Origin of the sequence: Flavobacterium algicola (assembly GCF_022399565.1) — a bacterium.
Taxonomy (GTDB): domain Bacteria; phylum Bacteroidota; class Bacteroidia; order Flavobacteriales; family Flavobacteriaceae; genus Flavobacterium; species Flavobacterium algicola.
The window spans coordinates 57,672-519,044 of sequence record NZ_JAJTUT010000001.1 but is presented as its reverse complement, the minus strand read 5'-3'; the positions used below and the strand labels follow the sequence as shown (position 1 = coordinate 519,044).

Annotated in this window: 408 protein-coding genes, 5 tRNA genes and 1 pseudogene (2 of these 414 running past the window's edge); 228 read left to right on the top strand and 186 right to left on the bottom strand. The window is 33.6% G+C overall.

Features of this window, described 5'->3' with window-relative positions; all coding sequences use genetic code 11:
- The 4 genes and pseudogenes from LXH21_RS02285 to LXH21_RS02270 all read right to left on the bottom strand — a co-directional run.
- A pseudogene (locus LXH21_RS02285) lies at positions 1 to 73 on the bottom strand (TPM domain-containing protein) (it extends 369 nt beyond the left edge of the window).
- 91 nt (positions 74 to 164) lie between these two features.
- Entirely contained in the window at positions 165 to 758 is a 594-nt protein-coding gene (locus LXH21_RS02280; protein ID WP_239862390.1) for a LemA family protein, read from the bottom strand.
- A gap of 138 nt (positions 759 to 896) precedes the next feature.
- Positions 897 to 1,229 carry a MerR family transcriptional regulator gene (locus tag LXH21_RS02275; protein ID WP_239862389.1) on the bottom strand — a complete coding sequence of 111 codons (333 nt, stop codon included), beginning with the start codon at positions 1,227 to 1,229 and terminating at the stop codon, positions 897 to 899.
- Positions 1,230 to 1,319: 90 nt separating this feature from the next.
- A complete protein-coding gene (locus LXH21_RS02270) occupies positions 1,320 to 2,297 on the bottom strand; it encodes a M23 family metallopeptidase (RefSeq protein ID WP_239862388.1) in 978 nt (325 codons plus the stop codon).
- Positions 2,298 to 2,616: 319 nt separating this feature from the next.
- Between LXH21_RS02270 and alaS the strand changes: the two genes are divergently transcribed.
- From alaS to LXH21_RS02250, 4 genes are all read left to right on the top strand, one after another.
- Positions 2,617 to 5,253, top strand: coding sequence for an alanine--tRNA ligase (gene alaS, locus LXH21_RS02265; RefSeq protein ID WP_239862386.1), 2,637 nt, complete (start codon positions 2,617 to 2,619; stop codon positions 5,251 to 5,253).
- Positions 5,254 to 5,353: 100 nt separating this feature from the next.
- Positions 5,354 to 6,133, top strand: coding sequence for a hypothetical protein (locus LXH21_RS02260; protein WP_239862384.1), 780 nt, complete (start codon positions 5,354 to 5,356; stop codon positions 6,131 to 6,133).
- A 6-nt stretch (positions 6,134 to 6,139) separates the two neighbouring features.
- Positions 6,140 to 7,087 (top strand): GSCFA domain-containing protein, encoded by a 948-nt coding sequence (locus tag LXH21_RS02255; protein WP_239862382.1) that lies wholly within the window; start codon positions 6,140 to 6,142, stop codon positions 7,085 to 7,087.
- Positions 7,087 to 7,743: a DUF4230 domain-containing protein gene (locus tag LXH21_RS02250; RefSeq protein ID WP_239862381.1), complete on the top strand. Its 657-nt coding sequence runs from the start codon at positions 7,087 to 7,089 to the stop codon at positions 7,741 to 7,743. The genes LXH21_RS02255 and LXH21_RS02250 overlap by 1 nt, the downstream gene beginning before the upstream one ends.
- A 104-nt stretch (positions 7,744 to 7,847) precedes the next feature.
- Here the strand turns inward: LXH21_RS02250 and LXH21_RS02245 are convergent, their stop codons facing one another.
- From LXH21_RS02245 to LXH21_RS02225, 5 genes are all read right to left on the bottom strand, one after another.
- Complete coding sequence (locus tag LXH21_RS02245) at positions 7,848 to 8,978, bottom strand: esterase-like activity of phytase family protein (protein WP_239862380.1); 1,131 nt, start codon at positions 8,976 to 8,978, stop codon at positions 7,848 to 7,850.
- An 11-nt stretch (positions 8,979 to 8,989) separates the two neighbouring features.
- Positions 8,990 to 9,388: a group III truncated hemoglobin gene (locus tag LXH21_RS02240; RefSeq protein WP_239862379.1), complete on the bottom strand. Its 399-nt coding sequence runs from the start codon at positions 9,386 to 9,388 to the stop codon at positions 8,990 to 8,992.
- A 36-nt stretch (positions 9,389 to 9,424) separates the two neighbouring features.
- Positions 9,425 to 10,669 (bottom strand): threonine ammonia-lyase IlvA, encoded by a 1,245-nt coding sequence (gene ilvA, locus LXH21_RS02235; RefSeq protein ID WP_239862378.1) that lies wholly within the window; start codon positions 10,667 to 10,669, stop codon positions 9,425 to 9,427.
- Positions 10,670 to 10,871: 202 nt separating this feature from the next.
- On the bottom strand, positions 10,872 to 11,411 hold the full coding sequence (locus LXH21_RS02230; RefSeq protein WP_239862376.1) for a DUF4136 domain-containing protein: 540 nt from the start codon (positions 11,409 to 11,411) through the stop codon (positions 10,872 to 10,874).
- A gap of 81 nt (positions 11,412 to 11,492) precedes the next feature.
- The gene (locus LXH21_RS02225; RefSeq protein WP_239862374.1) at positions 11,493 to 11,669 is read right to left on the bottom strand and encodes a DUF5522 domain-containing protein; all 177 of its coding nucleotides are present in this window, start codon (positions 11,667 to 11,669) and stop codon (positions 11,493 to 11,495) included.
- A gap of 61 nt (positions 11,670 to 11,730) precedes the next feature.
- Here LXH21_RS02225 and LXH21_RS02220 point away from each other — a divergent pair, with 61 nt between their 5' ends.
- From LXH21_RS02220 to hemL, 4 genes are all read left to right on the top strand, one after another.
- Positions 11,731 to 12,069: a hypothetical protein gene (locus tag LXH21_RS02220; RefSeq protein WP_239862371.1), complete on the top strand. Its 339-nt coding sequence runs from the start codon at positions 11,731 to 11,733 to the stop codon at positions 12,067 to 12,069.
- A 242-nt stretch (positions 12,070 to 12,311) separates the two neighbouring features.
- Positions 12,312 to 13,208: a 1-aminocyclopropane-1-carboxylate deaminase/D-cysteine desulfhydrase gene (locus tag LXH21_RS02215; protein WP_239862369.1), complete on the top strand. Its 897-nt coding sequence runs from the start codon at positions 12,312 to 12,314 to the stop codon at positions 13,206 to 13,208.
- Positions 13,201 to 13,947 carry a glucosaminidase domain-containing protein gene (locus LXH21_RS02210; RefSeq protein ID WP_239862367.1) on the top strand — a complete coding sequence of 249 codons (747 nt, stop codon included), beginning with the start codon at positions 13,201 to 13,203 and terminating at the stop codon, positions 13,945 to 13,947. The genes LXH21_RS02215 and LXH21_RS02210 overlap by 8 nt, the downstream gene beginning before the upstream one ends.
- 15 nt (positions 13,948 to 13,962) lie before the next feature.
- On the top strand, positions 13,963 to 15,249 hold the full coding sequence (gene hemL / locus LXH21_RS02205) for a glutamate-1-semialdehyde 2,1-aminomutase (RefSeq protein WP_239862365.1): 1,287 nt from the start codon (positions 13,963 to 13,965) through the stop codon (positions 15,247 to 15,249).
- 87 nt (positions 15,250 to 15,336) lie between these two features.
- Here the strand turns inward: hemL and LXH21_RS02200 are convergent, their stop codons facing one another.
- On the bottom strand, positions 15,337 to 15,702 hold the full coding sequence (locus LXH21_RS02200) for a hypothetical protein (RefSeq protein ID WP_239862363.1): 366 nt from the start codon (positions 15,700 to 15,702) through the stop codon (positions 15,337 to 15,339).
- A gap of 162 nt (positions 15,703 to 15,864) precedes the next feature.
- Positions 15,865 to 16,191 (bottom strand): hypothetical protein, encoded by a 327-nt coding sequence (locus LXH21_RS02195; RefSeq protein WP_239862361.1) that lies wholly within the window; start codon positions 16,189 to 16,191, stop codon positions 15,865 to 15,867.
- A gap of 365 nt (positions 16,192 to 16,556) precedes the next feature.
- On the opposite strand from LXH21_RS02195, the gene LXH21_RS02190 reads away from it, so the two are divergent.
- The 13 genes from LXH21_RS02190 (at position 16,557) to moaA (ending at position 27,362) form a co-directional block, all read left to right on the top strand.
- A complete protein-coding gene (locus LXH21_RS02190; protein ID WP_239862359.1) occupies positions 16,557 to 16,925 on the top strand; it encodes a hypothetical protein in 369 nt (122 codons plus the stop codon).
- A gap of 113 nt (positions 16,926 to 17,038) precedes the next feature.
- A complete protein-coding gene (locus tag LXH21_RS02185) occupies positions 17,039 to 17,818 on the top strand; it encodes an MbnP family protein (RefSeq protein WP_239862357.1) in 780 nt (259 codons plus the stop codon).
- Positions 17,819 to 17,912: 94 nt separating this feature from the next.
- The gene (locus LXH21_RS02180) at positions 17,913 to 18,953 is read left to right on the top strand and encodes a cytochrome-c peroxidase (RefSeq protein WP_239862356.1); all 1,041 of its coding nucleotides are present in this window, start codon (positions 17,913 to 17,915) and stop codon (positions 18,951 to 18,953) included.
- Between the two features lie 5 nt (positions 18,954 to 18,958).
- The gene (locus LXH21_RS02175; protein WP_239862354.1) at positions 18,959 to 19,942 is read left to right on the top strand and encodes a transporter family protein; all 984 of its coding nucleotides are present in this window, start codon (positions 18,959 to 18,961) and stop codon (positions 19,940 to 19,942) included.
- A 390-nt stretch (positions 19,943 to 20,332) separates the two neighbouring features.
- The gene (locus LXH21_RS02170) at positions 20,333 to 21,505 is read left to right on the top strand and encodes a molybdopterin molybdotransferase MoeA (protein ID WP_239862353.1); all 1,173 of its coding nucleotides are present in this window, start codon (positions 20,333 to 20,335) and stop codon (positions 21,503 to 21,505) included.
- A gap of 179 nt (positions 21,506 to 21,684) precedes the next feature.
- On the top strand, positions 21,685 to 22,014 hold the full coding sequence (locus LXH21_RS02165) for a winged helix-turn-helix domain-containing protein (protein ID WP_239862351.1): 330 nt from the start codon (positions 21,685 to 21,687) through the stop codon (positions 22,012 to 22,014).
- Between the two features lie 2 nt (positions 22,015 to 22,016).
- Positions 22,017 to 22,760: a sulfite exporter TauE/SafE family protein gene (locus tag LXH21_RS02160; RefSeq protein ID WP_239862349.1), complete on the top strand. Its 744-nt coding sequence runs from the start codon at positions 22,017 to 22,019 to the stop codon at positions 22,758 to 22,760.
- A 46-nt stretch (positions 22,761 to 22,806) separates the two neighbouring features.
- Positions 22,807 to 23,376, top strand: a complete 570-nt coding sequence (mobA, locus tag LXH21_RS02155) for a molybdenum cofactor guanylyltransferase (protein ID WP_239862347.1) — start codon at positions 22,807 to 22,809, stop codon at positions 23,374 to 23,376.
- Positions 23,373 to 23,615, top strand: coding sequence for a MoaD/ThiS family protein (locus LXH21_RS02150; protein WP_239862345.1), 243 nt, complete (start codon positions 23,373 to 23,375; stop codon positions 23,613 to 23,615). Before mobA ends, LXH21_RS02150 begins: the two co-directional genes overlap by 4 nt.
- 100 nt (positions 23,616 to 23,715) lie before the next feature.
- Complete coding sequence (locus tag LXH21_RS02145; protein WP_239862343.1) at positions 23,716 to 24,771, top strand: HesA/MoeB/ThiF family protein; 1,056 nt, start codon at positions 23,716 to 23,718, stop codon at positions 24,769 to 24,771.
- Between the two features lie 5 nt (positions 24,772 to 24,776).
- The gene (locus LXH21_RS02140; RefSeq protein WP_239862342.1) at positions 24,777 to 25,223 is read left to right on the top strand and encodes a molybdenum cofactor biosynthesis protein MoaE; all 447 of its coding nucleotides are present in this window, start codon (positions 24,777 to 24,779) and stop codon (positions 25,221 to 25,223) included.
- A gap of 230 nt (positions 25,224 to 25,453) precedes the next feature.
- Positions 25,454 to 26,368, top strand: a complete 915-nt coding sequence (gene moaCB, locus LXH21_RS02135) for a bifunctional molybdenum cofactor biosynthesis protein MoaC/MoaB (protein WP_239863646.1) — start codon at positions 25,454 to 25,456, stop codon at positions 26,366 to 26,368.
- The gene (moaA, locus tag LXH21_RS02130) at positions 26,358 to 27,362 is read left to right on the top strand and encodes a GTP 3',8-cyclase MoaA (RefSeq protein WP_239862340.1); all 1,005 of its coding nucleotides are present in this window, start codon (positions 26,358 to 26,360) and stop codon (positions 27,360 to 27,362) included. Before moaCB ends, moaA begins: the two co-directional genes overlap by 11 nt.
- Positions 27,363 to 27,407: 45 nt before the next feature.
- Here moaA and LXH21_RS02125 read toward each other — a convergent pair whose 3' ends face one another.
- The 4 genes from LXH21_RS02125 to nadA all read right to left on the bottom strand — a co-directional run bounded on the left by LXH21_RS02125 (position 27,408) and on the right by nadA (position 32,585).
- Positions 27,408 to 29,579, bottom strand: coding sequence for a TonB-dependent receptor (locus tag LXH21_RS02125; RefSeq protein ID WP_239862337.1), 2,172 nt, complete (start codon positions 29,577 to 29,579; stop codon positions 27,408 to 27,410).
- 93 nt (positions 29,580 to 29,672) lie between these two features.
- A complete protein-coding gene (locus LXH21_RS02120) occupies positions 29,673 to 29,987 on the bottom strand; it encodes a DUF6660 family protein (RefSeq protein ID WP_239862335.1) in 315 nt (104 codons plus the stop codon).
- A 136-nt stretch (positions 29,988 to 30,123) separates the two neighbouring features.
- On the bottom strand, positions 30,124 to 31,656 hold the full coding sequence (gene nadB / locus LXH21_RS02115) for an L-aspartate oxidase (protein ID WP_239862333.1): 1,533 nt from the start codon (positions 31,654 to 31,656) through the stop codon (positions 30,124 to 30,126).
- Positions 31,656 to 32,585: a quinolinate synthase NadA gene (gene nadA / locus LXH21_RS02110; RefSeq protein WP_239862331.1), complete on the bottom strand. Its 930-nt coding sequence runs from the start codon at positions 32,583 to 32,585 to the stop codon at positions 31,656 to 31,658. Before nadA ends, nadB begins: the two co-directional genes overlap by 1 nt.
- Positions 32,586 to 32,944: 359 nt before the next feature.
- Between nadA and LXH21_RS02105 the strand changes: the two genes are divergently transcribed.
- The gene (locus LXH21_RS02105; RefSeq protein WP_239862329.1) at positions 32,945 to 33,952 is read left to right on the top strand and encodes a 2-hydroxyacid dehydrogenase; all 1,008 of its coding nucleotides are present in this window, start codon (positions 32,945 to 32,947) and stop codon (positions 33,950 to 33,952) included.
- A 135-nt stretch (positions 33,953 to 34,087) separates the two neighbouring features.
- On the opposite strand, the gene LXH21_RS02100 is transcribed toward LXH21_RS02105, so the two are convergent.
- The gene (locus LXH21_RS02100) at positions 34,088 to 34,567 is read right to left on the bottom strand and encodes a hypothetical protein (protein WP_239862327.1); all 480 of its coding nucleotides are present in this window, start codon (positions 34,565 to 34,567) and stop codon (positions 34,088 to 34,090) included.
- Between the two features lie 251 nt (positions 34,568 to 34,818).
- Here LXH21_RS02100 and LXH21_RS02095 point away from each other — a divergent pair, with 251 nt between their 5' ends.
- Positions 34,819 to 36,342 (top strand): DUF4394 domain-containing protein, encoded by a 1,524-nt coding sequence (locus tag LXH21_RS02095; RefSeq protein WP_239862325.1) that lies wholly within the window; start codon positions 34,819 to 34,821, stop codon positions 36,340 to 36,342.
- Between the two features lie 435 nt (positions 36,343 to 36,777).
- On the opposite strand, the gene LXH21_RS02090 is transcribed toward LXH21_RS02095, so the two are convergent.
- Entirely contained in the window at positions 36,778 to 37,824 is a 1,047-nt protein-coding gene (locus tag LXH21_RS02090; RefSeq protein ID WP_239862323.1) for a hypothetical protein, read from the bottom strand.
- A 299-nt stretch (positions 37,825 to 38,123) separates the two neighbouring features.
- Entirely contained in the window at positions 38,124 to 39,827 is a 1,704-nt protein-coding gene (gene lysS, locus LXH21_RS02085) for a lysine--tRNA ligase (RefSeq protein WP_239862322.1), read from the bottom strand.
- A gap of 430 nt (positions 39,828 to 40,257) precedes the next feature.
- On the opposite strand from lysS, the gene LXH21_RS02080 reads away from it, so the two are divergent.
- The 9 genes from LXH21_RS02080 (at position 40,258) to lipB (ending at position 48,218) form a co-directional block, all read left to right on the top strand.
- Positions 40,258 to 42,585 carry a chondroitinase-B domain-containing protein gene (locus LXH21_RS02080; RefSeq protein WP_239862321.1) on the top strand — a complete coding sequence of 776 codons (2,328 nt, stop codon included), beginning with the start codon at positions 40,258 to 40,260 and terminating at the stop codon, positions 42,583 to 42,585.
- A 246-nt stretch (positions 42,586 to 42,831) separates the two neighbouring features.
- The gene (locus LXH21_RS02075) at positions 42,832 to 43,377 is read left to right on the top strand and encodes an RNA polymerase sigma factor (RefSeq protein WP_239862319.1); all 546 of its coding nucleotides are present in this window, start codon (positions 42,832 to 42,834) and stop codon (positions 43,375 to 43,377) included.
- Between the two features lie 102 nt (positions 43,378 to 43,479).
- Positions 43,480 to 43,755: a hypothetical protein gene (locus LXH21_RS02070; RefSeq protein ID WP_239862317.1), complete on the top strand. Its 276-nt coding sequence runs from the start codon at positions 43,480 to 43,482 to the stop codon at positions 43,753 to 43,755.
- A 2-nt stretch (positions 43,756 to 43,757) separates the two neighbouring features.
- Positions 43,758 to 44,243: a Spy/CpxP family protein refolding chaperone gene (locus LXH21_RS02065; protein ID WP_239862315.1), complete on the top strand. Its 486-nt coding sequence runs from the start codon at positions 43,758 to 43,760 to the stop codon at positions 44,241 to 44,243.
- A 157-nt stretch (positions 44,244 to 44,400) separates the two neighbouring features.
- Positions 44,401 to 45,156 carry a YHYH protein gene (locus LXH21_RS02060; RefSeq protein WP_239862313.1) on the top strand — a complete coding sequence of 252 codons (756 nt, stop codon included), beginning with the start codon at positions 44,401 to 44,403 and terminating at the stop codon, positions 45,154 to 45,156.
- A 170-nt stretch (positions 45,157 to 45,326) separates the two neighbouring features.
- The gene (locus tag LXH21_RS02055) at positions 45,327 to 45,899 is read left to right on the top strand and encodes a toxin-antitoxin system YwqK family antitoxin (RefSeq protein ID WP_239862311.1); all 573 of its coding nucleotides are present in this window, start codon (positions 45,327 to 45,329) and stop codon (positions 45,897 to 45,899) included.
- On the top strand, positions 45,877 to 46,539 hold the full coding sequence (locus LXH21_RS02050) for an SCO family protein (RefSeq protein WP_239862309.1): 663 nt from the start codon (positions 45,877 to 45,879) through the stop codon (positions 46,537 to 46,539). The genes LXH21_RS02055 and LXH21_RS02050 overlap by 23 nt, the downstream gene beginning before the upstream one ends.
- Before the next feature lie 217 nt (positions 46,540 to 46,756).
- The gene (locus tag LXH21_RS02045) at positions 46,757 to 47,515 is read left to right on the top strand and encodes a hypothetical protein (protein WP_239862307.1); all 759 of its coding nucleotides are present in this window, start codon (positions 46,757 to 46,759) and stop codon (positions 47,513 to 47,515) included.
- A 1-nt stretch (position 47,516) separates the two neighbouring features.
- The gene (gene lipB / locus LXH21_RS02040) at positions 47,517 to 48,218 is read left to right on the top strand and encodes a lipoyl(octanoyl) transferase LipB (RefSeq protein ID WP_239862305.1); all 702 of its coding nucleotides are present in this window, start codon (positions 47,517 to 47,519) and stop codon (positions 48,216 to 48,218) included.
- 16 nt (positions 48,219 to 48,234) lie between these two features.
- On the opposite strand, the gene LXH21_RS02035 is transcribed toward lipB, so the two are convergent.
- The gene (locus LXH21_RS02035) at positions 48,235 to 48,894 is read right to left on the bottom strand and encodes a ribonuclease HII (RefSeq protein WP_239862303.1); all 660 of its coding nucleotides are present in this window, start codon (positions 48,892 to 48,894) and stop codon (positions 48,235 to 48,237) included.
- 342 nt (positions 48,895 to 49,236) lie between these two features.
- Between LXH21_RS02035 and LXH21_RS02030 the strand changes: the two genes are divergently transcribed.
- The 27 genes from LXH21_RS02030 (at position 49,237) to LXH21_RS01900 (ending at position 76,379) form a co-directional block, all read left to right on the top strand.
- Positions 49,237 to 51,174 (top strand): putative porin, encoded by a 1,938-nt coding sequence (locus tag LXH21_RS02030; protein ID WP_239862302.1) that lies wholly within the window; start codon positions 49,237 to 49,239, stop codon positions 51,172 to 51,174.
- A gap of 131 nt (positions 51,175 to 51,305) precedes the next feature.
- Positions 51,306 to 51,788, top strand: a complete 483-nt coding sequence (locus LXH21_RS02025) for a 3'-5' exonuclease (protein ID WP_239862301.1) — start codon at positions 51,306 to 51,308, stop codon at positions 51,786 to 51,788.
- 64 nt (positions 51,789 to 51,852) lie between these two features.
- Positions 51,853 to 53,124 carry a DUF2851 family protein gene (locus LXH21_RS02020; RefSeq protein ID WP_239862300.1) on the top strand — a complete coding sequence of 424 codons (1,272 nt, stop codon included), beginning with the start codon at positions 51,853 to 51,855 and terminating at the stop codon, positions 53,122 to 53,124.
- 94 nt (positions 53,125 to 53,218) lie between these two features.
- Positions 53,219 to 53,446 (top strand): PspC domain-containing protein, encoded by a 228-nt coding sequence (locus LXH21_RS02015; RefSeq protein WP_239862299.1) that lies wholly within the window; start codon positions 53,219 to 53,221, stop codon positions 53,444 to 53,446.
- Positions 53,447 to 53,496: 50 nt separating this feature from the next.
- Positions 53,497 to 55,167 (top strand): SLC5/6 family protein, encoded by a 1,671-nt coding sequence (locus tag LXH21_RS02010; protein ID WP_239862296.1) that lies wholly within the window; start codon positions 53,497 to 53,499, stop codon positions 55,165 to 55,167.
- Between the two features lie 21 nt (positions 55,168 to 55,188).
- Positions 55,189 to 55,347, top strand: a complete 159-nt coding sequence (locus LXH21_RS02005) for a hypothetical protein (RefSeq protein WP_239862294.1) — start codon at positions 55,189 to 55,191, stop codon at positions 55,345 to 55,347.
- 29 nt (positions 55,348 to 55,376) lie between these two features.
- Positions 55,377 to 56,258: a helix-hairpin-helix domain-containing protein gene (locus LXH21_RS02000; protein ID WP_239862292.1), complete on the top strand. Its 882-nt coding sequence runs from the start codon at positions 55,377 to 55,379 to the stop codon at positions 56,256 to 56,258.
- Between the two features lie 17 nt (positions 56,259 to 56,275).
- Complete coding sequence (locus LXH21_RS01995) at positions 56,276 to 57,415, top strand: acyl-CoA dehydrogenase family protein (protein ID WP_239862291.1); 1,140 nt, start codon at positions 56,276 to 56,278, stop codon at positions 57,413 to 57,415.
- Positions 57,416 to 57,757: 342 nt separating this feature from the next.
- A complete protein-coding gene (rpsU, locus tag LXH21_RS01990) occupies positions 57,758 to 57,952 on the top strand; it encodes a 30S ribosomal protein S21 (RefSeq protein ID WP_108739025.1) in 195 nt (64 codons plus the stop codon).
- 155 nt (positions 57,953 to 58,107) lie between these two features.
- Positions 58,108 to 58,995, top strand: a complete 888-nt coding sequence (locus LXH21_RS01985; protein WP_239862290.1) for a tyrosine-type recombinase/integrase — start codon at positions 58,108 to 58,110, stop codon at positions 58,993 to 58,995.
- Positions 58,996 to 59,031: 36 nt separating this feature from the next.
- Entirely contained in the window at positions 59,032 to 59,334 is a 303-nt protein-coding gene (hpf, locus tag LXH21_RS01980; protein WP_239862288.1) for a ribosome hibernation-promoting factor, HPF/YfiA family, read from the top strand.
- Positions 59,335 to 59,424: 90 nt separating this feature from the next.
- A tRNA-Thr gene (locus LXH21_RS01975) sits at positions 59,425 to 59,498 on the top strand.
- A gap of 46 nt (positions 59,499 to 59,544) precedes the next feature.
- Positions 59,545 to 59,625: transfer RNA gene (locus LXH21_RS01970), tRNA-Tyr, on the top strand.
- 68 nt (positions 59,626 to 59,693) lie between these two features.
- Positions 59,694 to 59,765: transfer RNA gene (locus LXH21_RS01965), tRNA-Thr, on the top strand.
- 54 nt (positions 59,766 to 59,819) lie between these two features.
- Positions 59,820 to 61,007 carry an elongation factor Tu gene (gene tuf, locus LXH21_RS01960; protein ID WP_187016605.1) on the top strand — a complete coding sequence of 396 codons (1,188 nt, stop codon included), beginning with the start codon at positions 59,820 to 59,822 and terminating at the stop codon, positions 61,005 to 61,007.
- A gap of 52 nt (positions 61,008 to 61,059) precedes the next feature.
- Positions 61,060 to 61,130, top strand: a tRNA-Trp gene (locus tag LXH21_RS01955).
- Positions 61,131 to 61,150: 20 nt separating this feature from the next.
- Entirely contained in the window at positions 61,151 to 61,348 is a 198-nt protein-coding gene (secE, locus tag LXH21_RS01950; RefSeq protein ID WP_220762455.1) for a preprotein translocase subunit SecE, read from the top strand.
- Between the two features lie 8 nt (positions 61,349 to 61,356).
- A complete protein-coding gene (nusG, locus tag LXH21_RS01945; RefSeq protein WP_239862286.1) occupies positions 61,357 to 61,908 on the top strand; it encodes a transcription termination/antitermination protein NusG in 552 nt (183 codons plus the stop codon).
- A 65-nt stretch (positions 61,909 to 61,973) separates the two neighbouring features.
- Positions 61,974 to 62,411, top strand: a complete 438-nt coding sequence (gene rplK, locus LXH21_RS01940; RefSeq protein ID WP_239862284.1) for a 50S ribosomal protein L11 — start codon at positions 61,974 to 61,976, stop codon at positions 62,409 to 62,411.
- 13 nt (positions 62,412 to 62,424) lie between these two features.
- Positions 62,425 to 63,114 carry a 50S ribosomal protein L1 gene (gene rplA / locus LXH21_RS01935; RefSeq protein WP_239862282.1) on the top strand — a complete coding sequence of 230 codons (690 nt, stop codon included), beginning with the start codon at positions 62,425 to 62,427 and terminating at the stop codon, positions 63,112 to 63,114.
- A gap of 22 nt (positions 63,115 to 63,136) precedes the next feature.
- Positions 63,137 to 63,655, top strand: a complete 519-nt coding sequence (gene rplJ, locus LXH21_RS01930) for a 50S ribosomal protein L10 (protein WP_239862280.1) — start codon at positions 63,137 to 63,139, stop codon at positions 63,653 to 63,655.
- Positions 63,656 to 63,746: 91 nt separating this feature from the next.
- Entirely contained in the window at positions 63,747 to 64,115 is a 369-nt protein-coding gene (gene rplL, locus LXH21_RS01925) for a 50S ribosomal protein L7/L12 (protein ID WP_026708579.1), read from the top strand.
- A 271-nt stretch (positions 64,116 to 64,386) separates the two neighbouring features.
- Entirely contained in the window at positions 64,387 to 68,199 is a 3,813-nt protein-coding gene (gene rpoB, locus LXH21_RS01920; RefSeq protein ID WP_239862278.1) for a DNA-directed RNA polymerase subunit beta, read from the top strand.
- Between the two features lie 246 nt (positions 68,200 to 68,445).
- A complete protein-coding gene (rpoC, locus tag LXH21_RS01915) occupies positions 68,446 to 72,756 on the top strand; it encodes a DNA-directed RNA polymerase subunit beta' (RefSeq protein WP_239862276.1) in 4,311 nt (1,436 codons plus the stop codon).
- A 95-nt stretch (positions 72,757 to 72,851) separates the two neighbouring features.
- Complete coding sequence (locus LXH21_RS01910; protein ID WP_239862274.1) at positions 72,852 to 73,154, top strand: DUF3467 domain-containing protein; 303 nt, start codon at positions 72,852 to 72,854, stop codon at positions 73,152 to 73,154.
- Between the two features lie 196 nt (positions 73,155 to 73,350).
- Complete coding sequence (locus tag LXH21_RS01905; protein WP_239862272.1) at positions 73,351 to 73,704, top strand: hypothetical protein; 354 nt, start codon at positions 73,351 to 73,353, stop codon at positions 73,702 to 73,704.
- 257 nt (positions 73,705 to 73,961) lie between these two features.
- Positions 73,962 to 76,379 (top strand): GDSL-type esterase/lipase family protein, encoded by a 2,418-nt coding sequence (locus tag LXH21_RS01900; protein WP_239862270.1) that lies wholly within the window; start codon positions 73,962 to 73,964, stop codon positions 76,377 to 76,379.
- 91 nt (positions 76,380 to 76,470) lie between these two features.
- Here LXH21_RS01900 and LXH21_RS01895 read toward each other — a convergent pair whose 3' ends face one another.
- Positions 76,471 to 78,060 (bottom strand): peptide chain release factor 3, encoded by a 1,590-nt coding sequence (locus LXH21_RS01895; RefSeq protein ID WP_239862268.1) that lies wholly within the window; start codon positions 78,058 to 78,060, stop codon positions 76,471 to 76,473.
- A 725-nt stretch (positions 78,061 to 78,785) separates the two neighbouring features.
- On the opposite strand from LXH21_RS01895, the gene LXH21_RS01890 reads away from it, so the two are divergent.
- From LXH21_RS01890 to LXH21_RS01825, 14 genes are all read left to right on the top strand, one after another.
- A complete protein-coding gene (locus LXH21_RS01890) occupies positions 78,786 to 79,220 on the top strand; it encodes a hypothetical protein (RefSeq protein WP_239862266.1) in 435 nt (144 codons plus the stop codon).
- A gap of 176 nt (positions 79,221 to 79,396) precedes the next feature.
- Positions 79,397 to 80,278: an Abi-alpha family protein gene (locus LXH21_RS01885; protein WP_239862264.1), complete on the top strand. Its 882-nt coding sequence runs from the start codon at positions 79,397 to 79,399 to the stop codon at positions 80,276 to 80,278.
- Positions 80,279 to 80,441: 163 nt separating this feature from the next.
- The gene (locus LXH21_RS01880; RefSeq protein ID WP_239862262.1) at positions 80,442 to 81,716 is read left to right on the top strand and encodes a PIN domain-containing protein; all 1,275 of its coding nucleotides are present in this window, start codon (positions 80,442 to 80,444) and stop codon (positions 81,714 to 81,716) included.
- 185 nt (positions 81,717 to 81,901) lie between these two features.
- A complete protein-coding gene (locus LXH21_RS01875) occupies positions 81,902 to 82,561 on the top strand; it encodes a hypothetical protein (RefSeq protein ID WP_239862260.1) in 660 nt (219 codons plus the stop codon).
- A gap of 175 nt (positions 82,562 to 82,736) precedes the next feature.
- A complete protein-coding gene (locus tag LXH21_RS01870) occupies positions 82,737 to 83,480 on the top strand; it encodes a hypothetical protein (protein ID WP_239862258.1) in 744 nt (247 codons plus the stop codon).
- A 167-nt stretch (positions 83,481 to 83,647) separates the two neighbouring features.
- Positions 83,648 to 84,361: a LolA-like protein gene (locus tag LXH21_RS01865; protein ID WP_239862256.1), complete on the top strand. Its 714-nt coding sequence runs from the start codon at positions 83,648 to 83,650 to the stop codon at positions 84,359 to 84,361.
- A gap of 158 nt (positions 84,362 to 84,519) precedes the next feature.
- Positions 84,520 to 85,101 (top strand): outer membrane beta-barrel protein, encoded by a 582-nt coding sequence (locus LXH21_RS01860; RefSeq protein ID WP_239862254.1) that lies wholly within the window; start codon positions 84,520 to 84,522, stop codon positions 85,099 to 85,101.
- Positions 85,102 to 85,311: 210 nt separating this feature from the next.
- Positions 85,312 to 85,962, top strand: coding sequence for a hypothetical protein (locus tag LXH21_RS01855; RefSeq protein ID WP_239862252.1), 651 nt, complete (start codon positions 85,312 to 85,314; stop codon positions 85,960 to 85,962).
- Positions 85,963 to 86,159: 197 nt separating this feature from the next.
- Complete coding sequence (locus LXH21_RS01850) at positions 86,160 to 86,723, top strand: GNAT family N-acetyltransferase (RefSeq protein WP_239862250.1); 564 nt, start codon at positions 86,160 to 86,162, stop codon at positions 86,721 to 86,723.
- A 755-nt stretch (positions 86,724 to 87,478) separates the two neighbouring features.
- Positions 87,479 to 88,057, top strand: a complete 579-nt coding sequence (locus LXH21_RS01845) for a hypothetical protein (protein WP_239862248.1) — start codon at positions 87,479 to 87,481, stop codon at positions 88,055 to 88,057.
- A 212-nt stretch (positions 88,058 to 88,269) separates the two neighbouring features.
- Positions 88,270 to 88,755: a hypothetical protein gene (locus LXH21_RS01840; RefSeq protein ID WP_239862246.1), complete on the top strand. Its 486-nt coding sequence runs from the start codon at positions 88,270 to 88,272 to the stop codon at positions 88,753 to 88,755.
- Positions 88,752 to 88,976 carry a hypothetical protein gene (locus tag LXH21_RS01835; RefSeq protein ID WP_239862244.1) on the top strand — a complete coding sequence of 75 codons (225 nt, stop codon included), beginning with the start codon at positions 88,752 to 88,754 and terminating at the stop codon, positions 88,974 to 88,976. Before LXH21_RS01840 ends, LXH21_RS01835 begins: the two co-directional genes overlap by 4 nt.
- The gene (locus tag LXH21_RS01830) at positions 88,973 to 89,815 is read left to right on the top strand and encodes a hypothetical protein (RefSeq protein WP_239862242.1); all 843 of its coding nucleotides are present in this window, start codon (positions 88,973 to 88,975) and stop codon (positions 89,813 to 89,815) included. The genes LXH21_RS01835 and LXH21_RS01830 overlap by 4 nt, the downstream gene beginning before the upstream one ends.
- Before the next feature lie 357 nt (positions 89,816 to 90,172).
- Positions 90,173 to 90,841 (top strand): cupin domain-containing protein, encoded by a 669-nt coding sequence (locus tag LXH21_RS01825; RefSeq protein WP_239862240.1) that lies wholly within the window; start codon positions 90,173 to 90,175, stop codon positions 90,839 to 90,841.
- Positions 90,842 to 90,942: 101 nt separating this feature from the next.
- Here LXH21_RS01825 and LXH21_RS01820 read toward each other — a convergent pair whose 3' ends face one another.
- Entirely contained in the window at positions 90,943 to 91,164 is a 222-nt protein-coding gene (locus tag LXH21_RS01820) for a hypothetical protein (RefSeq protein WP_239862238.1), read from the bottom strand.
- A gap of 495 nt (positions 91,165 to 91,659) precedes the next feature.
- Between LXH21_RS01820 and LXH21_RS01815 the strand changes: the two genes are divergently transcribed.
- The 15 genes from LXH21_RS01815 to LXH21_RS01745 all read left to right on the top strand — a co-directional run bounded on the left by LXH21_RS01815 (position 91,660) and on the right by LXH21_RS01745 (position 114,287).
- A complete protein-coding gene (locus LXH21_RS01815) occupies positions 91,660 to 93,072 on the top strand; it encodes a peptidylprolyl isomerase (protein ID WP_394799564.1) in 1,413 nt (470 codons plus the stop codon).
- Positions 93,073 to 93,151: 79 nt separating this feature from the next.
- A complete protein-coding gene (locus LXH21_RS01810; RefSeq protein ID WP_239862233.1) occupies positions 93,152 to 94,105 on the top strand; it encodes an AAA family ATPase in 954 nt (317 codons plus the stop codon).
- 388 nt (positions 94,106 to 94,493) lie between these two features.
- Positions 94,494 to 95,411: a polysaccharide lyase family 7 protein gene (locus LXH21_RS01805; protein WP_239862231.1), complete on the top strand. Its 918-nt coding sequence runs from the start codon at positions 94,494 to 94,496 to the stop codon at positions 95,409 to 95,411.
- 398 nt (positions 95,412 to 95,809) lie between these two features.
- Positions 95,810 to 98,581 carry a bifunctional aconitate hydratase 2/2-methylisocitrate dehydratase gene (locus tag LXH21_RS01800; protein ID WP_239862229.1) on the top strand — a complete coding sequence of 924 codons (2,772 nt, stop codon included), beginning with the start codon at positions 95,810 to 95,812 and terminating at the stop codon, positions 98,579 to 98,581.
- Positions 98,582 to 98,689: 108 nt separating this feature from the next.
- Complete coding sequence (locus LXH21_RS01795) at positions 98,690 to 100,951, top strand: aconitate hydratase (protein ID WP_239862227.1); 2,262 nt, start codon at positions 98,690 to 98,692, stop codon at positions 100,949 to 100,951.
- A gap of 240 nt (positions 100,952 to 101,191) precedes the next feature.
- Entirely contained in the window at positions 101,192 to 103,093 is a 1,902-nt protein-coding gene (locus LXH21_RS01790; RefSeq protein ID WP_239862225.1) for a peptidoglycan endopeptidase, read from the top strand.
- 126 nt (positions 103,094 to 103,219) lie between these two features.
- Positions 103,220 to 103,828 carry a uridine kinase gene (gene udk, locus LXH21_RS01785; RefSeq protein ID WP_239862223.1) on the top strand — a complete coding sequence of 203 codons (609 nt, stop codon included), beginning with the start codon at positions 103,220 to 103,222 and terminating at the stop codon, positions 103,826 to 103,828.
- Positions 103,829 to 103,915: 87 nt separating this feature from the next.
- Positions 103,916 to 104,248, top strand: coding sequence for an FtsB family cell division protein (locus tag LXH21_RS01780; RefSeq protein WP_239862221.1), 333 nt, complete (start codon positions 103,916 to 103,918; stop codon positions 104,246 to 104,248).
- Positions 104,249 to 104,380: 132 nt separating this feature from the next.
- Positions 104,381 to 105,745 carry a methylmalonyl-CoA mutase subunit beta gene (locus LXH21_RS01775; protein WP_239862219.1) on the top strand — a complete coding sequence of 455 codons (1,365 nt, stop codon included), beginning with the start codon at positions 104,381 to 104,383 and terminating at the stop codon, positions 105,743 to 105,745.
- Between the two features lie 196 nt (positions 105,746 to 105,941).
- The gene (locus LXH21_RS01770; protein ID WP_239862217.1) at positions 105,942 to 106,808 is read left to right on the top strand and encodes an alpha/beta hydrolase; all 867 of its coding nucleotides are present in this window, start codon (positions 105,942 to 105,944) and stop codon (positions 106,806 to 106,808) included.
- 68 nt (positions 106,809 to 106,876) lie between these two features.
- Positions 106,877 to 107,908: a GntR family transcriptional regulator gene (locus tag LXH21_RS01765; RefSeq protein ID WP_239862215.1), complete on the top strand. Its 1,032-nt coding sequence runs from the start codon at positions 106,877 to 106,879 to the stop codon at positions 107,906 to 107,908.
- A 320-nt stretch (positions 107,909 to 108,228) separates the two neighbouring features.
- Complete coding sequence (rhaT, locus tag LXH21_RS01760) at positions 108,229 to 109,278, top strand: L-rhamnose/proton symporter RhaT (RefSeq protein ID WP_239862213.1); 1,050 nt, start codon at positions 108,229 to 108,231, stop codon at positions 109,276 to 109,278.
- Between the two features lie 36 nt (positions 109,279 to 109,314).
- Entirely contained in the window at positions 109,315 to 111,456 is a 2,142-nt protein-coding gene (locus LXH21_RS01755; RefSeq protein ID WP_239862211.1) for a bifunctional aldolase/short-chain dehydrogenase, read from the top strand.
- Positions 111,457 to 111,651: 195 nt separating this feature from the next.
- Entirely contained in the window at positions 111,652 to 112,926 is a 1,275-nt protein-coding gene (locus tag LXH21_RS01750) for a TIM barrel protein (RefSeq protein WP_239862209.1), read from the top strand.
- An 11-nt stretch (positions 112,927 to 112,937) separates the two neighbouring features.
- The gene (locus LXH21_RS01745; RefSeq protein ID WP_239862207.1) at positions 112,938 to 114,287 is read left to right on the top strand and encodes an FGGY-family carbohydrate kinase; all 1,350 of its coding nucleotides are present in this window, start codon (positions 112,938 to 112,940) and stop codon (positions 114,285 to 114,287) included.
- 101 nt (positions 114,288 to 114,388) lie between these two features.
- Here LXH21_RS01745 and LXH21_RS01740 read toward each other — a convergent pair whose 3' ends face one another.
- From LXH21_RS01740 to LXH21_RS01720, 5 genes are all read right to left on the bottom strand, one after another.
- Positions 114,389 to 118,765 (bottom strand): PAS domain-containing protein, encoded by a 4,377-nt coding sequence (locus tag LXH21_RS01740; protein ID WP_239862205.1) that lies wholly within the window; start codon positions 118,763 to 118,765, stop codon positions 114,389 to 114,391.
- 520 nt (positions 118,766 to 119,285) lie between these two features.
- Positions 119,286 to 119,813: a hypothetical protein gene (locus LXH21_RS01735; protein WP_239862203.1), complete on the bottom strand. Its 528-nt coding sequence runs from the start codon at positions 119,811 to 119,813 to the stop codon at positions 119,286 to 119,288.
- A 6-nt stretch (positions 119,814 to 119,819) separates the two neighbouring features.
- The gene (locus LXH21_RS01730; RefSeq protein ID WP_239862201.1) at positions 119,820 to 120,158 is read right to left on the bottom strand and encodes a hypothetical protein; all 339 of its coding nucleotides are present in this window, start codon (positions 120,156 to 120,158) and stop codon (positions 119,820 to 119,822) included.
- A gap of 1 nt (position 120,159) precedes the next feature.
- A complete protein-coding gene (locus LXH21_RS01725) occupies positions 120,160 to 120,534 on the bottom strand; it encodes a hypothetical protein (protein WP_239862199.1) in 375 nt (124 codons plus the stop codon).
- A gap of 20 nt (positions 120,535 to 120,554) precedes the next feature.
- Positions 120,555 to 120,833, bottom strand: coding sequence for a YtxH domain-containing protein (locus LXH21_RS01720; protein ID WP_239862197.1), 279 nt, complete (start codon positions 120,831 to 120,833; stop codon positions 120,555 to 120,557).
- 359 nt (positions 120,834 to 121,192) lie between these two features.
- Here LXH21_RS01720 and LXH21_RS01715 point away from each other — a divergent pair, with 359 nt between their 5' ends.
- The 4 genes from LXH21_RS01715 (at position 121,193) to LXH21_RS01700 (ending at position 126,677) form a co-directional block, all read left to right on the top strand.
- A complete protein-coding gene (locus LXH21_RS01715) occupies positions 121,193 to 121,741 on the top strand; it encodes a type 1 glutamine amidotransferase domain-containing protein (RefSeq protein ID WP_239862195.1) in 549 nt (182 codons plus the stop codon).
- A 165-nt stretch (positions 121,742 to 121,906) separates the two neighbouring features.
- Complete coding sequence (locus LXH21_RS01710; protein ID WP_239862193.1) at positions 121,907 to 123,466, top strand: DUF748 domain-containing protein; 1,560 nt, start codon at positions 121,907 to 121,909, stop codon at positions 123,464 to 123,466.
- A gap of 91 nt (positions 123,467 to 123,557) precedes the next feature.
- Positions 123,558 to 124,109 (top strand): hypothetical protein, encoded by a 552-nt coding sequence (locus tag LXH21_RS01705; protein ID WP_239862190.1) that lies wholly within the window; start codon positions 123,558 to 123,560, stop codon positions 124,107 to 124,109.
- A 255-nt stretch (positions 124,110 to 124,364) separates the two neighbouring features.
- Positions 124,365 to 126,677 carry a glycosyltransferase gene (locus LXH21_RS01700; RefSeq protein ID WP_239862188.1) on the top strand — a complete coding sequence of 771 codons (2,313 nt, stop codon included), beginning with the start codon at positions 124,365 to 124,367 and terminating at the stop codon, positions 126,675 to 126,677.
- A gap of 323 nt (positions 126,678 to 127,000) precedes the next feature.
- On the opposite strand, the gene LXH21_RS01695 is transcribed toward LXH21_RS01700, so the two are convergent.
- The 12 genes from LXH21_RS01695 to LXH21_RS01640 all read right to left on the bottom strand — a co-directional run bounded on the left by LXH21_RS01695 (position 127,001) and on the right by LXH21_RS01640 (position 141,992).
- Positions 127,001 to 127,369, bottom strand: a complete 369-nt coding sequence (locus LXH21_RS01695) for a hypothetical protein (RefSeq protein ID WP_239862186.1) — start codon at positions 127,367 to 127,369, stop codon at positions 127,001 to 127,003.
- 161 nt (positions 127,370 to 127,530) lie between these two features.
- Positions 127,531 to 129,363, bottom strand: coding sequence for an SLC13 family permease (locus tag LXH21_RS01690; RefSeq protein WP_239862182.1), 1,833 nt, complete (start codon positions 129,361 to 129,363; stop codon positions 127,531 to 127,533).
- Between the two features lie 48 nt (positions 129,364 to 129,411).
- Entirely contained in the window at positions 129,412 to 130,458 is a 1,047-nt protein-coding gene (locus tag LXH21_RS01685) for an AI-2E family transporter (protein WP_239862180.1), read from the bottom strand.
- A gap of 445 nt (positions 130,459 to 130,903) precedes the next feature.
- Complete coding sequence (locus LXH21_RS01680; RefSeq protein ID WP_239862178.1) at positions 130,904 to 132,367, bottom strand: glycoside hydrolase family 130 protein; 1,464 nt, start codon at positions 132,365 to 132,367, stop codon at positions 130,904 to 130,906.
- A gap of 177 nt (positions 132,368 to 132,544) precedes the next feature.
- The gene (locus LXH21_RS01675; protein ID WP_239862177.1) at positions 132,545 to 132,706 is read right to left on the bottom strand and encodes a DUF1328 domain-containing protein; all 162 of its coding nucleotides are present in this window, start codon (positions 132,704 to 132,706) and stop codon (positions 132,545 to 132,547) included.
- Between the two features lie 202 nt (positions 132,707 to 132,908).
- Positions 132,909 to 133,355: a DUF2383 domain-containing protein gene (locus LXH21_RS01670; protein WP_239862175.1), complete on the bottom strand. Its 447-nt coding sequence runs from the start codon at positions 133,353 to 133,355 to the stop codon at positions 132,909 to 132,911.
- Between the two features lie 195 nt (positions 133,356 to 133,550).
- Positions 133,551 to 135,689: a catalase gene (locus LXH21_RS01665; RefSeq protein ID WP_239862173.1), complete on the bottom strand. Its 2,139-nt coding sequence runs from the start codon at positions 135,687 to 135,689 to the stop codon at positions 133,551 to 133,553.
- Positions 135,690 to 135,821: 132 nt separating this feature from the next.
- Complete coding sequence (locus LXH21_RS01660; RefSeq protein WP_239862171.1) at positions 135,822 to 137,630, bottom strand: FAD/NAD(P)-binding protein; 1,809 nt, start codon at positions 137,628 to 137,630, stop codon at positions 135,822 to 135,824.
- 69 nt (positions 137,631 to 137,699) lie between these two features.
- Entirely contained in the window at positions 137,700 to 138,707 is a 1,008-nt protein-coding gene (locus LXH21_RS01655) for a helix-turn-helix domain-containing protein (protein WP_239862169.1), read from the bottom strand.
- A 646-nt stretch (positions 138,708 to 139,353) separates the two neighbouring features.
- Positions 139,354 to 140,022, bottom strand: a complete 669-nt coding sequence (locus LXH21_RS01650) for a response regulator (protein WP_239862168.1) — start codon at positions 140,020 to 140,022, stop codon at positions 139,354 to 139,356.
- Between the two features lie 6 nt (positions 140,023 to 140,028).
- The gene (locus LXH21_RS01645) at positions 140,029 to 141,783 is read right to left on the bottom strand and encodes a tetratricopeptide repeat-containing sensor histidine kinase (protein WP_239862166.1); all 1,755 of its coding nucleotides are present in this window, start codon (positions 141,781 to 141,783) and stop codon (positions 140,029 to 140,031) included.
- A gap of 14 nt (positions 141,784 to 141,797) precedes the next feature.
- Positions 141,798 to 141,992 carry a hypothetical protein gene (locus LXH21_RS01640; RefSeq protein ID WP_239862164.1) on the bottom strand — a complete coding sequence of 65 codons (195 nt, stop codon included), beginning with the start codon at positions 141,990 to 141,992 and terminating at the stop codon, positions 141,798 to 141,800.
- Positions 141,993 to 142,319: 327 nt separating this feature from the next.
- Here LXH21_RS01640 and LXH21_RS01635 point away from each other — a divergent pair, with 327 nt between their 5' ends.
- The 7 genes from LXH21_RS01635 (at position 142,320) to LXH21_RS01605 (ending at position 149,585) form a co-directional block, all read left to right on the top strand.
- A complete protein-coding gene (locus LXH21_RS01635; protein WP_239862162.1) occupies positions 142,320 to 143,165 on the top strand; it encodes a hypothetical protein in 846 nt (281 codons plus the stop codon).
- A 639-nt stretch (positions 143,166 to 143,804) separates the two neighbouring features.
- The gene (locus tag LXH21_RS01630) at positions 143,805 to 145,145 is read left to right on the top strand and encodes a hypothetical protein (protein WP_239862160.1); all 1,341 of its coding nucleotides are present in this window, start codon (positions 143,805 to 143,807) and stop codon (positions 145,143 to 145,145) included.
- Between the two features lie 106 nt (positions 145,146 to 145,251).
- Positions 145,252 to 145,770, top strand: a complete 519-nt coding sequence (locus LXH21_RS01625) for a hypothetical protein (protein WP_239862158.1) — start codon at positions 145,252 to 145,254, stop codon at positions 145,768 to 145,770.
- Between the two features lie 12 nt (positions 145,771 to 145,782).
- The gene (locus LXH21_RS01620; protein WP_239862156.1) at positions 145,783 to 146,268 is read left to right on the top strand and encodes a hypothetical protein; all 486 of its coding nucleotides are present in this window, start codon (positions 145,783 to 145,785) and stop codon (positions 146,266 to 146,268) included.
- Between the two features lie 10 nt (positions 146,269 to 146,278).
- Positions 146,279 to 147,226: a DUF6175 family protein gene (locus LXH21_RS01615; RefSeq protein ID WP_239862154.1), complete on the top strand. Its 948-nt coding sequence runs from the start codon at positions 146,279 to 146,281 to the stop codon at positions 147,224 to 147,226.
- A gap of 37 nt (positions 147,227 to 147,263) precedes the next feature.
- Complete coding sequence (locus tag LXH21_RS01610) at positions 147,264 to 148,226, top strand: hypothetical protein (RefSeq protein WP_239862152.1); 963 nt, start codon at positions 147,264 to 147,266, stop codon at positions 148,224 to 148,226.
- Positions 148,227 to 148,334: 108 nt separating this feature from the next.
- Positions 148,335 to 149,585 carry a hypothetical protein gene (locus LXH21_RS01605; protein WP_239862150.1) on the top strand — a complete coding sequence of 417 codons (1,251 nt, stop codon included), beginning with the start codon at positions 148,335 to 148,337 and terminating at the stop codon, positions 149,583 to 149,585.
- A gap of 297 nt (positions 149,586 to 149,882) precedes the next feature.
- On the opposite strand, the gene LXH21_RS01600 is transcribed toward LXH21_RS01605, so the two are convergent.
- The 10 genes from LXH21_RS01600 to LXH21_RS01555 all read right to left on the bottom strand — a co-directional run bounded on the left by LXH21_RS01600 (position 149,883) and on the right by LXH21_RS01555 (position 160,101).
- Complete coding sequence (locus LXH21_RS01600; RefSeq protein WP_239862148.1) at positions 149,883 to 151,376, bottom strand: class I SAM-dependent DNA methyltransferase; 1,494 nt, start codon at positions 151,374 to 151,376, stop codon at positions 149,883 to 149,885.
- Positions 151,373 to 152,644: a hypothetical protein gene (locus tag LXH21_RS01595; RefSeq protein ID WP_239862146.1), complete on the bottom strand. Its 1,272-nt coding sequence runs from the start codon at positions 152,642 to 152,644 to the stop codon at positions 151,373 to 151,375. The genes LXH21_RS01600 and LXH21_RS01595 overlap by 4 nt, the downstream gene beginning before the upstream one ends.
- Positions 152,645 to 152,655: 11 nt before the next feature.
- On the bottom strand, positions 152,656 to 153,156 hold the full coding sequence (locus tag LXH21_RS01590; RefSeq protein ID WP_239862145.1) for a hypothetical protein: 501 nt from the start codon (positions 153,154 to 153,156) through the stop codon (positions 152,656 to 152,658).
- Between the two features lie 4 nt (positions 153,157 to 153,160).
- Positions 153,161 to 153,643, bottom strand: a complete 483-nt coding sequence (locus LXH21_RS01585; protein WP_239862144.1) for a DUF6946 family protein — start codon at positions 153,641 to 153,643, stop codon at positions 153,161 to 153,163.
- Positions 153,622 to 153,918, bottom strand: a complete 297-nt coding sequence (locus tag LXH21_RS01580; protein WP_239862142.1) for a DUF6946 family protein — start codon at positions 153,916 to 153,918, stop codon at positions 153,622 to 153,624. The genes LXH21_RS01585 and LXH21_RS01580 overlap by 22 nt, the downstream gene beginning before the upstream one ends.
- A gap of 17 nt (positions 153,919 to 153,935) precedes the next feature.
- Entirely contained in the window at positions 153,936 to 155,138 is a 1,203-nt protein-coding gene (locus LXH21_RS01575) for a restriction endonuclease subunit S (protein WP_239862141.1), read from the bottom strand.
- 532 nt (positions 155,139 to 155,670) lie between these two features.
- The gene (gene tnpA / locus LXH21_RS01570) at positions 155,671 to 156,132 is read right to left on the bottom strand and encodes an IS200/IS605 family transposase (protein WP_239862139.1); all 462 of its coding nucleotides are present in this window, start codon (positions 156,130 to 156,132) and stop codon (positions 155,671 to 155,673) included.
- A 2-nt stretch (positions 156,133 to 156,134) separates the two neighbouring features.
- Positions 156,135 to 156,419: a hypothetical protein gene (locus tag LXH21_RS01565; protein WP_239862137.1), complete on the bottom strand. Its 285-nt coding sequence runs from the start codon at positions 156,417 to 156,419 to the stop codon at positions 156,135 to 156,137.
- 9 nt (positions 156,420 to 156,428) lie between these two features.
- A complete protein-coding gene (locus LXH21_RS01560) occupies positions 156,429 to 159,224 on the bottom strand; it encodes a type I restriction endonuclease subunit R (protein WP_239862135.1) in 2,796 nt (931 codons plus the stop codon).
- Between the two features lie 803 nt (positions 159,225 to 160,027).
- Positions 160,028 to 160,101 (bottom strand) — tRNA-Met (locus LXH21_RS01555).
- Positions 160,102 to 160,253: 152 nt separating this feature from the next.
- Between LXH21_RS01555 and LXH21_RS01550 the strand changes: the two genes are divergently transcribed.
- Together LXH21_RS01550 and LXH21_RS01545 are read left to right on the top strand one after the other, a co-directional pair.
- Positions 160,254 to 160,646, top strand: coding sequence for an START-like domain-containing protein (locus LXH21_RS01550; RefSeq protein WP_239862133.1), 393 nt, complete (start codon positions 160,254 to 160,256; stop codon positions 160,644 to 160,646).
- Positions 160,647 to 160,701: 55 nt separating this feature from the next.
- The gene (locus LXH21_RS01545; RefSeq protein ID WP_239862131.1) at positions 160,702 to 161,553 is read left to right on the top strand and encodes an aminotransferase class IV; all 852 of its coding nucleotides are present in this window, start codon (positions 160,702 to 160,704) and stop codon (positions 161,551 to 161,553) included.
- A gap of 121 nt (positions 161,554 to 161,674) precedes the next feature.
- On the opposite strand, the gene LXH21_RS01540 is transcribed toward LXH21_RS01545, so the two are convergent.
- From LXH21_RS01540 to LXH21_RS01520, 5 genes are all read right to left on the bottom strand, one after another.
- Positions 161,675 to 162,235 (bottom strand): YqgE/AlgH family protein, encoded by a 561-nt coding sequence (locus tag LXH21_RS01540; RefSeq protein WP_239862129.1) that lies wholly within the window; start codon positions 162,233 to 162,235, stop codon positions 161,675 to 161,677.
- Positions 162,236 to 162,357: 122 nt separating this feature from the next.
- Complete coding sequence (locus LXH21_RS01535; protein WP_239862127.1) at positions 162,358 to 162,630, bottom strand: HU family DNA-binding protein; 273 nt, start codon at positions 162,628 to 162,630, stop codon at positions 162,358 to 162,360.
- 176 nt (positions 162,631 to 162,806) lie between these two features.
- Complete coding sequence (gene fmt, locus LXH21_RS01530; RefSeq protein ID WP_239862125.1) at positions 162,807 to 163,754, bottom strand: methionyl-tRNA formyltransferase; 948 nt, start codon at positions 163,752 to 163,754, stop codon at positions 162,807 to 162,809.
- Entirely contained in the window at positions 163,754 to 165,649 is a 1,896-nt protein-coding gene (locus LXH21_RS01525; RefSeq protein ID WP_239862123.1) for a RecQ family ATP-dependent DNA helicase, read from the bottom strand. Before LXH21_RS01525 ends, fmt begins: the two co-directional genes overlap by 1 nt.
- A gap of 12 nt (positions 165,650 to 165,661) precedes the next feature.
- Positions 165,662 to 166,207 carry an AAA family ATPase gene (locus tag LXH21_RS01520; RefSeq protein WP_239862121.1) on the bottom strand — a complete coding sequence of 182 codons (546 nt, stop codon included), beginning with the start codon at positions 166,205 to 166,207 and terminating at the stop codon, positions 165,662 to 165,664.
- 151 nt (positions 166,208 to 166,358) lie between these two features.
- On the opposite strand from LXH21_RS01520, the gene LXH21_RS01515 reads away from it, so the two are divergent.
- From LXH21_RS01515 to LXH21_RS01500, 4 genes are all read left to right on the top strand, one after another.
- On the top strand, positions 166,359 to 166,643 hold the full coding sequence (locus LXH21_RS01515) for a DUF493 family protein (protein ID WP_239862119.1): 285 nt from the start codon (positions 166,359 to 166,361) through the stop codon (positions 166,641 to 166,643).
- A gap of 88 nt (positions 166,644 to 166,731) precedes the next feature.
- Entirely contained in the window at positions 166,732 to 167,454 is a 723-nt protein-coding gene (locus LXH21_RS01510; RefSeq protein WP_239862117.1) for a DUF4290 domain-containing protein, read from the top strand.
- A 71-nt stretch (positions 167,455 to 167,525) separates the two neighbouring features.
- The gene (murA, locus tag LXH21_RS01505; protein ID WP_239862115.1) at positions 167,526 to 168,839 is read left to right on the top strand and encodes a UDP-N-acetylglucosamine 1-carboxyvinyltransferase; all 1,314 of its coding nucleotides are present in this window, start codon (positions 167,526 to 167,528) and stop codon (positions 168,837 to 168,839) included.
- An 83-nt stretch (positions 168,840 to 168,922) separates the two neighbouring features.
- Positions 168,923 to 169,789 (top strand): cation diffusion facilitator family transporter, encoded by an 867-nt coding sequence (locus LXH21_RS01500; RefSeq protein ID WP_239862114.1) that lies wholly within the window; start codon positions 168,923 to 168,925, stop codon positions 169,787 to 169,789.
- Between the two features lie 253 nt (positions 169,790 to 170,042).
- On the opposite strand, the gene LXH21_RS01495 is transcribed toward LXH21_RS01500, so the two are convergent.
- From LXH21_RS01495 to LXH21_RS01485, 3 genes are all read right to left on the bottom strand, one after another.
- Positions 170,043 to 171,608 carry a S41 family peptidase gene (locus tag LXH21_RS01495; protein ID WP_239862112.1) on the bottom strand — a complete coding sequence of 522 codons (1,566 nt, stop codon included), beginning with the start codon at positions 171,606 to 171,608 and terminating at the stop codon, positions 170,043 to 170,045.
- A 296-nt stretch (positions 171,609 to 171,904) separates the two neighbouring features.
- Positions 171,905 to 172,318, bottom strand: coding sequence for a type II 3-dehydroquinate dehydratase (locus tag LXH21_RS01490; RefSeq protein WP_239862109.1), 414 nt, complete (start codon positions 172,316 to 172,318; stop codon positions 171,905 to 171,907).
- Between the two features lie 75 nt (positions 172,319 to 172,393).
- Positions 172,394 to 172,960, bottom strand: coding sequence for a porin family protein (locus LXH21_RS01485; protein WP_239862107.1), 567 nt, complete (start codon positions 172,958 to 172,960; stop codon positions 172,394 to 172,396).
- 405 nt (positions 172,961 to 173,365) lie between these two features.
- Between LXH21_RS01485 and LXH21_RS01480 the strand changes: the two genes are divergently transcribed.
- From LXH21_RS01480 to xerD, 4 genes are all read left to right on the top strand, one after another.
- Positions 173,366 to 175,663 carry an outer membrane beta-barrel protein gene (locus LXH21_RS01480; RefSeq protein ID WP_239862105.1) on the top strand — a complete coding sequence of 766 codons (2,298 nt, stop codon included), beginning with the start codon at positions 173,366 to 173,368 and terminating at the stop codon, positions 175,661 to 175,663.
- Positions 175,664 to 175,667: 4 nt separating this feature from the next.
- Positions 175,668 to 176,666, top strand: a complete 999-nt coding sequence (locus LXH21_RS01475; RefSeq protein WP_239862103.1) for an OmpA family protein — start codon at positions 175,668 to 175,670, stop codon at positions 176,664 to 176,666.
- Positions 176,667 to 177,101: 435 nt separating this feature from the next.
- Entirely contained in the window at positions 177,102 to 177,728 is a 627-nt protein-coding gene (locus tag LXH21_RS01470) for an outer membrane beta-barrel protein (protein WP_239862101.1), read from the top strand.
- 77 nt (positions 177,729 to 177,805) lie between these two features.
- Complete coding sequence (gene xerD, locus LXH21_RS01465; RefSeq protein ID WP_239863644.1) at positions 177,806 to 178,708, top strand: site-specific tyrosine recombinase XerD; 903 nt, start codon at positions 177,806 to 177,808, stop codon at positions 178,706 to 178,708.
- Between the two features lie 111 nt (positions 178,709 to 178,819).
- Here the strand turns inward: xerD and rny are convergent, their stop codons facing one another.
- From rny to LXH21_RS01450, 3 genes are all read right to left on the bottom strand, one after another.
- Complete coding sequence (rny, locus tag LXH21_RS01460; RefSeq protein WP_239862099.1) at positions 178,820 to 180,382, bottom strand: ribonuclease Y; 1,563 nt, start codon at positions 180,380 to 180,382, stop codon at positions 178,820 to 178,822.
- Positions 180,383 to 180,542: 160 nt separating this feature from the next.
- Complete coding sequence (locus tag LXH21_RS01455; RefSeq protein WP_239862097.1) at positions 180,543 to 180,887, bottom strand: cell division protein ZapA; 345 nt, start codon at positions 180,885 to 180,887, stop codon at positions 180,543 to 180,545.
- 5 nt (positions 180,888 to 180,892) lie between these two features.
- A complete protein-coding gene (locus LXH21_RS01450) occupies positions 180,893 to 181,183 on the bottom strand; it encodes a hypothetical protein (RefSeq protein ID WP_239862095.1) in 291 nt (96 codons plus the stop codon).
- Positions 181,184 to 181,363: 180 nt separating this feature from the next.
- Between LXH21_RS01450 and LXH21_RS01445 the strand changes: the two genes are divergently transcribed.
- The 3 genes from LXH21_RS01445 to LXH21_RS01435 all read left to right on the top strand — a co-directional run bounded on the left by LXH21_RS01445 (position 181,364) and on the right by LXH21_RS01435 (position 186,356).
- Complete coding sequence (locus tag LXH21_RS01445; RefSeq protein WP_239862093.1) at positions 181,364 to 183,061, top strand: M23 family metallopeptidase; 1,698 nt, start codon at positions 181,364 to 181,366, stop codon at positions 183,059 to 183,061.
- A 53-nt stretch (positions 183,062 to 183,114) separates the two neighbouring features.
- Entirely contained in the window at positions 183,115 to 185,538 is a 2,424-nt protein-coding gene (locus LXH21_RS01440) for a TonB-dependent receptor (protein ID WP_239863642.1), read from the top strand.
- 95 nt (positions 185,539 to 185,633) lie between these two features.
- Entirely contained in the window at positions 185,634 to 186,356 is a 723-nt protein-coding gene (locus LXH21_RS01435; RefSeq protein ID WP_239862091.1) for a hypothetical protein, read from the top strand.
- On the opposite strand, the gene LXH21_RS01430 is transcribed toward LXH21_RS01435, so the two are convergent.
- The 5 genes from LXH21_RS01430 to LXH21_RS01410 all read right to left on the bottom strand — a co-directional run bounded on the left by LXH21_RS01430 (position 186,353) and on the right by LXH21_RS01410 (position 192,544).
- Positions 186,353 to 187,054, bottom strand: a complete 702-nt coding sequence (locus LXH21_RS01430) for a hypothetical protein (protein ID WP_239862089.1) — start codon at positions 187,052 to 187,054, stop codon at positions 186,353 to 186,355. The genes LXH21_RS01435 and LXH21_RS01430 overlap by 4 nt on opposite strands.
- A 153-nt stretch (positions 187,055 to 187,207) precedes the next feature.
- Complete coding sequence (locus LXH21_RS01425) at positions 187,208 to 189,037, bottom strand: ABC transporter ATP-binding protein (RefSeq protein WP_239862087.1); 1,830 nt, start codon at positions 189,035 to 189,037, stop codon at positions 187,208 to 187,210.
- 140 nt (positions 189,038 to 189,177) lie between these two features.
- Positions 189,178 to 190,905 carry a phospho-sugar mutase gene (locus tag LXH21_RS01420; RefSeq protein WP_239862085.1) on the bottom strand — a complete coding sequence of 576 codons (1,728 nt, stop codon included), beginning with the start codon at positions 190,903 to 190,905 and terminating at the stop codon, positions 189,178 to 189,180.
- A gap of 146 nt (positions 190,906 to 191,051) precedes the next feature.
- Entirely contained in the window at positions 191,052 to 192,008 is a 957-nt protein-coding gene (locus tag LXH21_RS01415; protein WP_239862083.1) for a glycosyltransferase family 2 protein, read from the bottom strand.
- Positions 192,009 to 192,016: 8 nt separating this feature from the next.
- Entirely contained in the window at positions 192,017 to 192,544 is a 528-nt protein-coding gene (locus LXH21_RS01410) for a DUF4199 domain-containing protein (protein WP_239862081.1), read from the bottom strand.
- A 244-nt stretch (positions 192,545 to 192,788) separates the two neighbouring features.
- Between LXH21_RS01410 and LXH21_RS01405 the strand changes: the two genes are divergently transcribed.
- The 4 genes from LXH21_RS01405 (at position 192,789) to abc-f (ending at position 197,941) form a co-directional block, all read left to right on the top strand.
- Positions 192,789 to 193,040 carry a type B 50S ribosomal protein L31 gene (locus LXH21_RS01405; RefSeq protein WP_239862079.1) on the top strand — a complete coding sequence of 84 codons (252 nt, stop codon included), beginning with the start codon at positions 192,789 to 192,791 and terminating at the stop codon, positions 193,038 to 193,040.
- Between the two features lie 201 nt (positions 193,041 to 193,241).
- The gene (locus LXH21_RS01400; RefSeq protein WP_239862077.1) at positions 193,242 to 194,417 is read left to right on the top strand and encodes a GlmU family protein; all 1,176 of its coding nucleotides are present in this window, start codon (positions 193,242 to 193,244) and stop codon (positions 194,415 to 194,417) included.
- Positions 194,418 to 194,702: 285 nt separating this feature from the next.
- A complete protein-coding gene (locus LXH21_RS01395; protein ID WP_239862075.1) occupies positions 194,703 to 196,160 on the top strand; it encodes an alanine/glycine:cation symporter family protein in 1,458 nt (485 codons plus the stop codon).
- 146 nt (positions 196,161 to 196,306) lie between these two features.
- Positions 196,307 to 197,941, top strand: a complete 1,635-nt coding sequence (gene abc-f, locus LXH21_RS01390) for a ribosomal protection-like ABC-F family protein (protein ID WP_239862073.1) — start codon at positions 196,307 to 196,309, stop codon at positions 197,939 to 197,941.
- A gap of 91 nt (positions 197,942 to 198,032) precedes the next feature.
- On the opposite strand, the gene LXH21_RS01385 is transcribed toward abc-f, so the two are convergent.
- Complete coding sequence (locus tag LXH21_RS01385) at positions 198,033 to 198,335, bottom strand: GNAT family N-acetyltransferase (RefSeq protein WP_239862071.1); 303 nt, start codon at positions 198,333 to 198,335, stop codon at positions 198,033 to 198,035.
- A gap of 361 nt (positions 198,336 to 198,696) precedes the next feature.
- On the opposite strand from LXH21_RS01385, the gene LXH21_RS01380 reads away from it, so the two are divergent.
- Positions 198,697 to 199,353, top strand: a complete 657-nt coding sequence (locus LXH21_RS01380) for an alpha/beta fold hydrolase (RefSeq protein WP_239862069.1) — start codon at positions 198,697 to 198,699, stop codon at positions 199,351 to 199,353.
- A 41-nt stretch (positions 199,354 to 199,394) separates the two neighbouring features.
- Here the strand turns inward: LXH21_RS01380 and LXH21_RS01375 are convergent, their stop codons facing one another.
- From LXH21_RS01375 to LXH21_RS01355, 5 genes are all read right to left on the bottom strand, one after another.
- Positions 199,395 to 199,955 (bottom strand): thioredoxin family protein, encoded by a 561-nt coding sequence (locus LXH21_RS01375; RefSeq protein ID WP_239862067.1) that lies wholly within the window; start codon positions 199,953 to 199,955, stop codon positions 199,395 to 199,397.
- Between the two features lie 103 nt (positions 199,956 to 200,058).
- Positions 200,059 to 200,631: an RBBP9/YdeN family alpha/beta hydrolase gene (locus LXH21_RS01370; protein ID WP_239862064.1), complete on the bottom strand. Its 573-nt coding sequence runs from the start codon at positions 200,629 to 200,631 to the stop codon at positions 200,059 to 200,061.
- Between the two features lie 158 nt (positions 200,632 to 200,789).
- Complete coding sequence (locus LXH21_RS01365; protein ID WP_239862062.1) at positions 200,790 to 201,674, bottom strand: mechanosensitive ion channel family protein; 885 nt, start codon at positions 201,672 to 201,674, stop codon at positions 200,790 to 200,792.
- A 249-nt stretch (positions 201,675 to 201,923) separates the two neighbouring features.
- Positions 201,924 to 202,310 carry a PUR family DNA/RNA-binding protein gene (locus LXH21_RS01360; protein WP_239863640.1) on the bottom strand — a complete coding sequence of 129 codons (387 nt, stop codon included), beginning with the start codon at positions 202,308 to 202,310 and terminating at the stop codon, positions 201,924 to 201,926.
- Between the two features lie 71 nt (positions 202,311 to 202,381).
- Positions 202,382 to 204,142 carry an ABC transporter ATP-binding protein gene (locus LXH21_RS01355; RefSeq protein WP_239862060.1) on the bottom strand — a complete coding sequence of 587 codons (1,761 nt, stop codon included), beginning with the start codon at positions 204,140 to 204,142 and terminating at the stop codon, positions 202,382 to 202,384.
- Positions 204,143 to 204,502: 360 nt separating this feature from the next.
- Between LXH21_RS01355 and LXH21_RS01350 the strand changes: the two genes are divergently transcribed.
- Entirely contained in the window at positions 204,503 to 205,354 is an 852-nt protein-coding gene (locus tag LXH21_RS01350) for a sulfurtransferase (RefSeq protein ID WP_239862058.1), read from the top strand.
- A 23-nt stretch (positions 205,355 to 205,377) separates the two neighbouring features.
- Here the strand turns inward: LXH21_RS01350 and LXH21_RS01345 are convergent, their stop codons facing one another.
- Complete coding sequence (locus LXH21_RS01345; RefSeq protein ID WP_239862056.1) at positions 205,378 to 205,803, bottom strand: toxin-antitoxin system YwqK family antitoxin; 426 nt, start codon at positions 205,801 to 205,803, stop codon at positions 205,378 to 205,380.
- Between the two features lie 473 nt (positions 205,804 to 206,276).
- Between LXH21_RS01345 and nusB the strand changes: the two genes are divergently transcribed.
- The 3 genes from nusB to LXH21_RS01330 all read left to right on the top strand — a co-directional run bounded on the left by nusB (position 206,277) and on the right by LXH21_RS01330 (position 208,524).
- Entirely contained in the window at positions 206,277 to 207,188 is a 912-nt protein-coding gene (gene nusB / locus LXH21_RS01340) for a transcription antitermination factor NusB (protein WP_239862054.1), read from the top strand.
- Between the two features lie 28 nt (positions 207,189 to 207,216).
- Complete coding sequence (yajC, locus tag LXH21_RS01335; RefSeq protein ID WP_239862052.1) at positions 207,217 to 207,492, top strand: preprotein translocase subunit YajC; 276 nt, start codon at positions 207,217 to 207,219, stop codon at positions 207,490 to 207,492.
- A gap of 156 nt (positions 207,493 to 207,648) precedes the next feature.
- Positions 207,649 to 208,524 carry a PPK2 family polyphosphate kinase gene (locus LXH21_RS01330; protein ID WP_239862050.1) on the top strand — a complete coding sequence of 292 codons (876 nt, stop codon included), beginning with the start codon at positions 207,649 to 207,651 and terminating at the stop codon, positions 208,522 to 208,524.
- A gap of 98 nt (positions 208,525 to 208,622) precedes the next feature.
- Here the strand turns inward: LXH21_RS01330 and LXH21_RS01325 are convergent, their stop codons facing one another.
- Positions 208,623 to 208,811, bottom strand: a complete 189-nt coding sequence (locus LXH21_RS01325; protein ID WP_239862049.1) for a hypothetical protein — start codon at positions 208,809 to 208,811, stop codon at positions 208,623 to 208,625.
- Positions 208,812 to 208,890: 79 nt separating this feature from the next.
- Between LXH21_RS01325 and LXH21_RS01320 the strand changes: the two genes are divergently transcribed.
- On the top strand, positions 208,891 to 209,277 hold the full coding sequence (locus LXH21_RS01320) for a nucleoside triphosphate pyrophosphohydrolase family protein (RefSeq protein ID WP_239862048.1): 387 nt from the start codon (positions 208,891 to 208,893) through the stop codon (positions 209,275 to 209,277).
- Between the two features lie 57 nt (positions 209,278 to 209,334).
- Here the strand turns inward: LXH21_RS01320 and LXH21_RS01315 are convergent, their stop codons facing one another.
- Positions 209,335 to 210,405 carry a branched-chain amino acid aminotransferase gene (locus tag LXH21_RS01315; RefSeq protein ID WP_239862046.1) on the bottom strand — a complete coding sequence of 357 codons (1,071 nt, stop codon included), beginning with the start codon at positions 210,403 to 210,405 and terminating at the stop codon, positions 209,335 to 209,337.
- Between the two features lie 305 nt (positions 210,406 to 210,710).
- On the opposite strand from LXH21_RS01315, the gene mnmD reads away from it, so the two are divergent.
- Together mnmD and LXH21_RS01305 are read left to right on the top strand one after the other, a co-directional pair.
- On the top strand, positions 210,711 to 211,403 hold the full coding sequence (mnmD, locus tag LXH21_RS01310; RefSeq protein WP_239862044.1) for a tRNA (5-methylaminomethyl-2-thiouridine)(34)-methyltransferase MnmD: 693 nt from the start codon (positions 210,711 to 210,713) through the stop codon (positions 211,401 to 211,403).
- Positions 211,404 to 211,486: 83 nt separating this feature from the next.
- Positions 211,487 to 211,684, top strand: coding sequence for a hypothetical protein (locus tag LXH21_RS01305; RefSeq protein WP_239862043.1), 198 nt, complete (start codon positions 211,487 to 211,489; stop codon positions 211,682 to 211,684).
- Positions 211,685 to 212,020: 336 nt separating this feature from the next.
- Here LXH21_RS01305 and LXH21_RS01300 read toward each other — a convergent pair whose 3' ends face one another.
- Positions 212,021 to 212,962, bottom strand: coding sequence for a LysR substrate-binding domain-containing protein (locus tag LXH21_RS01300; protein WP_239862041.1), 942 nt, complete (start codon positions 212,960 to 212,962; stop codon positions 212,021 to 212,023).
- Positions 212,963 to 213,067: 105 nt separating this feature from the next.
- Here LXH21_RS01300 and LXH21_RS01295 point away from each other — a divergent pair, with 105 nt between their 5' ends.
- The 3 genes from LXH21_RS01295 (at position 213,068) to can (ending at position 216,390) form a co-directional block, all read left to right on the top strand.
- The gene (locus LXH21_RS01295; protein ID WP_239862039.1) at positions 213,068 to 213,538 is read left to right on the top strand and encodes a Dps family protein; all 471 of its coding nucleotides are present in this window, start codon (positions 213,068 to 213,070) and stop codon (positions 213,536 to 213,538) included.
- 490 nt (positions 213,539 to 214,028) lie between these two features.
- Positions 214,029 to 215,684, top strand: a complete 1,656-nt coding sequence (locus tag LXH21_RS01290; RefSeq protein ID WP_239862037.1) for a SulP family inorganic anion transporter — start codon at positions 214,029 to 214,031, stop codon at positions 215,682 to 215,684.
- A 70-nt stretch (positions 215,685 to 215,754) separates the two neighbouring features.
- Positions 215,755 to 216,390 (top strand): carbonate dehydratase, encoded by a 636-nt coding sequence (gene can, locus LXH21_RS01285; protein ID WP_239862034.1) that lies wholly within the window; start codon positions 215,755 to 215,757, stop codon positions 216,388 to 216,390.
- Positions 216,391 to 216,429: 39 nt separating this feature from the next.
- On the opposite strand, the gene LXH21_RS01280 is transcribed toward can, so the two are convergent.
- Entirely contained in the window at positions 216,430 to 217,629 is a 1,200-nt protein-coding gene (locus LXH21_RS01280; protein ID WP_239862032.1) for an LETM1-related biofilm-associated protein, read from the bottom strand.
- Between the two features lie 161 nt (positions 217,630 to 217,790).
- Positions 217,791 to 218,666, bottom strand: a complete 876-nt coding sequence (locus tag LXH21_RS01275; protein ID WP_239862031.1) for a glycosyltransferase family protein — start codon at positions 218,664 to 218,666, stop codon at positions 217,791 to 217,793.
- Positions 218,667 to 218,840: 174 nt separating this feature from the next.
- On the opposite strand from LXH21_RS01275, the gene LXH21_RS01270 reads away from it, so the two are divergent.
- The gene (locus LXH21_RS01270; RefSeq protein WP_239862029.1) at positions 218,841 to 219,599 is read left to right on the top strand and encodes a glycosyltransferase family 2 protein; all 759 of its coding nucleotides are present in this window, start codon (positions 218,841 to 218,843) and stop codon (positions 219,597 to 219,599) included.
- A gap of 69 nt (positions 219,600 to 219,668) precedes the next feature.
- Here LXH21_RS01270 and LXH21_RS01265 read toward each other — a convergent pair whose 3' ends face one another.
- The 3 genes from LXH21_RS01265 to LXH21_RS01255 all read right to left on the bottom strand — a co-directional run bounded on the left by LXH21_RS01265 (position 219,669) and on the right by LXH21_RS01255 (position 222,836).
- Positions 219,669 to 220,772: a glycosyltransferase gene (locus LXH21_RS01265; protein ID WP_239862027.1), complete on the bottom strand. Its 1,104-nt coding sequence runs from the start codon at positions 220,770 to 220,772 to the stop codon at positions 219,669 to 219,671.
- An 81-nt stretch (positions 220,773 to 220,853) separates the two neighbouring features.
- Positions 220,854 to 221,975 (bottom strand): glycosyltransferase family 4 protein, encoded by a 1,122-nt coding sequence (locus LXH21_RS01260; protein ID WP_239862025.1) that lies wholly within the window; start codon positions 221,973 to 221,975, stop codon positions 220,854 to 220,856.
- A gap of 21 nt (positions 221,976 to 221,996) precedes the next feature.
- The gene (locus LXH21_RS01255) at positions 221,997 to 222,836 is read right to left on the bottom strand and encodes a 2,3,4,5-tetrahydropyridine-2,6-dicarboxylate N-succinyltransferase (RefSeq protein ID WP_239862023.1); all 840 of its coding nucleotides are present in this window, start codon (positions 222,834 to 222,836) and stop codon (positions 221,997 to 221,999) included.
- Positions 222,837 to 223,067: 231 nt separating this feature from the next.
- Here LXH21_RS01255 and ruvX point away from each other — a divergent pair, with 231 nt between their 5' ends.
- Both ruvX and LXH21_RS01245 read left to right on the top strand, forming a co-directional pair.
- A complete protein-coding gene (gene ruvX, locus LXH21_RS01250) occupies positions 223,068 to 223,484 on the top strand; it encodes a Holliday junction resolvase RuvX (protein WP_239862021.1) in 417 nt (138 codons plus the stop codon).
- Positions 223,485 to 223,595: 111 nt separating this feature from the next.
- A complete protein-coding gene (locus LXH21_RS01245) occupies positions 223,596 to 225,089 on the top strand; it encodes a malate:quinone oxidoreductase (protein WP_239862019.1) in 1,494 nt (497 codons plus the stop codon).
- A gap of 204 nt (positions 225,090 to 225,293) precedes the next feature.
- Here LXH21_RS01245 and LXH21_RS01240 read toward each other — a convergent pair whose 3' ends face one another.
- A complete protein-coding gene (locus LXH21_RS01240; RefSeq protein WP_239862017.1) occupies positions 225,294 to 227,483 on the bottom strand; it encodes a glutamine synthetase III family protein in 2,190 nt (729 codons plus the stop codon).
- Between the two features lie 274 nt (positions 227,484 to 227,757).
- Here LXH21_RS01240 and LXH21_RS01235 point away from each other — a divergent pair, with 274 nt between their 5' ends.
- Positions 227,758 to 228,774 carry a glutamine synthetase beta-grasp domain-containing protein gene (locus LXH21_RS01235; RefSeq protein ID WP_239862015.1) on the top strand — a complete coding sequence of 339 codons (1,017 nt, stop codon included), beginning with the start codon at positions 227,758 to 227,760 and terminating at the stop codon, positions 228,772 to 228,774.
- A 145-nt stretch (positions 228,775 to 228,919) separates the two neighbouring features.
- Positions 228,920 to 229,870, top strand: a complete 951-nt coding sequence (locus LXH21_RS01230) for a TerC family protein (protein ID WP_239862013.1) — start codon at positions 228,920 to 228,922, stop codon at positions 229,868 to 229,870.
- 55 nt (positions 229,871 to 229,925) lie between these two features.
- Here the strand turns inward: LXH21_RS01230 and LXH21_RS01225 are convergent, their stop codons facing one another.
- Together LXH21_RS01225 and LXH21_RS01220 are read right to left on the bottom strand one after the other, a co-directional pair.
- Entirely contained in the window at positions 229,926 to 230,846 is a 921-nt protein-coding gene (locus LXH21_RS01225) for a hypothetical protein (protein WP_239862011.1), read from the bottom strand.
- A 274-nt stretch (positions 230,847 to 231,120) separates the two neighbouring features.
- Positions 231,121 to 231,618 (bottom strand): hypothetical protein, encoded by a 498-nt coding sequence (locus LXH21_RS01220; RefSeq protein WP_239862009.1) that lies wholly within the window; start codon positions 231,616 to 231,618, stop codon positions 231,121 to 231,123.
- Between the two features lie 190 nt (positions 231,619 to 231,808).
- Here LXH21_RS01220 and LXH21_RS01215 point away from each other — a divergent pair, with 190 nt between their 5' ends.
- A complete protein-coding gene (locus LXH21_RS01215; RefSeq protein WP_239862008.1) occupies positions 231,809 to 232,513 on the top strand; it encodes a DUF4197 domain-containing protein in 705 nt (234 codons plus the stop codon).
- Between the two features lie 21 nt (positions 232,514 to 232,534).
- On the top strand, positions 232,535 to 233,389 hold the full coding sequence (gene purU, locus LXH21_RS01210) for a formyltetrahydrofolate deformylase (RefSeq protein WP_239862006.1): 855 nt from the start codon (positions 232,535 to 232,537) through the stop codon (positions 233,387 to 233,389).
- Between the two features lie 628 nt (positions 233,390 to 234,017).
- Here the strand turns inward: purU and LXH21_RS01205 are convergent.
- The 4 genes from LXH21_RS01205 to def form a co-directional block, all read right to left on the bottom strand.
- The gene (locus tag LXH21_RS01205) at positions 234,018 to 234,803 is read right to left on the bottom strand and encodes an alpha/beta fold hydrolase (protein ID WP_239862005.1); all 786 of its coding nucleotides are present in this window, start codon (positions 234,801 to 234,803) and stop codon (positions 234,018 to 234,020) included.
- 30 nt (positions 234,804 to 234,833) lie between these two features.
- Entirely contained in the window at positions 234,834 to 235,607 is a 774-nt protein-coding gene (mazG, locus tag LXH21_RS01200; RefSeq protein WP_239862004.1) for a nucleoside triphosphate pyrophosphohydrolase, read from the bottom strand.
- 106 nt (positions 235,608 to 235,713) lie between these two features.
- A complete protein-coding gene (locus LXH21_RS01195; protein ID WP_239862002.1) occupies positions 235,714 to 236,148 on the bottom strand; it encodes a DUF5606 family protein in 435 nt (144 codons plus the stop codon).
- Positions 236,149 to 236,201: 53 nt separating this feature from the next.
- Positions 236,202 to 236,789: a peptide deformylase gene (gene def, locus LXH21_RS01190; RefSeq protein WP_239863638.1), complete on the bottom strand. Its 588-nt coding sequence runs from the start codon at positions 236,787 to 236,789 to the stop codon at positions 236,202 to 236,204.
- A 186-nt stretch (positions 236,790 to 236,975) separates the two neighbouring features.
- Here def and LXH21_RS01185 point away from each other — a divergent pair, with 186 nt between their 5' ends.
- Positions 236,976 to 239,207 (top strand): FUSC family protein, encoded by a 2,232-nt coding sequence (locus tag LXH21_RS01185; RefSeq protein ID WP_239862001.1) that lies wholly within the window; start codon positions 236,976 to 236,978, stop codon positions 239,205 to 239,207.
- Positions 239,208 to 239,340: 133 nt separating this feature from the next.
- Here LXH21_RS01185 and LXH21_RS01180 read toward each other — a convergent pair whose 3' ends face one another.
- The 4 genes from LXH21_RS01180 to LXH21_RS01165 are packed head-to-tail and all read right to left on the bottom strand — an operon-like array spanning position 239,341 to position 242,259.
- On the bottom strand, positions 239,341 to 240,024 hold the full coding sequence (locus LXH21_RS01180; protein WP_239861999.1) for an SDR family NAD(P)-dependent oxidoreductase: 684 nt from the start codon (positions 240,022 to 240,024) through the stop codon (positions 239,341 to 239,343).
- Positions 240,021 to 240,299: a TIGR03643 family protein gene (locus LXH21_RS01175; protein WP_239861997.1), complete on the bottom strand. Its 279-nt coding sequence runs from the start codon at positions 240,297 to 240,299 to the stop codon at positions 240,021 to 240,023. Before LXH21_RS01175 ends, LXH21_RS01180 begins: the two co-directional genes overlap by 4 nt.
- A complete protein-coding gene (locus LXH21_RS01170) occupies positions 240,296 to 241,600 on the bottom strand; it encodes an ABC1 kinase family protein (RefSeq protein WP_239861995.1) in 1,305 nt (434 codons plus the stop codon). The genes LXH21_RS01175 and LXH21_RS01170 overlap by 4 nt, the downstream gene beginning before the upstream one ends.
- Entirely contained in the window at positions 241,600 to 242,259 is a 660-nt protein-coding gene (locus LXH21_RS01165) for a TetR family transcriptional regulator C-terminal domain-containing protein (RefSeq protein ID WP_239861993.1), read from the bottom strand. The genes LXH21_RS01170 and LXH21_RS01165 overlap by 1 nt, the downstream gene beginning before the upstream one ends.
- 213 nt (positions 242,260 to 242,472) lie before the next feature.
- On the opposite strand from LXH21_RS01165, the gene LXH21_RS01160 reads away from it, so the two are divergent.
- The 6 genes from LXH21_RS01160 to LXH21_RS01135 all read left to right on the top strand — a co-directional run bounded on the left by LXH21_RS01160 (position 242,473) and on the right by LXH21_RS01135 (position 249,308).
- Complete coding sequence (locus LXH21_RS01160; RefSeq protein WP_239863636.1) at positions 242,473 to 243,651, top strand: AIR synthase related protein; 1,179 nt, start codon at positions 242,473 to 242,475, stop codon at positions 243,649 to 243,651.
- 174 nt (positions 243,652 to 243,825) lie between these two features.
- A complete protein-coding gene (locus LXH21_RS01155) occupies positions 243,826 to 244,191 on the top strand; it encodes a hypothetical protein (RefSeq protein WP_239861991.1) in 366 nt (121 codons plus the stop codon).
- 201 nt (positions 244,192 to 244,392) lie between these two features.
- Positions 244,393 to 244,626: a DUF3820 family protein gene (locus tag LXH21_RS01150; protein WP_239861989.1), complete on the top strand. Its 234-nt coding sequence runs from the start codon at positions 244,393 to 244,395 to the stop codon at positions 244,624 to 244,626.
- A gap of 152 nt (positions 244,627 to 244,778) precedes the next feature.
- On the top strand, positions 244,779 to 246,392 hold the full coding sequence (locus tag LXH21_RS01145; protein ID WP_239861987.1) for a CTP synthase: 1,614 nt from the start codon (positions 244,779 to 244,781) through the stop codon (positions 246,390 to 246,392).
- A gap of 69 nt (positions 246,393 to 246,461) precedes the next feature.
- Entirely contained in the window at positions 246,462 to 248,357 is a 1,896-nt protein-coding gene (gene yidC / locus LXH21_RS01140; RefSeq protein WP_239861985.1) for a membrane protein insertase YidC, read from the top strand.
- 258 nt (positions 248,358 to 248,615) lie between these two features.
- On the top strand, positions 248,616 to 249,308 hold the full coding sequence (locus tag LXH21_RS01135) for a toxin-antitoxin system YwqK family antitoxin (RefSeq protein ID WP_239861983.1): 693 nt from the start codon (positions 248,616 to 248,618) through the stop codon (positions 249,306 to 249,308).
- A gap of 29 nt (positions 249,309 to 249,337) precedes the next feature.
- On the opposite strand, the gene LXH21_RS01130 is transcribed toward LXH21_RS01135, so the two are convergent.
- The gene (locus tag LXH21_RS01130; RefSeq protein ID WP_239861982.1) at positions 249,338 to 249,862 is read right to left on the bottom strand and encodes a hypothetical protein; all 525 of its coding nucleotides are present in this window, start codon (positions 249,860 to 249,862) and stop codon (positions 249,338 to 249,340) included.
- A gap of 334 nt (positions 249,863 to 250,196) precedes the next feature.
- Here LXH21_RS01130 and mnmA point away from each other — a divergent pair, with 334 nt between their 5' ends.
- From mnmA to LXH21_RS01115, 3 genes are all read left to right on the top strand, one after another.
- Complete coding sequence (gene mnmA / locus LXH21_RS01125; protein ID WP_239861981.1) at positions 250,197 to 251,384, top strand: tRNA 2-thiouridine(34) synthase MnmA; 1,188 nt, start codon at positions 250,197 to 250,199, stop codon at positions 251,382 to 251,384.
- A gap of 112 nt (positions 251,385 to 251,496) precedes the next feature.
- Entirely contained in the window at positions 251,497 to 253,122 is a 1,626-nt protein-coding gene (locus LXH21_RS01120; protein ID WP_317208775.1) for a S8 family serine peptidase, read from the top strand.
- 88 nt (positions 253,123 to 253,210) lie between these two features.
- Positions 253,211 to 253,627: a hypothetical protein gene (locus LXH21_RS01115; RefSeq protein WP_239861980.1), complete on the top strand. Its 417-nt coding sequence runs from the start codon at positions 253,211 to 253,213 to the stop codon at positions 253,625 to 253,627.
- Positions 253,628 to 253,836: 209 nt separating this feature from the next.
- On the opposite strand, the gene LXH21_RS01110 is transcribed toward LXH21_RS01115, so the two are convergent.
- Entirely contained in the window at positions 253,837 to 254,271 is a 435-nt protein-coding gene (locus tag LXH21_RS01110; protein ID WP_239861979.1) for a DUF4268 domain-containing protein, read from the bottom strand.
- Between the two features lie 93 nt (positions 254,272 to 254,364).
- On the opposite strand from LXH21_RS01110, the gene LXH21_RS01105 reads away from it, so the two are divergent.
- From LXH21_RS01105 to LXH21_RS01095, 3 genes are all read left to right on the top strand, one after another.
- On the top strand, positions 254,365 to 255,012 hold the full coding sequence (locus tag LXH21_RS01105; protein WP_239861977.1) for an NUDIX hydrolase: 648 nt from the start codon (positions 254,365 to 254,367) through the stop codon (positions 255,010 to 255,012).
- A gap of 157 nt (positions 255,013 to 255,169) precedes the next feature.
- The gene (locus LXH21_RS01100) at positions 255,170 to 255,979 is read left to right on the top strand and encodes a lysophospholipid acyltransferase family protein (protein ID WP_239861976.1); all 810 of its coding nucleotides are present in this window, start codon (positions 255,170 to 255,172) and stop codon (positions 255,977 to 255,979) included.
- A gap of 140 nt (positions 255,980 to 256,119) precedes the next feature.
- The gene (locus LXH21_RS01095; protein WP_239861974.1) at positions 256,120 to 257,424 is read left to right on the top strand and encodes an NAD(P)/FAD-dependent oxidoreductase; all 1,305 of its coding nucleotides are present in this window, start codon (positions 256,120 to 256,122) and stop codon (positions 257,422 to 257,424) included.
- Between the two features lie 20 nt (positions 257,425 to 257,444).
- Here LXH21_RS01095 and LXH21_RS01090 read toward each other — a convergent pair whose 3' ends face one another.
- From LXH21_RS01090 to LXH21_RS01080, 3 genes are all read right to left on the bottom strand, one after another.
- Positions 257,445 to 258,527 carry a DUF3810 domain-containing protein gene (locus tag LXH21_RS01090; RefSeq protein WP_239861972.1) on the bottom strand — a complete coding sequence of 361 codons (1,083 nt, stop codon included), beginning with the start codon at positions 258,525 to 258,527 and terminating at the stop codon, positions 257,445 to 257,447.
- A gap of 69 nt (positions 258,528 to 258,596) precedes the next feature.
- Entirely contained in the window at positions 258,597 to 259,892 is a 1,296-nt protein-coding gene (locus LXH21_RS01085; RefSeq protein WP_239861970.1) for an APC family permease, read from the bottom strand.
- Positions 259,893 to 260,035: 143 nt separating this feature from the next.
- A complete protein-coding gene (locus LXH21_RS01080) occupies positions 260,036 to 260,566 on the bottom strand; it encodes a DNA-deoxyinosine glycosylase (protein ID WP_239861968.1) in 531 nt (176 codons plus the stop codon).
- A gap of 342 nt (positions 260,567 to 260,908) precedes the next feature.
- Between LXH21_RS01080 and LXH21_RS01075 the strand changes: the two genes are divergently transcribed.
- From LXH21_RS01075 to LXH21_RS01060, 4 genes are all read left to right on the top strand, one after another.
- Positions 260,909 to 262,372: an aminoacyl-histidine dipeptidase gene (locus tag LXH21_RS01075; protein WP_239861966.1), complete on the top strand. Its 1,464-nt coding sequence runs from the start codon at positions 260,909 to 260,911 to the stop codon at positions 262,370 to 262,372.
- A 128-nt stretch (positions 262,373 to 262,500) separates the two neighbouring features.
- Positions 262,501 to 263,550, top strand: coding sequence for a hypothetical protein (locus LXH21_RS01070; protein WP_239861964.1), 1,050 nt, complete (start codon positions 262,501 to 262,503; stop codon positions 263,548 to 263,550).
- Positions 263,510 to 264,268: a hypothetical protein gene (locus LXH21_RS01065; RefSeq protein ID WP_239861963.1), complete on the top strand. Its 759-nt coding sequence runs from the start codon at positions 263,510 to 263,512 to the stop codon at positions 264,266 to 264,268. Before LXH21_RS01070 ends, LXH21_RS01065 begins: the two co-directional genes overlap by 41 nt.
- Entirely contained in the window at positions 264,253 to 265,758 is a 1,506-nt protein-coding gene (locus tag LXH21_RS01060) for a hypothetical protein (protein WP_239861961.1), read from the top strand. The genes LXH21_RS01065 and LXH21_RS01060 overlap by 16 nt, the downstream gene beginning before the upstream one ends.
- A 431-nt stretch (positions 265,759 to 266,189) precedes the next feature.
- Here the strand turns inward: LXH21_RS01060 and LXH21_RS01055 are convergent, their stop codons facing one another.
- From LXH21_RS01055 to LXH21_RS01045, 3 genes are all read right to left on the bottom strand, one after another.
- Positions 266,190 to 266,960, bottom strand: a complete 771-nt coding sequence (locus tag LXH21_RS01055; protein WP_239861959.1) for a carboxypeptidase-like regulatory domain-containing protein — start codon at positions 266,958 to 266,960, stop codon at positions 266,190 to 266,192.
- 88 nt (positions 266,961 to 267,048) lie between these two features.
- The gene (locus LXH21_RS01050) at positions 267,049 to 268,968 is read right to left on the bottom strand and encodes a DEAD/DEAH box helicase (protein WP_239861957.1); all 1,920 of its coding nucleotides are present in this window, start codon (positions 268,966 to 268,968) and stop codon (positions 267,049 to 267,051) included.
- A gap of 201 nt (positions 268,969 to 269,169) precedes the next feature.
- Positions 269,170 to 269,748: a non-canonical purine NTP diphosphatase gene (locus LXH21_RS01045; protein WP_239861955.1), complete on the bottom strand. Its 579-nt coding sequence runs from the start codon at positions 269,746 to 269,748 to the stop codon at positions 269,170 to 269,172.
- Between the two features lie 282 nt (positions 269,749 to 270,030).
- Here LXH21_RS01045 and LXH21_RS01040 point away from each other — a divergent pair, with 282 nt between their 5' ends.
- From LXH21_RS01040 to LXH21_RS01030, 3 genes are all read left to right on the top strand, one after another.
- Positions 270,031 to 270,291, top strand: a complete 261-nt coding sequence (locus LXH21_RS01040) for a 7TM-DISM domain-containing protein (RefSeq protein WP_239861953.1) — start codon at positions 270,031 to 270,033, stop codon at positions 270,289 to 270,291.
- Between the two features lie 238 nt (positions 270,292 to 270,529).
- Positions 270,530 to 272,374 (top strand): response regulator, encoded by a 1,845-nt coding sequence (locus LXH21_RS01035; RefSeq protein ID WP_239861951.1) that lies wholly within the window; start codon positions 270,530 to 270,532, stop codon positions 272,372 to 272,374.
- A gap of 236 nt (positions 272,375 to 272,610) precedes the next feature.
- Positions 272,611 to 275,022: a hybrid sensor histidine kinase/response regulator gene (locus LXH21_RS01030; protein ID WP_239861950.1), complete on the top strand. Its 2,412-nt coding sequence runs from the start codon at positions 272,611 to 272,613 to the stop codon at positions 275,020 to 275,022.
- Positions 275,023 to 275,091: 69 nt separating this feature from the next.
- Here LXH21_RS01030 and LXH21_RS01025 read toward each other — a convergent pair whose 3' ends face one another.
- Together LXH21_RS01025 and LXH21_RS01020 are read right to left on the bottom strand one after the other, a co-directional pair.
- Positions 275,092 to 276,600 (bottom strand): FMN-binding glutamate synthase family protein, encoded by a 1,509-nt coding sequence (locus LXH21_RS01025; protein WP_239861949.1) that lies wholly within the window; start codon positions 276,598 to 276,600, stop codon positions 275,092 to 275,094.
- Positions 276,601 to 276,630: 30 nt separating this feature from the next.
- Complete coding sequence (locus tag LXH21_RS01020; RefSeq protein WP_239861948.1) at positions 276,631 to 277,416, bottom strand: NYN domain-containing protein; 786 nt, start codon at positions 277,414 to 277,416, stop codon at positions 276,631 to 276,633.
- 280 nt (positions 277,417 to 277,696) lie between these two features.
- On the opposite strand from LXH21_RS01020, the gene LXH21_RS01015 reads away from it, so the two are divergent.
- Together LXH21_RS01015 and LXH21_RS01010 are read left to right on the top strand one after the other, a co-directional pair.
- Complete coding sequence (locus tag LXH21_RS01015) at positions 277,697 to 278,491, top strand: HipA family kinase (protein WP_239861947.1); 795 nt, start codon at positions 277,697 to 277,699, stop codon at positions 278,489 to 278,491.
- Positions 278,469 to 278,852, top strand: coding sequence for a DUF3037 domain-containing protein (locus LXH21_RS01010; protein ID WP_239861946.1), 384 nt, complete (start codon positions 278,469 to 278,471; stop codon positions 278,850 to 278,852). The genes LXH21_RS01015 and LXH21_RS01010 overlap by 23 nt, the downstream gene beginning before the upstream one ends.
- Positions 278,853 to 278,933: 81 nt before the next feature.
- Here the strand turns inward: LXH21_RS01010 and LXH21_RS01005 are convergent, their stop codons facing one another.
- From LXH21_RS01005 to LXH21_RS00985, 5 genes are all read right to left on the bottom strand, one after another.
- The gene (locus LXH21_RS01005; RefSeq protein WP_239861945.1) at positions 278,934 to 280,028 is read right to left on the bottom strand and encodes a DUF695 domain-containing protein; all 1,095 of its coding nucleotides are present in this window, start codon (positions 280,026 to 280,028) and stop codon (positions 278,934 to 278,936) included.
- A gap of 154 nt (positions 280,029 to 280,182) precedes the next feature.
- Positions 280,183 to 280,401 (bottom strand): hypothetical protein, encoded by a 219-nt coding sequence (locus tag LXH21_RS01000; protein WP_239861944.1) that lies wholly within the window; start codon positions 280,399 to 280,401, stop codon positions 280,183 to 280,185.
- 16 nt (positions 280,402 to 280,417) lie between these two features.
- Entirely contained in the window at positions 280,418 to 280,774 is a 357-nt protein-coding gene (locus LXH21_RS00995) for an RDD family protein (RefSeq protein ID WP_239861943.1), read from the bottom strand.
- Between the two features lie 150 nt (positions 280,775 to 280,924).
- Complete coding sequence (locus LXH21_RS00990; protein WP_239861942.1) at positions 280,925 to 282,925, bottom strand: DUF4962 domain-containing protein; 2,001 nt, start codon at positions 282,923 to 282,925, stop codon at positions 280,925 to 280,927.
- Between the two features lie 148 nt (positions 282,926 to 283,073).
- Complete coding sequence (locus LXH21_RS00985) at positions 283,074 to 283,526, bottom strand: DUF1569 domain-containing protein (protein WP_239861941.1); 453 nt, start codon at positions 283,524 to 283,526, stop codon at positions 283,074 to 283,076.
- 492 nt (positions 283,527 to 284,018) lie between these two features.
- Here LXH21_RS00985 and LXH21_RS00980 point away from each other — a divergent pair, with 492 nt between their 5' ends.
- Both LXH21_RS00980 and LXH21_RS00975 read left to right on the top strand, forming a co-directional pair.
- Entirely contained in the window at positions 284,019 to 285,290 is a 1,272-nt protein-coding gene (locus LXH21_RS00980) for an aminotransferase class I/II-fold pyridoxal phosphate-dependent enzyme (protein WP_239861940.1), read from the top strand.
- Between the two features lie 109 nt (positions 285,291 to 285,399).
- Positions 285,400 to 285,879 carry a hypothetical protein gene (locus LXH21_RS00975; RefSeq protein ID WP_239861939.1) on the top strand — a complete coding sequence of 160 codons (480 nt, stop codon included), beginning with the start codon at positions 285,400 to 285,402 and terminating at the stop codon, positions 285,877 to 285,879.
- A gap of 79 nt (positions 285,880 to 285,958) precedes the next feature.
- Here the strand turns inward: LXH21_RS00975 and LXH21_RS00970 are convergent, their stop codons facing one another.
- Both LXH21_RS00970 and LXH21_RS00965 read right to left on the bottom strand, forming a co-directional pair.
- A complete protein-coding gene (locus LXH21_RS00970; RefSeq protein ID WP_239861938.1) occupies positions 285,959 to 287,083 on the bottom strand; it encodes a GTP cyclohydrolase in 1,125 nt (374 codons plus the stop codon).
- A gap of 25 nt (positions 287,084 to 287,108) precedes the next feature.
- Positions 287,109 to 288,065: a transporter gene (locus LXH21_RS00965; RefSeq protein WP_239861937.1), complete on the bottom strand. Its 957-nt coding sequence runs from the start codon at positions 288,063 to 288,065 to the stop codon at positions 287,109 to 287,111.
- Between the two features lie 125 nt (positions 288,066 to 288,190).
- On the opposite strand from LXH21_RS00965, the gene LXH21_RS00960 reads away from it, so the two are divergent.
- From LXH21_RS00960 to LXH21_RS00945, 4 genes are read left to right on the top strand one after another with little or no spacing between them, the layout of a single operon-like run.
- Positions 288,191 to 288,469 carry a DUF4834 family protein gene (locus tag LXH21_RS00960; protein WP_239861936.1) on the top strand — a complete coding sequence of 93 codons (279 nt, stop codon included), beginning with the start codon at positions 288,191 to 288,193 and terminating at the stop codon, positions 288,467 to 288,469.
- 48 nt (positions 288,470 to 288,517) lie between these two features.
- Positions 288,518 to 290,959 (top strand): YfhO family protein, encoded by a 2,442-nt coding sequence (locus tag LXH21_RS00955; protein WP_239861935.1) that lies wholly within the window; start codon positions 288,518 to 288,520, stop codon positions 290,957 to 290,959.
- Between the two features lies 1 nt (position 290,960).
- Positions 290,961 to 292,271, top strand: coding sequence for a glycosyltransferase family 4 protein (locus tag LXH21_RS00950; RefSeq protein WP_239861934.1), 1,311 nt, complete (start codon positions 290,961 to 290,963; stop codon positions 292,269 to 292,271).
- 36 nt (positions 292,272 to 292,307) lie between these two features.
- Entirely contained in the window at positions 292,308 to 293,771 is a 1,464-nt protein-coding gene (locus LXH21_RS00945) for an oligosaccharide flippase family protein (protein WP_239861933.1), read from the top strand.
- A gap of 21 nt (positions 293,772 to 293,792) precedes the next feature.
- Here LXH21_RS00945 and LXH21_RS00940 read toward each other — a convergent pair whose 3' ends face one another.
- From LXH21_RS00940 to uvrA, 8 genes are all read right to left on the bottom strand, one after another.
- Positions 293,793 to 295,226 carry an SDR family oxidoreductase gene (locus LXH21_RS00940; protein ID WP_239861932.1) on the bottom strand — a complete coding sequence of 478 codons (1,434 nt, stop codon included), beginning with the start codon at positions 295,224 to 295,226 and terminating at the stop codon, positions 293,793 to 293,795.
- 106 nt (positions 295,227 to 295,332) lie between these two features.
- Positions 295,333 to 295,980, bottom strand: coding sequence for an HAD family hydrolase (locus LXH21_RS00935; protein WP_239861931.1), 648 nt, complete (start codon positions 295,978 to 295,980; stop codon positions 295,333 to 295,335).
- 57 nt (positions 295,981 to 296,037) lie between these two features.
- Complete coding sequence (locus tag LXH21_RS00930) at positions 296,038 to 296,442, bottom strand: OsmC family protein (protein ID WP_239861930.1); 405 nt, start codon at positions 296,440 to 296,442, stop codon at positions 296,038 to 296,040.
- A gap of 815 nt (positions 296,443 to 297,257) precedes the next feature.
- Positions 297,258 to 297,761 (bottom strand): hypothetical protein, encoded by a 504-nt coding sequence (locus tag LXH21_RS00925; protein ID WP_239861929.1) that lies wholly within the window; start codon positions 297,759 to 297,761, stop codon positions 297,258 to 297,260.
- A gap of 177 nt (positions 297,762 to 297,938) precedes the next feature.
- Positions 297,939 to 298,514 carry a hypothetical protein gene (locus tag LXH21_RS00920; RefSeq protein ID WP_239861928.1) on the bottom strand — a complete coding sequence of 192 codons (576 nt, stop codon included), beginning with the start codon at positions 298,512 to 298,514 and terminating at the stop codon, positions 297,939 to 297,941.
- Positions 298,515 to 298,674: 160 nt separating this feature from the next.
- Positions 298,675 to 299,787: a pyridoxal phosphate-dependent aminotransferase gene (locus LXH21_RS00915; protein WP_239861927.1), complete on the bottom strand. Its 1,113-nt coding sequence runs from the start codon at positions 299,785 to 299,787 to the stop codon at positions 298,675 to 298,677.
- A gap of 324 nt (positions 299,788 to 300,111) precedes the next feature.
- Positions 300,112 to 300,999 carry a dienelactone hydrolase family protein gene (locus tag LXH21_RS00910; protein ID WP_239861926.1) on the bottom strand — a complete coding sequence of 296 codons (888 nt, stop codon included), beginning with the start codon at positions 300,997 to 300,999 and terminating at the stop codon, positions 300,112 to 300,114.
- Between the two features lie 74 nt (positions 301,000 to 301,073).
- Positions 301,074 to 303,857: an excinuclease ABC subunit UvrA gene (gene uvrA, locus LXH21_RS00905; RefSeq protein WP_239861925.1), complete on the bottom strand. Its 2,784-nt coding sequence runs from the start codon at positions 303,855 to 303,857 to the stop codon at positions 301,074 to 301,076.
- A 204-nt stretch (positions 303,858 to 304,061) separates the two neighbouring features.
- Here uvrA and LXH21_RS00900 point away from each other — a divergent pair, with 204 nt between their 5' ends.
- From LXH21_RS00900 to LXH21_RS00860, 9 genes are all read left to right on the top strand, one after another.
- Positions 304,062 to 306,863, top strand: a complete 2,802-nt coding sequence (locus LXH21_RS00900) for a helix-turn-helix and ligand-binding sensor domain-containing protein (protein ID WP_317208774.1) — start codon at positions 304,062 to 304,064, stop codon at positions 306,861 to 306,863.
- A gap of 241 nt (positions 306,864 to 307,104) precedes the next feature.
- On the top strand, positions 307,105 to 310,176 hold the full coding sequence (locus LXH21_RS00895; protein WP_239861924.1) for a SusC/RagA family TonB-linked outer membrane protein: 3,072 nt from the start codon (positions 307,105 to 307,107) through the stop codon (positions 310,174 to 310,176).
- A gap of 11 nt (positions 310,177 to 310,187) precedes the next feature.
- Positions 310,188 to 311,666: a RagB/SusD family nutrient uptake outer membrane protein gene (locus LXH21_RS00890; RefSeq protein WP_239861923.1), complete on the top strand. Its 1,479-nt coding sequence runs from the start codon at positions 310,188 to 310,190 to the stop codon at positions 311,664 to 311,666.
- 15 nt (positions 311,667 to 311,681) lie between these two features.
- Positions 311,682 to 313,232: a hypothetical protein gene (locus tag LXH21_RS00885; RefSeq protein ID WP_239861922.1), complete on the top strand. Its 1,551-nt coding sequence runs from the start codon at positions 311,682 to 311,684 to the stop codon at positions 313,230 to 313,232.
- An 11-nt stretch (positions 313,233 to 313,243) separates the two neighbouring features.
- The gene (locus LXH21_RS00880; RefSeq protein WP_239861921.1) at positions 313,244 to 314,896 is read left to right on the top strand and encodes a family 16 glycosylhydrolase; all 1,653 of its coding nucleotides are present in this window, start codon (positions 313,244 to 313,246) and stop codon (positions 314,894 to 314,896) included.
- 65 nt (positions 314,897 to 314,961) lie between these two features.
- Positions 314,962 to 317,259 (top strand): beta-glucosidase BglX, encoded by a 2,298-nt coding sequence (gene bglX / locus LXH21_RS00875; protein WP_239861920.1) that lies wholly within the window; start codon positions 314,962 to 314,964, stop codon positions 317,257 to 317,259.
- A gap of 56 nt (positions 317,260 to 317,315) precedes the next feature.
- Positions 317,316 to 318,212: a glycoside hydrolase family 16 protein gene (locus LXH21_RS00870; RefSeq protein WP_239861919.1), complete on the top strand. Its 897-nt coding sequence runs from the start codon at positions 317,316 to 317,318 to the stop codon at positions 318,210 to 318,212.
- Positions 318,213 to 318,840: 628 nt separating this feature from the next.
- Positions 318,841 to 319,428 (top strand): RNA polymerase sigma factor, encoded by a 588-nt coding sequence (locus LXH21_RS00865; RefSeq protein WP_239861918.1) that lies wholly within the window; start codon positions 318,841 to 318,843, stop codon positions 319,426 to 319,428.
- Between the two features lie 51 nt (positions 319,429 to 319,479).
- A complete protein-coding gene (locus tag LXH21_RS00860) occupies positions 319,480 to 319,623 on the top strand; it encodes a hypothetical protein (protein ID WP_239861917.1) in 144 nt (47 codons plus the stop codon).
- Positions 319,624 to 319,682: 59 nt separating this feature from the next.
- Here the strand turns inward: LXH21_RS00860 and LXH21_RS00855 are convergent, their stop codons facing one another.
- Positions 319,683 to 320,333, bottom strand: a complete 651-nt coding sequence (locus LXH21_RS00855) for an endonuclease III domain-containing protein (protein ID WP_239861916.1) — start codon at positions 320,331 to 320,333, stop codon at positions 319,683 to 319,685.
- Between the two features lie 236 nt (positions 320,334 to 320,569).
- On the opposite strand from LXH21_RS00855, the gene bcp reads away from it, so the two are divergent.
- Positions 320,570 to 321,022 (top strand): thioredoxin-dependent thiol peroxidase, encoded by a 453-nt coding sequence (gene bcp / locus LXH21_RS00850; protein ID WP_239861915.1) that lies wholly within the window; start codon positions 320,570 to 320,572, stop codon positions 321,020 to 321,022.
- A 74-nt stretch (positions 321,023 to 321,096) separates the two neighbouring features.
- On the opposite strand, the gene LXH21_RS00845 is transcribed toward bcp, so the two are convergent.
- The 3 genes from LXH21_RS00845 to LXH21_RS00835 all read right to left on the bottom strand — a co-directional run bounded on the left by LXH21_RS00845 (position 321,097) and on the right by LXH21_RS00835 (position 324,185).
- Entirely contained in the window at positions 321,097 to 321,714 is a 618-nt protein-coding gene (locus LXH21_RS00845; protein ID WP_239861914.1) for a hypothetical protein, read from the bottom strand.
- The gene (locus LXH21_RS00840; RefSeq protein ID WP_239861913.1) at positions 321,711 to 322,652 is read right to left on the bottom strand and encodes a hypothetical protein; all 942 of its coding nucleotides are present in this window, start codon (positions 322,650 to 322,652) and stop codon (positions 321,711 to 321,713) included. The genes LXH21_RS00845 and LXH21_RS00840 overlap by 4 nt, the downstream gene beginning before the upstream one ends.
- A 72-nt stretch (positions 322,653 to 322,724) precedes the next feature.
- Positions 322,725 to 324,185, bottom strand: a complete 1,461-nt coding sequence (locus LXH21_RS00835) for a TonB-dependent receptor (protein ID WP_239861912.1) — start codon at positions 324,183 to 324,185, stop codon at positions 322,725 to 322,727.
- 98 nt (positions 324,186 to 324,283) lie between these two features.
- Here LXH21_RS00835 and LXH21_RS00830 point away from each other — a divergent pair, with 98 nt between their 5' ends.
- The 10 genes from LXH21_RS00830 (at position 324,284) to LXH21_RS00785 (ending at position 334,978) form a co-directional block, all read left to right on the top strand.
- Positions 324,284 to 325,048, top strand: a complete 765-nt coding sequence (locus LXH21_RS00830) for an MBL fold metallo-hydrolase (RefSeq protein WP_239861911.1) — start codon at positions 324,284 to 324,286, stop codon at positions 325,046 to 325,048.
- A gap of 12 nt (positions 325,049 to 325,060) precedes the next feature.
- Complete coding sequence (locus LXH21_RS00825; RefSeq protein WP_239861910.1) at positions 325,061 to 325,561, top strand: hypothetical protein; 501 nt, start codon at positions 325,061 to 325,063, stop codon at positions 325,559 to 325,561.
- Positions 325,562 to 326,092: 531 nt separating this feature from the next.
- A complete protein-coding gene (locus LXH21_RS00820) occupies positions 326,093 to 326,704 on the top strand; it encodes a WG repeat-containing protein (RefSeq protein WP_239861909.1) in 612 nt (203 codons plus the stop codon).
- 118 nt (positions 326,705 to 326,822) lie between these two features.
- On the top strand, positions 326,823 to 328,370 hold the full coding sequence (locus LXH21_RS00815; protein WP_239861908.1) for an ABC transporter permease/substrate-binding protein: 1,548 nt from the start codon (positions 326,823 to 326,825) through the stop codon (positions 328,368 to 328,370).
- Complete coding sequence (locus tag LXH21_RS00810) at positions 328,363 to 329,031, top strand: ATP-binding cassette domain-containing protein (protein ID WP_239861907.1); 669 nt, start codon at positions 328,363 to 328,365, stop codon at positions 329,029 to 329,031. The genes LXH21_RS00815 and LXH21_RS00810 overlap by 8 nt, the downstream gene beginning before the upstream one ends.
- A 627-nt stretch (positions 329,032 to 329,658) precedes the next feature.
- Positions 329,659 to 331,980, top strand: coding sequence for a TonB-dependent receptor (locus LXH21_RS00805; protein WP_239861906.1), 2,322 nt, complete (start codon positions 329,659 to 329,661; stop codon positions 331,978 to 331,980).
- 52 nt (positions 331,981 to 332,032) lie between these two features.
- The gene (locus LXH21_RS00800) at positions 332,033 to 332,848 is read left to right on the top strand and encodes a DJ-1/PfpI family protein (protein ID WP_239861905.1); all 816 of its coding nucleotides are present in this window, start codon (positions 332,033 to 332,035) and stop codon (positions 332,846 to 332,848) included.
- A 101-nt stretch (positions 332,849 to 332,949) separates the two neighbouring features.
- On the top strand, positions 332,950 to 333,459 hold the full coding sequence (locus tag LXH21_RS00795; protein ID WP_239861904.1) for a GNAT family N-acetyltransferase: 510 nt from the start codon (positions 332,950 to 332,952) through the stop codon (positions 333,457 to 333,459).
- 230 nt (positions 333,460 to 333,689) lie between these two features.
- The gene (locus LXH21_RS00790) at positions 333,690 to 334,256 is read left to right on the top strand and encodes a TlpA family protein disulfide reductase (protein ID WP_239861903.1); all 567 of its coding nucleotides are present in this window, start codon (positions 333,690 to 333,692) and stop codon (positions 334,254 to 334,256) included.
- Positions 334,257 to 334,267: 11 nt separating this feature from the next.
- Complete coding sequence (locus tag LXH21_RS00785) at positions 334,268 to 334,978, top strand: thioredoxin family protein (RefSeq protein WP_239861902.1); 711 nt, start codon at positions 334,268 to 334,270, stop codon at positions 334,976 to 334,978.
- A gap of 182 nt (positions 334,979 to 335,160) precedes the next feature.
- Here LXH21_RS00785 and LXH21_RS00780 read toward each other — a convergent pair whose 3' ends face one another.
- Genes LXH21_RS00780 through LXH21_RS00765 form a run of 4 tightly spaced genes read right to left on the bottom strand, consistent with a single transcriptional unit; the run spans position 335,161 to position 339,348 of the window.
- Positions 335,161 to 335,811 carry an alpha/beta hydrolase gene (locus LXH21_RS00780; RefSeq protein WP_239861901.1) on the bottom strand — a complete coding sequence of 217 codons (651 nt, stop codon included), beginning with the start codon at positions 335,809 to 335,811 and terminating at the stop codon, positions 335,161 to 335,163.
- Positions 335,812 to 335,815: 4 nt separating this feature from the next.
- Entirely contained in the window at positions 335,816 to 336,142 is a 327-nt protein-coding gene (locus tag LXH21_RS00775; protein ID WP_239861900.1) for a hypothetical protein, read from the bottom strand.
- Positions 336,142 to 337,401: a dihydroorotase gene (locus LXH21_RS00770; RefSeq protein WP_239861899.1), complete on the bottom strand. Its 1,260-nt coding sequence runs from the start codon at positions 337,399 to 337,401 to the stop codon at positions 336,142 to 336,144. Before LXH21_RS00770 ends, LXH21_RS00775 begins: the two co-directional genes overlap by 1 nt.
- 18 nt (positions 337,402 to 337,419) lie before the next feature.
- Positions 337,420 to 339,348 carry a vWA domain-containing protein gene (locus LXH21_RS00765; RefSeq protein WP_239861898.1) on the bottom strand — a complete coding sequence of 643 codons (1,929 nt, stop codon included), beginning with the start codon at positions 339,346 to 339,348 and terminating at the stop codon, positions 337,420 to 337,422.
- Positions 339,349 to 339,687: 339 nt separating this feature from the next.
- Here LXH21_RS00765 and LXH21_RS00760 point away from each other — a divergent pair, with 339 nt between their 5' ends.
- A complete protein-coding gene (locus LXH21_RS00760; protein ID WP_239861897.1) occupies positions 339,688 to 340,797 on the top strand; it encodes a lactonase family protein in 1,110 nt (369 codons plus the stop codon).
- A 3-nt stretch (positions 340,798 to 340,800) separates the two neighbouring features.
- On the opposite strand, the gene LXH21_RS00755 is transcribed toward LXH21_RS00760, so the two are convergent.
- Both LXH21_RS00755 and msrA read right to left on the bottom strand, forming a co-directional pair.
- Positions 340,801 to 341,112 (bottom strand): hypothetical protein, encoded by a 312-nt coding sequence (locus tag LXH21_RS00755; RefSeq protein WP_239861896.1) that lies wholly within the window; start codon positions 341,110 to 341,112, stop codon positions 340,801 to 340,803.
- A gap of 114 nt (positions 341,113 to 341,226) precedes the next feature.
- Positions 341,227 to 341,772: a peptide-methionine (S)-S-oxide reductase MsrA gene (msrA, locus tag LXH21_RS00750; protein WP_239861895.1), complete on the bottom strand. Its 546-nt coding sequence runs from the start codon at positions 341,770 to 341,772 to the stop codon at positions 341,227 to 341,229.
- Positions 341,773 to 341,962: 190 nt separating this feature from the next.
- Between msrA and LXH21_RS00745 the strand changes: the two genes are divergently transcribed.
- The 4 genes from LXH21_RS00745 (at position 341,963) to LXH21_RS00730 (ending at position 344,538) form a co-directional block, all read left to right on the top strand.
- Positions 341,963 to 342,625: an ABC transporter ATP-binding protein gene (locus tag LXH21_RS00745; protein ID WP_239861894.1), complete on the top strand. Its 663-nt coding sequence runs from the start codon at positions 341,963 to 341,965 to the stop codon at positions 342,623 to 342,625.
- A 171-nt stretch (positions 342,626 to 342,796) separates the two neighbouring features.
- On the top strand, positions 342,797 to 343,003 hold the full coding sequence (locus tag LXH21_RS00740; RefSeq protein WP_239861893.1) for a hypothetical protein: 207 nt from the start codon (positions 342,797 to 342,799) through the stop codon (positions 343,001 to 343,003).
- Positions 343,000 to 343,764 (top strand): TIGR02757 family protein, encoded by a 765-nt coding sequence (locus LXH21_RS00735; protein ID WP_239861892.1) that lies wholly within the window; start codon positions 343,000 to 343,002, stop codon positions 343,762 to 343,764. The genes LXH21_RS00740 and LXH21_RS00735 overlap by 4 nt, the downstream gene beginning before the upstream one ends.
- Positions 343,765 to 344,046: 282 nt before the next feature.
- Positions 344,047 to 344,538: a hypothetical protein gene (locus tag LXH21_RS00730; RefSeq protein ID WP_239861891.1), complete on the top strand. Its 492-nt coding sequence runs from the start codon at positions 344,047 to 344,049 to the stop codon at positions 344,536 to 344,538.
- Positions 344,539 to 344,835: 297 nt separating this feature from the next.
- Here LXH21_RS00730 and LXH21_RS00725 read toward each other — a convergent pair whose 3' ends face one another.
- Positions 344,836 to 346,134: a sensor histidine kinase gene (locus LXH21_RS00725; RefSeq protein ID WP_239861890.1), complete on the bottom strand. Its 1,299-nt coding sequence runs from the start codon at positions 346,132 to 346,134 to the stop codon at positions 344,836 to 344,838.
- Positions 346,135 to 346,413: 279 nt separating this feature from the next.
- On the opposite strand from LXH21_RS00725, the gene LXH21_RS00720 reads away from it, so the two are divergent.
- The gene (locus LXH21_RS00720) at positions 346,414 to 347,757 is read left to right on the top strand and encodes a DEAD/DEAH box helicase (protein ID WP_239861889.1); all 1,344 of its coding nucleotides are present in this window, start codon (positions 346,414 to 346,416) and stop codon (positions 347,755 to 347,757) included.
- 125 nt (positions 347,758 to 347,882) lie between these two features.
- On the opposite strand, the gene LXH21_RS00715 is transcribed toward LXH21_RS00720, so the two are convergent.
- A complete protein-coding gene (locus LXH21_RS00715) occupies positions 347,883 to 348,758 on the bottom strand; it encodes a DUF808 family protein (protein WP_239861888.1) in 876 nt (291 codons plus the stop codon).
- A gap of 297 nt (positions 348,759 to 349,055) precedes the next feature.
- On the opposite strand from LXH21_RS00715, the gene LXH21_RS00710 reads away from it, so the two are divergent.
- Positions 349,056 to 350,846 (top strand): alpha-amylase family protein, encoded by a 1,791-nt coding sequence (locus LXH21_RS00710; RefSeq protein WP_239861887.1) that lies wholly within the window; start codon positions 349,056 to 349,058, stop codon positions 350,844 to 350,846.
- A 55-nt stretch (positions 350,847 to 350,901) separates the two neighbouring features.
- On the opposite strand, the gene LXH21_RS00705 is transcribed toward LXH21_RS00710, so the two are convergent.
- The 4 genes from LXH21_RS00705 to LXH21_RS00690 form a co-directional block, all read right to left on the bottom strand.
- Positions 350,902 to 351,681 (bottom strand): superoxide dismutase, encoded by a 780-nt coding sequence (locus tag LXH21_RS00705; protein ID WP_239861886.1) that lies wholly within the window; start codon positions 351,679 to 351,681, stop codon positions 350,902 to 350,904.
- Positions 351,668 to 351,961: an acyl-CoA-binding protein gene (locus tag LXH21_RS00700; protein ID WP_239861885.1), complete on the bottom strand. Its 294-nt coding sequence runs from the start codon at positions 351,959 to 351,961 to the stop codon at positions 351,668 to 351,670. The genes LXH21_RS00705 and LXH21_RS00700 overlap by 14 nt, the downstream gene beginning before the upstream one ends.
- Positions 351,962 to 351,963: 2 nt before the next feature.
- Positions 351,964 to 352,614, bottom strand: a complete 651-nt coding sequence (locus LXH21_RS00695; protein ID WP_239861884.1) for a phosphatidylserine decarboxylase family protein — start codon at positions 352,612 to 352,614, stop codon at positions 351,964 to 351,966.
- A 211-nt stretch (positions 352,615 to 352,825) separates the two neighbouring features.
- Entirely contained in the window at positions 352,826 to 353,551 is a 726-nt protein-coding gene (locus tag LXH21_RS00690) for a YoaK family protein (protein WP_239861883.1), read from the bottom strand.
- A gap of 269 nt (positions 353,552 to 353,820) precedes the next feature.
- Between LXH21_RS00690 and LXH21_RS00685 the strand changes: the two genes are divergently transcribed.
- Both LXH21_RS00685 and LXH21_RS00680 read left to right on the top strand, forming a co-directional pair.
- Positions 353,821 to 354,267 carry a hypothetical protein gene (locus LXH21_RS00685; RefSeq protein ID WP_239861882.1) on the top strand — a complete coding sequence of 149 codons (447 nt, stop codon included), beginning with the start codon at positions 353,821 to 353,823 and terminating at the stop codon, positions 354,265 to 354,267.
- A 207-nt stretch (positions 354,268 to 354,474) separates the two neighbouring features.
- Positions 354,475 to 355,263, top strand: coding sequence for an SHOCT domain-containing protein (locus LXH21_RS00680; protein ID WP_239861881.1), 789 nt, complete (start codon positions 354,475 to 354,477; stop codon positions 355,261 to 355,263).
- A gap of 84 nt (positions 355,264 to 355,347) precedes the next feature.
- Here LXH21_RS00680 and LXH21_RS00675 read toward each other — a convergent pair whose 3' ends face one another.
- The 6 genes from LXH21_RS00675 to LXH21_RS00650 all read right to left on the bottom strand — a co-directional run bounded on the left by LXH21_RS00675 (position 355,348) and on the right by LXH21_RS00650 (position 360,757).
- Positions 355,348 to 356,364, bottom strand: coding sequence for an LLM class flavin-dependent oxidoreductase (locus LXH21_RS00675; protein WP_239863627.1), 1,017 nt, complete (start codon positions 356,362 to 356,364; stop codon positions 355,348 to 355,350).
- Between the two features lie 229 nt (positions 356,365 to 356,593).
- The gene (locus LXH21_RS00670) at positions 356,594 to 357,229 is read right to left on the bottom strand and encodes a nitroreductase family protein (RefSeq protein WP_239861880.1); all 636 of its coding nucleotides are present in this window, start codon (positions 357,227 to 357,229) and stop codon (positions 356,594 to 356,596) included.
- 35 nt (positions 357,230 to 357,264) lie between these two features.
- Entirely contained in the window at positions 357,265 to 357,687 is a 423-nt protein-coding gene (locus tag LXH21_RS00665) for an organic hydroperoxide resistance protein (protein ID WP_262916162.1), read from the bottom strand.
- Positions 357,684 to 358,103 carry a MarR family winged helix-turn-helix transcriptional regulator gene (locus LXH21_RS00660; protein ID WP_239861879.1) on the bottom strand — a complete coding sequence of 140 codons (420 nt, stop codon included), beginning with the start codon at positions 358,101 to 358,103 and terminating at the stop codon, positions 357,684 to 357,686. The genes LXH21_RS00665 and LXH21_RS00660 overlap by 4 nt, the downstream gene beginning before the upstream one ends.
- 287 nt (positions 358,104 to 358,390) lie before the next feature.
- On the bottom strand, positions 358,391 to 359,674 hold the full coding sequence (locus LXH21_RS00655; RefSeq protein WP_239863623.1) for a mechanosensitive ion channel family protein: 1,284 nt from the start codon (positions 359,672 to 359,674) through the stop codon (positions 358,391 to 358,393).
- Between the two features lie 159 nt (positions 359,675 to 359,833).
- A complete protein-coding gene (locus LXH21_RS00650) occupies positions 359,834 to 360,757 on the bottom strand; it encodes a LysR substrate-binding domain-containing protein (protein WP_239861878.1) in 924 nt (307 codons plus the stop codon).
- Positions 360,758 to 360,850: 93 nt separating this feature from the next.
- On the opposite strand from LXH21_RS00650, the gene LXH21_RS00645 reads away from it, so the two are divergent.
- From LXH21_RS00645 to LXH21_RS00630, 4 genes are all read left to right on the top strand, one after another.
- Positions 360,851 to 362,377 (top strand): catalase, encoded by a 1,527-nt coding sequence (locus LXH21_RS00645; RefSeq protein WP_394799563.1) that lies wholly within the window; start codon positions 360,851 to 360,853, stop codon positions 362,375 to 362,377.
- Positions 362,378 to 362,439: 62 nt separating this feature from the next.
- On the top strand, positions 362,440 to 362,964 hold the full coding sequence (locus tag LXH21_RS00640) for an ankyrin repeat domain-containing protein (protein ID WP_239861877.1): 525 nt from the start codon (positions 362,440 to 362,442) through the stop codon (positions 362,962 to 362,964).
- A 1,018-nt stretch (positions 362,965 to 363,982) separates the two neighbouring features.
- Positions 363,983 to 365,059: a peptide chain release factor 1 gene (gene prfA / locus LXH21_RS00635; protein ID WP_239861876.1), complete on the top strand. Its 1,077-nt coding sequence runs from the start codon at positions 363,983 to 363,985 to the stop codon at positions 365,057 to 365,059.
- A gap of 176 nt (positions 365,060 to 365,235) precedes the next feature.
- Positions 365,236 to 367,251, top strand: coding sequence for a DUF5723 family protein (locus LXH21_RS00630; RefSeq protein WP_239861875.1), 2,016 nt, complete (start codon positions 365,236 to 365,238; stop codon positions 367,249 to 367,251).
- Positions 367,252 to 367,319: 68 nt separating this feature from the next.
- Here LXH21_RS00630 and LXH21_RS00625 read toward each other — a convergent pair whose 3' ends face one another.
- The 12 genes from LXH21_RS00625 to LXH21_RS00570 form a co-directional block, all read right to left on the bottom strand.
- Positions 367,320 to 367,967, bottom strand: a complete 648-nt coding sequence (locus tag LXH21_RS00625) for a hypothetical protein (protein WP_239861874.1) — start codon at positions 367,965 to 367,967, stop codon at positions 367,320 to 367,322.
- A 55-nt stretch (positions 367,968 to 368,022) separates the two neighbouring features.
- Complete coding sequence (locus LXH21_RS00620; protein WP_239861873.1) at positions 368,023 to 368,298, bottom strand: YtxH domain-containing protein; 276 nt, start codon at positions 368,296 to 368,298, stop codon at positions 368,023 to 368,025.
- 19 nt (positions 368,299 to 368,317) lie between these two features.
- Positions 368,318 to 368,470: a lmo0937 family membrane protein gene (locus tag LXH21_RS00615; protein WP_239861872.1), complete on the bottom strand. Its 153-nt coding sequence runs from the start codon at positions 368,468 to 368,470 to the stop codon at positions 368,318 to 368,320.
- 26 nt (positions 368,471 to 368,496) lie between these two features.
- Positions 368,497 to 369,138 carry a porin family protein gene (locus LXH21_RS00610; RefSeq protein WP_239861871.1) on the bottom strand — a complete coding sequence of 214 codons (642 nt, stop codon included), beginning with the start codon at positions 369,136 to 369,138 and terminating at the stop codon, positions 368,497 to 368,499.
- A 178-nt stretch (positions 369,139 to 369,316) separates the two neighbouring features.
- A complete protein-coding gene (locus LXH21_RS00605) occupies positions 369,317 to 370,285 on the bottom strand; it encodes a YihY/virulence factor BrkB family protein (RefSeq protein WP_239861870.1) in 969 nt (322 codons plus the stop codon).
- Positions 370,282 to 370,839: a hypothetical protein gene (locus tag LXH21_RS00600; RefSeq protein WP_239861869.1), complete on the bottom strand. Its 558-nt coding sequence runs from the start codon at positions 370,837 to 370,839 to the stop codon at positions 370,282 to 370,284. Before LXH21_RS00600 ends, LXH21_RS00605 begins: the two co-directional genes overlap by 4 nt.
- Positions 370,840 to 371,034: 195 nt before the next feature.
- The gene (locus LXH21_RS00595) at positions 371,035 to 373,221 is read right to left on the bottom strand and encodes a PAS domain-containing protein (protein WP_239861868.1); all 2,187 of its coding nucleotides are present in this window, start codon (positions 373,219 to 373,221) and stop codon (positions 371,035 to 371,037) included.
- 3 nt (positions 373,222 to 373,224) lie between these two features.
- Entirely contained in the window at positions 373,225 to 373,671 is a 447-nt protein-coding gene (locus LXH21_RS00590) for a response regulator (RefSeq protein WP_239861867.1), read from the bottom strand.
- Positions 373,672 to 373,674: 3 nt separating this feature from the next.
- The gene (locus LXH21_RS00585; RefSeq protein ID WP_239861866.1) at positions 373,675 to 374,244 is read right to left on the bottom strand and encodes a helix-turn-helix domain-containing protein; all 570 of its coding nucleotides are present in this window, start codon (positions 374,242 to 374,244) and stop codon (positions 373,675 to 373,677) included.
- 115 nt (positions 374,245 to 374,359) lie between these two features.
- Complete coding sequence (locus LXH21_RS00580) at positions 374,360 to 375,433, bottom strand: AI-2E family transporter (protein ID WP_239861865.1); 1,074 nt, start codon at positions 375,431 to 375,433, stop codon at positions 374,360 to 374,362.
- Positions 375,434 to 375,539: 106 nt separating this feature from the next.
- A complete protein-coding gene (locus tag LXH21_RS00575; RefSeq protein ID WP_239861864.1) occupies positions 375,540 to 375,725 on the bottom strand; it encodes a CsbD family protein in 186 nt (61 codons plus the stop codon).
- A gap of 33 nt (positions 375,726 to 375,758) precedes the next feature.
- On the bottom strand, positions 375,759 to 376,235 hold the full coding sequence (locus tag LXH21_RS00570; protein WP_239861863.1) for a Dps family protein: 477 nt from the start codon (positions 376,233 to 376,235) through the stop codon (positions 375,759 to 375,761).
- A 249-nt stretch (positions 376,236 to 376,484) separates the two neighbouring features.
- On the opposite strand from LXH21_RS00570, the gene LXH21_RS00565 reads away from it, so the two are divergent.
- Genes LXH21_RS00565 through pdeM form a run of 4 tightly spaced genes read left to right on the top strand, consistent with a single transcriptional unit; the run spans position 376,485 to position 382,239 of the window.
- Positions 376,485 to 377,495, top strand: a complete 1,011-nt coding sequence (locus LXH21_RS00565) for a ligase-associated DNA damage response exonuclease (protein ID WP_239863620.1) — start codon at positions 376,485 to 376,487, stop codon at positions 377,493 to 377,495.
- A gap of 21 nt (positions 377,496 to 377,516) precedes the next feature.
- Positions 377,517 to 379,118, top strand: a complete 1,602-nt coding sequence (locus LXH21_RS00560) for an ATP-dependent DNA ligase (protein ID WP_239861862.1) — start codon at positions 377,517 to 377,519, stop codon at positions 379,116 to 379,118.
- A gap of 6 nt (positions 379,119 to 379,124) precedes the next feature.
- On the top strand, positions 379,125 to 381,587 hold the full coding sequence (locus LXH21_RS00555) for a ligase-associated DNA damage response DEXH box helicase (protein ID WP_239861861.1): 2,463 nt from the start codon (positions 379,125 to 379,127) through the stop codon (positions 381,585 to 381,587).
- Positions 381,588 to 381,594: 7 nt separating this feature from the next.
- A complete protein-coding gene (gene pdeM, locus LXH21_RS00550; RefSeq protein ID WP_239861860.1) occupies positions 381,595 to 382,239 on the top strand; it encodes a ligase-associated DNA damage response endonuclease PdeM in 645 nt (214 codons plus the stop codon).
- On the opposite strand, the gene LXH21_RS00545 is transcribed toward pdeM, so the two are convergent.
- Entirely contained in the window at positions 382,223 to 382,468 is a 246-nt protein-coding gene (locus tag LXH21_RS00545) for a hypothetical protein (protein WP_239861859.1), read from the bottom strand. The genes pdeM and LXH21_RS00545 overlap by 17 nt on opposite strands.
- Before the next feature lie 132 nt (positions 382,469 to 382,600).
- Here LXH21_RS00545 and pyrF point away from each other — a divergent pair, with 132 nt between their 5' ends.
- Positions 382,601 to 383,416 (top strand): orotidine-5'-phosphate decarboxylase, encoded by an 816-nt coding sequence (pyrF, locus tag LXH21_RS00540; RefSeq protein ID WP_239861858.1) that lies wholly within the window; start codon positions 382,601 to 382,603, stop codon positions 383,414 to 383,416.
- Between the two features lie 65 nt (positions 383,417 to 383,481).
- Positions 383,482 to 384,267 carry an ABC transporter substrate-binding protein gene (locus tag LXH21_RS00535; RefSeq protein WP_239861857.1) on the top strand — a complete coding sequence of 262 codons (786 nt, stop codon included), beginning with the start codon at positions 383,482 to 383,484 and terminating at the stop codon, positions 384,265 to 384,267.
- A gap of 5 nt (positions 384,268 to 384,272) precedes the next feature.
- Here LXH21_RS00535 and LXH21_RS00530 read toward each other — a convergent pair whose 3' ends face one another.
- The 5 genes from LXH21_RS00530 to LXH21_RS00510 form a co-directional block, all read right to left on the bottom strand.
- Positions 384,273 to 384,482: a hypothetical protein gene (locus tag LXH21_RS00530; RefSeq protein ID WP_239861856.1), complete on the bottom strand. Its 210-nt coding sequence runs from the start codon at positions 384,480 to 384,482 to the stop codon at positions 384,273 to 384,275.
- Between the two features lie 269 nt (positions 384,483 to 384,751).
- Positions 384,752 to 387,217 carry a TonB-dependent receptor domain-containing protein gene (locus LXH21_RS00525; protein ID WP_239861855.1) on the bottom strand — a complete coding sequence of 822 codons (2,466 nt, stop codon included), beginning with the start codon at positions 387,215 to 387,217 and terminating at the stop codon, positions 384,752 to 384,754.
- Positions 387,156 to 388,514 (bottom strand): HTTM domain-containing protein, encoded by a 1,359-nt coding sequence (locus LXH21_RS00520; protein WP_239861854.1) that lies wholly within the window; start codon positions 388,512 to 388,514, stop codon positions 387,156 to 387,158. The genes LXH21_RS00525 and LXH21_RS00520 overlap by 62 nt, the downstream gene beginning before the upstream one ends.
- Before the next feature lie 39 nt (positions 388,515 to 388,553).
- Positions 388,554 to 389,663: an imelysin family protein gene (locus LXH21_RS00515; protein ID WP_239861853.1), complete on the bottom strand. Its 1,110-nt coding sequence runs from the start codon at positions 389,661 to 389,663 to the stop codon at positions 388,554 to 388,556.
- A 159-nt stretch (positions 389,664 to 389,822) separates the two neighbouring features.
- A complete protein-coding gene (locus LXH21_RS00510) occupies positions 389,823 to 391,031 on the bottom strand; it encodes a DUF4856 domain-containing protein (RefSeq protein ID WP_239861852.1) in 1,209 nt (402 codons plus the stop codon).
- A 205-nt stretch (positions 391,032 to 391,236) separates the two neighbouring features.
- On the opposite strand from LXH21_RS00510, the gene LXH21_RS00505 reads away from it, so the two are divergent.
- Complete coding sequence (locus LXH21_RS00505; RefSeq protein WP_239861851.1) at positions 391,237 to 392,409, top strand: imelysin family protein; 1,173 nt, start codon at positions 391,237 to 391,239, stop codon at positions 392,407 to 392,409.
- 62 nt (positions 392,410 to 392,471) lie between these two features.
- Positions 392,472 to 393,869 (top strand): di-heme oxidoreductase family protein, encoded by a 1,398-nt coding sequence (locus LXH21_RS00500; RefSeq protein WP_239861850.1) that lies wholly within the window; start codon positions 392,472 to 392,474, stop codon positions 393,867 to 393,869.
- A 108-nt stretch (positions 393,870 to 393,977) separates the two neighbouring features.
- Here the strand turns inward: LXH21_RS00500 and LXH21_RS00495 are convergent, their stop codons facing one another.
- Positions 393,978 to 394,619, bottom strand: a complete 642-nt coding sequence (locus LXH21_RS00495; RefSeq protein WP_239861849.1) for a dienelactone hydrolase family protein — start codon at positions 394,617 to 394,619, stop codon at positions 393,978 to 393,980.
- A gap of 369 nt (positions 394,620 to 394,988) precedes the next feature.
- Here LXH21_RS00495 and LXH21_RS00490 point away from each other — a divergent pair, with 369 nt between their 5' ends.
- From LXH21_RS00490 to LXH21_RS00455, 8 genes are all read left to right on the top strand, one after another.
- Positions 394,989 to 395,951 carry an ion channel gene (locus tag LXH21_RS00490; protein ID WP_239861848.1) on the top strand — a complete coding sequence of 321 codons (963 nt, stop codon included), beginning with the start codon at positions 394,989 to 394,991 and terminating at the stop codon, positions 395,949 to 395,951.
- Between the two features lie 171 nt (positions 395,952 to 396,122).
- On the top strand, positions 396,123 to 397,022 hold the full coding sequence (locus LXH21_RS00485) for a MerR family transcriptional regulator (RefSeq protein ID WP_239861847.1): 900 nt from the start codon (positions 396,123 to 396,125) through the stop codon (positions 397,020 to 397,022).
- Positions 397,023 to 397,058: 36 nt separating this feature from the next.
- Positions 397,059 to 398,528, top strand: coding sequence for a phytoene desaturase family protein (locus LXH21_RS00480; RefSeq protein ID WP_239861846.1), 1,470 nt, complete (start codon positions 397,059 to 397,061; stop codon positions 398,526 to 398,528).
- Positions 398,529 to 398,530: 2 nt separating this feature from the next.
- Positions 398,531 to 399,370, top strand: coding sequence for a phytoene/squalene synthase family protein (locus LXH21_RS00475; RefSeq protein ID WP_239861845.1), 840 nt, complete (start codon positions 398,531 to 398,533; stop codon positions 399,368 to 399,370).
- A 29-nt stretch (positions 399,371 to 399,399) separates the two neighbouring features.
- The gene (locus LXH21_RS00470; RefSeq protein ID WP_239861844.1) at positions 399,400 to 399,864 is read left to right on the top strand and encodes a sterol desaturase family protein; all 465 of its coding nucleotides are present in this window, start codon (positions 399,400 to 399,402) and stop codon (positions 399,862 to 399,864) included.
- 447 nt (positions 399,865 to 400,311) lie between these two features.
- Positions 400,312 to 400,773 (top strand): SRPBCC family protein, encoded by a 462-nt coding sequence (locus LXH21_RS00465; RefSeq protein WP_239861843.1) that lies wholly within the window; start codon positions 400,312 to 400,314, stop codon positions 400,771 to 400,773.
- Entirely contained in the window at positions 400,773 to 402,068 is a 1,296-nt protein-coding gene (locus LXH21_RS00460; RefSeq protein ID WP_239861842.1) for a cryptochrome/photolyase family protein, read from the top strand. The genes LXH21_RS00465 and LXH21_RS00460 overlap by 1 nt, the downstream gene beginning before the upstream one ends.
- A 29-nt stretch (positions 402,069 to 402,097) precedes the next feature.
- Positions 402,098 to 403,006 (top strand): TIGR01777 family oxidoreductase, encoded by a 909-nt coding sequence (locus LXH21_RS00455; RefSeq protein ID WP_239861841.1) that lies wholly within the window; start codon positions 402,098 to 402,100, stop codon positions 403,004 to 403,006.
- A 255-nt stretch (positions 403,007 to 403,261) separates the two neighbouring features.
- Here LXH21_RS00455 and LXH21_RS00450 read toward each other — a convergent pair whose 3' ends face one another.
- Positions 403,262 to 403,600 carry a hypothetical protein gene (locus LXH21_RS00450; protein WP_239861840.1) on the bottom strand — a complete coding sequence of 113 codons (339 nt, stop codon included), beginning with the start codon at positions 403,598 to 403,600 and terminating at the stop codon, positions 403,262 to 403,264.
- A 364-nt stretch (positions 403,601 to 403,964) separates the two neighbouring features.
- Positions 403,965 to 405,158 carry an ADP-forming succinate--CoA ligase subunit beta gene (sucC, locus tag LXH21_RS00445; protein ID WP_239861839.1) on the bottom strand — a complete coding sequence of 398 codons (1,194 nt, stop codon included), beginning with the start codon at positions 405,156 to 405,158 and terminating at the stop codon, positions 403,965 to 403,967.
- A gap of 418 nt (positions 405,159 to 405,576) precedes the next feature.
- Here sucC and gltB point away from each other — a divergent pair, with 418 nt between their 5' ends.
- A complete protein-coding gene (gene gltB, locus LXH21_RS00440) occupies positions 405,577 to 410,091 on the top strand; it encodes a glutamate synthase large subunit (RefSeq protein ID WP_239861838.1) in 4,515 nt (1,504 codons plus the stop codon).
- Positions 410,092 to 410,095: 4 nt separating this feature from the next.
- A complete protein-coding gene (locus LXH21_RS00435; RefSeq protein ID WP_239861837.1) occupies positions 410,096 to 411,553 on the top strand; it encodes a glutamate synthase subunit beta in 1,458 nt (485 codons plus the stop codon).
- Between the two features lie 130 nt (positions 411,554 to 411,683).
- Here the strand turns inward: LXH21_RS00435 and LXH21_RS00430 are convergent, their stop codons facing one another.
- From LXH21_RS00430 to LXH21_RS00350, 17 genes are all read right to left on the bottom strand, one after another.
- The gene (locus LXH21_RS00430) at positions 411,684 to 412,100 is read right to left on the bottom strand and encodes a response regulator (RefSeq protein ID WP_239861836.1); all 417 of its coding nucleotides are present in this window, start codon (positions 412,098 to 412,100) and stop codon (positions 411,684 to 411,686) included.
- Between the two features lie 2 nt (positions 412,101 to 412,102).
- The gene (locus tag LXH21_RS00425; RefSeq protein ID WP_239861835.1) at positions 412,103 to 413,965 is read right to left on the bottom strand and encodes a PAS domain S-box protein; all 1,863 of its coding nucleotides are present in this window, start codon (positions 413,963 to 413,965) and stop codon (positions 412,103 to 412,105) included.
- Positions 413,966 to 414,275: 310 nt separating this feature from the next.
- Positions 414,276 to 415,037, bottom strand: a complete 762-nt coding sequence (trpA, locus tag LXH21_RS00420; RefSeq protein ID WP_239861834.1) for a tryptophan synthase subunit alpha — start codon at positions 415,035 to 415,037, stop codon at positions 414,276 to 414,278.
- A gap of 43 nt (positions 415,038 to 415,080) precedes the next feature.
- Complete coding sequence (locus LXH21_RS00415) at positions 415,081 to 415,401, bottom strand: gamma-glutamylcyclotransferase family protein (protein ID WP_239861833.1); 321 nt, start codon at positions 415,399 to 415,401, stop codon at positions 415,081 to 415,083.
- A 133-nt stretch (positions 415,402 to 415,534) separates the two neighbouring features.
- Positions 415,535 to 416,716 (bottom strand): tryptophan synthase subunit beta, encoded by a 1,182-nt coding sequence (gene trpB / locus LXH21_RS00410; protein WP_239863618.1) that lies wholly within the window; start codon positions 416,714 to 416,716, stop codon positions 415,535 to 415,537.
- 43 nt (positions 416,717 to 416,759) lie between these two features.
- Positions 416,760 to 417,377: a phosphoribosylanthranilate isomerase gene (locus LXH21_RS00405; RefSeq protein ID WP_239861832.1), complete on the bottom strand. Its 618-nt coding sequence runs from the start codon at positions 417,375 to 417,377 to the stop codon at positions 416,760 to 416,762.
- A gap of 66 nt (positions 417,378 to 417,443) precedes the next feature.
- Entirely contained in the window at positions 417,444 to 418,238 is a 795-nt protein-coding gene (trpC, locus tag LXH21_RS00400; RefSeq protein ID WP_239861831.1) for an indole-3-glycerol phosphate synthase TrpC, read from the bottom strand.
- A 68-nt stretch (positions 418,239 to 418,306) separates the two neighbouring features.
- Positions 418,307 to 419,542 (bottom strand): cation:proton antiporter, encoded by a 1,236-nt coding sequence (locus tag LXH21_RS00395; protein ID WP_239861830.1) that lies wholly within the window; start codon positions 419,540 to 419,542, stop codon positions 418,307 to 418,309.
- A 62-nt stretch (positions 419,543 to 419,604) separates the two neighbouring features.
- Positions 419,605 to 420,288, bottom strand: a complete 684-nt coding sequence (locus LXH21_RS00390; protein ID WP_239861829.1) for a hypothetical protein — start codon at positions 420,286 to 420,288, stop codon at positions 419,605 to 419,607.
- A 9-nt stretch (positions 420,289 to 420,297) separates the two neighbouring features.
- Positions 420,298 to 421,290, bottom strand: coding sequence for an anthranilate phosphoribosyltransferase (gene trpD, locus LXH21_RS00385; RefSeq protein WP_239861828.1), 993 nt, complete (start codon positions 421,288 to 421,290; stop codon positions 420,298 to 420,300).
- Between the two features lie 71 nt (positions 421,291 to 421,361).
- A complete protein-coding gene (locus LXH21_RS00380) occupies positions 421,362 to 422,198 on the bottom strand; it encodes a c-type cytochrome (protein ID WP_239861827.1) in 837 nt (278 codons plus the stop codon).
- 89 nt (positions 422,199 to 422,287) lie between these two features.
- The gene (locus tag LXH21_RS00375) at positions 422,288 to 422,854 is read right to left on the bottom strand and encodes an anthranilate synthase component II (protein ID WP_239861826.1); all 567 of its coding nucleotides are present in this window, start codon (positions 422,852 to 422,854) and stop codon (positions 422,288 to 422,290) included.
- Between the two features lie 58 nt (positions 422,855 to 422,912).
- A complete protein-coding gene (locus LXH21_RS00370) occupies positions 422,913 to 424,313 on the bottom strand; it encodes an anthranilate synthase component I family protein (RefSeq protein ID WP_239861825.1) in 1,401 nt (466 codons plus the stop codon).
- Positions 424,314 to 424,635: 322 nt separating this feature from the next.
- Positions 424,636 to 425,202: a YceI family protein gene (locus LXH21_RS00365; protein WP_239861824.1), complete on the bottom strand. Its 567-nt coding sequence runs from the start codon at positions 425,200 to 425,202 to the stop codon at positions 424,636 to 424,638.
- 472 nt (positions 425,203 to 425,674) lie between these two features.
- Complete coding sequence (locus tag LXH21_RS00360; RefSeq protein WP_239861823.1) at positions 425,675 to 426,241, bottom strand: YceI family protein; 567 nt, start codon at positions 426,239 to 426,241, stop codon at positions 425,675 to 425,677.
- A 21-nt stretch (positions 426,242 to 426,262) separates the two neighbouring features.
- Positions 426,263 to 426,895 carry an NAD(P)H-dependent oxidoreductase gene (locus LXH21_RS00355; protein WP_239861822.1) on the bottom strand — a complete coding sequence of 211 codons (633 nt, stop codon included), beginning with the start codon at positions 426,893 to 426,895 and terminating at the stop codon, positions 426,263 to 426,265.
- Between the two features lie 9 nt (positions 426,896 to 426,904).
- Entirely contained in the window at positions 426,905 to 427,360 is a 456-nt protein-coding gene (locus LXH21_RS00350; RefSeq protein WP_239861821.1) for a MarR family winged helix-turn-helix transcriptional regulator, read from the bottom strand.
- A 182-nt stretch (positions 427,361 to 427,542) separates the two neighbouring features.
- Here LXH21_RS00350 and LXH21_RS00345 point away from each other — a divergent pair, with 182 nt between their 5' ends.
- Positions 427,543 to 432,060, top strand: coding sequence for a PAS domain S-box protein (locus LXH21_RS00345; RefSeq protein WP_239861820.1), 4,518 nt, complete (start codon positions 427,543 to 427,545; stop codon positions 432,058 to 432,060).
- Positions 432,061 to 432,155: 95 nt separating this feature from the next.
- On the opposite strand, the gene trxA is transcribed toward LXH21_RS00345, so the two are convergent.
- The 5 genes from trxA to LXH21_RS00320 form a co-directional block, all read right to left on the bottom strand.
- Positions 432,156 to 432,455 carry a thioredoxin gene (gene trxA / locus LXH21_RS00340; protein WP_239861819.1) on the bottom strand — a complete coding sequence of 100 codons (300 nt, stop codon included), beginning with the start codon at positions 432,453 to 432,455 and terminating at the stop codon, positions 432,156 to 432,158.
- 2 nt (positions 432,456 to 432,457) lie between these two features.
- Positions 432,458 to 432,655: a hypothetical protein gene (locus LXH21_RS00335; protein WP_239861818.1), complete on the bottom strand. Its 198-nt coding sequence runs from the start codon at positions 432,653 to 432,655 to the stop codon at positions 432,458 to 432,460.
- A 196-nt stretch (positions 432,656 to 432,851) separates the two neighbouring features.
- Positions 432,852 to 433,466, bottom strand: a complete 615-nt coding sequence (locus tag LXH21_RS00330) for a methyltransferase domain-containing protein (RefSeq protein ID WP_239861817.1) — start codon at positions 433,464 to 433,466, stop codon at positions 432,852 to 432,854.
- Positions 433,459 to 433,848 carry a DUF202 domain-containing protein gene (locus LXH21_RS00325; protein ID WP_239861816.1) on the bottom strand — a complete coding sequence of 130 codons (390 nt, stop codon included), beginning with the start codon at positions 433,846 to 433,848 and terminating at the stop codon, positions 433,459 to 433,461. The genes LXH21_RS00330 and LXH21_RS00325 overlap by 8 nt, the downstream gene beginning before the upstream one ends.
- Positions 433,849 to 433,889: 41 nt before the next feature.
- Entirely contained in the window at positions 433,890 to 435,311 is a 1,422-nt protein-coding gene (locus LXH21_RS00320) for an MBL fold metallo-hydrolase (protein WP_239861815.1), read from the bottom strand.
- 183 nt (positions 435,312 to 435,494) lie between these two features.
- Here LXH21_RS00320 and LXH21_RS00315 point away from each other — a divergent pair, with 183 nt between their 5' ends.
- The 3 genes from LXH21_RS00315 (at position 435,495) to LXH21_RS00305 (ending at position 438,678) form a co-directional block, all read left to right on the top strand.
- Complete coding sequence (locus LXH21_RS00315) at positions 435,495 to 436,826, top strand: cytochrome ubiquinol oxidase subunit I (RefSeq protein WP_239861814.1); 1,332 nt, start codon at positions 435,495 to 435,497, stop codon at positions 436,824 to 436,826.
- 62 nt (positions 436,827 to 436,888) lie between these two features.
- A complete protein-coding gene (cydB, locus tag LXH21_RS00310) occupies positions 436,889 to 437,965 on the top strand; it encodes a cytochrome d ubiquinol oxidase subunit II (protein ID WP_239861813.1) in 1,077 nt (358 codons plus the stop codon).
- Between the two features lie 164 nt (positions 437,966 to 438,129).
- The gene (locus tag LXH21_RS00305; RefSeq protein ID WP_239861812.1) at positions 438,130 to 438,678 is read left to right on the top strand and encodes a hypothetical protein; all 549 of its coding nucleotides are present in this window, start codon (positions 438,130 to 438,132) and stop codon (positions 438,676 to 438,678) included.
- A 219-nt stretch (positions 438,679 to 438,897) separates the two neighbouring features.
- Here the strand turns inward: LXH21_RS00305 and LXH21_RS00300 are convergent, their stop codons facing one another.
- Together LXH21_RS00300 and LXH21_RS00295 are read right to left on the bottom strand one after the other, a co-directional pair.
- Positions 438,898 to 439,683, bottom strand: coding sequence for a sulfite exporter TauE/SafE family protein (locus LXH21_RS00300; RefSeq protein WP_239861811.1), 786 nt, complete (start codon positions 439,681 to 439,683; stop codon positions 438,898 to 438,900).
- 62 nt (positions 439,684 to 439,745) lie between these two features.
- Positions 439,746 to 440,378, bottom strand: coding sequence for a Crp/Fnr family transcriptional regulator (locus LXH21_RS00295; RefSeq protein ID WP_239861810.1), 633 nt, complete (start codon positions 440,376 to 440,378; stop codon positions 439,746 to 439,748).
- Between the two features lie 300 nt (positions 440,379 to 440,678).
- Between LXH21_RS00295 and LXH21_RS00290 the strand changes: the two genes are divergently transcribed.
- From LXH21_RS00290 to xylE, 7 genes are all read left to right on the top strand, one after another.
- Complete coding sequence (locus tag LXH21_RS00290; protein WP_239861809.1) at positions 440,679 to 440,984, top strand: rhodanese-like domain-containing protein; 306 nt, start codon at positions 440,679 to 440,681, stop codon at positions 440,982 to 440,984.
- A 70-nt stretch (positions 440,985 to 441,054) separates the two neighbouring features.
- Positions 441,055 to 442,635: an NADP-dependent glyceraldehyde-3-phosphate dehydrogenase gene (locus LXH21_RS00285; protein WP_239861808.1), complete on the top strand. Its 1,581-nt coding sequence runs from the start codon at positions 441,055 to 441,057 to the stop codon at positions 442,633 to 442,635.
- A 555-nt stretch (positions 442,636 to 443,190) separates the two neighbouring features.
- On the top strand, positions 443,191 to 446,418 hold the full coding sequence (locus tag LXH21_RS00280; RefSeq protein WP_239861807.1) for a SusC/RagA family TonB-linked outer membrane protein: 3,228 nt from the start codon (positions 443,191 to 443,193) through the stop codon (positions 446,416 to 446,418).
- A gap of 20 nt (positions 446,419 to 446,438) precedes the next feature.
- Positions 446,439 to 448,001, top strand: coding sequence for a RagB/SusD family nutrient uptake outer membrane protein (locus LXH21_RS00275; RefSeq protein WP_239861806.1), 1,563 nt, complete (start codon positions 446,439 to 446,441; stop codon positions 447,999 to 448,001).
- A 456-nt stretch (positions 448,002 to 448,457) separates the two neighbouring features.
- Positions 448,458 to 449,942: a xylulokinase gene (locus LXH21_RS00270; RefSeq protein ID WP_239861805.1), complete on the top strand. Its 1,485-nt coding sequence runs from the start codon at positions 448,458 to 448,460 to the stop codon at positions 449,940 to 449,942.
- A 3-nt stretch (positions 449,943 to 449,945) separates the two neighbouring features.
- Positions 449,946 to 451,271, top strand: coding sequence for a xylose isomerase (gene xylA / locus LXH21_RS00265; RefSeq protein WP_239861804.1), 1,326 nt, complete (start codon positions 449,946 to 449,948; stop codon positions 451,269 to 451,271).
- Positions 451,272 to 451,423: 152 nt separating this feature from the next.
- Positions 451,424 to 452,866: a D-xylose transporter XylE gene (gene xylE, locus LXH21_RS00260; protein WP_239861803.1), complete on the top strand. Its 1,443-nt coding sequence runs from the start codon at positions 451,424 to 451,426 to the stop codon at positions 452,864 to 452,866.
- 22 nt (positions 452,867 to 452,888) lie between these two features.
- On the opposite strand, the gene yaaA is transcribed toward xylE, so the two are convergent.
- On the bottom strand, positions 452,889 to 453,647 hold the full coding sequence (gene yaaA / locus LXH21_RS00255; RefSeq protein ID WP_239861802.1) for a peroxide stress protein YaaA: 759 nt from the start codon (positions 453,645 to 453,647) through the stop codon (positions 452,889 to 452,891).
- 365 nt (positions 453,648 to 454,012) lie between these two features.
- Here yaaA and nhaA point away from each other — a divergent pair, with 365 nt between their 5' ends.
- Both nhaA and LXH21_RS00245 read left to right on the top strand, forming a co-directional pair.
- The gene (gene nhaA, locus LXH21_RS00250) at positions 454,013 to 455,188 is read left to right on the top strand and encodes a Na+/H+ antiporter NhaA (RefSeq protein ID WP_239861801.1); all 1,176 of its coding nucleotides are present in this window, start codon (positions 454,013 to 454,015) and stop codon (positions 455,186 to 455,188) included.
- On the top strand, positions 455,172 to 456,518 hold the full coding sequence (locus LXH21_RS00245; RefSeq protein WP_239861800.1) for a TIGR00341 family protein: 1,347 nt from the start codon (positions 455,172 to 455,174) through the stop codon (positions 456,516 to 456,518). Before nhaA ends, LXH21_RS00245 begins: the two co-directional genes overlap by 17 nt.
- Before the next feature lie 58 nt (positions 456,519 to 456,576).
- Here the strand turns inward: LXH21_RS00245 and LXH21_RS00240 are convergent, their stop codons facing one another.
- Positions 456,577 to 456,957, bottom strand: a complete 381-nt coding sequence (locus LXH21_RS00240) for a hypothetical protein (protein ID WP_239861799.1) — start codon at positions 456,955 to 456,957, stop codon at positions 456,577 to 456,579.
- A 381-nt stretch (positions 456,958 to 457,338) separates the two neighbouring features.
- Between LXH21_RS00240 and LXH21_RS00235 the strand changes: the two genes are divergently transcribed.
- Positions 457,339 to 459,168 (top strand): T9SS type B sorting domain-containing protein, encoded by a 1,830-nt coding sequence (locus tag LXH21_RS00235; protein WP_239861798.1) that lies wholly within the window; start codon positions 457,339 to 457,341, stop codon positions 459,166 to 459,168.
- 99 nt (positions 459,169 to 459,267) lie between these two features.
- Here LXH21_RS00235 and LXH21_RS00230 read toward each other — a convergent pair whose 3' ends face one another.
- Both LXH21_RS00230 and LXH21_RS00225 read right to left on the bottom strand, forming a co-directional pair.
- Complete coding sequence (locus LXH21_RS00230; protein ID WP_239861797.1) at positions 459,268 to 460,308, bottom strand: RluA family pseudouridine synthase; 1,041 nt, start codon at positions 460,306 to 460,308, stop codon at positions 459,268 to 459,270.
- Positions 460,298 to 460,915 (bottom strand): PASTA domain-containing protein, encoded by a 618-nt coding sequence (locus LXH21_RS00225; RefSeq protein WP_239861796.1) that lies wholly within the window; start codon positions 460,913 to 460,915, stop codon positions 460,298 to 460,300. The genes LXH21_RS00230 and LXH21_RS00225 overlap by 11 nt, the downstream gene beginning before the upstream one ends.
- A 254-nt stretch (positions 460,916 to 461,169) precedes the next feature.
- Between LXH21_RS00225 and LXH21_RS00220 the strand changes: the two genes are divergently transcribed.
- Positions 461,170 to 461,373, top strand: the 5' portion of a protein-coding gene (locus tag LXH21_RS00220; protein ID WP_239861795.1) for a D-alanine--D-alanine ligase. It continues 768 nt past the right edge of the window; the window shows 204 of its 972 coding nt (coding positions 1-204); its start codon is at positions 461,170 to 461,172; the stop codon falls past the right edge of the window.

The window sequence follows — 461,373 nt, the reverse complement described above, 5'->3', positions numbered from 1 at the left end:
GCTCAGCTACTTTGATTGCGTCTACAATAGCACTTTCTTCTTCGGGCGTTAAAAAATCTTCTGCTTTTGACATAAATTGGGTTTTTTATAAAAAAACAAATTTCACAAACTGTCAACAATTTTGATCTGTAACAATTTGTGAAATAAGTTTTAAATTTAGAATATTAGAATTGTACTTCTACTGGTTTTTCAGCGCCTTCAACCGCATTGAAATAGGCTTTTTCTTGGAAACCAAACATTCCAGCAAACATAGAATTAGGGAATGTTTTGATGTGTGTGTTGTATGGTTTAACAGCTTCATTAAAACGAGTACGAGATGTCAAAATTTGATTTTCTGTACTAGCCAATTCGTCTTGCAATTTCAAAAAGTTCTGATTTGCTTTCAAATCAGGATATTTTTCAACAGTAACTAATAATCGAGATAATGAACTACTCACACCACTTTGTGCAGAATTAAAAGCTGCCAATTGTTCCGGAGTAATATTTGATGGATCAACAGTAGTTTGAGTTGCTTTAGCACGAGCTTCAATCACAGCTGTCAAAGTACTTTTTTCAAAGTCTGCGGCCCCTTTTACAGTGTTCACCAAATTTCCTATTAGGTCATTTCGTCTTTGATAAGACGTTTGTACATTACCCCAAGACTCTTCAATATCTTGATTTAATGTTACAGCTGTATTGTTAATTCCTTTAACCCAGCTATAACCAACGATAACGATTACAGCGACAATAATCCAAGGTAAAAATTTTTTAAAATTCATTTTTCTATTTAATTTAAAGTTTAATTTTTTGTTTTAATTCTATCAATACTTACTTTCAATATGTAATCTCAAAATTCAATCTCAGAGATAAAATTACAATCACAATTTTGACAGTGATTGCTATTCTTCATTGCAATTCTAAAGTTCATTTTTAATATTCGTTAGTTGAGTTCTAATTCCTTCCAATTTCCGAATAATTTCAAACTTATCCAATGTTTTCTTCTGTCCTTCTTTCAAATGCGTTTTTGCTCCTTCGAGTGTAAAGCCTCTTTCCTTTACCAAATGATAGATCAATTGTAAATTAGTCACATCCTCGGGAGTAAACATACGGTTACCCTTGGCATTCTTTTTTGGTTTTAAGATATCAAATTCACTGTCCCAAAACCGAATCAGCGAAGCATTCACATTAAAAGCCTTGGCAATCTCACCAATACTGTAATACCTTTTATCTTTAGAAAGCTCTATGTGCATATTCTTTTTTTAATAATTATTTTGTTCGAAAGTCAAACTTCAATTTCAAAAATCAAACTTCATTTATCTTTAATCAGCAATCAAAAATCGTTAATCAAGCGACTGATTCTCCTGATTTGCAATTTGTGAAATCGCAACATATTCGACCGCTGAGATATTTCCGTAATAAAAATTCAAGGGATTAACAACCTTACCATCTTTGTGCACTTCATAATGCAAATGCGGTGCTTCCGATCTTCCGGTACTTCCAACAAAACCAATTACGTCACCTCGCTTAATACGTTGTCCCGGTCGGCAATTGTATTTACTCATGTGTGCATACAATGTTTCGTATCCATAACCATGCCTAATCACCACATGATTACCATAACCCGACGCATTCGCGTCTGCTTGAGTAACTACTCCATCACCTGTTGCGTATATGGGAGTCCCTGTCTGCGCTGTAAAATCCATGCCTTCATGTCTTTTTCGAGCTTTGGTAAAAGGATCTGTGCGGTATCCAAAACCTGAAGCCATTCTTTTTAAATTTTCATTGCGTACTGGCTGAATGGCAGGTATAGCTGACAAAAGTTTGTTTTTTTCCTTTGCCAATTTTAATATCGCATCCAATGACTGAGATTGAATAGCCAATTCTTTTGCCAAAACATCTACTTTTTGCGTTGTGGTTAATACCAATTTTGTATTATCATAACCTTGCAATTCCGCATAACGATTTGGGTCTTTTATTCCCGACTTGCGTTCTTCGGTGGGAATTGGAGCTGTATTAAAATAAGTTCGGTACAAATTATTATCTCTATCTTCAATGGCAGCTGTAACTGTTGAGAGTTCTTCAACTCTTTTATTTAAAACCTCATAATTTAGCTTTAAATTTTCGTTTCTACGCATTAAAAGTCGGTCCTTTGGAGTATCAAAATAAGGTGTGTTCAATAATACAACAAAACACAGAAAACCAAACAAAGACGAAGCAACCAAAAACAACACAAAATAGGCAAATTTGTGTCTTTTCTTGGTTTTAATCTTCCGATATGCCAGATTTTCAGAATCGTAATAATATTTTACTTTCGCCATATTTTAAAATACCCTATTTTTGCACGTTCAAAAAGGTTAGTCGAACAAATTTAATAAATGTTTCATTTGTACCACCGCTTTTTTAAGAATAATAATAATAAGAGCCTAATCCAGCTGTGCGTTGCAAGTTCTCGATAGGTACTCTTTTTTTCTAATGAAACTGCAGGAGCTTCCTCCGGTCGCTCTGCCGCTTCAAGAAAAAAATAGAGTCCCATTCTCGAAGCTTTCCACTGCCATCTGGGGCACCAAAAAAATAGACGATTTGGTTATTTGCGTTTGATACCAAACGATTAACCGATTAACAGGATAAAAAATAAAAATGAAATCACAAGACATTCGCAAAGCGTACTTACAATTCTTTGAAAGTAAAGGACACTTAATTGTTCCTTCGGCACCTATAGTTCTAAAAGACGATCCAACCTTGATGTTCAACAACTCGGGCATGGCACAGTTTAAAGAATACTTTTTAGGAAACGCCACACCCAAAAGTAATCGTATCACCGACACGCAAAAGTGTCTTCGTGTTTCAGGAAAACATAATGACTTAGAAGATGTAGGTTTTGACACCTATCACCATACCATGTTCGAAATGCTAGGAAACTGGTCTTTTGGTGATTATTTCAAAAAAGAAGCATTGCCTTGGGCTTGGGAATTCTTGACGGATGTTTTAAAATTAGATAAAGACCGTTTGTATGTTTCTGTTTTCGAAGGAAATGAAGCTGAGAATGTACCTTTCGATCAAGATGCTTTTGATATCTGGAAGCAATTTGTACCCGAAGACCGAATCATTTTGGGAAATAAAAAAGACAACTTCTGGGAAATGGGTGATCAAGGACCATGTGGACCATGTTCTGAAATTCATATTGATTTGCGTACAGACGAAGAAAGAGCAGCTGTTTCTGGTTTTAGTCTTGTCAATGCAGATCATCCACAAGTAGTAGAGATTTGGAATAATGTATTTATGGAATTTAACCGTAAAGCAGATGGATCGCTAGAGAAATTACCAGCACAACACGTGGATACCGGAATGGGATTTGAGCGTTTGTGTATGGCTATGCAAGGTGTGACATCAAATTATGATACAGATGTATTTACACCACTAATTGCAAAGGTTGAAGAAATTACAGGGTTTAAATACACCACAAACGAAATCAAAGACGTTTCTGAAGAGCAAAATAAAACCAATATTGCAATTCGAGTTGTAATCGATCACGTGCGTGCTGTAGCCTTTGCTATCGCCGATGGACAATTGCCATCTAACACGGGGGCTGGATATGTAATTCGTAGAATTTTACGTCGTGCGATTCGTTATGGTTTTACTTTTTTAAATACAAAGGAAGCTTTCATTTATGAGTTGGTAGGAGTCCTAGCAGATCAAATGGGAGAATTTTTTCCAGAAATTAAAAAGCAACAGGCGCTTGTTACTAATGTTATCCGTGAGGAAGAGGCATCCTTCTTAAGAACATTAGACCAAGGTTTACAATTATTAGATAAAGTAATTGCTGAAACTAATGGTAAAGAGGTAAATGGTGCTAAAGCATTCGAATTATACGATACATTTGGTTTTCCTATAGATCTTACCGCTTTGATTCTTAGAGAAAGAGGTTTCTCATTAGACGAAGCAGGATTTGATAAAGCAATGCAAGAACAAAAATCACGTTCTCGTGCTGCATCAGAGGTTTCAACTGATGACTGGAAAATTCTAGTTGAAGGAAATACAGAGTCGTTTGTAGGATACGACCAAGTTGCAAATGAAGTAAAAATTACACGTATACGTAAAGTAGATTCAAAGAAGGATGGAGTTTTATATCAAATCGTTCTAGACGCTACCCCTTTTTATCCCGAAGGTGGAGGTCAAGTTGGAGACAGGGGGACATTAGTTTCTGCTAATGAAACCATTGAAATAATTGACACTAAAAAAGAAAATAATTTGATTTTGCATTTTGCAAAACAACTACCAGAAAATATTAATGCAAGTTTTGTAGCCAACGTCAATACCGATTTGAGAGCTGCAACGGCAAAAAATCACTCAGCGACACACTTAATGCATGAAGCGTTACGCACTATTCTGGGTACGCATGTAGAGCAAAAAGGATCGTTGGTGAATTCAAAAAATTTACGTTTCGACTTTTCGCACTTTTCAAAAGTGACTGATTCAGAATTGCAAATGGTAGAAGATTTTGTAAATGCTAGAATACAAGAACAATTACCGTTAATCGAGCGTCGCAATATTCCAATCCAACAAGCGTTAGACGAAGGTGCAATGGCTTTGTTTGGAGAAAAATATGGCTACAATGTACGTGCAATCAAATTCGGAAAAAGTATGGAATTATGCGGAGGAATCCACGTAAATAATACTTCTGAAATTTGGGACTTTAAAATTGTGTCAGAAGGAGCAGTAGCAGCAGGAATTCGTCGTATTGAGGCAATTACAAGTCAAGCCGTAAAAGATTTTTATACATCACAAGAAAACTTGTTGGGCGAAATTAAAACGACTTTAAAGAATCCGCAAGATACTGTCAAAGCAGTGGTAGCACTTCAAGACGAAAATGCAAAGTTGAAAAAACAATTGGAAGCCTTGTTGAAAGACAAAGCTAAAAACATTAAAGTAGAACTGGCTCAAGAAGTACAATTAATCAACGGAGTACAGTTTTTAGCAAAACAAGTAGATTTAAATCCTGAGGGTGCTAAAGATTTGGCTTATGAACTGGGGAATTTAGGAACCAATATGTTCTTGGTTCTAGCTACAGCCGAAGAAGGTAAGCCAATGTTATCCTGCTATATTTCGAAAGAATTAGTAGCAGAAAAAGGATTAAATTCTGGATTAGTTGTTCGTGAATTGGGTAAGTTTATCCAAGGTGGAGGTGGAGGGCAACCTTTCTTTGCAACAGCCGGAGGAAAGAATGCAGAAGGAATTAACGAAGCGCTATCGAAAGCAATTGATTATATAAAATAGTAACAAGAATCGAAAAGCCAGAAATAAAATCAATTAGTTTTTGGCTTTTCGAATTATATAAAGAATACCATAATAGTAATTAAGATTTATATTTCAGTAAATGAAAACTAAAAAACATGTATTTTGGTTCTTGTCACTCATACTATTTTCGTTTGTATCATGCACGAAGGATACAGATGAACAAGTAAAATTTTTAAAAACAATTGATCGAACACTTGATGGTGGGTCGAAAGTCACAACCTCTTTTTCTTACCAAGGGTCGCAAATATCAACGATCGAAAATAGTGATAGTTTAAAAGAGTTCACCTATACAATGGGACTGATTACAGCTATAACGACCACAAATAAAGCGTCTGCTATTCAAACTGTCGTTGGCTACACATATGAAGGAGGCAAACTAAAAACTGTATTATCTCCAAATAATTATGTAGTAAGATATGCTCACAATGCAGATGGTACTGTCACTTTTGAAAAATTTGACATAAGTGTTGCAAACACCGAAACGAAAATTCACCATGGAATTTTAACCTTCGATAAGGAGAATTTAGTTAAAGAAGAGCAAACTTTGGATAACCAACCTTCTGGAGTGGTTACGAAGTATGTTGTGAATTATGAGTATGATGAAAAAACGAATCCCTACAGCGCAATTACCGGTTATAATAAATTGCTTGACCAAGGGGGTGAAATTTCATCGAACAATTATTTAGTAAAAACAGTTGAGAATACTATTGAGTCGAATGGTCAAGTTATCTCTTCAGCTACTTTTTACAGCAACAGTTTCAAATACGATGAGTCAAATTATCCCAAAGAGAAAAATTCGTTTGTAACTATCGCTGACAAAGGACTTACTGTAAGTGAAAAAATAGTTTATATATACTAGTTGCAAATGGAATTTAGACTGAAAATACCAATTTTAAAAAGCAGTTATCCGATAGATTATAATTCGAAAATTGTTTCTATAGGGTCTTGCTTTGCAGTCAATATTGCCAATAAATTAGATTACTACAAATTTCAAAATTTTTGTAACCCATTTGGGATAATCTTCAACCCGGTTTCTATTCAAATTTTAATAGAACGTGCGGTGCAGAAAAGATTTTTTATCGAAAGCGATATTTTCTTTCACAATGATCTGTGGCATTGTTACGAGCTACATTCCGAACTTTCGAATCCAGACAAAGAGGTTTTTTTAGCAAATCTAAATAAACTTGTTAAACAGACCCATAGTCATATAAACGAGGCAACTCATTTTCAAATTACCTACGGCACATCTTGGGTCTATCGATTGAATGATAATAATCAAATAGTTGCTAATTGCCACAAAGTGCCACAAAAGGAGTTTACGAAAGAGCTACTTTCGATAGTCGCTATTCAAACAGCTATCGATTCTACAGTTAGTTTAATCCAGACTTTAAATCCAGGAGCTAAATTTATTTTTACTGTTTCTCCTGTGCGTCACATAAAGGATGGTTATGTAGAAAATACGTTGAGCAAAGCACATTTGATTACAGCAATTCATAGTTTCATTAAGACAGATGCGTTGTGCAGTTACTTTCCTTCGTACGAAATTATGATGGATGAACTAAGAGATTATCGATTTTATGCAGCAGATATGTTACACCCTAGCGAACTGGCTGTTGATTTTATTTGGGGGCGATTTCAGGAGACGGCTATTAGCGAATCAGTGTTTGATGCTATGGCAGCCGTTGATTCCATTCAGAAAAGCTTAGGACATAAACCATTCAATCTTGAATCGGTCAGCCATCAAAAGTTTTTACTCAAACTGAATAATAAAATTAATAATTTAGCAGTCGAATACCCAAACATTAAATTTTAATGATGACTACAGAAAGAAATATGCTCTCGTATTTTAACGAATTCAGAAAATGGATAATACTAATTTTGGTAGCGATTGTACTTTTTTTGGGATACCAATACTTTACCAAAAAGGAGGACAGTTCCACTGTTGAATACGATACCGCTCTAATTGAACAACAAATAAAGAATGTTGGAAAATTGGTAGTGACAGAAGGCCATTTTGCCGAGGTACTAACTTACAAAGACAATAAAAAATATTTAGGCAATTTAATCGCTTTTGAAAAGAAAGCCTTAGTCATCGTTAACGCAGATGTAACAGTTGGGTTTGATTTGAGTTTGGTGAAGTATGATATTGATTCTATAAATAAAGTGGTTAACATTGTTAACATTCCAAAAGAAGAAATCAAAATAAGTACCGATCTTAAATATTACGATACAGAATCGAGTCGTATGAATGAATTTACGGGTGATGATTACAACAAAATTGCAAAAATCGCAAAAGCAAACATTGCCAAGAAAGTAGAAAGCTCCTCCCTGAAGAAAAATGCAAAAAATCGATTCGTGTCTGAATTGTCAAAATTACTGATTGTGACAAAATCCATGGGTTGGAAATTGCAGTACGACGGTGAAGCAGTGAATGATGATTCTGATTTGGATGTAAAGATCAAAGGATAATAAAACGCTTTAGTAGTTTGATACAATAATACATTTAGTAAAATAAAAACAAAAGCTACAACTTAGATAGGTTGTAGCTTTTGTTTTTTAATAGCAAGAACAATCTACTCAACTTCAAATAACAATATTTGAGTCTTTTGTTTGTCAGAGAAATTGTTGTCACTTACAAATAAAATTGATTGCTTGCCATTGGATAATTTAGGACCAAAAGTAATCCCTTCGATGTTGTCAATAAAAATCCCTAAGTCATCCATGTCTAAGACTAATTTTTTGGTAGCAAGTTTAATATCTTGATTTTGCAGCGAAGCCATGTTTTTTACATTAGTCGCTTTCGATATGTCTGACAAATACACTTTTATTGAGCAGGATTGTCTCCCTACAGAATAAGAGCGTTCTACCGTTAATAGGCGATTTTGGTCATAATATAAAATAGACGATATTCCGTTTACCGCAAAGCCATTTGCAGGAATAGGTTCCGTTGCAATCGGCTCCAAAAGATAGGCGTACTGCGCTGTATTTTGTTTTGATTTTACGTCAAATTGATAAAACCGAATCAAACCTCCAGCAGAAGTAGTTGCTTTTGCACCATCTTCATAAAGTGGTTCTTCGATATTTGTATAAAGTGTTTTGTACTCCTTATCAAAAGTTAGACCTTCGAGAACACCATTATTGCGCGGTCCTTTTTCTTCTATTTTCATTTTTAAATTAGAAGGTAATGTATAGGTGTCACTGTAAATTCCGTTTAATGTCGCCTCTTGCAAGGTTGGGTCTTGTAGAATTGTGGTATTTTTTGAAACTACGCGTGCACCTTCACTGCTCCATGCCACAGTTTTTGTTTTTGAGTTATAACGCAATTCTTCGGGATCGGAAGAAGTGTCTGGAAATTTGTCATAATCGCTGTAACTTTCTCCTTTGGCATTTTTTAATGTTACTACATTTTGAAAATCCACACTTTCAATTTTATTTGATTGTAAAGGGATTTTGGCAGTGTAAAACCGAGCATCGTTAAAGCTTGACTTATCATCACAAATAAAGTAGTACAGTTCATTATCAGCGTCGTAATCAATACTTGATAAACCGCCAACCAAAGTGTTTTTAAATTCTGTATTGTAGGGAACTTCAACAGCATCTACAAATTTTAAAGTAGGAGCTTCATTTTTATCAGTTGATGTTTTAAGACCACTGCAAGAAAGAATGCTTAAAGTTGATAATGCAAGAAAAAATAATTTACGCATGAGGAAATATATTAGTTTTTGATAGTATTGTTTTGCGCTTCATTTCGAAAATAATTGATTTTATAATGAAACATATCTGCCATGTTTTTGGCTCTTAATTTCGCTTCATCTGCTATAGCACCCGTAAATAAATTATCTACTGTTGCAATAAAGATTTCCATCCAGCGATCAAAATGTTCTTTCTCAACTGGAAGATGCTTGTGGGGTGGAAACGGACTTCCCGAATACGTATGAACTTCGAGTAAAATTGTTTGCCAGAAACGGTACATTTTCTCCAGATGATCAGGCCAGCGATTTGCGATTTTCTCATTAAAAATCGGTCCGATAAATGGATCTTCTTGTACTTTTGAATAAAAAGTATTTACCAATAACTTTATATCTTCAATGGTTTTGATATCTTCTAGAGGCATAATATTGTTTTTGATGTATAATTTCACTTTATCTTATTAACCAATAAGTTGCGTGTAAAGCTCAGGCAATTCATTAAGATACTTGTATTCAAATCCTGTTTTAGTCATATTTGATCTTATCGGATTAATGTCATCTCTATTTTTTAATTCTAAGCCAACGACAACTGAGCCTACTTCGCGATTGGTTTTTTTATTGTATTGAAAGTAAGTGATGTCATCTGTAGGTCCCAAAATATCATTTACAAACTCTTTTAAAGCTCCGGGACGTTGTGGAAACTGAATTAAAAAGTAATGCATTAATCCTTCATAAAGCAGAGATCGTTCTTTGATTTCGGCTGTACGTTCGATATCATTATTACTACCACTTACTACACAAACTACAGTTTTTCCTTTTATTTCTTTTTTATAAAATTCAAGGGCCGCAATGGTTAAGGCTCCTGCAGGTTCAACAACCATAGCTTCCTCATTATACAAGCGCAAAATTGTAGTGCATACTTTTCCTTCGGGTACCAAAACGATATCGCTTAGATTTTTTTGGCAAATTTCAAACGTGTGCTGTCCTACTTGTTTTACGGCAGCACCATCAACAAATTTGTCAATAGATTGCAAAACCGTGTTTTGACCACGTGCGATAGAATTTTGCATAGCTGGAGCCCCTTTTGGTTCGACTCCGATAATATGGGTTTTGGGGCTTAATTGCTTAAAAACAGTCGAAACTCCCGCTGCTAGTCCACCGCCGCCAATAGGTAAAAATAAATAGTCAATTGGGTTTTTAAAAGCTTCCAAAATTTCGAGACCTACCGTACCTTGGCCCGCAATAACTTTAGGATCATCAAAAGGGTGAATGAATATTTTATTATTTTTGGTAGCATCTTCCATTGCGGCGGCAAATGCATCGTCAAATGTGTCTCCTGTCAAAACAATTTCGACAAATGACTTTCCAAATAATTGGACCTGCTTTACCTTTTGCTTAGGCGTTGTGCTAGGCATGTATATTGTACCTTTTATTTCGAGCAAATGACAAGAATAAGCCACACCCTGAGCATGATTACCTGCACTGGCACATACAATAGCTTGTTGTTTCTCACTATCATTCAAACTACTAATTTTATTGTAAGCTCCACGAATTTTATAAGAACGTACAATCTGCAAATCCTCTCTTTTTAGTAATATAGTAGCACCAAATTCATCAGATAAATTCAGGTTTTTTTGGAGAGGGGTACTTGGTACAACATCTTTTAATTGTAATTGGGCAGCTTCTACTTCGGCAAACAAATTCATTTTTTTCTTTTTTAAATAAAAAAAAACCTCTCAAAGCGAGAGGTTGATTTTATTAAGTTTATCATAGACTCGTATAAATAACATCTTTACATCAATATAAAATACAATGTGGTTAAAATGGTATTAATAGTAGTTAATTCGGGTCAATAGTTTAATTCGAGTGTAAAAATAAGCATATAGAAATAACTATACTAGTTCATTCTTATTTTTTATCCTGTGTTGGCGGAAATTGAGCGATAATTTTAGCAACAAATTCATTTATTTGTTCTTCTTTCCTAGATCTGTTTTCTGTCAATGATCCAATTCCTTCACCTTCCCAAATTAATTCTTTCTTTTTGGCATCGATTAAATCAATGTATAAAGTTCCCTCTGTGGTCGCATTGACAAAAGAGTTTCCGCCCATCATAAACATCGGGTTTCTCCATCCCCAGCCGTAACCCCAGCCAGCATTAAATTGATTTACATTTAGACGTTCTCTCTCTTTGGTCAATATATTAATTAACATATCTGGATTATCACTTTTGGTGTAACCTTTTTTTGTCATCTCATCATCAATTGCGCGTAGAATACGTCTTTTATCTAATTCAGATACCTGAACTTTATCAACGCCGTTCTTATGAAAGGCATATGTTTTAAATTGAGTAAAATCAACTTGTGAGTCGTAATCTGCATTCACACGCACACTAGTACATGAGGTCAAGATTAAAATTAAAAATAAGGGTAGGAGTTTAAGAGTTTTCATAATAAAAATATTTTAGTTATCAATCTGAAGTATAATAAGTTGTGGTATTTTTAATAACTCAAAAATCATACCAATCAAAATTTATTTTTTTATTCTACCAGTTTTCTTGTCGTAACCATAAGGGCAGTGTCGGCAACCATTCTTACAACAATACCCTCTCTTGAGGTGGTGCTTTTCGGTTAAGCATTTGTAACCCTCGGGTGTATAGTAAAAATCTTCTCCTTCAATCAATTTATTTTTGTTACTTTGGTCATCCATGCTATCAAATTAGATCGATAAAGATAGAAGTCTTTCAAGCAAAATTATAAATTTATAAGCAATGTTTTTTGTTGTTACCAAATATTTAACGCCAAAGAGTTTTCGAGGTTTGACACTCTTTCCTTTCGTATTTATGAAATATGCTGCAGACAAAGTCAATGTTGTATTTATTAATCACGAAAAAATCCATCTTAAGCAGCAAATAGAACTTTTAATCATTCCTTTTTTTCTATGGTATGGCTTAGAATATCTCATTAGATTGATACAATATAAAGACAAGTATATTGCCTACAAAAATATAAGTTTTGAAAGAGAAGCCTATGCCAATGAATCTAATTTGGACTACCTGCACCAACGCAAAGCTTTCAAATTCCTATCATACATTCGATCAAAAATCTAAATATTTTTAGGGCGTGCCCCTTCGTAAAAACTACGGGTCAGGCTATTCGTTCCCGCTTTTTTTATCTTGCAGAAAAAGCAAAATAAAAAAGAGCTCCACTACTATCCTTCACGCATACACATCCTGATTTTGTTTTTCTCGGCAAGCACATTTTTGAAATCAAAGAATAAAATTATGTTATATACCAAATAAAAGTTTCCTTTTTTACGTTTTGATGATACCTTTGTAAAAACTACTTCCAATTGAATCAGTCCTTAAATTTAGCGTTTCCCAAAAATATAACGGTTGTTATCAAACGTGAAGACTTGATTCATCCCTTTATTTCAGGTAATAAATTTCGAAAACTAAAATACAATTTACTGCAAGCTAAAGAGGAAGGAGCAGCTACTTTGCTAACTTTTGGTGGCGCTTATTCGAATCATATTGCAGCTGTTGCGTTTGCTGGTAAAGAGCAAGGTTTTAAAACAATCGGACTCATACGTGGTGAGGAACTGGCAAGCAAAATTCAAGACAATCCCACACTTAAATTTGCACAAGAATGCGGAATGGAATTTGAATTTATCACTAGGGAGAACTACCGTTTAAAGGAAGAGTCTAGTTTTATAGATGATTTGAAAAAAAAATGGGGAGACTTTTATCTAATTCCAGAAGGGGGTACAAATGCATTGGCCATTGATGGCTGCAAAGAAATTCTAACCGAGAATGATGCCGACTTTGATTATGTATGTTGCGCGGTAGGAACAGGCGGAACTATTTCGGGAATCATTGACAGTGCGCTGCCGCATCAAAAAGTTTTGGGTTTTCCAGCTTTAAAAGGCGATTTTTTACAAGATGAAATTTGTACTTTTGTAAAAAACAACAATTGGGAATTGATTCATGACTATCATTTTGGCGGTTATGGTAAGATAACCCCAGAATTGGTCACTTTTATAAATGATTTCTATAAACAAACAAAAATTCCTTTGGATCCTATTTATACAGGAAAAATGGTATTTGGAATCATGGAGATGATTAAGAAAAGCTATTTTCAAGAAAATGCCAAAATACTCCTCATACATACAGGCGGCTTACAAGGCGTAGCAGGAATGAATACAAAATTGAAAAACAAAAAATTACCTTTAATACAAATTCATGATTAAGAAATTCGTTTTAGTCCTTTCATTAGTGACCTTCGTAAGTTGTCACTCTTCAAAATCGACAACATCAACTTCCAAGAAAAGTAGAAATTCCAGTTCGAGTACCATGTCAAGAAACCAAGTGGTTAATGGCTATGTAGATCAATACAAAGGTGTCGCTATGAGTAATATGAAAAAGTACGGAATTCCGGCTAGTATTATTTTGGCTCAAGGAATTTTGGAATCGGGAGCGGGTAGAAGTGAATTGGCTGCAGATGCAAATAATCATTTCGGAATCAAATGTCATAATAACTGGTTGGGTGAGACAATATATCATGATGACGATAAGAGGCAAGAATGTTTTAGAAAATACCGTAACCCAGCAGACTCTTATGAGGATCATGCTGTTTTTTTAACCAGCGGCAGCCGATATGCTAGTTTGTTTAATTTGAAAAAAGATGATTATGAAGGATGGGCAAAAGGACTACGCGCAGCTGGTTATGCAACAGATACAAGGTACCCAAGCAAATTAATTACGTATATTGAAACATACGATTTATCACAATATGATGCGCAAGTTTTAGGAAGAAACTATTCACCTACATCAACCAAAAGAGGTAATAACAATACTCATGAGGTAGAAAAAGGAGATACATTATATTCTATATCAAAAAGATACAATGTATCAGTTGATGATTTAATTCGAAAAAACAATCTTTCAGACAATACAATTTCTATAGGACAGAAACTAAAAATAAACTAAAATAACTTTCAAGCAATGTTATATAAAAGAAGTAGTCAGCTTTTTGCTGAAGCAGAAAAAGTAATTCCAGGTGGTGTTAATTCGCCTGTGAGAGCATTTAAAGCCGTTGGTGGAACACCGATCTTTGTAAAAAGTGCTAAAGGTGCTTACCTTTATGATGAAGACGGAAACCGTTTGATTGATTATATTAATTCATGGGGTCCGATGATTTTGGGTCATGCTTTTGAGCCGGTAGTTAATGCTGTAATCGAAAAAGCAAAATTAGGTACATCATTTGGTATGCCAACAGAATTAGAGACACAAATTGCAGCTTTGGCAGTTGCAATGGTTCCTAATATAGATAAAATACGTTTTGTGAATTCGGGTACGGAAGCTTGTATGAGTGCTATTCGTCTTGCTCGAGGTTTTACAAAACGCGATAAAATAATCAAATTTGCAGGTTGCTACCATGGACATTCAGATTCATTTTTGATTCAAGCAGGTAGTGGAGCGATTACTTTTGGATCTCCAAATAGCCCTGGTGTTACTGCTGGAACCGCAAAAGATACCTTGCTCGCAAATTACAATGATTTAGAAAATGTAAAATCTGTTATAGAAGCCAATAAAAGTGAAATTGCAGCAATTATTGTAGAACCTGTTGCAGGTAATATGGGATGTATCCCACCCGTAAAAGGTTTTCTAGAAGGTTTACGTACGCTATGCACAGAAAACGGAATCTTACTTATTTTTGATGAGGTAATGACCGGCTTTAGATTAGCAAAGGGTGGTGTACAAGAATTGTTTAATGTTGATGCTGATATAGTTTGCTTTGGAAAAGTAATTGGAGGAGGTTTACCTGTTGGTGCTTTTGCAGCTCGTAACGAAATCATGAATTATTTAGCTCCAATAGGACCAGTTTACCAAGCAGGAACTTTATCAGGTAATCCACTAGCAATGGCAGCTGGTTTGGCAATGTTGCAAACCTTGAATGAAGATGCTGAAATATTTCAACGCCTAGCAGATAAGACAGCTTATTTAGCAGCAGGGATAGAAAAAGTTTTGCGTGCAAACGGTGTAGTCTTTACTATTAATACAATTGGTTCTATGATATCAGTTCATTTTGATGCTACCCCTGTAGTAGATTTCAAAACTGCAGCTGCCGGTGACAACGAAACTTTTAAGAAATTCTTTCATGGATTATTACAAGAAGGAATTTACATCGCACCTTCAGCTTATGAGACTTGGTTTATTACTGATGCACTTTCCTATGATGATTTAGATTTTACTATTCAAGCAATAGATAAAGTATCAAAAACTTTTTAAAAGTAAAGTGATTTTGTATAAAATAAAAAACTTCCAGTAATTTAAAATTACTGGAAGTTTTTCGTTAGTAAGCATATCAAAAATTAATTATTCCATTGGTTCGGCACCATCTCTTTTCTTTTTGCCTTCGCCTTTTCCTTTATCCATACTAGCTTTCCATTTTTCGAATTGCTCAGGAGTTAGTATCGTTTTTACTTTTTTACCAGATTCTTTCATTTTTTCTTTGTTCTCTTCTCTGCTGTCTGGATTTTCTTTCATGGCTTTTTTGATTGCTGCTTGCTCTTCCAAAACAACACCCATTTTTGCTTGTTGGTCAGCATTTAATGATAATTCCTCAGTCATTTTTTTAAGACGCATTTCAGTACTTACTTCTTGACCTTTTTTCTTATTTCCACCTTGAGCAAAACCTGTAAGTCCAATTGCTAAAAGAGCAACGATAAATAATTTTTTCATTTTATTGTTTTTTAAGTTGTTTAATAGGTATAAGACAATACAATAGAAGAAAGGTTTAATGACTCATAAATTATTAACATAAAATTAATGTTTACGCTAATTTGGCTTCTTATAAAAAATCCTGCTCAAGGCAGGATATTAATTTTGAAAACATTAAATTTTTTATTGAGCAGCAGCTTCTTTAGCGGCCTTTTCTTTCTCCTTAATTACTTTATTTAATTGTTTTTGATCATCAGTAAGTACTGCATTAATTTTTTTTCCAATTTCTTTCGATTTGGCCTTATTCGCTTCTTCATGACTTGGATTCGCTTTAGTGTCCGCTTTTAATGCTGCCTGTTCTTCAAAAAATGGTCTAACTTGCTTTTGTTGATCGGGAGTTAGTAACAACTCAGTCGTCATTTTGTCTAACATTTTTTCGGCTCCTACTTTCTTTTGAGCAAATCCAGTTAAGCTCATAGCTAATAAAGCTACGATAAATACTTTTTTCATTTGAGTAATTTTAAAGTGTAATTTTTGAGATTTGATTGCTAGTTGTACTTGTCTTAAATATCAATATTGCATCATGATAAATGTATTTATATTTCGAATTGAAAAATTAAAATGCTAGTTAAATTTTGAATCGAAAAATTAATATAATTTAAAACTATTTTTCACTTCTTAGACAGCATTTACTGCATAAGTGGTAGTTTTAAAGGTTGCATTTTGATTTTTAATTAAAATAATATGGCAGTTTACAAGACGTTGTTAAAAAAAATAAAAATTGTTGAGTATAATACATGCGAAGCTAGAATTTTCATTATGTTAAAATTAGCTAGCTACTATTAAATTTTAGTTTAAAATTGTATTTTTGCGCCGTGAAAAAATCTTTAATCTTATTAATTGTATTTATACTTGCAAAACCTTTTTTGCCAGTATTGGATTATATTGTTAATTACGATTATATTTCTCAGGTGCTTTGTGAGAACAAAGCAAAACCAGAGCTTCATTGTAATGGTAAATGTCATTTGATGAAAGAACTTGCGAAAGCTTCTGATGAAAATAAAGATAAAACTTCCGATAAAAAGCAAAGCGTAAAACTAATAGGAGAACTTTTCTTTGAAGATGTAAATGCTTTTTCGATCAATACTTTTGCAATAGACCAGATCAATAAAGATACATTCTCGTATCACAATTTGTATTCTTATTTAGATACTTCTTTGGTGTTTCACCCTCCCATTTCTTAATTATAATTTATAGGCTAATTGCGACTATTGCTGTTTATGATTTTATCACAAAGAGTTTATGGTGGTATTTATTATTGTAAAAAAAAAATTATAAAAAAAGAAATAAAATTAAAATGAAAAATAAAATATTTAGAGTTATTGCTATTTTGGCAATGAGCGTTTTTGCAGTATCGTGTACTAGTGATGATGATGTTATAGAGGGAACAGGAAGTTTAACTTTGAAGTATGACAACTCTTTTGGTGATAGTGATTTAATTTTAAGCACACAAGGATATACTACTTCAAGTAGTGAAGTTATAAAAGTAAACACAATCAAATACATTATAAGTAATGTGGTCTTAACAACTACAGATGGGACTGTATATACTTATCCAAAAAGCGAAAGCTATTTTATTATTGATGAGTCTACGACCGGGGGGCAGAGCATTACGCTTACCGATATTCCAGCAGGTGATTACAGCAGTGTGAAATTTGGTATCGGGGTTGATAAAGAACAATATGACCTAGGTATTACAGGGCAAGGTGATTTCTTGACTACGGCTAGTGCTGCAGGAATGACTTGGTCTTGGTCTGCAGGTTATAAATTTTTAGCTTTTGAGGGAGTATTTACTTCTCCAACTGTAACGACTGAAACTGAATTTAAAATTCACAATGGTCAATCTAGCGGAAACTATAACTATGCTGAGGTTTCACTTGATTTACCAACCAATGCTCAAGTGAGAACTACAATTACACCAGCGGTACATTTTATCGTGGATTTGGGTAAAATTGTTGACGGGTCTACTAAGTTTAAATTAAGTGAGAAAGCAACTATCATGGGAGGTTCTGATTTAGTTAATATTACGCAAAACATTACCGAAATGTTTAGAGTAGATCATGTACACAACGACTAATTCGGCATTCAACAAACATTAATTATTTTACAGTAATTCCTATGGTTTTCTTTTGATGATCATAGGTTACTGTATTATGTTTAAACGAAATAAAATGAATATAAAGTATTTGTATTTCTTTTTGTTGCTAGCTGTAGTCGGCTGTACTGATGATGACGATTCCAGTTATGTAAATTTACCATTAGCTTTTGAGTTGCCGTCAAATTTTCCTGCCTTGGCCTATAACATAAGTCTCAATCCACCCACTGAAAAAGGTTTTGAATTAGGTAAAAAACTTTTTTATGATGGTCGATTGGCGTCTGACGGATTAGTGTCTTGCGGATTTTGTCACATTCAAGAAAATGCATTTACACATCACGGGCATACTTTTAGTCATGGAGTAGACGAAGGTATAGGAACTCGAAATGCTCCACCAATCCAGAATCTCGCTTTTCAATCTGTTTTTATGTATGATGGAGCAGCAACCAATTTAGACACGCAGCCAATTATACCTTTGCTTAGCGAAATTGAGATGAATGGCGATCTCACTGCTATCATGGCGATGATGAAGGCCGATAAAACATACCAAACATTATTCAAACAAGCATTTGTAGGGGGGGAGATAAACGCAGAGAATATGCTCAAAGCAATGTCGCAATTTATGGTAATGATCGTTTCTTCAAATTCTAAATTTGACAAGTACAGACGTAATGAATCGGGAGGTGATTTTACAGCAGATGAAGTAGCGGGTTACAGCATTTTTAATTCAAAATGTGCCTCTTGCCATGCTACCGATTTGATGACAGACGATAGTTTCAGAAATAACGGTTTAGCTGTCAATCCGCAAATAAATGATATCGGCAGGTACCGCGTAACAGAGGATGCAGCTGATTATTATAAATTTAAAGTGCCAAGTTTGCGAAATATTGAGAAGACGGCACCTTATATGCATGACGGACGTTTTGGTACGCTCGAACTGGTATTAGAACATTATAATTCAGGCGTAGTTAGTTCCGCAACTTTAGATCCTATTTTAAAACAAAATAGTAGAATAGGGATCGCTTTATCAACAATAGAAAAGACACAATTAATCGCTTTTCTAAAAACATTAACCGACAATCAATATCTTACTGATAAACGATTTTCAGAATATTAAATAGTATGAATACCAAAGTAATAGTACTTATTTCTTGCCTCATGACTTTGCAAGGAATTATGGCAGCTCCAGCGCCAACACCTTTTAAGCCAGTTAGTCAGTTTACTTTTCAAAGTATGCAGCTTGATGCCGCTATGATGGAAGATGATTGTGATGCTTGCGGATGCTCGGCAGCTGGCGGTAGTATGGGTTTCAGTTCAATGATAGATAACAATTTTGTTGGGGTGCGTTATTTTTATCAAAGTTATAGCAGTCGTGAAGGTTATTTTTCAAATTCACCGTGGATTGATGAGAACTTTAATACCACTCAAATTTGGGCTAGAATTCCATTATCTCCAAAAATTCAAATTACGGCACTAGTTCCTTATCAAGATCACACTAGAGAATTTACGGCGGGCTCAGAAAATATAAGTGGTCTGGGAGATATCACAGTTATGGCAACTTATACTGTTTTTGAAACAATGAAGGACACAATAACAATTTACAACCGCTTGCAATTAGGGGGAGGAGTTAAATTGCCGACAGGTAAATTTGATGCTTCTAGTAATTCAGGTCTGGTAAATCAAGGTTTTCAGGTAGGAACAGGTAGTTTGGACTATTTATTACTTGCAGAGCACCAATTAAGTTGGGAAAAATGGGGTCTTAATTCTATGTTGAATTACAACCTCAAAACTGAAAATAAGAAGAATTATCAATTTGGGAATCAGTTTAATTATGGTTCAACACTTTTTTATATGATTAAGTCAGATAAAATGACTTATGTGCCACAACTTGGTATTGCGGGAGAAGTGTATCAATCCAACTGGCAGTTAGGACAATCACTACCTAACACTTCTGGTGATATCTTTTTTAGTAAAATCGGAATCGAAGTGGGTCGTGATAAGTTCAGTTTAGGTGCTAATGTAATGTTACCAATCAATCAAAATCTGGCGGGTGGTTTAATGAAATCCAATTACCGACTAGGATTAAATCTTAATTATTCGCTTTAAAATAAGAAACTAAAGATATATTAAACCTGTAAGATCAATGGAGCTTACAGGTTTTTTTACGTTTTTGGGCTTGCCCATTCGTCATTCCGAAGTATCGGGACCTACTGTTCAGGCTGTACGCTGTATCTTTTTTCGGCAAAAAAAATGCCCAAAAAAAGGATGCCGCTTCCATCCTTCACGCAGTTTAGTCGTGAAATTTAATTTATTTCAGAATCAAATTTCAATTAGATTAAAATTAATAAGGGGTCATGTATGACTAAATACATTATTATAATTTAAAGCTACAATTAGGATATCATAACCGACTTTTCTGTGAAAGTTTGCAACGAATCAAGTAAATTAATCCAAAACGGAATCGTATTTTTGAAAGCATATTACTAAAACTTAGTTATGGTCACTATTCAAGAAGCTTTTTCGATTCTAAAAAATAATTTACCCCATCCTAAAATAGAAGAACTGCTTTTGGCGAAAGCTAAAAAACAAGTTTTAGCAGAAGATGTGATTGCCCCCATAAGTATGCCTCCCTTCAGACAATCGGCAATGGATGGCTTTGCACTCGGACTTTACGATGGTCTGGATTATGAAATAGTAGGCGAAATAAAAGCAGGTGATGGCCATAATGTTGTGCTAAAAGCTGGACAGGCGGTAAAGATTTTTACAGGTGCAGCCGTTCCAGATTCTGCTACTGCGGTGATGCAAATTGAGAAAGTAACTGTGTCTGGAAATAAGTTGAAATTAGAGGAGCATCCTACCATAGAGATGAATATTCGTCCCATGGGAGAACAAAACCTAAAGGGTGCTGTAGTTCTCCAAAAAGGAACCGTACTTAATGCGGCCTGCATTGGTTTTTTGGCTGGAATAGGATTGACTCATGTAAAAGTATTTAGAAAATCAAAAATCGGAATTCTAGTAACCGGAAACGAGTTGGTGAAACCCGGACTTCCGTTGGAGTATGGTAAAATTTATGAGAGTAATTCAGTTATGCTTGAAGTTGCGCTCGAAGAAGCTTTTTATGACTGTACCAATACTTACAACGTAAATGATAATTTTGAAAACACCAAGGATAAAATAGCAAAGGCTTTGGAGGAAAATGATGTGATCCTAATTTCGGGAGGAATTTCTGTTGGGGATTATGATTTTGTTGCAAAAGCACTTGAAGCATTAAATGTAGAAACGCTTTTTTATAAAGTGAAGCAAAAACCAGGGAAACCACTTTTTGCAGGAAAACTAAATGATAAAATGATTTTTGCTTTGCCAGGAAATCCAGCTGCATCACTTACGTGCTTTTATGTATATGTGTTACCTAGCTTACAGATGATTTCGGGTCACGAACTTGATTACGGACAAACATTCTCAAAGAAATTAACCCATGATTTTACGGTAAGTAATGCCCGAAATCAGTTTTTAAAAGCCCACATTCAAGGGGATGAAGTTACTGTATTAACTCATCAGAATTCTTCCATGTTAAATACGTTTGCAATCTCAAACGGATTAATGTACGTCGAAGATGGAGGTTATGAATTAAAAGAAGGAGATTCGGTAGAAGTTTATGTAATTAAATAATTGATACAGAAGTATTTAATTTTTATTTAAAATATAAAATTCAGACGCCATTAATTTTTTAATTAAAATAGATAACGTACTTTCTAAAAGCTATAATCACAAAGGTTATGGCCTTTTTGTTTTTTTGTAAATAAAGGTTTCGTTATATTTGTGAAAGTATAACGGTAAAAAAGCCCGCTTTGAAAATAAAAAGTAAAATTTGGATTGAGACAGAAGAGGGTATTCTAATTAGCGAAGGGCGTGTCAAATTATTGAAACTTATCGCAGAAACGGGTTCGCTCAATAAAGCGGCCAAGGCAATGGAACTATCGTATCAAAAAGCTTGGAAATTAGTTGATGGCGCTAATAAATCGGCAAAACATCCTTTAATTGAAACGCAAGTTGGAGGAAACAAAGGCGGCGGAACTGTATTAACGGCCTATGGCAAGTTGTTAATTGAATCTTTTGATGCTATCAATGCAAATTGTTGGGAGTTTTTGGATAAGGAGTTTAAGAAATATGATTTATAATTATGATTAATTTGTTTGATATGCCTTTGTTGTTGGTACTATTACCAATTGTTGCCTTTTTATATGCTAGTGTTGGTCATGGCGGTGCTAGTGGTTATTTGGCTTTAATGAGTGCTTTTGCTTTTCCGGAAACATTTATGAAACCCACTGCTTTAGTACTGAATATTTTGGTGTCTGGAGTTTCATTTTATTTTTATTACAGAGAAAAAGAATTCAAATGGAAATTGTTTTATCCCTTTGCAATAACCTCCATCCCCTTTTCATTTCTAGGAGGATATATTTCGGTTTCTGGCTATTATTATAAAATTATATTGGCAACTGTTTTGATATTTGCTGTCATGAGATTGGTAGGGCTTTTGGGAAAAGAAAAAAAGGAAGTAAGAGAACTAAATTTGTACGGTGCTTTAATCGCGGGGGCTGTAATTGGGTTCTTGTCTGGTTTAATTGGAATTGGGGGCGGAATCATATTGAGTCCTGTTATTATTTTAATGGGATGGGGAACAATGAAACAGACGGCAGCAGTGTCGGCATTATTTATTTTAGTCAATTCTATTTCTGGAATTACAGGTTTTTTATCCAAAGGTGGCGCTTTACCTGAATCATCATTGCCATTAGTCGGAATTGTATTTGTTGGTGGTTTTTTTGGTGCTTATTATGGCAGTAAAAAATTCAACTCTGTCGTACTCAAAAATGTGCTGGCTGTTGTTTTGGCGATTGCAATCTATAAGTTGTATGTCACGGCTTAAAGAGGATTGCTTATTTAATAGGATTTTTTAATAAAAGAATTAGATCATGGAGAAACAGTATACAGCTTACATTTTGGCTGGTGGAAAAAGCCAGAGAATGGGAACAGACAAAGGTCTTCTGACTTTGAATGGAGAAACTTTTATAAGTCATATTTGTACAGCGCTAAAGCCTTTAGTAGGAGAAAATATTGTTATTGTATCTTCTAATGAAGATTATGATGAGTTAGGATTTCCTAGAATCGAGGATTTAATAGATAATAAAGGTCCAGTGGGTGGAATTTATACGGCATTAAAACATTCTAAAACTAAATTTAATTTTATATTGAGTGTTGATACTCCGCTAGTTTCTAGTGATTTATTAGCTTGGTTGGCTAAATCACATGATGATGGCTTTATGATGACTCAGCTTAAGGTTGGTCAGAAAGCGAGTCCGTTGATTGCAATTTATGATCGCTCATGCAACACGCTTTGTGGTGAACACATAGCGGGTAATCAATTAAAATTACGTCGATTAATTGACGAATTATCGCATCAAACTCTCGACGTACCGGAAAAATGGAGCAAACAAATACAAAATATCAATACTCCAGAAGAATATAAAAACATACAATCATGATTATAAATACCAAATATTTTGGTTTGATTGCTGATATCACCAATAAGAAGGAAGAAAAATTGCAATTGGATGGAGGGAAAATGTCTGTAGCTTCTCTAAAATTGTTGATGGAAAATAATTATCCTGATTTAAAAAAAACAACTTATTCGATTGCTGTAAATCAAACTATGGTCGAAGAAGAAACATTTTTAAATGAGCAAGATATTATTGCTTTTTTGCCTCCATTTGCAGGAGGATGATAGCAATAATAACTTAGTGCTGACATGAGTTTCAGAATAATATCGTTAAATATATAGAATAAAATCGGGTAAAATCAATTAGCATAAAGGTCACATTTAAATGAGATACAACCGTCAAATCATACTTCCTGAAGTTGGAGATATAGGTCAGCAGAAATTACGAAAGGCTCGTGTCTTGGTAATTGGTGCTGGTGGTTTGGGCTGTCCGGTTTTACAAAATTTGACAGCAGCCGGTGTTGGGTATATAGGAGTGGTAGATGGTGATGTTGTTGAAGAATCAAATTTGCACCGTCAGTTATTATACAACCACAAGCACATTGGTCAAAGTAAAGCAGCAGTTGCGGCAGAAGTGATAGCCGAAATGAATCCGGATGTTGAAATAAAGAGCTACAAGCAATTTTTTAATCGAAAGAATGCGATGGAAACCGTAGTTGACTATGATATAATTGTTGATTGCACAGATACAATTGCAGTGCGTTATCTCATCAACGACGTCGCAGTTTATCATAAGATTCCAGTTGTTTACGCTTCAATTTATCGCTTTGAAGGTCAAGTATCGGTTTTCAATTACAATAATGGCCCATGTTACCGTTGTCTTTTTCCTGAAAAAGAAGGCGTACAGCAGACACCAAATTGCGAAGTGATGGGGGTTCTAGGAGTATTGCCAAATACATTGGGTGCTTTTCAAGCGACTGAAGTATTAAAAATTATTTTAGGAATTGGCGACGTTTTATCTGGGAAACTAATGCTTTATGATGCTTTGCAATTTCATACTCAAATAATTAATTATGCAAGAAACGCAAAGCAGATTGAAAAGAGCTATATCAATGGTAGCTTACTCTACAACCAAAAACAGGAACTCGAAGAGCTAGATGAAAATACTTTTTTAGAAAAAATAAAGCAGAAGAATGTTATTGTTTTAGACGTTCGCCAAGCTAACAGTCCAGCTTTGATTGTAGGGGAGAATGTCATGCAGGTTCCGCTTGAAAAATTAGAAACCTATTGCCAAGCAATGGATAAATCTGCAGCGGTCATTTTGTTTTGTAATACAGGACAGAGAAGTCTAATGGGATTAGAATTATTAAAAAAACAAGGATTTGAAACTGTTTTTCATTTAGAAAAAGGAATTCAATCAGTAGAAAAATATAAAGAATAAATAGTATGGCAGGAGAGAAACCTAAAAAAAGTTCCTTTATTCAGGGTCAGATTTCATCAACGTTTATTGGTGATTCGATTGCAAAACACCAAACGAAGACATCAATAGGTGCACATAATATATTTTTGGGACAAGTTCGTGCGGATGTTATTGATGAGAAAACCGTAACCGCAATTGAATATACGGCTTATGAAGAAATGGCGGAACAATCTTTTTATGAAATAAGAGAAGCTGCTTTTGCTAAATATGAGTTGACTTGCATGCATATATACCACAGCCTAGGTACTGTTAAGGCAGGTGAAATCTGCTTGTTTGTATTTGTCTCGGCTCCAAGACGTAAGGTTGTTTATGAAGCACTGGAGTTTTTGGTGGAAGAGATAAAAAAGAGTGTCGCTATTTTTGGAAAAGAAATTTTTGAAGATGAAAGTTATATTTGGAAAGAAAATTCTTAGAAGGTTTAAGGCTAATTAAGTGGTTAGAAATTTGAAAGGAGTCTTTTTTATTTTCAACTGAACTTGAATAAAATTAGGGTTTGCGTGAGGGATTATAGTGGAAATCCTTTTCTGGGGCTTTTTTGCCCCAAAAAAGATTGAAACGAAAAGCCCGACCCGTAGGGACACGCCCAAAAGAATATTTTTACAACAGCGCTAAAAGCCAAGTGCCAATAGCCAAAAGCAAAAAAATGGTAGATATTACACATAAGATTATTACACAACGCACTGCAACGGCACAAGCTATTGTAAAAGTTGGCGCTCAAGCGACAATGCAGGCGATTATAAATAAGACTGTTCCTAAGGGCGATGTGCTTGAAGTTGCGAGAACAGCAGGACTTTTTGCTGTTAAAAACACTTCGAATTCAATACCAGATTGTCATCCTATGCCGATTGAGTTTACCGGAATCGAATATGAATTTCAGGAAGATGCTATATTGATAAAAGTAACTGTAAAAGCAATTTACAGAACTGGTGTAGAAGTAGAAGCTATGCACGGAGCTTCGATTGTAGCTTTAACAATGTATGATATGTTGAAGCCAATTGATAAGCAAGTAGAAATTTTAAATATCAAATTGTTACATAAAAAGGGAGGGAAGTCTGATTTTGGCAAAAATGATGTACCCGATTTGGGAGTTTCTGTCATTGTATGTTCAGACAGTGTGTCTAGCGGGAAGAAAGAAGATAGGGCAGGGAAGGTCATTTTGGATAAGGTCAAAAATCTGGGACTCCGCGTTTCCAATTATACTGTTATTCCAGATGAGGTTTTGGATATTCAATCGGCGATAACTGATTTATGTGAAAGTAAAACAGACTTAATAATTTTAACCGGAGGCACAGGATTATCAAATCGTGATGTTACTCCAGAGGCTGTGATACCAATGCTGGATCGCCGTATTCCTGGAATCGAAGAAGCCATTCGTGCTTATGGACAAGATCGAACACCCTATGCAATGTTATCACGCTCGGTAGTTGGTTTTAAAGGAACTACTTTGATCATGGCTTTACCAGGATCTACGGCTGGAGCAAGTGAATCTATGGATGCTGTTTTTCCTTCGATTCTACATTTATTCAAAATACTTAACGGATTCAATCATGGTGCCTAACAAAATTTTGCAGGACACACACGGTCGCGGCCATAACTATTTGCGTATCTCGATTACAGAACATTGTAATTTGAGGTGTACGTACTGTATGCCTGCAGAAGGGATTTCGTTAACACCAAAACCGCACTTGATGAATGCAGATGAGATTGTGACCATTGCAGAAACATTTGTAAATTTGGGTGTAACCAAAATAAGATTGACCGGTGGTGAGCCTTTGGTACGCAAAGATGCCAAAGATGTTATAAGACGCCTCGGTAAATTGGGTGTAGAATTGACTATTACAACCAACGGGATTTTAGTTCATGATTTTATTGATACTTTTAAGGAAGCGGGCATTACAGGACTCAATGTGAGTATTGATAGTTTGAATAAAGAAAAGTTCAACCTCATAACACGTCGTAATTATTTTGACCAGTTTTGGGAAAATTTGGAGCTATTGTACAAACATGATTTTAATTTAAGATTGAATGTTGTGGTGATGAAAGGCTTTAATGACAATGAAATTATTGATTTTATCGAATTGACAAAAGATCGTAACATTATGATTCGTTTTATCGAATTCATGCCATTTGATGGCAATAAATGGAATAAGGAAAAATTGGTTTCTTACGCTGAAATTATTAATCAGGCCAATGATAATTACGGAATAACAAGAGTAGAAAGGCTTGTTGACAAACCAAACGATACGGCCAAGAATCATAAAATAGCAGGCTACAAGGGAAGTTTTTCGGTTATCAGTTCGGTGACAAATCCTTTTTGTAGTACTTGCAATCGCATACGATTAACAGCAGACGGGAAATTAAAGAATTGTTTGTTCTCTAATACCGAAACTTCCTTGCTAGAAACTTTAAGAGCAGGTGACTCGATCGAACCTTTGCTAGCGGAAAATATTCAATCCAAGCATGCCATGCGTGGAGGTATGGATGATGATGCCAAATTTCAGAATCCAGCTTTATTTTCTCAAAATAGAAGCATGATTAAGATTGGCGGATAAACAAAAAAAGAACATCATTACGATGTTCTTTTTTTGTACTATACTTTATAATTTGATCTTCAATCCTCCATTGATTACAAAGCCATCTACAGGAGCAAAAATGTCTTTAAAAGTAGGATCTGTAATCGTACCTGTATAAATGCTACCAAACTTAGTTTGTCGTGTATCGGTTAGATTTTCGAAGTTTATAAAAATGGAGCAGTGTTCCCATAACTTCTCTATCATAAGACCACCCAACCAATACTGCTGTCCAGTAGTACCATCATTTAGTTTTTGAGGGCTGAAGTAGTATGCTTCTAAACCAATTTTTAACTTATCTTCAATCTCATACATCAAAACATTATTCAATCGGTGTTTGGCAACGAGTGGATACGTACTGCTTGTGCCGTCGTAATGCTCGTTTACATCTGCAAGTGTATAACCAATAAAAAGTTTGAAATCTTGGTAGGAAAATTTGATATTGGTTTCTATTCCCTTCGTATCGATATACCCCTCTGGTTGCTGAAATTCATAATTGTTGCTAGAATTTGCTACTAAAACTAATGGGTCATTTACTATGGTGTAAAAAAGTAAACTATTAATGCTAAGTGAAAGTTGGTCTGTTAAGTGTGTTTTGTAATTGATATCAAAGTTTGCTCCAATTGATTTTTCTGCATCGGTTGAAGCCGTTGCTATGGGTAATACATTTTGAAATTGAATTCGCTCGGCATCTTCGGTAAAAACAGTTGGCGTTTTATAACCAAGTCCTCCGCCCAGTCGGGTACTTAATTTGGGAGTAATCTGTAGTAAAGCAGAAATACGTGGCAACAGGAAAAAGCCGTATTCATTTTGATAATCGGCTCTTAAACCAGTTTCGATTGCGAGTTTATCGCTAGGGTTCCAAGTATTTTGAATAAAAGCTCCAACTGTTGTGTATTTGTAATCTACAGCATTTGTTGTAGCTATTTTATCTTGAGTAAATTGGTCTGTCCATAAATTTAGGCCACCAATCCATTCTGTTTTATCTGTATTGTAATTATAATCTGCCTCTACAAATGATGAAAGTTGCTTACCCGAAAAACTATAATCTGGTATAGAAATGTCACGGTCGTAAAAACTGAAACTATTTTTAAATGTGAATTTTGATTGCTCATTAATAATGTGATCAAAGCCCAATTGAGTACTAAAGCGGTTGGTGTTGTTTTTTTCGAAATACGAATGAACATCATCTCCGTTTCCTTTGATATACTCTATATCACCACCAGTGCGGCTTTCTACAGTACTATTAAATCCAATATTTAATGTCGATTTGTCATTAAAATAAAGGTACAATTTTGGGTTGACCGTAAAACGATTAAATTTTGGAATAGCTGTTAAACCTATATCTGCAGGGTCATAAGGAGTTCCTAGATTGTAAGATGCAAAAACTGTTGTTCCTACTTTGTCGAATTTTTGTGAATAAAATCCACTAGCATCAAGACCTAGCGCAGAAGTTCCATTTAAGATAAAGCTTAGCTCTCGCTCTTCTGTTGGTGTTTTTGAAACAAGATTGACAAGTCCCGCAATGGCGCCTCCACCATAAAGTGTAGAACTGGCACCTTTGATAACTTCAACTTGTTTTAAGTCTAATGGTGCAATTTGCATTAAACTCAAACCTCCAGAAAATCCTGAATACAAAGGGTATCCATCTCTAATGATTTGCGTGTATTTTCCATCCAGACCTTGTATACGGATAGAAGAATTGTAACTAGTTGCCGAAGTCTGTTGTGTTTGAATTCCGGTGCTTTCATTCAGTAGCATTCGAATGTCTCCTGGTTTCATATTTCCTTTTTCGTCCAGCTCTTCTCCTGCAATAGTCTCTATTCTCGTAGCATTGTTAGCAAACGTTCTGCTGCTTCGCGTTGAGGTAATTACCACATCGTCTAGCTCTTCGCCTTCGCTTTCGAGAAAAATAATTAGAGCATCGTTACTTTTACGCGGAAAATCAATTACCCCTACATAGGGTTCATAACCGACATAAGTAAAAATTAAGGTTTGTTGGCCATCGGGTATATTGGTAAGTTCGATATTTCCGCTTGCATCTGTAATGCCTCCAATATTGGAGTCTTTGACAGCAGCAGTAACGCCGATTAAAATTTGATTGGTTTCTTTGTTTTTTACAGTAGCTTTAAAACTGTTTTGTGCAAATAAAGCTGTGATGTTGCATAAAATAGCAAACAGCAAAATATTCTTTTTCATTATCGAAAATTTAGTTAATGTATATAGAAGTCCTATTGAGATAGTGAATACCTGCAATAAAAAGTTCATGTGTAAACATGAAAAAAAAGATAATTAACTAATTTTTGGTGGTTGCCAAATAGTATGATTGAATTGTGGCACTAGTTGCGGAACATAGCTTGAAACTGTTGCTGTCTCGAAAGGATCACTTATTACTTCTGAAATCCCAAAAGTAAAAGTTTGAAAAGTAAAACCTGTGCAAGTACCACAGTTGAAGAAAGGAGAACAAGTCCCATTACAGTTGTCATTGTGATCTGCTTGCTCCGTTGCTACTGTAGCGGATTCATCATCACAGTTGTCGTCAATACAACAAGTCTGGCCGGATAGGGCCAAAATAAAGACAGCTAGTAAAATGGATAATATTTTCACAGGACAAAGATAAGGTCTTATGTGGAATTTCTAAATTAACTTGAGGTTTATTTCTCTACAACTACTTTTAGAAAACAGAACCAAATTTGAAGTTATGGCAAAAAAAAAGAGAGAATTTAAATTTCTCTCTTTTTTTTTACAATGTATTGTCTGTTTTTACAAACCCACCCCTATTGTCTTTTCGAGCAATAGATTGGTTAACTATAATTTTTCCGATAATTACCAAATTGTAGAGTTCCCATAAGTTAGCATTGACTTGATAGTCTTCGGTAGCTTTTTTAACTTCAGATTCTAATTCTTCCAATTTTGTTTGAGCTATTTTTAAATCATGATCATTTCGTACGATACCTGCATTCTGACGCATTAGTAATTGTAATGCTTCTTTGGTTTCAGTTATGTAATTTACATCAATTCGAGACTTTTTATTATCACCCCAATCTTTAACTTCCCCTTCAAATTGTGATTCAGGAAATTCATTCTCACTCCAATAATCATAAATATTGTCAGAATAGACCAATGCTTCTAGTAAAGAATTGGATGCTAATCTATTAGCTCCGTGTAAGCCAGTTCGGGAACATTCACCACAAGCAAACAAATTTTCTACAGATGTTTTACCTGATTGATCTACAGCAATACCGCCGCAAATATAATGTTGAGCAGGAACTACAGGAATCCAATCTTTGGCTAGGTCAAAACCAACCATTTTACATCGGTTGTAAATCATTGGGAAATGCTTAATAAAAGCTTCCATGTCTAGATGTGTACAATCAAGGTACACACATTCATCACCGGTTTTGGCCAACTCTTTTTCGATACTTTGAGAAACGATGTCTCTAGAAGCAAGGTCACCTCTCACGTCATAATCTGGCATGAATAAATGACCATTTTTCGTGCGTAAATGGGCTCCAAAACCTCTCACAGCCTCTGATATTAAAAAAGAAGGACCAGTAGAATCAGTGTATAACGATGTAGGATGAAATTGAATAAACTCCATATCCCTTATTTCAGCGTTCACACGGTATGCCATTGCAATTCCGTCACCCGTAGCGATAACAGGGTTGGTAGTATGGCCGTATAGATGTCCGATTCCTCCCGTAGCTAAAACGGTAAAATCCGAACTAAAGGTGATGATATCTTTTGTTTTTTGATTAAGAACGTGGGCGCCCAAACAGCGGTTGTCTTTTGTAATTAAATCAATAGAAAAATGATGCGGAAGGACATCAATATTAGTTTTAAGTTGCACTTGGCTTAAAATCGCTCTTTCTATTTCTTTACCAGTTTGGTCTTTGTGATGTACGACTCTGTTTTCAGAATGTCCACCTTCTTTACCTAGATCCAGTGTACCCTCGATATTTTTATCAAACATTGCTCCCCATTCGATCAATTCCTTGAGTCGTTTTGGGCCTTCATTGATGACCATTTCTACTACTTCGGGGTCGCATAAACCGTCTCCGCATATTATAGTATCTTCGATGTGCTTGTTGTATGAATCTCCAATTTTATCGGTTACAATCGCAATACCGCCTTGAGCATATTTCGTATTGGATTCGTCCGCAGTAGCTTTGGTTACAATGGTAACTGTTTTCTCTGGAAACTGGTTGGCTATTTTTAAAGCTAAAGTTAGACCTGCTACTCCAGATCCTACAATTAAGTAATTGGTTTTGATCATTATTTAGATAATTCCAGCATTCGTTCAATAGGAATCAACGCTTTTGCAATGATATCTTCCGGAACAGTTACTTCTGGAGACTCATTCAATAAGCAGTTGTATAATTTTTGTAAAGTATTCATTTTCATGTACCCACATTCGCTACAAGCACAAGTGTTATCGTCCTTTGCTGGTGCAGGAATTAATATTTTATCAGGAACTTCTTGTTGCATTTTATGCAGTATTCCTGCTTCGGTTGCTACAATATATTTATGATTACTATCAGTTTTTACAAAGTCAATCATACCGGCTGTAGAACCAATATATTTTGCAGTCTGTAAAATATGAGTTTCAGACTCTGGGTGTGCTATAATTTTTGCATCAGGATGCTGTTTGTATAAATCCAATAATTTTTCTAATGAAAAGGCTTCGTGAACTACACATGATCCGTCCCATAGTAGCATCTCGCGACCTGTAACTTCCATGACGTATTTTCCCAAATTCTTGTCTGGAGCAAAGATAATTGGCTTGTCTTTCGGAATTGAATTAACAATTTTTACCGCATTTGATGAAGTTACTACTATATCAGTTAATGCTTTTACTTCTGCAGAACAGTTAACATAGGTTATAACTACATGATCTGGATGTGCATCGGTAAATTTTTTAAACTCATCAGGTGGGCAACCATCTGCAAGTGAGCAACCTGCTTTTGCATCTGGTAATATAACTTTTTTTGACGGATTCAAAATCTTGGCAGTTTCGGCCATAAAGTGTACTCCTGCAAAAACAATGATGTCAGCTTCAGCCTTGACAGCTTCTTGAGACAGTCCCAAACTATCCCCAACATAATCGGCTACATCTTGAATATCAGATTCTTGATAATAATGCGCTAAAATCACCGCATTTTTTTCTTTTTTCAAGGCTAATATTTTTTCTTTAAGATCTTTCATTCCTAATCAATTTTATTGTTTTTATGATTTGCTAAGGCAATTATAAATGAGTTACAAATATACACATAAATAGAAGTGTATTAAAGTACAAAATACAAAATTAAATGTGATTTTGTTGGATTTATCACGACTATTACACCTCAATTTTAAATATACTTGTTGAGAATAACACGATCAGATAATGATAATTCTTTATAATGTCATTTTTGTTTGAGGTACTTATTCAAAGGCGGGCTAATATACATTTTATTTTCGGTACCCGAGGAAAGTTTAAAGTGCTTATATTAACTAGAAATATTGTTCCATACAATCGATTTTTGAGTACTTTTAGACTGACATATAAACTTATATCTATTATTATGCAATCAGTCAAAATATCTTTTTTTTCTACACAGCCTTACGATAAATTATTTTTCGAAAAATACAATGCTGATTTTGGATTTGACCTTGATTTTATCGAAATGCAATTGAATTCTAAAACAATACAACTTGTCGAAAATAGTGATGTTGTATGCGTCTTTGTAAATGATATAGTCAATGCAGAAATAATTGAAGAATTAGCTCGAAAAAAAGTCAAGATTATAGCACTACGATGTGCGGGTTTTAATAATGTTGATTTAGATGCCGCCAAAAAAGCAGGTATCCGCGTTTGTAGAGTACCTTCTTATTCGCCCGAAGCTGTTGCTGAACATGCTATGGCAATGATATTAACTTTAAATCGCAAAACCCATAAAGCATATAATCGTGTAAGAGAGCAAAATTTTTCACTTAACGGATTGCTAGGTTTTGATGTGCACGGAAAAACTATCGGTGTCATTGGTACAGGTAATATCGGAAAAGCATTTGCTAAAATTGTCTTAGGTTTTGGATGTAAAGTACTTGCTTTTGATATAAATAAAGATGAAGATTTAGAAAAACTGGGCGTGCAATATGAATCCGTAGATACAATTTTTAAAAGTGCTGATATCATCTCGCTTCATTGTCCATTAAATGAAAAAACCAAGCATATCATTAATTCCGATTCTCTTTCGATCATGAAGAAGAATATCATGATAATAAATACTAGTAGAGGAGCTTTAATTAATACTCCTGACGTTATTGAAGATTTAAAAAAATCTAAAATTGGGTACCTAGGTATTGATGTTTATGAGCAGGAGGAAAAGTTGTTTTTTAAAGATCTTTCAGAAGATATAATTCAAGATGATGATATTCAACGTTTGATGAGTTTTCCAAATGTATTGGTAACAGCTCATCAAGCTTTTTTTACAAATGAAGCGCTTACTCAAATTGCATTAACAACTTTGAAAAATATTACTAATTTACTGGCACAAAAAGACCTGGAGAATAATGCTGCATTATTAAATTAAGAATTTACTCAAATGTAAAATACTGGAGGTTATTATATTTAGAAGTAATTCGAAAGTAAAAAAAAAAAGGGTTTGACTTAATGCTATAAGTCAAACCCCTTAACTTTAAAGAGATGTACGGTGTGAAAAATTCTTTTATTTTTTTATTTCACGTTCTTTTTTCGTCCCATCGCTATTTGTTCCTTTATCACTTTTTGAATGATGCTTACGCATTCCTCTGTGGTGCTGATCTTTTAATTTATTCCACTGAACGTATTGTTCTGAAGAAAGAATTTTTTTCATTTTTGCCTTCTTCGCAATCTGCTCATCTAGCATTTTAATTTTCATTTCAAACATTTGGTCAGAAGTCAACTTTTCTTTCTTGATTTTTCTTTCCGCTCGATGAGCTTCCATTTTCACACTTTCTTCTGCAATCATTTTGCTCATTTCTTTTTGTTGTGAGCTAGTCAAATCAAGTTCCAATGTCATCTTTTTTAACATTAATTGATTGCGCTGTTCTGTTGTGAATTTTTCCATTGGGTGCCCATCACGCTTTCCTTGTTTTTCGTGTTTTGCTTGTGCTAGACATGTTAAGCTCATAACAGCTATTAATGCCGTGGTAATCATCTTTTTCATCTTAGTGTTTTTTTGTTTTTATATAAGACCCTGACAAAACAGAATAGTTTAGTTGTTATGAATAATTTGTGAAATACTTCATTTCCAATAAAAAAACCAAACATTTTTAAAGTCACTGTGAATGCCTATGAATGAAGAGATAGTAAGGATAAAAACGCAGCGTTACAGTTAAATTTTGGCTTTTTTTAAGAAAAAGTAAAACCGTTTGTTCAAATCATTCGTAAATGAACGTATAACTAAAAATAATCGAAATGAAAAAAAATTCCATCAATCCAGGTTTTAAATCTATAGTAGGTTTAGTTCTAATGTCTTTTATTGCTGTATCATGTTCCGATGATAATAATAGTAACGATTCTGCTACCGCTGTAGCTCCAGATGTAAATTTTACTGCATTAGCAAGTAATAATACAATCTTGACATACAATGCAAAAAATTTGAAGACGGCTACATCAACAATGCCAATTGTTGGTTTGCCTGCTTCAGAGAATATAGTTAGTATCGATTACAGACCGGCTACAGGTCAATTATATGCGCTAGGATCTTCTAGCCGTATTTATTTTATAAACGAGAATAGTGGCTCGGCAACAGCATTAGGTACAGCAGCTTTTACTCCTGCTTTTGTTGGTAGTAATGCTTCGTTAGATTTCAATCCAACAGTAGACAGAGTGCGTTTGGTAACCGAGTCAGGTCAAAATCTAAGGTTGCATCCTGAATTAGGTACTGTTGTTGCAATTGATGGATCAATTAATGGAGGAAACAGTCCTAAAATCGGAGCTGTAGCATATACAAATAGTATTGCTGGTGCAACGACAACAATGTTATATGATATCGATTTTGCTGAGGATAAATTGTATTTGCAAACACCTCCAAACGATGGTGGTCTGCAGCTGGTAGGTAGCCTGGGTGTTAATTTTGAAGGTACAGGTGATATGGATATTTTACCAGATAACTCCCTTGCTTTGGCGGTAACAAATAACAACAGTATTTCTAGTTTGTTCACTATTGACTTAACAAGTGGTAAAGCAGTTAATGTTGGTACTTTTACAGCATCTGTAATTAGTATAGCTTTTAAAACTAATCCTGTTGCATATGCTGCCACGGCTTCCAATTTATTAGTGCGATTTAATCCAATGAATGGTGTGAGTAATACATCAACATTTACAGGATTAGCGGCAAATGAGACGATTGTAGGATTGGATTTTAGACCTGCAAATGGTGGTCTATATGCCATTTCTAATCAAAGTAGATTATTCTCTGTTAATACATCATCTGGTGCATTGACAGTGATTGGTTCAAGTATTGTTCCTGCATTATCAGGAACGTCTTTTGGATTTGATTTTAATCCAACAGTAGATAGAATTAGACTGGTAAGTAATACGGGTCAAAACTTGCGCCTACACCCAGACTTGGGCACTGTAGCTGCAATTGATGGAAATTTAAATCCAGGTACGCCATTTGTAAGCGGTGCTGCCTATGCAAATAATATTGCAGGAGCAACAACTACAACATTATTTGTGTTGGATTCTCAATCTGATATATTATTTCGTCAAGACCCACCAAATAATGGTACACTAGTTTCACTAGGTAACTTGGGAGTAAATATCGAAGCCGACAATGGTTTTGATATTGGAGGAAACAGCAATATAGCTTATGCATTATTAAAAGTTGGTAGTGTAAATTCAATTTATACCATTAATATCAGCACAGGAGCTGCAACCAAAGTTACTGATGTAGCTATTCAAGCTACCGCTATGGCAGTTGGTCTAGGTTTTTAAGGTTTACTGGTTTTGCACGATGAAAAGCCGTCTCTTGTTGAGACGGCTTTTTTTTTTTCGTCATTCACCTTTTACTATTTAAAGTCAATAGTATTGATGCCTATTAGAGTATATAGTTAAGTCTGTAATTCATTATTGTAAAGTGAAATTTCGGAAACTTTAAATTAATTTCGATTCAAATAGAACTTTGAATTTAATAAATAAAAGAAATTCCTTCGTACAATTCCTTTCTAGTTTTTGCAAATTAATTTTTTGAATTATTTCGTCGAGATTTCTATGATTGTATGCTAATCCAATAATATCAAATTAAACTACTATAATTAGACAGAAGAAATAGTTTTTACATATAAAACTTAAATTCTGTTATAAGTACTATTCTTTTTTAATCAGTTCTCATTTTGAATAGATAGCAATACCATTTTGTGAGCTGTACTTTTAATTTACAAAATTTATTTTCTTTAAATCTATTATAAAATATTCTTTCTCACTATCCTCATCATACATAACCTTTATCTCAGTATCAGAAATAAATGTTATAACTTTATTACAGCCTGTAAAGCAGCTTTCAACTTGAATAGGGAAGTATACGTGTTTACGCTTATCATATCCTAAAACATTTCCCCGAAAAAAAGTGACCACTTTATAAAATTTATTCTCTATAATATCTTGATTATTTCGATCACCTGTAAAATCAAAAAGGTTTTCCTTATAGTGCATAGAATATATTGTATCATTTACACCGGAGTAACCATTCGCCATATCATTGGTCGTATTATTATCGATATACCATTTTGAGTCATAATTTTTATAATACGAAATATCTAATTCCTTTTTTGAAGGATGGTATATAAGTTTGCTTTTGTTAGCTAATTCGTATAGAGATTTTTTTATTTCAGGTTTTGCATCTAGTTCTTTATTTGAAATTAGTTCACCATCAACACAATCTTCACATTTAGATGCTCTTACAGATCCTGAACCGCTGCAAAAAAGTGTATATACTTTAAAATTTTCGATAGCAACCATATAAAAAGTAACATTTTTTCCAGTAATCGCTGTCCCTTGATATTCTTCCTTTAGCGCCAGGGATAGATATTCTTTGCCTCCTATGTTCTTTTTACCAAGGCTAGCAGAATCTATGTGAGTAGAGATATATTCGTTGCTAAGTAAAGTATCTTTTTTAGAAAGAATAAATTTTTCATTACTCTTTAAGTATTTAGAAATGATAATAAAATTGGTATCGGCAACAAGTAGATATTTGTCATATTCACTCGATTGGTATGCGGAAATCCGAATCTCTTCAGTCTTGTCATCATTTAAAATACGGAACAATGTTGTCAAAGTTTTATCGTTGATTTTTGTTTTAACGATATCCTTTTTACTATTAGCTGCCTTTTGTTTTATAGCTTTATTTTGCTGCGTTTTCTTCTCACATGAATAAAGTGCAATAGACAATAAAATAGTGATAATAAATAATTGTTTCATTTCTTGGTATATGATAATTTAATACCAAATATACTGTTTTATACTACAAAGTGATGATTGTACAAATTAAGAACTGGAGTAGTACAACGTTTTTAATTCTTAATAGCCAGTAATAAGTTGAGATTTAATGATGAATCTTACGGGCAATTAAGCTGATAGCTCAATAGCTGCACTTTAATGTGTCTGTTTCTAGCTAATAAACAGATTGATCTGGGGTATTATCAAAATTTAAAGAACAAATAAAAAGCCCTCAAAAGTTTTGAACTTTTGAGGGCTGATAAATTATGTAAGTGCAATTATTACCCTTTCAATCTACAAGCTTTTACATCTCCTTCAACAACCACTTCGGTCATTCCAAGAGAAGAAAGGTTTTTCATGGCTTTGTCCCATTTTTTACCGCTTAATTCTGATCTTATCTTTAGTGAACCAAATTCCATTTGGTTATCATTCGCTTGCAAAATAGCAACGATTGTTTTCTCGTCCGCTTCTAGCTCCACGGTGATTTGCTTTTTCTCTGGTCTCATTTGAGGAAAAAACAATACTTCTTGAATCGATGCATTATTTGTCAAAAACATCATCAAACGGTCCATTCCTATTCCTAATCCAGAGGTAGGTGGCATTCCGTATTCTAATGCTCTCAAGAAATCTTCGTCAATAATTCCTGTTGCTTCATCATCTCCTTTTTCAGCCAAACGCATTTGATCTTCAAAACGCGCTCTTTGATCAATTGGGTCATTTAGTTCAGAGTACGCATTGGCTACTTCTTTACCGCAAACCATCAATTCAAAACGCTCCGTTAATTCAGGATTGTCACGGTGCTCTTTACAAAGTGGTGACATTTCTTTTGGGTAATCTGTAATGAATGTTGGCTGAATGTAATTTCCTTCGCATTTTGCGCCAAAAATTTCATCAATCAATTTTCCTTTACCCATTGTAGCATCTACTTCGATACCCATTCCTTTTGCTGCTTCAAAAAGTTCTGCTTCTGTTTTACCAGAGATATCAAAACCTGTAAAATGCTTGATAGAATCAGTCATTGTTACACGAGCATAAGGGGCTCTAAAGTTGATTTTATGTTCCCCAAAAGTAGCTTCACTAGTTCCGTTTACACCAATAGCGCAATGTTCTAATAGGTTTTCGGTGAATTCCATCATCCAGTTGTAGTCTTTATAGGCTACATATATTTCCATTGCGGTAAATTCAGGATTGTGTGTTCTATCCATTCCTTCATTACGGAAGTTTTTAGAAAATTCATACACTCCATCAAATCCACCTACAATTAATCTTTTTAAGTACAACTCATTTGCAATACGCATGTACAATGGCATATCAAGTGAGTTATGGTGTGTAATAAACGGACGCGCCGCCGCACCACCAGGAATCGATTGCAAAACCGGAGTTTCAACTTCTAGATATCCTGCATCATTAAAGAAAGAACGCATCGAGTTGAACAATTTTGTTCTCTTGATAAAAGTTTCTTTTACGTTTTGGTTTACTGTCAAATCTACATAACGCATTCTATAACGCAATTCGGCATCATTGAAAGCATCGTGCACTTTTCCGTCCTCATCTACTTTTGGTAAGGGTAGTGGGCGTAATGTTTTACTCAAAAATGTAAATCCATCCACGCGTATGCACTGCGCACCAACTTTTGTAGTAAACAATTCTCCTTCAATACCTATAAAATCACCTAGATCGGTTAATTTTTTGAATACTTGATTGTATAACGTTTTGTCATCGCCAACGCACAAGACATCGCGATTAACATATAATTGAATACGGCCTTCACTATCTTGCAACTCAGCAAAACAAGCTTTACCTTGGTCACGTACACTCATCAAACGTCCAGCAACAATAACCTTCTTGCCTTCCTCAAATGATTCTTTTACTTGCTTCGAAGTATGATTTACAGGAAAAAGATTCGCAGGATAAGGATTGATTCCTAAGTTGCGTAGGGCTTGAAGTTTTTCTCTTCGAATGATTTCTTGTTCTGATAGTGCCATTTTATTCTATTTTTAAGAGCGCAAAGATAGTTTTTAAGTCGCAAAGTTGCAAAATCCTCAACTTATAAAGTGAAGTCCTAATTGTTTATTTTTCAAGGAGCAGAATATTTCTGATTTTAAAGACAACCTCTCCCGTTATTCGCTATATCTTTTTAGCCTTTAATAGGCAAAAAAGGATGTCGCTTCTACCGGGGCTAAACTAGTATATTTTGTTTTTCAGTTAAAAGCATAGAGTAAATTAATGTTTCATATCCCACAATGTCATACAATATCGTTTTAAATTTTCTGTTTGTTCCAAAATGTTAGATTTAACGATTTGTGGCTACTCTTGTAAGTTATTCTTTTATTATATTTGATGAAATTTACAACCAAATAACCTCTAAGTTTCTGGTAGTGAATCAAACTAACGACTATACCAAAATTATTTTCAATGAAAAATTTTCATCTATTACTTGTATGTATCTGCTTTTCGATATGCTCAAATGCGCAAAGCAACAAAAAAGTCAAGGTAGCAAACCTTGCGGAATTTAATTTGGCGGTAAAAAACGCTAAACCAGGAACAACTATAACATTGGCCAATGGTGTCTGGAAAAATACAGAACTAGTTTTTGAAGGCAAGGGAACAAAGGATCAACCCATAACACTTAATGTAGAAGAAAAAGGTAAAGTTACCTTAGAAGGGAAATCCAATCTTCAAATGGCTGGAGAGTATTTGCATGTAGAAGGATTGGTTTTTAAGAATGGATACACGCCAACCAATGCGGTAATTTCTTTTCGAAAAAACAGAAACGAAATGCTAAACAATTCTCGTTTGACTGAATGTGTAATTGATAACTTCAATAATCCAGAACGTCAAATGCAAGATTACTGGATCACTATTTACGGAAAAAATAACCGTATCGACCACAATCATATCATAGGAAAAAAGAATTTGGGTGTTACGATGATTGTAGGCTTAGATACAAAAGAGAGTGTCGAAAATAATCATAAAATAGACCACAATTATTTTGGTCCACGACCAACTTATGGGAATAATGGTGGAGAAACATTACGTATTGGTACTAGTCATAGTTCATTGGAAAATTCTAAAACTCTAGTAGAGTCGAATTACTTTGATAGAACCAACGGAGAACATGAAATTATTTCGAACAAATCTTGTCAAAACGTATTTAAGTACAATGTCTTTTTTGAGTGTACAGGAACCTTGACTATGCGCCATGGTAATGAAACTATGGTTGACGGAAATGTATTTATCGGAAACGGAAAACCAAGTACTGGCGGAGTTCGTGTAATAAATGAAACCCAAACGGTTATTAATAATTACCACATTGGACTAACTGGTTCTCGTTTTAGAGGGGCATTTGTAATGATGAATGGTGTTCCAAATTCAACACCAAATCGTTACGTTCCAGTGATTAATTCTAAGGTAAACAATAATACTTTTATCAATTGTGACAATATCGTATTGTGTGCGGGTAGCGACGCCGAAAGAAGTCAGGCTCCTAGGAATTCTGAACTATCAGGAAATATCTTTTATAATGACCATAAAACAGATCTTTTTACAATAGATGATGACATCAGTGGTATTAAGTTTCAAAATAATATTCTTGGAGAAAATTTAAAAACAACAATTCCTTCAGGTTTTAAAAATGCAAAAATTAATTTAGTAAAGAACAAGCAAGGATTTTTAATTCCAGAATCGAAAGCCATTAAAACCAAAGTAGTGATAAGTCCAAATATTGCAACTAAAGAAAATACAGGTGTTTCATGGTATTCAAAAAAAGATAGAACTATAGCCTTAAACTCTGGAAAAACAATCAAAGTCCCTGCTGGAATCAATACATTGTATGACGCAGCAGTTAATTCCAAAGCTGGAGATATTCTAGAATTAGAAAATGGTGGAGAATATTTATTGACTAAAGCGGTTGAAATTACGCATCCTCTAACCTTCAAAACGGTTGGGAAAGACAAAGCGACGATTTTATTTGAACTAATGATGGCTTTTGAAATTCAAGACGGAGGAAGTTTATCGCTAGAAAATATTATTTTTGATGGTGATAAATCACCAGATTATGCGGGTAATTCAGCTATAAGTACCAGTAAAAATGCCATGCTTGAGAACTATAAACTATTTATAGAGAACTGTACTTTTACCAATTTTATAGTAAACCATTCTTTTGATGTGCTACGAGTTTCAAAAGGAACTTTTGCAGACACTATTAGCATTCAAAACTCTACTTTTAAAAATATTACGGGCCATATAGCGGCATTAGATACAGAGACAGATGATATCGGAGCTTACAATGTTGAATATTTGATTATGAAAAACAACAGCATTACCGATTTGCAAGGTGCAGCGCTGCGTTTGTATAGAGGTGGTCAAGATGAAAGTACTTTTGGACCATTTTTAGAAATGGATCATAATGTTTTTGACCACGTTGGTTATGGCTCAAAGAACAAATACAAAGCGGCAGTGTCTTTGTATGGTGTTCAAGTAATTGATATAAAGAATAATATTTTCAACAATGCCAAAGCGGTAGAAATGCATTTGGTAGTAGGGGAGCCGGCAGTAAATATTATAAATAATGATTTCTATAAAACAGATAAGCTAGTTGTAACTGGTGATCAAAAATATAACATTGAAAATTCGCTGGAAATAAATCCTAATTTTAAAGAAGGTACTCATCAGTTAATGGATACTTCAGGCTTGAAAGGAAAAGCAACTGATGGAACAGATATTGGCACCGTGGCAAAGTAGTCATTGTGCAGGATGTCATTACTTTGTAATGAAAGGGTAAATATAAAAAGTCGGAAAGCTGTAGTACGTTTTCCGACTTTTTTGTTGCCAATGTAATAGTTTGTTTTCAAAAATTGAAAAGTAATACGACACTTTCAAAAAAAGTGAATCGCTTGAAGTATCTTCCTCTTATTTGTGGACTTTGCAAAATGTCATCAAAATTCTTCTATATTTGAATTTGATAGAAATTACTAGCACAAATTTTTCATGGCTATTGACGCTGCTACTTTTAAAGAAATGTACGAACAGTACAAATCACTCGTGTATAACGTGGCGCTTAGTTATGTGCAAAATGCAGAAGATGCCGAGGAAATTACTCAAGATGTATTTATCCAATTGCATCAGTCACTAGATACCTTTAAAAACCAATCCTCTTTAAAAACTTGGATTTATCGGATTGCAATTAACAAGAGTTTGGATTTATTAAAGCATAAGAAAAGTCAGAAACGTTTTTTTATCTTCGGAAAACGTTCAGAAAATGAATATGAACTTCAGAATGTTTCAGATTTTGAACATCCTGGTATTCTTTTAGAAAATAAAGAAAAATCTAAATTGCTTTTTAAAACGATAAATGAATTAAGTGAGAATCAGAAAACAGTATTTATATTATCAAAAATAGACGGTTTAAGTAATCCAGAAATTTCAGTAATTATGGAAGTGACAATTTCATCTGTTGAGTCCTTGCTTTTTCGAGCCAAAGACAATCTAAAGAAAAAATTAGGTAATAAATTTGATGAGTACCGCAAGAAATAGAAAATAATGTAGTCTAAGATAATACTACAGTACTAATAAACAAAATCATGCTCAGTCGAGATTTTGTAGAAATGGAGAATGTTGAATATGAAATTTAGGAATATGGAAAGAGATAAATGGATAAACGAAGTAATAGACAGTACGAATCAAATCGTAAAAGTCACGCCTGATGATGGCCTGTATTTCAAAATACAAAATAAGTTAAATGTTAAGAAAAATGTAGCTAGAGAATGGGTTTGGCTTGCTGCAGCTTCAATTGTTATTTTGGCAAGTATTAATGCCAAAGTAATGTATAAAGGATTAGAGGCGCAAGAAGAATTAGAAGAGACAGTGCTTTTAGCATCGTTTTCAGACTCTAATCAATTTTATTTAAGATAATTATGAGTAAAGTAAAGATATTAACTATTTCAGTACTGGTACTGGTTATTCTCAATTTAGGAATGATCGCTTTTTGTAGAATTATAAAACAAAAAGAATTTGGTGGCCGTGATGGTGGCCCGAAACAAATGATTATTGAGAAATTGCATTTTAATGATCAACAAAAAGAAGCCTTAAATGCTCTGGTTGTAGTTCATAAAAGTAACATAGATGCAATAGAACAAGATATTAGAGGAGCCAAAGAGAATTTATTTGCACAGTTACTAGAACCACAAGTTAATCAAAAGGTTAAGGATAGTTTGGTACGCGTACTGGGTGATAGCCAGATAAAAATAGAGAAAGAGCACTTTGATCATTTTCAAAAGATCCATTCTATTTGCAATACACCAGAACAAAAGGAAGACTTTCGAGCCTTAGTAAAAGAACTAGGAAAGATTTTCTCAAAGCGCAGGATGCAAAATAAAGCGGCAAATAAAGTTGCTAATTAAGAATCTTCATATACTATTAATTACTGAATTTGAATATTTTAGGTCTATTAATCGACCATCTAATAAAATTATCTAGATCAAAATTAATTTTTTTTATAATTCATGCGCATGAAAGCAACAATTGCTTCGTCTAATTTATACAAAACAAATTTTTATTATGAGAAAATCTATTTTTTTAATCGTTCCATTTTTTGCTGCATTTATATTAATTAACTGTAGTAATTCTGATGATCCTGCAGAGACTTCAACTGCGACCACTACAGTGCCAGATGTTTATCAAAAAATTTATGGAGCAACTAGCATCACTACAGACGGTACATATGTAACAATCAAAACTACTGGTCAGCCCGATCATAAAAGTGTTTACTATCCGACAACAAATGATAAATACGAAGCTTTTAGCGGAACAACTACATTTGGAAATTACACCTTTAAAAAAAATCCAAATACCATAAGCTTGACAAATGCGTATACCTTTAAGATACCATTAAATCCTGTAGTTGCTACAACACATGCTTCTACACCTCTTGCAGCTATTGGTGTTGCTATAAATGGAGTTCCACTTTTCAACCAATACGCAGGTCCCAACCAACCATTGACAGATGAATTTCAATCTTTTGATCAATACTGGGGACACCCGACAGCAACCAGTATGTATCATTATCACATAGAACCTCTATACTTAACACAAACTAAAGGAAAAGAAGCATTGATGGGTTTCTTACTAGATGGTTTCCCAGTTTATGGTCCTGAAGAAAATGGTGCAGCCGTAACTGGCTTAGATGTATACCACGGTCATACTGCCGTAACAGTTGATTATCCAAACGGAATTTATCATTACCACATCACAAATACAGATCCCTATATCAATGGAAACGGATATTACGGTACAGCAGGAACATTTTCTAATTAATTTTAATTAGTAATGATTTATTAGGTGCACTGCAATTAATTTTCTCGCATCCAATAAATTAAAACACCTATAATTATAGTTCATACAAACTATTTTGATTGGGTAAAGTAAATTTGTAATTGACTTTAATGACTTTGAAAAAAACAATTTTTATAAAAACAAGCTTCTTTTTGATTGCAACCCTATTTATTATGGGTTGTAATCAAAATCAAGAAGAGGAACCTCAAAGGCAAGCACAAAATACACCTTCTGTGTATAGAAAAGCATCAGAGGTCGGTTTTAACTTCAAGCAAGATACCTTATACTTTAATAAGGAGAAATATTCTGGAAAACAATATGAGGTTTATCCAAGTAAGGATACGGCATTTGTAAAGTCTTATTTAAACGGTATGCTTGAGGGAACTCAAAAGCAATGGTATGACAATAAAGTACTAGCCGAGGAGCGTTTATACATTGCGAATAAGAAAGAAGGTTTACACCAAAATTGGTGGCCTAATGGAAAACCCAGATACAAGTATCATTTTTACAATGATGAATTTCACGGTGAGGTACTTGAATGGTACGAAACAGGTCATTTGTTTAAGAAATTTCATTACACAGACGGACACGAAGAAGGTAGCGAAAGATTGTGGTATGAAGATGGTACTGTACGTGCCAATTATGTGATTAAGAAAGGTAAAAAATATGGCTTAATCGGAATCAAATTATGTAAAAATCCTAATGAAAAAGTTGTCAAAAAATAAAATAATAATGGCCATTTTGGTCCTAATCTGCGTTTGCAGTTGTAAAAAGCATACAGAAGAAGAGACAGGAATGCCATTTTTTAATTCACCTGAATTTACACCCGAATGGATTGCAAAGGACAGTGATGCATTTTCAAAAATCCATACAATTCCTTCTTTTTCCTTTACAAATCAAGATGGTCAGACGGTAACAGAAAAAACTGTAGCGGGTAAAATTTACGTAGCTAATTTTATGTTTACTAGTTGTGGTAGTATTTGTCCAAGAATGACTGATAATATGAAGATTCTACAAGATAGATATGTCCAAGATTCTCAAATTTTGTTGCTGTCTCACACGGTAAGCCCTGAAATCGATAACGTAAAACAACTAAAAGAGTATGCCGATTTAAAAGGGTGCATTTCGGGTAAATGGCATTTACTTACGGGCGATAAGAATGAAATTTATACCTTGGCAAAAAAGCAATATTTTGCTGGTGATTCTATAGGGTTCTACGGTAAACTGAATGATTTTTTACACACAGAAAATTTTATTCTCGTTGATGGTAAACGCCGTATTCGTGGAGTATATAATGGTACTCTTCCTATCGAAATGGATCGAATAATTGAAGATATCGAAGTTTTAAAGAAAGAAGAGTATTAGTAGATTATTATAATTTTCACTTAGTAATATTATTCGAAATTATTTGTAGTCATTCCACAATTCACATCATCGTAGAAGATTATTAATAAAAACAGTCAAATTCAATTCATCACCATTATTCAATCCAAGCAATGTTATTTAAATGTTGATTTTCTTCGAAAACATGTAGTTGAACTGCATATTTATTCAAAGTTTGTATCTTTGATAAAAACTTCAAATGAAACAATTTTTTCAAAAGACAGCACTTCTTATTTCGATTTTATTTTTAGCCTCATGTAATTTTACGGAAAACATTGATATACAAGAGGATGGTTCTGGAGAATTCTCAGTGGTATTGGATGCATCTGGACTAATGGAAATGGGTGCGGACAAAATGGGAGAGAAAATGGGAATTAAAGGCGATAAGAAAGTACTGGATTCCGTTATTAGTTTCAAAACATTTTTTGAAGAGAAAAAAGATAGCATTGCTAAATTAAGTCCCGAAAGACAAGCTGCGTTGAAAGGTTTGGAAAATTCAATTTTGCACATGAAAATTGATCCAGAAAAGAAAGAATTTTTCATGAGCATGAAATCTCCCTTTATCAAAGTAGCAGAATTACAAGATTTAATGGAGGGGTTTGCTGTATTGCAAGACATAAAAAAATCCAAAACAGCTGAAACGTCAGAAAGTCCATTTGGTGGTAAGTTCGGCAATAATAATTCAAAACTTAGTTTTGCTTATGATGGAAAAACCTTCAATCGTAGAGTAGAAATTATTGAAGAAAGTGCTAAAGCTGCTGATTCAGTGGGGATGTCTAAAATGCTTTTTGCATCTTCAACTTATACTCTATCATACCATTTTCCTAAACCAGTAAAATCGACTTCAAATCCAGATGCATTATTTAGTAGTGACAGAAAAACGATAACCTTACGTTACCCATTCTCAGACTATATGGAGAATCCAGAAAAGCTTAATCTAAATGTAGTTCTTGAATAATATGAATAAAACAGTCCAACTTAGAGATTTAGGAAGTCTAGATTATAAAGCCGCTTGGGAATATCAAGAAGAGTTATTTAAGAGTGTAGTTGATTTAAAAATTAAAAATAGAAGAGAAGAGACAGCCATTCCAACACCCAATTATTTGTTGTTAGTAGAGCATCCACATGTTTACACTCTAGGTAAAAGTGGAGATTTAGAAAATTTATTATTATCAGAGAAGCAACTTGAAGCGAAAGGGGCGACTTTTTATAAAATAAATCGAGGCGGAGACATCACTTATCATGGACCAGGTCAAATTGTTGGATATCCTATTTTAGACTTAGAAAATTTCTTTACAGATATACACAAATACTTGCGATTGCTTGAAGAGTCTATCATTTTGACTTTGCAAGAATATGGATTGGAATGTGGTAGGAGTGAAGGTGAAACTGGAGTTTGGTTGGGAGTAGGTACTCCATTTGCTCGTAAAATATGTGCAATGGGTGTTCGGGCTTCTCGCTGGGTGACCATGCATGGTTTTGCGCTAAATGTAAATGTCGATTTGGGTTATTTTGATAATATTATCCCTTGCGGAATTAGAGGGAAAGCAGTAACCTCTTTGAATGTAGAGCTGAATGTTGATAACGTAGATGAGCAAGAGGTTAAAAATAAAATCGTCAAGCATTTTTCAAATTTATTTGAGTGTGAAATGCATAAATAGCAGGTCTTGAGGAAAGCTAAATTTCTAATTTTAATTGCTCAGGTAACAGCCTAAAGCTCATTCTATGGTATTTGGTTGTCCCGTATTTACGAATTGCCTCACGGTGTTCTTTAGTCGGATATCCTTTGTTCTTTTTCCAGTTGTACATAGGAAATTCTTCATGTATGATATTCATGTATTCATCTCGATAAGTTTTTGCTAATACAGATGCTGCAGCAATACTTAGGTATTTAGCATCTCCTTTTACAATACTTTGATTAGGAATTGCCATTAAAAAATCAATTTCAGTTTTAGATAGTTTTTTGCCAGCCTTACTCTTAAGTCCGAGTTTTGCATTTATAGCTCTATTGCCATCTACAATAATAAATTCTGGACAAACTGAAAGTTTAAGGATACATTCCTGCATCGCCTTCATTGATGCGTTAAGAATATTTATTTCATCTATTTCTTGTGGGAACAAATGTGTAACAGCATAGGTCAACGCTTGAGATTCAATAATTGGCTTCAATGTCTCGCGAACTTTTTCAGACAATTGTTTACTGTCATTTAATATAGTATTCTGAAAATCTAAAGGTAATAATATAGCAGCAGCTGTTACGGGACCAGCTAAGCATCCGCGTCCTGCTTCATCAGTTCCAACTTCCAATGTAAAGGAAGAGTATTGTCTTTCGAGCATAAATTCAAATTGTTTCAAAAAAACAAAGATTGTATTTTTTTTGCTAAATACTGTACATTTTTGAGAATAGGTATTTGATTTTTATTTACTAAATATTGTATTCCACTTTTCATGTTTCTAAATCGTGAGCAAGATCAGTAATACCAGTATTATAGTAACGTAAAATGTATAGAGATCGTATAAGATATCTAGATGCTATAAAATTTACAATGATGTAATGTTCTGTTAAATGAAATAGAAAGCCTTACAATTCATGTTATATCCTATTTTTTTATACCTTATTATCAATTACCTTTGCTCAAAATATTGATCGTTTTTAAAATTGCCTAATCAATTGTCCCAATGAGAATACTCTTTTTTATTTTAATGCTGCCTATTTTGATGTTCTCTCAAACAGATCCAAGAGAAGAGGCTCCCAAAAAGAGTCTTCTAGATAAGATTGTCGGAAGTAAAGATACTACCAAAGTAGCCACTATAGATTTATACCGCTTTATTTCACTAGAAAGAGATACTACATATATAGACACATCGCTGAGTATTCAAAGAGAATATACTCATAATTATTTGCGAAGAGATAATTTTGGACTATTGGCTTTTTCGAATGAAGGACAGACATATAATACACTTCAATATAGCTTGACTGATTTTTCTCCTTATCCAGAAATGGGTTTGAAGGGAAAGCACTTTAGTTATATGGAGGCTAACGAAATTAGATATGCCTCAGTGGCAACGCCCGTGACAGAATTGTTTTTTAAATCAACAATGGGTAATGGGCAACTAGTCGATTCTTATTTTGCTATCAATATTAATCCGCGATTAAATTTTTCTATCGCATACAAAGGGATGCGTTCTACTGGAGATTATGACAATCAGTTTTCCAATGCTGGACATTTTAGATTTACAGGTAGCTACACTTCAGAAAGCCAGCGATATATATTAAACGCACACTATGTTGCTCAAGACGTTTTAAACGAAGAGAACGGCGGTCTATCATCGCTAGACGATTTTGAAACAGGTGATGCCAATTTCAGTATTCGAAAAAGTTTAGATGTCTACTTAACAGATGCCGAATCGTATTTAAAGGGATACCGCACTTTTGTGGATCACAGTTTTAGAATTAATCCCAAAAAGGGAGCTAATAATCTGTATTTGAATCACCAGTTCAACTACGAGAACAAAAGTTTTTTATATGAACAAGCGACCATAGAGACTACAACAACGACGGAGACAATTTATCGCTTTGGTGATTCCTTTGTTACATCCAACCTCTCAGACAAGACGTATTACAATAAAATGTACAACAAAGCTGGATTAACTTATGAGAATACGACTTTAGGACGTTTTCAATTTTTTATTGATGATTTTCAAAGTAATTTTTATTATTATAAAATTTTTGTCAAAGAGGATGGTACTTTAATTCCTGCCTCTCTATCTCGTAATATAAACACAGCTGGAGGTCAGTATGACTATCAAAAAAATAAGTGGACAGGTAAATTCCTATATTCAAGATCGGTAACCAACCAATCTCTGTCAAATCTTGATGCTAAAATGAAATTGGATCTAAGTGATGATTTTCAGTTTGATTTTCAATATCAAAACATAAATAAGTTACCAACTGATAACTACAACTTATACCAAAGTAGTTTTGTAGATTACAATTGGACCAATGATTTTAAAAATGAAAAAATCAACCGTTTAGCTGCTAATGCGGTAACACCATGGTTAAATGCATCATTGACATTGCTGACCCTTAACGATCATCTATATTTTGAAGACGTTGCTACAGATGACTCTCAGCAGATTATTTCACCAAGTCAGTATGATAAAACAATTAGCTATGTTTCTTTAAAAGTAAACAAGGATATAAAATTCGGGAATTTTGGGTTTGATAATACTGTCCTGTACCAAAAAGTGGGTCAAGATGATCAAGTATTAAATGTGCCAGAGATAGTGACGCGCAATACGCTTTATTACACTAATTACTTTTTTAAGAAAGCACTTTTTATACAAACAGGAGTTAGTTTCAACTATTTTACTAATTATTATGCAAATGATTACAATCCTGTAGTGGGGGAATTTTTTGTGCAAAATCAAAAAGAAATTGGTAATTATCCAAATTTTGATTTCTTCCTTAACGCTAAAATACAAAGAACTAGGATTTTTATAAAAGCAGAACATTTTAATTCTTCTTTGTCGGGTAATAACTATTTCTCGTCACCTACTACGCCTTTTAGGGACATGACCATTCGTTTTGGACTGATCTGGAATTTCTTTAATTAAGATTTATAAAAGCGTTATATTATTTCTCTGCGTTTCACGATAAAAAAGATAGTGTATGGCAGAAATAAGCTTAAAATTGTAGTACAGCAGTATCAAAATTGCAGAAATTAAATCACTTAAAATTTACTTCATTGACATTTACAGCAATTGATTTTGAAACAGCGACCGCTTTTCATCCCTGCTCTGTGGGAATTATTACAGTAGAGAACGGACTTATAATTGATGAATTTGTTACATTGATAAAGCCTCCGAATAATCTTTATAATCCATTTACGATAAAAGTTCATGGTATATATCCACGAGATACTGTAAATGCGAAGTCCTTTCTACAGGTATATCCAGAGATAAAGAAGCGATTGCAAAATAGAATTGTAGTAGCTCACAATGAAAGTTTTGATAGAAATGTATTATCGAAGTCAATGGCTCTTTACGGATTAAATTATGACGAACTTAATATTGGAGATCGTTGGGAGTGTACAGTGAAGATATACAAATCAAAGGGCTTTAAACCGACCAAATTAAGTGATTGTTGTCGTGTGATGAAAATAGCGCTCAATCATCATGAGGCTTTATCAGACGCAAGAGCGTGTGCTAATTTATACCTTTTAAAATAAGTCTAATTTGGTGTGGTAATTTTTCTTACTTTAGATTTTAGTTATTGAGTAAAAGGCTAGTATCATGAAAGAAGATTTTCTGCATTATTTATGGAGGTTTAAGAAGTTTAACTTACTACAATTACAAACTACCAATCAAGAAAAAATTACAATTCATAATTCTGGGCAATTTCTAGAATTAGCAGGCCCCGACTTTTTTAATGCTCAAATCACAATTGGTAATCAAAAGTGGGCGGGCAATGTCGAGATACATATTAAATCTTCCGATTGGTATGTACATCATCATGAGCGAGACGAAGCTTATGAGAGCGTTATATTACATGTCGTTTGGGAACATGATGCGGCTATTTTTCGACCGGATAATACTGAGGTGCCGGTCTTAGAACTAAAAGAATATGTTGATCAAGAAGTTGTAGGCAATTATCAATCATTACTGAGTCCTAAATCTTGGATATTTTGCGAAAGTGCATTAAAGGATTTAGATTCTTTTTTACTTAAAAATTGGCAAGAAAGATTATTTTTCGAAAGATTAGAACGCAAATCTCAGTTTATAAACGATTTACTAGTAAAAACAAATAACGATTGGGAAGCGGTCTTATTTTGTTTGCTTGCCAAAAATTTCGGACTCAATACCAATGGAGATTCATTTTTACAGATAGCACAATCTATTCCTTTTTCGATAATTAGAAAAGAGAGTTTTGAGGTCGAAAATTTAGAAAGTTTATTATTTGGTATTGCAGGATTATTAGATCAGGAGAAAGAAGATAATTATTATAAAGATCTAAAATTTCGTTACTATTATTTGTTGCATAAATACCAAATAGATAAAACACATGTAGCAAGCGTTCAGTTTTTCAAACACCGTCCCGACAATTTTCCAACCATTCGATTGTCACAATTGGCCAATTTGTATCATTTGCATCTTAATTTATTTTCGAAAATAATCAGTGTAAATTCAGTGCTTGAAGTTTATAATTTGCTGAAAGTGGAAACTGCAGATTATTGGCAAGATCATTATCAATTTGATAAATATAGTCCTAAGAAAAAGAAGAGTTTGTCAGCGTCTTTTATTGATTTAATTGTTGTTAATACAATTGTCCCAATTCAATTTTCCTATGCCAAAAGTCAAGGTTTAGAGGTGTCTGAAAGGTTAATTGGACTGCTTTCTGAGGTGCAACCTGAAAAAAATAATATCATTGATAAATTTAAATATCATGGTTTAAAGGCACAGAATGCATTTGAGACCCAGTCTTTGCTGCAACTTAAGAATGAATATTGTACGAAAAGTAGATGTTTAGGTTGTGCTATTGGTGTAGAGTTGTTGAAAACTACTTAACCACTGATGAAGTATTCATTTTTTTTGTAGTTTTACAAACTTATGGCAACTAGTTTCCACTCTTTAAAATTAAGAATCTTTAAATTTAAATAAGATGTCAGCAGTTATTCAACTCAAGTTTTTTTTAGAGAAATATGGCTTTCATGTTTCATCTCGTCTTGCTGATAGATTAGGAATGCGCGCCAACAGTGTTCGACTCTTTTTTATTTACATTTCTTTTGTAACCGTTGGATTGGGATTTGGAATTTACTTAATACTTGCTTTTTGGATTCGACTAAAAGATTTGATTCGTGCCAAGCGTAGTTCGGTTTTTGATATTTAATTCATGCCGTTTTTTTAAAGAATAAATAATAATAATTAAATAAAGATATTTTGGCAGTAAAATCAGATGCTTGGGGCTCACGAGTAGGTTTAATTTTGGCGATGGCGGGTAATGCAGTAGGTCTTGGAAATTTTCTGAGATTTCCTGTACAAGCAGTACAAAATGGAGGAGGTGCTTTTATTATTCCATATCTTATTTGTTTTTTAATAATGGGAATACCGTTACTTTTTATCGAATGGTCTTCTGGCCGTTTCGGAGGTAAATTCGGGAATCATAGCACACCATATATTTTAGACTCCATGGTCAAAGGAAGGTTGCTAAAGTACATAGGAGTATTTGGTATCTTTACTAATATTGCTGTCGCAGCTTATTACTGTTACATTGAATCATGGACAATGTCCTATGTTTATCATTCAATCATAGGAACTTTTGACGGAATGAGTCAAGCAGATGTAGCTACCTTCTTTAGTGAATATGTCGATGTTGGTCATTCTACAACTGGTATTCCTTATGAAAGTGTGATCTTCTATGTCGTTTGTTTGATTATTAATACTTATATATTATCTAAAGGATTAAAAGGAATCGAAAAGGTAGCGAAAGTTGGGATGCCGCTTTTGATCTTATTTGGTGCAATTCTAGCAATTAAAGGTCTTACTTTGGGTACGTCGGGAGCTTCTGATATTTTTCCAGACGCAAATGCATGGGATGGTCTTAATTTTCTGTGGACGCCTCAATACAGTTCATTGTTAGATTTAAAAGTTTGGATGGCGGCAGCTGGACAAATCTTTTTCACTCTATCTGTAGGGATGGGGACTGTACATTGTTATGCATCTTATTTGGATGAAAAAGATGATGTCGCTTTAAATGCTGTTTCTGCAGGTTTCATGAATGAATTTGTAGAAGTCGTTTTAGGTAGTCTAATTGTAGTTCCAATTGCTGCTGGATATTTAGGTTTAGACTGGGTTATAGAAAATGCAGGTTTTGGTATGGCTTTTCAAACAATGCCTTATCTATTTCAGCAATGGGGAGGTTTGATTGCTATTATTGCCGGAGTACTTTGGTTTGGTTTGTTGTTTTTTGCAGGAATTACATCATCGCTAGCAATGGGTACACCTTGGATTGGTTTTATGAGAGATGAATTTGGCTGGAATCAAAATAAGGGAGCTTGGTCATTTGGTTTTATGGCTTTAATTTTAGGGTTGCCAACTGTTATTTTCTTCCAGTACGGGGTATTCGATGAATATGACTATTGGGCAGGTACAGTAAGTTTAGTATTATTTGCCATGCTTGAAACTATTTTATTCTCTTGGATTTTCGGAATGGGCAAAGGTTGGCCAGCAATTACTAACGGAGCAGATATTAAAATACCAGTTATTTATAAATATATTATTAAGTATATAACTCCAGTTATGTTGATTATTATTTTTATGGGTTCAGTATTTAAACCATTAGACAATGATTGGTCAGGTAATATGGATAACTTAATTTCCGGAAAAAGTTGGGTACTAGATAACGGTTCTATTATAAAAACGATAACTCATGCTGGAATTAAAGAACAAATAGCTACAGCAAGTAATTCAGCTGTAATAACACAACTTCAGGATAAGATGTTTTACCTCAATTTTGCCCGTTTCATGCTTTTAGGATTGTTTGCTTTTATTAGTGTTTTGGTTTATTTAGCATTTTTAAAAAGACGACGAGAAGGTAGAGCGACAACATAATAATTATTTAAAAACACACAGATGAATTCAGAAGCTTTAATGACAATGTTAATTACACAAGGAATAGTTATATTTTTTGCTGTCTATTTTTTCTATAAAGTTTTAACGATTAAGCCTAAGGCTGAACCAGATTCTTTTACAGAAAATGATGATGTAGTGGAAAGACAAACAGAGATTTAGTGTATAAAATATATTAAATCTCCTTACATATGAATACTATAAAATCCTATTTTCAGTTTTCGAAAGAACAACGAAATGGGATTTTTGTATTATTACTAATCATAGTCGCACTACAAGCTATATGGTTTTATTTAGGGTTTAATACAATTATCACGACGCAAAGCAAGGAGGAATTAGAATGGCTAGCAAAACAATCTGAAATTGATTCATTAAAAGATGCTTCAGTAAATAAAAAATTTGAATTAAGACCATTTAATCCTAATTTCATATCAGATTATAAGGGCTATAAATTAGGGATGTCTGTACAGGAAATTGATCGCCTTGTGGCTTTTCGAAAAACAAATCAGTACGTTAATTCCGCTCAGGAATTTCAAGAAGTCACAAAAATATCAGATTCATTACTCAAAGCCATTAGTCCTTATTTTAAATTTCCAGATTGGGTTACTAATAAAAAAGAGTCCAAGGTTTATGTTAAATATGAAAAACAATCTTTTAGTAAAACCGAGAAGATACATGTGCTTGATGTTAATACTGCATCTCAAGAAGATTTCATGAAATTGAATGGAATTGGAGTAGGGTATTCAGAACGAATTATTAAATTCCGTGAAAGTTTAGGAGGTTTTGTTTCTATGGAGCAGTTAGATGATGTTTGGGGTCTGCCACCAGAAGTTATTACCAAACTAAATGCAAGTTTTAAGATTGCAAGCCAGCCAGTAATTAAAAAACTAGATATTAATAATGCATCTGTAAAAGAAATAGCTCAATTTCCTTATTTTAGATATGCTTTGGCAAAAGAAATTGTTACCTTTAGAAGTATGAATGGTGATTTTAAAAACGCCACTGATTTAACAAAAATTAAAGGCTTGTCTATTGATAAAGCCAACATTATAGCCTTATATTTGACCTTTTAAAAACCAAAAGCTTTACGATGAACTTTGATTATAACGAAACGCAGTCGATGATTGCGCAATCCATAAAAGATTTTGCAGAGAAAAATATCCGTCCGTTTATAATGGAATGGGATGAAGCTCAAACCTTTCCAGTACCGTTGTTCAAAAAGTTGGGCGAAATGGGATTTATGGGAATCCTAGTTCCAGAGGAACTTGGTGGTTCGGGTTTGGGGTATCATGAATACATTACCATTGTTGAAGAGATTTCAAAAGTAGACCCTTCAATTGGTCTGTCTGTTGCTGCGCATAATTCATTGTGTACCAATCATATTTTAACTTTTGGTAATGAAGAACAAAAGAAAAAGTGGATACCGAAACTTGCTTCAGCCGAATTCATTGGTGCTTGGGGGTTAACAGAACATAATACAGGTTCTGATGCTGGAGGAATGAATACAACAGCGAAGAAAGACGGTGATTTCTGGATAGTAAATGGCGCGAAAAATTTTATCACGCATGCAATTTCTGGTGATGTAGCCGTGGTTATTGTACGTACGGGTGAAAAAGGAGATTCTCACGGAATGACTGCTTTTGTATTTGAAAAAGGAATGGAAGGTTTTACTTCTGGTAAGAAAGAGAATAAACTAGGAATGCGTGCAAGTGAAACAGCCGAATTGGTATTTGATAACTGTCGTGTCCCAGATGCAAATCGTTTAGGAGAAGTTGGTGATGGGTTCATTCAAGCGATGAAGGTATTAGACGGTGGTCGTATATCTATTGGTGCATTGTCATTAGGTATTGCTAAAGGCGCTTATGAAGCTGCTTTGAAGTATTCTAAAGAGAGACACCAATTTGGAAAGCCGATTAGCAGTTTTCAAGGGATTTCGTTTAAGTTAGCTGATATGGCTACAGAGATTGAGGCTTCTGAATTGTTGCTACATAAAGCCGCTTTCTTAAAACAACAACACAAGCCTGTGACTACGATGGGTGCAATGGCCAAGATGTATGCTTCTGAGGTATGCTGTAAAGTAGCTAATGAAGCGGTACAAATTCATGGTGGATATGGTTATACTAAAGATTATCCAGTTGAAAAGTTTTATCGTGACGCAAAATTATGTACAATTGGTGAAGGGACAACTGAAATCCAAAAAGTAGTAATAGCTAGGAATATTTTAAAATAGTCAAAATAATATAGTAAAATAAAAGGAGTTAAATCATTGTATTTAACTCCTTTTATTGTTTTTATAAAGTCAATGTGGGCGTGACTCGTGAGAAAAACTCGGGTCGGACGCTCCGCTATATCTTTTGCGCAGTCCCTAAAAGTTGGGGCTAGGCCAAAGGATACTTCTGTGATTTCTCACGTAATGTTGGGAATTCGAGTTATTTCTTTGAGAGTCTAAACAGTATGTGAGTGCTAATAAATTCATCTAAGTTGCAAAATATTTAAATTTTTTAAAGTTGGGGTTGGTCAATTCAAAATAAAGATTACCTTTGCACACTTAACGAAAGGGGGTGTCAAAATTATGTTAATTATACCAATTAAAGACGGAGAAAATATCGATAGAGCACTAAAGCGCTATAAAAGAAAATTTGATAAAACTGGAACAGTGCGTCAATTAAGAGCTCGTCAAGCTTTTATCAAGCCTTCTGTGAAAAATAGAATCAAAATTCAAAAAGCAGCTTACATCCAAAACATGAAAGATGGTTTAGAGAGTTAGTAGTTTCTTGATAGAAATAAATAGAAATAGCATTGAAGTTAAAAACTTCAATGCTATTTTTTTTGTTTGCAGTACAACAGGTTAAAGAGGATGTTTAAATTATGTCGCCGTTAATCCTTAAAGTTTAGTAACTTTGAGTATTAATGGTTTTTTTTATGGATACAATTGTTGAAGCGTTTAAGGAATATTTAAAGAAGGAGAAAAATTATTCCTTGCATACATTGATTGCTTATGAAAATGATTTGCAAAGTTTTCATAGTTTTAATGAATTAAATTTTGCGCAGGAATCCATTGAGGGAGTTAATTACAGTCAGATTCGAAGTTGGATTGTTTTTTTAGTTGATGAAGGTTTTTCTGTCGTAACCATAAATAGGAAGTTGGCTTCTCTGAAAGCTTTCTATAAATTCTTACTTAAGACAAAACAGATAGAACTAAGTCCTATGTTGAAGCATAAGTCGTTGAAAGCATCTAGAACTTTGCAGATACCATTTTCAGAGAAAGAAATGCATTTAGCTCTAGATCCTGTGATGGAGGGTTTTGAGATGATTAGAGATCATATTATAGTTGAGGTGTTTTATGCTACTGGAATGCGTAGGGCAGAATTAATTCAATTGAAGCTTCATGATGTTGATTTGAATAACAATACTTTTAAGGTGCTAGGAAAGCGCAATAAAGAGCGTTTAATTCCGATAATACCTGGGATTAAAGAATCGTTGGTTAGTTATATTGAGGAGAGAGATTCTTTGCAGGAAGTTATTGATGAAGAATATTTTTTTTTAACAAAAAAAGGCAAGAAGTTAAATAATTCTCTTGTGTATCGACTGGTAAATTTGTATTTTAGTCAAGCTTCAGAAAAAGTTAAAAAGAGTCCGCATGTGCTAAGGCATACATTTGCGACACATTTATTAAACAATGGGGCAGATTTAAATTCGGTAAAGGAATTGTTAGGGCATTCTAGTTTAGCGTCCACACAAATTTACACACACAGTAGTTTGGCTGAGTTGAAAAAAGTGTATCAAAAGTCGCATCCTAGAAATAAGTAGCAATTTGTAAGTTTAACTATTAAATAGGTATTGATTATGAAGGTAAGTATTCATGCGGTTAACTTTAATGTTGATGGAAAATTAGTTAATTTTGTTCAAGAGCGAATGAACAAGCTGGAGAAGTACTACGATAAAGTAGTTTCTTCTGATGTGTATTTGAAGGTGGTTAATACGAGCGGAAAAGAGAATAAAATTGTCGAGGTCAAGATAAATGTTCCTGGAAATGATTTTTTGGTCAAAAAACAATGTAAGACTTTTGAGGAAGCGGTGGAACTATCGTCTGATTCTATCGAGCGTTTGCTGGTAAAAAGGAAGCAAAAAACAAGAACACACACATAATTTGAAAATATTTCAAAAAAATGTTTTGATTCAGAGATAAAATCTATACATTTGCAGTCCGTTAGAAATAGCGGACTTTTTTATTGAATTGCCAGCGTAGCTCAGTTGGCTAGAGCAGCTGATTTGTAATCAGCAGGTCGTGGGTTCGAGTCCCTCCGCCGGCTCTACTGAAACTGAGGTTTTTGAAAGATTGTAATAAGATAAAAAAGAGGGGAGATACTCAAGCGGCCAACGAGGGCAGACTGTAAATCTGCTGTGTGAACTTCGCAGGTTCGAATCCTGCTCTCCCCACAAAAAAGAAATTAGGAAAATGAATTTAGAATTTCTAAATTATAATTCTAACTTCTGAACTCACAAAAGCCGGTGTAGCTCAGGGGTAGAGTGCTTCCTTGGTAAGGAAGAGGTCTCGGGTTCAATTCCCGACATTGGCTCAACTAAAAAATTTTGAACACTAATAAATTAATAAAGATTAAAATCTAAGTAAAATGGCAAAAGAAACCTTTAACCGTTCGAAACCACACTTAAATATTGGTACAATCGGACACGTAGATCACGGAAAAACTACATTAACTGCTGCAATAACTAAAGTGTTATCTGATGCTGGTTACTGTCAAGCGAAATCTTTTGATCAAATTGATAATGCTCCTGAAGAAAAAGAAAGAGGTATTACAATTAATACATCTCACGTAGAGTATGAAACTGCTAACCGTCACTACGCTCACGTTGACTGTCCTGGTCACGCGGATTACGTAAAAAACATGGTTACAGGTGCTGCTCAAATGGATGGTGCTATCCTTGTAGTTGCTGCAACTGATGGACCAATGCCACAAACTCGTGAGCATATCCTATTAGGTCGTCAAGTAGGTATTCCTAGAATGGTTGTATTCATGAATAAAGTGGATATGGTTGATGATGAGGAATTATTGGAACTTGTTGAAATGGAAATCAGAGACTTATTGTCTTTCTACGAATATGATGGTGACAACTGTCCAGTTATTCAAGGGTCTGCTTTAGGTGGATTGAATAATGACGCTGCATGGGTACCAAAAATTCTTGAATTGATGGCTGCAGTTGATGCATGGATTGAAGAGCCAGTACGTGATACTGACAAACCTTTCTTGATGCCAGTTGAGGATTCATTTACAATTACTGGTCGTGGAACTGTTGCTACAGGTCGTATCGAAACAGGTATTGCTAATACAGGAGATCCAGTTGAAATCATTGGTATGGGAGCTGAAAAATTAACTTCTACTATTACAGGAGTTGAGATGTTCCGTAAAATCCTTGATAGAGGTGAAGCTGGAGATAACGTAGGTTTATTGTTGAGAGGTATTGATAAAGCTGATATCAAAAGAGGTATGGTTATTATTAAGCCAGGTTCAGTAAAACCACACAACACTTTCAAAGCTGAGGTTTATATCTTGAAAAAAGAAGAAGGTGGACGTCATACTCCATTCCACAATAACTACCGTCCACAGTTCTACGTACGTACAACTGACGTAACAGGAGTTATTACTTTACCAGAAGGTGTAGAGATGGTAATGCCAGGAGATAACTTAACAATCAATGTTGCTTTGTTAAGCCCAATCGCAATGAATGTTGGATTACGTTTCGCTATCCGTGAAGGTGGTAGAACTGTAGGTGCAGGTCAGGTAACTGAGATTGTAGCATAATTCAAATTAAATTATATGACCAGCAACTTCTTATGTAGTTGCTGGTTAATTTACGGGCGTAGTTCAAGGGTAGAATAGCGGTCTCCAAAACCGTTGATGGGGGTTCGAATCCCTCCGCCCGTGCAATAAAAAAATTAGATCTAATGGCAAAAATTGGTAATTATATTTCAGAAGCATTTGAAGAATTAAAATCAAATGTAACTTGGCCAGAATGGGCTGAGGTGCAGCGACTAACTATAGTTGTGGCTGTTTTTTCAGTATTGTTTGCTTTGGCAACATGGGGAGTAGATGAAGTTTTTGCAAAAGCATTAGCAGGATTTTTTAACTGGATTAAAGCTTAATAATTGACATGGCAGAGAATAATTTAAAAAAATGGTATGTCGTTAGAGCGGTAAGTGGGCAAGAGAATAAAGTGAAAGCTTATATCGAAACTGAAATCTCTAGATTAGGGATGGAAGATTTTGTGTCTCAAGTTCTTGTTCCTACTGAGAAGGTAGTTACGGTAAAAGACGGGAAGAAGTTAATTAAGGAGAAAGTTTATTTTCCTGGTTATGTAATGATGGAGGCTAATTTAGTTGGTGAAGTTCCTCATATTATTAAATCAATTACTTCGGTTATTGGTTTTTTAGGTGAAACTAAAGGAGGAGAACCTGTTCCATTAAGAATGTCTGAAGTTAATAGAATGTTAGGTAAGGTAGATGAATTAGCGGTGAATACTGATAATCATGCAATACCATTCACACTTGGTGAAACTATCAAAGTTATTGATGGTCCTTTTAATGGTTTCAACGGTACTGTTGAAAAAATTAATGATGAAAAGCGTAAACTTGAAGTAATGGTTAAGATTTTCGGAAGAAAGACTCCGTTAGAATTAAGTTTTATGCAAGTTGAAAAAGTATAATCTTTGTTACACTATAATAAATCATAGCAATTGCTTCTATAATTGTTGTGTTAAAATTAAAAAAAATGGCTAAAGAAATTAGTAAGGTAGTTAAACTACAAGTTAAGGGAGGTGCTGCGAATCCGTCGCCACCGGTTGGACCTGCTTTAGGAGCTGCTGGGGTAAACATCATGGAGTTCTGTAAGCAGTTCAATGCTAGAACACAAGATAAACCCGGCAAAATATGCCCAGTACAAATTACTGTGTATAAAGACAAATCATTTGATTTTGTCGTTAAGACTCCTCCTGCAGCAGTTCAATTATTGGAAGCTGCAAAGCTAAAATCTGGTTCAGGTGAGCCTAATCGTAAAAAGGTAGCTAGTGTTACTTGGGAACAAATTAGAGCTATTGCTGAAGACAAGATGCAAGACTTAAATGCATTTACTGCTGAGTCTGCAATGAGTATGATTGCTGGAACAGCTAGATCTATGGGTATAACTGTATCAGGAGACGCTCCTTTTTAATTAAGAGAAAGACATGGCAAAATTGACAAAAAAGCAAAAAGAGGCTGCTTCAAAAATTGAAAAGAACAAGTTATATTCTTTAAAAGATGCATCTGCATTAATTAAAGATCTTGCGTCTGCAAAATTTGATGAGTCTGTTGATATCGCAATCAGATTGGGTGTAGATCCAAGAAAAGCGAATCAAATGGTTAGAGGTGTAGTTACTTTACCTCACGGTACTGGTAAAGATGTTAAAGTATTAGCATTGGTTACTCCAGATAAAGAAGCAGAAGCTAAAGAAGCTGGTGCTGATTTCGTTGGATTAGACGAATACCTACAAAAAATTAAAGACGGTTGGACAGATGTTGATGTTATCATCACTATGCCAGCTGTTATGGGTAAATTAGGTCCATTAGGTCGTATATTAGGACCTAGAGGTTTAATGCCTAACCCTAAAACAGGTACGGTAACTATGGATGTTGCTAAAGCTGTTGCAGAGGTAAAAGCTGGTAAAATCGACTTTAAAGTTGATAAAACTGGAATCGTACATGCAGGAATTGGTAAAGTTTCTTTTGGAGCTGAGCAAATTTATGACAATGCACACGAAATTATTCAAACATTAATCAAACTTAAACCAACTGCTGCTAAAGGTACCTACATTAAAGGTATTCACCTTACAAGCACTATGAGTCCAGCAATTGCGTTGGATCCTAAAGCAGTATAATTGGTAGTTAATAATTTTTAGTATGACTAGAGAAGAAAAATCAATCGCGATTGAAGAATTAACTGCACAGTTAGCTGGTACAAATATTGTTTATGTAGCAGATATTTCTGGATTAAATGCAGAAACTACTTCAAACTTGAGAAGAGCTTGTTATAAAGCAGGTATTAAATTAGAAGTTGTAAAAAATACATTACTTGCAAAAGCAATGGAAACTTCTGAAAATAGTTATGGTGAATTACCTTCTGTATTGGTTGGAAATTCAGCTATCTTTATTTCAGATGTAGCTAATGCTCCAGGTAAAATCATTAAGGATTTCCGTAAAAAATCATCTAAGCCAGTTTTAAAAGGAGCTTATGTGAATTCTGAAGTTTACATTGGAGATGACCAACTTGATATGTTGGCTACAATTAAATCTAAAGAAGAATTACTTGGAGAACTTATTGGATTACTTCAATCACCAGCTCAAAGAGTTATCGCTGCCCTTCAAAACAAATTCGCTGGAGAAGAGCAAGCTGAAGAAGTTCAAGCTGAGGAAGCTTAATATTTGTAGAGATTACCTCTATTTATATTATTAAATAAGCGCACAATAAACAAAATATAATTTTACAAATCATTTTAAAACGATAGAAAAAATGGCAGATTTGAAACAATTCGCAGAACAATTAGTTAACTTAACTGTTAAAGAAGTTAACGAATTAGCAACAATATTAAAAGATGAGTACGGAATCGAACCAGCTGCTGCAGCTGTAGTAGTTTCTGCAGGTGGTGGAGAAGCTGCTGAAGAAGCTCAAACTGAATTTACAGTTGTATTGAAAGAAGCTGGTGCTTCTAAATTAGCAGTTGTGAAAATGGTAAAAGAACTTACAGGTTTAGGTTTGAAAGAAGCTAAAGATGTAGTTGATAGCGCACCATCTAATGTTAAAGAAGGTGTTTCTAAAGAAGAGGCTGAAGGTCTTAAAAAATCATTAGAAGAAGCTGGAGCTGTAGTTGAACTTAAATAGTTTAACTTAGTTTAAAGAATAAGGTTTAGGTCTTGGGTTTTAACACTCAAAGACCTAAACCATTTTTCGTATAACAAAAGTCTAAAATATTCTTTTCTATTTCGACTTTTGCAATTTATATTTTACACCATTACGAGGAAAAAAAGTTAACAGATAATAAGAAAGTAGTTATCCTAAATTGATTTTTAAAGATGTAATGGTTGTAGAATTTAGTAAAGGTGAAATAACCTTTGCAAAAAAATTACTTTTATAATCAAAATTTTGTCCATTGATGATTACAAATCAGACTGAAAGATTGAATTTTGCCTCTACTAAAAATATTCCTGCATATCCAGATTTTCTAGATGTTCAGGTTAAATCTTTTCAAGATTTTTTTCAATTAGAAACTAAATCAGATGAAAGAGGCAATGAAGGACTTTATAATACCTTCATGGAGAATTTCCCAATTACAGATACAAGAAATAACTTTGTATTGGAATTCCTAGACTACTTCGTAGATCCACCACGTTACACGATCCAAGAGTGTATCGAAAGAGGTTTAACACACAGTGTACCTTTAAAAGCTAGATTAAAACTTTATTGTACAGATCCAGAGCACGAAGACTTTGAAACTATTGTTCAAGATGTATATCTTGGTACAATTCCTTACATGACGCCAAGCGGAACATTTGTTATAAATGGTGCTGAACGTGTTGTTGTTTCTCAGTTGCACAGATCACCAGGGGTTTTCTTTGGTCAATCTTTTCACGCTAACGGAACAAAATTATACTCTGCTAGAGTAATTCCTTTCAAGGGTTCTTGGATTGAATTTTCTACAGATATTAATAGCGTAATGTATGCTTATATTGACAGAAAGAAAAAGTTACCTGTTACAACTTTATTCCGTGCTATTGGTTTCGAAAGAGATAAGGATATCCTTGAAATTTTTGACCTTGCTGAAGAAATTAAAGTTTCTAAAACTGGACTTAAAAAATATATCGGTAGAAAATTAGCTGCTCGTGTATTAAATACATGGCATGAAGATTTCGTTGATGAAGATACTGGTGAAGTAGTTTCTATCGAACGTAACGAAATAATCCTTGATCGTGATACAATTATCGATAAAGATAATGTTGAAGAAATCATTGATTCTAACGTTAAATCTATTTTGTTACATAAGGAAGATGCTAATCAAGCTGATTATGCAATCATTCATAATACGTTACAAAAAGATCCAACAAACTCTGAAAAAGAAGCTGTTGAGCATATTTACAGACAATTGCGTAACGCAGAACCGCCTGATGAAGAAACTGCTCGTGGTATTATTGATAAATTGTTCTTCTCTGACCAACGTTACAACTTAGGTGAAGTAGGTCGTTATAGAATGAATAAAAAGTTACAGTTAGATATCCCAATGGAAAAGCAAGTGCTTACCAAAGAAGATATCATAACTATTGTTAAGTATTTAATTGAATTAATTAACGCGAAAGCAGATATTGATGATATTGACCACTTATCAAACCGTCGTGTTAGAACAGTTGGTGAACAATTGTCGCAACAATTCGGTGTTGGTCTAGCTCGTATGGCTAGAACTATTAGAGAACGTATGAACGTTAGAGATAACGAGGTGTTTACACCAATCGATTTGATTAATGCTAAAACATTATCATCGGTGATCAACTCTTTCTTTGGTACTAACCAGTTGTCTCAATTTATGGATCAAACGAATCCATTAGCTGAGATCACGCACAAGAGAAGATTATCAGCCCTAGGACCAGGTGGACTTTCGAGAGAGAGAGCTGGATTTGAGGTTCGAGATGTTCACTATACGCACTACGGACGTTTATGTCCTATTGAAACGCCAGAGGGTCCAAACATTGGTTTGATTTCATCTCTTGGTGTTTATGCTAAAGTAAACGGAATGGGATTCATCGAAACACCTTACCGTAAGGTAACTGAAGGTGTGGTTGATTTAGTTTCTACTCCAATTTACTTATCTGCTGAAGAAGAAGAAGGTATGATGATTGCGCAAGCAAATATCGAAATGGATGATTCTGGAAAAATGACCTCTGAGTTTGTAATTGCACGTCAGGAAGGGGATTTCCCAGTAATTACTCCATCAGAAGTTCATTATACAGATGTTGCACCAAACCAGATTGCTTCAATCTCTGCATCTTTGATTCCTTTCTTGGAACATGATGATGCGAATAGAGCTTTGATGGGATCTAACATGATGCGTCAGGCCGTACCATTAATTCGTCCTGAAGCTCCTATTGTTGGAACTGGTTTAGAGCGTCAAGTAGCTTCTGACTCTAGAGTATTAATCAATGCTGAAGGGCATGGAGTTGTAGAGTATGTTGATGCTAATATCATTACAATTAAGTACGATCGTTCTGAAGAAGAAAGAATGGTTAGTTTTGATTCTGATGATAAAACTTATAATCTAATTAAATTTAGAAAAACCAATCAAGGAACTAGTATTAACTTGAAACCTATCGTAAGAAAAGGGGACAGAGTTATTCCTGGTCAAGTATTGTCTGAAGGTTATGCTACTCAAAATGGTGAACTTGCTTTAGGTCGTAACCTAAAAGTAGCGTTTATGCCATGGAAGGGTTATAACTTTGAGGATGCGATTGTAATTTCTGAAAAAGTAGTTCGTGATGATATTTTTACCTCTATTCACGTAGATGATTACTCATTAGAAGTAAGAGATACAAAATTAGGTAATGAAGAGTTAACGAATGATATTCCAAACGTTTCTGAAGAGGCTACTAAAGACTTAGATGAAAACGGTATGATTAGAATTGGAGCCGAGGTTAAACCTGGTGATATTCTTATCGGAAAAATTACTCCAAAAGGAGAATCAGATCCTACTCCAGAAGAGAAATTGCTTCGTGCAATCTTCGGGGATAAAGCAGGTGATGTAAAAGATGCTTCATTAAAAGCTTCTCCTTCTTTACACGGTGTAGTTTTGGATAAAAAATTGTTTGCAAGAGCGGTAAAAGATAAACGTAAACGTACTCAAGATAAAGATGCTTTGGGATCTCTTGAGATGGACTTTGAAGTTAAATTCTCGGACCTTAAAGATAAGTTAATCGAAAAACTTTTCTTGATTGTAAACGGAAAAACATCACAAGGTGTGATGAATGATTTGGGTGAAGAAGTTTTACCAAAAGGTAAAAAATATACTCAAAAAATGCTTTACGCTGTTGAAGATTTTGCTCACTTAAGCAAAGGTCAATGGGTAGCTGATGATGCAACTAATAAAATGGTTAATGATTTAATTCATAACTATAAAATTAAGTTGAACGATTTACAAGGTGCTTTAAGAAGAGAAAAATTCACTATTACTGTTGGAGATGAATTGCCAGCAGGAATCTTGAAATTGGCTAAAGTTTATATCGCTAAAAAACGTAAGTTGAAAGTTGGGGATAAGATGGCTGGACGTCACGGTAACAAAGGTATTGTTGCTCGTATCGTTCGTCATGAAGATATGCCTTTCCTTGAAGACGGAACGCCAGTTGATATCGTGTTGAACCCACTTGGGGTACCATCGCGTATGAACATTGGTCAAATTTATGAAACAGTTTTAGGTTGGGCTGGTCAAAATTTAGGTAGAAAATACGCTACTCCAATTTTTGATGGTGCTTCACTTGATCAAATTAATGAATTGACTGACGAAGCTGGAATCCCTCGTTTTGGACATACTTATCTATATGATGGTGGTACAGGAGAACGTTTCCATCAAGCAGCAACTGTTGGTGTGATCTATATGTTGAAATTAGGACATATGGTTGATGATAAGATGCACGCACGTTCTATCGGACCATACTCGTTGATTACACAACAACCACTTGGAGGTAAAGCTCAATTTGGAGGTCAACGTTTTGGAGAGATGGAGGTTTGGGCACTTGAGGCTTATGGAGCTTCTAGTACACTTCGTGAAATCTTAACAGTAAAATCTGATGATGTTATTGGTAGAGCTAAAACTTACGAAGCTATCGTAAAAGGTGAATCTATGCCAGAACCAGGATTACCTGAATCATTCAATGTATTGATGCATGAATTGAAAGGTCTTGGATTAGACATTCGATTAGAAGAATAAATAAAAGTTTGTGGTATGCAGTTTTTAGGTAGCAATACCTGAAAACTGTTTACTCATTTATAAGAGTTTTTTGGATTTAGACCCGTAAACCGTTCCGATTTTTTATAGATAGTTTGACTTTCTATAATTAGCACTTTAATAATTAATTGAAGTTTAGAGAAGTAACCCGAGGTAGGTAGCATTATAAAGATCTTAATGTTTGCCAAAATCAATTTTTCAATTGCAATTAAATCAGTAGTAAAAACTATGATGAATAACAGAAATAATAATAAAGACAAGAATCCTGTAAAAAGATTCAGTAAAATTTCGATAGGACTTGCTTCTCCTGAATCTATCTTGAAAGAGTCTAGAGGTGAAGTTTTAAAACCAGAAACAATAAACTACCGTACGCACAAACCAGAGCGTGACGGACTTTTTTGTGAAAGAATATTTGGACCTGTAAAGGATTTCGAATGTGCTTGTGGTAAATATAAAAGAATTCGTTACAAAGGTATCATCTGTGACCGTTGTGGTGTTGAAGTTACTGAGAAAAAAGTACGTAGAGATAGAGTAGGTCACATCAACCTTGTTGTGCCAATTGCTCACATCTGGTACTTCCGTTCTCTTCCAAATAAAATTGGTTATATCCTTGGTCTTCCATCTAAGAAATTAGACATGATTATTTACTACGAGAGATATGTAGTAATTCAAGCAGGTATTGCTAAAAATGCAGAAGGAGAATCTGTAAAAAGATTAGATTTCCTTACTGAAGAAGAGTATTTAAACATTTTAGATACACTTCCTCAAGATAATCAGTATTTAGATGATTTTGATCCTAATAAGTTTGTTGCCAAAATGGGAGCAGAATGTATTATGGATTTATTAGCACGTATCGATTTAGACCAGTTGTCTTACCAATTACGTCACTCTGCTAATAATGAAACATCTAAACAACGTAAAACAGAAGCTCTAAAAAGATTACAAGTTGTTGAATCTTTCCGTGAGTCTAACTTAAACCGTGAAAACCGTCCAGAATGGATGATTATGAAAGTGGTTCCAGTTATTCCACCAGAATTACGTCCACTTGTGCCACTTGATGGAGGTCGTTTTGCAACTTCAGATTTAAATGATTTATACCGTCGTGTAATCATCCGTAATAACCGTTTGAAAAGATTAATGGAGATCAAAGCTCCAGAAGTTATCTTGAGAAACGAGAAACGTATGTTGCAAGAATCGGTTGATTCACTTTTCGATAATACAAGAAAAGCATCTGCTGTTAAAACAGAATCAAACAGACCATTAAAATCATTATCTGATTCCCTTAAAGGTAAGCAAGGACGTTTCCGTCAAAACTTACTTGGAAAACGTGTGGATTATTCTGCTCGTTCGGTAATTGTTGTTGGACCTGAATTGAAATTGTTCGAATGTGGTATCCCTAAAGATATGGCAGCCGAATTATACAAGCCTTTTGTTATCCGTAAATTGATAGAAAGAGGAATTGTAAAAACTGTAAAATCAGCTAAGAAAATAATAGACAAGAAAGAGCCTGTAGTTTGGGATATCCTTGAAAACGTAATTAAAGGTCACCCTATTTTACTGAATAGAGCCCCTACTTTGCACAGACTTGGTATTCAAGCATTCCAACCAAAATTAATCGAAGGAAAAGCAATCCAATTGCACCCTTTAGTTTGTACGGCATTTAATGCGGATTTTGATGGGGATCAAATGGCAGTTCACTTGCCATTAGGACCAGAAGCTATCCTTGAAGCGCAATTATTAATGTTGGCTTCTCACAATATCTTAAACCCTGCAAACGGTGCTCCAATTACGGTACCATCTCAGGATATGGTTTTGGGTCTATATTATATGACCAAAGAAAGATTGTCTACTCCAGAAAAGAAAATTTTAGGTCAAGATCTAGTTTTTTATTCTGCAGAAGAAACAAATATTGCATTAAACGAAGGAAGATTAGAATTGAATGCTCGTGTGAAAATTAGAGCAAAAGATTTTAATGATGCTGGAGAGTTAGTGTATCAAATTATTGAAACTACTGCCGGACGTGTATTATTTAATGAAGTAGTACCACCAGCAGCGGGTTATATCAATGAGGTATTGACTAAGAAAAACTTAAGAGATATTATCGGTCACGTTTTAAATTCAACTAGTGTACCAGAAACGGCTGCCTTTTTAGATAACATGAAAGATATGGGGTACAAATTTGCCTTTAGAGGTGGATTGTCATTCTCATTAGGTGATATTAGAATTCCAGATCAAAAACCACAATTAATTGCAGATGCAAGACTTCAAGTTGAAGGTATTTCTGCAAATTATAACATGGGTCTTATTACAAATAACGAACGTTACAACCAAGTTATTGATGTTTGGACTTCTGCGAATGCACAATTAACTGAGTTAGCAATGAAAAACATTAGAGAAGACCAACAAGGTTTCAACTCGGTGTATATGATGCTTGACTCTGGAGCGAGGGGTTCTAAGGAACAAATTCGTCAGTTAACTGGTATGCGTGGATTGATGGCTAAGCCTAAAAAATCGACTGCTGGTGGTGGAGAGATTATTGAGAATCCGATTCTTTCTAACTTTAAGGAAGGTCTTTCGATTCTTGAGTATTTCATTTCTACTCACGGTGCTCGTAAAGGTCTTGCGGATACGGCTTTGAAAACGGCAGATGCTGGTTACTTAACTCGTAGATTGCATGATGTATCTCAAGATGTTATTGTAAATATTGAAGATTGTGGAACTCTTAGAGGTGTTGAAGTTTCAGCATTGAAAAAGAATGAAGAAATCGTTGAATCATTAGGAGAAAGAATCTTAGGACGTGTTGCTTTGCAAGATGTTATCAATCCTTTGACTAATGAAGTATTAGTAAAATCTGGAGATCAAATCACAGAAGTTATTATGAAGGCAATCGAAGCTTCTCCATTGGAGAGAGTTGAAGTTCGTTCTCCATTAACTTGTGAAGCGTTGAAAGGAATCTGTGCTAAATGTTACGGTCGTAACTTAGCAACTGGAAAAATGACTCAAAGAGGAGAAGCTGTTGGTGTAATTGCTGCACAGTCTATTGGAGAGCCAGGTACACAGTTAACACTTCGTACTTTCCACGTTGGAGGGGTTGCGGGAGGTATATCTGAAGAGTCTAGCATTGTTGCTAAATTCCCAGGTAAACTTGAGGTTGAAGATTTAAAAACTGTAAAAGGTGAAGATAATGAAGGTAACCAAGTGGATATCGTTGTATCTCGTTCTACAGAATTGAAATTAGTTGATGAGAAAACAGGTATTGTTTTAAATACTCATAACATTCCTTACGGATCTAGTATTTTTGTAAAAGACGGAATGTCTATTGCTAAAGGTGATGTGATCTGTAAATGGGATCCATATAATGGTGTAATTGTTTCTGAATTTACAGGAAAAATTGCTTACGAAGATTTAGAGCAAGGACAATCGTTCATGGTTGAGATTGATGAGCAAACTGGTTTCCAAGAAAAAGTAATTTCAGAATCAAGAGCCAAAAAATTAATTCCTACATTATTGGTTTACGGTAATGATGGTGAGTTAATCCGTTCTTACAATTTACCAGTTGGAGCCCACTTAATGGTTGACAACGGGGAGAAAATTAAAGCGGGTAAAGTTTTAGTGAAAATTCCACGTCGTTCTTCAAAATCTGGGGATATTACAGGAGGTTTACCAAGAATTACTGAGTTGTTAGAGGCTCGTAATCCATCTAATCCAGCTGTAGTTTCTGAAATTGATGGAGTTGTATCTTTTGGAAAAATCAAAAGAGGTAACCGTGAGATTATCATTGAATCTAAGTTTGGTGAAATCAAGAAATATTTAGTTAAATTGTCTAGTCAAATTCTTGTTCAAGAAAATGACTTCGTAAGAGCTGGAGTTTCTTTATCTGATGGTGCTATTACTCCAGATGATATCTTAAGAATTCAAGGACCAGCTGCTGTTCAACAGTACTTAGTTAATGAAATTCAAGAAGTTTACCGTCTACAAGGGGTGAAGATCAATGACAAACACTTTGAAGTTGTTATTCGTCAAATGATGCGTAAAGTAAGAGTACAAGATCCAGGTGATACTTTATTCTTAGAAGATCAATTGATTCATACTAAAGATTTTATTGTTGAAAACGATAAACTATATGGTATGAAAGTAGTTGAAGACGCAGGAGATTCTTCTAATTTAAAAGAAGGTCAAATCGTTACTCCACGTCAGTTGAGAGATGAGAATTCATTGTTGAAACGTAATGATCAGAATATCGTTGTTGCACGTGATGTTATTACTGCAACGGCTACTCCAGTACTACAAGGTATTACTAGAGCTTCTCTTCAAACGAAATCATTTATCTCTGCGGCATCGTTCCAAGAGACTACTAAAGTATTAAACGAAGCTGCAGTAGCAGGTAAGATTGATTACTTAGAAGGCTTGAAAGAAAATGTTATTGTAGGACATAGAATTCCTGCAGGAACAGGTATGAGAGAATATGATAATGCTATTGTAGGTTCTAAAGAAGATTACAATGATATGATGGCAAACAAAGAAGAATATATTTATTAATAAAGAATATGTTTTGAACTAAAATAAATAGAAAGATTACCTCGTGTAGTCTTTCTATTTTAGTTTAAAGCAGTTTCATTTTAAATCTTTACATTATGAAAGACCAACAAGATCAAATCAATATTGAACTAGATGAAAAAACGGCTGAAGGAATTTATTCTAATTTAGCGATCATCAATCACTCTTCATCAGAGTTTGTTTTGGACTTTGTGAGCATCATGCCTGGTGTTCCAAAAGCTAAAGTGAAATCAAGAATTGTATTAACGCCACAGCATGCTAAGCGTTTATTGAAAGCGATTGGTGAAAACATTCAACGTTTTGAAGCTGCACATGGAGAGATAAAGGATACAGAACAAGTTCCTATTCCTCTAAACTTTGGACCAGCAGGTCAAGCATAAACAATCAAAGAGACTCTATCATTAGAGTCTCTTTTTTGCTTAAAACAGTCAAAACATGTCGAATTATTTACTTAAAACCGTGAATTATCGAGTTTTACAGTTGTTTAACGACTATATTTTTAATGACTCTGATGTTGCTGTATTTTTGTAGTCAGATAAGAGAAACATAATTTTCTTTTAAACAAAAACAATTAAAATGACAGAATTAGATAGGACAAGCAAAGTAAAAAGATCATTCAACTTAAAAGCACTAGTTATAGTTTTATTATTCTCTTTATCTGCCTTTAGTCAATCAACTACATCTAATTCTTTATCAGAAGAAAGTGCCCCACTTTCTACTTCAACTCAAGTTAGTACATCTAGATCATCAGCAAATATGGAATTTGTTTTATGGTTCATGGGGTCTAAACAAAATCCAAATACCGTTATTTCTACAGAAGCTAGCACAAGTGCAAGAAATCAAATTATTACATCTGGTTTAGCTCCAAATAGATTGTTACTTAAAGCGTTTTTAAAAAAAGCAGTTAATTACGAAAGTTCATTATCATAATTGATAGTATTATAAACTTTCAATCTTAATTATATATCACAGTCGTCACAAATTTTTTTGGACGACTTTTTTATTTTTTATACTTTTTTACTTTCTGTAATACATCTTTCATTGCTATTAATTAGTCTTATTTTTTTACATCATTTATTTAAACTTCACAATCTCAAAAATTAGAGAAATTTCACTTTTTATATAAAAAATAGTACTTTTGTATCCACTAATGTCCCAAATTAGTACATCAATTTAAAATTAATGATATGTATACAAATCTACTATTAAAATCAAAAGCTCTTTTATTCTTATTTTTATTATGCTCCATCAACAATATTTCGGCTCAAACTGAAACAATCAATATTGATTTTGGAAGTGAAAATTCTCAGACGAGTCCGCTTTGGAATAACATTACCAACCCTGCATCAGGAGTTGTGTATAACCTTGTGAATTCGAATTCTGCTTCTACAGGTATTAGTATCGCAATTACTGATGATTTTCTTGGAAGTAATAACAGCAATACTGCAGCTGTAAGCGAAACCTTGAAATTTCCAAGCACAGCGATAAGCGATTTTTTTTATGGAGGAACTGCAAATCCAACAGCGGGATTACTTCTAACCAATCTCTTTGTCGATAAAGAATATACAATTAAATTATTTGCATCTCGTAATGCATCACCTGCGGATAATAGACAAACTACCTATACAGTTAATGGACTCATATCCCAATCAGCTTCTGTTGATGCATCAAATAATGTGAACAACATTGCCACCATTACCTTTAAGCCTAAAATTGATGGAACTGCAGTAATAAATATAGCCAAAGGAACAAGTAATAGTAATACTTCTGGCTTTTTCTATTTGAATGCTATCGAACTTACCTACAGTACCGCTACGCCAGTGTATAGTAATAATGCATTATTGGTTGATTTTGGGAGTAGTACTAATACCACTGCTAGTAACTGGAATAATTTAACTAACGCAACAATTGGAAGTATCAGTGGACTAAAAGACAATGGAGGAACAACGACAGCAATTAATTTAGCAGTTACAGATGCATTTAATTTTGTAAATACTGAGGGAACAGCAGCAGCAGGTCTAAGTTTGGGTATTCCAAGTACTGCCACGGCTGATAGTTTTTTCGGAAATACAACTGCTTTTTTAGATAAGATAGAAACAACCGGAGCCGTAAAATACTCTAATTTCGATCCAAATTTAGAACTGTCTTTAAAAATATATGCATCAAGAGTTGAATATGTAGATAAGGACAATCGTGAAACAAAATATACAATTGAAGGTCTTACTACCAAAACTATTTATTTAAACGCTGCCAACAATGCCAACAGTTTTGCGTCTACTCAAATTAAACCCAAAGCCGATGGTACTTTGACTGTAACCGTTACTAAGGGTGAGAATAATACAAATGTGAATGGCTTCTTTTATTTGGGCGCGATGATTATTGATTATGTAGCTGCAGATCCCTCTTTGTCAATTAGCAGTCCCAACGGTGGTGAATTCTGGCAAGCAGGTAAAGTTGTCGATATAACTTGGAATTCCGCAAGTCTTACGTCATCCGTTAATTTAGAATATTCTGTTAATAATGGTGCTACATGGACACCGATTGCTACCGTTTCAAACACATTAAATACTTATAGTTGGACTGTTCCCGCCACCGTTTCAACAACTTGTTTAATTAGGGCGACATCAGCTCTTGTTAGTGATACAAGTGATGCTGTATTCGAAATTTCAAATGACACCAGTAGTTGTAATATTGTGGTCATTGGTTCTTCTACAGCTGAAGGTATTGGTGCGTCTCCAGGTAATGGTTGGGTAGATTTGTATAAAAAAGAACTCTATAAAAAGAATACGCAGCTTAATGTTGTGAATTTAGGAAAGGGTGGTTATACAACTTACAAAGTGTTGCCTACAGGAACATCGACTACCATTCCAAGTGGTGTAACAATTGATGTGAACAGTAATATAACCATAGCTTTGACTTACAATCCGATTGCAGTAATTATTAATATGCCTTCTAATGATACGGAAAATGGCTATTCGGTTTCTAATCAACAAAACAATTATAACGAAATAAATACAGTTGCTGCGGCGAGTTCAGTTCCTTTATATGTAGCTACCACGCAACCAAGAAACTTTACAACATCTGCGACAGTTAAAACACAAGATCAAATCACAGTTAGAGACTGGATTATTACTACTTATGGATCTAAAGCAATTAATTTTTGGACAGATATAGCAGATGTGGATGGTAAGATCCTAAGCAATTTAGATGCGGGTGATGGAACACATTTGAACGATGCAGGACATGTATTACTGTTTAATAAAGTTTTAGCTGCCAATATTCAAAGTTTAAAATGTACGACCGGCGGTACATTGGGAGTTGCGCCTTTTATCGAAGACGAATACTTAGTGTACACATATCCTAATCCAGTTAAAGACGAGCTTAATCTAACTTTTAATGCAAAAGGAAATGGTAATTTTACAATTCAGCTTTATGATGTCTTAGGAAAACAGATTTTGCAAAAATCAGCATCGTTTTACGCGGGGAGTAACAACCACACCTTTGCATTAACCAGCGTCAAGTCCCAGGTTGTGATGGGTAAAATTATATTTAAAAAAGATAGTGGTGACGTATATCAAAAACAATTAAAACTTAGTGTTAAGTAATAATTGTAAAAACATAATTTACTATTTATAAAATAAAAGAGCCGTCTCAAGATAAATTGAGACGGCTCTTTATTATTTCAGAAATTATGTCTTATTCAAATTCCGATGTAAAAAATAATTTTACAGATGGATATTTATTCTGAGTCATTTGAATTGTGAAATCAGAATCGGCCAAGAAAACAAGTTGTCCGTATTTATCTTTGGCCAAGAATTTTTGCTTGATACGTTTGAATTCTTTAAATTGGTCATTCTTAGCGTCATCGGGCTTTACCCAGCAAGCCTTATGAACAGGAAAATTTTCATACGTACATTTAGCACCATATTCATGTTCCAAACGGTACTGAATAACTTCGTACTGCAAGGCACCAACTGTTCCAATAATTTTACGATTATTCATTTCGAGAGTAAACAATTGAGCAACCCCTTCATCCATCAATTGATCAACACCTTTATCAAGCTGCTTTGCCTTCATAGGATCGGCATTATTGATGTATCTAAAGTGTTCAGGAGAGAAACTCGGAATCCCTTTAAAGCTCATGATTTCACCTTCAGTTAGTGTATCGCCAATTTTAAAATTTCCAGTATCGTGTAAGCCTACAATATCACCAGGGTAGGAGATATCTACAATTTCTTTTTTCTCTGCAAAAAAAGCATTCGGACTAGAGAATTTCAAATTCTTCTTTTGTCTTACATGATAGTAAGGTTTATTACGCTCAAAAGTTCCCGAAACAATTTTTATAAAAGCCAAACGGTCTCTATGTTTTGGATCCATGTTGGCATGAATTTTAAAAACAAATCCGGTTAACTTTTCCTCTTTAGGATCAACCAAACGAGTCTCCGATTCTTTAGGTCGAGGCGATGGTGCAATATCAACAAAACAGTCTAATAATTCACGAACACCAAAATTGTTTAATGCAGATCCAAAAAACACAGGTTGTAATTTACCATCAAGATAAGCTTGACGATCAAATTTTGGATATACTTCGTCGATTAATTCCAGTTCCTCACGTAAAGTTTGTGCTGGTTTCTCGCCAATTATTTTTTCTAATTCTGGATTTTGAACATCCGAGAAAGCGATTGTTTCCTCAATATTCTTACGATTATCACCGCTAAAGATGTTGATGTTCTTCTCCCAAATATTATAAATACCCTGAAAATCATACCCCATTCCGATCGGGAAACTTAGAGGCGTAACTGTCAATCCCAGTTTTTGCTCCACTTCATCCATCAAGTCAAAGGCATCTTTTCCTTCACGATCCATCTTGTTTATAAAAACAATGATCGGTATATTTCTCATCCTACAAACCGAAACTAATTTTTCTGTTTGCTCTTCGACCCCTTTTGCAACGTCAATAACCACAATCACACTATCAACCGCTGTAAGCGTTCGAAAAGTATCTTCGGCAAAATCCTTGTGTCCAGGTGTATCTAGGATGTTTATTTTTTTATCCTTATAAATAAAAGCTAATACAGAAGTTGATACAGAAATTCCTCTCTGACGCTCAATCTCCATAAAGTCACTCGTAGCTCCTTTTTTAATTTTATTATTTTTTACAGCACCAGCTTCTTGTATGGCACCACCAAAAAGCAATAGTTTCTCTGTCAATGTAGTTTTACCGGCATCTGGATGCGATATAATTCCAAAAGTCCTTCTTTTTTGTATTTCTTCTAAAAAGCTCATAATTCGTGTAAATGGATTGCAAAAGTACTACTTATAAATGCGATTTAAAAACAAAGCCCAATTCTTTTACATCTACGAGTTGTATGTATTATGAGGAGCATAAAATTCAAGTCTTTCAATACATTTCGTCCTGCTATCCGCTATATCTTTTTTGTTTCACCGGGTCAGGGATAAAAACCCTGACCCGGTGAAACAAAAAAGGATGCCGCTTTTATCAGGGCTAGGATGAAGGTTTTGTTTTTCAAAGATGCGATTTTTGCAAGTCAATACCGGTCAATACCAGATTATCAGCTACTGATAGTTTGTTTTTACACTATTATGTTTTTTTCTTGCCGTTTACGGTTTTCCGTAAAAGAAATCCTTTTTTACAGTTTACTTTTGAAAAGGAGAAATAAAAAATATCTGAAATTCGGCTTAGCGGCGTAGCTAGTTACCCTATCAGGGTTCAAAACCCTGAAAGGGTAAAACAAAAAAAAGATGCTCCCGACTCATCGGGATAATCAAGGCTACCCGAAATGTTTTGTTTTTATAATAGCATTATAAAGCCTTTATAATTAGCGGATAAGTTAGTAGCAAACTTTGTTATTTGTAAGAAAAAATAAATATATTTGAAAAACATTAAGTTCGAAACAACCTTCACCAATCTCCCTTATTATGGGTGTATATGCTAAGGTTTGTTTCGCTTATATACAAGTTGGCAGTAATGCGTCTAAAAAACAGAAATAATGAATAAAAAACGTCATCAATTGCTAGGACTTTTAGCCAAAGAATATGCAAAAGGAAAATTTTATGAAGGAAATATATTAGACGTAATTGTAATGATTTCAACAATTGTAAAAAATCTTAATATTACATACGATGAGTTTATTATAATGTCAGAAGAATTATTAAGTAAAAATGAAATTGAGTATTTTGGAAATGATAATAATTTTGATCAACCTGCATTATTTATTAAATCAGATGGAATTACTGCATTTGCAAATAAAAAATATTTAAAGATAGATAACGAACAATATAGAGAAAATATAAAGTTTTGGGCTCAATTAATTCTACCAGTACTTTCATTTATTATTGCCGCAATTGCATTATTTTTAAATATAATAACACAAACAGAAGTTGAAAAAGTAAAAAGTTCGCAGAAATTTGAAAATTTAAAGTAACATACACAATAAAAAAGCACTACTGCTAACCACCATTTAGCCAGATTGTGGTTTTAGTGGAATTACCGTTTTTATTGACGTTTACAATCACCCGAAAGTACTCGTTTTCAAAAGTCCACAACCTCGCTAAGTGGCATAACGTTAGATGCTGTTTTAAAAAAAAAAGAGAAGATTATATGGAATTAAAACTATTCGATTTACCAACCAAGGAAGTTTATAAAGACTTATTTCAACCTGGAATGCAAAAAGTTGGACAAGCTCTTTCAACCGTTTTAGATACTGCTACGCTTATTTTATTGCCTTTAAAATTACTTAATGAAAAAGCAAGAATAAATTATGATATAAATCTTAAAATATATTCCGAAAAATTAAATCAAAGTAGTAATACATTAACTCAAGTACAACCATTTGTTGGATTACCAATTATTGAAAAACTAACGCAAATTGGACAAAATGAACTTTCAGAAAGTTTTATAAACCTTTTGACAAAAGCAAGTTTTGAAGAAACAGCAAATCTTGTTCATCCAGTGTTTATTACAATTTTAAACAATCTATCTGCAGATGAAGCAAAAATTCTTTTTCATTATCATAAAAAACAACGAATACCTTATTTGAGTTTTTACATTCATCGTTATAAAGAAGAAATTCAAAAGTTAGAAGAATCAAATGTAAAAAGTAGCCAAGATTTGCAACATCTGATTAATTATACTTTTCAAGATAGAGAAGCCATTCATATTCCTTTTAAAGAACGACTAACGGGTATAGAAAATGAAGTTGAGTTGATTTTTCCGAAAAATATAAGTCTTTATTTAGACAATCTACATCACAACGGTTTAATCGAATTTGAAAACAAACTTATTAATAAAAATGATTTAGACAAATATGATAGTCTTTTAAATTCCGACTATTCAGCTATTCATAATGATTTAAAGAAACTGCTTCAAGAAGCTGAAAATACATCTGTTGAAAATTTAAAATTTGAAGAGCAAATTCGTAAAGAAAGTATCAAATTCACGAATCTAGGAATAAGTTTTATAGAAGCTTGCATTGTTGACTAAAAAAAAGCAGCACCTAAGCGCCGTTTGGCAAGATTGCGAATTTTGTGGTAAATTCACGTTTACGTTTCGCAAGAAATTTTATCTTTAACAGAAAATATAAGGTTACGAAGTTCGCAACCTCGCCAAGCGGCAAAACGTTGTGCATAATCTAAAAAAAACTCATATGGATAGAAAAACTTTTAATGAATATGAATTAAATTCTGATAAAGAAATGAACCTTTGGCAGAATTCCATATTCATATTTGATACTTCTGCATTAATCGATTTTTATTTCTATCCGAAAGAGACAAGACAAGAAATTTTCCAAAAGATTTTCCCAAAGCTCAAAGAAAGGTTATGGATACCCAATCACGTTCAATATGAATTTCTTAAAAACCGAAAAGGAAATATTGAAAAGCCTATTGTTAACAACTACGAACCTATAAAAAACGAAAAGTTAAAAAGTTTAAATTCAGCCAAATCGCAAATTTTAAAAATTGCTCGTCAAATTAAACAAGATACCCTGAAACCTGAAAAACATCCGTTTCTTCCCCAAGAAAAAATTGATGAATTTATAGACTTTACAAAAGAACTTGAAAACAAAGTTAAACAGTTTGATAAAGACATCAATGAGGAAATCAAGAAGCAAGAAACAGATATTAAAGCTTTAAATGAAAATGATACTATTTTAAAAGCTTTTGAACAATACCTTAAGGTTGGAGAAGAGTTCACTCATTCAAAAATTATGGAAATTGTTACCGAAGGAAAATTGAGATATGAATTTAAGATTCCACCTGGTTACGAAGACAAAAAAGAAAAGGTAGGAACTCAAATATTCGGAGACCTAATAATTTGGAAACAAATATTAGAGTATTCTAAAAAAGAAAATAAGAGTGTAATTTTTGTAAGTAATGACTTAAAAATTGATTGGTGTTACAAAGATAAAGATTCAAATAATAGAATTTCAAGTCCAAGACACGAGCTTATCAAAGAATTTAAAGATAATAATCAAAAGGAATTTTGGATGTATAGTCAATCACAGTTTGTTTATATAGCTAAAGAATTCTTGAAAATTGATATTGCCGATGCACGAATTGAAGAAATATCAAATGTTATCAGTAATAGAAATAGAGATGAACTTATTTATGAATGCAATACTTGTGGAAATAAAAGTGCTATCCCTGAAGAAAATTTAAATTATGAATTTGAATGTATTGAAATTTCCGAAAGACAAATGGGAACAGAAAAGCATTATAAAATGGAAGAGAATTTAAAATGTGCTTATTGTCGCAATTCAACAAAACTTACATACGAAATTTGGGAATACCCACAATATACTTTTAGCCACGAAGAAATAAACATTGAAAACGCGAAAATTATAAAAAGTCTTGATTTTGGCAGTTTGTTTTTCGACAATATCATTGATATACCTGACGAAGATATGTTTAGAGAACGATAAAGAATATGCACAACACCGTATAAAAATAATTGCGGCTTAGTGCTTAATCAAAGGTCGTTGCGTATTTATAACGTCTGATTTTCCTTCGGGAAAATCCTCGCATATAAACCTACAACTATTCTTACATATAAACGTTGGCAGTAAGTTTATTGGACAGCAGGAATCTTAACGATATAAAAACAGAAATGACGACACATTCTATACAAATGTTTTTAAAATTTGGGGAAGAAAAACATATTAATGACCTATATCATAATGGTACAATTTTTATGAATCCAATACAGTATTTTAGAAAAATTGAAGATGGAGAATTAAGAGGTGACAAATATGAAGGTATAAGTAAAATTACAAATCTTCCACCAGGACAATTTGAAATTCCATCACTTAACTTTAAAGGAAATTATTTAGCTCTACAATATAGAGAATCATATGACATTGTATTAGGAAATATTTTTAGTCTTTATTGTATTTCTTCTCACGGTTGGAATAACCCTAATGATTTTAAAATTGACGAAAAAATAAAAAACTTTGGTTCTCATTGTTTGGTAATTACAGACAACGCAAAATTTTTGTCTCTAATTGAAGAGAAATTAATAGAATTGAAAGTTAAATTCAGGCATAATTTTATTAAATATTACGACAAAGACAAAGTAAATCGAACAATTTCTTTGTTTGAAAAACCTTTAGAATTTGAATATCAAAAAGAGTTTAGGTTTTATGTGGAACGTAAATCAGAAAAACCATTTAGCTTTAGTATTGGAAGTTTAAAAGACATTGCCGAAATATATATTGCTATTGATATTGTCAACACTTTAAAACTGAAAATAAAAGAAGACATAACTTAACAAGAAGAAAACCTACTGCCAACAGCCGTTACAAGAGATTTTGGTATTAGGCTGAATTTAAAGATGGTTCTGTATTTGGAAAATTTGTGTTTAACCGAAAAATCCCGAATCTTTAGTCCCCAACCTCGCCAAGCGCCAGAATGTTAGCAGTAACTTAATCATATAATTACCAAAAATGACCAAAAACATTCCTATAACAACTCTTCTATTGACTTATTTATTTATTTGTGGTTCTTTATATCTTATAGGTTTTTGGAGCACTTTTGATGTAGATGTTTTTAGTTTAATATCACTCTATGATATTCCAAAAAACTTTGTTTATCCTTTAATGCTGTCGCAAGTTTTTTATGTTTTAAATATGATTACCGGACAATATATTCATCAAATTTCTTTTTTTGACGGCGATGAAAATAATGACAACTTTATTGAAATTAAAGAGGAATGGTCTACTAATAAACAAAAGATATTGGGAGTAATAACCTCAATTAATCTTTGGGTTACTTTATTTGTTGGAGGGATACAATTTTTTTTCGATAAACCATTCCAAAATCCAGTTTATTGGACGTTAATATCTATAGTTTTATCATACTATTTATTTTATAAATTTTTCAATTATACTCCTGTTAAGGTATATCTAAAAAATGTTTATTTGAGATATTATATAGGACATTTTATTACGTTTTTCCCTATTGCTTGTTTCTCGTCGGGAAAAGTTAACAGCTTAAAAATTTATAATAATTCTGAAAACAAATATTTTGATGTTATAAATTCTAAAAATCAAACACAAATTAACGACAAAAAATGCTTAAAATTTTTAGGGTTCGTTAGTGATAAATATATTTATAGCACAATTAACAATCAACAAATATATATTTTGAGTAAAGAATCTTGTGATGGAATAGTTATCAGCAAAAACTAAGCTACTGCTAACAACTCTTTGGATATAGCTGGAATTTAGTGGAATTATCGATTCGCACTATATTTTCGTTAAGCCACTAATCGAGCGGTTACGAACTTCCAGCCATCTCAAAGTGGCATAACGTCGGGCGACAAATAAAAAAACAGTAATCTAATATATTAAAAGAAATGAAAAAACAACAATTATTCATTTTACTCGTATTGCACATATTAAGTCTAAATTTTGCAAATGCTCAAAAACTATCTGATAATGCAGCAATAGAAATAGTAAACAAATCTATAGATGCAATGGGTGGACAAAAATTATTACATAGTATAAAAACACTATATACTGATAGCGAAACTGAAATGCAAGGAAGAAAAGTTAATTGGATTGTAAAAGAGATGCTACCTAATAAAGGAAGTTTTCAAATAGTTTATCAAGGAAGAACAGTTTATCAAAATTGGTTTAATGGAAAAGTTGGTTATGAACTGAATAAAGGAGAAAAAAAACTAGCAGACCAAGAAGAATTTAAAGATAAAAATTACAAGGAAAACATCTTCAACGAACTTGATTATATAAATCCAAGTCTATATAATCTTGAATTTATTGGAGAAGAAAAAATCGAGTCAAATAATTGTAATAAAATAAAAGCTACTTTAATAAATGGACTTGTAAAAGTTTTATATTACGACAAAACTACATTTCTATTAACCAAAACTGAAAAAATATTAAATGCAGAAAAAAATTCATTTTCCACAACTTACTATTCTAATTATAAAAAATTTAATGACCTAACTTATTTTACCGAAATGAAATTTGGCGAAAGTGAAAACATACAAATAGCTACGATCATAAAATTATTATATAACGAAAATATAACAGAAAAAGATTTTCAATAAATAGAAAATGTGATCGCATAAGCGCTGTTTTGAGCTAGCTGGAATTTAGTGGAATTGCCGTTTCGCATCAAGTATTCACTTAGCCGAAAATTGAGCGGTTACGAATTTCCAGTCATCTCAAAGTGGCATAACATTGTAGATAATTTAAAAATTGCAATATGAAACAAAAATTATTATTAGCATTACTATTGATTTTATCAATAAAATCTTTTTCGCAGGATTCGAAACTTAGTGTTGAAATGCACTACCCGATACCAATTGGTCAAAATTTTATCGAAAAAAGTTACACTGGAATTATTGATATTGGAGCTAAATATAGATTTTCGGAAATAACAAATATCAATATTGGAGCATCAATCAATGGCGGAATTTTAGTAAATAATACTAATGATAATAACGGAAATCTAGACTTTAAAGTTAAATCATATCTTTTTCAACCAAAAATTTTTTCTGAACTTAAAATAGAATCAATTACTAAATTGCACCCATTTGTAGGGTTTGGGTATACTTTTATGGTTTTTGATGCTTCAGGAACAATTAACGGATTTGATGTTTCAAGTTCAAGTGAAACACTAAGTGGAATCAATGCTAATTTTGGAGTTGCTTATGATATAACTACTAAAATATTCATAGACATTCAATATGACTATGTGAAATTGAAAGTTGACAAAGAAATCCCAAATACTGCATTTAATACAAACGTAAATTTATTAAAAGTTGGATTAGGTTTCCGAATATAAAAAACATCTGCCAGCAACCATTTTGAGCTAGCTGGAATTTAGCGGAATTATCGTTTCGCATCAAGTTTTCGTTAAGCCGAAAATTGAGCGGTTACGAACTTCCAGCCATCTCAAAGTGGCAAAATTTTATCTGCTATTTTGCCAAAAAAAAGAGCCCTAATTAACTAAAAAACATACTAATAGGATTATGCAAATTTATAAAATAAAATAATGAAAATAGTATTTATATTTTTTCTGTCTTATAGTTTGCAAATTGCATATTCGCAAAAAATTGAGCCATGTGACGAAGTTATTCCTTGCAGCGAAAAGAATCCGGAAATATTTATTTTCATCGGAAAAAAAATAGATGTCAGTCCTGTCAAACAGCCTATAAGTTGTTATACTATTGGAACGGATCCGAAAACTAAAGCGAAGATTAAACTCTTCAATATACGAATGGATTCTAAATCTAAATCGAAGTATAGAATCTTAAAAAAAATATCTAAAAATATAAACTTTGAAATTATTGATTTTGTATCATACGACCATGCTTCAATGGTAAAATACGATGAATTTGAAAATGTTCTTTTATTTGTTGGCAAATATTGCAATGAATTAATTCTTCAAAAACACCTATATCAGCCAATTTACAAAATGAAAAACGGAAAGTGGGCAATACCTGTTTTAGAAGAATTTGATACCACCAAAAGAAAAAGCAACAAAGAACCGCACAAAGTCGATATGGCAGAACCAATAACTGTTCCTCGTTGGCAATCTCATCAAAAATTGGAAAAAGTTTATCCAGAACCTTATTTCGAAATTAAAGAAGGTAAAGTTTATATGAAATACGGATATTACCCAGAAGAATTAATAACAATGTAAAGAAAAAAACAGCAGGTAACAGCCAGTACAACGGATTTGGGCATTTGGCTTAATGAAAAGATGGTTTTGTACTTGGAAAGCAGGCATTAACCGAAAGATTAGGCTTCCTTAATCCGCCACATCGCCAAACGACCAAACGTTGAAAATCAAAACTTACCAAAAAAACAAGACTAAATAATAATATTTACAATTATAAAATGGATTTAGAAAAATTTTTTTCATCTGAATTGATTCTTGAAAATGAATCAATCTTATTACGCCCATTATTTTTTGAAGATATCGACAAAATAGAATCTATAAGCTATGATAAAGAATTAGGCGAATTTGGAGCAAAAGTAAAAAACAGAGATGATTTAGTGAATTATTTTAAATTCTGTCTAAATGCAAAAAAAGAGAAAGAACTTTATCCTCTAATAATTATTAAAAAAGAAGATAATGGTCCAATAGGATTGACAATGTTTGGTAATTTTAGTTTTCAAAATAAGAGATTAGAAATTGGATGGACTTGGATAGGTGAAAAATTTCAAGGAACAGGTATAAATGCAACTTGTAAAGCACTTCTTTTAGATTATTGTTTTAATACTCTAAATTTAAGAAGAGTTGAATTCAAGATAGATGTAAAAAATTTAAAATCACAAAAGGCAATAGAAAAAATTGGAGCCGTTAAAGAAGGATTTTTAAGAAATTACAACATTCAATCCTATGGAGAAAGTGACGGAACTTATGTTTATAGTATTTTAAAAGAGGAATGGAAAAATTGATTATTGTATAAAATATTTTAGAAAGAACTCGTAAAGCAGAAAATACTTAAGCCAATCTTTGTCTAAAATGAAACATTAAACAGAAGATAAATTGAATGGAAATTATTTGCGCATATAGTTACGCCCTTATACACACGTATTGCGCCATTTGCGAATTTAGTAGAATTTCTGTTTCGTATCAAGTTTTCCTTAAGCCGAAAACTGAGCGAATATCAACTTGCAGACATCTCAAAGTGGCATAACGTTGTACGATATGCTAGAACTAACATTCTACCAAAAATCAACATACTAATAATTAAATGACAAACCTGATTACACCGAAACTACTTAAAACATTTAAACGAATATTGTCTGTTGCAATCATCATCTTTTTATCTACATTTTTACAGATTTATTGGGCAATGGGAACATTGTCTGACAAGATATCGAGTGGTTGTTTAGATTGCAGTTTCTTCTTCGATGCTTTTATAATTTTTTTGATTACTAGTGTTTTTTTTAGTTTTCTTTTTTTGATTTTCCACTTAATCAAAAATAATTATCTCAAAATTGTGATTGAGTTTGTATTATTGTTTTCTCTTTGGTTATTTTGGGATTACACAATTTATGTTGATAGGGAAAGTTCTTGGAGTACTTATCTTTTCAGTGATGAATTGAATTATACAATTTCAGTTTCGTTTTTGCCTAATTTTTTGTTATCACTGATAACCATATTTATTATCGACTTTAAGCTTTTATTAAAAAACAATAATCCAGAAATGAAAGATTTATTTAAACTTATTATACTTGTTTTTGTTTTACAATCTTGTCAAAACAAAAAAGACAATGGACTAAAGGAAATAGTTTTAGAGGATAGCATTTCAATTAAAGTAAAAACAAAAACTTCTAAATTTAAAACAAACTTATTAAAAGATGTTCCAACAAAAAACTTTCCAATAATTGACAGTACGAACTTTGATGACTTTGAAAAAGGTGGTAAACCTCATAATGATGTTTTGAAACTATTTAAACTTGAAACAAAAAAAGAGGATGTAGAACATTTCAGAATAAATTACAAAATTCCTTTTTCTAAAAATTTCACTTCTATTGCTATTACTTACCAAAGTGGTGACCATGAATTATTTTCTTCACTAATCACTCTAGATAATGAAAATAAAATAATTGATATATTAGAAATTGCTTATGATGAGATAACAGAGTCTGCATTTCAAAAAACGAGCGAAATAAACAAATACAAAATAATGGTAACGGAATGGAACTGGATGAGTGGTGAACCTATTACCGAAATTGAAACATACATTGTAAAAAGTAATGGTAAATTTAAAAAAGTAAAATAACAAAAGCACCATCGCCAAATAAGGGTTTTGCTTCAGCCGGTAGAAGTGCAACATTCAGCGGTAGTTTTTAAATTCAACTTTTGTGGTAATATCCGCTTTTTTGCTTCAATATCCCGCCCGAACTCACAGCCGAAACGTCATGCGATATGCTGAACAAAAACGCATTAAATCAAAATTGATATAACAGGGAATCAAGAGACTAATCAAATTTCATGAAAAACTTAACTTTACTTATAATCTTACTATTCTTTGTACAATCTTGTAAAAATGAGTCACAGAAAGTAAATAAATCAATTATGCAAAGTAATAAATTTCATTCGGATAAGATAAGAGACAGTATTTTTGAAAATGTAATAGAAATTACAGACGCGGATGTAATGTATCAAGGCACAAATTATATTTTTAATGTCACAATCCCTGAAATGAATGAAACACCTATTTTATACGTATCAACAAGAGTTCCACAAGAAATACTTTCTCGAATTTATCCAAATTTTCAATCATTAATTGTTATATCTCCAAACTGGAATTATTATGATGAAGTTTCAAAAGAATTAGGTGCAAGTGTTAGCTATGCAGAACCAAGAACAAGTACAATAATATATGAATTTAATAGAGAGGGTGGAATAATAAAAAAAGATAGCATAATTATGATGGACACATTTCCTGAAATTAAATTTAAAACAACTACAAAATGAAAATAGTATTTGCGCTAGTAATTTTTTCCTTAACCTTACATTCTTGTGAAAACAAAACAATTGTAAAGAATCAAAGAGATGAAATGCAAGACACTATAAAAAAAGCAACAGTTAAATCTGATGAGAAACAAATAACAGGAAAAAACCCAAAAGTTTTCACAGATACCTTTGAATTTGAATATTATAATGATAATTATATGCGGTTGCATGCAAAAATATGAACAGACTATTATTTATTTTTACAATCATGGTTTTAATTTCTTGTTCAAATAAAAAATCGAATACCGATAATTTAGAAGGAGGTAAAACTGCCACGTACCAAACTTTAGAAACTAAAAATAAACCTTTTGATAAAACAAAGAGTGAATATTCTTTAGGAAATTATATAGGAAAGATCGGGAAAAATTTAAATGTTAGTTTTCACCTGGATAATTATGACGGAAAAGTTTTGGGATTTTATTACTATAAAGAAAAAGGAATCGATATTAGTATTCGTGGAAGATTAAAAGAAAATAATTTGGTGGTATATGAACTAGATTATAAAAACGATACAACTGCTGTTATAAAAGGAAGTACTGATAAATATGGTATTAAAGGAATATGGATTAATTTTAAAAGTAAAAAAGAATATCCATTAATTTTAGAAAAAAAAGACATTAAAATAACTCGTTTACCAAAGAATATTATTGGAGAATACCATAATGATATTTGTAATTTGACACTTAGCATTACTAAATTAAAAGGCGAATATTTCTATAATTATAATTCAACTGAAAGAAACCTAAAAGGAAAAGTTACATTTTTAAGAGAAGAAGACCTATATATAAACCTTTCCGAAATAGAGTTTGCTGAAGATTATTTTGATATTAGTTTACCCGAAGAGGATTTAGAAAAATCAAAAAAGTATGAAGAGTTAAAAAAAGTGGGCAAACGATATATTGGTGTAGAATGTTATTATAGTCCTGAAGAATTAACCATTCAAAATTACGGGAATGCAATGAATTATTACGTTAAATTATCTGATTGCGGCGAAAAGTACATTCGATTTAAAAAACAATAATTAATTCCAACAGCCAGTTTTTCATTACGTTCGTATTATGAACAATGGAACTTGCCACTGGTACTCGCCCACTACGACGATCTATAACAGGACAACCATTTGCCTTATTTTACATCTAAATATTTCAATTAGTGAGATGGGAAATCCCCTGATCTCACTGCGAAACTTCAATAAAGTGATCTTATATTACGCTAGCTATTTTAAAAAATCATCTATTTAGTATAGAATCTAGGAGTAGTTGTTAATCTTTGGTTATTCACTATGTCAAACATTTAAGATTTACTTAAGATTAAACAGTTGTTTAACTAATTTATGTGTAGTAAATTAGCCATTAACACTAATGTAAATATTTTAAATATGAAGAAATTACTTTTTATAATGAGCTTAGTCATGTTGTCGTATAGTACGGTAACAGCACAAGCTAATCCAGCGAGTGCTAAAGACATTTCAAATTTGCAGTTTACAAACTCGCAGTTCTATGACAGTAACGGCAATTTTCTAAAAGAAAAAGCCAAAGATGCCGTGATGCAATTGTTAGCGTATCATCAATATCCCGTTTTTGAAGGAATGCGTGAGAAAATCAATGTGACTGATTATGGTGTAGGGAACTTTGCCAAATTGGGATTGTCATCTATTACTTTTGTAAATAATGAGAAAGAGCACTACATGCTTATGGATATTTTTATATTGCCAGGGCAAATGCTAGGAGAGCACCGACATATAGCCGCTGCAGGAAATCCTGCAAAAATGGAAGGCTGGCTCATAAAATATGGTAGTAGCTATATTGCCGGAATTGGTGAAGACAATACCGCTAATTTTCCACAAGTTGTAATTCCACAAGAACATTGGGAGGGAAAGACTTCATCAAAGCATATTACTGAGGCGAAGCCTGGCGATTTCTTAAATTTATTAGAGAAAGGATCTTATCACTGGCAATTTGGAGGTAAAGAAGGAGCTATTCTTTCAGAAGCTGCAAATGTACATACTCCTTCTGGTGTAAAAAGACCTGATCCAAAGATGAAATAGAATGGAGAGAAATGCAAATGTGATTCATTTGATTATCGATGTTACAAAGCCCATCCGATGAAATAATTGATGAATACAACGCATCAGTTTATATAAATTCATTATTTGTCATCGAAATTGACGAAGTGATGCAAAACAATTAAAGAGGACAATTTGTCCTCTTTTTTTATGAATGCACAGATGAATTTTAATCCCGCTGCTGCATGTCTGCTACGAGTACTCATATACATACGAATACGAGTCGTAGCGCTTGCTACACAGGTCATAGGAACGCTAGTATCGCAAGAGAATATATTAGTATTTTTATAAGTGTAGCACTTCATACTGATTTGATAACTTTAGCTTGATGTTCTGCTAGTATCTTTTTGCTTGGCTTAATTTTGTAACTTATAAAGATTAGTTCGAAATGGCAAGAATGGGGTTAGGGCGGCAAATTATTAATGCGGTGGCACTCTTTTAATGCGGCTTTTTGGCTTCATAAAAGATTACTTAATTTCGACTTTTGTTTTTATAGGAGTTCGGTTAATAGCATTTGTTAATTATAGCCCGACTTGCTCACGAAACTTCAGAATTAAGCGGAGCATCTTCAAATTATTTCTGTAGATAATTTTATGTTAATAGTAGAGGGTAAAGTTGTAATATGTAGATGAATTGTTATTTTTGTTCGGTTTTAATCATTTAGCGGGTCTATAAATTTTTATTTACTGCAACTTATCACGTATATTTGAACGCGATAGGGGATTGTGATTATTACTACGATAACTTTAATGTAAGATCGTACCCTTTAATTTTAAAATATGCCAATTAAAATACTACGAATGAAATTTGTAAATACTAAAATTGCCTTTTTGTTTTTCTTGATGTTGTTGTCTAGCCTAGGAATGAGTGCACAAGAAATTATTAATGAGGTAGAACCGGTGGTTCAAAAGGCTGAAGTTGTCACAGGAAGACAAAAAATTGATGGTATTATTGCTACTGTAGGTGATTATATAATTCTAGATTCAGATATCGATAAATCATTTTTAGAACTTTCTAGTCAAGGAAATTCAACAAAAGACATTACAAGATGTCAAATGTTAGGAAAGTTGATGGAAGACAAATTGTATGCGCATCAAGCGATTCAAGATAGTATAAAAGTGACCGATGCAGAGGTTAAGGGAATGATGGAAGAGCGTATGAACTACATGGTAGAACAAATTGGTTCTATCGAAAAAGTAGTTGCTTATTATAAAAAAGATTCTGAAGAAGATTTTAAAACGTATTTCTTTGATATTTTGAAGGAAAACAAATTGACTTCAGAAATGCAGAAGAAAATTGTAGATGCTGTTGAAATTACCCCAGAAGAAGTTCGTAATTTCTTTAAGGGTATTCCAAAAGATGAGTTGCCAACCTTTGGAGCTGAGATGGAAGTAGCTCAAATCGTGATTACTCCCAAAGTATCTGAAGCAGATAAACAAAAGGTAATTGATAAGCTAAACGGTTTTAGAGACGAAATCAAAGCCGGAACTTCTAGTTTTGCTACAAAAGCAGTTTTATATTCTGAAGATCCTGGGTCACGATCAAGTGGTGGTTTCTATAAAATGAATAGAAAAACGCCATTTGTAAAAGAATTTAAAGATGTCGCTTTTGCATTGCCTGAGGGTGAGATATCTGCTCCATTTGAAACGGAATTTGGTTTTCATATCATATATGTAGAAAAGATTAAAGGACAAGAATTAGAACTGCGTCATATTTTAATTGCGCCATCTGTAACAAGAGCATCTCTTGATGAAGCAAAGGAGAAAATAGCATTGATTAGAAAAAGAGTTTTGGATAAAGAAATTACTTTTGCTGATGCTGCAAGATCAATGTCTGATGAAAAAGAAACTCGAGCGAATGGTGGTGTGTTAATCAACCCTAAAACTCAAGATACAAGATTCGAACTAACAAAGATGGATCCTGTTTTGTATGGTCAGGTTTCAAGTTTAAAAGACAACGAAATTTCTCAACCTATTATAGATGAAGAAAAGCAAGGTAAAAAAACGTATAAATTAATTACTGTTACTAATCGTATCAATGAGCATACGGCAGATTATGGTAAAGATTATATTAAAATTAAAGATTTAGCTTTGAAAGAAAAACAGATCAAGGCCATCGGAAAATGGTTTGATGAAAAAATCGGAGAAACCTATGTTAAGGTTTTGGGAGAATACAGAGATTGTGACTTTACAAACAATTGGTTGAAAAAATAATTTTTAGTAAATAGATAAAAAGAGTTAGTTTTATGTTTTCATAATACTAGCTCTTTTTTAATTTAAAATAGATTCAAAAATGTCAGATGTAGCTGCTATCCATACTTTAGTTCAAAAACGAAATGAATTAAAAAACGAAATTGCAAAGGTAATTGTAGGTCAAGATGAAGTGGTCAATCAAATATTGATTTGTATCTTTTCTGGAGGACACGCATTATTAGTTGGGGTTCCAGGATTGGCAAAAACATTATTGGTCAATACACTTTCACGTGCTTTAGGTCTCGAATTTAAAAGAATTCAATTTACTCCTGACTTGATGCCGTCGGATATTTTAGGAAGTGAAATATTAGACGAAAACAGGCAATTTAAATTTATTAAAGGACCTGTTTTTTCGAACATTATTTTGGCAGATGAAATCAACAGAACACCGCCAAAAACTCAAGCAGCGTTATTAGAAGCGATGCAAGAGCGCTCTGTAACTATCGCAGGACATCATTATAAATTAGACTTACCCTATTTTGTTTTAGCGACTCAAAACCCTATTGAGCAAGAAGGAACTTATCCTTTGCCAGAAGCACAGTTAGATCGCTTCATGTTTGCGGTCAAATTGGAATACCCTTCCTATGAAGAAGAGATTGAAGTTGTAAAGAGAACAACAACAGATAATAAAGTACAAATTCAGTCCTTATTCACGGCTCAAGAAATTATAGATTTTCAGCAGTTATTACGTAGAATTCCTGTAGCAGACAATGTAATTGAATATGCTGTTACTTTGGTCGGTAAAACAAGACCCAAAAGTGCGTTAGCGACAGATTATATTAATACCTATTTGGATTGGGGGGCAGGCCCAAGAGCATCACAAAATCTTATTCTAGCGGCGAAAACACATGCTGCGTTCAACGGGAAATTTTCTCCAGATATTGAAGATGTAAAAGCTGTCGCGGTTGGTATATTGCGACACCGAATTATAAAAAATTATAAGGCCGATGCCGAAGGAATTACAGAAGAAATGATTATTGGCAAAATAGTGTAATACGCTATAAATATTTTATAAAGCTCTAGTGCGAACTAGGGCTTTTTTTGTATCCCTATTTATCCATTATCTCCAACATGAATATAGTGCGTCATTTGTTTATAAAGTAAATTTTTTTTCGCCCTTATAATTTGTAAATGATATTGTCTGTAGTAATTTAATCATGTCTACTTGTCATATTGCTGATTTCTAAGCGATGTGCTGTTTTTCCTAATATTTTTTAGGCTTCAAAATATCAATATCGTTTTATTTTTAGAATATTTTTAAGGTTAATGTTTTTTTATCTGATTATTTGTATATATTTGACAATATTAATTGGATAACCAAATTGGGAATCCAATTAGTAAAACTAACAATCAAACTAACTAACAATCAAAACAATTAACCAATGAGCACAAAAAAAGTTGCAAGCAAGCTAGCAGATTTAAATTTTAAAAAAGGAACAGTTCTGTTTTTAGGAGTAGCATTAATGTCTTTGTTTTCCTGTGAGAAGGATGAAGTAAATGATTCAGCTGTTGCAGCTGTAGCAGAAACTTCAGTTATAAATTCATCATTAACTGCAAAGACATATTACCCAGCGACTGTTTTAGGAATTAAATCTAGTACTTGGAAAATTAATTCGCATACGGGTAGCCCATCGAGCAGTAAATACTGGGATGATATCACAGATTCTGGAGCTTCTTACGCTACGTATCAAGACCCAAATTATTTGTATAGTGACGCAACTTGGACTTATTTTAAGACTTGGAGAGGCTTAAAAACATCTAGCTCTTCTAGTAATCCTAGAGTAGAGTTAAGAGAAATGACCAGCGGAAACGAAGCAAAATGGGATGGCTCATCAGGGACACACACATTGACGTGGACTGTAAAAGTAAATCAATTGCCTAAAGGGGAAGATGGATCTACAGGAGTAGTTTGTTTTGGACAAATTCACGGACCAGAGAAAAACTCTTCAGGTGTTGAAGTTGATGATATTATTAGAGTGCAATTTTTGGGTAGTGCCAATCAAAAATCAGGTGCTGTTAAATTGAAAATCAGTGGATACATTACAGAAAAAGTTCTTGGAGGTAGTAAAACTTATGAAGGATATGCATTAGGAACTGAATATACATTTACGATTAAGTACACAGCTAGTACTGTTTATTTGTATAAAGGTACTACATTGGTGTTTAGTCAAAAAATGAATACTGCTACAGATGGTAACTACTTTAAAGTTGGTAATTATTTGCAGTCTGTCAAAGGTTTGAGTTATGATGGTTCTTTTGGACTTGTAGCTGTTAAAGCATTGAGCGTTAAGCATAGTTAGTAAATAATAAATTTTTTAAAAGAAAGGGAAGTATCTGTTAGGGATGCTTCCCTTTTTCTGTTTTCAAAACTTAGAATTCGATCGAAATTTTACGATTTCGAGGCTTTCTTAAAGGGTAGGACTTAACATTCTATTTCTAGTTTGTTAGAAAAAAGAAACGGTGTTATTGAATTTTCATCGAAATCGTTTGAAATCGTTTTATTTGATAATTATTCAGCGTCAAAATTGTTATTTTGTAATGTTTGATGGATGGAAAAATCACATTAATATATTTTTTTAAAATATCATCTTAAATAACTAAATTTGCAGACAAATAAAAAAAAAACATCCATAGTTTGGCTTTAGATTTTGGTGTAAAATCAAAAGAAATTGCCTTTAACATTGAAAAGACTTGTATTATGAACATTTATAACGATTATCTACAGGAGATCGAAGAAAGAAAAGGTCAAGGGCTTAATCCAAAGCCTATTGATGGAGCTGAATTGCTAACCGCAATTATTGCAAATATTAAAGATTCAGACAACGCAGATCGTGAAGATTCGTTTAAATTCTTTATTTATAATACTGTTCCTGGTACAACTAGTGCTGCTGCTGTAAAAGCTGCTTTTTTGAAAGAAATCATTCTTGGTCAATCGGTAGTAAAAGAAATTACTCCTGCATTTGCTTTTGAATTGTTATCACACATGAAAGGTGGTCCTTCTATTGAGGTTTTATTAGATTTGGCATTGGGTAATGATGAAGCTATTGCAACTGAGGCTGCAAAAGTTCTTAAAACACAATTTTTCCTTTATGAAGCAGATACAGCTCGTTTAGAAGCAGCTTATAAAAGCGGAAGTGCGATTGCTGAAGCTATTTTAGAAAGTTACGCTAAAGCGGAATTTTTTACAAAGCTTCCAGAAGTAGTAGAAGAAATTAAAGTTGTTACCTATATAGCTGGTGAAGGAGATATCTCTACTGATTTACTTTCTCCGGGAAACCAAGCACATTCAAGATCAGATCGTGAACTTCATGGAAAATGTTTAATTTCTCCACAAGCACAAGATGAAATTCAAGCTTTGCAAGCGCAGCACCCTGATAAAAGTGTGATGTTAATTGCAGAAAAAGGTACGATGGGTGTTGGTTCATCAAGAATGTCAGGTGTGAATAACGTGGCACTTTGGACAGGAAAAAAAGCAAGTCCTTATGTTCCTTTTATTAACATTGCTCCAATCGTAGCAGGTACAAACGGAATTTCTCCAATTTTCTTAACTACTGTTGATGTTACTGGTGGTATTGGTTTAGACCTTCAAAACTGGGTAAAAGTCGTTGATGAGAATGGAAATGCAGTACGTAATGAAAATGGTGATGTTGTTTTGGAAGAAGCATATTCTGTAGCTACAGGTACTGTTCTTACAATAAATACTAAAACTAAAAAATTATATAATGGGGATAAAGAGTTAAAAGATATTTCTAAAGCTTTTACTCCTCAAAAAATGGAATTTATAAAAGCGGGTGGTTCTTACGCTATCGTTTTTGGTAAAAAGCTACAAACTTTTGCATCAAAAACTTTAGGTATTGATATCGTTCCAGTATTTGCTCCATCAAAAGAAGTTTCGATCGAAGGACAAGGTCTTACAGCTGTTGAGAAAATATTCAACAAAAATGCAGTAGGAACTACTCCAGGTAAAGTACTGCACGCAGGTTCAGATGTACGTGTAGAAGTTAACATTGTAGGATCACAAGATACAACGGGATTGATGACTTCTCAGGAATTAGAGTCAATGGCTGCTACTGTTATTTCGCCAATTGTTGATGGTGCTTACCAGTCAGGATGTCATACAGCTTCAGTTTGGGATAACAAGTCTAAGGCAAATATCCCAAGATTAATGAAGTTTATGAATGACTTCGGTTTGATTACTGCTCGTGATCCTAAGGGAGAGTATTTAGCTATGACGGATGTAATTCATAAAGTACTTAATGATATTACTGTAGATGAGTGGGCTATCATAATTGGTGGTGATTCTCATACAAGAATGTCAAAAGGTGTAGCTTTTGGTGCAGATTCAGGTACAGTTGCTCTAGCATTGGCCACTGGAGAAGCTTCTATGCCGATTCCAGAGTCAGTTAAAGTTACTTTTAAAGGGAATATGAAAACATACATGGATTTCCGTGATGTAGTTCATGCTACTCAATCTCAAATGTTGAAACAATACGGAGGAGAAAATGTTTTCCAAGGTAGAATCATCGAGGTGCATTTAGGAACTCTTACTGCTGATCAAGCCTTTACTTTTACAGACTGGACTGCAGAGATGAAAGCAAAAGCTTCTATCTGTATTTCTGAGGACGAAACTTTAATCGAATCATTATTGATTGCGAAGAAAAGAATCCAAATCATGATTGACAAAGGGATGGACAATGCGAATCAAGTTTTAAAAGGATTAATTACGATCGCAGACAATAGAATTGCAGCTATTAGATCAGGTGAGAAGCCAGCTTTGACACCAGACGCTAATGCTAAATACTATGCGGAGGTTGAAATTGATCTTGACCTAGTAGCAGAGCCAATGATTGCTGATCCAGATGTTAATAATGCAGATGTTTCAAAAAGATATACACACGATACTATTAGACCATTATCTTTTTATGGTGGTGTTAAGAAAGTTGACTTAGGTTTTGTTGGATCTTGTATGGTTCATAAGGGAGATTTAAAAATTCTTTCTCAAATGCTTAAAAACATTGATGAACAATATGGTAAAGTTGAGTTTAAAGCTCCACTAGTTGTGGCACCTCCGACTTACAACATTGTAGATGAATTGAAAGCAGAAGGAGACTGGGAAGTTTTACAAAAATACTCTGGTTTTGAGTTTAATGATGATGCTCCAAAAGGGGTAGCGCGTACAGGATATGAAAATATTTTATACCTAGAGCGTCCAGGTTGTAACCTTTGTATGGGGAACCAGGAAAAAGCGGAAAAAGGAGATACTGTAATGGCTACTTCTACACGTCTTTTCCAAGGTAGAGTTGTTGAGGATTCTGAAGGGAAAAAAGGAGAATCACTACTTTCTTCAACTCCTGTTGTAGTACTTTCTACTATATTAGGAAGAACACCTACTATGGATGAATACAAAGCAGCTGTAAAAGGGATTAACCTTACTCAATTTGCACCTTCTCACAAGTTATTAGTTAAATAATTAGTAAGATTTGTTAATTATATTAAAAAGCCTGAGTCTATGACTCAGGCTTTTTTTATTTTTTGTATCTTGTGGTATCAAAATAATATAATAAAAACATTTACATATATGGCATTTGATATTGAAATGATAAAAAAGGTGTATGAGAACATGACTAGTCGTGTTGATGCTGCACGTGAGATTGTTGGTCGTCCGCTTACTTTAACGGAGAAAATTTTATATAGCCACCTTTGGGATGGCAAAGCAAAGCAAGCCTATGGGCGTGGTGTTGATTACGTTGATTTTGCTCCAGATAGAGTAGCTTGTCAAGATGCAACAGCGCAAATGGCTTTATTGCAATTTATGCATGCTGGTAAGAAAACGGTAGCTGTGCCAACAACTGTGCACTGTGATCACTTAATATTAGCAAAAGTTGGAGCAGAAAAAGATTTAGCAGTTGCAAAAAAACAGTCGAGTGAAGTGTTTGATTTCCTATCTTCTGTTTCAGATAAATACGGAATTGGTTTTTGGAAACCAGGTTCAGGAATTATTCATCAGATTGTTTTGGAGAACTACGCTTTTCCAGGTGGGATGATGATAGGTACCGATTCGCATACCGTTAATGCAGGTGGATTAGGTATGTTAGCAATTGGTGTTGGTGGAGCCGATGCTGTGGATGTAATGTCAGGTATGGGTTGGGAATTGAAATTCCCTAAATTAATTGGTGTTAAGTTGACTGGAAAATTATCTGGTTGGACAGCTCCAAAAGATGTTATCTTAAAAGTAGCTGATATTCTAACTGTAAAAGGAGGAACAGGTGCTATCGTAGAATATTTTGGTGAAGGAGCTACTAATATGTCTTGTACTGGTAAAGGTACAATTTGTAATATGGGTGCTGAAATTGGTGCCACAACTTCAACATTTGGATATGATGATTCAATGAGAAGGTATTTATCTGCAACAGGTCGTCAAGATGTTGTTGATGCAGCTGATCAAGTAGCCTCTTATTTGACTGGTGACGAAGAAGTTTACGCTAATCCGGATAAATATTTTGATCAAGTAATCGAAATTAATTTATCAGAATTAGAGCCTCATATCAATGGACCTTTTACTCCTGACAGAGGAACTCCAGTTTCTGAAATGAAAAAAGAAGCGAAAGCTAATGGATGGCCCGTAAAAGTAGAGTGGGGTCTAATAGGATCTTGTACAAACTCTTCTTATGAAGATATGGCTCGTGCGGTATCTATCGTGAACCAAGCTGTAGAGCATGGAATTTCTCCAAAAGCAGAATTTGGTATTAATCCTGGTTCGGAGCAAATTCGTTATACTATCGAGAGAGATGGTATGATTGCTGCTTTCGAAAAAATGGGAACTAAAGTATTTACTAATGCTTGTGGACCATGTATAGGGCAGTGGGATAGAGCAGGTGCAGATAAAGGAGAAAAAAATACAATCGTACATTCGTTCAATAGAAACTTTTCTAAAAGGGCAGATGGTAACCCAAATACGCATGCCTTTGTAACTTCACCAGAGATGGTAGCTGCTTTGGCAATTTCGGGAAGATTAGATTTTAACCCTCTTACAGATACTTTATTAAATGATAAAGGAGAAGAAGTAATGTTGAGCGCTCCTTATGGAGACGAATTACCGAAAAGAGGATTTGATGTAGATGATAATGGATTTCAGGCACCAGCTGCTGATGGTTCAGGTGTGAAAATTGCAGTAAGTGAAACATCAGATAGATTGCAATTATTGGAGCCTTTTGACGCTTGGGATGGTAAAAATATTACCGGAGCCAAATTGCTTATTAAAGCTTTTGGTAAATGTACTACCGATCACATTTCTATGGCAGGACCATGGTTGCGTTTCCGTGGACACTTAGATAATATTTCAAACAATATGTTGATTGGTGCTGTTAATGCATTTAATCAAAATACAAATTCTGTTAAAAATCAATTGACAGGCACTTATGATGCAGTTCCTGCAGTAGCAAGAGCTTATAAAGCGGCTGGAGTTCCATCTGTAGTTGTTGGAGATCATAATTATGGTGAAGGATCATCAAGAGAACATGCTGCTATGGAGCCACGTTTCTTAGGAGTGAAAGCCGTATTGGTAAAATCTTTTGCTCGTATTCACGAGACAAACCTTAAAAAACAAGGATTGTTAGGATTGACATTTGCAAATGAAGATGATTATGACAAAATCCAAGAAGATGATACAATTAATATAATTAATCTGGTTGATTTTGCACCAGGAAAACAATTGACGGTAGAATTTGTTCACGCAGATGGTACTAAAGATTTAATTTTGGCTAACCACACCTATAATGCAGGGCAAATTGGTTGGTATGTTGCTGGTTCAGCATTAAACTTAATTGCTGCTGAAGCATAAGATTAATTTACTTATTTTACTGAAGCGCTCTGTGTAAACAGAGCGCTTTTTTATTTGCCTTTTGTTAAAGTCGATGCAAAGAGTTGTTAAAAAAAGTACGATATTTGCATAAATGGGTTATTTTTACGTTCCTAAAATAGTGTTAATTCATGTTTTTTGAACATGTATAAATAATTAACTAACTATTTGTTTCAGGCAGGTAGATTAGTCTTTTTTTAATTGCAAAAACGAATTGATTTTATGAAGTGTTATAGTTGGATTTTAATGTCAGTTTCATTGATAGGATTTACTGCTTTTTCACAGCAAAAAACTACAGAACATATTGTTTCAAAAGGGGAGACAATATCAAAGATAGCCAAGCAGTACAACGTGTCCATTAAAGAAATTTTTGAGCTGAATCCTGAGGCTAAAAACGGAATAAGAATACAATCCTCGCTATTAATTCCGATAGAGGCTGGTAAAAGTTCATCTTCTTCTTCCTCCTCTGAAGTTGTAATTCATGAAGTAATTGCAAAAGAATCACCTTATAGTATTAGTAGAAAATATAATATTTCGGTTGATGAACTGTACAAATCCAATCCATCTATTAAAGATGGCGGACTTCAAATAGGTCAAAAAATCACTATTCTGGGAGCAAAGATTGCTAAGACAGACAGTGCAAAGCCAGAACTTATCCCTTTGAAAAAACAAGATGTTGCTGAGTTGTCTAAAAGCAATTTTGAAGGTATCGAATATGAAGTGGCAGCAAAACAGACTAAATATAGTATTGCAAAAGATTACGGGATTACGGTAGCACTTTTAGATAAAGCAAATCCAATACTTCTTACAGAAGATTTAAAAGTTGGTCAGAAAATTTTAATACCAGTTAAAAAATTTGTTCCTAATCAAGACATCCTTAAAAAAGAGTTGCCTGCTCCAAAAGTTGCAGAAGTAGCCAAAGTTGAGAAAGTAGCTGCTCAATCTGAGAGCAAGGTAGTTAACCAAAAAGAAGCTGCTACTACTGGAGTAGATTATGAGGTTGTATCCAAAGAAACAAAATACAGTATTGCAAAGGATCACGGAATTTCTGTAGCGATGCTCGACCAAGCTAATCCTATTCTTCAAACTACAGAATTGAAAGTGGGCCAAAAAATCGTTATTCCGGTTAAAGCTTATGTTCCAGAATTGCAAGAGAAGGTAAAGGCGGTAGCTGAAGTCAAGACAGAAGCGCCAGTACTTAAAGAAAAACCTAGTATTCAAAAAACGCCATCCATTTCTGAACCAACTTCTGTGACACAGCCAACAGTTGCTATAGCCGAAGTAGAACATGAAGTACTAGCAAAACAAACTAAATACGGTATAGCAAAAGAATACGGTATCACCGTAGCCGAATTAGATAAAGCAAACTCATTTTTTGACCAACAAAGTTTACAAATTGGTCAAAAGTTAATCATTCCTTCAAAAAACGGTTTGGGTGTAGTTGTTGATAGAAAACAATTAGCTCCACAGGAAGTAGTTGTTTCGACAACTGAAGATAATAAAGCACAAGCATTAATTACACATGTTGTTTTACCTAAAGAAACAAAATATGGTATTGCCAACGATTTTGGAATAAGTGTAAAGGAACTGGAAAAACTTAATCCTAAAATTAAAAACAAATTAATTGTAGGTTCTACTTTAACAATTCAAGCTGCTACAGCCGTAAATATTCCTGCTGATATTAAGCAAAAGAATATTGCAACTGCATTTGCTGAAGAAGAGTCATCAAGTTCAAGATACAGTGTAGACTTTGCTGATAGATTAATAGATACAGCATCTGACAATATTGGAACTCGCTATAGAATGGGAGGTACTACAAAAGCTGGATTTGACTGTTCAGGATTAATGTGTGTTACTTACGGTGCACATGATATTCAGCTACCAAGAACTTCATTAGAACAATCTAGATATGGAACAGTAGTTGAAATCGACAGTGCTCAAAAGGGGGATTTGATCTTTTTTAAAACTAGAGGAGGTCGACAAATTAACCATGTTGGTATGGTTGTAGAATCGTTAGACGGAGATGTCAAATTTATTCATGCCTCCAATTCTGGTGTAATTATTTCTTCAATAAAAGAAAGTTATTACGCAAAACGTGTGGCGCAAGTCAATCGTGTATTGTAGCTATATTCGCTCTACGATTTGAAAAAGTAGCAGAAAGATCATCATGTTAATATATTTATCCCAAAACTAAAACTCCATTAGTTTTAATTCCTACTTTTGTATTTTATTACAAGAAAAAAATATATTATGCTAATTATAGGTATTGCCGGAGGAACAGGAAGTGGAAAAACTACTGTAGTAAATTTAATCGTGAATCAATTTCCTGAAACAGAGGTTGGTATTCTTTCACAAGATTCCTATTATAACGATAATCACCATTTAAGTTATGAAGAGCGTGCAGCAATAAACTTTGATCATCCAAGAGCAATTGATTTTGAATTGTTGGTAGGTCATTTAAAAAGTTTAAAATCAGGAGAAACAATTAATCAACCTATTTATTCATTTGTTACGCACAATAGAACAGATGATTATATCAGTACACATCCAAGAAAAGTTTTAATTGTAGAGGGTATTTTAATTTTTACCAATCCAGAACTTCGTGATTTGTTTGATGTGAAAATATTTGTTCATGCAGATTCAGACGAACGATTGATCAGACGATTGAAGCGAGATATTGCTGAAAGAGGTAGAGATATGAATGAAGTTTTGAGTCGTTATCAAAACACATTAAAACCAATGCACCAGCAATTTATTGAACCAACTAAAGCATTTGCAGATATAATAATTCCAAATGACACACACAACAGTGTAGCAATTGATGTGGTTCGTGCGTTGATTAATCAAAGGTTACTTTAATTATTGTAATTTTAGAGCTTCAAGACGGTTCGTACCTACTATAGATTTTTTAATTTCAACTGTTTTTCTCTACTTAAAATTATTATAATGAAGAATCCCTATAAAGACAAATCCTGGTTTAAGCTTATAATTAACAAGTACATGTGGGTGTTGTTGTTCTTTGGATCATGGATGATTTTTCTCGACAATTATTCTTATTTTGATCATCGATTACTAGATAATCAAATAAGTGAATTAGAAGAAAATAAGACCTATTATCAAGAAGAAATCTTGAAGGATGAAAATCAAATTAAACAGTTGAAAAATCCTGAACAAATTGAAAAATATGCTCGTGAAAAATATTTCATGAAAAAGGAGAATGAAGATATATTTATTATCGAATTTGAAGAGGACAGTATTGCCAATAGTGAAAAAGACTAAATTTTAATTTATAGAATTGATCTTCGCAATGTAATTTTCGATTTTATTATTTAATCCTTATTATTTATTTACCTTACTACATTAAAATTGTTTTAAAGTCAATGTGTTACTTTGAATCGAAAATCACGCATAATGAAAATCCCACTCTTTGACGAATTTGATCCGGTATCTTCCAAATTATGGAAGCAGAAAATTCAGTTTGAACTGGATGGAGCAGATTATAATGAAACTATGATTTGGAATTCACCAGAAGATATTAAGGTAAAACCTTTTTATCATCAGGATAGTTTGTTAAATAAATATACGGTTAACAGTCCAGAGAATGAATTTTCGATTTGTCAAAATATTTTTGTCTACGATGTTAGTAAGTCGATAGAACGTGCTTTGGATAGTTTAAAACGTGGCGCTACCAGTTTGCGCTTTACAATAGAGAACGAATCAATAGCTATTATAGAGTTACTAGATAGTCTGCCACTAGATGGTTTGACAATCTATTTTAATTTTGGTTTCTTATCGAGTTTAATTATTGAAAAAATTGAAATTTATACTCAAGATAAAGACGTTAGTATTTATTATAATCTAGATCCAATTGGAAAATTGGCTGGAGATGGAAATTGGTTTTCAACCTCAGAAAAAACTAATTTTGATAGCTTAATTGCAGTGTCGAAAAAACTAACAAAGAGCTCATACATTAGCGTAGATATGAGTTTGTACCAAAATGCAGGTGCAAATATGGTGCAGCAGCTGACCTATGGTTTGGCTCATGTAAATGAGTATTTCAATAGAATACCTTCAATAAATTCTAAAATTGTTTTCGAAATAGCGGTAGGCACAAACTACTTTTTTGAAATAGCCAAATTGCGTGCTTTTCGAATTTTATTTCAAACATTATCAAGAGAATACGATCATAATCAAGATTGCCATTTATTAGTTACTCCTACAAAACGCAATAAAACAATTTATGGATACCATATCAATATGTTGCGTACTACAACAGAATGTATGTCAGCTATTGTAGGTGGAGCAGATAGTATTTCAAATCTTTCTTATGACTCCATTTACCATAAGGACAATGAATTTGGAGATAGAATAGCCCGTAATCAGTTATTAATTTTAAAAGAGGAAAGTCATTTTGGCAAAGTCAAAAATCCGGCTGATGGAAGTTACTATATAGAAAGCTTAACTCAACAACTTGCAGACAAGGCCCTCGTTCTTTTTAAAGAAATTGAATTAAAAGGTGGGTTTTTGAAATTACTTAACGAAGGTGTCATTCAAAGTAAAATTCAATTAAGTGCTGATAAGGAACAGCATTTATTCGATACGAAGGCTGAGCCCCTTATAGGTACCAATAAGCATGCGAGTAGAGAAGATTTAATGAAAGGAGAGCTCGAATTGTTTCCTTTTGTAAAAATGAATCCTCGTAAAACATTGATAGTTCCTATTATTGAAAAACGTTTGTCTGATCAACTTGATCAAGATCGTTTGGCTACGGAATAATATTTAGGCGTTCATTTTACTAAGAATTTTTATTGTGTGTTTTAACTAGGACAATGTTGGTCAAAAGCTATTCAAAGCCAAATTATAGGATGCGATTAGAAAATGTATTATTTTTATAATTCTAGCATTTGCTAAATAGTGAAAATATAACTTTATTTTTTGAAAGTCAATATTTATACTCGCAACTAAATTCCTTATGAAACAATTAATAGCTATAGTTCTTCTTTGTATTTTTTCCTTTTGCAATGCTACGAGTCAGGAATTTGTTCCCGATAGAAAAGTACTTTACAAAGTGGTAAATGGTGATAGCTTATACCTTCATACTTTCGAACCAAAACTTTCAAAAAAGCCTACCGCAGCAATTGTTTTCTTCTTTGGAGGTGGATGGACAGGTGGGAATCCAAGTCAGTTTTATCAACAAAGTGCCTATTTTGCATCTCGTGGTATTACTGCATTTGCTGCAGAATATAGAATTGCAAGTGTGCACAATACCACTCCTTTTGAGTGTGTCGAAGATGGCAAATCTGCGATACGATGGGTGAGGGAACATGCCGCAGAATTGAACATCGACCCTGACAAAATAATTGCTGCAGGAGGATCTGCAGGAGGTCACATTGCTTTATGCACAGCACTCATAGAAGGTTATGAAAATGCTACCGAAGATCATTCCATTAGCTCAATTCCTAATATTTTAATAGCTTACAATCCAGTACTAGATACCACCATAAAAGGATACGGATCCAAAAAAGTTGCGGGCAGAGAGACAGCGATTTCGCCCTGCCATAAAATTAAGAAAAACGCACCTCCATTTTTACTATTTCATGGTACAGAGGATAAAACAGTTCCGTTTGAGAATGCAGTTCGTTTTACCAAGCTAATGAAAGAGGCTGATAATGACTGCATGCTTATCGCTGTCGAGGGACAAGGCCACGGTTTCTTTAATGGTGTTTTTTTTAGTAAAAAGGGAAATGATATGTACCTTAATTTTACACTTTATGAATCTGATTTATTTTTAAAAAAGCATGGTTATATTTCAGGAAAACCGACTATTCCATCTAAATAATTTAAATCTTATATCTTATAATGCTAAACAATAGAGGATGATTTTAAAATCATTACTTTTATAAATCAATGAAGAAGCCAACCAGAATAACAAGTCTTACTATCGATGAGTTTTCAGCAACTCCCAAATACCAACAATTGGTAAATGCAGTACTGAATGCCGTAAAACAAGGAGTTCTCAAAAAAGGGGACGCGATGCCTTCGATTAATGAATTAAGTTTTCAATATGAGATTTCGCGTGTTACAATTGAGAAAGGGTACAATATACTTCGGAAAATGGGAATTCTTGAAGCGTATCACGGCAAGGGATATTTTATAGCCAATTCGGAAGTAGCTCAAGAATTAAAAATTTTCTTAATGTTCAATAAATTAAGTGCCCACAAAAAGCTGGTTTACGATTCGTTTGTAGCAACATTAGGAGATAAAGCAGCTATCGATTTTTATATTTACAATAATGATTATGCACTGTTTAAAAAACTTTTAAACCAGCAAAAGACAGATTACACCCATTACGTGATTATCCCCCATTTTGTCGAAAAGGCAGATGGCTATCAATTGTTGATTGACCAAATACCAAAAGAAAAATTAGTTTTGGTAGGTAAGAAAATTAGTGGAGTCACAGGGGATTATGCCGCCGTATACGAAAATTTTGAACAAGACATCTCAAACGCTTTAACTGAGGCATTGGAACAATTGACAAAGTACCATACATTGAAGTTGGTTTTCCCAGCGGATAGTTATTTCCCTAAAGAAATTGCTACAGGTTTTGAAGATTTCTGTTTTAATTATGCGTTTAATTTTAAAATAATTCATAATCTTGATGACGAAATTATGAATGCAGGTGAGGTCTACATCAATCTTAAGGAAGAGGATCTCGTGAAAATTTTAGACAAAACAATCGAACTTAAATTTACGATAGGTAAAGATGTCGGATTGATTTCATATAATGAAACACCGCTAAAAAGTTTTATTATGAACGGACTCACAACTATCTCAACTGATTTTAAGCAGATGGGCGTGACTGCAGCAAATTTAGTTTTAAAAACAGATAAAGGTCATATAGAAAATCCCTTTCGACTGATACTTCGAGGATCGCTCTAGCAGTTACCATCAAAAACTGCAGATATTATTATTTACCTTTTTCGAAAAAAAGAACATTCATCGGGGCATACGAGACCTATATTCTTATTTGTTATATAAGGAACTCCCGCCAATTAAATGCATTATGAAGAAAGCATTTAATTTTTCACCACTACATTCCTCATTACAGTTATTGTCATTCTAAAATGGCAGTAGAAAAGGCTGATTTGTACATAAAAATAAAGATTATAGCTCTTTTACAAGCACTGTATAGGACAGTTGTTTTTAATCTTTTTCCTTTATTTACAATTATAACTAATTAACCAATTACTTTATAATTTATGGAATCATTAATCGGTCTCATTTTTCACTCTATAGGAGGTTTTTCTTCTGGGAGTTTTTATATGCCCTATAAAAAAGTCAAAGGCTGGGCCTGGGAAAGCTATTGGATTGTGGGAGGCTTTTTCTCTTGGTTGATAGTGCCGCCAATTGCTGCTTACTTAACGATTCCAAATTTTACCGAAATCATAGCTACTGCACTTTTCTCTGTAAAATCTTTTACTTTTTTGATGGGATTAATTTGGGGAATTGGTGGGTTGACATATGGCCTTGGTGTGCGCTATCTTGGAATGTCTTTGGGTAATTCTATTACACTAGGATTTTGTTCGGCTTTTGGTGCTCTTGTACCATCAATATACTATAACTTTTATCCTGTAGCAGGAAAAACCAGTTTTACAGATATGCTTTCTAATACAGGAGGGCAACTGGTTTTGCTTGGCGTTCTTGTATGTCTTGTAGGTATTGCATTTTCTGGAAAGGCTGGAATGATGAAAGAAAAGGATTTTGCTATAGGACATGAAGATAAAGACAAGGACTTTAATCTTGTAAAAGGTTTGATAATAGCTGTGATTTCTGGAATTTTAAGTTCCTTTTTTAATTATGGGATCGAAGCAGGAAAACCTATGGCAGAGGAAGCTGTTTTACTTGGTTCTAACCCTTTGTTTCAAAATAATGTTACTTATGTTGTTTTACTATGGGGTGGACTTACAACTAACTTTGTTTACTGTATGTATCTAAATTTTAAAAACAAAACATTTTCCGACTATACAGATAAAGAAAATCCTATTCGAAAAAACATATTTTTTTCGGCCCTAGCTGGAACATTATGGTTTTTACAATTCTTCTTTTACGGAATGGGAGAAAGTAAATTAGGAAATGGTGCTAGTTCATGGATTCTACATATGGCAACGATCATTTTGACCGCAAATTTCTGGGGATTCTATTTAAAAGAATGGTCGGGAGTTTCGAAAAAAACTTTTAGAACTTTTCTTGTCGGGATAATTTTAATACTGGCTTCTATCGTATTTGTCGGAATCGGTAATTCACTATAAAATAATTTTCACATAGTACTAATTTTAATTTAAAATATGTCAAATTCAAAATCCAATACAATGACTTTTAAACACGTAAGCTACCTTTGGGATGATGCCAAAGCTGCAGAATTTGCAGGAGATGAAGTAGCACTTTTCATCTATCGTTCCAACTTATTAGGGGCTGATTTGAGATTAACGAACTATGGAGGTGGTAATACTTCTGTAAAAATCACAGACAAAGATCCTTTAACTGGAGCTGACACAGAAGTGATGTGGATTAAAGGTTCTGGTGGAGATATTGGGACATTGACAAAATCAGGTTGTGCTGCTTTATACTTGGAACGTTTGCGCAATCTAGAAAATGTGTATCGAGGTATTGAATTTGAAGATGAAATGGTCGAATTGTTCAATCACTGTATTTTTAATTTAGCTTCAAAAGCACCCTCTATAGATACACCTTTACATGGCTTTTTGCCTTTTGCTCATATTGATCACTTGCACCCAGATGCTGCAATTGCAATAGCTGCAGCAAAAGATGGTGCAAAAATAACAGAGGAATTGTTTGATGGCGAAATAGGATGGGTAGGATGGCAACGTCCTGGATTTGATCTTGGACTTCAGTTAAGAACATGTCTGCTAGAAGCAGAGGAAAAAGGGAAAAAACTAAAAGGTATCATGTTAGGTTCTCATGGACTATTTACTTGGGGAGCTACGTCGTATGAAAGCTATGTAAATACGCTGGAAGTTACAGAAAAATGTGCGGCCTATTTAGAGTCTAATTATGGTAAAAAGCGTCCCGTTTTTGGAGGTCAGAAACTAGAAAGTTTAGATGAAACTGCACGTAAATTTCAAGCGGCAAAAATTGCTCCTATTTTGAGAGGCTTTTGCTCATCTGAGCGCAAAATGATTGGCCATTATACAGATGACGCGAGAGTTTTAGAGTTTATAAACTCAAATGACTTAGCAAAATTAGCACCTCTTGGAACCTCATGTCCGGATCATTTTTTAAGAACAAAAATTAGTCCTTTAGTAATTGATCTGGCTCCAGATGAAGATGTATCTGATGTTGATGCTGTAAAAGCAAAACTAACTGCTGCATTTGAAGCATATAGAGTGATGTACACCGAATATTATGCTAGTTGTAAAAAATCAAATTCACCAGCAATGCGTGACCCAAATCCTGTGGTGATTTTATATCCAGGAGTGGGGATGTTTACTTTTGCCAAAGATAAAACGATGGCGCGTTTGGCTTCAGAATATTATATCAATGCGGTAAATGTGATGAAAGGGGCAGAGGCAGTTTCAGAATATACCTCATTACCGCGCCAAGAAGCATTTGATATCGAATACTGGTTGCTAGAAGAAGCGAAACTTCAACGTATGGCCAAGCCAAAGGCCTTATCGGGACGTATTGCCGTAATTACAGGTTCGGCAGGTGGAATTGGAAAGGCAATTGCCAAGAAATTTGCCGAAGAAGGAGCTTGTGTTGTCATCAATGATATTAATGAGGAACGTTTGGCAACCGCCACAGCCGATTTTATAAAAACGTTTGGTAAGGATGCTATTTCTAGCACTATCCTAAATGTTACTGATGCTACTAGTACTACAAAGGCACTCGATGCTGCATGTCTTGCTTTTGGGGGTGCTGATATAATCGTAAATAATGCTGGAATTAGCATCTCAAAGTCAATTGCAGAACATTCATTAGAAGAGTGGGACAGGTTATATGACATACTAGTAAAAGGACAATTTATTGTGTCGAAAGCTGGGATAGAGGTAATGCGTAAACAAGGATTCGGCGGAGATATTTTGAATATTGTATCTAAAAATGCTGTAGTTGCAGGGCCTAATAATGCAGGCTACGGATCTGCAAAAGCTGCTCAAGCACATTTAACACGATTGATGGCAGCAGAAGTTGGAGCAGATAAAATTAGAGTGAATACAGTGAATCCCGATGCTGTTATTTCTGATTCTAATATTTGGTCAGGAGGATGGGCTGAAGGTCGCGCAAAAGCATACGGTATCACTGTTGCTGAATTGCCAGCCTATTATGCCAAACGTACTTTATTAAATGAAATTATTTTACCAGATGATATTGCCAATGCTTGTTTTGCTTTTGTTGGAGGTTTACTAAGTAAATCAACAGGAAATGCACTTAATGTTGATGGTGGTGTAGCGATGGGCTTTAATAGATAAAAATTTTAGTTTGTTTAGTTTTTAGTTGAGACTAGATAGTGTTTGTTTGATCTAACGTTCGATTTATCGGACGTTAGGTTTTTTTAACAGCAAAATTTCAAAGTTGAATAGAAAGCTTTTCAATAGAAATTCAATAGGATTCAAGTATAACAAGAGTTTTTAGTTTAAATTACAGACTCAATAAAAATCAAGGCTATGTTAATAGGTTCTCATAAAATCGACTCTCATAACGAAGAGTTATTGGTTTCGCATAAAAATAAATTGGTCTTTACAGCATCAGAAATAGCAGAAACCGAAAATATTATTCAAAAATTAATCGAATTTCAAATTGCGATTCCATCATGGGCTTTGGGTACAGGTGGAACACGATTTGGTCGTTTTGCAGGAGGTGGAGAGCCCCGTTCATTAGAAGAAAAAATTGAGGATGTTGGACTATTGCATGCCTTAAATAAGGCATCAGGTGCGATATCTCTGCATATTCCATGGGACATACCAACAGATCATAATGCAATTAAAACATTAGCATCTCAACACGGTTTGAGGTTTGATGCAGTCAACTCCAATACTTTTCAGGATCAGCCTAATCAAGAACATTCTTATAAATTTGGTTCGTTGCAGAATGTAAATAAGGCAATTCGTAAACAAGCAGTTGCTCATAATATTGAAGTTATTCAACAAGGAATTGAATTAGGTTCGGAGTCACTGACCGTTTGGCTGTCGGACGGATCTTGTTTTCCTGGACAATTGAATTTTCGAAAAGCATATCAAAATACGTTAGAAAGTCTCGAGGAAATCTACGCTGCTTTGCCATCACACTGGAAATTATTCTTAGAGTATAAATGTGCAGAACCCAATTTTTATTCTACTACAGTTGCCGATTGGGGACAATCTTATTCGTATGTGAAAAAATTAGGAGACAAAGCAAAAACGCTTGTTGACTTAGGACACCACCTTCCCAATGCCAATATCGAACAAATTGTTTCATTATTATTGATGGAGGATAAATTGGGAGGTTTTCATTTTAACGATTCTAAATATGGGGATGATGATTTGACTGCTGGAGCATTAAAACCGTATCAACTCTTTTTAATTTTTAATGAATTGGTAGAAGGTATGGATGCCAGAGGAATGAATCATGCAAGCGACTTAGGTTGGATGATAGATGCATCACATAATGTAAAAGATCCTATGGAAGATTTGTTGCAATCGGTAGAAGCAATCATGATCGCTTATGCTCAAGCTTTATCTGTGGATAAAAAGGCTTTAGAAATTGCACAAAATGAAAATGATGTAGTAAAAGCGCAAGAAATTTTGCAAACGGCATACCGTACAGATGTACGTGCTCTTGTGGCCGAAGCCCGTTTACGATCTGGAGCAGCATTAAATCCTGTTGAATTATACAGGAAACTTTCTGTTCGAGATGGTTTATTCGCCGAAAGAGGATTTAAAACGGTAGCAACAGGTTTATAAAATCATTATAAATGAATGTAATCGCAATTTATGATATCGGTAAAACGAATAAAAAGGTATTTTTATTTAATGAAAATTATCAAATAGTATGGGAGAAATCAGTTCAATTTAAAGAAATTGAAGACGAGGACGGTTTTCCATGTGAAGATGTCGATCTTCTAAAAAATTGGATATTAGAAGAATTTACTGCTATCAAACAATTAAAGCAATATGTCCTTAAAGCAATTAATTTCAGCACTTATGGTGCTAGTTTTGTTTACGTGGATGAAGAAGGGATACCATTAACTCCTTTATATAATTACTTAAAAGAATATCCAGTAGAATTGAAAAATCAGTTTTATGACAAGTATAAGGGAGAAGAGGCATTTGCAGTAAAAACAGCTTCTCCGGTATTAGGAAGCTTAAATTCGGGCATGCAAATTTATAGAATCAAGGAAGAAAGTCCAGTGCTTTTTGAAAAAGTGAAATACTGTTTGAACTTACCTCAGTATCTAAGTTCCTTATTTTCGAAAGAATATTTCACAGACATAACAAGTATTGGTTGTCACACTAATTTGTGGAATTTCAATAAAAATAAATACCATAAATGGCTTAAAAAAGAAAACATACTCGACAAAATTGCACCGTTACATTATGGACAACATATTGTAGAAGATGAGAACGGACTAGCGATCGGTGCCGGATTGCACGATAGTTCTTCTGCTATGATTCCGTATACGATCAGTTTTAAAGAACCATTCGTATTGCTGTCTACAGGGACTTGGAGTATTTCTTTGAACCCCTTCAACGACCAACGTTTAACATTTGAAGAACTTCAAAATGATTGTTTGTGTTACATGCAATATACAGAACAACCTGTGAAAGCGGCCCGACTATTCTCTGGTCATGAGCATGAAATTCAGGTTGAGCGATTGGCTCTACATTTTAACCAGCCCTTAGACAGTTTTAAAACCGTTGTTTATGATAAAGTGATAATAGATGAGCTGCGAAAAAAAACAAATACACTAGCTGAGGTAGACGTAGTAGTCCTATTAAAGGAAAGTGCTTTTGCAAAACGCAGATTGTCAGATTTTGATAGCTACGAAACTGGCTATCATCAACTCATTATGGATCTCGTAGATCAGCAGGTAGTTTCTACCAATATGGTTATTCATAACAGTCCTGTAATGAAATTGTTTGTGGACGGAGGCTTTAGTAAAAACAATATCTTTATGAATCTTCTAGCAGATGTTTATCCAGAATTAGAAGTATACGCCGCTTCTATGGCACAGGCGAGTGCCTTGGGTGCTGCATTAGCCATTCATGATAACTGGAATTCTAAACCAGTAAAGGAAAATTTAATAGATTTAAAAAGGTATTAAATAGCAAGAATATTATTTTGTTGAATAGCAAAAGAGCCTTAAAGTATATTTAAGGCTCTTTTTTTATTATGCAATTGGGTATATTAGAATTATAGTCAAATTTAAAATGGGAGGTAAATATCAAAGATAGCTCCTTTGTTTAATTCCCCGCTAGCTTCAATAATTCCAAAGTGATTGTCAATAATTTTCTTAACTATTGCGAGGCCAATTCCGGTACCCTTATGTTCCTCTTTACCATGAAGGCGTTGAAAAACCACAAATATTTTTTCGCTATATTCTTGTTCAAATCCGATTCCGTTGTCTGCAAATCTAATGTGACAGTAGGTAATTTCATTTAAAAGTTTGTTGCTATCTAGATCAGCTCCTTTTGCAATTTGACTTGTAATTGTGATTACAGGATCATTATCTTCAATAGTAAATTTAAGCGCATTGCTAAAAAGATTAAATAACAACTGCCTGAACTGAAACGGAATGATTTTAACATCTATCATTTCTCCTAGCTCAATACTGGCATTTTTACTTATCAACTCTTCAGTGAGGTCGCTTTTAACTTCATCTACTATATTTCTAAGATTGTGCTCTTCAAAAATTCTTTCTTGTGTATTTGTACGAGAATAAGCCAATAAATCTTGAATTAACGTCTGCATTCTGTAGGCTGCTTTTTGCATTCTACTGAACTTATCTTTTCCTGCATCGGATAAATTTTTATATTCTTTCTCGTTTATTAGAGAAGCAAAAGTTTGAATTTTACGTAAAGGTTCTTGTAAATCATGACTAGAAATATAGGCAAAAGATTGTAACTCTTTGTTCATTTTTTCTAGATCGGTGTTTTTCTCATTAAGCTCTTTAGTTCTTTCTCTTACTTGCTTTTCTAGTTCGTATGTAAACATTTTTTGGTCTTGGATATCGGTACTTGTTCCAACCCACATAGTGATTTCGCCGCTTTCATTTCGGCGGGGAACAGCTCTACTTAATTGCCATCTGTATTCACCATCATGTTTTCTAAAGCGATGCTCTAATAAGAAATCTTCACCTGTTTTAATAGACTGAAGCCATTTCTTCATATTTGTTTTTCGATCATCTGGATGCACAATTTCCATCCAACCCAATTCTGATATTTGTTCGAAACTTAAACCTGAAAAATCGTAAACAGATTGGTTGAAGTAATTAAGAACTCCGTCAGGGCCTGATGTCCAGACGTATTGTGGCATTGAATCTGCAAGTAATCTAAATTTCTCTTCACGTTCTAATAATAATTGCTGAAACTGCTTCTCCTCTGTTATTTCGCGTACCGTTCCTAAAATTCGGTTGTGTATATTATCAACATTATAGAATACTTTTCCTTTGGTTTCTACCCAATGAATTGTTCCATCGGCCCATATTACTCTCACTTCATAACGAAGAATACCCGTTTCAAAAGCTTGTTTAAATGCATTATTTCTAATTGATACATCGTCAGGATGAATGTATTTTAAAAAGTCATTGTGAGCAATATCTTCCTCGCCGTTGATTCCGAAAATTTCACGACATCTTTTAGACGTTATTGTTTGCTCAGTTTCTAAGTTTATTTCCCATATTCCTAGTTCACTTGCATCAATTACTATGTTTAGCTTTTCTTCATTTTCTTCAATTTTTTTACGAGCATCAACTTTATCAGTGATGTCGTTGGCGGTCACCATTATTCCCCTAATTTCATCATCGGGTCCTAGCAATGGTTTGTACTCAAAATCCAAGTAAAATTCCCTCATACCATCATCACCCAAAACATAGGCAACAGATTCGTATTCAGTATGTCTTTCTCCAGTTGTAAATACTTTGTCAAGAAGGTCAAGGTATTTCTGTTCTTTTAACTCAGGGAATACATCTATTACTGTTTTACCAATTACATCAGATTCTTTTTTACGCCAGATATTATTAAACATGGCCGCGTTGGCCGAGTTAATGATATGATCTTTTCCGTGGAAGATGGTCATCGGTATTGGAGACTGCATCATCATTGAACGAAAATGTTTTTCGCTTTCTTCTAAGACATGTTTGGCAATAACTGTTGAGGTTACTTCAGTTGCTACAACCATTATTCCCGAGATTTCCCCATTTTCTTCTTTTAAAGGATGGTACACTAAGTTAAAATAACATTGGTCCATTACACCCTTTCGTTTTAGAACAACTGGTAATTCTGGAGAAAAGAAAGCTTCTCCAGAGCGAATTACTTCATCAAAAAGAGGTTGTACCAGATTGATTACCTCGGGTATAGCATCAAATAATCGGACACCTACAAATTCATGTTCTTTTCGATCAACAAGAAGTAGGTAGTTATCATTTGCCATTTCGACAATAAAATCCGGTCCTCTGAATATTGCAATTCCTAAGGGAGCTTGCTCTACAGAATCTCTAAAACGTTTCTCACTTTCTTCAACCTTTTGTTTGGCTTCGTGCAAAGGGGTGACATCGGCCGCAGTATTCATTACACCATAAATATTTCCAGAAGGGTCTAAAACGGGTGTGAAACTATAATTATAGTAAAAAGTTTGCAATTGATTGTCCATTACTAAATCAACTCGCTGATTTTTGGCATGAAATGCAATTCCTGTATCAAATACTTTAAGCACTTGCTCAAAAATTTGCTGGTTTTCAAATTCAGGATTGATTTCGGTATATAGTTTTCCAATCATGTCTGGACCTTTTCCCCAAGCATCTATCATGGACTGATTTGCTATGGTAACACGCAATTCTCGGTTTTCATATACAGCAATTGGGAAGGGAGCGCTTTCTACAATGGCGCGTATGCTTTGCTCATTTTCTTCTACTTTTTTTCTTGCTAGAAATTGCTGAGTAACATCATAACCTATTGCCATGATACCACTTACTTTTCCATCTGCACCGTATAGCGGTTCGTATGAGAAATTAATATATAACTGCTCTAAGAAGTCATTTCTTTGTAATGTAAGAGGGAGCTCGGTAGCCTCAAAGCGATTACCTGTATTTACAACATTATCGAGTAATTCTTTTATACCTTGATTCCTGAGCTCGGGCATGGAATTAAATATAGATTTGTTTACAATCTGCTCTTCAGACCTTCCCCAAATTTCAAGCCCTAATTTATTTACGATTTCAACTTTATAATCTTCACCTCTTAGAATAGCAATTCCTACAGGTGCCTGAAGTATCATTAGTTTTAAATTGTTTTCGCTTTCTAGTATTTTTATTCGTGCTTCCTCCTTCGTAGTATTATCAGTTACCCAAATAGCAACTTTTATAATTTTACCATCTTCATCCTTCACAGGTGCGTAGACTAAGGATAAGTACAGTCTTTCTTCTTTACCATGACGTAATAAAATCATATTTACATCGTGTGCAAAATAAGGGATTCCTGTTGCTATTACCTTTTCAAGTGCCTCGCGATAAATTAACTCTGCCTCAGGAAAAACATCCCAATATCTATTACCAAAAATGGTGCTATAAGGTTTACCTGCTACTGTAACAAAATTATCATTGACAATTTCTGCTACCAAAGTTTCCGCATCAATTACGCAAATACCAATAGGAGCTTCAGCAACCATTTGTCGGTTAATTTTTTCCCGTTGTGCATTTATCTGTTGTGCCTTTACTCTTTCGGTAATATCTTCTACGGTACCATTTAATCGATACGCAACTCTATTTTCGTCAAACCAAGTTTTACCTTTGGCATGTACAATTATTTGATTTTTTGAAATTGGGTTTGTAATTTGATACTCTATGTCATAAGTACCATCAGAGGTATCTTGTAATGCAGATAATATGGCAGCAGAAACGCGGTCTTTATCATGGTCAGACAATACATTTAAAGCATCTGCGATTTCGAGTTCCTTATCAGCGGCTAATCCAAACCATTCCTTTAATCTGTTATTAGCCGTGAATTTATTCGATATAGGATTAAAATCAAATGTTCCTAGTTGAGCAGCCTCAATAGTAAACTCTAATTGATTCTTACTTTCTTGCAATTCATCTTCTGCTAATTTTTTATTCGTAGTTTCAATTACGGTAACCAAGACACCACCGATTTCTCCATTTTCTAATCGAATAGCGCTGTAAGAGAACGTAAAATAGCAATTTTCTAAATAGCCATTTCTATCTAAAGGAAGCAGTAAATCGGTAAAGCTAATTGGTTTTCCTTTCATTGCATCTTCAAACATGGGACCAACGGTAGTATCCCAGATCTCGGGGAAAGTATCCATTGAGCTAATACCTAAAGCATGAGGATGCTTAGTAGATCCAAGTATTGGACGGTAACCATCATTGTACAATTGCGTATACTCTTTTCCCCAAACGATATACATACCAAAAGGGTTTTCAAGCATAACCGAAACCATTACCTGTAAACTTTGAGGCCATAAATGCGGTTCTCCCAATGGCGTTGTACTCCAATCTTTGGCTCTAATGAGTTCACCCATTTCACCACCATTTCTAAGGAAATAAGGCACGTCTTTTTTACTATCCATCAAATTATTTTGTTAATCATTGGAATACAATTTTATTTTAAAGCGTAATAATTATAACAACTTAATTTAACAAAGATTTCAAATTTAATTTTAATGTTCAGTTAAGCTGTTCTTTAAAATGATTGAAAGCGTCAATAAGTGGATAACTTATTTAAAATTAATCAGGTATAAATGTAACCTCCGACTGTTTTAATAGTAAGAGTAAATATAAATACAAATATAGAAAAAATAAATAATAGCTCTTAATCACTTTGTAGCAATAAAAGGCTTTAGAAAACTATTTCTAACTAAAAGATAGTTATTTCAGCTGTAAATTTCCAAGTAATATCAAACTCAAAAATAGGCGTCGTATGCCATTTATCAGTAAAAATAGAGACATTTGGTATTATCTGTGTATAATTTAAGTTTAATGTCTTACCTAAACGCTAAAAAAGGAAGTATTAAAATAATAAATTTTAATACTTCCTTAATTGAAAATTATTTTGGTTCCCCGATCTAACCGAAAGGAAAAATATTTAGATTACAAATCAAATCCGTAAGCTACACGTACCATAATTTGTGCTAGTCCATTGTCGTCTTGACCGTCTTTAATGATTGGAAAATCCTTTAAGAATTCGTATCTCAAACTGACATCGATATTTTTCATGCCGTATCCAATACTTGGAGAAAATAGTACAGAATTTGCTTTGTACTCTTTAGTGGTAGAAAATGCGCCTCCAAATTCCCCCATGATATAAAATTCATTGCTGAAAATAAAGGTTTTATACCCCACTTTTACAGGAATATATCCCAGGTCTTTACCATCTTTGACTATCAAATTGTTGTAACCTGTAGTAAAAGTGATCGAATACGTTTCAGATACGTTGTATTGTACGCGAGCATCTGCACCTATATTGAGTTTGTAAGGATCATTAAATGGTAATCCAGTATTTAATCCTACTCCATATTTAAAGTTGCGAGTGTAATCATTGGTTTTTTCTTGCGCAATTGTACTCACAGTACAAAATAAAGCAAAAATTAGGGTCAGTACTAGTGTGAATTTTTTCATATTATTTTAATAGTGAGAATGAACTTTTTTGGAAATTAATTTTGTTACACCGTACTGTAAACCATATCCGAGAATTTTTTTGAAGAATGAGTTTGATTTTCCCATGATTAACTTTTTAGAGAAATAGCCACCAGCTAAACTTAGAGCAGTTTCTGCAACATTCACTTTTGTTTCTGGTGAATGATTAATTTCGCTCAATGTTTCCTTCAAAATATTGAGAGGTTTCACACTTTCATAAGTAATTAGAAGCTGATTCTTCAATTCAATACGTTGAATATTTCTCTCAATCTCCAAATTAGCGATTTTTTGGTCTAACTGTGTATTTTGATCTTTATAAGCAGCCATGTTAGTTGTCTTTAAGGTTAGTATCAACAATTTTAGTTTTTAATAATTTTGCAATTATTACATTTGTCAATGGCACTTTTACTACCTGATCCCTTCTAAAGTGGAACAATAATGCTAATACCAAATAAATTCCTGAAACAGCTAAAAATCCTAAATAATCTTTGCCCAAAACTTCACCTAAATACAATCCCAAAGTAATGTTTATAAATAGTAGAAACATTGCAACAACCATAATAACTAGTAGTCTAGCTAGCAATGATGAAATTACATCTGCAACTTTATCTACTGCATTAAGCTTTATCAATTCTAGATTGATTTCTGCAAAAGTTTTGGCTTTCTTGAAAAGCAATTCTATGTTTGTTGCAAGTTTTTCCATATTATTTATTTTGTGAATTTTTATTTTACTTGATCTTTTGCAGCATCATATTCTCTTCTTGCTGTTTCAATACCATTTTGTACTAGAGTTTCTCCTTTTTCGATTAAAGTGTTACACTTTTCAGAAAGATTACCCAATACATCATTGATACTACTCATTGCATCATTTTTAACATCGTTTCCTTTATCTGCAATCTTTTTTCTTGTATTTTTTCCTTTGTCTGGAGCAAATAAAATTCCTAATGCAGTTCCTATAATAACTCCACCTAATACGCTAATAATCTTGTTACCTGTTTTCATCTTGTTTGTTTTTATTTATTAAAAGTTTTTTTTAGATTTTAAAGTAGGAACGTTTTTATTGTTTAATTGTAACAGTAAATTTTAATCCCTTTTTTATATCTCAATTATTGATATTACAAAGTAACAGACTAAAGCGAGTTTAATAATTACAAAATATTTTTGATACTTTATACAATTCACATTTTCACAATTTTTTCCTTCATTAATGGTATTACAATTTGTAGAATAATGATAATGTTTACGTTACAAATGAATGTAATTTTTTAAGCTAATCAAAAATTGGATAAAGCACCTTATTCCCATTAAGTATTTTTACCTTTATGAACAGAATAAAACAGTTAATCATAAAAACAATTATTATGAAATTAGAGAATAAAAAAATAGCAATCCTAGCAACTGATGGTTTTGAAAAGTCGGAATTATTTGAACCATTAAATGGACTTAAAAAAGAAGGAGCTGAAGTTCATATCATATCTATTAAGGAAGGTGATATTAAAAGTTGGGATGTTGACGATTGGGGAGAATCAATTGCGGTAGATAAATTGGTTAAGAATGCAAATGTTGCCGATTATGACGCTTTGGTATTACCAGGTGGTGTAATCAATCCAGATTTATTAAGAGTTACTGAAGAAGCTCTTGACTTTATTAGAGATTTCTATAATCAGGAGATTCCAGTTGCTGCTATATGTCACGCACCTTGGTTGCTTATTAGCGCTGGAATTATCGAAAATAGAACAGTGACATCTTATAACAGTATCAAACAAGATGTAATTAATGCTGGGGCACACTGGGAAGACAAGGAAGTGATTACAGACAATGGTCTAATTACAAGTAGAAATCCTAAAGATTTGCCAGCCTTTGTTGCCAAAATCATCGAAGAAATTACTGAAGGTAAGAAAGCGAACTAATCGGATTGAAAAATCGATTAAAATATAATAAAGAGGAATGACTGCATTCCTCTTTACTTCGTTAATATACAGCGTGTTTTTCATTGTGATCAGGTAGTAATCATTCGACCATTAATCATTGATTTTGAAGACATCACTAAAATAAAATATAAAAAACTAAAGCATATGGAATTTTTAAAGAAGAGAAACAATAAAATAATTTTGATAGTTGGTATTGTTTTAATTTCTGGGTTTTTTATAGCACAGTGGTGGGCTAAGAAATATATTGAGGATGCTCTAGCAAATAAAATACCACCTACACTATCTGTTGCCTATTCTGATTTGGATGTGAATGTTTTACGAGGAAATATTAGTTTGCATAATGCATCTATTAAAATGAAAAGTGAAGATGCAGAAGCAAATCACACTACTCTTGATTTAGAAATTTTAGAAATAAAAGGTGTTGGCTATTGGAATTTGCTTGTTAATAATAAGCTGTCTTTGGGTGACTTGAATTTGCTTAAACCGAAAATTAACTATTATCCTTATTTGAAAATTGTGAAGGAGAAAGATTCATCGAGTAAAAGTAAAAGTATGCAATTTATTACTATTGATGATTTTACCATTACAGAGGGAAATTTAATTATCATGCAGGATAAAAAGGATTCAATCAAAGTATCCATCGCAAATTATGATTTAGAAATTTCTGATGCTACAATTGATCTAAAATCCATGAACAAATTACCGTTTGACTTAGCAGATGTAAGTGTAACAGCCCAAAAAATATTCTCCAGCGGTAGCGATTATGAAACGTTTCAAGTGGATAGTTTGAACATTGAAGATAATAATGCTGTAATTACAAATTTTCAGATAATCCCTAGATTTAGTAAAAAAGAACTTTCGAAGCAACTAAGTAAGGAACGTGACTATATAAAATTAAATATACCGAAAATTAATCTCGAAAAAATCGCTATTCAGCTCGGTAATAATCGCCTGTCTGTAGGGTCAGATTCACTTAGGATAGAAGATCCTAATCTTGAAATTTATCGAGACAAGATGTTACCAGATGATGAGACGATAAAATCATTGTACAGTAAGTCGTTACGAAATCTAAACTTTGATTTAGACATAAAACAAACTAAAATAAACAATGCCTATATCTCTTATGCAGAGCTTATAGAAGCAGACAAAGAAGCTGGAAAACTTTTTTTTAAGAATGTGAATGCAACGCTTGATCACTTATCAAATTTGAAAGAAAGTAAAAAGACAGAGATTAAAGTTAACTCGAGCTTCATGGGAAAAGCACCTCTAGAATTGAATTGGAGCTTCGATGTCAATAATAAATCGGACGCTATGTTTGTTACTGGTTCCATACTTCGCTTACCGGCAGCCGAGTTAAATCCTTTTTTTAAACCCAACCTAAATGTGCAAACAGAAGGTACTTTACAACAAATGTATTTTACATTCAGTGGTAATAATACAGTTTCAAAAGGGGAGATGAAGATGAAGTATGATGATTTTAAATTTGAAATTCTTAGAAAAGATAGTTCGAAGGTCAATAAATTATTAACGGCCATTGGAAATGTTTTTATCAAAAAAGATTCTGAAGATGAAAATGTCAAAGATTTCCGTTTTGGCGAGATAGAAGCTGAAAGAGATCCTACGAAATCATTCTTCAACTACTTATGGATAAATGTGAAGAGTGGTGTCGTAAGTACACTTACAGGAGATGGCGAAAAAAAGTAGAGGATGCTTATTAAATTCTGAACCGCTAAAAGATTCAGATTTGATATAAATGACAAAATAAAATAACCGATTCATTTTAAAATGTGTTTCAATGAAAACAATAAACTATACCCGAAGAGCCGTAACGGGTGGTATTATCTCACTAATAATTATTTTGCTAGGAAGCTTACTTTTGGGTAAGATAAGCGGCTATGAGGCGAAAGTTTTGATCGAAAAATCGTTGTCTGGTGTAAACACCTTATGCAATACGATTGCACTAGCTTCGGCTACGATCTTGGCATTACTATTAACTGTATTAAGTATTAGTTCTGATTCAAAATCAAAATTGAAAAAGGATCATTATCTAAATGTCTTACAGATAGCAAAATTGGACACTGCAGTTTTTATCGCCTCAGTGGTCTCTTTTTTATTGCTTAATCTTCCTATCACAGAAACCGATGCAGTTCCTACCAATTGGTTCAATTTTATATACTATGCATCGCTCGCAATTTCGGGAATTATAACATCGGGGCTTATTGTAGTGGTGTTAATGCTATACAATACCATTGTAATTATGATCGAGATTGTGGGATTAGAGATGCAGGATCACCCGCTAGCTGAGACAAACACTGAAGAAAATGAATTGGATGATAAAAACATCTAATAGGATTTTTTTAATTACATGTTAACTACCTTTTATACAATGTTTTAAGTAGAATTTTATAAATATTTGGGCAAGTAATTATTTAAGATTATAGAACAAGTTGGATTGGATTAACAAAAATTTCTTTAAGGTTAATACTACTCTTATTTCGTACGTAATTTAGTGGTCCTAAATTAATGAAATGTAGCAGTGATTGACTATTTCATTATAGCTATTAGAGACCAAAAGTTATTGTCAAATGAAATTTTGAAAGTTATGAAACACAATGAAAATAGTAAAACCACGATCGCTACTACGGCTGTAAAAAGTAGAGAACCACAATTGAAGAAGAGATTCAATATAGATGGTATTAAGAAATTGAGCTTGCCAAAAATTTTAATGGTGGCAACTTATCCACCTAGGGAATGCGGAATAGCAACTTATACTTATGATCTAAAGAAGGCACTCGATAAAAAATTTGAACGTTGCTTTGATGTCAAAATTTGTGCGCTAGAATCAGACAACGAAAAGCATATTTACAAAGGAGATGAGGTCTATATAAGACTTAATACGAGTAGTGTCGCATCATTTGAAGCTGTTGCCAATGAAATAAATGCTGACAATGAGATGGAAATTGTGATGATTCAGCATGAGTTTGGATTATTTGTAAACAATCAAGAAGCTTTTGTCAGATTTTTGAAAACGATAACCAAGCCCATAATCATTGCTTTTCATACTGTTTTACCAAACCCAAATAAAGATTTAGAAGCACATGTTAAAGAACTGGCTTCATTAGCAACAACAATTACGGTGATGACAAACTCATCTTATGAATTGTTAATTCATACTTATGGAGTTCAGCCAGATAAAGTAAAAGTTATTTCACACGGGACACATTTGGTTAAACACCAAGAAAAGTCAATTTTAAAAAAGAAATATGAAGTTCAAGATCGAAAAGTAATTTCTACTTTTGGATTTTTAGGACCAGGAAAAAGCATTGAAACAACATTGGATGCATTGCCTGAAATTGTCAAGGTTCATCCTGATATCTTATTTTTAATTGTTGGTAAAACACATCCTACTCTTTACAATCAAGAGGGCGATGCCTACATGAATTCATTACAACAGAAAGTAAAGGAATTGAATATTGAAAATCAAGTTCGATTTGTAAATAAATTTGTTCCGCTACCAGAATTATTAGAATACTTGCAATTATCAGACTGCTACATCTTTACTTCAAAAGACCCTAATCAAGCAGTGAGCGGAACGTTCTCTTATGCTGTAAGTTGTGGTTGCCCTATCATTTCGACTCCCATTCCTCACGCGCGCGAGGTTTTAAGTCAAGGTAATGGTTTGTTATTTGATTTTGGTGACTCTAATAAATTGGCGGCAAATGTCAATAATTTATTAAATGACGAAAATTTGAAGTACGAAATGAAAATGAAGGGCTTGCACGCATCTGCATCTACCTCATGGGAGAATGCTGCATTACTGCACGCTATTACTTTTTCTGAACAAACTAAAAAAAGAATAAATTTAAGATATAGAAAACCACCGGTAGATATGAGTCATATTAAAGAAATGACAACTGATATCGGAATTATTCAGTTTTCTAAAATAAATACACCTGATCTAGATTCAGGGTATACATTAGATGACAATGCAAGAGCTCTAATCACAGCTTGTGATTATTACAAAACAACTGAAGATCCTAGCGATTTAAAATTGGTTAGAACCTATGCAAATTTTATTTTAAAATGTCAGCGTGACAATGGTCTCTTTCTCAATTATGTTGATAAAAACCAGAAGTTTACCAAACAAAACGAAGAAGTGAATTTAGAGGATTCTAACGGTAGAGGAATTTGGGCTTTGGGATATGCATATTCTGTAATGGAAGAAGGACGTGATTTAGACATTACATTACTGCAAAATATCAAAGAGGCAGTTCATCACTTTACTGCTAATTTTGTACATTTTAATTCGCCACGAGCATTGTCTTTTGCTATTAAAGGATTGTATTTTCTTAATTTAAAATTAGAAAGTCAAAATTTAGTAAATATAATAGAAGACGCTGCTAATAAATTGGTTGATTTATATGATGCTAATTATGAAAATGAATGGAAATGGTTTGAACCTTACTTAACGTATGCAAATAGCGTTTTACCCGAAGCATTACTATACGCTTGGAAAGCAACTGCAGAACCAAGATTTCAACGCATAGCAAAAGACTCTTTTGATTTTTTATTAACTAAAATTTTTGATGATGATGCTATTAGAGTTATTTCAAATAAAAAATGGTTTATGAAAGGGGTTGATGTAAAATCGACACGTCTCGGTGGTGAGCAGCCAATCGATGTAGCCTACACGATATTGGCCTTAAAACAATTTGACACTGTCTTTCCAAAAGAAGGATATGATGATAAAATGGAAATTGCTTTTAGCTGGTTTTTAGGTAACAATCAGTTGAAGCAAATTATTTATAATCCGTGTACGGGTGGTTGTCATGATGGTCTAGAAGATTATAATGTCAATTTGAACCAGGGATCAGAATCTACTGTAAGTTATTATTTGGCGCGATTTGCTTTCTAATAATACAGAATACCGTTATTATCTAAATACGCTATATAATCATCTTTAGTACGACCTGAAGATGATTTTTGAAACCATTTTACTTCCTGAATATTTTGGTAGTAGTATAGGGGAGTAGCGTGTTTAGTTAATGATTTTAATTATATTATTAGTCACTAGACTGATTCATCAAATCGAATTTGAACAAAAAACAATAATGCCTTTATCAGCAAAGATTACTTTGTAGATAGAGGCATTATTAATTTAAATATTTAGAGCTTTTCTTTGCTAAAAATTTTTTGACCAAATTCTATTTTATTGCTATAATTAAACGAGTAGGCTGTTTAACTCTCTAAATCTTTACGAGCATTTTCAGTTATATTATTAATGTTTTCATCATTGGAGATATTCTCTTCTGGAATAGCTTTAAAGAATTCTGCTAATTCTAAATCTGCCGATGGACCATAACCTAACAATAGATTTCCTTTCTCTTCTTTGTTTGTTTTAATAATATAGAGAATAGACATGTCTTCTGGATCACTCATACCTTCATAACGATGCTGTGCAACTATGTAAATATCTGAGGGTTGGTATTCTATTTTAGTTTCACTATTGATAAGAGCACCATCTGCATAGCGAAAATTTGCTGTAAATCCTTTTTCCTGGTAAATCTCTATATAATCTTTTTCGTGTTTTGAATATTCATCAATCATCTTTTCTAAATTTTAAGGTTAATACTAGTCTATCAAAGTTGCAAAAAAATATACAACGCTCTTGACACAGTCGATTTCAATTTTAACGCGATTGTATTTTGGACTGCATAATTTTTTAAACCATTCATCTTATTTTTTAGATAAAGAATTCATTTTAGAATTTATAACATTCTTGTTAGTAAAAATGTAGCCAAGATCCATAAAATAAAACTCAGTACTCCACCAATGTATAAAAAGTGCTTGAATCGGTAATTTCCAATTCCATAAATAAGAGTATTTGTTTGGTAACCCATAGGAGTAAAGAAACTGAAATTGGCCGCAAACATAATTGATAATATAAAAGGTTTCGCATCCAAACTCATTCCGTGTGCGACAGCTATGGCAATAGGTGTCATAATAATTGCCGTAGCATTATTACTTACTACACCACTTAAAAGCATGGTTACTAAAAACAATACACCAATGATTATAAAGTTAGGTTGCCCCTTTAATATGGCTAGTAAATTTTCAGAAATCCATTGGTCAGCATGTGTGTTGTGCATTGCAAATCCTAGCGGAATCATACCTGCCAATAAAAAGAAAATTTGCCAATTGACTTTTTTGTAAACGCTTTTTAAATCCAAATTATTTGTAAGCAACAACAAGCTGACACCTGTTAATGCACTCACCATTATGGATAGCAATCCTGTTGCCGACAGTACAATTACCATAATTAATACTCCGAGCGAAAAGTACTTTTTAAAGTTAGACTGAATGTTTACTTTGTCAAATTCGTTGAGTATAACGACATTTTCTATAGAATGCAGCGATCCTATTTTTTCTTTCGAGATTTCTACAAGCAGTTGATCACCTACTTCCAATTGAAGTCGATTAGAAGTATTAGTCGACAGTCTTCCTTTTAAGTTGCGAACTGTCTTTCTTTTCTTAATCGCTAACGGAATAACGTCTTGCGTCATAAAGGTGCGCAAACTTCCTAAAGACTCGCCTAAAAGCGATGCTCCAGGCAACATTAGAAGTTCAACAAAAACACGTTCGTCAACTTCTTCGACTTCAGTAATATTAGCTTCTATAAATGCTTCTTCGTTCAACTCCTTGGAATCTAAATTGTTTTCTTCGTAGATTTTTAAGTTCTCCGCAGCTTTGATGTAAGTTAAGCTTTCAATATTGCAGAGTAACAGTAATTCATCACCTTCCTTAAGTGTGATGTATTTTCCCGGAGATTTTTGTATGTTATTATTTCGAGTCAACTGCAATAAGGTAAGATCAGGATTTTCGAATAAAAAACTGTCTTGGATTTTTTTACCAACAATCTGTGATTCAGGATTGATTCTAACCTTAGTAAGATAGTTGTCAATATTGTATCCTTTACTCAATGTTTGCTGTTTGTCCCATGGTAACCAACGTAAAGTAATAGTAAGATAAATGATAGTAACACTAAGGAAAATAAGTCCTAAAAGTGAAAATTCAAAAAATCCAATTCTAGCTTCGCCTTGGCTTTTTGCAACAGAATTTACAATTAAATTTGTTGAGGTTCCCATTAGCGTACACGATCCACCTATAATACCTGCAAATGAGATTGGTAATAATAATTTGGACTGTGGAATTTTATATTTTTCAGATAACTGATTAACTATTTTTATAAATACAATTACCACCGCTGTTGTACTTATAAATGCCGATATACTGGCAGTTACAAACATAAATATTGGTGCTATAATGGTGAGCGGCATTGATTTTACCTTACCCATGCCGGACGTTAACCAGTGGATAACGCCATTTTCTTCCATGGCGATGGCGAGTATCATTAATGCAAGCACCGCAATGGTAGCACTATTAGAGAAACCACTAACACCTTCTTCTGGTGTCACTAGGCCTAGTAATATAAGAGTTACAATGATTAAAAAGGCAATTTTATCTATAGAGAATACCTCAAAGATAAAAAGGCCAATTGTAACGGCGATTACCAAAAACATTAAAATGATTTCCCATTCCATGATATAAATTTATTTGAATTTCAATGACTGCTCAAGAGCCCTTTTTTGTTAATTTTTAAATGTGGTACTATCTTCAATAATATGCACCTGGTCTTTGCCGTATTCCTTCTTGTAAATTTCTACTATGGTTAAAAATAAACTAATCAATAAGGGACCAAAAACCAATCCCATGAATCCAAATATCGGTATACCAATGATAACACCAATCAAAGTGATTAAAGGGTGTACATCATCTAGTTTTTGTAGCACATACAGTCGAATAAGGTTGTCTGTAGAACCTACAACTAGTGTTCCATATAATAAAACGCCCCATGCTTGAAAACTGTCTCCATTTGAAATGGCTAATATAAACACAGGTAATGTTCCGAGTAGATTACCAATAAAAGGGATCATCGAACCAATAGTTACAACAACCGCCCAAAAAAATGGACTTTCAACTCCAAAAATCAGAAAACCAATTAAGGAAACGACACCTTGTGCGATTGCGACTAGCGGAATTCCCAAAGCATTAGAACGCACTTTCTCATGCATTTGACAACCTAATATTTTGATATTCTCTCTACTCATTGGAATATAATCTAAGAATGCTTCACGCAATTCTTTACGATTGACAAGCATGTAGTAAAGAAGAAAGTACATGATTGAGATTGCAATAAAAGTGCTAAAAGTACTTCCTAATACATTTGTGACACCGTTTGTAATTCCTGAAGAAATTGATCCGGTATCAACTTGATCGGTAATATTAAAACCTAAGGTGTTTTCCCAACTTTTCATTTGTGTTTTGACAGCTGTCACTACTTTTTCAGAATTTTTAGCAGCTTGTCCTATTTTATTTCCCAACATTAATACGGCTCCAGCAATCGGAACTAATATTGAGATAAATGATAAAAACATCAGGAACCCTGCTGCCCAATGCGACTTCCATCCTTTGTTTACTAATTTTGCCATTGCACCTTTCATAAGTACATAAAGCGTAATCGCGCCAAGTACACCTGAGAAGTAGGCTAGCATTTCTGAAAGAATTAATCCTCCAGTAAGCAGGACTAATAAAATCGTAAAAATTTGACTTGTTTTTTTTGGGTGTATAATATTCATGATTTCTGGGTTGTTGGTTTCTAATTTATTGGGTGTTCTTGATCGGTATTTAAATAGGAAATAGTACGGACAAATAATGGATTTATTGACTTCCTTCTAAAAATTTTTCATTGCTATTTTTTCAATCTATTGCATCTTTATCAAAAGGTATCGATTACAAATATATGCTCAGTAAATTTGTTTCGACACATGTCAAGATATTGAAAAGTGCTGATAATCAATCTTTCTGCTAAGCTGTTCAAGCAATTATTTTAATGGTGTTTTCCTAATCAAATATTAGACTAAATACAATCACTTTTTACTCTTATCGAAAATAAAACTAACTGTAAGAAAATAGTAAATGCTTCGGTCGAATGGGAGGGATGCGTATTGTTTATTATGATTTAAAGATAGTGCAAATAACTTTCAAATTTATCTGGATTTCATAAAATGGAATAGCAATTGACTAATCATCAGCTTTTAAAGCCTTTAATAGGTCGTCCATATTTATAGTAGCGTAAGATGAGGCATAATCAGATATTGCGTAAGGTAAAATTAGTTGGTTGTTGTGTATAATGCTTCCGCAAGAGTACACCACATTAGGTACGTAACCTTCTCTTTCTTCTTCTAGTGGTGATAAAAGGGGTTCCTTTAAACGTCCTATTTCAATAGTTGGGTCTTCTAAATCCAGTAAAGAAGCTCCTATGCAATAGCGTCGCATTGCACCAACGCCATGTGTGATAACGAGCCAACCTTCCTCTGTGTAGAGAGGGGAACCACAATTACCTATATGAGTGAATTCCCAAGGGTATTTTGGTTCTTGAATTTTGATAGGATCGTTCCAAAGTGTAATTCTATCGGAGTAAAATAAATAATTATTAACTCCATCAACTCTTGCCAGCATTGCGTATTTTCCTTTTATTTTACGAGGAAAAAGAGCGAAATTTTTATTTTGTGCGCCATTACCATGCATGGGCATAATCCTAAAGTTCCTAAAATCATCTGTAGTTAACAATTTTGGTAAGATGGTGAATCCGTCATATGCGGTATAAGTGGCGTATATTTTCTCGCTACCATCATCATCTGTAAATCGAACAAATCGTGCATCCTCAATACCTTTGCTTTCAGAGGATGAAATGGGGAATATTGCTCTCCCAGAAATTTTTGAATCTACTGGAAATTCAATATCATAATAAGAATCTACAAGCCAAGTCATTTCTTTTAACAAGATAGAAGTGTGCTCGTCTAGGTCAGGTGATTGTACTTTTCTAACTGCTTCCTTAAAATTATAATACTCAAAACGATCGGGTAAGGAATCCATGAAAGGGCCAAATATCTCCTCTGGTATTTTCATTTCCTTCATTTTCTCAATAAACCTACTTTTATCGTATTCTTTCTTCTTTTTGATTGTTGGCAGATCGATATGTTTATGAACAGGAATCATCTTTAGATTATTTGATGCATCTAGAATTCCTCTTCTAAAAACGATCGATGATAAATGACCTTCGCCCGTAGCGCGAAACGAAATGATAACTCTTTTTTCTCCCTCTTCTAAAAACGATTGATCAAAATCTTCAATCATACAGGGGTTAAACAAAGCGGCCGATTCTACAGAATATTCCATAGTGCTATAAGAGCCAATGAGTAATTTTCGATTTAAAGAAAAATCATTATAATTGATGCCGTTGTTTTGAAAAAGGTTTTTATAATTGTCAGCATGTTTTATAAATATATCTGAAATATTACGGTGTCTGTGAACAAATTGAACGTGAATACAATCCAATTCTTTTTTTACCTCCTCTTCGCTCAATTCCATTATTCTATGAACCAAATTAAGAGTTCTTGCATCGCCATTATTAAAAAATCGTGCTACAACTCTACTAGAGTCTGGTTTGAAATGTAAATTTTTACGAATGACAGGTACTGACATAATACTATTACTTTAAAAATTAATATAAAACTACATAAATAAATCGTTGCTAATAATTTCGTTTAGGTATTAAAACTACCTAATAATAAGTACATTAAAACCGTTAAATAACAAAAAGGGATTTCTGTATTTAACGGTTTATAATTAAACTGATTGTATGCTTTTGTAATTTTTAGTCTAGATTTTTTTTCTTCCTGTAAACAAAGAAATAACCAGTAGCACTAAAAAGATGAAGAATAATACTTTTGCAATACTAGCTGCGCCAGCTGCTACTCCTCCGAATCCTAATACTCCTGCTATAATAGCTAGGATAATAAATGTAACTGTCCATCTTAACATAATTTCATATTTTAAGTTAATAAATAATTATAATTCTCTATTTGTGCTTTAACACTTTGTTATACTTCAAATTTATGTTAATTATGAAGTATACTTTAACACTATTAATAATGGTTTTAACGCAAAAGAATAAAAATTCAGTTTTATTAAAACTCTTTTCAAACTGGGTAGAATGATTTAAAGAAATTCTAGATATAACCATTTATTTCAAATCATCCAAACTTTTAATTGTGCGTAAATCAGTTTCTATTGCCTCTTTTTGTTTTAGCAAAATAGTATGAGTTACAAAGGGTAAAGATGCTTCGTGAAGAATTTCTTTATACTCTTCGATGGCAGCTTTTTCTGCTTGCAATACTTTTTCAAGCATTTCCGCTCCATCTTGGAGTTCAAAAAGTTCTTTCATATCCAACCAGGCTCTGTGAATGGCAACTTCAAGTTCCAAAACTTTTCCCAATTCGATGTCAAATAATTTCATCTCCTTGTTTAGCTCTTCACCAAAATTGCACCTCTCTATCGATTTGCGTTCAAAATATTTTGCAAGAAAAACATTGGCAGTATTTTCTGAGGCACTTTTAAAACCTTTTTCAGCTTCGTATGTTCTTTCCAATAGATTTTGCAATTTCGAAATTGCTTTTGCTGTGTACTTCATCTGTCTTTAATAATTCAGTTATTAGCTTCTGAAATTTTAAAAGAAAAACTTGATGTAAATCCATTTTCTTTAGTTGAATTACTATAGCCGTAAATACTAATTTGAATTGAAAATTCTTAAAAGAGAAGCTGAATTGAAATGCACTAGTTTATAAAATACTCAGACTTTATAAACTAGATTGCACTTCTATTATCATTATGCCGGGATCTCTTTTACTAGATCACTTCTGTCCCAATTACGGTGTTGTTTCATTGCGTCTATAAACTTGCTTGGTTCCTGATTAATTAAAACAGCTTTGTCTTTTTTGAAATCTTTGACAAATGTTTTATCAATTAAATCTTCACCTTCGGCATCAGCAGCAATGGCTTTACAATGCTTTAAAGTTTCATTGATGAATTTTACAAATTTTGCTTCTTTCATCAATTTGTCAACTGCAGCTTTACCTCCAGGAATATAAACCGAATCAAATAAAACGCTTTCTGTAGTCATGATCGCTGCATCTACTGGATGTTCCATATTTTCATCACATGTAATTGTACCTCCATGTGGTGCAATTAATTTTACCATAGCGCCTTCTTTCTCCAATGCATCACTCATTTTCTTGAAATTCTTCATTGAGAAACCATTTGCTACCAAAACAGCTACTTGTCGAGTTGCAATACTGTCAAATTTTGTGTTGGCTTGGCTAAGCGTAGGAGCAGCGTCTAGATAATTTTTCTTCTTTGGCGGTTGGTGTTTGCTCACTTCTTCATCTGCACCAATAGCTTGGTTTACAGGTTGCTCAATGGTTTCCGGAATAGCTAATCCTAATCCTTCGGCAACTTTATTTGCCAAGTCAGTATCAATTTCGGCGATAAGCCATAACATGCGTTCTTTGATGTGCTTTTGATTGCATTTTCCTAATTCGAATGTATATGCATCAGCAACATGTTCTTGTTCCCATTTTGCCAAACTTCTATAAAAAAGTGCAGGTTGAGAGAAGTGGTCATTAAAACTTTCACTACGACCTCTCACTTTTTTAGCATCAATTCGCTCTTCGTAAGAATGGAAACCACCTTCGGCCATTTTTGCCAAATGTGGGCAACCACCAGTCAAACTATTAGGGAAATAAGCAGTTTGCCCTGTAGGGATTTCTGTTTGCATCATTCCGTCTCGCTGGTTGTTGTGTGTTGGAACAATTGGGCGGTTGATTGGAATTTGATGGAAGTTAGGGCCTCCTAGTCTAGACAATTGTGTATCACGGTAAGAAAATAAACGTCCTTGTAATAATGGGTCGTTTGTAAAATCAATTCCGGGAACTACGTGACCAGGTAAAAAGGCAACTTGCTCTGTCTCTGCAAAGAAATTTTCTGGATTTTTGTTCAAAGTCATTTTTCCAATGATTTGCACAGGAACCATTTCCTCTGGAATTAATTTGGTAGGATCTAGTAAATCAAATTCAAATTTAAACTCATCTTCTTGAGGAATTATTTGAACTCCTAATTCCCATTCTGGAAATTGTCCGGCTTCGATTGCGTCCCATAGATCACGTCTGTGAAAGTCAGAATCGGCACCGTTAATCTTAACAGCTTCGTCCCATGTAAGAGAGTGTACTCCTAATTTTGGTTTCCAGTGGAATCGGACAAAGTGCGATTCGTTTTTGTCATTGATGAATCGAAAAGTATGAATTCCAAACCCTTCCATCATTCTAAAACTACGAGGAATAGCTCTATCACTCATCACCCAGATGTGATTGTGAAGCGTTTCTGTAGCATGTGAGACAAAGTCATAAAAAGTATCGTGGGCTGATGCAGCTTGCGGGATTTCTTTATTTGGTTCTGGTTTTACAGAGTGGATTAAATCTGGAAATTTCATAGCGTCTTGGATAAAGAAGATAGGCATATTGTTACCAACCAAATCCCAAGTACCTTCTTCAGTATAAAATTTCACAGCAAATCCGCGTACGTCACGTGCTAAATCAGGAGAGCCTTTTGAACCTGCTACAGTAGAAAACCTTACAAATACAGGTGTTTTACGACTTACGTCGTTAAAGATTCCAGCTTTGGTATATTGAGCTATACTGTCGTATAATTCAAAATAACCATGTGCGGCACTTCCTCTAGCATGTACGATACGTTCTGGTATACGTTCATGATCAAAGCTTGTAATTTTTTCACGTAATAAAAAATCTTCTAGTAGCGTAGAACCTCTTTCTCCAGATTTTAAAGAATTATTAGTGTCATTTACTTTTAAACCTTGATTGGTGGTCATGGTTGTGTCATTAAAATCTTTTTGAGAAGCTTTTAAATCTTCAACTTTTTTTGATTCCGATTTATTGGTTTTGTTATTAGCCATAATGTTGTAATTTTAGTTTTTAATTAATTGTTACAATGTATTTTGAGAAGTATTTCAATATTGAAATACTTTATTATTATAGTAGTAGAGTTATTAAATATGTCAAACTTTTAAATAGACCGAATCGAATTTTTATAAATCTTCATCGCTTTCATACAATTGAGTAATGGCTTCAATACTAGTTTTATCTTTACTTTTCCCTAGCTCAATCCAAGAATCTACCAAAATGGTACTGGTGGCATTACATGCTTGCAAACCATATGAGTAAGGTCTAGCACCCGTTGTATGTGTAAAGGTTACATCATGAATTTTCGGTTCAATTGATCCGTCATGACGAATGACTCTGTATGCGGCATCAATGTCAATTCCATCGGTATATAAAAAAGCCTGATTGTTGTCAAAGAAAACCTTATCATCCTCTACAAGTTCTTGCATTTCTGCAAACGAAGTTCGCTTCTTAAATCGGGCACGTGCTTTTCTTACCGCACCAAGATTGATCATAGAAGGAAAAGGATAATCTTCGAATTGTAAACTGTTTTGACCACTGCAGTTGATAAAAGTATCAAAGGCCGAAATGGTATCTGTTTCGTCTTTAGCATCAATTTCTATCAATGTTTTATTGTCATCTGCGTAACCATCCAATACTTTTACTCTTCCTGTAACTAGATCAATGCAATCAGCATCGTACATTGCTAACAATATAGAGGCAGAGCAGAGTGGCATCGCAGCAATTACATTCATCAAAAAAGGTCTAATTACTTTTTTAAAATATAGATGATCCTCTGCGGGTAGTAATTCTACATGAAAATTAAGACAGTAGATTAAATCATCCAAGGTCTCCATCCAATGTGTTGGTTTATTATTCTCTATTGCTTTTTCTGCAAGTTCCATTTCACGTTGCATGCCTAGAAAAGAATCAATGTATTCTCTTCTTTGTGTCATCAAGCTTATAAAATCTTCAAAATGAATAGAAGGATCCTCCAATAATTTTATCAAATCAGGATTTTCATCTTTCTTAAAAGCTTCAATCAATGCAGGGCGACAAACTTCATTAAAGTACACATGAATATTTAAGAAACCTTTGTTGTCTACTAGTTTCAAAATTGCGTCTCTAGTAGTATGTCTGTATATTTCACGAATAGATTTTTCTTGCTCATATTGCAAATTGGGTAACCAACCTTGCGAAGAATGCAGTATGATTTTAAAATCCATACAATCCTCATTCGGAATAAAAAGCAAACCTTTTTCTTTTTTTACAAATTTTCCATGACGGTGTGCCAAAGACGTTACAACATCAAATGCGCTCAAAGAAGCTCCTAAAATTCCGATTCTGCAATTGTATCGTTTGTCGTTTGCAATCAATTTTTGTATAGGCCAAGGAGAAGCATAATACCCTTTTTTAGGTTGATCCTTTTCTTTCCAACTATGTCCAGTAGCAATTACTACTCTACTGTATTGTTCAGCCTTACTATTGTTTGTTTCTATAGTAACTTTCTTTTCTCCTTTTAGAGAAATGATATCAGTTACTTCGTGGTTTGTTAATTCGGTTACTATTATACCTTCTTTTCTCAGCTCTCTTACAAGTGTATTGTATTGCTCGTGAAAGTATCTTCCCAGCGCTAGTCTGCTGTATATAGCCGTGTTATCTATAGGTAAGTTATCGATATTACATTCTTCCATGACAGTATCGTCTTGTAAACGAAGCCAATCACCAAAACTTTGAGGCAGTTCTGGAATCTCGTCAGATGTAATGTTGGATAAATTGTATTTATCTGTGGTTTCTGGGTGGTAAGGCATTCCCATACCTGCGGTGCTACTTTTTTCGAAAATTGTAATATGCGTAATTTCATTTCTTAAATGAGAAATATTATCGAATATCTTTTTCAATAAGTAAATTGAAGTAGGGCCCGAACCTACGATTGCTAGTTTATTATTTCTCATCTTCTGTGTCATTATTTTCAAACAAAGTGCATCACTCACACCCATAATAAAAAAGGGTATTCTTTCTATTTACATAGACATTGCTAGGTTATTTTGATAATGTTTAGGGCAGCAGTTATATTTGGCCTTAAATATTTTCGAAAAATAACTTCTACTAGTAAGTCCGATGGTGTAAACGATTTCAGAAATATTAAGTTCCGAATTGCGAATTAAATTTTCAGCAGCTTCGACTCTTACGTTTCTAATAAAATCGGTAACCGTTCTATTGTGGAGGATTTTAAAACCTTCTTGTAATTTTAAAGGTGATAATCCTGATTTTTTACTTAAATATTTAAGGCTGTATTGAATCTCTGGATTGTTTCTCACAAAATCTGAAATCTCTTTTACCGATTCCATTTCCATTTGATTCAATTGACTTGCATTGTTTTCAGAATTTTTTAAATCAAATTTGTGTTGCTCAATTTCCAGTGCCAAAATCAAATAGATTGTACTATTAGTAAGCAAGCTTCTTACCAATCCTTGTTGCTTAATAGAATTAAGGTGTTGAATTTTTTCAAAAATCTTTAAATTCAAAGAACCCACATATGAAAATTCAGAACCCGCTCTTTCAGTCAAAAAAGTACTAGTTAACTGTGATCTAAGTTCATTATCTGTAACAGAAAGTACATCTACTGTCACTATAGAAACTTTTACATGTTCCTTTTTTTCGAAACTTAAGAAAGTACTTTTATTGGCAGAATTGGAGTATATCCCAGTTTGAAACTGTCCTAAAATATTTTTAGTAGTATTCCCTTCTGAGTTTTGAGTAAGTTTTCCTTTCGAACAATATCCAAAGTGAATACAACCAGATTGAAACAATCGGTATAAAAGAGAAACATTCTCATGAAAGACAATGTCAAACTCCATGTAGGAAATCGCATTTTCGACAGAAATTCCCGAAACGTATCCAGTTGCGATTTCATTATCTATTTGCAATTTATATTCTTTAGATGATACTTCTAGTTTTCCACCTAGTTGTAATCTGATATCTTCGAATATTTTTGTAATATCACTTGTGTTGATAGATAAAGTTTTCATAGTGTTTTATTTAGGAGCTCCTTACAAGCTTGATTGTCTAACTTATTATTTTACATCTCTGAATTTTAAAGCATTTTTGACACTACTTTAGATTTTGTTTTGATGCAGTACAAAGTTGCAACTGTTGTGATAGTAGTTTGTTATATAATTTGAGGATTGATTTATAGAATTATAATTTATGGACTCATTTTTAAATAAAAAGCATCTATCGATCGAACTTTTTAAGTAGTTATGTTATTGAAATTAAATGATTTACACAAACATTAAATAAGACAATGAAAGGTGTAATTGGTAGAGGAAAACTAGATTTGTAGTGATATAAATAGCTGTATCGTATTTATTACAGCCACATCTCTACTAGAAATTAGGTCAGAGGATCTAGGAGGTTTAGAATTATTCCTACTGATTAATAAAGTAGGAGGGGAACCGTGATCAAAAATGCCAGATGTATTTATCGAAAATTTTATCAAGCAGTACTACTACCATCAATGATTGCAACAAACACAATCACCATTATGGTACAGCGTAGAGAAGTTACAATTTCTAAATTCGAAAATTAGAATTGTAGTAGAGAAGTGGTTTGGCGAATCGGTTTATTCGAAAGAAGATAAATCAATTAAAATAGTAATGAGAGTTTATTCAGATATTAAATCACGCCCATATCTTTGGCTATAGAAACTAAGTGCGTAGTATTATTGGCTTTGAAGAAATCTTTTAATTTTGAAATTCTTTTTTCGAGCGTGCTTTTACTGCTAGGAGTAATTCCCAGAGCTTTAAACTCGGTACCAATACCATCTTGAGGAGTACCTTCCGACAGGCGTTTCATAATTAAGATGTCGATATCGTCTATTTCATAAACATCTTGTTCTCTCAAAACATGGGACATTTCGGGCGATATAAAATTCTGGTCTGAACTAGAAAGAATCGTAATTGCTTTTTTTAGTTCTTCAATACTATTTCTGCCTTTAAGGACAAAAGCATTTATTTTTGAATTTTCGAACAAGGATCTAATGCGATATGATTTGTCTTCTACAGAATAGGCTATAATTTTTAGGTCTGGTACTAGTAAACGAACTTGCTCAATAAGTTGATCTCCCTTTTCTATCTTTACCTCTCTATGATCTTTTTTAAATGACAAATCGCTAATAAGTAAATCATAAGGTTCATTATCATTTATGGCTTTTCTTATTTTTAAGAGTGCATCATCACAATATTTAGAATGCTCATAATGTACAATATTCAAATCTTGTAATGCCTGTGTGATACCCAAATTGATACTATCAAAATCTTCTGCTACGATTACTTTTTTAAACATATTAAATTAATTAGGTACTGTTATTTTAACTTTGAATCCTTTATTAGGAGCCGTGTCAAAATTAATTGATCCATTTATAGCTAGAATACGGTTTTCCGTATTTTGGATACCATTTTTAGAAATTTCTTCCATAGCGCAACCTTTTCCGTTATCAGAATAATAGATAATAAGACTTTTAGCATCTGATATGTCAAACTTTACGACTATTAAGGTGGCCTCACTATGCTTTTTCATATTTACCATCAATTCTTGTAAAATTCGATAAATAGTTACCTTTTTTATATCATCAAGCTGTTCCCAGTTTACTTTTTCGATATTATTCACTATCACATTTCTTGAACTATCGCTATAAGTTGCTATGACCTCCTTGAAATTTTTGGCGTAATTTGCTCCTGTGTGAATTTCGCTGTTCTCTCTCGAAATCCTTCTAACTCGATTGTAGATAGTATCTAGCTTTTCTATCAAAGATTCTTTAACCTTTTCACTTGTTAAAGATTGTGTCTGAGCAAAAGTTATAGCCTGAAAAACATCGTTTGCCAGTTCATCATGTATGTCTTTTGATATTCTAGTTTCGGTATCGTATGCCGTTTTAATTTTTAATAATTTGGTTTTATTTCGATGGTTTTTTTGTAAGTATACTATGACTACAAGTAACAATACAAATCCAATTAAAAATAGAATTTTCTGAAATTCGGCTCTTTGCATGGATAACAAATTTTCGGCTTTCTCCAAACGTAGTTTTTGATTTTCATTCTTTTCTTTTTTCGAATCGTACTTTATTTTGGCAAATTTATTTTTAAAGTTGTTACGTACCCTTGTGATGCTATCATTTAAGTATATGTATTGTTGCGCGTACTGACCATAATCCAAATCAAAATCTACAGTTATTAAAAAAGACAAAGATTTTAAACGCTCATCGATACTTTTAAATTTTGTAGCTGTCTTATAAGCTTGTTCAGCATGCTCAATGGCTTCTCTTTTGTCAATCTTCAAATAAAATTCGGCCAAATGTAAGTTGCTTTCGATACTTCCGTAAGAATCATCAATTGTATCACGCAGAGCAAGTCCATCCTTCAATAATAAAATACTTTTATCGAAATCATTTTTCTTAAAGTAGGCATAGCCTAAATTGTCGGTAACGCGTGCGATTGTTGTTTGGTATAGCTTAGCACTATTTTTAGTATTTAGAATCGATTCTAATATTTTGATCGCTTTATCGTATTTATTTTGTTTGATATAGACAACTGCGATATTGTTTAAAGGTGCCGCTTTGGTAATTGCGTCACTTGTATTTTTAAATGCTTGATTATAGTAAAAGATGGCGTCATCATAGAGAAACAGTTCTTTAGCCGCTATTCCAAAAATATTATTGATTGATGCCGCATAAATATCTTCCTTTTTTAAATAGGGGAGTGCCTCTGTTATAGTTTCTTTACTTCCGTAATAATCACCATTTATCTGTTGAATGGATGCCATTTGAATAAGATTAAAGACAATATTGGCACTGTCTTTAATGGACTCCGAAAGTATTTTAGATTTATTAAAATTGTAAAAGGCAGCATTAAATTTTTCTTTCTGCAATTGTGCTAGACCTTCTTTTCGGTAAGAGGTAATCTCTTTTGGTGTAGTAGTAGACTTTATGGTTGTCTCTCTTTCTTCTTGACACGATAGAAAGAATACAAAAATAAACAAACATAAAAACGGGGATCGTAACATAGTGATACTTTCCCCGAAAATAGTATATAATTTTTTAATAAACATCGAAAAACCGTACTTTATTTAGGTTCTGGTACATGTATAGGTTCGTCGCCTGGACCATAGTCTGCGTAGGTTGTATTGGTACTATCTGTTTGAATGCTATTTTCATCTACTCTCGCTTTTTGATCGTTGTTAACGGTCTCATCTGCTGTACACGAAAATATGCTGGCACTTATTAGAGCGATTGCTCCCACTGTAAAAAATCTTTTCATCTTAATTTAGTTTAAAAATTGGAATAGGTATGGCCGTCTGGAACTTTTCCAGATTTTAATGATTGCGATACCAAGTGTTTTTTGGGAAGTAGGAGTGAGCTTCAACCGTAAAGAATAGATTATACTTCCCGGATAATTACGCAATACAGTTGCAGCGACACCATTTGTTGAACTAGTTTTGTACATTTGTTCTTATCGCGAAATAGAACAAGAACTAATTCTGAGGCAAAGGAAAGGCGGTTTCAAACCAATAAGAGTAAGGAATTCCTAGAGTTCCTGAGCTTTCCTGAAAATCCTAAGAATTCCCGGAAATTCCTAAAAAGGCCTATGTCAAACTATACATTTGAAGATTATAAAAAAGCTATTAAAGCAAAATACCTAATTGAAGAAAAAGGAAAACATTCAGCAGATTTGATGAATCCCTCCAGAGCAAGACTTAGAAATTTATGTATGGATTTATTTAAGGAGAGTCCTGATAAAAATGATTTAAGTGTCTTTGCTTCTTTTTTTAAGTTCGAATTTACGCCCAGCTGTAGTGCGAAAGTGAAAGAGTTAACAGATAAGTTTAGACCTATCGAAAACTTTTTTAAAGGAGAAACAGATTTAGTAGATAGAGATGCGGTAGAAATGGCGGCAATTTTAGTAGATTTTCAACCCAGACCCTATTTAAAATTTTTAAAGTCGGACTTAAGTATACTTAGTCAAGAGCTGGTTGAAACTAAACCCGAAAATAAAAAAGTTCCCAAAACAGAAGAACATCCAAATGTGATGGAAAATTTAAAATCAACTACTTTTCCTCAAAGGAAACTTTTAATTAGTTTGGCTGTGGGTGGAATTTTAGTACTAGGTTTTGCAATAAGTCGATTTGTTTTTCCAGAAAAACAATGCATGCAATGGAGTGACGATCATTATGAAGTAGTGAATTGTGATTTGGAAGTAAATGCTTTGGTAAGTCTCAAAAATGTAGAACCCTTTGATAAACGTAAATGCGAGCTCCAGAAGATTACTATATGCGATACTACATCGTGCTTTAAAAACGGAGTCGCCATTATTTGGTATGCCAAAACAGAAACAGGTATTGATTTCTTTAATACTCATGGTAGACATCCTCAAAATGACAAACCTCTTAAACCCGTGACCCAGTATATTTTGAACAAGTATGTGGTTAAGTGATTGGATATTTGATATGAAACCTTCGAATTGAAAATTTAGAAAAACTTCTGCATAGAAGGTGTTATGTAATACGTTAAAATAATAAATCCTTAATCAATTGATGATTAAGGATTTTTTTGTATCAAGTTCGCCACGGCGAACGAAATCGTGAACTATTCAGCTACTTAAAATTACAAAATATTTAAGATTTCAAACAGGCTTTAGTCAAATTACAAAACATTAATCGATTGATTATTAAGATCTTTTGTGATAAGTACGTGAATTTAGATTTATTTTCCCTGTCCAAAACTGTCCCATGAAACTTTAATAGTAATATGTTATCTATAATTTGATTATGATTTTTCACTTTCACATTATTTCTATAATTGTACAAAAGACTAAACTTTTGAACATTATTTTTGACTGTGTTTCTGCAATCCACAATCATATTTGAAAAAGATTAAAATATGGTGTAATACTTATTTCTCACACTTTTTTACTCTAATTACGGTTTTCCGTAATGATTCTGTTTTTTATGTTGTTACGTTTGGAGAATAAAATAGCTTAAAAGAATATTAATAATAGTGGAGTCCAGAAACCACTATAATAAACGGGGAGTTACTGAAAATCCATACGAGTAGGAAAGAAATAAACGTTTTTATGAGTTTAAGAAAATTATTATTTACAATGTCACTGATTACCGGTCTAGTATCTTATGCGCAGTCCGATAATGATTTACAGGATATTAAATATCGAAGAAGTTCATTGTATACAATTCTATTGGAGTCAGATGCTTTTCCCAAGAAAGACAAAGTTATTAATGCGTATAACAATGCTCCTTTTCCTGACAAATACGACAATCACAATCTTAGTGAAAAATCATTTGATCCTAAAAAATACACTGTTACAAAAGAAGAAAGGGAGTCCTCTGGACAAAAGCAGAGTAAATTAGGGGGTTTTACCAAAGGATTGGTTTCAGAAGCTACAGGAGGTATTGTTGATAGTACAGAAGTCGATATGCCAATTTTAATAGGTAAGTATTTTGAACAAAATAAAACAGCCAATAAATTAGTCGGTAAGTGGTTTGATAGACAGGTAGACGGGACTTTCGATATCGACTTAATTGGAAAAAGAGGATTAATAAATGCCTCCTTCTTAGATATGAAAACAGCTGAAGCTTCTAATGAAGGTAAAGCTTTAATATTAACTGCTGGCGAGGAATTGATTAATAACACTTTTGTTGTAGTTTCCAAAATGAAATTTGTTGAGAATGAACCTCTGGCAAGAGCTATCAGGGATGCAGCAATTCAAACAGCTGCTTCAAATATTAGTGTTGAGTTTTTGCGAACTAAAGCTATAAATCTAGCCAATAAAGGATATGACATTGCAAAAGAAGGATATTCAGTGTGGACAACTTCATACTTATTTAAATTAAAATGGGATGAATCAATCAGCAATACATTTTATAGTGACTTGTGGGTGGATAAAACAACAGTTGGATCTTCATCTTCAGATGAAAGGAAACTAAATTTTGATAATTCAGATTTATTCCAATTAGAATATATTGGGTCAGAAAAATCTTCAAATTTAGTAACTTTCTCTTTGAAAGAAAAAAGAACGGAAGATCAAATTATTGATTTATCCGTGACTAGAAATATAGATAATGTTTATGCAAAACTTCAAAAAAAGTATGATGTTTTTAAAACTAAAGTGCCATTGTTTTCTGGTAATCCTTTGACCGCAAAAATAGGGATGAAAGAGGGTTTGGAAGGCGGAGAAAAATTCGAAGTGCTTGAAGCGATTATGGATCAGAAAACAGGTAAAATCGACTATAAAAAGAAAGGTACAATCAAAGTAGATAAAAAATTAATTTGGGATAATAGATATGTTGATGTTCAGGTGGATGGTTCTGAAATAGAAGATAAACCTGCAATTGATGTCACCACATTTGAAGGAGGAGATAAATTTTATTCCGGAATGTTAATTAGACAAATAAATTAGGATAATTCTTGAAATAAAAATATTGTGCAATATACCTGTTTAAGGTAAATGAAAATTTATTTAAACAAGCATATTGCATTTTATTTATAAAAATAAAAGTGTACTTATGAAATCAAAAACAAAATTAATTTTCACCTTTTTACTTTTAATCACTTTATCAATTAACGTTGTTGCTCAAGAAAGGAAGAAGGCTGATAAGGATACAGAAATTTGGAGGTATGAAATTGAGGCTATGCAAACGGGTGTAACAGGGACCTATTTAATCAAAGTGTGGTCATACTCAAAGAAGCCTGAGGTTGCTATCGAACAATCTAAGAAAAATGCTGTTCACGGAATAGTTTTTAAAGGATTTACAGGAAAATCGGGTGTGCCAGGACAAAATCCGTTAGCAAATAATGTGAATTTAGAAGAAGAAAAATCAGGTTTTTTCAAACCGTTTTTTGCAGATGGAGGTAAATATATGAAGTTTGTTTCTACTTCAACGGATGGTGCTGTTGCAGCCGAAGATAGAATGAAGATTGGGAAAGAATATAAAGTAGGGGTTATAGTTTCGGTTAATGTTGCTGAATTAAGAAAGGATTTAGAAAATGCAAGTATAATTAAATCACTTTCAAAGGGGTTTTAAAAAAGGTATGTTATGAAAAAAAAAAATAGGATTGTTTTTTTTGTTTTTTGCTCTTTAATATTTTTTGGATGTAAGACTCCTTCTGTAAATATAGCAGGGAATTACATTTATAAAACCGAATGTTTAGGGAATAATTTGGATGGAACCATTATCTTGAAAGCTTGGGGAAATGGGGTAAATAAAAAAGAAGCTATAAAACAAGCTAAAAAAAATGCTCTTGAATCTGTTTTATTCACTGTAATAACAGACGGAAAATCTGAATGTGACAACAAACCGTTATTAGCAGAAGTTAATATTCAAAAGAAACAGGAAACTTATTTTAATGTTTTTTTTTCAGATAAAGGAGATTACTCTGCTTTTATAAGTGCTGAAACAAAGCAAAATAAAACTGATGTTAAACCTGCTAGAAATGGAGTAACAGTTGGAATTGTTGCGAAAGTGCTAAAATCAGATTTAGAGAAAAAAATGATTACTGACGGAATAAAAATAATAATTTAATAGTAAAACAATGAAAAGAATAATAATAGCTTTTTTATGTTCAACGGTTATGCTTTATTCACAAGCAAAAAAACCAAGCATAATGATATTCCCAGCAAACGTCTGGATGGTATCCAACGGATATGTTTCTGAAATAGATAATCAGGGTAGCAAAGTACAAGTAATGGACTATCAAAAAGCTTTTGATAATAATGCAGATCTTTATTCAGTAGTCAATAAAATTGAGAATATGATGAAAGAAAGAGGTTTCCCTTTGGAGAATCTAGCTTCTTCATTAAAAGATCTTGTAGATAAAAAAGCTTTAAACAATATGGATGCAAATTCTAATGGAAGCAATATTGCCAGTTCGCCACGAGATATGCTATTAGCAACAGCAAGGCCTGATATTGTTTTAGAAATAACGTGGTCTGTAAATACATTAGGGCCGAAAAAATCAGTAACATTTGATTTGAAAGGTCTTGATGCAGGGACAAACAAAAACATTGCATCGGCTGGGGGTACGGGTAATCAATTGATGGGCGCAATACTTCCTATTATGTTGGAGACTGCTGTGTTATCGCATATCGATAATTTTAATGGTCAATTAATGACCCATTTTGATGATATGTTTGAAAATGGACGGGAAATATCGCTTGATATTAAAGTGTGGGATGATTCTCCAAAAAAACTTAATGATGAAATTAATGAAGATGGAGATGAACTTAAGGATGATATCAAAAAATGGGTAACAACTAATACGGTAAAAGGAAGAAATAAATTAATCAATTCTTCTCCTAATATGATGACATTTAAAGAAGTAAGAATTCCAATTTATGCTGAAGATGGAACAACCGCTTTTGACGCAGATGCATTTGCAACAAATCTTAGAAAGCATCTAAGAAAAACATATAAATTGCCAGCAGAGTCTAGTGCAATTGGTCTAGGGAAATCAGAAGTTGTAATTGGAGGGAAAAGATAAGGGCATTTTAGATAAAAAAAACACAAAAACTGAAACTATGAAATCAATATTTCTGACTATTTTAATTATATTAGGTTTTAGTAATTACGCGCAAATCACAGCTGAAAAAAGTAAAGAGGTAGCTAATGTTGTCCTTACCTCATATGTTTCTCAACAGATGGACAATATGCCAGCAGCAGCTCGAAGTATGTTGGAGAATAAATTAAGTCAAATTGTGACGCAAAATGGAATGGGGAGTAGTGATATTAATGAGCGGTTTATTTTAACTGCAAATATTATTGTTTTGTCAAAAGATATAACGCCTACTGCACCACCAATGCAAGCACTTGAATTAGGTATATCTTTATATATTGGAGACGGTATCGAAGGAACGAAGTTTGCAAGTTTTTCAACAACTGTTAAGGGAGCAGGTGAAAATGAAACAAAAGCCTATATTTCTGCTCTAAAAACCTTGAAAACCAATGATCCAAGGTATCAAGCTTTTATTGAAAGAGGTAAGAGCAAGATAGTTGAATACTACAACAGTAAATGCGATTTTATAATTAAAGATGCGCAATCATTGGGTAGCCAAAGCCAATATGATGAAGCTATTTATAAGCTGTCAAGTGTGCCTGAAGTTTGTAAAGTTTGCTATGACAAATGCATAGATGCTGTTGCACCAATATACAAATTACAAATAGATAAAGCATGTAGGGTTAGTTTAGCTGATGCTACAAATTCTTGGAATTCAAATCAGAATGCTTCAGGGGCATTAGAAGCAAGTGAATATCTAGCTCAAATTGATCCTAATGCAAGCTGCTTTAAGGAAGCTCAAGCATTTTCAAATAAAATTGCTAAAAGAATTTTTGAAAACGAGAAAAAAGAGTGGGATTTTAAAATGAAGGAGTATCAAGATGATTTAGACTTGAGAAAACAGACAATTAGGGCAGCCCGGGATATTGGAATAGCTTATGGTAAAGGTCAGCCCAAAACTGTCTATCGAGTTTATGGCTGGTGGTAATTAGGTTTATTTAATTAGTGGCTTTACAAATTTATGTATAACAAAAAGCACAGCATGCACGACAGTCGAAAACCGAAAACAGAGTAGGTAAATTTTAAAAGTTTAATAATGAAAAAAATAATATTAGGATTAATACTTACAATTAGCATAGTATCCTGTACTCAAGATGGAGAACCAGGGAAAGATGGTGTCAATGGTATTGATGGAAAAAATGGCACAAATGCCGTTACACTCAGCCAAGGGAAAACACATATTTTCATAACGGGAAACATCACAAATGCTCAAGCCGCTGCTCAAATTGCTCAGGAATTAGGGGCTAATACTACTCATATAAGCATCTCAAATACAACAGGATTAACAACTTTAGATTTAAGTGGTTTAACGTCAGTCTGGGAAATATTTATTAATGATAATTTGGATTTAACTACTGTAAATCTAAATGATTTAAAAAGTATATCAAGTCTCAATATATATAATGACAATAAACTCAAGTCTGTTTCTCTCGATAGCCTTACTAGTGCAAGTTCAATAAGTTTAAATAGTTGTTCCATTACATCTTTAAATTTACCTCTTTTAAAATTTGGTTCAATTAATATTTTTAGTTCAAATTATTTAACCTCGTTAAATGCACCATTGCTTACAATCGGAAATGTAAGCGCGTATAGTGGACAATTAACCTCATTGAGTTTGCCACTACATACTACTGGTAATATAATCGTTTCAGGTGTGTCTTTGAACTCATTAATCTTACCATTAATTACGGCCGGTAATGTAACTTTATCTGGAACCCTATTGAGTTCATTAAGTTTACCATCACTTAAATCGGGTAATATAACCGTATCTGGATCGCCGTTAACCTCATTAAGTTTGCCTTTACTTGCTACTGGTAATGTAAGTGTGACTGGAGCATCATTAGCTTCATTAAGTTTATCATCGCTTACTACAGGTGATGTAAGTTTGTCAGGAGAGTCATTAACTTCATTAAATTTATCCTCACTTACTACAGGTAGCTTAAACATTTCAGGCACATCATTAATTACTTTGGATTTACCATTACTCAATACTGCAACCAAAGGGATATATGGTAGCTATTCTTTTTACGTAATTAACAATAAAAAATTAATCAGTATAAATATGCCAAAATTGATATCAGTACCTGGCGATGCTATTTTGTACTACAATTCATTATCAAGTACAGAAGTTAACAAGTTATTGAACCTTTTCATAACTAAAGTGACTTTTACAGGCTCAAAAAGTATTTATTTGACTGGTCAAATTCCCAAAGCTCCGCCTACTGGTCAGGGTATTATAGATAAGAATGCCTTAATTGCAAAGGGGTTTACGGTTACTACTGATTAGAGTTTTCTATTTGTAAATAAAAAAGTTTTATTCAGTTAAGGCTCATTAGTAAAAGAGTCTAGTTGAAATTTGAAAACCTTCTCGCCAATACTGAGAAGGTTTTTAAATTTTTACCAATCTAGGAAATTTCTTGATTGGTTTCATAAAACAGTAATGTGATTTTACAATACAAATCTCTTTACTCAAAAACTCAAAGTTTCAGATAAAGTTAATATTCTCAGGGATTGTTTTCTTCTATCTGAAGTATCAAAATTATTTTAATTTAAAATAATGCTGTCAAATTGATATTGTATTTATCTACTTTAAACTAGCAATAATCGCCCTAAAACTAGCTAAACTAGCTTCTATATTTTCTACAATTTCCAATGCCAAAACATCAGGATCGGGTAGGTTATCCAAATCGGCTAAGGATTTATCTTTTAACCAAGTGATGTCTAAACTCGTTTTGTCGCGAGCCATGATTTCATCGTAGGTAAATGTTCTCCAACGACCTTCTGGATTGCTTTCGGCATTATAAGTTTCTTTTCGTTTGTGTCGGTTCTCTGGATTATACAGTTGTATAAAATCGTTTAAATCACTTAGTTTTAATGGATTTTTCTTTAACGTGTGATGCACATTCGTTCTATAATCATATACCCAAGTTTCTTTGGTCCAAGCTTCTTTACTGGATGGTTTTCCATCAAAGAACAAAACGTTGGCTTTTACTCCATTGGCATAGAAAATACCTGTTGGTAAACGTAAAATGGTATGTAAATCCATAGTTTCTAATAGTTTTTTACGCACGGTTTCACCCACACCACCTTCAAACAAAACATTATCAGGCAATACAACCGCAGCTTGACCTGTGGTTTTTAGCATCGTGCGAATGTGTTGCACAAAGTTCAACTGTTTGTTGCTCGTTGTTACCCAAAAATCCTGACGGTTATAGGTCAACTCTTCTTTTTCTTGTTCACCTGCTTCATTGGTGAAGGTCATGCTGCTTTTTTTACCAAAAGGCGGATTGGCCAAGATATAATCGAAGCGTGTTCCTGCATCCGTAATCAAGGAGTCATTAGGCGAAATAAAATTATCCGAATCGATATCTCCTATGTTATGCAAAAACAAATTCATCAACGCCAGTCGTCTGGTGCTTGCCACAATCTCGTTACCAAAAAAGGTTTCGTATTTCAAGAATTGCTTGGCTTCTTTGTCTAAATCTCGATTATCTACCAGCCAATCATAAGCCGCAAGGAAAAAACCTCCCGTACCACAAGCAGGATCGGCAATAGTTTTTAAAGGTTCTGGACGCAAACATTCTACCATCGCCTTGATTAATGGGCGAGGGGTGAAGTACTGACCAGCTCCACTTTTAGTATCCTCGGCATTTTTTTCTAGTAAGCCTTCGTAAATATCGCCTTTGTCTTTCACGCCCATCAGAATCCAGTTCTCGGCATTGATAAGCGCAATCAGTTTATATAACTTGGCGGGATCTTGTATTTTGTTTTGGCTTTTGACAAATATTTGCCCCAAGATGCCTTTTTCTTTGGCGAGTTCTCGTAGCATGATGTTGTAATGCGACTCTAGCTCTGTACCACTTTTGGTTATCAAGGTGTCCCAAGCGAAGTCCGTAGGGATTGCCATGGGTCTATTGTGTGGCGGTTTGCTGTATTCGTCTGCCATTTTCAGGAATAACAAATAGGTTAATTGCTCTAAATAGTCACCATAGCCCACACCATCGTCTCTTAGGGTTTGACAAAATGCCCATACTTTACTAACTATACTAGATGTGTTTGCTGAATTATCTTTGCTCATTTTATTATTTCTATAAATTTGGCTTCTTTATTAAAAGCACAGTATTGTATATATTTAATCTTTAATTTTAAATTTGATTTTAATCGTTTTATATATTCTAATTGCTCATTTGTAATTACACTTGGAGCAACAATGACCAGTTCTTTTATTTTAAAATTATCGTACCACAAAGAATAATCTAAAAGTTGTCCTATTGCTTCTCGAACATTATTTCGAGTATTATGAGAAGTTTTAACTTCAAAAATAGTGAAAGATAAATCACTGTTTTTAACAACTAGATCGGCAATACTATCGCCAAAAAGTGTTTTTTCGATAGAAATATTACCTTTTCGTATGCTAAAATCAGGTTTCAGATGTACTTCTAAATCATCAATTATCTTAGCATGTAAGCCTTCAATAATACATTTCCTTGATTTCGTACTTCGTGTATGAGCGCTATTAATGTTTTTCCTTTTGCCAGGTTCAAATATAAAAGGTCTTTTTAGTAATTTATCTTGAATTAATGATTCAAGATTGTCATCTATTATATAAGCCTTGAATCTATTATATTTGTTACCGTTTTTTAATTCATTTATTAGATGTGGAGTGTCAAATATTTCAGCATCTTCCATTCTGAATCTAACTATTGGATAGAATTCCATTAGATTGAAATTTGCCACATCAGCATTTACATCTAACAATTCATTAGTCATTTCATTTTTGAAATTTTTAAAAACTTCAATTACTTTAGGTTCTAAATGGTCTTTATTTAATAACTCAATATCTTTAATTTCAGCAATTAATTTGCGTTCTTTTGTATGAGAGTCAATAGTAAAAAGATATGCTAAATCAATAAATTTTATATTATTTACTTCGGATAACCCTTTAATATATCCATACTGAAATCCATCAATATTATATCTTAAGTTAAACAACCATTCTTCAGCTCCAAAACCATATTGATTTTCATAAGCTGTATTAGAGTCACCTTGTCTTTTTAATGACCATCGATGCCCGCTAGGAGTTTCCCAATCATTTTTATTGGAAGTTATTCGTAATAATCTCTTTTCCTTTTTATTTAAGAATATAAGATTTTTTTCAATTCCGAAAATATCAGAGTTTTTTTTTATTATAGCAAGTATTTGATTTGTTGTTGGTTCTAAATTATCAGCAAATGTAGTCTTATGATTTTTGGTTGTAATGATATTATGGATTTGTTGTATATCTAAATTGTATTTAGATTTTCTTATAACTTCTTCTATAACTTCATTTAGTTTTTTATTATTCATTTGTATAATTTTTAAACCAACTCATTATTAAAAACCTTTTTCCTTATATCTTCTGCAATCTCCTTTGCTCCATCACAATTACTAAAATGAATCTCATTCTGAAACTTTGGCCAATAGCCAGACTTTTGGCGAATTAAATAAACCAATTCTCCTTCAATAGCTTCTATGAAATGTCTTTTAGAATCATATTCTTCATTAAAGACAACGACGCTAACAGTCAAATTTCGTTTTAGATTATTTACTTTGTCTAACCATTTGTAACCTTTATAACCGCCACGAGTCTTTTTATTCCTTATGAAATAATTAAAAGAAGTGCATCCTCTCTGAAATCTAGTTTTAATTGAAGTATATGCTTCTCCAACATATAAAAAATCATTTTCAAAATGAATAATATATAGTTTACGGCGTTCTTTTAGTAGTGCAATTCCATTATTTGGTAATAATGCTGTTTTGCAAGTGTTGTCTTCATTATCAATGAGTTTTAAATCATATTTTTCAAATGTATATTCCATAGATTTATATCTCAATCTCATATTTTCCAATCCACAAATCAATGTCACTGGATAAATACTCATTATTAGTTTCTATTTTAAAAGGTCCTAATAGCTCATTATTTTCAATATTAGCATCTTTTCCTTTAGTAAAAACACTCAAAAATTTATTTAAATCATCTTGATTCTTTATATGTTTATTATTTACTTTTTCAATAAAGGTTTGAACTAAGAAATAAGCAGATTTTGCTCCTTGCTTTTTAGCTTCGGCTATTGTACCCGCTACAGCAGTTAGCAATTGATATCTTAAATCAAGTTGATTATCATTTAATTCTCCAAAAAGAACAATTCTCAATTCATTAATTCTGTTAACTGCTTTTGAGGTTGGTTTTTCTAATTTCTTTTTTTCTGCCGCAGCTATTTGTTTTGATACTGTTTCTCCAAATGACTCATCAACTTTTGATTCAATTGAAATAACAATTTTATTCAAATCTTTATCTTCAGCCAATAACAATAAATCATGATTTCTACCATTTCGATAGGAGTCAAATCTGATTCATATTCAGGAAAACAAAATTTATATTTTAGTTGTTGCGCTTTAAGTATATCTTTAAAAGGTTGTGGTATTGTATGCAACCAATGTTTAGCTGTTTCTTTTGCACTTCGTCCATCTCTCCAATGCTTTAAGTTCGCTTTGGGAGGACACTCATAAAACCAATCTCGAATACTTTCTATTTTATTGATATTATCAATGTTTTTGCAACGAATCATTTTATCTATCATAATTTTGTTTTTTTACTTTAAACCAACTCCCCACTAAACGACTTTTTCAATATACTCTGTCTCAACGACTCTGCTTGTAGCAAACTTTGCACAATACTTTCCTCCATTTTATCCGCAACACTCAAACGGCTTTCGATTTCTTGAACGATTTGGTGTTGTTCTTTGATTGGTGGTAGTGATAATGGATAGCTTTTTAATTTTGTACCATTTATATTTGATTGATTAACACCAAAACTCCTAACCGAATTTCCATATTTTTTAGCTTCTTTAGAATTTAAATAATATGTGATAAATGCTGAATCAATCAGTTCCTCTTTTCTGTTTAATCTAATTAAATATCCAGCAAATATTGCAGGTCTTTCTCCTTTGTAAATTGCAGTTTTACCAACTAATTCAGCGCTATTTGTTCTATTAAAGAGCACATCATTTTTTTTTAATAAGTACTTTTCAATTTCTAAGTCATCATCCGAATAAACTAAATCACTCCAATCAAATATTCCATTTTGGATGTTTCCCATTCTTAGAACAGGAATTTTACCTTCTTTTTTTGATTTAGTTCCTGATCCATATTCAACATTATGACACACATCTCCAATAGTAACTATTTCCCACCCCTTCGGCAAAACTCCATCCTTCACATTCTCATTCGTCAACTTCCCTTCAAAAGCATATTTCAACACACTTTGTCTATAGGTTTTGAGTTGCAGTTGCGCGGTTTTTAAATCCTCGATGCCTTTGTCTAACTCGCTAAATAGTTCTTCTATTTTGGAGACTATAACGTGTTGGGTTTCTAGTGGGGGGAGAGGAATTTTAATTTTATTTAAATTTCCTTGAGTAAGTTTTGGTTGCGCTGTACCTGTTACAAACTGTGATATATTTAGTGAATTAAAATAATTACAAACATATTTATTTGTTGTAATTTCTTTTGATGATAAAACATGGGCATGATTGTTTACCCAAAACTTACCTGACACAATAAAAGCTAAATCCTTATTCTTGGTTAATAAATTTGCACCATCTTCGCCTATTAAGAGATATTCACCGTCAAATAGATAATCATCAATATAGTCTACAATTTCAGTTGCGCCATAATATCTATATTCTCCCTTTCTTTTTGATCTAACTACTTTACTAATTGGTTTTCTTTTTCCGTCATGATTGTTCATTATTTCTATTAAATTGAACAATTTCCAATCCTTCGGTAATTTATTATGTGTCATTAAAGTCAAATTGTTAATAAGTTTGGGTTATAGTCAAATAACCGTCAAATAAGAAATCTCAATAATACTGGGGTTTACGGCTAATTTTGTATTAAAAAAATAGTATGCTGTCAAATAAAACCTAGTCCTTATTTTAAAATTTATTATCTTATATGTATCGTTCCTACGGAACTTTATTTTTAGTTTATCTATTTTCAACGGATTAAAATCCGTTGTTACAAAATGGTTCATCCCTACGGGATTTATTCATTGTGTTTATCAGCCATTGGCTCGGTTTATTTTCTAATACTGGGCTTCCTTTTAGTTTATCTATTTTCAACGAATTAATCCCGATGCTTCGGGACGCTGTTACAAAATGTTTCATGCCTAAAGGATTTTTTCAGTATAAATAAGAGCCATCGGCTCGGAACATCTTGTAGGGCTGGACTTTAGTCCAGTTGGAATATCGAAAATCCATCATCAAAAAAGAGCCGTAGGCTCGGTGCATTTTGTTTAGTATTAAAGTCATTAGCATAAAGCTAAAATCAAATACTCATTTTAAATCCTCAAAAATATACCTTTCATCATAAGGGACTTCAAACTTATTCAAAAAAGCTAAATATTCTTCTTTAAATGATTGTTTTTTATGGTGGTTTTCTTGATTCACAATGTATTTATACACATTATCAATTTGGGAATGACTATATGAAAACACGCCATATCCTTCTTGCCATTCAAATCTGTTTTTTGTTAAATTATGGTCGTTTATATATTTAGATGATTTTGCTTTTACTGTTTTCATCAATTCAGATATTGAAACTACTGGTTTTAATCCTATTAAACAATGTACGTGGTCTTCAACTCCGTTGACAATTATGGTTTTACAACCTGTTTCATTTATTAAAGTTCCAATAACTCCCATGAGAGTTGTTTTCCATTCTTTGTTTATTACCGCATCACGGTATTTGACTGCAAAAACTGCTTGAACGTATAGTTGATGATAGGTATTTGCCATTTTTAATTAGTTAAGCAATTATCAATTCTTTTTTTAAGCCAATCTTTGTAATTCTGATCAATATTTATCCAGTAATGGGTAGAAGTTGTAAAAAGCGTAGCTAATTTTGTAGCAAATTCTTCTGTTATTACTTCTTTACTTTCTATGATTGTATGATACTGTTCATTTGAAATAGCTAATTTATCTAAGAATGAAACATTGGTCATATTTAGCACATCACATTGTTCTTGAATAAAATAATCGATCCCAAATTTTATCTTGGCAGTTGGTTTTTCTAACTTCATCATTATACTTTTTTAAGCAGCTAAAACCGCATTTAATTCATTAATAATCGCATCTGTTTCTTCGCCAAACAACTGCCACATTTTACTCAAACCGCCTTCGGCATTAAAAGGGCTTAGGTCAAAATCGTCACGGTCTATACAGAAACTATTGGCTACATAGTCTTTCATCATCCGCAACCATTGCATTTGAGGTTCGCTAAATTTCAAATTTCCCGCTTGTTTCTTGAACACCCAATCTTGGAAATTTTTGTCTACCGTTTTGTCGTAGCTAGTTAAAGTAGCATCAATTCCCACCACACGGCGTATTAGGGAAACCAAGGCAATCAGTTCACTTTTGGTCGAACCATTTGTTTTTTCTAATTGTTCATAAGCACGCCAAACGGCTAAGGGGGCTAATAATGGTTTCTCGGTTTTTAGTTTTTCGCTTAGGTCTTTTATCATTTTGTAGGTAAAAGTACGGTGGCGGTAGTCTTGGGCATAGAAAATTTGCAAAGCCGTGATTTCGTCTTTGTGGTTTTCGATCCACGTTTTAAAATCTTCTAGTATTGCGGAACTTGCCACATCGTGGTCTTTTACCCAGCCAATATTGGTAATCGTATCAATATTGACAACATCTATAATTTGATCCAGTTTTTTACGAATATCAATCACAAAATCACGTAGGTCGGGATTGTTAAAAACCGCTACAGCATCATCAATCATTTGTTGGGTTGCTTTTTCAATCGCTTTTTCAATTTCAATTGGAGGGAAACCACGCATTTCTCCTTTGACTTTTGTGGTATGACTTTCAACAATATCTGGATCATGAGCGTTTAATAACTTTTTCACCACTTGGTTGATGGTTAAATCATTGGCTTTTTCGGTGAATTCTATTTTATGTTTGTCTTGCAGCTGTTTCTCTAAGCGAATCAAACGGTTGGCAAGCGTACTCAACATCTCTTCGGAGGTGTTACCCATAGCCACGCTTGTAATTACATCTTTTAGAGAAACGCCTGGTGCTTTTTCCAAAGGTCGGCTATCTGTTTTTTGAGATTGCTCCACGCCAATAGCATCAATAATCACAAAATGGTCTTTGCTGAATTTGGCGGTCGGCGTTCCTTTGGCTTTCAATTCCTCAACAGAGCAGGTGCGTGTACCACGTCCTTTCATTTGTTCATAGTAGCTGCGACTTTTTACGTCACGCATGAACAACAATATTTCCAAAGGTCTGATGTCTGTTCCAGTGGCAATCATATCTACCGTTACCGCAATACGTGGGTAGTAATCATTTCGAAATTGTTGCAAAACGCTTTTGGGGTCTTCCTCAGAACGATAGGTTATTTTTTTGCAAAATTTATTTTCTTCGCCAAATTCCTCGCGAACAATATCAATAATGTCTTCAGCATGGCTATCGGTTTTGGCAAAAATCAACATCTTTGGAACTTCAAAGTCCGACAAGTCCCGACAAGTCCCTGCAAAACGATCAGGAAACATAGCGGGTAAATTATCTTTGGTAGCTTTGATAATCGTTCGAATTGTACTAGGGTTGACAATATCGCTATCCAACTTTTTACCACTATAAACTTCGTCTTCATCGAGCGCTTCCCAAAACTTTTTTCGGGTCAATCGTTCTCGTTTGTCTACTTTTTCCCCCATTTTAATCACGCTACCGTTTTTGGTGATTTCGGTTTCAATGGTAAATACATTATAAGGAACAAGAACCCCATCAATAACGGCTTTTTCATAACCGTAATCACAAACTAGATTTTGATTAAAATAACCAAAGGTTCGGTTGTCAGGAGTTGCCGTCAATCCAATTTGAAACACATCAAAATAATCCAATACTTGTTTCCAAAGATTGTAAATACTACGATGACATTCGTCAATAACTACAAAATCAAAAAACTCAATCGGCACTTTTTCATTGTACCCAACTGGAACGGGGTCTTTTGGAATAAATTGACTTTCATTTGGGTTTTCTTCTTCGGCACTTTCATCCAAGTCTGTTTCTTTTAATATAGAATACATCCTTTGAATGGTACTAATATAAACTTGGGAATCATTAGGAATAAACGAACTGTTTAAACGGGTAACCCCATATAATTCGGTAAATAATCTATTGTCTTCATTGGCGGTAAAAGCACGAAATTCACTTTCGGCTTGTTCACCTAAGTTTTTGGTGTCTACCAAAAATAAAATACGTTTGGCTTTGGCATATTTAAGCAGGCGGTAGATAAAAGTAATTGCCGTAAAGGTTTTTCCAGAACCTGTTGCCATTTGTATCAAGGCTTTTGGTCGTTGGTCTTTAAACGATTTTTCTACATTAGTAATGGCTGTTACTTGACAATCTCGCAAACCATCCTCAGGTAAAGTCGGTAAATGATGCAAACGAGCACGTAATGTTTCGTTTTGGCTCAACCATTGTAAAAAAGTTTCTGGACGGTGAAAGGTAAATACATTTCTAGAGCGTGGTTTAGGGTCTCTATAATCCGTAAAACGAGTCACCTCACCTGTACTTTCATACACAAAAGGCAAAGGGTCGTTATTTAATAAACGCAGTTTAGCATTGGCATATTGCGAAGACTGTTCTTCAACAGTTGTTAACCGTAAACCTTCTTCTTCCCGTTTGGCTTCGATTATACCAATAGGTTTTTTATCTATAAATAAAACGTAATCAGCTGGTCCAATATCCGTTTGATATTCCCGAATAGCAACACCCAAGCCAGCCGCAAGATTGAATCTCTTCTTGTCTTGAATAACCCATCCACAAGCAATGATCTGCTTGTCAATGTTATCACGTGCTATTTGTTCGGGATTTTGGTTAAGCATTTAATTACATTAGCCGATTAATCAGCACTAAAGATATTAATTTACAGGTAAATTTCTTCTTTAATGGCTGTGAAAGCACTAAAATTCTTTCGAAAACAATAATAATGAAAATTATATGAATAACATTACGGTAATACGTATTTACGGATTTTATTTCGAATAAAATGTATAGATGATGATAGAGGGCATAAAAACCAAATCATGATATGGGATTTTATCGCAGTAAACTCGAATAATCATCGGTTAGCTTCGCATCAATATCAAAAAGGTGTTTTCTAAGATTTTAATAATTTGATGTCCTGTGAATCTCATCAAGATTCCATTCTTTCTATAAAGCTTCTTCTGTTTCTAATTTGGACAGAGTAGACCATCTTTTTATATCCACATTTCTAGTGTAAATATAAGGTCCAGAATAATTAGATTTCATAGGCAAATCGTGTACGTTTAAAAAAGCATTAAAAGTTTAGGCATAGAAAAAGGATTGTTTTCCCTAATCATTAATTTTTAGAATTTTAATTTCTTAGCGAGTTCGCTGAGGTTGGTGAATTCTTGTCCGTCGAGGCAATTATAAATATTTACATGACTGAAATATCGGTAATTCGTTAAAACTTTATTCCGATTAATCACCCTCAGTCAATTGATAATTAAGGATTTGTTTTTGTAGCAATTTTAACGCGGCGAATAAACTCGTGACCCATTCAGCTAGTACGTTTATTTTCAAAACTTAGAATATTTCAAATTCCAAGCAGACTTTACACCAATAAAAAACCCTTAATCAATTGATGATTAAGGGTTTGTTTTTGTAGCGAGAACGAGATTTGAACTCGTGACCTCAGGGTTATGAATCCTGCGCTCTAACCGACTGAGCTACCTCGCCAAAATGCAACGATCGGCTGTTGTTCGTTGCGGGTGCAAATATAAAACTTTTATTAAAGCACACAAGCAAAAAGTGAAGAAAAAAAAATATTTTTGAAAACGTTTTTTTTTCGAACATATAATGTATATATTCGAAAAAAATTAAATTACCTCATGGATCAGAAAGTACGTTACGAAATTGAGTTTCCAATTAATTCATCTCCACAGTTATTGTACCAATATATCTCGACGCCTTCTGGTTTGTCTGAGTGGTTTGCAGACAATGTGAATTCTCGTGGTGAGTATTTTACGTTTATCTGGAATGATTCAGAAGAAAAAGCAAGATTGGCATCTAAGAAATCAGGAGAAAAAGTGAAGTTCAAGTGGGTTGATGACAACAATAAAGACACTGATACTTTTTTTGAAATTCATATTTTGGTTGATGAGTTGACTAAAGATGTTTCTCTTATGGTAGTAGATTTTGCTGAGGAAGACGAAATTGATGAAGCAAAGTTACTATGGGAAAATCAAATCTCTGATTTAAAACATCTACTAGGTTCTGTCTAGTATAATAGTATATTATAACTTATATTTGCCCTGAACAAAATTCAGGGCTTTTTTTATGATTAATTTTAATGGTACAATGGTGGCAGATGATGCCAATATCTTAACGCAAAACCGCGGTTTTTTATACGGAGATGCAGTTTTTGAAACAGTAAAAATAGTAAAGGGAAGCATTCTCTTTTTAGAAGATCATTATTTTCGATTAATGTCATCTATGCGTGTCGTGCGTATGGAGATTCCGATGAATTTTACCATGGAATATTTAGAGGAATTGTTGCTTTCCGTTGCAGATGCAAACAATATTCTAGATTCGGCGAGAGTGAGAATAACCGTTTATCGAAATGATGGAGGTTATTATTTACCAACTACAAATGATGTTTCTTATTTAATTCATGCAACGGCTCTAGAGCAACAACAATATAGTGTAAGTTCAGATGCATATGAAGTAGATCTGTTCAAAGATTTTTACATTACGAAACAATTACTGTCTTCGATTAAAACAACCAACAGAATCCTTAATACGACGGCTAGTATTTTTGCTTTCGAAAATGCATTAGACAATTGTCTGCTATTAAATGATAGTAAAAATGTTGTTGAAGCAATACAGGGAAATATCTTTATGCGTATTGGGACTAAGTTAATCACGCCACCAGTTTCAGAAGGCTGTTTAAACGGTGTTATGCGCAAGCAAATACTAGCATTAGCGAAAAAAACTGCTACTATAGAAATGGTAGAAGAAGTTATTTCACCATTTGATCTTCAAAAGGCAGATGAAATATTTATTACAAATGTCATTAAAGGAATTCAGCCAATCACAAAATATAGGAAGAAGAATTTTAATTCTGATTTGGCCAATGAATTGGTAGAAAGATTGAATGAGCAAATTTTGCCGAACTATGTGGTAAAATAAGCAAAGTTAGAGTGAAGTAATACTAATTGCATTTCTGAGAATAGAGAATTATAACATACAAAGGTGAAACAGCAATTATCAAAATAATTCTGTTTGACCTTTTGTTTTTAGAAGTGATACTTTAATTCAAATAAGGGTTTTCAGGTGCATTAGACCAAATTAGGTAATCACCACCTAATTCTTTGATTTGATCTTTCCAAAAATGTGTAGAAGATTTACCAATGATCTTATTTTTATAGATATTTCGAGTAACAATCCATGAATTTGCATTCATTTCTGTTTCCAATTGGTTTTCATGCCAGCCTGAATATCCAAGAAAAAAACGAATGTTTTCTTTTGTGATGGTTCCTTGGTTAATTAAATGCTTGGCAGATTCAAAATCGCCTCCCCAATAAATACCATTTGAAATTTCGACACTATTTGGAATTAATTCTGGAATGTTGTGGATGAAATACAGATTGTCTTGCTCTACTGGACCACCATTGTAAATCTTAAATTTGGAGTCAATATCTGGTACAAGGTCATTAATTGTATATTTCAGCGGTTTATTGATGATAAATCCTACTGATCCTTCTTTGTCGTGATCTGCTAATAATATTACAGATCTATTGAATGATAAATCTCCAATTATAGAAGGCTCAGATATAAGTAGTTGTCCTTTTATTAATTTTTCTGAAATCATATTACTGTAATTTTTTATTAAATTTAAGAAAAAAAATAAAAAAAAACCAAATTTTCTTATCTAAATGTAAAAAAAAAACCCTCCATACGGAAGGTTTTGTTTCTATAAGTGTGAAAACTTGATTAGTTTACAGCTCCTTCTAATTCTGCACCAGCTTTAAATTTTACAACATTTTTAGCAGCAATTTGGATAGTTTTTCCTGTTTGAGGATTTCTTCCATCTCTTGCAGCTCTCGCTGATACTGACCATGATCCAAAACCTACTAGAGATACTTTACCTCCTTTTTTTAACGTACCACTTACGTTACCTAAAAATGATTCTAAAGCTAATTTTGCAGCTGCTTTAGTAATTCCTGCGTCTGCAGCGATAGCATCGATTAATTCTGACTTGTTCATAATATGAAGTTATTAATTGTTGGTTAATGAATTCTTTCTATACAAATTTAGCAGGAAATACCTAGCATGCAAGCGTTTTGGATAATTTCAGAGCCATTTGTTAATAACTTAACTTTTTTGTTTATAAATAAGCTTGTTTTTATTGGGAAAGGTGTAGTGTTCAGTGTTTTTGCGGGTTATAAGGCTCTTGCTTCACCTGAAAAGCTTATTCCGTTAAGAAGGTCTGCGCTAGACATTCGCTTCTTTCCAGGGAATTGCAAGCTTACGATCTCTATGTAACCGCCTTTGACAGCGACCCTTATTGATTTTTTAGTACAAATAATGCTGCCAGTTTTCAATTCATGCGCCTCTTCAATTAAATTGGACTCATAAATTTTTACATTCCACTCTTCATTTTTGTCAGATAATATACTCCATGCTGCGGGATAAGGACTTAATCCTCTAATGTGATCGTGTATGGCTCTTGCCGGTTTGGACCAATCTATCTTGCAATTTTCTTTATTCAGTTTATAAGCTGTTTTTGTTTCAGTAGAATCTTCTTGTATGGTAGTTGTTACATTTCCTTTTTCGATCAAAGCTAAAGTATCGATTACAGTTGTACTACCTATGTGCATCAAACGGTCGTGCAGTTGACCTGCATTCTCATTTGGATCTATGGTAGTTTCTGCATTGATAATCATCGCTCCGGTATCGATTTTGTCATCAATAAAAAAGGTTGTTACTCCCGTTTTTTGTTCGCCATTAATAATAGCCCAGTTTATGGGTGCAGCACCACGATAATTAGGTAGGAGTGAAGCATGTAGATTAAAGGTACCGAAAGCGGGCATCTCCCAAACTACTTTTGGCAACATTCTAAAAGCGACTACCATTTGTAGGTTAGCATCAAGACTCTTTAATTCGGATAAAAATACCTCGTCTTTCAAATTGGTGGGCTGTAACAATTTAAGATCATGTTTTAAAGCATATTCTTTTACAGCAGAATATTTTATTTTTTGTCCGCGGCCAGCAGGTTTATCTGCGGCTGTAATAACGCCCACCACGGTATAGTTGTTTTGTATAATAGTATCAAGGATCCCTACTGCAAATTCAGGAGTTCCCATAAAGACAATTCGTAATTTTTCCATTATGATTTTAAGATATAGGTATTGTTTGCTTGTACGGCTATTTGCTCATTGGCTAGCAGTTCTTGTAATACAAAGATAAGAGTGTCCGAGCTAGTATTTAGTCTGTTTTGCAAATCTCTTGAGGATAATTCTTCATTCTCTAAAAGTGCAATGATTTTATTCGAAAGAGATTTTAAGTCTTTTGATTTTGGTTTTTTGGCGATGCAATAAGAGCAGATACCACAGTTATCAGAATCTTTTTCACCAAAATAAGCTAAAATTAATTTGCTCTTGCAAGTGTTGTCTTCCTTTACATAATGCAAAACCGATTTTAATTGTGCCCTTTTTAAGTCGTTTTGCTTTTCCAGGTATTTCGAAACGCGGCTTATAGTGCGTTCATCCTCTCTAATTTCGTTAAATGTTAAGGAGGCATCATTATTTTTCGAATGAAAATCAATTATTTGCTTTTCATGCAGTTTATCGAGAACATTCAATACTTGCTTTTCAGTTTTATTTGATTTTTTGGCAATCAATGCGCTGTTAAACGCTGTTTCCATTTCGTATACGCCCGGATAGGTGCGTAAAATGGCAAGCATAATTTCTTCATCATGTGGATTTAAACTCAAATAACGCAGTACTTCCTTGGATGTAATGATAAACTGTAAGCTTATCTTTGCCGAGAATTCTTGAGTCATCGTCAAAATTCCTTGGCGGTCTAGAAATTGGATAGCATTATAGGTTTTAAGAACGGGAAAATTATATTTGATGCAAAAGTGATTTAGATTAAAGCTGAACTTCTCATCAATTCCTTCGCCATATGCTATTTGAAAATAGGTGTTTAATTTGCGATAGACAGCGTTCAAGAAATCTTTGTCTGCCAAATTTTTTACAAATTGATTCTCTGCTTGAATACTGTCCGATGGGCTTGAGAGCAGCACAGCAAAAGCTTTCTCTCCATTTCGACCTGCTCTACCTGCTTCTTGATAGTAATTCTCCATGTTCTCAGGGAGCTGTATGTGTATGACAGTTTTTACATTTGCTTTGTCGATCCCCATTCCAAACGCATTGGTAGCGACTATTACTTGCGCTTTCTCCTCCATCCACAGTTGCATGTTTTTGTCCTTTACTTTTGTAGTAAGTCCTCCATGATAAAAAGTGGACTTAAATCCTAATGATTGTAAATGAGAGGAAATTTCCAAACATGATTTTCTATTTCGAACATAAATAATAGAAGGCTGCGGGTTTTTCTTTAAAATTTGTTCAATCTTAAAAAGTTTGTCCTCTGCTTCAAAAACCATGTAAGCAATGTTTTTTCTCGAAAAAGACTGTTGGTATAAAACAGGTTTTTCCAATGCCAAATCATTGATAATATCTTCTCTCACGCGTGGAGTTGCAGATGCCGTTAATGCCAAAAAAGGAACAGTAGGGAAGTGGGTTTTTAGTTTCGAAATTTTTAAATAAGCAGGTCTAAAGTCATGTCCCCATTGGGATACACAATGTGCTTCGTCGATAGCGATTAAATTTATATCGAGATTCTTGATGCGCTCCATAATCCAATCAGATTGCAAACGCTCAGGAGAAAGGTATAAAAATTTATAATTTCCAAACTGGCAATTGTCAAGGAGATCTATCATTTCGTTTGATTTGATTCCCCCTGTCAACGCAATCGCTTTAATATCGCGACTTTGCAAATTGGCCACTTGGTCCTTCATCAAAGCAACAAGTGGAGAAACAACCAAACACATTCCTTTGTTTATCATGGCGGGAACCTGAAAACAAATTGATTTTCCACCACCAGTCGGTAGTAAAGCAAAAGCATCTTTTCCGCTTAAAACAGTATCGATGATATCATTTTGAAGCGGTCTGAAATTATCGTGTTTCCAATATTTTTTAAGAATTTCTAATGCTTCAGACATATCCGAAATGTATTAAAGTTCGTTTTGAATCGCATTTAAAATATAAGCAGTACGATTTTCTATTGTATCTCTAGGAACTTCAATAGGGTCGTAGCCAAAACTTTTATAAGTGTCTACAATATGTTGGTGCACATCTAGTGCCTGCTCATAAGTTTCATAGCGGGCATCGTCAATTACATAAATTTCTTCCCATGGTGCCAACATAAAAATTTTGGTATACCTATGATCTTGGCAAGACGTCGTGAAATGTTCTGGGTAATCTTGTTTGGCAAAATGCATATAAGCAAGAATATCAGGCAGACCGCGATCTATAAAAACAGTTTTATCTGCTTCTTGAGTAGCTTCTTGATGTTGTTTTTGACGTCCTTCTAGTAGCAGCTGACTAAAAAGAAGAGGTTGTTCTAAAAAGAGTTGGTCAATTCCGTTTTTTTGAGCTTCCAAAGTTATTTCTCTCGAAATTTCGGGATAACAACAAAAGCCTTTGTCTTTCAATTCGTTAAGAATGGATGATTTCCCTGTTCCAGGTCCTCCTATGAGTAAGATGATGTTTTTTTGCACAGTTTTGAAATAAGGTTCAAAATTAAGGAAACTATTTGGTATTTTAAAAATAATGAGGTGCCTAATTATTGTTGTTTTGACAAAAAATCATATCTCATAGTCATTATTTACCATTTGAAAACGTATATTTGCTTTTATTTATAAAACGAGGATGGATAATAACACGGAAGAATTCTATGAAAGATTAAAAGCAGAGCTAGAAAGAAGTAATTCTTGGCCTGACTTATACTTATTCAAATTTATCGTTCCTACAGATGCTAGCAAAATCAAACAAATTGAAGATGCATTTGACTGTATGGGAGCAGTAATCAAAACGAAACAATCGAAAACAGCTAAATTTACTAGCGTTTCTGTAGATGTACAAATGAAGAACCCTCAAGAAATCATTGAAAAATACATCGAATTATCTACAATTGAGGGGATTATTTCACTGTAAATTGCGAAATAACATATTGGGTTGCGCTACAAAATTATCTGATTATACCAATTAAAGCTCGCGCTTAGATTCAAAATACAATTCACTTATGAATTCAAAATACCAAAAAGAGAATGCTAATGATGTAGTGTACCATTTAGAGTACAATGCAGAGAGAACGCATTTGATCATTCCAGAATATGGTCGTCATCTACAAAAATTAATAGACCAAGCAACGGCTATAGAAGATGTGGAGGAGCGCAATAAAGCAGCAAAATATATAATTCAAGTAATGGGAACTCTAAATCCTCATTTACGTGATGTATTGGATTTTCAGCATAAATTATGGGATCAATTGTTTATTATGTCCGATTTTAAATTGGATGTAGAATCACCATATCCAATACCTTCTAGAGAGGTTTTGCAATTGAGACCCGATATTTTAGAATATCCTCAAAACTACCCAAAGTACAGGTATTATGGTAATAATATCAAATACATGATTGATGTAGCCAATAAATGGGAAGACGGTGATATGAAAAGTGCCTTAGTAAAGGTAATTGCCAATCACATGAAGAAATCGTATTTGAGTTGGAACAAAGACACCGTAAAAGACGATGTAATTTTTGAACATTTATATGAGTTATCCGATGGTAAATTAAACTTGACGCAAAGTGATGAAGAGTTGATTAATACAACAGATTTGTTGCGTACCAACAAGAGGATTTCAAATAAAATAAGTACAAGTACAGCTCCAAAGATTCAAGTAAATAAAAAGAATCAAAATATAAAAAAGAGCTATACCAAAAACAACAACAATAATCAAAAATAAGAGCGTGATCTTGTCATTTTTGATGTGATAATAGAACTAAAAACAAAACAATAAATTTAACTCATACTACAATGGGAGTATTCAAAATTGAAGGAGGCATTCGTCTAAAAGGTGAAATTACGCCACAAGGAGCAAAAAATGAAGCATTGCAAATATTATGTGCTGTTTTGTTAACTTCAGAAAAAGTAACGATAAACAATATTCCTGATATTATTGATATCAATAAATTGATAAAACTCTTAGGGAATTTAGGAGTTAAAATTCACAAGAATGGTCATGGTTCTTATGATTTTCAAGCTGATGAAGTAAATGTTGGTTACCTAGAAACGGAAGCTTTCAAAAAAGAAGGTGGAGCGTTAAGAGGTTCGATTATGATTGTTGGACCATTATTGGCTCGTTTTGGTAAAGGTTATATTCCTAAACCAGGAGGAGATAAAATTGGTAGAAGAAGATTGGATACACACTTTGAAGGTTTTATCAACCTAGGAGCAAAATTCCGTTACAATAGAGAAGATCATTTTTATGGTGTAGAGGCTACAGATGGTTTGGTAGGAACAGATATGTTATTAGACGAAGCATCGGTAACAGGAACTGCAAATATTGTAATGGCTGGTGTTCTAGCAAAAGGGAAAACAACAATTTATAATGCAGCTTGTGAGCCTTACTTGCAGCAGCTTTGTAAAATGTTGAACTCAATGGGAGCGAAGATTACTGGAGTAGGTTCAAACTTATTGACTATCGAAGGTGTCGAAAGTTTGGGAGGATGTACCCACAGAATTTTACCAGATATGATCGAAATTGGTTCTTGGATTGGACTTGCTGCCATGACAAGAAGCGAAATTACCATCAAAAATGTAAGCTGGGATAATTTAGGTTTAATTCCGAACACCTTTAGAAAATTAGGAATTACTATCGAGCGTAGAGGAGATGATATTTACATTCCGTCGCATGTAGATGGGTATGAAGTAAAAACAGATATTGACGGTTCTATTCTTACCATTGCAGATGCACCATGGCCAGGATTTACACCCGATTTATTGAGTATCATTCTCGTTGTTGCAACACAAGCCAAAGGAGATGTTTTGATACACCAAAAAATGTTTGAAAGCCGTCTTTTCTTTGTCGACAAACTAATTGATATGGGGGCAAAAATTATGTTGTGTGATCCGCATAGAGCAGTGGTTATGGGACATGACTTCAAATCTACTCTTAAGGCAACAACAATGTCGTCGCCAGATATTAGAGCTGGAATCTCTTTATTAATTGCTGCACTTTCTGCAAAAGGAACTAGTACAATTCAAAATATCGAACAAATCGATCGTGGATATGAAAATATAGACGAAAGATTGAGAGCCATTGGAGCAAACATTATTAGAGAAGAATAATAAAATTAATAGAGTATACAATCGTTTAAATAATCTTTATGAATTTCAAAGAGGTTATTTAAACGATTTTTTTTTGAATATAGATGTCAAACCAAACCCAAGCCATACAAGCTACTTACTTCAGTATTATAGGAAATACAATATTGTCTATCCTCAAGGGACTGGCAGGTGTTTTCGGAAATTCCTATGCCCTAATTGCAGATGCTATAGAATCTACCACAGATATTTTTGCATCTTTTTTAGTTTTGCTAGGGATCAAATATGCTAGTAGACCAGCAGATGACAACCATCCTTATGGACACGGGAGAGCAGAACCATTAATTACTTTCTTGGTAGTCGGTTTTCTTATTGCATCTGCGGTCGTAATTGCATATGAGAGCATTATCAATATTAATACGCCACACCAATTACCAAAACCGTGGACTTTAATTGTTTTGGGAATCATCATCATCTGGAAAGAATATTCTTTTCGATTGGTCATGAAAAAGGCCATACAAATAAATAGTTCGTCATTAAAGGCAGATGCTTGGCACCACCGTAGCGATGCTATCACATCGATAGCAGCATTTATCGGAATTTCAATTGCTGTAATTTTAGGTAAAGGTTATGAAGCGGCAGATGATTGGGCGGCATTGCTTGCCTCAGGATTCATAGTTTATAATAGTTACATGATCTTTAGACCTGCACTAGGAGAGATTATGGATGAACATTTTTATGATGATTTGGTAATCGAAATTAGAGATATTGCTAAGGATGTGGATGGCATTATGGGAACCGAAAAATGCTTCATACGCAAGGCAGGAATGGTGTATCATGTGGATCTGCATGCAAGAGTAAACTCAGAAATTACCGTAAGAGAAGGGCATGAGCTAGCACATAAATTGCAAGACCATTTAAAATTAAAAATTCCAAAGCTTGGAAGTATCTTGATTCATATTGAACCAGATTAATAGTGCCAAATTATTTTGGGCGTAACCCGCTAAATGCCGATGTCTTGAGAGCGGGTCAGGCTGTACGCTGTATCTTTTTTTCGGCAGAAAAAGCCTCAAAAAAGGATGCCGCTTCCATCCTTTACGCAACAAAAAGCATTATAGACTACTTTACTATTCTAGGGGAACTAGTTCTTAAAAGTATAGATGTAATGACTGCATATTTCTGCAAAATAAATTAAATTCTACAATGTATACAAGTTTTGATAAGGTGCTAATTGTCGTTTTTAGTATCTTCCAAAATCCACTCTAACTCAGGATCTCTGCCAGTAAGTAGGTCTTCTAAAGTAGGATCAATTTCTTGATCAGGGAAAATACCGTATCCATCAATGGTTGTCAAATAATAAGGCTTCATATTCATAATACCTATTCTAATTTTTAAATGCGAATTGGGTAATCGATATACGGGCATAAAACCAGCTACCGTACCATTGTAAGCACCGCCAGTTTCCTCACCTACAAATGTTGCTCTATTTGATCCCTTCAAATTTGACGATAAAAGACTTGATGCCGAAAAGCTACCGCCGTTGATAAGTACATAAATATCGCCTTTGAACACATTATTTTTTAAACTGCGTTGTCTTGTCTCGGTTGTGTAATAATTTTTTCCTTTATCGTCTTTGTGTACTGTGAGTAATAAATAGGTATAAGCAAAAGGAGCAAAGATTGTTTTCAGAATTTTTACTGGAATAGATCCTCCATTCCAGTAAGCTCCTTTAAGCAAACTTTTGCTAGAGACTACCTCTGTTTTTTGTAAGAACCTAAAATTAGTTTTGGACAAGTAAGTATAGAGATAGGTGATTTCGCTAAGCCTTCCGCCGCCGTTGTTACGTAAGTCAAGAATTAAAGTTTTTGTTTTATGATCTTGAAGCGATTTAAAACTTTGTTTATAGAACCGTTTGTAGTTTCCATTTGTAAATTTTCTAATTTTCATGAGAGCAACACTACTATCTTGCTGCATAAAATCTAAATTGCGATTGAAATTTTTATCCTCTTCATTATAACCATTTGTTTTTTTCTTCTTCTTAAAAATTTTTAAATTTTCTTTTTGATTTTCAGTTTTTACAATTTTAGTTTTCTCTTTCTTCGTAGTATCTGCTTCGGCTCTCCTTATAATTGTAGAATAGATAGAATCTTTGTATTTAAATTGATATTCTAAACTATCTTTTATACCATTTTCTATCGTGAAAAAACCCGGGAACCGTTTGGCTGCTTGTAATTTTTTAAAAGTTGTATTGTACCCGTCAGAACTATAATAATTAGTGTACTGTGCAATTAAATCACTTGGATTTATATCATTTATAGCGAGCACTTCCGTTCCAGCTAATACGGATTTGTTTGATGATTTGTTTTTAGTTACGTACAACTTATTATCAATGTAGTCAAATTCAAATTGAGAAAGTGGTCCTCGGCCTTTCTTTAGTAGCTCTTTCGTCTCTTTTTTTGTAAATGCAACAGTGGGGCCGTATAATTGCGTATGTCCTTGATGAACGCTAGCAACTATAGGGCTTAATTTTTTGTAAAAATCAACTGGTTTTAAAGGTATGGTGATTGTCTTTTTAAGACTGTCAAATTTGAAATCCAAAGTTTTCTTATCAACATATCCGTACAAATTAGGATGTAATTGTTGGAGCTTCTTATAGGTGTAGTCAATATCTGAATGCAATTGTTGAACAGTAACGAGTTCTTGCAAGTGTTCGTTATACCTCTTGACCGAATTGCATTGAACAAAGAATAATATAATAAAAACGCTTGCTACTATTTTATTTATAAACGGCATATCGTAATGAAGATTATTGGAGGTGTCTGTAGGATAAAGATTTTAATTAAACTGAAATAAATACTGATAATGCTGTAATAATAAGTAGTGTTATCTCAATTTAATACCCCTGATAGAAGTGATAGCCCCGACTGAAAAAGTTTATTTTTACGGGAAGTATAGAGCGACCAACGGAAGCTCCTATAATGACCTAGTAAAAAATACTTTTGAAAAAGGGCTAAAACGGATAGCAGGATGAGGTACAAAAAAACGAGCTAGAAAATGGATTCAAACTCGTTCTGCTACTATGCTATTTCTTATAAAAAAGATTGGATGGCTAAATCATAACTTTTTAATCCAAATCCTAAAACTACTCCTTTTGCATTTCCGGAAATATAGGATTGATGGCGAAAGCTTTCTCTAGAAAAAGTGTTAGAAATATGTACTTCAATGACTGGAGTAGTAATTCCTTTTACAGCATCTCCAATTCCGATTGAGGTATGTGTATAGGCTCCTGCATTCAAGATAATGCCATCGTATGTAAAACCAAACTCTTGAATTTTGTCTATTAATTCGCCTTCAATATTACTTTGGTAATACACAAAACTTACGTTGGGGTATTTAATTTGTAAGCTAGTAAAATATTCTTCAAAGGTAAGGCTACCATATATTTCTGGTTCTCTTTTGCCTAGCAGGTTTAAGTTAGGCCCGTTAATAATGCAAATTTTCATATTTGATATTTTTGTAAAAATAAAAAAACCGTTCCAATTAAAGAACGGTTTTGTATTATTTTGTCTGGGATTTTCTTAGAAAAGAATTCCAGCAGAAATTTGAAATGTTGAATTTTTTGTTTGTGCATCTTTACTCGCTTCTGTAAGTCCTAGACCGTATCTAGCTTGTAAAAATAAATTGTTTGTTACGTTTAATCCTAAACCAACTACACCAGCAAATTCAAAAGTTTCAGATTCTTTGTAGTCAAATTTGTTTCTCTCGCTTAATAGGAACGACGCTTGAGGACCAACTTCTAATGAAAGGCTGTTATTTAAATAAATTTTTGCAAGAACAGGAATCGAAATATATCCCAATTCATTTTTAAATTCTTCTGTAGCGTTTTTATACGTTGCTCCCTGTGTAGAGTATAAAAGCTCAGGCTGAATAGCAAAGTTTTCAAATAATTTAACTTCAGCAACTAAACCAGCGTGATAGCTTGTTATTGCTTCTTCTGTATCATAATTATCAGAATTTAAAGTAATATCTGTTCCGTTTTGGTTGGCATAGTTGATACCCCCTTTTACACCAAATCGAATCGATTGTGCCTGAGAGATCATTGTTGTACCAAGTAATAATGCAGCGAATAGAATTGTCTTTTTCATAAATTTAAATTTGAAGTTAATTTCGATGCAAGGTAAAACTCTTAAATCGCAAATTTGTTGTGTAATTATTCAAATATATTATACAATCCCCATTTGGATACTTTTTAAATATTATGTTATTATTTTAGAATAATTAAGGTTTAGTTCACTTTTAATAACCTGGAATTAAGCATTTGTCAAGCACACATTAAACTTATGTAAGATTCAAAAGTAATTATGTAAGATGCAACAATCCCTTGTAGCTTATTTTTGTAGAACAATTTATTTATAGAAAACATTAACAATTGATGTCAAGATTTTACCACTCTAAAATCATACTAATAGGTAGCATTTTGATAAATGAACATGATTTTTTCTATAATAAAAAACAGACAAAAATATTTAATAAAAATTAAATTCAACAACATGAAGAAAATTATTACTATTTGCGCGTTGGCATATCTTGGAATTGACGCAAATGCTCAGATGAAAGATGTAACGGTTACATTGCAGCCAACTGCAAGTTACAACTGGTTTGACAAAAACGCAGCGATCGAAGATGGTGTTATGTATGGTGGAAGACTAGGATTTGGATTTGGAGAGTCTGTAGAGCTTAGAGGACTTTATGAAAAATCGGCTGACTTGAAGAATACAGTTAGTAATTTTGACATTTTTACAGATGATTTTGTCAATAATTTTAATGCACGTTCTGTAGATATTGAGCGTTTTGGTGGAGAGATAAAGGCAAATATTCCAACACGTGGAACATTTGTACCTTATTTTACATTAGGTGCCGGTGTACAAAAATTAACTGTTGACATTAATGCAGACGATGCTCCGCAAACAGAGTTGAAGTCGGAACAGACTTATGTAAACTTAGGTTTAGGAACTCAAATTAAACTAGGGACAAGATTATTTTTAAATTTAGAGGTTAAAAATACGGTCTTTAATTTAAATCCCAATTCTATCTTATATCAAGATGGGCCAAATCAAAGTGAATTTGAAGGCTTGTTAGGAAGTGATAATAATTCAAGAATGTCTAACTGGTCTGCTTTAGCAGGTTTACAACTTTATTTAGGTGGTCGTGCTCCAGAAGAATTGAGCCCACTAGACAGAGCTTATCGTAATAAATATTCAGGAGGATTAGGAGGCTTTAAATTAATTTTTGAACCTGCTGGTGCTTATATTAATTTCGATAATGATACTAATTTAAGAGATACTTATCTTTTAGGAGGTAAAGTTGGATTTGATTTGAATCAATATGTAGGTATTAGAGGGTATTACTACAGAGCAACAAATAATGAGCAGTTATCATTTGATTTTGATGATGTAGCTATGTATGGTGGTGATTTTATTGCTAAGCTAAATGTTTCTCGTGGTCTAGTACCTTACCTAACTGTTGGTGGAGGATACTTAAATGTAAATGATAGTTATGTTGGTAAAGATAATTTAACGGGTGCTTCTTCTGGATACTTTGCAAAAGGTGGTGCAGGATTGAACATTCCAGTAGGTAGAAATGTTGAATTATTTGGTGATGCTAGTTTCATGTTTACATCTGACCGTGCTGATGATGATTTACAAAATACTGTATCTCCAGACGAATTGAAGCAACACGTATTGTATACAGCCGGAATACGTTTCCAATTAGGAAAGAAAGCAGACGATACGGATCAAATTTTACAAAATGAAATTGATCAAAAAGTTAAAGCTGAAACGAAAGTTTATGAAGACCGAATAGATGATCTTGAATCTGAATTAGCAAAAGCTTACAAAAATAATGATACGCAAAAAGCGGTAGAAATTATTGAGGAGAAGAAAGAGCTTGAAAGATCAATCGAAGTTGAGAAACGTAGAACTGATATGAAAGATTCTAAATCTTACAACGAAGATAAAAGAGTAAATGAGTCTAGAGTTGAAATGACGCCGAAAGAATTAGAGAGTATGATTGACAAAGTAATTCAAGGTGTTGATGAAGATTCTCGCAAAGTACAAACAACAGACCAACGTATGGATCGTCTAGAGAAATTATTGCTAGAGATTAATACAGGAACATACAGACAAAACCTATCTCCTGCAGTGCAAGATGATGCTTCTCAAAAAATTCTAGATAAGTTGAATGAACTTAACAGCAAAGTTGATCGCAATAGCGATAAAATCAACAACCTTGGTGATACACAAAACCAAAGTCAAGATAAAACAGTTGTAATCTCTTCTGGTCAACAATCACCTGCATTACCTCAAACTTTGCAACAAGCTCCAACTACAGTGCAAACTGATAGTGATGGTAACACAAAAGTTACCTCTGATAATAGTAAGCAAGGTGTCGTTACTGGATTGGTTGTTAATGAAGGAATGTCATTGTTCACAGGTGTAGTTGTTGCAGAGGATGTGTCTATGATCGTAGGTATTAGAGGAAATTATAATTTTACTAATTCAAACTTTAGATTTATGCCAGACTTATATATTGCTCCAGGTAAAGACACAGGATTTGGTATTAATGCCAATGTAGCTATGCCATTTGCAGTAAATCAAGGAATCATTGGTGAGCCATATGTAGGATTGGGTTTAGGATATAATGACGCAGTAGGAGAAAGTACTTTTAGTCCAAACGTAATTTTAGGCACAACTTTTAATGTACTTGGAGGTAAGTTATACGCAGATTACACAGCACACAACTTTATCTCTATTCACCAAATATCTTTAGGGTATAAATTAAACTTTTAATAAGATGATGAAATCAAGCATAGTAGTAAAAATGAAAATACTGGTACCATGCATGTGCATCTTATTTTCAGGTAGTCTTCTAGCGCAAAGCGAAGAGACTTCAGAAAAAAGTACCATTGTTATGACAAAAGCAGAACTGAACTCATTTTTGAGTACGGTTGCTGAGGCGAGACGAACTCAATTGCAAGAAAGAGAAAGTAGACAAGTTAAGCAAGATTTGGCAGATTTAAGGTTAAAATACCAACAAGCCAATCAAGTTGATACTTATAGTAATAATTCTATTTCAAACCAGCAGTTGTTAAGAGAATTAAATTATCTAAATCAAAGAATTGATAATCTTACTTATGGTAACAACAGCTCACTAGGAGCAGGTAGAAATAATTCAACATTCGTATTGCCTAGCGGATCTAGTGCTAGTCCTGCTTATACTCAGGGTACTGTGGGTACACAGACCATAGTGCCAGGTAATAATTCTAAGATAAAAGAATTAGAAGCAAAGATTGACTCTTTGAGAAATGCTAAACCATTAGTAAGTAATTTTAATGGAAATGGAATGGCTAATGATAGCTTAGCTGCAATGAAAAATCAATTGTCAAAAGTAAAGAGACAAATGGATGATTTGCAAGCTAAAATTAAAGCTTCTGAAAATAAAGCTCCAGTGGGTGCCGCGTCAAATAGCAATAAAACTTATTTGAAGCAGCAAGTTTATTTCGATAATAATTCAGAAACTTTAAATGATGAGTACCTTAAATATATTCAAGATTTAACTCAAATCTTGATCGAATATCCAGAGGCAAACATTATGTTAGAAGGTTGGGCTAGCCCAGTTGGAAATTCGGCTTACAACAAACAACTTTCTATGCGAAGAGCAGATGCAGTTAAAAATGCTTTTGTAAACAATAGGATTGATGCTGCAAGAATTTTATCTTCTTTTAAAGGAGAAGACAAAAGCTCATCAGCACAGCATGCTAGACGTGTAGACATGTCTATCATTTTACAATAGCTTTCAAAATACGTCTACAATTAAAGTAAAACCTCTCGTTACGAGAGGTTTTTTTTATGCCATTTATTAATAAAATTTCTATATATTCACTATACACTCATAACGACAAAAGTAATGGTACTATGTGTCAATATGAACTATAGACAAGAAAGGAAAAAAGTTATGTAATTGCTGAAGATACAAATTATGTCATATTCTTATTATATTACTATTCCGATTATGAATTACAGAGTCAGTAACGTGTATTTTTGAAGTATATATTTTGTGTTATCATTTTGTTAAGGTTTTTTTAAGTTTTTGAATGAAATTATTGATTTTAAATAACTTAGTAATGTGAGGTAATTTTCCTAATGTTAAATAAGTGTTTAATAAAAAAAATGTAGTCTTTTACCTTTGTTTAATTATCTAAATTTGGGAAAAAAAACAAATAATAACATGAAAAAAGTAATTTTATCTGCAATTGCATTATTGGCAATTACGTTCGCGAATGCACAAGACAGTAGTGCAAAAGAGTATGGTTTTACAGAAGGAAACGTTTTGGTTGAAGGTAATTTAGGTTTCAACTCTACAAACAATAACAATACTGATGTAAAGACAAATTCTTTTATTTTCTCACCAAAAGCGGCTTATTTTTTAACAGACAAGTTCGCTGTAGGAGCTCAAGTTGGTGTTGGTTCTAGTACAACTGAAACAGCTGGCGTTGATACTTCTAAAGGAACTGACTTTTCTGCGGGTGTTTTTGGTCGTTACTATTTCTTAGATTTAGGACAAAGATTTAAAACGTATGCAGATGCAGGTGTTGATTTCGGAAGTTCTAAAGCAGGAATAGGAGCTGCTGAGGTGAAAGCAAATGGCGTTTCAGCAGGTGTCGGTCTAGGTTTGAACTATTTCGTTACACAGCGCGTAGTTTTAAATTTTGCTTTGAGAAATATATTGAGCTATAGTACTGCAAAAGTAGATGCTCCAGGAGCTAAAAGTGTATCAAGCTTTGGCTTTGATTTAAACGGAAACGTTGCTAATCCTTTCGCTTCAGGTAGTTTTGGTGTAGGATACGTTTTCTAGCAAAAAACCACTTTGAAATACAAAACCTCTCCATTGGAGAGGTTTTTTTATGACTAAAAATGTTGTTTATTTGCAAGATGGATTGGACTTCTTATATTAAAAACTATCAATCGTATCTCAAGATAGAACGAGGTTTGTCAAAAAACACTGTAGCTAATTACTCTTTTGATATCGAACGTTTGTGTCAATTTTTGCAGGCAAACGGTATTGTAGTTTCTCCTATAAAAATCAAAGAAGAAACTCTTCAGCAATTTGTATATGACGTAGCTACACAAGTAAATGCGCGTTCACAAGCACGAATTATTTCGGGACTTAAGAGTTTTTTTAGTTACCTGATATTTGAAGATTACCGCACAGATAATCCTTTAGAATTAATTGAAAGCCCCAAGACGGGTCGAAAACTTCCGGACACGTTGGCTATCGAAGAGATTGACGCATTGATTGCGGCTATTGATTTAAGCACTAATGAAGGCGAGCGCAATCGTGCTATGTTAGAGGTATTGTACGGCTGTGGTTTGCGTGTTTCTGAATTGGTCTCTCTCAAAATCTCTGACTTGTTTTTTGATGAAGGCTTTATTAAAGTGACGGGAAAAGGGAATAAGCAACGATTCGTTCCAATTGGAGAATTAGCACAGAAATACATCCAGATATATAGAGATGCTATTCGATCTCATATCACGATTAAAAAAGGTTTTGAGGATACTTTGTTTTTAAATAGAAGAGGAGGGCAGTTAACTCGAGCAATGATCTTTACAATTATAAAAAACCTAGCAACCCAGGTCGGACTTCGTAAAAAAATTAGTCCACACACATTCCGACATTCTTTTGCAACTCATTTATTAGAAAATGGTGCTGATCTACGGTCTATTCAATTAATGCTTGGTCATGAATCAATTACAACTACAGAGGTTTATCTGCACTTGGATAGGAGCTTCTTGGCTGAGGTTATGAATACCTATCATCCTAGAAAAAAAGAATAGTTAAAACTGAAAGTTATACTGCCTTTTATCCCATAAAAAAACACCTGCTAAATATAGATTTAGCAGGTGTTTGATACTTTTATTGTTGGTAGTTATATTTAACCGTATCGATTACTTCGCGATATTTACCGCTCTAGTTTCTCTAATAACTGTGACTTTAACTTGACCAGGATAAGTCATTTCTGTCTGAATTTTTTGCGAAATCTCAAAAGATAACGTAGCTGCATTGTCATCAGATACTTTTTCACTTTCTACAATAACACGTAATTCTCTACCGGCTTGAATAGCGTAGGCATTTTTTACACCATTAAATCCGTAAGCCACTTCTTCAAGATCTTTTAAACGTTGGATGTAAGAGTCTAATACTTGTCTTCTCGCACCTGGTCTTGCGCCTGATATAGCATCACACACTTGGATGATAGGAGAAAGCAAAGATTTCATTTCGATCTCATCGTGATGCGCTCCAATTGCATTACAAACCTCTTCTTTTTCACCATATTTCTCAGCCCATTGCATTCCCAATAAAGCGTGAGGTAAATCACTTTCTGCATCTGGCACTTTACCAATATCATGAAGTAAACCAGCTCTTTTGGCCAATTTAACATTCAGACCTAATTCCGCTGCCATAATACCACAAAGTTTAGATACTTCTCTAGAGTGTTGTAGTAAGTTTTGACCATAAGAAGAACGGTATTTCATACGTCCCACTACCTTAATTAACTCTGGGTGTAAACCGTGAATTCCAAGATCGATTACGGTACGTTTACCAACTTCGATAATTTCGTCGTCAATTTGTTTCGCAGTTTTCGCAACTACTTCTTCAATACGTGCCGGGTGAATACGACCATCTGTAACCAATTTGTGAAGAGCCAATCGAGCAATTTCTCTACGCACTGGATCAAAACAAGATAAAATAATCGCTTCAGGTGTATCATCAACAATGATTTCAACTCCTGTAGCGGCTTCTAGTGCGCGAATGTTTCTACCTTCACGACCAATAATTCTACCTTTTACATCGTCAGACTCAATGTTGAAAACAGATACACAATTTTCAACTGCTTCTTCTGTTCCAACTCTTTGGATCGTATTAATTATGATTTTCTTAGCTTCTTGTTGTGCAGTTAATTTAGCTTCCTCAATAGTGTCTTGAATATGAGACATTGCTTTTGATTTTGCTTCAGCTTTTAAGCCTTCTACTAATTGGTTTTTTGCATCATCGGCAGACAAACCTGAAATTACTTCTAGTTGTTGTAGTTGACTTTTGTGTAGTTTTTCAACTTCAACCTGTTTTTTCTCTAAGATTTCAATTTTTGAACTTAATTCTGTTGTTTTGCTTTCAAAATCATCGTTGATTTTTTTAGCTTTTGATAATTCATTTGAGATTTGAGATTCTTTATCTCTCGTTCTTTTTTCTACTTCAGCTACTTTTTTATCTCTCGATAAAATAACCTGTTCGTGTTCTGATTTTAATTCGATAAACTTCTCTTTTGCTTGAAGTATTTTATCTTTCTTTATATTTTCAGCCTCTAAATTAGCGTCTTTTAGTATCGAAGAAGCTTCTTTTTTAGCGTTTTTGATTAGATTAGAGATGTTGCTTTTTTCTATCAATTTGGCTATGCTAAAACCTATTGCAATACCTATAATCCCTGAGATGACGATTGTTACTATGTCCATGTTTGTTTAAAATTTATATATAAAAAAAAGCCTACATTAATTGCTTGTATAAACTCGAGTATGACAAGTTTTGAGCTAACTCACTGTTCAAGTTTTCCTGACGAATCGGGACGTACTCTAGTAGCGATGACTTGCTCATTCTAATTTGTTAGTGTTGAGTTTACCAATTGTGAACTAATGTAGGCAGTATCTTAGTTAATGTAAAGAACGTGTTTTTATCGAGATATTCGTCTAGTAACGCATTGATTTTATTTAATCTATCCATGGTTTCGTCTCCGTTGATAGCATTGTCAATTTGTTTCTGTTCGACTTGAGAAGCAAATTGTAAAGCGCACATGGCTAATACATCTTGCTTATCGCGAACAGCATAATTTTCTTCAAACTGCTTAATCATTGTATCAATTTTTTTTGAAGCACTTCTAAGTCCTTCTTCTTGAGAGAACTCTACCGTTAATGGATAGACTCTGTCTGCAATCGATATTTTTATTTTAAGCTTTTCGTCCATATTTATTAGTCTGCTAGCTGCGCTATGCAATAATCAATTTCGCGAATTAATGAATTTATTTTAAGCTTTGTATCTCTTTTGTTTTCATCGCTGCCCAGTAATGAGTTTGCCATCCTGAGTGTTTCATTTTGCGCTTTTAACGCTTCAATCTCAGTATTCTGAGTTTGAATGGTTTGTGCAGACTTTGTCAATTGGATATGTAATTCTTGAGTGTTTTTTTCTAAATTTTTTATTTTTAGAATCAGTTTTTCAACTTTATTTTCAAGAGTATCAATTATTGCTGCAATTACACTCATTCTATTTCCTAATTCATTACTTAATATTACAAATTTAGTATTAGTTTTTATTATTACAATATTTTATTGGTTTTTTTATTGTAAAAAAGGCAAATTGTTGTAATGTAATTGGTTACGATTTATGTTTTTTTTTATTTAGCAATCCGAATTACTTTTTTTATCTTAGCAAAAATGTAAAGAATGAGATTTTATAATTTATTACTCCTGTTTTCCACTATTTTAATTGCTCAAACTGAATATCCCAAAAACTATTTCGGACTACCCGTCGATATCCCTATTTATCTGTCCGGAAATTTTGCAGAGCTACGTCCCAATCACTTCCATGCGGGGTTTGATATAAAGACGAAGGGTAGAGAAGGGGTAGAAGTACACTCAGTTGCAGATGGTTTTGTTTCTAGAATAAAAATTTCTCCTTATGGAAATGGAAGCGCTATCTATATCGATCATCCCAACGGTTATACTTCTGTTTATTGCCATTTGCAACAAGCAAAGGGCCCAATAGCAGATTATATTAGAAAAACACAGTACAAAGAAAATTCTTTTGAAATTGAACTTTTTTTAAAATCAGATGTGTTGCCTGTAACAAAAGGTGACTTGATAGCTTTAACCGGAAATACGGGCTCGTCTCAGGGGCCTCATTTGCATTTTGAATTTAGAGATACTAAGACGGAGAAAATTATTAATCCATTATTATTTGGTTACGATTCTGTTTTGAATGATACTCGTAAACCAACTGTTGCCGCTTTATATGTATATCCAATTGATGATAATACAACAGTTAATAATTCGAAAAGGCCGCTATTACTTAATTTATCTTTACAAAAAGACGGTTCTTATCTGGCTAATAAAGTAGTTGCTAATGGTAAAATTGGTTTTGGAGTTACAGCCGAAGATTACGATGCCGCATCCTATAGTAAGAATGGTGTTTATAAAATTCAATCATACCTAAATGGAAAACCAAGTTTTGGATTTCAAATGGATACGTATTCTTTTGACGAAATGCGATACATCAATGCATTGATTGATTATCCCAAATACAGAAAGACGGGACAACGTGTACAAAAATTATTCATGACAACTCCATTTCCCCTCAGCATAATCACTGCAGATAGTGATAATGGTGTAGTAGATGTAAAACCTAATTTATCCAATGTTTACAAAATTGATGTTGCTGATTTTTTTGGAAATACGACCACAATCACTGTACCTATTAGTTATGATATGGTTAATGCTGTGATCGAAAAAGAAGTGGTAGAAGGAAATTATTTTGTTAAAGTAAAACGTGAAAACATATTTACGAAAGACAACTGGACTGTTACATTTCCCCCGGGAACCTTTTATGATAATTTCAATATGAATTTTGATGTTCGTGGAGATAATTTGTATTTACATGACGAGATGACACCTGTGCATTCAAGTTTTACAGTTGTAGTTGAAGACGACAAATATACCGATGCGGAAAAGGAGCAGGTGTATATTGCAGATGTTGATTCGAGAGGAAGGTTAGGTTTTAACTATACTACTAAGAAAGGAAATATTTATACTGCAAAAGTAAAATCGCTGGGCAGATATACGTTGGCAAGAGATACTTCAAATCCTACTATTTCATTAGGAAGGTCAATCGAAGGCAAATGGATAAGTTCTCAAAAATCATTAGATTTAACAATTAGTGATTCAGGTTCTGGAATTAAATCATACAATGGTTACCTTAATGGTGTTTGGGCTTTGTTTGAATATGATTATAAAACTAGAACAATAACACATAATTTCAGTGAAGGAATTGTAGCAGAAGGGGCAAACGAATTAAAGGTGGTAGTTGTTGATAACGTTGGGAATTCGACTACCTTTGAAACTCATTTTTTTAGAAGTCAAAAATAAATAACTATAGTTTGAGTATTCGTAACATAATTTTTGGTTGTATTGCCTTTGCAATGAGTTTAAATACTTTCGCTCAATCGGCTATTGTACAAGGTTTTATTTTGGACAAAGAGAATCGGCCAGTAAGCAATGTAAATATTTCTTATTTAAATTATAATGCCAATTCTAAATCGGATGGATTTTATTCGATAAAAATTCCATCAAACCAAAAAGTAACGCTTTCCTTTACACATATTTCTTTTAAGAAAACGGTAGTCACATTGAGTTTAAAAGCTTCTGAAGTTTATAATTTTAATGTGGTCATAAGTGATCAACAAGAACAAATGGGTGAGATTGTTGTTACAAACAATCGAAGACAAGTGCAAGGTGTAGTGACTATAGAGCCTGAACTAATTCGAAAAATGGCCGGAGCTAATGCTGGAATCGAAAATATTCTAAAAACGTTGCCAGGAGTAAATTCGAATAACGAGCTAAGTACGCAATATGCTGTACGAGGAGGTAATTATGATGAGAATTTAGTTTATGTAAATGAAATCGAAATTTATCGTCCTTTCTTGATCCGCTCGGGTCAGCAGGAAGGGTTGAGTTTTACCAATACCGATCTGGTTCAAAATGTTGATTTTTCTGCAGGTGGATTTCAAGCAAAATTTGGAGATAAATTGTCTTCAGTATTAGATATTACATATCGAAAACCTACGGAAGTAAGAGGGACTTTTGAAGCTAGTTTTTTAGGAGGTAGCGCCTCTTTGGATGCTATTTCGAAAAATAAAAAATGGACAGCAGTTACAGGTGTTCGCTATCGCAACAATAGTTTATTGGTCAATAGTCAAGACACTCAAACCAATTATAAGCCCACATTTGTCGATGTGCAAACAAATGTGAATTACAATGCATCTGATAAATGGAACTTTAACTTTTTGGGTAATATATCGCAAAACAACTATAATTATCAGCCATTATCGCGTGAAACAAAATTTGGTACGATAGACAAACCAATGGCGCTTACCGTATATTACGAAGGACAGGAGAAGGATAAATATGCTACTTATTTTGGAGCTTTTAAAACTACTTTTAAAGCTTCAGATACATTTACTCTAAAGTTTATAAGTTCACTTTTTCATACTACAGAGCAGGAGCATTTTGATATTCTAGCACAATACCGTTTAGGAGAAGTAGATACTTCAATAGGGTCTGATACTTATGGCAATGTTAGTTTTACAAGAGGTATAGGCTCACAGTTAAATCATGCTCGAAATGATTTGGATGCCTTAATAAGCAACACCGAAATCAAAGGGTTTCATGACTGGAAACAAAATTTAATAGAGTGGGGAGCAAAATACACTCGCGAATCTATAAGAGATAGAGTGATTGAGTGGGAAGTTATTGATTCTGCTGGGTTTGCTATAAATCCTCCTGATAAATTTTTGCCTACAAACGATCAGCCTTACACATCTTATGCAGGCCCTTTGGTTCCTTATAATGCAGTTAGGGCTATTAATAATAATTCTATCAATCGCTTTTCTGGGTATCTACAATGGAGTAGAAAAGATAAATTAGGAAATGCAGATGTATGGTATAACGCAGGAGTTCGTATTCATAATTGGTCGGTTGCAGGGACTAATGCTAGTGGGGAGGCACAAACAGTAGTGAGTCCTAGAGGGCAATTGGCGATTAAGCCGCAGTGGGAGAAAGATATGGTCTTTAGAGTCTCGGGTGGTATCTATCATCAGCCACCTTTTTATAGAGAACTGCGTAATGCAAATGGTGAAGTGCAAGCCGATGTTGAAGCTCAAAAATCAGTTCATTTGGTTTTAAGTAATGATTATAGTTTTAAAATGTGGGACCGCCCGTTTAAGCTGGTTTCAGAGGTATATTACAAATCGTTGTCAAATGTTAATACTTACACTGTAGATAATGTACGTATTCGTTACGCTGCTGCTAATGATGCTGTGGCTTACGCGCAAGGATTAGATTTGCGTTTAAATGGTGAATTTGTACCAGGAACTGAATCTTGGATTAGTTTTGGTTATTTAAAAACAGAAGAAAATAGTGCTGATAAAGGATATATTGCTAGACCTACAGATCAACGTTTAAAGTTTGCTTTGCTATTTCAAGATTACATGCCAAACATTCCATCAGTAAAATTATATCTCAATTTAGTTTATAATACAGGACTGCCGGGCGGATCTCCTGCCTATGCAGACCCCTATCTATATCAAAATCGTTTAAATGATTATAGAAGGGCAGATGTTGGATTCTTCAAGGAATTTATAAACAGTACTAAGCCTAGACCAACCAGTGGTTTGTTTAAAGATTTTAAAGAACTAGCGCTTGGTTTTGAGATTTTTAATATTTTTAATAATCAAAATGCGATAACCAATACTTGGGTGCGAGATGTATATACAAAGTCAGAATACGGAATACCAAACTATATGACTACTCGTGTATTTAATATAAAAATGACAATGAAATTGTAGCTTAAAAGTTTAATTTATTTATAAAAAGGAACAATAAACAGAATTTCATTTTTTAAATTGTTTACATTTGATTTTGTTTTAATAGGTAGGATATTATGAAGGATATAAAAATAGTTGTTTTAGCCGTTTTAGTTTTATTAGTAGCAAGTTGTAAAGAAGAGGTGGAGAAGCCAAAAGTAATTTACGACGGTGCTAATAAAAACAAACCGTACACAAAATTAGATTCAACTCAAGTGGCGATCGCAGACTTACCTATACAGATGGAAGGGACAGACTATTTGATTCATCCAGTTGGAGATTTGAGAGTATATGAAAAAGGTACTAAATCTCGCTATGGATCTTCTAGTGTTATAGATTTGAGTTTCACCATTTCTAATTTTGGAGAAGATGAAATCACAGGTTATCTTCAAAATTTGAAATTTCAAAAAGTTAGTTCAGATTCAATCAGACCTTTAACAGATAAAGCAATTTTGATTCAAACTGCATCTTATTTAAGTGGTATAGCAGATAAAACTAAAAATAAAATTTTGGTTTATACGTTGTTTGACATGGATTCTAATAGAGATGGAAAGTTAGACACAAGCGATATCAAAAGTTTGTATTTAAGTGATATTAGTGGTTCAAATTTTACTAAAATTTCAGTTGACTTAGAAGAGTTAATCGATTGGAGCCTGATAGAATCTCAAAACCGTCTGTATTTTAGAACTGTTGAGGATACTAATAAAAATGGTCAATTTGATAAAAATGACGTGCTACATTATAATTATATAGATTTGTCTAGTAGTTCTTGGGAGGTTAAAAGTTATAAGCCTATTTAAATTAAAATATCGCTTTCTAAATCTGATTTTTCAATATTAAAATCAAATCCTAATTCTTTTACTAATTGAATTACTAAATTTTTATACCAGTTTTCAGACTTGGGATGAATGTAGATGGTTTCGATCAATTGGTTGATGTCTACATTTATTTTTAAGCCGTCATTCAATTTTAAATTGTTTTCTGTTACATCTGTAAGGATACGTACCTCTCTCTCGTACTGAAAACTTTTTCTCTTGAATAGAAATGGGAAGAACATATCGTCAAACGGAATGTATTCTTTTTTGTAATCGATGTAATTTACTTCGCCAATATGTTGTGTGAAATTTTTCTCTTGGACTAAGCATTCTTGTAATCTTCCGATGGTGGACTGTATGGCTAAACCTTCACTATTTTGAGTAAATATTTGCCACATTGCAAATGATTCGTACTCATTAATATGCCAGCTACTAATGGCTACTTTTTCTCTATGCGTTTTGTAATATTTTAAAAAGTCAGGATTATCAGTTGATAGTCTTTTAATTTCTTCGTAGGTAGGTTCGCTAAAAGTACCTTCATACTGATCTTCAAATTTATCCGAACGAGACATAAATAGCTTTTTAGAAAGTAATAATTCTAAAAATTTGGACAGGTCTAAATATTTCCAAACTACAGTATCGTTATCGGAAGGTAACTTAATATTGGGATTGTGGATATACATTTTTCTTTTGCTAAACAGTTAATTACTGTGATTTAATCATATTGTCAAAATTGTAAAGAGTCATGATCATTCAAAGCAAAGTAAATTTGTAAATGCAATGCTATATGATTAAATCAACATAACAGGAAATATAGTCAAAGTTAAATAACTAACTTATGATTCTAATGACTGCATCGTTACCAATTTGTTATATGTTCCGTTGAATTGAATAAGTTGTTCATGACTTCCTTGTTCAACGATTTTTCCTTTTTGCATTACAATTATGACATCTGCTTTTTGAATGGTAGATAGACGATGCGCAATGACTATTGAAGTTCTGTTTTGCATCATGTTCTCAAGAGCGACTTGTACAAATTTTTCACTTTCGGTATCTAGGGCAGATGTGGCTTCATCTAAGATCATTATTGGAGGATTTTTTAGAACTGCTCTAGCAATTGATAAGCGTTGTTTTTGCCCACCAGAAAGCTTGTTTCCACTATCTCCAATGTTAGTATGAATGCCAAGGGGCAATGCATTTACAAACTCATATGCATTAGCAATTTTTAGCGCTTCTATAATTTCTTCGTCAGAAGCGTCAAGTTTTCCTAGCGAGATATTTGCTTTGATTGTATCGTTAAATAGAATACTGTCTTGTGTTACTAGCCCCATCATAGAACGCAGTGATTGAATGTTAAAGTCTTTGACATTTGTACCATCAATTTCGATGGTACCTTCATTAACATCATAAAAACGAGTCAATAAATTGGCGATGGTACTTTTTCCGCTTCCAGACTGACCTACTAGAGCGATAGTTTGTCCTTTTTTAACTTCTAGCGAAAAATCTTTTAATACAGTTTCGTCTTCGTATTTAAAATTAATATTTTTAATACTGATCACCGATTCAAAGGATGTTTTTAAAACGGCATTTTCTTTAGATTGTATAGGGTTTTCTTGGTCAAGAATTTCCAAAACACGTTCTGCTGCAGCATTTCCCTTCTTAACACTGTAAGAAGCTTTAGATATAGACTTGGCAGGTGTAAGGATGTTATAGGCAAGTCCCATGTAAGCGATGAAAGAAGCACCATTCAATGTTTTGTCAATTAGAACCATTTGACCACCATACCAAAGTAGAATGGTAATCACCATAATCCCCATAAATTCACTTGCTGGTGACGCTAAGTTTTGTCTGTTTCCGATGCTATTAGATAAAGTAAAAAAACGTTGTGTTGACTCTTGAAAAATACGATTGAAGTATTGTTCTGAGTTGTATCCCTTTACAACTTTAAGTCCGCCCAAAGTTTCCTCAATGGTTGATAGAAATATACCTTGTTCTTCTTGCGCTTTGGTTGATTTTTTCTTTAATTGCTTACCAATAAGCGAAATTACATAACCAGAAACTGGAATAAATATAAAAACAAACAATGTAAGCTGAGTGCTTATTGTGAGCATGGCTATGATGGTAAATACGATTGTCAAAGGCTCTTTTACAATCAATTCAAGTATTGATAAAAAAGAAGTTTGAACCTCATTTACATCGGCTGAAATTCGTGCAATTACATCTCCTTTTCTCTTTTCTGAAAAGAAAGCCAACGGAAGCTCTAAAGTTTTTTTATACATAGCATTACGCATATCTCTAAGAATTCCATTTCTTAGAAAAGTAATAAAAAACAAAGCCAAATAATCAGACAAGTTTTTTAATAGAAAGATACTGATAATGACAGCTACCATTATACTCAACGTTTGGCTTACACCATATGTCGCTGTAGTGTTTGTAATGAAATAACTTAAATAATCTTCTGCATAAGTTTTAAATTCCCATATACCCGTATAGGTAGGAACAATCGTATTTTTTTTCGTTTGATCAAATAATACCTGCATCATCGGAATTAATGACATAAAGGAAAGCGTGCTGAAAAGAGCATATAAAACATTAAAAAAGATGTTTAAGTAGGCGTATTTTTTATAAGGAATTATAAAAGAGAAGATTTTTTTAAAATTATCCATTCAGATAGTGTATTGTTATTTTGTGGACTTTATAACAGATTTAAAAGTAATTCAAATCGTTAGTGGTCAAATTAAGACCCGACTGCAAATTTAGTGAATTTACAGTCGGGTCTATGTATTTTACCGAAAAGTTGTGAACCCTAGTTCAATTGCATTCCAGTTATTATATTTTGTATTTTCTCATTCAAATAAGCATCTGTCTCAGTGAATTTATCAACCGATTCCAATTCCGTATTCACACTGATGTAGAATTTTATTTTTGGCTCTGTTCCACTTGGTCTAGCGCAAATTTTCGATCCGTCTTCAGTATAGTAAATTAATACATCTGCTTTAGGCATAGTAAGTTTTTCTACTTCTCCCGTTAAAAGATTTTTTGCTGTCGAAGCTTTGTAATCTTCGACCATGATAACTCTTTGACCGCTGATTTCCTTTATTGGATTTTCACGTAGATCAACCATCATTTTATTGATTTCAGCCAAACCATCCAGTCCTTTTTTTGTAAGCGAAATCAAATGTTCTTTGTAAAATCCAAAATCAACATAATGCTGAATTAATTCTTTGTAAGCAGAGCTTCCTTTTGCTTTTGCTTGGGCAGCAACCTCGCAAATCAATAAAGTAGCAGCAACTGCATCTTTATCACGTACAGCGTCACCAACCATATAGCCAAAACTCTCTTCACCACCACCAATAAATTTCGATTCTGGGAAATCTTTTACCATTTTGGCAATCCATTTAAAACCAGTCAAGCCACTTTTATATTCTACACCGTAAGCAGAAGCTAATTCCATCACCATAGGAGTAGAAACAATCGTAGAAGCAACAAATTGCTTACCGTCTAATTTACCTGCGTTTTTCCACTTTTCTAAAAGAAAAGCAGTCATTAAAATCATCGATTGGTTACCATTCAATAAAGTCATTGCACCTTCGTTGTTGCGCACTGCAACTCCAAGACGGTCACAGTCCGGGTCAGTACCAATTACAATATCAGCATTAATTTTATCGGCCAATTCTGTTGCCATCTTCAAAGCTTCTGGTTCTTCTGGGTTTGGAGATTTTACTGTTGGGAAATCACCATTTGGTACCGCTTGCTCTTCAACAATATTTACGTTTTTATACCCAGCTTGCTCCAAGGTTTGAGGAGTAACTGTTATTGATGTTCCGTGCAAAGAAGTAAAAACAATTTTTAAATCGTCTTTTGCAGCAGCAGGAGTATCAAAACTAGCGTTTTCAACTGTAGAGTCAATAAATGCTTTGTCAATATCCTTGTCGATATAATGTATCAAGCTTTCATTAGCTTCAAACTTGATTTGGTTGTATTTTAAGTTTTCGATTACATCAATAATAGTACCATCTTCTGGAGGAACAATTTGTCCACCATCTTGCCAGTACACCTTGTAACCATTATATTCTGGAGGGTTGTGAGAAGCTGTTAAAACAATTCCGCACTGACATCCCAAATGTTTTACTGCAAATGACAATTCTGGAGTAGGGCGTAAAGAAGAGAATAAATAAACTTCAACACCATTTGCCGAAAATACATCTGCTACGACTTTTGCCAAAGTATCACTATTGTGACGACAGTCAAAAGCAATTACAGCTTTTAAGGGTTGGTTTGGAAAGGCAATATGCAAATAATCAGCAAGACCTTGAGTGCTTTTCCCAAGCGTGTATTTGTTGATTCTGTTGTCTCCAGCACCCATTGTTCCGCGCATTCCACCCGTCCCAAATTCCAAACTTTTGTAAAAACTCTCTTCCAGTTCTTTTGGAGAATTAGCAATCAAAGCTTGTACTTCTTCTTGTGTTTTTGCGTCAAAAACAGGGCTCAACCACTCGTTGGCAGCATCCAAAATGTTTTGTTTGATTTCCATTTATTGTATGTTTTTAGTTGTTAGTATCTTTTTTAGGCATTTATCCTGCTCCTAACGCTTCGGTAAGTTCGATCATTTTCTAGCAGAAAAAAGCTGTAAAACGATTTCTCCCGACGCTTCGTGATTATTTAGGACTAGGACAATAGTTATAAATTAACCATTGTTGCAACCTTATATCTTTCTTCGTTATTTTTCGTCCTTAATATAATTTCACCTAGGAAACCAGCGAGGAACAATTGTGTACCAAGTATCATAGTTGTCAATGCAATATAAAACCACGGGTTGCTAGTAACCAAACTATATTTCATGCCATTATAGACATGGTAAAGTTTTAAAAAACCAATATAAGTCGTCGACAACAATCCGATTAGGAACATAATAGAACCCATTGCACCAAATAAATGCATAGGTCGTTTGCCAAATTTAGACAAAAACCAAATGGTAATCAAGTCTAAAAAGCCATTAATGAAACGTTCCATTCCAAATTTTGTCTCTCCGTATTTTCTAGCTTGGTGAATAACTACCTTTTCTCCGATTTTTCCAAATCCAGCATTCTTTGCCAAAACGGGAATGTAGCGGTGCATTTCTCCCGAAACTTCTACATTTTTGACTACTATGTTTTTATACGCTTTCAAGCCACAGTTAAAATCGTTCAATTGTACCCCCGACGTTTTACGAGCAGCCCAATTAAATAGTTTTGATGGAATGTTTTTTGCAACGACCGAATCATAGCGTTTCTTTTTCCATCCCGAAACCAAATCAAAATTTTGTTTTGTAATCATTTCATACAATCCTGGAATTTCATCTGGACTATCTTGTAAGTCAGCATCCATAGTTATGATAACATCACCTTTTGCTTGTGCAAAGCCGGCGTGCAATGCCTGTGATTTACCAAAGTTCTTCATGAAACGAATTCCCTTGATATTTGGGTTCACTTGAGAAAAACCTTCGATAATCGACCAAGAATTATCGGTACTACCGTCGTCCAAGAAAATTACCTCATAGGTATATTGATTAGCTTGCATCACTTTTATGATCCAATGGTATAATTCTTTAAGAGATTCTTCTTCGTTTAAAAGAGGAATGAGGATAGATAAATTCATTAGTTATCTTATGATGTAGTTTTTGATTTGAAAAAAGCTGCCATTATTAAACCCAATATCGCACAGAAAAAGAGATTGACCACTGATCCTTTAAGTTGTTCAACAATGGAAAATGGATCTGTTTTTCTTAAATTAGCTATCATTTCGTTTAAAGAAGATTCTGGAACACCGAATTTTGTAGATGTACTCTTTAGGTAATTGATTGTTAGTTCTAAAAGTGAGCTTTTAATAGTAGGGTCAATTATGTTGAAAAGTACCATCTTAAAACCTACCGAAATAATTAAGCCAATTAGTGCTGTGATAAAATAAGCTGTAAATGCCTCTTTAAAAGGGAAAATATTATTTAGATCATTTTTGGTCTTAACCAACATAATAGCTGGGATTATTATGAAAACCGAAAAACTTAAGAGTGTAGTCCACCATGCGATAAATAATTCTAAGTTAACAGCATACATTATAGTAGTAATGAATGATAAAGTGATTCCTGTTATAACACCATAGGTGATGCTATTTTTTTTAATTATTTCATTAACCATTTAACGATATCTTTTGTTTAGATTGCAAATATAACAAATCCCTATTTATGAAGGAGTATATTTCTATTTTTGGCGTTGAATAAAAAATAAACAAATAAAGATTTGTTTATTGAAAAATAATTGTACTTTTGCATCCTCAAATTAATACAATATAAAATAAAAGGTTGTAAGCTGTTTATACCTTTTCTGTAAAAAAGAAAAGCCGCAAAGCAATTATAATCAAAACAAATAAAAGATTTACAAGATGAAAAAAGGTGTACACCCAGAAAATTACAGATTAGTTGCTTTTAAAGACATGTCTAACGAAGAAGTTTTTATTACAAAATCAACTGCAGATACTAGAGAGACAATTACACACGAAGGTGTTGAATACCCAGTTGTAAAATTGGAGATTTCTAGAACTTCTCACCCTTTTTACACAGGTAAAAACAAACTTATTGATACTGCTGGACGTATTGATAAATTTAAAACTAAATACGCAAAACATATTAAATAATTTAATTTGTTTTCAAAATATAAGAAGCCTCGCAATTTGCGGGGCTTTTTTTATGGACTATAATAAATTAATTTTGTAATTTTTATTCTCTCTTTTCTTATCGATTTTTTGATGTCAATTTATCGTTAATCCAGAAATCAGGAGATAATTAAACCAAAAACTTTGTAACTTTGGTTCCTTATAACTTTGTAACTCTATAAAATGAACTATATCCTTTTTGACGGTCCTTCTAGAAATGCTTTATTGCCTTTTACTTTTACCCGTCCCGTGGCTGATATTTTAATCGGAATTCTAACTATTCGTCAAAAATGGGAAATGTATTTAGGATCTACCACGACGACCTTGACAGAGGAATATTTGGCTGATAAATATCCCATGGTAGAATTAGAGGAGAATGTAATGATTAATGCTTCCTTTTTGCCAAATTTTGAGTTGGTAGAATTAATTAGTGATCTAGGAGTTAATCAAGCTATTTTTAAAGGAGAAGAAGTAGTTGCTTTTTATTATGGCGAAAATCAAGAGCAAATTGATTTTGATGACTATGAAATTATAGAATTTGAATACGATATCCTTTCAGTAAATAATCCTTGGGATATTTTTTCGAAAAATGATGCTGCCATTCGTGCTGATTTTGAACTTTTAACCGAAGATAGAAAATCGCAACCTATTCCTAAAAGTGTCAATGTTATCGCACCAGAAAATGTATTTATAGAAGAAGGAGCTGTTCTTGAGTTCGTAACTCTTAATGCCTCTAGCGGTCCGATTTATATTGGTAAGGATTCAGAAATAATGGAGAATACGGTTATTCGTGGTCCTTTTGCTTTAGGAGAAAAAGGAATAGTTAAAATGGGATCAAAAATATATGGCGCAACAACTGTTGGTCCAGCTTCTCGTATAGGGGGAGAAGTTAAGAATTCTGTCATTTTTGCAAATTCAAATAAAGGACATGAAGGCTTTTTGGGTGATTCTGTTTTAGGAGAATGGTGTAATATTGGGGCAGATAGCAACAATTCTAACTTGAAAAACAACTATGATGAAGTGAAACTTTGGAATTACCAAACTGAAAGTTTCACCAAAACAGGTTTGCAATTTTGCGGCTTAATGATGGGAGATCACAGTAAATGCGGAATCAATACAATGTTTAATACAGGAACAGTAGTAGGAGTAAGCGCCAATATTTTTGGAACTGGATTTCCTCGAAATTTTGTTCCTAGTTTTTCTTGGGGTGGTGCTTCAGGATTTACAACTTACATGACCAAAAAAGCATTTGAAACAGCAAGAATCGTAATGGGACGCCGAGGTTTGGAATTTAATGAGCAAGAAGCTGCTATATTAGAGCATGTTTTTGAAGAAACTAAAAAGTGGAGAAAAGACTAATTTCTAAAATATAAATATATAAAGCCATAAACTAAGATTTAATATCAATTAGTTTATGGCTTTTTCATTTCATATGACTGATAGCAACATAAATCTCAAAATTTACTAAAGCTAAAAAGTAGAGAACTGATATTTAATTTTGTTAAAATCTTAATGCTATTGCTATTTATGCAGTAAAAAATTATATAACTCTAATAAAATAAAGATTTGAAGTAATTAGATTGAAAAATTATTTGAAAAACCGATGTTTTGTTGTTTTTTTGATGAAGAATAAATATTTACTATATGGAAGAAGTTGTAGGTTTGTTGAATGATATTATTTGGAGTAATGCTTTAATCGTTTTGTGCTTGGGTACGGGGCTTTATTTCTCGGTTCGAACACGCTTTGTGCAAGTACGAAAGTTAAAAGAAATGGTTCGATTATTATTCGACGGAAAAAGTACCGAGTCTGGTGTTTCTTCTTTTCAAGCCTTGGCAATGTCTCTTGCTGGTAGAGTAGGTACTGGGAATATTGCAGGAGTAGCAACAGCTATCGCTTTCGGTGGGCCAGGAGCTTTATTCTGGATGTGGGTAGTAGCATTTTTAGGTGCTAGTACGGCCTATGTCGAAGCGGCTTTGGCGCAAATTTATAAAGAAAAGCATTTAGGAGAGTTTCGTGGAGGTCCAGCATACTACATAGAGAGAGGTTTGGACGTAAAGTGGTTTGCAATTTTATTTGCATTCGTTTCGGTAATCTCCGCAGGGCTATTTTTACCTGGAGTACAAGCTAATTCGGTCGTTGTTGGAATCGAAAATTCATTTCAAATTGATACTTGGAAAACAGGTTTATTAGTGGTTATAATATTTGCAACCATTGTTTTTGGTGGAGTTAAACGTATAGCCAAATTCACAGAGTATGTGGTTCCCTTTATGGCTGTCGGGTATATTATTTTGGCACTAATTATTTTAATTGTTGATTTTCAACAAATACCATCTTTGATAGCATTAGTTTTTAAAAGTGCTTTTAATATGGAGGCTGGTTTTGGTGCCGTTTTCGGAATGGCTATTCAGTATGGTGTTAAAAGAGGAGTATATTCAAATGAGGCAGGACAAGGTACTGCACCTCATATTGCTGCTGCCGCAGCAATTTCACATCCAGCAAAACAAGGTTTGGTGCAATCATTTTCGGTTTACATCGATACTTTATTTGTTTGTACGGCTACCGGTTTTATGTTGTTAATTACCGGAATGTATAATGTTCAAAATCCTAATTTTGGTGCAGCAGGCGCACCTGAATTTTTATACGAAGGATTACCAAATGTGGCCGTAGGTCCTGCCTTTACACAGAGCGCCATGGATACAGTATTTCCAGGTTTTGGTGGGTATTTTGTAGCTGTTGCATTGTTTTTCTTTGCTTTTACAACTATTCTAGCGTATTACTATATAGCTGATTCTAATGTTTCATATTTAACTAGAAAATTTGAATCGCCTATTTATTCGCATATTTTAAAAGTAGTAATGATGCTTGTCATTATGTATGGGTCAATAAGTCAAGCCTCACTGGCTTGGGGATTAGGAGACATCGGAGTTGGTCTTATGGCTTGGTTTAATATCATCGCAATTATTTTATTGCAAAAACCAGCTTTAGATTCATTGAAAGATTACGAAAAACAATTAAAAGAAGGTAAAGATCCCGTATTTGATCCAGATGATATTGGTGTTTCAAATGCCCATATTTGGCATACAATAAATAAAAAACAATAGGTTCGTTTTTTAGATAGTCTACTTACAAAGCTTCTCTGTATCAGTTTTATTTTGATTAGAGAAGCTTTTGTTTTTATTGGATTTCGAAGATTAAATCTGTTATCTTTGCCGCTTCAAAAAACGTTACAACTCTTTATAAATATAGCATGATTACAGTAAATGATATTTCGGTACAATTTGGAGGAACCACTCTTTTTAGTGATGTTTCTTTTGCCATAAATGAAAATGATAAAATAGCCTTAATGGGTAAAAATGGTGCGGGGAAATCAACATTGTTAAAAATTATTGCTGGTCAAAGTAAGCCATCTACGGGTAGTGTTTCAGCTCCCAAAGAGGCAGTTGTAGCTTATTTGCCTCAGCATTTGTTGACAACAGATGGCACTACCGTAATGGAGGAAACATCGAAAGCTTTTGGCGAAATTTTGGGTATGAAAGCCGAGATTGATGAAATTAATGAGCAATTGACCATTCGTACTGATTATGAAAGTGATGCATATATGAAATTGATCGAAAGAGTTTCTGACTTAAGTGAGAAATATTATGCGATCGAAGAGGTGAATTATGAAGCTGAAGTAGAGAAAATATTAACTGGTTTAGGATTTGAACGCGAAGATTTTACACGCCAAACTTCTGAATTCTCTGGAGGTTGGAGAATGCGAATCGAATTGGCTAAAATACTTTTGCAAAAGCCAGACTTAATTTTACTAGATGAGCCTACCAATCACATGGATATTGAAAGTATTCAATGGTTAGAAGAATTTTTAATCAATGAAGCCAAAGCAGTTGTAGTGATTTCCCACGATAGAGCTTTTGTAGATAATATTACCAATCGTACAATCGAAGTAACGATGGGACGTATATATGATTATAAGGCAAAGTACTCTCATTATTTAGAATTGCGAAAAGACCGTCGCGTACACCAACAAAAAGCGTATGACGAGCAACAAAGAATGATTGCTGACAACAGAACTTTTATAGATCGTTTTAAAGGAACTTTCTCTAAAACAGATGCAGTTCAATCGCGTGTCAAAATGTTAGAGAAGTTAGTTATAGTACAAGTTGATGAAGTGGATAACTCCGCCTTAAAACTGAAATTTCCTGCAGCTGCACGTTCTGGGCAATATCCAGTTATTGTAAAAGAATTAGACAAAGCGTACGGAGATCATGTTGTGTTTAAAAATGCAAATATTGTTATCGAAAGAGGAGAAAAAGTTGCATTTGTAGGGAAGAATGGTGAAGGTAAATCGACTATGATTAAAGCAATCATGAAAGAGCTAGAAATCGACGGCGGTGTGCTAGAAATTGGTCACAATGCTCAAATTGGATATTTTGCTCAAAACCAAGCTTCTTTATTAAACGAGAATGCAACTATTTTTGAGACTATTGACGATATCGCGGTTGGCGATGTAAGAACACAAATCAAAAATATTTTAGGAGCATTTATGTTTCAAGGAGATGATATTACCAAGAAAGTAAAAGTGCTTTCTGGAGGTGAAAAGACGCGTTTAGCAATGATCAAATTGCTACTTGAACCTGTAAACTTATTGATTCTGGATGAACCCTCGAATCACTTAGATATGAAAACCAAGGACATTATCAAAGATGCACTGCGTGATTTTGATGGTACACTTATTTTAGTGTCTCACGATAGGGATTTCTTGGATGGTTTGGCTACTAAAGTATTTGAATTTAAAAACAAGCGAGTTATTGAACATTTTGAGGACATCACTGGATTCTTAGCAAATAAGAAAATGGAAAGTATGAGAGAAATTGAAAAATAAAAGAATACCTGTCTTAGGTACATCCTAAAATTATAGCCGCCAATAAAAATGATTTATAAGATATGAATCGGCTTGATTGGCGGTTATTTTTTTATAGTCGAATTCCTGGAGGTAATAATTCTTTGTACTCTGGATTTTTCTTGAAGAAAACAACAATTTCAGGTAAGATGGGAACCACTTTTAATTTTCGTTCAATGGCGATTGCCATGATGTCTGTTAAGAAGCGGTAAATGAATTCTTTATTTTCAAATCCTTCGGGAGTATTGACTTTAGTTAAGAATATTTTTCGCTCTTGAAATGAATATTCAATAGTTACTAATCCTTCCGTAGTAATAGTTTCGAATTGTCTCGCGAAAGCATTGTCTTTAATTTCTAAGGTACTTAAATGTTCCATTTATAATTTAAATATAACGGTTAATATTTCAAAATGTAATTGAACTTTATAATCGCTTCATGATCAAAGTATAATTTAATTGCAGGATGATCTAAATTTTTTACTCTAGATAATAGAATGTAAAAATTAATGAAGGCAGTGTAACAAAGTTAGTGATTTGATTATCAAAGAGCAACGTTTGTGGCTGATTTAACAAAGTGCTTGGTTTGTTCATTTGAAACTAAATTTCCGTTCCAAATAAATATGAAGATTTATAAATGAAACAGAAAGTATTCATAAAAACAGCTGTGAATAGATTGGTATTGACTATTAAAGCGCTAAATTTATATAATACAACGACATTTTTATAGTACTTACCATTATGAGCAAAATCCCTGTTTATTTTATGCCTGGTTTGGCAGCTAGCACCTTAATTTTTGAACGTATTGCGCTCCCTGATGAGTTTGAAGTAATTTTTCTGGAGTGGGAAATCCCCCTATTAAAAGAATCATTATCGGATTATGCTCTTCGTATAACAAAGAAAATTAAACACCCTAATCCAGTTTTGATAGGGGTATCATTTGGTGGAATTTTAGTTCAAGAGATGGCACTGCACATCCCTGTTAGAAAAATTATTATAATATCTAGTGTCAAAAGTAGTTTGGAATTTCCTACGAGAATGAAACTTGCAAAATCGACAAAGGCTTACAAACTCATTCCGATGAACTTAATACTTAACCTAGAAAACCTTGCCCGTTTTTCTTTTGGAGAAAAGATAAATCAGCGATTAAAACTTTATGAAAAGTTCCTTTCTGTTCGAGATATATATTATTTGGAGTGGGCAGTAGAACAAGTGGTTTTGTGGAATAGAGTTAAACCTGTAGAGGGAATTATTCATATTCACGGGGATGCAGATGACGTTTTTCCAATCAAAAATATAAAAGATTGTATCGTATTAAAGGGGGCAACACATATCTTAATATTAAGTAAATACAAGTGGTTGAATGCTAATTTACCCGAATTAATTTTGAAAAAGTAGGAAATCTTTCAGATGGAAACAATTATATTTAGGTACCAGTTTTACTGCTTCCACTTTATTGCACAGCCTATACTTGGTTTTTGAACAGGATTCATCGTTCTGTTATAAAGGACAGCATCAATTGCTCCGCGCAAATCGCTACCACTTACCGGAATTCTGTTTCCAGGGCGACTATCGTCTAATTGACCGCGATATACTAATTTGTCCTGAGCATCGAATAGAAAAAAATCAGGCGTACATGCTGCTTGGTATGCATTGGCAACTTCTTGACTTTCGTCGTACAGATAGAAAAATTCAAAACTATTCTCAAAGGCAAACTCAGTCATATATCTAGGTCCATCTTGAGGAAAACTAAGTGCATCGTTGCTCGATATAGCAACTATGCCTATACCTTGTACTCTATAATCATTAGCAATCATTAGAATTTCTTCCATAACGTGATGCACAAAGGGGCAGTGATTGCAGATAAAAATAACTAGTGTTCCTTTTTCACCGCGACAATCATTGAACGAAATGTTTGAAGTTCGGGTTGCCGCATCATACAATAAAAAATCGGGTGCCTTAGTTCCTAGACTAAGCATATTGGATTCTGTTCTAGACATGACTTTATAATTTAATTCTTAAAGTTATGAAAAAGCTACCTTAATAGTGGGTAAAACCTGAATTTATTTAGTAATTATAAATTGAAATTAGTAAGTGGATGGTTTAGTTAGATTTTAATTTATTTATGAAAGAAGATAATAGCTCTTTCCCCTCGTCCCACTGTCCAAGATTTGACAGTGTATTAATGTGTCCCCTCAGACCAATAGACACAAAGTCGCTTCCCCATTTTTCAGAAAAGAAAGTCGCTCGCTCTACACTTACGTACGGGTCATTGGTACTGGTTATTACAAGCGAAGGGAATTTTAGTTTTTGAAGAGGTATTGGAGCAAAATCCCTAATGATATCTGGAGTATGTTCTGCAGAGTCAACATCTGCAGGCGCAACAATTAATGCACCAATAATATTGTCGTTATAATGTTGATTTGCCCAGATAGTGATCAAGATTGAGCCTAAACTATGACCAATGAGTAAAGTAGGTTGAGTGAGTGATTCAATAGTTTGATTTAGATTATCGAGCCAATCCTTTAGTATAGGTTTGTCCCAATCGCTTTGGTTGATAATTATTGAATTACTGTTATCGTTGTGCCACAATTGCTGCCAATGTTCAGCTCCTGAACCGCCCAATCCTGGAACTATTAATAAATTTGGTCGGTCATTACGTTCTGTAGTCATCATAAAGTGATAATTAAAAATACATTTTTAACAAAAATAAGAAATACTAACCTACCATTTCATGATTTAATTATAAAGTGAATTCAAGTCTTTGTTAATTTTGGACAACTAGCATACAAGGCAAAAAAAAAGCTTTGTCCGATAAGAACAAAGCTTTGATATTATTTTTCTGGTTGATGAACGACTAGTTGTGGAAATGGAATTTCAATTCCTTCCTTATCAAATGCGATTTTAAGTCTTTTTCTAAGCTCACCGGTAACTTCCCACTGTTTACTAGCTAATGTTTCACCTACTATTTTAACGACGATTGAAGAGTCTGCAAAATCATTTACGCGCAAGAATTGTGGCGCTTTCAAAATTGACTCTTTAAAAGGAGAAGTTTGAGCAAGTTCTTCTCCAACTTCATTAATAACCTTAATAAGGTGGTCTAAATTAGTACTATATCCTACGCCCATATCAAGATTAACTTTGGAAAAGTCTTTTGATAGATTAGACACCGTTTTAATTTCTCCATGTGGAATATGATGTACAGTTCCGTCCATATCTCTTAAAGTTGTTTTTCGTAAGCTTATGTCTTCAACAGCGCCACTCAATGTGTCAAATTTTACAACATCACCAATGCGATATTGGTTCTCTAGAATGATAAAAAGACCTGTAATTACATCTCGTATAAGGTATTGTCCTCCAAAACCAAAAGCCAAACCTACGATTCCTGCTGCAGCGATAATTGGTGCAATTTCGATTCCAAATTCACTTAAGATCATTAACAAACTAATAGTTATAATGGCAATTTTGGATGTAGTGGTGAAAATCTGAATTAACGTATTTTCTCTTTTCTCTTCAGAATCTTTTGATTGATGCTTTTCAGGTCGAATGGCAATACGAACAGCTTTTGCGATAAAACTGGTGAGTACTTTATGAATGATAATAGATACAATTATAATAAATAGCACCTTGATACCGCTCGACATTAGCCAAGCGATGATTTTTTCGGCATATAAATCTCCGTACTTATGTACGATTTTGTAGAAGAAATCTGTGTTCATAGTGTTGTTTTTATATGAAATTTTTAATTTTTTGCAATTTAAAAGTTTTTGACTGTTTCACACAATTACCTTTGTTGTTATTATGTTAAAATAGGGCTAGGCAGTGCACAATTGATAAGTGGTATGCTGCTATTTCTAAAATTTTTAAGTTGAATAAATATGTTATTCAAATGGAACTAGTAAAAACAAAAAGAGCCCGATACAATATCGAGCTCATTTTTATGATAATTCTACTATAGTCGAAAATGATTAAATATCATCAAATTCAATATTTGTAAAACTAGAAGTGTGTGGTATAGCGGCTTCGCTCATTACGACTCTTTCTGTACTATATTCTTTTTTAAAATCTTTTTGGTGTCTTTCAGAGATAACTTCTTCGCCTTTGTGGTTCAGTACGTAGGATGTCATTTCTTCCAGAATTTCAGAGAAAGCGGTAAAGTCTTCTTTATATAAGTAGATTTTATGTTTTTTGAAGTGAAATGAGCCATCTTCTTCTGTAAACTTTTTACTCTCAGTAATTGTTATATAGTAATCATCTGCTTTGGTAGCTCTCACATCAAAAAAATAAGTCCTTCTTCCCGCACGTAAAACTTTAGAAAAAATTTCTTCTTTTTCTAGTATATCATTTTCTCTCATAATCCTTTCTAACAATTTATGGTTATTAAATCGTAATCAAAAATCTTAAAAAAATAGTTATTAAACAACAATTAAAGCAATTCTTTTTCTGAAAGTTGCTTTAAATACAGCGAAGCATAATATCCTTCCTCATTTATAAGCTGGTTATGAGAACCTTGTTGTATTATTTTACCTTCATCTATAATAATGATTCGGTCGGCATTTTTGGCAGAAGAAATTCTGTGACTTACAATTATAGTAGTCTTGTCTTTGCAAACTTCAAAAAGATTGTTTAGAATAGCTTCTTCAGTTTCTGTGTCAACAGCTGAAAGACAGTCATCAAAAAGTAAAATTGGTGGATTTTTTATAATGGCTCTCGCAATGGAAACACGCTGTTTTTGTCCTCCAGATAATGTAATTCCGCGTTCACCCAAAACAGTTTCATACTGCTTTTTAAAGCCTATAATATTTTTGTGTACTACAGCATTTTTTGCAGCTTGAATTACTTCCTCATCAGTAGCATCTTCTTTACCAAATTTGATATTATTTTTTATCGAATCTGAAAATAAGAAAGCATCTTGGGGTACGATTCCAATACTATTTCGCAGATCATATAAATTTAATCGGCTGATTTCTTGTCCGTCAACTATTATAGTACCTGAGCTAACATCGTAAATTCTCGATATCAGAGATAATATCGTGGATTTTCCAGAACCTGTTTTCCCTAATATCGCTAGAGTTTCTCCTTTTTTGATTGTAAAGCTGATGTTTTTAAGAGCTTTAATTTTAGTATCCTCATAAGTATAGCTCACATTATCAAATACAATAGTTCCGTCTACTTTGGAATGCTCAGGGTTTGTATTTGTTATTTCTGGTTCAATTTTCAAAAATTCATTTAATCTTTTTTGAGAAGCTTCTGCTTCCTGTACCATAGATGAAACCCATCCTAAGGAAGCGACTGGCCAAGTCAACATATTTACATACAAGATAAACTCTGCTATGGTACCAATACTTTTTATAGTACCTTCTATATACATTAGTCCTCCAAAATAAATAACTACTAAGTTACTTATTCCAATTAAGGCCATCATTAATGGTCCAAACAATGACTGTACTCGTGCTAAATCCAAACTTTTACTTTTACTTTCATGCGCCAAGCCCACCATATTATCTTGGTGCTGGTTTTCTAAAGAATAGGCCTTTATAACTCTTAAACCTGAGAATATTTCTTGTGTAAAACTCGAAACTTTTGATAAATATTGCTGAAAAGTGGTACTGCGTTTGTTAATCTCTGAGCTCAACTTAAAAATAGCATAGGAAAGTAGGGGCAGCGGTAGTAACGTATATAATGTAAGTAAGGGTGATACATTATACATATACAGTATTACGATTGCAAAACGAATAAGGGTATTAATCGTGTACATTACGGCTGGGCCTACATACATGCGTACTTTCGATACATCCTCGCTAATGCGGTTCATTAAATCCCCAGTCCTGTTTTTTTTATAAAAGTTCTGAGAGAGATTCTCATATTGTTTAAAAACTTCATTCTTTAAGTCGAATTCAACATGACGCGACATTACAATTAATGTTTGGCGCATTAAAAAAGTCAAAAATCCAGCAATAATTGTAGTACCGATAATCAATAAGATGTTATTGATTAACTCACTTTGAATCATTTCGTTTGATATTGATTTGTCTTTTGAAAAATTTTCAATTGCCTCAAATGATTGACTAATTAATTTGGGTGTAAACAGCATGAAAATTTGAGCGACTATGGTGAACAAAATACCCAATAAAAAACGGTATTTGTATTTAGAAAAATATTTATTTAAATAACCTAATTCTTTCATGGTTAAGCGACAGCTAAAGGGTTTTACTATATAAATGGGTTTACAATAAAACCGATTCAATTAGCAAAGATAAAAGATTAAAGACAAATATTTGTTAAACTAAAGTTGTATTCCTTTGTAAAATTGACTTTATAAAGGGCTTCTTTCAGCTCGCAGGTAAATGCAGTATAATTAGTAGATAAAAGTGTTGTAGATAATATGTAATACTAATTTTTATATGTTCACTTCTGTCAATCTTTCCTTCAAAATTTCTTTTTTTAACTCGAAATAGTCACTGCAATTGATGTTAATACTTTTTTCTTTTCATTCCTTTTTTAAACCTTCTATTTTGTATATTAGATTTTAAAACAAAACATCTACATGGAAAATAGAATTGTACCCTTGATTCAGGCTTCTGAATTATTAGCACTACATAATCATGAAAACTTCGTATTGGTTGCTGTGACTACAGGCCCTAATGCAAAAACCTTGTATGATGAAAAGCATTTGGATAATGCATTGTTTCTAGATCTAAATAGTCAATTATCCGAGATTAAGGAAGATTTTGCAAACGGAGGCAGGCATCCCTTGCCTGAAATTGAAGATTTTGCTAGATTACTAGGGACGATAGGTATAACTCCTAGTACTCAAGTTATTGTTTATGACGACAAAAATGGAGCGAATGCAGCAGCGAGATTTTGGTGGATGCTTAGAGCGATAGGACATCAAAAAGTGCAAGTGTTAGATGGGGGAATGCAGGCGGCAGAAAAAATTGGATTTTCAGCTAATAATGAAATCGTCCAGCCGGTACGAGTAAGTAACTATCCTTTCACAAATTGGCAACTAGGAACAGTAGCGATTGATGATATAGCGAAAAACTCAGAAGATGAAAATTACCTAGTTATTGACGTTCGCGAAAATTACCGTTATCGAGGAGAAAGCGAACCAATCGATCTAATTGCTGGACATATTCCAGGTGCAGTTAATGTGCCTTTTTCGATGAATTTAAATGAGGACAATTTATTTTTGCCACCAAGCCAGTTAAAAGAAAAATACCAAGATTTAATAGGGAATAGAAAGCCTGAAAATGTCACTGTTCACTGCGGATCGGGTGTTACAGCCTGCCACACTTTATTAGCTATGGATTATGCGGGTCTGACAATACCTAATTTGTATGTGGGTTCCTGGAGTGAATGGTCTCGCAATGATAAAATTATTGGTACTGAGTTATAATAACGCAAAATTAAAATCTTTTTTTAATCGGTTGAATTTATCGGAATATCGGTTGTATTTTCTTTTTTATAAATAGCTATGGAGTCCAGTTTACCATTTTCTTTGTAAAAAGACCATTTTCCGATATAGTACCAGTGGTTTTCGATAGAATCACTTTCAAACTTAGTTTTGCCTTCTTTTCGAATTTTACCGTTAGGATAATAATAGGTGGTTTTGCATATATCTTTACGATACTTTTCCATCTTGACCAGCTTATCATCATCATAGTATTTCCATTTGCCTTTTTCGGTTCCGTTTTGAAATCGGCCTTTTGAAGTATAAATAGTCGCAAAAGTGTCTGTCGTAATCCATTTTCCTTCTCTCTTATCATTTTTTATTTGATTTAATTTGGAGGAACAACTCGAGATTGCCGATGCCACTGTAAGAGCAAGTAATAATTGTTTTGACATGGATGTGATTTTTTGTAAATAGGTTTAATTTTAATTCGGTTAAATAATAATTAAACTTACTAAATAATATGATATGGTAAGAAAATACAGTTACTTTTATTATTATAAAAGTGATTAATTATCAATGTCTTCGAATTTTCATATTTTAATTTGAATATATCTGCGTAGATATGCTACAGTTTTTTTCTGAAATAGTACCTTGTATTCTAATTTTTTCTCACCTAGTCCTGATCGCAGCAAATATCCTTTTATTTGTGGAGAGTAACGATATATAATAAAAAAAGATACTGTGTAGAGCAGGAGGAGAGTTGTTAAATTTATATACTGTGCTCCAGATCTTTATCTTGAAATTACTGTTTTGCTACTTTTTTGAGATTTAAATTTTATTTTAAAAAAGGAATAACTACTTTTGCGGTCTAATAATTAAAAGTTCTTACAAGGTGGTAAACAGAAGGCACATTCGCGTCAAAGTAATGCAATCCATTTATGCGATGCATCAAAATGGTTCTGATAATCTAGAGAAAGAAGAGAAATTTCTTTTTTTCAGTATAGACAGTATTCAGGATTTATATCTTACCATGGTTTCCTCATTAATGGAAATTTGTAAAAAAGAATCTGAATTTTTGCATAAATCAAGTTTGAAACACTTGGCAACTTCTGCCGAAAGAAATCCCAACAATAAATTTATCAATAATGCTGTTTTTCAAATCTTAGCAGAAAATAATTCGCTAAGTATTGGTATGGAAACGCGTAAAATTGATTCTTGGTATTTAAACGGTGATTATATAACGTTATTGCTGACAGCTGTAAAAGCAAGTCAATATTATATCGATTATATGAATAACCCAAAACAATCTTTTGAGGAAGATAAACAACTTATTGTTGATTTATTTGTAAATGTAATTGCTCCTAACGAGAAATTATATGAGCATCTAGAAGATGATAAATTGACATGGATTGACGATATTCCTTTGGTAAATACTTTAATTAGTAAGCAATTGAAAGGATTGCAGCCAATCGAAGATGATAACTTTAGAGTGCCTAAAGTATATAAAGATACGGAGGATAAGGATTTTGCAAAGGATTTGTTTAGAAAAACAGTCTTAAATGAAAAAGAACTTGCAAAACAATTTGCTGATAAAACACCAAATTGGGATAGTGATCGAATTGCAGAATTGGATACCATAATTTTGAAAATGGCAATCTGCGAGTTTATGAAATTCCCTTCTATTCCTGTAAAGGTAACTTTGAATGAGTATTTAGAATTAGCAAAGGAATATTCTACACCAAAAAGTAGTTTGTTTATCAATGGTATTCTTGATAACTTGGTAAAAGAAATGACGACAAATAAAACGTTAATGAAAACCGGTCGCGGTTTAATGTAATTTATATTAATTTTTAAAAATAAAAATCATGTTACAACAATTGAATCAATTTGCTCCTTTTTTATTAATGTTTGTGGTAATCTATTTCTTTATGATTAGACCACAACAAAAGAAAGCTAAACAAGAAAAAGCATTTGAAAGTACTTTAAAAGTAGGTGATAAAATCATCACTAAAAGCGGTCTACACGGAAGAGTATCAGAACTTGGAGAAACTACTGTTGTGGTTGAAACAATGTCTGGTAAATTGAAAATGGAGCGTTCTGCTATTTCTATGGAAATGAGTGCATCATTAGCAAAAAAATAATCTCTACTACTGAGGTCAAGCAAAGAGGCTGTTCTTAATAGGACAGCCTCTTTTTTGTTTTAGCTTTATTGACTATAATTTTACAATAATTAATAAGTCGTAAAATTGTACTCCTGAAAAATTATTATATTTACTAGAATCAATAAATTATATAGAATGAAATCAATAGACCCAAAAGACTTTAAAGTTACCGCCCCAATACGATTGCAAGAGCTACCTACCGATCTAAACAATAAAGCGAGTGAAGATGATAAGGAAGATAAGTTAGATGATGTACGGGAGAAGCTAAGTGAGCTGCAGGATATTATGTATGCACACAATCGCTACGGAGTATTGATTTGCTTGCAAGGAATGGATACCAGTGGAAAGGATAGTTTGATAAGAGAGGTTTTCAAAGAATTTAATGCTAGAGGAGTGGTGGTGCATAGTTTTAAAACGCCCAATTCGACTGAATTGGAGCACGATTACTTATGGCGCCATTATATTGCACTACCAGAGAAAGGTAAGTTTGCTATTTTTAATAGAACACATTATGAAAATGTATTGGTAACTCGTGTGCATCCAGAATACATCTTAAATGAAAATTTACCAGGAATCGAAAGTGTCGATGATATAACGCCACAATTTTGGGAAGATCGAATGACGCAAATTAATAACTTTGAAAAACACATCGTCCAGAATGGAACAATTGTCTTAAAATTCTTTTTTCACATGAGCAAAGAGGAGCAAAGAAAACGTTTACTACGAAGATTAGAAAACGAAGAGCATCACTGGAAATTTTCGCCAGGAGATTTAAAGGAAAGAGAACATTGGGAAGAATACATGCAGTTTTATGAGGAAGCGATTAATAAGACTGCGAAAGAAGATGCACCCTGGTACATAATACCTTCTGATGATAAAGATATGGCTCGTTATATTGTGGCAAAAATTATTTGGGAAGAGATGAAAAAGTACACTGATATAAAAGAGCCAGAACTTGATGACAAAGTAAAAATGAATTTTGCAATGTACCGAGAACAACTAAAAGGATAAGATAAGGGTTTTAAATCAAACGATAGCCTGCATATTTTTAATTTAAAATATGCAGGCTATTGATTTAATGATGCGTAAAAGATTTTAGAATAAAGATTTTACCTTTTAAAATATACTTTTATAACAAAAAGTAGTCCGATAAAGGTAAGAAAACCAATAAGTACTTTGTAATTACCTTTATAGTAAATTTTATGCAATGCTAAATCTTTTCGGTAAGAGTAGATCGCTGCGATTACAAAAGCAACAAAAAAACAAACGGCAAATACTAATTGTCCTGAACTAAACATAGTTGTAATTTTTTTGTAAAAGTACGCAATTGTATAGAATTTGTTGCTAATTTGCTTATTCAATTCTTAGTTAAATATTATGCAAAAACAGTTAGAGTCAGTTAAAGAATTTCATACCGCTTTCAAAATAGGACACAGTGAATTCCCGATTGCTAATCTTTCTCAGGAAAAGAAAATTCTTCGTTATAATCTAATGAAAGAAGAAAATGAGGAATATTTGGAAGCAGTGCAAAATGATGATTTAGTAGAAATTGCAGATGCGCTTGGTGATATGATGTATATATTGTGCGGCACTATAATCGAACATGGATTACAGCACAAGATAGAAGAGGTGTTTGATGAGATTCAGCGAAGTAATATGAGTAAATTAGATGATAATGGAAACCCAACTTATCGAGAGGACGGAAAGGTGATGAAAGGGCCTAATTTTTTTAAGCCTGACTTTTCTAAAATATTTGACAAATAAAAAGAGCGATTTTCAAATTATGAAAATCGCTCTTTTGCCTTTATGATCCAAAATTAATTAAGATACTTTAACCGTCCAACCGTACGTATCTTCGATTAATTTATGTTGCATGTTTGTTAGTTTTTCTTTTAACTGTGACGCTATAGAATCTGAAACTTTTGGTAATTCATAGTATTCTTCTTTGTATGAGAATCCAGAAATTGGGCTTATTACAGCTGCTGTTCCTGCTCCAAATATTTCTTTTAAAGTTCCGTTTTTAAAAGCTTCAACAAGTTCAGACACCAAAACGGGTCTTACCTCTAAGTCTATACCTTCTTTCTTCGCCATATCAATCAAACTCTTTCTAGTAACACCGTCAAGAATTCTTTCACTCACAGGAGCAGTTAATAATGTATCTTTTATTCTAAAAAATACATTCATCGTACCTGCTTCTTCTAGTTTAGTATGTGTGGCATCATCTGTCCAAATGATTTGTTGAAAACCTTGTTTGTTTGCCAAAGCCGTTGGATAAAATTGTCCAGCATAGTTTCCTGCAGTTTTTGCAGCACCGATACCACCATTTGCAGCACGACTAAAGTGTTCAGCAATTAAAACCTTTACCTCACCAGAATAATAAGCTTTTGCAGGTGAAAGGATAATCATGAACTTATAGTCTTCAGAAGGATTTGCAATCACTCCTTCGCCAGTTGCAATTAAAAATGGACGTACATATAATGTATTACCTAATCCTTTTTTAATCCACTCGTGATCTATTTTCAATAATTCATTTAATCCATCCATAAAAACATCTTCAGGTACTTCTGGCATAGCCATACGAGTTGCAGATGTATTAAAACGCTTGTAATTTTCATCAGGTCTAAAAAGCCATATAGAATCTTCTTCGTCTTTATATGCTTTCATGCCTTCAAAAATAGCTTGGCCATAATGAAAAACGCGAGCTGATGGATCTAACAAAAAGGGTGCATAAGGTTTGATGACGGGCTTCTGCCATTCTCCATTTGTAAAATCACACTCCAATAAATGATCTGTAAAGACAGAACCAAAGCTTAGGTTGTCAAAATCCACTTGATTGATTTTTGAAGTTTCGGCTCTGATTATTTCAATTTTGTTAGCTTGAGTTGCACTCATAATAGGGTAATGTTTTGTTTTGTTATTTCTAAAGCAACAATTTGTTAGTACATTTTATAGTTGCGACTTACAATTAGCTTTAAGTGTAAGCAAAATTAAATAAAAAAGTATAATAAAGTGGTGGTATTGCTATTAAAAATAGCCTAATATTATTTATTATTTATCTTTTAATAATTTTCGGCAAACTATGTTCAATTGTAGTGAATAGCTAAATATTTTTGCTTTTTTTAAATTATGTGTTTTAGTTTTGGTTAATTTTACACTGTTTCAATATTTTGAAGCGTCAATTTAATTTAAATACAATTTTGGAAAGAGAAATTATTAGAACAGAGGATGGTTCAACTACAATTCATATTAAGGAATGGAATGAAAATTACCATTCCAAGCATGGCGCTATTCAAGAAGCTAAGCACGTATTTATTAAAAACGGGTTGGCTTTATTCGAAAATAAATCTGTATCTATTTTAGAAATCGGTTTTGGAACTGGACTCAACGCTTTTATCACTTTTATTGAGAGTAAGAGAATGAATCAGTCCATTAAATACACGGGTGTTGAAGCATTTCCAATCACAAAAGAGGAGTTGCAAGCTATGAATTACGTTGATGAATTAGAGGCTAATGAGTTTCAATCTGTATTTGATAGTATGCATGCAGGGGAGTGGGGTGAAATTAATGAGATGGATTCTGCTTTCTCCTTGACAAAAAGACAACAGCGATTTGAGCAAATTGATGATATAGAGCAATTCGATCTCATCTATTTTGATGCATTTGGTTATCGTGTGCAGCCCGAATTGTGGAGTACCGATATATTTCAAAGAATGTATAATTCGTTAAAAAAAGAAGGCACTTTGGTAACTTATGCTGCTAGAGGAGTAGTAAAAAGAAGCATGATCGAAGTTGGTTTTAAAGTTGAGAAATTGGCCGGACCTCCCGGAAAGAGAGAGATGTTTAGGGCAACAAAGAATATACAAAATAATCCAAATGCCAATGTTTTTTAAAATTAAGTTAAAAAATGTAAGTCTTATTTGTAAAAAATGTATTTTTACTCCAAGTTATATTATAAACAACAATTTTCTTAGTTATGTCTAAAATAATGTTTGATTACACGAAATCCATACTCGAGAGAGTAAGTTTCGATCCGTTATTATTTTGTAAGGAGTTAGAGAAAGCTATTAAAACCTTACTTCCATTTGAATTAGATGAGTTACGGGAATGGCTATTCGAGTTTGTAATAGAGAAACCAGAACTAAAACAATGTTTACTTATTGTACATCAATAAAAAAAGGAGCCTAATAAGGCTCCTTTTTTATGCATTATGATTTTGTAAAAAATCATATTATGTAAGAATTCAATTATTTATAAAAATTAAATATGTATTTCATCGATTTTTTAGCGCTTTTAATCCTGTAAACAAGATAAAATTGTAAATTGCAGGTGTAGAAGAGAATTAATTTAAAACATTGCTTTCAAATTAATCTACTATACAAAACAATAAGAAATTACATTTTCGAAAATTCTCAATTGTTAAAAAAATAACCACCCTTTTTGCCCCAATCGAAAAGAGCTATTTTTTAAAATTAAAAAAAGGAACATAACTCAGTTTAGTGTTCCTTTTTTATTTTTTCTGCAAAGGACTAATTATTTTTAAATTCTGAAAAACGATCGCTCCTTTTATAACTCCAGCTATAGTAGTGCGTAAAGCATCAATGATTTGTATTTTTAATTCACTTTTTGGATATATCAGACTTACCTCCCTTGCAGGTTTTGGTTCTACAAAGTGACGCAACTTAAGTTTGTCAGATTCTTTTAAATCCAAAGTATGTAAAAAAGGTAATAGAGTAGTGCCCAGACCTTCATCTGCCAGCTTGATTAATGTTTCAAAGCTTCCGCTCTCAATTTGAAAACGATTTGTATCGGTATTATTATGGTTTTTGCATAAATTTAAAATACCATCTCTAAAGCAGTGCCCATCTTGTAATAGCAATATTTCATCAAGATTTAAATCTTCTACTTCTATTTCCTTCTTTTGAAAATGAATGTGATTCTCGGGAATATAAGCAACAAAGGGCTCAAAGTAAAGTACAATTTCTTTGATTTTTTCCTCTAGTAAAGGTGTAGCAGCTATTGCAGCATCGAGATGACCATTATTTAATTTGGTAATTATCTCTTCTGTATTCAGCTCTTCAATTATAAGTTTTACTTTTGGATACTTCTTTATAAAATTATTGAGAAACATTGGTAATAATGTAGGCATAATCGTTGGTATTATTCCTAATCTAAATTCGCCACCAATAAATCCTTTTTGCTGCTCTACTATATCTTGAATACGGTCTGCTTCGTTTACAATATTTTTTGCCTGGTTGACTATTTTCCTCCCAATGTCAGTCAACTGTATGGGTTTTTTGGAGCGGTCAAATATTGTTATACTTAATTCCTCTTCTATTTTTTGTATTTGCATACTTAAAGTAGGCTGCGTTACAAAACATTTTTCTGCTGCGAGTGTAAAGTTTTTATGCTCTGCGACCGCAAGCACATATTTAAGTTGTGTAATAGTCATCGATAGTATTTTTTGATACAAAGATAAAAACTATCAATTAAACTTATAGTAAAAAAGCAGTATTTCTTTATAAATTTGTAATTATAAAAATTAAATAAGAAAATTATGAAAACAAATAGTATAGGTTTAGCTGTTCAAGAATCGGTGGTAATGGTAGAAAGTTTAAATGTATTATTATCTAATTTTCAAATCTATTATCAAAACTTAAGAGGATTACATTGGAATATCAAAGGAAAACGATTTTTTGATCTTCATGTAAAGTTCGAAGAATTGTACAATGATTCCCAATTAAAAATAGATAGTATAGCAGAACGCATTTTAACGTTAGAAGGTGTGCCATTGCATACATTTGAGGACTATATTGAGAAGTCTGTTATAGCAGTAGGAAAAGATATTTCTAATGATGAAAAAGCAGTGCAACTTATAGTGGACTCATTATCAGAATTATTGAAGTTGGAACGCAAGATTCTAGAAGAAGCTTCTACTATAAATGATGAAGGAACAAATTCTATGATGAGTGATTTTATTGCCGAGCAAGAAAAGACAACATGGATGATGAAAGCGTGGTTGGCATAATCATGCATGATTTTTAAATAATAAAAGTCTAGGGTATAACTTAGGAAATGTGTTAATTTTATTTTAATTTTACAATAGTACCAATTGATTTTTTCCAAATAAGCATACTTTTGTCAATATGAAATTAATCGCTAGACTTTTATTTTTATTATTTGTCTCTTTTTTATTAGCGCCAACAGTGATAACGTTAATAGAGAAGAAATGCGATACGTCTTATTTTTATAAATTTTCAGAGGAAGAACATTCATTGAATAAAGAAGTAAAAGTGGTGGCTCATGTGTATGTATTTAATCTTGATTTCTTAGAGAACAAAATACACAAATCAAGTCTTATTTTATCTGAAAACCTTTCAAAACACGATAAGGTTCTCAAGAAAATTTATTCCCCCCCTCCCGACTTAGCATAGTACATTTCGATTTTAAAGTTAAAAATGATTGCATCCAATTACGTTATGCAGTTACTTTTTATTTCTAATTTTTACAATAGTATTATGTCAAAAAAAATTAATCTTTTTGCCAACCTTAAGTCCGATTTCGCTTCAGGTTTGGTTGTTTTCTTGGTGGCTTTACCACTCTGCTTAGGTATTGCAATGGCTTCTGGCGCACCATTATTTTCTGGAATTATTTCGGGAATCATTGGGGGTCTAGTTGTTGGATATTTAAGTCAATCTCATATTAGTGTTTCTGGACCAGCTGCTGGTCTTACAGCAATTATCCTTACTGCAATTACCGATTTTGGCGCCTTTGATGTGTTCTTAACTGCTGTTTTTATCGCAGGTCTGATACAGTTAGGTCTAGGCTTTTTGAAAGCGGGTAGTATCTCTAATTATTTTCCAACAAATGTTATTGAAGGAATGTTAGCGGGTATTGGAGTTATCATAATCCTAAAACAAATTCCACACGCATTTGGTTATGATGCCGATTTTGAAGGGGATCAATCTTTCGTTCAAAGCAATGGGGATAATTCATTCTCATCACTTTTTGAGGTTTTTAATCACATTCAATTAGGAGCAGTTATAATTACTGTTGTGTCTTTGGTTATCCTGATCTCATGGGATAGAGTACCATTTTTAAGAAAATTAAAGTTAGTTCCAGGAGCATTGATAGCTGTAATTTCGGGAATTGCACTGAATGAAGTATTTATAATGACAGGGAGTAGTTTTGCTATTTCTAGTGCACATCTCGTTTCACTACCTGTTCCAACTTCATTTGATGAGTTCAAAGAAATTATTATAACTCCTAACTTTGCAGGAATCACAAACCCAAAGGTTTGGATTACTGGTTTGACTATTGCAATCGTAGCTTCTATTGAGACTTTATTGTGTATTGAAGCAGCCGATAGAATGGATGTGCAGAAAAGGTATACCAATACTAACGTTGAATTAAAAGCGCAAGGAATTGGAAATATAGTAAGTTCACTTTTAGGTGGTCTACCTATGACTTCAGTAGTAGTACGTTCGTCTGCTAACAATAATGCTGGTGCAAAATCAAAAATGTCGACTATTATTCACGGTTTTTTACTGCTGTTAAGTGTTTTAGCCGTTCCAGTTTTATTAAATAAAATTCCACTAGCAACTCTTGCTACGATTTTAATATTGGTGGGTTACAAATTAGCAAAACCTGCAACGATTAAACATTTCTGGGAAAAAGGGAAATACCAATTTATTCCTTTTATTGCCACACTTGTCGCTGTAGTAGCTACAGATTTATTAAAAGGTGTTATGCTAGGTATGGTTATCAGTATTATTTTCATTTTAAGAGGAAATCTTAAAAGAGCATACAGTTTCAAGAAAGATGAATATGTTGATGGTGATGTAATTCATATCGATTTGGCGCAAGAAGTTTCATTTTTGAACAAAGCGGCAATAAAATCAACTCTTAGTTCTATCCCTGCCAACTCTCATGTAATTATCAATGCACACGACACTGTTTATATAGCACATGATATCTTAGATTTGATTAGTGAGTTTAAGGAAATAAAAGCTAGGGACAATAATATTAAAGTAAAACTTAAAGGCTTTAAAAATGCATATGATTTAGAAAATTCGCCAGAATCTGCCAATCATGTATCCTTGGAACACTATTATGACGTTGCCAAGCGAAAATTAATTAAGAAAGAAACAGTCAACAGTACATTCAATAAATAATTTAAATCTTTAAGATTGCTAGTTAAAGACTATGCGATTTAAAATAAATAAATAATAAAAATATAAATTTATGAAAGAGTTTTATAAACAAATATTAGAGAATAATAAGCAGTGGGTAGAATCAAAATTAGCTACCGATGAGAATTTTTTTGCTGACTTAGCAAAAGGACAAAATCCACCATTGTTGTGGATTGGATGCTCTGACAGTAGAGTACCTGCAAACGAAATTATTGGTGCAAAACCTGGTGAAGTTTTTGTACATCGTAATATTGCCAATATGATCGTACACTCCGATATGAATATGTTGAGTGTATTGGATTATGCAGTTAATGTTCTAAAGGTAAAACATGTCATTGTATGTGGTCATTATGGTTGTGGTGGAGTAAAGGCTGCAATGGGTAATTCTTCAATCGGTATTATCGACAACTGGATTCGTCATATAAAAGATGTTTACCGTTTGCATAAAGATTATCTTGACTCAATACAAGATGAGACAGAACGTTTTAATACGTTTGTAGAGATTAATGTTAAAGAACAAGTATTTGATTTGTCTAAAACTTCAATCGTTCAAGGAGCTTGGAAAAATGGCCAAGACCTAATGATTCACGGTTGGGTTTATGGTTTAAATTCTGGATATGTAACAGATTTAGAAGTAAATATTAGTTCTAACACTGAGCTAGATGAAGTTTATCAATTAAAATTTTAGTTATAAAAAGAAAAAATCGCCTTTAAGGCGATTTTTTTTTTATTCATTATCTAAATTTTCGTTGAATGCTGAGGGTAGCATTTTCGGGATAAATTTTATGAGTATAGGGAGTAATAAGCTTCCGCCAGGAAGTAAAAATATGGTTAGTGAAGGTATTGTTTTGCAAATATCTAATAATTGCTTCTTGACCTTCTTCTTCTCCTTTTCATCTAAATCTCTCTTAGTTGAGTGCGCAAGAAGTATCATGAGCTCTTTGCTGCCCATAATTTCTTTAAACAATCTGTTTTTATTTCGAATAATTAATGTTTCAACATTTTTCGTTGTTTGGTCGTAAAAGTGTTTAACAGGATTAGAGTAATTGAAATATGGAATATCTTTTTTGTAACGACTTATAAATGAATCAGTACTTCTAATACTTTCAGTCACAAAATCTTCATCTATATTTAATTTATCTGCAAGTTTATATAAAAAATAAGCCTCGTCATTTTCAACTTTTCCATCATTCCATAGGGACATTCCTGCCATGTCTAATAGATAATGCTTTTCTAGTTTGCTGCTAAAATAGCTTAGATCTAAACTTTCTATATTTTGAACATTAATATTAGAAAATTTGCTATACCTCACAGATGCTTCAAAAAGTTTTATCAGTAAATCATCGTATTTTGATTGATTCGTTTTTGTCTTTAAAGAAAGCGAAACCACGCTAATTACGGCTTCTTCAATTTTCTTTAAGTATTTTTCTGGTAGTACTCCATGAATCAAATATTGATGAAAAGCCAATACATCTATAAATAGTAAAGCGTTGGTAACGATATGAGAAAAGTTTTTACTCACCATATCGATATTGGTCTGAACTCTACTATCAATAATTTTTTCCAAATTAATAGCATCAGGGCTGTTTGGAAGAACTTTTTTTAATAAGTTAAAACCCTGCGGACTCATAGAATCGTAAAATTGCAGTGCCTGCTTAATAAAGTGTTGCGGGTTGTTTTCTAAGTGATGCAGCTGATAGGTTGCATGTAATATGTTGAGTAAGGCAACTTTTGGTATCTCATTTTGTACTAGCCCTCTTGTTTCTATCGGCGTTTCCGTTTCAAAAGAAACAACATGTCCATAAATAAATCCTGTTTCACGTACTTTTAGATAAAAGGCGTCTGTATCATTATTTAAAACGTTCTTGGATGGTAATTGTTTAATGAAGTATTTGTCGATCCAGCCAGGAGCAGAAGGATTAATCATAATTTTTTATTCAGACTGTAAAGCTAGTTGTTTTTCAGTTTTTATCGAAAAAAACTTATTGAATTTTAATAGCCTATTTTATGCATATTAAAATTCAACAAGCCTTATTATTTAAACATTTACCACATTCAAAATATAAAAATGGCAAGCTTCATAATGTTTTAGATTTTATTGTAATTTTTATATTCAAAAAAGCGATAGCCAGTAAATTTCTCTATCCAATCAAGAACTTTATAAGTTACTTTGCTTTTTGCTTTTACTTTTGTCGGATCTAAATCAAACTTCCAGTTTACTTGATTAATTCTCTGTTGCATCACTTTTGGGTGAGAATCTTTAAAGAGATATAATTTACCTGCATTTTCATAATTGAAAGTATAGGTCTCATTAAATTTTTGATTCACTACTTCATCAGAATGCCATAGCTTATTAAAATCCCTAAATTTTAATGTATATCCTTCAGGTGGTTTAACCCAACCATAATGATATATTTCGGCATCAATTTGCTTAACATTTAATTTTCTATCGTTAATTCTAAAACCTTGTGCATCTTTGTAACTAGTAATTCCAGGAATGTTTCGAACTACTCTAATTTCTTTTCGATACCAGTTTCTTGCATGTGCATAATAGTCATAAGAACCGTAGAAATGCTTATAATTAAATAGTAAACCTTCAACTTTATTGTTTTGTAGGTTATCTTGCATCGCTTTTTTTACAATTGGCAAATACTTTTCGTGAACTCCTTCATCACCTTGTATGTAAAAACACCAATCCATATCTTTGCTTATCGCTGCAAAAGCCTTATTGGTTTCGACTGCTAAGACCTTTCCACCTTCGCGAAGTGAGTCATCCCAAGTGGTTTCAATAATTTTTATTTTATCCGATTTGATACTTTTAATCAACTCTAAAGTTTGATCTTCTGATTTTCCGACAGCAACGATAAATTCATCACAGATTGGAAGTACAGATTCAATAGCCTCTACAATAGGATAATTATATTTTATTGCATTACGTACAATGGTAAAACCTGCGACTTTCATATAAATTGTTTAGTTTTGCGAATATACTAATTTTACTATATGTTTTTTAAAATATGGTTTGTTATTCAAAATTATCAAATCATAAAGCCGAATCGTTATCGTACCAATGTCGAGACGGGAGTAGGGGGATAAATTTATAAGTATTAGTAATTAAGTAATAAAGAAAATATTGTCATGGAGCAAAAGGTATCGGTAGTGTTAATCACCCTTAATGAGGAGTCAATAATTGAAAACTGTCTTAATAAATTGGCTTTTGCAGACGAAATTATTGTTGTAGATTCTGGCAGCACTGATAATACTGTAGCCTTATGCGAAAAGTATGGTGCTCAAGTATATTATAATAAATTTGAAGGCTACGGTTCTCAAAAACAATTTGCTGTTGCAAAAGCAAGAAACAACTGGATTCTATCTCTTGATGCGGATGAAATTTTAAGTTCCGAACTTATAAAGGAAATTCCCCAAACTTTGTCAAAGCAAAATGCAGATGTTGCGGCCTATTTTATCAAAAGGCAGCATGTTTTTCTTGATCGAAAATTTAAATACGGAAACGAAAGTAATCGTTATTTTTTAAGGTTATTCGATAAGTCTAGAGGTAACTTTAATGCTAATGTTGTGCACGAGAGTGTTATTGTTTCTGGTAAAAAAGAAAAATTAAAAAGCAACTTCGTTCACTTTAGTTATAAGTCTATAGAAGATTATTTTTATAAATTTAATAAATATACGAGTCTGCATGCTACGTCCAAAGCGGGTAAGAAAAGCTATTCTTTTGGCATGATTCTTTTAAAAACTAATTTCGATTTCTTTAAAAAATATTTAATTGATCGTAATATTTTAAATGGTAAAGAAGGTTTCTACTGGTCGTATTATTCTTCTTTATATACAATGACCAAATGCTTAAAAATAAACGAGGCGAACGGTTTTAGAACAAAGTAAAAAAAAAAATCGACCTATTATATCGTAGAGTAATGGTCGCTTTCTTTTATATGCTATGATTATGTGATATTATAAATTTTGAATATAGTTTAAAAAATCGTTTACAATTACTTCTTTCGAAAATCTATCTTTCGAAAATTGATAGGCACTTTCGCCAAAGGTTTTTAACTCTGATCTATTTTTATAGAAATAGATAATTTTCTCGCAAAATAGGTTTAAATCATTTAACGGAACAATGAATCCAGTCTTTCCATCATCTATCAGCTCAGGCATACTACTAATGTTAAAAGCGATAGTGGGCTTCTTATGTGCTGAAGCTTCTGCAATCACATATCCAAATCCTTCCCAAAGCGATGGCAATAAAAATAAATCAATAGTATTATACAAAAGCGATACATCGTTTAAAAAACCGCTGAAAATAAATTGACTTTCTAATTTTTTATCTGCGATGAGTTTTTTTAACTGCGTCTCTAATTTTCCAGTTCCAGCAATGATGATTTTATGCTTCACGCCATGCTGTAAAAGTTTTTCTGAAACGTAAACTAAAAATTCTTGGTATTTTTGTTTGTCAATTCGACCAACATTCCCGAGAATGAGCTCTTCGGGATCGGTTTTTTGATAAAGTGTAGTGTCCGAACTGTTATCTTTGTTAAAATTAATGTGGTTGTATATAATTTTAATTTTTTCTTTAGGGAATAAGTCTCTTCCTTTACTGTTAACATTGATAGATTTTGAAGTAGCTACAGAATTTGCAATCATATGCGTAATCGCATTATGAAAAATCAACTTATTGGTGAATGAATATTTTATTGGAATATCGCTACCTCTACGGTATATTATATTTGGAACGTTGGCTAATTTTGCTGCTACGGCCATTATTTTTAAATCGTTCGGGAAATTCAGAAGAATAGTATCAATCTGATTTTCTTTAAGAAAACTGTAAATCTTAAATATTTTCAATGGATTAAAAACACTCCACTTTGCAATTTTTATTCCGAATAAATGGATTGCCTTGTTAGGTTGCAATTTTTGAAATAAAACAGATTCAGGTCGTGTAATAAACGAAATATTATACTTGTTTTCCTGTAATAGAAGCGCATTTTCATAGTGCCATTTTTCACCACCACCCCAAGGAATGATTGAATTTACAAAGCAAATATTTTTTGGCTTCATTTTTTTGTTTTTCTTTAGAATTAATAATAGCCAAGTTTTCTTGACATGCTATTGATTGAATTAATGATTAGATACAATAACTTAATCTTGCAATACATTTTCATATGTAGCAATTACTTGTTTTGCTAGTAAAGGATCGTTGAATTTTTGCACAAATTTAAACCCTTTGTCAGCAATAGTATGTCGTAACTGTGTATCGTTTAGCAGTGATTTAATTTCCTTCTCCATTTCAGCAACATCGTTAGGATCAATATAGATACTATCAGGACCTCCTGCTTCAGGAAATACTCCAAACTTATTGGTGATAACAGGAGTTTTGGAATAAAGTGCTTCTATAATCGGAATTCCAAATCCTTCAAAAATAGAAGGGTAAATAAAAATGGATGCAAGTTGGTAAGTAATAGCCAGTTCTTTGGTAGTTAACCCTGTTAGAAAAATTACTTTATTCTCAATGTTATTATCTTTTAAATATTTTTTGATGATCGTAGTATACTTAGTTTCTCTACCTATGATAATCAATGTGGTATCTATATTCTTAATTGCTTTTACAATTGTGAATGCATTTTTTCGCTCTTCTATCGTACCTACGTTTAAAATATAATTTTCGGGAAGGTTGTATTTTTTAAGTACTAAATCTTTTTCAGCGTTAGTATATTCAGTTTTAAAGGCTGCATGGCAACCTTGATAAATTACGGTTACTTTGCTGCTATCAACATTTAGAAAGCGTATAATATCTTCTTTAGTTTGTTCACTAATAGCTATTATTTTATCTGCATTTTTAGCAGCTTTTTTAAACTTTAAATAGTGAATCTTTCGATCAAAAAAAGAATAGAGGTGGGGGTAGTGCATAAAAATCAAATCGTGTATAGTGACCACACTTGTGATTTTATTTTTTTTTAGTCCAATTGGTATTTCGCCAGATAGACCATGAAAAAGTGTTATTCTATCTGCCAAAAGATCGTTGATAATCCCTTTTTGTCTCCAAAGGTTGTAAAAACGAGTATAGAAGGCTGTTTTTGGTTTTTTTTCAAATACATTCTGTTCATTAGGTTCAAACAGATTAGCAGATGAAGATTTTGGATTGTATAAAAAATAACTGTTTTTTGAAGAATATTGGCTGAGAATGCGAATGAGATCACGGCTATAATTACCTAGACCCGTTTTGTTGTGAAAAACTCTTTTTGCTTCAAAGCCAATATTCATGCTATCTTTTATTAAAGTGATTTATACTGCTACATCGTACTCACGCAATGCGTTGTTCAATGATGTTTTTAAATCAGTAGAAGGTTTACGAGTACCGATAATTAAAGCACATGGTACTTGAAATTCACCTGCGGCGAATTTTTTTGTATAGCTTCCAGGAATCACAACAGAGCGAGCCGGTACAAAACCTTTCATCTCAACTGGAGTATCTCCTGTTACGTCTATAATTTTTGTAGATGCAGTCAAGCAAACATTTGCTCCAAGAACAGCTTCTTTACCAACATGAACTCCTTCGACTACGATACAGCGAGAACCGATAAAAGCACCATCTTCGATAATAACTGGTGCAGCTTGTAAAGGCTCTAAAACGCCACCAATACCTACACCACCACTTAAGTGAACATCTTTACCAATTTGAGCGCAGCTCCCCACAGTTGCCCAAGTATCAACCATTGTTCCTGCGTCAACATAAGCACCAATGTTTACATAACTTGGCATCATGATTACGCCGCTTGAAATATAAGATCCATAACGAGCAGAAGCACCAGGTACAACACGAACACCTTTGGCAGCATAGTCTTTCTTTAATTCCATTTTATCATGGTATTCGAATATTCCAGCTTCCCAAGTTTCCATTTTTTGAATAGGGAAATACATTACTACTGCTTTCTTAACCCATTCGTTTACTTGCCAAGAGTCTGTACTGAGCGAAGTCGAAGTATTACCTTTTGGTTCCGCAACACGTAATTTTCCAGAATCAAGTAATTCAATTACTTCTCTAATCGCGTTTGTTGTTGTTTCTTCTTGTAACAAAGCTCTGTTTTCCCAAGCTTGTTCTATAATTGTTTGTAATGCATTCATGGTTTAAAAATTTTTGAGACAAATATAATTCGATTTTTTGAGAACCTCTTCATTTTAGATTTTAAATTGATTTGTTACGCCTTGCTAGGTAATAATAAAAATGAATTTGTTAAATAATCAGAATTAAATTTTTTAGTTTCATCACTGAGTTTTTGTCATGAAATCATTTTATTACTGTTTGAATTATTAAGTAAGAAAACAAAGTTATCTTTGCAAGACAAAATCTCAATTATGGCAAGAATTCTTTCAATCGATTACGGACAAAAACGAACAGGAATTGCAGTTACGGATGAATTACAGATAATTGCGTCAGGATTGACAACAATTCCTAGCGCCACTGCTATCGCTTTTTTAAAAGAATATTTTCTAAAAGAAAAGGTAGAACTAGTGCTTATCGGAGAGCCCAAACAAATGAATGGTACGCCATCAGAAAGTGCTTCGATAATCAAAGGGTTTGTAACACATTTTACAAATCATTTTCCCGATATGAAAGTTGTAAGAGTCGATGAACGTTTTACTTCTAAGATGGCTTTTCAAACTATGATTGATAGCGGATTGAAAAAAAAGCAAAGACAGGATAAGGGTTTGATTGATGAAATTTCGGCTACAATTATGTTACAGGATTATTTATCTCGAAAGCCTTTTTAGAATCCAAATAAAATAAGGGGTCTTTGTGATAAATGTAACTATTTATCCACGGTATTATCTTTTAAATACAGATTATTAACGGTAACTTTGAACTTTTAAAATTTTTATGTTATGTCTGATAAAATCATACGCTCAAATAGCGATGTTGTTCTCATAGGTGCTGGAATAATGAGTGCCACTTTAGGATTAATTTTAAAAGAATTAGATCCAACTATTACTATAGAAATTTACGAAAGATTAGATCAAGCAGCAGCTGAAAGTTCAGATGCTTGGAACAATGCAGGTACTGGTCACTCTGCTTTTTGTGAATTAAATTATACACCAGAAGGAAGCGATGGAAGCATTGATCCTAAAAAAGCCATTAGTATTGCAGAATCTTTTGAAGTTTCTCGTCAATTTTGGTCTTATTTGGTGCAGAAAAATATTATTGCAAATCCTGAAAATTTTATAAAAAGAGTTCCGCATATTAGTTTTGTTTGGGGCGACGAAAATGTAAAATACCTGAGAAAACGATTTGAAGCATTACAAGCTAATCCTATTTTTAGCGAAATGATTTACAGTAATGATTTTACTGAGCTAAAGAAATGGATGCCTCTTGTTATGGCAGGTAGAGATGAGACTGAGAAGGTAGCAGCAACATCAATGGCAATTGGTACTGATGTGAATTTTGGTGATTTGACTAGAGGTATGTTTGCTCATCTTGCACAAATGGAAGGTGTAAATATGTATTTTAATCACGATGTTATCGGATTGAAACAAAGAGATAACAAGGTTTGGAGAGTTAAAATCAAAGATTTAAGCACAGGGCAAAAACGTAAAGCATATGCCAAATTTGTTTTTATTGGCGCAGGAGGTGGATCTTTGCCTTTACTTGAAAAAGCAGATATTCCTGAAGGAAAAGGTTTTGGTGGTTTCCCTGTAAGTGGTCAATGGTTGAAATGTATTAACCCAGAAGTTATCGCAAAACATGGATCAAAAGTGTATGGTAAAGCAAGCGTAGGAGCACCTCCAATGTCTGTTCCGCACATTGATTCTAGAATGATCAATGGTGAGAAGCAATTACTGTTTGGACCTTTTGCAGGTTTTTCAACACGCTTCTTGAAAAATGGGAAGTATTCAGATTTGCCTAAATCTATTCAGTTGGATAATATTGTTCCAATGGTAATGGCTGGATTAAAGAACATTCCGCTGACAAAATATTTAATTGAGCAAGTAAGACAATCTCCAGAGGATAGGATAGAGGCTTTGCGTGAATACGTTCCTGGTGCCGAATCAAAGGATTGGGTAATTGAACGTGCAGGACAAAGAGTTCAGGTAATCAAAAAAGATGAAAAAGAAGGTGGTAAATTAGAGTTCGGAACCGAAGTAATTACTTCTGCCGATGGTACTTTGTCAGTTTTACTAGGAGCTTCTCCAGGTGCATCTACTGCTGTATCAATTATGTTGGATGTAGTAACTAGATGTTTTAAGGACCAAGCAAAAACATCAGAATGGCAAACAAAGTTTAAAACAATGATTCCATCATACGGTCAGGAATTAAATAAAAATCCTGAATTATTAGAACAAATTCGTAATAGTACAACAGAGACTTTGCATTTAAAATAAAATTGATTCATCAATTTAAAATTTAAGTTTATAATAAAAGGGACTGAATAAATTAAGATTTATTCAGTCCCTATTTTGTTTGTAAAACGCTCAGGTATTTCCAAAGTATTACAATATTTATTATTTAAATAAAAAAAAATGGCAAATAGAAGCAGTACTTCTATTTGCCATAATAATTTAAATTTTAATGTAACTTTAAAATATCTATTTTGTTAATAACAATTCTCTATATTTTGTTAGGGTCCACAACTCATTATCTACCAAGAGTTCTAACTTATCGCAATGTTCTCGGATGATTTCGAAGTAAGGTTTCACATTGTTGCAATAGGATTCGGCTTTTTCTTGTGCGTCTATCATTGCGTTCGCTTTTTTCCTTTCGTTGGTCATCTCAAAAACTTTTGAGTTGATCCCTTCTATATGTTTTGAAATATTTCTAATTAATCGAATTTGCTCTTTAGCAATATCTTCAAATTCAGTTCCAAAAATGTCCTTAAGTCCTTTAACATTTTCGATCAATGTATTTTGATATCTAATGGCAGTTGGTGTAACATGATTGGTAGCAATATCACCCAAAACACGACTTTCGATTTGAATTTTCTTAATATAATCTTCTAATTCAATTTCGTATCGAGCTTCTAGTTCTACTTGATTCATGATTCCCATTTCTGAAAATAATTCAAGTGTTTGCTTTGCAATTTTAACCTTTAACGCTTCAGGAGTAGTTTTAAAATTGCTCAAACCTCTTTTTGCAGCTTCCTCTTCCCAAGCTTGGCTGTAACCATCACCTTCAAAAAGAATTTTCTTTAACTTTTTAATATATTCCCTCAAGACGTTAAAAATAGCATCATCTTTTTTCATGGCTTTTGCATCGATCAATGCATCTACCTCAATTTTAAAGTCTTTCAGTTGTTTTGCAACAATGGTATTCAGAGTGGTCATCGCATTCGAACAGTTTGCCGAAGATCCAACAGCACGGAATTCAAATTTATTTCCGGTAAAGGCAAATGGTGAGGTTCTGTTTCTGTCGGTATTGTCAAGAATGACTTCTGGAATTTTTCCTACTACGTTTAGTTTCAAGTCGGTTTTCTCTTCTGGAGATAATTTCCCTTTCGTTACTTCCTTCAGTTCGTCCAAAACTTTTGTCAATTGCTGACCAATAAAAACAGATATGATCGCTGGTGGTGCCTCATTGGCTCCTAATCTATGATCATTACCCGCAGTTGCAATAGAAGAGCGTAACAAGGATTCATAATCATTTACTGCTTTTATCGTGTTTATAAAGAAAGTTAAAAACTGTAAATTAGTCATTGGTGTTTTACTAGGACTCAATAAATTGATTCCTGTATCTGTTGCTAGCGACCAGTTATTATGTTTACCTGAACCATTAACTCCTTTAAATGGCTTTTCGTGAAGCAGTACTTTAAGGTGATGTCTTTCGGCTACTTTTTGCATAATATCCATCAACAAGCAATTATGATCAACAGCCAAATTAGTCTCTTCGAAAATAGGAGCAAATTCAAATTGATTAGGAGCGACCTCATTATGACGGGTTTTTACCGGTATACCGAGTAACATGCACTCTTGCTCTAGATCTCTCATATATATAAGAGCACGCGTTGGGATAGCGCCAAAATAATGATCGTCTAATTGCTGTCCTTTTGCAGAAGTGTGTCCTAATAAGGTTCTACCAGTCATCATAATGTCTGGTCGTGATTCGGCAAGTGCTTTGTCAATCAAAAAATATTCTTGTTCCCATCCTAAAGTAGCAGAGACTTTCTTGACATTTTTATCGAAATATTTACAAACTTCTGTTGCTGCTTCGTCGATTGCAGATAACGCTCTCAGTAAAGGAATCTTATTATCTAGTGCCTCCCCTGTATATGATATAAAAACAGTTGGTATGCATAAGGTAGTTCCAAATATAAATGCAGGGGAGGTAGGATCCCAGGCAGTATAACCACGTGCTTCAAATGTATTACGGATACCACCATTTGGAAAACTAGAGGCATCTGGTTCTTGTTGTACCAATTGTGCTCCTCCAAATTTTTCAACAGGATCACTTCCGTCAAATGATGTTTCAAAAAAAGCATCGTGTTTCTCTGCTGTTGCTCCTGTCAAAGGTTGAAACCAATGTGTATAATGTGTAACTCCTTTGGATAAGGCCCATTCTTTCATTCCCATGGCAATATAATCGGCTAGCTTTCGATCAATTTTAGTTCCGTTCAAATTGGCACTTTGAACCGCTTTGAAAGCATCTGATGTAAGATACTGCTTCATTGCTTGTTGGTTAAAAACATTTGCACCAAAAATGGCTGACTTTCTACCAGATTCTTCAAAGTGAATCGGCTTTCTTGCAGAAGCTTCTCTTAAAGCCTGAAAACGAATTGTTGACATAAAATTTACTTATTTCAAGATGAATTATATAATTTGGACAAATATAATAAAACAAATTATGGTAATGAAAAGAATGAAGATGTCTCTCTAGGGCATTTTACAATATTATCGGTTATCCCCCCTCAGAATGAATATATCTAAATTATCAGCTATGAAAATTGACAGAATCAGAAAAATAAGTATCGTTAGAGCAATTTACACCCCCTAATTTCTCCCACTTAAAAAAAATCTTTATATTTGCACTGTTTAAAAATCATAAAAAATATACAACATTATGGCTAAAATAAAATTAGAATACCTTTGGTTAGATGGTTACGTACCAACTCAAAATCTAAGAAGTAAAACTAAAGTTGAAGAACACGAAAACTTTCAAGGGACTCTAGAAGAAATAGGTAACTGGTCTTTTGACGGTTCATCTACTAGACAAGCTGAAGGAGGTTCATCTGATTGCCTTTTAGTACCAGTTGCTATTTATGTAGATCCACAAAGAATCAACGGTTACCTAGTAATGTGTGAGGTTATGAATGCTGATGGTACGCCACATGCATCTAACGGAAGATCTACAATTAATGATGATAATGATGATTTCTGGTTTGGTTTCGAACAAGAATATTTCATCATGGATACTAAAACATTATTGCCATTAGGATTCCCTATCGGTGGTTACCCAGCTCCACAAGGAATGTACTACTGTTCAGTTGGTGGAAAAAACACTCACGGTAGACGTTTGGTTGAAGAGCATGCTGATTTATGTATCGATGCAGGTCTTAACTTTGAAGGTATCAATCAAGAGGTTGCTGCTGGACAATGGGAATACCAATTGTTTGCAAAAGGAGCTAAAAAAGCGGGTGATGAAATCTGGGTATCTAGATATTTATTAGATCGTTTGACTGAGAAATATGGTTATTATATTGAATACCACCCTAAACCACTTGGTGATACTGACTGGAATGGTTCTGGTATGCACGCTAACTTCTCTAACGAAGTTTTGAGAACATGTGGTTCTAGAGAAACTTTCGAGAAAATCTGTGAAGCTTTCCGTCCTGTAACTAAAGAGCATATCGCTGTTTATGGAGCACATAACGAAGAGCGTTTAACTGGTAAGCATGAAACTGCATCTATCCACGATTTCTCTTTCGGAATTTCTGATAGAGGATGTTCTATCCGTATTCCTTTGATGGTTGTACAAAAAGGATGGAAAGGTTGGTTGGAAGATAGAAGACCAGCATCTAACGGTGACCCATACAAAATTGCTGCAAGAATTATCCAAACAGTTAACTCTGCGTTGTAATATTTCTTTCTAAATATAAAAAGTGCCTTCAAATATTTTGAAGGCACTTTTTTTTTTGAGTTAATTTAGTTACATTTTAACAATTTTTGAGCTAAAAATATTCTTTTAAAAAAAGTATCTTTGAAGATTAATAAAACCCATAATTATGATAGTTTGGATCTGTTTTTTAAGCGCAATATTATTATTCTTGGCCTTGGATCTTGGAATTTTTAATAAAAATCCTCACGAAATTAGCTCTAAGGAAGCCGGAAAATGGACTGCAATTTGGGTTGCTTTGTCGTTCGTTTTTTCGGGTGTGATCTATTGGTTATACGGTAGTGGTTTGGTTACCAATCCGGATAATTTAAAACCTACCGCGGCTGCTGTAAAGTACATCACAGGATATCTTATCGAACTATCTCTTAGTGTTGATAATATTTTTGTTATAGCGATCATATTTGCAGCCTTTAAAATTCCGAAAAAATACCAGCATAGAGTTTTGTTCTGGGGAATCATTGGTGCAATCGTTTTTCGAGGTGCCATGATCTATTTTGGAGTTTATATTATCAATAAATTTGCTTGGACTACCTATATATTTGGAGCTTTCTTAGTTTATACTGCAATGAAAATGCTCTTCTCAAAGGATGATGAACAGTTTAATCCAAAGAAATCATTTGTTTACCGTTATCTCCGAAAAATAACTCCAATCACTACAGAAATTAATGGAGAACATTTTTTCGTTAAAAAGAAGCATATTAGAGCGGCTACGCCATTATTTGTAGCGTTAATTGTTATCGAAGTAATGGATGTTATTTTTGCATTAGATAGTGTGCCTGCCATTTTAGCGATTACATCAGATCCGTTTTTGGTTTTCAGTTCTAATATATTTGCTATACTGGGATTGCGATCGATGTATTTCTTTTTGGCTAATATGCTGGAAAGATTCAGTTATTTAGAATATAGTTTAATAGCAATTTTGAGTTTTGTGGGAATCAAAATGCTTATTCACGATTTCGTAGAAATTCCTGAATGGGGTTCTCTAGCATTTATCGCTCTATCGCTTATTCTTGGTATTGTTGTTTCCTTGCGAATGAATAAAGGGGAAAAAAACGATTAATTTATTTGTAGTTCGATTGAGGTAGTGATTTGTGAAAACTCAAATAAATTAAATATTATTTGTTTTTTGTGCTAACAAGGATATCATTCTTATAAATTTCAGTTTTAATGACCGAGTTGTCTTTACTGTAAAAACTAGCAGTTCCATTTTTCTGTCCGTTTTTCCAGTTTGACTTTACTTGTACAGCACCGTTAGGATAATATTCGATTGTTTCACCTTCTTGCGCTCCTTTTTTCCACTTAGCAACGATACGAGCTTGTCCATTCTCGTAATATTCTGTGCACTTTCCAAACGGATTTCCGTCGAGTCTGCCACATTTATCACCTGAGCTAAATGTTGCTCCTATTATTTTGTAATTTTTGAACCAAAGATTTGGTTTTAAATCTGCATCAATTAACTCCCCTTCTTTTTTCACTTCAACAAACTTTGTAAGTAAATGATTTGCATCATAGGAGTAATTATATGCTTGGTAAATTGCAGATGATCCGCTGTATCCGTATCCATTATAGTAATCTGTTCTACCTACTTGTTTTTGCGCTACATCGTGGCCTACAAACTCAACATTGCACTGTAAATAATAAGTGCCAGGTTTCATTTTGTGAAATACAAAATTACCGTTTGCATCTGTTATGGTTTCTAATCGGTAACTAAAGGCTTTTTCGCTCATTACAACGCGCCCACCTTGTTCTGCTACAATCTTCTGTAACTTGGTAGCCTCATCTATGTATTCAGTCATCGGGAACAAGAGTACTTTAGTGTTTGCTTTCGCTTTGTGCTTTTGACTTTGTCCTTGTATCCGACTTACTTCTCTCGTAAATGCTGTTCCACTTATGGTTGCTGTTCCAATAGCCAATTTATCTTTTGCGTCTTGCTCGTTAAACCAAACTTGTGGATAAAGTTCCAGAGATTGTGCTACAATTTTATTTGTAAAGGAAACAAAGATCAAACAATAAGCGATAATTTTAATGTTTTTCATCCACTCTTATATTTAAATATTAATAATTAGAATTTGTAGTTTCTAGGAAATTTTTTCTACATAATTTTAACTATTCGAATGTAGTAAAAATAATAAAGTAGGATGTAAAAAAAAGCTTATTAAGTATTTATTTACAAATAACTATATGGTTTGTTTTGACCCCTATAAAACAATGGTATTATTGTGTTATTATATGCAGCTTAAAATTTCATGCAGAAATTGGTCAAAAAAAAAAGAGAGCCATGGGGCTCTCTTTCTACTCTTATATTGAATTTTACAATTCAAGTTTTTGAATGTCTTTGTCTTGAACTTTCAAGGCTGATATTACTTCGTTATAATTACTTGTATCAACTGTTCCTGAAAAACTTCCGGGAATAATTACAATTCTTAATACTTGATTGACTCTAAACTCATTTGCGACATTTTGTAAATTGTTTCCAACCATATACACGTTGATGTCATTTCTCGTAAAATCAAATCGATATCCAAAATCTAATGTGCCATTTTCAAAGTAAAAACTTTCGGGCACTAATTTCCAAACGTCTTGACCTTCAAATACATCGCTAAGTCTGTAAACTAGCACTACATCTGAATTAAATATGGAGGGATTTAATTCGATAATAGTTCCGAAGTTGTTTGATGTATTAAATGTTCTCTGAACTTCAAATACTTCACTTATAGTATCTGAATCGTTGCTAAAATCGTCTTGTACAGTACAGCTCTGTAATGCTAATATCCCAAATAGGGAAAAAAGTAAAATTATTTTTTTCATGACTTTATTTTTTATAGTTATTTGATTAGTATTATTCATTTATTGTGCCAAAGTTTTTATTCGCTGCTAAAATTCAGATAGATTCTAGCTTATAAGAGGAAACAATAATGTTTAAGAGGGGATGTTTTCGAATAAAATAGTATTTTTGGCAAGATTCTAAAACTAACAAATCATGGTAAAATTCATCTCAATGAAAAATGTTCTTTTATTTATAATATTTATCTCTTTTTCTAGCTGCGCACAGTTGCAACAAATTGCAAGTCAGTTACCACAGACAACTACAGGTACTGTTGATATTGCTGGCGGTTTAAAAGAAGCATTGAATAAAGGAATTACTGAGCAAGTAACAAAACTTACAGCCACTGATGGATTTTACAGAAACGAAGCTGTTAAGATTCTTTTACCAGCAGAATTACAGAAAGTAGATTCGAGCTTACGTAAAATTGGATTAAGTTCTCTTGCTGATGAAGGATTAAAAGCAATCAACCGTGCTGCAGAAGACGCTGTAAAAGAAGCGACTCCTATATTTGTCAATGCGGTTACCAATATGTCTTTTAATGATGCACGTGGTATTCTTTTAGGAAATGATAATTCGGCAACAGCCTACTTACAATCCACAACTTCAACAGATTTATATGCAAAATTTAATCCTGTTGTTAAAAATTCATTCAGTAAAGTAGGAGCAGACAAGGTGTGGTCTAACATAATTACAAAGTATAATAGTTTACCGCTAGTGAGTAAGGTTAATCCAGATTTGAATGATTACGTTACAAGTCAAGCGATGAGTGGTGTTTTTAAAATGATTGCTGTTGAGGAAAAAGATATCAGAACCAATATAAACGCAAGAACATCTACATTGTTAAAAAGTGTATTTGCTATTCAAGATAATAAATAAAAAAACAATTTCTGATAGTTAATGGAAAATTTCACCTTACTTATTCACTGTAATGATCAAAAAGGGATTGTTGCAGCTGTGACCAATTTTATTCTTAAAGTAGAAGGAAATATTTTATACCTAGACCAGCACGTGGTTATGGAGCAAAAGGTATTCTTTATGAGGTTAGAATGTGAACTAACAAATCCTAAACATACTGTAGCATCTGTTAAAGAAGATTTTAGCGCTAGTATTGCTAAGGATTTTGGTATGTCATGGGAGTTTCATAACCAAGGTATGAAACCAAGAATGGCCATATTTGTATCTAAATATACGCACTGTTTGTTTGATATTTTGGGACGCTATAGTTCTGGCGAGTTAAATATTGAAATCCCTTTGATTATAAGTAATCATGAGGATTTAAGACCAATAGCAGAACAATTTAATATTCCATTCTTTCATGTTCCTTTCTCAAAGGATAACAAAGAGGAAGGGGAAAAAAGACAGATCGAATTACTGAAAGAGCACGGTATTAATTTTATTGTTTTGGCACGCTACATGCAAATCATTACGCCAAAGTTGATTGCATTATATGAAAATAAAATAATCAATATTCATCATTCATTTCTACCTGCTTTTCCTGGAGCTAAGCCTTATCATTCAGCTTTCAAGCGAGGAGTTAAGATAATAGGAGCAACAAGTCATTATGTTACTGAGGAATTAGACGAGGGTCCGATTATTGGCCAAGATATCAGTCGCGTTTCGCATGTTGAATCGGTGGAGGATTTTATCATGAAAGGAAAAGACTTAGAACGTATTGTTTTAGCGAGAGCTATTAAATTACACACCGAAAGAAAAATGATGGTTTACGGAAATAAAACTGTTGTTTTCTATTAAAAACTAAATCATATAGCATTTATTCGAAAATAATTGAAGAATAATTTCTAGATAGAAGTAAATCCTCCAGCGAGTATATTATATATTTGTTGGAGGATCTATTCTTTTAGAGCAACAGCCATTATTTTGTAACTTAATTATTCATCAACTTTTTGTGGCTTTAACATTGATAAATAGTTGTTTACCTAAATCTGTTGAAAATATTAACCTATTGCAAGTAAACTAATAACTTATTGTTAACAAAGATAACAATGAAGATGTTGCATCTTTGTATCATAATAAATTGGTTATTTATTATTTGGTTTTGGTTAGTTAAAAAAATGCCGCTATTCTTTTGAGTAGCGGCATTTTTTAATTTTAACATAATAATTTTCATTATCTCTTCTCTTATTAATCTATATATATTTATTGAATACAATATTTTATGTAAGTTGTGAATGTCATCGATTAGTACTTGAATTAAAATTTAAGTTAAAACAATTAACTATTCAACAACAGAAAACTAACTTATTATTAACAGCAAAACCATTGTATATGATGCACCTTTGTAGAGTAATAAATTGGTTATTTATTATTTGGTTTTGGTTAGTTAAAAGATTGCCGCTATTTTTTGAATAGCGGCATTTTTTTATTCTACACTTTTCAGGTAAGTTATAACAACCTTATTGAAAATTATGGGATGCTCTACATTTACCACATGTCCCGACTGTGGAATTATATGTAGTTTGGCTGTCTTGTAATGATCTGCAACCACATTTTTGACATAAGGTAAAAACATATAATCTTCCTCACCCATCACATATAGAGTAGGTATATTAAGTTCGATTTGTCTAAAATACTTCAGAAGAGGATTAATTTCTGCCGTAAGTTTAAACCATTTTATAAATTCTTTTTGGTACAATTTTTTTGCCTCATTTATAAAAAGTAATCTTGATTTTTTATGATTTTTTCTTGGCATTATGATAAAAGCAAATAAGCGATAGAGTAGTAAATAGGGTAGGACATACTTAAAGAGATTGCCTATCTTCATCAAAATCTGAGATCGAAAATTCATTTTTAAAATCGCTCCTCCTAAAACCATACTTTGTATTCTCTCTGGATACATTTCTGCCAGTTGTCTTATTAATATAGTACCCAATGAAATCCCTACAAAATGAGATTTTTTGATTTTAAGGCTATCTAGGACGGGTAATATGTCATTTGCTAGCTCTGGAAAGGTATAGGTAAATTTAGCAATTGTTTTGGCATTCGTTTTTGAATTTCCATGTCCGCGTAAGTCAATTAATAAAACATTAAATTCCTTTTGAAAATCTCGAATTTGTTTATACCATATGGCCGAACTTCCGCCAGCTCCATGAATGAATGTTACCCACTGGACGGACTGCTTATTTTCGAATAGCGTGTAACTTAGCAAGTTTTTATCATTTAGTATTCTATTTTAATATTATAATTTTTTGGCCTCGTTCCAAAAAACATCCATTTCGGCCAATGTCATATCCATTAATGGTTTTCCTAGTTCACCAGCTTTACTTTCTAAGTATTGAAAACGCTTAATGAATTTCTTATTTGTACGCTCTAATGCATCTTCAGGATTGATATTTAGAAAGCGCGCATAGTTGATCATTGAGAACAGCACATCACCAAATTCGTCCTGTATTTTGTCTTGGTCTCCTGCTTTTACTTCTACTTGTAATTCTTCTAGTTCTTCTTTTACTTTATCCCAAACTTGATGCGCTTCGTCCCAGTCAAAACCAACCGCTTTTACTTTGTCTTGAATTCTTCCAGCTTTTACCAAGGCAGGTAGACTTTTAGGAACACCTTCTAAGACAGACTTTCGACCTTCTTTTAATTTTAATTTTTCCCAATTCTGTTTTACTTCTTCTTCATTTTTCACAACTGTATCGCTATAAATATGAGGATGACGATGAATTAATTTATCACATATTTCGTTACACACATCAGCAATGTCAAAATTATTTGTTTCACTTCCAATTTTAGCATAAAAAACAATGTGTAATAGTACATCACCGAGCTCTTTTTTAACCTCGTTTAAATCGTTATCCAAAATAGCATCACCCAATTCATAAGTTTCCTCAATAGTCAAATGTCGTAACGTTTGCATAGTTTGCTTTCTGTCCCAAGGACATTGCTCACGTAACTCATCCATTATCGTTAGTAATCTGTTAAAAGCTTTTAACTGGTTTTCTCTTGAATTCATCAGAATTGTATTTTAATAAGTAGTTATTAGGAAATTCGTTTGTAAAAATAAGAAATCCTGCAATCTCATAGTGAGATTGCAGGATTTATTTATGTAATTGAAGTAATTACTCTTTTACTTCTGTTTCGGCAACATCTTCTACTTTTTCTTCAGCAGGAGTTTCAACTGCCAATCCTTTTGCTTGTAAAGTATTGTACCAGTTTAAAATTTTCTTCACATCAGAAGCGTATACTCTATCTTCATCATAATCAGGAAGAACTTCTCTTAAGTAAGCTAATAAGGTTTCGTTATCTTCTTTGTGAGAGATTGCTTTTTCATAATTGTGTTTTGCAGCAATGCTGTTCATAATTTCAGTCAAAGGCTTTTCTCCATCGTAAGTGTAAATTGAAATTTCAGATAATAAACTTACATTACTTTTTAGATTGACTGTGATTTTTTTACCATCAGATAATGATTCAGCTACAAAACCTGTGCGTGTTTGTACTCTTAAAACATATAAACCTGGCTTACCAGAAATAGATAAAATTTTTTCTAAATTCATTTTGATATTTTTTACTTTTTATTTTATTCTTTTTGTATTGTCAGAACTGAAATCTACCTTCCTTTTTTACCAAAAAATCTCATTCGATAATCTTGAAAAGTTTTTCCCTCCATTATATTTTTTAATTTTTTCTGAATCATACGTTTCTTAAGAGATGATATTTTATCTGTAAATAAAACTCCTTCAATATGATCGTACTCGTGTTGAATTACTCTTGCAATCAAACCATCAAAAACTTCCGTTTTCATGACAAAATCCTCTTCGCAGTATTCAATTGTAATTCTTTCCTTTCTGTAAACATCCTCACGTACATCTGGGATACTTAAACAACCTTCATTAAATACCCATTCTTCACCTTCTTCAGCAATCATTTTTGCGTTAATAAAAGTTTTTTTAAAACCGCTCATTTTCTTTTGCTCGGTTTCTTCCAAATCTTCATCATCGCTAAATGGTGTTGTATCTATAACGAACATACGCAATGGCAAGGCTACTTGTGGTGCAGCAAGTCCTACTCCAGATGCATTATACATCGTTTCATACATGTTTGCTATAGTTTCTTTCAGATTAGGATGCTCAGGAGTTATATCAACTCCAACTTTGCGTAATACTGGATCTCCGTATCCTATAATTGGTAAAATCATTGTTTTTTGTTTAGTATTCATCAATCTATTTAGAATTTCTATTTCTAAATTTTGGCACGAAAGGCAAAAATAGTAAAAAAATGGACAAGGACTAAACTCATCGATACAAATGATTATTTTTAACGTTATTATCTAATTTCTGTAAAGATTTGTTTGAGAAATCTCTTTTACAATTCATACTTTTGTATGGAACTATATTTTATGATTACAAATATCCAAAAATTTACAGAGAGTACCGAATTTACAAATGCGTTAAAGATTACTATTGCAGGTGTTTTACCTGCTTTATTATTTTCGTATCTAGGGGATATTAGAACAGGTATTACAATTGCTCTTGGTGCCTTTTTTGTATTTCCAAGCGACGTTCCTAGCATATTAAAACACAAAATCAACGGTCTTATTGTATCTATATTAATTATATCAGGAATAACCTTATTGATTAATTTATCCTATCCATTTCCGTGGATATTTTATCCTACGTTGGTTCTAATATTATTTACCGTTTCTATGTTTGCCGCCTATGACCAGCGCGCCACCATGGTTGCGTTTTCTTCTTTGGTAGCCGTATCATTATCTTTCGCACATATCAACACAGGAATGGCGATTTACAGGCACTCTGGACTGTTGCTGATTGGTGGATTATTCTATCTCTTAATATCCATTTTATTCTACTACATAAAGCCAAATCGATATGTGGAGCTACAAATAGCAGAGTGTATTAAGTTGACCTCTAAGTATTTGAAATTGAGAGGAGATTTGTGGAAAATCAATTCTGATCGAAAAGAAATTACCAAGAAACAACTGCATTTGCAAGTAGAACTTAACTCTATTCATGAAAATATAAGAGAGATTTTGGTTCGAAATAGAACAAATTATGGTTCTTCAAATCAGAATAGAAAAATGTTATTGTCTTTTATGTCATTGGTCGAAATAATGGAGTTGGCAATTTCTACCTCATTCGACCATAATAAACTGCATCAAAAATTTGATGATCATCCGGTGGTACTTCTTACGTATCAAAATTTGGCATACAAATTATCCAAGACATTAAAAGACCTTTCCAAAAGTATATTGGACAAAAAGAGCTATCAGTCAGAACATAGTTTAATAGATAATTTGCAAGAGCTTGAAACAGCTATTGAAACGTACAAAGCAGAATTGGGTGCAATAAATTCTATCGAAGGTGCTTTGATGCTTGCTACAATGCTTCATTATGCTGAGAAACAGGTAGAAAAAATTAAAATTTTGGAACGTGCTTTTACGAGTACAGTAAATATTAAAGATCTAAAAGGTAGGGATAAAGATTTAGAAAAATTAATTCAACATCATTATTATCCTATCAATACATTGGTTGAAAACTTTAGATTTTCATCGACTATATTTAGACATTCATTACGCATCACTATAACAATCATGGTTGGTTTTTTGATTGGAAAAATATTACCCTTCCAAAATGTGTATTGGATATTACTTACTATCGTTGTAATTATGCGACCAGGATATGGGTTGACCAAAGAGCGTACTTATAATCGTTTTCTAGGAACTGCAATAGGTGGAGTAATTGCTTTTTCGATACTTTTTCTTACCCCAAATACGACAATATTGGGTTGTTTGACAATTGTTTGCATGTTGTTAGGGTATTCTTTTAATCCTACCAACTATAGAGTAGGAACGACTTTTATCACTATGTATGTGATTTTTATATTTTCTATTTTGTCTCCAGATGTAGAGAATTTAATTCAGTACCGCATTTTGGATACAATAGTGGGAGCGACCTTGGCTATTTTGGCAAATTATTTTTTGTGGCCAAGTTGGGAGTTTTTGAATACACCAGATTATCTTGAAAAATCATTGGAGGCCAACCGCAATTATTTAAAGGAATTTTCAGCTTTGTATAATAGCAAAAAAGAAGTTTCAACATCCTATCGTCTAGCTAGAAACCAAGCGTTTATAGGTGTTGGAAATTTGATGGCTTCTTTTCAAAGAATGATTCAAGAACCAAAATCAAAGCAGAACAACTTACAAATTTTTTATAAACTAACGGTTTTGAATAATGCTTTACTCTCTTCTGCAGCTTCATTAGGAACTTATACTCAGTCTAACAAAACAACTGAAGCATCTGATGTATTTAACGATGCCATAGATCAAATTACAAAAAAATTAGATTACGCTATTTCTTTATTACATCAAAATAACTCCGAAGTTCCAGAGGCAATAGCACCAGCAGAATTATCTCGAAATTTTGCAGAGTTAAGAAATATTCGAGCTAAAGAATTAAATCAAGGCTCAAACATGAGTGAACTTGATTTTAAACATAAAATGCAAGAGGTACAATTAGTGATTGAGCAGTTAATATGGTTAACAAACCTCTCTGATAATATTGTTAAAACGACAAAACAGTTATTAGCAGCCAAATAATATTTAAATTTATAACTTTTCTTAAAAAAAAAATGCTTGTCAGTCTGGACAAGCATTTTTCATTGACTTAATTGTGGTTTTTAATTTGCTCTGGAATGTATGACTTGAGAAAGTTATCGAACTTCCTTTAAAGTTATATCTTAAAAGAAACTATTCCGTAATCCATGGGTATAATTTGTCCAGACATTGATTTGGATTGCTCAGACAGTAAGAAGGCCGCCATTGATGCTACTTCTTCACTATTAAGATAACCTTTCATAGGATGTCTTTCTACCATATTTTCTTTCATGCGATCATTTCGTAAAATATTTGCCGCCAATGTAGTGTCTGTAATAGTTGGCGCAATAGCGTTTACCCTAATTGTGGGAGCAAGTTCAGCACCTAATGATTTTACTAAACCCTCAATCGCTGCCTTTGATGCGGCAACACTAGAATGATAAGGCATTCCTAATTTGACCGCCACAGTACTAAACAATACAATAGCTGGTTTATCGCCTTTTTTAAGTAAGGGTAAATACTTTTGTATCGTTTTAATTGCCCCAATAACATTCACCTCAAAATCATGTCTAAAATCATCTAAACTTAAACCCGTGATTGGTTTTAAATTAATCGTACCAGGACAATAAACAATACTGTCCAAACTTTCGAGTTCTGGTAATTCTTCTTTGCTTATATCAACAGAAAAATGTGTTAAGTTATCGTGAGTGATTTCTGGAGCTGTTCTACTTATATTTATTATTTTATTGTTCTCTAATTGTTGTAATAAAATAGCATTTCCAATTCCTTTACTACCACCAACTATTAATATATTTTTCATCTTTTTGATATTTTGTTTTGAGTTATTTGCCTTTGTCTACTGCACTTAAAGCGCCCTTCTATAAATGTTCTCAACTTAGCGTGCTTGGTTTTCCTTCCTTGTACTCGTGCGCGCCAACGTTTGAAACTTGATGGCTTCAATTCCAGACGCATATGTTCTATAACTTCTTTTTCAGTTAGGTCAAATTGCATAAAAATAGCGTCAAATGTGGTGCGATCTTCCCAAGCCATTTCGATAATGCGATCACTTTCGATAGTACTTAAGATAGTTTTCATGGTTTCAAATTATTATATTGATTGACAATAATTGTCGACTTTAGGTCAAAAAGTAAATTGTAGAGACCAAAGAAGGTTCTGTTCATATAAATAAAATGTTTTGATCCTCTACTACCATTCATTTTCTTTAACTCTGTATCCTTGGCAAAGCGCTCTCCTAATTGTGCGATTTGATCAAAGAAAATAGCATCAGAAAAGTCGAATGTTTCTGATTGAAATGGCTGAGTAAATAAGGTCAGCAAGTCATAAAACATTTTTGTGAAATAAGCTTTTTCTTTCTCATTATCATCCTTTTTTATAATTTCTAACAATAATAATTTTTCTTCAAAAGCAACTGGGTCATTAATCACATTTGGGTCTACTAATTCAAAATAGGGAATGTAGAATGATTCAGGGATGATTTTCATACATCCAAAATCAATTGCTATCAATCGGTTTTGAGAATCAATCATAAAATTACCGGGATGTGGATCTGCGTGTACTTTTCTTAAATTATGAATTTGAAACATGTAGAAATCCCATAGTGCTTGACCTATTTTATTGGCGATAACTGGGTCATTATTTTTAAACTCAGAGAGATGTACGCCATCCATCCAGTCCATAGTCAATATTTTGTCTGATGAATACTCCGGATAATATTGAGGCATTACCAAATTGGGTATGTGCTTACAGGCAAGTTCAATTTCCTGACTTTGCTTTAATTCCAAATTATAATCAGTCTCTTCAATAAGTTTGTCTTCAACTTCCTTAAAATATTTATCAGAATCGTTTCCTTGCAAATTAAACATTCTGATAGCAACTGGCTTTACCATGGCCAAATCAGATGAAATACTATTAGCAACACCAGGGTATTGAATTTTTACCGCTAATTTCTTACCATCCTTTTTTGCTTGATGTACTTGACCTATACTTGCTGCATTAACAGAATTAGCGTTAAACTCGTCAAAAATTTCATTAGGATTTTTTCCCAAACTATTTTTGAATGTTTTCAAAACCAATGGTGCTGAAAGTGGAGGCACAGAGAATTGCGACAATGAAAATTTCTCCACATAAGCTTGCGGTAAGAAATTCTTATCCATACTCAACATTTGTGCTACTTTAAGCGCGCTACCTTTTAGATTTTTAAGGCCATCGTATATGTCTGCAGCATTGCTCTCGTTTAATTTGTCTTTGGTAAGATCAGAATTGATCATTTTTTCACCATAGTATTTGATATAATTGACACCCACTTTGGCACCAGTTTGGACCAATTTAGTAGCGCGCTCAATTTTTGATGTTGGAATTTTATCTATTGTTTTCATTACCTTCTTTGTGTTTTTTCTTTAAAAAGAAATTTACCAAAATCAATTAAACTGTCAAGTGGTGCGATGTTAATTAGTTCAAAACTTAATTTTACTGATTTCTCAATGTATATATCTGTTTTCTCAAAAGCTGCAGATTCGTCTTCCATCCAAAACTTGAGCGTTAGTAAGAATTGAATCCATGCACTTTCTTTTAGACCTTTAAGTTGAATCTCCTGAACTTTTTCTTGTTTTAACAAGTAAGTGTCGTCCATGATCTCGCCAATGAAATTCTTGAACTCATTGCGCAGTGGGCTTAATTGGGATAAATTCTTTAACATGTTTTTGTGCTCTTTCAGAGTCAATAAAACGTAGGAACGATTCATTGTTAGCATTTCGAAAAATGTAAAATAAAAACTTAGTAATTTATTTTTAGTCTCGTAAGCTACAAAAGCAGGGTCTTTATTGATTAAATTAATAGTCTTTAAAAAAAATAAAGTAAAAATTTCTTTGTCTACTGCTTGCAGTGTACCGAATTCTTTGTAGAAATCAGCTTCAGTAATGGATGCCGATTTAGTGAATAGGTAAACGGATTCTGGTTTTTTACTATTTTCCAACGTATATTCCATATATGCTGAAATAATAGTTTCTCTGTCTGTTTTAATATTTTTAGTTGGCATGATTACTAGCTGTTTTAATTGTTGAGTAAAGATACAAAATGTTTAATCATTAATAGAAAAGGTTAAACAAAAACTTTGTTAATATTTCTTATAATCAAAAAATCTAGCTTCTTGGATAGTAACCTTGCCAATAGTACAATCGAAAATCTATTATTTTTTTTATCTTTGCGCACGCAAACTAGTTGGTCAAAACCACTTATACAATCACAATTCATGAGTTCAGATACTTCAAAAAGATATGCCCTTCGCGGGGTTTCGGCATCCAAAGAAGATGTGCATAACGCTATAAAAAATATTGACAAAGGATTATTTCCTCAAGCATTTTGTAAAATAGTACCTGATTATTTGACTCAGGATGAAGCATATTGTTTGATCATGCACGCAGATGGAGCTGGAACAAAATCGTCTTTGGCTTATATGTACTGGAAAGAAACAGGTGATTTATCGGTATGGAAAGGGATTGCGCAAGATGCATTGATTATGAATATTGACGATTTATTATGTGTTGGTGCAACCGATAATATTTTGCTTTCGTCAACTATTGGTCGAAATAAAAATTTGATTCCAGCTGACGTTATTTCGGCTATCATTAATGGTACCGAAGAATTAATCAAAGAATTGGCTACTTTTGGAGTAACCATACATTCAACTGGTGGAGAAACTGCCGATGTGGGTGATATTGTACGCACTATCATTGTCGATTCTACCGTTACGGCGCGCATGCCACGTAACAAAGTGATCGATAATGCTAACATAAAAGCAGGTGATGTTATTGTTGGTTTGGCTTCTTTTGGTCAAGCGTCTTATGAAAAAGGATATAATGGCGGAATGGGGAGTAATGGTTTAACCTCTGCTCGTCACGATGTTTTCGAAAAATATTTAGCAACCAAATACCCAGAAAGTTTTGATGCTGCTGTGCCTAGTGATTTGATTTACTCAGGACAAGTGAAATTAACTGATGCGGTAGAAAATTCACCTATCGATGCAGGACAGTTGGTGCTTTCGCCAACACGTACCTACGCGCCAATCATCAAAACGATTTTAGACAAATACAATGCTACTGATATTCACGGAATGGTGCACTGTAGCGGTGGAGCACAAACCAAAATTTTGCATTTTGTAAACAATCTTCACATTATCAAGGATAATTTGTTTCCAGTGCCTCCTTTGTTTCAATTAATTCAAGAGCAATCCAAAACAGATTGGAAAGAAATGTACCAAGTATTCAACTGCGGTCACCGTATGGAACTTTACGTTCCTGAGGATGTTGCACAAGATATTGTTGCCATTTCAAAATCATTCAATGTGGAGGCTCAAATTGTAGGTAGAGTAGAAGCAGCAGACGAAAAGAAATTAACAATAACTAGTGAATACGGTACTTTCGAGTATTAATTGATCTAAGAGTTGTTTCCTGATTCTGACGCTTTGTGAGATGATAGTTTACTACTTATAAACCTTGGTATTAGCAGGGTTTTCAATAGTATCTGGTCCAAGGTTCAGTTGATGAATTGAAGTAATGCTTCTTTATTAAGGGAGAATTGCAATTAAAAACTAAAATAAAAAAGCATGTACGAACTCGTTTTTTGGCAATATCAAGAAGAAGTGTATCTTAATCATCAACTAGTGTATGAAGCCTTGATTGAAGATCAGGCTGTCGAAGGATTAGAAGTGCTACCTATACAAGTAATTCTTAATCGCATCGCTTCTGTTTTTTCTGATTGGGAAAAAGTAGATGACAATAGTTGGCAAAACCCAAAAGGGAAAGGTGCTTTTCAAGTTAAAACCACTCCCGAAAGTGTTTCCATTGACTGCTACGGTACCCAAGGAAAAACAATGGACTCCCTAGTGAACGTGATGGAAGAGTTCAAATGTCCACTTTTTGATCCTCAAATTCCAGCGCGATATGATGAATTTTACGAAGACGAAGAATAAATTTTCGTCTTAGTCCGTTTATAATTAAGTTTATTAATTGCCGCTTTATAGAATTTGAATTTTAGTTTCAGTACAATTGATGAATCTAAATTTAGATTTTGGAATGCTTAATTAAAAGTTTTGGTCTTAATCTAGGGATGTTATTTTAAGTGTAATTTCTCATCCTCCTCTTGCGCACCGTTGCGCAGTCAAAAATCATAAATGGATAAAAATCAAGAACAGCTCATTAAACTGGCGCATACCAAAATGCCGTTTGGTAAATACGAAGGTCGCTTTTTGATTGATTTACCCGAGTATTATGTGGTCTGGTATCACAACAAAGGTTTTCCGAAAGGTGAATTAGGGCAGCAGCTCGAATTGATTTACGAATTAAAACTAAATGGCTTGGAGGAATTGATACGAAATATTAAAAAAAGATATCCAAAACCAAGGTAATTAGTTAAATAAATAAGGGTTTTTATACTTAATTAGATCTGCTCTATAATTGGTGATTTTCCGAATTATCTCTTTTCTAAATTAGTATAATCCCAATTTATAATCGTATTTTTGCATCGTTTTTTATACAATTCAATACAAATCATAACAGAATGAATCAAACGAAATATATTTTTGTTACCGGTGGTGTGACTTCTTCATTAGGAAAAGGTATTATAGCAGCATCTTTAGCGAAATTGTTACAAGCCAGAGGATACCGTACAACAATTCAAAAGTTTGATCCTTATTTGAATGTGGATCCAGGGACCCTAAATCCTTATGAGCACGGAGAATGTTATGTAACAGATGATGGAGCTGAAACCGATTTGGATTTAGGTCACTACGAACGTTTTTTGAATGTTCCTACTTCACAAGCCAATAATGTTACGACAGGTAGAATTTATCTTTCAGTTATTGAAAAAGAGAGAAGAGGAGAATTTCTTGGTAAAACAGTGCAAGTAGTACCTCATATCACCAATGAAATCAAAGATAGAATGCAATTACTAGGAAAATCTGGTGATTATGATATCGTGATTACAGAAATTGGTGGAACTGTCGGTGATATTGAATCGTTACCTTATATTGAATCAGTACGTCAATTGGTTTGGGATATGGGAGAAAACAACGCAATTGTTATTCACTTGACTTTGGTTCCTTATTTGGCTGCTGCAGGGGAATTGAAAACCAAACCAACACAGCACTCTGTAAAAACGTTGATGGAAAGCGGAATTAAAGCTGACATCTTAGTTTGTAGAACAGAACACGAAATTTCAAACGAAATTCGTAACAAACTGGCTTTGTTTTGTAATGTAAAAAGAGAAGCAGTTATTCAATCTATCGATGCTTCTACTATATATGAAGTGCCAAATTTAATGCTTGAAGAAGGATTGGATATTGTGGCATTGAAAAAATTAGATTTACCAAAAAAAGTTGCTCCAGATTTAAAATCATGGAATACTTTCTTGAAAAGAATCAAAAATCCAAAGCATACCGTTAATATTGGTTTGATTGGTAAATATGTTGAAATGCAAGACTGTTACAAGTCAATTTTGGAAGCGTTTATTCACGCAGGTGCAACAAACGAGACAAAAGTGAATGTAATTTCTATTCACTCAGAGCATATCCACGAAGAAAATATTGCTGAAAAATTCAAAGATTTAGATGGTGTACTTGTTGCTCCTGGTTTTGGAGAAAGAGGTATCGAAGGGAAAATTGCTGCTGTGCGCTATGTGCGTGAAAACAATATTCCGTTTTTCGGAATTTGTTTAGGGATGCAAATGTCAGTTATTGAATATTCAAGAAATTTGTTAGGACTTTCAGATGCCAATTCAACCGAAATGAATCCGGAAACAGTAGATCCTGTCGTAAATTTGATGGAAAGTCAAAAAACGGTAACTGAAAAAGGGGGGACGATGCGTCTTGGAGCTTGGCAATGTGAAATCAAGCCAAATACGCTAGCATACAAAATTTACGGACAAACAACTATTTCTGAACGTCACCGTCACCGTTATGAATTTAATAACGAATATTTGACAGCACTAGAAGATGCAGGATTAAAGGCATCTGGTGTAAATCCAGATACAGGTTTGGTAGAAATCGTTGAAATAGAAAATCATCCATTTTTTATCGGAGTTCAATACCACCCAGAATACAAAAGTACAGTTGTAAAACCACACCCACTTTTTGTAAGTTTTATAGCTGCGGCTGTACAAGCAAAAAAGAAATAATTACTAATATTTCCGCTTCTACCTCTAGAAGCGGAATTTTTATATTTTAAACATTTTTTATAAATCATAATGGAAGAAAAAAAATTTGACCCCAATTCGTTAATCGGTTTTGTACTGATATTTGGAATTTTAATTTGGATAATGTACCAAAATAAGCCAGATGAAGCCAAAATAGAAGCAGAAAAAGCTCAGAAAGAATTGGTAACGAAAGAAGCTAGTAAAGCAAAAGAAGTTGCAAAAACAATTTCACTTGCAGCTTCAGTTCCTGGGGATACATTGCAATTAGCTAAATTACAAAAGTCACTAGGTAGTTTTGCGTATTCTGCAACTTTACCTTCTGCGAAAGCCGCTTATACTACTATCGAAAATAGTTTGGTAACTTTAAAAATTGCTAATAAAGGGGGTTATATAGTTGAAGCATCTTTGAAAAATTTCACGAGATTTAAAAAAGATTCAGGTCAACTAGTAGAATTGATAAAGGATAACAATTCGAATTTAAATATTCAATTGTTTACTAAGGACAATCATACTTTAAATACTAAAGATTTATTCTTTGAACCAACATTAACAAAAAATGGAGAGGATCAAATTCTTTCTATGCGTTTAAAATCAGCAGACAATGCGTATTTGGAATATAAATATGTATTGAAAGCAAATAATTATATGTTGGATTTTGAAATTCAATCTCAAGGTTTGAATAATGCTTTAATTACCAATAAACCGTTGAACTTAGAATGGGACTTGAAAACCTATGCTAATGAAAAAAGTATTACTTATGAAAATCGTTATGCCGAAATGTATTTTGAATACGAAGATGGTAAAACAGATTATTTAGGACAAGGAAATGATAAAACAGATAACCCAGAAAAGGTTTCATATATCGCTTTCAAACAGCATTTTTTCTCTTCTATATTATTGAGTAATGAGCCTTTTGAAACTGCAGAGTTGTATTCTAATAATTTAGTAGATGATCAAGAGGTAGATACTACTTTTACGAAGCAGTTTAAGGCTACTGTGCCTTTGGCTTTTAAAAATGGTGAGATTGATCAAAAAATGAATTGGTATTTTGGACCAACGGATTATACACTTTTAAAGCAGTATGATAAAAACTTAGAAGCGATCGTACCATTAGGATGGGGGATTTTCGGTTGGATTAACCGTCATGCATTTATTCCATTATACGGATTCTTAAGTGCTTTTATGGAACATGGATGGGCAATTATTTTGTTTACCATTTTGATTAAATTATTGATGTCTCCGGTGACTTATAAATCATTTTTGTCGCAAGCAAAAATGAAAGTATTAAAACCAGAGATTGCTGAATTGGGTGAGAAATTTAAGAAAGACCCAATGAAAAAGCAACAAGAAACCATGAAATTATACAACAAAGCTGGGGTAAACCCAATGGCTGGTTGTATTCCTGGTTTGTTACAGATGCCAGTATTTTATGCCTTGTTTCAGTTTTTTCCCTCGGCGATAGGGTTGAGACAAAAACCTTTTCTTTGGGCAAATGATTTATCATCATTCGATTCAATCTATGAGTTGCCTTTCCGCATACCAGCATATGGGAATCATATTAGTTTGTTTCCGATTTTAGCTTCTATTGCTATTTTCTTTTATATGAAATTGACAACTGGAGACCAGCAGATGGCACAACCGCAACAAGAAGGTATGCCAGATATGGCAAAAATGATGAAAATCATGATTTATGTATCTCCTTTGATGATGTTATTTTTCTTCAATAGTTATGCATCAGGACTGAGTTTATATTACTTCATTTCTAATTTAATCTCTATCGGATTGTTATTGGTAATCAAGAACTACATTGTAGATGAAGATAAAATTCACGCTCAGATTCAAGAAAACAAGAAAAAAGAGCCTAAAAAGCCAAGTAAGTTCCAGCAAAAATTACAAGATGTGATGGCACAACAAGAAGCTATGAAAGCGGAACAGAAAAAGAAATAAAACTTAATTAAAATAGTAAAGAGGAGAAAATTCAATGAATTTTCTCCTCTTTTTTTTTGGATTAACATTATGTGAATTCAGGAATTTATTTTAGAAAACCGCTGCCAATATATGTATAATCTATTTAAATGATTTAAGTATATTTTCAGACAATAGTTAAAATAAATAATTAGTAGTCTCGTTATGGTTCCAAAGAAATTCAGTTTACTTTTGCACAACTAAATATTATTTTAAAACTAGAATTTAAAAAACAGTGGTATGAAATATATTATTATAATGTTGATGTTAAGCGCTTCTATTTTGGGTCAAAGTTTTAATAAAATAGATTCCAATGGTAAAAAAGACGGAACATGGAAAGGAGTCTATGAAGATTCGAAGAGACCTAAGTATGAAGGAACCTTTTCACATGGAAAAGAAACTGGGACTTTTAAGTTTTTTGATGATACCAAGGTAGGATCAGTGATTGCTACCCGAGAATTTTCAAGTGTTGATGGTAGTGCTTATACTATATTTTATGATCAAGTAAAAAATAAGGTGAGTGAAGGTAAGGTATTAAATAAACAGTTTGAAGGATTATGGAAGTACTATCACCAAGCATCTCCTATTGTAATGACTACCGAAAATTACAAAAACGGAAAATTAGAGGGTGTTCGTTCTGTTTTTTATTTGAGCGGCAAGATTGCTGAAGAAACCAACTATAAAAACGGAATTAAGGAAGGTGTCTACAAAAAATACTCTGAGAATGATGTTGTTCTAGAAGAGGTTTTTTATACTGCCGGTCAATATAACGGTAAAGCAACTTATAAAGAAGCTGATGGAAAAATTGTATCCCAAGGGAAATATGTCAATGGAAAAAAAGTAGGTATTTGGCAGTTTTATAACGATGGGAAATTGAGTAAAGAAGTCAACATGAATTTACCTCAAAGTTCTAAAATGAATAGCAGTAAATAATAAGTTTTTTTTCAGTTTTAATTACGTTGTTAATTATTCCATAATATAGAAGTGATTTTTATACCTACAAAACAATCATCTTGACAATTTTTTATAGTATATCCACAAGTATTTATGATTCCGTTTGAATCGGTTTTAAATATTACCATGTTATCTTTTGTTTTTGCAGATAAATAATTTTGAGAACAATCGCTGTAAACTTCTTCGATTGTTACTGGTTTTGTACCTTCTATATTGCTGCCTAAATTATTTTTATCTTCGAAATAACTGTTAGTAATAATTTTAATGTTTTGACTATTCATAGTGAATGTTTCATAATTTCTAGCTGTTACTTTATCGTTCACAACTATAATTTGTGTTACAGAATTAGTCCCCGTCCATGAAGTTGTAGCTGTGTCGTAGTTGTATGAATTGCCTTTTATTTTTTTTAAATCATTCCAGTTTTCTGAACTTTGCTGCAGCGACACTCCAGTAGTGCTTAAGATAGTGTCTTCTGTGCTTACGCATGAAAATAAAATTCCTGCCAATGCGATAATAAGTAATGCTTTTTTCATAGTTGTGTATTGATTTAATTTGTTTAATGCACTCTTTATTTTCGCATATCTATAATTTACTTATTTTGGTAAGGCTTATTTTGTAATGCATCAAAGCTTAGTTCTGACGTTCCTTTTAGTTCGATAAACATGTTATTAAATTATAGATACAATCATACCAGATTGGTTGCGTACATTTTTATATTAATTGTATCCTGACTATTTCCTTAATGTTATATTGTAGCACTTAATACGTAATCAAATCATACCTCCATCTGTTGAATTAACACTAGTTAAGGAAGATAAACATTAAAAACGTCGTATCTTTGCACCCTCATAAAAAATGCAGGAAATAATGAAAAGTGTCGTAGTAGGTCTTTCAGGAGGAGTAGATTCAAGTGTTGCAGCATACCTTTTGCAACAGCAAGGTTATGAAGTTATTGGTCTGTTTATGAAAAACTGGCACGATGACTCTGTAACTATTTCCAATGATTGTCCATGGTTAGAGGATAGTAATGATGCATTGTTAGTAGCCGAGAAATTAGGGATACCTTTTCAAACAGTTGATTTAAGTGAACAGTACAAAGAGAAGATCGTTGATTATATGTTCAACGAATATGAAAAAGGACGTACTCCAAATCCAGATGTGCTTTGTAATCGCGAAATAAAGTTTGATGTTTTTATGAAGATTGCATTAAGTCTAGGGGCTGACTATGTGGCTACAGGACATTACTGCCGTAAATCTGAATTTGAAAAGGACGGTCAAACTATTTATCAATTGCAGGCAGGTGCAGATAATAACAAGGATCAATCGTATTTTCTTTGTCAGCTGTCACAAGAGCAACTTTCAAAATCTTTATTTCCGATTGGTGAATTAACAAAGCCAGAAGTAAGAGCAATAGCATCTGAAATGGAATTGGTAACTGCAGAGAAGAAAGATTCACAAGGTCTTTGTTTTATTGGAAAAGTACGTCTACCTGAGTTTTTACAGCAAAAATTGCAACCCAAAGAAGGTTTGATTATTCAAATTGATGCTGCAGATCCTATATATTCAATTGAAAAAGATCACAGTTTAACTGATGCTGCTGCATTGATTGCTTCTTCAAATAAATTAGTTTACAATCCAGCAATGGGGAAAGTTGTCGGGAAACATCAAGGTGCTCACTATTTTACTGTGGGACAACGCAAAGGATTGAACGTAGGTGGTACCAAAGAAGCCTTGTTTGTTATTGCAACCGATGTGGAGACCAATACTATTTATACGGGAATGGGAGCACAACACCCAGGATTGTTTAGATCGGCATTGTTTGTGGAGCAAAATGAAGTGCATTGGATACGTAAAGATTTAGCGTTAAAAATTGGAGAGACTCGAGAGGTAATGGCACGCATTCGATACAGACAACCTTTGCAAAAAGCGACACTTAATCAACTAGAGAACGGAATGTATATTTCTTTTGAAGAACCTCAATCTGCAATTACTGAAGGGCAATTTGTAGCATGGCATGATGGTGAAGAATTGTTAGGTTCGGGAGTAATCTCGTAAAAATTTACAGTATCTTAAAAAATATATATTATTATTTTTACATTGCTTATTAAAAAGTAGAAAATTAGGGTTTATTTGTTATATTTGGCAGTACACTTTATTTTTTTTCAAATTGAGAAATATTATATCTATAATGCTGCTTTTTATTTCAGTAAGCGCTCTTGCTCAAGAAGATGCGTGGGTATATTTTAATGCGAAATCAAATGAGCTAACTTATATTGCAGCGCCGACAACAATGTTATCTCAAAGAGCAATTGTTAGACGTACAAATCAAAATATCGCCATCGATTATAAAGACATTCCGATAGATCAAGACTTTATCAAACAGATTAAAGCAGCAGACGGAATCACAGTTAAAGCTAAGTCAAAATGGTTAAATGCTTTGCATATTCAAGGATCATTTGATCAAATCAAAGCCCTAACAATTCTACCTTTTGTAAAAGAGGTGTATTTTGCAAATAAATCTTTAAATACTCCTACGGCAAATTCAAAAACGGCTAAATCTGTAAGATTAAAAAACGAGACTAAATACAAAAACACGAGTGCAAACTTCGCCTACGGAAATTCAGACAATCAAATCAAGATGTTGAATGGTCATGTACTGCACGAACAAAATTATACAGGATCAGGAAAAATAATAGCGATTCTGGATGCAGGTTTTCCGGGCGTGAATACTGCTCAACCTTTTGAAAGATTAAGAGATAATAACAAAATTTTAGGCGGATATAATTATGTCGCACGAACGGATAATTATTATATTGGTGATCATCATGGTACTTATGTGCTATCCAGCATGGGAGGATATAAAGAAAATGCACTGGTAGGTACTGCACCAGATGCGTCGTATTACCTTTTTGTAACAGAGGACAATACTCAAGAAAGTCCAGTAGAACAATCACTTTGGGTTGAAGCTGCAGAAAGAGCAGATAGTCTTGGCGTAGATATTATAAGTACTTCATTGGGGTACTTTGGTGGTCACAGCAATCCTAACTATGATTTAACATATGCTGACATGACTGGGGATGCTACATTTATTTCAAAAGGAGCTAATATTGCCTTTTCAAGAGGGATGATTGTGGTTGCTTCAGCTGGCAACGAAGGGACTGAAAAAGAACCTCATATTGGGGCACCTGCAGATGCTTTTTCTGTAATTGCTGTAGGAGCGGTAACGCCCCGAAGAGAAAGATCTAGCTTTAGTTCAATTGGACCTTCTTTTGATGGTCGTGTAAAACCAGATGTAATGGCCCAAGGGCAATCTGATGTTTTGGCAGATGAGAACGGAAATATTATATCTGCAAGCGGGACCTCATTTTCAGGACCCATTTTTGCAGGTTTGGTGGCTTGTATTTGGCAAGCATTCCCCAATAAGACCAATCAGCAGATTAAAGATTTAATTTATGGTTCTTCAGATAAATTTACAACTCCAACACCAGAATATGGATACGGAATTCCGAATTTTAATCTGGCATTAGGAATTCAATTACCAGATCCATTTGCGATTGTCGAGGATGTCAATTTGTATCCAAATCCATCCACAAGTTTAGTTCGTATTTCGTTTCCAGATACTATGAAAGATGGATCTATCGCTTTTTATTCTGCTGTAGGGAATAAAGTTTTGGAGCAACATAATCTCGTTCCAGATCAATCAGTCTCTTTACTATCACTAACAAAGGGTACTTACTTCTATAAATTAGAATTTGATTCCTATTCCAAGTCAGGAAAAATTATAAAACTATAATTTTTTGAATTGAATATAATAACGTCTCTTTTTATATCTTCGCTATTACAACTGGAGTTGCACAATCGTCAACTATTTTAAGATCAATATGAAAAAATCCCCAATTCAATTAATTTTTCTGCTGTTTTTTCTAAGTTTTGGATTTCAAAATTTACATAGCCAATCCTATAAATTCACAACTTCTGGAGTTAGTGTTTTAGAGAAAAATGAAAGAGGAAAATGGGGTGCATGGTCCAATCTGGAGCTGGTAAATCTAGTAGTAAATTTAGATACCAATAAAAAAAGGATTGTTGTTTATTCTCGCATAATACAAGTGTATGATATCGTCACTTTTGTACCTATAGAAGAAAATGAAACTGATATTGTCTATAATTTTGTTTGTAAAAACATTGATGGAGAAAGCTGTACGCTATCGATCATCACTAGAAAAAATCAGAATAATCGAAAACAACTGTATATCAATTATGGTGATCGAATTATTCTTTACAATATTTTCAACGCTTAGGTATTTATTTTTTGATTTGAGAGTGAGACGTTCTGATTCCCAGACTTTGGTAAGGGCTTTATGCTATGTCTTCGATCTTAAAACGATCTACACAGAAAGGATTCGCTTCAGTCCATAATGTATAGAACTTATTTATCATGATTTTTTTACTAGTGACGAAATTCTTAGAAAAAAATCTATAAATGATCAAGGTAGAAAATCAAATTTAGTTAGTCGATATCCTTGATGAAATCATCATATTCTAGGTAGAATAACTCTAAAGCATTCATTTTTTCGAAAAAGAAATCAAAAATAGTGTCCCAATGATGGCGATTACTAAAACCAACTCCTTGTATCTCAACCCATATACGACTGATAGTTTTTCCGCTTTCGAGAACATATTCCTTTTCAAAAACTAAATCTTTTACAAACTCTTCTTCTAAGATGTTTTTTAAAGCTACAATTTTATCAAAAAAAGCAGTGCGTTTCTCGGCGCTTCGCTGCTCAATATCAATTAAAACTTGTGCTTTCTTATTATCTACAAAGAATTTAAAAGAGAAATCTTTAATTTTAGTATCGTACAATACCCATTTTCGCGGGTACTTATCGGCAAAACTAATCCAAAACTCTCTTTTTATTTTCTGTGACTCTACTTTACTGTACATTTCTATCTGCGTTTTGATGAACCAAAATTTGCGAACTGTAGTTTTCTAAACTATATTTATCGTTACTACGAATTGCAAAAATAAGATTTGATTATGGATTTCAGCTATTTTTTAGAAATTGTTCCAGATATAGTTGCTACAAGTTTGCCAGCAACTGCTGCTCACTCCAAAATGGCTCCTTTAGAACGTATGGATGAACTTTTGAATATTGATATTGACAAGCTTCAACCTAGATCGGCAGCAGTACTTTTGCTTTTTTATCCAAAAGATAATGAAACACACTTAGTTCTTATTGTTCGCCCTGTATATGAGGGCGTACATTCGGGGCAAATTGCTTTTCCGGGAGGGAAGTTTGAAGAAGTAGATATTGATTTTGCGCAGACAGCCTTACGCGAAACTCATGAAGAGATTGGAATTGATCCCAAATTCCTCACTATCAAAAAGAAATTTTCGCCAATTTATATCCCACCAAGTAATTTTATGGTACATCCATATTTGGGAATCAGCTACAAAGAACTTGCGTTTGTTCCAGATCCTACCGAGGTGACAAGGGTAATTGAGATGCCGCTGTCTGTATTTTTAAGTGATGAGATCGTGGTCAAAGTCAAACTAACAACTTCGTATGCCAAGGAGATTGAAGTACCTGCATTTGAAATAGATGGACAAATTGTATGGGGAGCAACAGCAATGATTTTAAGTGAATTAAAAGAAGTTATAAAAACGGTAACTGCTTGTCAGTAAGTAATCAAGTTTATATACAATCTTCAAATTATAAAAATTACGGAGATGAAGAGCCGATATTATTGAAATTTTGTAATTTGAGATGGTACGGTATATAACGGTAGGCTGATGAAAAATCACTACATTGTGAGGTAATATTTTAAAAATCAAGATAATTATGGGTTTGTTGAAACGAAATCCTTTTGGACACATCCTTTTTATAAAAAAATGGTTGATTCGCATATTCGGAGCGATTACACACCGACGTTACAGAGGTTTTAATGAATTAAAGATAGAAGGTTCTGAGTTTATTAAAAATTTACCCGATACCAATGTGCTATTTATATCCAACCATCAGACTTATTTTGCTGATGTGGTTGCAATGTTCCATGTTTTTAATGCTAGTTTGAGCGGACGAACAGACAGTATAAAGAATGTATGTTATTTGTGGCAACCAAAATTAAATATATATTATGTTGCTGCCAAAGAAACAATGCAATCTGGATTACTTCCAAGGCTGATGGCTTATGCAGGTGCTATCTCTGTGGAGCGTACTTGGCGTGCCAAGGGCGTTGATGTGAGCGAGAAAAAAGATGTCAATCCAGATGATACAGAAAACATTAAGATGGCACTTGATGATGGCTGGGTGATAACATTTCCTCAAGGTACAACAAAGGCTTTTAAACCAGTTCGAAAAGGGACAGCTCATATCATAAAAGAACACAGACCTATCGTAGTGCCAATTGTGATCGATGGTTTTAGGAGATCATTCGATAAAAAAGGTTTGAGGATCAAGAAAAAAGGAATACTTCAGTCTTTTATAATTAAAGAACCTCTTGTAATTGACTATGATAATGAATCGATAGAGGACATTGTTGCAAAGGTGGAATATGCTATTGAGCAACATCCATCTTTTTTAAATGTTATTTCGATAGAAGATCTTGAGGAACAAGAACGATTAAATAAATTGCGTAAATATGATATCTAGAATGCTTTCGGACGTATTTTAAGTCCGATTTTTAAATTACATATCGCAAAAAAGTAATAATACTAACAGTATTCAGAAATTAAGGGGTTGAATCGACAATTACTTTAAACCTAGTAGATGCTGTTTTAAAATAGAAATATATGAATATACCTCATTCAACTTTACCCCGTATTGTCATTATTGGTGGCGGTTTTGCCGGTATAGCTTTAGCCAAGAAATTAAAAAAACAAGCGGTACAGGTCGTCCTAATTGATAAAAATAATTACCATACTTTTCAGCCCTTGCTGTACCAAGTAGCAACGGGCGGTCTAGAGGCGGGTTCTATAGCATATCCATTGCGAAAAGTGATTCAGGAATATAAGAATTTCTATTTTAGACTCACAAATGTTCAGGAAATAGATACCCAAAATCAGAAAGTAATTACCGAAATAGGGGAGTTGTCATTTGATTATTTGGTCATGGCAACAGGAGCGAAAACCAATTATTTTGGTAATAAGGAGATGGAGCGTAATAGCATGGCAATGAAGAATATTCCGCAAGCGCTTAATATACGTAGTTTGGTTTTAGAAAATTTTGAACAAGCCGTATTGACCAAAGTAGAGGCAGAACGAAATTGCCTTATTAATTTTGTTCTAGTGGGTGGTGGACCAACGGGGGTAGAGTTGGCAGGTGCTTTGGCAGAGATGAAAAAAGCTGTCTTGCAAAAAGATTATCCCGACTTAGATATCTCTAAAATGCAAATTAACTTAATTCAAAGTGGAGATCATATATTGAATACTATGAGTGAAAAATCTTCTCTTGCTGCAGAGAAATTTTTAAAAGAGTTAGGGGTTACTATTTGGAAAAATGTACGTGTCAAAAATTATAATGGACATACAGTAACAACAAATACAGACTTGACATTTGAATCTGCCACCGTGATATGGACTGCTGGAGTTCAAGGTGCCTTGGTTCAAGGTTTACCACTGGAATCATTGATGGAGCGTGCTTCCCGTATTAGGGTGAATGAATTTAACCAAATAAGAGGTTATGAGAACCTATTTGCAATTGGTGACATTGCCTGTATGGAAACTACAGATTTTCCGCAAGGACATCCCATGATGGCACAACCAGCCTTACAACAAGGAAGAGTTCTAGGAGAAAATATTATGCGTCATATTACGAAAAAACCAATGGAGGCATTTGAATATAACGATAAAGGTTCTATGGCTACAATTGGCCGCAATAAAGCTGTGGTAGATTTACCTAAATTTCATTTCGATGGTATTTTTGCTTGGTTTGTTTGGATGTTTGTCCACCTCTTGTCTTTAATAGGATTTAAAAACAAAGCTGTTGTATTTTTAAATTGGGTGTATAATTACATTCGTTTTGATAGAGAAAGTCGCTTAATTATTCGACCATTCAAAAAGAAAAGTTTTGTGACGTTTACCAGTGATGAGTATTAGGTTTTAAAGATTTACTTTTATTACGTTTTTAAATCATAATTAATCAGTAAGTTTAAAAACTTACTATAGCTATCCATTCCTTCTGTTTGTTGATTTGCTTTTAAGAATTGATCATAAAAAGCGTGAAAAACAATGTCTATGGGACCTTGATAGCTTTCCCAGAAGTCTTGACTTTCTTGGTAGTTTTCTAAAATCCCAGGATGAACTGTTTTTAGCAAAGCTTTAAATGTTTTTTCATCGCGTCTGTTCCAGTTCCCTAAACAGTAACGAAGTGCAAAGCTATATCCAGAATATTGGAAATAAATATCATTATTTTTCACACAAGCCAAGTATCCAATAAAGTTACATTCGCTTTCGCTCGCATAGCCTAATTGGTGTGCCGATTCGTGCGTAATTACAACGGGTAAATTGTACAGTGGCATTAGATCGTTTACCTGAGCTTCATTGGTGAAAGGGTTGAGGTAACCGCTAAAACCCATGTAGGTGAGAGGCAGACTAAATAACGATTTTTTGATGCTCTTATGTTCATAGTTAAAAAAAGGGTGCTCCTTAGCTAAACTTTTGTAACCGTTTTTATACATGCTAAAAAGCGAATCATGCGGATAAGGAAAAGTCACTTTTACACTATCATTTTGTGTTATTTGATATTGAATGCTGTTTGTTTTCGAAATTAATTTTTTGGTAAAAGCCAATAAGTCAGCATCTGAATAATCACGTGAAATATTCATTTTTTCGAATAAGGGTTCCCGGTAATAGTTAAGCCCCCATAAGAGATGAAATGTAAAATAGAATACAGAAAGAAAACTCAAAACGGTCAATACATTCTTTTTCCAATACAGCTTCCATGTCATTCTCGTTTTATAAAACCATCTTAATACAAATAGAATTAAAATAGCATATAAACAATCACCAATAGAAAAAGGCAAAGACCCAAGTGAAATTCGTGCTGTCTTAGAAATGAAGAGGTACAATCCATTGCTGTAATAGATTTCAATCCACTCTGGAAAAAAGGCGATAACTTTTAAGAAAAGTATTTGTACGAATAAGAAAAAAGGGAGTAGGTATTTTGACTTCACGAATCGATTTTTATGTAAATATAACATGTTATTTATTTTTTTCTAAGTCGAAATTTTAAAATAGATTCTCGTTTTATAGACTGACTCATTTAAATGCTAATTAGATATTTCATTTTCAGGCTTGCTATAATGTTTATGAAGCCATTCGATAATAAAACAAAATGCAATTATCAATGCAGCAATTACAATTCCGATAACATTTGAACTTAATTGTTGCTGGATCAAAATAACCAGAGCTAATGAACAGAGTAGCATTCCTGCAAGAGGAATTATTTTATTTCCGTTGACTTCCTCAGAAAGTTTGTAGCCTACATAATTAACGATTCCAAAAATGAATAGAAAACCAATGCTCCCTGCTGTCGATATACTTTCTAAATCCAGTGTGTTAACCAAAACTAAAGTAGCAATAGCCATTATAAGTAAACCTATGGGCTGCCCCCACAATTTTGATAAAAAATGATGCGGTAATTCATCATCTTCGGCTATTTCATAACTCACGCGACTACCGCCTAATAATGAGGCATTGATCGCGGAGAATGTAGAAATTAATGCAGCAACGGTTATAATAGAAAAACCAATTTGATCCAACATAGGTTTGGCAGCTTCGGCCAGAACATAATCTTCGGCAGTGGCGATTTTGTCAAAAGGAAGTGAGCCCACAGTAACAATAGCAATGATGATATAAAGTAGGATGACAAAGATTACCGAATAGTAATAGGCTTTGGCAATATTTTTCTCGGGCTCTATAATGTCTGGGGCAGCATTGGCAATTAACTCAAAACCCTCATAAGCAACAAAAATAATCATTCCGCCAGCAAATAGTTTCACAGGAGATTCCCAATTTGAGAAAGCGAGCTGGGAAATATTAGCATTCCCGTTAAGACCATAAATTCCCAAACCAATAAAGCCAATAAGAATAATAAGCTTGATGATTACTGCATAGGATTCTATTTTGCCGACTACTTTAATGCTATAATAATTAATAGCTGTAGCTACGATAATTATTAGACTAGCATAAATATGTGAGTCAATATTTTTATCTGCAGTGATTTGAAATAGGTTGGGCGCATAGGAACCAAATGCCGAAGCGTACAAGGACAGCATGATAATATAACTTACCCATAATAAATTATTTGCACCACCACTAAAAATTGAAATTCCGAAACCTTGGTTGATAAATTTTACCGTTCCGCCTCTATTCGGGTAGGTCTTAGATAGATGAACATAACTATAGGAAGTAATTAGTGCTACGATTCCAGCGAGTAAAAACGCAACAGGTGTTCCACCTTGGGCTAAAGATACAGCAAGTCCCAAAATTGCAAAAATCCCCCCACCAACCATCCCCCCAATTCCGATCGAGATAGCATCTTTTAATTGTATTTTATTATTCATGTAGTAGCATTTTGTAATCTAGAATAGACAAGATAAAGCTTCTTTTGTCTAGGATTGTGGTAAAGTGCCTCTTTTTTTATTTTAATCAAAAAAATTAGTCTTACCTATATGGTATATTAATCTATTTTCACAATTTAAATATATTATTTCTGTAAAATAGCTTGCCATGCTTCGCACATTTTTTCGAAGGTAAACCTCGCATTGGCGGGACTTGTACTTGGTAGAGAGAGATAAGTTATTGTGTTTTTTTTCTCGAAATATTTATTGAAAAGGGCTTCAGAGGTTTTACCGTTGAAGGCTATGATTTTAAGCTTTGGATGCTTAATTATGAAATTATCCAAATCATTGGGCTCTTCGTGTTTTATGGCGCTGTCGAGGCTCCCAGTGCGATTTGCATTATTTGCTACATCCCAAAGTCCGATTTTTAATTGGTTTATGAGCGCCAATTTTTCGTTGTAATTTTCAGGTATCGCTAGGTGGGAAATTGTAGCTAATATTTTCCACAATCGGTTGCGCGGATGGCCGTAGTATTCGTTGAGTTCGATGGATTTGTCGCCGGGTAAGGAACCCAAAATCAATATTTCGATAGTAGGGTTAGAAATGGGTGCAAAGGATGATTTTGTTGCAGTAGGTTGCATTTGATCGCTATGTTCTTTGTCGTTTTTTCGTGCCATTGTTATTTTTTTTCGAATGCTTTAAAAAGATAAAGATACGTAGACTGCATGTAATTGTTCTACTTGATGAGTGTGTCACCATTGATTTTTTTTTCTGAACGGAAATTGACTCGATCTCATAATGACTCGGTTTTAGGCGTGCCGGGTCGCGTGAGGGATAGAGGCAAGATACCGCAGTAGCGCCGAAAGCCCGACAGTAGTATAAAAAGGGGCTTTGTATGCGCAAACTAGCTTTAGCCACTTTTTATACTAGTGGCACGCCCAAATTATCTTGAACAAACGGGAGCGTTGTTTTTAAACTTTGTAACTTTGTTTTTTTAAATGTAAAATTCCAACTTTAATATGAGTCAAGAAATAAGAAACCTAGAACCACAGGCTTTGTGGAATAAATTTGCAGATTTGAATGCTGTTCCTCGTCCGTCCAAAAAAGAGGAACGTGTAATTGCATTCATGAAAGACTTTGGGACGCAGCTGGGTCTTGAAACTTTTGAAGATGAAATTCGAAATGTGATTATACGCAAACCTGCTACTCCAGGAATGGAAGATCGCAAAATGGTAACTTTGCAAGGCCACCTTGATATGGTTCATCAAAAAAATAACGATACCGTATTTGATTTTGATACCCAAGGGATTGAAATGTATGTTGACGGAGATTGGGTACGTGCTAGAGGTACTACTTTGGGAGCAGATAATGGTCTTGGTGTTGCTGCGATTATGGCAATACTAGAAAGTACTGATATTCCGCACCCTGCAATCGAAGCATTGTTTACTGTAGATGAGGAAACAGGTATGACTGGTGCTTTTCATTTAAAAGCGGGTATTTTAAAGGGTGATATTTTACTGAATTTGGATACTGAAGAAGATAACGAAATCGGAATTGGTTGTGCAGGTGGAATCGATGTTACTGCTGTTGCTGAATATGATGAGGAGCCAACTCCTGAAGGTTCTGTAGGGTATAGAATTACAGTAAAAGGATTAAATGGTGGACACTCTGGAATGGAGATTCACAAAGGTTTGGGTAATGCCAATAAAATTATGAACCGCATTTTATTTGATGGTTTTGATAATTTTGGATTGCAGATCTCAACGATAAAAGGAGGAAGTTTACGCAATGCGATTCCGAGAGAGAGCGTTGCAGAGGTAATAATTGCTTCGGTTTATGATGAGGCTTTTGAGTTTGATATGCAACAAGTAGTCAATGATGTGAAAAACGAGTTGAGAACTATGGACTCAAATCTTGAAGTAGTTTTTGAGAAATTGGAGAATACGCCACAGAATGTGATGCCGTCAATGGCGCAGTATTATTTTGTACGTTCTATGTATGCAGCCCACAATGGTGTTTATAGTATGAGTGCAGATTTTGATAATTTGGTAGAAACTTCAAATAATATTGCAATCGTAACAGTAGGAAGTGGTAAACTAGAAGTGATGTGTTTGACACGCTCTTCTGTAGAAACTGCTAAGTATGATTTGGGAGCTAGCTTACAGTCGGCTTTTGAGTTGATGGGATGCGAAGTAGAAATTAGTGGCGCGTATCCTGGCTGGACACCAAACCCAGATTCTGCAATTCTTGCAGCATTATTGCCTATCTATGAAAAATTACATAGTGATAAACCAAACGTTGCTGCTTGTCATGCTGGATTAGAATGTGGAATTCTGGGAGTGAATTATCCTGAAATGGATATGATTTCGTTCGGTCCTACAATTCTAGGTGCACATAGCCCAGATGAACGAGCGAGTATTTCCTCTTCACAAAAATTCTGGAAATTCTTATTGGCTGTTTTGGCTAATATTCCTGTAAAGTAGTATAATAGATTGTATTAAATCGGAAAGACAAAGGATATCAAACTCGCTTAGGAATAAGCGAGTTTTTTTTGTAAGAATTGAAAGTGAATTTGTACTTTTGAAATAATATTTTGTAAAGAATGTCGTATATGAAAAAAGTGTTTTTGATTGGTTTTGTGTTGTCTCTTATTCTTTCCTGTAAAGAGAAAAGTCAGCCAGTAAAGGTGTCTCCTGCGTTCTATTTTTGGAAAAGCAATAGCGGTTTGGGAGAAACAGAGAGTAAACATTTGAAGGATCTTAACGTACATAAATTGTATGTGAAATTGTTTGAAGTAGATTATAATGATGTGCAGGGCAACTTTCCGTATGAGAAAAATAAATTGAGTAGTTATGAATTGCGAGACCTAGATTCTGTAAAAATTATTCCAACTATTTTTATTCGAAATGGCATCTTCCAATACAATGATGAAAAGAAATTGGATAAATTGGCTGACGATATTGTGTTCTTAATTGATAAGTACCATAAAGACGACTATGGTGACAAGGAAGTCTTGTTTGAATATGACGAAATCCAGATTGATTGCGACTGGACCAAAACCACAAAGGATAAATATTTTTATTTATTGAAGAAAATCAAATCCCTTTCGGGCAAAAAATTGAGTTGTACCTTACGCTTATATCCGTATAAATATCCTGATATTATGGGAGTGCCACCTGTAGATCGAGCAATGTTGATGTGTTATAATTTGATTAAACCACTGAGCGAAAAAGGAAAAAACTCGATTCTAGATATTGAGGAGTTAAAAAAATATTTAAACCACAAAACAGAATATCAATTGCCGCTGGACGTGGCTTTGCCTGTTTTTTATTGGTCACAGCTGTACCAAAACAATCAATTTGTATCGTTGCTTCAGTTGACAACCAAGGAAGTTCAGTCGTTTGCCAAAAATGTAAAACCATTATGGTACGAAGTGCAAAACGATACAACTATCAACTATTCAACCTATTTAAAAGCGGGTGATCAAATTAAAAGTGAAGAGATAAGTACTACTCAATTGCAAGAAGCAATTGCTGTGATAAAAGAAAATGTAGTTTTTGATGGAGAAACTACCATCAGTTTATTTGATTTAAAGAAGGGAACATTCAAACAATTTAGCAATGAAGAAATTTCTAGTATTTACAGCGCTTTTAATAAGTAGTTTGCAGCAAGTAGCCGCATGTGGATACTCACCCTATGGGGAAGATGTACGCTATTGCTTATTCTTACCCAGTTATTTTGACTATCAAGATTTTGCTGCCTTTAACTACAATGCCAATTTATACAGCGACAGTAGCGCAAGTACGTTTGGATATGAGTCGAACATTGCCGATTGGCATCAATTTCTAGGTAAAAAAGTTCCTATCGATGCAATCAATACTTTTATGTATGATGCTAAGCTAACAGACATACATCCAGATTCACCAAATGCTTTTATAAATTATTTGTATCAAACAAAAGCAACTGCTGTTTTGGAGTATTTAACTATGGCTAAAAAAAGTGAAGTAATTAATGCTGCTGAGTTGTATGATGCTTGGGAGCGAAATGATGCTGAAATTCAAGTGAATCGTGATGCATTTTTAAAACGATTATTGCAGCATTACAAGGTTGAGAAAAATATTTTTTTGAAACGAAAGTATGCATTTTTGGCAATACGAGTAGCCTACTATGCTAAAGAGTATAATCAAATCCATTCGTTATTTGAAACTGAATTTAAAAATGGAAAAAAAGATTACCTCTACTACTGGAGTTTGTATTTTGACTGTTTTGGTAAAGATAATGCCGCTGTAGCAATAGCTAGTGTGATGGCAAATTCTGCTGAAAAAAAAGGGCAACTTATTACTATTTCGGTGAGGAATTTGATTTGCAAAAAACATTAAGTCAAGCATTAACCGAAAAAGATAGTGCAAATGTATATGCCTATGCTTCGGTACAAAAAGTAGATAAAAATTTGACGTTTTTACAAGAAATATATGCAAGAGATCCTAAGTCTAGAATTTTTAGCTTTTTGTTGCTTCGTGAAATAAATAAAATTGAAGATTGGGTGTACACTCCCTACTACACCAATTATTTACCATCGGTTGCTTTTGCGAGTACTTATTTTAACGGTTCAGAAATAGCAACGACCAATTTATTGCGCGAAAGATCAGAGGAAGATCGGTTATATGCGAAGGAAGTGTTAGATTTTGTTACTGGTATTTCGCTATCTACAGTTGAGAATCCAATGCTAGTGAAGGCTTCCAAAATTCAGTTATTGTTCATGACTAAAAAGTACGATGAATGTCTTGCTGCAATTGCATCCTCTGAAATACAGTACAAAAATGAAAAGGCATTCGATCAGATTCAGAAGATAAAAGCATTATGCTTGGTTTCGAATCAAGAAATAAATAAAGCAATTGTTCCAGAAGTTGTGCAGTCTATAATTTTGAAATACCAATCAGATAACCGATTTTTATTTGCTTTGGGAAGAGAATTAGAATTCTTAAATAATAAAGCAGATGGATTAGCCTTAATTGCTTTGGCAAATCCGTCCAGTTATGATGGTTATAGCAGAGAGGTTGAATGGCAAGGCAATCGATTAGAAAATTCGGGTAATCTAAAAGTATTTTATACCTATTTCGATTATTTGGATTTTGTGTATACTCCAAATGATTTACAAAGGATCGTGGATCGAATTAGCAAAGGGTCTTTTACTGATTTTGAGAAGAAAATGTATCGTTCGTTACTAAAGGATAAAGAATATTTGATGGATTTGTTGGGCACAAAATATATTCGTGAAAACGATTTAAGCCGTGCTTATGCCGTATTTTATGCAATGGGTAATGATTACTGGCAAAACAACTATAACGGGTGGGAGCGTGGAACGATGGGTGAAAACTATGCTTTTGACTCCAATCCATTTTATGATTTTAAATATACTGACAAATTTATTAAACATCAGGAGTCTTTCTTGGTTACTAAATTATCTGTAACGCAGCATTTAATAAAATATTTGAACCTGGCGAGCAATCAAAATACCAAAGATCGAGACTATTATTATTTTTTGGTGGCCAATTGCTATCTTAATATGTCACAGGCTGGAAACTCATGGATGATGCGAAGATTCTCGAGCTCATACGGCGATGGTGATGATGAATCATATATTGATCAAATAGAATATCAAAATGCTCAAAAAGCTCAATATTACTATGATTTGGCTTTTGCAAATGCGAAGACAAGTAAATTTAAAGCATTGTGTTTAAGAATGAAAGATTATGCTAAAGGAGGTTTTACAGATCCATTTGATAGCGTAGCGTCACAATACCCGCAATATGATGGTGATCTCTCTTACTGTGAAAGTTTGGAGGAATTTTTTAACGCTAGAAGATAATTTCAAAATAAAAAAATAAACAAAAAATGCGCTATTTGAGAAAATTGCGCATTTTTTGCTTTATACTTAGTTGCGGATTTTCATGATGAAAATTACAATATGCAATTAACTAGTAATTGCTAATCTCTTTTAGGAGCATTCTTTTTATCGCGCTTCTCTTCCTTTTTTTCTTTAGCTGTCTTAGCTGGCTCTTTTTTGACTGTTTTCTTAGTGTCTTGACCTTTTGACATAGTAGTGTTGGGTTAGTGGGTTTTGAGTAAATGTAATTAATAAAGGAATGCGAAAATTGTTTTGCTAGTTATTTTTCCAGTTTCCGTACCTAAATCAAAATATTCAATCGATTAATAGAAAATTTGTCTAAAATAAGTAAACAAAAAAAAGTCCTCAAATTGGAGATCAACTTGAGGACTTTTAATTTATTTTTATGATGTTTATTTTACTTTCTTTAAAATTTTATATTCTTCATAGCAACCACTTATTGCATCCATGATTTGTAAATCATTTGCAGTTTGTATGAAAGACTCGGAATAATTACAGCGTTGTAAAATTTCGGGAATATCTTTTTTATCCAGACCTAAGAGTACTGCTAGCGTTTCACGATCAAATTTAGAAGCTAATAAGTTGCGAACAGTGTCATCTTTTTTCATGTCTTTTAGTTTTCGGAATTCATTTCCTTTATTACTAAAAACATTGTAAAGCATATCGGCAGGATTAAAAATCGAACCTAAAATTTTATTAAAAGCATTGGGTGAATATTCACCAGTCTCGTAACCACTAGTTAATCCAGAAATACTGTAACGGAAATTTTCTTTAAGGGGAATAGTTTTTGAGTCGACTTCAAGGTAACCGGTAAGGTTAAATGGTTTGATTACAATTTCTTCTAGAGCTATAGCTCTTTCAGTCAAGAATATTTTGGCTACTTTGTTCTTTAACCAGTCATTGGTAACTTTTACTCTCAATGATTGAAAACCTAATAATGAGATGTGTAAAGTATCATTGGGACGCACATCAATTTCAAAATAACCTTTAGGATCGGTCTGAGCGCCTCTTACTTTATTTATATTGATGACGTTGGCGTCATTCAAAGGAAGTTTAGTATTGTCATTATAAATATAACCCGTAACCTTTTGAGTTATAGTAGACTCTTGAGCTTGAGTGGATATGGATAATAGTAAAAAAAAGAAAACTACAAAATATTTCATAAACTGATTTAAGACTCTAAAAGTAATAAATCAGCTTTAAATATTTTGTAGTTTCATTGTATAATTACAAGAAAATTAACAAAAGTAATTAATCTCTTCTTGGTCTTCTTGGTCTTGGTGAATCACCAAAGCTTTCAGAACGTCTAGGTGCTCTATCAGATGAACCTTCGCTTCTTGGTGCTCTGTCAGAGAAACCACCTTCACGTCTTGGAGCAGCACTTCTTCCGCCGAAACCACCTTCTCTAGGAGCCGAGTTTCTGTCAGATCTGAAACCGCCACCACCAGAACCTTCACGTCTTGGAGCAAAGTTACCTTCTCTTCGTGGAGCAGAACTTCTTCCGCCACCGAAACCACCACCAGAACTTCTTCCGTTGTGGTCACGTCTTCCGCCACCATCATTTTTAGAAATTTCAACATTAATACGACGTCCTTCTAATTGTACGTTGTTTAATACTTCCATAACTTTATCTGTATGTTCTGGATCTGTGTTAAAGAAAGAGAATCCTTCTTTTACATCTACTTTAAAGACATCATCACGACCTAAGTCCAATGTTTCTTTTAAGTAATCTTTTAATGACATCCAGTCAAAATTGTCTCTTGATCCAATGTTTACAAAGTATCTAGTTGCACCACCAGCATTACCACCTTCTCTTGGAGCGCTATCTCTTTCACGTCTGTCACCAGATTGTGTAGAAATATCTCTATTTTTTTTGTAGTAGTTGATGAAACGATTAAATTCTACAGATACAATTTTCTTGATCAATTCTTCTTTCGACAAATCTTCAAGTACATTGTTAATTGCAGGCAAGTAGTTGTCAATTTCGTGATCAACTTCAGTGTCTTTAATTTTTGTAGCTAAGTGCAACAATTGAATTTCGCAGATCTCAATTCCTGAAGGAATTGTTTTTTCTTCAAACTTTTGTTTGATGATTCTTTCGATAGACGAAATTTTACGCAATTCACTTTTAGTTACAATAACGATAGAAGTACCTAATTTACCAGCACGACCAGTACGGCCAGAACGGTGATTATAAGTTTCTATTTCGTCAGGTAATTGGTAGTTTACTACGTGAGTAATGTTGTCAACATCAATTCCACGAGCTGCAACGTCAGTAGCAACAAGCATTTGAATTTGACGACCTCTAAAAGATTTCATTACACCATCACGTTGCGCTTGAGATAAATCTCCGTGCAATGCAGCAGCACTGTATCCGTCTTCTACTAGTTTTTCGGCTACAGCTTGTGTATCGCGTTTAGTTCTACAGAAAACCACAGAGAAAATGTCTGGGTTACTATCGGCCAAACGTTTTAAAGCTTCGTAACGATCACGTGCATTTACTAAGTAAAATTCGTGAGAAACCGTTGCAGAACCAGAGTTTTTAGCTCCTACTGTAATTTCAACTGGGTCAGTCATAAATTGTTTACCAATTCTAGCTACCTCAGCTGGCATAGTTGCAGAAAACAACCATGTACTTTTACTATCAGGTGTAGTTGATAGGATGTTTACGATATCTTCGTAAAATCCCATGTTCAACATTTCATCTGCTTCGTCAAGAATACAATAGTTAATTTGAGTAATGTTTACCAATCCTCTATTAATCATGTCTTGCATTCTACCTGGAGTTGCAACAATAATTTGCGCTCCTCTTTTAATGTCTCTTGCTTGTTCTGTAATACTAGCCCCGCCGTAAACTGCTACCACATTAATACCTTTTTCGTATTTAGAGTAGTTTTTAAGTTCGTTGGTAATCTGTAAACACAATTCGCGTGTTGGAGATAAAATTAACGCCTGTGTATTTCTATTGTCAGCATCAATTTTCTGAATGACTGGAAAACCAAAAGCTGCCGTTTTCCCTGTCCCTGTTTGAGCCAACGCAACTAAATCTGTGTCTTTTTCCAATAATAGGGGAATCGCTTTCTCCTGTACGTCCGTCGGATTTTCAAATCCTAGATCTAAAATCGCCTTCAGTAACGATTCACTCAATCCTAATTGTTCAAATTTATTCATATGTAATTTTAAATAGGGTGCAAAAGTACTAGAAATATTTCAGATATACTAATGATCCGCTAAGTTTTAATGATTTATTGATATTTGATTATCAGAAAGTTATCTTAAATTAGTACGGTTTTTTTATCAGTTTCTATTTTTTAGAGTTCTTTGATAGTCAGGTGAATGAAAAACATTTATAAAAATAGATGCGAATAATAGTTATTTTATGTTATTCAAATAATCAATTAATAATCGTGTCGCTTTTCCTCTATGGCTTATTTCGTTTTTTAATTCTGATGACATTTCAGCAAAAGTTACTTCATAATCGCTAGGTCTGAATATTGGGTCATATCCAAAACCCGCAGCACCAGATCGTTTTTCTGTAATTGTACCCTTTGCAATACCGGTGAAAAGTGTTTGCTTTCCGTTAAGGTTGAGTGTGATAACAGTTTTAAATTGCGCCACTCTGTTCTTCTTTTGTTCTAATGCTAAAAGTAGTTTGTCCATATTAGCATTAGAATCTGTAGGTTCTCCTGCATAACGTGCAGAGTACACTCCTGGTGCGCCATCAAGTTCGTCTACTTCAAGTCCTGTGTCATCGGCAAAGCAATCGTAACCATATTTTTCTGTTACGTAATTGGCTTTCAAAATTGCATTTCCTTCAATTGTGTCGGCAGTTTCTGGAATTTCTTCAAGGCAACCAATCTCTGCTAAACTTAGGATTTGAATAGTAGACGGTAATAATTGTTGTACTTCTTTTATTTTGTTTTTATTGTTGGAGGCAAATACTAGTTGCATAATTATATTTTATAGTGAGTACCCAAAGGTACATTATTTTAGAAAAATTGAATTATTCAATTATAGTATTGAGATGTCTAATTGTATTCTCAATAGAGTTTTCTAGCAAATATTGCTTGTTATTTTTGACAACTTAGCTACTGTATTGCACTACTCATCGACAGTTATTCGTATTCATATCGATATAATCTTTAAACATTTAGTTCCTGAATTACTTTTGCGCAAGCTAACCGCAATCTTAATAAAAAACCCTACTTTATGAAATTCATTATAGTATGACTGATGGTGTTTTCAAATAGTTATTCTCAATTTGTGATCAAGCAGAATAATTTGGTAAATGATATTGATTTACATCACTTTGCAACAGTGCTTAATCTTCATGATAATGCGATTACCCTGACTGATGCAATGGTTCAATTTGAAACTATAAAGTTTAAACTGCATCCTGTAGATCAAGAATATTTTGGTTTTTCGAATGATAATTATTGGCTGAAAGTAAACATACAAAATGCGACAGAAAAAACTTTAACGTACTTGTTATAAACGGGTACGCCGATGACCAAATTAGTGGAATTGTATATTGTTGATGAGAAAACCAAGAAAGTGATTAAAAAACGTATCAATTTCTAGCACGGAAAAAATATTAGATAGTAGCTCTATTCTTTTTGATTTCAATATTGCTTCAACTGCTAATCTTAGTTTATATATTCATTATAATTCAGGTGGTGGGGTCGTAGGTGTACCTATTAAATTGTATACGTATAAATCGTTTTACACGACTATGGCACAAAACATATTTTTTGATGGTTTGGTTTTCGGGCTTCTCATTAAGTTCTCCTTATTTATGTTGTTTTTGTATTTTGCAATGCGCAGTATTAAGATCCTTGTTCTGTCCTTCTTTATTTTATTTAGTGGATTTATTCCTTTTATGCTAGATGGCTATTTTATTAATTATTTTAATGCCATCTCTAGCACTCAAATTAATAACTTATTTTTATTGATTCTTATAATTACGGGTTTACTCTTGGCAAAATTTGGTAAACTTTCATTAAAAGTCAAGAAAAACAACCAACCATTGTATTTGTTTTTTCAGATATTTTATATTTTAAATATTATCCTATTCCCTATATCATGCCTTTTTCCTTATGATGCAAATGTCTTTTTGATGATCGCTACAACTTTCGGGTTTGTAATTTTTATTTTAATCGCAATAGGAATAATTATGAATAAGAAAGAAGGTCGTTCTTTAGAACTGTTTTTTGTTTTCGGCCTCGCTACGCTTATAACGGGATATATAACTTATAGTCTGAAGGTCTATAGCATTTTGCCTGCAACCGATTTAGTAAAAGAAAGTACAGAAATTAGTATATCGCTCACAATAATTTTATTTACAATAAAGGAGGTTCTTATTCTATTTAAGTTAAGGCAAGCGAAAGATAAATTAAGAAAAATGGCCTTGATTAAGGCTCAAGAAATGAAAGATTTAAAATGTTATCTTTTCTGTAATATAAGTCATGAATTACGAACTCCATTAAATGTAATAACGAATTTTAGTAAATATATTTCTGAAAAAACTACCGATAAGGATATTATTGATAAATGCGAAAACATTCAAAACTATTCCGGAATTTTATTAAACTCAATTGATGATATTTTGGATTTTACTAAATTGGAGAAGAACGAGTTAAAAATTGAAAATGTAATCTTTAATCCTTTAAAAACTTTAATGGTCATAAAAGAAGGTGCGCAAAGCCGTACTGAGGAGAAAGGTTTACAATTTAATTTTGTTGCGTCTAATGATTTCCCCAAATTTATTTCTGGCGATGAAAAAAAGTTTGTACAAATTATCAATCATGTGATAAGCAACGCTATAAAATTCACTGCAGAAGGAGTAATTACTTTTGATATTTCATCTCATTTGATGAAGGACGGAAGAGCACAAATATCTATCCTAATTATTGATACAGGAGTCGGAATAGAAAGTGATAAAATGGACAGTATTTTTGATTCTTTTTCTCAATATAAAATAGATAATAAAAGAAAGTTTGGAGGATTAGGATTATTTCTAGTTAGAGAATTGGTAACTATGTTAGACGGTAAATTTTCTGTTCAAAGTGAAATAGGTAGAGGAACCAGCTGTAAAATCATTCTTGATTTTGATATAGTAGAAGTCGATGAGCAGGTAGTTGAGAAAAATAAGGTTATGGAGTATGATTTGGGTGGTAAAACAATCTTGGTAGTTGAAGACAATAAGATGAATCAGATGATTATTAAAATGATTACTAAGTCATGGGAAAATACAAATGTACTTTTTGCAGATAATGGGGAGGAAGGTGTGAAAGCTGTTAAAAATAATAAAATTGATTTAATTCTAATGGACCTTCAAATGCCCGTTATGGATGGGTATGAAGCCACCATTGCTATTAGAAGTGGTGAAGCTGGCGCTGAAAATAATGATATACCAATCATTGCGGTTACTGCAGATGTTATGGAAGTTACTAAGTTGCGAGTAATTGAGGTTGGCATGAACGATTACTTGTCAAAACCTATCGACAAATTACTTTTATATAAGACTGTGTCCAAGTGCCTAAATATACAAGGTTTAATAAATGAAGTACTAAAATGACAAATAGATTCTTAGTTCTAATAGAGGCGAATTAAACCATAATGATAGTAAGCTTTGTCTAATTAATTGTAATATTTACTTTATAGTGGTCAAATTAATAAATTTTGAACAACGTCAAGAATCGAAATTTAGTATCTTGTGTTTTTAATTTTAACTTTAAATTATATGATGTTTACTTTTTTTTAAATCCGTACGTACTTTTTTTTCGTAAATGTATTAAATCCTAAATAACTACTATGCAATTATTTTACCCCAAGTCTAATTGTAATGCTGTTATACTGTTTTTTTTCATGTTGTGTTTTGCGACGTCTCAATCTCAGTATATTATTCAACAAGATGCTATTCCTCAAAAGGTTTCACTTCAAAACTATGCTTCTGTCATCGATGTAGGACAGAAAAAAATTTCTATCAAAACCATTATAAAAGATTTTGATACTTATAAGCCAACTGATTTAAAGTCAGGATCTGACGATTTAGGTTTTACTGACAATTACTGGTGGAGCAAAATTTCTTTGCAGAATGCAACCACTGAAACTCTCGATTATTATTTTGAAACAGCGCGCCCTATTACTGATAGAGTAGAGTTGTACGTTATTGATAAACAAGATGGTACTATTGTTAAATCTGTAAGTGGTGACAGAATGCCGTTCGATAAAAGGGATTACTCTAGTCACAAAACTATTTTTAAACTAAAAGTAAAACCAAAAGCAAATTTAGAATTATACCTTCATTTAAAGAGTGATGGTGAGGTGATAAAAATGCCATTAATTTTAACTAGTGCTGACCGCTTTAACGATGACACCGCTTTTGAGCAATTTATTTTCGGAATATTTTACGGAATTCTCTTTATAGCTGCAATCCTTTACTTCTTCTTCTACTATGCAGTTAGAGAGCTTACATTTGTATATTACAGTCTTTACGTATTCTTTGTCGGAATGATGCAGTTGTCGTTAGATGGTTACTTCTATAAATATATAGATCCAAGTGGTGGGTGGATTTCGCAACACGCTGTTCTAATTTTCGCCATGGGAACTGGAGTTTTATTAGGTAAATACAGTGAAGCATTTTTAAGAATAAGACAACATAATCAATTCATATATAAATCATTTCGAGTACTGTATTTATTTGCATTTTTGCTTATACTCTTTATTCTTTTTATTCCAGCAACCTTGTCATATTGCTACCCCATTGCAAATGTTATTGGGTTTTTAATATTGGTGCTTATTATTAGCGCTATCATATCCTTGATGCGTAAGAAAGTAAAAGTAGATGCCTTTTTTGCAACTGGTATTTTATTTTTAATCTCAGGATTTGGAATTTTCATTCTTAATAATTTCGGTTTGCTTCCCAACACTTTTCTAATTCAAAATAGTTCCAAGTTTGGTACTGGACTTGAGGTGATATTTTTATCACTATCTATGGCTAATTTAATTCGAAATTTAAGGAACGAACGAAATGAATTGAACCGCGTAGCTTTGGTTCGGGCGCAAGAAATGAATGATTTAAAAACGTATTTCTTATCAAACATAAGCCATGAATTGAGAACACCGCTCAACGCTATTATGAATTTGATTGACTCTGTTTCAAGTGAAGTCATCGATGAGAGGATAAAGAAAAATTGTCAGGTAATCAAATATTCATCGCATAGCTTACTGAGTTCTGTAAATGATATTCTGGATTTTTCTAAGATCGAAAGAAAGGAAATTATAATGGATAAAGTAAATTTTAGTCCGCTTTCTGTAATAGAACAAGCAAAAAATAATGCTGAGCTAAGAGCAAAGGATAAAGGCTTGGAATTTATATTTAAGAAAAGCGGCACCTTTCCTGAAATGATTTGCGGTGACGAAATTAGGTTGGTCCAAATAATTAATAATATTGTAAGTAATGCTATAAAATTTACTTCTGAAGGTTTTGTGAAATTTGAAGTGGAATCACTACCTAAATCAAAAGGTCAAGCTAGTTTAATCCTCACTATATCTGATTCTGGAGTTGGAATCTCAAAAGATAAAATGGATACTATATTTGATTCTTTTACGCAACATAATATTGATAACAAACGAAAATTTGGAGGTTTAGGATTAGGACTTTATATCGTGAAAACTTTGGTTAATATGCAAGGAGGAACAATTTCACTGAATAGCTATGCTAATAAAGGAACTTGCTGTGTAGTAACCTTAGATTATGATGTTGTATCTGATGCGAAGATGGAAATTGTTACAACAAAACCTTTGACTTACGATTTAGAAGGAAGGACTATACTTGTAGTAGAGGATAATTCGATCAACCAATTAGTAATTAAAATGCTATTGAAAAAGTGGGAAAACACCAAATTTGTATTCGCTAATGATGGTGAGGAAGGATTAGAGATCTTAAGAAATCAAACTATCGATATAATTTTAATGGATTTGCAGATGCCGATTATGGATGGATACGAAGCAACAACGGCAATTAGAAATGGTAAAGCAGGTTTGCTAAATAGTAATGTACCTATAATTGCAGTAACCGCAGATGTTATGGAAACAACAAAACAGCGCGTATTTGAGATAGGAATGAATGACTATCTCAGTAAACCAATTAATAAAGAGGAACTGTATCAGTCAATTGCTAAGTGTTTGCAATTAAACTCATGTAAAGAAGTTTCAGCTTAAATACGTAGTAAAATATAAATCTGCTTGCATTTAATCAAAATAATAGATTGAATGTAAGCAGGTATTTTTTTAAAGTGATGTATGTTTTGATAAATTGTCAGGGAAATACAAATCAGATAAATGATTGAATTCGTCACCTCTCATGAAAATATTTATATCTACATCATCAAAAGTAGTTTTTCCGGTCGCAGCAAGTAGCTCATTTGCAGAATGAAGCGTATTTTTATGAAAATGATAGACTCTGTCTGATTTATCGCCAACAACTAAACCTTTCATCAGCATTTTATCTTGAGTCGCTACTCCAGTTGGGCATTGGTTGGTATGACAACGCAATGCTTGAATGCATCCAAGAGAAAACATGAATCCTCTTGCGCTGTTACATAAATCGGCACCAAGGGCCACAGCATGCAAAATAGAATAGCCCGAAATGATTTTTCCGCTTCCAATAATGCGGATTTTTTCACGAATATTTAAATTGATCAATGTCTTGTTGGCAAAAATAAGTGCAGGTTCAAAAGGCATACCTACACCATCAGAAAATTCTAAAGGAGCCGCTCCTGTTCCGCCTTCTGCACCATCAATTGTAATGAAATCTGGATAACAATCTGCCAGAATCATCTCGTGACATACATCTTCAAATTCTTTACTATCACCAATACACATTTTAAATCCAATAGGTTTTCCATTAGACAATGTTCGCAATTCAGCAATGAATGAAATTAAACCTTTTGCGTCCTTAAATGCATTGTGTGATGGTGGCGAGAAAATAGTGATGTTGGGATCAACACCTCTTATTTTTGCAATCTGTTCTGTGTTTTTTGCAGCTGGTAACACACCACCGTGTCCTGGCTTAGCACCTTGCGATAATTTTATCTCAATCATCTTAACATTGGGAAGGTTGGCCTTTTCTTTAAATTTTTCAGGATCAAAATTTCCGTCAGGAGTACGACAGCCAAAATAACCGGTACCAATTTGCCAAGTTACATCACCACCTTGTAAATGAAAATCAGTCAGACCACCTTCACCTGTATTGTGATAAAACTGTCCTTTATGAGCACCAATATTTAATGCTTTAACAGCATTTTCGCTAAGCGAACCAAAGCTCATAGCAGATATGTTTAGTAAAGAGGCACTGTATTTTTGTTTGCAATGCGGTCCACCAATCCAGACGCGAGGAAGCTCTTCGTTTACCGTCGCGGGAAAAATTGAGTGTTTGATACCCTCATAACTACTTTGATTCAGATCCAACTGGGTACCAAAAGGAGTATTTGCATCAATATTTTTGGCTCTTTGATATACTAGAGAACGTTGGTTTCTAGAAAATGGTTTTCCATCTGTAGAACGCTCGATAAAATACTGCTGTATTTCTGGAGCAATCATTTCAAACAAATACCGAGCATAGCCCAAAACAGGAAAGTTTCTTAAAATGGCATGTTTTTTCTGTACTGTATTGTAGAATCCTATGATCAAGATAATAGGCAACACTATAAGCAGTAAAAAACCTAATTTTAAGTAATAGTAAACCAATGCGGTAATGATAAAAAGTATCAATCCGTAAATAAAAAATTGCTTTCTCATGTTTGAAATATAATTTTGGAGTGGACTAAATTAGTTTATTTTTAGTCGAACGTAAACGTGCTTAATTCCTTTTTTATCAGAGTCTCTTTCGTCTATTTCTAGAATATCTGTTAGCGACTTCAACATAGGAGTAAGTTTAGAAAAACCATAATTTCTTGGGTCAAATTCTGGTTTCTTCTTAACAATTAAGTTTCCTACATCTCCTAGAAAAGCCCAACCGCTATCATCACCAATGTCTTCAATAGTATCTTCTATGAGGTCAATAGTTTGAACATCAATTGTGTTTAAAGTTTTTGGAGGTGCTTGTTTTTTAGCATTTATAACAGAGGAATTGTTTGACGCGCTTGGTTTCTTGGTCTTCTTTTTGATCGCACCATCCAGCACTTCGATATAAACAAAACGATCACAAGCTACAATAAAAGAATTAGGAGTTTTTTTCTCTCCTATTCCGATAACTTTCATTCCAGATTCGCGTAGTCTAATGGCTAATCTTGTAAAATCGCTGTCGCTAGATACAATACAAAAACCATCCACTTTGTACGAATACAGCAAATCCATTGCGTCAATAATCATGGCAGAATCTGAAGAATTTTTTCCTACTGTATAACTATACTGTTGAATGGGAGTAATGGCATGCTCTAGCAAGACACTTTTCCATCCATTAGCATTTGGTTTAGTCCAATCGGCGTAGATACGTTTTGTAGTTGGAGTACCAAATTTGGTAATTTCTTCCATCATACCTTTTACATTACTGTAAGGTACATTATCTGCATCAATAAGGACAGCAAGTTTTAATTCTGGGACGTTTTGTGACATTTTTTTGATTATGAATGATGCTCAAAGATACAGGAATATAATCAAGGACAAAAGTTAATTATTTCTTAGCAGATAGCGTATACTTTCTAAAAGCCATACTTTTTTCACGATCATCGATCAGTTATTTTTTATGAATTAAAGAACGCAGAATTTTATATTTTATTCGAATAGTATAATTAGGCATTGAATAATTTTCAATAATCTTTGAATAAAAATGATTTGAGAAGTTTCAAATTCCATTTTTCTTATTTGTAAGTTTGTAATTCAATAAAATCTGTATATGAAAAGTGAATTTAATCTTCGTACCGTTAATGTAACTCGGTATATCATACCTTTGAGAGAAGGAGGTTCTTTGCCTGCATTGGCAGAGGCTGATGATGATTTTAAATATGTACTCAAATTTAAAGGTGCAGGTCACGGAGTGAAAGCTTTGATTGCGGAGCTAATTGGTGGCGAGATTGCACGGGCTTTAAAATTGAGAATGCCTGAGCTGGTATACGCCAATCTCGATGAAGCTTTTGGTCGTTCTGAAGGTGATGAGGAAATTCAAGATTTATTGCAAGGCAGTCAAGGGTTAAATTTGGCAATGCATTTTTTATCGGGTGCTATTAATTTTGATCCCGTTGTGACAACTGTTGATCCACTATCTTCTTCTCAAATTGTATGGCTGGATGCTTATATTACCAATGTTGATAGAACTTTTAGAAATACAAATATGTTAATTTGGCATAAAGAATTATGGCTTATAGACCATGGTGCTTGCCTGTACTTTCATCATTCGTGGACCAATTGGGAAAAACATGCTCAGAGTCCGTTTGCGCTGATCAAAGATCACGTTTTGTTACCGCAAGCAAGTCAATTGACAGAAGTAGATGCCGCTTTTAAAGTTATATTGACAGATCAAATATTGACAGATATAGTAAACCTTATTCCAGAAGATTGGTTGCAATGGGAAGATACAGAGGAGAGTCCGGAAGAGTTGCGCTCGATTTATTTGCAATTCTTAATTACGCGATTAAAACATTCAGAAATTTTTATTAAGGAAGCCCAAGATGCACGAGAAAAACTTATATGAGTACGCTGTGATTCGTGTTTTGCCTAGGGTAGAGCGCGAAGAGTTCCTAAATGTAGGGATTGTTCTGTTTTGTAAAAAAGCTAAATTTATTAAAGTCCTCCATAAAGTTCCTGTAGATAAAATACTTTCCCTTTCTATCGAAGCTGATGTAGAACAGATTCAAAATAATATTAATGCTTTTGAAAAAGTTGGACATGGATTAAAAGACGGTGGACCTATCGGATTGATGGATATTCCATCACGTTTTCGATGGCTTACTGCAGTTCGTAGTTCTGTTATTCAAACCTCTAGACCCCATTCTGGTTTGTGCGATGACCTAGAAGTCACAGCACAACGACTGTTTGATGAATTAGTTTTATAACTTTATTTCAAAAGAATTATTGGTTGTGCTAATTATTTACTTCTAGTTAATTGTGAGATTGCTGTCTGTCAAAGGTATTGTTTAGTTCATTCTAAATCTTTCAAAAGATTGCCAATATTTATCTTTATACAAATCATAATTTATAGCAAGTTGACCATCATATTTCTTTATAATTTGATCTAAAACTTTAGAGGGATTTCTAAATTCTTGACAGGCAAAGTAAATCTCTCTCGAATTATCGGCAGTTTGGCGACCTATGTTGAGGTAGCCTTCAAAATCTTTTAATTGATCCATTATTTCATCTTCCATTTGGTTCATGAGTTCGTAAGTAGTTGTATCTGGCATACCGTTGTTACTATTTCCGTCATAGTTAACCATTACTTGCAAAATCCAAGGATGCGACGCTTTGCTGTCCCATTCTAAGAGCGTTGCATTTATTGTTGCAATCAAAAAGTTTCCATTATCTAACTCAGCTTCCAAACTTGAAAAGCTGTCGTTTTCTGTGTTATATCGCAGTCCTTCATATTTCTCAATAAATTCTTTTTCTCGCCATATAAGGTAACTTTGTAGTTTTGCTATCGGGATTAATTCTTTTGTCGCTTCATCTTTGCCAATAACGACAGCATTATCAATTGTGGTGACCGATTTTAATTCTCCCAAATAATTATCAAGAAATACAAAAGAGCCGTTTACAATGATGGTTTGATACTCTTCTTTGTAGTCGTGGTAAACGATTACGATATCTACTTCGTCTGGTTGGTTCGAATGTTCAATGGGGTAGAAGGACAGGTTCTCATTATTAAAAGTAAAGTCAGCCATTTTAATACTTAAATTCTCGATTGCTATTGCTGATTTTAATGCAGTAAATTTCCAATTATGGAGTGCAGGAGCTGCATTTACGAGTTCTTCAATAAAAAGAATATTTTTCAACACGCCATCTGGAGTAAGTACAAGATCGACAACGCCTTCCTTAGAAATTCCAACTACGTAATAAATTCCGGGTTTAAGCTCTTCTAATTTTGGAGAAAGTTTATCAAAGAATTCATTTTCTGTATTCTTTCCACTCTTTACAACAGAATAAAACTTTTTTTCGTTTGCAGTAAACCAATTCCAAAAATCTTTATGATCTCTTAACTTGGTTTCTTTTGTATTAAATAGTTGTTTGAAAAAACTCATTTTGTATTTTATTTGGTTGTACAATATATTATAAACTAATGTAAAATTTAAATAAAAACGAATCAAAATTATTGCTAAAAAAAAAGACATAGCTTTAAGGCTATGTCTTTAGTTTAATTTAAAATGTCAATGATGATAAAAATCACCTCAGACGTTATTGTGCTGGTTTGTAAATTGCTCCTGTAGCAAAATCAACAATTAATGATGGAGCAAATAGAACGATATCGGCAATTAAAGCTCCAATTCTTACTTGTCTTTGTGGCTCACCAGCAGCAGGTTTTGTTTTTTGTTGCTCTGTAACTTTTCCTCCGAATACGGTTGCACAGCTAGTCATCATTAATGCGGCAAATCCGATTGCAATTGTTTTTTTCATTTTTTTTAAATTTAAATTATACTCGTGTTACTATTGTTTTTGAAAGTTTGTCGTGAATTCCGTTTACTACAAATAAATAAGATAAAAAATCGATTGGTATTAGTCTAGTCACTGTTCTTGCTACAATTTTAATAAAAGCAGGTTTCTCACCAGTCATCGCATCGACTACTTTTGTTTTGGTTACCATCTTACCAATAGTTTGCCCAAACACAGATTCCAATATTAAATAATAAAAGTAGTAAAAAACAATCATAATGTACCTTAGTGTCTTTTGATCGATAATGTCACGTAAAATAATTGCGGCTAACAACACCAATACAAAGAAAATAAGGGAGTCAATAATAAAATTATAAAGTCTTACACGTTTTTTCATAATTTGAGTTGGTAGGTGAGGGCTGCAAGAATACAGCAGTTTTTCTTAATTTCAAAGTTGATATTCAATTTTTACTGCTTTTGTTTTTAGATCAATATATCAAATTTAAAAATCAAACTTGTAATGTCTTACTAATCAATAATGAAAGGTTTATTTCTCTTTTTTAATATTCAAATTTATTATAAATTTTGTTTTAGTTACTTTCTCTTTTGTTGAAATGGCTAGTTTTTTTCCTCTTTCTTCTTCTCCTCCTTTATCAACAAAGCCTGGTTTTCCTGGTGCCGTTAACACATTACTGTCCATTTTTGTTTCAACAGATTTAGGGACAATAATCGCTGCGACTAAACTCGTTTTTGTAGGTTCAAATTCAAAAGTGGTATCTGTCAGCTGTTTGATAGTAGTGTCGGCATGTAATAATGAAGTGATTATTTTTGGTGAATTGGTTTCGATATTATCCGTTATTGTAAAGCTTCCAGGAGCTGTAAATTCAAAATTACGAGTAAACTTCTTAACGCCTATTGCAGGCTCATATGCAGCTGTCACATCTGCCAAAATAAAAACCTTATCGGCAGTCAATTTTGCATTAATAATTCTTATCTTATTTAACCGCTCATGAGGAATACCATAAAAAACATCATGACCAGCGCCTTCATTATTTTGTCCTTTACCGTCAAATAATAAAGTATTGTGACTTTGGGTCATGGTAAGGCCTTCGTAACCAGAATCACCTGTTAGATATTTTCCATCCGCCCAGATGATAAAACTTCCTGCGTCTGGATGTGCATGACCGTTATTTAATCTCCATTCTGGAAATTTCTCTTGTTTTTTTATAACCGAATGACCTTCTGGAGGACTGCATTTAAAGGAGAATGCCGTTGCATCGTCATTCCAACTTGAACGCCAAAAAATAACATCATTATCTTTAAAATAATGCCAAGTAGCTTGTTGTTCAATTGGAGTAGCTTCTATAGTTGGATTAAACCAAATGAACGACCACATTTCTTCGGCGCTGACTTGACCTTTGTCTTTTAACCATTTTGCAACACCTTGTATCTCTTTACTCTTATATTTTGTAGCAAGTTGATATAGTACATTATAACTAGATTGAAAATGGCCGTCTATGCGTTCGCGATCATAGTCTTCGCTCTGCTTGGTTCTAGTGAGAACACCAGTATAAGTATCTCCGTAATCAAAGTAAAAATCAGCTCCAGGTAATGTAGTATGTGCGATGTATTTGTGGATTAACTTTAAACCAGGTGCAGATTCGTATAAGTTTTCTCCCGTGGCGTGTAATTGTGCATCCATGTAGTGAATAAGCCATGGTGTTGCAAATATCCAATATTCAACACCTTCATAATAAAAACCGTCCTCAGAATAAGTTCCCAAAACACCCTCAAAAGTAGCTCGTGACAGTGCTGCCCATTCGGCTGCTTCTGGTGTTTCTCCCGCAAGTGCATAAGCAGCTACAGCCAAACCAGTCATTGGGATGTAGGTGTGGTTTTGACTATAAGCAACGGTTTTGCCAGGTACTGGTTTGTTGAAATCGTACAATAATTTTGCTTGCCTTATAAGTTTTGCTTTGTATTTTTCACGTTCTGCGACCGTTAGATCATGGTATAATAAATCATAACCCCATCCTAGACCGTACAATAAATGCCCTGCAGCCAAATCAACATCGGGTTTGTTGTATTCATATCCCCAAACATTGTAAGATAACGCTACATCCATGTATTTTTTGGCGGCATCTAGGTATTTTTTTTCTCCCGTAATTTTGTAAGCAAGAGCTGCTTCCGGAATTCCGAGTCCAACTTGATTTTGTACTCTACGCTCTTGGGCAGGCGCCGGTGCCGGCTCTAGGGTCAATGCTCGAACTCTACTGAGGGCAGTTTCCCAAAGTTCTTTTTGCGATTTGGTTTTGTCTTTTAAGGCATCAATTTCTGCTTGCATCAAAAATACTCTAGGATGAACGCCTTTAAGTTCCTCTTTTAATGACGAATTTGTGGTCTTCATTAATTCAGCTAGCGGGTTGGCACCATTTAGTTTTTTATTAATTGCTTGCTCAGCCTCTAATTCTTGGGTATCTTGAGCAAATGTAAAACTCGAAATAAATAAGGTCAAGAGAAAAGTGGTAATGGATGTTTTTGTAATCATAAATTCTACTATTTAATGTTTCACTTAAATGATGGTTAGTTAATTTGCTTGTGGCATTAAATATAGATTAATTATCTCACATTTTATAGATTAAAGTAGTGCACCTAAAATTGATTGCGTTTTTTGGTAAATCGAAATGAAAAAATTATTAAACTCCAAATTGTCTCAAATGGTGGTCGAAATGTTTCCATTGTACAATTGCCCATTCTTCGGGGGTTAAATAACCAAAAAAGGAATGAGGTTTAGTTGTGCATTTTACTGTTCCTCCCCCACAGAATTCATTTAAAAGCGTAATTGCTTTTGATTTTTCTTGTTCGAAATTTCTAAACTCTGTGACGATGTAATTTTTATGTGTTCGCCTGTTTATAGAAAATTCTTTAGTGCTAGTGTATCTTTTTTTAAACAGTGGCCCGATTAACCTTCCTAGAAATAGTCGCCTGGGATGGTTAATATCTAGAGATGTTTCAAGAAAAGTATTTAAATGACTTAACATTTGCGCTACATCCATTGTGCCCCATAAGTGTTGAGAATTTATTGATAAATATTCGATTCTAATGAGAATTTCTGATAGGTCAGTTCTATTGTGCAAATTTTTCCTCATGTGTTTGCTTTTACTATAGCGATTAAGACGGTGCCAATTTATAAAAAATTGCTTTATCATAGGTGTGCAAAATACTAATGTAGTTTATGATGAAATAGTTTTTATATGTATGTAATTATGAGGGGAATTGAAACTGATAAAACAAAAGGATTGCAAAATACCGTTCTATTATATTATTTACTTCCTCTTTTTACTTAGGTATTGTAATCATTTATAATGTGAACTACATCTTTTTTTGTTACCAACCGGATATAAGAGAAGCGTAAAAAGTACAATTTTAATAATAAATGATGATTCATCGTTAGAAAGTCATAGCCCAGATAGGAGCGGCATCCTTTTATTTTGGCGTGAAGCGGCAGCGAAAAGTCAAAATAAAAGATAAAGCAGATAGCTGGAAATAGCTCCAAAAAAATAAATGGTGTTATAAGGCGGTAATAAAATATAAATAATTATTTTTGCAAACGCTTAAAATTAAAATTATTACTAGATATTATGGTAAAAGATTTATTCGAAAGAATTCAAAACAATAAAGGTCCCTTAGGAAAATGGGCTTCACAAGCAGAGGGTTACTTTGTATTTCCGAAATTAGAAGGTGATTTGGGACCGAGAATGAAGTTTCAAGGGAAAGAGGTTTTGAACTGGAGTTTGAATGACTATTTAGGTCTAGCAAATCATCCTGAAGTACGTAAGGCAGATGCTGATGCTGCTTTGGAATTTGGTGCGGCTGCCCCGATGGGTGCTCGTATGATGAGCGGTCACACAAAATACCACGAACAATTGGAAAATGAATTAGCTGCTTTTGTAATGAAAGAATCAGCTTATTTATTGAATTTTGGTTATCAGGGAATGGTGTCTATTATTGACGCTTTGGTAACTAGAAATGATGTTATTGTTTATGATGTTGATGGTCATGCTTGTATTATTGATGGTGTACGTTTACACAGCGGAAAACGTTTTACATACAAACACAATGACATCGAAAGTATGGAGAAAAACCTGCAACGTGCAACGAAAATTGCATCAGAAACAGGTGGTGGAATTCTTTTTATTACCGAGGGTGTATTTGGAATGCGCGGTCAACAAGGTAAGTTGAAAGAGATTGTAGAGATGAAAAAGAAATACAATTTCCGATTACTAGTTGATGATGCACACGGATTTGGTACACTTGGTAAAACAGGTGCTGGAGCAGGTGAGGAGCAAGGAGTACAAGATGAAATTGATGTTTACTTCTCTACTTTTGCAAAATCTATGGCCAATATTGGTGCATTTGTTGCTGCAGATAAAGAAATTATTGATTATTTAAAATACAATTTGCGTTCGCAAATGTTTGCAAAAGCATTACCAATGATTCAAACAATCGGTTCTTTGAAACGTTTGGAATTGTTGCGTAATCATCCTGAGTTGAAAGACAAACTTTGGGAAAATGTAAATGCATTGCAAAACGGATTGAAATCTAAAGGATTTAATATTGGTGATACAAATACTTGTGTAACTCCTGTATATTTAGAAGGAAGTGTACCAGAAGCGATGGTAATGGTTAATGATTTGAGAGAGAACTACGGTATCTTTCTTTCAATTGTAATCTATCCTGTAATTCCAAAAGGAATTATTTTATTGCGTGTTATTCCTACTGCATCACACTCGTTAGCTGACATTGATCTTACTTTAACTTCATTTGAAGCTATTCGTGAGAAATTAGTAAACGGTACTTATAAAGAAATTGCAAGTAAAACTAAAGTTGATTTAGACGCTGCTGAATTATAGGTTTATGTAGCTCCTTTATGGGAATTATATAACAAAAGCCATTCATTGTATGAATGGCTTTTGTGTTTAATGGCTAATTTTGTTTTTATAAACCATAAAATAATAAACCATGAAAACCTTATACTTATTTTGCAGCGTTGCTTTTATAACCATCTTGACATCTTGCAAGAACAATAATGAACAAGAGTTAGTTGTTGCACCTATCGCTACAGAGCCGGCACCAATGGAGACTACAACTAAAGAATGTTATCAAGCTATTATAGAAAAAGATACCATTACACTTACTGTAGATGTAAATAGTATCAACGAGTTTACAGGTGAATTAAATTATTCATACGAACAAAAAGATAAGAATTTTGGAACTCTACTTGGAAATGTGAGAGGCGATACCATTATTGCCGATTATACTTTTCAATCTGAAGGAAAGACATCTGTTAAAGAAGTAGTGTTCCTAAAGAAAGACGCAAATACCATTTTGGAGGGTTATGGTCACACAGTGGATATGAATGGTAAAGTAGCATTTAAAGACAAAAGCAATTTGAAATTTGATGGTAACGTAGTTTACAATAAAATTGCTTGCAAAGAATAATTTTGAACTAGAATAAAGTCAGAAAATCCATTAGTCTTGACTAATGGATTTTTTTTATGTGTAATTATAGAAGTAGATATTATTTGGTAAGGTCTTTTCTAAATGTCTTTCTACGACAAGTAATTTTTGGATCGAAATTTTTCCAAATGGCGTGAATTGCATGATTGTCTGCCAATTCTGGTGTACGTATGCAATTTTGAATTCCCTTTTTTGTGAAAGTAGTATGGTATTCTTTAAAGATAATAGCGTGAGCACCCTTGCTTTGGTAATCCGGATGAACGCCAATCAGGTAGAAGGTAACATCTTTACTGTTTTTTCGAGCATTAAGTAAGTGGTAGAAACCAAATGGAAACAATTTCCCATCGGCTTTTTGTAACGCTTTAGAAAAGCTAGGCATCACAATTGCAAAAGCCACTAGGTTCTGATTTTTATCTTCAACAAATTTGATATACTCTGGATTGATGAAGCTGATGTATTTCTTCTTAAAATATTCTTTTTGCACATCTGTGATCGCTACAAACGAAGACAAGTTAGCATAAGATGTGTTAAACAAGTCAAACATTTTATCTACATAAGGTAAGACATCTTTGGTCTTTGTAAAGTTAAGTTCTTTTAACTGGTACCTTCTTTTAACTAATTCTTGAGCTTTGTCAAAATAGTCAAGTTTTACATTCGCAAAAGGGAATTTACTTTCGATATATTCCTTTTCTTGTACATAACCTAGTTTCTCGAAATGAGTAGCATAATACGCATGATTGTACCAAGTAACCATTGTTCCCAATTCGTCAAACCCTTCTGTAAGTACTCCGACTTTATCTAAGTTAGAAAACCCCATCGGACCTTCGATATATTCTAAATTGTTTTTGCGTCCTAGTTCATACACTTTTTCAAGCAATGCTTTGGTTACTTCAATATCATCAATAACGTCAAACCAACCAAATCGTACTTTGCTTTTCTTTTGATTATTTACCTCTTCCCAATTTACAATCGCTGCAATTCGACCTACTATTTTATTATCGCGCTTAGCAACATAAAAATAAGCTTCAGCGTTATCAAATGCTGGATTTTTTGTTTTGTCAAAAGTTTCTAATTCATCTGCAATGATTGGTGGAATCCAGAACTCATTGTCTTTGTATAGTTCAAATGGAAATTTGATATAAGCAGTTAGTTCTTTTTTAGTTTTTGCTTCTTGAATAGTAATCATGTAGTTGTATGTAGATTGTTTTTTATTACTCTTTTTTAGCTTCGGCTGCTTTCTTTGCTGCTTTCTTCGTCGCTTTTGAGCTCGTTTTTTTTCCGCTCTGCTTGTCTAGCTTGATATGTACTTCTTTGTAATTTGCATCATATCGCCATGAAACTCCAACACCACCATAAAGAATAGATGGAGTCGTTTTTAAACTAGAACTGATAGAAGCGTCGACTTGTAAATTATTATTGATCAAATAAGCTGCACCACCGCGTACGATCGCATCACTATAAAAATCACTTTTAAAACCTTGATTTTCAATAAATCCCGACCATTTTTTGTTGAACCCTCTTGTTAATGTAAGTACATAACCATAGCTTGGATATTCTGTGGTAAGGTAATCAGCAATAACATTAGTAACAAATACCCATCTTCCATCACCAAAATGATTTTGAGTAATCAACATAACTTTTGGAGAGATGCTCGACTCTGGTGAAAAGGAGTATGGATTATCTGAGAACGTAAAATTAGCACCGACAAAAACAGATACTGCAGGTACAAGCTGACGCCAGTTGAAAGAATGGTTCGCTTTCCAGCTATAGATATTTACTTTCTTTTCATAATTTTTGAAAGGATCATATACTAAATACTTTGCTCCAAACACCGTTTGCTTAAGAGCTGATTTATTAGTACTAATCGTCTGAGTTAAAAATGTCTCATTCTGATATTGTAGTTCCGCAATAAATTCTAATTCTTCTAATAACGCTCCGTAGCGTAATGTGAGATCCACACCAATACCATTGGCATCGTACTCGAGTATGCTGTGATTTTCCTTGATACCGTAAACACCAGATTCAACCTGAAAAATCGATTTTCCCACTGCAAAAGCAGACATTGATTTACCAGGTCTGTTAGAGTTTATTTCGTCAGTAAATTGTCCATAATGAACCAAAGGAAATAAGGTAAAAGCCAGCAGAAAGGCAATTTTTAATTGGTGCATAGCATTATTTTTAATTGTTTAATAGCTTCGAGAAATTCAAATGTACTATATTTTATCATTAATTTAAGGACGATAGTTTAATTTTGACCGTATGATTTGCTAATTTTGTACAAAATTAATCAATTATGGAAATAGCTTCTTTTACAGGTTTTATAAGAACTTTATTTTATATTATCGCTTTTTACTATGTTTTTAAATTTTTGGTAAAGTTATTTTTGCCTTTGGTCTTAAAAAAAGTAGTAGAAAAAGCGGGCACAAACTTTAATCAACAACAAAGACCACAAGAGCCTTCTTGGAATAAAACGCAATCAAGTAACGATATTTACTATCAACCTACGACGTCCAAAAACCCTAAGGAAACTAAAAAAGTAGGGGATTATGTGGATTATGAAGAAATAGATTAAATTTGCTCACAAATATTTCGAACAACCACCTATAAATACGCTCTAACATTGAAAATTATACAGAAGTTTTATCCGCATGTACTTGCCATATTTGGTTTTATCCTTGTTTCACTAGTTTATTTTTATCCTGTTCTACAAGGAAAACAAATTTTTCAATCTGACATAGCCCAATATACGGGTATGGCCAAGGAACAAAACGATTTTAGAGCTTCAACTCATACAGAACCTTATTGGACAGACTCTGCTTTTGGCGGAATGCCTACATATCAACTAGGTGCAAAGTATCCGCATGATTACATAGGAGCTTTGGATGATGCTATTCGATTTCTACCACGCCCTGCCGATTATTTGTTTTTATATTTTCTAGGTTTTTACGGTCTATTATTGGTCTTGAAAATTGATCCGCTCAAAGCTTTTTTTGGATCCATTGCATTTGGATTTTCAACTTATCTTATTATCATTTTAGGAGTTGGTCATAATGCCAAAGCACATGCTATTGGTTATATGCCACTGGTAATTGCTGGTTTGATTATGGTGTACCAACGACGATTTATTGTTGGTGGTTTGCTTACCTTATTTGCTGCCGCATTAGAAATCAATGCCAATCACTTTCAAATGACCTATTATTTATTGATATTTTCATTGATAATTTCAGGTTATTATACCTATATGGCTTTCAAGTCTAAAGAGTTACCTTCATTAATACAATCATTCGGGGTTTTACTAGTCGCTGGAATTTTAGCTATTGGAGCCAATGCTACCAATTTATTGGCTACTTCTGAATATGCTGATTTTAGCACAAGAGGTAAGAGTGAATTAAGTTTTAATCCAGATGGTTCTCCTAATACAAGTTCAAGTGCGTTGTCTAGAGATTATATAACCGAATACAGTTACGGACTTTCTGAGAGTTTTAATCTTATTGCGCCACGTCTCTTTGGAGGTTCTAATAATGAAAACGTAGGTACAGATAGTAATATGTACCAGTTTATGATATCCAAGGGTGTGCCTGCTGACCAAGCAGCTGATTTTGTATCGGGAATGCCAACCTACTGGGGTGATCAGCCGATTGTAGCTGCGCCTGCATATATTGGTATCGTGGTCTTCTTTTTGGCGGTATTGGCTTTGTTTATAGACAAGAGAAAGATTAAATACGCTTTCTTATCGGGAGCAGTAGTAGCCCTATTACTTTCATGGGGAAAAAACTTTCCGATATTGACAGATTTTTTTATTGATTATGTGCCTTTGTATAATAAGTTTAGAGCAGTATCGTCAATTCAGGTGATTCTTGAACTGTGCTTTCCGGTACTTGCTATTATGGGATTGCAATCTTTTTTCACATTAGATAAAAAAGAACAACAGTACGGACTTATCAAAACTACATTAGTAGGTATTGGCTTTATTGCAATTTTATTTTTGTCTAAAGGGTTGTTTCAATTCTCAGGAAGTAGTGATATCTACTTTATGGAATCGTACGGTCCAGATTTTGTAGATGCGTTGAAGGTTGATAGAAAGAGTTTGTATAGTGCAGATCTTTTGCGTTCTGGATTTTTTATATTAGTAGTTGCTGGTATCTTCTGGATGGTTATCAAAAACAAACTGGCTCAAAATACAGCGATTATATTGGTAGGGTTGTTTATGGTTGCTGACTTATTTTTTGTAGATAAAAGATATGTTGCCGCGTCAGATTTTGTAAGCGGTAGAGAAGTGGCAGTTCCTTTTCAAGAAACCCCTTCAGATATTGAAATTTTAAAAGACACTACGCACTATAGAGTTTTTGAGGTGAGTGGTAATTTTTCTAGTGCAAGAACATCATATTTTCATAATTCGGTTGGTGGATATCATGCCGCCAAACCTAGAAGAATGCAGCAATTGTTTGACTATCAAATTTCAAAAAACAACATGCAGGTTTTAAACATGTTGAATGTAAAATATGTGATTCAAACGGATAAAGAAGGAAATGAATTTCCAACAAGCAATCCCAATGCAAATGGTAATGCTTGGTTTGTTCATGATGTTAAGCTGGTAAACAAGGCCAATGACGAAATGAAGTCTCTAGAAAAGTTTGACACGAAAACGGCTGCAATTTTTAATATTCAGAAATACGGTTCAAAATTTAAGAATGCTCGTTTAAAAAGAAATCTAGATACTACAGGAACAATAGCGCTGAATGTGTATAAGCCTAATTACTTGAAATACACAGCTGAAACATCAAACGAAGGTCTAGCTGTATTCTCTGAGATTTACTATGAAAAAGGATGGAATGCCTATGTTGACGGTGAATTGACCAGTCATTTTCCTGTAAATTATGTACTTAGAGCTATGATGGTGCCAGCCGGAAAGCATACAATCGAATTTAAATTTGAGCCTCAAGTTATTAAAACAGGTAGCACGATTACTTTAATCAGTTATGCATTTATTTTCTTATTGTTGGTCAGTGGTGTTTACTTTGAAAGAAAACGTTACCTAAGCTCGAACGAAGGAAATAAATAAGATGGAAAATTTCGTTTCTGGAAAAAAAGAGCTAAAGAAGGTGCTTATTATCACTTACTATTGGCCGCCTGCAGGTGGTCCAGGTGTACAGCGATGGTTAAAGTTTGTCAAATACCTACCTGATTTTGGTATTCAACCAATAGTCTATATTCCTGAAAATCCGACCTATCCTATTGTAGATCAAAAGTTGGTAAGTGAAGTTTCTAAAGAGGCAATTATCATAAAACAGCCTATTTTTGAACCCTACCAATTGGCCTCATTTTTTTCGAAAAACAAAACCAAAAAGATTAGTTCGGGCATTATTCCGAATAAAAAGCAGCAGGGTACATTAGATAAAATCTTATTATGGATTCGTGGTAATTTATTTATTCCAGATGCAAGAAAGTACTGGGTAAAACCTTCTGTGGCTTATTTAGAAAAATACATTCAAGAGAATAATATTGATACCATTGTAACATCAGGTCCACCACACAGCTTGCATTTAATTGGTCTTGCCTTACAACAAAAGTTAGATGTTAAATGGTTTGCCGATTTTCGTGATCCCTGGACCACTATAGGTTATCATAAATCGTTGCGATTGTCAAGTTTTGCTGCCAAAAGACACAAGAAGTTAGAACATCAAATACTAAATGCTGCGGACCAAATTATTGTAACGAGCAAAACCACCAAAACCGAATTTCAAACGATTACCAAGCGACCAATTGAGGTAATTACAAATGGTTATGATAACGAATCGGTTGCCAATCAAATATTGGACACAAAATTTAGTCTAGCACATATTGGTTCTTTTCTATCAGAAAGAAATCCTACTATCTTATGGGAAAGCTTGATCGAATTAATCGCCGAAGTTCCAGGTTTTGATAAGAATCTCGAAATTAAATTGATTGGTGCTGTCAGTCAGGAGGTGTTAGAAACAATTTCGAAAAAGGGATTAAATACTTATTTGAATAATTTAGGATATGTATCTCATGATGAGGCAATTATGCATCAAAAGAAATCGCAAGTTTTGTTACTTATCGAAATAGATTCTGAAGACACCAAAAGTATTATTCCAGGGAAACTATTTGAATATATGGTATCCAATCGACCAATCATAGCCATTGGACCACAAGATTCAGATTTTGCTGAAATTATAAGTGCAACCAATACTGGAGTATTTTTTAGATATACAGAAAAAGAGAAATTAAAAACACTAATTTTGACCTTTTATAATCAGTTTTTAGAAGGTAAATTACAATCAAATGGAGTGGGTTTACAAAAATATTCTAGAAAAAACTTAACGAAAGAATTGGTCACAATTCTTAATCAATAACAGCACGCAACGCCACTTGGCAAGCATACATAAAGCATGGGAGTAGTATTAAATCAGTCGTTAAAGAATACCATAATTACGTATTTGGGTTTTGGAATAGGAGCTATAAATACTTTGTATTTATATCCAGTTTTCCTCGGTGCAACCTACTATGCAGTTACCAATTATGTGTTATCTGCTGCCAACGTGATTATGCCTTTATTTGCAATTGGCATGCAAAACACCCTAGTTAAATACTATTCTCAATATAAAACGGAAGAGGAACGGGAACGCTTTTTGTCCTTTACAGTCCTTTTTCCTTTGCTTTTATGCATTCCTTTGGGACTTATTGGTTTGTTCTATTTCGATACAATCATCTATTTTGTGACCAAGAAGAATCCTGTAGTTAAAGAATTTATTTGGTTGATTCCGTTTGTGGGATTATGTATGGCTTATTTTGAAATTTTTTATGCATGGGCGCGTGTGCACATGCACTCGGTTTTTGGGAATTTTATTAAAGAGGTTGGTCTACGAATCTTTTCATTCTTTGCAACGATGGCTGTTTATTTCGAATTAATTACACCTATCGAGTTTGTTTACATTACAGCAGCGATTTACTTTCTTGCCTTGATTGTTACCATGTGGTACGCTTTTCGAATTAAAAAGCCCAATTTTCAATTTGTTATTCCAGTTAATGTAAAGGAGATTTTAGAATACACTTTTTATATTATTCTCTCGGGTAGTGTTGCCAATTTGCTACTTGATGGCGATAAATTGATGTTGAATCAATATATGAAAATTGATAATATAGCATACTATTCTGTTGCCACTTATATTGCCTTAGTAATTTCTGTTCCTAGTCGCGCGATGCATCAAATTGTGTATCCTATTACAGCCAAATTAATGCATGAAGACAAACATGACGAGTTGAATAGCTTGTACAAAAAAACGTCTATCAATTTACAAGTCGTAGGTGGTTTTGTGATGTTGTGTATTTTTGTAAACATCAATCAATTGTACCAAATTGTACCCGAAGAATACAGTGGTGGAATCGGAGTTGTTTTCATGATTGGACTCTCTAAATATTTTGATTTAATTTTAGGAAATAATAATGCCATCATTTTTAACTCAAAATACTACCGAATGGTTTTGTTTTTGGGATTGTTATTAGTGTTTTTGACCGTGGTACTTAATATGTATTTTATTCCGAGATACGGTATTACGGGTTCTGCTTTTGCTACTTTGTTATCGATTACTTTATATAGTTTGGCCAAATTACTTTTTGTTGTGAAACGTATGGATTTATATCCTTTTTCCAAACAAACGATATCATCGATCATTTTGACTGCAATACTCTTTGTAGCTTTTTATTTTTGGGAATTTCCGCTGTATCCTTTAATCGGAATTGCTTTAAAATCAATAATCGTTACAGTAGTGTATTTGTACCTGAATTATAAATTTGTGATTTCGACCGAAATTAATGGTGTGATTGATGGATTACTTAAGAAAGTGAGAAAATAGTCGACGAGCGTAAAATATTTTTTATTTTACTGATTGTTCCACTTTGGTAAGCGCATTTAACATTCCTTCAAATATAAAACCATGGAATGGGAGTACGGCATACCAATAAAGTCTTCCAGCAAGTCCTAAAGGTCGAAAGGTTGCTGTTTGAGTTAGTTTATTGTCTTCAATTTTAAATTCAAGCCAAGCTTCACCAGGTAATTTCATTTCGGCATAAAGCAAAAGTCTACCTTCTTCTTTGTCTGCATACAAAATACGCCAGAAATCGAGCGCATCACCTACATTAAGTGCATTAACGTTTGTACGTCCTCGACGTAATCCTACGCCACCAACAATTTTATCCATAAAGCCTCTCGATTTCCAGAGCCAATTTCCGTAGTACCAACCGTTCACTCCACCAATACTCCATATTTTATTGATGGTAGCCTCACGATTAATAATTGCTTTTTTGCGACGGTCAATAAAACAGCCGTGCGTAGGCACATTAATAAAATCGGATATTGCCATAGTATTTCCACTACTCACATAAGCATCTTTCCAACTAGAAATAATGGAATTGCTATCAATTTTAAGAAATGCTTTTTTTAGAGATTCTCTGTAGGTTAAGGCCTCAATACCTAATATGTTGTTTAAGTCATGATTTCTGCAAACGACTTCAATTTTCATACTATCTACTAGCGCAGAAGCTAGTCTGTAAGAGGTTGATGTAACAAAATACAGCCAGTAGGAAGATAGTTTTGGCGTCATTACAGGAACAATCACGATGCTACGTTTTAAATTACGGACGTCTGCAAATTCCAACAACATCTCTTTATAGGTAAGAATATCTGGACCACCGATATCAAAATTTTGATCGAAAGTTTTGGGGTTGAAAATAGTTTTGGTTAAAAATAGAATAACATCAGTTACACCTATGGGTTGACATTTGGTCATCAACCATTTGGGCGTAATCATGAAGGGTAACTTTTCGACCAAATCTCGAATGATTTCAAAGGATGCACTACCCGAACCAATTATAATTCCTGCTCTAAGCGCTGTAAAGTGGTATCTTCCTTTAGCAAGTATTTCTTCGACATTTTTGCGCGAGGATAAATGAGGTGAAAGCTCAGATTCATTGACTATTCCGCTCAAATAGATAACATGTTGTACGTTGGTTTTATCTAAGGCTTTGCAAAAATTAATAGCCGATTGTTTTTCTAAAGTTTCATAATCTGAAGAAGCAGACATCGAATGCACTAGGTAGTAAGCACCATCAATGTCTGCTGGGATTTTTTCTAACGATTTGGGACTTAAAAGGTCTATTTCGATAATCGAAATTTTACTCTTGATCGATGCAGGAGGATTAAATCTTCTTGCATCGCGCACACAACAGATCACCTCGTGGCCAGCTTCAATTAAAGCGGGTAATATTCTTTTTCCGATGTATCCAGTGGCGCCAGTAAGTAAAATTTTCATGGTGTAACTATTTTATGATGTGTGAGTTGGAAAAGTAATCCCTTTAATTATAAAAACATTTTAATTCGAATGAAACAAAAGAATTGTAATCTAGACTAGTAAGCTTTTAAAATAATTGTAGTAAATCGGAAGGGTGACCAATTACGATTTGCGCACCTGTGGCCTCTAATTCTTCTTTTGGTCGAAAACCCCAAAGTACGCCAAACGCATAAAATTGAGCATTTACTGCCGTTTCCATATCTACACCGCTATCACCAACATATAAAACTTCACTAGGTTGTAAACCTAATTGCTGTGCCATCTGCAGTGCTACGGTTGGGTTGGGTTTCTTTAATTCTTCGACACTCAAACCTTGTATTATTTCAAAATAGTCAGGGAATATTTCCGATGCTATTTTTTTGGTTAACACATCTGATTTGTTTGATAACACTGCTAATTTGATGCCTTGCGTTTTCAACTGATCAAGCATTGCTACAATGCCGTCATATGGTTTGGTCGAAATGGTGCAGTCGCGACTGTAGATTTCCATCATCTGAGCATAAAGGCGGTCTACTTCAGCTTCAGTACTGCTGTTCGGCGGTAGTGCTCTAGCGACAGTTGTTCTTAATCCGCTTCCGACAAAAAAGTTGTAGGCTTCATCAGGGTGAGTAGGGAAATTATTATTAGTTAGAACTTTGTTTGTAGCACTTGCAATATCTTGTAGTGAATTGACTAAGGTTCCGTCTAAGTCAAATATAACTGCTTTGTAATTCATTGTATTAGTATTAAATATTTTTAATTTTTTGGAAAGCTGAAAAATGTAATAGGTCTTCTAAACGTCAACAATACTAATAGTTCCTGTTATAGTACATACTGCTTTTACTGTGTTGTAAATGGTACCGTGTTTCTCAATATTCTTTTTGAGTAGGGTAGTATTTAAATTACCGTCTGAACTGTGGATGACTACTTTGTACTCAATATTATCCATTCTCGGTGGGTTTTCAAGTCGTACAGCATTGACTTCAGTCGTGGCTTCCGTGTAGGTGAATTTCATCAGTTCAGAGAATCGTTCTACATTTTTTAAAATGCAGGATGCAAAAGAGCCTAAAAATAATTCGGCGGGGTTTGGCAAAGTCCCGTTGTTTTTTGATGTTGTACCAAATGCAATGTTAGATTGTTTTATCTGAATAACAGTATCATCATTAAATGTCGAAGCTGCAATATTTTGGTAATTCATACTAAATTGAGGTGTTATGTTGTAAGCAATACTACTCTTTTTAAAGGTACGGTACTTTTTTTTAAATCAATTAAGGAGCTTGTGTTTTTATTTATAGATAACTCCTTCTTTGCTTTAGGGAACGCAGATGAAACAGATTCGCTAAAGCGAAAACACGGATTTATACTAATTTTTTGATTGTATAGATTCGCTAAAGCAAAATAGGAATTAAAACGGATTGTATGAATCATCTACGCGGTGATTTGCGCATACCTGTATAATGAGAGTCTCGACTGCGCTCGACTTGACAAATCGTCTTGTTGTGGATGTGCGTCTGTCCCATCGAGCACAGTCGAGATGCATTTATTTACCGCTGAGAACTTCAAATTTTCATTTTGTACAAGTATGTCTCGAGCGATACTGAACAGATAAGCGATCTTCCACGGTAGCTCGATCAAGAGTTTACTATTAGTTATTTGATACAGTCACAGATAAATAGCTGCGCGAACGTATGCACAAACTTGCGTGATCGGGTAGATAATTGTGCGAACGGGGAGAAAGAGAACGAATCTCATACGATCGGGAGTTGACTAAGACCATGCTTATGCAATTAGTCGCAATCGTAAAGGCGGTTGGGCATTGCGCAAAGTCTTATTTTAGGTTCAACCATTACTTTGAAACGCCTAAGGCAAAAAGGCTATCAATCCTTGACAGATGTTTACATTGAACTCAACCCATCGCTTTGCGAACTGCCGTATACGTCACCCGTACGTATGGTGGTGTGAGAGGCGCACTCCGTTAGTTTCTAGCGGAGCAGTCTACTCGATTGGAAGATGTTAATGTTTTTTTGATACACATTCATTGTACGCATTGACAATAGCTTCCTTTTCTTTAAGAGAATATTTACTACCCTCAACCCACTCATTATATAATTCTGGACAATCAGATATTAATTTTGCAATTCTTTCTTTTGGATTTATTACGTTTAACCATACTATTTTATCATCTTTTACCATAATTGGAAAAATTATTGATGAACCGTCATAAGCATTGTTTCCAAAAACATTGTAGAATGATAGTTTTCCTGATATAATTTCTTTATAAAAATTATTGTAATCATTCATTAAAGAAACGAATTTATTTCCTCTAAAATTAAAAGACATTATGTCTTTCGGTGAAAATTTTTTGTCTTCACCATTAACGTTTACTTTTAACTTTTTAGAAGTAAACCATATAATTTCGCATCTAATAGTATCGTTACTCTTAGAGATATAATAATTTGATTGACTAAAAGCATTAGTCATTAAAAATAAAGAAAATAATAATAATTTACATTTCATGTTTTTCTGTTTTGGGTTTATAATATCTGCCAATGTCTTGGCACTACAGTGGGTTTGGGACTAAATCAAGCCCATTCTTCGGATTTGCCAAATTATCACAACTACAAAACGAATTTTCCATTAAGCCAATTGCCTAAATCCGTTGTAGCGTGCGTTATGCGACGTCTTGATATATGTTCAATTAAAATTAATTAGCTTTTTTGATTTTTCCCATTCGATTTTCATCGCTTTAAATGTTGCTGAATTTAGGTCATTAAATAGATCACTTATTTCATCGTAATTTTCTTCTTGGCAGATATTTTCTAAGTTTGTATGCAAAGTTAATTTTTCAATATTGGTCATTATATTGCAAATACTTTTATATGGTTTTTCATCAAGATTCAAGTTTAAATAAATTTTCCCTCTAACAATAGCCACTTTGTGTGAAACGTCCATATATTTTTGATGATATAAAGAACGATGATCTAGATCTTTACTTTCAAAGTGTTCTCGAAAACTAAAAATTACTTCATTAGTCATAGACGTATATTCTGCAATATTCGTTTTAAATTCCTCAATCCACTTAATCCGTGCGCTTGATATTACATTCGCTTTAACTTGATAGAGTGCAATTAAACCTCCAATTAAAGCTAAGAAGACTGTAAAACCGGCCTTTAGCACAGTAATAGAGAAAAACTCTGACCACGGAATTCGGTTTAATATTAAAAATGATGCTGTTAGGCCAATAAAAATTCCTAAAATAATGTTTTTCATTTAATTTAGATTCGTTCGATTTGATGTCGCATGACGGTTTGCCACTTTGAGATGGCTGGAAGTTCGTAACCGCTCAATTTTCGGCTTAACAAAAACTTGATGCGGAACGATAATTCCACTACATTCCAGCTATATCAAAAACAGCGGTTGGTGGCTGTTTTTATTGAATTGCTTTGATGAATTTTTTCATTTCGTCCATTTTTCCAACTGTAATCCTTGTCCATTTTCCTTGCTCTTCGTATATTCTTCCCCCTTCAATATTATTATCTTCTAATTGCTTGAAATAATCCTTATTGTATTTTGCAAGTGAAAAATAGATAAAATTTGTATTAGAAGAAATGCACTCACAATTTAATTTTTTGAGTTCGCTGATAGTAAATTGTCTTACATTCTCATTTAGTGAGTAGCAATTTGTAGCAAATTTATCGTCTTTCAACGAAGCAATGGCCGCAAGTTTTGATAATACACTAACGCTATTATTTGTATTGGATTGCAAATTTGACAAATTCTCAATTAATGTTTTGTCTGCAATTGCATACCCAATACGTGCTCCAGCTAAACCATACATTTTGGAAAATGTTTTAGCGATAATAATATTTTTGTGGTTATAAACTAGATTGCTAAGAGATTGCTGTTTGGTAAAGTCCAAATATGCCTCATCAATTAATACAATTGTATTCTGTGAAATATTTGTTACAAATTCTACTAATGCTTCTCTTTCACAAATTGTTCCTGTTGGGTTATTTGGATTACAGATATAAACAAGTTTCGTATTTTGGTTTACAGCTTCCAACATAGCTCTTAGATTAATTTTCTTTTCGGCTGTAAGTGGCACTTTATTTTTGGTTAAACCAAAATTTTCTAATGTAACTGTCCAATAATCATAGCTTGGATCAGCGATTACATAATTTCCTTTGTCTAATGACACAAATTTTGCGACTAAGTCTAAAATTTCGGTTGAACCAGCGCCCAATAATATATTTTCGTTTTTAACACTATTTTTTAACGCAATAGCAGAAATTATTTGTGCTTCTATGTCCCAGTTATATCTGTTGCTAATATTCACATTTTCCGCAAATGCTTTCCTTGCTAAGGGAGATGGGCCATATGGGTTTTCATTTGAGCGTAAAAAAATTAAGTTAGCATCATTCTCAAAACTATTAATTAAATTTTCTGATGCAAGAGGAGAAGCAAATGAATTGAAGCTTGTAAGTCCAATACCAGCCACTCCAATTCCAATTTTTTTCAGCCAAAGTCTTCTGTTCGTTTCCATATTTTCTTTTTCTTAATTGGTCTTTACAAAAATAGTTCGTTAGAATTGCGGATTTTTAAAATTGCCACCAACTAATATATATGTGCAACAAAATCATACAAAGCCATCCAACTATAGGCCGATACGTATGACAATCTCCATATTTTATCTTTCCTCAAATATATAAACAATTAACTACAAAACGAAAAAAAGTAATTAACACATCATCACATATTAAATCATGTGCGAGAGATAGCAGCGCAGCCTGACGAAGGAAGAACAAGGAATTGTAGCATCCCGAAGCTTGGGGATTTACGGAGGGGCAATCCTAAAATAAAAATAAGATTACCCCAGTTTTTCTTTGAAAAAATCAATAGTTCTTGTCCACGCTAGAGTTGCTGCGGGAGCGTCGTATCTTGGTGTAGTGTTGTTGTGAAAACCGTGATTGACATTGGCGTAGAAATGAGCCGTATTTTCGACTCCATTTGCTTTTAATACGGCTTCGTAGTCTGGCCAACCTTCGTTTACACGAGTGTCAAGTCCGGCGTAGTGTAATAGTAATGGAGTTTTGATCAATTTAGCTTCCTCTGCCGTAGGTTGACCTCCGTAAAAAGGAACTGAAGCCAATAAATCGGGTAGTTTAACGGCCATCATATTTGAAATCCATCCCCCAAAGCAAAATCCAACTACTGCAATTTTGCCGTTGCATTTAGGATGCGATTTTAAATAGTGATAGGCTGCTATAAAATCTTCGAGCATTTCGTCACGATCGCGCTTTTTTTGCAGTTCTCGTCCCTCATCATCATTTCCTGGATAGCCACCTAAAGGGGATAGCGCATCTGGCGCAAGACTAATAAAACCTTCGACTGCTGTACGACGACCAACATCTTCTATATACGGATTAAGTCCTCTGTTTTCATGTACTACAATCACCCCAGGAAGTTTCTTTTCACCGTCTTTCGGGAAAGAAAGTAATCCTTTGATAGCCCCGCCGCCTTTGGGAGAATCATAAGTGATATAGTCGGATGCTATTCTAGGATCATCTTTAGGCACCGTCACAGTATCTACATAATTGGGTGACATAAAACTCAAAAGAGAACCTACGGTAACCGTTCCTACGGCATACAACGATAACTTCTCAATAAATTGTCGACGTTCTATTTTGTTGTGTGCATAATCATCATACAGATCAAATACCTCTTGACTAATGTCTTCTTTTTTTAGATTGCTCATAAAATAAATTTTTATTTAAAGTTATAAAAAAAAGCGTATGTTTCTAAAAATCAATTTCATTAGTTATTTGTTTGTTACAACTTCTCCTTTAAATACTTAGCTGTAACCGATTTTTTGCTTTTTACTATTTCTTCAGGTGTTCCTTCTGCTAATAGTTGTCCACCATTTTCTCCTCCTTCTGGACCTAAATCAATGATGTAATCGGCACATTTTATAAGGTCAAGATTGTGCTCTATCACTAATATCGAATGTCCTTTTTCGATTAAAGCATTAAAAGAGGCCATTAATTTCTTAATATCGTGAAAATGCAATCCCGTTGTTGGCTCATCAAAAACAAATAAAGCTTTTTCTTTTGTCGCTCCTTTTACCAAGAAGGAAGCTAGTTTGATACGCTGTGCCTCACCACCAGATAGGGTAGAAGAGGACTGGCCTAATTGTACATAACCCAATCCCACGTCTTGCAGTGGTTTTAACTTTTGAGTGATTTTGGTTTGCTTTGTTTTTTCGAAAAATGCAACCGCATCATCAATCGTTAAAGTCAAGATATCATGAATATTTTTGCCTTCAAATTGGACCTCTAAAATTTCTTTTTTAAATCGTTTTCCGCCACAAGTTTCACATGGCAACTGCACATCGGCCATAAAAACCATTTCGACATTGATCGTTCCTTCCCCACTACAAGTTTCGCAACGACCTGCATCTACATTAAAGGAAAAATGCTTTGGCAGATAACCTCTTAACTTGGATAGGTTTTGTTTGGAATACAAATCTCTAATATCATCATAAGCCTTAATATAGGTCACAGGATTGGAGCGTGAACTACGACCAATTGGATTTTGATCGACATACTCAATGTGTTTTATATGTGAGAACGAACCTTTGATATCGGTAAACTGTCCTGCTTTTTCTCCTGCGTTATCGAGTTTCTTTTGCATCGCTGGAAAAAGAATTTTCTTTACCAGTGTACTTTTTCCACTACCTGAAACTCCTGTGATAACCGTTAAAACATCCAATGGGAATTTTACATTGATATTTTGTAAATTATTTTCGCGGGCACCAATGATTTCAATATAATTTTTAAAGGAACGCCGCTTTTTAGGAATTTCGATCGCCAAATCTCCGTTGAGGTACTGCGCAGTTAGAGATGATGATTTTAAAATTTCCTCATAAGTACCTTGTGCGACCAAGTGGCCACCAAAGGTTCCTGCCTCAGGACCAATATCAATAATCATATCGGCAGCTTTCATAATATCCTCGTCATGCTCCACAACTATTACTGTATTACCCAAATCTCGTAAAGACAGCAAAACTTTGATTAGTCGTTCAGAATCTTTGGGGTGTAATCCAATACTTGGTTCGTCAAGAATGTACATTGATCCAACTAAGCTACTCCCTAAAGAGGTTGCCAAATTGATACGTTGGGATTCACCACCAGACAAGGTTGATGAATTTCTATTTAATGTTAAATAACTTAAGCCTACTTCTGTTAAGAAGGACAGCCTATTATTGATTTCGATTAGTAATCGTTTGGCTATTTGTTTCTCGTAGATGTCAAGATCAATATTTTCGAAAAAGGCCACCAAATGCTTAATTGGTAAGTCTACTAACTCTGAAACTGTTTTGCCGTTTATCTTGACATAATTAGCTTCTTCTCGCAAACGTTTACCTTTACATACAGTACATTTGGTCTTACCTCTATAACGAGAGAGCATGACACGATTTTGTATTTTGTAATTTTTAGCTTCTAATTCTTTAAAGAAATCATTCAATCCTTCAAAATAACTGTTTCCGGTCCATATTAAATCTTTCTGTGCGCTGGTAAGTTCGAAAAAAGGTTTGTGTATGGGGAAATCAAATTTATAGGCATGCTTAATCAACTCGTCTTTGTAATAACTCATACTATCACCACGCCAAGGAAAAATAGCGCTTTCATACACAGACAAGGAAGTATTGGGAATAACCAATTCAGCATCGATTCCGATAATATTTCCGTATCCTTCACATACGGGACACGCACCATAAGGGTTATTAAAGCTGAATAAATGAACGTTGGGTTCCAAAAAGGTAATTCCGTCCATTTCGAAATTGTTCGAATATGTGAAACGCTCTTTTGTACTAACTTCCTGTAAATGGCAAACTCCTTTTCCTTCAAAAAATGCTGTCTGCACAGCATCAGATAAACGGTTGTAGAATTCTTCTTCATCTTTTACCACGATACGGTCAATGATTAAAAGAATTTCCTTTTTCGGTAATTTTGCTGGTAAGTCGTCCAAACGTACCATTTCGTTATCAATCAAAACACGAGCAAAACCTTGCTGCAATAGTGCCTTTAGTTTTTCTTCTAATTTTCGACCTTTCTCGAGGAAAATAGGAGCAATAAGCAACCATTTACTATCGGGTTCAAAAGTTTTGACAGCGTTTACTACGTCGGTTACCGTATTTTTCTTTACCTCAACACCAGATACCGGTGAATAGGTACGGCCGATACGGGCATATAATAATTTTATGTAATCATAAATTTCTGTAGAAGTTCCCACCGTAGATCGCGCGTTGGTGGTATTTACCTTCTGTTCTATGGCAATTGCAGGTGCAATCCCTTTGATGTATTCGACTTTTGGTTTGTCCAACCGCCCTAAAAATTGACGTGCGTAGGAAGATAAACTCTCTACATAGCGACGTTGCCCTTCGGCATACAAAGTATCAAACGCCAAACTGGATTTTCCGGAGCCCGAAAGTCCTGTGATTACTACCAATTTGTTTCTAGGTATTGCGACATCAACATTTTTAAGGTTGTGTACTTGAGCACCTTTTATAATAATATTTTTCTTTGGATCTAATGTAGAAAGGTCAACTTGCATAAAAAAATGTAATTTATACAAAAGTAAGCATTTTTGGAGAGACAATTAGGAATCAACAAATCATAAAAAAGGTTAAATAATTGAGCGATAGTTGTTCAAAAATCACTAATTTATGGTTGTATAGTTATTATGTATTTGTTTTTAATTAGCAAATTCATTTTAATACTAAATTTACAATCTCAAACTACCAAAATAAATCTCCAATTGAAAACGCTATTAACCACTTTCTTTGCTTTTTTTTCAATCCTACTATCTCATGCCCAAGATTTACCTCCCATCGTAAATTATAGTCCAAATCTTTACGGTGCAGGAAATCAAAATTGGATGATATCACAAGATGATAATCAATTTGTATTTTTTGCTAATAATGAAGGATTGCTTGAGTTTAATGGTTCTTCCTGGAAATTATATCCCTCACCAAACGATGCAATTATTCGATCTGTAAAAGTTGTGAATGATAGAATTTATACTGGAAGCTACATGGATTTTGGTTACTGGAAACGACAACCTACAGGTCTTTTGAAATATTATTCTATTAGTAATTACATCAAGTCGAAAATACTGGATGACGAACAATTTTGGAATATTTTAAACTATGAACAGTGGATTGTTTTTCAATCACTCGATCGTATTTATATTTATGACAGTAAGACAGGTAGTTTTAAAATTATAGCACCTGGTTCAAAGATTGTAAAATCGTTTCAAACCGAAACAGCGATTTACTTTCAAACTCATAATCAAGGACTGTATGAAATTGAAGGAGGCAAAAGTAAGCTGATTGCTAACAGCCAAAAACTGCAGAATAATAGCATTGTAAATACTTTTTCTACAGAGGAAGGTCTTCTTCTAGTAACTCAAAGTAAAGGTTTTTACACTTTGGTCAATGATGTATTTACCAAGTTTACCACAGAAATTGATGCGTCTTTATATGAAGGAAGGGTGTACAGTTGTGAGAAAATTGCAGATGGTTATTGTGTAGGTACAGTTTCTAACGGAATATTTATTATTTCGAATGAAGGAAAATTGAAATACCATATCTCTCAAAGGAGAGGTTTGAGTAATAATACAGCCTTGTGTTTGTATGAGGATGACGAGAAGAACATCTGGGTGGGACTTGACAACGGTATTAATTGCATCAATTTAAAATCACCTATAAAGAGTTATGTTGATGACTCGGGGATTCTAGGAACCGTGTATACCTCTCAGTTATACAACGGTAAATTGTATGTGGGAACCAATCAAGGTCTGTTTGTCAAAAATTTTAAAAGTAATGATGAGTTTCAATTTGTAAAAGGCACAAAAGGTCAGGTCTGGAACTTATTTATCTATGATAACACTTTATTTTGTGGGCACGATTACGGAACTTTCATAATCGAAGGAGCGGAAGCAAGGACAGTTTTTGCGCAATCGGGAACTTGGAAATTTGAACCAGTGCCAGGTAATAAGAATTTGTTACTACAAGGTAATTACTATGGAGTATCGGTCTTGGAGAAGCACAACAATCAATGGCGTTTTCGAAATAAAATTAAAGGCTTTGACTATTCGACAAAATATTTTGAAATTACAGATGCTTTTGAAATTTATATTAGTCACGAATACAAAGGTGTATTTCGCTTAGAAACTGACTCAAATTTGAGAAACATCAATAAAATCACAGCCTATAAAAATCCAACAAAAGGGAAAAATGCCAGTTTGGTAAAATTTAATAATGACATTTACTACGCCTATAAAGAAGGTGTGTTTAAATTGAATAATAAAACAAAATCATTTGAAAAAGAGCCACTTCTAAGTTCTGTTTTCGAAAAAGACGATTATACTTCTGGAAAAATGATAGTGGATGAAAGCAACAGAATTTGGTTGTTTTCAAAAAATTATATCAACTATTACTCTACTGCCAAATTAAGTAAACATTTGAAGCAGAACAGTATTCCGATTCCGGTTTCACTAACGAATTCTATGTTGGGTTATGAAAATATCACACAGTTATCTGCATCAAACTACTTGTTTGGAACTACAGATGGGTATTATACAATGAATTTTAAAGACTTAGTTTTTAAAAATTATAAAATGTTAATTACAAATGTATCATCTAATGTACAGAATGGAGAGGTTCATGATAATGAGATTAAAAATGATGGTCAATTTCACCATGATGAAAATAATATTAGTATAAATTTTACGGTTCCAGAATACAACAAATACATAAATGCGGAGTACCAATACATATTAGAAGGGTTTCAAGATAATTGGAGCGATTGGAATGTTAAGTCATCGGTGAGTTTTAAAAATCTACCTTCAGGAGAGTATGTATTTAAAGTCAAAGCCAAATTTGCCAATTCAAATCTAGAGCAAATAGAATCGTACACATTCACCATCTCGAAACCGTGGTACGGAACGAATTTTGCAATTTTTATTTATCTTATATTTTTAGCAATTGGTGTAAAGTTGTTTCTTAATAAATACAATAGCTATCACAAAAAACAACAAGAAAAATTAATTGAAGAAAATAATTTATTGCTCGAAATTAAAGAGTTGGAGAATGAGCAACAATTGATGCGCCTTAAAAATGAACAATTGTCTCAGAATGTCGATGAAATAAATAAAGAATTGGCAGCTTCTGCAATGCATGTTAATAGTAAAAACGAACTGTTAGCTATTATACAAGAAGATTTAAAAAACACTACCGAAAGCGGAAGTAGAAGTATAAAATCGGTTATCTCTACAATTAATAAAAATATAACTGGTAAAGATTCTTGGAGCGTGTTTCAAGAAGCATTTGCTAAAACTGATAAAGATTTCCTCCGACGAATCAAAGAGCTTCATCCCTCTTTAACACCAAACGATTTAAAGCTATGTGCCTACTTGAGATTGAATTTATCATCAAAAGAAATCGCACCACTTTTGAATATTTCAGTTCGAAGTGTAGAGATCAAAAGGTATCGTTTGCGCAAAAAAATGGATTTATTGCACGAACAAGGGCTAGTAGAATACATAATATCTGTATAGTTTAGCTCCTATACACTTCAAAAAACTATACAAGACCACAACATTAAGACAATATTGTGGTTTTTTTGTTTTCATTAACAAAAGCCTATTAACTGAAAACCTACGATTTACGGGAGGTAATTGTGATATTATCAGTTAAAAGGTGTTTTTTTTACTTTGTATGTTTTTTGTAATGGTTATTTTTAAGGTATTCTTACTAGGGTATGACTAATTTTATAATTCACTAAAAAACAAACTAAATATGAAATCAAATTATCTATTAATGATTTTTCTATTTCTCTCTACTTTAGGTTTTGCCCAAAACTTTGATGTAGGCGGAATTGTAAAAGAACAAGATTCAGGATTATCAATCCCAGGAGTAAATATTCAAATCAAGAATACAAATAAAGGTACAACGACAGATTTTGATGGAAAGTTCAGCTTAAAAGGTGTTCCTTCAGGAAGTACTATTCTTTTTACTTTTATTGGTTTTAAAACTGTTGAGTATAAAGTAACAGCTAACAACTCCTCTTTGAATATTATAATGAAGGGCGATGCCAAAAGTTTAGATGAAGTTGTAGTTATTGGATACGGAAGTCAAAAACGTAGAGAGGTAACTGGAGCAGTTTCTGTGGTAGACAGCAAGACATTAGAAATGTTAAAACCTGTAAAAATCGAGCAAGCTTTACAAGGAACAGTTTCTGGTGTAAATGTTACTACTCAATCTGGTTCTCCAGGTGCGTCTTTAGATATTAGAATTCGTGGTATCGCTACCAATGGTCAAAATGGACCAACTACTATAATCGATGGTTACGTAGGTGAATTAGGATTATTAAACCCAAATGATATAGAATCACTTACTGTATTAAAAGATGCTCAAGCGGCAATTTATGGTACAATTGGTGCCAATGGAATTATTTTGGTAACTACAAAATCGGGTAAGAAAAATTCTAAAACAAAAGTTTCTTACAACACTTATGTAGGTTTTCAAGAGGCGGCAAAAAGTTTAAACTTGCTGAACGCTACTGAATATGCCTTATTATTGAACGAAAGCTATGCCAATGGAGGTAAAACATTGCCTTATGCTAGTGTAAGTAATTTGGGTAAAGGTACCAATTGGCAAAATGAAGTATTGAGTGTGGGAGTACCAATAATCAATCATGACATGTCTGTATCTGGAGGATCTGAGAAAATGACTTATTCTGTGAGTGGATCTCACTTAGATCAAGAAGGTATTGTTGGACAAAGTAAATCGGGTTTTTTAAGAAATACAGCTAGAGTTGCTTTGACGGCAGACTTAAGCGATAAATTAAAATTGAAAACCAATGTGATTTACACTTATTTTGATCGTAAGACATTAAGTGAAAATGGTTTGGGATCTGTATTGTTTAATGCTTTAAATGCACCTCCTACTTTAAGTGTAAGAGATTCAAATGGTGACTTTACTTTAGTACCAAGTACAACGGGCTTAGGAAATGAGATTATCAATCCGATGGCACAAATTGATAATACGTACAACGATAACAACTTTAAAAAACTAAACGGAAATTTCGGGTTAGATTATAAAGTAACTAGTGGATTAACACTTTCTAGTTCTATGGGATTTAATACATCGAATACTAAATCTCGCGTTTTTGCTAAAGAAGTTGGTTATGGCGGAAAAGTTTTTGATGTAGTAAGAAGTTCAGTTACTCAGGGTGCTATCAATGATAACAACTATTCATTTGATGCTTTCGCAACCTACTCTAAAAAAATTGAAGATCACAATTTTGTTGCTACTTTGGGTAGTACCATTTTTAAAGAATGGGGTAACGGATTATATGCTACAGGATATGATGTACCAAATAACTCTTGGGAGAATGCAGATATATCTTTGACTACGGGAGTTCTAGAGGCAAAAACAAACAGTTCTTACTCTTATGACGAAAGACGTCTTTCTTACTTTGGAAGAATGCAATATGACTTTAAAGGAAAATATCTATTATCAGGAATGTTAAGACGTGACTCTTCGACCAAATTCGGACCAGGTAATAAAATTGGTTATTTCCCTTCGTTTACTGCAGGATGGGTAATTTCTGATGAGGGATTTTTTGGAGAGGATAAAAAAATCAGTTTCTTAAAATTAAGAGCTAGTTACGGTACGCTAGGTAACGATCAGATTAAACCAAACGGTTATGTAAGCTTACTGGCAGGAGAAGCAACCTATGTTTTTGATGGTTCATTGGTAAATGGAACTGCGATTGGTCAAGTGGCTAATGCTGATCTAAAATGGGAATCTGCTAGAAAGTTAGATATAGGACTAGATCTTAAATTATTTAATAATAAGGTTTCTGTTGTTGTTGATTATTTTAATGATGTTCGTGATGATTTATTAATTCCAAATATTCCAGTTTCTGGAATTACAGGTAGCAGTGCTCCTGGTGCTTCTTCACCTACTATAAATGCAGGTTCAGTAAGTAATTCGGGTCTTGAATTTGCTATTGATTACAAAAATAAATTTACAGACAATTTTAGTATGAGTGTTGGTTATAACGTTACATTCTTAAAGAATGAAGTACTAGCAGTAAATAATGGAACAGGATTTATCGAAGGTGGTTCATTTGGTGTAGGGCAATCAGCACCGTCTAGAATGCAAGCAGGTTTACCAATAGGTTACTTCTTTGGATATAAAACCAATGGATTATTCCAAAACCAAGCTGAGGTTGATGCTAGCCCATCACAACTTGCATTAGGAGCCAATGCTGCTCCTGGTGATATTCGCTATGTGGATGTTAATGGTGATGGTGTAATTAATACTAACGATAGAACAAATATCGGTGATCCAATTCCAGCAGCAACAATGGGTTTCAATGTGCAAATGAATTATAAAAATTTAGATTTCGCTCTATATACATATGCATCAGTAGGGAATGATATGGTAAGAAATTATGAAAGAACATTATCAGATGCCAACCGTCTAACTTACGTCCTTGACAGATGGACTGGTGAAGGGACTAGCAATTCAGTTCCTAGAGTAACAACAGGTGCTACTGCAAACAATGTTTTCTCTGACTATTTTGTAGAAGATGCTTCTTTTTTAAGAATTCAAAATATTCAATTAGGATATACTATGAATTCTAAAATCACCGAAAAAGTCAAAATAAGTAAACTGCGTTTTTATGCGGGAGTAAATAATCTTTACACATTTACAAACTATAAAGGTTTTGATCCAGGATCTTCGGTTGGACCTACAAACAGTGATAACGTTTCTCAATCTCCTATAGGTGCTGGGATTGATAATGGTTTCTATCCAAATTCTAGAACTTATTTGTTAGGTTTAAATGTTAACTTTTAATTCCAAAAAAAATGAAAAAACATATATATAAAATAATAACAGTTGTTGCAATATCTTCTTTACTTACCGTTTCGTGTAGTGATGATTTTGTTGATCGTGAACCTGTTTATTCAATTGATTCTGAAAATTACTTTAATTCAGAGACCGATTATAATAATGCACTTGTAGCAGCCTATGACCTTTTGCAATCTACTTACGTGAATGTAATGTTGGGAGAAATCGCTTCTGATAATACATTATGTGGTGGTGAAAGTCAAACAGATGTTATCGGTTTTCAACAAATCGATGATATGATTCATACCCCAACCAACAGCAATTTGAAGAACATTTGGGACTGGATGTTTGCTGGTGTAAGCAGAGCCAACTACATTTTAGAATTTCAAAACAAAACGGAATTTGATGGTAAAACTCAGGTTTTGGCTGAAACTCGTTTTTTAAGAGCTTACTATCACTTCGAATTAGTAAAATGGTTTGGTGGTATTCCTTTAAAAGGAGATGCTCGTTTTAGCATTGGAGATGAAAAAGTGATTCCACGTTCTTCTGTAGCAGATGTATACGCATCTATTGAAGCAGATTTAATTTATGCTGCCGCAAACTTGGCTGCAACTCCGGCGCAAACTGGTAGAGTGAGCAAAGGTGCAGCCTATGCATTACTTGGAAAAGCCTATTTGTATCAAGAAAAATTCACTTTAGCAGCAGCTGCATTTGATAGCTGTATTGCATTACAAAAATATTCGCTAGTTACCGATTACAATACTCTTTTTGAGGAAGCTGGTGAAAACGGAGTAGAATCTGTTTTTGAAGTACAATATACTGATGTAGAAGGAGCAGCATTTTCATGCTTGCAGTGCAGTGAGGGTAATGTGGCCGTTGGATTTAATGGACCTAGGAATTATGTAGGGACTGTATTTACATCAGGGTTTAGTTTTAATTTACCAACTGCAAAAATTGCAAATGCATTTGAAGTTGGTGATAACCGTAAAGAGGTAGCAATCCTAGATATTAAAGACTGGGCATTGAAAACTGGAGCGACATATGGAGAAGGTTATGAGCATACTGGTTACTATAATAGAAAATACATTCCAAGAAAAAGAAGCGCTACTGCAGCGGGAGATTTGAATTTAACGAATCCAGCTAATTACAGATCAATTCGTTATGCAGACGTTTTATTGATGGCAGCAGAAGCAAACAATAGAGGCGGATTGGATGACAGTAAAGCTAGAGGTTTCTTAAATCAAGTAAGAAGTCGTGCTTATGGAGATTCAAATCACAATATAACAGCTTCTGGAGCAACGCTGACAGATTTTATTTGGGCAGAGAGAAGGTTAGAATTAGTTGGCGAAGGTCACCGTTTCTTTGATTTGGTTCGTACTGGTAAAGCAGCTCAGGAAATTCCTGGATTCACTGCTGGTAAAAACGAACTTTTTCCGATACCTATCGAAGAGATTCAGTTTGCAAGTGGAAATTGGGCACAAAACCCTGGTTACTAATCATAAAACACTATCATGAAAAATATAAAATATATAACAAGTCTTTTAGTGGCAGCAATAATATTTGGCTGTTCAACAGAAAATGATCTTTTCGACATCGACACATTGGGGGCGCCAACAAATATTTCTGCATTGACCACTGTTACACAAGATAACACAGGTAAAGTTACTTTTCTACCACGTGGAGAAGGTGTTACACAGTTTAGCATCAATTATGGTGATACTACGACTGATCCAGTGTATGTGAGTCCAGGTAGTACTGTGGATCATGTGTATAAGGAAGGTGTTTACAACGCAACTATCACAGGAACTACTGTGAACGGTAAATCTACAGAAGTGATTCAAAAAGTTGAGGTGGCTTTTAGAGCACCAGAAGATGTGACCCCAGCAGTTGCCTCAGTCTTGGGCGATAATTTTAGTATTACTGTACAAGCAACAGCAAAATATGAGACCTTTTTTCAAGTTTATTTTGGAGAGGTTGCAAATGAAGTTCCTGTTGATTTTATGGAGGGTGAAGTAATTACCCACACCTACGCAGCTGTAGGTAGTTACACTATTAAAATTGTTGCTTTGAGTGGTGGTGTAGCTACTACAACCACTAATCAAACAGTTGAAATTTCAAACCCGATTAATTTACCTATCACGTTTGAAACAGCGATCCCAGCATTTGGTAACTTTGGTGGTGCTACTTCGGTAAGTGCAAATAATCCAAGTATCGGAACTTTAAATGGAAGTGATAAAGTAGCTAAGCTAACAAAATCAGCCGGAGCAGAAGTATGGGCAGGTTCGACTATCGAATTAGCTGCACCAATTGACTTTTCGACTAAAAAAGTGATTAAAATGAAAGTTTGGTCGCCTAAAGCTGGAATTGTTGTAAAAATGAAATTAGAAAAATTAGTAGCTACAGATGCTACTAGTATAGAAAAAGATGTGACTACGACAGCTGCTAATACTTGGCAAGAACTGAGTTTTGATTTTACTGGAATTAATAATGCAAATGACTACCAAAGAGTTGTTGTGTTTTTCGATTTTGGCGTTGCAGGTTCTGGATCTGACTTTTATTATGATGATATTGAATTGGTTACTGGAGAAGAATCATTGGTTTTGCCAATTTCATTTGAGTCCACTAATTTGACTTACGCTTACGGAAATTTTGGTGGTGCTACGACAACAGTTATAGCTAATCCTAAGATTGAAGGTAGCAATACATCGGCAAAAGTGTCAGCACTAGTTAAAAGTGCTGGTTCAGAAGTTTGGGCAGGTGGTGCGTTGGACTTAGATAATTCGATCAATTTTGCAATTATGAAAAAGATCAAAATAAAAGTGTGGTCACCAAAAGCAGGAATCATTGTAAAATTAAAACTAGAGAAAAAGGTTGCTTCAGATGCTACTAGTGTTGAGGTAGATGCTACGTCGACAGTTGCTAATGGCTGGGAAGAACTAACATTTGATTTTCCGACGATAGTAAATGCAAATGCCTACCAACGCGTTGTTTTGTTTTTTGATTTTGGTAATGCAGGTACAGGAACAACTTATTATTTTGATGATATAATTCAATCCAACTAAAAAGATAAAAGATGAAAAAGATATTAATAAATACAATTACCATTTTTACATTATTGTTGATGGTAAACTGTTCCAAAGATGATTATTCTTTTGGAGATTTAACTGCTCCTTCAAATTTGGAGATAGGATATGAACTAGTAGGTAAAACTACTGATGCACCAAATGGTGACGGTTCTGGTAAAGTAAAATTTACAGTAAAAGCAGATGATGCTATTTCTTATAAATTTGCTTTCCCCGATGGTTCGTCAGAGATTGCACCAAGCGGAACTTTCGAAAAAACATTCACAACTACTGGTGTCAATACCTACACCGTAACTGTCATTGCATCGGGTAAAGCTGGAGTAGCGTCTAATTCAACTATCGATGTAACGGTCTTAAGCACCTTTAGTGATGATGAAGCTATTGAGTTATTGAGTGGCGGTACTTCAAAAAAATGGTATTTCTCCGCTTCAGAAGTTGGACATTTAGGAGTAGGTCCAAACACAGCTGATGCGTCACAAAATTATTATGGATTTTGGTACCAAGCGGCTGCTTTTGAAAAAGCAAGTGCTGCAAGTAGTAGTTGTTTATACGAGAATGTATTAACTTTCTCTGAGGTTAACGGTTTATTGAAATTTAACCTAGACAATGGCGGAAGCACATTCTTTAATGCCTCTTACGCAAGTGTTGCAGGTGGAACGAGCAGTGATGATGCTTGTTTAACATATGCAGTTACGGGTACAAAAGCAGTTTCTTTAAGTCCTTCAGAATCTTTTGTTACTAAAAATCCTAATGCCGCAACCCAAACAAGAGGTACATTAATGACTTTCTCTGATGGTGGTTTTATGGGGTATTATATAGGACAAAGTACCTATGAAATATTATCATTAACTGAAAACAGAATGGTGGTTAGAGCAGTTATGGGGAATGATTCTGGAATTGTATGGTACCATACTTTTACAACTACAAAACCATCACAAACAACTACCACTGCAGATTATACAACATTAGTTTGGTCTGATGAATTTGATGTTGCCGGTGCGCCAAATAGTGCAAAGTGGACCTATGATTTAGGAACAGGTACCAACGGTTGGGGTAATTCAGAAGAGCAAAGTTATACTAGTGCTAGTGATAATGTGATCGTTTCTTCTGGTACATTAAAAATTACTGCCAAAAAGGTAGGGAGTAGTTATACCTCTGCACGATTAAAATCGGAAGGGAAATTTAAATTCACATACGGTAAAGTAGAAGTGAGAGCAAAATTACCTGCAGGTGGAGGTACTTGGCCAGCAATCTGGATGTTAGGCTCAGACTATGCAACAAATACTTGGCCTGGTTGTGGCGAAATTGATATTATGGAGCACAAAGGAAATGAACCAAATGTTATTCACGGAACTTTACATTATCCTAATAATTCGGGAGGAAATGGAAACGGAAATACAACTACTATTACCAATGCTTCAACAGAGTTTCACATCTACAAAACGATATGGAGTCCTGCTTCTGTAAAAATTTATGTCGACGACGTACTTTTTCATACAGTTGCAAATAACAGCACATTACCATTCAATAAAGATTTCTTTATGATTATTAATGTAGCTATGGGAGGAAGTTTTGGAGGAGCTATCGCTTCTACTTTTAGCCAAGCGGCTATGGAGGTTGATTATGTAAGAGTTTATCAATAATAATTTGTAAAAAGAATAATAAAGGTCGATTCATTTCGGCCTTTTAAATATAAAAATAAGATCAGATGAGAATAGTAAAAACGGTATCCTTTGTCATTACTTCGATCATTGTATTAAGCTGCAGCAATAAAATTATCCAATCAAAAGTTTCGTTTTCAAAAGATAATGTACTCGATAGACGAGTTGATTCAGTTTTGAAATTGATGACCTTGGATGAAAAAATAGGACAACTTAATCAATATAATGGTTTTTGGGAAATAACGGGGCCAACACCCAAAGAGGGGCAAGCAGCTAAGAAATACGAGGACCTTAAAAATGGATTAGTAGGTTCTATGTTAAATGTAAAAGGTGTTATAGACGTAAGAGCATTACAAAAAATTGCAGTGGAAGAAACCCGTTTGGGTATTCCACTTATTTTTGGTTTCGATGTGATTCATGGCTATAAAACAATTAGTCCTATTCCGCTTGCCGAAGCAGCAAGTTGGGATCTAGTTGAAATTAAAAAATCGGCAGCAATTGCTGCAGAAGAGGCAGCATCAGTTGGACTTAATTGGACTTTTGCACCTATGGTCGATATTGCACGTGATGCGCGTTGGGGTAGAGTTATGGAAGGTTCAGGAGAAGATCCTTATTTAGGAAGTCAAATAGCTGTAGCACGCATCCAAGGTTTTCAAGGTGAAGATTTAACAGCAAAGAATACAATTTTGGCATGTGCAAAACATTTTGCGGGCTATGCTTTTGCCGAATCTGGTAGGGATTACAATACTGTAGACGTCGGAGAGTCTACTTTACAAAACATTGTATTTCCTCCTTTCAAGGCATCGGTTGATGCAGGAGTAAGAACATTTATGAATTCATTCAACGAATTAAACGGAATACCAGCAACTGGAAATAAATATTTGCAAAGGCAAATCTTAAAAGGAGACTGGAATTTTGATGGTTTTGTGGTTTCAGATTGGGGTTCAATCAACGAGATGATTGCTCACGGTTATGCAAAGGATAACAAACAAGCAGCTGAAATTGCAATCAATGCAGGTTCAGATATGGATATGGAGTCTAGTGCTTATGTTGCTCATTTAGCCGAACTGGTAAAGGAAGGAAAGGTAGAAGAAAGCTTAATTGACGATGCCGCTCGAAGAATTTTAAAAGTGAAATTCGAATTGGGATTATTTGATAATCCATATTTGTACTGTGACGAAAATTATGAGAAAGCTACTGTTGGTAAAAAAGCTTTTCATGATGGTGTTCTAGAAATGGCAAAGAAATCTATTGTTCTCTTGAAGAATGAAAAACAACTTTTACCTCTTAAAAAATCAGGTCAAAAAGTAGTTTTAATTGGTGCTTTGGCAAATGATAAAACAAGTCCATTAGGAAGCTGGCGTATTGCTGCTGACGATGAAACAGCTGTTTCCGTTCTTGAAGGGATGAAGGAATACAAAAACAACCAATTGACTTATGTAAAAGGTGCTAATGTTACCGAAGGACGTACCGAATTTGTATGGGAGACGAAGATCAATACGACCGATAAAAGTGGATTTCAAGAAGCTATAAAAGCTGCAAAAGGTGCCGATGTAGTGGTAATGGTTCTAGGAGAGCACGGTCTGCAATCAGGAGAGGGTAGAAGTAGAACTGATCTTGGTCTGCCAGGAGTACAGCAAGAATTATTAGAGCAAGTTTACAAGGTAAATCCTAATATTGTGCTGGTTTTAAATAACGGAAGACCTTTGGCAATTCCGTGGGCAGATGAAAATATTCCTTCGATTGTTGAGGCTTGGCATTTAGGAACACAAAGCGGAAATGCAATTGCTCAAGTACTATATGGTGATTATAATCCTAGTGGTAAATTACCAATGACTTTCCCTAGAAACGTTGGACAAGTGCCTATTTATTACAATTACAAAAATACAGGTCGCCCAGTGATGAATGAACCTGAAAGTGTTTTTTGGTCTCACTATAGTGACGAGAAAAATACGCCTTTGTATCCTTTTGGTTATGGGTTGAGTTATACGCAATTTGAATATTCGAATTTAGAACTCAATCAGAAATCATTTTCTGCTGAAGGAAGTATAGAAGTAACTGTCAATGTAAAAAATACAGGTAAATATACAGGTAAGGAAGTAGTTCAATTGTATATCAGAGATATTTTTGCTTCTGTAACGCGTCCGGTAAAAGAATTGAAAGGTTTTGAAATGATCGTATTACAACCAAACGAGACTAAAAAAGTACATTTTACAATAAATAAAAAAACGATTGAATTCTACACAGCCAATTCTATTTGGGAAGCTGAAGAAGGAGATTTTAAACTTTTTGTTGGAGGAAGTTCTGTGAAAACAATGGATGCTGATTTTCAGTATGTAAAATAGCTTATAATCCGTTGAAAAAATTTTCATCAAAAGAAAATAATAAATAAATGATTAGCATGAAAATTAAACTATATAAATCTCTATTTTTATTTGCCCTTACTTCTCAGATCACTCTTGCACAAGTAGACGTGGTCTATAAAGATTTGGTATGGTCAGACGAATTTAATACTGATGGAGCACTTAATGTAAATAATTGGTTTCATCAAATACAATTACCTGCAGGAGGAAGCTGGTATAATAATGAAGTACAACATTATACCAATCTTTCAAGTAATTCGTATGTCCAGGCAGGAGTACTAAATTTAGTGGCACAAAAAGAAAATTACACAAATCAAGGAGTAACAAAAGAGTATACTTCGGCTCGTTTAAATTCTAAATTTGCATTTAAATACGGACGTGTAGATATAAAAGCAAAAATTCCAGTTGCTGCTGGAACTTGGCCTGCAATTTGGATGTTGGGTAAAAATGTAAATGAAGACGGAGGATACTTTGATTCGACAGAAGGAACAGTAAATTGGCCAGCTTGTGGCGAAATTGATATTTTGGAACATGGTATTACTAGATCACATCCTATTAACTATATTCAAAGTGCTTTACACACACCTTCATCTCATGGGGAGACAATCAATGTAGGAGGAGCAGTTGCAAATTCAGATATTGATCGTAATTATCATATTTACTCCATGAACTGGTCACCAAACGCTATTTCATTTTTGCTTGATGGTGTTCTATACTATACCTATAACCCATCCATTAAAGATGCGGAGACATGGCCGTATGTTGATGAACAATATATACTTTTAAATATAGCTTTAGGAGGAGTGGCAGGTGAAATTCCTTCTGATTTTAGCGAAAGCAGAATGCAAATTGATTATATCAGAGTATATCAAAATAATAGTCCTACTAAAAAGATGGAATCGAAAGTATCAAAAAAATCCAAATCAGTAAAGTAGAGTCTAACTAAATAGCAATTCGATAAAATTGTAAACATTAAAATAAAATTAGCCCTATTGAAATTCTAGAGTTCATTTATTCGTCTTACAAAACTAACAGTACTATCATGTACAGATTAAAGAACAAGTTTACCTAATTTATTGAGGATATGATGGGTTTAAATTAGATCAAATGCTACCCTAAACCGATTGATGATAAAGTGAAACTAGCATTTTTAAATCGAAAATATTTTCGAATCAAGAAGGTAGAAAAGGAAGATAAATGAATAGACGTACTAATGTCGTCTTACACTATATATCAAATTCAATAAAATTTAAACATTTGAACAGGAGGTATTTAATAATCGCAAGAGGAGAGTTTCCATGTAATGTGCTCCTTTTGCCTTTATTTTATTTACTTTTGAAAAATTATATTGAATCTGTTTAGAGTTAAACTATAAATCTTTAATCTCAATTTGACAGCCTAATACATTTAAAGAAAAATATTTAATTGCAATAATTTGTTTTTTATAATTAATAATTGTTAAATTTGTTGCAATATTTAACATAATAAAAGCACTAGCCTATACTACAAAAATACTTTTTTAGAAAATTACTCAGAATTTCAAGACACTAAGAAGTATTATATATGGCTACTATTATAGAACAAACAGATGCTTTATTGGTTAAAGATTATGTAACAGGGAACGAAAAAGCCTTGGAAATATTAATCAAAAGACACCAATCAAGAATATACGGATTTATATACTCCAAGATTGCAGACGCAGATATATCCAATGACATTTTTCAAGATACTTTTATTAAAGTAATCAAGACATTGAAAAATGATTCATATAACGAGGAGGGAAAATTCCTTCCGTGGGTTATGCGTATCGCTCATAATTTGATTATTGATCATTTTAGAAGAAATAAAAAAATGCCAATGTTTCGTGAAACAGAAAGCTTTTCTATCTTTTCAATCATGTCTGATGATTCTCCAAATATAGAGTCACAAATCATAAGTGAGCAAGTTGAAGATGATGTTCGTCGACTTTTAGAAGAGTTACCTCAAGATCAAAAAGAAGTATTGCTGATGCGCATGTATCAAGATATGAGTTTTAAAGAAATTGCCGAAGTTACAGGTGTAAGTATCAATACATCTCTGGGGAGAATGAGATATGCACTTTTAAATTTGAGAAAAGTAATTGAAAAACATCAAATTGTTTTGACCAATTAAACAATATTAAATAAAATGCCTCGTTGTAGTATAAAGATATTATATAACGTTATGGCAAAAATTTACTCTAAGAAAAATCATGCTCCAAAGGGCATGAAACCAAAAAAAGAAATTATCTCTTTTTTATTAAATTATTCAAAAGCTTTGACAATTATGAAGGGGAATGAGAATAATTTTGAAATAATTTCTAACTAAGATTTGTTTTATTTTTTTTTAAAACTTCACTTATTTGATCGCTCAAGTAAGTGAAGTTTTTATTTTTTATAATAAGTATTTAAAACTGTTTTGCGACCAATTGTTTTGGTAATAATATCTTTCTCCAAATCCCATCCTCTTGCTGGTGAGAATTGTCTCCCGTACCAAATCATCTGTAAGTGCAAATCATTCCAAGTCTCTTCAGGAAAAATACGTTTAGCATCTTTTTCTGTTTGTTGTACATTTTTTCCGTTGGTCAAATTCCACCGATACATTAAGCGATGTATGTGTGTGTCTACAGGAAATGCAGGTACGCCAAATGCTTGCGACATTACCACACTTGCAGTTTTGTGACCTACAGCGGGTAATTCCTCTAAATACTCAAAACTTTGCGGAACTTCACCACCATGTTTATCAATTAAAATTTGCGACAATCCGTAAATTCCCTTAGACTTCATAGGCGAAAGTCCACAAGGGCGTATAATAGCTTTAATCTCTTCAACACTCAATTTAACCATATCATAAGGATTGTCTGCTTTGGCAAAAAGTAGCGGTGTAATTTGATTGACACGTACATCAGTACATTGTGCAGATAGCAATACCGCTATCAAAAGTGTATATGGATCTTTATGGTCTAATGGTACTGGAATGGAAGGGTAGTATTCTTTTAACGTATTTATAACAAATGTAACGCGTTCTTGCTTGGTCATTTTTGTAGTTTTATAAAAAAGTAAAAATACCGCTTTTTACATTGAAAGTCAATTCCAATAAACGAAAAGCAACATTAATTAATAATGCATAATTAGAACAATAGTAATTTGATTTATTTCGAATTTATAAACTATTGTTTGAAGTAGATAATTAGAAAGGATTTTGGCAATAATCCATATTCAATTTTTAAAAATTGCCGTAACTACTCCATAAATAGAGACTAAAAAAAATAAAAATGACAACATTAAAACAAGGTGATAAAGCTCCAGATTTTTCTGGAATTGATCAAGATGGTACTGCGCATACGTTAGCAGATTATGCTGGAAAAAAATTGGTGGTATTCTTTTATCCTAAAGCGAGTACACCGGGTTGTACAGCAGAAGCTTGCGATTTAAGAGATAATTTTGCACGATTCGAGGCAGAGAATTATGCTTTAATAGGAGTAAGCGCCGATTCTGCCGCCAAGCAAACCAAGTTTAAAGAAAAATTCGAACTTCCTTTTCCGTTATTAGCTGATGAAGATAAAAAAGTTATCGAAGCCTTTGGAGTATGGGGACCCAAAAAATTTATGGGAAAAGAATATGACGGAATACATAGAACGACATTTATAATTGATGAAAACGGAATTATAGAGGAGGTTATCGAAAAAGTGAAAACAAAAGAACATGCGGCTCAAATTTTAAAATAAGAGTTTCGTTATATTCCATAAAAAAAGTTCTAAAAATATCTTAGAACTTTTTTTATGCTTTCAAGTCATGAAAATTAATACTTTATAAATTGACCTTTGGTATTAATTTTATATTTGGCAATATCGGTAACAGTATCTTTCACTGCTTTCTTACCAATAATGTCTCCTGCTTCATTATATCGCAAACCGTCGATTGCAAACTTTTTAATGATAATGCTTCCATCTTTCTTAATTTCAAAGTGGCGATAATATTCTATTTCAAATGTAAACCTGCAATCTAGTAAGACAGCATCAACTTGCTTGTTTGACACATAACTATTCAACTGTAGATTTGCTACTTTTGCATCATTCTCACCATAAGTAGAGTAGGCAATAATTTCATATTTTACATCATTTAAATCGAATGTATCAGTTGTGTAATATTTAAAATCGGCTGACTTGTTAAAGTTATAATCGTTTTCTTTGACTTTAAAAGCAAGTTCTTGCGCTGTAAAATTCTTCGGGTCTTTAAGACCAGTAAGATCATATTCGACTAATTCAGAATCAAATTTTAAATGCGGTTCAAAATCACTAGTTGCATATACAATACTATCAGACTTAGTAGTCGCTATTTCAGATGGTGTTGACTCTGCAGTTTCTTTTTTACAAGAAAAAAACACTAGAGTCAGGATAAAAAAGATAATTTTTTTCATTGTTGGATTTCGTTTATTTCAGGTTCGTATTCTTGAACGTGCAAGTGGTGGTAGTGATTACTCGTTTTGTGAGTGATGTTATTCAGATACTTCGTTTCATTGTCAATCGTAACTGTCCAGCCCAGCATTCCTTTCCAACCAAACTTGTACAAAGCATCATTCCATTTGTTTTGTCTGTCAAAATCCAAAGCTTGTGGTTCCTTGATAAGGTTTAGGCTTGTGCCTGATCCGCATTCGATTGATTTATCAGTTCGAAGGTATTTAAAATCACCATTAATACCGTTAATATGACTTCTACTAGGTCGAGACGACCCATCTTCGTGACTGAAACCATTACATCCAATATCAAGGTAATTTACTTCCAACATTGCTCCAAAGAAGCTAGCCAATGTTTGCTCGTTTACAAAAGAGCGTGGAGAATCCATAATAAAATGATATTGGTGAGTCCCTTTTTTGTAGGATTTAGGCACTTCTTCTAAGTCAATAAGGTTGATCATTTCTCCCGGTTCGCCTCGATAGACTTGAGTTCTGTGGATAGTAAAATCACCTAAATTGTGTTTATATCCTTTTGAATCCACGTAGATGTAACGGTACTTATTTTCGAATTGCTTTGCAATTAGTGAAGGAATGATTTTATTAATTGTTCCGTCGTGATATATCTTATAAGTTACAATGGAATTTATTTTTTCTTCATAGATAACCTTTTTTGATAGCACAGTATCACGTTTAGTCTCATAAGAAGTTACGATTGGATTGTTGGTAAATTCCGCCATCAACTGTAGTTCCAATCGTTCTTTTATAGCAGTGCTATCAATCGGGGGTGATGATACACTTTTTGCTAATGAACAAAAGGAGGTCAATACAAAGAATAACGTTAGTAAATAAAGTCGGTGTAGGCTGTAGGTTTTCAGAATACTTTTTTTTTGGGCTATGGACACTATTAATATCCAAAAATTATAATAATGTAAAAGCAAGAGTAATAAATACGCTTGCTTTTATTTGGTAATCAACTAATTTTTCTCTTCAATGAATGGGGTAGATTCATATCCAAATAATTGTCCTTGTTTAATGATTTCAGGAATACCGTCTGGCAACATACGTTCCCATCCTGGTGTTCCATTTTGAATCATTTTAAGAGCTTCTCTCGAGAAAACAGTTAAGTTATCTGGATCATAGTCTTCAATATCAATAACCTTACCATTAAATTTAAAGAACTTGTACAGCTCTTTCATTCTTGGATGTACTTTTAAATTTTGTGAAGTTCCGATCTCACCATTTTCATCAAGCATTGGGTATAGAAAAACTTTCATATCACGGAAAAATAATTTTCCAAAAGCTTCCAAAATGCCACCACTTAAATGACGGTAATATTTCTCATCAAAAATATCAACTAGATTATTTACTCCCATAGCAAGTCCCATTCGAGCCTTGGTATAATTAGAGAAGTACTCAACCACTTTATAGTATTCTTGAAAATTCGAAATCATTACTGTTTGTCCCAAAGCGCAAAGCAATTCCGCTCGGTCCATAAAATCGCGTTCATCAATTTCACCATCAGAACGCAGGTTAGATAGTGTAATTTCAAAAATTACCAGCGTGTTTTTTTCGTCTACTTTATTTTCTTGCAGGAACATGTTCAAGGATTTCTTGTACATATCCATATTAACCTTGGTTACAGGTCTAAAGCTACCTCTTAGAGCAAGAATATTTTTCTTGTATAAGATTGCAGCAGGCAAAATATTTTTCCCATGTGGATTAAACATTACCGCATCTGTCATTCCGTTTTTTACCAATTGTAAGCTGATCAATCTATTGTCGACATCTGCAAAGCGAGGTCCAGAAAAATTGATAGTATCTATTTCCAATTGATCCTTGTCTAGATGATCATATAGGTAGCGTAATAACTTTTTTGGGTCGTTGTATTTGTAGTAAGCACCATAGATTAAATTTACACCTAGAATTCCAAGGGTTTCTTGCTGCAAACGAACATCAGTTTCTTTAAAACGAATGTGAAGTATAATTTCGTTATAATCCTCATCAGGTTCAATCTGATAACTAATTCCTACCCAACCGTGACCTTTAAATTGTTTTGCAAAATCAATCGTAGCGACAGTATTTGCATAACTAAAGAACATTTTGTTAGGATGTTTTTCTCGATTTAATCTGTGTTCAATCAAACCAACTTCATGCGAAAGCATTTTTTTAAGACGACTTTCGGTTACGTAACGTCCATCAGCTTCATCACCGTAAACAGCATCACTAAAGTCTTTGTCGTAAGCCGACATTGCTTTTGCAATTGTTCCAGATGAACCACCTGCTCTAAAGAAGTGCCTAACTGTCTCTTGACCAGCGCCGATTTCGGCAAAAGTTCCGTAAATATTTTCGTTTAAATTGATGCGAAGCGCCTTGTCCTTGATAGAAGGTATTTGCTCGATGACTTTGTCACCCTTTAATTTTATCTCAGTACCCATTTTTTTTATGTAAAATTGGCTTATATGTCACAAAGTTAATGAAATTGATAACTAATGAAAGGGATTTAATGTTATTTTTGTAAAAAAATGAAAGAGATTTGATAGTAAATTTTTTAGGTACCGGCACCTCTCAAGGAATTCCCATTATTGGTAGTGATCATCCGGTCTGCTTGAGCTCAGATAGTAAAGATAAAAGGCTACGTGTGTCCATCTGGATTCGATGGGATGATAACTCATTTGTAATCGATTGTGGACCCGATTTTAGACAGCAAATGTTGAGAGCCAATTGCAAAAAAGTCGATGCTATATTATTTACACACGAGCACTCAGATCATACTGCGGGTATAGACGATATTCGCCCTTTCAATTTCAAAATGGGTGAAATGCCATTCTATGCTCATAAAAGAGTACTCGACAATATAAAAATGCGTTTTGATTACATTTTTAAAACCGAAGATAAATACCCAGGATCACCTTCTGTACTGCCAATAGAAGTGAACAATGATGCTCCATTTATGATCGGTGATAAAAAAATCATTCCTATTGATGCTTTGCACGGAAACCTTCAAGTCTTTGGTTATAGAATTGATGATTTTGCTTATTTGACTGATATAAAAACTATTGAAAAAAAAGAAATTGCAAAACTGCAGGATTTAAAAGTATTGGTTGTAAATGCGCTGCGTGAAGAATATCACTTCTCTCATTTTAGTTTGCAAGATGCCTTAGATTTTATCGCATTGGTTAAACCTGAGAAAGCTTACCTAACACACATCAGTCATTTGATGGGTTTTCATGAAGAAGTACAAAAAAAATTACCAGAAAATGTTTTTCTGGCTTACGATAATTTAGAAATCACTTTATAATTAAATTTTGAAATGAAAAGATCATTTTTACTCTATGTTTTTATTCTACTAGTCCTTACCAATATTTTTACCTACGCTTATTATGCCGCAGAAGTTAAATTTGAGCAGGAACGCTATACAAGAGTGACCAAAAAGTTAAAAGACAGTTTGTCATCCGTAAGCACCAAACTATCAGATGCTAACTATTTTTCATTAGACAATAACGAAAATGCTCAAAACTATTTCGATAGCGACGATCAAGAAAAAATGATTCAGTATGAAAAATTAATACCTTTTGTTAAAGAACGATTAATGGACTTAAATGCCAATCCAAAAGGAAATCCATACACGGGTCAAGATCAAATAGGCGCTAATAAATTTGTGATTAATAAAATTAAAATTCTCAATCACCGATGGATTATAGTCGATTATAGCGATGGCGAAATATGGGGCGAAGCATTGCTCAAGTATTTTGTAAACGAGGACCAAACATTATCTTTTGAAGTAATTCAGTCCCTTTTATACCAAAAATAATAAACAATTTATCTAAAAGCTCTAAGTACGTAGTCTAGTATTTAGAGCTTTTTTTTGAGCAATAGCTTTCTCAAAGACCAGTTAATTCATCAATTTGGGCGTTCCACCCATAAAATAAGGGAAAGTAGATTGTAACTACCCTTATTTTATGGGTGTCGGGCTATTCATTACAAGTCCTCAACTAGCTCCGCTATCGCTTTGCTCGTTTGTGGGCTATTTACTGCTATCCCTAACGCAGCCTTTTGTAATTATGAAATATCGTTATATAAATTTAATTGGTTCACTAAATTTTTAACGTTTCTATAAATGCTAGTTATCGTTACTGCGCCGTATTTTCAAGAATTTCACTCTTCGTAAAATAATAACTTCACTAAACTTTTTTAACCAGTCAAAAAATTTAAATCATAACTTTCAATTAGAGTATTAATCTGTGATAAAATGAAACAGTCATTAGCGCTATTTTTGGTATATTGCTATTTGAAATAGATGTCTTGATAGAATGGAAATAATAGTGATAAAGAAAATTAGAAAATGAAAAATTATTTTATAGCAGTAATTCTGTTTATGTTCGCTTTTGCAAATGCGCAAAAGAAATTCAAAATATATGAGGAAGATATTTTAAACTATAAGTCTATTTATCATATTGTTAACGAAAAAGGGGAGATGGTCAAAGAACTCGATTCTTCTAAATACATATTTTCATTTAATGGAAATGATTATGAGAATTTTGCGATTTTTAGTATGAGGGATGAGAGTGGCTGGTGTGCAATTGATATCAATGAAAAACTCTTATTTAAAGTTTATAATACCTCTATAGGAGAACCATCACCTGATGGACTTATAGAAAATAAAATACGGATTGTAGATGATCAAAACAAAATTGGTTTTGCAGATAGCAGCGGTAAAATCATTATCCAACCTCAATTTGAAATGGTAACATCGTTTCATAAGGGCAAAGCAATAATTGGCCGAAATTGTGAAAAAATACCTTGGGGTAATCACGAAGAGGAAGGTGGATGTCATCATTTTTCAATTTCATGTGAACAGCAAGGTTATATAAATGAAAAGGGTGAAATTTTGCAAATTGGAGATTATAGCTTTGAGGAAATACAGAAAAAGATAAAGTGGAAAGAACTGTACTAATACTACAGTAGTTTCTATTGTTACATTAATTTAAATTAAAAATTTGTGTGATTAGAACTAGATACGACATCATTTCACATAAGACAACTTCATTACATAAATAATATACAATTCCATTATGATACTTCTCGATCGAAAAGAGTATTTCCTGCAGCTTTTGTCAGAGCACCTATTAATTTCTTTTGGTGCATTGGCAATAACCACTGTAATTGGATTCTTATTGGGTGTCTGGGTTTTCTACTCGGCCAAATCGAGAACATTTATTTTACCGCTGGTAAATTTTTTGTATACAATACCATCAATTGCAATGTTTGGTTTGCTAATTCCGCTAGTTGGAATTGGGTTAAAAAATGCGTTAATCGTATTGTTACTGTATGGCTTATTACCTATGGTGAGAAGTACTTATACAGGCCTTGCTGAAGTACGACCCGATATTGTCGAAGCAGCTAAAGGAATGGGTGCTAATAAGTATCAGCTTTTCAAAGATATATACTTGCCTTTATCCTTGCCAGCAATACTTTCAGGGTTGCGCATAACCACTGTGATGCTTGTAGCACTGACTGGTCTGGCTGCGCTAATTGGAGCGGGAGGTTTGGGTCAAGCCATTTTTAGAGGGCTTAACACAATGAACACTCCTATGATTGTGGCAGGTTCACTTGGAGTGTCGCTCATGGCTATTTTAAGTGATCAATGGGTAGGCGTTTTTGAGAATAGGCTTGTGAGAGTGGTAAGCAATAACGCCTCAAAAAGAGAAAAAAGAATAGTATATTTAAATATGGTGGTTCTTTTTGTAGTTCTTTTTGCGGCTGCAGTTTACACCTGGCCTTCACAATCAAATAAGTCAAATACAATTACGGTTGCTTCCAAACCAACTAGTGAGCAATTTATATTGGGTGAAATAATAGCACAGTTAATTGAGAATGAAACAGATATAAAAGTTATTAGAAAATTTGGAATTGGTGGAGGAACAACAAACATTCATCCTGCGATGACCAATGGAGAACTGGACTTATATGTAGAGTATACGGGAACTGGGTGGATGAATGTACTTAATGAAAAATTACCTTCAAATAATCAGGTCGACTTTACACTCATGCAAAAGAAATATCAAGAGAACTACAATATGAAATGGTTGGGATTACTTGGATTTAATAACACTTATGCACTTGCAATTCCAGATAGTTTGGCTCAAAAATTTAATATTAATACATTTTCGAATTTAGCCAATTATAGCAATCAGTTCGATTTTGGAGCCGAATTTGATTTTTTCGAGCGTTCTGATGCTTACAAAGGATTGGTCAAAAAATATAATTTCAAATTTGCTTCACTTCATGAAATGGATATAAATTTAAGATACAATGCCATGGTAGAAGGAAAGGTAAATGCTATTGATGCTTTTACTACAGATGCAAAAATTGTAGCCCTTAATTTAAAAGTCTTGACAGATGATAAAAATTATTTCCCCAGTTATGAAGCTGGTATAGTAGTTAGAGAAGAAGTGCTGGAAAGATTCCCACAATTAGAGAATTTACTAACACAGCTAAATCAAAAAATTACTACTCAAAAAATGATGCAGTTAAATTATGAAGTAGAAGTACAAAAGAAAGACCCACAAACTGTAGCAAAATTATTTCTTCAACATTTAAAAAGCAACCTAAATGAGTAGTTCAGTGATTATACGTTTTACAGACGTAAGCTTTTCCTATGGGGCCAAAAGCGTTTTAAATAACATCTCTTGTACGGTAGAGAAAGGCGAATTTATTTGTCTCACCGGTAGAAGTGGGTGTGGTAAATCTACTTTATTACGTTTAATTAATGGTCTGATTACGCAAGATGGGGGAGAGATTGAAATTATTGGCAAAAATAGCATCCAATGGGAAATGTACCAATTGCGAAGAAAAATGGGATATGTACTTCAGGAAGGAGCTCTCTTTCCGCACCTTACCGCGTATCAAAATATGTGTTATTGTCTGAAACTGAATAAGTACGATGAAGCATATTGCCGACGTCGTATTCAAGAATTGTTACCTTTAGTTGATTTGGATGAAGAAGTTCTAGATAAATTTCCAGATGCACTAAGTGGTGGTCAACGTCAAAGAGTAGGTATTTTAAGAGCAATTGCACACCAGCCCGAAATTGTACTAATGGATGAACCTTTTTCGGCTCTTGACGCTGAGACACGAGCAAATCTTCAGGATCTAGTAAAAAAAATCCATAAAAAGTTCCTTACTACTTTTGTCATGGTAACGCACGATACCGCTGAAGCTCAAATATTAGCAACACGAATTATTCATATGGATGCTGGGAAAATTGTAAGTAGCATTTAACTTTAATTGCCTTAGTTTGTGATGTACTGTAATTGTATGGCATCAGTATATATTTATTTATAATTTAACCTTGTAAAAAAGTAAGATTGTGAAATAAAATAAAATTAAAAATCTAACTTGCAGTCGATTTGAAAAAGACAACAGTCATAGTATTAGTAAGTCTCATCTTCTTGCAACCTTTCAGCAAGATGTGGATTTATATTGATTTTAAAGTAAACCAACAATATATTGCCGCAAATCTGTGCGTGCAGAAAGAAATTAAAGTTAACAAATGTCAAGGAAATTGTCAACTTTCTAAAAGGTTGAAGAAAGCAGAAGATGAAGAAAGCAAGCAAATTCCGAAATCTCAGAAAGAAAAAATAGAAATTTCAATTTATATACAACCTGTCTACACTAGAATAGAAAGTCACTATTTTTTCAAAAAAAGGAACCAACCTGTTAGCAATTTTTTATTACAATTTAGTTTTTTACATCTAGATGGGATTTTTCGACCTCCAAAATTAAATTTAATATAATTTTTTTGTGAATGCTCAGTTCACAGATTGATTCACTTACTTCAAAGTGAATCGCGGCATTATTATGTAATATGCCTCACTATTATATTTATAAATTTAATCAAATCTCACAATGCTATATAAAAATATCATTACTGTATTATTATGTCTATGGGCAACTAGCAGTTTTGCTCAAAATCTTAAAGGCACAGTCCGTTCAAAATCAGGAGAAGCAATTCGTTATGCGACGGTCTCTGTATTGAATAGTTCTACTAAAGCCGTTGCAGATTCCGAAGGAAATTTTTCTCTAGTTCTAAGTTCGGGTAAATATCAGTTTAAAATTAGCGCACTGGGTTATGCGACCAAAGTCCAGCAAGTTGTAATTGGAAACCAAATTTTAGACGTTGCTGTAGTATTGTCTGATGAATCTCAATCTTTGGAAGAAGTAGTGGTAACTGCTGATAAAGTAGAAAGTAACATGCAAAAGACACCAATAGCAGTTACGGTGCTAAATGCAAAAAAAATGGAAGAATATCGAGTGTGGAATATTACAGATATTACAGCACTAGCTCCTAGCGCTTTTACGATTGAACATGGTAACAGTTCGGGATCTAATTTTCTCAACTTTAGAGGCGCGATGGGCTTTACAACAGAACAAGCAGTAGCCACGTATGTAGATGGCGTTTACCAATTTGACTTTTACTCTGCGCCTCTAAATTTTAATAATATCGAAAGAATAGAAATTCTTCGCGGTCCTCAAGGTACGTTATACGGTCGAAATTCATTTAGTGGTGTTTTAAATGTTGTTACCAAAAATCCAACCAACAATACATCTGGATATGCTAGTGTAGATTTAGGGAATTACGAACAGCAACGATATAGTCTTGGTTTTAATACCCCATTGGTTGAAGATAAATTATTTATGGATGTGGCTCTGCAATTAAACAAGCGCGGTTCTATATATGAAAATGGAACACTAAATACAAAAGATTTTGACAGTAGAAAAGCACTCAGCGGTAACTTTGGACTAAAATATTTATTCTCTGATAAATGGACAATGGGCTTAAATGTACGTTCGGAAGGGAATACAGATAAAGGGGCGTACCCGTGGGTGACTTCAAAAAGCATTGCACTAGAACAGCCTTATCAAGCATTTGGTAATTATGATAATACCGAAAAAAGGAGTAATGTTAACACCTCCATGTCGATAAATTACTTTGGTGAAAAATTCAATTTTTCATCTATAACGGCTGGAATCAATTTTGAAATATGGTTTCCAGGAAAATTTGATTACGATTTTACTGCCGATAAATTAATCAGCGGTCAAAATGCTACAAAATCTAAACAATTTACTCAAGAATTTCGATTTTCGTCGCCAGCCAGTGATAGCAGGCTAAAATGGACTGTGGGTTCTTATTTGTTCGCCGAAAAAACGACAACTGTATATAATACTTTTTATGAAGAAGATTATACTTTGTATGATTCTACAGCGCCTTACACTACAATTACAAATGGATTGAGGAATAATAAAGGAGCAGCTTTTTACGGTCAAACAACTTATGAATTTACTACTAAGCTTGATGTAACCTTTGGTGTAAGATATGATGTAGAGGACAGGGCATTGACCCAAAATTCCTCTTTGGTAAAAGACGATGTTAAAACAATCTTATCAGATGATACCGAAGTAGATAAGACTTTTAACGCTTTTACTCCAAAACTAATTTTGAATTATAAAATAAACGAAAATTCAATTTTGTATTCGTCTTATACAAAAGGATTTAGAATTGGGGGCTTTAATTTCAATAATACAAATAATCCCATTTTTGACCCAGAAAAGTCAGATAATTATGAAGTTGGAAGTAAAAACAATCTGTTCAATAATAAATTAAAACTAAACCTTACCGCTTTCTATTTTCAGCAAAAAGACCAACAAGTTACAACTAGTAGTGATGGTGTAAATTATGCTACGCTAAATGTTGGGAATATGAACAATTTAGGAATTGAAGCAGAAGTTGTAGCCATCCCTATAAAAAATTTACAAGTAGAATGGACAGCAAGCACCTCAAATAGCAAGTATAAAAAATTAGAATTATTTGATAATATAACATTTACAGTTAAGGATTACAAAGGGAATAAGGCTATTTACAACCCAAATTTTCAATCTATGTTAGCAGTACAATATAATATTCCTTTTACAAAATCAAAACAAAATATAATCGCTTTCATACGAGGTGAATACCGTTACTTAGGTGAATATCAGTTAAATTTTGAAAATACTGAAAGTCAAGAGGGTTATGGAATGATAAATACTAGGGTAGGTGTTACCAGCAAAAAGGTAGATCTTGCTTTTTGGGTTCGCAATCTCAATGATGCTCGCTATTTGGCTTGGGGTTATGGTTCTTATTTATTAGGAAGTCCAAGAATGTTGGGAGTTACATTATCAACAAAATTTTAATATAAACATCTAAGGTACTATAATATATTGCTCTTTATTTTAAAACTAAACAATGAAAAAAATAATGATGTCATTTGCATTGATGCTATTGGTTGCATCGTGTAATAATAAAAAAGAAGAAACTGTAAAGCCCGTCAAAAGCCATGAGCAATTAATGGCTGAAATGTATCCAGAACCAAAGGTTCCTATCAAGACAGTGGGAATTCTGTTGTATGATAACTATGCCGTTTTGGACGCAATGGGACCGTTTCATGTTTTCAATGCTCTAATGGGAGTGAAAGTCTTTTTTGTAGGTAGAAAAAAAGGAATAATTACTACCATGAACGGAATGAAGGTAGAGTGCGAAAAATCTATTGATGACGTAAAGCAGTTAGATATATTAGTAATTCCCGGCGGTATGAATGAAACCTATGCTTTGACCAAAGATACTGTCTTATTAAACTGGATCAAAGAGATTGATAAAACTTCCAAATACACAGCCAGTGTTTGCACTGGAGCTTGGATTCTTGCTGCAACTGGATTGTTAAATGGCAAAGAAGCTACGACGCACTGGTATGGAAAAAAACTTTTGAAAGATAAATTTAATATTAATGTTGTCAACAGAAGATATACCAACAGTGGAAAATATTGGACAAGTGCAGGTGTGTCTGCAGGTATAGATATGAGTTTGGCCATAGTTCGCGACATTGCGGGAGACAATTATACAAAAATTGTAATGCTTGATCTAGAGTATGATCCTAAACCACCTATTGAGGGCGGAAGCGAACATAATACAGATTCAGACATAGTTGAAATGGTTAGAGAAATGTATGACTCTCTTTTTCTTCCCTACATTAAAAAAAGCGACGAGAAACAATTATCTAATTGAAACAGTTTTAAAAAAATACCCCATTAGTAATTACTATTAATGGGGTTTTTCTTCGTAGCTAATGTTGGAATACCCACAAATTTATAATAAAAAAGTCTCTCATGAATCATCAATTTCAAAAAGCATCAACAGAACAAATACCTGAGATATGGAACATTTTACAGCACGCAATTGCTCGCAGAAAAGCAGACGGAAGCAATCAGTGGCAAGATGGCTATCCCAACCCCACTGTGATACAAAATGATATTCTAAAAGATGCTGCTTATATTCTACTTGAAGAGAAAACGATTGTTGGCTACGTGGCATTGCTCATTAACGATGAACCAGAATATCAAAACATCGAGGGGAAGTGGTTGACAAATGGCGATTTTATTGTATTCCACAGAGTGGCTATTTCAGAGAATCACTTAGGTAAAGGTTTAGCCAAAAAGTTGCTACAGTTTATTGAAGAGTTTGCAATAAATAGTAAAATCTACAGCATTAAAGCTGATACTAATTTTGATAATCAAGCAATGATCGCCTTATTTAAAAAATTTGATTATCAACACTGTGGTGAAGTCTATTTTAGAGGCAGCCCCAGAAGAGCATACGAAAAAGTGCTTATCAAATAGCAAGATAAATAATTTGTTAATAAGCACAATTAATTTTACTGCTTTGTAAGCTTTATTAGCGACTTCGAATGAAGTTTTGATGTTTAATGATATTTAGTTACTTGTAAATCAATTAATTAAATTAGTGATTAATAAAATACTATATTTATTTTAAATTGAATCGAATGAATCCAAATGTTCCTTCGTCTAAGTAAATAGGCGATAAATTCTAATGCCTAAAAATTTTTATTATGATTCGTTATCTGGGATTAATTTTAATTTGTTTACTAACTGCTAATGCAGTGCATTCGAAAGAAATGAAACGGGAAATTACCTTTGACAAGGTTGAACAAATAATAGTAAATCAAAAGCTATCCGATACAGTAAAGAAAAACACTCCTATTTTAGTTTATAATTTTGACGAACTTGAACCACTTTTGCATAAAAAAAGTGATAAAATAAAAATTGTGAACTTTTGGGCAATGTGGTGTGCACCTTGCGTAAAAGAACTCCCCTATCTGGAAGAATATGCAAAAAACAATTCAAATGTCGAATTATTACTTGTTAGTATGGATTTTCCCGAAGATATCAATACTAAATTAATACCATTTTTAGTTCGAAAAAAAATTACTTCAAAAGTCGTTGTATTAGATGATCCAGATGCGAATAGTTGGATTAATAAAATAGATCCACAATGGTCTGGATCAATTCCTTTTACGATCATATATAATGATAATAATCGGTCATATCATGAGAAAGATTTTCAAAGCGTCTTGGAGTTGGAACAAGCAATGAATAATACAATAACACAAAAATAAAACAAAGTATCATGAACAAAAAAGTTTTTAGAATAGCGTTAGCTTCAATTGCATTAAGTATGTTTTTCTTTTGCCAAAGCAGTATTGCGCAAACTACAGATAGCAAAGGCGATAAAAGACACGGCCCACCAAACGGAAAACCAGGTGGTGGTGGAAGCCCAGAGCAAAATGAAACCTTAGCAGAAATGAAAGGATATAAAATTGGAGATACGGCTTCAGATTTTGCACTTAAAAATGTTGATGGTAAAATGGTTTCATTAAAAGATTATAAAAATGCGAAGGGATTCGTTGTAGTTTTTACATGTAATGAGTGTCCTTTTGCAAAAATGTACGAAGATCGTTTGATTGCATTGAACAATGAGTATGCACCAAAAGGATATCCTGTAATTGCAATTAATCCTAATAGTCCAGAAAATTCTAGTGAAGGATATGAAGCGATGCAAAATCGAGCTAAAGAGAAAGGATTTACTTTTCCATATTTGGTTGATGAAGGTCAAAAAGTATATCCTAAATATGGTGCTTTAAGAACACCACATGTATTTTTATTAGATAAAAAGTTAGTTGTAAAATATATTGGGACGATTGATGACAATGCAAGATCGGCAGCTGATGCAAAAGTAAAATATGTAGAAAATGCCATCAACGCGATTGAGAGTGGAAAAGAAGTAAGTCCAAATTTCACCAAAGCCATCGGATGTCCAGTTAAAGCAAGTACTAATTAAATATAATTTACACTTTAAATAAACTAAAAGAGCTTTACATCTTATAAATGTAAAGCTCTTTTTTTATGTATAATGTGATTATTTTCTGCTGTTTGCGTGAGGGATAGAGGCGGTATCCTCGCAGTGAAACGGAGAGATATAGCCGAAAGCCCGACCCGATTTTTCTTCGGGGCACGCCCAAATTATTTGCTTTCTGTCAACCAATTTTTGAAATCAAAGAAATTTTGCGGTGCTACTCCGTGCCCTACTGGGTATTCTTTGTAAGTGGCGTCAATATTTAAATTTTTCAAAAACGGACCCGTTTTGCGAGCCCATTCGATTGGAATTACTTGATCTACCGTTCCATGAGAATGGAAAATACGTAAGTTGCTAAAATCATTATTTGCGTAATTTTCTTCCATGATTTCTTCATTGGCATAACCGCTTAATGCAATGATGTTTTTGATTTTTTCAGGATGTGATAATGCAATCGCATAGCTCAATATAGCACCTTGACTAAAGCCGAGTAAGCTAATGTTGTCTTTGTCAATAGGATAATTAGCGATCAATTCTTCAACGAAGTTTGCAATTAGATCACGAGATTCGCGCGCTTGAACTAGGTCAGAAAATTTATTTTCGTCAGCATCAAAATTAATAGCATACCAGGCATAACTGCCATATTGCATGTCATAAGGTGCACGCGCCGAAATGATGTAATATTCCTCTGGAAGTTCTGATGCAAAGGAAAATAAATCGGCTTCGTTGCTTCCATAACCATGCAGTAACAGGATTAACGGATTTTTATCAAGTTTTGTTTTTGGTTCTCTGATGAGGTATTCTAAAGATAATTTCATGTTATTATGTGATTGAGATAAACCATTTTTGGTAAAGATCACCAAGTAATGGAACTGGTTTTGTTTCGCCTTTTATAGCGGTTGCAATGCCGTAAGACCACAGTACAAAGACGCAAATCCACATGGAGGACGAGATCATTAAATTGTCAAAATTACTAATGATTAGTCCAAGGGAGATAAAGGTAAGTGTTAATCCTAACCCTTGTCGAATATGAAAGGAAGCAAAAGTGTTTTTGTCTTCTGCATTCATCGACATGGCGATAAATACGCCAATTCCTAAAATGTAACTTGCTATTGCGGCAGATTTGCCTTTCTCTACAGATGCGTTCATTATGATTCTCCTAAGATTAATTGTCCTTGATTGTAAATTCCGTATGCTTTTCCTTTAGTTTTCATTCCTAAGAAAGCAGAATTTTTTGACTTTGAAAGTATATTTGCAGTGCTAAAAGTATTTTTTCCTTCAGGATTAAATAAACTTAAATTAGCCACTGCTCCTTCGGCAATTGTGTGTGTTGGAACTGAAAAAAGTTCTTTTCCTGAGGTTAATTTATCGATTACGACCTCTAGAGGCAAAATAGTTAGCAAAGCACCAAATGCACTTTCGAGACCTACAGTTCCGCTTTTTGCCAAATCAAATTCCATTTTTTTATGTTCTATGTCAATTGGGTTGTGATCTGTTGTGATTATATCTATAGTTCCGTCCAGAACACCCTCTAGCAAAGCTTTGCGGTCAATATCAGTTCTTAATGGTGGGCTTACCTTGTAGCGACTATCAAATTCTTCTAATTTCTCATCGGTAAAAACCAAATTGTGAACCGCTGCACTGGCAGTAACCTGCAAACCTTTGGCTTTTGCATCACGAATCATTTGAACCGATTTGGCTGTAGATACGGTTGGGATATGCATTTTTCCACCAGTGTATTCTAATAAAAATAAATTGCGTGCTATTTGTAATTCTTCAGCAAGATTTGGAATTCCCTTTAATCCTAAGCGGGTAGAAACTACACCTTCGTTAACGACCCCATTCCCCTTAATCTTTTCATCTTGCGGAAAAGCGATTACAAGTCCGTCAAAATCTTGTACGTATTGCAAAGCTATTTTTAATAAATTGGCGTTGTCTTGACTTTTTTTATAATCTCCGAAGGCTACAGCTCCAGCATTTTTCATATCAAATAATTCAGCCATATCTTTTCCCTCGCTTCCCTTGGTCAATGCACCAATTGGGTAAAGTTCTGTAGCGCTACCATAAGCTTTACTTTTTACAAACATGATCTGCGATTGATTATCTATTACAGGACAGGAGTTGGGTTGCAAAGCAATTGCTGTAAATCCGCTCTTGGCAGCAACTTTAAGACCATTTCCTATGGTTTCTCTATCTTCAAAACCTGGCTCGCCAAGTGATACACTTGAATCAAACCACCCTTGTGAAACATGCAAATTATCAAGTTGTACTTCTTTGATGTTATCGGGATTGGGGAGTGAAGTTCCTATTTTTGAAAGTATACCGTCTTCAATTAAAATATCTACAATTTGAGTATCGAATGTACTTTGAGGGTCGATAATTTTTGCGTTTCTGAGGATAATTTTCATAGGATAAGTGCTGTTTTTTTATTTCAAAAATCGAATAATTGCCATTTCTAACAAAAGAAAAAGCAGTGCAAAGATAACAAACCATTTCCAAATCACGCTGTCTGTTCGGTCGGTTTGTAACTGGCTGATCACTGCAGAAATAGATTCTACTGTTTTGTACCCATCCAAACTTGCTTCATTGGCGGTAGTGTATTGGCTTTCAGTTCGGTTGTAATTAAAACTAATATTTTCTAGAGGAGTTTTTTTGCTGTAAATTTCAAAATTCCCCGCTTTGTTTGGGTATTCGTTAAAGGTCAATTTGACTTTATCATTTATAGCTTGTTGCGTTGGGATAAATTCTTCACCTTTATTACCTACACTTAAAATAGCATCCTTGGATAACTCTGCTTCTATTAAGTAAGGCTCACTATCTCCTATAATTCGCGCATTGATTGCATTATTGCCATGCATCGTTGCCATTTTATAAAAAGCAGGGACAATTAATGGCGACTGCTGAAAATTTGAATTGCTACTATTTAAGGGAGCCGAAAACACTGAAACGGAATTAGTGGGATTTATTACTGAAGTCAAGAAACTACTACCATCTTGATAATAAAATGCGATAGAGTTACCACTTACAATTTCAAAATTTGTATTAGTTTTTGGATATTGAAAATTACTTACTTTACCCTCAAAAACTGAAGTAAATAGAGGATGTCCATAATTAATTTTAGTAATTTGCTTTTCGACTTTGGCCAAAGGTTGCAATTGGATGTTTCCAATAAGTTTTAAAAAATCATTAATGTTCCCGATTGCAGCTGTGGCTGCAGGAATTACAATTAAATTACCGCCTTTTTGCACAAATGATTTTAGTGTAGTTTGCAACGCGGTTGGGATTGTTTCAATTTCGTTTAATACAATTGCATCTTGTTTTTCGATACTATTATAATCTAAAGAAGAAAGTAGACTGTTTCTATAACTGAATTCATCTGCAGTATATATACGGCTTAAAAAATTGCTTTTTTCTAGAGCGCCAATACTTAGAACGGCATTTTTTTTGGGTTGTAAAATTGTGAAAAAATAGTCATTATCGAATGCTAGTCCATTATCTTCGATAGAAACCTTACCATGAAAGTCTTGCTTAGGAATAGTAAAAGGGATCGTTTTTTTATTCTGTTCAAATGTAACTACGGTTTTTGCAATTAGCTTAGTTCCATTATAAATCGCAATCGAACTCTTTTGATTGGGATCTCCCTGGCTTGTTAATCGGACTCTAATATCATAGAAATTTTCTAATGTTTCTTCGATATAAACACTATCGATGGCTATATTATTTTTTTGCTCCGCTTTCGGAACAATAAAATAGGCATTATCTTCCTTTTTAATAATCTGTAATTGCTTTTTCTCCAATCCTATTGCATCGGTGATTATAATAATGTCTTTTTTATAAACTGATTTATGAGCTTGCACTTGTGTAAGTAATGACTCCGCTTGAAACGGGATAGCACTATAGTCTAAGTTTTGCAATTCTGACTGTATTTCTTTTTTTGAAGTGTTCCAAAATGTTTCCGAATTTGTCAAAAGCGAAAATGTAATTTCCTCAGGAATATTTTCCAGCAACTCCTGAACAGCACGTTTTAATAATTCGCCTTTCTGTCCTTTAGCTTGCATGCTAAGAGAGTTGTCTAAAATTACATACAATTCGTTCGAATTATTTTTACTGTCAGTGGCTTCAAAAAAGGGCTGCGCAAAAGCGATAATTATAGAAGCCAAAAGGAGTAAGCGGGTGGCAAGAAGTAACCATTTTTTTATGGTAGCACTTTTACGGGTTTGTATAGTTAAAGCCTTTAAAAATCGAACATTTGTAAAGTATTCTTTCTTAAAACGTCTCAATTGAAATAGATGTACCAAGATAGGCACAATCAATAAAAACAGAAAGTATAATAGTTCAGGATGTTTAAATTGCATTTGTTATTTCATTTTATTATCGAAAACTAAGGAAGCGTGTAATCAACTCTCCAAAAATACAAATTTGAAAAGAGTTTTGAATAAGTAAAAGTTCTTTTTTTAAATGCAATCGAAATCGCTTGTTTCTAGATGTTATAGCTGAATTTTGAATCTAGTTGGTTTTATTTCAAATATTTAAGAAAGTCAAGTGTTTGTTCAAAGTAGAAATCAATAGAAAGGCCGAACCAAATTCTAATAACTTTAACTGTTTTTTATGTCTTAACTTAGAATTCAATGAGCCCTTTTACCAATAAAATAAATTAGGAATGCTTAATTTAGCATTACTAAAAATTAAAAACAATGAGAAAAACTCTTTCTGTAGTTCCGCTTTTACTGTGCGGCTTCTTTATGCAGGCACAATCGACCAAATACAATTTAATTATCGGTGCCTTTAATGCGCAATGTGATAGTAATGGAGTCTCTATTTATGAATTCAATTCAGAAACTGGAGATTTTAAATTCCGATCAGAATCTGAGAAGATCGTTAATCCAAGTTTCTTAACGGTATCAAGCGATAATAAATTTGTATATACTGTAAATTCAGATAATGCAAATGGCGCCGTCACGGCATTTGGTTACGATAGTAAAGCAGGTAAATTGAATTTATTAAACCAGCAAAAAACGACTAGTGCAGATCCGTGCTACATTACCGATGATGACAAATTTGTTTATACTGCCAACTATGGTGGAGGAAGTATCACAGCTTTCGAAAAAAACAACGATGGAAGTTTATCGGCAGTAAAGCAGTTGGAGCAGCATATTGGGAAAGGTCCAAATGTGGTACGTCAAGAAAAAGCACACTTGCATATGGTACAATTTTCACCAGATAAGAAATATTTACTAGGTACAGATTTAGGAAGTGACAAAGTCTATTCTTATGTAGTGAATGCTGACGAAGAGAAACCTTTAGAGTTGAAAGTTGCGAATGATATTAAGTCGGGTAGTGGACCAAGACATTTCGTTTTTAGTAAAAACGGAAAAAAATTATATTTACTTCATGAATTGGACGGAACTTTATCTGTCTTCAATTTCAAAAAAGGAAAACTTTCCTTAAAACAAGAGCAAACTGTATTGGCTCCTGGATTTGAGGGCGAATTTTCTGCAGCAGATATTCATATTTCGCCAGATGAAAAATTTCTTTATGCAACCAATAGAGCAGTTGCAAATGATATTAGTTGCTTCAAAATATTAAAAAACGGAAACTTAGAATTTGTAGAACGAATTTCGACTCAAGGTGATGGTCCTCGAAATTTTGCTATTGACCCTACAGGTAATTTTTTATTAATTGGTCATCAATATACAAACACCGTTATCATATTTAAAAGAGATAAAGAAACAGGAAAATTAACCGATACCGGTAAGAAGATCGAATTGTGTTCTCCAGTATGTTTGGTTTTTACCGAAATTTAAACATTATTTTATAGTTGAAGTTCCTTTTTTCTGAATATAAAAGTGGTACAACCAAGTGAGAGTAAACGTAGGGATCACATCGGTAAACGGAATTAATTCCTCAATAGTCCCAATGATTCCTGCTATTTTACCTACTTTACCTCGGTACATTTTTACCATGATATAACAAGATAAGGGAGCCCATATTACATCTGTGAATTCGCCTAGATAAGGTATGGTAAAAGAAAGCATTCCGATACCATCAAATAGCAAACTTAGCAGTAGGTAATAAATTTTATTAGGCTGTATTGCGGGTTTATTTAATTTAGCATTCATTGTTATAAGAATTTTTGATAAGCTAAAGTTACTTATTATTTGAAATATAAAAACCACAGTTAAAACGATAAAATGTTTTGACTGTGGTTTTTTTATGCAATTAGGTCCCTTCTTTTATTTTAAAAGGTCACTGTATTTTTCTTGAAATTTATTCACCTTTGGAGTAATAACCATAGAGCAGTAACCTTGCTCTTTATTACCGTTATAGTAATTCTTGTGGTAATCTTCTGCATGGTAGAAAGTAGAACTCTCGGAGATTTTAGTAACGATTGGATCTTGATAAATTTTTTCTTCTGTCAAGTATTCAATATATGCTTCAGCTAATTTTTTTTGATTTTCATTCACATAAAATATTTCGCTTCGATATTGTGTACCAATGTCATTTCCTTGACGGTTTAATGTAGTCGGATCGTGTGTAGCAAAAAATATCTCAAGTAATTTAGCATAAGATATTTCATCTGGATTAAAATCAATTTGAATCGCTTCGGCATGGCCTGTTTCACCAGTGCAAACTTCTTTGTACGTAGGATTTGGGTTAAATCCGCCAATATATCCAGGTAGGGCAGATGTCACACCTTTAAGTTGCAAAAATACGGCTTCAGTACACCAGAAGCAACCTCCACCAAAAATAGCAATTTCGTTTTTTATATTTTCGTTCATGATAGTTAAGTTATTACAAACAACTAATATTAGTCTGCAATTAAGGATTATAATGGGTTATTTAATTTTAATCAAATTTAGTTCATTCTAGAGTTTTTACAGGTTGTTTTTAACTAAAATTTATCTTTTATGATCTTAAAAAGAATGGTTAATCTATAAAATCTTTGTTTCTTTGCTGAAACGGATTCAAATGATTCAAGCTAAAAATTTACATAAATATTACGATCAACTTCAAGTTTTAAAGGGAGTAGATCTGCATATCCAAAAAGGTGAGATTGTATCGATTGTGGGTGCATCTGGTGCTGGTAAAACAACGCTGCTGCAAATATTAGGCACGCTAGATCATCCGGCTACACAAAAAGAAGCTTCTCTAATGATCAATGGAGAATCAATTTTAGAGATGAATGATAAAAATTTATCTAAATTTCGCAACCTTAATTTAGGTTTTATTTTTCAGTTTCATCAGCTTTTACCTGAATTTACAGCTTTAGAAAATGTTTGCATTCCGGCCTTTATCGCCAATAAACCTAAAAAGGAAACAGAAATTGAAGCCAAAAGATTGTTAGATTATTTAGGTTTATCACATAGAATCAACCACAAACCTAATGAGCTTTCAGGCGGAGAACAACAACGTGTCGCTGTAGCAAGAGCATTGATAAACAAACCTGCTGTAATTTTTGCAGATGAACCATCTGGAAATTTAGATACCGTTTCTGCTGAAAATTTACACCAGCTGTTCTTTAAGTTGCGTGATGAGTTCGGTCAGACTTTTGTGATCGTAACACATAACGAAGAACTTGCAAATATGGCCGATAGAAAATTAATAATGTCCGACGGAATTATTGTTAGCTAGAGATTGTTCTATAATTAAATACTAAAATGGCTAGATGATTATGGTTTAGTTAAATAGTTTTAGGTTTACATGCGTTTTTCGAGAAAAGGCTCTTAATAAATTAACCCCAAACTGCAATACAACTCAACATTTTCCTTTGATAATTTCATTATCCCTCATACAAATAGTAACTTGCAAATAGATTTTGAAAGAATAGAAAAAGACAATCTTAGCTACTATTTTCCAATAAAAAATGATTTGTTTCGGGAGGTAGGAAGCGCACCACTACCAGCGACCAACAAAAAAGTGATCGATTATTTCGAAAATAATTATGGTTATTATCCACAAATGAGAACCCTTAATTTAAAAGACGGATTTTACGCAAAGAAATTCAAATGAACCAGACAGAACTAAAAGAATTTCTAGACGAAAAAGTTATTCAGTACAATACTCTTGATTTTATTGATAGTGACCCCGTGCAAATTCCGCATTTATTTATTCAAAAAGAAGATATTGAAATAGCAGGTTTCTTAAGCGCTACCATTGCTTGGGGAAATCGTACCATGATCATCAGAAATAGCCACCGCATGATGGAGATGATGGGCAACGCACCCTATGATTATGTAATGTCACACACGGATACTGATTTAGAACGTTTGGAATCTTTTGTTCACCGAACATTTAATAATCTAGACTTTGCCTTCTTTATTCAAAGTCTGCAGAATATTTACCAAAATCATGATGGATTAGAGTCTGTATTTGCAAAGCATCAACAGCCAAATTCTATGCAAACGAGTATATCTGAATTTAAAAAGACATTTTTTGAAATTCCGCATTTGAGCCGTACGCAGAAGCACGTATCCGACCCATCAAATAACTCTGCCGCGAAGAGAATTAATATGTACTTAAGATGGATGTGTCGTCAAGATTTAAAAGGTGTCGATTTAGGTATATGGAAAACAGTTTCTATGGCGGCCCTTTCTTGTCCATTAGACGTGCATTCTGGAAATGTTGCTCGAAAATTAGGATTGCTAACTCGTAAACAAAATGATGCCAAAGCTTTGGCAGAATTAGATGCTCGACTTCGTGAATTGGATGCTAAAGATCCTTCTAAATATGATTTTGCACTTTTTGGATTAGGGGTTTTCGAAGGTTTTTAGTTCCTATTAAAAATTTTTAAAGTCTTTTGTATTTGAAATTCAGAATTTCCCACTCTTTAATCAATGATTTTTGATAACATACTACTTATATTATTTATTTTTTTGTAAGATTTAGTTATTATTTTAAGTCAATTTATGTATTTCATCGATTTTTTATGTTTTTTATCGGTTATATTGTTTGTTGTTTACTACATTTGAATAATTAAATTTGAATATGGATTATTTATGATCCTAAATATAATCACCTACAATTATAGCAACATTTAAAACGTTCCCCAAATCATGAAAAAAAATCTACAACTTTGTATTAAATCATCATTTTTTACGCTAGCTATTTCACTAATAGTAACTTTATGGATAAGCAGTCTATTTGAAGTAATATCTAAAATATTTTCTGGAGTTTCTGCTTCAAATATATTGATGTCATTTGGTTTTTCAGTCCTTGCCGATATCGAATCAGTATTACTTATCGCTATTTTACTTTATCCAATTTATTTTCTGTTTGGATATTTAAAAAAACCAATTGCACAAATGTCGATACACATTCTATTTTCATTATTAGTTATCGCACAGTTTGCATTGGCAAAATACCAGTACACTAATTTTGTTAATCTAGGAGCAGATTTTTTTGGTTATTCTTTTGATAATTTATTATCAAACGTTTCAGGAGCAGAGTCTATATCAATATTTTACTTGATTCCTTTTATGTTTTTTCCAATATCTTACCTTATGATTGAGAAATATTTTTCTAATATTTCATTTATAAAAAAATAAAAGGTAGACAAGAATCTAAATAAGTGGAGTGATTTGCTCACGATATAATTTTTGTACACCAATTTATTTTATATTTCCAAAACAATAATTTCTAACTCTGTTAGCCGCATGCATGTGGTAGCAGAGTTAGATTTTTTTTTATTAATATAATCAGCATTTTAAATCAAGATTTGAAGTTATAGAAGGTGATTTAAAATCAAAGTTGCGTCATAGTTAAAATATAGTAATACACCATTAGTACCTTATAAAATACAAAGAGCAATAAGGAATGCATAAAAGATTATAAATAAAATCGTTTTATGATTGATGAGTGGGAATATAGATATCGAAGACAGCTCCTTTATCTACAACTCCTGATGCTTTAATTATTCCATTGTGATTTTCTATAATTTTTTTAGCAATCGTCAGACCGATACCTGTTCCTTCGTAACCAGCATCATTATGCAAGCGCTGAAAAATTTCAAATATTTTATCGCTGTATTGCGCATCAAAACCAAGACCATTGTCACTTACCTTCAAATGGCAATATTCAATTTGCTGAGGCAGGCCTAAATGGAGAGCATCATTCTTCGAAATATAACTTGTATGAATGATAATATGAGGAATATTATTTCTACTATGAAATTTGAGTGAATTACCAATCAAATTTTGTAACAGCTGACGAAACTGAAATGGAATAACTTCACATTCACTATCGGCATCAATAACAATGCTTGCATTTTGTTTCTGTATTTCATCCTCTAATGTTTCTAGAGCTTCTTTAATAATCGCTTTAAGATCGCTCTTAATAAAGTTTTTTGTAACTGCTGTAGTGCGTGAATAAGCCAACAAATCTTTAATCAAAGTTTGCATGTAAAATGCAGAATGTTGGATGCGTTCAAAGGAATGTTTTCCTTTTGTAGATAAGTTTTGAAGTTCATCAGAAAGTATTCTACTCGAGAAAGTCTGAATTTTTCGCAAAGGTTCTTGTAAATCATGACTTGAGATATAGGTAAATGCCTCTAGTTCCTTATTGGCAATCAATAATTCAGATGCACGTTTTTCTTTTTCCTGATTTTGAAAAGCAAGTTCTTCATTAGCAAGTACTAATTCAGCCGCGCGTTTTTCTTTTTCCTGATTTTGAAATAAAAGTTCTTTATTAGCAATGGCTAACTCAGCTGCACGATTTTCCTTTTCTTTATTTTGAAAAAGTAGTTCTTCATTTGCAATCACTAATTCAGCTGCGCGCTTTTCTTTCTCTTGATTTTGAAAGGCTAATTCCTCATTTGCAATGGCTAATTCGGATGCACGATTTTCTTTTTCTTGATTTTGAAAAGCCAGCTCCCTATTTGCAACAGCCAATTCTGCTGCACGATTTTCCTTCTCTTGATTTTGAAAAGCAAGTTCTTTATTTGCAATAGCCAATTCTGCGGCGCGACGTTCCTTTTCTTCATTTTGAAATGCAAGCTCTTTATTGACAAGTGCCAATTCTTTAGCTCTTTTAATTCCCTCTTTGATCTGCAGCGCAAGCTTCATATTTGCAAATACTAATTTCTTTGCATAGGTGTCCTTCGGACTAATGGGAAGAGCAATCTTAGAAATTAGATTTTTTTTCATCGGCTTAAATAACGCTCAAATATACTACTTGTTTTTGATTTTTGTAAAATGATAATCATGAAATTATTCGAAAAATAAGAAAATTAACAAGGGTTAGACAGCTACTCATAGAAATTTTATTTTTCGAAAAGAATTACTCAAACAGTGATCCAATTAAATAAAAATAATAAAGTATTTAAGCCTTTATTTAAACCTATCTTTTCTGATTTGGTGCTTTAGAATACACCTACATCTGCGAACTAGTTATTTTAATGTATCTTTGCACAAAATATACGTTTTATGAGCACTTTCGAGCAATTTAATCTTCCAAAATCAGTACAAAAAGCAATTGATGATTTGGGATTTGTAACTCCAACTCCTATACAGGAAAAGTCATTTTCAGTAATCATGTCTGGTCGCGATATGATGGGAATTGCACAAACAGGAACGGGTAAAACCTTTGCTTATTTATTGCCTTTATTAAAGCTGTATAAATTTAATGTAACCCATACGCCAAAACTTGTTGTGCTTGTGCCTACAAGGGAGTTGGTTGTGCAGGTAGTAGATGAAATTGAAAAATTAACCAAATACATGTCGGTCCGTACTATAGGTATCTACGGAGGTGTAAATATCAATACACAGAAAAAAAATGTGTATATGGGAACTGATATTCTTGTTGGTACTCCCGGTAGAACGATGGATTTAGCCTTAGACAACGTCATTCGTTTTGAAGAAACTCAAAAACTAGTTATTGATGAGTTTGACGAGATGTTAAATTTAGGGTTTAGAACACAATTGACTGCTTTACTTGCAATGATGCCAGTAAAACGTCAAAATATTTTGTTTTCTGCAACAATGACCGATGAAGTTGATGCGGTGTTAAATGACTTTTTTGATTATCCCGAAGAGGTAACGCTTTCTGCATCAGGTACTCCATTAGAAAACATTAAACAAATTACATATAATGTTCCTAATTTCAATACAAAAATAAATTTACTAAAACATTTATTAGCTACAAATGAAGACATGAGTAGGGTACTTGTTTTTGTGAATAATAAAAAAATCTCTGATATGGTTTTCGAACGTATGGAAGAAGATTTTGAAGGTCAATTTGGTGTTATTCACTCTAATAAATCTCAAAATTACCGTTTGACAACTATGGCAGAATTCCAAGCTGGAAATCTACGTGGATTGATTACTACAGATATCATGGCGAGAGGTTTGGATATTTCGAACATTACACATGTTATCAATTTTGAAATGCCAGAAGCAGGTGAATTATATATGCACCGTATTGGACGTACAGGTCGTGCTGATGCTACAGGTACAGCAATAAGTTTTATAACTCCAAGAGAAGAAGAAGCTAAGGTTGAGGTTGAAGTTTTAATGAATATGGAACTATTGATCGAAGAGTTTCCTGAAGAAGTAGAAATTTCAGTTAAGTTAATCGAACCCGAAAAAGAACGCCAAGTTATTAAGTTTGTTCGAAAGAAAAAACCAGATGGAGATGGAGCTTTTCATGATAAATCTAAGAAGAATACCAAAGTCAACTTGGGTGGACCATCAAAAACTAAGAAGAAAACTCATGGTTCTGTAAACAGAAATATGTTGAAAATTAGAGCTGCCAAGAAGAAGAAAAAATAATAATCGAATGCACTAAAGATTAACTAGCTTAATATTTCAGATAATTTAAAACCATTAAAGAATAGCTGCAATTTTAATATTGCAGCTATTCTTTAATGGTTTTTCTTTTATTAACTTTAAAATTATTATGCTTTTTTACCAGATAGCTTTGTCCAGCTCCATTTTGCACCACCGATTATTACTAAGGCAACAAACCCTATTGCTAAACCTAATATAAATTCGCTAGCGGTGCTAGGAAGTGATTCCAAAAAGTGATGAAAAAAGGCGATTTTATGTTTAAAAATTCCACCAGCAACAAGAAATAAAGCAACAGTACCAATATAACCAAGAGATTTAATAACAATTGGAAGTGCTTTTATTAGGAGTTTACCAGTCGTTTGTAAAGGTTTACTCGATTTGGTCGTCAATATTATTCCTAGATCATCCATTCTTACAATTAGCGCTACCACTCCATACACTCCTACGGTGGCAAGAATTGCGATAAAAGACACAACCATGATTTGAGTCGTAAAAGTGTTTTCGAGTACCTCTCCCAAAGCAATAATTATAATTTCAATTGATAATATAAAGTCAGTAATGATGGCCGATTTTATTTTATCTTTTTCCAATGCAAGAATTTCTGCTTCGGATAAATTGTCTTTATTAACCGCGGTTGCAGCATGCTCGTGAGGAAAAAAGAATTCGTAAATCTTTTCAGCACCTTCATAAGCCAAATAGACACCACCTAAAGCAAGAATTACGATTATCGATGTAGGTAGAAAGTAACTTAGAACAAAGGCAAACGGCAATATGATCAATTTGTTTAGAAGCGATCCTTTGGTAATAGCCCATAGTACTGGAATTTCACGAGAAGACACAAATCCAGAAGCTTTCTCTGCATTGACAGCCAAATCATCACCCAATATTGCGGCAGTTTTTTTGGTAGCGATTTTACTCATTACCACAACATCATCCATAAGTGCTGCGATATCATCTAATAGTAGAAAAATTCCTGATGCCATACTTTTATCTTTAAAATCTATAATTATTTAAGACTACAAAATATTGTCTTAAAACCTTTTCAAATTTAAGATAACAAAAGCACTAATAAAACATATTTTAAAAATTTGTATCAAGAATGGCCGATATTTTTAATAAAATTGATCAACAGCAGCTTAGGTTTATATTATAAATTGATAATTAAAAAATAAGGTACAGCATAGAATGAAAAATTTTAGAAAGCCTTATATTTAGAAAATAGAATGTGATGGCATTAATTTAATGGCGAAAAAATAGACAACAGACCTAATTAGTTAGATATGAAAATAGAAAAAGATAATAATGCTAATACTAAAAAAGTAGTTTACCATGTCTTTACTAGACTTTTTGGAAATACCAATACAACCAATAAATCTTGGGGAACTATAGAGGAGAATGGGGTAGGGAAGTTTAAAGATTTTACTCCAAAAGCATTGCGCGAAATCAAAAAGCTGGGTGTTACTCATATCTGGTTCACGGGTGTTCCTCATCACGCACTTATAAATGATTACACCAATATTGGAATCTCCAATGATCATCCATCGGTAGTAAAGGGACGTGCTGGTTCTCCTTATGCCGTAAAGGATTACTACAATGTAAATCCTGATTTGGCAACTGATCCAGCCAACCGCTTGCGAGAATTTGAAGATTTGATTGCTCGTACTCATAAGGCTGGAATGAAAGTTATTATTGATATTGTTCCTAATCATGTCGCACGTAAATACGAGGGTATAACAAATCCAGAAGGAGTCAAAGATTTTGGGATCGATGATGATACAACTGTAGCGTATCACAAGGACAATAACTTTTATTATATCAAAGATTCAAAATTTGAGTTGCCAGATATCGAGCCTCCCTTGGGTGGTGAGAAAAATCATTTATTAGACACTCCTTTTATCGAATCACCAGCGAAATGGACGGGAAATGGCTCTAGAATGGCAAAGCCTGATAAAAACGATTGGTACGAGACAGCAAAAATTAATTATGGTGTACGTCCAGACGGCCAAGTAGACTTTCCATATTTGCCTTGGGGTTATGATACAGTATCATATGAAACGCATTTTGAATTTTGGGCAGATAAGGATGTACCCGATTCATGGCATAAGTTTAAAGATATTGCTTTGTACTGGACTGAAAAAGGAGTAGATGGTTTTCGCTACGACATGGCGGAATTAGTTCCATTTGAGTTTTGGAGCTACATGAATTCGGCTATTAAAATGCAAAACCCGGAGGCTTTTTTACTAGCCGAAGTTTACAATCCAGATTTGTATTACAATTATATCAAAATGGGTAAAATGGATTACCTATATGATAAAGTTGGTACATATGATAAATTGAAAGACATTATTCAAGGACGTTCCTGGCCAGATGAATTAACGCAGATTCAGTATGACTTATGGAATGTAAGTCCGCATATGCTTAAATTTCTTGACAATCACGATGAACAACGCATTGCAAGTCCAGAATTTGCTGGCTCGGGGGAGAAGGGAAAGCCGATGATGGTGGTTTCTGCAACCATAAGTGCCGCTCCCGTGATGATTTACTTTGGACAAGAGGTGGGCGAAGCTGCCAATGAAAATGGAGGTTTTGGTACACATTCCCGTACTTCAATTTTTGATTATGTTGGAGTGCCAAGTCACCAACGCTGGATGAATGACGGCAAGTTTGATGGCGGCCAACTAACAGAAACCGAAACTAAACTGAGAGACTTTTACAAGCGCTTACTAAATTTTATACTCGAAAGTTCTGCTGTGATGGGCGATTTTCAAGAGATACAATTTGCCAATCGTTACAAAACTGATGGTTACGATACGGGGATTTACAGTTATACCCGCTGGTCTGATAGTCAGAAATTGATCATCGTGACAAATTTTTCAGATGAGATCACAAGTTCTTTCAATCTCAAAGTACCACAATTAGTCATTGAAAAATGGAACTTACAGAATGGCAATTACAAATTGACAGATCAATTATACAAAAAAGCGAAGCTACAACTTGAAGTTAATAATGGAGAAGGAACTGTAACCATGCAATTGGCACCTTTGGAATCTTATATTTTAGAATTACAATAAGAAGACAAATTACAGCATAAAAAAATGGATAGTTACTCACTATCCATTTTCCTATTTAATAATATTTTCTTCTCGTACTATTTAAGTAGGCTTCGTTTATTTTTGCCCAATTTAGAACATTGAAAAAAGACTCAATATAATTTCTGCGTCGGTATTGATAACCTAGATAATAAGCATGTTCCCATAAGTCCAATGCAATTATAGGGGTTCCTTTTACAGATGCATTACGCATTAATGGATTATCTTGATTTTGCGTACTAGTGATTTGCAATCTTCCTGCTTTATCTACAATTAGCCACACCCAAGCAGATCCAAACTGTTTACTAGCTTCGGATTTAAATGCTGTTTTAAAATTGGCATACGAACCAAAATCTCGATTTATTACAGATGCTATCGTATCTGTAGGAGCGCCACCAGCATTGGGAGCCATCGATTTCCAGTACATACCATGATTGTAAAAGCCACCAGCATTATTTCTTAATTCTGCATTATTGGTATCCAGCTTTGATAAAACTTCTTCAATAGAAAGATTTTCTAAGCCAGTTCCCGCTACTGCTCTATTAAAATTATTGGTATAAGTTAGGTAATGTTTAGAGTAGTGCGTTTCTAAGGTAAGTGGAGAAACGGTAGGAGCTAATGCATCATACGCATAAGGCAATTTGTCCATCAAGAACGAACCTTCTTCTGCTGAGACATCTTCGGGCATTCCGATTGTTATTTTTTCTTGTGCTGTAGGTAAGGGTACTTCAACAACTTCGGTATATTTTTTTTTGTTGCACGAAAGCAGCAAAAATAGAAAAGCAGTACTTACTATAAAAAAATTATTCGTTTTCATTGGAATCGTTATTTTTTACGAGTGAGTTGATAATTTCGATGTAATATAATTTGGCATCATCTGCCGATATATGGCTTATCTGCATCCAAGCATTGGTCTTAAAAGCATCTCTTAGATGAAAAGTATTATTAACTTGAGCGGTGTCTAAGGTGCCAAAAGTAGCTTGCTTGTAATAAGCATACAGTCGTAATTGTACATCTTGTGGTAATGAAGACTGAGACATTTCTTGTGCTACCAATAGCGCTTCTTGAAATTTTGTTTCTAGATCTTTGTTACTCATGATTATTTTGATGCAATAATAGTTTTGCCCCCAATAGCTTTTTGATTTAAAACAACATTAATAGGAGTTCCAATAGGTAAAAAGATATCTACTCTTGAACCAAATTTAATAAATCCAGCATCAGTTCCTTGTTCCACTTGCATTCCTTCTTTGGCGTAGTTTACAATTCTACGCGCTAGCGCTCCTGCAATTTGACGGTACAAAATTTCACCAAAAGATTTGTTCTCGATTACGATTGTTGTTCTTTCATTTTCTTCACTAGCTTTTGGGTGCCAAGCAACCAAAAATTTTCCAGGATGGTATTTGCTAAATTTTACTAATCCACTTACGGCATAGCGTGTAACATGCACGTTTATAGGAGACATAAAAATCGAAATTTGCAGGCGTTTTTCTTTAAAATACTCTGCTTCATAAACTTCTTCAATAACTACCACTTTTCCATCTACAGGAGCGAGAACATGTGTTTCGTTTAGTGTAGCTGCCCTTTTTGGGTTTCTGAAAAATTGTAGAATGATAATTAAAATTAAAAATGCACTAATTTGGATTAGTTTCTGCAACCAAAATGTTGTCACAAATTGATCTGAAAGTAATAATGCGGCAACGGTAAAAATAATTCCGAATAAAATCGTTTTGGCTCCTTCTTTATGAAACATAATTTTAATTTTGGTTTAGGTATTTGTGAATCAAATCATTACAATTTGGTAAGCTTTCTGGTGTACTAAGTCAGTTTTTTTATTGATATAATTTTTGATAGAAAACTACTTTATCTAATTGTGTTTTTTTATCGAAATTACAAGGCAAATCTACCTATTTTAATTCAATAATAAAATTAACTTATAAATTTTGTATTTCGACCCAACTAATTTATTTATTGTCAAATTGGTGTTTCCAACTTGATAGTTGAAATTTTAAATGATCATAGTAAAGTCCAATCAACAACATCGATGCAGGAATGAGCAGTACATAAAAATTAAAGTATGAGTAACAAACACCTCCAATAAATCCACCTAGAAAGAAAAATGTAATAATTCGCAGTCGTAATTGTATAGTGGAGCGTAATTTGATTTGCTGTTCTCTCTGCTTGTAAAAAAAAAGTTGCGAAATTTCGATACCAAGATCTGTAAATAGACCAGTTAAGTGTGTGGTTCTCACAACTGCATTTGAGATTCGTGTTACCAAGGCATTTTGCAACCCCATGGCAAATAGTAAACTAAAAGCTATCATATTTGCATAGTCCTTAATCATGAACTGTCCCAAAAACGCAACAGAAACAAGAATTGCACTTTCGATAATAGTTGGAATAACAAATGCAAATTTTTCGTTTTTTGAGGTGCTTAATTCAATCAATAAATTGGAGCAAAATGAGCCCATAAAGAAAAATAAAATATACAGAAAGTAAATAAGACTGTCGGAAAAGTGGAGTTTGAAAACTTCGTCAATAAAAAAAGCAAAATGTCCCGTGACATTAGTGGTTAGGCGCTGCACAGATAAGAATCCAACGACGTTTACAATCCCTGCCACAAACGAAAGCAATGAGGCAATCTTTTTGTTGTGGTCTAACGTCCTTGTTTTTCCTTGATGTCTGAACATGATAGTTTTGCGGTAGAATTAATTCTCTTGCCAATAATTAGTAGGTAGAGCATAAAAGCAAGATTAAGAAATTTTATTGGTTAAAAAGGGTATAACTCGGTTTACTTTATATAAGGAAGTATAAAATTCTATATTAAATAAATAGATAACGAAACTTAAAATAGTTTTGTAAGATGAAATGTATTTTAAGGTGGTAATTCATATTAGTGGTCAAAAATGTGTTATATTTATAGTAAGTGCTACTACTAACCTAATTAAAATTTAAATAAATGACAATTTCAAAAAATCTAATTCAAGATGCTTGTTTGCTTAAACAATCAGAACTAATAGATAGTTTTCAAAATAGAATCGATTCGATGAAGTCTGATGTGCTTGAAGCCAATCAATCTCCTAGCCAAACGGAAGGAAGAGCCGCTGGTAAAGTAGAATTATACAATGCTGTAGGTAAAGAATTGGATTTTGCTTTACGCGAAATGGAATTTCTAGAAACTTTGAATCCGGAAAATGAATGTACTATTGTAGAACCAGGCGCGTTGGTCGTAACTGATAAGATTACAATATATATCTGCGTATCAATAGAGGAAATTGAAGTAGAAGGAAAAGCTATTTTTGGTATTTCTACTAGAGCTCCAATATACGCTGCTATGAGAGGATTAAAAAAAGGAGACTATTTTAAATTTAACGAAATGGAATACCAAATACAAGATATTTACTAAGTTCAATACTGTCACGATCTAAATTGAAAATGTAAATGATCTTCATGCGAGCTCTTTTTTGTTTTAAGAGGCTAGCTGTAAAGCTTCTAAATTTAAAAAGAATTATAAACTTAAAGTTAAAACAATCCATTTGGCATTTGTAAAGGGTATCTTTGCATGAAAATTGTTAGACAAACATTTTTTATAACTTAATGATAGAGAGATAATATGAATGCAATATTCACAGATGCTAGTTTTCAAAACATGATGAATGTAGCAAATCGTTATGGAGTTAGTGCCAATGCTGTTACAGAATTGACGCAAGCACTTATGAGAAGTAATGGAACAATGGCACAATTTTATATTCCAGAACTTGGTGGTGGCGGGCAGTGGATGCAAGGTGGCATGACGATGGTTGGTGATATGTTTAACAATCAACTTAAGAACACCGTTAATGGTCTTTGTATTGATCTTTCTAATTTGATTAATCAAGGAGCTATTCAATATGTGCCTTTACCGAAGCAAGAGAATCAAAACGGATTTCATTCATCGGCAAATTGGTGGGGAGATTTGGGCGTTCCTAATTCTACTGGGAGTCAAAACAATACTAATTATGCAGTTTTCTCTACTATTGGTCGCCTTGCGATTCAAGAAAACGGAAAAGTAACTGTATTTGATACGCTAGATCATCATATTGGTGGTGTAGGACAACAGCAAGGTGGTAATTATTCGGTAACTTTTACAAGTCAGTACGGAACTGTAAATCTAAGTACATTACCTATTATTTCGGGTGGTGAAAATAGACCAGCAGCAGCTGCACCGATTTATAAAGAGGAGCAACAGCAACAGCCTATGAACTTAGAGCCGAGTACAACTGCGGCAACATCCGACATTCAAAATGATTTTGAAGAAGATATTTTTGTTAAGATCGAAAAGTTAGCAGGATTAAAAGATAAAAATATTTTATCGGTTGATGAATTTGAAAAAAAGAAAGCCGAATTATTAAGCAGGTTGTAATAATTACGATCTTACAATAAAAAAAAATGCCACTAACTAATTTATTTTAGTCAGTGGCATTTACTTTAGAAGGCAATCGTGGTATTATTTTTCTTCATTCAACTCATTAATGATCTCAGCGGCTAGTTGGTAAGATCGTATTCTAGCCTCTTGATTGTGACAATTGGTTGTAATGATTAATTCATCAGTTCCTGTTTTGTCTATAAATTCTTTTAATTCTTTTTTTACTTTACTTTTTGACCCGATAAATGTATAACGCGTCATTTGTTGTACTGTTGGGTGTGCAAGCGTCTCTCTCAGTTCTGCTGTCATTTCAGCCGGCTCGTCAAGCGCTTCTCTTTTTGCACCTGTAAGTAGACTCACAATCATTTTTATAAAGGAAGTTGCCATGCGCTCGGCCTCTTCATCTGTATCTGCAGCAAAAACATTGATTCCTGTAGTTACAGAAGGTTTGTCAAGATCTGGCGAAGGCATAAATTCGTTACGGTAGATATCTAAAGCAGGAAGTAACTGTGCTGTTGCAAAATGACTTGCAAAAGCATAAGGCAGTCCTTTTCTAGCCGCCAAATGTGCACTATCGGTACTAGATCCCAAAACATAGATGGGCACATTAACTCCTTCAGCTATTGGGGCTCTCACTTTTGCATTTTGATTATTGGTCGAAAAGTAAGTTTGAATACTCTCAATTTCTTCTGGAAAAGATTGAGCGGCATCCATAAAATCAGATCGAATGGCGCGAGCAGTAATTTGATCCGTTCCCGGAGCTCTACCCAAACCTAAATCGATACGATTAGGATACATCGTTCCTAATGTACCAAATTGTTCTGCAACAATCAAAGCCGAGTGATTGGGTAGCATAATTCCACCAGAACCCACTTTCAAAGTTGTTGTCGCCTCTGCAACATGGCCAATTAGTATAGAGGTGGCAGTACTAGCTATTGCAGGCATGTTATGATGCTCGGCCAACCAATAGCGCGTATAACCAAATTCTTCTGCTTTTTGCGCTAGTGATACTGTGTTTTGTATTGTTTCTTTAAAGGAACTTCCTTTGGTCACAATAGCAAGATCCAAAATGGAATATGCAGTGTGTTTGTCGTTTATATTATTTGTTTTCATAGGTATAAAGTTTAGGTTGGTATCCTAACACTATTCGCAAGGATAACTTAAATAAAACTGAAGGTTGCAACATGTTTAATGATGAAACCAAATGCAATTGTAATGATGAACGATAATCGAAAAACCTGGGTCAAAACTGGGTTTTGATCCAGGCTTTTCTATAGTAAAGAAGCTTGAAGATGACTAATAAAGTCTAAATCTCAATAAATCGGGATTATTTAAACTCAATTACAAATTCATCCTTTGGTGTTCTCACTTTTTTCATTGGAGCGATCCAGTCGTTAGCAGTATCAGCATATCCTACGTACATTAAGGAAATACTTTTTAATCCTAATCTTTCTAATTCTAAAACTTCATCAACCACTGCGTTGTTAAAACCTTCAACAGGAGTACTGTCAATTCTTAATTCTGCAGCTTCACCAAGTGCTAAACCAAGTGCGATGTAAGATTGTCTTGCGATGTGTGCAAAATTTTCTTCGGCAGGTTGTGCAAGGTAAATTTCTTTTAGTTTATCAGTATAACTTCCAAAACGTCCTCTCTCTAGACCACGCTCATCAGTTGTATGGTTGTAGACTTTGTCAATGCGCTCAGCAGTATAACGGTCCCAACCTGCAAAAATCACAACATGAGAACAGTCTCTCATGCATTCTGGATTCAATGCACCTTTAACCAATTTTTCTTTTAATTCTTGGTTTTCTACTACGATTACATTGAAAGGTTGTAATCCAGAAGATGTAGGTGCCAAACGTGCTGCTTCTACAATCTTGTCTATATTTTCTTGACTTACTTTTTTACTTGGGTCGTATGCTTTTACTGCGTGTCTCCAGTTCAAATCTTCTAATAATGCCATTATAATGTTTATTTATGTGTTAAAAAAATATTTTTTTAGTCGTTTGAAACGGTCAATTTAACTGGCATGTTTCCTTTTGTCGCATTAGAATAAGGACAAACTTCATGTGCTTTTTCAATCAGCGATTGCGCTACCTCTATTGTTACACCAGGAATATTAGCATGTAATTCCGCTTCCAATCCAAAACCACCATTGTCGTTTTGACCAATGCTTACTTTTGCAGAAACAGTAGTTGCACCAGTTTCAATATTTTCTTTTTTGATAACCAAGTTTAATGCACTATCAAAACAAGCAGAGTATCCTGCTGCAAAAAGCATTTCAGGATTTGCAAAATCATCATTGCTACCACCTAACGCTTTTGGCATTCTTACTTCTAAATCAACTATTCCGTTTTCGCTTTTTACTTGTCCGTTTCTACCACCCGTAGCAGTAGCTTGTGTTGTATATAATGTTTTCATTTTTTTGATATTTTAATTATTATATTTTTCAAAACCAGTAGATCTTCTACTGATAAATTCATTGCTTCCATGAGTTGACCTGGGATCGATGCCGCTTCCTCTTTCAAAGCTTTACCTTTTTCAGTTAATGTGATGTTTACAATACGCTCGTCGATTGTACTTCTTTTTCGATCAACAAATTCTTTGTGCTCCATTCTTTTTAATAGTGGAGTGAGAGTACCACTGTCTAACTGTAGTTTTTCTCCAATTTGATTGACTGTTTGCTCTTCACATTCCCATAAAACCATCATGACCAAATACTGAGGATAAGTAAGTTGTAGCGCTTCTAGTAAAGGGCGGTACTGACTTATAATTTCCTTAGCAAATAGGTAAACCGGGAAACAAACTTGCTCGCTTATATGTAACTGGTCTTTCATTTTGATAATTTGATAGTACAAAGATAGTGTACAATTAGATTGTGTGCAATTTAATTGTAAAAGCTTAATATTATTTTAACTAATACATTAAAGTTGAATTGCCATTACCGAGGTAAATATTTGATTTTATTTGGATTGGCGAAGCATTTTTTATTTTATTCGAAAGAGATGAATTATTCAAAAAGCTACAATTCTATCGCTTTTACTACTAGATACATTCTAAATGCTGTTCTTACAAACTTATAAGTAATATAAAATTGAAAGTTGTAGATCGAAAAAACAGCACATTACTTTCTACTTTCAGTCAATGTTCGAAAATCCCTTCCAGAAGGTTCTTCAAAAACTTCCAAATGGAACTCGGAGGTAATGGTTAATAGATGATCAAAAATATCCGACTTCACTTGTTCAAATTTCACCCATTCTTTTTCGTAGGTAAAACAATAAATTTCCAAAGGCATACCTTTTGAAGTTGGGTCTAATTGTCGCACCATATTGGTCATATCTTTATTGATATGAGGATTTGATAAAATATAATTCTCTGCATATACACGGAACACTCCAACATTTGTCAAGCTAATGGCGTTTACGGGATTTGCTCTTTCGTCAGTCAATGAAGCATTAAGATTTTTAATCTCCTCTTCCTTCTTTAAAATGTAGTCTTTTATAAGCGTGTATTTTTTGAACTGTTCCAGCATTTCTTCGTCACAAAAACAAAAGCTACTCACCTTAAGATAAATAGATCTATTGATTCTACGTCCTCCAGAATTACTCATTCCGCGCCAGTTTTTAAAGGAATCATTTATAAAAGCATAAGTGGGAATGGTGGTAATTGTTTTATCCCAATTTTGAACTTTTACAGTACTTAAATTGATTGACATTACGTCTCCATCTGCATCATATTTTGGCATGGCAATCCAGTCACCTACACGTACCATGTCATATACTGACATTTGGATACTAGCGACAAATCCCAAAATGGTGTCCTTAAAAATCAATAATAAAATTGCCGTCATCGCACCCATTGCACCTAAAAAGTAAAACGGACTTTTACCTAGGAGTAATGATAAGATAAGAATTCCACCCACAAAATACACAATGATATTAAGTACCTGAATGTAGCTTGAAATTGGTTTATCCTTAAAGATATGAGATTGCGATAAAACTTCATTAAAAACGGCTAGTACAGCATTAATCACCCAAATGATTACCATTATTAGCATGACTGAGGCGAGATTCACTGCATATTTTGATATCGTAGGAAATTGACCAAATACAACAGGAACGGCAAAAATAATGATTAATGCAGGCACAATTAAAGCCAGCTTATCAAAAATTCTTTTTTCAACCAAAATGTCATCCCAAGTAACTTTGGTTTTCAAAAATATTTTATGAATAGAACCAACAACTATTTTCTTGGTCAAATACCAAGCAACAAAGCATACAAATACCAATACCATTATTAGAATAGGCAGGTTTATGTAAGCAGCAACATAGGCTTCAATATTAAAATAATCGGTTAGCCAGGTTGGATCTAGTTGTACAGGAGCATTTTTCTCGTCAAAAATAATCATCAATTTAATTTGTTTTTATGCAAAGGTAACATTCATAAAGTAAGACACAGAAAGATTGTCGTCTTTGGCCTTTTCTTAACAGTCTTTTTCAATCTTATAGCGGTATCAAACAAACGGATTATTAAATTTGTATTGACAGTCCTATTAGATGAGATTAAATTACCTCCAATTGATTTTCATGAAATTCTTTTTCTGAATGAAGTCTTTAGGAATTTTATCAAGAATTTCTGATCGTAATGCTTCAATAAGTAGATCTTTCGAAAAAGAATGATGCACTACAATACTAACCTCTCTGACCGGTTTTGGCTCTTCAAAAGGGATGCTGCAACCTAGATCATTCTTGTGAACAGCCATTTCTGGAACTAGGGTGAATCCGCCATAATTGTCTACCATTTTCTTCAACGCTTCGATAGAGCCACTTTGAAACTGAATACTTTTGTTGTTATTTGAATTGTTGCAAATATTTAATACTTGATTCCTAAAACAGTGACCATTTTCTAATAACCATACATTATCGAGTGTTTCTACTTCTTGAGTCGAAATTGACTTTGCTTTTTGCAGCGCGTCATTTTGTTGTCCATAATAAACAAAGGGTTCATTGTATAAATTTACCTCTCTTATAAAAGGCTCGCTCAAAGGAGTAACTAGGATACCAATATCAATTTCTTTTTTTTGCAAGGCAGCAATGATCGCATCCGATTGCATTTCTTGAATTTTTAAAACAGACTTAGGATATTTTTCAGAAAAAGCACCAGATATCAGTGGTATCAGGTAAGGTGAAATAGTAGGGATTATTCCCATTCGAAAAATGCCTTCGATATTATTAAGTTCAGTGCTGACCATATTTTTTAAATCACTCACCTCTCGTAAAATACTTTTTGACTTTCGTACAAACATTTCGCCAAGTTCTGTAGGGCGCAGGGGGTATTTACTTTTGTCGAATATCGCAAACCCAATTTCGTCCTCTAGTTTCTTAACTTGTATAGTAATAGTAGGTTGTGTTACAAAACATTTTTCTGCGGCGGTCACAAAATGCCTGTAAGTATCTAGAGCGATTACATATTCTAACTGTTGTAAAGTCATTATATTGATTTTATTAATACAAATATAAAAATTATTAATTTGATTAATATGTAAAACCGAAAGATATTTGTCACCTAATAAAAATTAAAGACAATGAAATTACTACTTTCTGCATTAGCCTTATCGATAGGCTTGGCTTCAATTGCTCAAAACAAGAGCACAGCCCAAATGATGACATCCAACAGTGGTGCTCCGGTGGGCGACAACCAGAACTCAAAAACAGTAGGGGAGTACGGCCCTGTATTATTAGAAGATACTTATTTAATCGAAAAACTAGCGGCTTTTGATAGAGAGCGTACACCAGAACGTGTTGTACATGCAAGGGGCGCCGGAGCATCGGGCTATTTTGAAGCGAGCCAAGACATGTCAAAATATACAAGAGCTGTTTTATTTTCGAAAGCAGGGAAGAAAACAGAATTAGCGGCACGCTTCTCTACGGTAATCCATGGTAAAGGATCACCTGAAACGGCAAGAGATCCAAGAGGATTTGCTGTTAAATTTTATACAGAAGAAGGGAATTATGATATTGTAGGAAACAATCTTCCTGTATTTTTTATTAGAGACGCAATGAAATTTCCGGATATGGTACATTCTTTAAAACCTTCTCCAGAAACCAATAAGCAAGATCCCAATCGTTTTTTTGATTTCTTTTCGAATGTTCCAGAGGCCACAAATATGATTACAAGACTGTATACCGATTTAGGAATTCCAAAAGGATATCAGTTTATGAATGGAAGTAGTGTTCACGGTTTTAAATGGGTTAATGAAGCAGGGAAAGTGACTTATGTAAAATACTCATGGGTTTCTAAACAAGGTGAAAATAACCTAACCATCGAGGAGGCAGCCAAACAACAAGCGCAAGATTGGCAACATGCTACGGTAAGTTTACGAAAGGATATAGCTGATAAAAAGTTTCCTCAATGGGATTTATACGTGCAAATGATTGCCCCAGAAGATCTTCAGTCATTTGATTTCTGGCCTTTGGATGCTACAAAAGATTGGCCAGCAGATAAAATAGAAAAGATAAAAATCGGTACAATGACTTTGAATCAAAATCCAGTAAATTACTTTGAACAAGTAGAAAGTCTTGCTTTTTCGCCAGGAGATTTGATTCCGGGAGTCGAAGCTTCAGAGGATAAGTTGTTACAAGGTCGTTTGTTTTCTTATTTTGATACGCAAAGACACAGGTTAGGAGGAAACTTTCAGCAGTTAAAAATAAACCAACCATTAGATGCACCTCTAAATTACAATGCTGATGGATATAGCAGCTTTGCAAATAAAAAATTCATAAACCCTGATGTTAATTACCAACCGAGTAACAAGGTAGCATTAAAAGAAGATGCAAAGTACAAGCAATCTGAAACTGTATTAAAAGCTGTGACAATCACTCAAAAGAAAATTTCTAAAACAAATGATTTTGCGCAAGCAGGTGATTTCTACAGAGCATTGTCGAAAAATGAACAAGATAATTTAATTAAAAACTTGGTAGGTGATCTGGGTCAAGTAACTGATAAAACGATCCAGAAGACGATGATTACATATTTCTACAGAGCCGATAGCGACTACGGAATGAGAGTTGCTGCTGCTTTGGGTTTTTCTCAAAAAGATTTTATAAACTAAATTATATACAACCATAACAAAGAGGAAGTAGCAATACTTCCTCTTTATTTAATTAGATAAAAATGAAGAAATTAGCAATAGTATTATTTTTGGTATTTACTGGCTCACTACAAGCACAAACAATTTTTGAAGCTGCTAGAGCAGGAAACACAGCAGAATTGGAAACTCTTTTAAAAGCAAATAAAGAGGTTTTAAACAGTGCCGATAATAAAGGTTTTACACCATTAATTCTAGCTAGTTATAACAATCATGTTGAAACTGTAGTTTACTTGTTAAAAAAAGGTGCATCTGTAAATGAAAAAGATTTGTCAGGAAATAATGCATTAATGGGAGTTTGCTTTAAAGGATATTTTGAAATCGCAAAGTTATTAATTGATAATGGTGCCAACCTAGACCAGCAGAATTATAACAACGCAACGGCTTTGATTTATGCTAGTACGTTTGGTCATGCAGATATTGTTGACTACCTATTAAAAAAAGGAGCCAATAAAGACATTAAGGACAGCAGAGGAAATACTGCCCTAAAACATGCAATTATGCAAGAGAATGAAGATGTTATGAAGTTGCTGTCGATTAAGTCGTTATAGGTCTAGTATGGTCTTTAAAATTTTTAATGAACATTTGATTGCTATTATCCTTAAGGTTTGTCATTCCGAATGAATCTCGCGCACCTTGAGTTGTTTTAATTGAGACGCTTTCAGCGTGACAAGAATGGGCGTAATTGAGAATTTACAATAAATAGGTTTTTTTCTGATATAATGAATCCGCATAGTTTGTCATTCCGAATGAATCTCGTACACCTTGAGTTGTTTTAATTGAGACGCTTTCAGCGTGACAAGAATGGGCGTAATTGAGAATTTACAATAAATAGGTTTTTTTCTGATATAATTAATCCGCATAGTTTGTCATTCCCAATGAATCTCGCACACCTTGAGTTGTTTTAATTGAGACGCTTTCAGCGTGACAAGAATGGGCGTAATTAGAAATTTGTAATACTAGTATTTTGTATTTATAATTAATCCGCATAGTTTGTCATTCCGAAGAAATCTCGCGCACTTTGAGTTACTTGCTTTGAGACGCTTTCAGCGTGACAAGAAGGGGCGTAATTGAGAATCTGTAATAATAAAGTTTTTGCTTCCATAATTAATCCGCATAGTTTGTCATTCCGAATAAATCTCGTGTACTTTGAGTTACTTGCGTTTAGACGCTTTCAGCGTGACAAGAATGGGCGTAAATGAGAATTCACAATAAATAGGTTTTTTTCTAATATTATTAATCCGCATAGTTTGTCATTCCGAAGGAATCTCGCGCACTTTGAGTTACTTGCGTTTAGACGCTTTCAGCGTGACAAGAATGGGCTTAATTGGAAATTTGTAACACTAGTATTCTGTAAATTGGAATTAATAAACTATCTGTATCACTCTATAGTTTCATAGCCCAGATAGGAGCGGCATCCTTTTTATTTTGGGATGGAGCGGTAGCGCAATCTCTAAATAAAAGATATAGCGGATAGCTGGAAGTAGCTCCTGAAAAAAACTAAATTTAGGAAAGTGGAAACTTGAATAGTTTTTTGTATTTTTGCACTCCAAATAAAGGACTAAGGATATGTTAGATAGACTTCAAATAGTAAAGCAGCGTTTTGATGAGATTTCGGATTTGATTATTCAGCCGGATGTGATCTCTGACCAAAAACGTTACGTACAACTAAATAAAGAATACAAAGACTTGAAAGCTTTGGCTGAAAAGAGAGACGAATATGTGCTCTTGATGGCTAATATCGAAGAGGCAAACGAAATAATCGCTGACGGTAGCGATGCAGATATGACCGAAATGGCCAAGATGCAACTTGATGAATCTAAGACAAGATTGGCAGAATTAGAGGAAGAGATCAAATTTATGTTGATCCCTAAAGATGCTGAAGACGCTAAGAATGTCATGGTGGAGATTCGTGCAGGTACGGGTGGGGATGAGGCTAGTATATTTGCTGGTGATTTGTTCCGTATGTACACTAAATACTGTGAGAATAGAGGTTGGAGAACTTCTGTAGTGGATATGAATGAGGGTACATCGGGTGGTTTTAAAGAGGTAATCTTTGAAGTTACAGGTGAGGATGTTTATGGTACTTTGAAGTTTGAAGCGGGTGTTCACCGTGTGCAACGTGTACCACAAACAGAAACGCAAGGTCGTGTACACACTTCTGCAGCTACAGTTATGGTTTTGCCAGAAGCAGAGGAATTTGATGTGCAAATTGATATGAATGATGTTCGTGTCGATTTCTTCTGTTCATCTGGTCCTGGTGGGCAGTCTGTAAATACTACCAAATCGGCAGTACGGTTGACACACGTTCCTACGGGATTGGTAGCACAATGTCAAGATCAAAAATCACAACACAAGAACAAAGACAAAGCATTTATTGTATTGCGTTCTCGTCTATACGAACAAGAGTTAGCTAAAAAACAAGCTGAAGATGCTACCAAACGTACTTCTCAAGTTAGTTCTGGTGACCGTTCGGCAAAGATTCGTACGTATAACTACGCACAAGGTCGTGTAACAGATCACCGTGTAGGTTTGACTTTGTATGATCTGGGAAATATTATGAATGGTGATATTCAGAAAATTGTTGAGGAACTTCAACTGGTAAATAACATGGAGAAATTAAAAGAAGCTAGTGAAGTCTTTTAATTAAGAGCTATATATATTTAAGAGATGCCATACTGTATGTACAGTATGGCATTTTTTTTTGGTTAGGTTTTGGTTAACTTTTTAATAATAGGAAAGTTGTCATTAAAATTTGTTAAATTTTTCATACTTTTGCGCAAAATATACCAATTAATTAAGTTGAATTTAATTCAAAAAAAATGAAAAAAAGTTTATTAGGAATTGTTGCTCTTACAAGTTTTATGGCCGCAAATGCACAATCGTATTTAGGCTATACGCACGATAACTACGCAGGAGTGCAAGGAGTTTTATTTAATCCCGCATCGATTGTAGATTCTCGTTTTAAAACAGATATTAATTTATTTTCGATTAGTTCGTCGGTAAACAATGATGCTTACGGAGTAAGTTTATCTGATGCCTTAAAATCTGACTTTGATTTTGATACACAAGCTAGAAAATCTTTTTCAAATAATAACAATGCGGTTACCAATACCGATATCATGGGACCATCGGTAATGTTTAACATTGCTCCAAAACATTCATTAGCTGTTTTTACAAGAGCTAGAGCATTTGTAAATGTGCATAGCATTAATGGGCAAGTGGTAAATGATTTGACAAAAGACGATAGTGTTTCATTTCCTTCTACTTCATTAGGTAGTCCAAATGCAGTGGGTAACTCTTGGGGAGAAGTTGGGATTTCGTATGCAGCAGTTTTGATGCAAAGAGGCGAACACTTCTTAAAAGGAGGTATTACTGCCAAATATTTACAAGGTGTTGCTAACTATCATTTTCGTGGTGATAATGTAACGGCACAATACATTGAGACAGGAAATCCATTCTCTGATACTTATGTTACTACAGGTAATGCAACTTATGGTTCAAGTCAAGATTTTGCCACCAACGATAAGATAGATGTAGATTTTAAATCAAGAGGTTTTGGTGTTGATCTAGGTTTGGTTTACGAGTGGAGACCAGAGTATGATGCTTCTAGAGCAGATATCAATAATTTAAAAGATGTAAACAAATACAAAGTTCGTTTTGGTTTCTCTGTGACCGATTTAGGTTCTATGAGATATGATAAAGGAGTTCGTAATGACTATAACTTAAATGGATCATTCTCTCAAAATGATTTTGATGGTTACGATAACTTTGATGAATTTATGAAAGGGGAATTTACTCCAACAACTACAAATAGTAAAGTGAGGTCTTATTTACCAACTGCTTTACATGCAGATATAGATTGGAACATTCACAATAAATTTTACTTAAATGTAAATGGTGATTTAGGCGTTGTTGATAGTAATGATTTAAATCAAAACAGTATTGCAAATAGAATAAGTGTTACACCTCGTTTTGAGTCAAAATGGTTTAGTTTTTATGTTCCTGTTTCTTATATGGATTACAGCAAGCAAACACAAGTTGGAGTTGGATTGCGTACAGGAGTATTCTTTATCGGATCTGGATCGGCTATTTCGAACATAATTTCGGATAATTCTAAATCGGTTGATTTCCATTTAGGATTAAAAATTCCAGTTTACCAAAAAAGAACTAAAGATGTTCCAGTAGAAGTAGTGGAGGAAGTTGTAGTTATTACAGATACTGATGGAGATGGAGTTGAAGATGCAGCAGATGATTGTCCTAATATTGCAGGTCCTGTTGAGAATAAAGGTTGTCCTTATTTGGATTCAGATAAAGATGGTGTATTGGATAAAGATGATAAATGTCCTACTGTAGCGGGTTCTATGGAAAATAACGGTTGTCCTTGGAAAGATACTGACGGAGATGGAGTTGCTGATAAAGATGACAAATGTCCAAAAGTAAAAGGTACTATTGCAAACCAAGGATGTCCAGAAGCGACAGCTGAAGTGATTAAAAACCTTAACAGTTATTCAAAAGCAGTTTTATTTGATTCAGGTAAATCTACAATTAGAGAAGTTTCTAATGCGAAATTAAACGAAATTGTAAAAGTAATGAATGAGTACAATGCAACTAATTTTAAATTAGAAGGATATACAGACAGTACAGGTATCGCCGCTAAAAATTTACAATTGTCGAAAGATAGAGCTGCGGCAGTAAAAAATTATTTAATCGCTAAAGGAATTAGTGCTGATAGACTTACATCTGAAGGATACGGTATCGACAAACCTATTGCATCAAACAAAACAGTTGCAGGTAGAGCTGAAAATAGAAGAGTTGAAATTATACTTGTAAAATAAAATAATTTACGAGCATAATAAATAAAAAAAGGAGCCATTTGGCTCCTTTTTTTTGCTTAAATACCAAACTATTGTTTAGCTGCTGCATTTTCTTCAGATTTTGCTCCCATACGGTTTACAGTATACATTGGTGCAAATTTGATTTTTAATCCTGCAATCTTGCGATTGTCTTCAGCTGAAAGCCCTTCTTTTTCTACAGTGTTTTTACGGCTGTCAAGTGCTTCATAAGCTATTTTGATTTGATCCCATTCTTCTCTTGAATATTTATCTTTATTGTTCTCAACTGTGTGAACAAAATTTTGATATACAGAATGAATGTTATCTTTGTTTACCCACATGAATTGCATGTCATCACTTACATAACTATCTCCAAACAAAGATTTATTATAAGTATCTTTAGCATCTTGCTTCTTCGCAACTACCTTGGCTTTAAAGTCATTGTATTTTGTTGTCGCTTCATCAAGATCAGATTGGATTTTATCTTTATCTGTAGCTGTAGTAACTGCTAAATCTGCTTCATCTTTGATCTGATTGTATCTTGAGTCGATAGCGTCCCAGTTTTCGCTTGCATTTTCTTCAGCAATATTGCTAATTGAATCTACATATTGATTGTAAACTGTTACTTTCTTCTCAGCATTTTGTTGCGTCTCATCTTTACAAGATGTAAAGAAGATTGCTGATGCGGCGATAAAAACTGATAATTGAATTTTTTTCATGTTATTTGATTTTAGGTGTGATAAATTGGTGTTGCTGTACTTTTCAGTACGGTGCTTACAACACTTGTTTATTCATTTTCTTGATATTGTTCATTTCTGATTCTGCATCTTCAACGAACTCTTCTCCTTTGTGCAAAGTTGATTGATACTTATTGTTGATAGTATCTTTAAGTTGATCAATTTTTGCTTTGATCTCGTCAGTTTTCTTTGCTGACTTTTTCGCAATTTTATCACGTGTTTCACTTCCTTTTTCTGGAGCGAATAAGATTCCTAATGCTGCTCCTATTGCTGCTGCTCCTAATATTCCGAATATTGTGTTACTTGATTTCATAATGTTTTTTTTTAAATGTTTAAATTCCTTTTCCTCTTATTATTCTTAAAATGATAGCTATCAAAGCGATTACCAATAGAACATGGATTAATGATCCCGCACTATAAACAAACACTCCCAGTGCCCATGATATAATAAGTATTACTGCAATTAGATATAATAAATTTGACATAGTTTCTATTATTTAGGTTATTGTATTTAGTTAAGTTTTAAAGTCATGTAAACGCTTACATTACTGTTTTTTCCATCTGGAACTGTGTATTCTACTCCTGCAATTGATCTCTCTTTACCAACAGTCGTTAAACCGTAGTTATAACGTGCTCCAAATCCAACTCTGTCAAAGTCAAGTCCAATACCTGCAGATAAACCTGCGTCAAACTTTTTAAAGTCATCATTATCGTAGGATTGTGATCCATCAAATGTTCCTTCTCCCGAAACTTCTGCATCAATTAAATAAGCCACATATGGTCCAGCATGAACACTTAAATTTTTAGTAATGTTTCCCTTTACCAAGATTGGTACTTCAATATAATTCAATTTGAATTTTGCCGTTCCAGATGCAAATGCATTGTCATAAACCAGTTCAGATCCTTTTCTACTGTAAAGTACCTCTGCTTGAATGGCAGCAAAATCTGTAATAGGAAGTAATGCATATACACCAGCATTGAAACTAGTTAATACATTATTATCATCAACATCCTCTGTATACATATTAGAGAAATTTACACCACCTTTTACACCAAATTGCGCGTCACCAGTATTTACTTGTGCATGTGTTCTTGTTGATCCTAGTCCAATTAGTAATGCTAGGGCTGCTACTGTTTTAATTGAATTTTTCATATTTTTTAAAAATTTATTTTGTTTGTTAATACATTACAAAGATGCAACAGCAACCGATATTTGCTGTTATAACATATTTGTGATGTTTTATAGAATTACCATTTCGTCGAAAAATAACCAAAAAAAAGCTCCTCAGTTGTAGAGGAGCTTAATTGATTTAATTGGTAATATGTTGTATTTAAGGGTTTTGCGCCATGTTTTCTTTCTCTTTTTTCGCATCTTGTAAATTTCGCTCTTTAGAAACAACTTGCATTGCATGAACGATATCTGCATGTTTTGATGGCATAATTGGTGTTGAAAACTGTACGGCATAATTCATAGCGAACTCGGCCCCAAAATATAAGATTACGGATGAGTAGTAAACCCAAGTCATTACTACAACAAAAGATCCGGCTGTACCGTAAACATCTTGAATATTGGAATTGGAGATATAGATGGATATTAAAAATTTTCCGATCATAAATAAAATTGCAGTAACGAATGAGGCTAATCGCACCTGTCTCCATTTAATTTGCGCATCTGGTAGAATAGTAAAGATAGCACCAAAAAGCAATGATATAATTCCGAAAGTAATCAAACTATTAAGTACGTATACTAAATAGTAGAGTGTATCAGAAAATAGAGAGAAAAAGTGAGTACTAAGTCCGTCCATTATAGCAGATACACCTAAAGATACCAGTAATATAAAACCAAAACTACCAATTACCCCAAATGATAATAATCTCGATTTAAGAAAAAGCCAAATTCCGGATTGTTTTTTAGGTCTAAAGCCCCAAATGGTATTTATTGAATCTTGTATTTCTGCAAACACAGATGTAGCACCAATAAGCAAAGTAACGACTCCGATAACTCCCGCCATTGTACTACTTTTTGATAAGGACAAATTCTCAATTATATTTTGAATTTGCACAGCACTAGAAGGTCCAACAAAACTTTTTATCTGACCAAATATTTTACCTTCAATGGCTTCTCTTCCCAAAAAGATATCAGAAAGGTAGAGTATAACTAATAATAAAGGTCCCAAGGAGAACATTGTTACATATGCTAGAGATGCGCTCATCTTCATGACTTTGTGTTCTAAGAAGGAAGCTATAGTTTGTTTAATTACTTCCCATAATGCTTTAAAGTATTCTTTTGATAATTTCATATTGATTTCAATTTAAAAGTAGTTCCCAACATTTTGCTATTTTGCTTCATCAGTAAAGCAGATTTTTCTGCAAAAGTTTTGAACTCAGGATTTGTTGTAGAATTTTTAATGTCTTCGAGTAAATTGATTTGTAGATTGATTTCACTGATTAAAAGTTTTACCAAATAATTAGTCGAATTTTCGCTGTCCAAAGAATCTTTATTCAAATTTAATTGGTAAAAAGGTTTTGGAACGATTGTTAGATTTTTTTTAGTTAATTCTTTAAAATCTCGATCATTTCTTTGATGATCTTCCTTTACTTTCAAAATTAACTTTAGATGGGGCACGTGTTTAGATTGATAAAAAATCATAGAACTAATATCTATAACTTTTTTATTGGCTTCGTTCAAGTAAGAGAGACTATTGAAGTCTAAGGTAGATGTCACATCCGGACTCATTTCTTGAATACTCACGTTCAAAGCATCTTTTTTGATATTTTGACAAGAAAAGAACGTAGTCGTCGCAATCAAAATAAAAGTGAATAATATTATATTTGAAAGACGTATTCTTTTCATGGCTGTATTTTAGTACAAATCTAGAGATAGTATCTATGCATGTATTACAGTTTTAATCCAATGACTTACATAATTCCCACTTGAATAAAAAGCATAGCTAATATAAGTAGTGAGGGGTATGTATATAGTATATACAGGGATGTCTATGAGATTAATAAATATCAAGTAAAAGAACGCAGTTAATCGCTCTATAATTTAAACGGGAATGTAAAAAGTAAAAGTCGTTCCGATATCTGGAGTACTAGTTGCGTAAATGTAACCATTATGAGTTTCTATAATCTTCTTGCAGATAGCTAATCCAACACCAGTACCTTGGTACTCTGTTTTACCATGGAGGCGATTAAAAAGTAAGAATATTTTCTCGGCATGTTCCTGTTCAAAACCAATACCGTTATCGACAAATTCAAATTTGTAATATCGCTTATTACTTTTCTCTGCAATTAGTTTATCACTCTTTGCGCTAACCTCTGAATATGTTAGTTTAATTACGGGTGCTACATCTTCCTTTGAATATTTTATAGCATTGCTTAGCAAATTTGAAAATAACTGTTGAACTAAGAAATGTACTCCATTGATAACTGGTAAATTACTATTGGTAATTGTGGCGCCTTTATCTTCAATAATTTGAGATAATTCAAGTTGACTATCAGCAAATACTTCATTTAAATCAATTGGTACAAGATTGGTGTCAGATCTACTTGTTCTAGAATATTGCAATAAATCATTGATAAGTACACGCATTCTATTTGATGCATTTTCGATTCGAGTTAGATATTCTTTTCCAAACTCCGAAAGATTGTCTTTTTCCTTATCGTTAATTCTAGAAACAAAAGTCTGAATTTTACGCAATGGCTCTTGTAAATCATGACTGGCAACATGGTTAAATTCATTTAATTCTTTTATGTTCTGCTCTAGTTCTCTATTTCTATCTTTTAATTGCAAACTTTTATTGAAGTCTTCGGTTACGTCTTGCGTAGTACCGATCATACTTCTTGTTCCTGTAATGTCGGTAAATGATGTTGCATTAGATTTGAACCTTCTAATTTCGCCATCTTTACGGGTCACTCGATAACTTATCGAAGGGAAAATTTGCTCAGCTTGCGCTTTTTCGTGCGCATTTACAAGAAAGTGTCGGTCCTCAGCATATACAAATTCCAAAAAGTTGTCTGCCGTCGGACTGAAAGATTGCGGTTCGTATCCTAGTAATCTAAATTGATTATTTGAAAATATATACTCCATCGTATCGTAGTTGATTACCCAACTACCATATTTACCTAATATCTCCGCTTGCTTGCTTGATTCTTCAAAAATCTTAAGCTCGTTGTAATTTTGTTGTAATAATTTGGTTTTATTATCCTCAAGGGTAATGTCTTCTGTCACTCCGAGAATTGTTTGATTGTTTAACTTATCAGTAAACAATTTACCCGTCGCTCTCAATAAACGAATTTCACCATCTGGTCGAATGATTCGAAAGTATGAATAAGGAAGCTCTTTGTTCGTCAAGATATTATCAACGATTGAGCTTACTTTGTCCTTATCTTCCGGATGAACATATTGATCGAAATTTTCGTCGTTAGCTTCAAACGACTGCGGTTCGGTTCCTAGAATTCGATAAAAATTATCAGAGTAGGAAATTTTATTTTCGATTAAATCCCATTCCCATGTTCCAAATTCCGATAATATTTCTGCTTGATAGCTTAAAAATTGAGATTTGTTTAATTCAATATTAGCAGCTTGTAATCGTTCTACATCTTTATTTATTTTATAGTATGCAAAAATTAATACTAATAGCGTAATAAAAATTATACTAAGAGTTAGAATAGGGGTAAGGTAAATTTGATTTTTGTAGAGTTGATTGCGATTTTTTAGATACATCTCCTCCAAAGCGATCATCTCGTTCAACTTATTTCTAATTTTAGCTAGAAGTTCGGTGCTTTCTCTGAAGTTTTTCTTGAAAAAATAATCTTGACGGCTAACGATGGTCGTATTGGCATCAGAATAATTATCAATAAATTGATAACGTTTGTCGATTATTTCAAACAACGCCTCTACTTTTTTGGCTTGAATCGGACTGTCTTCAGTAAGTTGTTTTAATAAAATAAATGACTTATTGACATTTTTGGTCGCTGTTCGGTAGGGCTTTAAATAAAGACTATCCTTAGAAATCATGTATCCTCTCATGCTTTCTTCGGAGTCTTTAATGTAAGAATATAAATGTTCCAGCTCTAAGTTAACTTCATAAGTATGCATTAGCAACTTAGAAGAATCTGAGATATTCTTAATATGTTTCACGGTAATAACAGCTATAAACAGTAAAACTGTCAAGCTTACAGCAAATATAATTTTGTGATAAACGGAGGATTTATATCTGTTATTTTTCATGAACTATAATCGTAGTAAAAAGTTTTCTTTGTTCAATCCATTGGTATGGTACTGCCAATTGATTACAACTACATCTGATAATATCTTTTTGAGATCATTAAAATTGCTTGGCTTTTTAATATAGATATTGGCACCTAACACGAAGGTATTCTCAATGTCTTTCTCAGAAGATGAGGTCGAATAAATAGCAATAGCAATATTTTTGAAAGCATCATTTTTCTTAATAGCTTCCAAACAACCCATTCCATTCAAAATAGGCATGTTTAAATCTAGGAATATAATATTGGGTAAAATTGTATCGGGATGATTCAAATAATTCAATAATTCCTTTCCGTTGTTTACAGTGTTGACTTTTGTATTAATTTTAAGCTCATCAAAAGCATCTGTAAAGAATAATCTATCATCTTCATCATCGTCTGCCAATGTTATAAGTATAGAATCGTGTTGCATATTTTAGTAATTTTGGTTTTGAGAAGCGATTTCTCGACGTTTTTTAATAATTCTTTGAAAAGCTGAAGGTGTAATTCCGGTAGTATTTTTAAACTGTGAACTTAAATGTGCTACACTAGAATAATTAAGTTTAAAAGCAATCTCTGTCAATGACAACTGACCGCTAATGATTAATTGTTTTGTATGTTCAATTTTTTGTAAAATAATAAAATTTTCAATAGAAGTATAAGTCACTTCAGAAAATAAATTAGACAAATAACCGTAACTGTGATTTAATTTCTCTGCCAAGTAAACAGAACTTTTTACATTGACAGTAACATCTTCAGTAAATACCATTTCGACAATTAAATCTTTAATCTTTTGAACAAGAATAGTTTTTTGATTCTCTACAATTGTAATTCCATAAGGATGAAGTAAGTCAGTGAATTTTTTAATCTGTTCTTCAGAGACAGCACTTAAAAATTCAACTTCACCAAATCCTAATATTCTATATTTTATTTGGGATTCGTCTAGTTTTTCTTCTAATATTCTATTGCAGATACTGTTGAAATCAAATTTGATAAAAACCTTCATATTGTGTGTTTTGTTACGAAATTAACCAAAAATATCTAAGTCTCCTTTAGATATTTTATTGTTTTTTAAATAATATTATTTGATAGTTTTTTTGTAAGACTATTATTTATAATTCTCATTCTGTTTTTACTCTAGTACTAAAATACTTGTCATTTGCTTCCCCTAGTAAAAATCCAATTCCTTTCATATGCCTCGAATTGTCAAATATTACTTTTAAAGAGGCTGTTATTGGTAATGCTAGTATCATTCCTGGTATACCCCACAACATGGAGAAAAGCACAATTGATAAAATGGAGACAAAAGCATTTAAAGAAACTTTGCTTCCTGTAATTTTTGGTGTTATAAAGTTACCTTCTAAAAACTGAATAAAACCAAAAACTCCAATCACCCCAACAGCATACCAATATGAATCTTTGGTTGCTAACGCTATTAACGCGGGTAAAATTGAACCAATAATAATACCGATATAAGGTATAAGTAACAATAAAGCACAAAGGAAACCAAAGAAAAAGGGAAATTCGATTCCCAATATTAGTAATCCTATACTATTAAGAATTCCAACAATTACCATAACGCTAACTAAACCAAGTAGGTAGTTTTGTTGTACGATGTACAGTTGACTCAATATATGACGCATCTTTGCTTTGGTCGTAAATCCGATTGTTATCTTATATATAAAGCTCACCAAAAAATTGCGATACAATAGAAAAAGGAACATATACAAGGGTGATAAGAAAAAATCTCCAAGTATTCCTCCGGACTTAGTCAAAAACTGCAGTATTTTGCTAGAATTTTGTTTGACGATTTCTTTGGCTTTGAGATCTCCTCCACCTACAAAATCCCTGCTTTTTACTCCTAGTAACTGCTCTAAATCTCGAAGCATTGGCGTAACTTTTCGTTCTATTTGTACATAATATTTGCTGCTCTTACTCATTATGTCTTCAAACTGTATACCTATTAAAATAAAAACCGCAAATACTATTATCGAAAAAATGATGATAGATAGTGAAATTGATAAGATTCGATTCCATTTCAATTTTATTTCAAAAAATTGTACAATCGGAAATATTAAGACACTTAATATAATTGCAAAAATTAAAGGAATTATAAAATCCTGTAATAAGTACGCGATGAGCACAATTAAAGAAATCCCTAATAAGTTTAGCGCATAATGATTTTTAACTGCCATAGTATGAGTGTCTGTTATATGATAAGATAGCCTATTGGATTTAATTCCTTAAAAATAAGAATTAAAAATCAATAGGCTTCTAATTTCAAGCATGAAATATTTTAGACTATAGGTCGGCAATCATTTTACGAACTTCGTCTTTTGATTTACCTAATTTTTGCTCTAGTTTCCCAAGCATCTCGTCCTCTTTTCCTTCGGCATATAGCAAATCATCATCTGTTAGATCAGCATATTTTTGCTTCAATTTACCTTTTAATTCGTTCCAGTTTCCTTTAATTTCTTGATTATTCATAATTTCTAATATTAAATTTATATTGTATTTCTATTATTTGTTATCGTTATTGTATCTTCTCAAGATCCAAGCTTGTGCCTCGTGTTTTTGAATAATTCCAGTCAAGAAATCAGCAGTTCCAAAGTCATCCGTTTCTTCTGTTTCTTTGATAAATTCACGAATTTTACTCACCATTGTTCGGTAATCTTCTAGTAACTCTTGAACCATTGCCTCTTTTTGTTTGTATTCAGCACATTCATCAAGTATAGATTGATCTGTGAATTCTGCCATTGTACCAATAGCGTTTTCACCAAGTTTTCCGATTCTTTCTGCTACTTCATCAATGATTAATTCTAGTTCATTATATTGACCTTCAAAAAGTTTGTGCATTTCCATAAAACTAGTTCCGGCAACATTCCAGTGAAATTTTCTTGTCTTTACGTATAAGACCATTTCACTCGCCAAAACTGTAGTAAGATTTTTAACAATTGACTTCATTTCTTTTTGCGGCATTCCTAATTTAGTATCCATTTTTTGATATGTTTAATTATTAATTGTTATCTCTTAACAAAGATATTGTAGTAGTGGACTTATAGTTTTACAGAATTATTTAGGTTCATTATAAAATTTCTATGTGGTTAATAATTGCAGCATTTATTCTTATAAGTAGAGCAAAAACATCTTGCTTTTATGATATTGGAATTCAATAAAATAATTAGAGAAAGGTATAATTTGACCCGAACAGAAAATGTTATTTTTGATTACTTAATCGATATTATTATGACAACCCCATTACTAGCATTTAATGACAAAGGCATTTATTGTGCTATTGCAGATGTGTATTTAGATCCGTGGAAGCCTGTAACCAATGCAATTATTACTCACGGGCATGCAGACCATTCCCGATGGGGCCATAAAAACTATATTACACATAAAACCAATGTTCCAATTATTCTGCATCGTTTGGGTGAAATCAATGTGTCTGGTGTTGAATGGAATGAAACCTTTACTATTAATAATGTGAAATTTTCATTACATCCTGCCGGTCATATTATTGGGAGCTCTCAAGTTAGAGTTGAACATAAAGGGGAAGTATGGGTATTTACAGGAGATTATAAAACTGAAGACGATGGTATTTCCGTTCCATATGAAGTAGTCAAATGCGACACCTTTATTACAGAATGTACTTTTGGCTTACCAGCTTTTAAATGGACGCCACAAGCAGAGGTAATGGAAAACATCAATAATTGGTGGTTAGAAAATCAAGCAGAAGGTAAGACATCTATATTATTTGGTTATTCATTAGGTAAAGCACAACGATTATTAAAATATTTAAACCCAGAAATTGGTCAAATATACACACATGGTTCTATCGAAAATATGACGAATGTCCTAAGACCAATGGTTGAATTTCCTAAAACAACTTTGATCACACGTGAAACTAAAAAAGAAGAATTATTAGGGAATATAGTTCTAGCTCCTCCAAGCGCACATGGAGGTACTTGGATCAGAAAAATGACTCCATTTGTCACTGGATCAGCCAGTGGATGGATGGCTTTTCGCGGAGCAAGGCGGAGGAGAGCTGTAGACAAAGGCTTCGTATTAAGTGACCACTGCGATTGGTATTCTTTACTGGATAGCATAAAAGCTACCGGAGCAGAAAAAGTTATCTGTACCCACGGTTATACTGATATTTTTTCGAAATACTTACGGGAGCTAGGATACGATGCCAGAACGGAAAAAACACAATATGAAGGAGAATTATCTGAAATTGATAAAACGGAAGAGTAATCCTTTTTTTACACATGATTTATGAGAAATTTTGCCGACTTAATAAAAACATTAGACAGTACCAATAAAACTACAATTAAGGTTGCGGCACTAACTACGTACTTTAAACAAGCTTCGCCAGAGGATAAAGTTTGGACGATTGCAATCCTTTCACATCGTCGACCACCAAGACCAGTAAACACAACGCTCCTAAGACTTTGGGCCAATGAATTGGCCAATATTCCGATGTGGTTATTTGAGGAAAGCTATCACATTGTCGGGGATTTAGCAGAAACAATAGCTTTGATAATTCCTACCACAAAAGAACATTCTGATAAAAGTTTAACAGAGTATCTAGAGGAAATTATAGCTTTAAAGAAAAAGCCAGAAGAAGAGAAGAAAGCCTATTTACAACAAAATTGGTTGGCTCTAAACTATTATGAGAGATTTGTTTTTACTAAATTAATCACGGGTAGTTTTAGAATTGGGGTAAGTCAAAAATTAATGACAAGGGCCTTATCAAAGGCAGAAGATGTTGATGAAGATGTTCTGGCTTATAAATTGATGGGTAACTGGGATCCAAATAAAATCACTTTTCAAGAGTTAATCTTAGATGAAAAAAGTAGTGATTACTTATCAAAACCTTATCCTTTTTATTTGGCTTATCCTATTGAAGGAGATGTAGAGAATTTGGGAAAAGTGGAGGAGTGGTCAATTGAACACAAATGGGATGGTATCCGTTCGCAAACAATTATACGTGAGGACGAAATTTTTGTTTGGTCTAGAGGAGAGGAATTAGTTACCGATAAGTATCCAGAATTTCAAGCTTTTCTAGGCGTTATTCCAAATGGAACAGTCATAGATGCAGAGATTCTAGCATTTTCGAATGGAGAGATAGGTACTTTTAATGATTTGCAGAAACGCATCGGACGCAAGACGGTATCTGCAAAATTATTAGAGAGCAATCCAGTGATTTTAAAAGCATATGATATTCTAGAGTGGGAAGGGAGAGATATTAGGAATGAAACGTATGAATTTCGCCGAAAACTTTTAGAACAATTGTATGAAGCAGTAAAAGAGACTAAAATTCCCTTTTCTATATCCGAACGAGCAACAATTGCTTCTTGGGATGAAGTTGCAAGCGAGAGAATGCTAGCCAGAGAAAAAAGAAGTGAAGGACTGATGATCAAAAGAACCAATTCGACGTACCAGGTTGGTAGAAAAAAAGGAGATTGGTGGAAATGGAAATTAGAGCCACTAGTAATCGATGCAGTTTTGACCTACGCGATGCGCGGAAGCGGACGACGTAGCAACTTATTTACCGATTATACTTTTGCGCTCTGGCAGGAGAATGAAGCTGGAGAAAAAGAGCTTGTCACTTTTGCCAAAGCGTACTCGGGACTCACAGACGCCGAATTTAGAAAAGTAGACGATTTTATAAAGAAAAATACAGTAGAGAAATTTGGACCAGTACGAAGCGTAACTCCCCAATTAGTGTTCGAAATAGGTTTTGAGGGTATTGCTTTTTCCAAAAGACATAAAAGTGGAGTTGCCACTCGTTTCCCACGTATATTGAGATGGAGATTAGATAAAAAAATAGCCGATGCAAATACAATCGAGGATTTGAAAAGCATGATAATCTAAAACTAAATGAACAGAACAAAATTAATCGATATCGCAGAAGATTGGTTTTACCAACAAGATTGGAAACCTTTTCCGTTTCAAAAGCAAACTTGGAATGCCTTTTTACAAGGGAAGAATGGATTGCTAAACGCGCCTACTGGAAGCGGAAAAACTTATGCGCTATGGTTGCCTATCGTTCTCAACTATATTAATGAAAATCCCGATTACAAGACCAAACACAAACCAGGTTTAAAAGCAATTTGGATTACACCACTACGAGCATTATCTGCAGAAATAAAGCAAGCAGCTTCTCGAGTTGCAGATGATTTGGATTCCAAAATGACTGTTGGAGTACGTACGGGAGACACCACTGCCAGCGAACGTACAAAGCAGAAAACCAAAATGCCCGATTTACTGATCACGACTCCAGAAAGTTTACAATTATTAATTGCGACCAAGGGATATGAAAAAATATTCGGCTCCTGCACTGCCATCATTATTGATGAGTGGCACGAACTCTTAGGAACAAAACGTGGAGTACAGATGGAATTGGCGCTATCGAGATTAAAATCTGTCGCTCCCAAAATGAGAGTTTGGGGGATCTCAGCCACGATTGGTAATCTTGAATTGGCTCAAAAAGTATTATTAGGAAATGAAACTGAAGCACTAGAAAATTCTGTTTTAATCAAAGCGAATATTCATAAAAAGATTACTGTAAAATCAATACTTCCTGCCAAGATAGACTCCTATCCTTGGAGGGGTCATATGGGGTTGCATTTGATGCGCGAGGTAGCCAAAATTATCAAGAGTAGTAAAACCACACTTATATTTACCAATACCAGGTCGCAATGTGAAATATGGTTTCAAGCTTTGTTAGAAAAATACCCAGAGTTTGCTGGTGAGATGGCTATGCACCACGGTAGTATAGCTAGAGAAACAAGGGTTTGGGTCGAAAATGCAATAAAGAATGAGGATCTAAAAGTTGTTGTTTGTACTTCAAGTTTGGATTTGGGAGTTGATTTTGCACCTGTTGAAACGATCATCCAAGTTGGTGGTCCCAAAGGTGTTGCTCGATTTTTACAACGAGCAGGTAGAAGTGGACACCAACCGGGTAAAGAAAGTGTTATTTATTTCTTGGCCACTCACGCGATGGAATTGATTGAAGCTTCGGCATTGAAAAACGCTGCTGAAAAAAATATAATCGAAGACCGAGTTCCTTATTTAAATAGTTATGATGTACTGATTCAATATCTCAATACGTTAGCCGTTTCTGATGGTTTTTATCCGGATGATATTTATAAGGAAGTGCAACAAACGTTTTGTTTTCAAAATATCACAGCAGACAATTGGCGATGGATTCTTAATTTTATCACCAACGGAAGTCAAAGTTTGGAACGCTATGATGAATTCAAAAAAGTCGAAATTGATGAAGCAGGATTGTTTAAGATAAATAGTCGTAGAACTGCAATGCAACATCGTATGCAAATAGGTACAATTGTGAGCGATGCTGTTCTAAGTATTAAATTTGTAAGTGGTGGCTATATCGGTTTTATAGAGGAGTGGTTTGCTTCAAAACTGCAAAAGGGAGACACATTTGTGTTTGGTGGTAAAAAATTAGAATTTTACGCTTTGAAAAATATGCAAGTGTTAGTTCGAAAAGCTTCTGTAAAGAGAACGGCAAAAACTGTCAGCTGGATGGGAGGAAGAATGTCTTTTTCTGCTCAGATGAGCGAAATGTTGCGTGCTGAACTATATGCAGCCAACAGCGGCAACATGACTCCAGAGCTAAAAGCACTAGAACCTGTCTTTTCGAGACAGAAAAAAGAAAGTATTATTCCAAACGACAATCAATTTTTAATCGAGAAGTTCAAAACTCGAGAAGGATTTCATGCGGTTTTTTACCCTTTTGAGGGTAGATTTGTACACGAAGCTTTGGCAAGTGTTTTGTCTTATCGAATTTCACTACTTTTGCCAATAACTTTTTCTTTGGCTTATAACGATTATGGTTTTGAACTGCTTTCGGATCAGGAAATAGATTTAGAGTCAGTATTTGATAACAATCTATTTACGGCCGACTACCTGCATGAAGATCTGCAACAAAGCCTTAATGCAACCGAAATGGCCAGAAGAAAATTTAGAGATATTGCTGTGATTTCGGGGCTTTTATTTACAGGGATGCCAGGCAAATTTGTAAAAACAAAACATTTGCAAAATGGATCACAATTACTGTTTGAAGTTTTTAGGGATTATGAACCCGATAATTTACTACTGCAACAAGCTTACATAGAAACTTTCGAACACCAATTAGAAGAAGGTCGATTGCTGCAAGCCTTGGAACGGATTAATAATCAGGAAATAGTTGTGAAAAATTGTGAAAAACCAACGCCTTTTAGTTTTCCGATAATTACAGATAGGCTAAGAGAAAAATTATCTAGTGAAAGTCTAGCAGACAGAATTGCAAAAATGACCGCTAGTTATATGAAAGTTTAAAATAAATATGAATATTACCATAAGGAATCAAATTTTTACACTTCACCATCTAGGTGCTATCTACTGGAATGATAAAAAAACACTATTAATTTCGGACGTACATTTCGGAAAAGTAGCTCATTTTCGAAAACACGGAATTGCAATACCTAGAGCTTTGCTTAACGAAAATTACAACAACTTAGATACATTAATCGCATCATTCGATCCAGAGAAAATTATTTTTTTGGGTGATTTATTTCATAGTATTTTAAATGCCGAATGGGAGCTATTTGCAGATTGGACAACATCCATTCGTCAAGAAATTATTCTTATCGAAGGAAACCATGACGTGATAGCGAAGGAAAATTATTTGGATTTAGATATAGCGGTTATACCCGAATTACGCTTGGATGATTTTCTATTGACGCACCATCCTGTTGAAACAAATGGTTATTTCAATTTTTGCGGACACATTCATCCAGGAGTTAAACTCTTTGGTCTTGGTAGGCAGCATTTAAAATTGGCTTGTTTTTTTCAGACAGCAAACCAAATGATTTTACCTGCTTTCGGTTCATTTACAGGTAAATATTTTATAGCACCAACAAACGGAAATATAATTTATGGTATTGCTGATGCTACTGTTTTTAAAGTAAAGTTTAGTGAACAAGTTTAATTTGACTCAATGAATTTTTGAGCAAATTAATTTTGTCGTAGTCAATCATCGCTAACATCGAAAAATTATTAGGGATAATTACGTTTTTGCATTCGACTGTCAATGACAACAAGAACATTTCAAAGTAATTTGACTGTGTTGCATTTATCAATAAGTCATTTGTAAAGGTGGATACCATTAAGTTATATCCTCCCATTGCTATTTTGTGAAATATTAGTATCGCGTTCATAATTTTGATATTTGATATTGTAAATTTATATCTATATGGCCTGTAGTTCGTTATAGAATTTTTGTAGATAATTACAGAATACATATTAAAAACGATTAAACTTTGTAAATTTGTGGCACAACATAACTACAGATGACAACACAACAACTTCTTGACCAAATTCAGTTAAAAAAATCATTTCTATGCGTAGGCCTAGATGTAGATTTGAACAAAATACCAGAACATTTATTAGCACTTGAAGATCCTATTTTTGAGTTTAACAAGGCTATAATAGATGCTACGCATGATTTGTGTGTATCGTATAAACCTAATATTGCTTTTTTTGAAGCTTACGGTATTAAAGGTTGGATTTCACTTCAAAAAACGATCAATTACATCAATGATAATTACCCTGATATTTTTACAATTGCCGATGCTAAACGTGGAGATATAGGAAATACATCTACTATGTATGCTAAAGCTTTTTTTGAAGATTTAAATTTTGATAGTGTGACTGTAGCTCCCTATATGGGTAAAGATTCTGTAGAGCCTTTTCTAGCTTTCGAAAACAAACATACCATCATGTTGGCACTTACATCGAATGAAGGAGCTTTTGATTTTCAAACATTAAATGTTGGAGGAAAAGAATTGTACAAACAAGTGTTAGAAACTTCTAAAACTTGGAAAAACAGTGAAAATCTTATGTATGTAGTCGGAGCTACCAAAGCAGAGTACTTTACAGAAATTCGTAAAATAGTTCCTGATAGTTTTTTACTAGTTCCAGGAGTAGGGGCACAAGGAGGAAGCCTTTCTGAAGTCTGTAAATATGGTATGAATAAAAATATAGGGTTGCTTATTAACTCCTCTCGAGGAATTATATACGCTTCTAACGGAGCCGACTTCGCCGAGAAAGCTAGGGTTGAAGCACTGAAGATGCAGCAAGAAATGGAAGCAATCATGAAGCAATAAATTTGCACTACATAAGAAATGAATAATTTTCATCTATCTACCTATATAAATTCAAAGAAATAATAATGACAGATCAATTAGGAACAGAACATTCTTTTGAAAAAGTGCCCCAACGTATTATTTCACTAGTTCCTTCGCAAACAGAACTGCTTTATGATTTAGGACTAGAAGCGCAAATTATTGGAATCACGAAGTTCTGCGTACATCCCTATCACTTAAAATCTACAAAGATTAAAGTTGGCGGAACTAAAAAGGTACATTATGAAAAAATACGCTTACTAGAGCCAGATATTATTATTTGCAATAAAGAAGAAAATACTAAAGAAATCGTTGATAAACTAAGCGAAATTTGTCCAGTTTGGGTGACGGATATTGTAACCATTGCTGACAATTTTCAAATGATTGATGATTTTGGAAAATTATTCAATCGCCGTGTGGAAGCTCGAAAATGGAATGATAAATTGGCTTATGGTTTGCGAAATTTTAAAGAATTCATTCAAGCACAGCCTGTAAAGAAAGTGGCCTATTTTATTTGGAAAGATCCGTACATGGTTGCAGGTTCTACCAACTATATTGATGAGTTGTTGCAACTCAATCATTTTAAAAATGTGTTTGGTGATATTGCTCGATATCCAGAAGTAACGGTGCCACAATTAGTAGCAGCCAGTCCCGAAATAATTTTATTGTCTTCAGAGCCGTTTCCTTTCAAAAAAGAAGACGGCTATGAATTACAACCTGATCTGCCTACAACTCAATTTATAGTTGTTGACGGTGAAATGTTCTCTTGGTATGGAACTAGACTATTAAAAGCATTTGATTACTTTAGAATGATCCACACCAGTTTAAAGTAAAGTTGTTATTTTTTTGAATCAGTAGCTACCAATACAATTCCGCCCAAAAGTATAATTCCACCAATAATTGGAGACCAACTTACGGGATTGTTTTCTTCTTTGTTGATTTCGATTGGTCCGATGTCAACGACTTTTTCTTTGGTTACATAGTTAAATCCAGTGTACACCATCATTATGGCACCAATAATTACGAGTATTATTCCAGTTGTTTTCATAATATATTTTTAATTGATTATTCGATAATAAGCCATCTATTAAATTGTAGAATAGCTCAAGTACTAAGGTTTAGTACAAATTGAATTGCATTATCTGTTGCAAATATAGAATAAGTCACATTTGGAAATCTTATAGGATTTTGAGTATTAGTTATAGAATTGCAAATAACAATTTAGATTGTAAAAATAAAAAAAAAACCACTTGAAACTGACTTTGTAAATTTAATACTAGTTAAGTATCAAGCGGTTTAAGTTCTTGTTGTTTTTATTTAAAATACGTATTCTATAGTAGCATAAAATGTTCTTCTGTCTGATGGTATAATTCCAGGCCCAGGATAGCCAGTTGCTCTACGAGTAAAATAACTATTATCTGTGAAGTTGTTGATACCAGCCTCTAATTTAAAACTTTTCCATTTGTAAGAAGTCGAAATATCGGCTACATAATAAGAAGGAATACTTCCTGAAATTCCAGTGAGAATATTGTTGGAAGAGTTGCTGCTCGCACTAGATAATTGCGAAGACACGTAGGTGAATTGCAAACTAGATAAAAAGTTTTTATAACCAACACTTGTTCCTGTCTTGATATTATAAAGTGGCACAAATTCAACTTTGTCACCCTTATTTACTGTTGGAATATCTGATTTTAGATACGTTGAACCAGTAATTGCTGAGTTGGTAAATACATTCCAACTAAAATTGTCGCTTGCTGGAAAATAGGTTCGAGCAATATTCCAGTCCAGTAAAGTTTCAAAACCATAGGTAAACGCAGTTCCTGTATTGGCAGTGATTTTTACAATTTGGTTAGAAGCATTAGTACCATCATATTCCCCTATTTTATTATTGTAGTATAATCCAAAAATACTAGTATCGAAAGATAGTTTTTGATTTATATTACCTCTTATTCCAATGTCTGATGTATATCCTTTTTCATCTGTTATATTGGGATCTACTGCCTGACTAGGGCTAGCGGTAAAGATATCGCTAAAAGTTACCGAACGATAGTTTTGAGAGACATTACCATATATTTCCATTCCTTTTTTAGGCTTGTAACTCAAACCAACACCAATCAAATAGAGATTTCGGTCTTTAATGATGTCTTCTTCTATCGTTTCATCAAATATTATATTCCCAGCTAAATCTTTATTGATTTGCTTATAGGTGCCTTTGGCTTGGGTTCTAATCTTTTCGATTCTAAAACCAGGAGTAATTGTGAAATTGCTATTTATTTTAAAAATATTTTCACCAAATACAGCTAAGTTTAAGTTAGGGAAAGAGAAATCAGATTGATATAAATAATTCGGATATTCATCTGTCGCTAAATTAAAATTCGCATCAGTACCAGAGCTACCAGGACCTTGTAATTGGCCATTGCGAGATTGATAATATTTAGCACCAATCAAAAAGGCACTTTTTTGATCACCGATGTAATAACGTTTTAAATAACGTGCTTCTGCTCCCCAATTTACAAAGTTACCGATGATTAAATCACGTTCTGCCATAGGATCGGGAGTTGTGATTCGGTTATCTCTAAAACCTAATGCTTTTCTGCTAGCGTCAAGACCAAATAATTGCAAAGAAAAGTCCGAAGAATCATCAAATTTATGCTTTAGGCGTAAGGCATATAAATTCCAGTTAACTCCAAACCAGTTCCGGGTTCTATTACTTTGTGTTGGGTCTTCATTAAACTGTTCATCTGTTAATCCTCCAGCTTGCTGCGCTAAATAGTGATAATAAGTGTAATCAAAATGTAGGGATGTCTTTTCGTTAAATTTGTAATTTAAGTTGGCAAAGTAATTTTTGCTTTCGAAATCAGAATTAGGACGGTACCCATCTCCTTTTTTATAATTGAAAAAGGTATAGTAACTAAATTTTCCTGTTGTTCCACTCAGTGAAGTAAAATTGGTATACAATCCATATGAGCCAATGGTATTGCGTGTGACCACCTCAATAGGCTTCAATGAAGGTGTCTTTAATTTAAAGTTGATCAAGCCACCAAACTGTGTGCCGTATTGTAATGAAGCAGCACCACGAATTACTTGAATTTCTTCTAGTGCTTCTGTTGGAGTGGCATAATAGCTTTCTGGATAACCAAGAACGTCAGCACTTATGTCGTAACCATTTTGGCGTGTATTAAAATTAGCGGTACGGTTTGGATTCAATCCTCGGCCACCAATACTTAATTGCAAACCACCATCAGAACTTTCGTTAATCGTCAAACCAACTACTTGCGCAAAAACTTGTCTGGCATTGTTGGTCGATTTGTTTGCTGTTAATTTTTCGATATTGATTACTTCTGTCTTCTTACCAGCATAGATAGCGGTTTCTTCGATATCATTTAATTTACGAATAGATTGTACTCTGTCGTTTTGCTTTCGAATAATAACTTCCGACAAATTATTGATTTTTGAGAGAACAATGGTCAATTGGCTTCCTGTCGTAATGCTAATTTGTTCTACTATGCTGTATCCACTTTTGAAAAATACAAAGTCATGACTACCTTTGGTTTGGTAATTAAATTCGAACTGGCCGCTTGCATTCGAGAATGCCTTGGAGCCTGCTGTTTTATTAAAAACTTCTACCATTGCTAGTTTATTCCCCTTGTTGTCTGTGACAATTCCAGAAATTTTATGTTGCGCAAAGTTATTGATCGAAAACAATAAAAATAGCAGTACTCTATAAACCTTTGATGGTGTCATTAAATGGGAGAATCCAAGTTTTGTGTTTAAAGCTTTCATTTTCTTTTGCTAAATTAATTGATGGGTCTATATATTTTTGGCTTAATCGTCCGTTGAGCGCAACGTAACTTGCTACGTGTACTTCGGGATTTTCAAAACCTTGTTTTTGATAATATTCTTTTAAAAAGTGAGCATATTCTAAAATGAAATCCGGCTGAAATGCCATTTGCTTTTCTTGAAACGCAGTTAAGAAGTGGGTATTGTTGATTCTGATACTTTTGTGATTTTTTTTGTCAGACACTGTAAACTCAGTGTAACCAGCTTTTTCCATAAGCATTACCCGCCAGGAAAAGCGGTAGCCTTCTTCAGTCCAAAATAATTCATCTGGATAACACAAATAGCGAAAAGGGAATAACAATTGAAAAGCCATAAAAAACGTTAAGAATCCTAATTGCACACGGTTGAAAAAAGTGTATTGCTGAACTTTATCTTTCCCATTTTCGAAAACAACAAGACTAACAGAAAATAATTTGGCAACAAAGGCCAATATTTTTTTGTGCAATGTAGGTTCGAAAAAAATCAAAGAGCTGATGATCATTACATACGGGAAGACACCAATAGGGAATAAAATACGAGTCAAAACATGAAAAACGACGATTAAGAAAAAACCAAATTTGCGTGTTTTTTTATTAAGCATTAAAAATACGATTGCAAGGTCATATATCATACCTCCCCAACTGAACGCATAGTGCACCCAAGTTTGATTCAGTAAATAACTTAGAACAGGAATTTTGGTATTGTCTGGCAACCACATTTTTAGAGGCATCGCTTCTATAAGCCAGTCAGAGTTAAGCTTGGCCAAACCAGCATAAATGTAAACAATAGCGAGTAAGACTTTTAAAATATCTGTATTCCAACGAGGAATACGCTGAAAACGAATTTTATCATTTTTATACGCATCTACAGAAAAGTAACAATTAGCAGGTAAGAAACAAAGTACCAAGCTAACAATGGTAATAAAATAATAATGGTTGAGGTAGGTTGTTTTGTCCATAAGTTCAATGTAAGTGAAACTCAAGAAAAAACTAACAATAGCCCATTTGTACTTGTAACCTACGGCAACCATAAATGCTGCAATGCCACAAATTATAAAAATTAGATAAGTATATATTCCGACTGGTTTTACCCACTCGAAACCATAATAGGTAAAATGAAATTGAGGAGTAATATAAAATTTTTCAATCCACCCATAACTTGCAAAACGTATTAAACTCAAAAGCATCATTAAACCAAACGCTAGCCTAAAAAAGGCTAGCGTTGCGGCAGATGTATATTGTTTAAAATAATTTTGAAACATAAATTAATTGGTAATAATATTAGTTGTATTCATGATCGACTAGTCACCATCACTATCTACATAATCGACAGTAATTTTAAGTGCCTGCATCATGTCCAATTTTAAGTAGACTACATTTTGCTGTATTACATCATAGGCGGTAATCATCTTACTATTATTTGTACTTATTTGAGTAGCAAAATTGTCGCTCAAAAGTGCATTCGAAGCATAAATTGCTGTAAATTGGTTATTAATAATATCACTGAAATTTTGACCACTACGTACTACATTGAGATTGTCTAAATACTCTTTTAATCCAGGACCCGTTGTCGCATCATTAAAATTCTTTCCATTAAAAAAATCTTGTGAAGCTTGGATGGCAGTATTGTATAAAATCTTTGAAACATCTTTTTTGTAAAAGGCTTCTACTTTTTCTGGATATAATGTACCACCAGAAAATACACCAGCAGGAATACCTACTTTACCTGCACGAACTTCTTTCTCAAAGTTTTTAATAAAGTCATTTACAGTAATGCTAACTGCACTTGTAATGGTATTTCCATTATTGGCAATATAGGTTGTTTTATAACTAGTCCAGTCATTCAGGACAATATCATTATTTGTATTTAAGGTTGTAACAAGATCAGTTAGGTATTTCTTGTATTTAGCAGCGTTTGTACCAGTGTAAAAGGCAACAATTTGAGCATCACTCGTACCCAAACCATTCAAGACATAATCCAAAGCAGGTAATCCTTGTTTGCTAAACTGTGATATCAAATTAAAGTCATAAGTACCACTGATAATGTTGGTATTGATTCCAGTTGCATCAGTAGGGTAGGTGTTGTTTTTTTCTTTAAAGTATATATCTTCCGCTTTACCAAAACCATAAATAGAAACAAATTGAAATGCTTTGTAAGCTTCTAACCAAGAAGCTCGAAGAACAACTAAGTTTGCTTCTGTGGGTGTAGTTGTAAAGGTAGTAGTATTGGAAGCTACTATATTTAACTTGGTTTGATAGTTTGTGTAAGATGGAATAATGATATCATTAGCCCAATGTGTTAAAAGAGCGGTTCTGTCATAGCCATCGTTACTTGTTGTTGTTTCACCGTCTGATGAAGAACAAGCTGCGATTAATGCAATAACGCTTATTAGAAAGAATATTTTTTTCATAAGTTTTCTATTTATTTTAAAGAGAAATTCTGTTATTAGATAAGTTGCTATAAAGTTAAAAGTACTACAGCAGCGACTTTATTATTCTCTTTTAAAAATTTGTGCAAAAGTATAAAAACCAAGACTAGAAGTCTAGCCTTGGTTTCACATATTGTTTTATTAGTTAACAGTGGCTGCTTGTGCTACTGTAAATCCAAATTTGGTAGCAATTTGTAGTGATAATGCATCTAGATTAGCATTTAAATAATCTACATCCCATAAGCCGTTTGTTCCTTTTGTCAAGTTGCTTAGGATTGTGTCAACTTCAGTTTTTGTAAAGTAAGGAGCATTTGTACCTGGCTTGTTAGTATAACGTAAACTCATTATGAATCCGTATCCTTCTGAAAGAGCATGAAAAGAAGCAGCTCCATTATTAGTAGCTAATTTAGCTTTACCTTCTTGAAGGTAATATACGGCACGTACAGCAGGTATAATAGCCAATTTTGCTTTTATAATATTAATTTGAGCATCTCTAGTGGTGTAATCATTGGCAACGATTGCAGCTCTACCTTTTATGAATGCATTTTTAATGTCGGCAGCAACAGTATTAAAATCGGTATCAGCATTAACTTGGTTTATATAACTATCCCAGTATTTAGATCCACCTGCTCCGTAGATATATCCGTAAGCTTCATCCCAATTATGTTCCATAGTAGTATAGTTTGATCCTGTTTCTAGAACTTTATTGGTATTGTTGTCTTTGTTCATAGCATCATCAAGCTTTGCTGTACTCAAATAATTGTTTACTACTTGATCCATAAAACTAGCTCCCATCATACCTTTTAAAAGTATTTGCTGTGGTTCTAGACCGTTTGCAGCAAAAAGACGACTGGATGTTCCATCTAAATAGGCTCCTGACACACCAGCTGAAGCTTGTACTTGTGGCAATGCACTTGCTTTAAAAGCATTTGCTAATTGTGTTTCAAAAAATAACTGAACAGCTAATTTTTCAGTAGTACTTCCACCACCTAAGAAGGTAGAAAAGTAATCCTTTGATGCTGCAGTTTTATCCTTAAGTTGCTTGCCAGAAGTATTCAAGTCAGTATTTGAAAATGCGTTATTAGTATTGCTATACATATTAGATAAAACCGTGACGTCTGCAACTGTTTTATTTTTTGCGGCAGCACTTATATAAGCTCCCATTTCTTCCAACATTAATAGGCGACTTGTTTGTCCTGAATAATCTACAGAGGTAGTACTATTTCTTTCAAAACTATATTCTGTTGGTACAGTGTAGTTTGTAGTATTGTCATCATTATCACTGCTACAAGATGTTAACGATAATCCTGCTACGGCTATTGCAGTAAATAGTAAATTAGAACGCGTCATATTAATTTATTTAGAATGAATAAGAATAATTTCCTGCAAAGATAACATCCACATTCAGTCTCGCAAACTTTATTTAGATTATTTAAAGATAATTTTTGTAAGTTATTTTTATTTAAAACAAATCTAAATAAAATTTGGTTAAGAAAGTATTAACGCATAGTTTTGCGCTATGTTAAATCATTCTAAATAATTAAATACCTTAAAAATGAATATTTCAGCTTTAAAAAGTACATTAATCTTAGGAACTCTTGCCTTTTTTATCTCTTGTGATAATGACGATAATACTAATGACGGTGCGGTCTCAAAGAAAGAAGTTATAGAGAATTATGCCGATATCGCCTATGCAAATTACCAGCAAGCATATGAGGATGCGGTTAAAATGGAAACTGCTATAAACACATTTACTTCTGCTCCTACAGCAGCTAACTTTACAATTGCCAAAAACACATGGTTAACAGCAAGAGAAAGCTACGGTACAACTGAAACATTTCGATTTGCTGATGGACCAATTGATGACGCCGATGGTCCAGAAGGATTTATCAATTCTTGGCCTCTAGATGAGAATTATATCGATTATGTGGACGGTAATGCGACTGCAGGAATTATAAATGATCCTATCAATTATCCGACTATATCCAAAGAGGTGTTGGAAGGAGAAAACGGTAAAAATGACAACGAGAAATATGTTACAGTTGGTTATCATGCTATCGAATTTTTACTTTGGGGTCAAGATTTGACTGCTCCATCAGAAAAAATAGCGGGACAAAGACTTTATACTGATTATGTACTTATTAATGGTACAGCATTAAATCAAACTAGAAGAGCAACTTATTTAAAGGTTTGTGCTGATTTGTTGACTGATCACTTATTATACGTAGCAAATCAGTGGAAATCGGGAGGAGCATATCGCACTACTTTTTTAAATTTAAGCGAAGATGATGCAATTAAAAATATGTATAGAGGAATAACTACTTTAATTTCTGCTGAATTGCCAGTAGAGCGTATGGAAGTAGCACTTGGAAATCAAGATCAAGAAGATGAACACTCATGTTTTAGTGATAACACACACAGAGATATTGCTTTGAACTTAGAGGGTGCTATAAATGTGTACCAAGGAAAATACGCAAATATTGACGGTCCTTCATTAGAGGATTTAGTAAATCAAAAAGACGTTACTGCATATAATGAAGCACAAGCTCAAATTGGTGTAGCAACTTCTGCAGTGAGTGCTATCGCAACTCCATTTGACTACGCAATTTCGGGAGGAGCGGCTTCTACAGAAGGTGCAAAAGTAAAAACTGCCGCTACAGCAATTAAAAATTTAGCTAAGAATATATTAGACGGTGCGACAAAAATTGGGATTTTTGTAAACAGTTAAATAAAACTAACATTAATATAAAAGTGCTTCTATTCTACGGAGCACTTTTTTCTGTTTTAAATATGATGAGAAATTTTATAAAATTAAGTATAGTAGTTTTTTGTTTTCAGCTGCTGGGTTGTAGTTCTTCAGATGAAGAGTACATTGATTTATCGGCCGAAGATGGGGAACAATACTCAGGTGGAGATGCAACTGTGTTTAATACTTCCGAAGAGGCTTTTGGTTTTTTTGCACCCACTATTTCCTATGATGAACAATCTGATTTTGGAATCGGAAATTCATTTTTTAGGCAAAACTGGGTAATCGCACCTGCATCAACAACAGCGAGAGATGGTTTAGGACCTTATTTTAATGCAATTTCATGTTCGAGCTGTCATTTTAAAGACGGACGCGGAAGACCACAATACGCAGACAATGAAACTGGTCACGGTCTCTTACTTCGTTTAAGTTTACCAGGAATGGATGCGAATGGTGCCTCACTTCCAGATCCTATTTATGGTAGCCAATTGCAAGATAATGCCATTTTAGGACAAACAACAAAAGGGACTTATACTATTACTTACAGTCCTATTGTAGAAGCGTATGCTGATGGAACTACTGTGACTTTACAGAAACCGAATTACGTCATCGGAAATTTAGGTTTTGGTGCTTTGGCATCCAATGTGCAAGTGTCTCCTAGAATTGCAAATCAGGTAATTGGTTTAGGACTGCTGGAAGCGATTCCAGAGGCTACAATTTTAGCTTTCATAAGCCAAAACAATAAGAATGGAGTTTCAGGTAAAGCAAACTATGTTTACGATGTAGCTTCCAATTCGACAAAAATGGGTCGTTTTGGATGGAAAGCCAATCAACCAAATATTGGTCAGCAAGTAGCAGCAGCATTTTCTGGAGATATGGGTATTACTACTTCACTGTTTCCTAACGAAAATATTCCAGCATCTGTAAATGGTAGTGCAATACCAAATGGTGGCGAACCAGAGATTACAACTAGTAATTTTGATAAGGTCGTATTGTATGCAAGTACATTGGCTGTTCCTGCTAGAAGAAATTATACAGATGCGACAGTTTTATCGGGTAAGAAAACTTTCGAAACAATCGGCTGTGCAAGTTGTCATATTCCCAAAATAACGACAGGTAGTACGTATGGAATTACTGCGTTGCGCAATCAAATAATTAGGCCTTACACTGATATGTTGCTACACGACATGGGAGACGCTTTGGCAGACAATACTCCAGATTTTTTAGCCACAGGTAAAGAGTGGAGAACACAACCGTTATGGGGAATTGGCTTAATTAATACAGTAAATGGGCATACCTTTTTAATGCATGATGGAAGAGCGAAAAACGTAGAAGAAGCTATTTTATGGCATGGAGGTGAAGCTGACTATGCCAAATCACAATTTAAGCAATTATCAAAAACCGAACGTCAAGCTCTTTTGACATTTATCAATTCATTATAAATATCTAACATTCTTTTGCCAGTTAAATGCAGACTTATACATGCATTTGATTGGCATTTTTTTCTAAAAATTTAATGGTGTTCCAATTTTGATTATCGAAGGATGGTATTATTCTTTTAATGTAAAATAATTTTGAAACCACGATATTGCTGCTTCCGCGCCTTCGTGTAATTTTTTGGATTCATTAATAGTAGTCGGTATTTTCGGAATTATCTTCATTTCCTTTTCTGACTGCAGTTCGTCAAAGGCCATTTTATTAAGATCGATAATAGGTATATCAATTCCGTCTACAATTAGTAAAGTTGGACTAGTGACCTGCGACAAGCTATCGACTGCCATATCAGGTCTTCCGCTTCTTGATACTACTGCTTTTATTGTTTTTCCAAAGTATGCCGCCGCTCTCATTGCAGCTGCTGCTCCCATATTTGATCCTAAGTAGCCTATAGGCAACTGATTGGTAGACTTATTTTGGATCAGCCATTCTGTGGTTGCTATTAAACGACTTACCAATAAATCAATGTCAAATTTATTTTCGCACCTTTTTTCTTCCTCTTCCGTTAGTAAATTAAAAACCAATGTTCCAATACGATCTTTCTGAATTAATTCTGATAGAATTTTATTTCTTGTACTTAGTTTAGTGGAGCTGCATCCGTTGCAAAAGACGACAATGCCTGTTGCATTTTTAGGAATAACTAACTTTCCTTTGAGTAATATTGAATCTATCGGAATGGCAATTTTGATTTTTTCCATAATTGTAATTTAGTATGTAAAAAATTTCGATTATAAACTATTTTAATACTGCACTGCAATTTTAAAACTAGAAGTACTATTTAAAAGCAACACTTGTTTAGGGATCAAAGCCAAGGCGACTGTGTATTAATTAGTATACTCTTAAATCCTCGATTTGCTTAAATCTACACTTTATATGTTAAACAGTATTTAATAGGTAGATAGGTAAAGATATTGAAAATCACTTGTTTTAGGGTTGTTTTCAGCTCGTTTTTTTAGTTTTCGAAAAGGTTTGATGTTATGTAACTTAAATTTAGCTTCTCACCATATTGCAAGCGCTTCTACTTCTTATCGCTATTTTAACTATTTTTACAGCAAACTAAAACGATTATGGCGCTATTTGAGGGAATTAATTTAACAGCGAAAACAGATCGTAGTACTGGTTTCGGAACTAATTCAAGTAGTTATGGTGGTCGTTTTGTTAATAAAAATGGAGTAGCCAATATCGAGAAAAGAGGTATGAATATTTTAAACCGCATTAGCTGGTATCATACTTTGATTGAGATGCCTATGTGGAAATTTATTGGGATTGTTTTGGCTTTCTATGTAGTTATCAATCTGCTCTTTGCAATAATTTATTTTGCCATCGGTATAGAGTATCTTGACGGTATTGCAGCTTCCGATTCTGATTGGGGGAAATTTGGTAAAGCATATTTCTTTAGCGCACAAACATTTACTACGGTGGGATATGGGCATATTAGTCCAAAAGGATTTTTGACTAGTGCACTATCTGCTGCAGAAGCGCTTATAGGTTTGCTAAGTTTTGCTATAGCCACGGGTTTATTCTTTGGGCGCTTCAGTAAACCAACCGCTTTTTTAAAGTTTTCTCACAACGCAGTAATCGCTCCATATGAGGGCATATCTGGTTTAATGATAAGAATGGTACCTTTTAAGAATACCAACTTTACAGATGCTGAAGCCAAGATGACTTTAGGTATGAGTATAGAAGAGAATGGAGAGATGATTAATAAATTCTATACTCTAGATTTAGAAATGCAAAAGGTTAGTTCGCTTAATTTAAGCTGGACCTTGGTTCATCCTATTAACGAACAAAGCCCCTTGTATCAATTAAGTAAAAGTGATTTTAAAACAATTCATGGTGAAATTATTGTTTATGTCAAAACATTCGATGATATGTTTAGTAGCACCGTAGCTGCGAGAACCTCTTACGTTTTTGAAGAGATTGTGTATGGAGCGAAATTTATACCAATGTACACTAGAAATTTCGATCATTCCAAAACAATACTAGACTTAGATAAGCTAAATGAATTTGTCCCTGCCCAACTGGGTTAAGATTACAGTTGCATTTTTCTTTATTCTTTTGCAACAAAGGTAATAACTCAGCAACTTACGATTTTGTTAGGTCTCTTTTAAATCCTTATAAGGCTATACCTGGCAACAAAAAAAATACTTTTTTGTTTTGTATGCGATAAAAAACTATCTTTGTTTAACATTTAAGCAAATATGTTAAACAAAGTAAATACCACTTTCAGTATAAAGGACCTTGAAAATCTTTCAGGTGTCAAAGCACATACCATCCGTATATGGGAAAAAAGATATGAGGTGTTTCAACCGCTTCGTACCGATACCAATATTCGTATATATGATTTAAAAAGTTTGCAAAAACTTTTAAATATTAATTTCTTACATCAGTATGGGTACAAAATCTCGAAGATTTCAACCTACGCTGAAGATGAAATTACATCGATGGTGCGTACAATCGTCTCAGAAAAAAACGCTAAAAATCATGCTATTAATACATTCAAAATAGCTATGATGAATTTTGATTACCAGCTTTTTGTGAAAACGTACGATTGGTTAACACAAGAGAAAACTTTTAGACAAATATTTGTCGAAGTCTTTATACCGTTCATGGAGGAGATTGGTCATTTATGGCAGACAGATACAATTTCTCCAGCGCACGAGCACTTTGTTTGTCATTTAATTAGACAAAAAATAATTCTGAACATTCATAACGCTCAGTTGAAAGAAAGAACACAATTTGATAAAACGTTTGTGTTATCTTTACCATTGAACGAAATTCATGATTTAGGTCTGTTGTATCTTAACTATGAGATTGCCAATCAAGGTTATCAAGTTGTTTATTTGGGTGAAAGTTTGCCAATTGAAAATTTGAAAGATTTAAAAAAACATTTCTCAAATATAATTTTTGTTTGTTATTTTACGGTACAACCCGTTTTAGATGATATTGATGAGTATGTAGCAAAGATGACAGAGCAACTTTTAGATGATGAATCAGAAATTTGGTTGTTAGGAAGATTAGCAAATAGTTTAGATAAAAATACGCTGTCTAGCAAAATAACTGTTTTTGATTCTGCTTTAGAATTAATTCAAAAATTATAATTGGGGGTTTTAGATGATTCAATTCTAAGAGAAAAAATGAAAAAAAATATTAGCATAATAGGATCTGGTTTTTCTGCATTGTCTGCGGCTAGTTATTTAGCCAAAGCAGGTCACCGAGTAACTGTTTTTGAGAAAAATGATAGTATTGGTGGAAGAGCCAGACAATTTAAAGCAGAAGGTTTTACATTTGATATGGGCCCGAGCTGGTACTGGATGCCTGATGTTTTTGAACGCTTTTTTGCCGACTTTGGTAAAAAAACTACCGATTATTATGATTTGGTAAAACTTTCTCCCGCGTATAACGTATATTACGGTGAACAAGATTTTATAGCAATCGCAGATAATTTGGAACAAATCGTAAGTACTTTTGAATCAGTAGAAAAGGGAAGTGGTGATCACCTTCGTGCATTTATTGCCGATGCCAAAAGTAATTATGATATCGCCATCAAAGATTTAGTATACCGTCCAGGAGTTTCTCCGTTAGAACTAGTAACATTAGAAACCACCAAAAAATTAGGACAATTTTTTAGTACTATCAAAAGAGATGTTCGCAAGAAATTTAAGAACCAAAAACTAGTTCAGATTTTAGAATTTCCGGTTTTGTTTCTTGGTGCCAAGCCATCTGATACACCGTCTTTTTATAGTTTTATGAATTACGCAGATTTTGGACTAGGAACATGGCATCCTAAAACAGGAATGTTTGATGTGGTACGAGCTATGGAAAGTTTGGCTACAGAGTTAGGAGTTGTTTTTAAAACGAATTCAAATATAGAAGAGATTATCGTAGAAAGCGGAGTAGCAAAAGCAATTATTGTGAACGGGGAAAGAATTAATTCTGATCTAGTTTTGAGTGGTGCCGATTATCATCATACGGAGACATTACTTGATAAGCAATACAGAGTATATTCAGAGAAGTATTGGGAAACTAGAGTATTTGCGCCTTCTTCACTTTTGTTTTATGTAGGTTTTAATAAAAAGATTGAGAACGTTGCCCACCATGATTTATTTTTTGATGTAGATTTTGATGCACATGCAAAAGACATATATGACGAACCAAAATGGCCATTAAATCCGTTATTCTATGCCAATTTCCCTTCGATAACAGATAAAACTGCTGCGCCAGAGGGAATGGAATCGGCATTTTTCTTAATTCCGCTTGCTCCAGGTATAACCGATACGGAAGAATTAAGAGAACTTTATTTTAATAAAATAATTGATCGGTTTGAAACCATTACGCAACAAAAAGTAAAAGACAATATCGTTTACAAAAAGTCTTTCTGTAAAAATGATTTCGTGTCAGAGTACAATTCATACAAGGGTAATGCCTACGGAATGGCTAATACCTTATTGCAAACTGCATTTTTACGCCCTAAATTAAAGAGTAAAAAAGTACAAAATTTATATTTCACGGGACAATTAACCGTGCCAGGTCCAGGAGTTCCACCTGCTTTAATATCAGGGAAGTTAGTTTCTGAATTAATTATTAATCAATTTTTAGAATCGTAAAAATGAAGAATTTATTTGATACCGTATCGTTTAAGTGCAGTAAGTTAGTCACTAAAAATTATAGTACATCGTTTTCATTGGCGGTCTACATGTTATCACCAAGTATACGTAATGACATATACAGTATTTACGGTTTCGTTCGATTTGCTGACGAAATTGTGGATTCTTTTCATGGATACGATAAAGAAGCTCTTATCAATGATTTCGAAAAAGAATATTACAAAGCTTTTGAAGCAGGTATAAGTCTTAATCCTATATTAAATGCTTTTCAGCAAACGGTAAGAGAGAATAATATTTCCGATGACTTAGTGCAGTCTTTTCTTAAGAGTATGAAGTTAGATTTAATAAAACTTAACTACGATAACAAAGAAGACTACAATGAATACATTTACGGTTCTGCAGATGTTGTTGGTTTGATGTGTTTAAAAGTTTTCGTCAGAGGAGATAATGCAAAATATGAAGCGTTAAAAATGGAAGCGATGCGTTTAGGATCAGCCTTTCAAAAAGTGAATTTTTTAAGAGATTTAAAAGATGATAATTTAATTCTAAATCGAAATTATTTTCCTGGAGTTGATTTAAAGTCATTTGATGAAAGGAGTAAAAAAGCAATCATTGACGAAATCGAAGAGGATTTTAGAATCGCTCATCAAGGAATTAAAAAGTTACCAATAGAAGCAAAGTTTGGTGTATATACGGCTTACGTTTATTACAAGAAGTTGTTGCATAAGTTAGAAAATACACCATCACACGAAATAGGAAATACAAGGATTCGAGTTTCCAATTATTCAAAAATGGGATTATTAGCTAAATCTTTTGTATCCTATAAATTGAAGTTAGTTTAACGATAAATTAATTAAAAAATATAAATAAAATGATTTCATTTTTAATCACAATAGCTGTTTTTCTACTCATGGAGTGTGTTACATGGTTGACACATAAGTATGTAATGCATGGTTTTATGTGGTATTTTCATGCAGACCACCACCAACCTAAGTACGCAAATGTATTTGAGCGAAACGATATATTCTTCATAATTTTTGCTATTCCTAGTATAGTACTTTTTTATTTTGGAGCAAATGCAGGTTTTAATTATTTGTTTTTTATCGGACTTGGAATAACCTTGTACGGTTTTTGTTATTTTATGATTCACGATATTTTAATTCACCAACGTTTTAAATTATTTAAAAACACTCAAAATCCTTACTTGGTTGGCTTGAGAAAAGGACATAAAGTACACCATAAACATTTAGGAAAAGAAGAAGGAGAATGTTTCGGAATGCTTTTCGTGCCTTTTAAATATTACAAATCAAGAAATACAAAATCGACAGTTGCTTAAACAGTAGCTTCTTCAGTTTTACATAGATGGGTGAGGTATAGATGATAATGTGTAGGAATTTAATTAACTGGCTTCTTATTCAATTAATCAATGCAGCTAGTATATTAGTTGTTGATTTTAGGAATTCTATTTTCTATTAAGTTCCGCATACTCTTAAATACAGTTTAATTTGGGCGTGCCCCGCTCAAGCTCAAACTGTTGAGAGCGGGTCAGGCTGTCCGTTCCCGCTTTTTATATCTTTAAAAAAAAAGATATAAAAGAGCTCCACTACCATCCTTCACGCAAACCTATCGTCATTATAGAGGATTATATTTTTTGAGGAGAATTAATATAAATATAAAATTTTGCTAGAGTAAAGAAATATATAGTGCGTTTAAAAATCTAACGTGATTACAAAATATTGCCGCTATATAAAGATAAAAGTTAAATTCAAATCAATACCGCATTATGAAACTATACAAAAAAGAATCAGTACAATATGTTGATGCAACTCTAGAAGAATGCTGGGCTTTTTTTTCGAGTCCAAAAAACTTGCAGAAAATTACACCAGATACAATGGGATTTCAAATCACAGATTATGACGGTAAAAATATGTATGCGGGTCAAATTATACAGTATAAAGTTTCGCCTTTATTGGGCATAAAATTACCTTGGGTGACTGAAATTACTGTGGTAGAAGATAAAAGCTATTTTATAGACGAACAACGATTTGGACCTTATGCTTTATGGCATCACAAACATTTTTTTGAAGCTACGGCAAAAGGGGTAAAGATGACAGATGTAGTTCACTACGGTTTGCCGTTAGGTCTATTAGGTCGAATGATGAATACGCTAATGGTAAAAAGTAAATTAAATGAAATTTTTGCTTATCGAGAAAAAGCAGTTAATCAAATATTTAATAATAAGTAATGAATAAAGCAAAGGTTTCATTTTTTTGGTTTAGAAGAGATTTAAGGTTAGAAGATAATATAGGCTTGTTTAATGCCTTACAATCTAGCAACCCTATAATTCCCTTATTTATTTTTGATGAAGCAATTCTAGAACAATTACCAAAAGATGATGCTAGGGTTACATTTATTTACGAGTCATTGTCCACTATAAATACTACTTTGAGCACTGTTGGTAGTTCCTTAAATATTCAGAAGGGTAAAACAAAAGAAGTATGGAATACTTTGATGCAGGAGTATGACATACAAGAAGTTTTCTGGAACAAAGATTACGAGCCTTATGCACTCGAGAGAGATTTGGCAGTAGCAAATGCACTAGAAGAAAATGTTAGTATAGCACATAGTTTTAAAGATCAAGTGATTTTTGAGGAGAGCGAAATTACAAAATCTGATGGGTTGCCGTACACCGTTTACACACCATTTAAAAATAAATGGTTGGAAAAATTTAAAACTGATGGCGCTTTAATAGAATATAAGTCAGAAGAGTTATTTTCTAATTTCTATAAATTTAAATTTGATTTTCCTACATTAGAACATATCGGTTTTGTTGAGAGTGCAATTAAAGTTAAACCTCATAATTTAACACAAATTAAAACGTATCACGACACCCGTGATTTTCCTGCTGTTGATACCACTTCTTATCTATCGCCACATTTGCGATTTGGTACAGTCAGTATTCGAAAACTAGTTACATGGGCTGCAAAGACCAATGCTGTTTTCTTATCTGAATTAATTTGGAGAGAATTTTTCATGCAGATTTTGTTTCATTTCCCCAAAGTGGTAACGCAAAACTTTAAAAGTTCCTATGACGGAATCAAATGGCGGAACAACGAAGCTGAATTCGAAAAATGGTGTTCAGGAAATACAGGTTATCCGATGGTAGATGCTGGAATGCGACAACTTAATACAACTGGTTATATGCACAATCGTGTGCGTATGGTAGTAGCCAGTTTTTTATGCAAACATTTAATGATTTCTTGGCAATGGGGAGAATCTTATTTTGCACAAAAATTATTAGATTACGATCTTTCTGCAAATGTAGGGAATTGGCAATGGGCTGCTGGTACGGGTTGCGATGCAGCTCCATACTTTAGAGTTTTTAATCCCGCAATCCAGTTAAAAAAGTTTGATGAAAAAGGAATTTATATCCGGAAATGGATACCAGAGTTCGATTTGGGTTATGCAGAACCCATGGTTGAGCATGCCTTTGCACGTGATCGTGCAATAGCAACTTATAAGGAAGGTATTGTAAAATAGAATAGTCACTATTTATAAAATAAAGCAAAATGAAAAAGAAAGTTTTAATAACAGGAGGAACAGGTTTTGTGGGGAGCCACCTTACAAAATTGTTGGTTGCAAAAGGATTTGAAATTAGTATTTTGAGCCGATCTAAAAAAGTAGATGAACAATCGATTTCCTATTATGTCTGGGACGTAGACAAAGGTATTATAGATGAAAAGGCAGTGTTAGATGCCGACTTTATTATACATCTGGCTGGCGAAAATATTGCTGGTAGCCGTTGGACTGAGCAACGTAAAAAAGATATTGTAACGAGTAGGGTAGCGCCAGTAGCACTGATTAAGACTGTACTAGAAAAAAACAACAAAAAACTAGAAGCTTTTATATCAGCTTCTGGTGTAGGTATTTATGGAGCTATCACCGATTCGAAAATCTGCAAAGAAAATACCGATGTTTATAATGATTTCTTAGGAGAGACTTGCCAAAAATGGGAAGCTGCGGCAGATACTATTTCTCCTTTTGCAAATCGGGTTGTCAAGGTAAGAACAGGTTTGGCATTGGGTAAAGATGGTGGTTTTCTTGAAAAAATGCTACCGCTATTCAAATGGGGTTTAGGTTCTGCAATTGGATCAGGAAAGCAGTATATGCCATGGATTCACATTGATGATTTGTGTGCTATTTATCTTGAAGGATTGCGGAATCCTGCAATGAATGGAGCATATAATGCCACTATTCAAGATAACACTACAAATAAGATATTTGCAAAAACATTGACACAAGTTTTAGGTTATAAAATGTGGTTTCCAGCAGTACCTAGTTTCATGATGCGATTATTACTAGGAGAGATGTCTGTAATTATTTTAGAAGGGAGACGAGTTTCTTCGAGCAAGATTGAAAAACTGGGATTTCGTTTTAAATACATTAATTTAGAAAATGCACTTCAAGACTGTATTTAAAAAATCAATAATTGACTGATAGTATCAACTCTTACAATTTCTCTTACCAGCAAATTTTTTAGATTGCAATCTATAAAAGAAATGTGATTTAAATTTTTAGAAATTAATATCGTTCTTGTCGAAAGTAATTTTTGATTGTAATTTTCTATGCGCATGTAGAATGATCTCTGATCAGTATAAAAAAATCTAATATAGATATAAAGCAAAAAATCCTAAGTCTTAAGTCTTAGGATTTTTACTTCTTATTAATATGCACTACGATCGAAAGTTTATTTTAAAAATATATTCGCTGTCGACAGATAGTTCATCGGTACTTAATTTTTTAAGGTGTAGACTATTCATTATAAATTCATTTAAATTTTCATCTGTAGAATCGGTATCCAGTACTATAATTTCATTATCATTATTTATCTTGAAAACTACTCTTACTATTGTAGCACTTTCCAGTTCATTATCAGATGACGAAGGATTTAAGAGTGTTGCTAATTCGCTATTTATTCTAGAATATGTTTTCTTTGGCAACATATTCGCTGCCGATACCATTGGAGAATACATTTGAACAATCAATACAATTATTAAGGATAATTTTCTCATTACTTACTGTTTACATTTGACTTTTTTACTTTTTCGATTCAAATGTACATAGTTATTCAAGGTATGAATCGTTGTGGTTGATAGCTTAACGTATTGGTAAGATTTGAAAAGTTGAGCACAAAAACATCTTATAAAATAGTAATCCGTAAAATATGAAAGGCCTGTAATTAAATTTTGGAATCGCTGAAGTATACTTATTGATTTACTTCAAATACACAGAATTCTGCATGTGATAATCGTCGATGTGTCTTAACAATGTCGTAACCTAGATTTTGATTTCGAATTAAAACAAAAATAATCCTGAGCTTTCGCTCAGGATTAATATTATAATTATACTAGGATTCTAGTTGTATTATATTTTCAATTAAGAAAGTGCTTTTTTAACTTGATCTGCAGCTTCTTGAAACTCTACCGCTGATAAAATCGGCATTCCAGAGTTGTCAATCAATTCTTTTGCAATTCCAGCGTTTGTACCTTGTAAACGTACAATAATAGGCACTCTAATTGCGTCACCCATGTTTTTGTAAGCATCAACAACTCCTTGAGCTACACGATCACAACGAACGATACCTCCAAAGATGTTAATTAAGATCGCTTTTACGTTAGGATCTTTCAAGATAATACGGAAAGCTGTTTCAACACGTTTCGCATCAGCAGTTCCACCTACGTCCAAGAAATTTGCAGGTTCAAAACCAGCATACTTGATTAAATCCATAGTTGCCATTGCAAGACCAGCACCATTTACCATACATCCAACAGTTCCGTCAAGATCTACGTAGTTCAATCCAACTTCTTTTGCTTCAACTTCGATTGGATTTTCCTCACGAACGTCGCGCATTTCAGCGATTTTTACTTGTCTGTATAATGCATTGTCATCAATGTCAACTTTTGCATCAACTGCTAAAATTTTACTATCAGAAGTTTTTAATACTGGGTTGATTTCAAACATTGAAGCATCAGATCCGATGTAAGCTTTGTATAAAGCGTCGATGAATTTCACCATTTCTTTAAGGGCAGCACCAGAAAGACCTAAGTTAAAAGCAATTTTTCTCGCTTGAAAACCTTGTAATCCAACAGCTGGGTCAATTTCCTCAGTAAAAATTAAATGTGGTGTATGTTCAGCAACTTCTTCAATATCCATTCCTCCTTCAGTAGAGTACATAATCATATTACGACCAGTTCCTCTATTTAAAAGTACTGAAACGTAAAATTCAGAAACTTCAGTTTCACCAGGATAGTAAACATCCTCAGCTACCAAAATTTTGTGAACTTTCTTCCCTTCAGCTGAAGTTTGAGGAGTTACCAATTGCATTCCGATGATTTGTTCTGCAATTTCAGCAACTTGTTCTAAGTTTTTTGCCAATTTTACTCCACCACCTTTTCCACGTCCACCTGCATGAACTTGTGCTTTAATAACATGCCATCCTGTACCGGTTTCAGCAGTTAATTGTTTTGCAGCAGCTACAGCTTCAACCGCGTTATTAGCCACTATTCCGCGTTGTATGCGAACTCCGTAACTAGCTAAAATTTCTTTACCTTGATATTCGTGTATGTTCATAATATAGATTTTATCTGGACTCTGAATTTGTTTCAGAATAAATAAGTGCAACAAAAGTAACAAAATACATTCTAAGAGAGAAATATTTTTAAAATTTAAAAATCATTTATTTTGCAACTTATGTTAAAAAAAAAGGAAACGCCATTTTCGATCTTAAATAAGAATTGTTATTATGTTAAGCTTCATTTAAATCCTACTAAATATGGAATCAAAAATCACAAAATTGTCACAAAATGTTCAATATTGGCTTTTATAAACTATTATAATTATCATTTTGCCAATACAAGGCTTAAAAATACTGCTTATTGACAAATATCATCACTTATTATGATTTTATTATAAAAATACAGCTAATACCACGTTTTCAACTCCATATATACAATGAAATCTTTATTTTTGTAAAAAAAAATTATCAAGCATGAAACTTAAAGAACAAGGCCTTTATTTGCCAGAATTCGAGCATGAAAACTGTGGAGCTGGTTTTATTTGTAACCTTAAGGGGGAGAAAACGAATCAAATCATACATGACGCATTAGAAATTCTCGTAAAATTAGAGCACCGTGGTGGTGTGAGTGCTGACGGAAAAACAGGAGATGGAGCAGGACTTTTAATTGATATACCACATGAGTATTTCAATAGAGTATGTGATTTCACGCTACCTGCAGCACGTGAGTATGCTGTTGGAATGGTATTTTTACCAAAAATCAAAAACCAGTACGTTTTCTGTAAAGACATATTTGAAAAAGAAATCAAAGCGCAAGGACTTACCGTTTTAGGATGGAGAGAAGTTCCTGTAGATTCTAGTCAACTAGGTGAAATCGCATTGGCATCAGAACCAGCTATTGAACAATTATTTGTTGGAAAATCGGAGGCAATTGACGAAGCTACTTTTAAAGCGAAGTTATACGCTGCACGTAAAATTGCAGAACACGCTATAATAGGATCTAAGATCTCTCAAAGCGCTTATTTTTACGTACCAAGTTTATCTACAACAACCCTTATCTACAAAGGTATTATCATGCCTGAAGATATTGGACCTTATTATACGGACTTACAGCAAACAGATTTAGTAACTCGTTTAGCGTTAGTTCACCAACGTTTCTCTACCAATACAATGCCTACATGGGAATTGGCACAACCTTTTAGATACATGTGTCAAAATGGTGAAATCAATACCTTACGTGGTAACGTAAGTAGAATGCGTGTACGTGAAGAAATCATGAAAAGTGATGTCTTTGGACCACAAATAGAAAAATTATTCCCAATCATCTTACCAGGAAAATCAGATTCTGCTTCTATGGATATGGTGGTTGAGTTATTAACACATACAGGAAGATCATTGCCAGAAGTAATGATGATGATGATTCCTGAAGCATGGGAGAAACATAAAACCATGTCTGATGAGAGAAAAGCATTTTACGAATACAATGCTTGTATTATGGAGCCATGGGATGGACCAGCTTCTGTACCATTCTCAGACGGTGACTACATCGGTGCGTTATTAGACCGTAATGGTTTGAGACCTTCTCGATATACAGTAACTAAAAGTGGTAAATTGATCATGGCATCAGAAATTGGTGTTTTTGAAGTTGATCCTGCTGATGTTGAAAGTCACGGTAGATTAGAGCCTGGAAAAATGTTTCTTGTAGACATGAATGAAGGTCGTATCATCAACGATATGGAGATCAAAAGTAAAATTGTATCTGAAAGACCATATCAAGAATGGTTAGAGCAGTACCGTTTGAACTTAAAAGATGTTCCTGCAACTTCAGAGGTTTGTCCAATTGAAACTATTGATTTAAAGACAAGAGAACGTTTGTTTAATTATACGCTTGAAGATATTCAAGAAATGATTGTACCAATGGCTCAAGCTGGTAAAGAAGCTTTGGGTTCTATGGGTATTGATACGCCTCTTGCAGTATTGTCAGACAGACCACAATTAATTCCTAACTATTTCAAGCAATTATTTGCTCAAGTAACCAACCCTCCTTTGGATGGTATCCGTGAAGAAATTGTTACTGATATTAGTTTGGCATTAGGACAAGACAGAAATATCTTTGATATCTCTAGCAAACAATGTAGAAAATTAAGAATTCAGAATCCAGTTATCTCTAATGACGATTTAGAGAAAATTAGAAATATCTCAATTGGTAACTTCCAAGCTGAAACTGTCGAAATACTTTATGGAAAAGATAAAGGATTAAATGGTTTGGAAAATGCTTTGGATGATATCATTATTCAAATTACAAAAGCAGTTGAGAGAGGAACAAACATCATTATCTTATCTGATAGAGGTGTAAACCAAGATTTTGCTCCAATTCCGGCATTACTTGCTTGTTCTTATGTACATCACCAAATGAACCGTTTGCGTAAGCGTTCTTACTTTGATATTATTATCGAGTCTGCCGAGCCACGTGAACCACACCATTTTGCAACATTATTTGGTTACGGTGCAAGTGCAATTAACCCTTATATGGTTAATGAAATTATTCGTGTGCAAGTGCAAGAAGGATTCATTACAAATATTAGTGAGCAAAAAGCAGTTGATAATTTTAATAAAGCGATTGGTTCTGGTATTTTGAAAATCATGAATAAAATCGGAATTTCAACATTACACTCGTATAGAGGTTCTCAAATCTTTGAGATTGTTGGTTTCAACTCTAAATTTGTTCAAAAATACTTTCCTTATACAGCTTCTAGAATTGAAGGTATTGGTTTGTATGAAATTGAAAAAGAAATTAATGAAAGATACCAGTACGCTTATCCAGATGTATTAGTTCCAAACCGTTTAGGATTAAATATTGGTGGGGAGTACAGATGGAGACGTAATGGAGAAAGACATATGTTCAATCCTACTACTGTTGCCAAATTGCAACAAGCAGTACGTTTGAGTGATCAGGACAGTTACGATGTGTATGCTAAAACAGTAAATGATCAAGCAACAAGTTTGATGACCATCCGTGGTTTGTTCGAGTTTGATAATCTTGACCCTATTCCTTTAGACGAGGTAGAGCCTTGGACCGATATTGTAAAACGTTTCAAAACGGGAGCAATGTCATACGGATCTATTTCAAGAGAAGCACATGAAAACTTAGCAATCGCAATGAACCGTATTGGTGGTAAATCCAATTCTGGTGAAGGTGGAGAAGATAGAACTCGTTTCCAACCAGATGTTAATGGTGATAGTCGTAATTCTGCTATCAAACAAGTAGCTTCAGGACGATTTGGAGTAACTTCTCACTATTTATCTAGTGCTAAAGAAATTCAAATTAAAATGGCTCAAGGTGCGAAACCTGGAGAAGGTGGACAATTACCAGGTGAAAAAGTATTGCCTTGGATTGCTGCAGCTCGTAACTCAACTCCTTTTGTAGGATTGATTTCGCCTCCGCCACACCATGATATTTACTCTATTGAAGATTTAGCACAATTAATTTTTGACTTGAAAAATGCAAACAGAGAAGCTCGTATCAATGTGAAACTGGTTTCTGAAGTTGGTGTTGGTACCATTGCTGCTGGTGTTGCAAAAGCAAAAGCAGATGTTGTTCTAATCGCAGGTTATGATGGTGGTACTGGAGCATCTCCTTTAACATCATTGAAACACGCTGGTCTTCCATGGGAACTTGGATTGGCAGAAGCACAACAAACATTGGTTTTAAATAATTTAAGAAGTCGTATCGTTGTTGAGTGTGACGGACAATTGAAAACAGGACGTGACGTTGCTATCGCTGCATTATTAGGTGCAGAAGAGTTTGGTTTTGCAACTGCTCCACTTGTAGCTTCTGGTTGTATCATGATGCGTAAATGCCACTTGAATACTTGTCCAGTAGGTATTGCAACTCAAGATAAAACATTGCGTAAGAATTTCAAAGGAACTCCTGAGCATGTTATTAACTTCTTCTTTTATGTAGCTGAGGAGTTAAGAGCTATTATGGCTTCATTAGGTTTCAGAACAATGGAAGAGATGATTGGGCAAACGCACAAAATCAATTCTAATAAAGCGATTACACATTACAAAGCAAGAGGTTTAGATTTATCTTCTATCTTACACAGACCAGATACTTACAAATATTTGACAGTAAGAAATACAGAGAAACAAGATCATAATTTAGAGAATGTTTTGGATTTCCAAATCTTGAAAGATTCACACCGTGCATTGTATAGAAAAGAAAAGATGACTTTAGATTACCCAATTAGCAATATCAACCGTTCGGTTGGAGCTATTGTAAGTAATGAGATTTCAAAAATATATGGTCATTTAGGTTTACCTGAAGATACTCTTAATATTAATTTCACAGGATCTGCCGGTCAAAGTTTAGGTGCGTTTAGTGCACATGGATTGACTTTTACAGTTGAAGGTAATACAAATGATTATTTAGGTAAAGGTTTGTCTGGTGCTAAATTAATCATCAAGAAACCAGCTACCGCTACATTTGTTGCAGCTGATAATATCATCGTAGGAAACGTTTGTTTGTTTGGAGCTGTCGAAGGACAAGCTTTCATCAACGGTATTGCAGGAGAACGTTTTGCAGTACGTAACTCTGGAGCTACAGCAGTAGTTGAGGGTGTGGGTGATCACGGTTGTGAATACATGACTGGTGGTAAAGTAGTCGTTCTTGGTACAACAGGAAGAAACTTTGCAGCAGGTATGAGTGGTGGTATCGCATACATATACGATCCAGCAAACAAATTCAAAAATGGTTTGTGTAACACAGAAACTATTGATTTTGAAACAATCGAGGGAACAGAAGCAGACGAGTTAAAACAATTGATCGAAAAACATGTCCTTTATACGAACAGTACTAGAGGAGCTGATTTATTGAAAGATTGGAGCGTAAGTTTAGCAAATTTTGTAAAAGTAATGCCTACTGAATACAAAAAAGCACTTAAACGCTTAGAAACTGAAGAACAAATGGTAGAAGAATTAACAGCATAATACAATGGGAAAAGTAACAGGTTTTAAAGAATTCGAAAGAATAGATGAATCATACACATCAGTACAAGAACGTGTAGGGAATTATAACGAATTTACAGTTCCTTTGAGTGAAGCTGAAATTACAAGTCAAGGTTCTCGTTGCATGGATTGTGGAATTCCATTTTGTCATAGTGGTTGTCCATTAGGAAATTTAATTCCTGATTTTAACCACATGGTACATCAAGGAGAGTGGCAAAAAGCATCTTGGATATTACACTCTACCAATAATTTTCCTGAATTTACAGGACGTTTGTGTCCTGCACCATGCGAAAAAGCATGTGTTTTAGGAATTATTGAAGAGCCAGTATCTATTGAGAATATAGAAAAAAATATTGTTGAACGCGCCTTTAAAGAAGGATGGATCAAGCCGCAACCTCCAAAAACAAGAACAGGTAAAACTGTTGCAGTTGTTGGATCTGGACCTGCAGGATTGGCAGCAGCGCAGCAATTAAACAGAGCAGGTCATACTGTTACTGTTTTTGAAAGAGATAATGCAGTTGGTGGTTTATTGCGTTACGGTATTCCTAATTTCAAAATGGAAAAAGGAATTATCGACAGACGTGTCGCTATATTGGAAGCAGAGGGAATTATTTTTAAAGTAAACACTAATGTTGGTGTAAACTATGATATTAATGATCTTAAAGCTTTTGATTCAATTGTTCTTTGTGGTGGAGCTACAGAAAGAAGAAGCTTACCTACCCCTGGTATTGATGCTGATGGAGTGGTGCAAGCAATGGATTTCTTGACGCAACAAACAAAAGTGGTATTTGGTGAAACAATCGAAGATCAAATAATGGCTACTGGTAAAGATGTGATCGTAATTGGTGGTGGTGATACAGGATCTGACTGTGTGGGAACGTCAAATCGTCATGGTGCGAAATCAGTAACCAACTTTGAGATTATGCCAAAACCTCCGGTAGGAAGAAGCGAATCAACGCCATGGCCTTATTGGCCGTTGCAACTTAAAACATCTTCTTCTCATAAAGAAGGTGCTAACAGAAACTGGTTGATTAATACTAAGGAATTTGTAAAAGATGCTGCGGGTAAATTAATTGCATTAAAAACAGTTACCGTTGAATGGAAAATTGTTCCAGGACAAAGACCAGAATTAATCGAAATTGAAGGTTCTGAGAAAACTTGGCCATGTGATCTAGCGTTATTAGCGTTAGGGTTTACTGGTCCTGAAAAAACTTTGGCAGAGCAATTAGGTCTTAAAACTGACTTTAGAAGCAATTACGTAGCCAACAACTACCAAACTAATGTAGCAAACGTATTTACTGCGGGAGATATGAGAAGAGGTCAATCATTGATAGTTTGGGCTATTTCTGAAGGTCGTGAGGCTGCAAGAGAAGTTGATTTGTATCTAATGGGACATTCTAATTTACCTACGAAAGAAGGTGGAGATTTACCGGGAGTACAATAATCATTACTCTATAAATATCAAAAAGGCTGTCTAGTAATAGACAGCCTTTTTATTTATATTTTAATCTGGAATTAATTTGATGAGGAATACATTGTACTAGTTCATCTTAAACTGTTATTTGTTGTAGGTTCTAAACACCTTGTTCCGATATAGATTTCTCAATAATTGATTGGATCTCGCCTGGTTTTATAGGTTTGATTATATAATCGGAAATTTCGCTTATTTTTTTTGATCTCTCAATGTCTGCAATATCAACAGATGATGAAACCATATATATAGTAATTTTCTTTGCTAATCTTGGTTTAAGTTTTATATACTCTTCCATAAACTGAAAACCATCCATTATCGGCATATTTATGTCTAATAAAATAACATCTGGTAATTCGTCCTCTCTTTTTAGATTTTCGATTACAAAATTTAATGCTTCTTCGCCATCGGAAAAAGTTATAATGTCCTTTACTAGATTGAGTGACTGTATGGTTCTTTTTAAAGTAAATTGATAAACATCGTCATCATCAACAATACAAAAAATAATATTTTTATTCATCTTTATACATTAAAATTAATACTAAATGTAGAGCCAACGTTTACTTGACTATCTACTGAAATTTTACCACCCATAGATTCAATCTGTACTTTGGTCATAAAAAGTCCAACTCCTTTAGCATCTGGATGCCTGTGAAAGACTTTATTTAAACCAAAGACTTTATGTCCATGTCTATCCAAATTAATACCTAATCCATTGTCCTTGAAAATAAGTTTATGAACTCCATTTTCTACAATCGATTCAATGAAAATTTCAGGATTTCTATCATTTGATTTGTATTTTATGGCATTGCTTACTAAATTAAGAAAAATACTTTCTAAATATACTCTATTAAATTTAATATTAGGATTATTCACAAAATCACAAGTAATTGTAGCTTTCGTGTTAAAAATTTGAGCAGTTAAAATCTCTTTCGTCTTTTGAAGTATTTCTTGGTAAGATAGCACTTCCAATTTTTTTGAAGATTCATTTTTGGTTTGTAATGCTTCAATTAAAGTATTTAGTGTATCGGTTAAGTGATGCGTAACGGTCTCAAATTTTTCAACTATCATGCTTTTGTCTTCTTGTGATTCTGCACATTTGTACAAGTCTAATAATGAATTTAAGTTGCTTACAGGAGCGCGCAGGTTATGTGACGTTATTTGTGCAAATTCAGCTAATTGAGCGTTTTGTGAGGTAAGTTTTTTTGCTAATAATTCCAGATTTTCATTGGCTTCTATTATTTTTCTCTCAGCTCTTTTTTGAACTGTAATATCCCTAATAGTAGCAGATACTAGAATTCCTTCTTCTGTTTTAAGAGGACTTATACTTATTTGAATAGGAATTTCCATTCCAGCTTTATTAATGCAAAAAAGTTCACGTCCATCACCAAGTTTCGTTATTTTAGGTTGCTCGAAATACGTACTACGATGTGATTGATGATTGTTATATTTTTTTGGAATTAATAATTCTACAGGTTTGCCAATTAATTCTTGCGATGCATAACCAAATAAGATTTCTGCCTGTTTATTGACCAAATGAATTTTACCTGCATCATTGGCAATTATCATTGCATCTGGCGCAGATTCCAACAGCCCTTTGAATTTGATTTCGGCCATCCTTTGCTGCGTTACATCTTGACAAGTACCGATGATCTCAATAACTTGACCTTCACTATCTGTAATTACTTCTCCTAACAGCTGAATTGATTTTGTTTTACCTCCAGTGGAGATAATACGATGTAGTAGCTCGTAAAAATTTTTATCTTTTATTGAGTTTTTGAATGAGGCATCTACAATTTCTTTGTCGTCTGGGTGAACAAAACTAAAATAAGTTTCAAAATTCAGATTTTCATTGCTGTCGACTTCGAATATATTAAACAAGTTGCTAGACCAAGTAACTTTATTTGTGACAATATTCCACTGCCAATGTCCCATCATTGTTATTTTCTCAGCATCGTTAAGCACCTGATTTTTGCGTAAAAGCTCTGATTCTAATTTTTTTTGGTCAGTTATATCTTGAATAATTCTTAAGGCACCAAAATCTTCTCCATTTTCATTTCTTAGTGGAGTTAATGTAGATCGACCGACAAAGGTTGATCCATCTTTCCTAATTACGGTCCATTCTCTAGAGTCGTACCCACTGTACTTTGACAAAATTTTACAAGCGCTTAGTCCAGAGTTTTCTTCATGGTACTGTGCCTTGACATCATTTTTAAAAATCTCATATTCTTCTGCTGCAAAAAATGAATTCTTTTTTTTAAATCCAATCATTTCAGAGGCGCTATATCCAAGCAAAGTTTCTGCACCCTTATTAAATTGATAAATTATATCATCTTTACTAATCGCAATTATAGCTATGGTATCAGAATTCAAATTAGCTTTCATAGATGGGCTTTAATTTATCGCTCGCGGTTCATCATTATATATGACTAGACTTAGCGAAGATGGATTGCTAAGTTAATTTTTTTATCTTTTGTACCCTAGTTTTTATTTCTATAATTGTAAGTCTTCTACATAGATATTTATGATTTTTGAAGTTGCATTTCCATTTCTTTATATTTTGAAGAAGTGTATGTTAAGTTAGGTTTGCAGTTGTCCTAACTAAAGATTATTCAGATTATCGCACTCTTTTAAATAAAAAAGCGTCTACTTCCTGTTTTTAAGAAAGTAGACGCTAGTATTATATTTTTGAAATTTATCTTAGAGCTTTTACAAAATCAGCGATTTTAGCTGTACCTTCTTCAGTTAGGTATTTGATGAATGCACTACCTATGATAGCTCCTTTTGCATATTCTGTAGCTTGTTTAAAAGTCTCGGCATTATTGATTCCAAAACCTATTATTTGTGGGTTTTTAAGATTCATGCTAGCAATTCGTTTAAAGTATTCGCTTTGAGTATCTCCAAATCCCGTTTGTGAACCTGTGACGCTTGCAGAACTTACCATGTATATAAATCCATTTGAAACACTATCGATAAAGCGTATACGCTCGTCTGATGTTTGTGGTGTAATTAAAAATACATTAATCAAACCGTATTTTTCAAATATTTCTTGGTATTCATCTGCATAAACATCTACAGGTAAATCAGGAATGATTAACCCGTCAATTCCAGTTTCTGCACATTTTTTACAAAATGCTTCTACGCCGTATTGCAGAATTGGGTTGAAATACCCCATAATTATTAAGGGTATGGAAACTGTAGCACGTATGTCTTTTAATTGGTTAAACAACACTTCTGTAGTCATTCCATTTCGCAAAGCTGTAGTTGAGCTTTCTTGAATAGTAGGACCATCTGCCAATGGATCACTAAAAGGTAATCCAATTTCGATTAAATCAACACCATTCTTTTCTAAATCTTCTATGATGGAAACAGTGTCATTATTGTTTGGGTATCCAGCAGAAAAATAGATGGATAAAATTTTTTTATCTTCTTGTAACTTTTGTTGTATTCTGTTCATGGTTTTTTATTTATCCAAAATGGTAATAGGTGTGCAATTTTATCTAGTTGGTTGCGGTAAATGTCCATGCAATTTGATTGGATTCTAGTAGAACTTCAAGACGCTTGTAATGCAATCCTTCGTAAGTATCTGCTTGTTGTAACTCTTCATCAGTGATGTCGTAGATTAAACCAACGATGATATCTGTTAAATTCTCGGTTGGGGTGATGATACGGTAAGTCACCATTCCAAATTCCTCTTCTATTTCGATATGAGTTAATGTGTATCCAATTAAAGTATCTGGAGTACCTTTTAAAATACGACCAAAAATTGTTTGTTGGATATCTGGATCTTTTAATGAACCGTATGCGAATAATTTTGCCATGATGAGTTTTTTTAATGTAATACCAAATTTTGTTATGGGCGCGTTAGGGATGGGAGCGGTATCCTTTTTTGGGCTTTTTCAGCCAAAAAAGATATAGCGCACAGCCCGACCGCTTTTCTGCGGTAACGCCCAACTATAATTTAAAATAATCTATATACGTTTCTAAATCTTTGTCGCCACGGCCCGAAAGGCAAATTACGACAATATCTTCAGGTTTGAATTTTTTCTCCTTTAAAACTGCTAATGCGTGTGATGATTCAATTGCGGGAATAATTCCCTCAAGTTGTGCGAGCTCATAACCAGCTTGCATGGCTTCATCATCTGTTAATGAGAAGAATTCACCTCTTCCTGATGTGGCCAAATGTGCATGCATAGGTCCAACTCCCGGATAATCTAATCCTGCAGATATGGAGTAGGGTTCAGTAATTTGTCCGTCTGGTGATTGCATTAGTAATGTTTTACAACCGTGAATCACACCAACTTTTCCTAACTTACTGGTTGCTGCACTATGCCCACTATTTACTCCTTTACCAGCTGCCTCTACGGCAATAATACCAACCTCTGGCTCTTTTAAAAAGTGGTAATAAGTACCTGCGGCATTGCTACCACCACCAATACAAGCAACTACATAATCAGGATTTTCACGTCCCTCTTGTTCTTTCAACTGCCATTTGATCTCCTCAGAAATTATACTTTGAAATCGCGTTACCATATCTGGATAAGGATGTGGTCCAATAGCTGATCCGATAATATAGTGGGTGTCTACAGGATTGTTAATCCAGTCGCGAATAGCCTCATTGGTGGCATCTTTTAAAGTACGTGAACCAGATAGAGCAGGACGAACTTCTGCACCCAACATTTTCATACGAGCCACATTTGGCGCTTGACGTTTAATGTCGATTTCGCCCATGTAAACAATACACTGCAATCCCATTAAGGCACAAACGGTAGCAGTCGCAACACCATGTTGTCCCGCACCAGTTTCGGCTATGATACGGTTTTTCCCCAATTTCTTAGCCACTAGAATTTGTCCAATGGTATTATTGATTTTGTGGGCACCAGTATGATTAAGATCTTCTCTTTTGAGGTAAATCTTTGTATTGTATTTCTCAGATAATCTTTTTGCATGATATAGAGGACTAGGGCGTCCTACATAATCCTTTAGCAATTGGTCAAATTCAGCTTTAAATCCTGGCTCAGCCATAATTTGAAGGTAATTTTCACGTAATTCTTCTACGTTAGGATATAGCATTTCTGGGATGTAAGCACCACCAAATTCGCCATAATACCCTTTTTCATCCACGTTATATGATATCATTTTCTACTTATTTTTTTATTAGAAGCAAAGTGATGCGTCTTTATTTTATTGTTGAGAGACACTGTAGTGCCTCTATATTTTTTAATCCGGCTTCAATTTCAAATTTACTATTTACATCAATGGCATAAATTGGCAAATCGGTCTTCATTATTTCATTAACGGCCTCTATTTCATCAGATCCAATTCCGCCACTTAGGAAGAAAGGTTTAGTAGAGGGGTAATTTTCAAGCACCTTCCAGTCAAATGTGGTTCCGTTCCCGCCAGGAAGTTTCCCTTTTGTATCAAAAAGAAAGTAATCACATGTTGATTCATAAGGTTTTAACACTTCAAAGTTGAAGTCGTCTAAGATAGAAAAAACTTTAATGATTTCTGTCCTGTTTTTTAATTTGCTTTTTAATTCGATGCAAAAGGCAACAGACTCGTTGCCGTGTAATTGTACAGCCTGCAAATCATATAATATTACTTTCCGTACTATTTCATCAATTGTTTCATCAACAAAAACTCCTGTTTTTTTAATGCTTTTTGGCAAATCTGGAATCGTTCCATCAAAATAACGAGTCGATCTTTCCCAAAAGATAAATCCCATATAGTCGGGTAGCAGTGTACCTACTTGGAGTATATTATCGGGATATTTCATTCCGCAAATCTTGATCTTCATTTTATATATTGTTTAGTTCTTGTTATTTTAAGAATCTTTATTTAATTCGAATAGGAGTAATGATAATTATTTATTTGCAACAAGAAGTTTTGTAATGAATTCGGTTGCAGCTTTCCCAGCATTATCTGTCTTCATGAAGTTTTCTCCAATCAAAAACCCTTTGTATCCGTAAGGTTTTAATTCGTTAATCGCTTCAACTGAACTGATACCACTTTCTGAAACTTTTACAAAGTCATTTGGAATTTTATCTGCTAGTTCTTTACTGAAATCTAAACTAACCTCAAATGTTTTTAAATTGCGGTTGTTAACACCAATCATGTTCAAAGTTGGCATTATTGACTTTTCTAATTCATCAAAGTTATGTACTTCTAGTAAAACTTCTAGACCAAGACTTTGGGCAAACTCAGATAGCGCTTTAATTTCGTCACGTGTTAAAACGGCAGCGATAAGTAGTATTAAATCGGCTCCATGAGCTTTCGCTTCCAATATTTGATATTCGTCAATAATAAATTCTTTTCTCAATAGAGGAATTGAAACAGATGCTCTAGCTAATAATAAATCGTCTAAGGATCCTCCGAAATATTTACCATCAGTCAAAACTGAAATTCCGCAAGCTCCTGCAGCTTCATATCCTTTTACAACCTCTTCTACGGTAAAACCATGATTAATCACCGATTTTGAAGGCGAACGACGCTTGTGTTCTGCTATAATACCAGATGCGCTATTTTTTAAGTTTTGGCTAAGCGAAATAGTTTCTTTCGAAAAAAACACTGAAGCCTCTAATTGTGAAACGGGGATAATTGCTTTTTTAAGAACAACTTCTCTTTTTTTATCGAAAATTATTTTATCTAGAATATTCATTTTAATCTTATTGACGTTTTGTTTTTTGATTCAAGTTTGTTCACTACTTGAGTGAATTTCTATTGCTGTTACTTACTCTTAAGCAAATTTACGAATTTACCAATTGTTAGTCCTTGAATTAGAATAGAAAAACAAACAATAATATAAGTTATTGTTACCCAAATATCTTTTCCTAATTCGGAAGGTATAGATAAAGCCAAAGCAATCGATATACCACCTCTTAATCCTCCCCAAGTTAGTATTAAAACGGTTTTGGGACTGATTTCTTCTTTTAATCGAATAAATAGAGAAGGAATTAAAACTGATATGTAACGCGTTAAAAGAACGATGAATATAAGAATAAGTCCAATAATCACAATTTTTCTATCTGTATTAATGATTAATAATTCAAGACCAATTAAAACAAAAAGCACTGCATTTAGAATCTCATCGGCCAGCTCCCAAAATTTGTCTACATATTCAGCGGTAATGTCAGACATTCCTAATCTTTTTCCTTGATTCCCCGTAATAAGCCCAGCTATGACCATAGCGAGCGGGCCTGAAACGTGTGTGTAATGTGCTAAGGAATAACCACCCATAACGATAGCAAGTGTAATTAAAACTTCGACATTGTAATTATTGATACTAGCAATTAGTTTGTAACCAACCCAACCTACAACAGCACCTAGAATAATACCCCCAATTGCTTCCTGCCCAAATACAGTTGCTATACTTAGCATAGAAACATCAGCATCGGGTTTGGCTAGTTGTAAAATACTTATAAAGACAACTACGGCTACACCGTCATTAAATAAAGATTCTCCTGCAATTTTAGTTTCTAACGACTTAGTCACCCCAGCAGTTTTTAAAATACTTAGAACAGCAATAGGATCTGTTGGCGAAATCAATGCTCCAAACAGCAAGCACTGAATAAGATTTACATCAAGATTAAAGGAGTTCAAAAGCCAGAAACTAGCGTAGCCCACGATAAATGTACTTATCACAACACTAATAGTTGAGAATAACATGATGCTTAATTTTTCAGCTTTTAAGTCTTTGAACTTAATATGAATTGCACCAGCAAATAACATAAAACTCAGCATCACTTCAAGTAATAATTCACTAAAATCGATCTCCTTTAAGACCGTTTCTACATTTTCTTCTATTGAGGGTATGATGTAACTCACACCAATAATTCCTAAAGAGAAGAGGAGGGAAACCAGCATAAGCCCAATTGCATTAGGTAACTTTAAATACCTAAAATTAATGTAAGCAAAAGTTGCTGATAAAACGATTAGTAATGATATGAGAGGGAACAATTCCATTTTTGAATTTATTAAGTAACAATTTTGAGACGATCGGTCTTTTGATTTCTATTTGTATAAAATTATAATTTTCTTTTAATGGTTACCATTTGATTCCCTTTCTTTTGAAATTCATATTCACAACTCACAATATTAACTAGAAAGTGTTTTGAAAAATGGTTTAAAATGTCATCTAAAACTTCTGATTTTGCTCCACTTAAATTTAATATCGGAAATATTCTGACTTCTTTTGCTACTCGTAACATTTCTGTAATAGCTTGCAAATGAAAATCTAATCCTAATTGAGAATAGAGTATCAAAAAGTGAGAACTCAAACCTATATCAAATTCTAGATCATCGTAACTCGTTAGTTCAGGTAACTCATGATCAATATATCTTTTTTGGTTTCTACCTAGCTCAAAATCTACAAGAAACTTATTCATGGCACCCATTCTAATGCATTCTAGTTCTTCAATATTCTTTATATGTTTCCAATTATAACTATCTTGATTAAGTTTCATTTGTTCTATTACAGCAAATTTTGTTTCTGTAATTTGAACTTCAATTTCTTTTTTAGAAAACTTGTAAATTGGATCTATTGAAATCACTACTTTATTAAGTTCATGCATTTCTGAATTGAAACTGGCAGGACCATCACCAAAGCTGATTATTTTTTTATTTAAATCTAAATCATCTAAGTTAAAGAGCAGTTTGTATTCGTTTAAACTACGGCCCCACGGAACTACATTTTTTAATTCGAAAGCCATAATTCTGTTTTAAAGACTCAATTCTTGTAATTTTTTTAAGGCATTTAATCCTTTACCTGAAAATAAGCTTTCCTTCGCACTTTCAAAACCTTCTAGCGGTGTACATCCTGATACCGTAGCAATGGCCATAGCTGCATTGGCACAAACCACATTATTCTGGGCTTCGGTACCTTTGCCCGAAATAATCGCTGTAAACATTTGAGCTGATTCATCAATCGAACTCCCACCGGCAATTTCAGTTTGTTTTAGTATTCGAACTCCAAAGTCAGATGGATTTAAGACACCTTCTTTCTTATGAGTTATAAATTTGGTAGGGCAGGTTAAAGAGATTTCGTCATACCCATCCAATGAATGTAGAATAGTGAAATTTGCAGCTGTGTTTTGATATAAATAACCATACATTCTAGCTAACTCTAAATTAAATACACCCACCATTTGATTTTGTGGAAAAGAAGGATTTACCATTGGCCCCAACATATTAAAAAATGTTTTTACAGCCAAATCTTTACGTATGGGCCCGACATTTTTCATAGCTGGATGAAAAAGAGGTGCGTGCAAAATACAGATTCCCGCTTGGTCGATTGACTTTTTCAGAAAATCGGCATCGTTACTAAATTTCACTCCTAATTTCTCCATCACATTACTAGAACCTGATATAGACGAAACACCATAGTTACCATGTTTAGCAACTTTCACTCCCGCACCAGCAGTAATAAATGATGCTAGGGTCGAAATATTAAAAGTGTCTTTTCCGTCTCCACCTGTACCACAGAGATCGATTGTATTAAATTCAGATAAATCTACTCGAATACATAATTCTAATAAAGCTTCTCTAAAACCTGCTAGCTCATCAATAGTAACCGAACGCATCATGTAAACTGTTAGAAAAGCTGCTGTTTGACTAGCATTATAACTACCGCTTGAGATATTGACCAAAATAGATTTAGCTTCTTCTTTAGATAATATTTCGTGATTAATTAATCGATTTAATGTATTTTTCATTTCTATTTCTATTTTTTGATGCAAGTTTGCTATAACACTAATTCAGCTTGCTACTTTAATTTAATTACAGTTTAATTTTCTTTTTTATGTCTACACATATACTTTAAATAAACTACAATTTCTTCTGATTCTTTTTTTGTTATTTCTAATTTTGGCATCTTTACCTTATGTCGAAAACTTGTTGGATCAATTATATATTTCACTAATTGATCCTCAATCCAGTATTCGGTTACGCTTTTTGGATAATTTAATTCTGGACCCATTGTTCCACCAATGTCGTTTATGGCATGGCACGTAATGCAATATTTTTGAAATAACTTATATCCCACAATTGACTTTTGATCATCTTTTGGATACAACACATTATCTAAGCTTGAAAGTGGTTCCAATTTTATCCCAATCAAATTGTAGGGCCATTTGTAACGACTATCCTTTGGTGATGCATTTGGATAAACTAGATAAAAAGGAGCTGCATCCATCTTATTTCCGTTCTTTATAATGGTTTCCCATTTTGCTCCTTCAGTAGCATCCAAATCTTCATAAGCAATAAACGGTTGCGCTGTTAAAAATAGTTGAAGAGGCATTTCGGGTTTGTAACCATCTTTGCACTCAAAAACTATTTTGGTTTTGGCTATATCTATTTTAGAAAACCGCTCTACATTATTCAATATCGACAAAGCACTAACTGCCTTGTATTTCTTCATTTTGTGATATACAGGATCTTCAACTACAGTAATTACGGTATCTTTTCCTTGCTTAGCAGTTTCAAATAATGCAACGAGATCAATGTTGATACTATTTTGTTCATAATCAGTAACTTGTTGCTTTGCTTCTTTTTTATGTTGACAAGAAGCAAGACAACAAACAATTAAAATTAGAATTACAAGTTGGAAATTTGGATATTTCATAATGTGACTTTTAGATTGTAATGAATAAGGATTAGACTCTTTTACCCATTGTCTTCAATTACGATACTAAAAAAACTATTTATGGCAAATTAACCATTTACCCAATTTTCTAGCATTTTCTTCCCGTTTGGTGTCAAAACACTTTCAGGATGAAATTGTACCCCTCTCACATCATACGTTTTATGACGTAAAGACATGACTTGACCGTTTTCATCAAATGATGTTGCTTCTAGAACGTCTGGTAAAGTAGGATCAACAACCCATGAGTGGTAACGTCCAACTTCGATTTCGTTTTCCAAATCTTTGAATAAAATCTCATCGTTTACTATCGTTTTAATATTTGTAGCTACACCATGGTACACTTTGTCTAAGTTCGAAAGTGTTCCGCCGTACACTTCTCCAATTGCTTGTTGTCCGAGACAAACACCAAAAATACTTTTAGTTGGTCCATATTTCAAAATTACAGCTTTTAGTAAACCAGCCTCATCTGGTATTCCAGGACCTGGAGAAAGTACAATTTTATCAAAATGAGCAATTTCATCAATATCAAATTCATCATTTCGATAAACGGTAACTTCACAATTCAAATCTTCTAGATAATGCACTAGGTTGTAAGTGAAACTATCGTAATTATCTATAACTAATATCTTTTTCATTTTGTCGTTTTTTATTTGTGCTTTAGCTGTGGTCTGCTAAAAGGCGAAATATTCTTATTTAAATTGTTTCTGCTAAGTCCAAAGCTGTATTTAAAGCTCTTAATTTATTGTAGACTTCTTGCATTTCGCTTTCTTCGTCAGAGCTAGCAACAATTCCAGCACCTGCTTGCGAGTGTAATTCATGATTTTTACTTAAAAAAGTACGAATCATTATAGCGTGATTAAAATTTCCTTCAAAATCCATGAATCCTATAGCTCCACCGTAGAAATTACGATTTGTTTTTTCGTATTGTTCTATTAATTGCATTGCTCTGTGTTTTGGAGCACCGCTCAATGTTCCGGCAGGAAAAGTATCGGCTACAACTTGCATCGTTGTAGCGTTGTCATGTAAATGACCTGTTACTTTAGATACCAGATGGATTACATGCGAGAAGAATTGTACTTCTCTATAACGGTCGACTTTTACATCATGTCCGTGACGACTTAGGTCATTTCTGGCCAAATCAACTAGCATAACATGTTCGCTGTTTTCTTTCTTGTCTTCTGACAATTGTTTAGCCAAAACGGCATCTTTCTCATCATCGCCTGTACGTTTAAATGTCCCTGCAATTGGATGAATTTCTGCTTTACGATCTTTTACAATAATTTGAGCTTCGGGTGAAGATCCAAATATTTTAAAATCTCCATAATCAAAAAAGAAAAGGTAAGGGGAGGGGTTTATACTTCTTAAGGCTCTATAAACATTAAATTCATCTCCTTTAAATCCTTGAGTAAAACGACGAGATAATACAAGTTGAAAAACATCTCCACGGAAGCAATGTTTTTTGGCTAATGCTACATTTTGCTTGAACTCTTCATCTGTTAGGTTAGAATATCCTTCACCATCTCTGGAAAAACTATAGGTAGCTAGGTTTCTTGTTTGCAGCAATTGTTGTAACTCAGGAATGTTATTTTTACCATCTAAACTGTGACAAAATATATATGCTTGATTTTTATAATGGTTTATTGCAATGATATTCTGGTAAACAGCATAATAAACATCAGGAATGGTATTGCTATTTTCTTTTTTCGAAATATTTACTTTTTCAAAGTAACGAACGGCATCATAAGAGAGATATCCAAATAAGCCATTGTTAATGAATTTAAAATCATTTTTATCTGACTTAAATTGTTTAGAGAATTCCTCTATAGTATTTGGAATATTAGTTGTGGCATCGATTGCGATCGTCTCTGTCGTTCCGTCAGGATAATTTTTATAAATTGTCTCATTTTCTATTTTAAATGATGCAATAGGATTGCAACAGATGTACGAGAAACTATTGTCATTGCCATGATAGTCACTACTCTCTAATAATAGACTATTTGGGAATTTATCTCTAATTTTTAGATATACACTAACAGGTGTAATGGTATCTGCTAGAATTTGCTTATAACGAGTTTTGAGTATAAAGGGTTTCAATAGAAAATTTTTTAATGATTAATAGTTGTAAAACAGTAATGAAATTAACGTAAAAAAGGCTTGTCGTGATGACAAGCCTTTTTATATGTATAGTTTACTAAATACTATAGGAGCTTTGTTCACGACGTCTGACGTAAATTGTTCCACCACCAAGTATTGTTTGTAATTGAGATCATAATTATTTTGTTGATACAAATATAGAAATCAATTTTGATTTTTCAAATAAATAAGTGTGAAAATTTCACGCTTATATTAACTTATAAAAGAAAAATCTAGTTCTATGCTAGTCTCAAAGTACATTTGAACTGAAATTTTAAATGTTTTAAAACACCAAGTTAACTTTTAAGTCAAATTGATCATAGATAGTCTTATCGCCTAAGTCGTCAAAGAAACTTCCAGATCCATATCGAATGTCATACTTGGTTCTGTCTACTTTCAGATCAGCAGTTGCAGTATTGTTATTCACCGCAAATTCAAAAATAATGGGATGCGTTTGCCCTTTAATTGTTAGGTTTGCAATAATGGTATAGTTATTATTTCCTTTGTCTGTTACAGTTTTGAAATTTAACAAGGCTGTGTCAAAATTATAAACTCCAAAAAAATCGTCTGATTTTAAATGCCCTTCTAGTTTTGCCTTTGAGCTACCCGTTTGATCTGTATTGTTTAAGGTCGTCATATCGGCAATAAAGCTTCCTCCAACTACTTTGTTGTTTTTGAAGGTAAGTGTCCCTTCTTTGAACTTAATAGTTCCTTCGTGTTGACCTGTAATCTTTTTACCTGTCCAGATGATGCTGCTGTTTGTAACATCAATTTTTTTAATTTGAGCTTCAACGGCCGTAGATGAAAAGATTATAAGTAGGATGATTGATAAAAGTTTGAGATTTTTCATAATAATGATTTTAGATTATTAACTGTTTTGGTATGGAAATAAACCTTAGACTGAACATTTATAATTTTGGCGCGCTCTATGAAACAGAAGAGATAAGGATTGATCCTTAAGAATAAAAAAATTCGTCTATTGTGACATTACATTTTATATTCAAGCTTCAGCAGTAATTATATATTTACTAGAATTTTTGTCTAATATATTATAAGCTAGGTGCTCGCAATTTAGCAAATGGATAATGTGCTTTTCTCAAAGTTACAATAAAACTACTAGAATAGTATTAAAATCAATATGAATTTTTAAATGTATAATGTTTGTAATCAGGTAAATAGGGTACTATAAAAAAATAACCCCAACAGGAACTGTCGGGGTTAAGGTCAAATATAAATTATAAAACTGGTATTGCTATTTTCGATCTAATAGTGTCTAAACGACAATTAAATTGACCAATATCATCAAAACGTAATAAATGGAATTAAAATTTCAAATCTACAGCTAATTCAAATTCGTCTGAAATTGCTTTATCTCCTAAGTTATCAAAAAAGCTTCCTGAACCATATTTGATATCATATTTGGTTCTGTCTACATTGAAATTAGCCGATGCAGTATTTCCTTTAACAGCGATGTCAAAAGTTACAGCACTAGTTTTTCCTTTAATTGTTAAGTCAGCAATTACGGTGTAATTATCTTTTGATTTGGTACTGATTTTTTTAATCATTAATGCAGCCGTATTAAATTTTTCGGTTCCAAAAAAATCTTCTGATTTGATATGACCATTAAATTTTTGTTGTTGCTCACCGCTAAGATCTGTAGCTGTAATAGATGTCATATCTACAGTAAATTTTCCACCAACTAAGGTATTCGATTTAAATAATAATGAACCATCTTTAAAGTTTACAGTTCCGTTATGCTGACCTGTAACTTTTTTTCCAACCCAGTTAATAGAACTTTTTGAAACATCAATTTTCTTAGATTGAGCGTTGATAGTTGCGGTAGTAAATAAAACTACCAATGATAATGCAATTGCTTTTAAATTTTTCATGTGTTTGATTTTAAATAATAATTATAGTGTAGTAAATAATTCCTCTTGCGATTTTCTAACTTTTTTGTAATGCTGTGATACATCTTCAGCATGTCTGTAGCCCACAGTTGTAATTAGAGTTGCGTTCAATCCTAATTTGTCTAATCCTAAAATTTCATTTACTTGTTCGGGCACAAAACCTTCCATTGGGGTAACGTCAATTTGCTTCTCGGCTGCCGCATTCATTAAATTTCCCATTGCAAGATACGCCTGTTTTGAAGACCAGATGTTTTTACTATCCTCAGGTAAAGATAAGATTTTTGATTTCATGAAATCAGCATATCCTGCCATTGATTCAATAGGCAAGTCTCTGGTCTCGCAGATATTTTTAACATACTGATTAATTTCTTCTTCAGAAATACTAACTACGTTTGCAAAAACGATTAGGTGAGAAGCATCTACAATTTGACTTTGTCCCCAGGCTACAGGTTGTATTTTTGCTCTTAATTCTGGACTCTCAACAATAAAAACCTTGTAAGGTTGAAGTCCATAAGAAGAGGCCGTTAAGCGTATAGCTTCTTTAAGAAAGTTTAAATCCTCGGCTGTTATCTTTTTTGATGCATCAAATTTCTTTGTAGCGTATCTCCAATTTTGATTTTCTAAAAATGTACTCATGATTTGTGTTTATATGTTTCTGTATTTTTCTAGTAAATAATTTAGTTGTTGCAATTCGTCATCACTAAAATTGTCAACAAAAGATTGTTCGTGCTTTTTAACTTTTGGTTCTAGTTCAGTGAGCGTGTCCAATCCTTTCTGAGTTATCGATACTTCAATTTTGCGTCTATTTTCTGGACATACTTGGCGCGTTACAAATGATTTTAATAAGAGTTTATCAACCAAACGTGTGGTGTTGCTTTTTTTAGCTACCATTCGTTCTTGAATAAGAAACATGTTGGCAGGTTTTCCTTTTTGGCCTCTTAGTATTCGTAGTACATTATATTGTTCGCTTGATAAGTCATAAGGTTTAAGAATTTCACCAAACTGTTCCGAAATAATTTTTTCGGTGTACAAAATATTCAAAATGATCTTGGTAGTATCATTTAAATTTTTTGTTGTTTTTGTAATCTCTTCAATGTTCATAACTAGATCGTTAAATATTTGTAGGTACAAATGTAGTTATTATTTCATTTGTATATACAAATATTTAAGATTTTAACAAAATTTAAGGAATTTTGTAATTTGCGATGCACTCTAATTTTAAAAAATTTAGTACATTTAAGGTGTTTGAAATTGGGTATTAAGAGCCAACTAGTTATGAAATTATGAAAGAAAAAAAGCCGACTTACCAAGATTTGGAAAATGAAATAACATCTTTGGAAGAAGCTATTTTGGCTTTAAAGCATGAAAAGGAACTTTCAAGCTTATATTTTAATCACAACCATGATATTGAAAATAAAGTAGGCGGATTTCAAAATTCAATTTTTGAACGCATCACTGAACCATTTATCGCATTTGATAATGATTGGTGTTATACCTACATGAATCATCAAGCGGGTGAGTTATTGTGTTGTGACCATACTAAAATAATCGGTAAATGTATATGGGAACTCTATCCTGAAAGTAAAGAATTAGCATTTTATACCGCTTTTCATAAGTCTCTAGAAACTCAAAAGTATATTTCTATCGAACAATTCTATCCAACTTGTGAATTGTGGTATGAAAACCATATCTATCCTTCTCCAAATGGAATATCTGTACTATTTAAAGATATCACAAATAAAAAAGAGCTTACCAGTAACTTAGAATTTAATGAAAAAAGATTTAGAGCCTTAGTCGAAAATAATGATGAGCTCATATCTATTATAGACCAAGATTTAAACGTTATTTTTCGTAGTGCTGCGGCAGAACGAATCACAGGCTGGAAAAATGACGAAATTCATGGAATGGATATCTCCTATTTTTTAGATTCCCATCAGTACGATTATTTCGAAAAGAAAGTTAGAGAATCATTTGATAATCCAGATATATTGATTCCAATTTTATTGCAAATTAAACACAAAGGCGGACATTTGTTATGGCTAGAGGGAACAGTTGTAAATAAGATTAATGACATTGATGTAAGAGGTATTGTAGTCAACTTAAGAGATGTTTCCGAATTAATTAATGCCAATAAGGCTTTGACTTTGGAGCGTGATAAGTTCATGAAAATTGCAGCAGCTTCTCCAGGTATGATTTATTCGATGAGACAAAATAAGGATGGCTCGTTGTGTTTTCCTTACGCTAGTAGTTCTCTACAAAGCCTGTGTGGTTTTAAATACTATGAAATCGAAGCAGATCCTAGTTTAATTTTTTCTAGTATACATAGAGAAGACTTTCTAGAACTCAAAGATAAGATCGCAAAAACTTTTTCAGAATTTGTTCCTCTAAAACATGAGTACCGCTACAATCATCCTGTAAAGGGATTGATTTGGCATGAAGTTAATTCTCTACCCGTTATTGAGGCAGAGGGTACAGTAATTTGTCATGGAGTAATAACGGATATAACCGATAAGATTATTGCAAAAGAGAAAGTCCTTAAGGTAAGTAGACTCTATCATTTTATCAGTCATATCAATCAAATGATTGTTCAGACAACTAATCAAGATGAATTATTTAAAATAGCTTGCGATATAGCTGTGGATATTGGTGATTTTGAAATGGCTTGTGTTGGTTTATATAATACTGACTCAGATAAGTTTGAGATGGCAATGTATGCCGGTGGTGATGCAGAATATTTTCAAATTTTAAAATCTATAGTTAATACTGGAAAGGAATACAGCGCTAAAAATGGCGTGGGAAATCTTTTGAGAGCGGGGAAAGCTGTTATTTGTAATGATATAGAGAATGATCCCGATCTTGCTTCTTGGAAAGAAGAACCAATAAAACGTGGCTTTCGATCGGCGATGGCACTCCCAATCATTAAATTTGATAAAGTTGCTGGATTTTTACTGTTTTTTTATGGTGAAACTAATTTTTTTGATAAAGAAGAAGTTGCATTATTAAAAGAAGCAACTGGGGATGTTTCTTTTGCAATAGAATTATTCGAAAAAGAAAAATTAAGGAAGCAGACGGAAAGAGAGCTTATTGAAAGCGAACAACGATATCACACCTTAGCAGAAGTATCGCCTGTTGGAATTTTTAGAGCAGATTTACAAGGCAAAATAACATATATTAATTCTAATATAAGCAAAATATTAGGTCTATCACTCGAAGAAATTAATGAAGTGGGTTGGTTTAATTCCGTACATAATACAGACAAGATTCTGGTTAGAATGGCTTGGGATGCATTGATAAAAACTGGACAGGAACAATCTGCAGAATTCCGTTTTGAACAATCAGACGGCCGAACGACTTGGGTTTTAGGAACAGCTGTATCAGAAAGAGATTCTAATGGAAAAGTATTGGGATATATTGGTACGACAACTGATATAACAGCAAATAAAAAAATTGAAAGTGAGTTAAGAAAGACCAATGACAGATTTGAAAAGATTGCCACAACAACAAATGATATTGTTTTTGAGTTGGATTTAATCAAAGGCAGTAGTTGGCATAACAAAAGTTACAATGAAATTTTAGGATTTTATGATGACAGCTTTGGGGCTGAGGAAAACAAAAGACTGTGGCGTTCAAGACTGCATCCTGAGGATCGAGAACAAGTTATAGAATCATTTGAAACTATTTTAAATCAAAATAAAAATTACTGGTCATCAGAATTTAGATTTTTAAAAAATGATGGTACTTACGGGATTTTTTACGAAAGAGATGTTATCGTAAGAGATGAAAATGGAGTGCCGATAAAAATTCTCGGTTCCATGATGGACATCACAAATATTAAAAAAACAGAAGGAGAATTTAAAAAAGTTAACGGACGTTTAAAAGGTATTTTTGATGCGCTACCCGATTTATTATTCGAAATAGGAGGTGACGGAATAATTAAAAGCTACCATTCACATAGACAAGATCTGCTAACTGTTCCGTCTAAAGAATTCATTGATAAGAAGTTTAGAAATATCTTACCAACGCACGCAGCGGACATAATTGAAAAAGCACTTATTGAAGCTAATGAGAAGAGTATATCAACTGGTAAACAATATTGGTTAGAATTACCTGCTGGAACGCACTGGTTTGAACTTTCAATTTCAAAAATGGAGGGGGAGACATTTGAAGAGTCATTGTTTATTTGCCTTTCTAGAGATATTACCGAAAGTAAAAGGACAGAAGAGTCATTACTTAAAAGCAAAAAGAGATACAGAGGATTATTAAGTAATTTGGAGGCCGCTATAGTAGTATATAGTCCTGACAAGTCGATTATTACAAGCAATAACAAAATCTTAGAATTATTGAGTATTTCACTTGTAGACAAAGGGGAATTAAAAGAAACGATTGAAAGTCTACTCTTTTTTGATGAAAATAAGAAAGCTATTCTGGAAAATGAACATTTAGTAAATCAAATTTTAAAAACAAATAATCCAATCAAAAATTTAACGATTGGAATTAAAAGGCCGTCGGCAAAGAAGATAATTTGGGTATTGATTAATGGTTTTCCACTATGGAGCGAAAATGGAGATATTGTTGAGGTTGTTTTCAGTATTATCGATATCACTGAGAAGCGATTGATGCAAAATGCGTTTAAAAAAGCGAAAGAACAAGCTGAATTTGCTAACAAAGCAAAAACGCAATTTTTAGCAAATATGAGTCATGAAATACGAACTCCTCTTAATGGTATTATCGGATTTTCGTCACTGTTGAAGGAAACAAATTCAAAAGAGATTCAAGCAGAATATATTAGTACAGTAAATGAATCAGCTAATAGTTTGATGCGAATCGTTAATGATGTTCTTGATTTTTCTAAGATTGAATCTGGAAATGTCGAACTCGAAATGGAGAAGGTCAATCTTGCGGAGCTCTGCCATCAAACAATCGATTCATTTCGTTATCAAGCCGTCCAAAAGAAAATTAATTTAATAAGTGAGTTCGATAATAAAATTCCAATAGCTGTTTTAACTGATGCTGCGAGACTTAAACAAGTCTTAGTAAACCTTGTTGGTAATGCCTTGAAATTTACTAATAATGGAGAAGTAAAGTTATCGGTGGTTGCATTGCCGGTGGACAAGGATGATCACGTACAAGTTCGCTTTTCGGTCAAGGATACGGGCATAGGTATCAAATCTAACAACAATATTAAAATCTTTAAATCATTTGTACAAGAGGATAATTCAACTAGTAGAAAATTTGGAGGTACAGGACTTGGTCTAACCATCTCAAATCAATTACTTGATTTGATGGGAAGTCATTTAGAACTTAAATCTAAAACAGGCGAAGGAAGTGATTTTTTCTTTACAGTTACCTTCAAGAAGGTGCTATACAAAGAAATTAGTGTTTCTACTGTCGAAAGTAAAGTACCTACTTCATCCATAAAAATTTCACACTACAAAAAAGTGCTTTTAGTCGAAGACAATAAAATTAATATGCTTTTGGCTCGAACTTTAATCAAAAAGATAATGCCTAATGCTACAATTTATGAAGCTCTGAATGGTAAATTGGGTGTCGAAATTTGCGCGAAAGAACAGGTTGATGTCATTTTTATGGATATTCAAATGCCAGTGAAAAATGGTTATGAAGCAACGGCAGAAATTAGAACAATAAAAGGCTATGCTACCACACCAATCATTGCCTTGACCGCCGGTATTATGGTAGGAGAAAAGGAAAAATGTTTTCAAAGCGGTATGAATGACTATTTGTCTAAGCCAATAATTTATAAAGATTTAGAAGAAATTATTGTAAAATGGTGTAGTGTTTAGTTCCTTTTTTTATAACTCCAAACTGCAAAACTATTAATGACTACTGCGTAAGTAGTTGTTACTGCCTATCTTCTAAATATTTATGTTCGAACCTCTTATCCCATTTTTTGAAGGATTGTACTTATGATCTGCTGTTTCTCCACAACACCAGATTGCCTCCATAGCTGTTTACCATTTTGAAATAAAATCATAGTAGGAACACCTCTTACTTGATACTGAGAGGCTAATTGTTGGTTTTTATCGACATCAATTTTAATGATCGAAATTCCGTCCTTTAAATTATCTTTTACATCTTTCAGTATTGGAGCTAATGTTTTGCACGGTCCACACCAAGTTGCAAAAAAATCAACCAATACCGGTTTGTTTGAATTAATGATATCTTGAAAATTACTCATAACTATTGTTTTTTAGAAGTTGGTACGGCACATCCATTTAATGCACATCCCGTGTTGAAAGTAGCTTGAAATAAAAAAAATGCAGCAATAAAACCAAATAGAAGTTCGTGATACTGTACGGCTTGCACTATCATAAAAGCAGCAATCGCAAGACGAATCCAGCGCATTGTATGCCAGTTTTTTAAGATTATATTCATCATAATTGATTTTATTTGTAAATTCCATTAAGGCTATTAGATGATTGTATTTCGGTTAAAAAGAATTCAAAATCTAATTTCCATTATAACAGACGCATGGTTGCTACTTATACTGACATTTTTAAATAGCTTATTAAAGTAATTTTTCATACACTATTTTTGTACTATTAACGATTAGTAGATTTTAATATGTGCTGTGTTACTTTTTTTTAAAACAGATAGCTAACTCTGCGCCTGCTCTTGGCATAACAGAATTAGTTGCTGTTTCAAAAGTGATAAATTCAAATTCATTTTTAAAAAGCAATCGATACTCTTTTTTACTTCCTCCAAAAGGGGGATTAATTTCAAATTTTCTGTCAAATAATAATCCCGCTAATATTCCGCCATCTGACAGTAGCTGGTGCATTTTCCAAACATACTTTTGTCGTAACTTAGGAGATAAGGCGCAGAAGAATGTTTGTTCTAATATTACATCATACTTTCCAACATGTTCAAAAAAATCTCCTAGGATAATATTTATGTTTGGATTTCCATTAAATTTATGTTGGAGATGAGTAATCAATCTTGGAGCAAAATCTATTACTGTAACATTTGTAAATCCTTGAATCAAAAGATATTCAGCCTCATAGCTGTTACCGCATCCGGGAATTAAAATAGCTTGCTGCTTATTTGCTAAATTATCAATAAAGGTTTGAATAGGAGGGGATACACAACCTAAATCCCAACCGATATGATTTGTTTTGTAAAGTGTATCCCAATAGTCTTGCTTTAAAAAATTTTCACCATGAGCGCAGTTATTACAATCGCTATTCATAATATTCTAATTGATAATCGCCAATATGTTTATAATTATCACTAATCATTCTTTTGTGCCTAAAGAAATTTGTAATACCATAAATCAAAATAAATAACGAAGTGCCATAAAAGACAATCTCAATGAGCAAACTTCTTTCGATCTCGAGTAGATTACGTGTACTTAAACCGGCAATCGAAAAATACATCGAGGTACGCAAAAAAGCTAAGAAAGTACTTTGATTTGCTAATATAGTACGTTGCAAAGCAAGTCGCTCTCTCAAGATTAAATCCTTTTTGAGTGTCTCTAAAACTTTATTTTTCTTTACTACAGGTTCTGTTGTTATCTTCTTTTTTCCTAATTTAATCCATTTCCAAAAATATAATTTTGATAAAAAACCCATATACGTATAATTTGACTTTTGAATTTTAAAAATACATAATATTAATCCTTTTTCAAAATTTTACTTTGACATACAAAATCAGTTTTTGGTAAATCAGTTTTTGCAATTGCAGCAAATCCTCCATCAATTTCGGTAAAGTTTCTAAAACCTCTAGACTGTAATATAGAAGCTGCAATCATAGAACGATATCCACCACCACAATGAAGGTAAAAATGTTCTTTTGGATTAACGTCTTCGATCCAATCATTGATATTTGCCAACGGTCTTAAATAAGCATCTTCTAAGTGTTCTGCTTTGTATTCACTTTCTTTTCGAATGTCAAACACTTTACTTTCTCCAATTTTAACCTCTTTTTCAAAAGTAGTTGCAGTTATACGATTTACTGTATCTGTTTCTTTTCCTGCATTTTTCCATGCTTTAAAACCACCATCCAAATGCCCCACCAGATTATCAAAACCTACGCGACTTAGTCTAGTTACTGTCTCTTCTTCTTTACCAATTTCTGTAACCAAAATAATGGGTTGTTTCACATCAACTATTAATTCGCCTACCCATAGTGCAAAGCTACCATCTATGCCAATATTAATAGATTGGGGGATATGACCTTCTGAAAAAGTTTGGTTGTCGCGACTGTCTAATATTAATGCTCCCGCATCTGCAGTAACGGCTTCAAAATCCTTAACATTGATAGTTTGCATTCCGTTATTTAGTACATTTTCAAAACTTTCATATCCTTGCTTATTCATCGCTACATTCATTCCAAAATAAGCGGGTGGAGGCAAGAGTCCATCTGTAAGTTCTTTAATGAATTCTTCTTCAGTCATGTCGGCTCTCAATGCGTAATTAGTTTCTTTTTGATTACCAATAGTCGATGTGGTTTCCTTACTCATGTTTTTGCCACAAGCGCTCCCAGCTCCGTGAGCAGGATAGACGATTACATCATCTGGCAACGTCATGATTTTATCACGTAAGGAGTGGAATAAAATTCCAGCGAGTTCTTCTTGAGTCATTGAGGCCGACTTTTGTGCCAAGTCAGGACGTCCCACATCGCCTATAAACAATGTGTCTCCAGAAAATATAGCGCTTTCTTTTCCGTTCTTATCAATTAATAAGTACGTACTGCTTTCCATAGTATGACCAGGGGTATGCAAGACTTTGATAGTGATGTCACCAACTTGAAATAGTTGGCCATCTGTAGCAATGATCGCGTCAAATTCAGGATTTGCGTTTGGTCCATAAACAATGGGAGCGGCCGTTTTTTCGCTTAAATCTACGTGTCCAGAAACAAAATCGGCATGAAAATGAGTTTCAAAAACATATTTTAATTTAACCTTATCTCGCTCTAGACGTTTAATGTAGGGTTCTGTTTCACGTAATGGATCAATAATAGCTGCTTCACCATTTGATGTGATGTAATAAGCTCCTTGTGCTAGACATCCTGTGTATATTTGTTCAATTTGCATTGTAATGATTTTTAGAATTATTACTACAAAGATAAAGCATCATCATGAGGTACATAGTGACTAATGTTACATAACTAATTTAAGTTGTAAAAGTGAAAATAAATAAAATTTAAGGGTTGTTTAAATAGGGTAACTTAACTCTTTGGGTTAAATTTGCACGATATAATTAAAACCTTTTCCCTCATGGAAGAAATGCTGTTTTATGATAGAATGCAGTTCGCATTTACCATAACTTTTCACTATCTGTTTCCTCAGTTAACAATGGGACTTTCGTTAATCGTAGTCTATTTTAAATGGAGATTTTTAAAGACAAACGATCCTCATTATAACAAAGCAACACATTTTTGGATGCGTATTTTTGCTATAAATTTTGCTATGGGAGTAGTAACGGGTATTCCGATGGAGTTTCAGTTTGGTACAAATTGGGCTAAATTCTCAGAACTTACAGGTGGAATAATAGGGCAGACTTTAGCGATGGAAGGAATGTTTTCCTTCTTCTTAGAGTCATCATTTTTAGGAATGTTCCTTTTTGCAGAGAAAATTCTAGGGCACCGCTGGCATTTTGTTACTGGTTTGTTAATCTGTTTAGGATCATGGGCAAGTGGCTACTTAATTATTGCAACGCACTCTTGGATGCAGCATCCAGTTGGATATGAAATACTCGAAAACGGGAAATTCGTATTGACCAATTTTAGTGCTTTGTTTACCAATGTGTGGGTGTGGCCATCATATCTTCACAATCAAGCTGCTTCTATGGTGACGAGTTCATTTGTGGTTGCTGGTATAGGTGCTTTTTATATTCTAAATAATCGCAATGTTTCGTACGGAAAATTATTTTTAAAAACAGGGGTTGTTTTTGGACTGGTTTCTAGTTTAGTAGTGGCAATGCCAACAGGAGATTTATTAGCTAAAAATGTTGTAAAGTATCAGCCTGTGACGTTTGCAGCTATGGAAGGGATTTTTCATACTGAAGAGAAAGGGGCAGAAATTGTATTAATTGGCCAACCGGATGTTAAAGATAAAAAACTAGATAATAAAATTGCAGTACCAAATGTATTGAGCTTTTTAACCTACGGAAATTGGAATACAGAGGTAAAAGGGTTGGATCAATTTCCAGAAGATACGCATCCAACAAACATATCAGGATTGTATTATGCTTACCATATCATGGTTGGTCTAGGAACCTTATTTATCGGAATGACCTTATTGGCTATTTTTCAATTAATGCGAGGAAGACTTTTTCAAACCAAATGGTTATTATGGGCATTTATGTTCATGATGCCGTTTCCTTATATCGCCAATATCACTGGTTGGTACACTGCAGAATTAGGACGTCAGCCTTGGTTGGTTTATAATTTAATGCGAACCGCAGATGGTGCTTCTCCTACCGTTTCATCTGGGAATACGTTGTTTACTTTGATGGGCTTTGTTGGTTTGTATGCCTTACTCGGAATGTTGTTTGCTATCCTTATTGGTAAAATAATTTACAAAGGGCCAGAACCAGAAAAGCATTAAAATTTTAAAAATAAAATCAATATCGAACCGAATTAGTCAGGAAAATATAAAATTATTTAGTTATGGAATTCTTTTGGTATGTTGTATTAATCGTTATTTTGGGAACTTACGTGGTTCTCGATGGATATGATTTTGGAGCAGGAATCATTCACCTATTCTTTGCGAAAACAGAAAAACAGAAAAAAGCTATCACCAATTCAATTGGTCCTTTTTGGGATGCCAATGAAGTATGGCTAATAGCGGGAGGGGGTATTCTATTTTATGCATTTCCAACCCTATATGCCGCCTCTTTTAGTGGTTTTTATTTACCATTAATTATGATATTATGGTTACTAATCTTCCGAGCAATCGGGTTAGAATTACGTGGGCAATTCCAGCACCATATGTGGGAAGCGGTATGGGATAAAGCATTTGGTATTGCTAGTTTACTCTTGGCATTGTTCTTTGGTATGGCATTAGGTAACGTAGTTCGAGGCGTAAATTTGGGAATGGTTGTCAATGGCGTTTCTACTCAAGAACCGCATTATTTCTTTTTACCCTTATGGAACAGTAGTTTTAGCCCTCAAAGTTCACAACTTGGTATTATAGATTGGTTTACTCTTTTTTTGGGAGTAGTGAGCGTTGTTTCCTTGATGATTCATGGTGCTAACTGGATAATTTATAAAACTAGTTCAGATCTCAACCCTAAATTAAAAGAGATTATTTATAAGCTCAATTTTGTTCTCCTTGGACTTGTAATAATTTCACTTTCAGTTTGGCATATGATCGAGAAGGATCCATTTCATAACTTCATAGAAAATCCCATTTTGTTTATTTTTCCTTTAATAACTTTTATAGGATTGTTCGGTCTGTTTAGAGTCAAAAATTTTAAAAAAGATGGTACTGGGTTTGTATTTTCTACACTGTTTTTGGTAGGAGGTTTTACTTCGACTACTGCTTCAATTTTTCCAGTAGTATTACCTTCAACAAACAGTATCAATCCATCATTAACAATCTATAACGTAGCCAATGAGCCCTATGCATTATCGGTTGGAGTTTATTGGTTTGCAATTGCATTCGTTTTAGTCATCGCTTATTTTATCATACAGTATAAGGTATTCAGTGGTAAAATGGATGATGTAGGATATGGGGAACATTAATTCGGGCGTGCCCCACTAAGCCCGAAGTGTCGGGAGTGGGTCAGGCTGTACGCTATATCTTTTTTGGTGCAAAAAAAAGCACCCAAAAAGGATGCCGCTACCATCCTTCACGCAAGCGATACAAAACATTAAATTTTTAAATTACATATAGTAACACTTTTATTATGAAAACAATAAGAAACACAATTGCAGTAATAGGAATTTTTACAATGACCAGCGTTAATGCGCAAACCGATTTACAAAAACTAAAAGAAAAAGTAGCGATTCAGGAGCAACAAATTTCTGCTATTACAAAAGAAAATGTATATTACAAAGATGCTTTACATTTAACCACAAGCACCATTCAAGCAGAACTTGAAAGTGTCAAATATCAGATCAATTCGGTAACGGGAGATAAGCAAAACAATACAGTAGTGATTGAAGGGCTATATACGAATCAAGGCGAAATGCTCAAGGCATTACAAGTTGTGAGTGCGGCAGCAATCGATCCTAAAGGCGTTCAGCATGGAACTTATCTAGTTGCTTTAGCAGATGGAACTGTTAGAGTTGAAAATATCTACACAGACATTCCGATGAAATTTACTATAACTTTTAAAAATTTCGATAAAGAAATTCCGTTGATAAGAGTACTTACATTAGGTGTGTATTCTCATATTCAAATTCCAAGAACAGTAACGGGTAAATTTGAAAATTTAAATATAACGTGGAAATAAAATAAGTTTCCATTTAACACCTTATAAAATATTTAAAGCCTTAATTCGTAATAGTTAAGGCTTTTTTATTGACTATAAATTGATCAAGAAATCATTATAATAAATGGTATTTTTTTTGCATAGAAGATAAACTGTAAATGTGCTGGGATTTTAATTTAGCTATTTCATTGCGAATTTTCGATATAAAATAGAATAAAGTTCGGTAGGCATCCATTACTTTTAAAAAAACAATTCTTTCGTAATGATGTAAATTCCCATAACGAGTACAAACCATCCAAAAATTGGTTTAAGTTTATTACCATCGATCTTTTTTGATAGTTGAACGCCAATTAAAAGCCCAATAAAAGCAATTCCGGACAACAAAAATAGAAAGCTATAATCTACAGGTGTTCCTATATAGATATCACCTGCAAAACCTATTGCAGAGTTGATAAATATAATTAGTAATGAAGTCCCAACAGCTTGTTTCATCGGAAGGTTTGCAAAGAATAAAAGGGCGGGAATAATCAAAAATCCACCTCCAGCTCCCAGAAATCCAGTAACTATTCCTACCAGAAAACCTATGAAAGCTAGTTGTAAAAAGTTGGTTTTAGGATTTTTAACAACCGTATTTTTATCTTTTATCATAGAGAGTGCAGCAGCAATCATTAAAATTGAAAATACAATCATAATGAGTAAATTCTTGGATACTGCATACGAGGCTACGGTAAATAATGTAGCTGCAATTTGTGGAAATATAACTTCACGAATGATTAATATAGAAACAATAGAAGGTACAGCAAAGTAAATTGCAGTTTTGAGGTTGAGGTTTCCTAATTTGTAATGACTATATCCACCAAATAGGGATGTGGCCCCCACAATAAATAAGGAATAGCTGGTAGCTAGTTCAGGATCAACTTTAAACAAGTAAACTAAAATGGGTATGGTTAAAATAGATCCACCACCTCCGATTAGTCCTAATGAGAGTCCGATTATAATCGATGCAAAGTATCCTAAATATTCCATTTGTTTTTCTTACAAAGTTCAAATTTATTATAAAGGTGTACAGTAACATTTATCACACTGCATCACTTAATAGCTATGAGTTCGATATTATTGCGATGTAATTTTACCAATCCTCTTTGCTCCATCTTTTTTAATAATCTCGAAATCACTTCACGTGATGTATTGAGTTCAGTACCAATTTCTTGATGCGATATTTTTAACATGCTGCAACCACACGCATCCTTATAACGTTTGAGGTAAAATTCTAAACGCTCGTCCATTGCTCTAAAAGCAATGCTGTCGACCACTTCCAATACTTCTTCAAACCTACTGCGATAAGTTTCGATAACAAATTCATACCAAGAGCGGTATTCCATCATCCACTGGTCCATTAATGATAACGAAATCATGATGAGTTCGGCATCTTCGACAACTTTTGCCATTATTTGACTTTTTTCACTTTTTGTTGCGCAGATCATTGAAATAGCACAGGCTTGTCCCGGTTGTAGGTAGTACATAAAAAATTCCTCTCCATTTTCGCCTTCACGATATACTTTTACTCTTCCCTTTGTTACTAGGACAGTAGTTTTAATATACTGTCCCGTTCTCATAATGACTTCACCCGCTGGGACGCTTTTAATCGTTGCATTTTGCTCTACTGCCAGAATTAGATCGCTAGCAAACGAAGGGAATAATGTGGATAGGAAATGCTGCATTGTATAAGTTAAAATTTTATGTTTAGAAATACTTCGAATTATTTAGGTACGTAAAATTAAGCATTTGGTTTCTTTCTCAATGTTAATTTCAGAAAAGCTATCCAAAGTTAATTTGCTGTTTTGGTAATTATCTCTCATTTTATTTTTATAACAAATATTCGTTAGATTCGTATTATTCTTTAATAGATTATAAATCAAGAAGTTGTATTAACTAATACGTTTTCGTAATTACAATATTCCCAAAATAAGTCTTTTTTAATTTGTAAAAACATTGTATTTTTACTTAAAAAACAAAGAATTATGAATTTATCACAAGAAGATTGGGTTGCTCAGTTAGAATCAGACGAAAATGTTGTAATTCTAGATGTAAGAACTGAGGATGAGGTTAATGAAGGAATGATTCCAAAAGCAATTAATATTGATATTCACAGAGGTCAAGACTTTATTACGGAGATTGAAGCATTGGACAGAGACAAAAAGTATTATGTATATTGTCGTTCTGGAGCTAGGAGCGGTAAGGCGTGCGAAATAATGAATGAATTAGGTTTTGACCACGCATATAATCTAGTAGGCGGAATGCTAGAATGGAATGGAGAAGTAGAATAGTTAAAAAAGAGGGTAACTCCTCTTTTTTGATTTTTGAATAATACAAAAAACAGTAACCAAACAAAAAAAAATGAATGCAATTCCAGAAGAATACCAAATAAAAGAAATTTTAAATCAAGATACTTATTTAGTTAATGGTGAATTAAAAGCTTGGACAGGACAAACAACGGCTGTTTTCTCTACAATTTCATCTACAGCAGAATATGGGCCTACATTATTAGGATCGATTCCATTTATGGGAGAAAAAGAAGCAATGGAGGCAGTAGATGCTGCATCTGCAGCTTTTGATAAGGGACAAGGCGAATGGCCTACTATGAAGGTGGTGGACCGTATCAAGTGTATGCAGAAATTTGTGAAACAAATGAAAACAACTCGTACCGAGGTAGTAAAATACTTAATGTGGGAGATAGGGAAATCACTTGGAGACTCTGAGAAAGAATTTGACCGTACTGTTGAATACATTAACGATACGATTGATAGTTATAAAGAATTAAACAGTCGTAGTGCACATTTTTCTAAGGTACAAGGTGTAAATGCAATGGTGAGACGAAGCCCTCTAGGAATTGTACTGTGTCTAGGACCTTATAATTATCCACTTAATGAAACATTTTCATTATTGATCCCAGCCTTAATTATGGGGAATCCTGTTATTTTTAAACCAGCAAAACATGGTGTATTACTGATTTCGCCAATGTTAGAAGCTTTTAGAAATAGTTTTCCAAAAGGGGCGATTAATATTTTATATGGTAGAGGTAGAGAAGTCGCTGCTCCAGTAATGCAATCTGGTAAAGTTGATATTCTGGCATTGATAGGTAATAGTAAATCTGCTATTGCGTTGCAAGACCAACATCCTAATAAAAACCGTTTGAGATTGGTATTAGGTTTAGAAGCAAAAAATCCTGCTATCATATTACCAGAAGCAGATTTAGATTTAGCAATTAACGAATGTCTTGCTGGAACATTATCTTTTAATGGACAACGTTGTACTGCACTAAAAGTACTTTACGTACACGAATCAATTGCAGAAGAATTTAATAAGCGTTTTTCTGAGAGAGTAGATAATTTAGTTTTTGGTAATCCTTGGGAAAAAGGTGTTTCTTTAACGCCGCTTCCAGAAAAAGAAAAACCTGCATACATTCAAGAATTAATTGATGACGCTACAAGTAAAGGTGCAAGAATTATTAATGCTAAGGGAGGTCAACATTATGAAAATTTTATATTTCCAGCTGTACTGTTTCCTATCAATAAGGAAATGAGAGTCTATCAAGAAGAACAGTTTGGACCAGTAGTGCCAATTTTAACCTTTAAGGATATTCAGGAACCGCTTGATGATATGGCTGAATCTAATTATGGTCAACAAGTAAGTCTTTTTGGTAAAAATGTAAAAACAATTGCACCGCTTATTGATGCATTGGTAAACTTAGTAAGTAGAGTTAACTTGAATAGCTCTTGTCAAAGAGGTCCAGATGTGTTTCCTTTTACAGGCCGTAAAGATTCCGCAGTAGGAACTTTAAGTATTCACGATGCACTTCGTTCATTTTCAATACGCACATTTGTTGCTTCAAAAGACAACGATTATAACAATTCTATTTTACAAGAATTGTTGGATGGAAAAGAATCTAATTTCATAAATACTGACTATATTTTATAGTTAATTTGTATATTTTAATAAAAAGCCTCTATAAAATCTCTTTATAGAGGCTTTTTTTTAGAATAATGCAAGACTTTTGCATTATTACTATAAATAGGTTCTTTGTAATGAACTAATGGTTATTTATTTAGCCTTTATTTATGATTATAATTATTTTAATCGTTTTAGTGAATAACTGCAGATGTAAAATTACTTATGTTTTTTCGTTTTAGAGAGTAAATTCATTCAAAATTATTTACTATTAAACTTTTGTCACCTGAATACTGCATATTTATTTGAATAATTATCTTAATATTATGATAAAGGGTGTTTTATTTTTAAAAAAAATAACCTAAAATAATTAAAAATGTATTTTTTTTCCGTTTCTATAATTTGTGAAAATAAGCCTTTTTTATTACTATAAAAAAATATAATTTTGGCGCATTGATTGGTTTACCACTTTGGTTGCTTAGTTTGAAAAAGAGATTTTTTAATTTTATTTCAAACGTTGTAGTAGATATGAATTGGTTAGCTAAAAAATGAAAAATAAAATATAACTAACAAACGGATTAAATTATGAAAAAAACGATTTTAATGTTTCTCTTAGTTTTCTCATCTATTATGAATGCTCAAACTGATAAGATTAAAATTTCAGGAAAAGTACTTGATAATACGGGTCTATCTATTCCTAACGCTACTGTAACGGTAGATGGTAAGAGTACAATTACTGACTTTGATGGAAAATTTGTGATTATGGCAGACGGTGCTAAATCAGTTCTAAAATTTTCTTATTTAGGATTTGAAACAAAAAGTGTTACTGTTGGTAAGAATACAACAGTTACTGTTTCTTTAGCTGAAGCAAATAACCAACTTAATGAAATAGTTGTTGTAGGTTATGGATCTTTAAAGAAATCAAATGTTACAAGTTCTGTTTCTAGTTACAAGAATGAAAAAATGGATCAATTACCAGTTTCTAGAGTAGATCAAGCTCTACAAGGAAAAATCGCTGGTGTTCAAATTCAAAACACTTCTTCTGCGGCTGGTGAAGCGCCAGTAATTAGAATTCGTGGTCAAGCTTCTGTAAATGCTAGTCCAAATCCTTTGGTTGTAGTAGATGGTCAACCTATTGATGATGGTTTGGCTTCTATAAACATGGCTGACGTACAAGAGGTTTCTGTTTTAAAAGATGCTTCTTCTGCTGCTATTTATGGTTCTAGAGGGGCAAATGGAGTTATTTTGGTAACTACAAAAAGCGGAAGTAGTAAAAAAACCACTTATAGTTTTACTAATGCAATCGGTTTTAAAAGTGCTTACAAAACATACGACATTCAATCTACATCAGATTATGTGAGACAATTGTACACAGAGAAAGCATTGAGAGAAGCTGATCCATTATGGACTGGTGGTTCAACAGCTGTTGCTACTGGTTTTCAAAAACAATATATCTTCGAGCAATTGTATCTTGGAGGTGAAGGAGTAGATTATCAAGATGAATTCTTGAGGACTGGAACTTTTAGAAATATTGGTTTAAGTGCTGCTGGTGGAGGAAAAGGATTTACATACAGAATCTCTGGAGGTTACAATGGAGACGAAAGCATGGTAGAAAAAAGTAATTATAAAAAATACCAGTTCAGAGTTAAAATGAATGTTGACTTGAATAGTAAACTTTCATTGGGAGTTAATATTGCTCCTACTTATAGTAAAACGCAAAGACCTGCAAATGATTACAGAGATTACTACAGGTTTCCAAGTTTTATGCCAATTACATATACTGCCGAAACTTTGGCTTTTGTTCAAAAAGCTGGAGCATATTCTAGTTTGAAGGTAGGAGACTACGTGAATCCACAACATTTTTATGGTTTGGTTTTTCCAAATTATGAATTGCCTGACGGTACAATGTACACAAGTACAAGTACTACTAATCCATGGACTACGTCTAGTATCAACCCTTTAAAAGTGTTGAATTTACAAGATGATGATCAAGATGATTTTAGAATTCAATCTAGCTTTGATTTAAATTATAAAGTTACTAAAGCTTTGACTTTTAAGACAACGGCAAGTGCTTATTTTAAATATACTGATAGAATGCAGTGGGTTGGTACAAATGCAAATGCAGAAACAAATACCAATTTCGCAATTTATACAAGAGATAATACAAGAGATTTACTGTCTGAGAATACTTTGAACTATGTTAAAGATTTTAAAAAGCATTCATTTAATGTATTAGCTGGTTTTTCAGCACAGAGAACAGATTATTACTATTCTAGTTTCCAAGGTAATGGATATGCAAATGATAATATCAGAACTTTTAATAACGCTACAACAATTACATTGGCAAATAGTCTTTCAACTTCAGCAGTTGTAGGAGAAGTGGAAAATGCTACAGCCCTATTGTCTTATTATGGTAGATTAGTGTACTCATATGATGATTTTTTAAACTTAACTGCTACTGTAAGAAGAGATGGTGCATCGCAATTTGGACCGGGTAATAAATGGGGAACTTTTTCATCTATATCTGCCGGAGCAAATTTAGCAAAGTTGGATTTTATTAAATCATCTGATGTAATTAGTAAATTGAATTTAAGAGCTGCTTATGGACAAACGGGAAATAATCGTACAGATAAATTACCAAACACAACCAATGCTTTTAATCCTTATTTAAATACTTTAGAGACTTCTAATTATGTTACAGGTACAGGTACGGGAACTTCAGCTTCTGGTCAAGTAACTATAAATACAGTAGGAGCTAATCCTGATATTACTTGGGAAACAACAGTTTCTGCAAATTTAGGTCTTGATATTAGTTTGTTTAGAAATAGAATAAATGTATCAGCTGATTTTTATGAGTCAAATACTGATAAGTTACTTTTACAAACAAATAATCAGTTATTTACTGGTACTGCTTTACAGTGGTCTAACGTTGGTAGTCTTCAAAATCGTGGTCATGAAATTGAATTGTCTACAACAAATATTAAAACAAAAGATTTCAGATGGACTACTTCTGCTAACTACGCTTCTAACAGATTAAAATTGAAAGATTTTGGTGGTTTGGCTGAAACACCACAAACAGGTGAGAGAGGTGAGCAATACATTACGCAAGTTGGTAAACCTTTGGTACAGTTTTATGGATATAAAACAGATGGTGTTTGGTTGTCACAAGATCAAATTAATGAATCTGGATTTACAGCTGCAAATGTTAGTGTTGGAACATTAACTCCAGGAGGTTTAAAACTTGTAGATGTTAACGGTGATGGTAAGATTACTACTGATGACAGAACTGTAATTGGAGACCCTTATGCTGATTTTACATGGGGTATTACAAATAGCTTTGAATACAAAGGAATAGATTTATCATTTGGATTTCAAGGTGTTCAAGGTATTCAAATGTACCAAGGAGATACTGGATATACTGAAGTTAAGAGACAAGTGTTAAGTTACACTGCTAATCACTGGATAAGTCCATCTAATCCTGGTGACGGAAAAACTCCTTATGAAACAAATGGAGGTTTACAATGGGTTCAAACAGATTACGGTATTGATGATGCATCATATATAGCTTTAAGAGAAGTTACTTTAGGGTATACATTAAGAGATGAATGGGTTAAGAGAATAGGATTGAACCAATTTAGAATGTATTTTACGGGTCAAAATTTACTTTATTATACAGCTAAAAGCTTTAGAGGTATTAATCCTGAGAGTAGAAAATCTTCTGGTACTTATGCTAATTCATTAATCACAGGTTATGATAGAGGTGGGTATCCAGTTCCTAAAACTTTGGTTTTTGGATTTGATGTTAAGTTTTAATTTTAAAAAAAATATTAGATATGAAATCATATAAATTATTAATTGGTGCTTTAGTTTTTAGTTTAACGAGTTGTAGTGACAGTTTTCTTGAAATTTTACCAGAATCATATATTAACGAAGTAGAATTCTTTTCTACTGCTGGCGAATTAAATATCGCTCTTAATGCTTGCTATGCAGGTATGAGAGCACCGGCGGCAGAAGAGTGGAAATTTACAGAGTTACGATCTGATAACACAGCGATGAATCAAATCGCTACTACTTCTGTAGATAATATTTTCTTTTTGTCTTATGATGCTTTTTTTGTAAGCACAAATGATACAAATTTGAAAAACTTTTGGTACTATACTTATGTAAATATCAAAAACAACAATATTCTTTTAAATAAAATGAATGTTAATTACGATGGTACTGCTATTGTTTATGGTGCAAACGCTACCACTATAGCAGCTGCGGATATTAAAGATGTAGCTTCACAAGCTTGTTTTTTACGTGCTTACCACTATTTTAATTTAGTTCGTCTTTTTGGTGATGTATTTTTAGTGCATGAGCCAGTAGCTAGTTCGGATGCTTCAATTTTAAACAGAGCACCTCAAGCCAGTGTTTATAATCTAATTATTGCCGATCTTTTGAGTTCTATTGCCAATGGTAATTCTGCAAAATATAGTAGTATCACTGCTACAAATGCTGGAAAAGCAAATGTATGGGCAGCTAAGGCTCTATTAGCAAAAGTATATTTAACATTAGGACGCAAAGCAGAATCTTTAGCTTTGACAACTGATATTATTGCAAATAGTGGTTACGATTTAGAATCAACTGCTGCTCGAGTATATGCTACTACAAATGAATTAAACAAAGAAATTTTATTTACGATACGTTACAAATCTGGAAATATTGGTTTAGGTTCTCCATTCACTTGTGATTTTGCACCTGCTGCAACCACAGGAGGAGTAACTGTTACAGGTAATCAAGGTGATAATGCACCAACTGTAGAGTTATATAATTCATTTAATGCTACGGATGGTCGTAGAGCATTTGTTGGACAATCTGCAGATGTTTCTTTGCCTAGAAAGTTATATTACACTAAATTTCATGCAGCACAAACAGTGAGAAATGACTCAGAATTTGATTTTCCTATTATTAGATATGCAGATGTTCTGTTAATGTATGCTGAAGCGGCAGGTAGAGCAGATGCTAACTCATTAGTAAATATCAACAAAGTAAGAACGAGAGCTACTGGTTTGACTTCATTAGTTGCTAGTAATATTGATACTGACGCTAAGTTTAATCTTGCACTTGCAAACGAAAGACGTTGGGAGTTTGCTGGAGAAAATCAAAGATGGTATGATTTGTTGCGTTACGGTACTACTTTGCCAACACTTAATGCTGTAGACGTTATGAGACAACATCTAATCATTGACATGCAACCATTATTGTATTCATTTTATACTGATAATGCTGAAAATGTTACACCAGCAATATTATCTGCTAGGGTGAATGCTAATAGTATGTTCTTGCCTATTCCGCAAATTGAACTTGATACTAATAATACAATTACAATTACACAAAACGCAGGTTATAATTAATTTATAGTTTATAATTTTTTTTTGAACACCCAATAACATTTGTTATTGGGTGTTTTTTTTTTGGGTAACTAGAAAGTAATCCTTATCAGTTTGGCACAGATGTAAGTATATGATAAATGATATTTATTTTCACTAAAAAAAAGACAAACATTTAAAAGAGTTGCAGTCGTTCACATTACCACATTAAAATTTTGAATCTTATAACTTGCTTTTATTTATAATTTTAAAATGATTTCTTTATTTTATAATTACCTAAAATTCTTATCGATACTATTATAGACTTGAACTTAATAATATAGTTCGTTACTATTTTTTCTTAGTTATTAATAGATTTCATTTACATTACCGATTGTATTTTTTTCTATATTTGCTTTTATATCGTATAGTACGGCATAGTATGGTTGGTTTTGTGTATTGATAATTTGTCTTATCAATGAATCATTTAAAGTTTAAAGTATGTATTACATCGGATTTGATATTGGCAGTTCTTCAATAAAAGTAGCATTGGTAGATAGTGTGACTGGAAAAAGTTTGGCAGTAGTGCAAGAACCAGAAAATGAGATGAGCATGCTAGCTCTGAAGAATGGCTGGGCAGAACAGAAACCTGAGGAGTGGTGGTTACATTCCTGCAATGCAATCAAAAAGCTTTTAAAGAATTGTAATGTAAATAGTTCTGAAATTTCAGGAATCGGAATTTCATATCAAATGCATGGACTTGTATTGGTTGATCGTGACGGAAAATCTTTACGGCCATCGATTATTTGGTGTGATAGTAGAGCTGTACAAATTGGTAAGGATGCTTTTGCTGCTATTGGTAATGATATTTGTAATACCCGTCTACTAAATTCACCAAGTAACTTTACAGCTTCAAAATTAAAATGGGTTAAGGATAACGAACCAGAAATTTATAATCAAGTATATAAATTTATGCTTCCGGGTGATTACCTAGCCTATCGTTTTTCTAATGTTATAAATACTACCATTTCTGGATTATCAGAGGGGATAATGTGGGATTTTGAGAAAGATACTCTTGCAGACATTTTGTTGAATCATTACGGAATTGATCAAAATAAGGTACCTGAAATTGTACCAACTTTTGGACTACAATCTAGAGTTGATAAAAAAGGAGCAGAAGAAAGCGGTTTAGCTATTGGTACGCCTATATTTTACAGAGCAGGTGATCAGCCCAATAACGCACTTTCATTAAATGTTTTTAATCCAGGCGAAGTAGCAGCTACTGGAGGAACGTCAGGTGTTGTATACGCCGTAACGGAAAGTTTATCAGTAAAAGAAAGTGCACGTGTAAATAATTTTGCACATGTCAATTATGTAAAAGGAGCAGCACCGAGAATCGGCAAACTACTATGTATAAATGGTGCAGGAATCCAGTACAGATGGTTACTAAATAATTTGGCAGTTGCATCTTATGACGAAATGAATAATTTGGCTTCCGAAATAGAAGTCGGTTCTGATGGAGTTGCTATAATTCCGTTTGGAAATGGTGCAGAACGCATGTTAAATAACGAAGACGTCGGGACAAGACTTGTCAATGTTAATTTAAATAACCATACCAAGTCACATTTGTGTCGCGCGGCTTTAGAAGGAATCGCTTTCTCATTTATCTATGGTATGGAAATTATGGAAGAAGATGGTATTACTATTAATGTAATGCGAGCTGGAAATGATAATCTATTTCGATCAGCCATCTTCTCTACGACAATTGCAACAGTAATGAATTGTGTGATCGAAATTTACAATACTACTGGAGCTATTGGTGCTGCTCGTGCTGCTGGATTACACCAAGGAGATTTTGAAAAATTTGGAAGTTACATAACAGATAATGACTATGTCATGACGTATAAACCTGAAAAAAATACAAATGCTTACAGGAAAGCATATCAAAACTGGAAAAAGGAATTAGAATTAATCTTAAATAAATAAAAGATGGCAATAATAGGTAATAAAGAATATTTCAAAGGAATTGGGGATATTCAGTTCGAAGGAAAAGAGTCAGATAACCCATTAGCATTTAAATATTACAATCCAGAACAAGTAGTCGCTGGCAAAACGATGCGTGAACATTTTAAGTTTGCAATAGCATATTGGCATACCTTCTGTGGTCAAGGCTCAGATCCATTCGGTCCAGGAACTCAAAATTTTGCTTGGGACCAATCGAAAGATCCTATTCAAGCTGCAAAGGATAAGGCAGATGCTGCTTTTGAGTTTATAAGTAAAATGGGCTTTGATTATTTTTGTTTCCATGATTATGACTTAGTTGCTGAAGGGGCTACTTTTAGTGAATCAGAGTCTCGTCTAGCAACAATTACAGAATATTTAAAAGAGAAAAAGGCAGCATCTGGAATCAAATTACTGTGGGGAACTGCCAATTGTTTTTCTAATGCAAGATACATGAACGGAGCAGCTACTAATCCTGATTTTGACGTTGTGGCAAGAGCAGGAGGGCAAGTAAAATTGGCTTTGGATGCGACAATAGCCTTAGATGGTGAAAATTATGTGTTTTGGGGTGGCCGCGAAGGATACATGTCATTGTTGAATACCGATATGGGTCGTGAATTAGATCATATGGGGCAATTTTTAATAAAAGCTAGAGATTACGCTAGAGCTCAAGGATTTAAAGGAAATTTCTTTATAGAGCCAAAGCCGATGGAACCAATGAAACATCAATATGACTTTGACTCAGCTACTGCGATCGGATTTTTACATAAATACGGTTTAGAGAAAGATTTCAAGATCAATATCGAGGTAAATCATGCAACTTTAGCACAACATACTTTTCAACATGAGATTGAAGTGGCTGCCAATGCAGGAATGTTAGGTAGTCTGGATGCAAATAGAGGTGATTACCAAAATGGTTGGGATACCGACCAATTCCCAAATAATATTCAAGAAACGACAGAAGCGATGCTGGTTTTCTTAAAAGCAGGAGGTTTACAAGGTGGTGGCGTTAATTTCGATGCTAAAATTAGAAGAAATTCAACTGATATGGAAGATGTATTTTTGGCGCATATTGGTGGAGCCGACACATTTGCAAGAGCATTGCTTACAGCTGATAAAATTATCACATCATCATCTTACGATAGATTGAGAAAAGAGCGATACAGTTCATTTGATAATGGCAATGGTAAAGCTTTTGAGGAAGGTAAATTAGGCTTAACCGATTTGTATAAAATTGCTCAAGAAAATGGAGAGTTAGAACTAAAAAGTGGCAAACAAGAATTTTTTGAAAACATTATTAATCAGTATATTTAAAATTTGAAGTCGTGAAACACTAATAAACTATAAAAGAAAAATGCTCATGTCTATTATTTTCAACTCAATATTCATGAGCATTTAAAAAAATCAATAAAGAACTTAACCAGTCTTATTCAATACCTATTAACAAACCAATTTAAATTAAAATTATGAATACAACAACAGGAAATTCCAGCTATTTGTGGAAGTTGACATTAGTCGCCACATTAGGTGGACTTTTATTTGGATATGATACCGCTGTAATCTCAGGAACCGTCAGTTCACTTGATAAATTCTTTGTACTCCCGTTTGGACTGAATGAAATGGCAGCCAATGCTCGATTAGGATTTTTAGTTTCAAGTGCATTAATTGGCTGTATAATTGGTGGGGTTTTTGGTGGTTTAATTAGTAAAAAGTTAGGTCGAAAAAATGGTTTGATACTGGCTGGAGTTTTGTTTTTGATCTCAGCAATTGGATCTGCCTTTCCTGAGATGCTTATAAAGCCTTTGGGAGAAGGTGACCATACTTTTATTTACATTTTTGTAATGTATCGTATCTTAGGAGGAATTGGTGTAGGATTAGCCTCGATGTTATCTCCTTTGTATATAGCCGAAATAGCGCCAGCAAAAAGCAGAGGTAAATTGGTTTCTATGAACCAGTTTGCAATAATTTTTGGTATGTTGATTGTGTATTTTGTAAATTATTATATTTCTATGCAAGGGGATTCTACTTGGTTAGATACTATTGGCTGGAGATGGATGTTTGCTTCAGAAGTGATTCCAGCATCTCTTTTCTTATTCTTTTTATTATTTGTGCCAGACACTCCAAGATCATTAATGTTAAAATCGCAACCTGAAAAAGCTCTGGACGTTTTGATTAAAGTAAACGGAATCGAAGAAGCAAATAGAATCGTCGAAGAAATTAAAAGTACTGTAGTAGAACGCTCAGGTAAATTATTTTCCTATGGTATGGCAGTTGTAGTTATTGGTGTATTGATTTCTATCTTTCAGCAATTTGTAGGGATTAATGTAGTATTGTATTACGCACCTGAGATATTTAAAAGCATGGGGTCAGGAACCGATACAGCATTATTACAAACCATCATTGTAGGTGGAGTGAATCTATTATTTACCATATTAGCAATTCAAACAGTTGATAGGGTAGGACGTAAACCATTAATGATTATTGGAGCAGTCGGTATGGCAGTCGCTATGTTTGCGATTGGTACAGCCTTTTTTGTAGGATCATTAGGCGTTTTTGCTCTGGTTTGCATGTTGGTATATGTAGCTGCTTTTGCTATGAGTTGGGGACCTGTTGCTTGGGTTTTACTGTCAGAAATTTTTCCAAATGATATAAGAGGAAAAGCCTTAGCAGTTGCTGTTGCAGCACAATGGATCTCCAATTATGTGGTGTCTTGGACTTTTCCTATGATGGATAAAAATAGTTATTTATTGGCACAATTTAATCACGGATTCGCCTATTGGATCTATGGTCTGATGGGAGTTTTGGCGGCTATCTTCGTGTGGAAGTACATTCCTGAAACCAAAGGGAAATCTTTGGAAGAAATGAATAACTTATGGAACGATGATAAAACCATTGAAGTCAAAAAATAGATAAATTTCAACCTAAAACTTTCTAACGCGTAAATACTAGGTGATTTTCTTTGGATAAATTGGCATCAAATTGATAGCCATCATAATTAAATCCTTTTAAATCATCTATTGTTTTCGCATTAGAATCTATAATATAGCGCACCATCATCCCTCTAGCTTTCTTTGCATAAAAGCTAATTATCTTCAATTTTCCATCTTTATATTCTTTAAAATCGGGAGTAATGACCGGTACTTTAAGTTCTTTAGTATCAATCGCAGAGAAATATTCATTACTTGCCAAATTTACAAATAATTCATTCTCTTTTAGTTCTTTATTCAACGCGTCGGTTATAGTTGGCTTCCAGAATTCGTATAAATTCTTATGATCTCCTACGGGCATTTTTGTACCCATTTCAAGTCGGTAAGCCTGCATTAAATCCAAAGGCTTTAATAGTCCGTAAAGCCCAGATAATATGCGCAGTTTATCTTGTAACACATCTATCTTACTTGAAGGTATAGTGTAAGCATCTAGTCCCGTGTATACATCACCGTCAAAAGTGTAAATCGCAGGGCGCGCATTCTTATGGTTAAAAGGAGTTTTCCAATCTTGATTACGTTCCCAATTTAAATCTGCTAATTTTTGTGAAATACTCATCAGTTTTGACAAATCATCTGGTGATTTCGTTTTTAAAACTTTTTGTATTTGACGAGATTCTTTCAAAAAAAGAGAATCCGAAGAAGTCGCCGTTGGCAATTCTTTTTCAAAATTAAGCGACTTAGCTGGAGATATAACAATTTTCATAATGATAAGTTAATTGAATTTTATCTGTCAGAGACAATTGCTTTTCATTTAAAAATGCTTTGTAGATAAATTCAAATTTGTAAAAATAATTTATTCAAAAGTACAAATAGAAAACAATACTAAGCGATCAATCATATTGAATTCTTTAATAGTTATATAAAAAAAAGTAATCTTGTATTTAAACTATTCAACTGATATAGAAGATTAGAAACGCATTAGAGCGATTGAAATAAAATTTCTGTTCATAAAGACAGTAATAAGCTAACATTTTGTTATGGAATTAATATGTAAATCGGTATTTTTGAAAAAATAAAAAAACAAGGCGATTAATACGCAGTAAAAAACGAGATACAAATTAAACTTCTATGAGAAAAAGCATTAAAAAAATTTATAAATCTGATTTGTTTAAAGAGTTTTTTGATAACGAAAAGTCAAGTGGTCTTGTGTTGATTGGTTGTACTATTATTTCGCTAATTCTAGCAAATTCAATTTTTGGAGTTCAGTATCATAATACTTGGTTGACCAAAGTTGGTGGTGAGAGTATTGAATATTGGATCAATGATGGTTTGATGACTATTTTCTTCTTACTAATTGGTTTAGAGTTGGAAAGAGAAATTTACCTAGGAGAATTATCAAATATCAAAGATGCTTTACTTCCTATTTTTGCGGCTTTAGGAGGAATGTTTGTTCCTGCGGGCCTCTATTTACTCTATAATTTTGGTGATTTAACGCAATCAGGAGCTGGTGTTCCTATGGCAACCGATATTGCATTTGCATTGGGGGTTTTATCCCTATTAGGAAATAGAGTGCCTCTATCTCTCAAAGTATTTTTAACAGCATTAGCTGTTATTGATGATTTAGGAGCTATATTAGTTATTGCAGCTTTCTATACAAAAACAATATTCTGGACCAATCTTATTTCAGCTTTAGGAGTAATGTTAGTTATGTTTATAATGAACAGAATGAAAGTTCATAAGTTGTACCCATATTTAATAGGTGGTGTTATCATGTGGTACTTTATGCTTAACTCAGGAATTCACGCTACGATTACAGGTGTACTATTGGCTTTTGTAATTCCTTTTGAAAACGGAGAAAAGAAATCTATCTCATATAAATTACAACACTTTTTACATAAACCAGTTGGGTTTCTAATCTTACCTTTATTTGCATTAGCGAATACTGCGATTGTATTGAGTTCTAATATTGGGGAGACACTTCAACAACATTACAGTATAGGAATCGCTTTGGGACTTGTGGTAGGTAAGCCAGTTGGTATTGCACTTTTTAGCTTTATAGCAGTTTCATTAGGCTTATGTAAACTTCCAGAAGATCTAAATTGGAAAAAAATTATTGCTGTAGGGTTCTTAGGAGGAATAGGATTTACAATGTCTATTTTTATCACGTTACTTGCTTTTGAAGATGTTCAAATTATAAACAATGCTAAATTTGTTATTTTACTTTCATCACTTATAGCGGGTATAATTGGTTTCTTCTTCCTTAAACAAACTTTCAAAGGAAATCAGAATGGAAAAGCTAATTAGTCGATTTATTAGCTTTATCAACCTTAATCAAGGTGAAGAAGAAAGAGCGAAAGTTCTAGACAATGTTAAAATGAATATTTCCTTTAGCGGAGCTAATCTCTGGATTTTAGCTTGTGCTATTGTAGTAGCTTCTGTAGGGTTAAATGTGAACTCCGCGGCGGTTATAATTGGTGCCATGCTAATCTCTCCCTTAATGGGGCCGATAGTTGGTGCTGGTTTTGGACTAGGTACATATGATTTTAATTTATTAAAGATATCCCTTAAAAATTTATTAATTGCCACAGTTGTTGGGTTGTTTTTTTCTACACTATACTTCTATATAAGTCCGTTTAAAGAAACGCAACCTGAATTATTATCTAGGACGGCTCCCAATTTCTACGATATAATTATTGCCTTTTCGGGAGGTCTAGTAGGGGCAATAGCTATAACTAGAGTAGAAAAAGGAAATCCTATTCCCGGAGTTGCAATTGCAACAGCCTTAATGCCTCCCCTATGTACAGCAGGATATGGATTAGCGATCGGGAGCGTACGATTTTTTCTAGGAGCATTTTATTTGTATACAATCAATTGCGTATTTATTTGTATCTCTACCTTCTTGATAGTTAAGTATTTAAAATATCCTATAAAAAAGCAGCTTCAAGAAACCAATCAAAAAAAGGTTAAATACATTATAAGTTCCTTGATTACCATACTTATCGTTCCAAGTATCTATTTTGCCTACCAGCTTTTCGAACAGAAAAAGTTTCAGCATGATGTTGATGTATTTATGGAAAATGAATTCACAAACAAAGGAATTACAATATTATACAAGAAAACACTTTTTAGTCAGAATCCTAAAAAATTAGAATTAGGATTTTTAACAAAAAAATTTAGTGATAAGGAGATTAAGGAACTTAATTCTAAGTTGGAGTCTTATGAAATCAAGGATACTAAATTATTGATTATACAGGATACAACCGATTTGAAAAGTGACATTTTAAACGAAATTAAATACAATAAATCAGTATTAAGTGAGAAAGATGTCGCCATTTTAAACTTGAAAAAGCAATTGGCAGATGATCGTTATAATAATAAAGAACTACTGGCAGAAATTAAAATACTTTTTCCAGAGGTGGTAAATATAGCTATATCAAATCACAGCTTTAATGAACAAACAGACAGTCTAAAAGTTGTACCGGTTTTAATTTACAAGAGTAAAAGTCCGTTGAATGTTGAGAGCGAGAAAAAGCTTGCAGATTGGCTTAAACAGAGATTAGTAAAAAAAGAGATCGAATTGTACAACCAGAAAAGTCAGATTGAAACTGTAGTACCAGCAGTAGCTAAAAAGTAATTAAAATGAAAATCCCCTTAACAATTTAATAGTTAAGGGGATTTTCATTTTAATAAAATTACATCATTTGAATTCCTTCATTTTCAAGTAATGATAGTAATGATAAACTCTGATTAAGATCATAATTCTCTATGCCACTTTTATACCAATCTTCTATAATGGTTAATTGATAGTGCGTGAAATTATCAGAATCAATATCCATCCCTAACATTCCTGCTAATTGAAATTCATCTAGCACTTTCTTTGTTACAATTCTACTTGGAATGCCTTCTGCTATCTTCCCGTTCAATCTTTCATAATCAGATCTGCCACATAGGAAGCCAGAATAAAATGCACTACAATTTTGAATATCATAATTTAATTGTCCTAGGGGATCAAATCCAGTAGCATAACCCTCCATGTAACCTTGCCTGTAAATTGGATCGAATATATTTCCCATACCGTGGTAGTATTAAGTTTCTAAGTAACTGATTACAAAATTACTACAAAAAGACATTTTATAAAATAAAGTCGTTTAAAGGAAGAAAAAAACTTCAATCTTCACTTTTGCTAATAATTTGTTTAAAATACTTTAGCGCTATGTACTAAAAATTGTGAATAATGCTTAGTTGCAAAGTGAAATCGGTTTGTTATCTATAGAAAATGTCTCCAAAGGGATCATATTGCAATAAAAATGAAAATTCAAATAGTTTTCATTCTTATTAAACTGGGTTTCAAACTTTCAAAAGAATTATATTTGTGTTCAATAAAATACGATTTAACAACTATGGAATTATCTCGTTTGAAGAAAATATTTTTACAATGCTTTCTAATTTTAATTATGCAGCACTGTTGGGCTCAAAATGTAAAAGTAGCAACTACTTTTACATTTATTAATTCATCTACCAAAACGTACTTAGTTTCTGATTTAACAGTTATTGACTTACCTACTGGATCAATTGTTAGTTGGTACGATGCACAAACAGGTGGCAACTTAATTCCGCTAAGCACTCCTTTAATTAGTGGTCAAAAATATTATCTTGAAACAAATCCTTTCGCATCTATTGGAGTACGGCTTAAAACCATAGCGTACCAAATAACACCAAATCTTACGGCAAATAAAACAATGAATATTTGTGATGGAGAATCTGTTACAATCACAGCAAATAATATTTTATCAAACGAAGAATTTGAAAAGAATAATACAAGTGGGGCAGGACTTGATCTCACCAAAATTACTAGTATTGACAATTCCTCTTATTATGTAAAAAGATTAAAACAAAGTTGGGAAGATGCTAATTCTTTCATCAATAGTATTCCTGGTGCGGCAATGTATATAATCAATAGCGCCAATGAGGAGACAATGGTCTACAACGGATTAATGGCTATTGGTGGACTTACGAATGGGGCAATAGGTGATGATGGCATAGTTTTTTGGTTAGGTTTAAAACAATACGGCTCAGCTAGTGATTACAGTGATACGCGAACACAAACAGGTTGGTATTGGGTTGATGGAAGTCCGCTTACCTATTCCAATTGGAGTTCTGGTGAGCCAAATGATCGAAGAGATGGATCGCCCGATACTGAAATTTATGAGATTGGTGGTATTCATGACGAAGATTACGGTCAGTTTGAATATCAAAATAGAGGGATCAAATGGAACGATTCCCCCAATGATACCCCTGTTAACAATTCATATCCTGTATTTGAATTTATGCAAACAACTTCCTTGCAATGGTACAAGTTAAATGAAATTACTAGTAATTATGATATACTCTCAGGAGAAACGAAATCAGATTTAAATATCATTACGCAGCCGGGTATAGAAAAGTACAGATTAGATTTGCTAAGCAATGGCACAATTCACCCTTTGTTTTATGAAATTGACAAAATTTCTCCAAAAGCCTTTTCGATCAATCCAAATTTAACCACTTCGTGTATTTCTAGTATAAATCCGATAACATTAGACGAAGAGGCATCATTTGATACTGCTACTTTTCAAAATACTCTTATAGGTACGCAAACAAATGTCACTGTAACTTACAAAGATGAGGGTGGAAATGCATTACCTAGTCCGTTGCCAAATCCCTTTATTACCAGCAGCCAAAATATAACTGCCGAAGTAGCCAGTACAGTGGTTCCAAGTTGCAAGGCAACTATAATAATTCCATTTCTGGTGACATCCAATATTAAAATTGCTTCTGTAGCAATCACAGACTTATCGGCAATAAATTCTGTGACAATAACTTTAGAAAATGAACTCGGACAAAATCTATATAGTATTAATGGTAGTACTGGACCATTTCAGGAATCCAATTTTTTTAATTCAATTGAGCCAGGAAAGTATGAAGTGTACGTAAAAGACAATAGTTCTTGTGGTTTTTTCGATTCAAAAACGATATATATAGTAGGGGCACCGCAATTCTTTACTCCAAATGGAGACGGATATAATGATTATTGGAACATCAAAGGTATAGACAGCACTTTTAACGCCAATACAATTATTAATGTCTATGATCGTTACGGAAAATTTTTAAAACAGTTAAATCCCTTGGGCCAAGGTTGGAATGGTACATACAATAGCAAACAATTGCCTGCAAGTGATTACTGGTACACTGTAAAGTTGGAAGATGGGAGAGAAGCAAAGGGTCATTTCTCTCTAAAACGATAATAAAAAAGGTTAATTACTTATCAAATTAAGTAATTAACCTTTTTTATATTTTCTACATGCACTACTGCATTTATTAGATAGGTGATTAAGATCTTCTATTTACGCTTCGTCATCAACGACATGCGATTTAGAATAGCCTCTCCATTTGTCAATACATTCCTGGAAATCATTTGGCAAATCGGTATCAAAGCGCATATGCTCTTTTGTCGTAGGGTGCACAAAACCTAGTGTTTTAGCATGTAATGCTTGTCTAGGTAATACTTTGAAACAATTGTCAATAAATTGCTTGTATTTGGTAAAAGTTGTTCCCTTTAAAATCAAGTGACCTCCGTATCGTTCGTCGTTAAAGATAGGATGCCCGATGTGTTTCATATGAGCACGTATTTGGTGTGTACGTCCTGTCTCCAACACACAAGAAACCAAAGTCACATAACCAAAACGTTCTAATACTTTATAATGTGTGATTGCAGGTTTTCCCACTTCTGGGTCAGCATAAACAGCCATTTGCATACGATCTTTTAAGTGGCGAGCCAAATTTCCTTCTATAGTACCACCTTCTTCGTCAATATTTCCCCAAACAAGGGCAACGTATTCTCTTTCTGTGGTTTTAGCTTCAAATTGTTTAGCCAAGTGCGTCATAGCCGCCTCAGTTTTGGCAATAACTAGTAAACCAGATGTATCCTTATCAATACGATGTACCAAACCTGGACGTTCGCTGCTATTCATGGGTAAATTTTCAAAATGAAAAGCCAATGCATTCACCAAAGTTCCTGTGTAATTCCCATGACCTGGGTGTACTACCAATCCTGGTTCTTTGTTGACAAGTAATAAAACGTCATCTTCATAAACAATGTCCAACGGGATATTTTCGGGAAGAATGTGATTTTCATAAGGAGGATGCGTTAACATCACAGTCACCACATCAAATGGTTTAACTTTGTAATTGGATTTTACCGGAATATCATTTGCAAAAATATTACCTTCCGTCGCAGCAATCTGAATTTTATTTCTAGTTGCGTTTTGGATCAATCCCATTAAATATTTATCGATTCTCAATGGCGTTTGACCTTTGGTCACCTCAAATCGATGGTGTTCAAATAATTCTTCTTCTAAGTCTATCGACTCTATATTATTGTTCATTTGGCATTTCATCTGTTGGACTCTCTATTGTGTCCGTTGGTGTAAATTCTTCATAACTCGCTTTTCCATCTCCCAAAACCAAATCAATTTTAGTACCCTTCAAAACTTTATCTCCTGGGCTTATGTTGCGTCCTTTACTACGCATCTCTAGCACCATATCTTTTCCTAAATTCGGTATATATGTAATTGAACCTTCTTGCAGTCCCAATGCTCTCAAAGTAGGAACAGCTTCTCTGTATGTTTTCTCTATAAGATCTGGAACCTTTACAGATGAAAAGCCAGAAGAGTTTATTTTAAGATATACTTTTCTTCCCACCTTTACTTTTGCACCAGGTAACGGGTCTTGTTGTACTACGCTGTATTTTGGGTAACCGCTTCTAAAGTCTAAACTGTCTAGAATAACATAGGTCAAATCCAATTCATCCAATTTCTCTTCTACTTGCTCCTCTGTCAACTTGCTCAAATTAGGAACCGTAATCTCATTTCCATGATCTGTAGTAAATGTCAACCAATGCATCAACAAATAGGCTAAAACAACAATAATTAAAAGTGCCAAAAAAGCTTGTATAAGAAATACGCGGCTAGTAAGGTATTTAGGTAAACTCATAAATTAATTTTTATAATACCGCAAAGATATAGCTATTTCGTTCCAAAAAAAATGATAATTTTGTTTAACAAAAGATGACTGCTTTATTTAGGAGCTATTTCCCGCTATTCGCTACAATCTTGTGGGGGCATAAAGCCCGCCCCCACAAGGATTTTCGCTACTATCGGGGCTATAAAATACTCGTTGACAATCAAAATCATTTTTTGAATCAAACAACAACAAAAAAAGTCAATAAAAGTAAAAAATAGTAACAAATGAAAAATATTGCCATCATCATGGGCGGTTATTCAAGCGAGTATAAAATCTCTTTGATAAGCGGAAACGTAGTGTACCAAAACTTAGATTACACCAAATACAATCCTTTCTGTGTTCATATTTTTAAAGATAAATGGGTTTATGTCGATGCCGATGACAGAGAATATCCAATTGATAAAAATGATTTTTCGACAACTGTAGAT

Excerpts from the sequence above, each read along its gene's own strand:
- LXH21_RS02280 (WP_239862390.1), bottom strand. The coding sequence starts at position 758 with ATGAATTTTAAAAAATTTTTACCTTGGATTATTGTCGCTGTAATCGTT.
- LXH21_RS02275 (WP_239862389.1), bottom strand. The coding sequence starts at position 1,229 with ATGCACATAGAGCTTTCTAAAGATAAAAGGTATTACAGTATTGGTGAG.
- LXH21_RS02270 (WP_239862388.1), bottom strand. The coding sequence starts at position 2,297 with ATGGCGAAAGTAAAATATTATTACGATTCTGAAAATCTGGCATATCGG.
- alaS (WP_239862386.1), top strand. The coding sequence starts at position 2,617 with ATGAAATCACAAGACATTCGCAAAGCGTACTTACAATTCTTTGAAAGT.
- LXH21_RS02260 (WP_239862384.1), top strand. The coding sequence starts at position 5,354 with ATGAAAACTAAAAAACATGTATTTTGGTTCTTGTCACTCATACTATTT.
- LXH21_RS02255 (WP_239862382.1), top strand. The coding sequence starts at position 6,140 with ATGGAATTTAGACTGAAAATACCAATTTTAAAAAGCAGTTATCCGATA.
- LXH21_RS02250 (WP_239862381.1), top strand. The coding sequence starts at position 7,087 with ATGATGACTACAGAAAGAAATATGCTCTCGTATTTTAACGAATTCAGA.
- LXH21_RS02245 (WP_239862380.1), bottom strand. The coding sequence starts at position 8,978 with ATGCGTAAATTATTTTTTCTTGCATTATCAACTTTAAGCATTCTTTCT.
- LXH21_RS02240 (WP_239862379.1), bottom strand. The coding sequence starts at position 9,388 with ATGCCTCTAGAAGATATCAAAACCATTGAAGATATAAAGTTATTGGTA.
- ilvA (WP_239862378.1), bottom strand. The coding sequence starts at position 10,669 with ATGAATTTGTTTGCCGAAGTAGAAGCTGCCCAATTACAATTAAAAGAT.
- LXH21_RS02230 (WP_239862376.1), bottom strand. The coding sequence starts at position 11,411 with ATGAAAACTCTTAAACTCCTACCCTTATTTTTAATTTTAATCTTGACC.
- LXH21_RS02225 (WP_239862374.1), bottom strand. The coding sequence starts at position 11,669 with ATGGATGACCAAAGTAACAAAAATAAATTGATTGAAGGAGAAGATTTT.
- LXH21_RS02220 (WP_239862371.1), top strand. The coding sequence starts at position 11,731 with ATGTTTTTTGTTGTTACCAAATATTTAACGCCAAAGAGTTTTCGAGGT.
- LXH21_RS02210 (WP_239862367.1), top strand. The coding sequence starts at position 13,201 with ATGATTAAGAAATTCGTTTTAGTCCTTTCATTAGTGACCTTCGTAAGT.
- hemL (WP_239862365.1), top strand. The coding sequence starts at position 13,963 with ATGTTATATAAAAGAAGTAGTCAGCTTTTTGCTGAAGCAGAAAAAGTA.
- LXH21_RS02200 (WP_239862363.1), bottom strand. The coding sequence starts at position 15,702 with ATGAAAAAATTATTTATCGTTGCTCTTTTAGCAATTGGACTTACAGGT.
- LXH21_RS02195 (WP_239862361.1), bottom strand. The coding sequence starts at position 16,191 with ATGAAAAAAGTATTTATCGTAGCTTTATTAGCTATGAGCTTAACTGGA.
- LXH21_RS02185 (WP_239862357.1), top strand. The coding sequence starts at position 17,039 with ATGAAAAATAAAATATTTAGAGTTATTGCTATTTTGGCAATGAGCGTT.
- LXH21_RS02180 (WP_239862356.1), top strand. The coding sequence starts at position 17,913 with ATGAATATAAAGTATTTGTATTTCTTTTTGTTGCTAGCTGTAGTCGGC.
- LXH21_RS02175 (WP_239862354.1), top strand. The coding sequence starts at position 18,959 with ATGAATACCAAAGTAATAGTACTTATTTCTTGCCTCATGACTTTGCAA.
- LXH21_RS02170 (WP_239862353.1), top strand. The coding sequence starts at position 20,333 with ATGGTCACTATTCAAGAAGCTTTTTCGATTCTAAAAAATAATTTACCC.
- LXH21_RS02160 (WP_239862349.1), top strand. The coding sequence starts at position 22,017 with ATGATTAATTTGTTTGATATGCCTTTGTTGTTGGTACTATTACCAATT.
- mobA (WP_239862347.1), top strand. The coding sequence starts at position 22,807 with ATGGAGAAACAGTATACAGCTTACATTTTGGCTGGTGGAAAAAGCCAG.
- LXH21_RS02150 (WP_239862345.1), top strand. The coding sequence starts at position 23,373 with ATGATTATAAATACCAAATATTTTGGTTTGATTGCTGATATCACCAAT.
- LXH21_RS02145 (WP_239862343.1), top strand. The coding sequence starts at position 23,716 with ATGAGATACAACCGTCAAATCATACTTCCTGAAGTTGGAGATATAGGT.
- LXH21_RS02140 (WP_239862342.1), top strand. The coding sequence starts at position 24,777 with ATGGCAGGAGAGAAACCTAAAAAAAGTTCCTTTATTCAGGGTCAGATT.
- moaCB (WP_239863646.1), top strand. The coding sequence starts at position 25,454 with ATGGTAGATATTACACATAAGATTATTACACAACGCACTGCAACGGCA.
- moaA (WP_239862340.1), top strand. The coding sequence starts at position 26,358 with ATGGTGCCTAACAAAATTTTGCAGGACACACACGGTCGCGGCCATAAC.
- LXH21_RS02125 (WP_239862337.1), bottom strand. The coding sequence starts at position 29,579 with ATGAAAAAGAATATTTTGCTGTTTGCTATTTTATGCAACATCACAGCT.
- nadB (WP_239862333.1), bottom strand. The coding sequence starts at position 31,656 with ATGATCAAAACCAATTACTTAATTGTAGGATCTGGAGTAGCAGGTCTA.
- nadA (WP_239862331.1), bottom strand. The coding sequence starts at position 32,585 with ATGAAAGATCTTAAAGAAAAAATATTAGCCTTGAAAAAAGAAAAAAAT.
- LXH21_RS02105 (WP_239862329.1), top strand. The coding sequence starts at position 32,945 with ATGCAATCAGTCAAAATATCTTTTTTTTCTACACAGCCTTACGATAAA.
- LXH21_RS02100 (WP_239862327.1), bottom strand. The coding sequence starts at position 34,567 with ATGAAAAAGATGATTACCACGGCATTAATAGCTGTTATGAGCTTAACA.
- LXH21_RS02095 (WP_239862325.1), top strand. The coding sequence starts at position 34,819 with ATGAAAAAAAATTCCATCAATCCAGGTTTTAAATCTATAGTAGGTTTA.
- LXH21_RS02090 (WP_239862323.1), bottom strand. The coding sequence starts at position 37,824 with ATGAAACAATTATTTATTATCACTATTTTATTGTCTATTGCACTTTAT.
- lysS (WP_239862322.1), bottom strand. The coding sequence starts at position 39,827 with ATGGCACTATCAGAACAAGAAATCATTCGAAGAGAAAAACTTCAAGCC.
- LXH21_RS02080 (WP_239862321.1), top strand. The coding sequence starts at position 40,258 with ATGAAAAATTTTCATCTATTACTTGTATGTATCTGCTTTTCGATATGC.
- LXH21_RS02075 (WP_239862319.1), top strand. The coding sequence starts at position 42,832 with ATGGCTATTGACGCTGCTACTTTTAAAGAAATGTACGAACAGTACAAA.
- LXH21_RS02070 (WP_239862317.1), top strand. The coding sequence starts at position 43,480 with ATGGAAAGAGATAAATGGATAAACGAAGTAATAGACAGTACGAATCAA.
- LXH21_RS02065 (WP_239862315.1), top strand. The coding sequence starts at position 43,758 with ATGAGTAAAGTAAAGATATTAACTATTTCAGTACTGGTACTGGTTATT.
- LXH21_RS02060 (WP_239862313.1), top strand. The coding sequence starts at position 44,401 with ATGAGAAAATCTATTTTTTTAATCGTTCCATTTTTTGCTGCATTTATA.
- LXH21_RS02050 (WP_239862309.1), top strand. The coding sequence starts at position 45,877 with ATGAAAAAGTTGTCAAAAAATAAAATAATAATGGCCATTTTGGTCCTA.
- LXH21_RS02045 (WP_239862307.1), top strand. The coding sequence starts at position 46,757 with ATGAAACAATTTTTTCAAAAGACAGCACTTCTTATTTCGATTTTATTT.
- lipB (WP_239862305.1), top strand. The coding sequence starts at position 47,517 with ATGAATAAAACAGTCCAACTTAGAGATTTAGGAAGTCTAGATTATAAA.
- LXH21_RS02035 (WP_239862303.1), bottom strand. The coding sequence starts at position 48,894 with ATGCTCGAAAGACAATACTCTTCCTTTACATTGGAAGTTGGAACTGAT.
- LXH21_RS02030 (WP_239862302.1), top strand. The coding sequence starts at position 49,237 with ATGAGAATACTCTTTTTTATTTTAATGCTGCCTATTTTGATGTTCTCT.
- LXH21_RS02020 (WP_239862300.1), top strand. The coding sequence starts at position 51,853 with ATGAAAGAAGATTTTCTGCATTATTTATGGAGGTTTAAGAAGTTTAAC.
- LXH21_RS02015 (WP_239862299.1), top strand. The coding sequence starts at position 53,219 with ATGTCAGCAGTTATTCAACTCAAGTTTTTTTTAGAGAAATATGGCTTT.
- LXH21_RS02005 (WP_239862294.1), top strand. The coding sequence starts at position 55,189 with ATGAATTCAGAAGCTTTAATGACAATGTTAATTACACAAGGAATAGTT.
- LXH21_RS02000 (WP_239862292.1), top strand. The coding sequence starts at position 55,377 with ATGAATACTATAAAATCCTATTTTCAGTTTTCGAAAGAACAACGAAAT.
- LXH21_RS01995 (WP_239862291.1), top strand. The coding sequence starts at position 56,276 with ATGAACTTTGATTATAACGAAACGCAGTCGATGATTGCGCAATCCATA.
- rpsU (WP_108739025.1), top strand. The coding sequence starts at position 57,758 with ATGTTAATTATACCAATTAAAGACGGAGAAAATATCGATAGAGCACTA.
- LXH21_RS01985 (WP_239862290.1), top strand. The coding sequence starts at position 58,108 with ATGGATACAATTGTTGAAGCGTTTAAGGAATATTTAAAGAAGGAGAAA.
- hpf (WP_239862288.1), top strand. The coding sequence starts at position 59,032 with ATGAAGGTAAGTATTCATGCGGTTAACTTTAATGTTGATGGAAAATTA.
- tuf (WP_187016605.1), top strand. The coding sequence starts at position 59,820 with ATGGCAAAAGAAACCTTTAACCGTTCGAAACCACACTTAAATATTGGT.
- secE (WP_220762455.1), top strand. The coding sequence starts at position 61,151 with ATGGCAAAAATTGGTAATTATATTTCAGAAGCATTTGAAGAATTAAAA.
- nusG (WP_239862286.1), top strand. The coding sequence starts at position 61,357 with ATGGCAGAGAATAATTTAAAAAAATGGTATGTCGTTAGAGCGGTAAGT.
- rplK (WP_239862284.1), top strand. The coding sequence starts at position 61,974 with ATGGCTAAAGAAATTAGTAAGGTAGTTAAACTACAAGTTAAGGGAGGT.
- rplA (WP_239862282.1), top strand. The coding sequence starts at position 62,425 with ATGGCAAAATTGACAAAAAAGCAAAAAGAGGCTGCTTCAAAAATTGAA.
- rplJ (WP_239862280.1), top strand. The coding sequence starts at position 63,137 with ATGACTAGAGAAGAAAAATCAATCGCGATTGAAGAATTAACTGCACAG.
- rplL (WP_026708579.1), top strand. The coding sequence starts at position 63,747 with ATGGCAGATTTGAAACAATTCGCAGAACAATTAGTTAACTTAACTGTT.
- rpoB (WP_239862278.1), top strand. The coding sequence starts at position 64,387 with ATGATTACAAATCAGACTGAAAGATTGAATTTTGCCTCTACTAAAAAT.
- rpoC (WP_239862276.1), top strand. The coding sequence starts at position 68,446 with ATGATGAATAACAGAAATAATAATAAAGACAAGAATCCTGTAAAAAGA.
- LXH21_RS01910 (WP_239862274.1), top strand. The coding sequence starts at position 72,852 with ATGAAAGACCAACAAGATCAAATCAATATTGAACTAGATGAAAAAACG.
- LXH21_RS01905 (WP_239862272.1), top strand. The coding sequence starts at position 73,351 with ATGACAGAATTAGATAGGACAAGCAAAGTAAAAAGATCATTCAACTTA.
- LXH21_RS01900 (WP_239862270.1), top strand. The coding sequence starts at position 73,962 with ATGTATACAAATCTACTATTAAAATCAAAAGCTCTTTTATTCTTATTT.
- LXH21_RS01895 (WP_239862268.1), bottom strand. The coding sequence starts at position 78,060 with ATGAGCTTTTTAGAAGAAATACAAAAAAGAAGGACTTTTGGAATTATA.
- LXH21_RS01890 (WP_239862266.1), top strand. The coding sequence starts at position 78,786 with ATGAATAAAAAACGTCATCAATTGCTAGGACTTTTAGCCAAAGAATAT.
- LXH21_RS01885 (WP_239862264.1), top strand. The coding sequence starts at position 79,397 with ATGGAATTAAAACTATTCGATTTACCAACCAAGGAAGTTTATAAAGAC.
- LXH21_RS01880 (WP_239862262.1), top strand. The coding sequence starts at position 80,442 with ATGGATAGAAAAACTTTTAATGAATATGAATTAAATTCTGATAAAGAA.
- LXH21_RS01875 (WP_239862260.1), top strand. The coding sequence starts at position 81,902 with ATGACGACACATTCTATACAAATGTTTTTAAAATTTGGGGAAGAAAAA.
- LXH21_RS01870 (WP_239862258.1), top strand. The coding sequence starts at position 82,737 with ATGACCAAAAACATTCCTATAACAACTCTTCTATTGACTTATTTATTT.
- LXH21_RS01865 (WP_239862256.1), top strand. The coding sequence starts at position 83,648 with ATGAAAAAACAACAATTATTCATTTTACTCGTATTGCACATATTAAGT.
- LXH21_RS01860 (WP_239862254.1), top strand. The coding sequence starts at position 84,520 with ATGAAACAAAAATTATTATTAGCATTACTATTGATTTTATCAATAAAA.
- LXH21_RS01855 (WP_239862252.1), top strand. The coding sequence starts at position 85,312 with ATGAAAATAGTATTTATATTTTTTCTGTCTTATAGTTTGCAAATTGCA.
- LXH21_RS01850 (WP_239862250.1), top strand. The coding sequence starts at position 86,160 with ATGGATTTAGAAAAATTTTTTTCATCTGAATTGATTCTTGAAAATGAA.
- LXH21_RS01845 (WP_239862248.1), top strand. The coding sequence starts at position 87,479 with ATGAAAGATTTATTTAAACTTATTATACTTGTTTTTGTTTTACAATCT.
- LXH21_RS01840 (WP_239862246.1), top strand. The coding sequence starts at position 88,270 with ATGAAAAACTTAACTTTACTTATAATCTTACTATTCTTTGTACAATCT.
- LXH21_RS01835 (WP_239862244.1), top strand. The coding sequence starts at position 88,752 with ATGAAAATAGTATTTGCGCTAGTAATTTTTTCCTTAACCTTACATTCT.
- LXH21_RS01830 (WP_239862242.1), top strand. The coding sequence starts at position 88,973 with ATGAACAGACTATTATTTATTTTTACAATCATGGTTTTAATTTCTTGT.
- LXH21_RS01825 (WP_239862240.1), top strand. The coding sequence starts at position 90,173 with ATGAAGAAATTACTTTTTATAATGAGCTTAGTCATGTTGTCGTATAGT.
- LXH21_RS01820 (WP_239862238.1), bottom strand. The coding sequence starts at position 91,164 with ATGAAGTGCTACACTTATAAAAATACTAATATATTCTCTTGCGATACT.
- LXH21_RS01815 (WP_394799564.1), top strand. The coding sequence starts at position 91,660 with ATGAAATTTGTAAATACTAAAATTGCCTTTTTGTTTTTCTTGATGTTG.
- LXH21_RS01810 (WP_239862233.1), top strand. The coding sequence starts at position 93,152 with ATGTCAGATGTAGCTGCTATCCATACTTTAGTTCAAAAACGAAATGAA.
- LXH21_RS01805 (WP_239862231.1), top strand. The coding sequence starts at position 94,494 with ATGAGCACAAAAAAAGTTGCAAGCAAGCTAGCAGATTTAAATTTTAAA.
- LXH21_RS01800 (WP_239862229.1), top strand. The coding sequence starts at position 95,810 with ATGAACATTTATAACGATTATCTACAGGAGATCGAAGAAAGAAAAGGT.
- LXH21_RS01795 (WP_239862227.1), top strand. The coding sequence starts at position 98,690 with ATGGCATTTGATATTGAAATGATAAAAAAGGTGTATGAGAACATGACT.
- LXH21_RS01790 (WP_239862225.1), top strand. The coding sequence starts at position 101,192 with ATGAAGTGTTATAGTTGGATTTTAATGTCAGTTTCATTGATAGGATTT.
- udk (WP_239862223.1), top strand. The coding sequence starts at position 103,220 with ATGCTAATTATAGGTATTGCCGGAGGAACAGGAAGTGGAAAAACTACT.
- LXH21_RS01780 (WP_239862221.1), top strand. The coding sequence starts at position 103,916 with ATGAAGAATCCCTATAAAGACAAATCCTGGTTTAAGCTTATAATTAAC.
- LXH21_RS01775 (WP_239862219.1), top strand. The coding sequence starts at position 104,381 with ATGAAAATCCCACTCTTTGACGAATTTGATCCGGTATCTTCCAAATTA.
- LXH21_RS01770 (WP_239862217.1), top strand. The coding sequence starts at position 105,942 with ATGAAACAATTAATAGCTATAGTTCTTCTTTGTATTTTTTCCTTTTGC.
- LXH21_RS01765 (WP_239862215.1), top strand. The coding sequence starts at position 106,877 with ATGAAGAAGCCAACCAGAATAACAAGTCTTACTATCGATGAGTTTTCA.
- rhaT (WP_239862213.1), top strand. The coding sequence starts at position 108,229 with ATGGAATCATTAATCGGTCTCATTTTTCACTCTATAGGAGGTTTTTCT.
- LXH21_RS01755 (WP_239862211.1), top strand. The coding sequence starts at position 109,315 with ATGTCAAATTCAAAATCCAATACAATGACTTTTAAACACGTAAGCTAC.
- LXH21_RS01750 (WP_239862209.1), top strand. The coding sequence starts at position 111,652 with ATGTTAATAGGTTCTCATAAAATCGACTCTCATAACGAAGAGTTATTG.
- LXH21_RS01745 (WP_239862207.1), top strand. The coding sequence starts at position 112,938 with ATGAATGTAATCGCAATTTATGATATCGGTAAAACGAATAAAAAGGTA.
- LXH21_RS01740 (WP_239862205.1), bottom strand. The coding sequence starts at position 118,765 with ATGGATAGTAAAAAAGACGTGCCTTATTTCCTTAGAAATGGTGGTGAA.
- LXH21_RS01735 (WP_239862203.1), bottom strand. The coding sequence starts at position 119,813 with ATGAAAAAATTCACACTAGTACTGACCCTAATTTTTGCTTTATTTTGT.
- LXH21_RS01730 (WP_239862201.1), bottom strand. The coding sequence starts at position 120,158 with ATGGCTGCTTATAAAGATCAAAATACACAGTTAGACCAAAAAATCGCT.
- LXH21_RS01725 (WP_239862199.1), bottom strand. The coding sequence starts at position 120,534 with ATGGAAAAACTTGCAACAAACATAGAATTGCTTTTCAAGAAAGCCAAA.
- LXH21_RS01720 (WP_239862197.1), bottom strand. The coding sequence starts at position 120,833 with ATGAAAACAGGTAACAAGATTATTAGCGTATTAGGTGGAGTTATTATA.
- LXH21_RS01715 (WP_239862195.1), top strand. The coding sequence starts at position 121,193 with ATGAAATTAGAGAATAAAAAAATAGCAATCCTAGCAACTGATGGTTTT.
- LXH21_RS01710 (WP_239862193.1), top strand. The coding sequence starts at position 121,907 with ATGGAATTTTTAAAGAAGAGAAACAATAAAATAATTTTGATAGTTGGT.
- LXH21_RS01705 (WP_239862190.1), top strand. The coding sequence starts at position 123,558 with ATGAAAACAATAAACTATACCCGAAGAGCCGTAACGGGTGGTATTATC.
- LXH21_RS01700 (WP_239862188.1), top strand. The coding sequence starts at position 124,365 with ATGAAACACAATGAAAATAGTAAAACCACGATCGCTACTACGGCTGTA.
- LXH21_RS01695 (WP_239862186.1), bottom strand. The coding sequence starts at position 127,369 with ATGATTGATGAATATTCAAAACACGAAAAAGATTATATAGAGATTTAC.
- LXH21_RS01690 (WP_239862182.1), bottom strand. The coding sequence starts at position 129,363 with ATGGAATGGGAAATCATTTTAATGTTTTTGGTAATCGCCGTTACAATT.
- LXH21_RS01685 (WP_239862180.1), bottom strand. The coding sequence starts at position 130,458 with ATGAATATTATACACCCAAAAAAAACAAGTCAAATTTTTACGATTTTA.
- LXH21_RS01680 (WP_239862178.1), bottom strand. The coding sequence starts at position 132,367 with ATGTCAGTACCTGTCATTCGTAAAAATTTACATTTCAAACCAGACTCT.
- LXH21_RS01675 (WP_239862177.1), bottom strand. The coding sequence starts at position 132,706 with ATGTTAAGATGGACAGTTACATTTATTATCCTAGCTATTATAGCAGGA.
- LXH21_RS01670 (WP_239862175.1), bottom strand. The coding sequence starts at position 133,355 with ATGAAGTACACAGCAAAAGCAATTTCGAAATTGCAAAATCTATTGGAA.
- LXH21_RS01665 (WP_239862173.1), bottom strand. The coding sequence starts at position 135,689 with ATGGCTAATAACAAAACCAATAAATCGGAATCAAAAAAAGTTGAAGAT.
- LXH21_RS01660 (WP_239862171.1), bottom strand. The coding sequence starts at position 137,630 with ATGAGAAATAATAAACTAGCAATCGTAGGTTCGGGCCCTACTTCAATT.
- LXH21_RS01655 (WP_239862169.1), bottom strand. The coding sequence starts at position 138,707 with ATGAAAACTTTATCTATCAACACAAGTGATATTACAAAAATATTCGAA.
- LXH21_RS01650 (WP_239862168.1), bottom strand. The coding sequence starts at position 140,022 with ATGTTTAAAAAAGTAATCGTAGCAGAAGATTTTGATAGTATCAATTTG.
- LXH21_RS01645 (WP_239862166.1), bottom strand. The coding sequence starts at position 141,783 with ATGTTTATTAAAAAATTATATACTATTTTCGGGGAAAGTATCACTATG.
- LXH21_RS01640 (WP_239862164.1), bottom strand. The coding sequence starts at position 141,992 with ATGAAAAGATTTTTTACAGTGGGAGCAATCGCTCTAATAAGTGCCAGC.
- LXH21_RS01635 (WP_239862162.1), top strand. The coding sequence starts at position 142,320 with ATGTCAAACTATACATTTGAAGATTATAAAAAAGCTATTAAAGCAAAA.
- LXH21_RS01630 (WP_239862160.1), top strand. The coding sequence starts at position 143,805 with ATGAGTTTAAGAAAATTATTATTTACAATGTCACTGATTACCGGTCTA.
- LXH21_RS01625 (WP_239862158.1), top strand. The coding sequence starts at position 145,252 with ATGAAATCAAAAACAAAATTAATTTTCACCTTTTTACTTTTAATCACT.
- LXH21_RS01620 (WP_239862156.1), top strand. The coding sequence starts at position 145,783 with ATGAAAAAAAAAAATAGGATTGTTTTTTTTGTTTTTTGCTCTTTAATA.
- LXH21_RS01615 (WP_239862154.1), top strand. The coding sequence starts at position 146,279 with ATGAAAAGAATAATAATAGCTTTTTTATGTTCAACGGTTATGCTTTAT.
- LXH21_RS01610 (WP_239862152.1), top strand. The coding sequence starts at position 147,264 with ATGAAATCAATATTTCTGACTATTTTAATTATATTAGGTTTTAGTAAT.
- LXH21_RS01605 (WP_239862150.1), top strand. The coding sequence starts at position 148,335 with ATGAAAAAAATAATATTAGGATTAATACTTACAATTAGCATAGTATCC.
- LXH21_RS01600 (WP_239862148.1), bottom strand. The coding sequence starts at position 151,376 with ATGAGCAAAGATAATTCAGCAAACACATCTAGTATAGTTAGTAAAGTA.
- LXH21_RS01595 (WP_239862146.1), bottom strand. The coding sequence starts at position 152,644 with ATGAATAATAAAAAACTAAATGAAGTTATAGAAGAAGTTATAAGAAAA.
- LXH21_RS01590 (WP_239862145.1), bottom strand. The coding sequence starts at position 153,156 with ATGGAATATACATTTGAAAAATATGATTTAAAACTCATTGATAATGAA.
- LXH21_RS01580 (WP_239862142.1), bottom strand. The coding sequence starts at position 153,918 with ATGATAGATAAAATGATTCGTTGCAAAAACATTGATAATATCAATAAA.
- LXH21_RS01575 (WP_239862141.1), bottom strand. The coding sequence starts at position 155,138 with ATGACACATAATAAATTACCGAAGGATTGGAAATTGTTCAATTTAATA.
- tnpA (WP_239862139.1), bottom strand. The coding sequence starts at position 156,132 with ATGGCAAATACCTATCATCAACTATACGTTCAAGCAGTTTTTGCAGTC.
- LXH21_RS01565 (WP_239862137.1), bottom strand. The coding sequence starts at position 156,419 with ATGATGAAGTTAGAAAAACCAACTGCCAAGATAAAATTTGGGATCGAT.
- LXH21_RS01560 (WP_239862135.1), bottom strand. The coding sequence starts at position 159,224 with ATGCTTAACCAAAATCCCGAACAAATAGCACGTGATAACATTGACAAG.
- LXH21_RS01550 (WP_239862133.1), top strand. The coding sequence starts at position 160,254 with ATGGATCAGAAAGTACGTTACGAAATTGAGTTTCCAATTAATTCATCT.
- LXH21_RS01545 (WP_239862131.1), top strand. The coding sequence starts at position 160,702 with ATGATTAATTTTAATGGTACAATGGTGGCAGATGATGCCAATATCTTA.
- LXH21_RS01540 (WP_239862129.1), bottom strand. The coding sequence starts at position 162,235 with ATGATTTCAGAAAAATTAATAAAAGGACAACTACTTATATCTGAGCCT.
- LXH21_RS01535 (WP_239862127.1), bottom strand. The coding sequence starts at position 162,630 with ATGAACAAGTCAGAATTAATCGATGCTATCGCTGCAGACGCAGGAATT.
- fmt (WP_239862125.1), bottom strand. The coding sequence starts at position 163,754 with ATGGAAAAATTACGAATTGTCTTTATGGGAACTCCTGAATTTGCAGTA.
- LXH21_RS01525 (WP_239862123.1), bottom strand. The coding sequence starts at position 165,649 with ATGTCTGAAGCATTAGAAATTCTTAAAAAATATTGGAAACACGATAAT.
- LXH21_RS01515 (WP_239862119.1), top strand. The coding sequence starts at position 166,359 with ATGGATAATAACACGGAAGAATTCTATGAAAGATTAAAAGCAGAGCTA.
- LXH21_RS01510 (WP_239862117.1), top strand. The coding sequence starts at position 166,732 with ATGAATTCAAAATACCAAAAAGAGAATGCTAATGATGTAGTGTACCAT.
- murA (WP_239862115.1), top strand. The coding sequence starts at position 167,526 with ATGGGAGTATTCAAAATTGAAGGAGGCATTCGTCTAAAAGGTGAAATT.
- LXH21_RS01500 (WP_239862114.1), top strand. The coding sequence starts at position 168,923 with ATGTCAAACCAAACCCAAGCCATACAAGCTACTTACTTCAGTATTATA.
- LXH21_RS01495 (WP_239862112.1), bottom strand. The coding sequence starts at position 171,608 with ATGCCGTTTATAAATAAAATAGTAGCAAGCGTTTTTATTATATTATTC.
- LXH21_RS01490 (WP_239862109.1), bottom strand. The coding sequence starts at position 172,318 with ATGAAAATTTGCATTATTAACGGGCCTAACTTAAACCTGCTAGGCAAA.
- LXH21_RS01485 (WP_239862107.1), bottom strand. The coding sequence starts at position 172,960 with ATGAAAAAGACAATTCTATTCGCTGCATTATTACTTGGTACAACAATG.
- LXH21_RS01480 (WP_239862105.1), top strand. The coding sequence starts at position 173,366 with ATGAAGAAAATTATTACTATTTGCGCGTTGGCATATCTTGGAATTGAC.
- LXH21_RS01475 (WP_239862103.1), top strand. The coding sequence starts at position 175,668 with ATGATGAAATCAAGCATAGTAGTAAAAATGAAAATACTGGTACCATGC.
- LXH21_RS01470 (WP_239862101.1), top strand. The coding sequence starts at position 177,102 with ATGAAAAAAGTAATTTTATCTGCAATTGCATTATTGGCAATTACGTTC.
- xerD (WP_239863644.1), top strand. The coding sequence starts at position 177,806 with ATGGATTGGACTTCTTATATTAAAAACTATCAATCGTATCTCAAGATA.
- rny (WP_239862099.1), bottom strand. The coding sequence starts at position 180,382 with ATGGACATAGTAACAATCGTCATCTCAGGGATTATAGGTATTGCAATA.
- LXH21_RS01455 (WP_239862097.1), bottom strand. The coding sequence starts at position 180,887 with ATGGACGAAAAGCTTAAAATAAAAATATCGATTGCAGACAGAGTCTAT.
- LXH21_RS01450 (WP_239862095.1), bottom strand. The coding sequence starts at position 181,183 with ATGAGTGTAATTGCAGCAATAATTGATACTCTTGAAAATAAAGTTGAA.
- LXH21_RS01445 (WP_239862093.1), top strand. The coding sequence starts at position 181,364 with ATGAGATTTTATAATTTATTACTCCTGTTTTCCACTATTTTAATTGCT.
- LXH21_RS01440 (WP_239863642.1), top strand. The coding sequence starts at position 183,115 with ATGAGTTTAAATACTTTCGCTCAATCGGCTATTGTACAAGGTTTTATT.
- LXH21_RS01435 (WP_239862091.1), top strand. The coding sequence starts at position 185,634 with ATGAAGGATATAAAAATAGTTGTTTTAGCCGTTTTAGTTTTATTAGTA.
- LXH21_RS01430 (WP_239862089.1), bottom strand. The coding sequence starts at position 187,054 with ATGTATATCCACAATCCCAATATTAAGTTACCTTCCGATAACGATACT.
- LXH21_RS01425 (WP_239862087.1), bottom strand. The coding sequence starts at position 189,037 with ATGGATAATTTTAAAAAAATCTTCTCTTTTATAATTCCTTATAAAAAA.
- LXH21_RS01420 (WP_239862085.1), bottom strand. The coding sequence starts at position 190,905 with ATGGAAATCAAACAAAACATTTTGGATGCTGCCAACGAGTGGTTGAGC.
- LXH21_RS01415 (WP_239862083.1), bottom strand. The coding sequence starts at position 192,008 with ATGAATTTATCTATCCTCATTCCTCTTTTAAACGAAGAAGAATCTCTT.
- LXH21_RS01410 (WP_239862081.1), bottom strand. The coding sequence starts at position 192,544 with ATGGTTAATGAAATAATTAAAAAAAATAGCATCACCTATGGTGTTATA.
- LXH21_RS01405 (WP_239862079.1), top strand. The coding sequence starts at position 192,789 with ATGAAAAAAGGTGTACACCCAGAAAATTACAGATTAGTTGCTTTTAAA.
- LXH21_RS01400 (WP_239862077.1), top strand. The coding sequence starts at position 193,242 with ATGAACTATATCCTTTTTGACGGTCCTTCTAGAAATGCTTTATTGCCT.
- LXH21_RS01395 (WP_239862075.1), top strand. The coding sequence starts at position 194,703 with ATGGAAGAAGTTGTAGGTTTGTTGAATGATATTATTTGGAGTAATGCT.
- abc-f (WP_239862073.1), top strand. The coding sequence starts at position 196,307 with ATGATTACAGTAAATGATATTTCGGTACAATTTGGAGGAACCACTCTT.
- LXH21_RS01385 (WP_239862071.1), bottom strand. The coding sequence starts at position 198,335 with ATGGAACATTTAAGTACCTTAGAAATTAAAGACAATGCTTTCGCGAGA.
- LXH21_RS01380 (WP_239862069.1), top strand. The coding sequence starts at position 198,697 with ATGAGCAAAATCCCTGTTTATTTTATGCCTGGTTTGGCAGCTAGCACC.
- LXH21_RS01375 (WP_239862067.1), bottom strand. The coding sequence starts at position 199,955 with ATGTCTAGAACAGAATCCAATATGCTTAGTCTAGGAACTAAGGCACCC.
- LXH21_RS01370 (WP_239862064.1), bottom strand. The coding sequence starts at position 200,631 with ATGATGACTACAGAACGTAATGACCGACCAAATTTATTAATAGTTCCA.
- LXH21_RS01365 (WP_239862062.1), bottom strand. The coding sequence starts at position 201,674 with ATGAACACAGATTTCTTCTACAAAATCGTACATAAGTACGGAGATTTA.
- LXH21_RS01360 (WP_239863640.1), bottom strand. The coding sequence starts at position 202,310 with ATGAGAGAAAATGATATACTAGAAAAAGAAGAAATTTTTTCTAAAGTT.
- LXH21_RS01355 (WP_239862060.1), bottom strand. The coding sequence starts at position 204,142 with ATGAAAGAATTAGGTTATTTAAATAAATATTTTTCTAAATACAAATAC.
- LXH21_RS01350 (WP_239862058.1), top strand. The coding sequence starts at position 204,503 with ATGGAAAATAGAATTGTACCCTTGATTCAGGCTTCTGAATTATTAGCA.
- LXH21_RS01345 (WP_239862056.1), bottom strand. The coding sequence starts at position 205,803 with ATGTCAAAACAATTATTACTTGCTCTTACAGTGGCATCGGCAATCTCG.
- nusB (WP_239862054.1), top strand. The coding sequence starts at position 206,277 with ATGCAATCCATTTATGCGATGCATCAAAATGGTTCTGATAATCTAGAG.
- yajC (WP_239862052.1), top strand. The coding sequence starts at position 207,217 with ATGTTACAACAATTGAATCAATTTGCTCCTTTTTTATTAATGTTTGTG.
- LXH21_RS01330 (WP_239862050.1), top strand. The coding sequence starts at position 207,649 with ATGAAATCAATAGACCCAAAAGACTTTAAAGTTACCGCCCCAATACGA.
- LXH21_RS01325 (WP_239862049.1), bottom strand. The coding sequence starts at position 208,811 with ATGTTTAGTTCAGGACAATTAGTATTTGCCGTTTGTTTTTTTGTTGCT.
- LXH21_RS01320 (WP_239862048.1), top strand. The coding sequence starts at position 208,891 with ATGCAAAAACAGTTAGAGTCAGTTAAAGAATTTCATACCGCTTTCAAA.
- LXH21_RS01315 (WP_239862046.1), bottom strand. The coding sequence starts at position 210,405 with ATGAGTGCAACTCAAGCTAACAAAATTGAAATAATCAGAGCCGAAACT.
- LXH21_RS01305 (WP_239862043.1), top strand. The coding sequence starts at position 211,487 with ATGTCTAAAATAATGTTTGATTACACGAAATCCATACTCGAGAGAGTA.
- LXH21_RS01300 (WP_239862041.1), bottom strand. The coding sequence starts at position 212,962 with ATGACTATTACACAACTTAAATATGTGCTTGCGGTCGCAGAGCATAAA.
- LXH21_RS01295 (WP_239862039.1), top strand. The coding sequence starts at position 213,068 with ATGAAAACAAATAGTATAGGTTTAGCTGTTCAAGAATCGGTGGTAATG.
- LXH21_RS01290 (WP_239862037.1), top strand. The coding sequence starts at position 214,029 with ATGTCAAAAAAAATTAATCTTTTTGCCAACCTTAAGTCCGATTTCGCT.
- can (WP_239862034.1), top strand. The coding sequence starts at position 215,755 with ATGAAAGAGTTTTATAAACAAATATTAGAGAATAATAAGCAGTGGGTA.
- LXH21_RS01280 (WP_239862032.1), bottom strand. The coding sequence starts at position 217,629 with ATGATTAATCCTTCTGCTCCTGGCTGGATCGACAAATACTTCATTAAA.
- LXH21_RS01275 (WP_239862031.1), bottom strand. The coding sequence starts at position 218,666 with ATGAAAGTCGCAGGTTTTACCATTGTACGTAATGCAATAAAATATAAT.
- LXH21_RS01270 (WP_239862029.1), top strand. The coding sequence starts at position 218,841 with ATGGAGCAAAAGGTATCGGTAGTGTTAATCACCCTTAATGAGGAGTCA.
- LXH21_RS01265 (WP_239862027.1), bottom strand. The coding sequence starts at position 220,772 with ATGAAGCCAAAAAATATTTGCTTTGTAAATTCAATCATTCCTTGGGGT.
- LXH21_RS01260 (WP_239862025.1), bottom strand. The coding sequence starts at position 221,975 with ATGAATATTGGCTTTGAAGCAAAAAGAGTTTTTCACAACAAAACGGGT.
- LXH21_RS01255 (WP_239862023.1), bottom strand. The coding sequence starts at position 222,836 with ATGAATGCATTACAAACAATTATAGAACAAGCTTGGGAAAACAGAGCT.
- ruvX (WP_239862021.1), top strand. The coding sequence starts at position 223,068 with ATGGCAAGAATTCTTTCAATCGATTACGGACAAAAACGAACAGGAATT.
- LXH21_RS01245 (WP_239862019.1), top strand. The coding sequence starts at position 223,596 with ATGTCTGATAAAATCATACGCTCAAATAGCGATGTTGTTCTCATAGGT.
- LXH21_RS01240 (WP_239862017.1), bottom strand. The coding sequence starts at position 227,483 with ATGTCAACAATTCGTTTTCAGGCTTTAAGAGAAGCTTCTGCAAGAAAG.
- LXH21_RS01235 (WP_239862015.1), top strand. The coding sequence starts at position 227,758 with ATGGCTAAAATAAAATTAGAATACCTTTGGTTAGATGGTTACGTACCA.
- LXH21_RS01230 (WP_239862013.1), top strand. The coding sequence starts at position 228,920 with ATGATAGTTTGGATCTGTTTTTTAAGCGCAATATTATTATTCTTGGCC.
- LXH21_RS01225 (WP_239862011.1), bottom strand. The coding sequence starts at position 230,846 with ATGAAAAACATTAAAATTATCGCTTATTGTTTGATCTTTGTTTCCTTT.
- LXH21_RS01220 (WP_239862009.1), bottom strand. The coding sequence starts at position 231,618 with ATGAAAAAAATAATTTTACTTTTTTCCCTATTTGGGATATTAGCATTA.
- LXH21_RS01215 (WP_239862008.1), top strand. The coding sequence starts at position 231,809 with ATGAAAAATGTTCTTTTATTTATAATATTTATCTCTTTTTCTAGCTGC.
- purU (WP_239862006.1), top strand. The coding sequence starts at position 232,535 with ATGGAAAATTTCACCTTACTTATTCACTGTAATGATCAAAAAGGGATT.
- mazG (WP_239862004.1), bottom strand. The coding sequence starts at position 235,607 with ATGAATTCAAGAGAAAACCAGTTAAAAGCTTTTAACAGATTACTAACG.
- LXH21_RS01195 (WP_239862002.1), bottom strand. The coding sequence starts at position 236,148 with ATGAATTTAGAAAAAATTTTATCTATTTCTGGTAAGCCAGGTTTATAT.
- def (WP_239863638.1), bottom strand. The coding sequence starts at position 236,789 with ATGATTTTACCAATTATAGGATACGGAGATCCAGTATTACGCAAAGTT.
- LXH21_RS01185 (WP_239862001.1), top strand. The coding sequence starts at position 236,976 with ATGGAACTATATTTTATGATTACAAATATCCAAAAATTTACAGAGAGT.
- LXH21_RS01180 (WP_239861999.1), bottom strand. The coding sequence starts at position 240,024 with ATGAAAAATATATTAATAGTTGGTGGTAGTAAAGGAATTGGAAATGCT.
- LXH21_RS01175 (WP_239861997.1), bottom strand. The coding sequence starts at position 240,299 with ATGAAAACTATCTTAAGTACTATCGAAAGTGATCGCATTATCGAAATG.
- LXH21_RS01170 (WP_239861995.1), bottom strand. The coding sequence starts at position 241,600 with ATGAAAACAATAGATAAAATTCCAACATCAAAAATTGAGCGCGCTACT.
- LXH21_RS01165 (WP_239861993.1), bottom strand. The coding sequence starts at position 242,259 with ATGCCAACTAAAAATATTAAAACAGACAGAGAAACTATTATTTCAGCA.
- LXH21_RS01160 (WP_239863636.1), top strand. The coding sequence starts at position 242,473 with ATGAGTTCAGATACTTCAAAAAGATATGCCCTTCGCGGGGTTTCGGCA.
- LXH21_RS01155 (WP_239861991.1), top strand. The coding sequence starts at position 243,826 with ATGTACGAACTCGTTTTTTGGCAATATCAAGAAGAAGTGTATCTTAAT.
- LXH21_RS01150 (WP_239861989.1), top strand. The coding sequence starts at position 244,393 with ATGGATAAAAATCAAGAACAGCTCATTAAACTGGCGCATACCAAAATG.
- LXH21_RS01145 (WP_239861987.1), top strand. The coding sequence starts at position 244,779 with ATGAATCAAACGAAATATATTTTTGTTACCGGTGGTGTGACTTCTTCA.
- yidC (WP_239861985.1), top strand. The coding sequence starts at position 246,462 with ATGGAAGAAAAAAAATTTGACCCCAATTCGTTAATCGGTTTTGTACTG.
- LXH21_RS01135 (WP_239861983.1), top strand. The coding sequence starts at position 248,616 with ATGAAATATATTATTATAATGTTGATGTTAAGCGCTTCTATTTTGGGT.
- LXH21_RS01130 (WP_239861982.1), bottom strand. The coding sequence starts at position 249,862 with ATGAAAAAAGCATTACTTATTATCGCATTGGCAGGAATTTTATTTTCA.
- mnmA (WP_239861981.1), top strand. The coding sequence starts at position 250,197 with ATGAAAAGTGTCGTAGTAGGTCTTTCAGGAGGAGTAGATTCAAGTGTT.
- LXH21_RS01115 (WP_239861980.1), top strand. The coding sequence starts at position 253,211 with ATGAAAAAATCCCCAATTCAATTAATTTTTCTGCTGTTTTTTCTAAGT.
- LXH21_RS01110 (WP_239861979.1), bottom strand. The coding sequence starts at position 254,271 with ATGTACAGTAAAGTAGAGTCACAGAAAATAAAAAGAGAGTTTTGGATT.
- LXH21_RS01105 (WP_239861977.1), top strand. The coding sequence starts at position 254,365 with ATGGATTTCAGCTATTTTTTAGAAATTGTTCCAGATATAGTTGCTACA.
- LXH21_RS01100 (WP_239861976.1), top strand. The coding sequence starts at position 255,170 with ATGGGTTTGTTGAAACGAAATCCTTTTGGACACATCCTTTTTATAAAA.
- LXH21_RS01095 (WP_239861974.1), top strand. The coding sequence starts at position 256,120 with ATGAATATACCTCATTCAACTTTACCCCGTATTGTCATTATTGGTGGC.
- LXH21_RS01090 (WP_239861972.1), bottom strand. The coding sequence starts at position 258,527 with ATGTTATATTTACATAAAAATCGATTCGTGAAGTCAAAATACCTACTC.
- LXH21_RS01085 (WP_239861970.1), bottom strand. The coding sequence starts at position 259,892 with ATGAATAATAAAATACAATTAAAAGATGCTATCTCGATCGGAATTGGG.
- LXH21_RS01080 (WP_239861968.1), bottom strand. The coding sequence starts at position 260,566 with ATGGCACGAAAAAACGACAAAGAACATAGCGATCAAATGCAACCTACT.
- LXH21_RS01075 (WP_239861966.1), top strand. The coding sequence starts at position 260,909 with ATGAGTCAAGAAATAAGAAACCTAGAACCACAGGCTTTGTGGAATAAA.
- LXH21_RS01070 (WP_239861964.1), top strand. The coding sequence starts at position 262,501 with ATGAAAAAAGTGTTTTTGATTGGTTTTGTGTTGTCTCTTATTCTTTCC.
- LXH21_RS01065 (WP_239861963.1), top strand. The coding sequence starts at position 263,510 with ATGAAGAAATTTCTAGTATTTACAGCGCTTTTAATAAGTAGTTTGCAG.
- LXH21_RS01055 (WP_239861959.1), bottom strand. The coding sequence starts at position 266,960 with ATGAAATATTTTGTAGTTTTCTTTTTTTTACTATTATCCATATCCACT.
- LXH21_RS01050 (WP_239861957.1), bottom strand. The coding sequence starts at position 268,968 with ATGAATAAATTTGAACAATTAGGATTGAGTGAATCGTTACTGAAGGCG.
- LXH21_RS01045 (WP_239861955.1), bottom strand. The coding sequence starts at position 269,748 with ATGCAACTAGTATTTGCCTCCAACAATAAAAACAAAATAAAAGAAGTA.
- LXH21_RS01040 (WP_239861953.1), top strand. The coding sequence starts at position 270,031 with ATGGTGTTTTCAAATAGTTATTCTCAATTTGTGATCAAGCAGAATAAT.
- LXH21_RS01035 (WP_239861951.1), top strand. The coding sequence starts at position 270,530 with ATGGCACAAAACATATTTTTTGATGGTTTGGTTTTCGGGCTTCTCATT.
- LXH21_RS01030 (WP_239861950.1), top strand. The coding sequence starts at position 272,611 with ATGCAATTATTTTACCCCAAGTCTAATTGTAATGCTGTTATACTGTTT.
- LXH21_RS01025 (WP_239861949.1), bottom strand. The coding sequence starts at position 276,600 with ATGAGAAAGCAATTTTTTATTTACGGATTGATACTTTTTATCATTACC.
- LXH21_RS01020 (WP_239861948.1), bottom strand. The coding sequence starts at position 277,416 with ATGTCACAAAACGTCCCAGAATTAAAACTTGCTGTCCTTATTGATGCA.
- LXH21_RS01015 (WP_239861947.1), top strand. The coding sequence starts at position 277,697 with ATGAAAAGTGAATTTAATCTTCGTACCGTTAATGTAACTCGGTATATC.
- LXH21_RS01010 (WP_239861946.1), top strand. The coding sequence starts at position 278,469 with ATGCACGAGAAAAACTTATATGAGTACGCTGTGATTCGTGTTTTGCCT.
- LXH21_RS01005 (WP_239861945.1), bottom strand. The coding sequence starts at position 280,028 with ATGAGTTTTTTCAAACAACTATTTAATACAAAAGAAACCAAGTTAAGA.
- LXH21_RS01000 (WP_239861944.1), bottom strand. The coding sequence starts at position 280,401 with ATGAAAAAAACAATTGCAATCGGATTTGCCGCATTAATGATGACTAGC.
- LXH21_RS00995 (WP_239861943.1), bottom strand. The coding sequence starts at position 280,774 with ATGAAAAAACGTGTAAGACTTTATAATTTTATTATTGACTCCCTTATT.
- LXH21_RS00990 (WP_239861942.1), bottom strand. The coding sequence starts at position 282,925 with ATGATTACAAAAACATCCATTACCACTTTTCTCTTGACCTTATTTATT.
- LXH21_RS00985 (WP_239861941.1), bottom strand. The coding sequence starts at position 283,526 with ATGAGGAAAAATTTGCACAATAGAACTGACCTATCAGAAATTCTCATT.
- LXH21_RS00980 (WP_239861940.1), top strand. The coding sequence starts at position 284,019 with ATGGTAAAAGATTTATTCGAAAGAATTCAAAACAATAAAGGTCCCTTA.
- LXH21_RS00975 (WP_239861939.1), top strand. The coding sequence starts at position 285,400 with ATGAAAACCTTATACTTATTTTGCAGCGTTGCTTTTATAACCATCTTG.
- LXH21_RS00970 (WP_239861938.1), bottom strand. The coding sequence starts at position 287,083 with ATGATTACTATTCAAGAAGCAAAAACTAAAAAAGAACTAACTGCTTAT.
- LXH21_RS00965 (WP_239861937.1), bottom strand. The coding sequence starts at position 288,065 with ATGCACCAATTAAAAATTGCCTTTCTGCTGGCTTTTACCTTATTTCCT.
- LXH21_RS00960 (WP_239861936.1), top strand. The coding sequence starts at position 288,191 with ATGGAAATAGCTTCTTTTACAGGTTTTATAAGAACTTTATTTTATATT.
- LXH21_RS00950 (WP_239861934.1), top strand. The coding sequence starts at position 290,961 with ATGGAAAATTTCGTTTCTGGAAAAAAAGAGCTAAAGAAGGTGCTTATT.
- LXH21_RS00945 (WP_239861933.1), top strand. The coding sequence starts at position 292,308 with ATGGGAGTAGTATTAAATCAGTCGTTAAAGAATACCATAATTACGTAT.
- LXH21_RS00940 (WP_239861932.1), bottom strand. The coding sequence starts at position 295,226 with ATGAAAATTTTACTTACTGGCGCCACTGGATACATCGGAAAAAGAATA.
- LXH21_RS00935 (WP_239861931.1), bottom strand. The coding sequence starts at position 295,980 with ATGAATTACAAAGCAGTTATATTTGACTTAGACGGAACCTTAGTCAAT.
- LXH21_RS00930 (WP_239861930.1), bottom strand. The coding sequence starts at position 296,442 with ATGAATTACCAAAATATTGCAGCTTCGACATTTAATGATGATACTGTT.
- LXH21_RS00925 (WP_239861929.1), bottom strand. The coding sequence starts at position 297,761 with ATGAAATGTAAATTATTATTATTTTCTTTATTTTTAATGACTAATGCT.
- LXH21_RS00920 (WP_239861928.1), bottom strand. The coding sequence starts at position 298,514 with ATGAAAAACATTATTTTAGGAATTTTTATTGGCCTAACAGCATCATTT.
- LXH21_RS00915 (WP_239861927.1), bottom strand. The coding sequence starts at position 299,787 with ATGGAAACGAACAGAAGACTTTGGCTGAAAAAAATTGGAATTGGAGTG.
- LXH21_RS00910 (WP_239861926.1), bottom strand. The coding sequence starts at position 300,999 with ATGAGCAATCTAAAAAAAGAAGACATTAGTCAAGAGGTATTTGATCTG.
- uvrA (WP_239861925.1), bottom strand. The coding sequence starts at position 303,857 with ATGCAAGTTGACCTTTCTACATTAGATCCAAAGAAAAATATTATTATA.
- LXH21_RS00895 (WP_239861924.1), top strand. The coding sequence starts at position 307,105 with ATGAAATCAAATTATCTATTAATGATTTTTCTATTTCTCTCTACTTTA.
- LXH21_RS00890 (WP_239861923.1), top strand. The coding sequence starts at position 310,188 with ATGAAAAAACATATATATAAAATAATAACAGTTGTTGCAATATCTTCT.
- LXH21_RS00885 (WP_239861922.1), top strand. The coding sequence starts at position 311,682 with ATGAAAAATATAAAATATATAACAAGTCTTTTAGTGGCAGCAATAATA.
- LXH21_RS00880 (WP_239861921.1), top strand. The coding sequence starts at position 313,244 with ATGAAAAAGATATTAATAAATACAATTACCATTTTTACATTATTGTTG.
- bglX (WP_239861920.1), top strand. The coding sequence starts at position 314,962 with ATGAGAATAGTAAAAACGGTATCCTTTGTCATTACTTCGATCATTGTA.
- LXH21_RS00870 (WP_239861919.1), top strand. The coding sequence starts at position 317,316 with ATGAAAATTAAACTATATAAATCTCTATTTTTATTTGCCCTTACTTCT.
- LXH21_RS00865 (WP_239861918.1), top strand. The coding sequence starts at position 318,841 with ATGGCTACTATTATAGAACAAACAGATGCTTTATTGGTTAAAGATTAT.
- LXH21_RS00860 (WP_239861917.1), top strand. The coding sequence starts at position 319,480 with ATGGCAAAAATTTACTCTAAGAAAAATCATGCTCCAAAGGGCATGAAA.
- LXH21_RS00855 (WP_239861916.1), bottom strand. The coding sequence starts at position 320,333 with ATGACCAAGCAAGAACGCGTTACATTTGTTATAAATACGTTAAAAGAA.
- bcp (WP_239861915.1), top strand. The coding sequence starts at position 320,570 with ATGACAACATTAAAACAAGGTGATAAAGCTCCAGATTTTTCTGGAATT.
- LXH21_RS00845 (WP_239861914.1), bottom strand. The coding sequence starts at position 321,714 with ATGAAAAAAATTATCTTTTTTATCCTGACTCTAGTGTTTTTTTCTTGT.
- LXH21_RS00835 (WP_239861912.1), bottom strand. The coding sequence starts at position 324,185 with ATGGGTACTGAGATAAAATTAAAGGGTGACAAAGTCATCGAGCAAATA.
- LXH21_RS00825 (WP_239861910.1), top strand. The coding sequence starts at position 325,061 with ATGAAAAGATCATTTTTACTCTATGTTTTTATTCTACTAGTCCTTACC.
- LXH21_RS00820 (WP_239861909.1), top strand. The coding sequence starts at position 326,093 with ATGAAAAATTATTTTATAGCAGTAATTCTGTTTATGTTCGCTTTTGCA.
- LXH21_RS00815 (WP_239861908.1), top strand. The coding sequence starts at position 326,823 with ATGATACTTCTCGATCGAAAAGAGTATTTCCTGCAGCTTTTGTCAGAG.
- LXH21_RS00810 (WP_239861907.1), top strand. The coding sequence starts at position 328,363 with ATGAGTAGTTCAGTGATTATACGTTTTACAGACGTAAGCTTTTCCTAT.
- LXH21_RS00805 (WP_239861906.1), top strand. The coding sequence starts at position 329,659 with ATGCTATATAAAAATATCATTACTGTATTATTATGTCTATGGGCAACT.
- LXH21_RS00800 (WP_239861905.1), top strand. The coding sequence starts at position 332,033 with ATGAAAAAAATAATGATGTCATTTGCATTGATGCTATTGGTTGCATCG.
- LXH21_RS00795 (WP_239861904.1), top strand. The coding sequence starts at position 332,950 with ATGAATCATCAATTTCAAAAAGCATCAACAGAACAAATACCTGAGATA.
- LXH21_RS00790 (WP_239861903.1), top strand. The coding sequence starts at position 333,690 with ATGATTCGTTATCTGGGATTAATTTTAATTTGTTTACTAACTGCTAAT.
- LXH21_RS00785 (WP_239861902.1), top strand. The coding sequence starts at position 334,268 with ATGAACAAAAAAGTTTTTAGAATAGCGTTAGCTTCAATTGCATTAAGT.
- LXH21_RS00780 (WP_239861901.1), bottom strand. The coding sequence starts at position 335,811 with ATGAAATTATCTTTAGAATACCTCATCAGAGAACCAAAAACAAAACTT.
- LXH21_RS00775 (WP_239861900.1), bottom strand. The coding sequence starts at position 336,142 with ATGAACGCATCTGTAGAGAAAGGCAAATCTGCCGCAATAGCAAGTTAC.
- LXH21_RS00770 (WP_239861899.1), bottom strand. The coding sequence starts at position 337,401 with ATGAAAATTATCCTCAGAAACGCAAAAATTATCGACCCTCAAAGTACA.
- LXH21_RS00765 (WP_239861898.1), bottom strand. The coding sequence starts at position 339,348 with ATGCAATTTAAACATCCTGAACTATTATACTTTCTGTTTTTATTGATT.
- LXH21_RS00760 (WP_239861897.1), top strand. The coding sequence starts at position 339,688 with ATGAGAAAAACTCTTTCTGTAGTTCCGCTTTTACTGTGCGGCTTCTTT.
- LXH21_RS00755 (WP_239861896.1), bottom strand. The coding sequence starts at position 341,112 with ATGAATGCTAAATTAAATAAACCCGCAATACAGCCTAATAAAATTTAT.
- msrA (WP_239861895.1), bottom strand. The coding sequence starts at position 341,772 with ATGAACGAAAATATAAAAAACGAAATTGCTATTTTTGGTGGAGGTTGC.
- LXH21_RS00745 (WP_239861894.1), top strand. The coding sequence starts at position 341,963 with ATGATTCAAGCTAAAAATTTACATAAATATTACGATCAACTTCAAGTT.
- LXH21_RS00735 (WP_239861892.1), top strand. The coding sequence starts at position 343,000 with ATGAACCAGACAGAACTAAAAGAATTTCTAGACGAAAAAGTTATTCAG.
- LXH21_RS00730 (WP_239861891.1), top strand. The coding sequence starts at position 344,047 with ATGAAAAAAAATCTACAACTTTGTATTAAATCATCATTTTTTACGCTA.
- LXH21_RS00725 (WP_239861890.1), bottom strand. The coding sequence starts at position 346,134 with ATGAAAAAAAATCTAATTTCTAAGATTGCTCTTCCCATTAGTCCGAAG.
- LXH21_RS00720 (WP_239861889.1), top strand. The coding sequence starts at position 346,414 with ATGAGCACTTTCGAGCAATTTAATCTTCCAAAATCAGTACAAAAAGCA.
- LXH21_RS00715 (WP_239861888.1), bottom strand. The coding sequence starts at position 348,758 with ATGGCATCAGGAATTTTTCTACTATTAGATGATATCGCAGCACTTATG.
- LXH21_RS00710 (WP_239861887.1), top strand. The coding sequence starts at position 349,056 with ATGAAAATAGAAAAAGATAATAATGCTAATACTAAAAAAGTAGTTTAC.
- LXH21_RS00705 (WP_239861886.1), bottom strand. The coding sequence starts at position 351,681 with ATGAAAACGAATAATTTTTTTATAGTAAGTACTGCTTTTCTATTTTTG.
- LXH21_RS00700 (WP_239861885.1), bottom strand. The coding sequence starts at position 351,961 with ATGAGTAACAAAGATCTAGAAACAAAATTTCAAGAAGCGCTATTGGTA.
- LXH21_RS00695 (WP_239861884.1), bottom strand. The coding sequence starts at position 352,614 with ATGTTTCATAAAGAAGGAGCCAAAACGATTTTATTCGGAATTATTTTT.
- LXH21_RS00690 (WP_239861883.1), bottom strand. The coding sequence starts at position 353,551 with ATGTTCAGACATCAAGGAAAAACAAGGACGTTAGACCACAACAAAAAG.
- LXH21_RS00685 (WP_239861882.1), top strand. The coding sequence starts at position 353,821 with ATGACAATTTCAAAAAATCTAATTCAAGATGCTTGTTTGCTTAAACAA.
- LXH21_RS00680 (WP_239861881.1), top strand. The coding sequence starts at position 354,475 with ATGAATGCAATATTCACAGATGCTAGTTTTCAAAACATGATGAATGTA.
- LXH21_RS00670 (WP_239861880.1), bottom strand. The coding sequence starts at position 357,229 with ATGGCATTATTAGAAGATTTGAACTGGAGACACGCAGTAAAAGCATAC.
- LXH21_RS00665 (WP_262916162.1), bottom strand. The coding sequence starts at position 357,687 with ATGAAAACATTATATACAACACAAGCTACTGCTACGGGTGGTAGAAAC.
- LXH21_RS00660 (WP_239861879.1), bottom strand. The coding sequence starts at position 358,103 with ATGAAAGACCAGTTACATATAAGCGAGCAAGTTTGTTTCCCGGTTTAC.
- LXH21_RS00655 (WP_239863623.1), bottom strand. The coding sequence starts at position 359,674 with ATGATTATTTTTGACGAGAAAAATGCTCCTGTACAACTAGATCCAACC.
- LXH21_RS00650 (WP_239861878.1), bottom strand. The coding sequence starts at position 360,757 with ATGACTTTACAACAGTTAGAATATGTAATCGCTCTAGATACTTACAGG.
- LXH21_RS00645 (WP_394799563.1), top strand. The coding sequence starts at position 360,851 with ATGAAATTACTACTTTCTGCATTAGCCTTATCGATAGGCTTGGCTTCA.
- LXH21_RS00640 (WP_239861877.1), top strand. The coding sequence starts at position 362,440 with ATGAAGAAATTAGCAATAGTATTATTTTTGGTATTTACTGGCTCACTA.
- prfA (WP_239861876.1), top strand. The coding sequence starts at position 363,983 with ATGTTAGATAGACTTCAAATAGTAAAGCAGCGTTTTGATGAGATTTCG.
- LXH21_RS00630 (WP_239861875.1), top strand. The coding sequence starts at position 365,236 with ATGAAAAAAAGTTTATTAGGAATTGTTGCTCTTACAAGTTTTATGGCC.
- LXH21_RS00625 (WP_239861874.1), bottom strand. The coding sequence starts at position 367,967 with ATGAAAAAAATTCAATTATCAGTTTTTATCGCCGCATCAGCAATCTTC.
- LXH21_RS00620 (WP_239861873.1), bottom strand. The coding sequence starts at position 368,298 with ATGAAATCAAGTAACACAATATTCGGAATATTAGGAGCAGCAGCAATA.
- LXH21_RS00615 (WP_239861872.1), bottom strand. The coding sequence starts at position 368,470 with ATGTCAAATTTATTATATCTAATTGCAGTAATACTTATTATATCATGG.
- LXH21_RS00610 (WP_239861871.1), bottom strand. The coding sequence starts at position 369,138 with ATGAAAAATTCAATTAAAACAGTAGCAGCCCTAGCATTACTAATTGGA.
- LXH21_RS00605 (WP_239861870.1), bottom strand. The coding sequence starts at position 370,285 with ATGAAATTATCAAAAGAATACTTTAAAGCATTATGGGAAGTAATTAAA.
- LXH21_RS00600 (WP_239861869.1), bottom strand. The coding sequence starts at position 370,839 with ATGAAAAGAATACGTCTTTCAAATATAATATTATTCACTTTTATTTTG.
- LXH21_RS00595 (WP_239861868.1), bottom strand. The coding sequence starts at position 373,221 with ATGAAAAATAACAGATATAAATCCTCCGTTTATCACAAAATTATATTT.
- LXH21_RS00590 (WP_239861867.1), bottom strand. The coding sequence starts at position 373,671 with ATGCAACACGATTCTATACTTATAACATTGGCAGACGATGATGAAGAT.
- LXH21_RS00585 (WP_239861866.1), bottom strand. The coding sequence starts at position 374,244 with ATGAAGGTTTTTATCAAATTTGATTTCAACAGTATCTGCAATAGAATA.
- LXH21_RS00580 (WP_239861865.1), bottom strand. The coding sequence starts at position 375,433 with ATGGCAGTTAAAAATCATTATGCGCTAAACTTATTAGGGATTTCTTTA.
- LXH21_RS00575 (WP_239861864.1), bottom strand. The coding sequence starts at position 375,725 with ATGAATAATCAAGAAATTAAAGGAAACTGGAACGAATTAAAAGGTAAA.
- LXH21_RS00570 (WP_239861863.1), bottom strand. The coding sequence starts at position 376,235 with ATGGATACTAAATTAGGAATGCCGCAAAAAGAAATGAAGTCAATTGTT.
- LXH21_RS00565 (WP_239863620.1), top strand. The coding sequence starts at position 376,485 with ATGACAACCCCATTACTAGCATTTAATGACAAAGGCATTTATTGTGCT.
- LXH21_RS00560 (WP_239861862.1), top strand. The coding sequence starts at position 377,517 with ATGAGAAATTTTGCCGACTTAATAAAAACATTAGACAGTACCAATAAA.
- LXH21_RS00555 (WP_239861861.1), top strand. The coding sequence starts at position 379,125 with ATGAACAGAACAAAATTAATCGATATCGCAGAAGATTGGTTTTACCAA.
- pdeM (WP_239861860.1), top strand. The coding sequence starts at position 381,595 with ATGAATATTACCATAAGGAATCAAATTTTTACACTTCACCATCTAGGT.
- LXH21_RS00545 (WP_239861859.1), bottom strand. The coding sequence starts at position 382,468 with ATGAACGCGATACTAATATTTCACAAAATAGCAATGGGAGGATATAAC.
- pyrF (WP_239861858.1), top strand. The coding sequence starts at position 382,601 with ATGACAACACAACAACTTCTTGACCAAATTCAGTTAAAAAAATCATTT.
- LXH21_RS00535 (WP_239861857.1), top strand. The coding sequence starts at position 383,482 with ATGACAGATCAATTAGGAACAGAACATTCTTTTGAAAAAGTGCCCCAA.
- LXH21_RS00530 (WP_239861856.1), bottom strand. The coding sequence starts at position 384,482 with ATGAAAACAACTGGAATAATACTCGTAATTATTGGTGCCATAATGATG.
- LXH21_RS00525 (WP_239861855.1), bottom strand. The coding sequence starts at position 387,217 with ATGAAAGCTTTAAACACAAAACTTGGATTCTCCCATTTAATGACACCA.
- LXH21_RS00520 (WP_239861854.1), bottom strand. The coding sequence starts at position 388,514 with ATGTTTCAAAATTATTTTAAACAATATACATCTGCCGCAACGCTAGCC.
- LXH21_RS00515 (WP_239861853.1), bottom strand. The coding sequence starts at position 389,663 with ATGAAAAAAATATTCTTTCTAATAAGCGTTATTGCATTAATCGCAGCT.
- LXH21_RS00510 (WP_239861852.1), bottom strand. The coding sequence starts at position 391,031 with ATGACGCGTTCTAATTTACTATTTACTGCAATAGCCGTAGCAGGATTA.
- LXH21_RS00505 (WP_239861851.1), top strand. The coding sequence starts at position 391,237 with ATGAATATTTCAGCTTTAAAAAGTACATTAATCTTAGGAACTCTTGCC.
- LXH21_RS00500 (WP_239861850.1), top strand. The coding sequence starts at position 392,472 with ATGATGAGAAATTTTATAAAATTAAGTATAGTAGTTTTTTGTTTTCAG.
- LXH21_RS00495 (WP_239861849.1), bottom strand. The coding sequence starts at position 394,619 with ATGGAAAAAATCAAAATTGCCATTCCGATAGATTCAATATTACTCAAA.
- LXH21_RS00490 (WP_239861848.1), top strand. The coding sequence starts at position 394,989 with ATGGCGCTATTTGAGGGAATTAATTTAACAGCGAAAACAGATCGTAGT.
- LXH21_RS00485 (WP_239861847.1), top strand. The coding sequence starts at position 396,123 with ATGTTAAACAAAGTAAATACCACTTTCAGTATAAAGGACCTTGAAAAT.
- LXH21_RS00480 (WP_239861846.1), top strand. The coding sequence starts at position 397,059 with ATGAAAAAAAATATTAGCATAATAGGATCTGGTTTTTCTGCATTGTCT.
- LXH21_RS00475 (WP_239861845.1), top strand. The coding sequence starts at position 398,531 with ATGAAGAATTTATTTGATACCGTATCGTTTAAGTGCAGTAAGTTAGTC.
- LXH21_RS00470 (WP_239861844.1), top strand. The coding sequence starts at position 399,400 with ATGATTTCATTTTTAATCACAATAGCTGTTTTTCTACTCATGGAGTGT.
- LXH21_RS00465 (WP_239861843.1), top strand. The coding sequence starts at position 400,312 with ATGAAACTATACAAAAAAGAATCAGTACAATATGTTGATGCAACTCTA.
- LXH21_RS00460 (WP_239861842.1), top strand. The coding sequence starts at position 400,773 with ATGAATAAAGCAAAGGTTTCATTTTTTTGGTTTAGAAGAGATTTAAGG.
- LXH21_RS00455 (WP_239861841.1), top strand. The coding sequence starts at position 402,098 with ATGAAAAAGAAAGTTTTAATAACAGGAGGAACAGGTTTTGTGGGGAGC.
- LXH21_RS00450 (WP_239861840.1), bottom strand. The coding sequence starts at position 403,600 with ATGAGAAAATTATCCTTAATAATTGTATTGATTGTTCAAATGTATTCT.
- sucC (WP_239861839.1), bottom strand. The coding sequence starts at position 405,158 with ATGAACATACACGAATATCAAGGTAAAGAAATTTTAGCTAGTTACGGA.
- gltB (WP_239861838.1), top strand. The coding sequence starts at position 405,577 with ATGAAACTTAAAGAACAAGGCCTTTATTTGCCAGAATTCGAGCATGAA.
- LXH21_RS00435 (WP_239861837.1), top strand. The coding sequence starts at position 410,096 with ATGGGAAAAGTAACAGGTTTTAAAGAATTCGAAAGAATAGATGAATCA.
- LXH21_RS00430 (WP_239861836.1), bottom strand. The coding sequence starts at position 412,100 with ATGAATAAAAATATTATTTTTTGTATTGTTGATGATGACGATGTTTAT.
- LXH21_RS00425 (WP_239861835.1), bottom strand. The coding sequence starts at position 413,965 with ATGAAAGCTAATTTGAATTCTGATACCATAGCTATAATTGCGATTAGT.
- trpA (WP_239861834.1), bottom strand. The coding sequence starts at position 415,037 with ATGAACAGAATACAACAAAAGTTACAAGAAGATAAAAAAATTTTATCC.
- LXH21_RS00415 (WP_239861833.1), bottom strand. The coding sequence starts at position 415,401 with ATGGCAAAATTATTCGCATACGGTTCATTAAAAGATCCAGATATCCAA.
- LXH21_RS00405 (WP_239861832.1), bottom strand. The coding sequence starts at position 417,377 with ATGAAGATCAAGATTTGCGGAATGAAATATCCCGATAATATACTCCAA.
- trpC (WP_239861831.1), bottom strand. The coding sequence starts at position 418,238 with ATGAATATTCTAGATAAAATAATTTTCGATAAAAAAAGAGAAGTTGTT.
- LXH21_RS00395 (WP_239861830.1), bottom strand. The coding sequence starts at position 419,542 with ATGGAATTGTTCCCTCTCATATCATTACTAATCGTTTTATCAGCAACT.
- LXH21_RS00390 (WP_239861829.1), bottom strand. The coding sequence starts at position 420,288 with ATGGCTTTCGAATTAAAAAATGTAGTTCCGTGGGGCCGTAGTTTAAAC.
- trpD (WP_239861828.1), bottom strand. The coding sequence starts at position 421,290 with ATGAAAAATACATTAAATCGATTAATTAATCACGAAATATTATCTAAA.
- LXH21_RS00380 (WP_239861827.1), bottom strand. The coding sequence starts at position 422,198 with ATGAAATATCCAAATTTCCAACTTGTAATTCTAATTTTAATTGTTTGT.
- LXH21_RS00375 (WP_239861826.1), bottom strand. The coding sequence starts at position 422,854 with ATGAAAAAGATATTAGTTATAGATAATTACGATAGTTTCACTTACAAC.
- LXH21_RS00365 (WP_239861824.1), bottom strand. The coding sequence starts at position 425,202 with ATGAAAAATCTCAAACTTTTATCAATCATCCTACTTATAATCTTTTCA.
- LXH21_RS00360 (WP_239861823.1), bottom strand. The coding sequence starts at position 426,241 with ATGAAAAATTTAAAAGCAATTGCATTATCATTGGTAGTTTTATTTACT.
- LXH21_RS00355 (WP_239861822.1), bottom strand. The coding sequence starts at position 426,895 with ATGAGTACATTTTTAGAAAATCAAAATTGGAGATACGCTACAAAGAAA.
- LXH21_RS00350 (WP_239861821.1), bottom strand. The coding sequence starts at position 427,360 with ATGAACATTGAAGAGATTACAAAAACAACAAAAAATTTAAATGATACT.
- LXH21_RS00345 (WP_239861820.1), top strand. The coding sequence starts at position 427,543 with ATGAAAGAAAAAAAGCCGACTTACCAAGATTTGGAAAATGAAATAACA.
- trxA (WP_239861819.1), bottom strand. The coding sequence starts at position 432,455 with ATGAGTAATTTTCAAGATATCATTAATTCAAACAAACCGGTATTGGTT.
- LXH21_RS00335 (WP_239861818.1), bottom strand. The coding sequence starts at position 432,655 with ATGATGAATATAATCTTAAAAAACTGGCATACAATGCGCTGGATTCGT.
- LXH21_RS00330 (WP_239861817.1), bottom strand. The coding sequence starts at position 433,466 with ATGAATAGCGATTGTAATAACTGCGCTCATGGTGAAAATTTTTTAAAG.
- LXH21_RS00325 (WP_239861816.1), bottom strand. The coding sequence starts at position 433,848 with ATGGGTTTTTTATCAAAATTATATTTTTGGAAATGGATTAAATTAGGA.
- LXH21_RS00320 (WP_239861815.1), bottom strand. The coding sequence starts at position 435,311 with ATGCAAATTGAACAAATATACACAGGATGTCTAGCACAAGGAGCTTAT.
- LXH21_RS00315 (WP_239861814.1), top strand. The coding sequence starts at position 435,495 with ATGGAAGAAATGCTGTTTTATGATAGAATGCAGTTCGCATTTACCATA.
- cydB (WP_239861813.1), top strand. The coding sequence starts at position 436,889 with ATGGAATTCTTTTGGTATGTTGTATTAATCGTTATTTTGGGAACTTAC.
- LXH21_RS00305 (WP_239861812.1), top strand. The coding sequence starts at position 438,130 with ATGAAAACAATAAGAAACACAATTGCAGTAATAGGAATTTTTACAATG.
- LXH21_RS00300 (WP_239861811.1), bottom strand. The coding sequence starts at position 439,683 with ATGGAATATTTAGGATACTTTGCATCGATTATAATCGGACTCTCATTA.
- LXH21_RS00295 (WP_239861810.1), bottom strand. The coding sequence starts at position 440,378 with ATGCAGCATTTCCTATCCACATTATTCCCTTCGTTTGCTAGCGATCTA.
- LXH21_RS00290 (WP_239861809.1), top strand. The coding sequence starts at position 440,679 with ATGAATTTATCACAAGAAGATTGGGTTGCTCAGTTAGAATCAGACGAA.
- LXH21_RS00285 (WP_239861808.1), top strand. The coding sequence starts at position 441,055 with ATGAATGCAATTCCAGAAGAATACCAAATAAAAGAAATTTTAAATCAA.
- LXH21_RS00280 (WP_239861807.1), top strand. The coding sequence starts at position 443,191 with ATGAAAAAAACGATTTTAATGTTTCTCTTAGTTTTCTCATCTATTATG.
- LXH21_RS00275 (WP_239861806.1), top strand. The coding sequence starts at position 446,439 with ATGAAATCATATAAATTATTAATTGGTGCTTTAGTTTTTAGTTTAACG.
- LXH21_RS00270 (WP_239861805.1), top strand. The coding sequence starts at position 448,458 with ATGTATTACATCGGATTTGATATTGGCAGTTCTTCAATAAAAGTAGCA.
- xylA (WP_239861804.1), top strand. The coding sequence starts at position 449,946 with ATGGCAATAATAGGTAATAAAGAATATTTCAAAGGAATTGGGGATATT.
- xylE (WP_239861803.1), top strand. The coding sequence starts at position 451,424 with ATGAATACAACAACAGGAAATTCCAGCTATTTGTGGAAGTTGACATTA.
- yaaA (WP_239861802.1), bottom strand. The coding sequence starts at position 453,647 with ATGAAAATTGTTATATCTCCAGCTAAGTCGCTTAATTTTGAAAAAGAA.
- nhaA (WP_239861801.1), top strand. The coding sequence starts at position 454,013 with ATGAGAAAAAGCATTAAAAAAATTTATAAATCTGATTTGTTTAAAGAG.
- LXH21_RS00245 (WP_239861800.1), top strand. The coding sequence starts at position 455,172 with ATGGAAAAGCTAATTAGTCGATTTATTAGCTTTATCAACCTTAATCAA.
- LXH21_RS00240 (WP_239861799.1), bottom strand. The coding sequence starts at position 456,957 with ATGGGAAATATATTCGATCCAATTTACAGGCAAGGTTACATGGAGGGT.
- LXH21_RS00235 (WP_239861798.1), top strand. The coding sequence starts at position 457,339 with ATGCAGCACTGTTGGGCTCAAAATGTAAAAGTAGCAACTACTTTTACA.
- LXH21_RS00230 (WP_239861797.1), bottom strand. The coding sequence starts at position 460,308 with ATGAACAATAATATAGAGTCGATAGACTTAGAAGAAGAATTATTTGAA.
- LXH21_RS00225 (WP_239861796.1), bottom strand. The coding sequence starts at position 460,915 with ATGAGTTTACCTAAATACCTTACTAGCCGCGTATTTCTTATACAAGCT.